Origin of the sequence: Sulfuriferula sp. AH1, assembly GCF_002162035.1 — a bacterium.
Classification (GTDB): domain Bacteria; phylum Pseudomonadota; class Gammaproteobacteria; order Burkholderiales; family Sulfuriferulaceae; genus Sulfuriferula.
Genome location: NZ_CP021138.1, coordinates 2,172,389 through 2,633,761 on the forward strand (window position 1 = coordinate 2,172,389; position 461,373 = coordinate 2,633,761).

At 56.0% G+C, this 461,373-nt stretch carries 429 protein-coding genes, 9 tRNA genes, 1 other RNA gene, 7 pseudogenes, 1 CRISPR repeat array and 1 riboswitch (2 of these 448 only partly in view); of the genes and pseudogenes, 166 read left to right on the plus strand and 280 right to left on the minus strand.

Features of this window, described 5'->3' with window-relative positions:
* The 8 genes from slmA to polA form a co-directional block, all read right to left on the minus strand.
* On the minus strand, positions 1–245 hold the 5' end (the start) of the coding sequence (gene slmA, locus CAP31_RS11020; protein ID WP_223247255.1) for a nucleoid occlusion factor SlmA. 328 nt of this gene lie to the left of the window's left edge; only the first 245 of its 573 coding nucleotides appear in the window; the start codon lies at positions 243–245; its stop codon lies off the left edge, out of view.
* Between the two features lie 14 nt (positions 246–259).
* Positions 260–1,798 (minus strand): 2-isopropylmalate synthase, encoded by a 1,539-nt coding sequence (locus CAP31_RS11025; protein WP_087447581.1) that lies wholly within the window; start codon positions 1,796–1,798, stop codon positions 260–262.
* 192 nt (positions 1,799–1,990) lie between these two features.
* Positions 1,991–2,752, minus strand: a complete 762-nt coding sequence (pssA, locus tag CAP31_RS11030; RefSeq protein ID WP_087448360.1) for a CDP-diacylglycerol--serine O-phosphatidyltransferase — start codon at positions 2,750–2,752, stop codon at positions 1,991–1,993.
* A 182-nt stretch (positions 2,753–2,934) separates the two neighbouring features.
* Complete coding sequence (gene ilvC / locus CAP31_RS11035; protein WP_087447582.1) at positions 2,935–3,951, minus strand: ketol-acid reductoisomerase; 1,017 nt, start codon at positions 3,949–3,951, stop codon at positions 2,935–2,937.
* Between the two features lie 62 nt (positions 3,952–4,013).
* Entirely contained in the window at positions 4,014–4,505 is a 492-nt protein-coding gene (gene ilvN / locus CAP31_RS11040; protein WP_087447583.1) for an acetolactate synthase small subunit, read from the minus strand.
* A 2-nt stretch (positions 4,506–4,507) separates the two neighbouring features.
* A complete protein-coding gene (locus CAP31_RS11045) occupies positions 4,508–6,214 on the minus strand; it encodes an acetolactate synthase 3 catalytic subunit (protein ID WP_087448361.1) in 1,707 nt (568 codons plus the stop codon).
* A 71-nt stretch (positions 6,215–6,285) separates the two neighbouring features.
* The gene (locus CAP31_RS11050) at positions 6,286–7,032 is read right to left on the minus strand and encodes a M48 family metallopeptidase (RefSeq protein WP_223247256.1); all 747 of its coding nucleotides are present in this window, start codon (positions 7,030–7,032) and stop codon (positions 6,286–6,288) included.
* Between the two features lie 102 nt (positions 7,033–7,134).
* Positions 7,135–9,852, minus strand: a complete 2,718-nt coding sequence (gene polA / locus CAP31_RS11055) for a DNA polymerase I (RefSeq protein WP_087447585.1) — start codon at positions 9,850–9,852, stop codon at positions 7,135–7,137.
* Between the two features lie 14 nt (positions 9,853–9,866).
* On the opposite strand from polA, the gene CAP31_RS11060 reads away from it, so the two are divergent.
* The 5 genes from CAP31_RS11060 to CAP31_RS11085 all read left to right on the plus strand — a co-directional run bounded on the left by CAP31_RS11060 (position 9,867) and on the right by CAP31_RS11085 (position 14,889).
* A complete protein-coding gene (locus tag CAP31_RS11060; RefSeq protein ID WP_087447586.1) occupies positions 9,867–10,595 on the plus strand; it encodes a TIGR00730 family Rossman fold protein in 729 nt (242 codons plus the stop codon).
* Between the two features lie 66 nt (positions 10,596–10,661).
* The gene (locus CAP31_RS11065; RefSeq protein WP_087448362.1) at positions 10,662–10,991 is read left to right on the plus strand and encodes a DUF2782 domain-containing protein; all 330 of its coding nucleotides are present in this window, start codon (positions 10,662–10,664) and stop codon (positions 10,989–10,991) included.
* Positions 10,992–11,045: 54 nt separating this feature from the next.
* A complete protein-coding gene (locus CAP31_RS11070) occupies positions 11,046–12,014 on the plus strand; it encodes a homoserine kinase (protein WP_087447587.1) in 969 nt (322 codons plus the stop codon).
* Positions 12,011–12,751 (plus strand): BPSS1780 family membrane protein, encoded by a 741-nt coding sequence (locus tag CAP31_RS11075; RefSeq protein WP_087447588.1) that lies wholly within the window; start codon positions 12,011–12,013, stop codon positions 12,749–12,751. Before CAP31_RS11070 ends, CAP31_RS11075 begins: the two co-directional genes overlap by 4 nt.
* A gap of 422 nt (positions 12,752–13,173) precedes the next feature.
* On the plus strand, positions 13,174–14,889 hold the full coding sequence (locus CAP31_RS11085; RefSeq protein ID WP_087447590.1) for a GGDEF domain-containing protein: 1,716 nt from the start codon (positions 13,174–13,176) through the stop codon (positions 14,887–14,889).
* Between the two features lie 22 nt (positions 14,890–14,911).
* Here CAP31_RS11085 and CAP31_RS11090 read toward each other — a convergent pair whose 3' ends face one another.
* Positions 14,912–18,028: an NAD(P)/FAD-dependent oxidoreductase gene (locus tag CAP31_RS11090; RefSeq protein ID WP_087447591.1), complete on the minus strand. Its 3,117-nt coding sequence runs from the start codon at positions 18,026–18,028 to the stop codon at positions 14,912–14,914.
* Between the two features lie 159 nt (positions 18,029–18,187).
* Here CAP31_RS11090 and CAP31_RS11095 point away from each other — a divergent pair, with 159 nt between their 5' ends.
* A complete protein-coding gene (locus tag CAP31_RS11095; protein ID WP_223247257.1) occupies positions 18,188–18,796 on the plus strand; it encodes a 7-cyano-7-deazaguanine synthase in 609 nt (202 codons plus the stop codon).
* Between the two features lie 7 nt (positions 18,797–18,803).
* Here CAP31_RS11095 and nadB read toward each other — a convergent pair whose 3' ends face one another.
* From nadB to CAP31_RS11145, 10 genes and pseudogenes are all read right to left on the minus strand, one after another.
* A complete protein-coding gene (gene nadB / locus CAP31_RS11100) occupies positions 18,804–20,375 on the minus strand; it encodes an L-aspartate oxidase (protein ID WP_087447592.1) in 1,572 nt (523 codons plus the stop codon).
* Between the two features lie 56 nt (positions 20,376–20,431).
* Positions 20,432–23,717, minus strand: a pseudogene (locus CAP31_RS11110) (EAL domain-containing protein).
* Positions 23,714–24,766 carry a chemotaxis-specific protein-glutamate methyltransferase CheB gene (gene cheB / locus CAP31_RS11115; protein ID WP_087447595.1) on the minus strand — a complete coding sequence of 351 codons (1,053 nt, stop codon included), beginning with the start codon at positions 24,764–24,766 and terminating at the stop codon, positions 23,714–23,716. The pseudogene CAP31_RS11110 and the gene cheB overlap by 4 nt, the downstream one beginning before the upstream one ends.
* A 20-nt stretch (positions 24,767–24,786) precedes the next feature.
* Positions 24,787–27,147, minus strand: coding sequence for a hybrid sensor histidine kinase/response regulator (locus tag CAP31_RS11120; protein WP_087447596.1), 2,361 nt, complete (start codon positions 27,145–27,147; stop codon positions 24,787–24,789).
* Positions 27,148–27,223: 76 nt separating this feature from the next.
* Positions 27,224–28,150, minus strand: coding sequence for a methyl-accepting chemotaxis protein (locus CAP31_RS11125; protein WP_255377106.1), 927 nt, complete (start codon positions 28,148–28,150; stop codon positions 27,224–27,226).
* 18 nt (positions 28,151–28,168) lie between these two features.
* Positions 28,169–28,597: pseudogene (locus CAP31_RS15325) on the minus strand (protoglobin domain-containing protein); the annotation flags it as partial.
* A gap of 32 nt (positions 28,598–28,629) precedes the next feature.
* Entirely contained in the window at positions 28,630–30,267 is a 1,638-nt protein-coding gene (locus CAP31_RS11130; RefSeq protein WP_087447598.1) for a methyl-accepting chemotaxis protein, read from the minus strand.
* Between the two features lie 53 nt (positions 30,268–30,320).
* Positions 30,321–30,959 carry a chemotaxis protein CheW gene (locus CAP31_RS11135; protein ID WP_087447599.1) on the minus strand — a complete coding sequence of 213 codons (639 nt, stop codon included), beginning with the start codon at positions 30,957–30,959 and terminating at the stop codon, positions 30,321–30,323.
* 13 nt (positions 30,960–30,972) lie between these two features.
* Positions 30,973–32,403 (minus strand): CheR family methyltransferase, encoded by a 1,431-nt coding sequence (locus CAP31_RS11140; RefSeq protein ID WP_223247258.1) that lies wholly within the window; start codon positions 32,401–32,403, stop codon positions 30,973–30,975.
* A gap of 8 nt (positions 32,404–32,411) precedes the next feature.
* Positions 32,412–32,870, minus strand: a complete 459-nt coding sequence (locus CAP31_RS11145; protein WP_087447601.1) for a chemotaxis protein CheW — start codon at positions 32,868–32,870, stop codon at positions 32,412–32,414.
* A 265-nt stretch (positions 32,871–33,135) separates the two neighbouring features.
* Here CAP31_RS11145 and CAP31_RS11150 point away from each other — a divergent pair, with 265 nt between their 5' ends.
* Both CAP31_RS11150 and CAP31_RS11155 read left to right on the plus strand, forming a co-directional pair.
* Positions 33,136–33,432 carry a CZB domain-containing protein gene (locus CAP31_RS11150; protein ID WP_087447602.1) on the plus strand — a complete coding sequence of 99 codons (297 nt, stop codon included), beginning with the start codon at positions 33,136–33,138 and terminating at the stop codon, positions 33,430–33,432.
* Positions 33,381–34,025: a diguanylate cyclase gene (locus CAP31_RS11155; RefSeq protein WP_087447603.1), complete on the plus strand. Its 645-nt coding sequence runs from the start codon at positions 33,381–33,383 to the stop codon at positions 34,023–34,025. The genes CAP31_RS11150 and CAP31_RS11155 overlap by 52 nt, the downstream gene beginning before the upstream one ends.
* Positions 34,026–34,246: 221 nt before the next feature.
* Here CAP31_RS11155 and CAP31_RS11160 read toward each other — a convergent pair whose 3' ends face one another.
* The 8 genes from CAP31_RS11160 to cydP all read right to left on the minus strand — a co-directional run bounded on the left by CAP31_RS11160 (position 34,247) and on the right by cydP (position 38,864).
* Positions 34,247–34,630, minus strand: coding sequence for a rhodanese-like domain-containing protein (locus tag CAP31_RS11160; RefSeq protein ID WP_087447604.1), 384 nt, complete (start codon positions 34,628–34,630; stop codon positions 34,247–34,249).
* Positions 34,631–34,659: 29 nt separating this feature from the next.
* Positions 34,660–35,067: a group II truncated hemoglobin gene (locus CAP31_RS11165; RefSeq protein WP_087447605.1), complete on the minus strand. Its 408-nt coding sequence runs from the start codon at positions 35,065–35,067 to the stop codon at positions 34,660–34,662.
* Complete coding sequence (locus tag CAP31_RS11170; protein WP_087447606.1) at positions 35,057–35,416, minus strand: hypothetical protein; 360 nt, start codon at positions 35,414–35,416, stop codon at positions 35,057–35,059. Before CAP31_RS11170 ends, CAP31_RS11165 begins: the two co-directional genes overlap by 11 nt.
* Positions 35,417–35,443: 27 nt before the next feature.
* Entirely contained in the window at positions 35,444–35,710 is a 267-nt protein-coding gene (locus tag CAP31_RS11175; RefSeq protein WP_223247259.1) for a cyd operon YbgE family protein, read from the minus strand.
* A gap of 2 nt (positions 35,711–35,712) precedes the next feature.
* Positions 35,713–35,835, minus strand: coding sequence for a cytochrome bd-I oxidase subunit CydX (cydX, locus tag CAP31_RS11180; protein WP_087447607.1), 123 nt, complete (start codon positions 35,833–35,835; stop codon positions 35,713–35,715).
* A 15-nt stretch (positions 35,836–35,850) separates the two neighbouring features.
* The gene (gene cydB, locus CAP31_RS11185) at positions 35,851–36,990 is read right to left on the minus strand and encodes a cytochrome d ubiquinol oxidase subunit II (RefSeq protein ID WP_087447608.1); all 1,140 of its coding nucleotides are present in this window, start codon (positions 36,988–36,990) and stop codon (positions 35,851–35,853) included.
* A gap of 64 nt (positions 36,991–37,054) precedes the next feature.
* The gene (locus CAP31_RS11190) at positions 37,055–38,650 is read right to left on the minus strand and encodes a cytochrome ubiquinol oxidase subunit I (RefSeq protein ID WP_087447609.1); all 1,596 of its coding nucleotides are present in this window, start codon (positions 38,648–38,650) and stop codon (positions 37,055–37,057) included.
* Positions 38,643–38,864 (minus strand): cytochrome oxidase putative small subunit CydP, encoded by a 222-nt coding sequence (gene cydP / locus CAP31_RS11195; RefSeq protein ID WP_087447610.1) that lies wholly within the window; start codon positions 38,862–38,864, stop codon positions 38,643–38,645. Before cydP ends, CAP31_RS11190 begins: the two co-directional genes overlap by 8 nt.
* 468 nt (positions 38,865–39,332) lie before the next feature.
* Between cydP and CAP31_RS15330 the strand changes: the two are divergent.
* Positions 39,333–39,446, plus strand: a pseudogene (locus CAP31_RS15330) (sigma 54-interacting transcriptional regulator); the annotation flags it as partial.
* Between the two features lie 129 nt (positions 39,447–39,575).
* On the plus strand, positions 39,576–39,680 hold the full coding sequence (locus tag CAP31_RS15245) for a helix-turn-helix domain-containing protein (protein WP_304442135.1): 105 nt from the start codon (positions 39,576–39,578) through the stop codon (positions 39,678–39,680).
* 45 nt (positions 39,681–39,725) lie between these two features.
* On the opposite strand, the gene CAP31_RS11205 is transcribed toward CAP31_RS15245, so the two are convergent.
* The 17 genes from CAP31_RS11205 to CAP31_RS11290 all read right to left on the minus strand — a co-directional run bounded on the left by CAP31_RS11205 (position 39,726) and on the right by CAP31_RS11290 (position 55,066).
* Entirely contained in the window at positions 39,726–41,021 is a 1,296-nt protein-coding gene (locus tag CAP31_RS11205) for a hypothetical protein (RefSeq protein WP_087447612.1), read from the minus strand.
* Positions 41,022–41,101: 80 nt separating this feature from the next.
* Positions 41,102–41,578 carry a hypothetical protein gene (locus tag CAP31_RS11210; protein WP_087447613.1) on the minus strand — a complete coding sequence of 159 codons (477 nt, stop codon included), beginning with the start codon at positions 41,576–41,578 and terminating at the stop codon, positions 41,102–41,104.
* Positions 41,579–41,583: 5 nt separating this feature from the next.
* Positions 41,584–42,540: an FAD:protein FMN transferase gene (locus tag CAP31_RS11215; protein ID WP_087447614.1), complete on the minus strand. Its 957-nt coding sequence runs from the start codon at positions 42,538–42,540 to the stop codon at positions 41,584–41,586.
* Positions 42,537–43,082 carry an FMN-binding protein gene (locus tag CAP31_RS11220; RefSeq protein ID WP_087448365.1) on the minus strand — a complete coding sequence of 182 codons (546 nt, stop codon included), beginning with the start codon at positions 43,080–43,082 and terminating at the stop codon, positions 42,537–42,539. The genes CAP31_RS11215 and CAP31_RS11220 overlap by 4 nt, the downstream gene beginning before the upstream one ends.
* A 9-nt stretch (positions 43,083–43,091) precedes the next feature.
* On the minus strand, positions 43,092–43,994 hold the full coding sequence (locus CAP31_RS11225) for a DUF6662 family protein (protein WP_087447615.1): 903 nt from the start codon (positions 43,992–43,994) through the stop codon (positions 43,092–43,094).
* A gap of 85 nt (positions 43,995–44,079) precedes the next feature.
* Complete coding sequence (gene hemP / locus CAP31_RS11230) at positions 44,080–44,262, minus strand: hemin uptake protein HemP (RefSeq protein WP_087447616.1); 183 nt, start codon at positions 44,260–44,262, stop codon at positions 44,080–44,082.
* A gap of 223 nt (positions 44,263–44,485) precedes the next feature.
* Positions 44,486–44,562: transfer RNA gene (locus CAP31_RS11240), tRNA-Asp, on the minus strand.
* 58 nt (positions 44,563–44,620) lie between these two features.
* A tRNA-Glu gene (locus tag CAP31_RS11245) sits at positions 44,621–44,696 on the minus strand.
* Positions 44,697–44,732: 36 nt separating this feature from the next.
* Entirely contained in the window at positions 44,733–44,924 is a 192-nt protein-coding gene (locus tag CAP31_RS11250; protein ID WP_223247260.1) for a hypothetical protein, read from the minus strand.
* Between the two features lie 221 nt (positions 44,925–45,145).
* Positions 45,146–45,700 (minus strand): response regulator, encoded by a 555-nt coding sequence (locus CAP31_RS11255; protein WP_087447618.1) that lies wholly within the window; start codon positions 45,698–45,700, stop codon positions 45,146–45,148.
* 1 nt (position 45,701) lies between these two features.
* Complete coding sequence (locus tag CAP31_RS11260) at positions 45,702–47,048, minus strand: HD domain-containing phosphohydrolase (RefSeq protein WP_087447619.1); 1,347 nt, start codon at positions 47,046–47,048, stop codon at positions 45,702–45,704.
* On the minus strand, positions 47,041–48,702 hold the full coding sequence (locus CAP31_RS11265; protein ID WP_223247261.1) for an ATP-binding protein: 1,662 nt from the start codon (positions 48,700–48,702) through the stop codon (positions 47,041–47,043). The genes CAP31_RS11260 and CAP31_RS11265 overlap by 8 nt, the downstream gene beginning before the upstream one ends.
* A 240-nt stretch (positions 48,703–48,942) precedes the next feature.
* Positions 48,943–51,177, minus strand: coding sequence for an ATPase, T2SS/T4P/T4SS family (locus tag CAP31_RS11270; RefSeq protein ID WP_087447620.1), 2,235 nt, complete (start codon positions 51,175–51,177; stop codon positions 48,943–48,945).
* Between the two features lie 79 nt (positions 51,178–51,256).
* On the minus strand, positions 51,257–52,486 hold the full coding sequence (locus CAP31_RS11275) for a sensor histidine kinase (RefSeq protein WP_087447621.1): 1,230 nt from the start codon (positions 52,484–52,486) through the stop codon (positions 51,257–51,259).
* A gap of 1 nt (position 52,487) precedes the next feature.
* The gene (locus CAP31_RS11280; protein WP_087447622.1) at positions 52,488–53,135 is read right to left on the minus strand and encodes an ATP/GTP-binding protein; all 648 of its coding nucleotides are present in this window, start codon (positions 53,133–53,135) and stop codon (positions 52,488–52,490) included.
* Between the two features lie 390 nt (positions 53,136–53,525).
* Positions 53,526–53,601 (minus strand) — tRNA-Ala (locus CAP31_RS11285).
* A gap of 73 nt (positions 53,602–53,674) precedes the next feature.
* Positions 53,675–55,066, minus strand: coding sequence for an FAD-binding oxidoreductase (locus tag CAP31_RS11290; RefSeq protein WP_087447623.1), 1,392 nt, complete (start codon positions 55,064–55,066; stop codon positions 53,675–53,677).
* Positions 55,067–55,228: 162 nt separating this feature from the next.
* Here CAP31_RS11290 and CAP31_RS11295 point away from each other — a divergent pair, with 162 nt between their 5' ends.
* The 4 genes from CAP31_RS11295 to CAP31_RS11310 all read left to right on the plus strand — a co-directional run bounded on the left by CAP31_RS11295 (position 55,229) and on the right by CAP31_RS11310 (position 57,281).
* Complete coding sequence (locus CAP31_RS11295; RefSeq protein WP_157662738.1) at positions 55,229–55,573, plus strand: EF-hand domain-containing protein; 345 nt, start codon at positions 55,229–55,231, stop codon at positions 55,571–55,573.
* Positions 55,574–55,633: 60 nt separating this feature from the next.
* On the plus strand, positions 55,634–56,008 hold the full coding sequence (locus tag CAP31_RS11300; RefSeq protein WP_087447625.1) for a hypothetical protein: 375 nt from the start codon (positions 55,634–55,636) through the stop codon (positions 56,006–56,008).
* Between the two features lie 4 nt (positions 56,009–56,012).
* Positions 56,013–56,546, plus strand: a complete 534-nt coding sequence (locus tag CAP31_RS11305) for a GNAT family N-acetyltransferase (protein WP_087447626.1) — start codon at positions 56,013–56,015, stop codon at positions 56,544–56,546.
* Between the two features lie 114 nt (positions 56,547–56,660).
* Positions 56,661–57,281 (plus strand): cation transporter, encoded by a 621-nt coding sequence (locus CAP31_RS11310; protein ID WP_087447627.1) that lies wholly within the window; start codon positions 56,661–56,663, stop codon positions 57,279–57,281.
* Positions 57,282–57,301: 20 nt separating this feature from the next.
* Here CAP31_RS11310 and CAP31_RS11315 read toward each other — a convergent pair whose 3' ends face one another.
* From CAP31_RS11315 to CAP31_RS11330, 4 genes are all read right to left on the minus strand, one after another.
* Positions 57,302–58,279, minus strand: coding sequence for a sensor domain-containing diguanylate cyclase (locus tag CAP31_RS11315; RefSeq protein ID WP_087447628.1), 978 nt, complete (start codon positions 58,277–58,279; stop codon positions 57,302–57,304).
* A 9-nt stretch (positions 58,280–58,288) separates the two neighbouring features.
* A complete protein-coding gene (locus tag CAP31_RS11320) occupies positions 58,289–59,476 on the minus strand; it encodes a DUF917 family protein (protein ID WP_223247262.1) in 1,188 nt (395 codons plus the stop codon).
* 136 nt (positions 59,477–59,612) lie between these two features.
* On the minus strand, positions 59,613–60,077 hold the full coding sequence (locus CAP31_RS11325; RefSeq protein WP_087447629.1) for a DUF1854 domain-containing protein: 465 nt from the start codon (positions 60,075–60,077) through the stop codon (positions 59,613–59,615).
* Complete coding sequence (locus tag CAP31_RS11330; protein WP_223247432.1) at positions 60,058–62,322, minus strand: ABC transporter ATP-binding protein; 2,265 nt, start codon at positions 62,320–62,322, stop codon at positions 60,058–60,060. Before CAP31_RS11330 ends, CAP31_RS11325 begins: the two co-directional genes overlap by 20 nt.
* A 147-nt stretch (positions 62,323–62,469) precedes the next feature.
* On the opposite strand from CAP31_RS11330, the gene cphA (CAP31_RS11335) reads away from it, so the two are divergent.
* From cphA (CAP31_RS11335) to CAP31_RS11350, 4 genes are all read left to right on the plus strand, one after another.
* Positions 62,470–64,623: a cyanophycin synthetase gene (gene cphA / locus CAP31_RS11335; RefSeq protein WP_087447630.1), complete on the plus strand. Its 2,154-nt coding sequence runs from the start codon at positions 62,470–62,472 to the stop codon at positions 64,621–64,623.
* 19 nt (positions 64,624–64,642) lie between these two features.
* Positions 64,643–67,210 (plus strand): cyanophycin synthetase, encoded by a 2,568-nt coding sequence (gene cphA, locus CAP31_RS11340; protein ID WP_087447631.1) that lies wholly within the window; start codon positions 64,643–64,645, stop codon positions 67,208–67,210.
* 396 nt (positions 67,211–67,606) lie between these two features.
* Positions 67,607–68,011 (plus strand): helix-turn-helix transcriptional regulator, encoded by a 405-nt coding sequence (locus CAP31_RS11345; protein ID WP_087447632.1) that lies wholly within the window; start codon positions 67,607–67,609, stop codon positions 68,009–68,011.
* A 2-nt stretch (positions 68,012–68,013) separates the two neighbouring features.
* Entirely contained in the window at positions 68,014–69,348 is a 1,335-nt protein-coding gene (locus tag CAP31_RS11350) for a type II toxin-antitoxin system HipA family toxin (RefSeq protein WP_087447633.1), read from the plus strand.
* 227 nt (positions 69,349–69,575) lie between these two features.
* Here CAP31_RS11350 and grxD read toward each other — a convergent pair whose 3' ends face one another.
* Positions 69,576–69,884: a Grx4 family monothiol glutaredoxin gene (grxD, locus tag CAP31_RS11355; protein WP_087447634.1), complete on the minus strand. Its 309-nt coding sequence runs from the start codon at positions 69,882–69,884 to the stop codon at positions 69,576–69,578.
* Positions 69,885–70,028: 144 nt separating this feature from the next.
* On the opposite strand from grxD, the gene CAP31_RS11360 reads away from it, so the two are divergent.
* The 8 genes from CAP31_RS11360 to hypB (CAP31_RS11395) all read left to right on the plus strand — a co-directional run bounded on the left by CAP31_RS11360 (position 70,029) and on the right by hypB (CAP31_RS11395) (position 77,871).
* Positions 70,029–71,525, plus strand: a complete 1,497-nt coding sequence (locus CAP31_RS11360; protein WP_087447635.1) for a helicase HerA-like domain-containing protein — start codon at positions 70,029–70,031, stop codon at positions 71,523–71,525.
* A gap of 91 nt (positions 71,526–71,616) precedes the next feature.
* Positions 71,617–73,419, plus strand: coding sequence for an NAD(P)H-dependent oxidoreductase subunit E (locus CAP31_RS11365; RefSeq protein WP_087448370.1), 1,803 nt, complete (start codon positions 71,617–71,619; stop codon positions 73,417–73,419).
* On the plus strand, positions 73,412–74,122 hold the full coding sequence (locus CAP31_RS11370; RefSeq protein ID WP_087447636.1) for a 2Fe-2S iron-sulfur cluster-binding protein: 711 nt from the start codon (positions 73,412–73,414) through the stop codon (positions 74,120–74,122). The genes CAP31_RS11365 and CAP31_RS11370 overlap by 8 nt, the downstream gene beginning before the upstream one ends.
* A gap of 1 nt (position 74,123) precedes the next feature.
* A complete protein-coding gene (locus CAP31_RS11375; RefSeq protein ID WP_087447637.1) occupies positions 74,124–74,675 on the plus strand; it encodes an NADP oxidoreductase in 552 nt (183 codons plus the stop codon).
* An 8-nt stretch (positions 74,676–74,683) separates the two neighbouring features.
* Positions 74,684–76,141, plus strand: coding sequence for a Ni/Fe hydrogenase subunit alpha (locus CAP31_RS11380; RefSeq protein WP_087447638.1), 1,458 nt, complete (start codon positions 74,684–74,686; stop codon positions 76,139–76,141).
* Positions 76,142–76,645 carry a hydrogenase maturation protease gene (locus CAP31_RS11385; RefSeq protein ID WP_087447639.1) on the plus strand — a complete coding sequence of 168 codons (504 nt, stop codon included), beginning with the start codon at positions 76,142–76,144 and terminating at the stop codon, positions 76,643–76,645. It abuts the gene before it with no gap.
* Positions 76,638–76,979, plus strand: coding sequence for a hydrogenase maturation nickel metallochaperone HypA (gene hypA, locus CAP31_RS11390; RefSeq protein ID WP_087447640.1), 342 nt, complete (start codon positions 76,638–76,640; stop codon positions 76,977–76,979). Before CAP31_RS11385 ends, hypA begins: the two co-directional genes overlap by 8 nt.
* Before the next feature lie 34 nt (positions 76,980–77,013).
* Positions 77,014–77,871, plus strand: coding sequence for a hydrogenase nickel incorporation protein HypB (hypB, locus tag CAP31_RS11395; RefSeq protein WP_087447641.1), 858 nt, complete (start codon positions 77,014–77,016; stop codon positions 77,869–77,871).
* Between the two features lie 15 nt (positions 77,872–77,886).
* Here the strand turns inward: hypB (CAP31_RS11395) and CAP31_RS11400 are convergent, their stop codons facing one another.
* The 5 genes from CAP31_RS11400 to gcvA form a co-directional block, all read right to left on the minus strand.
* A complete protein-coding gene (locus CAP31_RS11400; protein WP_223247263.1) occupies positions 77,887–80,988 on the minus strand; it encodes an efflux RND transporter permease subunit in 3,102 nt (1,033 codons plus the stop codon).
* Complete coding sequence (locus CAP31_RS11405) at positions 80,985–82,127, minus strand: efflux RND transporter periplasmic adaptor subunit (RefSeq protein ID WP_087447642.1); 1,143 nt, start codon at positions 82,125–82,127, stop codon at positions 80,985–80,987. The genes CAP31_RS11400 and CAP31_RS11405 overlap by 4 nt, the downstream gene beginning before the upstream one ends.
* Positions 82,124–83,749 (minus strand): efflux transporter outer membrane subunit, encoded by a 1,626-nt coding sequence (locus CAP31_RS11410; RefSeq protein WP_223247264.1) that lies wholly within the window; start codon positions 83,747–83,749, stop codon positions 82,124–82,126. Before CAP31_RS11410 ends, CAP31_RS11405 begins: the two co-directional genes overlap by 4 nt.
* Positions 83,750–83,763: 14 nt before the next feature.
* Positions 83,764–84,222 (minus strand): MarR family transcriptional regulator, encoded by a 459-nt coding sequence (locus CAP31_RS11415; RefSeq protein WP_157662739.1) that lies wholly within the window; start codon positions 84,220–84,222, stop codon positions 83,764–83,766.
* A 280-nt stretch (positions 84,223–84,502) separates the two neighbouring features.
* On the minus strand, positions 84,503–85,402 hold the full coding sequence (gcvA, locus tag CAP31_RS11420) for a transcriptional regulator GcvA (protein ID WP_087447644.1): 900 nt from the start codon (positions 85,400–85,402) through the stop codon (positions 84,503–84,505).
* Positions 85,403–85,499: 97 nt separating this feature from the next.
* Here gcvA and CAP31_RS11425 point away from each other — a divergent pair, with 97 nt between their 5' ends.
* Positions 85,500–86,399 carry a DMT family transporter gene (locus CAP31_RS11425; protein WP_087447645.1) on the plus strand — a complete coding sequence of 300 codons (900 nt, stop codon included), beginning with the start codon at positions 85,500–85,502 and terminating at the stop codon, positions 86,397–86,399.
* 14 nt (positions 86,400–86,413) lie between these two features.
* Here the strand turns inward: CAP31_RS11425 and CAP31_RS11430 are convergent, their stop codons facing one another.
* The 7 genes from CAP31_RS11430 to CAP31_RS11460 form a co-directional block, all read right to left on the minus strand.
* Positions 86,414–87,148 (minus strand): HPP family protein, encoded by a 735-nt coding sequence (locus tag CAP31_RS11430; protein ID WP_157662740.1) that lies wholly within the window; start codon positions 87,146–87,148, stop codon positions 86,414–86,416.
* 39 nt (positions 87,149–87,187) lie between these two features.
* A complete protein-coding gene (locus CAP31_RS11435) occupies positions 87,188–87,406 on the minus strand; it encodes a hypothetical protein (RefSeq protein ID WP_087447647.1) in 219 nt (72 codons plus the stop codon).
* A 39-nt stretch (positions 87,407–87,445) separates the two neighbouring features.
* A complete protein-coding gene (locus CAP31_RS11440) occupies positions 87,446–89,686 on the minus strand; it encodes an arginine/lysine/ornithine decarboxylase (protein WP_087447648.1) in 2,241 nt (746 codons plus the stop codon).
* 124 nt (positions 89,687–89,810) lie between these two features.
* Positions 89,811–90,377 (minus strand): dCTP deaminase, encoded by a 567-nt coding sequence (dcd, locus tag CAP31_RS11445; protein WP_087447649.1) that lies wholly within the window; start codon positions 90,375–90,377, stop codon positions 89,811–89,813.
* 9 nt (positions 90,378–90,386) lie between these two features.
* On the minus strand, positions 90,387–91,475 hold the full coding sequence (gene apbC / locus CAP31_RS11450) for an iron-sulfur cluster carrier protein ApbC (protein WP_087447650.1): 1,089 nt from the start codon (positions 91,473–91,475) through the stop codon (positions 90,387–90,389).
* A gap of 32 nt (positions 91,476–91,507) precedes the next feature.
* Entirely contained in the window at positions 91,508–92,119 is a 612-nt protein-coding gene (locus CAP31_RS11455; RefSeq protein ID WP_087447651.1) for a hypothetical protein, read from the minus strand.
* Entirely contained in the window at positions 92,120–92,653 is a 534-nt protein-coding gene (locus CAP31_RS11460) for an RNA pyrophosphohydrolase (RefSeq protein WP_087447652.1), read from the minus strand.
* 81 nt (positions 92,654–92,734) lie between these two features.
* On the opposite strand from CAP31_RS11460, the gene CAP31_RS11465 reads away from it, so the two are divergent.
* The 10 genes from CAP31_RS11465 (at position 92,735) to CAP31_RS11505 (ending at position 104,620) form a co-directional block, all read left to right on the plus strand.
* Positions 92,735–93,166: a hypothetical protein gene (locus CAP31_RS11465; protein ID WP_087447653.1), complete on the plus strand. Its 432-nt coding sequence runs from the start codon at positions 92,735–92,737 to the stop codon at positions 93,164–93,166.
* Positions 93,167–93,296: 130 nt separating this feature from the next.
* On the plus strand, positions 93,297–94,253 hold the full coding sequence (locus CAP31_RS11470; RefSeq protein WP_087447654.1) for a MoxR family ATPase: 957 nt from the start codon (positions 93,297–93,299) through the stop codon (positions 94,251–94,253).
* 12 nt (positions 94,254–94,265) lie between these two features.
* Positions 94,266–95,255, plus strand: coding sequence for a DUF58 domain-containing protein (locus CAP31_RS11475; RefSeq protein ID WP_087447655.1), 990 nt, complete (start codon positions 94,266–94,268; stop codon positions 95,253–95,255).
* Complete coding sequence (locus CAP31_RS11480) at positions 95,252–95,701, plus strand: DUF4381 family protein (protein WP_087447656.1); 450 nt, start codon at positions 95,252–95,254, stop codon at positions 95,699–95,701. Before CAP31_RS11475 ends, CAP31_RS11480 begins: the two co-directional genes overlap by 4 nt.
* Positions 95,644–96,687 (plus strand): VWA domain-containing protein, encoded by a 1,044-nt coding sequence (locus CAP31_RS11485; RefSeq protein ID WP_087447657.1) that lies wholly within the window; start codon positions 95,644–95,646, stop codon positions 96,685–96,687. Before CAP31_RS11480 ends, CAP31_RS11485 begins: the two co-directional genes overlap by 58 nt.
* Positions 96,684–98,492, plus strand: a complete 1,809-nt coding sequence (locus CAP31_RS11490; RefSeq protein ID WP_189836616.1) for a VWA domain-containing protein — start codon at positions 96,684–96,686, stop codon at positions 98,490–98,492. Before CAP31_RS11485 ends, CAP31_RS11490 begins: the two co-directional genes overlap by 4 nt.
* Positions 98,486–99,796, plus strand: coding sequence for a BatD family protein (locus CAP31_RS11495; RefSeq protein WP_087447659.1), 1,311 nt, complete (start codon positions 98,486–98,488; stop codon positions 99,794–99,796). The genes CAP31_RS11490 and CAP31_RS11495 overlap by 7 nt, the downstream gene beginning before the upstream one ends.
* Positions 99,797–99,801: 5 nt before the next feature.
* Complete coding sequence (locus tag CAP31_RS14845) at positions 99,802–99,948, plus strand: hypothetical protein (protein WP_157662741.1); 147 nt, start codon at positions 99,802–99,804, stop codon at positions 99,946–99,948.
* Between the two features lie 440 nt (positions 99,949–100,388).
* Complete coding sequence (locus CAP31_RS11500; RefSeq protein ID WP_087447660.1) at positions 100,389–102,017, plus strand: NADH-quinone oxidoreductase subunit L; 1,629 nt, start codon at positions 100,389–100,391, stop codon at positions 102,015–102,017.
* Positions 102,014–104,620 carry a YbcC family protein gene (locus CAP31_RS11505; RefSeq protein ID WP_223247265.1) on the plus strand — a complete coding sequence of 869 codons (2,607 nt, stop codon included), beginning with the start codon at positions 102,014–102,016 and terminating at the stop codon, positions 104,618–104,620. The genes CAP31_RS11500 and CAP31_RS11505 overlap by 4 nt, the downstream gene beginning before the upstream one ends.
* Before the next feature lie 128 nt (positions 104,621–104,748).
* Here CAP31_RS11505 and CAP31_RS11510 read toward each other — a convergent pair whose 3' ends face one another.
* From CAP31_RS11510 to CAP31_RS11535, 6 genes are all read right to left on the minus strand, one after another.
* Entirely contained in the window at positions 104,749–105,735 is a 987-nt protein-coding gene (locus tag CAP31_RS11510; protein ID WP_087447661.1) for a LysR family transcriptional regulator, read from the minus strand.
* 134 nt (positions 105,736–105,869) lie between these two features.
* A complete protein-coding gene (locus CAP31_RS11515; RefSeq protein ID WP_369802459.1) occupies positions 105,870–106,322 on the minus strand; it encodes a protein YgfX in 453 nt (150 codons plus the stop codon).
* Positions 106,295–106,687, minus strand: a complete 393-nt coding sequence (locus tag CAP31_RS11520) for a hypothetical protein (RefSeq protein WP_087447663.1) — start codon at positions 106,685–106,687, stop codon at positions 106,295–106,297. The genes CAP31_RS11515 and CAP31_RS11520 overlap by 28 nt, the downstream gene beginning before the upstream one ends.
* A gap of 14 nt (positions 106,688–106,701) precedes the next feature.
* Entirely contained in the window at positions 106,702–107,760 is a 1,059-nt protein-coding gene (locus CAP31_RS11525; RefSeq protein WP_087447664.1) for a lipoate--protein ligase family protein, read from the minus strand.
* Between the two features lie 123 nt (positions 107,761–107,883).
* Positions 107,884–108,300 (minus strand): hypothetical protein, encoded by a 417-nt coding sequence (locus CAP31_RS11530; RefSeq protein ID WP_087447665.1) that lies wholly within the window; start codon positions 108,298–108,300, stop codon positions 107,884–107,886.
* 18 nt (positions 108,301–108,318) lie between these two features.
* On the minus strand, positions 108,319–109,134 hold the full coding sequence (locus tag CAP31_RS11535) for an inner membrane protein YpjD (RefSeq protein WP_087447666.1): 816 nt from the start codon (positions 109,132–109,134) through the stop codon (positions 108,319–108,321).
* 82 nt (positions 109,135–109,216) lie between these two features.
* Here CAP31_RS11535 and ffh point away from each other — a divergent pair, with 82 nt between their 5' ends.
* Both ffh and CAP31_RS11545 read left to right on the plus strand, forming a co-directional pair.
* Positions 109,217–110,560, plus strand: a complete 1,344-nt coding sequence (gene ffh, locus CAP31_RS11540) for a signal recognition particle protein (protein ID WP_087447667.1) — start codon at positions 109,217–109,219, stop codon at positions 110,558–110,560.
* Between the two features lie 5 nt (positions 110,561–110,565).
* The gene (locus CAP31_RS11545; RefSeq protein WP_087447668.1) at positions 110,566–110,865 is read left to right on the plus strand and encodes a DUF4936 family protein; all 300 of its coding nucleotides are present in this window, start codon (positions 110,566–110,568) and stop codon (positions 110,863–110,865) included.
* Here CAP31_RS11545 and queF read toward each other — a convergent pair.
* The 3 genes from queF to CAP31_RS11560 form a co-directional block, all read right to left on the minus strand.
* Entirely contained in the window at positions 110,850–111,686 is an 837-nt protein-coding gene (queF, locus tag CAP31_RS11550; RefSeq protein ID WP_087448374.1) for an NADPH-dependent 7-cyano-7-deazaguanine reductase QueF, read from the minus strand. The two genes, CAP31_RS11545 and queF, sit on opposite strands and share 16 nt — an antisense overlap.
* An 8-nt stretch (positions 111,687–111,694) precedes the next feature.
* Positions 111,695–112,648 carry a folate-binding protein YgfZ gene (locus CAP31_RS11555; RefSeq protein WP_087447669.1) on the minus strand — a complete coding sequence of 318 codons (954 nt, stop codon included), beginning with the start codon at positions 112,646–112,648 and terminating at the stop codon, positions 111,695–111,697.
* A gap of 93 nt (positions 112,649–112,741) precedes the next feature.
* Positions 112,742–112,978 carry a hypothetical protein gene (locus CAP31_RS11560; RefSeq protein WP_189836617.1) on the minus strand — a complete coding sequence of 79 codons (237 nt, stop codon included), beginning with the start codon at positions 112,976–112,978 and terminating at the stop codon, positions 112,742–112,744.
* Positions 112,979–113,266: 288 nt separating this feature from the next.
* Between CAP31_RS11560 and glyA the strand changes: the two genes are divergently transcribed.
* Genes glyA through CAP31_RS11580 form a run of 4 tightly spaced genes read left to right on the plus strand, consistent with a single transcriptional unit; the run spans position 113,267 to position 117,113 of the window.
* Entirely contained in the window at positions 113,267–114,514 is a 1,248-nt protein-coding gene (gene glyA / locus CAP31_RS11565; protein WP_087447671.1) for a serine hydroxymethyltransferase, read from the plus strand.
* A gap of 6 nt (positions 114,515–114,520) precedes the next feature.
* A complete protein-coding gene (gene nrdR / locus CAP31_RS11570; RefSeq protein ID WP_087447672.1) occupies positions 114,521–114,970 on the plus strand; it encodes a transcriptional regulator NrdR in 450 nt (149 codons plus the stop codon).
* A gap of 23 nt (positions 114,971–114,993) precedes the next feature.
* Positions 114,994–116,079 carry a bifunctional diaminohydroxyphosphoribosylaminopyrimidine deaminase/5-amino-6-(5-phosphoribosylamino)uracil reductase RibD gene (ribD, locus tag CAP31_RS11575; protein ID WP_087447673.1) on the plus strand — a complete coding sequence of 362 codons (1,086 nt, stop codon included), beginning with the start codon at positions 114,994–114,996 and terminating at the stop codon, positions 116,077–116,079.
* A gap of 32 nt (positions 116,080–116,111) precedes the next feature.
* Positions 116,112–117,113 carry a sodium:calcium antiporter gene (locus CAP31_RS11580; RefSeq protein ID WP_087447674.1) on the plus strand — a complete coding sequence of 334 codons (1,002 nt, stop codon included), beginning with the start codon at positions 116,112–116,114 and terminating at the stop codon, positions 117,111–117,113.
* Positions 117,114–117,173: 60 nt separating this feature from the next.
* Here CAP31_RS11580 and CAP31_RS11585 read toward each other — a convergent pair whose 3' ends face one another.
* The 4 genes from CAP31_RS11585 to ispB form a co-directional block, all read right to left on the minus strand.
* Entirely contained in the window at positions 117,174–118,526 is a 1,353-nt protein-coding gene (locus CAP31_RS11585; protein ID WP_087447675.1) for a sigma-54 dependent transcriptional regulator, read from the minus strand.
* Positions 118,520–120,139 carry a PAS domain-containing sensor histidine kinase gene (locus tag CAP31_RS11590; protein ID WP_157662742.1) on the minus strand — a complete coding sequence of 540 codons (1,620 nt, stop codon included), beginning with the start codon at positions 120,137–120,139 and terminating at the stop codon, positions 118,520–118,522. Before CAP31_RS11590 ends, CAP31_RS11585 begins: the two co-directional genes overlap by 7 nt.
* Positions 120,139–120,360: a PP0621 family protein gene (locus tag CAP31_RS14850; protein WP_157662743.1), complete on the minus strand. Its 222-nt coding sequence runs from the start codon at positions 120,358–120,360 to the stop codon at positions 120,139–120,141. The genes CAP31_RS11590 and CAP31_RS14850 overlap by 1 nt, the downstream gene beginning before the upstream one ends.
* Before the next feature lie 137 nt (positions 120,361–120,497).
* Positions 120,498–121,460, minus strand: a complete 963-nt coding sequence (ispB, locus tag CAP31_RS11595) for an octaprenyl diphosphate synthase (RefSeq protein ID WP_223247266.1) — start codon at positions 121,458–121,460, stop codon at positions 120,498–120,500.
* 162 nt (positions 121,461–121,622) lie between these two features.
* On the opposite strand from ispB, the gene rplU reads away from it, so the two are divergent.
* From rplU to proB, 4 genes are all read left to right on the plus strand, one after another.
* On the plus strand, positions 121,623–121,934 hold the full coding sequence (rplU, locus tag CAP31_RS11600) for a 50S ribosomal protein L21 (RefSeq protein WP_087447678.1): 312 nt from the start codon (positions 121,623–121,625) through the stop codon (positions 121,932–121,934).
* An 11-nt stretch (positions 121,935–121,945) separates the two neighbouring features.
* Positions 121,946–122,206 (plus strand): 50S ribosomal protein L27, encoded by a 261-nt coding sequence (gene rpmA / locus CAP31_RS11605; RefSeq protein WP_087447679.1) that lies wholly within the window; start codon positions 121,946–121,948, stop codon positions 122,204–122,206.
* Between the two features lie 75 nt (positions 122,207–122,281).
* Positions 122,282–123,370: an Obg family GTPase CgtA gene (cgtA, locus tag CAP31_RS11610; protein ID WP_087447680.1), complete on the plus strand. Its 1,089-nt coding sequence runs from the start codon at positions 122,282–122,284 to the stop codon at positions 123,368–123,370.
* Between the two features lie 5 nt (positions 123,371–123,375).
* The gene (gene proB / locus CAP31_RS11615; RefSeq protein ID WP_087447681.1) at positions 123,376–124,500 is read left to right on the plus strand and encodes a glutamate 5-kinase; all 1,125 of its coding nucleotides are present in this window, start codon (positions 123,376–123,378) and stop codon (positions 124,498–124,500) included.
* A gap of 14 nt (positions 124,501–124,514) precedes the next feature.
* Here the strand turns inward: proB and CAP31_RS11620 are convergent, their stop codons facing one another.
* Positions 124,515–125,162, minus strand: a complete 648-nt coding sequence (locus CAP31_RS11620) for a lytic transglycosylase domain-containing protein (protein ID WP_087447682.1) — start codon at positions 125,160–125,162, stop codon at positions 124,515–124,517.
* A complete protein-coding gene (locus tag CAP31_RS11625) occupies positions 125,159–126,859 on the minus strand; it encodes a proline--tRNA ligase (RefSeq protein ID WP_087448375.1) in 1,701 nt (566 codons plus the stop codon). Before CAP31_RS11625 ends, CAP31_RS11620 begins: the two co-directional genes overlap by 4 nt.
* Positions 126,860–126,946: 87 nt before the next feature.
* On the opposite strand from CAP31_RS11625, the gene CAP31_RS11630 reads away from it, so the two are divergent.
* A complete protein-coding gene (locus tag CAP31_RS11630) occupies positions 126,947–127,723 on the plus strand; it encodes a polyamine aminopropyltransferase (RefSeq protein WP_087447683.1) in 777 nt (258 codons plus the stop codon).
* 136 nt (positions 127,724–127,859) lie between these two features.
* Complete coding sequence (locus tag CAP31_RS11635) at positions 127,860–128,255, plus strand: hypothetical protein (protein WP_087447684.1); 396 nt, start codon at positions 127,860–127,862, stop codon at positions 128,253–128,255.
* A gap of 59 nt (positions 128,256–128,314) precedes the next feature.
* Here CAP31_RS11635 and CAP31_RS11640 read toward each other — a convergent pair whose 3' ends face one another.
* Positions 128,315–129,211, minus strand: a complete 897-nt coding sequence (locus CAP31_RS11640) for a phosphoribulokinase (protein ID WP_087447685.1) — start codon at positions 129,209–129,211, stop codon at positions 128,315–128,317.
* Between the two features lie 131 nt (positions 129,212–129,342).
* Here CAP31_RS11640 and leuS point away from each other — a divergent pair, with 131 nt between their 5' ends.
* The 3 genes from leuS to holA are packed head-to-tail and all read left to right on the plus strand — an operon-like array spanning position 129,343 to position 133,496.
* Positions 129,343–131,949 carry a leucine--tRNA ligase gene (gene leuS, locus CAP31_RS11645; RefSeq protein ID WP_087447686.1) on the plus strand — a complete coding sequence of 869 codons (2,607 nt, stop codon included), beginning with the start codon at positions 129,343–129,345 and terminating at the stop codon, positions 131,947–131,949.
* Between the two features lie 26 nt (positions 131,950–131,975).
* A complete protein-coding gene (gene lptE / locus CAP31_RS11650) occupies positions 131,976–132,482 on the plus strand; it encodes an LPS assembly lipoprotein LptE (protein ID WP_223247267.1) in 507 nt (168 codons plus the stop codon).
* 3 nt (positions 132,483–132,485) lie between these two features.
* On the plus strand, positions 132,486–133,496 hold the full coding sequence (gene holA / locus CAP31_RS11655; RefSeq protein ID WP_087447687.1) for a DNA polymerase III subunit delta: 1,011 nt from the start codon (positions 132,486–132,488) through the stop codon (positions 133,494–133,496).
* Between the two features lie 85 nt (positions 133,497–133,581).
* Here holA and rplS read toward each other — a convergent pair whose 3' ends face one another.
* The 4 genes from rplS to rpsP all read right to left on the minus strand — a co-directional run bounded on the left by rplS (position 133,582) and on the right by rpsP (position 135,577).
* Positions 133,582–133,962 (minus strand): 50S ribosomal protein L19, encoded by a 381-nt coding sequence (gene rplS / locus CAP31_RS11660; RefSeq protein WP_087447688.1) that lies wholly within the window; start codon positions 133,960–133,962, stop codon positions 133,582–133,584.
* Positions 133,963–134,062: 100 nt separating this feature from the next.
* Entirely contained in the window at positions 134,063–134,833 is a 771-nt protein-coding gene (trmD, locus tag CAP31_RS11665; RefSeq protein ID WP_223247268.1) for a tRNA (guanosine(37)-N1)-methyltransferase TrmD, read from the minus strand.
* The gene (gene rimM / locus CAP31_RS11670; protein WP_369802405.1) at positions 134,833–135,342 is read right to left on the minus strand and encodes a ribosome maturation factor RimM; all 510 of its coding nucleotides are present in this window, start codon (positions 135,340–135,342) and stop codon (positions 134,833–134,835) included. Before rimM ends, trmD begins: the two co-directional genes overlap by 1 nt.
* Positions 135,323–135,577, minus strand: coding sequence for a 30S ribosomal protein S16 (gene rpsP, locus CAP31_RS11675; protein WP_087447690.1), 255 nt, complete (start codon positions 135,575–135,577; stop codon positions 135,323–135,325). Before rpsP ends, rimM begins: the two co-directional genes overlap by 20 nt.
* A 160-nt stretch (positions 135,578–135,737) precedes the next feature.
* Here rpsP and map point away from each other — a divergent pair, with 160 nt between their 5' ends.
* Both map and CAP31_RS11685 read left to right on the plus strand, forming a co-directional pair.
* A complete protein-coding gene (gene map, locus CAP31_RS11680; protein ID WP_087447691.1) occupies positions 135,738–136,544 on the plus strand; it encodes a type I methionyl aminopeptidase in 807 nt (268 codons plus the stop codon).
* On the plus strand, positions 136,544–139,114 hold the full coding sequence (locus CAP31_RS11685; protein ID WP_087447692.1) for a [protein-PII] uridylyltransferase: 2,571 nt from the start codon (positions 136,544–136,546) through the stop codon (positions 139,112–139,114). Before map ends, CAP31_RS11685 begins: the two co-directional genes overlap by 1 nt.
* Here the strand turns inward: CAP31_RS11685 and galU are convergent.
* The 8 genes from galU to CAP31_RS11725 form a co-directional block, all read right to left on the minus strand.
* The gene (gene galU, locus CAP31_RS11690) at positions 139,103–139,981 is read right to left on the minus strand and encodes a UTP--glucose-1-phosphate uridylyltransferase GalU (RefSeq protein ID WP_087447693.1); all 879 of its coding nucleotides are present in this window, start codon (positions 139,979–139,981) and stop codon (positions 139,103–139,105) included. The two genes, CAP31_RS11685 and galU, sit on opposite strands and share 12 nt — an antisense overlap.
* Positions 139,974–142,007, minus strand: coding sequence for an NAD-dependent DNA ligase LigA (ligA, locus tag CAP31_RS11695; RefSeq protein ID WP_087447694.1), 2,034 nt, complete (start codon positions 142,005–142,007; stop codon positions 139,974–139,976). Before ligA ends, galU begins: the two co-directional genes overlap by 8 nt.
* A gap of 67 nt (positions 142,008–142,074) precedes the next feature.
* Complete coding sequence (locus CAP31_RS11700) at positions 142,075–143,199, minus strand: cell division protein ZipA C-terminal FtsZ-binding domain-containing protein (RefSeq protein ID WP_087447695.1); 1,125 nt, start codon at positions 143,197–143,199, stop codon at positions 142,075–142,077.
* On the minus strand, positions 143,196–143,540 hold the full coding sequence (ftsB, locus tag CAP31_RS11705; protein WP_087447696.1) for a cell division protein FtsB: 345 nt from the start codon (positions 143,538–143,540) through the stop codon (positions 143,196–143,198). The genes CAP31_RS11700 and ftsB overlap by 4 nt, the downstream gene beginning before the upstream one ends.
* A gap of 24 nt (positions 143,541–143,564) precedes the next feature.
* Positions 143,565–144,848, minus strand: coding sequence for a phosphopyruvate hydratase (gene eno / locus CAP31_RS11710; protein WP_087447697.1), 1,284 nt, complete (start codon positions 144,846–144,848; stop codon positions 143,565–143,567).
* Between the two features lie 42 nt (positions 144,849–144,890).
* Positions 144,891–145,730 carry a 3-deoxy-8-phosphooctulonate synthase gene (kdsA, locus tag CAP31_RS11715; protein ID WP_087447698.1) on the minus strand — a complete coding sequence of 280 codons (840 nt, stop codon included), beginning with the start codon at positions 145,728–145,730 and terminating at the stop codon, positions 144,891–144,893.
* Positions 145,727–147,358, minus strand: a complete 1,632-nt coding sequence (locus tag CAP31_RS11720; protein ID WP_087447699.1) for a CTP synthase — start codon at positions 147,356–147,358, stop codon at positions 145,727–145,729. Before CAP31_RS11720 ends, kdsA begins: the two co-directional genes overlap by 4 nt.
* Positions 147,359–147,444: 86 nt before the next feature.
* Positions 147,445–147,978, minus strand: a complete 534-nt coding sequence (locus CAP31_RS11725) for a CNP1-like family protein (RefSeq protein ID WP_087447700.1) — start codon at positions 147,976–147,978, stop codon at positions 147,445–147,447.
* A 73-nt stretch (positions 147,979–148,051) separates the two neighbouring features.
* Here CAP31_RS11725 and ffs point away from each other — a divergent pair.
* The 6 genes from ffs (at position 148,052) to CAP31_RS11755 (ending at position 153,661) form a co-directional block, all read left to right on the plus strand.
* Positions 148,052–148,150: signal recognition particle sRNA small type (gene ffs / locus CAP31_RS11730), an RNA gene on the plus strand.
* Positions 148,151–148,232: 82 nt separating this feature from the next.
* Positions 148,233–148,967: a bifunctional demethylmenaquinone methyltransferase/2-methoxy-6-polyprenyl-1,4-benzoquinol methylase UbiE gene (gene ubiE, locus CAP31_RS11735; protein WP_087447701.1), complete on the plus strand. Its 735-nt coding sequence runs from the start codon at positions 148,233–148,235 to the stop codon at positions 148,965–148,967.
* A 1-nt stretch (position 148,968) separates the two neighbouring features.
* Complete coding sequence (locus CAP31_RS11740; protein WP_087447702.1) at positions 148,969–149,562, plus strand: SCP2 domain-containing protein; 594 nt, start codon at positions 148,969–148,971, stop codon at positions 149,560–149,562.
* A 5-nt stretch (positions 149,563–149,567) separates the two neighbouring features.
* The gene (ubiB, locus tag CAP31_RS11745) at positions 149,568–151,100 is read left to right on the plus strand and encodes a ubiquinone biosynthesis regulatory protein kinase UbiB (RefSeq protein WP_087447703.1); all 1,533 of its coding nucleotides are present in this window, start codon (positions 149,568–149,570) and stop codon (positions 151,098–151,100) included.
* Positions 151,101–151,119: 19 nt separating this feature from the next.
* Complete coding sequence (locus tag CAP31_RS11750; protein WP_087447704.1) at positions 151,120–152,547, plus strand: sodium:solute symporter family protein; 1,428 nt, start codon at positions 151,120–151,122, stop codon at positions 152,545–152,547.
* 196 nt (positions 152,548–152,743) lie between these two features.
* A complete protein-coding gene (locus CAP31_RS11755) occupies positions 152,744–153,661 on the plus strand; it encodes a DMT family transporter (RefSeq protein ID WP_087447705.1) in 918 nt (305 codons plus the stop codon).
* Here CAP31_RS11755 and CAP31_RS11760 read toward each other — a convergent pair.
* The 24 genes from CAP31_RS11760 to queG form a co-directional block, all read right to left on the minus strand.
* Positions 153,658–154,845 carry a MalY/PatB family protein gene (locus CAP31_RS11760; protein ID WP_223247269.1) on the minus strand — a complete coding sequence of 396 codons (1,188 nt, stop codon included), beginning with the start codon at positions 154,843–154,845 and terminating at the stop codon, positions 153,658–153,660. The genes CAP31_RS11755 and CAP31_RS11760 overlap by 4 nt on opposite strands.
* 1 nt (position 154,846) lies before the next feature.
* Positions 154,847–155,209 carry a DUF86 domain-containing protein gene (locus tag CAP31_RS11765; protein ID WP_087447706.1) on the minus strand — a complete coding sequence of 121 codons (363 nt, stop codon included), beginning with the start codon at positions 155,207–155,209 and terminating at the stop codon, positions 154,847–154,849.
* Complete coding sequence (locus CAP31_RS11770) at positions 155,206–155,496, minus strand: nucleotidyltransferase family protein (protein ID WP_087447707.1); 291 nt, start codon at positions 155,494–155,496, stop codon at positions 155,206–155,208. Before CAP31_RS11770 ends, CAP31_RS11765 begins: the two co-directional genes overlap by 4 nt.
* A 51-nt stretch (positions 155,497–155,547) precedes the next feature.
* On the minus strand, positions 155,548–157,668 hold the full coding sequence (gene ovoA / locus CAP31_RS11775; protein ID WP_223247270.1) for a 5-histidylcysteine sulfoxide synthase: 2,121 nt from the start codon (positions 157,666–157,668) through the stop codon (positions 155,548–155,550).
* Positions 157,669–157,777: 109 nt separating this feature from the next.
* A complete protein-coding gene (locus CAP31_RS11780; protein ID WP_223247271.1) occupies positions 157,778–158,371 on the minus strand; it encodes a sugar transferase in 594 nt (197 codons plus the stop codon).
* 3 nt (positions 158,372–158,374) lie between these two features.
* Positions 158,375–159,328: an SDR family oxidoreductase gene (locus CAP31_RS11785; RefSeq protein WP_087447710.1), complete on the minus strand. Its 954-nt coding sequence runs from the start codon at positions 159,326–159,328 to the stop codon at positions 158,375–158,377.
* Positions 159,325–160,446, minus strand: coding sequence for a glycosyltransferase family 4 protein (locus tag CAP31_RS11790; protein WP_087447711.1), 1,122 nt, complete (start codon positions 160,444–160,446; stop codon positions 159,325–159,327). The genes CAP31_RS11785 and CAP31_RS11790 overlap by 4 nt, the downstream gene beginning before the upstream one ends.
* Positions 160,447–160,495: 49 nt before the next feature.
* On the minus strand, positions 160,496–161,671 hold the full coding sequence (locus tag CAP31_RS11795) for a glycosyltransferase family 1 protein (RefSeq protein ID WP_223247272.1): 1,176 nt from the start codon (positions 161,669–161,671) through the stop codon (positions 160,496–160,498).
* Positions 161,644–162,579, minus strand: coding sequence for a GDP-mannose 4,6-dehydratase (locus CAP31_RS11800; protein WP_223247273.1), 936 nt, complete (start codon positions 162,577–162,579; stop codon positions 161,644–161,646). The genes CAP31_RS11795 and CAP31_RS11800 overlap by 28 nt, the downstream gene beginning before the upstream one ends.
* On the minus strand, positions 162,545–163,582 hold the full coding sequence (gmd, locus tag CAP31_RS11805; protein WP_087447713.1) for a GDP-mannose 4,6-dehydratase: 1,038 nt from the start codon (positions 163,580–163,582) through the stop codon (positions 162,545–162,547). The genes CAP31_RS11800 and gmd overlap by 35 nt, the downstream gene beginning before the upstream one ends.
* Before the next feature lie 91 nt (positions 163,583–163,673).
* Entirely contained in the window at positions 163,674–166,907 is a 3,234-nt protein-coding gene (locus CAP31_RS11810; RefSeq protein ID WP_087447714.1) for a glycosyltransferase, read from the minus strand.
* Positions 166,900–168,267, minus strand: coding sequence for an ABC transporter ATP-binding protein (locus CAP31_RS11815; RefSeq protein ID WP_087447715.1), 1,368 nt, complete (start codon positions 168,265–168,267; stop codon positions 166,900–166,902). Before CAP31_RS11815 ends, CAP31_RS11810 begins: the two co-directional genes overlap by 8 nt.
* Positions 168,257–169,117, minus strand: coding sequence for an ABC transporter permease (locus CAP31_RS11820; protein ID WP_087447716.1), 861 nt, complete (start codon positions 169,115–169,117; stop codon positions 168,257–168,259). Before CAP31_RS11820 ends, CAP31_RS11815 begins: the two co-directional genes overlap by 11 nt.
* A gap of 294 nt (positions 169,118–169,411) precedes the next feature.
* On the minus strand, positions 169,412–170,827 hold the full coding sequence (locus CAP31_RS11825; RefSeq protein WP_087447717.1) for a mannose-1-phosphate guanylyltransferase/mannose-6-phosphate isomerase: 1,416 nt from the start codon (positions 170,825–170,827) through the stop codon (positions 169,412–169,414).
* 173 nt (positions 170,828–171,000) lie between these two features.
* On the minus strand, positions 171,001–172,770 hold the full coding sequence (locus tag CAP31_RS11830) for an ABC transporter ATP-binding protein (RefSeq protein ID WP_223247274.1): 1,770 nt from the start codon (positions 172,768–172,770) through the stop codon (positions 171,001–171,003).
* A gap of 86 nt (positions 172,771–172,856) precedes the next feature.
* Positions 172,857–173,192 (minus strand): MarR family EPS-associated transcriptional regulator, encoded by a 336-nt coding sequence (locus tag CAP31_RS11835; RefSeq protein ID WP_087447718.1) that lies wholly within the window; start codon positions 173,190–173,192, stop codon positions 172,857–172,859.
* A gap of 81 nt (positions 173,193–173,273) precedes the next feature.
* Entirely contained in the window at positions 173,274–174,215 is a 942-nt protein-coding gene (locus CAP31_RS11840) for a glycosyltransferase family 2 protein (protein ID WP_157662744.1), read from the minus strand.
* A 4-nt stretch (positions 174,216–174,219) separates the two neighbouring features.
* A complete protein-coding gene (locus CAP31_RS11845) occupies positions 174,220–175,161 on the minus strand; it encodes an NAD(P)-dependent oxidoreductase (RefSeq protein ID WP_087447720.1) in 942 nt (313 codons plus the stop codon).
* Positions 175,154–175,720 (minus strand): dTDP-4-dehydrorhamnose 3,5-epimerase family protein, encoded by a 567-nt coding sequence (locus CAP31_RS11850; RefSeq protein ID WP_087447721.1) that lies wholly within the window; start codon positions 175,718–175,720, stop codon positions 175,154–175,156. The genes CAP31_RS11845 and CAP31_RS11850 overlap by 8 nt, the downstream gene beginning before the upstream one ends.
* A gap of 1 nt (position 175,721) precedes the next feature.
* Positions 175,722–177,044: a lipopolysaccharide biosynthesis protein RfbH gene (gene rfbH / locus CAP31_RS11855; protein ID WP_087447722.1), complete on the minus strand. Its 1,323-nt coding sequence runs from the start codon at positions 177,042–177,044 to the stop codon at positions 175,722–175,724.
* Entirely contained in the window at positions 177,041–178,114 is a 1,074-nt protein-coding gene (gene rfbG, locus CAP31_RS11860) for a CDP-glucose 4,6-dehydratase (RefSeq protein ID WP_087448381.1), read from the minus strand. Before rfbG ends, rfbH begins: the two co-directional genes overlap by 4 nt.
* A complete protein-coding gene (gene rfbF / locus CAP31_RS11865) occupies positions 178,111–178,881 on the minus strand; it encodes a glucose-1-phosphate cytidylyltransferase (protein WP_087447723.1) in 771 nt (256 codons plus the stop codon). Before rfbF ends, rfbG begins: the two co-directional genes overlap by 4 nt.
* Positions 178,882–178,913: 32 nt before the next feature.
* Entirely contained in the window at positions 178,914–179,720 is an 807-nt protein-coding gene (gene murI, locus CAP31_RS11870) for a glutamate racemase (RefSeq protein ID WP_087447724.1), read from the minus strand.
* A gap of 5 nt (positions 179,721–179,725) precedes the next feature.
* Positions 179,726–180,796, minus strand: coding sequence for a tRNA epoxyqueuosine(34) reductase QueG (queG, locus tag CAP31_RS11875; protein ID WP_087447725.1), 1,071 nt, complete (start codon positions 180,794–180,796; stop codon positions 179,726–179,728).
* Here queG and tsaE point away from each other — a divergent pair.
* The 3 genes from tsaE (at position 180,788) to mutL (ending at position 184,521) form a co-directional block, all read left to right on the plus strand.
* Positions 180,788–181,282, plus strand: coding sequence for a tRNA (adenosine(37)-N6)-threonylcarbamoyltransferase complex ATPase subunit type 1 TsaE (gene tsaE, locus CAP31_RS11880; protein ID WP_087447726.1), 495 nt, complete (start codon positions 180,788–180,790; stop codon positions 181,280–181,282). The genes queG and tsaE overlap by 9 nt on opposite strands.
* Entirely contained in the window at positions 181,249–182,586 is a 1,338-nt protein-coding gene (locus CAP31_RS11885) for an N-acetylmuramoyl-L-alanine amidase (RefSeq protein ID WP_087447727.1), read from the plus strand. The genes tsaE and CAP31_RS11885 overlap by 34 nt, the downstream gene beginning before the upstream one ends.
* A gap of 120 nt (positions 182,587–182,706) precedes the next feature.
* Positions 182,707–184,521 carry a DNA mismatch repair endonuclease MutL gene (gene mutL / locus CAP31_RS11890; RefSeq protein WP_087447728.1) on the plus strand — a complete coding sequence of 605 codons (1,815 nt, stop codon included), beginning with the start codon at positions 182,707–182,709 and terminating at the stop codon, positions 184,519–184,521.
* A gap of 4 nt (positions 184,522–184,525) precedes the next feature.
* Here mutL and CAP31_RS11895 read toward each other — a convergent pair whose 3' ends face one another.
* Positions 184,526–185,056, minus strand: a complete 531-nt coding sequence (locus CAP31_RS11895; protein WP_157662745.1) for a nuclear transport factor 2 family protein — start codon at positions 185,054–185,056, stop codon at positions 184,526–184,528.
* Positions 185,057–185,112: 56 nt separating this feature from the next.
* Positions 185,113–186,063: a hypothetical protein gene (locus CAP31_RS11900; RefSeq protein ID WP_087447730.1), complete on the minus strand. Its 951-nt coding sequence runs from the start codon at positions 186,061–186,063 to the stop codon at positions 185,113–185,115.
* 344 nt (positions 186,064–186,407) lie between these two features.
* Here CAP31_RS11900 and CAP31_RS11905 point away from each other — a divergent pair, with 344 nt between their 5' ends.
* Positions 186,408–187,709, plus strand: a complete 1,302-nt coding sequence (locus CAP31_RS11905) for a DEAD/DEAH box helicase (RefSeq protein ID WP_087447731.1) — start codon at positions 186,408–186,410, stop codon at positions 187,707–187,709.
* A gap of 51 nt (positions 187,710–187,760) precedes the next feature.
* Positions 187,761–189,599 (plus strand): nucleoside-diphosphate sugar epimerase/dehydratase, encoded by a 1,839-nt coding sequence (locus CAP31_RS11910; RefSeq protein WP_087447732.1) that lies wholly within the window; start codon positions 187,761–187,763, stop codon positions 189,597–189,599.
* Between the two features lie 89 nt (positions 189,600–189,688).
* Here CAP31_RS11910 and CAP31_RS11915 read toward each other — a convergent pair whose 3' ends face one another.
* From CAP31_RS11915 to CAP31_RS11945, 7 genes are all read right to left on the minus strand, one after another.
* Positions 189,689–190,252 (minus strand): YSC84-related protein, encoded by a 564-nt coding sequence (locus CAP31_RS11915; protein ID WP_087447733.1) that lies wholly within the window; start codon positions 190,250–190,252, stop codon positions 189,689–189,691.
* Between the two features lie 184 nt (positions 190,253–190,436).
* Entirely contained in the window at positions 190,437–191,441 is a 1,005-nt protein-coding gene (hypE, locus tag CAP31_RS11920) for a hydrogenase expression/formation protein HypE (protein ID WP_087447734.1), read from the minus strand.
* Positions 191,434–193,671, minus strand: coding sequence for a carbamoyltransferase HypF (gene hypF, locus CAP31_RS11925; RefSeq protein ID WP_223247275.1), 2,238 nt, complete (start codon positions 193,669–193,671; stop codon positions 191,434–191,436). The genes hypE and hypF overlap by 8 nt, the downstream gene beginning before the upstream one ends.
* Positions 193,668–194,768, minus strand: a complete 1,101-nt coding sequence (gene hypD / locus CAP31_RS11930; RefSeq protein ID WP_087447735.1) for a hydrogenase formation protein HypD — start codon at positions 194,766–194,768, stop codon at positions 193,668–193,670. The genes hypF and hypD overlap by 4 nt, the downstream gene beginning before the upstream one ends.
* A complete protein-coding gene (gene hypB, locus CAP31_RS11935) occupies positions 194,765–195,580 on the minus strand; it encodes a hydrogenase nickel incorporation protein HypB (protein WP_087447736.1) in 816 nt (271 codons plus the stop codon). The genes hypD and hypB (CAP31_RS11935) overlap by 4 nt, the downstream gene beginning before the upstream one ends.
* A gap of 23 nt (positions 195,581–195,603) precedes the next feature.
* Positions 195,604–195,948, minus strand: a complete 345-nt coding sequence (locus CAP31_RS11940; protein ID WP_087447737.1) for a hydrogenase maturation nickel metallochaperone HypA — start codon at positions 195,946–195,948, stop codon at positions 195,604–195,606.
* A complete protein-coding gene (locus CAP31_RS11945; RefSeq protein WP_087447738.1) occupies positions 195,941–196,183 on the minus strand; it encodes a HypC/HybG/HupF family hydrogenase formation chaperone in 243 nt (80 codons plus the stop codon). Before CAP31_RS11945 ends, CAP31_RS11940 begins: the two co-directional genes overlap by 8 nt.
* Positions 196,184–196,334: 151 nt before the next feature.
* Here CAP31_RS11945 and CAP31_RS11950 point away from each other — a divergent pair, with 151 nt between their 5' ends.
* The 8 genes from CAP31_RS11950 to CAP31_RS11985 all read left to right on the plus strand — a co-directional run bounded on the left by CAP31_RS11950 (position 196,335) and on the right by CAP31_RS11985 (position 206,305).
* Complete coding sequence (locus CAP31_RS11950) at positions 196,335–196,802, plus strand: HyaD/HybD family hydrogenase maturation endopeptidase (protein WP_087447739.1); 468 nt, start codon at positions 196,335–196,337, stop codon at positions 196,800–196,802.
* Positions 196,799–197,224 (plus strand): hydrogenase expression/formation C-terminal domain-containing protein, encoded by a 426-nt coding sequence (locus CAP31_RS11955; protein WP_087447740.1) that lies wholly within the window; start codon positions 196,799–196,801, stop codon positions 197,222–197,224. Before CAP31_RS11950 ends, CAP31_RS11955 begins: the two co-directional genes overlap by 4 nt.
* Positions 197,225–197,242: 18 nt before the next feature.
* On the plus strand, positions 197,243–198,301 hold the full coding sequence (locus CAP31_RS11960) for a hydrogenase small subunit (protein WP_087447741.1): 1,059 nt from the start codon (positions 197,243–197,245) through the stop codon (positions 198,299–198,301).
* A gap of 270 nt (positions 198,302–198,571) precedes the next feature.
* Positions 198,572–199,225, plus strand: coding sequence for a nitrate reductase (locus CAP31_RS11965; RefSeq protein WP_087447742.1), 654 nt, complete (start codon positions 198,572–198,574; stop codon positions 199,223–199,225).
* Entirely contained in the window at positions 199,222–200,583 is a 1,362-nt protein-coding gene (locus CAP31_RS11970) for a (Fe-S)-binding protein (protein ID WP_087447743.1), read from the plus strand. Before CAP31_RS11965 ends, CAP31_RS11970 begins: the two co-directional genes overlap by 4 nt.
* Positions 200,580–202,340 carry a nickel-dependent hydrogenase large subunit gene (locus CAP31_RS11975; protein WP_087447744.1) on the plus strand — a complete coding sequence of 587 codons (1,761 nt, stop codon included), beginning with the start codon at positions 200,580–200,582 and terminating at the stop codon, positions 202,338–202,340. The genes CAP31_RS11970 and CAP31_RS11975 overlap by 4 nt, the downstream gene beginning before the upstream one ends.
* Positions 202,341–202,350: 10 nt before the next feature.
* A complete protein-coding gene (locus CAP31_RS11980; RefSeq protein WP_087447745.1) occupies positions 202,351–202,932 on the plus strand; it encodes a HupE/UreJ family protein in 582 nt (193 codons plus the stop codon).
* Positions 202,933–203,053: 121 nt separating this feature from the next.
* A complete protein-coding gene (locus CAP31_RS11985) occupies positions 203,054–206,305 on the plus strand; it encodes an EAL domain-containing protein (RefSeq protein WP_189836618.1) in 3,252 nt (1,083 codons plus the stop codon).
* A 13-nt stretch (positions 206,306–206,318) separates the two neighbouring features.
* Here CAP31_RS11985 and CAP31_RS15180 read toward each other — a convergent pair whose 3' ends face one another.
* Genes CAP31_RS15180 through CAP31_RS15185 form a run of 4 tightly spaced genes read right to left on the minus strand, consistent with a single transcriptional unit; the run spans position 206,319 to position 208,972 of the window.
* Positions 206,319–206,669, minus strand: coding sequence for a cation transporting ATPase C-terminal domain-containing protein (locus CAP31_RS15180; RefSeq protein WP_255377108.1), 351 nt, complete (start codon positions 206,667–206,669; stop codon positions 206,319–206,321).
* Positions 206,663–207,937 carry an HAD-IC family P-type ATPase gene (locus CAP31_RS15085; RefSeq protein WP_255377109.1) on the minus strand — a complete coding sequence of 425 codons (1,275 nt, stop codon included), beginning with the start codon at positions 207,935–207,937 and terminating at the stop codon, positions 206,663–206,665. The genes CAP31_RS15180 and CAP31_RS15085 overlap by 7 nt, the downstream gene beginning before the upstream one ends.
* Positions 207,907–208,854, minus strand: a complete 948-nt coding sequence (locus tag CAP31_RS15090) for an HAD-IC family P-type ATPase (RefSeq protein WP_223247276.1) — start codon at positions 208,852–208,854, stop codon at positions 207,907–207,909. The genes CAP31_RS15085 and CAP31_RS15090 overlap by 31 nt, the downstream gene beginning before the upstream one ends.
* Complete coding sequence (locus CAP31_RS15185; RefSeq protein ID WP_255377110.1) at positions 208,838–208,972, minus strand: hypothetical protein; 135 nt, start codon at positions 208,970–208,972, stop codon at positions 208,838–208,840. The genes CAP31_RS15090 and CAP31_RS15185 overlap by 17 nt, the downstream gene beginning before the upstream one ends.
* Positions 208,973–209,192: 220 nt before the next feature.
* On the opposite strand from CAP31_RS15185, the gene CAP31_RS12000 reads away from it, so the two are divergent.
* A complete protein-coding gene (locus CAP31_RS12000; RefSeq protein ID WP_087447748.1) occupies positions 209,193–209,600 on the plus strand; it encodes a truncated hemoglobin in 408 nt (135 codons plus the stop codon).
* 64 nt (positions 209,601–209,664) lie between these two features.
* Positions 209,665–210,039: a hypothetical protein gene (locus CAP31_RS12005; RefSeq protein ID WP_223247277.1), complete on the plus strand. Its 375-nt coding sequence runs from the start codon at positions 209,665–209,667 to the stop codon at positions 210,037–210,039.
* Positions 210,040–210,123: 84 nt separating this feature from the next.
* Here the strand turns inward: CAP31_RS12005 and ssb are convergent, their stop codons facing one another.
* A complete protein-coding gene (gene ssb / locus CAP31_RS12010; protein WP_087447749.1) occupies positions 210,124–210,597 on the minus strand; it encodes a single-stranded DNA-binding protein in 474 nt (157 codons plus the stop codon).
* Positions 210,581–211,957 (minus strand): MFS transporter, encoded by a 1,377-nt coding sequence (locus CAP31_RS12015; protein ID WP_087447750.1) that lies wholly within the window; start codon positions 211,955–211,957, stop codon positions 210,581–210,583. Before CAP31_RS12015 ends, ssb begins: the two co-directional genes overlap by 17 nt.
* A 95-nt stretch (positions 211,958–212,052) precedes the next feature.
* Between CAP31_RS12015 and uvrA the strand changes: the two genes are divergently transcribed.
* Positions 212,053–214,860, plus strand: coding sequence for an excinuclease ABC subunit UvrA (gene uvrA, locus CAP31_RS12020; RefSeq protein ID WP_087447751.1), 2,808 nt, complete (start codon positions 212,053–212,055; stop codon positions 214,858–214,860).
* 18 nt (positions 214,861–214,878) lie between these two features.
* A complete protein-coding gene (locus tag CAP31_RS12025) occupies positions 214,879–218,238 on the plus strand; it encodes a DEAD/DEAH box helicase (RefSeq protein ID WP_087447752.1) in 3,360 nt (1,119 codons plus the stop codon).
* Positions 218,239–218,360: 122 nt separating this feature from the next.
* Here CAP31_RS12025 and rplQ read toward each other — a convergent pair whose 3' ends face one another.
* From rplQ to CAP31_RS12325, 60 genes are all read right to left on the minus strand, one after another.
* The gene (rplQ, locus tag CAP31_RS12030; RefSeq protein ID WP_087447753.1) at positions 218,361–218,753 is read right to left on the minus strand and encodes a 50S ribosomal protein L17; all 393 of its coding nucleotides are present in this window, start codon (positions 218,751–218,753) and stop codon (positions 218,361–218,363) included.
* 21 nt (positions 218,754–218,774) lie between these two features.
* Positions 218,775–219,758: a DNA-directed RNA polymerase subunit alpha gene (rpoA, locus tag CAP31_RS12035; RefSeq protein ID WP_087447754.1), complete on the minus strand. Its 984-nt coding sequence runs from the start codon at positions 219,756–219,758 to the stop codon at positions 218,775–218,777.
* A gap of 29 nt (positions 219,759–219,787) precedes the next feature.
* Entirely contained in the window at positions 219,788–220,417 is a 630-nt protein-coding gene (rpsD, locus tag CAP31_RS12040; protein ID WP_087447755.1) for a 30S ribosomal protein S4, read from the minus strand.
* A 14-nt stretch (positions 220,418–220,431) separates the two neighbouring features.
* A complete protein-coding gene (rpsK, locus tag CAP31_RS12045; protein ID WP_087447756.1) occupies positions 220,432–220,821 on the minus strand; it encodes a 30S ribosomal protein S11 in 390 nt (129 codons plus the stop codon).
* 14 nt (positions 220,822–220,835) lie between these two features.
* A complete protein-coding gene (rpsM, locus tag CAP31_RS12050) occupies positions 220,836–221,198 on the minus strand; it encodes a 30S ribosomal protein S13 (protein ID WP_087447757.1) in 363 nt (120 codons plus the stop codon).
* 57 nt (positions 221,199–221,255) lie between these two features.
* Positions 221,256–221,369 (minus strand): 50S ribosomal protein L36, encoded by a 114-nt coding sequence (rpmJ, locus tag CAP31_RS12055; RefSeq protein WP_087447758.1) that lies wholly within the window; start codon positions 221,367–221,369, stop codon positions 221,256–221,258.
* A 41-nt stretch (positions 221,370–221,410) separates the two neighbouring features.
* Positions 221,411–221,629 carry a translation initiation factor IF-1 gene (gene infA / locus CAP31_RS12060; protein WP_087447759.1) on the minus strand — a complete coding sequence of 73 codons (219 nt, stop codon included), beginning with the start codon at positions 221,627–221,629 and terminating at the stop codon, positions 221,411–221,413.
* Positions 221,630–221,649: 20 nt separating this feature from the next.
* Positions 221,650–222,975, minus strand: a complete 1,326-nt coding sequence (gene secY, locus CAP31_RS12065) for a preprotein translocase subunit SecY (RefSeq protein WP_087447760.1) — start codon at positions 222,973–222,975, stop codon at positions 221,650–221,652.
* Between the two features lie 3 nt (positions 222,976–222,978).
* Positions 222,979–223,413, minus strand: coding sequence for a 50S ribosomal protein L15 (gene rplO, locus CAP31_RS12070; RefSeq protein ID WP_087447761.1), 435 nt, complete (start codon positions 223,411–223,413; stop codon positions 222,979–222,981).
* Entirely contained in the window at positions 223,414–223,602 is a 189-nt protein-coding gene (rpmD, locus tag CAP31_RS12075) for a 50S ribosomal protein L30 (protein WP_087447762.1), read from the minus strand.
* Between the two features lie 3 nt (positions 223,603–223,605).
* Positions 223,606–224,115 (minus strand): 30S ribosomal protein S5, encoded by a 510-nt coding sequence (rpsE, locus tag CAP31_RS12080; RefSeq protein ID WP_087447763.1) that lies wholly within the window; start codon positions 224,113–224,115, stop codon positions 223,606–223,608.
* Between the two features lie 12 nt (positions 224,116–224,127).
* Positions 224,128–224,481, minus strand: a complete 354-nt coding sequence (gene rplR, locus CAP31_RS12085) for a 50S ribosomal protein L18 (RefSeq protein WP_087447764.1) — start codon at positions 224,479–224,481, stop codon at positions 224,128–224,130.
* A gap of 14 nt (positions 224,482–224,495) precedes the next feature.
* On the minus strand, positions 224,496–225,029 hold the full coding sequence (rplF, locus tag CAP31_RS12090; protein WP_087447765.1) for a 50S ribosomal protein L6: 534 nt from the start codon (positions 225,027–225,029) through the stop codon (positions 224,496–224,498).
* A gap of 12 nt (positions 225,030–225,041) precedes the next feature.
* Positions 225,042–225,437, minus strand: a complete 396-nt coding sequence (gene rpsH / locus CAP31_RS12095) for a 30S ribosomal protein S8 (RefSeq protein WP_087447766.1) — start codon at positions 225,435–225,437, stop codon at positions 225,042–225,044.
* A 15-nt stretch (positions 225,438–225,452) separates the two neighbouring features.
* Positions 225,453–225,758, minus strand: a complete 306-nt coding sequence (rpsN, locus tag CAP31_RS12100; protein WP_087447767.1) for a 30S ribosomal protein S14 — start codon at positions 225,756–225,758, stop codon at positions 225,453–225,455.
* Between the two features lie 7 nt (positions 225,759–225,765).
* Positions 225,766–226,305 carry a 50S ribosomal protein L5 gene (gene rplE, locus CAP31_RS12105; protein ID WP_087447768.1) on the minus strand — a complete coding sequence of 180 codons (540 nt, stop codon included), beginning with the start codon at positions 226,303–226,305 and terminating at the stop codon, positions 225,766–225,768.
* Positions 226,306–226,314: 9 nt separating this feature from the next.
* A complete protein-coding gene (gene rplX, locus CAP31_RS12110) occupies positions 226,315–226,632 on the minus strand; it encodes a 50S ribosomal protein L24 (protein WP_087447769.1) in 318 nt (105 codons plus the stop codon).
* Between the two features lie 9 nt (positions 226,633–226,641).
* Positions 226,642–227,010 carry a 50S ribosomal protein L14 gene (gene rplN / locus CAP31_RS12115; protein WP_087447770.1) on the minus strand — a complete coding sequence of 123 codons (369 nt, stop codon included), beginning with the start codon at positions 227,008–227,010 and terminating at the stop codon, positions 226,642–226,644.
* 136 nt (positions 227,011–227,146) lie between these two features.
* On the minus strand, positions 227,147–227,416 hold the full coding sequence (gene rpsQ / locus CAP31_RS12120) for a 30S ribosomal protein S17 (RefSeq protein ID WP_087447771.1): 270 nt from the start codon (positions 227,414–227,416) through the stop codon (positions 227,147–227,149).
* Positions 227,413–227,616 (minus strand): 50S ribosomal protein L29, encoded by a 204-nt coding sequence (gene rpmC / locus CAP31_RS12125; protein WP_087447772.1) that lies wholly within the window; start codon positions 227,614–227,616, stop codon positions 227,413–227,415. The genes rpsQ and rpmC overlap by 4 nt, the downstream gene beginning before the upstream one ends.
* 1 nt (position 227,617) lies before the next feature.
* Positions 227,618–228,034, minus strand: coding sequence for a 50S ribosomal protein L16 (gene rplP, locus CAP31_RS12130; protein WP_087447773.1), 417 nt, complete (start codon positions 228,032–228,034; stop codon positions 227,618–227,620).
* Positions 228,018–228,728, minus strand: coding sequence for a 30S ribosomal protein S3 (gene rpsC, locus CAP31_RS12135; protein ID WP_087447774.1), 711 nt, complete (start codon positions 228,726–228,728; stop codon positions 228,018–228,020). The genes rplP and rpsC overlap by 17 nt, the downstream gene beginning before the upstream one ends.
* A 9-nt stretch (positions 228,729–228,737) precedes the next feature.
* Complete coding sequence (gene rplV, locus CAP31_RS12140) at positions 228,738–229,070, minus strand: 50S ribosomal protein L22 (RefSeq protein WP_087447775.1); 333 nt, start codon at positions 229,068–229,070, stop codon at positions 228,738–228,740.
* Positions 229,071–229,079: 9 nt separating this feature from the next.
* Positions 229,080–229,355 (minus strand): 30S ribosomal protein S19, encoded by a 276-nt coding sequence (gene rpsS, locus CAP31_RS12145; protein WP_087447776.1) that lies wholly within the window; start codon positions 229,353–229,355, stop codon positions 229,080–229,082.
* 12 nt (positions 229,356–229,367) lie between these two features.
* Positions 229,368–230,195, minus strand: coding sequence for a 50S ribosomal protein L2 (gene rplB, locus CAP31_RS12150; protein ID WP_087447777.1), 828 nt, complete (start codon positions 230,193–230,195; stop codon positions 229,368–229,370).
* A 9-nt stretch (positions 230,196–230,204) separates the two neighbouring features.
* Positions 230,205–230,516 carry a 50S ribosomal protein L23 gene (gene rplW / locus CAP31_RS12155; RefSeq protein WP_087447778.1) on the minus strand — a complete coding sequence of 104 codons (312 nt, stop codon included), beginning with the start codon at positions 230,514–230,516 and terminating at the stop codon, positions 230,205–230,207.
* Positions 230,513–231,136, minus strand: coding sequence for a 50S ribosomal protein L4 (rplD, locus tag CAP31_RS12160; protein ID WP_087447779.1), 624 nt, complete (start codon positions 231,134–231,136; stop codon positions 230,513–230,515). The genes rplW and rplD overlap by 4 nt, the downstream gene beginning before the upstream one ends.
* A complete protein-coding gene (rplC, locus tag CAP31_RS12165) occupies positions 231,136–231,780 on the minus strand; it encodes a 50S ribosomal protein L3 (protein WP_087447780.1) in 645 nt (214 codons plus the stop codon). The genes rplD and rplC overlap by 1 nt, the downstream gene beginning before the upstream one ends.
* A gap of 82 nt (positions 231,781–231,862) precedes the next feature.
* The gene (gene rpsJ, locus CAP31_RS12170; RefSeq protein WP_087447781.1) at positions 231,863–232,171 is read right to left on the minus strand and encodes a 30S ribosomal protein S10; all 309 of its coding nucleotides are present in this window, start codon (positions 232,169–232,171) and stop codon (positions 231,863–231,865) included.
* Positions 232,172–232,250: 79 nt separating this feature from the next.
* Positions 232,251–233,441: an elongation factor Tu gene (gene tuf / locus CAP31_RS12175; RefSeq protein WP_087447782.1), complete on the minus strand. Its 1,191-nt coding sequence runs from the start codon at positions 233,439–233,441 to the stop codon at positions 232,251–232,253.
* 25 nt (positions 233,442–233,466) lie between these two features.
* Positions 233,467–235,557 carry an elongation factor G gene (gene fusA, locus CAP31_RS12180; protein WP_087447783.1) on the minus strand — a complete coding sequence of 697 codons (2,091 nt, stop codon included), beginning with the start codon at positions 235,555–235,557 and terminating at the stop codon, positions 233,467–233,469.
* 54 nt (positions 235,558–235,611) lie between these two features.
* Positions 235,612–236,082 carry a 30S ribosomal protein S7 gene (rpsG, locus tag CAP31_RS12185; RefSeq protein WP_087447784.1) on the minus strand — a complete coding sequence of 157 codons (471 nt, stop codon included), beginning with the start codon at positions 236,080–236,082 and terminating at the stop codon, positions 235,612–235,614.
* 84 nt (positions 236,083–236,166) lie between these two features.
* Positions 236,167–236,544: a 30S ribosomal protein S12 gene (gene rpsL, locus CAP31_RS12190; protein ID WP_087447785.1), complete on the minus strand. Its 378-nt coding sequence runs from the start codon at positions 236,542–236,544 to the stop codon at positions 236,167–236,169.
* Positions 236,545–236,705: 161 nt separating this feature from the next.
* A complete protein-coding gene (gene rpoC, locus CAP31_RS12195) occupies positions 236,706–240,902 on the minus strand; it encodes a DNA-directed RNA polymerase subunit beta' (protein ID WP_087447786.1) in 4,197 nt (1,398 codons plus the stop codon).
* Between the two features lie 57 nt (positions 240,903–240,959).
* Positions 240,960–245,033 carry a DNA-directed RNA polymerase subunit beta gene (rpoB, locus tag CAP31_RS12200; protein ID WP_087447787.1) on the minus strand — a complete coding sequence of 1,358 codons (4,074 nt, stop codon included), beginning with the start codon at positions 245,031–245,033 and terminating at the stop codon, positions 240,960–240,962.
* 120 nt (positions 245,034–245,153) lie between these two features.
* Complete coding sequence (rplL, locus tag CAP31_RS12205; protein ID WP_087447788.1) at positions 245,154–245,534, minus strand: 50S ribosomal protein L7/L12; 381 nt, start codon at positions 245,532–245,534, stop codon at positions 245,154–245,156.
* Positions 245,535–245,592: 58 nt separating this feature from the next.
* A complete protein-coding gene (gene rplJ / locus CAP31_RS12210; protein WP_087447789.1) occupies positions 245,593–246,114 on the minus strand; it encodes a 50S ribosomal protein L10 in 522 nt (173 codons plus the stop codon).
* Positions 246,115–246,413: 299 nt separating this feature from the next.
* Positions 246,414–247,109 (minus strand): 50S ribosomal protein L1, encoded by a 696-nt coding sequence (gene rplA, locus CAP31_RS12215; protein WP_087447790.1) that lies wholly within the window; start codon positions 247,107–247,109, stop codon positions 246,414–246,416.
* Complete coding sequence (rplK, locus tag CAP31_RS12220; protein ID WP_087447791.1) at positions 247,110–247,541, minus strand: 50S ribosomal protein L11; 432 nt, start codon at positions 247,539–247,541, stop codon at positions 247,110–247,112.
* Positions 247,542–247,650: 109 nt separating this feature from the next.
* Positions 247,651–248,184, minus strand: coding sequence for a transcription termination/antitermination protein NusG (gene nusG / locus CAP31_RS12225; RefSeq protein WP_087447792.1), 534 nt, complete (start codon positions 248,182–248,184; stop codon positions 247,651–247,653).
* Positions 248,181–248,531, minus strand: a complete 351-nt coding sequence (gene secE / locus CAP31_RS12230) for a preprotein translocase subunit SecE (RefSeq protein ID WP_087447793.1) — start codon at positions 248,529–248,531, stop codon at positions 248,181–248,183. The genes nusG and secE overlap by 4 nt, the downstream gene beginning before the upstream one ends.
* A 55-nt stretch (positions 248,532–248,586) precedes the next feature.
* Positions 248,587–248,662: transfer RNA gene (locus CAP31_RS12235), tRNA-Trp, on the minus strand.
* Between the two features lie 70 nt (positions 248,663–248,732).
* Entirely contained in the window at positions 248,733–249,923 is a 1,191-nt protein-coding gene (gene tuf / locus CAP31_RS12240) for an elongation factor Tu (RefSeq protein ID WP_087447782.1), read from the minus strand.
* 46 nt (positions 249,924–249,969) lie between these two features.
* A tRNA-Thr gene (locus CAP31_RS12245) sits at positions 249,970–250,044 on the minus strand.
* Positions 250,045–250,096: 52 nt separating this feature from the next.
* A tRNA-Gly gene (locus CAP31_RS12250) sits at positions 250,097–250,170 on the minus strand.
* A 73-nt stretch (positions 250,171–250,243) separates the two neighbouring features.
* Positions 250,244–250,328, minus strand: a tRNA-Tyr gene (locus tag CAP31_RS12255).
* A 39-nt stretch (positions 250,329–250,367) separates the two neighbouring features.
* A complete protein-coding gene (gene ychF, locus CAP31_RS12260) occupies positions 250,368–251,459 on the minus strand; it encodes a redox-regulated ATPase YchF (RefSeq protein ID WP_087447794.1) in 1,092 nt (363 codons plus the stop codon).
* 5 nt (positions 251,460–251,464) lie between these two features.
* Positions 251,465–252,040 carry an aminoacyl-tRNA hydrolase gene (gene pth, locus CAP31_RS12265; RefSeq protein WP_087447795.1) on the minus strand — a complete coding sequence of 192 codons (576 nt, stop codon included), beginning with the start codon at positions 252,038–252,040 and terminating at the stop codon, positions 251,465–251,467.
* Positions 252,041–252,052: 12 nt separating this feature from the next.
* A complete protein-coding gene (locus CAP31_RS12270) occupies positions 252,053–252,643 on the minus strand; it encodes a 50S ribosomal protein L25/general stress protein Ctc (RefSeq protein ID WP_087447796.1) in 591 nt (196 codons plus the stop codon).
* 110 nt (positions 252,644–252,753) lie between these two features.
* A complete protein-coding gene (locus CAP31_RS12275; RefSeq protein WP_087447797.1) occupies positions 252,754–253,704 on the minus strand; it encodes a ribose-phosphate pyrophosphokinase in 951 nt (316 codons plus the stop codon).
* A gap of 117 nt (positions 253,705–253,821) precedes the next feature.
* Positions 253,822–253,896 (minus strand) — tRNA-Gln (locus tag CAP31_RS12280).
* A 35-nt stretch (positions 253,897–253,931) separates the two neighbouring features.
* Entirely contained in the window at positions 253,932–254,783 is an 852-nt protein-coding gene (ispE, locus tag CAP31_RS12285; protein ID WP_087447798.1) for a 4-(cytidine 5'-diphospho)-2-C-methyl-D-erythritol kinase, read from the minus strand.
* Positions 254,780–255,352 carry a lipoprotein insertase outer membrane protein LolB gene (gene lolB, locus CAP31_RS12290; RefSeq protein WP_189836619.1) on the minus strand — a complete coding sequence of 191 codons (573 nt, stop codon included), beginning with the start codon at positions 255,350–255,352 and terminating at the stop codon, positions 254,780–254,782. Before lolB ends, ispE begins: the two co-directional genes overlap by 4 nt.
* Before the next feature lie 6 nt (positions 255,353–255,358).
* Entirely contained in the window at positions 255,359–257,059 is a 1,701-nt protein-coding gene (locus tag CAP31_RS12295; RefSeq protein WP_087447800.1) for a tetratricopeptide repeat protein, read from the minus strand.
* Between the two features lie 60 nt (positions 257,060–257,119).
* Positions 257,120–257,809 carry a M48 family metallopeptidase gene (locus tag CAP31_RS12300; protein WP_157662747.1) on the minus strand — a complete coding sequence of 230 codons (690 nt, stop codon included), beginning with the start codon at positions 257,807–257,809 and terminating at the stop codon, positions 257,120–257,122.
* 1 nt (position 257,810) lies between these two features.
* Positions 257,811–258,542 carry a 1-acyl-sn-glycerol-3-phosphate acyltransferase gene (locus CAP31_RS12305; protein WP_087447802.1) on the minus strand — a complete coding sequence of 244 codons (732 nt, stop codon included), beginning with the start codon at positions 258,540–258,542 and terminating at the stop codon, positions 257,811–257,813.
* Complete coding sequence (gmhB, locus tag CAP31_RS12310) at positions 258,542–259,075, minus strand: D-glycero-beta-D-manno-heptose 1,7-bisphosphate 7-phosphatase (protein ID WP_087447803.1); 534 nt, start codon at positions 259,073–259,075, stop codon at positions 258,542–258,544. The genes CAP31_RS12305 and gmhB overlap by 1 nt, the downstream gene beginning before the upstream one ends.
* 33 nt (positions 259,076–259,108) lie before the next feature.
* A complete protein-coding gene (locus CAP31_RS12315; RefSeq protein ID WP_087447804.1) occupies positions 259,109–260,320 on the minus strand; it encodes a multifunctional CCA addition/repair protein in 1,212 nt (403 codons plus the stop codon).
* Between the two features lie 7 nt (positions 260,321–260,327).
* Positions 260,328–261,362, minus strand: a complete 1,035-nt coding sequence (locus CAP31_RS12320; RefSeq protein ID WP_087447805.1) for a complex I NDUFA9 subunit family protein — start codon at positions 261,360–261,362, stop codon at positions 260,328–260,330.
* A gap of 227 nt (positions 261,363–261,589) precedes the next feature.
* A complete protein-coding gene (locus tag CAP31_RS12325; RefSeq protein WP_087447806.1) occupies positions 261,590–262,450 on the minus strand; it encodes a zinc dependent phospholipase C family protein in 861 nt (286 codons plus the stop codon).
* 118 nt (positions 262,451–262,568) lie between these two features.
* Here CAP31_RS12325 and CAP31_RS12330 point away from each other — a divergent pair, with 118 nt between their 5' ends.
* Positions 262,569–263,504 carry a carbohydrate kinase family protein gene (locus tag CAP31_RS12330; protein WP_087447807.1) on the plus strand — a complete coding sequence of 312 codons (936 nt, stop codon included), beginning with the start codon at positions 262,569–262,571 and terminating at the stop codon, positions 263,502–263,504.
* A 65-nt stretch (positions 263,505–263,569) separates the two neighbouring features.
* A complete protein-coding gene (locus CAP31_RS12335; RefSeq protein WP_087447808.1) occupies positions 263,570–264,025 on the plus strand; it encodes a glycine zipper 2TM domain-containing protein in 456 nt (151 codons plus the stop codon).
* Between the two features lie 58 nt (positions 264,026–264,083).
* Here CAP31_RS12335 and CAP31_RS12340 read toward each other — a convergent pair whose 3' ends face one another.
* Genes CAP31_RS12340 through CAP31_RS12370 form a run of 7 tightly spaced genes read right to left on the minus strand, consistent with a single transcriptional unit; the run spans position 264,084 to position 271,589 of the window.
* A complete protein-coding gene (locus tag CAP31_RS12340; protein WP_087447809.1) occupies positions 264,084–264,788 on the minus strand; it encodes a response regulator in 705 nt (234 codons plus the stop codon).
* Complete coding sequence (locus tag CAP31_RS12345) at positions 264,785–266,926, minus strand: ATP-binding protein (RefSeq protein WP_087448384.1); 2,142 nt, start codon at positions 266,924–266,926, stop codon at positions 264,785–264,787. Before CAP31_RS12345 ends, CAP31_RS12340 begins: the two co-directional genes overlap by 4 nt.
* Positions 266,923–267,489 carry a DUF4390 domain-containing protein gene (locus tag CAP31_RS12350; protein WP_157662748.1) on the minus strand — a complete coding sequence of 189 codons (567 nt, stop codon included), beginning with the start codon at positions 267,487–267,489 and terminating at the stop codon, positions 266,923–266,925. The genes CAP31_RS12345 and CAP31_RS12350 overlap by 4 nt, the downstream gene beginning before the upstream one ends.
* Positions 267,467–268,744: a 16S rRNA (cytosine(967)-C(5))-methyltransferase RsmB gene (gene rsmB / locus CAP31_RS12355; protein WP_087447811.1), complete on the minus strand. Its 1,278-nt coding sequence runs from the start codon at positions 268,742–268,744 to the stop codon at positions 267,467–267,469. Before rsmB ends, CAP31_RS12350 begins: the two co-directional genes overlap by 23 nt.
* Positions 268,745–268,754: 10 nt before the next feature.
* Positions 268,755–269,426 (minus strand): sulfite exporter TauE/SafE family protein, encoded by a 672-nt coding sequence (locus CAP31_RS12360; protein WP_087447812.1) that lies wholly within the window; start codon positions 269,424–269,426, stop codon positions 268,755–268,757.
* Complete coding sequence (locus CAP31_RS12365; protein ID WP_087447813.1) at positions 269,427–270,794, minus strand: MFS transporter; 1,368 nt, start codon at positions 270,792–270,794, stop codon at positions 269,427–269,429.
* A 15-nt stretch (positions 270,795–270,809) separates the two neighbouring features.
* On the minus strand, positions 270,810–271,589 hold the full coding sequence (locus tag CAP31_RS12370; protein WP_087447814.1) for an exodeoxyribonuclease III: 780 nt from the start codon (positions 271,587–271,589) through the stop codon (positions 270,810–270,812).
* Between the two features lie 24 nt (positions 271,590–271,613).
* Here CAP31_RS12370 and pyrE point away from each other — a divergent pair, with 24 nt between their 5' ends.
* Genes pyrE through CAP31_RS12385 form a run of 3 tightly spaced genes read left to right on the plus strand, consistent with a single transcriptional unit; the run spans position 271,614 to position 273,552 of the window.
* A complete protein-coding gene (pyrE, locus tag CAP31_RS12375) occupies positions 271,614–272,261 on the plus strand; it encodes an orotate phosphoribosyltransferase (protein ID WP_087447815.1) in 648 nt (215 codons plus the stop codon).
* Positions 272,258–272,881: a DUF4124 domain-containing protein gene (locus CAP31_RS12380; RefSeq protein ID WP_087447816.1), complete on the plus strand. Its 624-nt coding sequence runs from the start codon at positions 272,258–272,260 to the stop codon at positions 272,879–272,881. Before pyrE ends, CAP31_RS12380 begins: the two co-directional genes overlap by 4 nt.
* Positions 272,882–272,904: 23 nt before the next feature.
* On the plus strand, positions 272,905–273,552 hold the full coding sequence (locus CAP31_RS12385) for a TIGR02281 family clan AA aspartic protease (protein WP_223247278.1): 648 nt from the start codon (positions 272,905–272,907) through the stop codon (positions 273,550–273,552).
* Positions 273,553–273,561: 9 nt separating this feature from the next.
* Here the strand turns inward: CAP31_RS12385 and gatB are convergent, their stop codons facing one another.
* From gatB to gatC, 3 genes are read right to left on the minus strand one after another with little or no spacing between them, the layout of a single operon-like run.
* Positions 273,562–274,992 carry an Asp-tRNA(Asn)/Glu-tRNA(Gln) amidotransferase subunit GatB gene (gatB, locus tag CAP31_RS12390; RefSeq protein ID WP_087447817.1) on the minus strand — a complete coding sequence of 477 codons (1,431 nt, stop codon included), beginning with the start codon at positions 274,990–274,992 and terminating at the stop codon, positions 273,562–273,564.
* Positions 274,993–275,043: 51 nt separating this feature from the next.
* Positions 275,044–276,498, minus strand: a complete 1,455-nt coding sequence (gene gatA, locus CAP31_RS12395) for an Asp-tRNA(Asn)/Glu-tRNA(Gln) amidotransferase subunit GatA (protein ID WP_087447818.1) — start codon at positions 276,496–276,498, stop codon at positions 275,044–275,046.
* 4 nt (positions 276,499–276,502) lie between these two features.
* The gene (gene gatC / locus CAP31_RS12400; protein ID WP_087447819.1) at positions 276,503–276,790 is read right to left on the minus strand and encodes an Asp-tRNA(Asn)/Glu-tRNA(Gln) amidotransferase subunit GatC; all 288 of its coding nucleotides are present in this window, start codon (positions 276,788–276,790) and stop codon (positions 276,503–276,505) included.
* Between the two features lie 189 nt (positions 276,791–276,979).
* On the opposite strand from gatC, the gene CAP31_RS12405 reads away from it, so the two are divergent.
* From CAP31_RS12405 to lipA, 10 genes are read left to right on the plus strand one after another with little or no spacing between them, the layout of a single operon-like run.
* Positions 276,980–278,023 (plus strand): rod shape-determining protein, encoded by a 1,044-nt coding sequence (locus CAP31_RS12405; protein WP_087447820.1) that lies wholly within the window; start codon positions 276,980–276,982, stop codon positions 278,021–278,023.
* A gap of 9 nt (positions 278,024–278,032) precedes the next feature.
* Positions 278,033–278,944 carry a rod shape-determining protein MreC gene (gene mreC / locus CAP31_RS12410; RefSeq protein WP_087447821.1) on the plus strand — a complete coding sequence of 304 codons (912 nt, stop codon included), beginning with the start codon at positions 278,033–278,035 and terminating at the stop codon, positions 278,942–278,944.
* Between the two features lies 1 nt (position 278,945).
* Complete coding sequence (gene mreD, locus CAP31_RS12415) at positions 278,946–279,464, plus strand: rod shape-determining protein MreD (protein ID WP_087447822.1); 519 nt, start codon at positions 278,946–278,948, stop codon at positions 279,462–279,464.
* Entirely contained in the window at positions 279,461–281,377 is a 1,917-nt protein-coding gene (gene mrdA, locus CAP31_RS12420; protein ID WP_087447823.1) for a penicillin-binding protein 2, read from the plus strand. The genes mreD and mrdA overlap by 4 nt, the downstream gene beginning before the upstream one ends.
* Positions 281,367–282,464: a rod shape-determining protein RodA gene (rodA, locus tag CAP31_RS12425; protein ID WP_087447824.1), complete on the plus strand. Its 1,098-nt coding sequence runs from the start codon at positions 281,367–281,369 to the stop codon at positions 282,462–282,464. Before mrdA ends, rodA begins: the two co-directional genes overlap by 11 nt.
* A complete protein-coding gene (locus CAP31_RS12430) occupies positions 282,461–283,321 on the plus strand; it encodes a septal ring lytic transglycosylase RlpA family protein (RefSeq protein WP_087447825.1) in 861 nt (286 codons plus the stop codon). Before rodA ends, CAP31_RS12430 begins: the two co-directional genes overlap by 4 nt.
* Positions 283,322–283,359: 38 nt before the next feature.
* The gene (locus CAP31_RS12435; RefSeq protein ID WP_087447826.1) at positions 283,360–284,490 is read left to right on the plus strand and encodes a D-alanyl-D-alanine carboxypeptidase family protein; all 1,131 of its coding nucleotides are present in this window, start codon (positions 283,360–283,362) and stop codon (positions 284,488–284,490) included.
* A 7-nt stretch (positions 284,491–284,497) separates the two neighbouring features.
* On the plus strand, positions 284,498–284,773 hold the full coding sequence (locus tag CAP31_RS12440) for a DUF493 family protein (RefSeq protein WP_087447827.1): 276 nt from the start codon (positions 284,498–284,500) through the stop codon (positions 284,771–284,773).
* A complete protein-coding gene (gene lipB, locus CAP31_RS12445) occupies positions 284,774–285,388 on the plus strand; it encodes a lipoyl(octanoyl) transferase LipB (protein WP_087447828.1) in 615 nt (204 codons plus the stop codon).
* 18 nt (positions 285,389–285,406) lie between these two features.
* A complete protein-coding gene (gene lipA / locus CAP31_RS12450; RefSeq protein WP_087447829.1) occupies positions 285,407–286,339 on the plus strand; it encodes a lipoyl synthase in 933 nt (310 codons plus the stop codon).
* A gap of 308 nt (positions 286,340–286,647) precedes the next feature.
* On the opposite strand, the gene CAP31_RS12455 is transcribed toward lipA, so the two are convergent.
* The 6 genes from CAP31_RS12455 to CAP31_RS12480 all read right to left on the minus strand — a co-directional run bounded on the left by CAP31_RS12455 (position 286,648) and on the right by CAP31_RS12480 (position 299,774).
* On the minus strand, positions 286,648–289,332 hold the full coding sequence (locus tag CAP31_RS12455) for a DUF11 domain-containing protein (RefSeq protein ID WP_157662749.1): 2,685 nt from the start codon (positions 289,330–289,332) through the stop codon (positions 286,648–286,650).
* 56 nt (positions 289,333–289,388) lie between these two features.
* Positions 289,389–295,076: an SdrD B-like domain-containing protein gene (locus tag CAP31_RS12460; protein ID WP_087447831.1), complete on the minus strand. Its 5,688-nt coding sequence runs from the start codon at positions 295,074–295,076 to the stop codon at positions 289,389–289,391.
* Positions 295,077–295,147: 71 nt separating this feature from the next.
* The gene (locus CAP31_RS12465) at positions 295,148–297,778 is read right to left on the minus strand and encodes a hypothetical protein (protein WP_087447832.1); all 2,631 of its coding nucleotides are present in this window, start codon (positions 297,776–297,778) and stop codon (positions 295,148–295,150) included.
* On the minus strand, positions 297,775–298,290 hold the full coding sequence (locus tag CAP31_RS12470) for a hypothetical protein (RefSeq protein ID WP_087447833.1): 516 nt from the start codon (positions 298,288–298,290) through the stop codon (positions 297,775–297,777). The genes CAP31_RS12465 and CAP31_RS12470 overlap by 4 nt, the downstream gene beginning before the upstream one ends.
* A 191-nt stretch (positions 298,291–298,481) precedes the next feature.
* Positions 298,482–298,712 carry a response regulator transcription factor gene (locus CAP31_RS12475; protein WP_087447834.1) on the minus strand — a complete coding sequence of 77 codons (231 nt, stop codon included), beginning with the start codon at positions 298,710–298,712 and terminating at the stop codon, positions 298,482–298,484.
* An 18-nt stretch (positions 298,713–298,730) separates the two neighbouring features.
* Positions 298,731–299,774, minus strand: coding sequence for an IS481 family transposase (locus tag CAP31_RS12480; protein WP_087446117.1), 1,044 nt, complete (start codon positions 299,772–299,774; stop codon positions 298,731–298,733).
* 300 nt (positions 299,775–300,074) lie between these two features.
* On the opposite strand from CAP31_RS12480, the gene CAP31_RS12490 reads away from it, so the two are divergent.
* The 4 genes from CAP31_RS12490 (at position 300,075) to CAP31_RS12505 (ending at position 304,498) form a co-directional block, all read left to right on the plus strand.
* Entirely contained in the window at positions 300,075–300,653 is a 579-nt protein-coding gene (locus CAP31_RS12490) for an HD-GYP domain-containing protein (protein ID WP_223247434.1), read from the plus strand.
* Complete coding sequence (locus CAP31_RS12495; protein WP_223247279.1) at positions 300,650–301,933, plus strand: cation:proton antiporter; 1,284 nt, start codon at positions 300,650–300,652, stop codon at positions 301,931–301,933. The genes CAP31_RS12490 and CAP31_RS12495 overlap by 4 nt, the downstream gene beginning before the upstream one ends.
* A gap of 4 nt (positions 301,934–301,937) precedes the next feature.
* On the plus strand, positions 301,938–303,593 hold the full coding sequence (locus CAP31_RS12500) for a DUF389 domain-containing protein (protein ID WP_087447837.1): 1,656 nt from the start codon (positions 301,938–301,940) through the stop codon (positions 303,591–303,593).
* A 149-nt stretch (positions 303,594–303,742) separates the two neighbouring features.
* Complete coding sequence (locus CAP31_RS12505) at positions 303,743–304,498, plus strand: metallophosphoesterase (protein ID WP_087447838.1); 756 nt, start codon at positions 303,743–303,745, stop codon at positions 304,496–304,498.
* 257 nt (positions 304,499–304,755) lie between these two features.
* Here CAP31_RS12505 and CAP31_RS12510 read toward each other — a convergent pair whose 3' ends face one another.
* The 8 genes and pseudogenes from CAP31_RS12510 to egtB all read right to left on the minus strand — a co-directional run bounded on the left by CAP31_RS12510 (position 304,756) and on the right by egtB (position 312,523).
* Positions 304,756–305,949, minus strand: coding sequence for an FtsX-like permease family protein (locus CAP31_RS12510; protein WP_087447839.1), 1,194 nt, complete (start codon positions 305,947–305,949; stop codon positions 304,756–304,758).
* Positions 305,931–307,463, minus strand: a complete 1,533-nt coding sequence (locus tag CAP31_RS12515; RefSeq protein ID WP_157662750.1) for an efflux transporter outer membrane subunit — start codon at positions 307,461–307,463, stop codon at positions 305,931–305,933. The genes CAP31_RS12510 and CAP31_RS12515 overlap by 19 nt, the downstream gene beginning before the upstream one ends.
* The gene (locus CAP31_RS12520; RefSeq protein WP_223247280.1) at positions 307,460–308,398 is read right to left on the minus strand and encodes an efflux RND transporter periplasmic adaptor subunit; all 939 of its coding nucleotides are present in this window, start codon (positions 308,396–308,398) and stop codon (positions 307,460–307,462) included. The genes CAP31_RS12515 and CAP31_RS12520 overlap by 4 nt, the downstream gene beginning before the upstream one ends.
* Before the next feature lie 11 nt (positions 308,399–308,409).
* Positions 308,410–309,129 (minus strand): ABC transporter ATP-binding protein, encoded by a 720-nt coding sequence (locus CAP31_RS12525; protein ID WP_087447842.1) that lies wholly within the window; start codon positions 309,127–309,129, stop codon positions 308,410–308,412.
* A 137-nt stretch (positions 309,130–309,266) separates the two neighbouring features.
* Positions 309,267–309,508, minus strand: a pseudogene (locus tag CAP31_RS14855) (transposase); the annotation flags it as partial.
* Positions 309,509–309,579: 71 nt separating this feature from the next.
* Positions 309,580–310,020 carry a DUF4426 domain-containing protein gene (locus CAP31_RS12530; RefSeq protein ID WP_087447843.1) on the minus strand — a complete coding sequence of 147 codons (441 nt, stop codon included), beginning with the start codon at positions 310,018–310,020 and terminating at the stop codon, positions 309,580–309,582.
* Between the two features lie 252 nt (positions 310,021–310,272).
* The gene (gene egtD / locus CAP31_RS12535; protein ID WP_255377111.1) at positions 310,273–311,076 is read right to left on the minus strand and encodes an L-histidine N(alpha)-methyltransferase; all 804 of its coding nucleotides are present in this window, start codon (positions 311,074–311,076) and stop codon (positions 310,273–310,275) included.
* A gap of 160 nt (positions 311,077–311,236) precedes the next feature.
* A complete protein-coding gene (egtB, locus tag CAP31_RS12540; protein ID WP_087447844.1) occupies positions 311,237–312,523 on the minus strand; it encodes an ergothioneine biosynthesis protein EgtB in 1,287 nt (428 codons plus the stop codon).
* 136 nt (positions 312,524–312,659) lie between these two features.
* Here egtB and CAP31_RS15190 point away from each other — a divergent pair.
* Together CAP31_RS15190 and CAP31_RS15195 are read left to right on the plus strand one after the other, a co-directional pair.
* Positions 312,660–313,013, plus strand: a pseudogene (locus tag CAP31_RS15190) (DUF5996 family protein); the annotation flags it as partial.
* A 1-nt stretch (position 313,014) separates the two neighbouring features.
* Positions 313,015–313,617: a DUF5996 family protein gene (locus tag CAP31_RS15195; protein ID WP_255377112.1), complete on the plus strand. Its 603-nt coding sequence runs from the start codon at positions 313,015–313,017 to the stop codon at positions 313,615–313,617.
* Between the two features lie 16 nt (positions 313,618–313,633).
* Here the strand turns inward: CAP31_RS15195 and CAP31_RS12550 are convergent, their stop codons facing one another.
* The 4 genes from CAP31_RS12550 to CAP31_RS12565 are packed head-to-tail and all read right to left on the minus strand — an operon-like array spanning position 313,634 to position 316,894.
* On the minus strand, positions 313,634–314,716 hold the full coding sequence (locus CAP31_RS12550; protein ID WP_087447845.1) for a calcium:proton antiporter: 1,083 nt from the start codon (positions 314,714–314,716) through the stop codon (positions 313,634–313,636).
* Between the two features lie 13 nt (positions 314,717–314,729).
* Positions 314,730–315,680 carry a lysylphosphatidylglycerol synthase transmembrane domain-containing protein gene (locus CAP31_RS12555; protein ID WP_087448387.1) on the minus strand — a complete coding sequence of 317 codons (951 nt, stop codon included), beginning with the start codon at positions 315,678–315,680 and terminating at the stop codon, positions 314,730–314,732.
* Positions 315,680–316,552 (minus strand): decaprenyl-phosphate phosphoribosyltransferase, encoded by an 873-nt coding sequence (locus CAP31_RS12560; protein WP_087447846.1) that lies wholly within the window; start codon positions 316,550–316,552, stop codon positions 315,680–315,682. Before CAP31_RS12560 ends, CAP31_RS12555 begins: the two co-directional genes overlap by 1 nt.
* Positions 316,553–316,894 carry a hypothetical protein gene (locus tag CAP31_RS12565; RefSeq protein WP_087447847.1) on the minus strand — a complete coding sequence of 114 codons (342 nt, stop codon included), beginning with the start codon at positions 316,892–316,894 and terminating at the stop codon, positions 316,553–316,555. It lies immediately after the preceding gene.
* A 440-nt stretch (positions 316,895–317,334) separates the two neighbouring features.
* Between CAP31_RS12565 and CAP31_RS15250 the strand changes: the two genes are divergently transcribed.
* Positions 317,335–318,993, plus strand: coding sequence for a PAS domain-containing methyl-accepting chemotaxis protein (locus CAP31_RS15250; RefSeq protein WP_087447848.1), 1,659 nt, complete (start codon positions 317,335–317,337; stop codon positions 318,991–318,993).
* A 127-nt stretch (positions 318,994–319,120) separates the two neighbouring features.
* On the plus strand, positions 319,121–320,890 hold the full coding sequence (locus CAP31_RS12575; RefSeq protein WP_087447849.1) for a bifunctional diguanylate cyclase/phosphodiesterase: 1,770 nt from the start codon (positions 319,121–319,123) through the stop codon (positions 320,888–320,890).
* Here the strand turns inward: CAP31_RS12575 and CAP31_RS12580 are convergent.
* The 4 genes from CAP31_RS12580 to CAP31_RS12595 are packed head-to-tail and all read right to left on the minus strand — an operon-like array spanning position 320,887 to position 325,087.
* Complete coding sequence (locus tag CAP31_RS12580) at positions 320,887–321,492, minus strand: HAD-IB family hydrolase (protein ID WP_087447850.1); 606 nt, start codon at positions 321,490–321,492, stop codon at positions 320,887–320,889. The genes CAP31_RS12575 and CAP31_RS12580 overlap by 4 nt on opposite strands.
* Positions 321,489–322,226, minus strand: a complete 738-nt coding sequence (locus tag CAP31_RS12585; RefSeq protein WP_087447851.1) for an SDR family oxidoreductase — start codon at positions 322,224–322,226, stop codon at positions 321,489–321,491. The genes CAP31_RS12580 and CAP31_RS12585 overlap by 4 nt, the downstream gene beginning before the upstream one ends.
* Positions 322,219–323,571 (minus strand): FAD-binding oxidoreductase, encoded by a 1,353-nt coding sequence (locus tag CAP31_RS12590; RefSeq protein WP_087447852.1) that lies wholly within the window; start codon positions 323,569–323,571, stop codon positions 322,219–322,221. The genes CAP31_RS12585 and CAP31_RS12590 overlap by 8 nt, the downstream gene beginning before the upstream one ends.
* Before the next feature lie 10 nt (positions 323,572–323,581).
* A complete protein-coding gene (locus tag CAP31_RS12595) occupies positions 323,582–325,087 on the minus strand; it encodes a glycosyltransferase family 39 protein (RefSeq protein WP_087447853.1) in 1,506 nt (501 codons plus the stop codon).
* A 76-nt stretch (positions 325,088–325,163) separates the two neighbouring features.
* Here CAP31_RS12595 and secB point away from each other — a divergent pair, with 76 nt between their 5' ends.
* The 4 genes from secB (at position 325,164) to ada (ending at position 328,300) form a co-directional block, all read left to right on the plus strand.
* Positions 325,164–325,616 (plus strand): protein-export chaperone SecB, encoded by a 453-nt coding sequence (gene secB, locus CAP31_RS12600; RefSeq protein WP_087447854.1) that lies wholly within the window; start codon positions 325,164–325,166, stop codon positions 325,614–325,616.
* Between the two features lie 7 nt (positions 325,617–325,623).
* Positions 325,624–326,058, plus strand: coding sequence for an SH3 domain-containing protein (locus CAP31_RS12605; RefSeq protein WP_087447855.1), 435 nt, complete (start codon positions 325,624–325,626; stop codon positions 326,056–326,058).
* Positions 326,055–327,059, plus strand: a complete 1,005-nt coding sequence (locus CAP31_RS12610) for an NAD(P)H-dependent glycerol-3-phosphate dehydrogenase (RefSeq protein ID WP_087447856.1) — start codon at positions 326,055–326,057, stop codon at positions 327,057–327,059. Before CAP31_RS12605 ends, CAP31_RS12610 begins: the two co-directional genes overlap by 4 nt.
* Before the next feature lie 161 nt (positions 327,060–327,220).
* Positions 327,221–328,300: a bifunctional DNA-binding transcriptional regulator/O6-methylguanine-DNA methyltransferase Ada gene (gene ada / locus CAP31_RS12615; RefSeq protein ID WP_087447857.1), complete on the plus strand. Its 1,080-nt coding sequence runs from the start codon at positions 327,221–327,223 to the stop codon at positions 328,298–328,300.
* A gap of 223 nt (positions 328,301–328,523) precedes the next feature.
* A CRISPR array of direct repeats spans positions 328,524–331,610; the repeat unit is 29 nt; unit sequence CGGTTCATCCCCACAGGCGTGGGGAACAC.
* A gap of 130 nt (positions 331,611–331,740) precedes the next feature.
* Here ada and cas2e read toward each other — a convergent pair.
* From cas2e to dbpA, 13 genes are all read right to left on the minus strand, one after another.
* On the minus strand, positions 331,741–332,037 hold the full coding sequence (gene cas2e / locus CAP31_RS12620; RefSeq protein WP_087447858.1) for a type I-E CRISPR-associated endoribonuclease Cas2e: 297 nt from the start codon (positions 332,035–332,037) through the stop codon (positions 331,741–331,743).
* Positions 332,018–332,938 carry a type I-E CRISPR-associated endonuclease Cas1e gene (gene cas1e, locus CAP31_RS12625; RefSeq protein ID WP_087447859.1) on the minus strand — a complete coding sequence of 307 codons (921 nt, stop codon included), beginning with the start codon at positions 332,936–332,938 and terminating at the stop codon, positions 332,018–332,020. Before cas1e ends, cas2e begins: the two co-directional genes overlap by 20 nt.
* 7 nt (positions 332,939–332,945) lie before the next feature.
* Entirely contained in the window at positions 332,946–333,245 is a 300-nt protein-coding gene (locus CAP31_RS12630; RefSeq protein ID WP_087447860.1) for a type II toxin-antitoxin system RelE/ParE family toxin, read from the minus strand.
* Complete coding sequence (locus tag CAP31_RS12635; protein WP_223247281.1) at positions 333,242–333,520, minus strand: YlcI/YnfO family protein; 279 nt, start codon at positions 333,518–333,520, stop codon at positions 333,242–333,244. The genes CAP31_RS12630 and CAP31_RS12635 overlap by 4 nt, the downstream gene beginning before the upstream one ends.
* A 173-nt stretch (positions 333,521–333,693) precedes the next feature.
* Positions 333,694–334,410, minus strand: coding sequence for a type I-E CRISPR-associated protein Cas6/Cse3/CasE (cas6e, locus tag CAP31_RS12640; RefSeq protein ID WP_087447862.1), 717 nt, complete (start codon positions 334,408–334,410; stop codon positions 333,694–333,696).
* A gap of 5 nt (positions 334,411–334,415) precedes the next feature.
* Positions 334,416–335,180 (minus strand): type I-E CRISPR-associated protein Cas5/CasD, encoded by a 765-nt coding sequence (cas5e, locus tag CAP31_RS12645; protein ID WP_087447863.1) that lies wholly within the window; start codon positions 335,178–335,180, stop codon positions 334,416–334,418.
* Between the two features lie 5 nt (positions 335,181–335,185).
* A complete protein-coding gene (gene cas7e, locus CAP31_RS12650) occupies positions 335,186–336,256 on the minus strand; it encodes a type I-E CRISPR-associated protein Cas7/Cse4/CasC (protein WP_087447864.1) in 1,071 nt (356 codons plus the stop codon).
* Between the two features lie 43 nt (positions 336,257–336,299).
* On the minus strand, positions 336,300–336,809 hold the full coding sequence (gene casB, locus CAP31_RS12655) for a type I-E CRISPR-associated protein Cse2/CasB (protein ID WP_087447865.1): 510 nt from the start codon (positions 336,807–336,809) through the stop codon (positions 336,300–336,302).
* Between the two features lie 11 nt (positions 336,810–336,820).
* Complete coding sequence (gene casA, locus CAP31_RS12660; RefSeq protein ID WP_157662751.1) at positions 336,821–338,506, minus strand: type I-E CRISPR-associated protein Cse1/CasA; 1,686 nt, start codon at positions 338,504–338,506, stop codon at positions 336,821–336,823.
* Positions 338,503–341,274 carry a CRISPR-associated helicase/endonuclease Cas3 gene (locus CAP31_RS12665; protein WP_087447867.1) on the minus strand — a complete coding sequence of 924 codons (2,772 nt, stop codon included), beginning with the start codon at positions 341,272–341,274 and terminating at the stop codon, positions 338,503–338,505. Before CAP31_RS12665 ends, casA begins: the two co-directional genes overlap by 4 nt.
* A gap of 10 nt (positions 341,275–341,284) precedes the next feature.
* Entirely contained in the window at positions 341,285–342,166 is an 882-nt protein-coding gene (gene rhuM, locus CAP31_RS12670; protein WP_087447868.1) for a virulence protein RhuM/Fic/DOC family protein, read from the minus strand.
* Between the two features lie 89 nt (positions 342,167–342,255).
* Complete coding sequence (locus CAP31_RS12675) at positions 342,256–343,134, minus strand: YafY family protein (RefSeq protein WP_087447869.1); 879 nt, start codon at positions 343,132–343,134, stop codon at positions 342,256–342,258.
* A gap of 108 nt (positions 343,135–343,242) precedes the next feature.
* A complete protein-coding gene (gene dbpA, locus CAP31_RS12680) occupies positions 343,243–344,631 on the minus strand; it encodes an ATP-dependent RNA helicase DbpA (protein ID WP_369802407.1) in 1,389 nt (462 codons plus the stop codon).
* A 168-nt stretch (positions 344,632–344,799) separates the two neighbouring features.
* Between dbpA and CAP31_RS12685 the strand changes: the two genes are divergently transcribed.
* Positions 344,800–345,117, plus strand: coding sequence for a hypothetical protein (locus CAP31_RS12685; protein WP_087447871.1), 318 nt, complete (start codon positions 344,800–344,802; stop codon positions 345,115–345,117).
* A 70-nt stretch (positions 345,118–345,187) separates the two neighbouring features.
* On the plus strand, positions 345,188–345,442 hold the full coding sequence (locus tag CAP31_RS12690) for a hypothetical protein (RefSeq protein WP_087447872.1): 255 nt from the start codon (positions 345,188–345,190) through the stop codon (positions 345,440–345,442).
* Between the two features lie 86 nt (positions 345,443–345,528).
* On the opposite strand, the gene CAP31_RS12695 is transcribed toward CAP31_RS12690, so the two are convergent.
* From CAP31_RS12695 to CAP31_RS12705, 3 genes are all read right to left on the minus strand, one after another.
* Complete coding sequence (locus tag CAP31_RS12695) at positions 345,529–346,320, minus strand: ABC transporter ATP-binding protein (protein WP_087447873.1); 792 nt, start codon at positions 346,318–346,320, stop codon at positions 345,529–345,531.
* Positions 346,321–346,474: 154 nt separating this feature from the next.
* Complete coding sequence (ntrB, locus tag CAP31_RS12700) at positions 346,475–347,362, minus strand: nitrate ABC transporter permease (RefSeq protein ID WP_087447874.1); 888 nt, start codon at positions 347,360–347,362, stop codon at positions 346,475–346,477.
* A 66-nt stretch (positions 347,363–347,428) separates the two neighbouring features.
* The gene (locus CAP31_RS12705) at positions 347,429–348,721 is read right to left on the minus strand and encodes a CmpA/NrtA family ABC transporter substrate-binding protein (protein ID WP_087447875.1); all 1,293 of its coding nucleotides are present in this window, start codon (positions 348,719–348,721) and stop codon (positions 347,429–347,431) included.
* Between the two features lie 141 nt (positions 348,722–348,862).
* Here CAP31_RS12705 and CAP31_RS15200 point away from each other — a divergent pair, with 141 nt between their 5' ends.
* The 5 genes from CAP31_RS15200 (at position 348,863) to CAP31_RS12725 (ending at position 355,146) form a co-directional block, all read left to right on the plus strand.
* Positions 348,863–348,991 carry a hypothetical protein gene (locus CAP31_RS15200; RefSeq protein WP_255377113.1) on the plus strand — a complete coding sequence of 43 codons (129 nt, stop codon included), beginning with the start codon at positions 348,863–348,865 and terminating at the stop codon, positions 348,989–348,991.
* Positions 348,992–349,108: 117 nt separating this feature from the next.
* Positions 349,109–350,794 carry an AMP-binding protein gene (locus tag CAP31_RS12710; protein WP_087447876.1) on the plus strand — a complete coding sequence of 562 codons (1,686 nt, stop codon included), beginning with the start codon at positions 349,109–349,111 and terminating at the stop codon, positions 350,792–350,794.
* 91 nt (positions 350,795–350,885) lie between these two features.
* Positions 350,886–353,714 carry an AMP-binding protein gene (locus CAP31_RS12715; protein ID WP_087447877.1) on the plus strand — a complete coding sequence of 943 codons (2,829 nt, stop codon included), beginning with the start codon at positions 350,886–350,888 and terminating at the stop codon, positions 353,712–353,714.
* Between the two features lie 124 nt (positions 353,715–353,838).
* On the plus strand, positions 353,839–354,291 hold the full coding sequence (locus CAP31_RS12720) for a hypothetical protein (protein WP_087447878.1): 453 nt from the start codon (positions 353,839–353,841) through the stop codon (positions 354,289–354,291).
* 423 nt (positions 354,292–354,714) lie between these two features.
* Positions 354,715–355,146 (plus strand): PACE efflux transporter, encoded by a 432-nt coding sequence (locus CAP31_RS12725; protein ID WP_087447879.1) that lies wholly within the window; start codon positions 354,715–354,717, stop codon positions 355,144–355,146.
* Between the two features lie 13 nt (positions 355,147–355,159).
* Here CAP31_RS12725 and CAP31_RS12730 read toward each other — a convergent pair whose 3' ends face one another.
* The 14 genes and pseudogenes from CAP31_RS12730 to moaC form a co-directional block, all read right to left on the minus strand.
* Positions 355,160–355,735: an ANTAR domain-containing response regulator gene (locus tag CAP31_RS12730; protein ID WP_087447880.1), complete on the minus strand. Its 576-nt coding sequence runs from the start codon at positions 355,733–355,735 to the stop codon at positions 355,160–355,162.
* A 65-nt stretch (positions 355,736–355,800) separates the two neighbouring features.
* Positions 355,801–357,488, minus strand: a pseudogene (locus CAP31_RS12735) (protein kinase).
* A 21-nt stretch (positions 357,489–357,509) separates the two neighbouring features.
* On the minus strand, positions 357,510–358,721 hold the full coding sequence (locus tag CAP31_RS12740) for a NarK/NasA family nitrate transporter (RefSeq protein WP_087447881.1): 1,212 nt from the start codon (positions 358,719–358,721) through the stop codon (positions 357,510–357,512).
* Positions 358,722–358,778: 57 nt separating this feature from the next.
* Positions 358,779–359,156 carry a sirohydrochlorin chelatase gene (locus CAP31_RS12745; protein WP_087447882.1) on the minus strand — a complete coding sequence of 126 codons (378 nt, stop codon included), beginning with the start codon at positions 359,154–359,156 and terminating at the stop codon, positions 358,779–358,781.
* On the minus strand, positions 359,153–360,103 hold the full coding sequence (locus CAP31_RS12750) for a PDC sensor domain-containing protein (protein ID WP_087447883.1): 951 nt from the start codon (positions 360,101–360,103) through the stop codon (positions 359,153–359,155). Before CAP31_RS12750 ends, CAP31_RS12745 begins: the two co-directional genes overlap by 4 nt.
* Before the next feature lie 10 nt (positions 360,104–360,113).
* Positions 360,114–360,443 carry a nitrite reductase small subunit NirD gene (gene nirD, locus CAP31_RS12755; RefSeq protein WP_087447884.1) on the minus strand — a complete coding sequence of 110 codons (330 nt, stop codon included), beginning with the start codon at positions 360,441–360,443 and terminating at the stop codon, positions 360,114–360,116.
* Positions 360,444–360,473: 30 nt separating this feature from the next.
* Positions 360,474–362,903 (minus strand): nitrite reductase large subunit NirB, encoded by a 2,430-nt coding sequence (gene nirB, locus CAP31_RS12760; RefSeq protein WP_087447885.1) that lies wholly within the window; start codon positions 362,901–362,903, stop codon positions 360,474–360,476.
* Positions 362,904–363,020: 117 nt separating this feature from the next.
* Positions 363,021–363,773 (minus strand): uroporphyrinogen-III C-methyltransferase, encoded by a 753-nt coding sequence (gene cobA / locus CAP31_RS12765; protein WP_087447886.1) that lies wholly within the window; start codon positions 363,771–363,773, stop codon positions 363,021–363,023.
* Positions 363,774–363,785: 12 nt separating this feature from the next.
* Complete coding sequence (gene ybiB, locus CAP31_RS12770) at positions 363,786–364,769, minus strand: DNA-binding protein YbiB (RefSeq protein WP_087447887.1); 984 nt, start codon at positions 364,767–364,769, stop codon at positions 363,786–363,788.
* Positions 364,766–367,486, minus strand: coding sequence for a nitrate reductase (locus CAP31_RS12775; RefSeq protein WP_087447888.1), 2,721 nt, complete (start codon positions 367,484–367,486; stop codon positions 364,766–364,768). Before CAP31_RS12775 ends, ybiB begins: the two co-directional genes overlap by 4 nt.
* Positions 367,487–367,658: 172 nt before the next feature.
* Positions 367,659–367,913 (minus strand): hypothetical protein, encoded by a 255-nt coding sequence (locus CAP31_RS12780; protein WP_087447889.1) that lies wholly within the window; start codon positions 367,911–367,913, stop codon positions 367,659–367,661.
* A gap of 103 nt (positions 367,914–368,016) precedes the next feature.
* Positions 368,017–368,577 (minus strand): glycine zipper 2TM domain-containing protein, encoded by a 561-nt coding sequence (locus CAP31_RS12785; RefSeq protein ID WP_223247282.1) that lies wholly within the window; start codon positions 368,575–368,577, stop codon positions 368,017–368,019.
* Positions 368,578–368,607: 30 nt separating this feature from the next.
* Positions 368,608–368,877, minus strand: a complete 270-nt coding sequence (locus tag CAP31_RS12790) for a hypothetical protein (RefSeq protein WP_087447890.1) — start codon at positions 368,875–368,877, stop codon at positions 368,608–368,610.
* 106 nt (positions 368,878–368,983) lie between these two features.
* Entirely contained in the window at positions 368,984–369,460 is a 477-nt protein-coding gene (moaC, locus tag CAP31_RS12795) for a cyclic pyranopterin monophosphate synthase MoaC (protein WP_087447891.1), read from the minus strand.
* Between the two features lie 42 nt (positions 369,461–369,502).
* On the opposite strand from moaC, the gene CAP31_RS12800 reads away from it, so the two are divergent.
* The 8 genes from CAP31_RS12800 (at position 369,503) to CAP31_RS12835 (ending at position 379,578) form a co-directional block, all read left to right on the plus strand.
* Positions 369,503–370,921, plus strand: a complete 1,419-nt coding sequence (locus CAP31_RS12800; protein ID WP_087448389.1) for a M48 family metalloprotease — start codon at positions 369,503–369,505, stop codon at positions 370,919–370,921.
* Between the two features lie 188 nt (positions 370,922–371,109).
* Entirely contained in the window at positions 371,110–371,478 is a 369-nt protein-coding gene (gene soxX / locus CAP31_RS12805) for a sulfur oxidation c-type cytochrome SoxX (RefSeq protein WP_087447892.1), read from the plus strand.
* Positions 371,479–371,507: 29 nt separating this feature from the next.
* Positions 371,508–371,969, plus strand: a complete 462-nt coding sequence (gene soxY, locus CAP31_RS12810; protein WP_087447893.1) for a thiosulfate oxidation carrier protein SoxY — start codon at positions 371,508–371,510, stop codon at positions 371,967–371,969.
* 53 nt (positions 371,970–372,022) lie between these two features.
* Positions 372,023–372,337: a thiosulfate oxidation carrier complex protein SoxZ gene (soxZ, locus tag CAP31_RS12815; RefSeq protein ID WP_087448390.1), complete on the plus strand. Its 315-nt coding sequence runs from the start codon at positions 372,023–372,025 to the stop codon at positions 372,335–372,337.
* Between the two features lie 67 nt (positions 372,338–372,404).
* The gene (gene soxA / locus CAP31_RS12820) at positions 372,405–373,235 is read left to right on the plus strand and encodes a sulfur oxidation c-type cytochrome SoxA (RefSeq protein WP_087447894.1); all 831 of its coding nucleotides are present in this window, start codon (positions 372,405–372,407) and stop codon (positions 373,233–373,235) included.
* A 170-nt stretch (positions 373,236–373,405) separates the two neighbouring features.
* Positions 373,406–375,121, plus strand: coding sequence for a thiosulfohydrolase SoxB (gene soxB, locus CAP31_RS12825; protein WP_087447895.1), 1,716 nt, complete (start codon positions 373,406–373,408; stop codon positions 375,119–375,121).
* A gap of 120 nt (positions 375,122–375,241) precedes the next feature.
* A complete protein-coding gene (alaS, locus tag CAP31_RS12830; protein WP_087447896.1) occupies positions 375,242–377,851 on the plus strand; it encodes an alanine--tRNA ligase in 2,610 nt (869 codons plus the stop codon).
* A gap of 65 nt (positions 377,852–377,916) precedes the next feature.
* Positions 377,917–379,578 (plus strand): hypothetical protein, encoded by a 1,662-nt coding sequence (locus CAP31_RS12835; protein ID WP_087447897.1) that lies wholly within the window; start codon positions 377,917–377,919, stop codon positions 379,576–379,578.
* A 75-nt stretch (positions 379,579–379,653) separates the two neighbouring features.
* Here the strand turns inward: CAP31_RS12835 and CAP31_RS12840 are convergent, their stop codons facing one another.
* Both CAP31_RS12840 and CAP31_RS12845 read right to left on the minus strand, forming a co-directional pair.
* A complete protein-coding gene (locus CAP31_RS12840) occupies positions 379,654–381,978 on the minus strand; it encodes a DUF1631 domain-containing protein (protein WP_087447898.1) in 2,325 nt (774 codons plus the stop codon).
* A gap of 45 nt (positions 381,979–382,023) precedes the next feature.
* A riboswitch (cyclic di-GMP riboswitch) is annotated at positions 382,024–382,108 on the minus strand.
* 82 nt (positions 382,109–382,190) lie between these two features.
* Positions 382,191–382,264, minus strand: a tRNA-Gly gene (locus CAP31_RS12845).
* A 115-nt stretch (positions 382,265–382,379) separates the two neighbouring features.
* On the opposite strand from CAP31_RS12845, the gene CAP31_RS12850 reads away from it, so the two are divergent.
* Genes CAP31_RS12850 through CAP31_RS12870 form a run of 5 tightly spaced genes read left to right on the plus strand, consistent with a single transcriptional unit; the run spans position 382,380 to position 385,673 of the window.
* Positions 382,380–382,748: a hypothetical protein gene (locus CAP31_RS12850; protein ID WP_087447899.1), complete on the plus strand. Its 369-nt coding sequence runs from the start codon at positions 382,380–382,382 to the stop codon at positions 382,746–382,748.
* A gap of 21 nt (positions 382,749–382,769) precedes the next feature.
* Positions 382,770–382,973 (plus strand): sulfur carrier protein ThiS, encoded by a 204-nt coding sequence (gene thiS, locus CAP31_RS12855; protein ID WP_087447900.1) that lies wholly within the window; start codon positions 382,770–382,772, stop codon positions 382,971–382,973.
* Between the two features lie 27 nt (positions 382,974–383,000).
* Positions 383,001–383,783 carry a thiazole synthase gene (locus CAP31_RS12860; RefSeq protein WP_087447901.1) on the plus strand — a complete coding sequence of 261 codons (783 nt, stop codon included), beginning with the start codon at positions 383,001–383,003 and terminating at the stop codon, positions 383,781–383,783.
* A complete protein-coding gene (gene trmB, locus CAP31_RS12865) occupies positions 383,784–384,482 on the plus strand; it encodes a tRNA (guanosine(46)-N7)-methyltransferase TrmB (protein WP_087447902.1) in 699 nt (232 codons plus the stop codon).
* A complete protein-coding gene (locus CAP31_RS12870) occupies positions 384,483–385,673 on the plus strand; it encodes a citrate transporter (RefSeq protein ID WP_087447903.1) in 1,191 nt (396 codons plus the stop codon).
* Positions 385,674–385,700: 27 nt separating this feature from the next.
* Here the strand turns inward: CAP31_RS12870 and CAP31_RS12875 are convergent, their stop codons facing one another.
* The 3 genes from CAP31_RS12875 to CAP31_RS12885 all read right to left on the minus strand — a co-directional run bounded on the left by CAP31_RS12875 (position 385,701) and on the right by CAP31_RS12885 (position 389,787).
* Entirely contained in the window at positions 385,701–387,320 is a 1,620-nt protein-coding gene (locus tag CAP31_RS12875; RefSeq protein ID WP_087447904.1) for a SulP family inorganic anion transporter, read from the minus strand.
* Between the two features lie 125 nt (positions 387,321–387,445).
* Complete coding sequence (locus CAP31_RS12880; RefSeq protein ID WP_087447905.1) at positions 387,446–388,006, minus strand: carbonate dehydratase; 561 nt, start codon at positions 388,004–388,006, stop codon at positions 387,446–387,448.
* Positions 388,003–389,787, minus strand: a complete 1,785-nt coding sequence (locus tag CAP31_RS12885) for a SulP family inorganic anion transporter (protein ID WP_087448391.1) — start codon at positions 389,785–389,787, stop codon at positions 388,003–388,005. Before CAP31_RS12885 ends, CAP31_RS12880 begins: the two co-directional genes overlap by 4 nt.
* 156 nt (positions 389,788–389,943) lie before the next feature.
* Here CAP31_RS12885 and CAP31_RS12890 point away from each other — a divergent pair, with 156 nt between their 5' ends.
* The 4 genes from CAP31_RS12890 to CAP31_RS12905 all read left to right on the plus strand — a co-directional run bounded on the left by CAP31_RS12890 (position 389,944) and on the right by CAP31_RS12905 (position 394,378).
* Positions 389,944–391,275, plus strand: coding sequence for an RsmB/NOP family class I SAM-dependent RNA methyltransferase (locus CAP31_RS12890; protein ID WP_087447906.1), 1,332 nt, complete (start codon positions 389,944–389,946; stop codon positions 391,273–391,275).
* Positions 391,265–391,816: a phospholipase D family protein gene (locus CAP31_RS12895; protein ID WP_087447907.1), complete on the plus strand. Its 552-nt coding sequence runs from the start codon at positions 391,265–391,267 to the stop codon at positions 391,814–391,816. The genes CAP31_RS12890 and CAP31_RS12895 overlap by 11 nt, the downstream gene beginning before the upstream one ends.
* A complete protein-coding gene (locus CAP31_RS12900; RefSeq protein ID WP_087447908.1) occupies positions 391,813–393,096 on the plus strand; it encodes a mechanosensitive ion channel family protein in 1,284 nt (427 codons plus the stop codon). Before CAP31_RS12895 ends, CAP31_RS12900 begins: the two co-directional genes overlap by 4 nt.
* A 109-nt stretch (positions 393,097–393,205) precedes the next feature.
* Positions 393,206–394,378 carry a fatty acid desaturase gene (locus CAP31_RS12905; RefSeq protein WP_369802408.1) on the plus strand — a complete coding sequence of 391 codons (1,173 nt, stop codon included), beginning with the start codon at positions 393,206–393,208 and terminating at the stop codon, positions 394,376–394,378.
* A 73-nt stretch (positions 394,379–394,451) separates the two neighbouring features.
* On the opposite strand, the gene CAP31_RS12910 is transcribed toward CAP31_RS12905, so the two are convergent.
* Positions 394,452–394,931, minus strand: a complete 480-nt coding sequence (locus tag CAP31_RS12910) for a WbuC family cupin fold metalloprotein (RefSeq protein WP_087447909.1) — start codon at positions 394,929–394,931, stop codon at positions 394,452–394,454.
* 3 nt (positions 394,932–394,934) lie between these two features.
* Positions 394,935–395,243, minus strand: a complete 309-nt coding sequence (locus CAP31_RS12915; protein ID WP_223247283.1) for a hypothetical protein — start codon at positions 395,241–395,243, stop codon at positions 394,935–394,937.
* 49 nt (positions 395,244–395,292) lie between these two features.
* Between CAP31_RS12915 and CAP31_RS12920 the strand changes: the two genes are divergently transcribed.
* The 4 genes from CAP31_RS12920 to CAP31_RS12935 are packed head-to-tail and all read left to right on the plus strand — an operon-like array spanning position 395,293 to position 397,571.
* A complete protein-coding gene (locus CAP31_RS12920; RefSeq protein WP_087447911.1) occupies positions 395,293–395,748 on the plus strand; it encodes an EVE domain-containing protein in 456 nt (151 codons plus the stop codon).
* 26 nt (positions 395,749–395,774) lie between these two features.
* A complete protein-coding gene (locus CAP31_RS12925; protein WP_157662752.1) occupies positions 395,775–396,425 on the plus strand; it encodes a glutathione S-transferase in 651 nt (216 codons plus the stop codon).
* A gap of 22 nt (positions 396,426–396,447) precedes the next feature.
* Positions 396,448–396,777 (plus strand): hypothetical protein, encoded by a 330-nt coding sequence (locus tag CAP31_RS12930; RefSeq protein ID WP_087447913.1) that lies wholly within the window; start codon positions 396,448–396,450, stop codon positions 396,775–396,777.
* Complete coding sequence (locus tag CAP31_RS12935) at positions 396,777–397,571, plus strand: sulfite exporter TauE/SafE family protein (RefSeq protein ID WP_087447914.1); 795 nt, start codon at positions 396,777–396,779, stop codon at positions 397,569–397,571. The genes CAP31_RS12930 and CAP31_RS12935 overlap by 1 nt, the downstream gene beginning before the upstream one ends.
* Here CAP31_RS12935 and CAP31_RS12940 read toward each other — a convergent pair.
* On the minus strand, positions 397,563–398,621 hold the full coding sequence (locus CAP31_RS12940; RefSeq protein ID WP_157662753.1) for an ABC transporter substrate-binding protein: 1,059 nt from the start codon (positions 398,619–398,621) through the stop codon (positions 397,563–397,565). The two genes, CAP31_RS12935 and CAP31_RS12940, sit on opposite strands and share 9 nt — an antisense overlap.
* A 192-nt stretch (positions 398,622–398,813) precedes the next feature.
* Here CAP31_RS12940 and argJ point away from each other — a divergent pair, with 192 nt between their 5' ends.
* Positions 398,814–400,040 (plus strand): bifunctional glutamate N-acetyltransferase/amino-acid acetyltransferase ArgJ, encoded by a 1,227-nt coding sequence (gene argJ, locus CAP31_RS12945; protein WP_087447916.1) that lies wholly within the window; start codon positions 398,814–398,816, stop codon positions 400,038–400,040.
* A pseudogene (locus tag CAP31_RS12950) lies at positions 400,021–400,892 on the plus strand (ATP-binding protein). The gene argJ and the pseudogene CAP31_RS12950 overlap by 20 nt, the downstream one beginning before the upstream one ends.
* On the opposite strand, the gene CAP31_RS12955 reads toward CAP31_RS12950, so the two are convergent.
* Entirely contained in the window at positions 400,889–401,668 is a 780-nt protein-coding gene (locus tag CAP31_RS12955; RefSeq protein ID WP_087447917.1) for an MBL fold metallo-hydrolase, read from the minus strand. The pseudogene CAP31_RS12950 and the gene CAP31_RS12955 sit on opposite strands and share 4 nt — an antisense overlap.
* Positions 401,669–401,739: 71 nt before the next feature.
* On the opposite strand from CAP31_RS12955, the gene CAP31_RS12960 reads away from it, so the two are divergent.
* From CAP31_RS12960 to phoU, 3 genes are all read left to right on the plus strand, one after another.
* Positions 401,740–402,675: a Nudix family hydrolase gene (locus tag CAP31_RS12960; protein WP_087447918.1), complete on the plus strand. Its 936-nt coding sequence runs from the start codon at positions 401,740–401,742 to the stop codon at positions 402,673–402,675.
* Positions 402,672–403,097 carry a hypothetical protein gene (locus CAP31_RS12965; RefSeq protein ID WP_087447919.1) on the plus strand — a complete coding sequence of 142 codons (426 nt, stop codon included), beginning with the start codon at positions 402,672–402,674 and terminating at the stop codon, positions 403,095–403,097. Before CAP31_RS12960 ends, CAP31_RS12965 begins: the two co-directional genes overlap by 4 nt.
* Before the next feature lie 75 nt (positions 403,098–403,172).
* Positions 403,173–403,877, plus strand: a complete 705-nt coding sequence (phoU, locus tag CAP31_RS12970; RefSeq protein ID WP_087447920.1) for a phosphate signaling complex protein PhoU — start codon at positions 403,173–403,175, stop codon at positions 403,875–403,877.
* Positions 403,878–403,882: 5 nt separating this feature from the next.
* Here phoU and CAP31_RS12975 read toward each other — a convergent pair whose 3' ends face one another.
* A complete protein-coding gene (locus tag CAP31_RS12975; protein WP_087447921.1) occupies positions 403,883–406,579 on the minus strand; it encodes a PD-(D/E)XK nuclease family protein in 2,697 nt (898 codons plus the stop codon).
* A gap of 5 nt (positions 406,580–406,584) precedes the next feature.
* Positions 406,585–406,908, minus strand: a complete 324-nt coding sequence (gene fdxA / locus CAP31_RS12980; protein WP_087447922.1) for a ferredoxin FdxA — start codon at positions 406,906–406,908, stop codon at positions 406,585–406,587.
* Between the two features lie 71 nt (positions 406,909–406,979).
* Between fdxA and CAP31_RS12985 the strand changes: the two genes are divergently transcribed.
* The 8 genes from CAP31_RS12985 to CAP31_RS13020 all read left to right on the plus strand — a co-directional run bounded on the left by CAP31_RS12985 (position 406,980) and on the right by CAP31_RS13020 (position 420,229).
* Positions 406,980–408,722, plus strand: coding sequence for an autotransporter assembly complex family protein (locus CAP31_RS12985; RefSeq protein WP_087447923.1), 1,743 nt, complete (start codon positions 406,980–406,982; stop codon positions 408,720–408,722).
* Positions 408,719–412,489 carry a translocation/assembly module TamB domain-containing protein gene (locus CAP31_RS12990; protein WP_087447924.1) on the plus strand — a complete coding sequence of 1,257 codons (3,771 nt, stop codon included), beginning with the start codon at positions 408,719–408,721 and terminating at the stop codon, positions 412,487–412,489. The genes CAP31_RS12985 and CAP31_RS12990 overlap by 4 nt, the downstream gene beginning before the upstream one ends.
* A 295-nt stretch (positions 412,490–412,784) precedes the next feature.
* Positions 412,785–413,072 carry a co-chaperone GroES gene (gene groES, locus CAP31_RS12995; RefSeq protein WP_087447925.1) on the plus strand — a complete coding sequence of 96 codons (288 nt, stop codon included), beginning with the start codon at positions 412,785–412,787 and terminating at the stop codon, positions 413,070–413,072.
* A 55-nt stretch (positions 413,073–413,127) separates the two neighbouring features.
* Positions 413,128–414,774: a chaperonin GroEL gene (gene groL / locus CAP31_RS13000; RefSeq protein ID WP_087447926.1), complete on the plus strand. Its 1,647-nt coding sequence runs from the start codon at positions 413,128–413,130 to the stop codon at positions 414,772–414,774.
* Positions 414,775–414,895: 121 nt separating this feature from the next.
* A complete protein-coding gene (gene mgtE / locus CAP31_RS13005; RefSeq protein ID WP_087447927.1) occupies positions 414,896–416,350 on the plus strand; it encodes a magnesium transporter in 1,455 nt (484 codons plus the stop codon).
* A gap of 9 nt (positions 416,351–416,359) precedes the next feature.
* Positions 416,360–417,751, plus strand: a complete 1,392-nt coding sequence (locus CAP31_RS13010; protein WP_087447928.1) for an NAD(P)/FAD-dependent oxidoreductase — start codon at positions 416,360–416,362, stop codon at positions 417,749–417,751.
* Positions 417,752–417,819: 68 nt separating this feature from the next.
* Entirely contained in the window at positions 417,820–419,493 is a 1,674-nt protein-coding gene (gene msbA / locus CAP31_RS13015; RefSeq protein WP_255377138.1) for a lipid A export permease/ATP-binding protein MsbA, read from the plus strand.
* Complete coding sequence (locus CAP31_RS13020; protein WP_087447930.1) at positions 419,486–420,229, plus strand: ATP-binding protein; 744 nt, start codon at positions 419,486–419,488, stop codon at positions 420,227–420,229. Before msbA ends, CAP31_RS13020 begins: the two co-directional genes overlap by 8 nt.
* A gap of 106 nt (positions 420,230–420,335) precedes the next feature.
* On the opposite strand, the gene CAP31_RS13025 is transcribed toward CAP31_RS13020, so the two are convergent.
* From CAP31_RS13025 to CAP31_RS13035, 3 genes are all read right to left on the minus strand, one after another.
* Positions 420,336–420,575, minus strand: a complete 240-nt coding sequence (locus CAP31_RS13025; RefSeq protein WP_087447931.1) for a PEP-CTERM sorting domain-containing protein — start codon at positions 420,573–420,575, stop codon at positions 420,336–420,338.
* Positions 420,576–420,966: 391 nt separating this feature from the next.
* Complete coding sequence (locus CAP31_RS13030) at positions 420,967–421,233, minus strand: PEP-CTERM sorting domain-containing protein (RefSeq protein WP_087447932.1); 267 nt, start codon at positions 421,231–421,233, stop codon at positions 420,967–420,969.
* A 131-nt stretch (positions 421,234–421,364) separates the two neighbouring features.
* On the minus strand, positions 421,365–422,753 hold the full coding sequence (locus CAP31_RS13035; protein ID WP_087447933.1) for an undecaprenyl-phosphate glucose phosphotransferase: 1,389 nt from the start codon (positions 422,751–422,753) through the stop codon (positions 421,365–421,367).
* Between the two features lie 390 nt (positions 422,754–423,143).
* Between CAP31_RS13035 and CAP31_RS13040 the strand changes: the two genes are divergently transcribed.
* From CAP31_RS13040 to CAP31_RS13135, 20 genes are all read left to right on the plus strand, one after another.
* On the plus strand, positions 423,144–424,571 hold the full coding sequence (locus tag CAP31_RS13040; protein ID WP_087447934.1) for a mannose-1-phosphate guanylyltransferase/mannose-6-phosphate isomerase: 1,428 nt from the start codon (positions 423,144–423,146) through the stop codon (positions 424,569–424,571).
* Positions 424,564–425,769: an XrtB/PEP-CTERM-associated polysaccharide biosynthesis outer membrane protein EpsL gene (gene epsL / locus CAP31_RS13045; RefSeq protein ID WP_369802460.1), complete on the plus strand. Its 1,206-nt coding sequence runs from the start codon at positions 424,564–424,566 to the stop codon at positions 425,767–425,769. The genes CAP31_RS13040 and epsL overlap by 8 nt, the downstream gene beginning before the upstream one ends.
* Positions 425,770–425,869: 100 nt before the next feature.
* Positions 425,870–426,658, plus strand: a complete 789-nt coding sequence (gene epsE / locus CAP31_RS13050; protein WP_189836620.1) for a polysaccharide export protein EpsE — start codon at positions 425,870–425,872, stop codon at positions 426,656–426,658.
* 23 nt (positions 426,659–426,681) lie between these two features.
* The gene (gene epsF / locus CAP31_RS13055; RefSeq protein WP_087447937.1) at positions 426,682–428,085 is read left to right on the plus strand and encodes a chain length determinant protein EpsF; all 1,404 of its coding nucleotides are present in this window, start codon (positions 426,682–426,684) and stop codon (positions 428,083–428,085) included.
* Positions 428,086–428,103: 18 nt separating this feature from the next.
* Positions 428,104–428,970: a polysaccharide biosynthesis tyrosine autokinase gene (locus CAP31_RS13060; protein WP_087447938.1), complete on the plus strand. Its 867-nt coding sequence runs from the start codon at positions 428,104–428,106 to the stop codon at positions 428,968–428,970.
* 3 nt (positions 428,971–428,973) lie between these two features.
* Positions 428,974–429,858: an exosortase B gene (xrtB, locus tag CAP31_RS13065; RefSeq protein WP_087447939.1), complete on the plus strand. Its 885-nt coding sequence runs from the start codon at positions 428,974–428,976 to the stop codon at positions 429,856–429,858.
* Positions 429,855–430,571: an exosortase-associated protein EpsI, B-type gene (epsI, locus tag CAP31_RS13070; protein ID WP_087447940.1), complete on the plus strand. Its 717-nt coding sequence runs from the start codon at positions 429,855–429,857 to the stop codon at positions 430,569–430,571. Before xrtB ends, epsI begins: the two co-directional genes overlap by 4 nt.
* Entirely contained in the window at positions 430,568–432,016 is a 1,449-nt protein-coding gene (locus CAP31_RS13075) for an oligosaccharide flippase family protein (protein ID WP_087447941.1), read from the plus strand. Before epsI ends, CAP31_RS13075 begins: the two co-directional genes overlap by 4 nt.
* Before the next feature lie 85 nt (positions 432,017–432,101).
* Positions 432,102–433,217, plus strand: a complete 1,116-nt coding sequence (locus CAP31_RS13080) for a polysaccharide pyruvyl transferase family protein (RefSeq protein ID WP_157662755.1) — start codon at positions 432,102–432,104, stop codon at positions 433,215–433,217.
* Positions 433,214–434,359, plus strand: coding sequence for an acyltransferase (locus tag CAP31_RS13085; RefSeq protein WP_157662756.1), 1,146 nt, complete (start codon positions 433,214–433,216; stop codon positions 434,357–434,359). The genes CAP31_RS13080 and CAP31_RS13085 overlap by 4 nt, the downstream gene beginning before the upstream one ends.
* A gap of 51 nt (positions 434,360–434,410) precedes the next feature.
* Positions 434,411–435,607 carry a glycosyltransferase gene (locus CAP31_RS13090; protein WP_087447944.1) on the plus strand — a complete coding sequence of 399 codons (1,197 nt, stop codon included), beginning with the start codon at positions 434,411–434,413 and terminating at the stop codon, positions 435,605–435,607.
* The gene (locus CAP31_RS13095; protein ID WP_087447945.1) at positions 435,604–436,626 is read left to right on the plus strand and encodes a glycosyltransferase family 4 protein; all 1,023 of its coding nucleotides are present in this window, start codon (positions 435,604–435,606) and stop codon (positions 436,624–436,626) included. Before CAP31_RS13090 ends, CAP31_RS13095 begins: the two co-directional genes overlap by 4 nt.
* 37 nt (positions 436,627–436,663) lie before the next feature.
* Positions 436,664–437,791, plus strand: a complete 1,128-nt coding sequence (locus tag CAP31_RS13100) for a hypothetical protein (protein ID WP_157662757.1) — start codon at positions 436,664–436,666, stop codon at positions 437,789–437,791.
* 8 nt (positions 437,792–437,799) lie between these two features.
* Positions 437,800–438,879, plus strand: coding sequence for an acyltransferase (locus CAP31_RS13105; RefSeq protein ID WP_087447947.1), 1,080 nt, complete (start codon positions 437,800–437,802; stop codon positions 438,877–438,879).
* Positions 438,880–438,973: 94 nt separating this feature from the next.
* Complete coding sequence (locus CAP31_RS13110) at positions 438,974–439,810, plus strand: glycosyltransferase family 2 protein (protein WP_087447948.1); 837 nt, start codon at positions 438,974–438,976, stop codon at positions 439,808–439,810.
* 5 nt (positions 439,811–439,815) lie between these two features.
* A complete protein-coding gene (locus tag CAP31_RS13115; RefSeq protein ID WP_087447949.1) occupies positions 439,816–440,847 on the plus strand; it encodes a glycosyltransferase family 1 protein in 1,032 nt (343 codons plus the stop codon).
* A gap of 17 nt (positions 440,848–440,864) precedes the next feature.
* Entirely contained in the window at positions 440,865–441,689 is an 825-nt protein-coding gene (locus tag CAP31_RS13120; RefSeq protein ID WP_087447950.1) for a glycosyltransferase family 2 protein, read from the plus strand.
* Positions 441,690–441,692: 3 nt separating this feature from the next.
* Positions 441,693–444,638, plus strand: a complete 2,946-nt coding sequence (locus tag CAP31_RS13125; protein WP_087447951.1) for a DUF4838 domain-containing protein — start codon at positions 441,693–441,695, stop codon at positions 444,636–444,638.
* A gap of 132 nt (positions 444,639–444,770) precedes the next feature.
* Positions 444,771–445,346, plus strand: coding sequence for a serine O-acetyltransferase (locus CAP31_RS13130; protein WP_223247285.1), 576 nt, complete (start codon positions 444,771–444,773; stop codon positions 445,344–445,346).
* 23 nt (positions 445,347–445,369) lie between these two features.
* Positions 445,370–446,026 (plus strand): phosphatase PAP2 family protein, encoded by a 657-nt coding sequence (locus CAP31_RS13135; protein WP_087447953.1) that lies wholly within the window; start codon positions 445,370–445,372, stop codon positions 446,024–446,026.
* Positions 446,027–446,061: 35 nt separating this feature from the next.
* On the opposite strand, the gene CAP31_RS13140 is transcribed toward CAP31_RS13135, so the two are convergent.
* The 16 genes from CAP31_RS13140 to CAP31_RS13215 all read right to left on the minus strand — a co-directional run bounded on the left by CAP31_RS13140 (position 446,062) and on the right by CAP31_RS13215 (position 460,936).
* Complete coding sequence (locus CAP31_RS13140; RefSeq protein ID WP_087447954.1) at positions 446,062–446,940, minus strand: EpsD family peptidyl-prolyl cis-trans isomerase; 879 nt, start codon at positions 446,938–446,940, stop codon at positions 446,062–446,064.
* 111 nt (positions 446,941–447,051) lie between these two features.
* On the minus strand, positions 447,052–448,395 hold the full coding sequence (gene hslU, locus CAP31_RS13145; protein WP_087447955.1) for an ATP-dependent protease ATPase subunit HslU: 1,344 nt from the start codon (positions 448,393–448,395) through the stop codon (positions 447,052–447,054).
* A gap of 2 nt (positions 448,396–448,397) precedes the next feature.
* On the minus strand, positions 448,398–448,934 hold the full coding sequence (gene hslV, locus CAP31_RS13150; protein WP_087447956.1) for an ATP-dependent protease subunit HslV: 537 nt from the start codon (positions 448,932–448,934) through the stop codon (positions 448,398–448,400).
* Between the two features lie 124 nt (positions 448,935–449,058).
* Entirely contained in the window at positions 449,059–450,246 is a 1,188-nt protein-coding gene (locus CAP31_RS13155; RefSeq protein WP_087447957.1) for an STAS domain-containing protein, read from the minus strand.
* Between the two features lie 78 nt (positions 450,247–450,324).
* Entirely contained in the window at positions 450,325–451,080 is a 756-nt protein-coding gene (locus CAP31_RS13160) for a metal ABC transporter permease (RefSeq protein ID WP_087447958.1), read from the minus strand.
* Entirely contained in the window at positions 451,077–451,979 is a 903-nt protein-coding gene (locus tag CAP31_RS13165; RefSeq protein WP_087447959.1) for a metal ABC transporter solute-binding protein, Zn/Mn family, read from the minus strand. The genes CAP31_RS13160 and CAP31_RS13165 overlap by 4 nt, the downstream gene beginning before the upstream one ends.
* Before the next feature lie 10 nt (positions 451,980–451,989).
* Complete coding sequence (locus CAP31_RS13170) at positions 451,990–453,363, minus strand: hypothetical protein (protein WP_087447960.1); 1,374 nt, start codon at positions 453,361–453,363, stop codon at positions 451,990–451,992.
* A gap of 78 nt (positions 453,364–453,441) precedes the next feature.
* Entirely contained in the window at positions 453,442–453,759 is a 318-nt protein-coding gene (locus CAP31_RS13175) for a hypothetical protein (RefSeq protein WP_087447961.1), read from the minus strand.
* A gap of 48 nt (positions 453,760–453,807) precedes the next feature.
* The gene (locus CAP31_RS13180; protein WP_087447962.1) at positions 453,808–454,488 is read right to left on the minus strand and encodes an energy transducer TonB; all 681 of its coding nucleotides are present in this window, start codon (positions 454,486–454,488) and stop codon (positions 453,808–453,810) included.
* Positions 454,481–454,882, minus strand: coding sequence for a biopolymer transporter ExbD (locus tag CAP31_RS13185; RefSeq protein ID WP_087447963.1), 402 nt, complete (start codon positions 454,880–454,882; stop codon positions 454,481–454,483). Before CAP31_RS13185 ends, CAP31_RS13180 begins: the two co-directional genes overlap by 8 nt.
* Positions 454,879–455,532: a MotA/TolQ/ExbB proton channel family protein gene (locus CAP31_RS13190; RefSeq protein ID WP_087447964.1), complete on the minus strand. Its 654-nt coding sequence runs from the start codon at positions 455,530–455,532 to the stop codon at positions 454,879–454,881. The genes CAP31_RS13185 and CAP31_RS13190 overlap by 4 nt, the downstream gene beginning before the upstream one ends.
* 115 nt (positions 455,533–455,647) lie before the next feature.
* Entirely contained in the window at positions 455,648–458,014 is a 2,367-nt protein-coding gene (locus CAP31_RS13195; protein WP_223247286.1) for a TonB-dependent receptor, read from the minus strand.
* 67 nt (positions 458,015–458,081) lie between these two features.
* A complete protein-coding gene (locus CAP31_RS13200; protein WP_087447965.1) occupies positions 458,082–458,402 on the minus strand; it encodes a hypothetical protein in 321 nt (106 codons plus the stop codon).
* 18 nt (positions 458,403–458,420) lie between these two features.
* Positions 458,421–459,488: a GTP-binding protein gene (locus tag CAP31_RS13205; RefSeq protein WP_087448394.1), complete on the minus strand. Its 1,068-nt coding sequence runs from the start codon at positions 459,486–459,488 to the stop codon at positions 458,421–458,423.
* 81 nt (positions 459,489–459,569) lie between these two features.
* Positions 459,570–460,541, minus strand: a complete 972-nt coding sequence (locus tag CAP31_RS13210; RefSeq protein WP_087447966.1) for a 2Fe-2S iron-sulfur cluster-binding protein — start codon at positions 460,539–460,541, stop codon at positions 459,570–459,572.
* Between the two features lie 26 nt (positions 460,542–460,567).
* Complete coding sequence (locus tag CAP31_RS13215; RefSeq protein ID WP_087447967.1) at positions 460,568–460,936, minus strand: group 1 truncated hemoglobin; 369 nt, start codon at positions 460,934–460,936, stop codon at positions 460,568–460,570.
* A gap of 182 nt (positions 460,937–461,118) precedes the next feature.
* Here CAP31_RS13215 and CAP31_RS13220 point away from each other — a divergent pair, with 182 nt between their 5' ends.
* Positions 461,119–461,373, plus strand: the 5' portion of a protein-coding gene (locus tag CAP31_RS13220) for an Rrf2 family transcriptional regulator (RefSeq protein WP_087447968.1). Its footprint extends 183 nt past the window's final position; the window shows 255 of its 438 coding nt (coding positions 1–255); it begins with the start codon at positions 461,119–461,121; its stop codon lies beyond the right edge, outside the window.

Here is a 461,373-nt window from a genome sequence, read left to right on the forward strand (position 1 = left end):
TGTGCGATGCCGCTTTCCTGGCTGGAGGTGATTTTATTGATCAGCCCGAATACGGATTGTTCGATAAACTCGATCAAGCCTTCGAACATCTGCGCCTTGCTGGCAAAATGCCGGTACAGCGCTGCTTCCGATACTTGCAAACGGGCTGCCAATGACGCCGTCGTGATTTTCTCTGCGGCGGGCATTTCCAACATTTCAGCCAGTGTTTGCAATATTTGTAATTTTCTCTCTCCCGGTACTGACACTGCTACTCCCCTTATTAAATCTGCGGATGCGCTCGTTCCAATTTATTATACAAGCCGTTTAACGCATCCAGATAGGCCTCAGCTGAAGCCACTACGATATCGGTATCCGCACCCTGCCCATTGACGATCCGTCCGGCTTTGGACAGGCGCACGGTCACTTCTCCCTGGGCATCAGTGCCAGTGGTGATGTTATTCACCGAATACAACTGCAATTCCGCGCTGCTGTTCACTATCTGCTCCAGCGCCTTGAAAGTTGCGTCAACCGGACCGCCGCCCGCGGAGCTGGCGGTTTTTTCCTCGCCATGTGCGCTGATCACAACCTTGGCAAAAGGAATCTCGCCCGTTTCCGAGCACACCTTGAGCGATACCAATTTGTAGGCTTCAACTGCGTTAGCAGCAGCTTCTTCACTGACTAAAGCGTGCAGATCCTCATCGAAAATCTCGTGTTTCTTGTCGGCCAATTCCTTGAAACGGGAAAAAGCGGCGTTAACGGCTTCTTCCGTACCCAAATCGATGCCAAGTTCGGTCAGACGGGTACGGAACGCATTGCGTCCGGAATGCTTGCCCAGCACCATTTTATTGGCGCTCCAGCCGACATCTTCCGCGCGCATGATTTCATAGGTCTCGCGATGCTTGAGCACGCCATCCTGATGGATACCGGACTCATGTGCAAACGCATTGGCGCCGACGATGGCTTTGTTCGGCTGCACGGCGAATCCGGTAATGCTAGCCACCAAGCGCGACGCGGGCACTATCTGCGTGGTGTCGATGCGGGTAGCGCAGTGGAACACATCCGAACGCGTACGCACCGCCATGACGATTTCTTCCAGCGCCGCATTGCCCGCACGCTCACCCAAGCCATTGACAGTACACTCGACCTGACGCGCGCCATTCATCACCGCTGACAGGGAATTCGCCACTGCCAGCCCCAGGTCGTTGTGACAATGCACCGAAAATATGGCCTTGTCCGAATTCGGAATACGTTCGCGCAAGTTGCGGATGAGCGTGCCGAATTGCTCAGGTACGCTGTAACCGACTGTATCCGGGATATTCAAAGTACGCGCGCCGGCATCGATCACCGCCTCCAGTACGCGGCACAGGAAATCCTGATCCGAGCGCCCGGCATCTTCCGGTGAGAACTCGACGTTATCCGTGTATTGCCGTGCCCAGGTCACCGCTTTGACAGCCTGCTCGATGACCTGATCGGGCGACATGCGCAGCTTCTTCTCCATGTGGATTGGGCTGGTAGCAATAAAGGTATGGATACGCGAGGAATTGGCGCCGCGCAACGCTTCGCCGGCGCGCTGGATATCACGTTCCAGGGCGCGTGCCAGACCACAGACGGTACTGTCCTTGACCGCATCGGCGACTGCCTTGACCGATTCAAAATCACCGTTCGAGGCGGCCGGGAAACCGGCCTCGATGATGTCCACCCGCATGCGCTCCAGTTGCCGCGCGATACGGACCTTTTCCTCGCGCGTCATCGACGCGCCGGGGCTCTGCTCGCCATCGCGCAAAGTTGTATCAAATATAATCAAATGGTCGCTGCTCATGGTTTACTCCATGCTAAATATCACTGAACTGGTTTGCCTGCAAACAGATGATTGCCAGGCACGAATGTCACGAAGAGGAAAGGGGGTTTATTATTAGCGCGCCAAGCGCAGCAGCCGGACGGATAGCAGCATACTGAATGAATTGTTCGTAAGCATGCATAAGTACTCTGTTCACAATTGACAAGAAAATTGTTATTGCGGCTTGATTTTGTTTCTGCGTAACCATGCCCAGGCACTGCTCGCATAACCCGATAACGCGTACAGCGTCACGATGGCGAACAGGATTTCAGGCGGACTGTACGCGACCAGCACGAATCCCATTGCAATCAGAAACACGACGACAAAAGGTACGCTGCGCCGCAAGTTGATATCCTTGCCGCTGTAATAGCGCACATTGCTCACCATCGTCAAACCGGCGAACAGTGTCACAAAAAATGCCAGCCATCTGACATCGTTCCCGGCGATGCCGTATTCATTCATCACCCACACCAGGCCAGCGACCAGCGCCGCCGCTGCCGGGCTGGGCAAGCCCTGGAAATAACGCTTATCTGCCACATCCAGTTGCGTATTGAAGCGTGCAAGGCGCAATGCAGCGCCGACGCAATACACGAACGCCGCCATCCATCCCAGCTTCCCCATGCCTTTCAACGCCCAGACATAGGCGATCAGGGCCGGCGCAACGCCAAATGACACCATATCCGACAAGGAATCATACTCGGCACCGAATGCACTTTGCGTATGGGTCAAACGAGCCACACGACCGTCCAGCCCGTCCAGCACCATCGCCACGAATATTGCCACCGCCGCCAGTTCGAAACGACCATTCATGGCCTGCACGATGGCATAGAAGCCGGCAAACAGCGCTGCTGTGGTAAACAGGTTTGGCAGCAGGTAAATTCCACGCCGCTGCGATTGCTTACCGATTAACGGTTTGTAACTATGATGTTCTGACATAGGTTTATCTGGCATTGGATTTAGGCTGGTGCAAAAGCGTTACTATTGCCCTTACATGATCCGAACGTAAACGATGTCTCAACGAATGTTTTTGTATCGATTTCTCATCGCTGGCAAGCATCGGATTACGTTTGGCAGGTACCAAACAAAACGAGGTCTGCGACCTCGTTTTGGCTTTATCATCAGTTCTTGGTTTGATCCACTAACTTGTTTTGCTTGATCCACGGCATCATGCCACGCAGTTTTTCACCGACAATTTCGATCGGATGTTCTGCATTCTGACGACGCTTGGCATGCATACCGGCAGCACCGGCCTTGTTTTCCAGAATGAAGCTTTTGGCGTATTCGCCGTTCTGGATGTTGGCCAGCGCCTGCTTCATTGCGGCGCGCGCCTGATCAGCGATCACAGCCGGGCCGGTCACGTACTCGCCGTATTCTGCGTTATTGGAGATCGAATAATTCATGTTGGCGATGCCGCCTTCGTACATCAGGTCGACGATCAGTTTCAATTCGTGCAGGCATTCAAAATAAGCCATTTCAGGTGCATAACCTGCTTCAGTCAGCGTCTCGAAACCGGCTTTGACCAGCTCTACGCAACCGCCGCACAACACAGCCTGCTCGCCGAACAAGTCAGTTTCGGTTTCTTCACGGAACGAAGTCTCGATCACGCCGCCTTTGGTGCCGCCGTTGGCCGCAGCATAAGACAATGCCAGATCGCGCGCCTTGCCGGAGTTATCCTGATGTATCGCGATCAGCGAAGGTACGCCGCCACCCTGTTTGTAGGTAGAACGCACCAGATGGCCCGGGCCTTTAGGCGCAATCATCACCACATCCACATCCTTGCGCGGGGTGATCTGGCCATAATGGATATTGAAACCATGCGCAAAAGCCAGGGTCGCACCCGCTTTCAGATTAGGCGCAATATCGTTTTTGTAAACATCAGGTTGCTGTTCGTCAGGCACCAGGATCATGATCAAATCGGCATTTTTTACCGCTGCGCCTACTTCTTGCACTTTCAGGCCTGCGGCTTCAGCCTTGCTCCAGGATGCGCCGTCTTTGCGCAAGCCGACAATCACGTTAACGCCGGAATCCTTGAGGTTGTTAGCGTGCGCATGGCCTTGCGAGCCATAGCCGATGATCGCTACGGTCTTGCCCTTGATCAGCGAAAGGTCGGCGTCTTTGTCGTAATAAACATTCATGTAAAACTTCCTTATACAAGTAAAAATCAAAATGCGACCACACACGTATTGCGTGCGCAGTCTTAAACTTTAAGTATGCGTTCGCCGCGACCGATACCGGAAGCCCCGGTACGCACGGTTTCCAAAATCGCCACAGGGTCGATCGCCTCGATAAAGGCATCCAGTTTCGTTCCCGGGCCGGTTAATTCGATAGTGTAGGTTTTTTCAGTGACATCAATAATGCGGCCACGGAAAATATCCGCCATGCGCTTCATTTCCTCGCGGTCCTTACCGAACGCGCGCACCTTGACCAGCATGAGTTCGCGTTCGATATGGCTGCCATCCGACAAATCCAGAATTTTAACCACATCAATCAACTTGTTGAGTTGCTTGACGATTTGTTCGATCACGTCCTCCGAACCACGGGTGACGATGGTCATGCGTGACAGCGTGACGTCTTCGGTAGGCGCAACAGTCAACGACTCGATATTATAACCGCGCGCCGAGAACAATCCGGCGACACGCGATAGGGCACCGGCTTCATTTTCCATCAATATAGAAATAATATGGCGCATGTTCAAAGCTCCTCTGCCAAAATCATTTCAGTAATACCTGCGCCGCCCGGTACCATAGGGAACACGTTTTCAGTCTGGTCGGTGATGAAATCCATAAACACCAGACGATCCTTGAGCGCAAATGCTTCGCGCAGAGCGGGTTCGACGTCTTCCGGTTTTTCGATCTTCATGCCCACATGGCCATACGCCTCGGCGAGCTTGACAAAGTCAGGCAAGGAATCCATGTAGGATTCGGCATAACGATTGCCATAGAAGAACTCCTGCCATTGCCGCACCATACCCATGTAGCGGTTATTCAGATTCACGATTTTAAGCGGGATATGGTACTGGCGACAGGTAGATAACTCCTGTATACACATCTGTATGCTCGATTCACCGGTAATACACGCCACATCACGATGCGGATGCGCCAGCTGCACGCCCATCGCTGCCGGCAAACCGAATCCCATGGTGCCCAGGCCGCCGGAAGTCACCCAACGGCGCGGCTGGTCGAATTTATAGAACTGCGCCGCCCACATTTGATGCTGACCGACGTCGGTGGTGACAAAGGCATCGCCCTTGGTCACTTCCCACAGTTTCTCCACCACATACTGCGGCTTGATGATATTGCTCTTGCGATCGAATTTGAGGCAGTCCTTGCTGCGCCAATCCTCGATCTGCGACCACCATGCGCCCAGCGCGGCTTCATCACGACGTTCCTTGCCGGTTTTGATCAGTTTGATCAATTCATCCAGTACCGCCGCCACGTCACCCACGATAGGCACATCCACTTTCACGCGTTTGGAAATGGAAGAAGGATCGATATCGATATGAATGATGCGGCGCGCTTCACGCGCAAAGTGATCGGGCGAACCGATCACGCGATCGTCAAAACGTGCGCCTACGGCCAGCAATACGTCACAGTGCTGCATCGCCATATTGGCTTCGTAGGTGCCATGCATGCCCAGCATGCCGACGAATTGCTTGTCAGTCGCCGGATAGGCGCCCAGGCCCATCAGCGTATTGGTGCACGGAAAACCCAGCATCCGGGTCAGCTCGATCAGCTGTTTCGACGCATTGCCCAGCACCACGCCGCCGCCGCTGTATATCATCGGGCGTTTGGCCTCGAACAGCATTTGCGCGGCTTTCTTGATTTGCCCGGTATGCCCCTTGACCACCGGGGTGTAGGAACGCATGGTTACCGTTTCAGGGTAAAAATATGCGAATGACTGGCCGGTGATATCCTTGGGAATATCCACCAGCACCGGACCAGGGCGACCGGTAGAGGCGATATAGAATGCCTTTTTCATGGTTTCGGCCAGATCCTTGATGTCCTTGACCAGAAAATTGTGTTTCACACACGGACGCGTGATACCCACAGTATCCACTTCCTGGAACGCATCCATGCCGATAGCGCCGGTCGGCACTTGGCCACTGATCACCACCATCGGAATGGAATCCATGTAGGCCGTGGCGATACCGGTCACGGCGTTGGTCAAACCCGGGCCTGAGGTTACCAGCGCCACCCCGACCTTGCCGGTCGAACGAGCATAGCCGTCAGCTGCATGTACCGCCGCCTGCTCATGGCGTACCAGCACATGCTTGAACTTGTCTTGTTTGAAAATCGCGTCGTATATATTGAGCACCGCGCCGCCAGGGTAGCCGAATACAAATTCGACGCCTTCATCTGCCAAGCAACGTACGGTAATCTCAGCGCCTGTTAATTCCATTTGCGGTTGCCAATCCATTTAATCCGAAGAACATTCAATACTAAAGCTAAACAGGCTTTAGGTCAAAAAAATTACCTTTTTGCAGCTAAATATAGCGGCATCACCCGCTCTGAATATACCGCCAGATCCTGCATGCGCGTATCCGGGCTGGGATGGGTACTGAGGAACTCGGGCGGATTCCCCCCCAGCTTGCTCATTTTCTGCCACAGACCGATCGCTGCGCGCGGATCGTAACCTGCCCGTGCTGCCAGCTCCACCCCCATCCGGTCAGCTTCGGTTTCATGCAGGCGGCTATGCGGCAAGCCGACCCCGACCTGATACAGCTGCCCGGCTGCATTCACCGTGCCGCGACCGACACCGCCTATCTGTGCACCCAGCATACCCAATTGCAGCAAACTCTGTTCGGATGCCTGCTCGCGCGCATGCTCACGCACTGCGTGAGCGATTTCATGGCCCATTACGGCGGCAATCTCGTCGTCGCTTAACTTGAGCTTGTCGATAATGCCGGTATAAATCGCAATCTTGCCGCCAGGCATGCACCATGCGTTCACTTCCGGCGAGCGGATGACATTCACCTCCCATTTCCAGCTCAAGGCATCGGGACGAAACACGGCGGTTTGCGGAATCAGCCGGTTGACGATCGCGCGCACTCGTGCAGTTTGCGCCGGGTTCGGGTTCAAATCGCCTTGCCGCGCCTCTTTACCCAGCAGATTGCTGTAGGTCAGGGTCGCCTGCTGCATCAAAGACTGGCTGGAAACCAGCTGCGACATCGTTTGCGGGCGGTTTATCCCCACCGCTCCGCCATTCGTTGTATTCACCGTCTGACACCCTGTGACTGTCAACGTACCGATCAAAATGATTGCAAATCGCCTGAATCGCATTATTCTCACCTCTGTCAATTCAAATTCCTGCAACCCGTTTTAATGAGCCGCTTCCCAATTTTTGCCGACACCGAAACCTATCTTCAGCGGCACTTTCAATTCTGCCACACGACACATCAGATCCGATAAATTCGCCCGCACCTGATTCAACTCGGATTCAGGCACTTCCAGCACCAGTTCGTCATGCACCTGCATGATGATGCGGGTTTGCAGATGCTCGCGCGCCAGCCAGCCGGATACCGCGATCATCGCCAGCTTGATCAGATCAGCTGCGGTACCCTGCATCGGCGCATTAATGGCGGCACGTTCTGCGCCGTCACGACGCTGCTTGTTGCTGCTCCTGATTTCCGGCAGCCACAGACGTCGCCCGAATACCGTTTCCACATAGCCCTGACTGCGCGCACTCTCGCGGGTACGCCGCATGTATTCGGCCACGCCGGGATAACGCACGAAATAGCGGTCGATATAGGCTTGCGCGGCCGCCCGCTCCAGTCCAAGCTGACTCGCCAGACCGAACGCGGACATGCCGTAAATCAGACCGAAATTAATCACTTTGGCCACCCGGCGCTGGTCTGCATTCACTTCGACCTGCGGCACGTTGAATATCTCCGCCGCTGTAGCGCGATGCACATCAGCATCCTCGGTAAAAGCCTTGAGCAGGCTGACGTCATCCGACAAATGCGCCATGATGCGCAATTCGATTTGCGAATAATCGGCAGAGACGATCACGCATCCCGGCGCTGCGATAAACGCTTCGCGGATACGCCGGCCTTCCGCCGTGCGCACCGGAATATTCTGCAGGTTCGGCTCGACACTGGACAGACGCCCGGTCACCGCCACCGCCTGAGAATAACTGGTATGCACGCGCCCGGTGGCCTTGTTCACCATTTTCGGCAATTTGTCGGTGTAGGTGGATTTCAGCTTGGTCAAGCTGCGATATTCCAGCAGCAACTTGGGCAACGGATAATCTGCCGCCAGTTGCGACAACACATCCTCGTCAGTGGACGGCACACCGCTCGGCGTTTTCTTGATCACGGGCAATTTGAGCTGATCGAACAGTATGGCCTGAATCTGCTTGGGCGAATTGAGATTGAACGGCTGTCCGGCGAGTTCGAACGCGCGCTGCTCCAGACCGAGCATGGCCAGACCCAGTTCGCGACTCTGCTCATCCAGCAAAACGCTGTCCAGCAGCACGCCATTGCGCTCGATTTGCCACAAGATCGGCAACAGTGGCATTTCGATCTGGCCATACACGTAATTCAAGCCAGCATTGACATTCAAGCGCGGGTACAACGTTTGATGCAATTGCAGGGTGATGTCGGCATCTTCGGCTGCGTATTCTGCCGCACGGCTCAGCTCGACCTGATCGAAACCGATTTGCGACGCGCCTTTCCCTGTGACCTGTTCGTAGCTGATGGTGTCCACACCCAGATGCCGCTGCGCCAGACTATCCATATTGCGCGGCAAATGCGATTCCAGGATGTACGCCTGCAGCATGGTGTCGTGCGCCACGCCGGCCAGACGTATGCCGTGATTGGCCAGCACATGCATGTCGTATTTCAGATTCTGGCCGACCTTGAGACAGCTCGCATCCTCCAGCCAGGGTTTCAGGCGTGCCAGAGCGGTATCGAAATCGAGCTGTTGCGGCACATCAGGGCCGGTATGCGCCAGAGGCAGATAGGCGGCATGATGCGGCGTGATCGCCAGCGATACGCCAACCAGGCGGGCTTGCATGGGGTCGAGACTGGTTGTCTCGGTATCCACGCTGACCACCTCCGCACCCGCCACCTTTGCCATCCACTCATCCAGCTGCGCCAACGTCAGCAAGGTCTCGTACTGACGGGTCGGCTGCGGCAATGACGCGAACAGACTGCCCTGCGCTTCACCGTCCGCAGGCACCTCGGGCGAAGCGGCGGACAATTCGCGCAGCCATGTCCGAAAATGGTAACGCGTAAACAGCTCCAGCAAAGCCGTCCTGTCCTGCGCACGCATGACCAGATCCGTCACCGCGACATCCAGCGGCACATCGGTACGGATGGTAATGAGTTTGCGCGCCATCGGCAGCCAGTCCAGCACCTTGCGCAGATTGTCCCCGACCGCACCGGTAATTTCGTCGGCATGGACGATCAGCTGCTCCAGCGTATCGAATTGCGCCAGCCACTTCACCGCCGTTTTCGGGCCGACTTTCTCCACACCGGGGACGTTATCCACGGCATCGCCGACGAGGCACAGATAATCCACGATACGATTCGGCGGCACACCGAACTTGACCGGCACCGCCGCTTCATCCAGCGCCTCATTCGACATGGTGTTAATCAGCGTGATATGACTGTCGACCAGCTGCGCCATATCCTTGTCGCCAGTCGAGATCACCGCCTCTATGCCCTGCTCCCTGGCCTGACATGCCAATGTTCCGATCACATCGTCGGCTTCCACCCCATCCACCATCAATAGCGGCCAGCCCATCGCGCGTATCGCGTCATGCAGGGGCGCGATCTGGCATGCCAGATCCGCCGGCATGGACGGGCGATTCGCTTTATATTCGGGATACCAGTCGTCACGGAAGGTTTTTCCTTTTGCATCAAACACGCAGGCGTTATAATCAGCGGCAATGTCTTTTTGCAACCGGCGCAGCATATTCAGCACCCCGTAGATCGCGTTGGTCGGCTCACCGGCCGGGTTACGCATATCGGGCAGCGCATGGAACGCACGATATAAATAGGAAGATCCATCTACTAACAGCAACTTTTTAGCCACGAACTTACCTCAATATGCATAAAGAAAAATTACCCCCGCTCGCCGATCCCGAACTGGCCGCGCATGCCAGCTATAATGCCCGCGAATCATGGCGCATGTTCGAGATTATGTCAGAATTTGTCTCTGCCACCGAACGCCTGAGCGAAATTCGCCCCGCCGTCAGCATTTTCGGCAGTGCCCGGACGCCGCCCGATCATCCCTATTACCTGCTCACCGAGCGCATCGCGCGCCAGCTGTCGGATGCCGGTTTTTCGGTGATTTCCGGCGGCGGCCCCGGCATCATGGAAGCCGCCAACAAAGGCGCCTATTTCGGCACTTCGCCCAGCGTCGGCCTCAACATCCAGTTGCCGCACGAACAGCACAACAATCCGTTCCAGGACATTTCGCAGACCTTCGCCCACTTCTTCGTGCGCAAGGTCATGTTCGTCAAATTCGCTTCGGCCTATGTGGTCATGCCCGGCGGTTTCGGCACTCTGGACGAACTGATGGAAGCGCTTACCCTCGTGCAAACCGGCAAGACCCGCAAGATCCCCATCATCCTGGTCCACAAGCCCTTCTGGATCGGCCTGATAGACTGGTTCAAAAATACCTTGGTCAGCGAAGGCACCATCAGCGCCGAAGACATGCATCTGATCAAGCTCATCGACGGCCCGGAAGACGTCGTTTGCGCGATTTTCGACCATTACGAGCAACAAGGCTTTGAGCCGTCAGCGCACGATCGCGAAATCCAACTTTATTTGTAAGACTATCATCAGCAAATGCGACTGCTCTGCTAAAATCAAATGATTACAAAACCAATCGAGGTCATCATGCGTAAACTTATTGCCGCTCTCGTGCTGAGCCTGCCCCTGTTCAGCGCCGCCGCCGACCGTCCCGCAGATTTGCAAGCGTTGCCTGAAGCCCCGCCGCCTCCGGGTGTCGCCCCTGATGACAGCGAACCGCAAATCACCATCAAGCATCGCGGTGAAGCCAAGATTGAAGAGTACAGCGTCCATGGACGGGTCTACATGATCAAGGTCACGCCAAGCAAAGGCAAACCCTATTATCTGGTCGACTCGCGCGGTGACGGGCAATTCAGCCGTCAGGACAACCTCGACTCAGGCACGCGCCCGCCGATGTGGGTCATTCATTCGTGGTAATTTCCCGTATTCAGCGCGGTGATTATCATCGCGCTCGCTAACCATTCAACCGTCATGTCCGTATTTACCAGCGTCACCGAAACCGAAGCAGCCGCATGGCTTCAGCACTACCCGATCGGAAAGCTCACCGCATTACGCGGTATTGCGTCGGGTATCGAGAATACCAATTATTTCCTTACCACCGATCAGGGTCAATATGTGCTGACGCTGTTCGAAAAGCTGACCCCGTTCGAACTGCCTTATTTCCTGCGCCTCATGGATCACCTTGCCGGCAAGGGCGTGCCCTGCCCGCAGCCGGTTGCCAACCATCAGGGCGAATTGCTGGGCGCGCTCAACGGCAAGCCCGCCAGTATCGTCAGCCGGCTCAGCGGCGCGTCACTGACACAACCCACCGCAGCGCACTGTGCCGCAGTGGGTACGACATTGGCGCAGATCCACCTGGCCGGACAGGATTTCCCCTTGCACCGCAATAACGAGCGCGGAGCCGCATGGTGGAAAGCCACCAGCCCGCAACTGTTGCCTTTTCTGACAGTTGACGCCGCCGAATTGTTGCAGGCCGAGGTCAAATTCCAGGCACTGCATCGCCTGCAGGATCTGCCACGCGGCGTCATCCACGCTGACCTGTTCCGCGACAACGTACTGTTTAACGGCGACGCCCTGTCCGGCGTCATCGATTTCTATTTCGCCTGCGATGACGCATGGCTATACGATATTGCGATCACTGTAAACGACTGGTGCACCGTGGACGGCGGCGAACTCGATCCGGCCTGCACCTCTGCGCTGCTGCAAGCCTACCATGCCGTACGCCCGCTTTCCCCGATCGAACGCGGTGCCTGGCCTATCACCCTGCGCGCCGCTGCACTGCGTTTCTGGGTATCGCGCCTGTACGACCTGCATTTCCCGCGCGAAGGTGAAATGACCCACGCCAAAGACCCCGCTCATTTCGAACAGATTCTACGTTGCCGAATTCAGGCACAATCCGCGTTACAACGCATGTGGATCAATCAGGGAGCCCAATCATGAAAATGCGTATCGTGCCTGCCAGCCACGGCTGGTTATGGATCAAACAAGCTTTTAGCATCTTCAAACAAAGTCCGCTGATCTGGATAGCATTAAGCGTTTCGGTCATTCTGCTCGGCGCATTGCTCGGCATGATCCCGTTTCTGGGCAGCCTGCTGTTCCAGCTCATCGCCCCTGCACTGACCGCCGGATTGATGCTGGGCTGCCGCGCCCAACAGCAGGGCGAAGAACTTGAAATCGCCCATCTGTTCGCGGGCTTCAAAAGCCACGGCGCGCAGCTGGTTACGGTCGGCGGCATTTACTTGACCGGCATGCTCATCATCGCAGCCATTGTCGGCATGATCGGCGGCGAACCGATGATACGTGCCATGACCGCAGGTCACCCCGATGCAGGCACTGTTGCCACCACCGGCATGGCGGGCATGAGCATGGTACCGGTACTGACCGGTCTGGTGCTGCTGGTTCCGCTGCTGATGGCGTACTGGTTCGCGCCTGCGCTGATCGTTTTCGGCAACATGCGTCCGATTGACGCGATGAAAACCAGTCTTGCAGCCAGCCTCAACAACGTCACTGCCTTTCTGGTTTATGGCCTGACCATTTTCCTGCTGTTCATTCTCGCCACACTTCCGCTCATGCTGGGCTTCCTGGTAATGATTCCGCTGGCATTTATCAGTTATTACACTGCGTTTGAAGATGTGTTCGGTGATGACGAAATCAGCCGGATTAGTCAGACGGACTGATCCTGCCCGACTCCACGGGCGGTAACCGTCACGGATAATACAATGCGATCGGCATAAATATCCAGCATTGCTCAAACGGATACCGCCCGTTGTCATATCAGTTCTATCTTGCTGTTTTAAAAACAGGATATCTCTTCAATCCTGTTTCAAGATTCATATAAACGCAGTATTATGTTTTGCCAGTCGGCAGGATTTTCATCACAGCATGAAATCATGCGTTCCAACGTAATGAAAATCCTGTTGCACAACAACAATGCAGTGAATAAAAACAAGAATGCAGCATGGCTGATTATTGCCAGCCCAGCGCCCGGGTAAAGCGGCAAGAACACGATAATGATAATAATAAATACACCATTCATCATCAGGAGATCAATTAACGATTTCAGGGTAATCATCCATGCTGAAATCGGATACTTTAATCTATGCAGGACTATCTGAAACCACATCGTTTGCGCTTTGTGATGGCGCTGCTGCTATGCTTGCCGCTGATTGCGCTCGGCGCGGTATCGCTCAAGCAGGGCGAAGTTGTCGATTTAATCAAGAGCGGTCATCTGTACCAGGCCACCGATAATAATTTCCCGACATCCGCCGCAGACCTTCCGGACTGGTTATCGCGACATCAGCCTGCGAGCCACATCAATCTGTTTGGCGGCAGCTACTGGTTCTATGCCGAAGTGCAGAATGACACCGGCAATAACGAATGGGTGCTGAATCCCGACGATACGCTGATCGATAAAGTCGAAGCGCGCGTCTATGCCGCAGACGGCACGGTGCAGCGGTTTGTAACCGGCTACCGGGCCGAGCACGAATACATGCTGCATTACGGCAAGGACATCCATCTGGCGGCAGGCACCAGCAAGATACTGGTCAGACTGCAAAGCCCGTACTACGCCTCGGAACCGGGTATCGAAATTGGTACCGAGCACGATTACCGCGAACGCGTGCTGTCGGAAAACGTGCAAACCCTCGCCGCATTCGGGGCACTGGTGACGCTGGCACTGTACAACCTGTTCATCTTCCGCATCACCCGTGATCGCGCCCTGTTTTACTACGCCCTGTATCTGCTTGCCTATTTCACCGGCTGGGCATTCACTTTCCAGCTTCCAGCGGAATTGTTCGGCTGGCATAACCTGCATGTGCACTACATCGCGTTCTTCCTGTTGCCGGTTCTCAATACCCTGTTCTACATGGAGTTCCTCAGACTGAAGTCGAATTTCCCGCGGCTGGCGGCCTTCAGCCGGATCAATATCGTGCTTCCGCTGCTACTGCTGCCCAGCTGCTTTTTCGCGCTCTCCTATGCGCACATGCTAGCGACCATTGTCATCAGCATGTGGCTGATGACGGCACTTGCCAGCGGCATCATCAGCCTGCATCATGGCTTCCGGCCTGCGCGCTACTTCGTCCTGGCCTTCATCGCGCTGCTGATTCCCGGCGCCATGATCCTGCCCGCCAATCTGGGACTGATACCCGACCTGGTCGAAAACGCCGAATTACTGACTTTGCTGGGCGGCACGCTGGATGCGATTCTGCTGGCTTTTGCCCTGGCTGACAAAATCAGGCTGCTCGCCAACGAAAAGGATCAGGCCCTGCTGCGACTAAGCAAAATGCTGGCATTGGCAAGCACCGATCATTTGACCGGCATCGCCAACCGTCATGCCTTTGACCTGCTCTTCAAGCAGAATTTTTCGTGCCCGGAATGTGCCGATGACCCGCAGCAGAAAATACTGTTTCTGATCGATCTGGATGGCCTGAAAATCATCAACGACCGTTTCGGTCATGCCAGCGGCGATGCCCTGTTGTGCGCATTTGCCCGTGAATTGAACGAGCTGGAAACGGAAGGCATTTCAGTATATCGGCTGGGCGGTGACGAATTTACCATTCTGGCGGACAAACACCACGAAACCCATCTCTGCGAAGCCCTCGCAAGAATCGAACAAACCATTACGGAACAAGGCTTCAGCGGTACCGGCGTCAGCTTCGGCATCGCCTATGCCAGCGAGAGCATCTCCCCGGATGACATGCTCATCCTGGCCGATCGGCGCATGTATGAAAACAAGATCTCACGGCGCAGAGCTCGGGTCACCGACCTCTGCGAAGCCGAGGTATCCGTGTTCGGCGCCGCACAAGGCTCATCCTGATCCGCAAACCTATACGCCCGCATTAAAAATCGGTTTCCCCCTTGATGACCTTCGGATACCCGGTCATCGCCCGGGATGTCTGCATCCCGGCCATCACCGCTGCCTCGACGCAACCCGCATTCAACCCAGTTTTGATCCAGTCTCCGGTCAGATACAGATTGGAAAAACCCGAACCGTCAGTGGCAAGACGATATTGCGTGCTGTTTACCACCGACAGCACATAACGCTCCGAAGGATCGATATTGGCCCGCCAGTACTGACTGTCGAAACGCACCGCTCCCGTAGCCTGTGTCTGATCGACGAGCCACCCCCATTTGAACGCGCCGGGTGCTCCGGCGTTAGGCCACAGAGCAGTAATGCGCTGATCGAGCTGATCGATGGCTCCCTGTTTTGCGCTTGCCGCACAACGTGCCGGAAACCCGTAATCCGTTACCGGCGGAAAAGCATCAACCGGCATGGCACTGCAAAAATACGATACGTTTTTAGGATCTAACGGTGCCGGCCAGTCTTCCCGGCACAGCAATTGATCCATCGGCGCCCAGGTGTCGTAGGGTTCGGTAAAGCCGCTCAGCACCGGCTCCTGCCCTTCGGGCTGATCGGTCCATCCCATTTGCGCGAGATCCTGATTCAGCCACACCTGATAAGCCTGAGTCACTACGGTCTGCACTTTTTCGGCAGTTGCTTTCAGAGCCGGACTCTGTGTCAATAGCTGCGGGCACAGTTGCGCCACGGCACCGATGGAAATACCGAAAACCACACGATCGAAATCCCGGCCCTTCTTCAAACTCACTTGCGGCAACGGTTCACCAAACGCCTGTTCGTACAACGCAGGCCAGTTGCTCCAGTTGGATTCGAGATTGATATTTTGCGCTTGCAGCAGCGCAGCCTGCTGCGGCAATATCTGATCGAAATTCGGCGCGCTCGGCCAGCACGCCAACCCTTTCACGTAAACCAGCGGAGCATACTGATTGCTACCGGCGCTGACGGCAACCTGTCTGGTCAGGCGGATTTCGCCGACTGTATCGCCGTCCGGCAGCAGCTCTTCGACCTTATGGAAGAACTGGAATTTAACGCCGCGCGCCTTGAGCACCTGATAAAACGGCGTGAAAATCGTATCACCCATGCCCGCCTGCATCTTGTACATGATGCTGCCTTTGTAGCAGAGGCTGATGCGCATCATCGCGCGCAGCAGCGTGCCCGCCTCGGCATTCGGCTTGCTGAAATCGCCGCCGTCATAAGCGAATACCAGATCGTAGAACCCGCGTACCGGGGCTGAATCGACCACCAGCGGCACATTGGCGCCATGCCTGGTCAGCCAGTCACGGAAATCCGCATCGTTGATCACGTCAAAGCCGTGATCGAATACGCCGTCTTCCAGCATGCCGAGCAGGATGGTCACACCCAGATCGACACAAATGAACAGACGTCGCAATTCATCGTTACCATCGAGCAGAGGCAAAACTGTCTCGTCATTCCACTGCTTGATGCATTTTATCGACGAAGCCAATGCATCGCGTTGCAGCGGCGTATGCTCGGACAGCAATTCCGGCAATCCGCTGATAAACTCATTCAGTCTCAACACGAAATCAGCGACGTCCGCACACAAATGGCCGACGTCCAGCTCCCAGAAAGCGGCCAGACTGTGTAACCACGCCGGATGTTGACCGGGGGCAGATAGCCGTGCAGCCGACTGATCGGGCAGATGCCCCTCCCGAATCTCATCCAGCCACTTCTTGATCCAGCCCAGCAATGCGACGGCAGCCTGCCAGATGGTGATGGCTTCACTGCCGTTGCCAGGCACGCCGGGCAGTTGTGGAAAATCCAGCGGCCACATTTTCCACTCATCGCCGATATGCTCGGACAACACCACAAAATCATGCGATTTGAACGCATCCTGCCAGGTTGCAAGCGGTGCACCCGCAGGTCTGCCCATCGCCGCATACGCTTCCCTGATCATCGCGAAAGCGTTTTCGTAGAAGCCGAACCAGATATGCAAACCGTGCTCTTCGATACGCTGGCCATACTGTGCATTGCGGCCGCTCGCGCCTTTGCCGCCGATGCGCCAGCCCATCTGATAAACAGTGATGTCATATTTATTCTGCCAGCCGGGCTGATTGGTCAGGTAATACGCCGCCGTCATCGAACCGACACCGCCGCCGAGTATGGCGATTTTTTCCGGCTCGATTTGCGAGTTATCCACCAGCTCCTCGCCGGGGGTAACCGTAAAATCGAATTGCAAATTGAAGGGCAGGATCGCCGTGGTGTCGCCCAGCGGCAATCCCAGCGTCTGGTCCAGCGGAAAGCTCGCAAACGGGTGCAGTGTCGCCGTGTATTCATAGCCCAGGAACGCGCCGCTATGCAGCTTGTCAACGTTCGCGGGTGCGGCGACGATGGCCTGATACACCGCTTTCTCCCCGGCTGAATCGGGAAACTGCTTGAGAAAGATCTGGTCGGTACGCGGCTTGAACAGCAGGGAAATGACATCCGTCCACCCGGCGACATCCATGTTGAGGAAATCCGGCATGGATTTGAGCAGTTCGAATGCTTGCAGCAGAAAATCCAGAAAGTCGTTTACCGGACGATGCGGATTGATCTTCTTCACCGCATTCACCTCCAGCAGCGGATGCATGGCTATCTGCGTATCGGGTGAAAACGGCTGGAATCCCTTGGCGGAAACGGCGCAGCGCAACGGCTCGGCATCGGCCTGCGGAATTTCGTATTCGCACAGGTATTTCGGATAGCCGAACAGCTCGCGCCCGTTGATCAGCGCCATGCCGTCATCCACAAAAATATGGCACGGGTACCAGTACACATGGGACAGCTTGCCAGCTTCATCCATCTTGCCGACCATGATCCAGGTCACGATATCAACCTCGGTAATCCAGCCCTTGTCCCTGTCCACCGGCACGGTAGAGTTGGCATGACCGACCCGCGTAAAAGTCGTCAGCACATACGGCGAAAGCACCTTGAAGTGCATACGCCCGGCAGCCACCTGATTCAGGGCTGTATCCACGGTAGCCTGGAGCTGAGTGAGTCCGCCCTTTACAAAAAAACCGTACATATTGGCTTGCTGCAGCTGTAACGGCGAATGCATCACTGCCGAACCGCCGGTATAGATATATTGCGGGCGTTGCGTCATTCAAGTCTCCCCTGTCCGGATAAAATCCGCATCTGCAAATACTTGCATATAGAATATTATTCTTATAATTTTGCGTCATATTACCTTCTGCTCCCGGCTCTCCGCTAGCACTTTAATGCGATCCCTGTGTACTATGCGCATTTACCTGACGAGCATGACATGTCCGATGTGATTTTATTGAGCGGCGGTATCGAAAGCTCGACTTTGCTGCATATGCGGCACGGACAGGACGAACTGCATCCGGTGTTCATCGATTACGGGCAGCGTGCGGGACAAGAGGAATTTCGGGCGGCACAACAGCAGTGTGCCCGGCTCGGCCTGCAATTGAAGAAACTGGATATGGCGCAGACAGGCCATGATTTCCGTGAAGGACAGAACACAAAACTGCATGTGCCTCTGCCGCACCGCAATCTGATCGCGTTAAGTCTGGGATTGAGCTATGCGACCCAGATTAGTGCCGGGTGGCTCATGCTGGCATTGAACCTGGAAGATACGCTGGCTTATCCCAGCGCATCCACCGCATTCATCGCAAAATTCCAGGATATGGCCAACGTGCTGGGCAGCGTTGAAATCGCCACACCGCTGGCCGCCTTGAGCAAGGCGCAAATTATCCGGCAAGGCATGGCGCTGGGCATGGACTACACGCAAACCTACAGCTGCCTGCTCGGCTATCCGCTGCACTGCGGCCAGTGTCCGCAATGCCTGCATCGCCGTGAAGCCTTCAGGCAGGCCGGCGAGCAGGAGCCCGCCGACTTCTACCGCGCTTGAACCGCGTTCAGGGCCGAATTACCGTATCCACCGCAACCGCCGCGGTTTGCGGGTAATCGCGGCTGGTATGCAGCCCGCGGCTCTCATGTCGCAATTGCGCACAGCGCACGATCAGATCGGCGGTAACCACGAGATTGCGCAACTCGATCAGGTCATTGCTGACACGGAAATTTTCATAATATTCATTGATTTCCCCGGCCAACAACGCGATCCTGTGCGCGGCGCGTTCCAGCCGCTTGTTGGTACGCACGATACCCACATAATCCCACATGAAACGGCGCAACTCGTCCCAGTTGTGCGACAGCACGATTTCCTCGTCGGCATCGGTTACCCGGCTTTCGTCCCATTCCGGCAGCACATTGGTCTGCGCAGGCGCTGACGTCAATATGGTTTGCGCCACCACCCGACCGAATACCAGGCATTCCAGCAGGGAATTACTGGCCAGCCGGTTGGCGCCGTGCAAGCCGGTGTGCGCAACCTCACCTACGGCATACAGGTTGTTGATATCCGTACGCGCCGCCAGATCCGTCATTACGCCGCCACAAGTGTAATGGGCGGCAGGTACCACAGGGATAGGCTCGCGGGTGATGTCTATACCCAGTTCCAGGCAGCGCTGATAGATATTGGGGAAGTGGCTGGTGATAAAATCCGCCGGCTGGTGCGAGATATCCAGATACACGCAATCCAGACCGCGCTTCTTCATTTCCCAGTCGATGGCGCGCGCCACCACGTCACGCGGCGCGAGCTCTGCACGCGAGTCGTGCGCAGGCATGAAACGCGTGCCATCGGGCAATTTCAACAAACCGCCCTCGCCGCGCACAGCCTCGGAAATCAGAAACGACTTGGCGCGCGGATGGTACAGACAAGTCGGGTGAAACTGCATGAATTCCATATTGGCGACACTGCAGCCTGCCCGCCACGCCATCGCCACGCCGTCGCCGGTCGCCACATCGGGATTGGTCGTATACAGATAAACCTTGCCCGCGCCGCCGGTTGCCAATACGGTATGCCTGGCCATAAAGGTCTTGACCCGCCCATTCCGGCTATCCAGCACATAACTGCCATAACAGCGCCGGTCGTCGCGCCCGAGCTTGGCGCCGGTAATCAGGTCGATGGCGATATGGTGTTCGAGCAGCGTAATGTTGGGGTGAAGCCGAATCTGCTGGCACAAGGTACGCTGTACCGCACGCCCGGTGGCATCGGCGGCATGGATGATACGCCGCGCGCTATGCCCGCCTTCACGTGTCAGGTGAAAGCCGGTGTCGCTGGCGATATCCTCGGTGAACGGCACACCCACCTCGACCAGCCATTGCACGGCTGCGCGCCCGTGCTCCACCACGAAGCGCACTGCAGCCTCATCGCACAATCCGGCACCGGCGATCAAAGTGTCCTGAATATGCGCTTCTACCGTATCATCATCAGCCAACACCGCCGCAATCCCGCCCTGCGCCCAAGCGCTAGCTGAATCCTGCAAAGTTTTCTTGGTCAGAATAGTAATCTGCATCGTTTCTGCCAAATGCAGGGCAGTAGTCAATGCAGCCAGGCCGGAGCCAATGATGAGTACGTCGGTATGTTCCATATCCTGCCCAAATCCAAAGGGGGTTCAAGCATACCAGAGCGTCACCCACCCGGGTATCACTCCAGCATTTTTTTGTTGCGCCAGAATTCCTTAATCTGTTCGGCAGGAACCGCCGGACTGAACAGGAAACCCTGAATCTCGTCGCATTTAAGCAGCCTCAGCAGATTCGCCTGCTCATGCGTCTCCACCCCTTCCGCGACCACCCGCAAATTCAGGGAATGCGCCAGCGAAATGATCGCCGAGACGATACTCAGATCATTGGAATTGTTGGTCATGTTGACGATGAATGCGATGTCGATTTTCAATAAATTGATCGGCAGTTTGGCGATATAGCTGAGCGACGAGTAGCCGGTACCGAAATCGTCGATCGCGACCTCGACCCCCATCTCCCGGATAGCATGAAGCTTGCGGATGTTGGCCTCAACGTCGAGCATGATCAGGCTCTCGGTAATCTCGATCTCCAGTCCGTCGGGCACCCCGCCTGCACTGTTCACCACATGTTCTATGGTACTGACGAAATCGCTTCTTTGCAGCTGAACCTGCGACACATTGACAGCAATCCGCGATGGGGCCCCAGGCCTTGTTCCTGCCATGCCCGGTAGTCCTTCATCGCTTGTGCCAAAGCCCAGGCACCTGCCTCGATGATCATGCCGGTTTCTTCGAGCAGCGGAATGAATTTCGAGGGCGGCATCATGCCCATTTCGGGTCATTCCAGCGCATCAGCGCTTCCAGCCCGATAATCTGGTTACTCTTGAGGTCGACTTTGGGCTGGTAATGCAACACCAGCTGCTCCTGCTCCAGCGCCCGTCGCAGCTTATTTTCCAGCGTCAGTTTCTCGGCGACCCTGGCATTGAATTCGGGGGTATAGAACAAATACCGGTCGCCGGAGAGCTTGGCCTTTTTCAAGGCGGCCTCGGCGTTGCGAAACAAGGTATCGGCATCTTTCCCGTTGTCAGGAAAAACGGCGATGCCTGCCCTGACCGATATGCGCAGCTCCTGGCCTTCCAGCTTGAACGATTTGCTCATGGCTGCCATGACCTGGCTCTCGAGGAAGCGCACCACGTCAGCCTCTTCCCTGATATTGGATAACACCATCGCAAAGCAGTCAGCACTGATCCGTGCCAGATGATCCACACCTACCCCGGTGCCTGTCAGGCGTTCGGCCACCTCTTTCAATAACGCATCGCCGGAACGCCGTCCGAACGTCTCATTGATATTGCTGAAGCGCTCCAGATCGATCGCCAGCACCGCCATCGTTTCCCCGCTGCGGATATCATACATGTGCTGCCCCAGACGGTCATAAAAAAGCGCACGATTGGGCAGGCCGGTAATCGCATCGAAATAAGCGAGATAATTCAGTTTTGCCACTTTATTGAGATGATCGAGCGCAAACGAAATATCGCCGGCCATCTCGATCAGCAGCTTCATCTCTTCGTCATCGAACACATCCACTTCCGGAGCGTAAAGCACGAATACGCCCACCGGCAGCCCTTCCAATACCAGCGGCAATACGGTCACGGAACGATAACCGCGGTTCAAGGCTTCGTTTTGCCACACTGCCATGCGTGCGTCGCTGGCAATATCGTTACAGATCACCGGTTTCATTTCGGTCAGCGCCTGCGCAATCAATGCACAACTCCCCGCAGCATCGTCACGCACGGTCAAATTGATCTGCTCCAGATAGCCATCGTCACGGCCTGCCCGGGCGACGGGTGTCACCTGCTGGCTGCCTGCATCCAGCTTGCCGACCCACGCAAAATGGAACTTGCCATGCTCTACCGCAATGCGGCACGCTTCCCTGAACAGCTCATCCTCATCATTGACCCGCACGATCGTCGTGTTGATACCGCTGAGCACGCTATAAATCCGGTTAAGCCGCTTGATCTTGGCTTCGTCTGCCTTGCGCAGCGTAATGTCACGCGTAATCGCCAGTATTTGCGGACGGCCATTCTCTGTCTCGGGAAGCAGTACAGCACGCGTGTCCAGCCAGCGGCGTGAGCCTTTCAAACCGGCGATCTCAAATTCGAGCGCCATACTGTTGCCGGCGAGTACACTGGCTTCAAAGGCAAGATAGGCTTCACTCTGTGAAGGAAGCACGAATTCAGCGGCCTTGACGCCCTGTATCTGTTCAAAGCCGTCCGCCTCGAACATGGCAAGCCCGGCAGCATTCATCTGCACGAACCGGCCCTCCGCGTCCTCGATATTCACGCACTCGGGTTCCGCCTCGATGATGGTGCGCAAGCGTGCTTCGCTCGCGCGCAGCGCCGCTGTCCGCTCCTCGACCAACTGCTCAAGGTATTCGTACAGCCTGGCGCGTTCCAGCGCCAACGCCACATGATTGCCGACGCCGTACAGCATCTTCAACTCGGCTTCGCCAAACAGCCCCCGCTCCGCACCAACCAGATTCATGATGCCCATATTGCGATCACCAGCCCACAACGGCACACTGGCATGGTAGCGCATGCCGAATGTGTCGCCTGCAGCTGCTTTCAACCGCTTGCATTCCATGATATTGGTGACGTGATCCAGTTCGCCCGCGAGAAAGCGACGCTGGCAGTCACATTCGCCATTCATGGCGCCTTCACACTGCAAGGCTGGTGGCAAATTGCGTGTCGCGACCACCTGGAAGCCGGTATCTTCTTCCCACAAAAAGATCCACCCGGCCTGAATCCCGGGCAATTCCAGAGCCCGTTCCAGCGCCACTTCCGCCATTGCCTTTACGTCGGTCGCCTGATTAAGGCCTTCTGCGATCCGATACAACCCATTCAACGCCTGGTTGGAATTTTCCAGTTCCATTTCGCGTGATTTGAGCTCATTATTGATATGAACCGCCTGCTCATAGGTCGAGATCAGCAGATCCAGTATTTGCTGGCGTTCGGCGGTAATGAAATGCTTGTAGCCGCCAAGATCGATCTCCACACCCAGTTGCATCTTCTGATTCTTGCGCAATTCCCGATTCATCAGCAGATAACGAATACGCGACAACAGGTAATCTTCCTCATACGGTTTGCGGATGAAATTATCCGCACCGCATTCCAGCCCGCGAATCACGTCCTGCGCATCGGAAAGTGTCGTAACCAGGATAACCGGAATATCCTTCAGGTTTTCGGCGGATTTGATTGCCTTGCACAGCTCATAGCCGTTCATCTCCGGCATCATGACGTCGCTGATGATCAGAGCGGGTTTTTGCGTCTGCGCCGCCTGCAGCGCCTGCTTGCCGTCAGCCGCGAGTGTCACCTGGTAACCGTTCCGCTCCAGCAAAAAACTGAGCTGATCAGCCTGAGTGCGGCTATCCTCGGCAATAAGAATACTAAGGACATCGCTGTCATTTTTAGATTTCATTGTTGCCTCTCTTTCTTTGCCAATTCTGTCAGCACTGCGGCAATCTTGTCCGGCGCCAGCACTAACGTCGCCGCATTGAGCCTGATCGCCTCGCCCGGCATACCGTGCACCACGGAACTGACTTTATCCTGGGCAAACGTAATCGCCCCTTTTTCTTTCAGCAGCCGCAGCTCTTCGGCGCCATCTCGCCCCATGCCGGTAAGCAGCCCGGCCACTGCATCGCCTCCGTACACGGCAACAAGCGAGCGAAACAGATAGGCGACCGAGGGGCGCAATCCATTCTCCGGCTCATCCTTGGCAAGAACGATCTTTCCGCCGAACCCCACTTTCATCTGAAACTCATCCGGTGCGACATAGACATGGCCGGGAACAAGGTGCTCGCCATGCATGGCGACATGCACCGGCAGGGTGGATGTCTTCGCCAGCCACTCCGCGAATGCCGTAATGAATCCGATCGCCATATGCTGCACGACCAATACCGGCACGGGGAAATCCCGGGGCAGCATCGCCAATATCGTTTGCAGCACAGGCGGACCGCCGGTCGAAGCGCCGATGGCGATCACTTTGATCTTCGCCGCGCCCTCCGCCACCGTTTTCGCGGGTGGAGTCAGCATCGGCTCAACGCGCGTTTTCGGCCAGCGCCGCACCGTCCTGACTTCTGCCATCAGCTTCACCGTCTGCACCAGCTCCCGCACCGTGGTTTCATGTTCCGGATGGCCGATGCCGTTAGGCCGTTTCAGTACAGCCAATGCCCCTGCTTCGATGGCCCGGAACATGGTTGCCGTCTCGTGCGGATCTGTGCTTCCGCTCACGATCACGATCGGCGTCGGGTGCGTTTCCATGATGCGGCGCGTCGCTTCCAGTCCGTCCATTTTCGGCATGTGGATATCCATTGTGATCACATCGGGCCGATAACGTTCTACCGCTTCGATAGCTTGTTCGCCGTCATTCGCCGTGCCTACAATCAGGATGTCCGGATCCGAACCGAGTATGTGAACCAGAAACTCGCGCACTGCGGGAGAGTCTTCGGCTATCAGGACATTAATCATGCCTTCCTCCCCATTTCTCGTTAAATCAGGCGCTGAACGACTTCCAGCAGGTTGCTCTGATCGAAACTGCTTTTTACGATATACGCATTCGCACCCACATCGATGCCGCGCTCGCGGTCTTCGCGCGAATCCAGTGCCGTCACCAGTACCACCGGCAGTTCGGCGAACTGCTTGTCCATGCGTACCTTGGCCGTCAGGTCAAAACCGTCCATGCGCGGCATTTCCACATCCGACACGATCAGATCAAACTTGCCGGTCTTGAGTGCGGTATAGGCATCTATCCCATCCACTGCAGTAACGACACGGTAACCGGCCGATTCCAGAATGTTTTTGAGCAGCGATCTGGAAGTGATGGAATCTTCCACCACCAGTATGGATTGCTTTTCTGTCTCTCCCGATACGGCAACGGCCATGGATGGCGGTGCCGTCTGTTTTACCGCCGACTTCAGCAGGTCCGGCACATTGAGTACAGCCACCACCTGCCCCGTACCCAGCACGCTTGCGCCGGCGACGTTGCGCACGCGCGCGAGTTGCCGACCCAGCGCCTTGACCAGCACCTCCTGTTCGCCAACAATCTCGTCAACGCGAAAAGCGACATGCTGATGCCCCGCATTGAGCACGACGACCAGCACCTGCGCGGGCGCCCTCTCAGGCGCACGCGGGCGCGCCAGAGCCAGCGCATCGTCGAGGCCGACCAGCGCCACGGCTTGTCCATCGAGGGCTATCGTCGGGCGATTCTCTACCGTCTGGATGTCCTGTTGCGCTATTCGCGTCACTCGTTCGACATTGAGCGCGGGGATGATGAAATTATGTTCGCCGGTACGCACCAGCACGCCGCGGAAGGTCGCCAGCATCAGCGGCAGCGTAATGCGGAAAGACGTCCCTGTTTCCCGTACGCTGCCGGCATGCCCCGATTCAAGCACGACGGTGCCGCCCATGCGCTCGACTTTTTCGCGCACGATGGCAAGTCCGATGCCACGCCCTGAAATGTCCGTGATGATCTGGCTGGTGGAAATGCCGGACATGAAGATGAGCGACTGCGTTTCCTGCTCGCTCATCTGCCCTGCTGCCTCGTCTGAAACGAGGCCGAGCTTGCGCGCTACCGCATGCACCCTGGCGGCATCGATGCCCGCGCCATCGTCGGCAACCATGATCTCGATTTTGCCGCCATCCTTTTGCGTAATGGCAATCGTGATGCGGCCCTGCTCCGGCTTGCCCTTGTCCCGTCGCAATGCAGGCGGCTCGATGCCGTGATCGATGCAATTGCGCAACAGGTGTATCAGCGGATCTTTCATTTCTTCCAGTATGCGCCGGTCGATTTCAATCTCGCCGCCCTGAATCTCCAGCTTCACCTGCTTGTCCTGCTCGCGGGCAAGCTCGCGAGCGACACGCGGTAAAGTCTCGAGCAACGATGAAAACGGCAGCAGGTGCATTTCTTTCACGTCGTGCAGCAGATTATCGCTCATGCCGGCCAGCGTACGCCGGTCGCGAGCAGCGAACTTGCATAAGCGCAGCAGCCGTTCCTCCAGCGTATTCATGAACAGATGCTCGGACTCCAGATATTCCAGCAGTTTCGGCAATCCCTGTGCCGGGAACCTTGACATCCCTTCGGCTGCGCCATTGCCGCCCGCATCGACATAACGCTCGATCTGCCGCAGTACCGGTCGCATCACTGCCCGGCGCTTTTTCCAGCCCACAAAAGAAAGCGCGACCTCACGCAGTTCCTTGGCGCGCTGTGCCGATGCCAGTCGCGGCGACAGCAGCTCCTCGACCTGCCGCATCACCGCATCGAGTTTTTGCGTAGAGACCCTGACCGTCTCGGATACGAAGCTGACAGATAGGGATTGCGCTGGCGTGGCAACCGTCGCAATCTCTTCAGGCGGTGCATCTGGCGGCTGCTCCCGATGTGCCGGTGGAATTGTGGCGGAGAGTACCGCTGGTGTTGAGACAACGGCAGGCTGGACAAACTGCCCATGCAAAACGTCATTAAAGCGCCGGGTCAGCGATGCAACCATCGACTTGCCGGCAACAGGCAGAGCTGCGTCTTCCATCGCAAGCAGCATGCTCAGGCCATCGATCGCCTCATGCAGCAGATCGAACAATGGCTGGGAAACGCTGAGCTGCCTGGCTTTCAATGCCGCAAATACGCTTTCCAGCGCCTGACAGGCCGACTCGACCTCCCTGAGATTCACGGCCCGCGCAGCGCCCTTCAGGCTGTGCACTTCACGGAACACTGTCTCAACGATTTCCGCATACCGAGCTTGCGCAGGCTGGTTTTCCAATTCGATCAAGCCCGCCGACATCACCTGCAGATGTTCGTCCGCCTCGATCTGAAACGTCGCGCGCAGTCTCTTCTGGAAGTCGTCACTCTGTTTGGTCATGACCTGATCCCAATCCCGGGAACTGCGGATAATGAGTCAAACGGCCCCAAACTCGTCGTAACCGTAATGGATGTTGTCATGTGACCCCGCCCCCGATCATGTCACTCAGCTTTTGTCCCAATTCATGCAGACTGCGCGCTGCCACTTCCGCCTGCCGGGTACCGGACACATTCTGCGCGCTGGCCTGCTTGATATTCTCCATCGCCAGCGCCACCTGATCCATGCCTACCATCTGTTGCTGGCTTGAGGCCGCAATCTGCGTCGCCGCCTGCGCCGCTTCGTTGGCGCTGTCCGCCAGCTGGCGGATGGCTTCGCCGGTCTCGCCAGTCTGTTTCACGCCCGCTTGCACGGCCTTGTTGCCCTGTTCGGTGGCCAGCACCGTGGCGGTGGTCGCGCGCTGGATGTCGCCGAGTATCGTGCGCACCTGGGCCGTCGCCTGCTTGGATTGCTCCGCCAGACTCTTGACCTCCTGCGCCACGACCGCAAAACCTTTGCCCTGTTCGCCTGCCTTGTTCGCTTCGATGGCGGCATTCACTGCGAGCAGGTTCGATTGCTCGGCCAAGTCGTTGACCGTGGCGATGATCTCGCCGATCGCCTGGCTCTGTTCGGAGAGCCGCACGATGCTCTCGGCGATGGATTCCATTTGTTCCTGGATGTTTTGCATGCCCTGCATCGCGTCTTCCACTGCTTTGCGTCCGTTCTGCGATACCTGCGAGGCCTTTTGCGCGCTGTCTGAAACAAAACGCGCTTTCTGGCTCGCCAGCTGCGCTGTCTGCTTCACTTCCTCTACCGTGACCGTGGTCTCGTTCACCGCACTCGCCGTCTCCGCCGCGCCCGAGGCTACCTGCGTCGTCGTCGCCAGAATTTCGGACGAAGATGATGTCAGTACAGCCGCGACCTCCTTAATCTGGTCGAGCAATTCTTCAAGCCTTTCCCGTTCGCTTAGTTTTTCCAGTAAAGAACCAATATAGGTGTCGATAACCAGCTGCTGATCCAGATTCATAATCTTGGTCAGCGCTAATATGCAACGGGTTAACTTCTCGGGTCTGAACCGATATCTGGTAACAAGCAAATGGCTGATCAAACACAAAAATTTGCTGTTGCTTCCAATGTACCATTTCGGAACCAGACCAATTCGCTCATGTGCAACGCCAATCTGCAACCGCTTCTCGAAGTAATCCTCGCCATAATTGCCCCGAAACAGATCCAGCAGATATTCCCGCTGGGCAGCTTTTACCCTATTTAAGGTTTCTGTATCCTTGAAAAAAGCCTGAGTCTCGGAATATCCAAACAGATGGGTATAGAACTGCTCGACTATTTGAGGGACATGCTCTTCCATAAGCGGGAGCAACTCACGTAACAGTAAAATTTCTTCGTGTGCAAATTCTATGAAACTTTTCCTTTGTTCCTGCTCACGACTTTCCATTTTGAATTTTTCAGTTAGCCTCATGAGCTTCCTTTCCTTGAATTCGAGCCGTTTTATTACACTCTATACTGCGTCGCCAGTTGTTGCAGCTTTTGTCCCAATTCATGCAGACTGCGCGCTGCCACTTCCGCCTGCCGGGTACCGGACACATTCTGCGCGCTGGCCTGCTTGATATTCTCCATCGCCAGCGCCACCTGATCCATGCCTACCATCTGTTGCTGGCTTGAGGCCGCAATCTGCGTCGCCGCCTGCGCCGCTTCGTTGGCGCTGTCCGCCAGCTGGCGGATGGCTTCGCCGGTCTCGCCAGTCTGTTTCACGCCCGCTTGCACGGCCTTGTTGCCCTGTTCGGTGGCCAGCACCGTGGCGGTGGTCGCGCGCTGGATGTCGCCGAGTATCGTGCGCACCTGGGCCGTCGCCTGCTTGGATTGCTCCGCCAGACTCTTGACCTCCTGCGCCACGACCGCAAAACCTTTGCCCTGTTCGCCTGCCTTGTTCGCTTCGATGGCGGCATTCACTGCGAGCAGGTTCGATTGCTCGGCCAAGTCGTTGACCGTGGCGATGATCTCGCCGATCGCCTGGCTCTGTTCGGAGAGCCGCACGATGCTCTCGGCGATGGATTCCATTTGTTCCTGGATGTTTTGCATGCCCTGCATCGCGTCTTCCACTGCTTTGCGTCCGTTCTGCGATACCTGCGAGGCCTTTTGCGCGCTGTCTGAAACAAAACGCGCTTTCTGGCTCGCCAGCTGCGCTGTCTGCTTCACTTCCTCTACCGTGACCGTGGTCTCGTTCACCGCACTCGCCGTCTCCGCCGCGCCCGAGGCTACCTGCGTCGTCGTCGCAAGTATCTCGCCGGAGGAAGATGCGAGCACGCCGACCCCATCATTGATCTCGCGCATCAACGTCCGCAGCCCTTCAAGCATCGCGCTGAACGCGCGCAGCAGCTCCCCGACTTCGTCGGTACGATTTCCGTCCGGGATATCGACGGTGAGATCACCGGCAGCGACGCGTCCTGCGATACTTGAAACCATCTGCAATGGCGCAGCGATGATCCGTCCTGTCAGCAGCGTCATGATCACTGCCAGCAGGATAGCGCCCACACCCACCATGATGAATTGATGCAGCGCACTGTCTGCCGCCAGCCCGGATTCCGCCACGGCACGATGCGCATTTTTGTCGGCCTCATGGTTGAGCTCATTGATGATAGATCGAATTTTTTCGTACCGGTCTCGTTGAATGCCAACCACTAACTGCCTGGATTCCGTAATCTTGCCGGCACGTATCAGCGGAACGATTTCGCTATCTCGGGTTTGAGCAAATGCCTTCTGGATGATATTGAGTTCCTCCAGCCGTGATAACAGTTTGGGATCATTACTCGCCCGACTCAGCAATACGGCCATGATTTTGTCGACCTGTCCTGCATATTCCGCCATATCCTTCATCAGACGTTCGCGCTCGTCGGCTGTATTGATGAGCTGCGCTTCGAGTATTTCGGCCCGCATCTGGCTCTGAAAACTGCGCAGATTTGTCAGATCGCGCAGATTGGCGAAATCTTTCTGGTAAAGGGCCTGCTGCGCCACCTGCAGCCTGGCGATGGCAAAATAGCCTGTGGCAATGACGATGCCCACAAAAACGATCATGATGCCAAAACCGAGGAAAAGTTTGTTGCGCATGCTCAAATTCAGGAACCATTTCATGCTTTGTTCTCCTTATTGTTTCTTATTCAGCCTAATCCGGATAACGCTACCTGCTAATCGCCAACCTGTTCCTGCACGATGAGTTTCTCGTCGCTCAAAAGTTTTCCGGCATCCAGTATGACCACACGTTCCGACGTCACCCCCAGCAAGTAATCCTCGCGAATGCCGGTCAGCGTAGGCAGAGATGACTGGATATCGGCGCGCATAATGCGGCGCACGCCGCTGATGACATCAGCCACTATGCCGAACCTCATGTCTGCGGATTCGAGCACGATCACCTTGTTGAGGTCGGTCAGCCCTTTTTCCGGCAGATCGAAGAATTTCTTGATGTCGATGACGGAAAGTATCTCGCCGCGCACATTGATGATGCCGAGCACAAAAGCCGGGGTGCAGGGTAAAGGGGTGAGCTCTTCCAGCGGATAGACTTCGCGCACGCATTCGGATGCAATTGCATAGCGCTCATGGGCGAGCAGGAACTCGATGACTTCGATACCCGCATCGGCCGCTTCCGCCGGCAAAACTTCGCGGGCGAGCGCCTGTGCCCTGGCTTGCAGGGTTTTCTGCGTATCTTCGGGCGTCGGCATCCAGATGCGGTCGATTGCGACCTGCGCCGCTTCCAGCCGTTGTTTGACCTCGCTCCAGTTGACACGCTTACCCGTCTTTTGCGGGGCTGTCTTATCGGTATTGTTCATCGCCGCACCCCTCTCAAACGCTCGTCTCCGCAAGCTCTGGCAGACTTTCCAGCAAGGATGTGACTATCTCGGCCAGTCGACCGGCCGTCAGTCCATCCGCTTCCGGCAGAATATCGTCCTGCAAGTGCAGATGCAACAGCGTCAATACATTTCCGAAATAGCGCCGCGCTTGCTGATAGCGTCCCAGCGACTGGTGCAGGTTCCCCAGGCCGAAGTGGGCGAGCACGAAATCGGGATCAAGATAGAGCGCCCGCATCAGCCATTGAATGGCGATATCGTGCCGCCCCTGCTCTTGCAGAATAGTGGCGCCAAGATAGTGGTACAGCGGATTCAGCTTGTCGGCGGCGATCGCCTTTTCACACCAGTCCAGAGCTTCATCCAGCCTACCCTGATTGGCACTGCTACGAGCCATGCGCGATAGCCTCTCGCCTTCATCTGGCGGTGAGACCGGTCGAGATTCAGCCGGTGCCATGCGAGTCACAGCCACCTCGGTCACAGGCTCTGGCCGCACGACCGGCGGCAATGGCGGCGCAACTCCCATGTCATGAAATGATTGCTGCTGCGGGGGCTCGCCAACTCGCGAACCTGATTCTGTAGCCAGCCTTTTTCGATACAATACCGCCCCCGGAAACGTGACGGGAGCAAACGAGGAAAACAGGCTATTCGAGGTTTCGGTCGGACTGACGATCAGCCAGCCGCCAGCGACCAGCGCACGATAAAAATTATCGGCGACTTGCCTTGCCCGTTGCGGGGTGAAATACATCAGCACATTGCGGCACAGAATCACATCCATCGCGCTGGTATTGTTCGAGAGTGACGGATATACGTCATCGACAAAATTGAGGTAGGAAAAAGTAACCATTTTCCTGATGCGCGGCTGTATCTCATAACGGCCATCATCGCGCTCGGTGAAATAACGCTGGCGCAGCCAGACTGGCGCATTGCGGAACGACCATTCCCCATACACGCCTTGGGCCGCCTTGCGCAGCACTTTCGGGTTGAAATCGGTTGCCAGGATGGTGATGTTCCACGCAGCGAGATCAGGTATGAGCCTGTCGAGCAGTATCGCCAGGGTATAGGCTTCTTCGCCCGTGCTGCAGCCGGCGCTCCAGATACGCAAACGCCGCTCATTCTGGCGGCGTGACTGGAGCAGGGGCATAAGAATCTGTTCTCCGAGAATATCCAGATTCTGCTGTTCCCGGAAAAAGTAGGTTTCCCCTATGCTCAGATGGCTGGCGAGGATCTCGGTCATATGGCGTGTCAATGGCGCCGACAGCAGCCAGTGCACGCATGATTCGAGATCCTGGAAATTGAAATCCGGCGCTGCCGCCGCGACCCCCCGTTCGAGATCGGCCCAGCGCTCCTGCGGAAAATACAGCCCGGTCCGGATCGCGATGAATTCGCTCAGCTGCGACGACAATACGGATGGGAGTACAGGACGCATATTCTGCATCAGGTGGTTTCCAGTATCCGGTCCAGCGCATCCTCTTCTTCCAGTGAAAGGAATTTCTCCAGGTCATGGATGAGGATCAGGCCGTCGGCAAGTTTTATCACTCCTTCCACATACTCAAGCCGGGGAAGGATATGCTCTGCGGCAATCCGGCTCTGTGCCGTATCTGCGATGACATCCAGTACGGCATCCGCCACCAGTGCTACCGGCCTGCGCGCGGTATGCGCAATGATCAATTGGTCGCTCAGGCCGGTTTTCTGTTCCAGCAGGCCGAAACGCCGACGCACATTGATGACCGGGATCACCCGCCCCTGGAAGTTGACCACACCCAGCACGATATCGGGCGCATTCGGCAACGGGGTGATAGCCACCATGCGCACCACCCGATCCGTTGCGGATAAGGACAAGGCATAGCGTTGATCGTCCAAAGTAAAAACAACCAGAAAATCCGAATTGTTCATCGCAGCCCCGATAGAATGTGCAGGGATGACAAAAACAGGCAGCGCGTAAAACCCCGCCCATTAACCATTGCTATTCAATCATAGTAGTCCATTTTTTGAATCCGCGTTATGAATAAAGCCCGGAATTGCTGACTTAATGCAATATAAACGCCAGGATATTTCAGTTTGATTACAAGTAAAGATGTAATCTGCATATAAAATAAGGCATTCATAACAATAATTATGACAAGTACCGGTTGATTCAAGGCATTCCGGAGGAGCCGTAATGATCAAATTAGAGCAGAACGAAATACAAGCGATACTCCTGCAACTGGATCAGGCGATCTACAATCACACCCAATGGTACGAATCGATTACCCGCACGCTGGTCTGCCGCCTGCCGCACGACCATCGCGACGAAGCCAGGAACGCCCACCGCCATTGCCGTTTCGGACAGTGGTATTACGACGCTGCACCCGACAATCTGCGCAAGCATCCCGGCTTTATCGCTATCGAAACCGAACATAAAATATGCATCGACTGGCAGCGAAGCTGCTGCAAACGGTCGCCTCCGGCAGCATGATTCTCCCCCTTGATTACGACAGCTTCGTCAATGCGCTGGAACGTCTGCGCTTGCAGCTTTTTACACTGAAACGTGAGCTGGAAGACCTGCTTTATAATCTCGATCCGCTCACCGGCGCCAACAACCGGATCGGGATGCTGACGAAATTGCGCGAGCAGCAGGATCTGGTCAGGCGGCATGTGCAGTCAAGCTGCATTGCAATGATGGATATCGACCATTTCAAGGCGATTAACGACACCTACGGGCACTCGATCGGGGATACGGTATTGGCGGCTTCCGCCCGCAATGTGATGGAACATCTCAGGCCATACGACAAACTGTTCCGCTACGGGGGCGAGGAATTCCTGCTGTGCATGCAGAACGCCGATGTGGATCTCGGTTATGAAGTGGTAGAACGGGTAAGACAGGGACTGGCGGCCAATCACATTGATTACGGTGGCAAAAAACCGCTGCAGATCACCATGTCGTTCGGCATCGCCCTGCTCGATGCGGAAGTTACCGTCGAACAATCCATCGAACACGCCGACAAGGCGATGTATGCCGCCAAACTCGCCGGCCGCAACTGCACCCGTATCTGGGATGCGTCCATGTAAGGCTTGAACACGCCAGGCGTTTTCCGAAGGCGACCCTGACCAAAAGCACCTATTTGCACTGTCTCGCCCGGGTTACGGAGAAAATGGCGGCACGCGGGGCTGCACTGGCATGGCCCCACCGGGGCACCGCCTGTGCCTGCTCCGAGAACGGCGATATGTGCCATCCCCATTCCTTAAAGGGCATCGGAACGGCAGGATACAATCCTGCCATGCGCTATGTGTTAGCCACCGAAACTGGTTGTATCCTTTGTCACCTTCTGGCCGCTGCCAGTCCATGCTTCGAAACCGCCAACCAGCGATGCGACCTGGGTGTAACCCAGACGTTGCAAGCTATGGGTCGCCAGCGCCGAGCGCCCGCCGGTCTTGCAATACAGCAGGATCTGCGCATCTTTATTGGCCAGGGCCGGATGATCGCCGGTTTTGAATTCAAGCACGCCGCGCGGGATACTGACTGCATTCGGTAAACGTCCGGCGTCGAATTCTGACGGTTCGCGCACATCGATCACGGTTATGCCAGCATCGATTTGCTGTGCTGCGGCAGCAACATCGATTTCCTTGATCTGGGCCTTGGCTTCTGCTACGAGCTGTTGTGGTGTCATTGTCATCACATAAATTTCCTGTATAAATTAAAAAATCAAGCGGGATGTCCTTCCGCGCGATTACGCATGTGGTCAGCCACTTTCGCAAACGCACTGGACAGTTCGCGCCGTAACGCCTCATCCTGCACTACTTCTGTCAATGCCTGATCCATGCACGCCAGCCACTGGTCGCGTTCGGATATGCTGATGGGGAAAGGCAGGTGACGACGGCGTAACATGGGGTGTCCATGCTCCTGAATATAAAGCTGAGGGCCGCCCATCCAGCCGCACAGAAACTTGAACAGTTTATCCTCCGAGCCTTGCAAGCTCTCGGCATGAAGCTTGCGAATACCGTAAGCCTCCGGCAACTCATCCATAATTTCATAAAAACGGTGCACTAGCGCACGGATAATATCCGCGCCCCCAATTCGTTCATAATGGGTAACGGCTGGATTAGGCTGCATAAACGATCTCATTTCCATATTGCAGATTGGCAAGGACAGCCACGTCAATCAAATCGGGCTGCGGTAAATCAGGCTGATTCATGATAGCAATAAACCCGCCATGATTCCTGCCGGATGGACGCGGATTGATTCCGCGTTTCCGAACAATGCCGGAAATATGCCTGCGGAGACAGGCATGTCCAGAATAAATCAGGGGTTCATCTGCCGTTTCCGACACGTGATGCAGTGTCAGATTCCACTCCTGCAACAGCGGCAAATTCAGGCTGGTACGCTCCTGCAGCGGATCGATCAGTGCTGCATAGTGCGTGTCGGGCTCACCCGGAAAATAAATATGGGTAAAACTTGTCATATCAAACACTACCGAAAACAGGTCATGCTAAACCCCGATAAAATATGGTCTGGCAATCAATACCAGACCAAGCCCCATCAGCAGCCATGCACTGACAGGGCCAAGCACTGCACGCCACAATCTGGTCTCGGGGTCAAATCCCACGCCGTGAACGAATCCCGCACATATCCCCCATATTACCAGAGTCAGCAAACCGTGACTTAACCGCGCAATGGCGGGAGGATAAAAGGTCATCAGGGTTGCCAGGGTTGCCGCCAGCAGCAATGACAGCGAACGTGCGAGCGTCGTATACACAATTATAGCTTCTCTTCATGGCGCGCTTCTTCTTCACGCAGTTCGTGATTTTCACCGTATATGGCATTTACAATCGCCAGCAGGACTGCCATTGCCACCCCTAAAATCCAAGCAAAATACCACATGTTCTTTCTCCCGGACTAATAAGCAGAATGATCGTTGTCCTTGATAAAATCAAGGGTTACTTTGCCGGACATCACTTTATACGCCCAACTGGTGTAAAGCATGATTATCGGCAGGAAAATCAGCGTAACCCAGAACATCAGACCGAGCGTCATATGCGATGAAACGCTATCCCACACCGTCAGGCTGGAACGCGGATCGGTCGAAGACGGCATGATGAACGGAAACATGGAGATGCCGGCCGTACCGATAATCCCCAGCATGCTCAGCGATGATCCGATAAATGCCAGCGTCGGTTTGTTCATCAGTCCGAACAGGATCGCCAGTACGCCGCCGGCAAAAGCGATCACCGGCACCAGTATGGCCAGCGGGTACACGCTGTAATTATGCATCCATGCGCCCGCCTCCATCACCACGGTCTTGTCCAGCGGATTAGGCAATGCACCAGGCAGGTTGCCGCTGGTAATAATGAAACCGTCGATGCCGTTCATCACCCACACTCCGGCGGCGGCGAAAGCAGCCAGTGCCAGCATACCGAACAGGATCGCGGCGCTACGGCTGCGGCGATAGATATCGCCCTCGGTACGTATCATCAGGTAATTCGCGCCATGCGCAGTGATCATCGCCGTGCTGACCACACCTGCCAGCAACGCAAACGGGTTAAGCAATTGCCAGAAATTGCCGGTGTAATACGAACGCAGGTCGTCATCGAAATGGAACGGCACACCTTGCAGCAGGTTGCCGAATGCCACGCCGAAGATCAGCGGCGGTACGGCGCCACCGATAAAGAGCCCCCAGTCCCAACTGCTGCGCCAGGTCGGATTGGCGATCTTGGAGCGGTAATCGAAACCGACCGGGCGGAAGAACAGCGCCCACAGCACCGCCAGCATCGCCCAGTAAAATCCGGAAAAGGCTGTCGCATACACCAGCGGCCACGCAGCAAAGATTGCGCCGCCGCCGAGGATGAACCAGACCTGATTCCCTTCCCAATGCGCCACCACGGTATTGATTATCACGCGGCGCTCGGCATCGTTTCTGCCCACGAAAGGCAACAGGGTCCCTGCCCCCATGTCGTGCCCGTCCATGATCGCGAAGCCCAGCAACAGCACGCCGACGAACAGCCACCAAATGACTTTGAGCGTTTCATAATCCAGCATTGTTTTCTCCTTAATATACGGTGAAGCTGCATCCTGGCAATAACCGTGATGCAACCTGAATCATTTATGCCTTATCGGCGGGTGCACGAGCCGGAATCGCGCCGCCTCCGGATCTGCCTTCATCCTGATAACGCCCGGTATGCAGGCTGCTCGGGCCTTGGCGCGCGAATTTCACCATCAGATACATCTCCACGATCAGCAGCCCGGTGTAGAAGAACACGAAACCGCCGATCGAAGCATACACATTGCCCGCGGTCAAAGTGGACGCTGACAGATGGGTAGGTAATACGCCGAAAATCGTCCAGGGCTGACGGCCGTATTCCGCGACAAACCAGCCCAGCTCGGCAGCGATCCATGGCATAGGGACAAACAGCAGCGCCCAGCGCAACAGCCATTTGTTCTTGCCGCAGGTGTTCCTGACCGAGGCATACAGCGCGACCGCGAACAGTGCCAGCAGCGCGGTACCGATAGCCACCATAAAACGGAAAGTCCAGAACAGCGGCGTCACACGAGGGATGGTGTCGTCGGTTGCCTGCTGTATCATTTCCGGCGTTGCCTTACTCACGTCCTCCGTGTATTTCTTCAACAGCAGACCGAATCCCAGATCACCCTTGTATTTGTCGAACTCGGCCTTGAGCGCCGCATCTTCGGGGTGCTTGCGCAATGCGGCCAGCGCCGTCACTGCGTGCGCACCGTTGATAATCCGTATCCGATTATGCGCCTTGATTTCGTAGATACCGGGAATCTCTTTGGTCAATGTGCGCGTACCGATGACACCCATGACATAAGGAATTTCTATCGACCAGTCGTTTTTCTGCTCTTTTTCGTTAATCCCGGCAATCAGGTTAAAGGAAGCAGGTGCCGGTTCGGTATGCCACATGGCTTCGATCGCGGCCATTTTGGTCTGCTGGTTTTCGCCTACGGTATAACCGGATTCATCGCCGAGCACGATGACCGACAAGGCCGAGGCAAAACCGAATGCGGCCGCGATGCGGAAGGAACGTTTGGCAAATTCGACATCGCGGCCCATGAGCAGATACCAGGAGGAGATACCCAGTACGAACGCCGAAGCGGTCACATAACCGGCACTGATAGTATGGACGAACTTGGCCTGCGCCTGCGGATTGAAGATCACGTCCCAGAAATCGGTCATTTCCATGCGCATGGTAATGAATGAGAAATCCGAACCCACCGGATTGTTCATCCAGCCGTTCGCCACCAATATCCACAGCGCCGACAGATTGGAGCCCAATGCCATCAGCATGGTCACCATCAAGTGCTTGTTTTTGGATAGCTTATCCCAGCCGAAGAAGAACAGGCCGATAAAGGTGGATTCGAGGAAGAAGGCCATCAGTCCCTCGATCGCGAGCGGCGCACCGAATATGTCGCCCACATAATGCGAATAATAGGCCCAGTTGGTACCAAACTGGAATTCCATGGTGATGCCCGTCGTCACCCCCAAGGCGAAGTTGATACCGAATAATTTTCCCCAGAACTTGGTCATGTCCTTATATATCTCCTTACCCGTGATGACGTAAGTCGATTCCATAATCACCAGTATGAAGGTCATGCCCAGTGTCAGCGGTACAAATAAAAAGTGATACAACGCAACAATCGCGAACTGTAGTCGTGATGCATCAACCAACTCTGTGCTAATCATCTTGACGACTCCTTGTGGCAGGTTGTGTAACAACGGGTTGAACTGTGTTTTGTTGTTTATTAATGACGGCGTTGCTAACTTGATTTGCATCCATAGGTGCTTGCGCACCGATGGGGCGAAAAAACGCCCACCAGATCACAAAGATCGCGATTATTTTCACTATCAGAATCACCAATATCTCTCGTCCCAACGGGTTGTTCCACATCGCACGCATGCTTGATTCCCTTTCACATACACCTATGGTAAGGCACCCGCCAGCCGCAGATACGCCTCGACATCGCAGCTGACGGGTGACTGCTTCGCAAGGCGTGTGCCAATTTCTTCAAAAACCGCATAACCAATTAAAAATATCCGAATAGGTTGTTAAACCTGTGAACAAGCAATTGATTTATTAAATATTTATAGTTTAAAAAAACGCCGAACACAATCGGGGATACAGGGCTTGAACGAATACAAGAATTCGATGTAGGAAGCATGGCAACTCGAACAAAACAGGAACAACTGCCATTTTTGACATAAACCTCACGAAAACTCCGCGTAATATGTCATTTTTGTCAGCCTTGCTTGAAGGCATCAGGGCCGGCTTTTACCCCGTCTGCCGAACCGCTTCCTTATCCGGATAACCTGGCTGGATCCCGTATCCTGCAGGAGAAGGATTGCGCCGACGGACGCCCCGGCCGTATTGTCGGGCGAATCGGACACGCAGAGGGAACTGGTTGCGGAAGCGGTGCACGGAACCAGCGGTCGCTGCCACGGGCCATTTGTGCCGGCAGACTGCTCCGGCTTGACCGTGGCACCGTTTGAAAGCGGATTATTCGGTTATGAAAAAGGCGCGCCTGCAACAGCGCGAGCCGACGCAAACAAGCCTGATCGAAGCGGCCAGAGGCGGCACACAGCTTGCCGGCAACCTCCGCGAACTGTGCAAATGCTGAAACGCGCCAGCCTGCTTGCGGACGGCGATGATCGCAAAGGGCTGGCGCAGAAGCTCGGCATCAGCGAACGTACCTTATACCGCAAACTCAAGAACTGAAGCCGGCTGGAAGGTATCCGCAGTACCCCAGCAGCCATTGCAGGATCAGAACATCCAGCCAACACCGAGATTGAAGCGGTCTTTCAGCGGGTCGGTTTTATAATTCTGCCAATCCGCCTTGAACACCACCCCGCGGCTGAGATTGAAATTGGCGCCCAAGGTCGTCACCGTTTCGTCGTTTAACGAATTAGCGATATAGCCCGCATCCACACTGGCCTGCGTGTTATAGCGTTCATAGCGCACGAATGGCGTCAGCCGCATCTCGTCCTTCTTCCAGACATGATAGGCGGCCTGCCCGTACCAGCCGTAGAAGGATTTTGGCGCAGCATCGTTGCCGTCGCCCGGCACTATGCCTGCGGCATCATTGATCGCCAGGGTATCACCCAGAGTGCCGCGCGCATACAATGCCTGCAATTCCAGGTCGCCTATGCTGTATTTGCCGTGGAGATCCCAAAGTGTCAGCCGCGCATTTTTTCCCTGCAATGCAGGACTCGCTATTTCGCCATTACCGTCCTGCGCCGTATTCCCGGTAAACAGACCTCCGCCCAGCAGCCAGCCCGGCTGGCGATAATTCAAACCGGCGTAGAATGCCAGATTGTTCGCCGCGGCCTGACTGGCTTCACCGTGCATGTCCTTGATGCCATAAGCTGCGCCGGTCGGACCCTTGGCATATTTGCTGGCATCGAAACCGCTGGAAATGCCCATATTATATTCGAGTGCGCTATCCAGCACCTTGCCCTGCAACCCCACCCCTGCTTCTCGCCAGGTCGATGGAATAATGCGCGTTTCGACCTCGTTGCGGAATACGCCGTAATAAGTCGGCGGCTCATGCGTTTCATTCACTATCCCCAGCGGCATCAGCATCAAACCGGCACGCAGATTGGCCTGCGGCAACAGATTATATTCAATGTAAGCCTGCTCGATCTCGGCTTCACCCTTGTCGTCTGCGCTGGCGATCGCATGCTCGATCTCGAATTCGGAATACATGCGCAATTTATCGTTGAAGCGGTGCCCGAAAAACAGCACAAAGCGATTGAGGTCGATCTGATCCTTGACCGAGCCGTCCTTGTAATTGCTGTATGACACCTCGCCGTAACCGCCTATGCTGGTGTCGGTATCGGTTTCCGGCATCGCATCGGCAACCGCACTCTTGATCGCGGTATCCACCTGCTGTGCACGAGCTTGTTTTTCCTCGGCAAGCTGCTGCTTCAGTTCCAGCATCTCGCGCTGCAGCTGCTCCAGCTTTTGTTCCAGGCTGGCGGTAGTCGCATCCGCATGAGCGTTTAATGAAAGCGTCACCAATGTCGCCAATAAGGTCAGTTTCAATTTTCCATGTTGCATTTGCTTACCTTTCGATATCAGATATTCGGCTGGCTGACAGCAAAGAAGCTGTACTGGCTGGCAGATTCAAGGATTTCAGACTAATGGGAAACGGGGTTAAAAACGGTGACGGAGCGATGGCGTCCGCGCCAGATATGCATTACCAGCATCAGCGGCATGGACAGACCGACAACCCAGTGCAACAGCGGCAACCAGGCCTCATTGGCGTCACTGCTGAAGTAATACAGCGCATAACCGGTCAACGCCAGCCACAGCAACAAGGCTTCCATCGCAAAGCCGGTAAAGCGGTTCTTTTTCAAATGCCAGGCGCGACGGGCATGGATAGGCAGCACCGAACCGGTCGCCACCAACATCGCGAACCCCATCAATCCGTGCAAACGCAGCCACCAGATTTCCAGTGGGTGCGGCGCATCGCCAAACTCACCGGCGACCCGCAAAAAATAATGAAAACCCAGCCATGCGGCGCCGGAAAGCCACAACAAGGTAAACACGACGTACAGCGTATATTTATGGGATTTGGCAAAACGGATAGGCAGGGGCAAATGATGGTATTTCATGGTCGTCAGGTAATGACACGGGTGCGCCAGGCGGCAGGATAAAGACTGGATGTATCGAATACGCGGCAACCGCCGCTGGCGGTATCGGCTTCCAGCATGAGCGCGCGCGCGCCGAATTGCGAGAGCTTCCCCACCGCACTATGGGGATCGGCGTGCACGACCTTGGTCAGCGCATCGGCGGTCATGCAGTCGTCCGCCAGTATGGTCACGCTGCGCTGTACTTCGGCAGCAACACGAGTATGAGGATTAATCAACGGAGTGACCATGCGCCCCTGATAACGGCGCTGGGTATAGTAACCGGCCGAAGTCGCGGCGGCACCCTGCCGCAACTCGACAACAGGCAGCATCTGTGTGGGTGAACCGGGGTGACGCACATGAATAATTTGCGCAGTCTCGCCGAATACGCGCAAATCGCCGCCGGCATTGACCCGCCCGCTGTACATGCCGGCCTCCTGCAGTGCCGCTATCGCCAAGTCGACCGCATAGCCCTTGGCGATTCCGGAGACATCGATGCGCAAGCGGCGTGCAAGCCTTACCTGATTATCAGGCAGCAAAAGGACATGCCGCCAATTGCCCTGCCCCGAAATACGCGGGAAATCCGAGTGCCGAGGCAGGAATCCCAATTTGGTCAGGGTCGGCGCAATAGTGATGTCGAATAAGCCATCGCTGGCCTCGGAAAACCTGGCGGCCGCCTGCAGTACATGCCATGTATGCCGCGCCACTGTCACCGGACGCTCAAAGCCTCCCCGGTTGATACGCGAGATATCCGAATCCGCCGCCTGATAACTCATCAGCTGGTGCACGCGCTCGACAGCATCGAACGCGTTCGATATCGCCGTCTGCACCGTATCTGCCGTATCGCCGCTGGCGGCGATTTCCACCAGCGTGCCCAGCAGCGGACGTGCGCGTACGCATTCAGCCAGACCGGAAGCAACCGTTGCAGAGAGTGCCAAGGCTGTCATTTAAGCACCGTCGCGCAGGTGGCCAGCAGGCGCTTGACACCATCGGTAATATGCTTGCATGACAGCGTCGCACCGCTGATATTCTTGATATCTTCATCCAGCTGCAGCGTGTCGCCCGCTTTCTTGCCGGTAAACTGCGCGCGCCATTTGGCGTTATTGACTTCACTGCCGTGCGTTTCACGATAATCGAGGATCTCGACGCCCTTTACCGCGCCATCCGCGCCTATTCCCACCGCGTAAGTGATGAATTCGTGCTTGCCGTAAACCTCGTCCAGCAGGAACCAGCCCAACGCTTTGCCGCCCTGGGTCGCATGCCATGCCTTGACTTCGTTTACCCGAACACGCACGCCGGAACTGGCTTCAATCGCACGTTTCTGTTCGGCGCTCAGCACCACCGTTTTCGCCTCGAAGCCATCCGCCGCCGGAAACAATACTTTCTGCGCCTGCTCCACGTTCATGTACTGCACTGCAAATGCTGGCGCAGAGGCTGCTGCAGGTATGATCAATGCAGGCACCATCAACCAGCGATCAAAATTGCTCATGTTCATTCCTTAAAAGTTAAAGCCGACTTTCACACGAAATTCCTGTTTGGTCTTTTCTATCAGATGCAGACTCGTATCGGTTTGCCCCGGATAGGTTTCGAATCCGCCACCCACCATTTGCGGCAGCCAGGTCGCCGTAAACCACCAGTTCTTGGCGCCGTAATGCACATTAGGACCTGCCTGCACCGACCAGCGCTCGCGCCCCACTTCGGTTTCGTATTCGGAGTCGTACAATGCCTCTGCGCCGACAAACCAGTTAGGCGCAACCCGGTACGACAAACCGGTACCCGCCAACAGCCCTATCTCCATCTCCGGCGTCGTCGGCCACTGCTCCTGGGTCAGCGTCATGCCATCAATAGGCAAGCGCACCGCATAAGTCGCCTCCATGCCCAAGTTAGTCACCCAGACCAGCTGATCGTCGAGAAAATTCTTCTGTGCCAGCAGCCAGGTTTCGAGCGTGTATTTGTCCTTTTTCTGACCGGAATGCGGATCCAGCTGGGTATAAGCGCCGGATACATAGGCCGCCAGGCCAAAATCATCCTTCGCCGGACTGAGGAAGTTATATTTGGCTGAAACTTCAACCCCTGAAAGTTTCATGCCGGTATCATTGTCAGCCGGAATATAGCCGTCAATCTGCAAACCTTTGGTATCAACCGCTTGCCCGAGCACATAGACAGCCCCGGTAAAACGATCAGTGAAACCATGCTCCAGCTCGGTCTTGCTATCGTAAGCAGTATATTCACCCGCCCCCTTGTCCCAGCGCCGGGTCAAATGCTGCACGACCTCATTTGCGCCTTTCGGCAAGGTTTCCGCACCTCTCAGATAGCCGAACAACGCCTCGTCTGCCTGCGCGCCCCCTACCGTCGCCAGAAACACAGCGGTGCCCAATATCACTTTTCTACTTTTAAACATCGTCCATCTCCTATCAAGTAAGTCAATCTCATCATTGGCTGGCTTGCTCGGAAAATGAGCTGGCTGGCTATTCAAATATTTCAAATCACTTCGTCAAAATCAGCTTTCCATTGCGCGTACGCCGCAAGCGATATTGTTCACCGTGATGACTGATCAGCACTTCATCGCCCTGACTGAAGAGCCATTCGCTGGGTATCGGCGATACGGTACCTGCACGCACCTGGCCCAACTTTTCCGCATTGGCAGTATTTGTATCCAGTTTAATCATCACTAATATGTTTGATTATGCAATTGAGAATGATTTGCATTATATATAAAATAAAAATAAATGCAACAGACGGGATAGACAAATTGGGGCAGCTTGAAAACATGCGGATACGCACTGCAATCCGGCCGCAGACAAGATCAGGAAACAAGTATTTTTGAGGGAATTGCAGGAAATACATAAATATTGCCGAAATTCATCATTCGGCAATATTCAGCATGTATGTTGGCGGAGTGGACGGGACTCGAACCCGCGACCCCCGGCGTGACAGGCCGGTATTCTAACCAACTGAACTACCACTCCAAATCTAACCAGTCGGCTAGAAAATTAAACGGGTTGCATCGCTGCAACCCGTCAAGATTGGCGTCCCCAACGAGATTCGAACTCGTGTTATCGCCGTGAAAGGGCGGTGTCCTAGGCCTCTAGACGATGGGGACAGAGGCAAAACTCAAGCTGCGCATTATAACAGCTTTTTACTTCTTTGAAAACTGGGTAGCTGTGACTCCAACCAACAGCAGAGCAAATCCTGCGGGTATCATGGCGATCCAGATACTCGGTTCGCCATACTTAACCAAATCAATAAAACCGAAAATCAGACCGACTACAGTCATGATCAATCCGATCCAGATCAAGATCACGCCAACCTTGTGCATCTGCTGACCCATTACCTTACCTGGCAAGCAAACATCTGCTAACCAATTGATTTGGTTTAGTTTCCATACCGGCAATACAACTTAAAAAACATTGCACCGCTTGTCGAAGGCCCGAATTGTACCAGCAAAAACCTCGCTGTCAAGCGCAAAACAGGGGATAAAAACCTGCGCTGTCACTTCAACTGATTAAAGCTTATAAATACAAAACCTTACCCTTAGCCAGAAAAAACGCTTCATAGGTCGCTTTCATCGATTATGACCGAACCGTCAGGCCCCCAGTTTACCTTGGTGATTCCCGGGTTCTCTTCTTCGAGTCGCTTCAATGCAATTTCCTGCCTGGACAATTGCCCCTGCTGCAAACGTACCGTATCCGCCAAGCGCTGATTCTCCATTAACAGCTTCCTGTAAACCAGCGCCTGGGCAATGGCAAATTTCAACTCATAGTCGTTCCATGGCTTGTTAATAAAACGGGAAATCTCGGCTTCATTAATCGCACCCACCAACCCTTCGAGATCGGCATAACCGCTGAGGATAATTCTGGCTGCATGAGGCTGAATCTTTCGGAACGCTTTCAGGAACTCGACTCCGCTCATTTCCGGCATACGATAATCGGATACGACCAGATCGAAGACCACCACTTCAGCACGCTTTAATGCATCGTGTGGCGTATCAAACGTCTCTACGCTGATTTCATGGAATTCGCGATCCAATCCAATGCCGCCCATGAGTACGCGCCGCAATGCGCTTAATATATTTTTCTCATCGTCTACCAGCATGATACGAATCACATCAATCTCCTTTTTTTGCGCAGACCCAGATACTTATCGACTGCCCTTCAAGTCGTTCGAAATTCCTTATTTGCTCGATCAATTGAGCATTAAGCACATAATCCTTGGACAGCAATAAATTTCCACCCTGGCCGACCATATCTCGCGACAGCACCATACCCACCTGCAGCTGCATTGAATTCAACATCAGATCGGCTTTGGTTTCCGTCAGCTCTGGCGATTGCTTCGCCATTTTTCCCAAAAAAGCATCAACCACTGCAGGATCGTAACGATTACCCCGGCCTTCCTGGATATAGACAAGCGCCTCCTTTTGCGTCAGGCGTTTATTCATGATCGTGCCAAGCTGTACGGCATCATAATCATTGGCAAGCGCGAGTATGCGTGCGCCCAAGGGAATATCCAGTCCCGCAAGCTTATCCGGGTAACCCAAACCATCGAAGCGTTCATGGTGGCCGCGAATATACTTTGCCGCACCCTGCAACTGCTCCAGCGCCATCAGCGCAGCTTCGCCCTTGGCGGGGTGCTTCACTACTTCGGTGCGTTCATCGCTGGTCAGACCGGAAAATGGTTTGGCTAGCAAGCTATCCGGCAAACCGATCTTGCCGACGTCATGCAACAACGCCGCCAGAAACACATCCTGCACTTCAGCATCGTTCATGCCCATGCGCTGCGCCAAGGTTCTGGCCAGGTCGGCAACTCGGCGTGAGTGTCCGGCCATCGGGCCCTCGCGCATTTCGATAAGATTGGAGAATACGCGTATCGAGGTAATAAAACTTTTCTTGAGTTTGTCATGCGCCACTTCCAGAAAACCCATGGTCTGACGCACCTCTTCGGTACGCGCCTTGACTCTCTCTTCCAGCGTGACGTTAAGATTTTTGAGCTCCTCGTTCTGCGCAAGCGTCAGGTCTTCCAGGCGGCGTTTTTCCTGCGCCAACGCTTTCAGTTCCAGCGCCTGCCGAACAGCCAGAACAATCTCGCTATCCTCCCAGGGTTTGGCGATGTAACGATAAATTTGCCCCTTGTTGATCGCATCGATGGTCGCGCCGATTTCAGCATAGCCCGTCAGCAGGATACGCACCGTCTCCGGCCAGCCCTCCCTGACTTTTTCCAGAAACTGGGCGCCATTCATTTCCGGCATGCGCATATCCGAAATCACCAGATCGACGGCTTCACGGGCCAGAATCTCCAGTCCTTGCGCACCGCTTTCCGCTGTCAGAATGCGGTATCCGAATGGGCGAAACAGGCGTTTCAACGAAGCGAGGATATTGCTTTCGTCATCCACAAACAACAAAGTGGCACTGGCATCGGATGCCTGTATTGAAACAACCGCAGATTGCATGTCATTCATTGATCTTTCCATCACTCGAGAAACTGGTCCGTGAATTTTTTACTTCAGACATATCTTCACCTTGCGCCCGATTTGAATGCATCTTCTCTTGCGCAATCGATTGATTTATCGGCAGGCACACCCGGAACGCCGTCCCAGCCCCCACCTTGCTCTGTACTTCGATACGCCCATGATGCTTCTGGACAATCCCGTACGACAGCGATAATCCAAGTCCGGTACCTTTGCCTACGGGCTTGGTGGTGAAGAACGGATCGAATATCCGTTTCATGTTTTCCTGTGCAATACCGATGCCGGTATCGGCCACTTCAATCCAGACTTCGTCATCTACCCTACCCGTGCGGATGGTAATCACACCCCGCTCTTCAATGGCATGCGCCGCATTTACCAACAAATTCATGAACACCTGATTAAGCTGGGAGGACAAGCATTCAACCTCGGGGATCAGGTCGTATTTCTTGATCACTTCCGCTTTATATTTGATCTCGTTATTCACGATATTGAGCGTACTGTTTATTCCTTCCAGGATATCCACGAAACGCCACTCTTCGGTCGCATCGGAATGAGAAAAATCCTTCAGGTCCTGCACTATCTTTTTGACCCGGGTAATACCCTCTTTCGATTCATTCATCAAGGCTGGCAGATCTTCCTTCAGGAATTTGAAATCCAGGGATTCCTTGGCTGCCTGCAGTCTGGACAGCACATCATTATCCGAAATCAGACTCTCGGCTATTTCGTAGTCGTCCATTATGCGGAATATATCCTCGAGGTATTTTTCCAGCGTACTCAAATTGGAATAAACATAACCGATCGGATTATTGATCTCATGCGCCACACCGGCTGCCAGCTGTCCAATGGAAGCCATCTTTTCCGATTGCAGCAACTGACCTTGGGCCGACTCCAGCTTTTTAATAAGCACCTGTTGTTTTAACTGCTCAGCATGCAATGAACGATTACTTTGCTCCAGTGCACGCAACAGCTCAATCCGTTCCAGCACCCGTAAAATATCAGGCAGCAAATGCTCGAATATCGACAAATCATCTTTATTGAAAAATGTGCCGTCCGCTTTATCGATCAGAAAAATGATTCCGACCGATCTGCCATTAACCCAAAGTGGTGCTGCCAGCAACGGGTGCGTAAAAATCTGCATATCGCTAACGGCCGACAAACCCGGACTATTGATGATTGCTTTTCCGCTAATGACCGATGTGACGAGCCGGTGGAAATCGTCCGAGTGTTTCAGCTCATCCCGCATCATGTCGTCAACACCGTGAACCAGAAAGTTCCCCGCATTGTTTCCGCCATCAACAGGCACGTAGATTGCCCTGCGCGCGCCGATCATTTCCACCAGATCCGCCAATACCCCGGCAAAAAATTCCTTAAGATCCTTTGCGGTCTTTACCAGCCTGTCGGCCCTGTTCAGGCGCTCCTGAACATCGGCCAACAGCACCATCCGAATACTGGCCGCCGCCAAACTATCGGACTCCCGGTTACTCAGGCTTAACTTGACGGCAAGCCTTTCCAACAGGCGATTGACTGCTTCGGCCACTTGCCCCGACTCATCTGAAACAGGAGCAGGCAGCGCTACATTCTGATGATAATCGCTGATTGCATCGATCGCCTCTATCAACACCTGATAATCACGAATTTCTATCATCGTTTAGTTCCCGACAGAGAATGACCACATTCAATATGACTATATACCACTATGGCCATTTGGCAAAAAACATGGACGAAAACATTCACTTTCCACTGGTTTCAACATGCCTGACAGGCAACCATACACGAATGATATATCGTTACCGAGTTCGCTTTGCGTTTCGATGCACCCATGACGTTTCTGGATAATCCCGCAGGCGGAAAATTGCCGGATGTCCCAAGAAATGGAGCGTAACCGCTATTGCGGCCCGAGGACGCGCAACAGCTCGTCTATTGTCGTCAGTCCCTGATTGACTTTGTCGCGACCATCATCGAGCAGTGAAGATGTTCCGATCTTCTTCGCCAGATTGGTGATCTCAAGTATGGTAGCGCCGCTGGAGATAAGATGCCGCATCTCGTCGTTAGGCACCAGCACCTCATACAAACCCAGGCGCCCGCGATAACCGCTGCCGTTGCACTGACTGCAGCCTTTTCCTTTGGAAGCGGTGATTTTCTCCGACGTAAATAACGGCCCCAATCGGGCCAGCAGCTCTGGGGCCGGCACATCCGGCTCGGTGCAATGCACGCAGTTTTTCCGCACCAGGCGCTGCGCGATGACGCCCTCCAGGGCAGTAGCCACCACATAAGGCTTCAGCCCCAGATCGAACAGGCGCGAAATAGTCGCCACCGCCGAATTGGTATGCAGCGTGGAAAATACCAGATGCCCGGTCAATGCCGCATGAAACGCTACCTCTCCCGTTTCATAATCACGGATCTCGCCCAACAGGATCACATCCGGGTCCTGACGCAGGATAGCGCGCAAAACCGCCGGAAAGGTCAAGCCGATCTTTTCCTTGATCAGCACCTGCCCGGCCTGATCCATGTAATACTCCACCGGATCTTCGATAGTGACGTAATTCTTGGTAGGCGTGGCGTTATGCTGCAACAGCGCGTAAAGCGTGGTCGTTTTACCGCTGCCGGTCGGGCCGGTGGTCAGAATCAACCCCTGCGGCTTATCGACCATATTCAGTACTTTCTTCAGGTCAGGGGGGGAGAAACCCAAACCTTCCAGACTGATAATGGCTGAATTGCGATCAAGAATACGCATGACCACTTTTTCCCCATTAATGGTAGGCAGCGTAGAAATGCGCAAATCGACGATACGCATCGGTGTTTTTACCGTGATACGCCCATCCTGCGGACGACGCCGCTCACTGATATCCAGCTCTGACATCACCTTGAGTCTCGACACCAGCGACTGATGCAAATGGTGCGGTATCTGAATCTTGTCCACCAGCACGCCGTCGATGCGATAACGTACCACGACGCTTTTGGTGCGCGGCTGAATATGGATATCGCTGGCCCCCAGCCGGATCGCCTCGAGCATGACCGCGTTCACCAGCCGGATCGCCGGCGGCTCATCCGTGCCGCGCAGCAGTTCCTCCAGCGGCCTGTTATCCTCTTCTTCAATAACAATCTCGATGCCTTCATACGGATCGGGCCCTGCAACCAGTGTTTCCAACTCCTTGAAATCGACGCCTTCCTCCAGACCATACACTTCGGCGTATTTGGCCTTGATGGCGGCAACATCGGCCATCACCGGCTGTATTTCCAGACCGGAGACAAAACGCAAGTCGTCGATCAGCCCCATGTCCATCGGATCCGCCAGCGCCAGCAGCAGACGCTTGCCATCCAGACGCAACGGCACCACCAGCTGACGCTCGCAGAAACTGTGCGGGATCAGTGCAGCTACTGCCGGATCGACCTGAAACTCGGCCAGCGACACTTCCTCCATCAGAAATTCTTTGCGCATGATGTCGCGAATGATTTTTTCGGAGACCCAGTCGTGCTCAAGCAGCAATTTGATCATGGGCTCTTTGCGCTGCTGTTGCTGCCGGTACAGCTCCTGCACCTGCTGATCGTTGAGCAAATTACGCTTGTTGAGCATGATCGCAAGCTGACTGCGGTTGGTAACGGTCAGCTTGGAAAGCGCGGTGATTTCCTTGGATTTATCCTTGTTATCCTTCTGCAGCGCCTTGTTTTTCTGAATCAGATCGTACTGCTCCAGCGCCAGTGCCACCGTGACCCGCAAATCATCGTCATTCCACGGCTTGAGGATGAATTTATATACCGCACCCTCGTTGATAGCCCCCATCACCGCGCCGGTATCGGCATGTCCGGTAAGCATGATACGGATCATCTCCGGCCGGATGGCCTTGGCCTTCCTCAACAATTCCGCCCCATTCATGACCGGCATCATGTAATCGGAAATCATCAGCTGAAAAGTCTCTGTGCGCAACATCTCCATGGCCTCCTGACCATTGGCGGCGGTAGCGATGAAATAGTTTTCCTGACGGAATATGCGCTGCAAGGCCTTGAGCACGTTAGGTTCGTCATCGACCAGCAGAATACGGTATTTGGCAGCCTTCACCGGCTCGGATTTTTGCTCCTTCTCGGGAGCTGCGCCAGTGAACAAGGATGAATAACGAAACATGCTCGGCTTTCCTAGAGTAAAATACCTGCCCCTGGCCGGGCACACCGTCCAGCACCAGCACCGGATTCAAACGTGCCGTCTAAGCGGTGGGGTTCACAGGCAAGTAAATTGTAAATGTTGTCCCTACACCAACCCGGCTTTCAACCTCGATCCGCCCGCCATGCGCAACAACGACATCGCGGCTGACGGTCAACCCAAGCCCGGTCCCTTGCCCTACGTCATGGGTAGTATAGAACGGATCGAATATGCGTGACAGTATCGCCGCAGGTATTCCCTTGCCGGTATCCGCAATGCAAATCCGGATTTGCGCATTCGCCAGCGCAGTCTGGATGTGAATCTGGCCTGGGGTTGTCATCGCCTGTGCGGCATTAAGCAACAGATTAAGGAACACCTGATTCAGTTGCCCTGACATACAACGCAGTAGCGGCAGCTCGCCCAGCTCCAGCAGCAATTCAGCGCGATCCTGGAGCTGGGTTGCTGCCACATTGCACACCGAACGGATATTGTCGTTCAGATTGACGACTTTTTCCTCAGCCTGATCCACATTGGAGAATCCCTTCAGATCGGCCACGATCCGCGTCACCCGGTCCGCACCGGCAACGCTTTCCTCGAGCAGGGCAGCAAAATCCTCCAGAATAAAATCCAGGTCGGCGTCCTGCCAGGCGGATTCCAACTGGGCCGGAGTCTGCGATTTGATCATGCCGGCCATCTTTCCCAGCTTCTGCACATACGATTGTGCCGTACCCAGATTGCTGCGGATAAAGCCGATGGGATTATTGATTTCGTGAGCCACGCCGGCCGCAAGCTGGCCTACCGAGGCCATTTTTTCCGCCTGATAAAGCTGTCTTTGCGCCGCGTCTATTGTCTTTACCTGTTCCTGAACCCGTTCTTCCAGATGCGCCGCCAGCAATTTATAACGGGCTTCCGATTCCTGCAACAAAGCATGTTTGTGCTGTAATGCCTCAAAATCCGCGTGCACTACTTCCACATGCATTCTGGCGGCCATGTAATAGCGCGCACCGGCTTGCAGGAAAAGCTCCAGCAAGCTTACCGCAGCGTCCAGCCTGACCGCATCCTCAGCCGGCGTTTCCAGAAAAGCGATAATCTCGAGATCATGGCTGACCGCAACCCGGCTGGCGCCGGCGGCAAAAGCAGCCGCAGCACCCAGCACCGGCTCACCCTGCGTCGTGACCAAACGCAATGGCTGACCGAGCAGCGCCGTGAGCGCGGCTTCCAGCTTGCCGGCTGCAATACCGGACAGCAGGTCGCGTAAACCCAGTTCGCTATCGTAACGGCCCTGTTGCTCCAAGCTAATCTCCCACTACTGCATTGACGAAAGCAGGCATGTCCATGCCATGCGTCACACCCAGTGCGCAATACTTGTCGAGTACAGGATAAACGGCTTCCAGCAATTTCACGAAAGATTCCTTGACCCCCTCCCCAACCAGCGCAGAAGCAAACACCAGCGGCCATGGCGCAGCCGACCAGCGTTCGCGGATTTCGTCCTCGGTAAGGATATTGGGCAGATCACGCTTATTGAATTGCACGACCAGCGGCAAGGTGTCGAAGTCCAGTCCGACACGCCCTGCATTTTCTTCCAGATTCTGGAATGCTTCGGAATTATTGATGCCTTGCGAGTGCTGGGAGTCGGCGACGAACACCACGCCATCCGCCCGTGACAGCACAGCCTTGCGCGTGGCATCATGCACGACTTGCCCGGGAACGGTATAAAGTTTGAGTTTCACCAGCCAGCCTGACGGCGTATGAAACCCCAGCGGCAACAGATCAAAGAACAGCGTGCGATCATTCTGGGTTTCCAGCGTCATGATCTCGCCTTTTAAATCAGGAGCCAGGATATCGTGCAAACGCATCAGATTGGTCGTTTTTCCGCTCATGGCGGGACCGTAATAAACCAGCTTGATCGTAATTTTTCGGTTAGTTTCATCAAACTCCGCCATCGCCTGTCCCTTTTCCAACCGCGCCGTAATACTCGATGCATGACTCTTCCGGCAAATGCACTTAATCTGACATCTGGCGCCAGAATACCCCAAAAGACTTGCCGGGCTCCATTATTTTGACATAATCAACGCAGTGCCAAGCGGAACCGGAAGATGATGATTTTTATCATATCGAACGCATCTGAGCAGCAGACTCGGACAACCGGCAACGTGTGTCCGCCACACAATGGCGCCAACCGTGGACATACGCTATGTCTCATGGTAATGACTCACTCAGGCGCAAGTCAATCCTGCCAACGCAGATTTTGGGGATGGGGTGATGACAGAAAGCACAACGCCCCGGTTTAGCTGACCTGTGAAATCAGTTAAACCGGGGCGTTGAGTAATACTTGGTGGAGGTAAGCGGGATCGAACCGCTGACCTCTTGCATGCCATGCAAGCGCTCTCCCAGCTGAGCTATACCCCCGAAAGACGCGAATTATAGGCGGAATCGGCCATATTTGTAAACCCCGGCCTGCGAAATAAATCCGGGCAAGACTTTATTGAACGGCGTCCGGCAATAACTTATACGGATTCAGCAGATTGTCCGGATCGAACTGCCGTCTGATCTGATGCATGATCTGCATGCTCGCTGCATCGATTTCCATAGCCACATAATCGCGCTTTTCACTGCCGATACCATGCTCGCCTGACAGCGTGCCGCCCAACGTCAGCACCCTGGAAAACAACCTGTGCAGCGCCTGTCCGGCTTGCTGCATCTGCACCGCATCTGCCGGGTCAACCATGATATTGACGTGCAGATTACCGTTACCCGCATGACCGAAACTCACGATAGGCAATGCATATTCAGCCGCCAGCTGTTCGATATGCACTACCAGCTCAGCCAGACGCGATACCGGCACCACCACGTCCTCATTGATCTTGAGCGGCGCTATACGCTTGACTGCATGCGACAGCGATTTACGCGCCAGCCATAACGCCGTTACCGAATCCTGGTCGATGGCCTGCTGCAATTCCAGCATGCCCTCGCCTGCCAGCGCCAGTTTCAATGCCGCTACCTGACGCGGCAGGTCGGCGCTCACTCCATCGGCCTCCACCATCAGCAGCGCCGCAGTACCCGCCGGCAAATCTGTCGCCGCACCCGCGGCCTGAATCGCCGCTATCGACTGCCGATCCATGAATTCCAGCGCACACGGCACCACGGCCTGGCTCATCACCCGCGCCACGGCGCGGCACGCATCGGCGTTGCTGGCATAGCATACACGCAAGGTCGCCCGCGCCTCGGGAGCAGGCAGCAGCTTCAAAGTGGCCTCGGTAATCAGCGCCAGCGTGCCTTCCGATCCGACCAACAAGCGCGTCAAGTCGTAACCGGTCACTCCCTTGGTGGTACGACAGCCGGTTTGTATCAATTGCCCTGCACCAGTTACGGCGCGCAGCCCCAGCACATAATCCCTTGTCACCCCGTATTTCACCGCGCGCGGCCCGGCGGCATTCATCGCCAGGTTGCCGCCGATGCGGCAATACGCCGCACTGCCGGGATCAGGCGGATAAAACAGTCCGTGCTCGCGTGCCACCCGGTCGATTTCAGCGGTAATCACCCCCGGCTGCACCACCATGTAGCGATCCGCCGCATTCACTTCCAGAATCCGGTTCATGCACTCGAAACTCACCACCACCGATCGCGGCGCAGGCAACGCGCCGCCGACATTGCCCGAACCCGCGCCGCGCGGAATCAGCGCGATGCCATGGGTTATGGCTACCTGCATCAATGCTACCACCTCATCCTGCTCGCGCGGGAACAGCACCGCCATCGGCAAACAGGCGCGCGGCGTTTCGTCACGACTATACCATTCCAGCACATCCGCATCGGTGACCATCTGCTCACGGCTTAATACGGCAACGAAATCCGATTCTATATTTTGGGGCAGCATTTACGACCTTCAGATTAATGGAAACGTCATTGAAAGCAGCATTCTATTACCTGGTTACACCTTGTTACAATTTAAACGCACTTCGACATGTTTACGCGGGCAAACTTGTTTATTATCGACATATCGGAATACTCCGATTTACTTATCCACAGGGAGCAAATCATGCACACCACCAAAACCCTTGCCTGCCTTCTGGGACTGGCACTCACCGTACCCGCACTTGCCGACTCCACCACGCCGCCGATGGACAGCCTGGGTGGCAGGCCGCAAATGAACAGCAGCCAAATGTACAGCATGATGATGTCGCGCTTCAAACAGTCGGATAAAGACAATAACGGCGCAATCAGCAAAACCGAAGCGGCCAACATGCCCATGCTCGAAATGCACTTTGACGAAGTGGATACTAATCACGACGGGCAAGTAAGCGCCGCCGAAATGCAAGCCGCATTCCAGCAACAGATGGGCAAACAGGCCCGCGGCCCGCAAAACGGCATTAAGGCCCAATAAGAGGCACCCATGGGCGCTCTACATGCAACATTCGCCCCGCAAATTTCACGAGGGGATCCCATGACCAAACGCTACTATCTGGGCCTGGCTTTATTGCTGGCCTCAGTGCTGGCGCAAGCAGCCGACATGAGCAAAATCGGCGCCCGGCATCTGATGCACACCGGCTTCGCCCCTATTCCGTCCGGTCTTGCTGAATACGCGCCGCGCCGCTCGCAAGACAACGCCACCACCGCACCGCATTTCATTGTCGGCGGCAAAATCAAGGATGGGCTGTACAGCAAACCGCCGGCTTTGCAGCAACCGGAAAATGACAACCTGACCTACGACACCGGTTTTCGTAACCCCTACACCACCGGCCACAAAAAATGGCGGCGTCTACCCGCCAGCAGCATGCCGGGCAGCCATTTTCCCGGTCTGAATATCATACGCACCTGATCGCATGCCCCCGCTCACCTTTCGCCTGGCCACCGCACAGGACATTGATCCCCTCGCCGATCTGGTCAATTCGGCCTATCGCGGCGACAGCAGCCGGGCGGGCTGGACCACCGAAGCCAATCTGCTGGGCGGACAACGCACGGACAGCGACGAGATCCGCAGTTTGCTTGAAACGACAGGCTCGACCATCCTGATTGGCATGCAAGGCAAAGACATCATCGCCTCGCTGCACCTGCAACAGGACGGCACCCGCGCCTATCTCGGCATGTTTGCCATCCGTCCCGATTTGCAAGGCGCAGGCATCGGCAAACACTGCCTGCAACAAGCCGAACACCATGCCCGGCAGCGATGGGGGGCGAGCACCATGCTGATGACCGTCATCACCCTGCGTCATGAGCTCATCGCCTACTACGAGCGCCGCGGCTACCGCCACACCGGCATCTTGAAGCCGTTCCCGACTTCACCTCGATTCGGTATTCCAAAAGTGGATGGACTGGAATTGATGGTACTGGAAAAAGTTCTGGACACGACAGATTAAAAACCGGCTTCCGGCCAGTATTACACTAAAACCAGCGGTTGAATTGCATCATAACCGTGCCCAAACGAGGCATGTTATAGTAAACAGAACGTATTTCGATATAGGTCACACCCGATGGCTAATTGCTGCAATAACAAGGCTTGTGAGATTGAACTACTGCGCAATCGTCAAAGCGCAGTACTAAAGACAGTATTGGCTATTAACCTTGCCATGTTCATGGTAGAACTCACCGCGGGACTGTTCAGCGGCTCAATCTCGCTAGTAGCTGACTCGCTGGATATGCTTGGCGACGCCCTGGTATACGGCTTCAGCATCTACGTTGTTGCACGTGGCGCAAGAATGAAAGCCAATGCTGCCCTGCTCAAGGGCGGAATCATGGCAGCTTTTGGCCTATTCGTTCTGGCTCAGGCGGTTTACAAAATCATTTTCCCGCAAGTACCGATATTCGAGGCCATTGGTGCAATTGGTCTGCTGGCGCTCGCTGCAAACAGCATTTGCTTTGCTTTACTCTGGCGGCATCGCACCGACGATATCAACATGAGTTCAGTTTGGTTGTGCTCTCGCAACGACATTATTGCGAATGTCTCGGTGCTGTTTGCTGCCGCAGGCGTATGGCTTACTCACTCAGGCTGGCCTGACATTATTATTGGATTATCGCTTGCCGCTCTTTTTCTACGCTCAGCCTTATCGGTATTACATGAAGCGATCAGAGAGCGTCGAGCAATCAATACCTGAAACCCATCCGAAGCCCGCAATTACAAACACTTGCCACGCACGCAATTCCGGCCCGCATCTTTCGCCAGATAAAGCGCCTGGTCCGCGTCGATCAGCAATTGTTTGAACGAACTGCAGAAGGGTGACAATGTTGCCATGCCGATGCTGATCGTGCAGGACAGCATCACGCTGTCGCTGATCGCAATCTGACGCGCGGCTACCGCACTGCATAATCGTTCGGCCAGACGGCTGGCAATCGCGTAATCGGTCTGTGGCAGGATGATCGCAAATTCCTCGCCGCCGATACGGCCCACAATGTCGATATTACTGCGCACGCATTGCACGCAGGCTTCGGCCACGGCGCAAATGACCAGATCACCGGTCATGTGGCCCCAGGTATCGTTTACCCGTTTGAAAAGGTCGATATCCACGATCAACAGCGACAGGGATTGATTAAAACGCATGGCGCGCTGGACTTCGCTGGCCCCCATTTCCATCAGTTTGCGACGGTTGGCGACCCCGGTGAGCGAATCGCTGGTTGCCAGCGATTGCAGCATCGCATTCATGTCCTCGAGCAATGCGTTCTGCTCGGTGAGTTTGCGGTTTATGAGCTCGAGCTCGTCTTCCTTGCGCTTTCTGTCGTCGATGTTGAAAGTCACGCCGATGAAACGCTGCCCCTTGTTTTTGCCATCGAGATCCATAACCTTGCCGTAGTTGGCGTACCACACCCATGCACCTGATTTGGCGCGTAACCTGAACTCGCAACGGTACTGCGCAGTAACGCAAGACAAGTGTTCGTCAATGGCAGCCTTGACCACCGGGATATCGTCAGGATGGACGATCGTGAACATGTCATTGACGTAGAAAGAAGTTTCCTCTTCGCTATATCCGAGCTCTTCAAAGATTTTGATCGGCTTGCGGATCACGTCACCGGCTACCAGATCGTTTTCCCACAGTTCGAGTCCGGCCGCCTCCAGCGCAAGTTCCAGGCGTTCCTTGTTGATATCCTGCTCAGTCATCACCTTATCTCAAGCTGGGTAAGGCAGCGCACCGGCATAGCCGATATCGCGCAGCAGACCGGCGAACGATGCGACAACACCGGCGGCCTGACAGAATTGCGCAACGGCTGCGACCTTGATGACACTGACGGTCCGGCCGGTGCTCTTGCCTGTGCCCGCATCGTAATAGACCGCCAGATCGTCGCTGGCATTGGAGAAACCGCGCCCCGTGCTTTCGGAGTAATAGCAGATCGAATCCGGCACGATGATGTCGGGCACGCTGCTCAGACTCGAGTACATGATCAGGTTTTCGTTCAGATTGTAGATGTAATGGGTTTCGGTACTGGCGGCCTGATCCGGCGTATTGTCCAGGCGGATGATGCCGGTATCGAGCGACGCGCTGGTGGTGGACTGCGTCACGCCGGTGATATAGAAATTGGTGACCGGGGCGGCAACCCCGCGCCCGGTCAGCGCACTGATCTGCGCTACGACATCGGCAGTCGAGGGCGGTGTGGGGGCAAACAGCAGGTATTGCCCCAGTGCCCATGTCTGCGCCAGCGTGCCGGCGATGTAACTACCCGTCAATGCGTGACTGTTGTTGGCAAGGGATGGCCATAGTGCAATCCCGGAGAAGCTGCCGAAAGCGGCGACAATACCGCCGGCCAGCGCTTCCACCTGAGCCGCATTCGGCGCGGCGAGCACAGCCGACTGGATGATCGCCGGCTCGGTGGCGTCGTTGGCCAGTGCACATGGGCTCGCGGCCAGCGAGGCGCTGCCGCTGTAAGTAGTCTGCGGCAATTCCGGCACGGCTCGCCCGGCACCGTCGCCATTGACGACCCATTGGATGGCATTGCCGGACATGGCTGCGGCGATGAGCGGCACAATGGAATTGATCGGCCCGATTTCCACCGGAATCACGCAACCGAGGGTCGCACCTGTCGCAGCCTGAAACAGATTGACCGTATTGGTGATGGAATACTCGATATCAGCCAGCGTCAGGTTGTCGGCAGCGTCGGGCGAACCCATCAAGGCCAGTACACAGCAATTGGTCGCGCCGTCGTAGTCCCGCACCTGTACACTGCCGCCCCAGCCGCTGTTGGCCAGCTCGGCGAGTACGCGGACGGCATCGCTATAGCTGCCGCCTCCGCCGCTGCCAAGGATGGCGGCGCCCGCGGCGATGTATTGAAAATCGGTGATGTTGTATTCGTAGCTGGTCATGATTTTTTCTTTCGCAAACTGATTCACAAAAGCGCACACTTCTGGATGGTGTGCGTCCAGTCTAACACCACCCCATGCAAATAACCATTACAACCAACGGGTTGCCCGGCAGCTAGCAACAACCGCCATGCTCACCCTACAAAAAGCGATCCAGTCGCTTGCGACTGGCTTTGTCCAGCTGCTGAATATCGCGTATCAGAAACTGCACGCCGTTACTGTCGGCGATCAGCAGCCGCGAGGCTGACAAGCGGCGAATATCCTCTTCGCCCTTTAACGTAAATTCGGCATCGCCGCGATCGGTGGCGACTTGCCACACGCTGGGTGTGGCATAACTGGAGACATGGCGAATGCTGTGGATTTCCGGCATGAATTCGCGGCTTGCCAGTGCGGCATCGAGCATCGCGCGCGATGCCGCATCCAGCTCATCCAGATGTGCGATCCACACCAGCTCGTGACCGCGCGCATCGACCAGACTGATTCCCTCATCCGGCGCGCTCATCGGGAACGCGCGCACCGGCGTGACCTGCTCATGCACGGCACCATCGGCATCGGTATAGCACAGCTGCCCGTAGGCATTGCGCTCAAGCTGTAATGCTGTCATCTTCACCCTCGCTGTCCACCTGTCGCGCCTGCGCTTCATAAAGCTGCGTGTAGGCGCCGTTACGCGCCAGCAATTCTTCATGCTGGCCGACTTCGATAATCTTGCCGCGATCCAGCACCACCAGCCGGTCGGCGTGGCGCAAAGTGCTCAAGCGGTGCGCAACAGCTATCGTGGTACGCCCGCGCACCAGATTCTCCAGCGCGCCCTGAATCTCGCGTTCGGTCTCGGTATCCACCGAGGAGGTCGCTTCATCCAGGATCAGGATGCGCGGATTAATCAGCAATGCCCGCGCGATCGAGATGCGCTGACGCTCGCCGCCGGACAACGCCTGGCCGCGTTCGCCCACCAGCGAATCATAGCCCTGCGGCAGGCGCAGAATAAAATCGTGGGCATGGGCCGCGCGCGCTGCCGCCACGATTTCCTCGCGGCTGGCATCAGGCTTGCCATAGGCGATATTCTCGGCGATGGTGCCGAAGAACAGGAACGGTTCCTGCAACACCAGTCCGATATTGCGCCGGTATTCCGAAACCGGCAGCGAACGGATGTCCACGCCGTCGATCAAAATGGCGCCCTCGGTGACGTCGTAGAACCGACAGATCAGATTCACCAGCGTGCTCTTGCCCGAGCCGCTATGCCCGACCAGTCCGATCATCTCACCCGGCACGATGGTCAGATCCATGCCGCGGATCACGCCGCGATTGCCGTAACGGAAACCGATATTGCGCAGCGTGATCTCGCCGCGTACGACAGGTAGATGCTGCGGCTGCGCCGGTTCAGGCACGCTGGAAACATGATCGAGGATATCAAAGATGCGCTTGGCGCCCGCCGCCGCCTTTTGCGTGACCGACACGATACGGCTCATCGAATCCAGGCGCGCATAGAACCGGCTGATGTAGGCCAGAAACGCGGTAAGCACGCCGACCGTGATCTGGTTATGCGACACCTGCCAGATACCGAACGCCCATACCACCAGCAGTCCGACTTCGGTCAGCAGCGTCACCGTCGGCGTGAACAGCGACCACACCGCGTTGACCTTGTCGTTGATCGCCAGATTGCGCTGGTTGGCGTCGCGGAAACGCGCGATCTCGCGGTGCTCCTGCGCAAACGCCTTGACCACGCGGATACCGGGGATGGTATCGGTAAGCACGTTACTGATCTCGGCCCAGATGCGGTCGGCTTTTTCGAAACCAAAGCGCAATTTGTCGCGCACCACATGGATCATCCATACGATGAACGGCAGCGGTAGCAAGGTCACCAGTGCCAGCCACGGATTGATCGACACCAGTATCGCCGCGGTCATCACGATCACCAGCACATCGGTGGCGAAATCCAGCAGATGCAGCGACAGGAAAATGGAAATACGGTCAGTCTCGCTGCCTACCCGCGCAATCAGGTCGCCAGTGCGCTTGCCGCCGTAAAATGCCAGCGACAGCTTGTGCATGTGTTCATAGGTAGTCAGCCGCAAATCCATGCAGATGCGCTCGCTGACCCGCGCCAGCAGATAGGTACGACCCCAGCCCAGCCCCCAGGCCACCAGCGCCGAACCCAGCAAACCGGCCAGATACCATGCAACCAGAGCATGATCGATCGGCTTGCCGTTCTGATAAGGGATGAGGATGTTGTCCATCAGCGGCATGGTCAGGTAGGGCGGCACCAGCGTGGCAGCGGTGGCGCCCAGCGTCAGCAGAAAGCCGAGCAGCAGCAGGCCGTTATAAGGTTGCGCAAAACGCCACAAGCGCAGCAATGCCCAGGTCGATGGCGCCGACTGCGTAGTCTGCTCGCATAGCGGACACTCCTCTTCACCCTCGGGCAAAGGCGCCTGGCAATTGACGCAGACCGCCAGATGATGACGCACAGCCTCTTCCCCGCTCATTGCGGCAGCCATCTCCACGTCAAATTCGGTCTGCAAACGCTGTGCCGCAGTATTGTGCGCTAAAGTATAATGCCAGCTAACCAGACGTCCGTCAGCATCGTCCAGATCGAGACTGCCCACGCCGGCATGATCGCGACGATGCAAAATCAGACCGGGGCGATAATCCCAGCTCTGCCAGTCCGATTCGGCATGCCGCCTGGCCAGCAGCCGTTGATTGGTGACAACCAGAATACCCGCGACAAAGTGCAAATGCGCGTCCAGATCCAGTGGCATGCTGGCCAGCACGCGTTCTGCGGGCGCAAGTTGTGACGCCAGCGCATCCCGCCAGATAACGGGAGACTCGGCAGGAATTACCGGATGGGGGTTATGGATTCGGGACACTTAATATAAATTGAAGGCACAAGTAAACGCAAATTCTACTGGTGCGTTATATAACAGTACAGCACTTTGCTTTCATTTTGCTGAAAGCGGGCTGTTAACGTATTACCATATGACAAGAATCATACTACCGAGCCGCTAATGAATAACACGAAACGCGACATGAAATTTCTCCGCATCATGTCATTGCAGGGCCCTAATATCTGGACCTATCGCCCGGTTCTGGAAGCCTGGGTGGACATAGGCGAACTGGAAGATTCGCCATCCAACACCATTCCCGGTTTCAACGACCGGCTCATTGACTGGCTACCCAGCCTGATCGAACACCGTTGCAGCATCGGCGAGCGCGGCGGTTTTATCCAGCGCTTGCGTGACGGCACCTGGCCCGGGCATATCCTCGAACATGTCACGCTGGAACTGCAGAACCTCGCCGGCATGCCCGGCGGTTTTGGCAAAGCCCGCGAAATGGACACGCGCGGCGTCTATAAGGTGATCGTGCGCGCCTGGCACGAAGAGGTCACCCTGGCCAGCCTGCATAAGGCCCGCGAACTGATCCTTGCGGCGATGGACGACCGCCCGTTCGACGTCGCCGCAGCGATCGAGGATCTGCGCGAGCTGGCCGAATCCCGATTATTGGGACCCAGCACCCGCAGCATCGTGGATGCCGCTGACGACCGCGACATCCCTTTCATCCGCCTGAATGAAGGCAATCTGGTCCAGCTGGGATACGGTGCGGCACAACGCCGCATCTGGACGGCGGAAACCGACCAGACCAGCGCCATCGCCGAAACCATCTCCCGCGACAAATCCCTCACCAAGCAATTGCTCAGGGATTGCGGCATTCCCATCCCTGAAGGCTACGATGTCGAAAGTCCGGCCGCCGCCTGGGAAGCCGCCGAAGACATCGGCGTGCCGGTGGTGGTCAAGCCGTGCAGCGGCAATCACGGCCGCGCCGTATTCACCAACCTGACTACCCGCGAGGAAATTGAAGCAGCCTATCAGGTCGCGCTGGAAGAAGAAAGCGGCGTCATCGTCGAACGTTTTGTACCGGGCCAGGAGCATCGCCTGCTGGTCATCGGCGGCAAACTAGTCGCCGCTGCCCGTGGCGAAATCGCTAGCGTGGTCGGCGACGGCCGCTCGACCATCGAACATCTGGTCGACGTGCAGCTCAATGCCGATCCGCGCCGCGGCAATACCGAAGACCACCCGCTCAACTTCATCCGTATCGACTCTGCCGCCACCCTCGAACTGGCGCGCCAGGGCTACGCCGCCGAATCCGTTCCTGCCGCCGGCGTGCAGGTCGTCATCCAGCGCATCGGCAACGTCGCATTCGACGTCACCGAGCTCGTGCACCCAAACACGGCCGCCATGGTCGCGCTGGCTGCGAAAGTGGTCGGGCTGGATATCGCCGGCATCGATCTGGTGGTAGAAGACATCTCCCGTCCGGTGCTCGAACAGCACGGCGCCATCGTCGAAGTGAATGCCGGCCCCGGCCTGCTCATGCATCTCAAGCCGGCTTCCGGCCAGCCGCGTCCGGTCGGGCAAGCGATCGTCGAACACCTGTTCCCCGCTGATGCCAATGGCCGCATTCCCATCGTCGCAGTCTCGGGCAGCACAGGCACCACCGCAATCGCGCAACTGCTGGCGCATCTGGTCTGCCTGAATAATCAGCGCGTTGGTCTCGCCTGCCGTAACGGCATGTTTGTCGGTCTGCGCCAGGTCGAGGCGGGCAACCGCGCCAACTGGGCAGCCGCGCGCAAGCTCCTGCTCAATGCTTCGGTGGAAACCGCCATCGTCGAAACCGGCAGCCGCGAGCTGTTGAGCGAGGGTCTTGCATTCGACCGCTGCCAGATCGCCGTCCTCACCGGCATAGACGCCAACGAAGACCTCAGCGAATATGCGATGTCCACGGAAGAAAAACGCTATAACGTGTACCGCACATTTGTCGATATCGTGTTGCCGAACGGCGTAGCGGTACTCAATGCCGCCGACCCGCTGCTGGTCGAAATGCGCGAGTTATGCGATGGCGAAGTGCTGTTTTTTGCCATTGACCCCGACCTCCCTGCCCTTGCCGAACATCGTGCCAGAAACGGCCGCGCAGTCAGTATCGAAAACGGCGCAATCGTGCTCACGCAGGGCAGCACAGGCATAGCACGCATCGACCTCGCCGAATTGCCTGCGACAGGCATGGACACCACCCAGATTCTTGCCAGTATCGCTGCCGCATGGGCGCTGGGCATGGATTTCGAACTGATTCATGCCGGCCTGCACGCCTTTACCGATTATCAAAGCTAGATAAAAACAGGATCAACCCATGGAAGTATCCCGCATTCGCGCCCTGCGTGGGCCTAACCTCTGGTGCCGGCACACGGCCATAGAGGCCATTGTACGTTGTGTCACGCTGGAATCAGACATCGCCCGGATGGCTGATTTTGAAACCCGGCTGCGCGCACGCTTTCCCGGGATCGGCGCACTGCAACCCATCGGCAGCGGCCCCCATATTCCCATGGCGCATGCCCTGGAACTCGCCGCACTGGAATTACAGGCGCACGCCGGCTGCCCGGTCACGTTCGGCCGCACCACGCAGACCATAGACCCGGGGGTTTACCAGGTAGTGATCGAATACACCGAGGAAGCGGTCGGCCGCGCAGCACTCGACTATGCCCTTGCACTGTGCCTCGCCGCAGCCAACGACATGCCGTTCGATGTTCAGCAGGCACTTGCCGAATTACGCAATCTGGATGAAGACATGCGCCTCGGGCCCAGCACCGGGTCCATCGTCGAAGCAGCGGTCCGGCGCGGCATCCCTTACCGGCGCCTGACCGCAGGCAGCATGGTGCAATTCGGCTGGGGCAGCAAGCAACGCCGCATCCTTGCCGCCGAGACCGACACCACCAGCGCAGTCGCCGAATCGATCGCGCAAGACAAAGACCTGACCAAAAAACTGCTGAATGCGGCTGGCGTCCCTGTGCCATTCGGCCGCCCGGTTACCAACGCCGAAGATGCCTGGGCAGCCGCACGCGAAATCGACAGCACAGTAGCGGTCAAACCCCAATTCGGCAATCAGGGCAAGGGCGTCGGCATCAATCTGGAAACCCGCGACCAGGTCATCGCGGCCTATCATGCTGCGGCCAGGATCAGCTCACCGGTCATCGTCGAACGTTATATCACCGGTCATGATTTCCGCATGCTGGTCGTCGGCAATACGCTGGTCGCCGCCGCCCGCCGTGATCCGCCGCACGTATTCGGCGATGGCGTGCTCAGCATCCGCCAGCTGGTCGAGATCGTGAATAGCGATAGCCGCCGCGGCGAAGGCCACGCCACATCGCTAAGCAAGATCCGCCTCGACGACATCGCCCTCGCCACGCTGGCCAAGCAAGGCTACACTGCCGATAGCGTCCCTGCTGTTGGCGCGCGCGTAGTGCTGCGCAACAATGCCAACCTGAGCACAGGCGGCACCGCTACCGATGTGACCGACGACGTTCACCCCGAACTGGCCGCGCGCGCCATCGATGCGGCACAAATGATCGGGCTGGACATCTGCGGCGTCGATGTGCTGTGCAACAGCGTACACCAGCCACTCGAGGAACAGGGCGGGGGCGTGGTTGAAGTCAATGCCGCGCCCGGTCTGCGCATGCACCTGGCGCCGTCATTCGGCAAGCCGCGCAATGTCGGCGCAGCGGTGATCGACATGATGTTCGCAGAAGGCGAAGACGGCCGCATCCCCGTGGTTGCCGTAGCCGGCACCAACGGCAAGACCACCACGGTACGCCTCACCGCGCACCTGCTCACCCGCAGCGGCCTGCGCGTCGGCATGACCAACTCCGATGGCGTCTATATCGAAAAACAGCGCATCGACACCGGCGATTGCAGCGGCCCGAAAAGCGCGCGCAGCGTGTTGTCACATCCCGAAGTCGACGCCGCCGTACTGGAAACCGCCCGCGGCGGCGTATTGCGCGAAGGTCTGGCGTTTGACCGCTGCAATGTGGCCATCGTCACCAATATCGGCATCGGCGACCACCTCGGCCTGAATTACATCAACACCACCGAAGAGCTCGCCGTGGTCAAGCGCGTCATCGTTGAAAACGTCGCCCCGAACGGTGTCGCAGTGCTCAATGCCGCCGACCCGACGGTGGTTAAGATGGCCAGCGCCTGCCCCGGCAGCGTCACCTTTTTTGCTCAGGACCGCCAGAATTCCGTCATTTCCACCCACTGCGCGCGCGGCCTCCGCGTCATTTTCACCGAGAAGGGGCACATCGTCGCCCGCGAAGGCGAGTTCGAGCAGCGTATCGCGTTGGCCGACATCCCGCTCACCCGCAACGGCAGCATCGGTTTCCAGATCGACAACGCGATGGCCGCAATCGGTGCAGCATGGGGATTGGGACTGAGCTGGGACATCATCCGCCGGGGCTTGCAGGACTTTATCAACGACGCGCAGACTGCGCCCGGACGTTTCAACGTCTTCGACTACCGAGGCGCCACCCTGATCGCCGATTATGGTCATAATCCGGACGCCATCCTCGCGCTGGTCGCCGCCATCGACCGCATGCCCGCACAACGCCGCCACGTCGTCATCAGCGGCGCCGGCGACCGCCGCGACGAAGATATCCGCCAGCAAACCCAGATCCTCGGCAACGCGTTCGATGAAGTGGTGCTGTACCAGGACCAATGCCAGCGCGGACGCGCCGACGGCGAAGTACTGGCACTATTGCACGAGGGCCTGGTCAACGCCAGCCGTGCCAAACAGGTCAGCGAAATCAACGGCGAATTCAACGCCATCGACCTCGCACTCTCGCGCGTGCAGCCCGGCGACGTGTGTCTGATTCTGATAGATCAGGTGGAGGAAGCGCTGGCGCATATTGCCAAGCGCTTAAACGGATAATAGTTTTCAGCACACTCCATACCCACCCTGAAACATTAAAGTTTCATGGGTGGGATATCTTTAACAACCGCATCAAAGACCAAGCTGTATGGCTCGGAAGTGCCATAAACGGAAGTTCGCGTTGGACTGTCTCGAAGTCGGCCAAAGCGCTCATCAGCTTGATACACCCTGAATGATCGAATAAATTACCTGGCGGCCGTAGGCTATGGGCGGCTTCGCAGGGCAGATGAACGAAAAGGGAGCGATGGGTCTGTAACAAAAAAGAAATACAGATTATGAGTTGTTAATTCTATTTACATACCTCCATTTGTAAATGTAATATACAGACAGAAGGCTGTTAATTATATTTACAGCCCTGGGTTTATATTGCTACAGGACTCATGAACGGAGGCAAAAATGATTTACTCCATCAAGACTCTCAGCCAGCTCCCTCTGGTTCTCAAGGGGTTTCGCAAGGAAAAAGGACTGACTCAGGCAGCCATGGCTGAAAAGCTGGGAATCACTCAGCAAAGTTACGCGTACTTTGAGGCCAGTCCGGCAGCAGCGACGCTTGAGAGGCTGTTCATGGTGCTGCGTATGCTGGATGTTGAAATTTCACTGGAAAAAACTTCTCCCGCTGCCAGCATGGGTGCTACACCTTCCGTCAAGGCCACGAGTAAACCCTCCTCCAAGGGCAAGGCCATGGCCCGGAAGATCGGCAAGACAGCCCACGCCGTAGCGATCGGGAAGACAAAGCCATCATCGGACGTTGCCAAAGTGAGCCGTATTGTTGCCCCGACAAAAAAGAAAGAACGTTGGTAACCATGAGCCGCCGTGCAAAGATACAAAGGCTGAACATCTGGATGAACGGCATCCCTGTTGGCACCTGGGAAACGACTCGACACGGCGAACGCCTTGGTTACTTCGATGAATGGCTTACGGACGAACAGTCCCGCCCCTTGTCCTTATCACTTCCATTCCTGCCGGGAAATGCACCCTACCAAGGGCAGGTCGTCACTGACTATTTCGACAACATGCTGCCCGACAACGATGCCATTCGCCGTCGTCTGGCGCAACGTCACCAGGCTGGCGGCATTGATCCTTTTCGACTGCTGGCAAAGCTGGGCCGAGACTGCGTGGGTGCAATACAACTCCTCCCCGAAGATGAGGCGCCGTCGGACCTGTATGAAATCAACGGGGGGAAGCTGAATACCGCGGAGATCGCTCAACGACTACGCAACACCACATCGGCTCAAGCACTGGGGCAACATGATCACGACGAGGACCTGAGACTCTCCATCGCGGGGGCGCAGGAGAAAACCGCCCTATTGCGTCACGAAGGGCTATGGCTTCTGCCCCATGGAAGTACCCCGACAACGCACATCTTCAAACTGCCATTGGGCTTGGTCGGCCATATGCAGGCCGATATGCGTACCTCGGTGGAGAACGAATGGATGTGCTCAAAAATCATGGAGGCCTACGGAATTCCCATTGCGCGGTGTGAAGTCGAGTATTTCGAGGACCAGAAAGTCCTCGTCGTCGAGCGATTCGACCGCACTCCATCAAGCGATGGAAGCTGGATCATCCGCCTGCCCCAGGAAGATATGTGCCAGGCAACGGCTACGTCGCCACTGCATAAATATCAGTCAGACGGCGGCCCGGGAATTACTCAAATCATGGGATTGCTTCTCGGGTCGGACGATGCTGGGCGGGACCGGAATAACTTCTTCAAAACCCAGATCATTTTTTGGGTGCTGGCTGCCATCGATGGTCACGCCAAGAACTTCAGTATCGCCCACCTCCCCGGTGGCAGCTACCGCGCCACGCCGATCTATGACGTGCTTTCTGCCCATCCCGTCATTGGAACAGGGAAAAATCAAATTCCCCCATCTAAAGCCAAACTTGCCATGGCGGTGAAGGGAAGTACCAATAACTACCTGATTAAGCAAATTCAGCGACGGCACTGGATTAGTCATGCGCGGCAAGTCGGGCTCGGCGCTGCGGCGGCAGAGCAATTGATTGAGGAAGTTGTTAAGTCCACGGAATCCGTGATTGGCGAAGTGGGCAACTTGTTGCCGGATAACTTTCCCATGGATATGGCAGAAGCCATATTCAACGGAATGAGAATACAGTCTGCCAAGTTGGCTGGCGTTCATTGAGCAATGAATATAACCTTATCAAAACTGAAAGCTTGACTCACGGTCGGCTTACGTCCGCTCCGGGTCGATAGCAGCCTTTACTGAACGCCAGCCTCTTAATTATGAACTCCAATGCAACCCGGCGCAAAAAAGCCCTTGCCAGTCACAGACCGGCAAGGGCTTTTTTGAACAATCCAGCAGCTGTTTTTTAAGCCAGAGCCGCTAACAATTGCGGCCCGGCTTGCAGATCACGCGGCAACCAGCTTTTGCAGTTCGCCGCTCTGGAACATTTCTTTCATGATATCGGAGCCGCCGACGAATTCGCCGTTGATGTAGAGCTGGGGGATGGTAGGCCAGTTGGCGTAATCCTTGATGCCCTGGCGAATTTCAGGCTCTGCCAGCACGTTCACGGTGAACAGGTCGGTGACGCCGGATGCTTTCAGAATCTGCACTGCGTTGGCGGAAAAGCCGCACTGCGGGAACTGCGGAGTGCCTTTCATGTACAGCACGACTTTGTGACCGGTAACCTGCTCGCGAATGGTATCTTGTACGCTCATTTGTAATACTCCTGGAAATTGAATACCCGACTAAATTTATCAGGTATTATACTCGCGCCCTATGCATATCGTCAAGCTGCGCGCAGTCGCTGAAAAGATTGTAAACTATATTTTTAGCAAGCCATCGACGAAATCATCGCCACCATGACCGATCCCATCCACATCGCCCAGGCGCAGCATCCCATTTACCTGTTACCGCAGATGGCCAACCGCCACGGCCTGATCACCGGCGCGACCGGCACCGGCAAAACGGTATCGTTGCAGGTGCTCGCCGAGCAGTTCTCGCGGCGGGGCGTGCCGGTGTTCATGTCCGACATCAAGGGCGATCTGTCGGGGCTGGCCGTGGCAGGCGGCAACAATCCCAAAGTCGCGGCGCGGGTGGCGCAACTGGCGCTGACGGATTTCGCGTACAGCGCCTGGCCGGTGACGTTCTGGGATGCCTTCGGCAAACAGGGCCACCCGATGCGTGCGACCATTTCCGACATGGGGCCGCTGCTGCTGGGGCGCATGCTCAACCTCAACGACACCCAGGCCGGCGTGCTCAATCTGGTATTCAAGATCGCCGACGATCACGGTCTGCTGCTGCTCGACCTCAAGGATCTGCGCGCCATGCTGCAATACGTCGGCGACAGCGCCAAAGATTTCACGACGGAATACGGCAATGTCTCCGCCGCCAGCATCGGCGCGATCCAGCGCGGGCTGCTGGCACTGGAAAGCCAGGGCGGAGAGCATATCTTCGGCGAGCCCATGCTCAATGTCGATGACCTGATCCAGACTGATGCGCAGGGCCGTGGCATGATCAACATTCTGGCGGCCGACGACCTGATGCAGTCGCCGAAAGTTTACGCCACGCTGCTGCTGTGGCTGCTGTCGGAGCTGTACGAAAACCTGCCGGAAACGGGCGATCTGGACAAACCCAAGCTGGTATTCTTCTTCGATGAAGCTCATCTGCTGTTCAATGATGCGCCCGCCGCGCTGGTGGACAAGATCGAACAGGTGGTGCGCCTGATCCGCTCCAAGGGCGTCGGCGTGTATTTCGTCACCCAGAACCCCGCCGACGTGCCCGACAAGGTGCTCTCCCAGCTCGGCAACCGCATCCAGCATGCCTTGCGTGCCTTCAGCCCGCGCGACCAGAAAGCGGTCAGGGCCGCTGCCGACACCATGCGCGACAATCCGGCGCTGGACGAAGCCGCCGTCATCACCGAGCTGGGCGTAGGTGAGGCGCTGGTATCCTGCCTCGATGAAAAAGGCCGTCCCGGCATCGTCGAGCGCGCATTGATCCTGCCGCCCACTGCGCAAATCGGCCCGATCAGCCCGGAACAACGCCAGGCCATCATCAGCCAGTCACTGCTGGCCGGCCATTACGAACAGCAGATCGACCGCGACTCGGCCTACGAAAAACTCAAACAGCGCGCCAGCGTCAGCACGGCGGCAGCACCCGCAGATACACAACAGCAGCCGGCAAGCAGCAGCGGCTGGCTGGATGACATACTCGGCAACAGCGGCCAGCCGGGCACCGCACGCCGTCGCGAAAATGCGCTGGAAGCCATGACCAAAAGTGCAGCGCGCGCCATCGGCTCGGAAGTCGGCCGCCGTATCATCCGCGGTGTACTGGGTTCATTGCTGGGCGGTAACAAATAGTCAGGCGGGTGCGCAGCACAATAGTGCTTGACTTGCAGCGGCGAACATAGCACGCTTTCATCATGTCGGTTTTCCGGGATACGGAATGATCATGACCAACCCGCAGACGCAATTCGAGCAACAGATACACGCGATTGCCGCCCGATACCGAAACGATCCGGACTATGTGCTGCAGATGCTGCGCGAGGTGCAGGAACAGCAAGGCTGGATCTCGCCGCAAGCCATCGACTGCCTGCAACATGAATTGCAACTGCCGCGCACCAGGATAGAGTCGGTCGCCGGTTTCTACAGTTTTCTCTACACCGAACCGCACGGCCAGTATCGCGTCCTGTTCAGCAACAACATCACCGACCAGATGCTGGGCAGCCTGACCTTGCTGCAGCGCATGACCGGGCACTTCGGTATCGCGCCGGGCCAGGTCTCTGCCGACGGGCTGATTTATGTCGACACCACTTCGTGCACCGGTCTTTCCGATCAGGGCCCTGCGCTGCTGGTCAACAACTTCGCGATCACCCGGTTGACCGCCGCGCGCATCGACCAGATGTGCGAGCTGATCCGGCAACGCCAGCCGCTGGAGAACTGGCCACAGGAATGGTTTCACACTGCTGACAACATCCGCCGCAGCGACATTCTGCTGCAACACCGCTTTGCGCCCGGTGCCGCACTCCACGCTGCCATCGCCAGTGGCCGCGACCAGTTGCTGGAGCAGATCAAGCGCGCCAATCTGCGCGGTCGCGGCGGCGCAGGTTTCAAAACCGGGCTCAAATGGGAAATATGCCACGATGCGCCGGGTCAGGCACACTACGTGGTATGCAACGCTGACGAAGGCGAGCCCGGCACCTTCAAGGACCGCGTGCTGCTCAACGGCTACGCCGATCAGGTATTCGAGGGCATGACCCTGTGCGCCTACGTTATCGGCGCGCAGCGCGGCTTGCTCTACCTGCGCGGCGAGTACCGCTATCTGCTGCCGCAGCTGCAATCCGTGCTGGCAAGACGACGCGAACAAGGCTTGCTCGGCAAGAGCATACTCGGTCATACCGGCTTCGATTTCGATATCGAAATTCACGTCGGCGCCGGCGCCTATATCTGCGGCGAGGAATCGGCATTGATCGAATCGCTGGAAGGCAAGCGCGCCACGCCGCGCAACCGCCCGCCGTTCCCGGTCACCCACGGCTATCTCGACCAGCCCACCGTGGTCAACAATGTGGAAACCTTCGCCGTCTGCTGCCTGATCGCACTGCACGGCGGCGACTGGCATGCCGCCATCGGCACCCGTGAATCCGCCGGCACCAAGCTTATCAGTGTGAGTGGCGACTGCGCCCGCCCCGGCATTTACGAATACCCGTTCGGCGTCACGGTCGCGCAGATACTCGCCGACTGTGGCGCCAGCGACGTGCAGGCGGTGCAGATCAGCGGCGCTGCCGGGGTCTGTGTCGCACCCGGGGAATTCGAGCGCAGGATCGCTTTCGAGGACATTCCCACTGCAGGCGCATTCATGGTGTTCAACCGCGAGCGCGACATGTTCGAAGTGGCGCGCAATTTCGTGCATTTCTTCGCTCACGAGAGCTGCGGCTTCTGCACCCCGTGCCGGGTCGGCACCTCGCTGCTGGCCAATCTGATGGACAAGCTGCAACGCGGTCACGGTTCGTCCTATGACTTTGCCGAAATCGAAAAGCTCAATCTCGACTTGCGCGCGCTGAGCCACTGCGGCCTCGGCCATTCGGCATGCAACCCGGTGCTCGACACCATCGCCAAATTCCGCCCGGCCTACGATGCGCGCATGCTGCATCAGGATTTTTTGCCAGCCTTCAGCCTCGACAGCGCACTGGCAGCGGCCCGCCAGCTGACCCATAGAGACGATGCCGCCGCACATCTGGAGGATGAAGATGTCTGAACACAGTTTTACGCTGGACGGCCACAGCGTGCCCTTCACCCCCGGCCAGACCCTGATCCAAGCCGCAACCGCTGCCGGGCATTACATTCCCTATCTGTGCTATCACCCGGAGCTGAAGCCGCACGGCTCATGCAAGGTGTGTTCGGTCAAGGTCAACGGCCGCACCATCGCCTCCTGCACTACGCTGGCGCAGGACGGCATGAGCGTGAAAAGCGCCACGCCGGAGATCGAAGCGGAACGACTCGCGCTGGTACAGATGCTGTTCGTCGAGGGCAACCACTTCTGCCCGTCGTGCGAGAAGAGCGGCGACTGCCGGCTGCAGGCCACGGCATACGACCTCAACATGCTGTCGCAGCACTACGAACAATTCTTCCCCACCCGCCCCATCGATGCGTCGCACCCCGATTACCTGCTGGATTTCAACCGCTGCATCCTGTGTTCGCTGTGCGTGCGCGCCAGCCGTGATGTGGATGGCAAAAACGTGTTCGACCTGTCCGGTCGCGGCATCCACACCCGACTCATCGTCAATGCAAAATCGGGGCTGCTGGCCGATACCGACTTTTCCGGCGCGGATATGGCAGCGCACGTCTGCCCGGTGGGCGCGATCCTGCCCAAGCGCCAGGGATTCAAGGTGCCCATCGGCCAGCGCACCTACGACCTCGAGCCGATCAGCGCAATAACGCCGCAGCGCAAGGAGGATTGAGATGAGCGCCGCAATCACACCCAGGCTACGCATTGCCACCACCTCGCTAGCCGGCTGCTTCGGCTGCCACATGTCGTTTCTGGATATCGACGAGCGCTTTCTGCAGCTGATCGAGCATGTCGATTTCGACCGCTCGCCGCTGACCGACATCAAGCATTGCGGCGTGTGCGACATCGGTCTGATCGAGGGCGGCGTGTGCAATGCCGAGAACGTGCATGTGTTGCGCGAATTCCGCGCGCAGTGCACCATCCTGATAGCCGTCGGCGCCTGCGCGATCAACGGCGGCCTGCCCGCCCAGCGCAATCATATCCCGCTGCAGGACTTGTTCAACGAGGTCTATCTGCAACGCCGCAATCTGGCTGGCGGCATCATCCCGGATGACCCCGAGCTGCCGTTATTGCTCGACAAGGTCTATCCGCTGCATGAAGTGGTGAAGATCGATTATTCCATTCCAGGCTGTCCGCCTTCCGCCGATGCCATCTGGCAGGTGCTGAGCGATGTGCTGGCCGGGCGCGAACCCAGCCTGGATTACGCGCTGATCCATTATGATTGAAGCCGACCATGAATCTTGAAACTGCCGCCCAGCCGGAAAAATTGCGCCGCATCGCCATCGACCCGCTGTCACGGGTGGAGGGCCACGGCAAGGTCACCATCCTGCTCGATGACGCCAATCAGGTACAGCAGGTACGCCTGCACATCGTCGAGTTCCGCGGCTTCGAAAAATTCGTGCAGGGCCGTCCCTACTGGGAAGTGCCGCTGATGGTGCAGCGGCTGTGCGGCATCTGCCCGGTCAGCCACAATCTGGCGGCATCCAAGGCGCTCGACAGCATCGTCGGCGCCAGCCAGATCACCCCGACCGCCGAGAAAATCCGCCGCCTGATGCATTACGGACAGATACTGCAATCGCATGCATTGCACCTGTATTTTCTCAGCTCGCCCGACTTGCTGTTCGGCTTCGACAGCGAGGTCAGCCGCCGCAACATCATCGGTGTCGCCCAGCATTATCCGGATGCGGCACAACGCGGCATCCTGCTGCGCAAATTCGGCCAGGAAATCATCCGCATCACTACCGGCAAGCGCATCCACGGCACCGGCGCGGTTCCCGGCGGGGTCAACAAGCTGGTAAGCAAGGCCGAACGCGAAACGCTGCTGGAGAATATGGACCAGATCATGGAATGGGGCCGCGATTCGGTGCACATGGTGCAGGCGCTGCACCAGCAGCACCCTGAGTTCTACGACAGTTTCGGCGCCTTCCCTTCGAGCATGATGTCCTTGACGAATGATGCCGGTGCGCTCGACCTGTATCACGGCAGCCTGCGCGTGCGCGATGCAGGCGGCGGCATCCTGTTCGACGGCGTGGATTACCGGGATTACGAAACCCTGATCGAGGAAGAGGTCAAACCGTGGACCTACATGAAATTCCCCTATCTGAAGTCGTTAGGCAACCAGCACGGCTGGTATCGCGTCGGCCCGCTATCGCGGGTGCAGAACTGCGATTTCATCCCAACGCCGCTGGCAGAACTGGCACGGCGCGAGTTCGTCGATTACTCGATCGGTCCCAGCCACGCGCCGCTCGCCTACCATTGGGCGCGCATGATCGAATTGCTGCACGCAGCGGAAACCATCCGCGACCTGCTCAACGACCCGGACATCCTCAGCGGCGAAATGCGGGTGCAGGGCGAGCACCGGCACGAAGGCATCGGCGTCATCGAAGCGCCGCGCGGCACGCTGATCCATCATTATCAGGTGGATGACAACGACCTGGTGGCGATGTGCAATCTTATCGTCTCCACCACCCATAACAATCAGGCGATGAATGAAGCCATCCGCACCGTGGCGCGCCAGTATCTGGACGGCCACGACATTACCGAGGGGCTGCTCAACCATATCGAGGTGGCGATTCGCGCCTTCGACCCCTGCCTGTCGTGCGCCACCCATGCGCTGGGCAAGATGCCGCTGCTGGTGGAGCTGCTCGATGCCGGTGGCACTGTCGTCACTCAGGCCACACGCAATTTCTAAATGAACATCCCGACCCTGCCCGCCCCCACCCTGATTATCGGCTACGGCAACCCCAGCCGCGGCGACGATGCGCTGGGACCGGGTTTGCTGGAAGAAATCGCACGCCTGCTGCCGCAGCATCCGGAATGGGGCGCTATCGAACTGCTGACCGATTTCCAGTTGCAAATCGAATTCGTACTCGACCTCGCCGGACGCCAGCGCATCGTTTTCGTCGATGCCGCGGCCAGCGGCGCCGGACCCTTCGCGTTTACGCCGCTGGCCGCCAGCCGTGAAAACACTGCGGCGACCCATGCGCTGACGCCGGATGCCTTGCTGACGGTATTCTGCAATCATTATGGCTGTGCGCCGCCGCTCAGCTTCCTGCTGGCGATCAGGGGCCACGATTTCGAGCTGGGCGCGCCGCTGTCAGATGCCGCCCGGCATAATCTGCAGGCCGCGCGCGACATGCTCGGCCGCTGGCTGACGCAGACCAGCCCGACGCTGAGTCAGGCTGCGTATGCATGAAATGGCGCTGGCAGAGAGCATGCTGCAAATTGTGGAAGATACCGCAACGACACAGGGCTTTAGTCAGGTGCGGGTAATCTGGGTCGAAGTGGGCAGCATGGCCGGAGTGGAGGTGTCAGCACTGCAATTCTGCTTTGAAGCCGTGGCACGCAACACCATTGCACAAAATGCGCGACTGGAAATCATCGCTATTGCGGGTACTGGCTATTGCAGCAACTGCCAGCGCAGCAGCCCGGTACAGGACTTGCTGGATGCGTGTCCGGCCTGCGGCGCTTACACCATGCAGATTACCGGCGGCACCGAGCTGCGGATAAAGGAACTGGATGTCATTTAGATCATGTTAGCACTACCCAACAGAGGAAACACTCATGTGCACCACCTGCGGCTGCAGTAGCGGCGAACTCCGTATCGAAGGCGACACCGGCTGGCGCAAGGTAACGGCCGGCACGCGGCAAATCAGTGCAATACGGCATAAATCCTTGCCGCAGCCGGCCGCATCGGCCGATCTGCATTTCGGCCTGGGACCGGCGCACGCGCACGCTCCCGGGCTGAGTCAGAGACGCATGGTGCAGATCGAGCAGGACATTTTATCCAAGAACAACCAGTACGCTGCCGCCAACCGGCGCTATCTGGCCGAACACGGCATCCTCGCGCTGAATCTGCTGTCCAGCCCCGGTTCCGGCAAAACCACCCTGCTCACCGCAACCATCGCTGCGATGCAGGCGCGCTGGCAGTTCGCCGTGATCGAAGGCGACCAGCAGACCAGCAACGATGCCGAGCGTATCCGTGCCACCGGCGTACCGGCAATCCAGATCAACACCGGCAAGGGCTGCCATCTCGATGCATTGATGATACGCGAAGCCATAACCCGGCTTGCGCCGCAGGACGGCAGCATGCTGATGATAGAAAATGTCGGTAATCTGGTGTGCCCGGCGGGCTTTGATCTGGGGGAGACGCACAAGATCGTCGTGCTGTCGGTGACGGAAGGCGAGGACAAGCCGCTGAAGTACCCGGACATGTTTCGCGCCGCCGGACTGTTGCTGCTGAACAAGGTGGATCTGTTGCCCTACCTGCATTTCGACGTGGCAATGTGCATCGCCAATGCGCGCCGCATCAATCCGGATATTGTCGTATTCCAGGTTTCAGCTGCGACAGGGGAAGGCATGGCAGCCTGGGGCGACTGGCTGGCAGCTGCTCACGCCGCCGCTACCCGTTCGCCCTGCTGATTCATGCGCTAACGCTCAGGCATTGCCCTCGCGCTGTGCCAGCGCACGCGCCTCGTGGCTGTGGTCGGCCGCCAGCAGCATATATACGCCAGGCACAACGAACAGGGTAAACAGCGTGCCTATCGACAAGCCGCTGGCAATCACCAGCCCCATGTTGAAGCGGCTGACCGCGCCAGCACCGCTCGCAGTGATCAGCGGCATCACGCCCAGCACCATCGCCGCGGTCGTCATCAGGATCGGCCGCAGACGCAAGCCGGCTGCCTTCTCAATGGCTTCGCGCTTGCTTGCACCCATACGCTGCAGGTTATTGGCGAACTCCACGATCAGGATACCGTGTTTGGACACCAGACCGATCAGCGTCACCAGACCGACTTCGGTATAGATATTCAGCGTGGCGTGACCGATGCCGAGATTAATGAAGATCAGCGCACCGGCAATCGACATCGGCACCGACACCAGAATGATCACCGGATCGCGGAAGCTCTCGAACTGCGCCGCCAGCGCCAGGAAAATGATCACGATGGCGAAGAAAAAAGTAAGCACCAGACCGCCCGATTCCTGCATGAACTGACGTGATGCACCTGCATAATCAAAGTTGTAGCCGGACGGCAAAGTGTCCTTGGCCAGAGTCTGCAGCCGTTGCAGCGCCTGACCTTGCGAGATGGTCGGGAACGCGACACCCTGTATCGTCGCCATGTTCTGCTGCTGGAAATGGTTGATGGTTTCCGGCTGCGTAGCGGTTTCCAGATGCGCTACCGTAGACAGCGGCACCATTTGCCCGCTGGCGGTACGCAGGTAATACTGCTTGAGCTGTTCCGCATTCAGGCGATGGCGCTGCTCCACTTGCGGGATCACCTTGTAGGAACGCCCGCCCAGCTCGAAATAGTTCACATAGCCGCCGCCCAGCATCGCCGACAGCGCGGAACCGATATCCTGCATGCTCAAGCCGATTTGCGCGGCCATATTGCGGTCGATCACCACGGTGGTCTGCGGCAGGTCGATACGCAAATCGGACTGCAGGAAAATGAATTCACCTGTCTTTTGCGCATCCTGCAGGAATTTCTGCGACACTTCGAACAGCTTGGAGAATGGTTCAGTCGTGGTAATCACGAACTGTATCGGCAAGCCGCGTGCACCAGGCAAAGGCGGCGGCTGGAACAGCGCATTCTGCGAGCCGGCGATCTGCGCCAGCTGCTTTTGCACCTCGGGCTGCAACTCGCCCGCCGTTTTGATACGCTCGTTCCACGGCTTGAGCACCATACCGGTAATCACCTGCGTCGGCATATTCAACTGGAATATGTGGTCGGTTTCGGGGTGTCCCTTGAACACATCGTGCACCTGATCGCCATACGCCTCGCGTTGCTTGAGCGTCGCATCCGGCGCGCTGAACGAAGCCGCGATCAGCACGCCCTGGTCTTCCTGAGGCGCCAGTTCGGACATCGACGTGCTATAGAGGAAATAGATACCGCCCAGCACCAGCACTGCGAATACCGCAATAACGGATACATGATTGAGCACGCCATGCAATCGTCTCTCGTACCACACATGCAGGCGCTCGAAGCGTTTGTCCAGCCATATCACCAGATGATCCTGCCAGTTGCCGCCTTCCTTCCTGGGTGCCTTCAGCAGCCGCGAGCTCATCATCGGTGACAGCGTCAGTGCGATCACCGCCGACAGGGTCACAGTACCCACCAGCGTAAATGCGAACTCGGTAAACAGCGCACCGGTCAGACCGCTCATGAAGCCGATCGGCACATACACCGCGATCAGCACGATGGTCATCGCAATAATCGGATTAGCCAGCTCGCGCGCAGCCTTGATCGACGCGTCGAACGGCGTCATCCCTTCTTCCAGATGCCGGCTGACGTTCTCCACCACGATGATGGCATCGTCCACCACCAGTCCGATGGCGAGCACCAGTGCCAGCAAGGTAAGCAGGTTAATGGAGTAGCCGAGCGCCAGCATCACCGTAAAGGTACCGATCAGCGACAGCGGAATCGCGATGATGGGGATCAGCACGGAACGCAGCGAGCCCAGGAATACGAACACCACCACGGTCACAATGAGGATGGCTTCAACCAGGGTCTTAACCACCTCGTCGATGGAAGAATTAACGAACTTGGTGGAATCGTAAACGATCTTGCTGTTCAAGCCGCGCGGCAATTGCGCTTCGACTTCCGGCATGGCTTTGTGCACGCGGGCGACCACATCCAGCAGATTCGCGCCAGGCGCGACCTGAATACCGACATACACGGCCTTTTTGCCATCGAAAGCCACGCTGGATTCATAATCGTCGGCACCCAGGGTCACGTTCGCCACATCGGACAAGCGCACCACCGAATTGCCTTGCTGCTTGATGATCATGTCCTTGAAGGCATCGACCGAATGCAGCGCGGTGGACGCATTCAGATTGATCTGCACCATCTGGCCCTTGGACTGGCCGCTGGACGACAGGAAGTTATTCGCTGCCAGCACATTATAGACATCGGCGGCAGTCAGTCCGACCGCAGCGAGTTTCTGCGGATCGAGCCAGGCGCGCAACGCGAAGTTCTTCGCCCCCAGCAATTCGGCAGTCTGTACGCCTTCGATCGCCTGCAATTTTGGCTGTACCGAGCGCACCAGATAATCGGTAACCTGATTAGGCTTGAGCACGTCGCTGTAAAAACCGATGTACATCGCGTCGATGGTCTGGCCGATAGCCACCGACAATACCGGCTTTTGCGCTTGCGGCGGCATCTGGTTGAGCACCGCATTCACTTTGGTGTTGATTTCGGTCAGCGCCTTGTCCGGATCGTAATTCAGACGCAGGTTGGCGGTGATCGTGCTCACCCCCTGGATGCTGCTGGAAGTCATGTAATCGATGCCGTTAGCCTGCGCGACGGCATTCTCCAGCGGCGTGGTAATGAAGCTCGCCACCAGATTGGCATCGGCGCCCGGATAGGCGGTGCTGATCGTCACCACCGCATTCTGCGTATAAGGGAATTGCAGCACCGGCAACAGCCCGATGGAGCGTAATCCCAGCACCAGAATCACCAGACTGATGACCGATGCCAGCACCGGACGTTCTACGAAGAGATCAGTGAATTTGCGCATCGAGACGCTGGCAGCTGTGCTCATTCGTCTTTCACCTCGGGATTTGGATTGTTCGCGGCGGGCACGCTATTATTGACGAACACCGGCGCACCGTTATGCAGCTTGAGCTGACCGGCGGTCACTACCGTTTCGCCAGCCTTGAGACCGGTAAGCACAGCCACCTGATCGCCGCGTGTCGCACCAGTGGTCACGAAACGCTGCTCCACCGACAATTTTGGCTTGCCATCCGCGCCCTTGCCGCCATCCTTGACGATATACACCGTGCTGCCGTATGGATTGTAGGCAATAGCCGAATTAGGCAGCGTGATGTACTCGCGCTTGCCGCCTTCATCCACCCGGGCCGTTGCAAACATTCCGGGCAGCAATTCGCCCTTGGCGTTGGGGATGCGGGCGCGTATCCTGAGGTTGCGGGTAGCGGTATCCACCAGCGGCTCGATTGCCGAAATGCTGCCGGTGAAGGTTCGGCCCGGCATGGCGCTGGTTTGCACTGCTATCTTGTCGCCGACGTGAACCAGATCGATTTGGGTCTGCGGCACGCTGAAGTCCAGATACATGGGGTCCAGTTTCTGCAGATTCACGATCGTGGCGCCGGCTGCAAGGAATTGACCAAGATCTATCTGACGGATACCCAGGCGTCCGGCAAAAGGCGCACGGATGGATTTCTGCGCAATGGTAGCTTCCTGAGCGGCGACCTGTGCCTGCGCACTTTTCAGGTTGGCCGCATCCGCGTCCACGGCAGCTTGGCTCAATGCCTGCACCTTGAGCTGCGCGGAATCACGTTCATAGTTTTGCCGGGCAAGCGCGGCTGCGGCCTTGAGCTGCTCCAGCTGCGCCTTGAGCGGTGCCGCATTCAGCTCTACCAGCAGTTGACCCGCCTTGACTGTTTCTCCGGATTCAAAATGGATAGCCGTCACCAGCCCGCCCACTTCGGCAGCCAGACTGGCGCCGCTGGCGGCACGCAGGTTGCCCACGGCTTCAACGGCAGGCTGCCAGACGGAAGTCTGCGCCACGGTAGTGGACACGGCTTGCGGCGGCATGCCCTGCCCTTTAATGGCCTTCTGGATCATCTTGTTGCGGAACTGCTGAAAACCGTAAATGCCGCCGAATACCAGCCCCACTAACAGCAACATGACGATCATGCGCTTGGTCGTTCCCTTAGTCATAAAAGTACTCCGTGCAACAATTGTGATTCAAAAGGTATGTTCGTATAAAACGTCAGCGCTTCTTCATTTGCCGGGCCGGACGCTTTGGATGTAGCTGCCGGCCTGGCTGGTTCAGGCTGCGTAGCACCGGCGTTCCAGCCGCCACCCATGGCTTGATAGAGCGCTGCGGTATTGGTCAGACGCTGAGTCTGCGCGGCAATCAGGTTGATGCGCGTTTGCTGCGCCTGCTGCTGCGCGGTGAGCAATTGCAGATAGCTGGCTCCACCCAGCTGGTATTGCTGCTGCATCAGGTCAAGCGCTCCCTGCGCGGCGGCATCGGCAGCGGCTTGCGCCTGCAAGGTCTGCGCGTCGTTATCCAGCGCGCGCAATACGTCTGCGACGTTGCGCAGCGCTTGCAACACGGTCTGACGGTAATTGGCTGCCGCCGCATCGAATCCCGCCTCGGCTGACCTCACGCCAGCCTTGAGACCCGCATTGAATAACGGCTGTGCCAGTTGTCCGGCCAATCCCCAGATCATGGTGCCGGCACCAAACAGATTGGATGCCGCCAGCGCCTGCGAACCCAGATTTGCCGACAGATTGATTTGCGGGTAACCGTTGGCTATCGCCACGCCATACTGTGCGCTTGCCGCATGCAGCAAGGCTTCCGAAGCCTGGATATCGGGGCGCTGGCGCACCAGTTCGGAAGGAATGACGATAGGCAGCTCGCCCGGCAAACTGAAATCCGCCAAAGTGAATTGCGGCACTTGTGCTGCGCCCGGGGCCTGTCCTGCCAGGACGGCGAGCAAATGATTGGTCTGATCGAGCTTGTTGCGCAAGGACGGAATGCTGGCGCGCGTCTGCTCGACCTGGGTCTGCAAGGTCAGTACTTCGCCACGCGCGATGCCGCCGAGTTTCAGGCGTTGCCGCGCGATGTCCAGCTGCTTCTGCTGGGCTGCCAGTATTGCCTCGCTGGCATTGATCTGTACGCCGTATTGCGCCTGCATCATCGCCGCGGTGACCACGTTCGCAGCCAGCGTCAGTCGCGCGCCTTCGAGTTGGAAATGCTGGTAATCGGCCTGGGCGGCATAACTTTCCAGCAAGCGCCGGTTACCGCCGAACAGGTCGAGATTGTAGCTGACCGTCACCCCGGCGTTATAAAGCTCGAATACCCGATCGCCGCCTGTCAGGCCCATGCCGGCATTATTGGTACCCTGCCGTTGCGCGCCCAGTTTGGCATTGACCTGCGGATACCGGGCGGAACCCGCTTGCGCTGCGTAGGTCTGCTGCGCCTGGCGTAATGTGGCTTGCGCCGATTCCAGCGAAGGACTGTTACGCAGCGCCTGGTCAATGTAGGCATTGAGCTTGCCGGAACCGAAGTTCTGCCACCACGTGGATGACACCGCTTTTCCCTCCACGAAATGCTGCGCTCCGCCCATCAATGTGTCGGGTGCAGAGGCGGTTTGCGCCGGCAGGTTTTGCGCGGTATAAGCTTTGGTCGCTGGAGGCGCTGGCTGTTTGAAATCGGGTCCTACGCTGGCACAACCGAACAGTGATAGCGTACCGGCCACCAGCATCAGGCTATTGAGCCGGGGAATCAATCTTGCAGAGTCTGAATAACGCGTCATATTACGGGCCTTCATTTCTGATGCTTGAATTATTTAAGGTTATCCGTACTGGCCATGCCTGTGATAACAGGTTCCGGCAAGCCAATCAGGCTGGATATCGAATCTAACAACTTGTACTGCATGGCTTGCATCTGATTCTTTTCATCGGCACTGAAATTCTGCCACAGCGCCTGATACACAGCCCATTGCTTGGGCATGACGGCTTCAACCAGCGCGATCCCGGACTCGGTCAGAGTCAATACCACCTTGCGCCGGTCAGTCTCGTGACCTTTCCTGCTCACCCAGCCTTTTTTCACCATTTCATCAGCAAAACGCGTGATATTGGTGCGCGATGAAGCGACGATATGACTCAGGTCGCTTGGATAAATATAACGGTCCGTACTGGAATACAGCATGATCAGCGCAGTCCAGATCGTGTCGTTAATACCGTAAGGCTGCAATTGCTCGTTCATCAATTCCTGCAATTTCTTGGAGATAAGAAACTGCATGCGCGACAACATTACCTCCTGCCGAGGTTGTCCGGGTATTTGCCTGTCAATGGTATCCAAACGTTGCTCGAAAGCATTCAGGCATTCCTTGACCATAGAGATGCACGCGAGAATTAATAACGGATAAAATAGTAACTTTCGTTACTATTTACGTCAACACAATTACGATCAAAATTAAAAATAATTTAAATTCGTTCAAAATCAAAAAGTTATAACTTAAACCACTGGGAACGGCAATCCGCCGCAATTTAATGCCAATTAATCAATGACTACGGCAATATCATGGGAACTGCGGCAGAGCCTGAGCCTGCAGCCATTGCCGGAAGGCAAGCACCTTGTTGAAGGTCAGACGATGGTTGAGCGTTACCAGATGATAAGCCCGATCGGTCGGCAGCGTCGTATCCAGCAAGGGCATCAATCTGCCGCTCCGCAGCTCGTCTGCCACCAGACTGCGCCAGGCCAGAGCCACGCCCAGCCCGCTTGCGGCAGCCTGAATCACCAGATTGACATCACTGAAATGGCGTATGCGCAAAGGCATCTTGCGCGTAACGTTCAGCGCCGCCAGCCAGGTGTCCCAATCGGGGAAAGCCGGATCCAGTTCGTAAGCATCATCCTGCAGCAAGGTGCACTGCAGCAAATCGGCCGGTGTGTTAATACTCGCCGCCAATGCGGGCGCCGCTACCGGCACTATCGTTTCCGGCATGATGCGCTCGCTGAACAAGCCGGCATAAGACCCGGCACCGAAGCGTATCGCCACATCGACGTCCTCCAGTGCGAAATCGACCATACGCCGCGTCGCGAGCAAACGCAGTTCGATATCCGGATAACGCGTCTGGAAATCCTCAAGCCGCGGTATCAGCCAGCGCGCAGCGAATGCCGGTGGCGCAGACACTACCAATGTGCTGCTGTCGTTATCGGTACGCATTTGTCCGACCGCCCGTTCCAGGCGGTCGAAGGCTTCGGTAATCAGCGGCAGGGCAGCATGGGCTGATGCACTGAGCGTCAGCGTCTTGCCGCGTTTGAACAGATTCATACCCAGATGCACTTCCAGTTGCTTGACAAGCTGGCTCACCGCCGCTGGCGTTACGTGCAGCTCTTCAGCCGCACGCGCAAATGAAAGATGCCGGGCCACGGACTCAAAAGCACGCAGCGCATTCAATGAAGGTAATCGTCGCATCATAAGATTTTCTTAATCGTCATGTTAGAAAGTCTAGTTTGTACATCCCCCTGCTGTCAATTAGACTCCAGCCATCACAAGACTTTCTTAAAGCCGTCACATGAAGACCAACTCCGTATATCTGCTCGTTGTCGTATCGACGCTATTCTGGGGCGCCAATTTTGCGCTGGCCGGACCGATACTGCATGACATGGCTCCGCTCTGGGCTGCCGCGATGCGTTTTACGCTGGGCGCGCTCATCATGATCGCTTTCGTCAGCTGGCGCGGCGAGAACCTCATCGCGCCGATCCGCCGTCACGCTGGCGTGTATTTATTGATCGGCGCCATCGGCATCGGCGGCTTCAATCTGCTGTTCTTCTTTGCGCTGCAAACCACTTCGGCGGGCAATGCCGCGCTGATCATGGCAACCAATCCGCTGATGACTACCCTGCTCGCCGCCGTTGTGCTGGGCGAACGTCCGAGCGGGCGCTTGCTGCTGTCACTGCCGCTGGCGCTATCGGGAGTATTTGTCGTGGTTTCAGGCGGTGACCTGACGCGGGTGACGCATTTGCATGATGTGCGCGGTGACCTGCTGATGCTCGGTGCCAATATTGCCTGGGCGTTTTACAATGTGCTCAGCCGCAGCATCATGCCCAAACTGCCGGCACTGACCAACACCACTCTGGTCATGTCAGCCGGCGCGCTGCTGTTGCTGACGGCCGCGGTCGGCAGCGGCGAGCCGCTAAGCCTGCCCGGCTGGCATGCAGGCATAGCGATGGCGCTCATGGTAGTAGGCGGCACCGTGCTCGCTTACCTGTTCTGGAATACCGGAATCGCCCGCCTCGGTGCCGGACGTACCGCACTATTCCTGAATCTGGTACCGGTATTCGCCATGCTGGTCGCCGCCATCATGGGAACCATGCCTACTGCGGTACAGATCATCGGCGGGCTGATGGTCATCGGCGGCGTCAGCCTGGCAATGCTGCCACGCGGCAGGAACGGCAAATCCGCTGCTGCCTGACACGGGAATACCACTCAGGAACAGCCGTGCTTTTTGGGAGAAGTAGAGGCCAGTTCGTTACCCAATGTGTGATGCTTGGTAGCGAGCTGGTAGATGCGCATCAAATCGTGTTCATTGACGTCTATGAACGAGTCGATTTGACTTAACGCATAGACGAAATCCTCATGCGAAATGGCAGGATAGGCCGTAATGATTTCACTGGGCGTTTCCACCTTGTCCTCGGAGAGAAATGCCGGATAACGACGCCACGGGAACATCCAGCTGAACACCACTGCCACAACCAGAATAACCAGGACATTCAGCAGCACCGGCTCCAGCACAAATCCGTAACCGAGCGCATGCAGTTCGGGGCCGCCCATCGCTGCGACCAGTGCCGTGGCGCCGCCGGGGGGATGGATACAGCGCAGATAGTGCATCGCACCCACTGCCAGAGCCACCGCCACCGGCACTGCCAGCCACACCTGCGGAATCAGTTCGCTGCAGGTCACGCCGATCAGCGCAGAGATCAGCTGACCGCCAACCAGCGCCCAGGGCTGCGACAATGCACCGTGGGGCACCGCGAACAGCAGCACCGCCGACGCCCCCATCGAAGCCACCACCAGCGGTACATCCTGCCCATGCAGGAAATAACTCGAACACAGATAAACCAGCAATATCCCGAAAAACGCCCCACTGATGGAAATCCAGCGTTCCCCGTGACTGATCGGGGTGAAATCCACACCGGCAAGATCTAATAATTTTCGCAACATGAGCATCCTGAAACCATGAAAAACCGATACTGACCCGACTTAATCCTTCTTCCCGGCCAGCAGCAATCCGGCACCGACCACAATCGCGCCTATGCTCGCCCATATCGGGATATCCACCGTCTGCTTTTCCTTGAAGGACATTTCCAGCGTGCCCAATTTGACTGCCTGGGTTTCCTTGGTATAACTGAATCCGCCATATGCCAGACCCAAAACCCCTGCAGCAATCAATGCGATCGCAACTATCTTTATTGCATTCATTTTCTTATCCTCTTATTGATATCAGCCCGCGTGTCGTTTTCAGCGCACGCAGTCCACATAATAAACAGCCTTACCCTCAACTTCCGCCTTCACCAGACCGTGTATGTCAGTCTCGAAACCCGGGAAACGCTCGTTGAAATCGCGGGCGAACTTGAGATAACGCACGATGGTAGCATTGAAACGCTCGCCCGGGATCAGCAATGGGATACCCGGCGGATATGGGGTCAGCAGCACGCTGGTGATGCGGCCTTCGAGCTTGTCGATTTCCACGCGGTCGATCTCGCGGTGCGCCATCTTGGCGAACGCATCGGTCGGTTTCATCGCCGGCTCCATATTGGACAGATACATCTCGGTGGTCAGACGCGCAATGTCGTTCGCCTTGTAGATGCCGTGAATCGCGTCGCACAGGTCTTTCAGGCCCATGCGCTCGTAGCGCGGATATTTGGCGACGAATTCCGGCAGCACGCGCCACAAAGGCTGGTTGCGGTCGTATTCGTCCTTGAACTGCTGCAACGCGGTCAGCATAGTGTTCCAGCGGCCCTTGGTGATGCCGATGGTGAACATGATGAAGAACGAATACAGGCCGGTTTTCTCCACGATCACGCCGTGCTCGGCCAGGTATTTGGTAACGATGGCAGCCGGCATGCCGCTGTCAGCAAAGTCACCGTCGACATCCAGCCCGGGGGTGATGATGGTGGACTTGATCGGATCGAGCATGTTAAAGCCCGATGCCAGGTCGCCGAAACCGTGCCAGCGCTCGTTGGCACGCAGCACCCAGTCGTCGCTTTCGCCCATGCCTTCTTCGGCCAGATGATCCGGACCCCATACCTTGAACCACCATGAATCGCCGAACTCCTCGTCCACCTTGCGCATGGCGCGGCGAAAATCCAGCGCTTCCATGATCGATTCTTCCACCAGCGCAGTGCCGCCGGGCGGCTCCATCATCGCCGCCGCCACGTCACACGAAGCGATGATGGCGTATTGCGGACTGGTGGAGGTGTGCATCAGGAACGCTTCGTTGAATACGTCGCGATCCAGTTTTCGGGTTTCGGAATCCTGTACCAGGATTTGCGAAGCCTGCGACAGCCCCGCCAGCATCTTGTGGGTGGACTGCGTGGAAAACAACATGGATTCCTTGCAGTGCGGACGATCGCGGCCGATGGCGTGCATGCCGTGATAGAAGTCATGGAAAGTCGCATGCGGCAGCCACGCTTCATCGAAATGCAGCGTATCGATTTCGCCGTCGAGCATGGACTTGATTGTTTCGACGTTATACAGCACGCCGTCGTATGTGCTCTGGGTGATGGTCAGCACCCGCGGCTTGGTCTTGGCGCCGCGCGCAAACGGATTGGCATCGATTTTCTTCTGGATGTTTTCCGGCTTGAATTCATCCAGCGGAATCGGCCCGATAATGCCGTAGTGGTTGCGGGTCGGGGTCAGGAACACCGGTATCGCGCCGGTCATGATGATCGCATGCAGTATCGATTTATGGCAGTTGCGGTCCACCACCACGATATCATCCGGCGCCACGGTCGAATGCCAGACGATCTTGTTGGAAGTCGATGTACCGTTGGTGACGAAAAACAGATGGTCGGCGCTGAAAATGCGCGCAGCATTGCGTTCGGAAGCCGCCACCGGCCCGGTGTGATCCAGCAGTTGGCCCAGCTCTTCCACCGCGTTGCAGACGTCGGCACGCAGCATGTTCTCGCCGAAGAACTGGTGGAACATCTGCCCCACCGGGCTTTTCAGGAACGCCACGCCGCCGGAGTGACCGGGGCAGTGCCAGGAATAGGAGCCGTCCGACGCGTAATGGGTCAGCGCGCGGAAGAACGGCGGTGCCAGCGAATCCAGATAGGTTTTGGTCTCGCGCAGGATGTGGCGGGCGACGAACTCGGGCGTATCCTCGAACATGTGAATGAAGCCATGCAGCTCCTTCAACACATCGTTGGGGATATGGCGCGAGGTGCGCGTCTCGCCGTACAGGAAAATCGGGATCTCGCTGTTGCGAAAGCGGATTTCCTCGACGAAACTGCGCAATTGCGCGACTGCCTGGTCGGCGGCGACCGGCGACGAGAATTCCTCGTCGTCTATCGACAGAATAAACGCCGAAGCACGGCTCTGCTGTTGCGCGAAACTGGACAGATCGCCATAGCTGGTGACACCCAGCACTTCGCTGCCTTCATCCTCCAGCGCCTTGGCGAGCGCACGGATACCCAGCCCGCTGGCATTATCGGAACGGTAATCCTCATCTATCACGACGATAGGAAAACGGAATTTCATACTTACTCCTCAACACCGACACAATGGCGGCGCGGACAATATCCTGAAAAATATAAACCGCCAAGACAAACTCGGGCACCTCGTTGTCTTGGCGGTTTGATCATTTGCATCACATCATACCAAGCTACATGGACGGTAATGTGACACCGCTTTGTCCCTGATATTTGCCGCCGCGATCGCGGTACGAGGTTTCGCATACCTCGTCACTCTCGAAGAACAGCACCTGCGCTACGCCTTCATTGGCATAAATACGTGCAGGCAGCGGCGTAGTATTGGAGAACTCGAGTGTAACGTAGCCTTCCCATTCCGGCTCAAACGGCGTGACATTGACGATGATGCCGCAGCGCGCATAAGTGGATTTGCCCAGACAGATCGTCAGCACGTTACGCGGAATGCGGAAATATTCGACCGTACGCGCCAGCGCAAACGAATTCGGCGGAATGATGCAGGAATCGCCGACCACGTCCACGAAGGAATTCGGGTCGAAGTTCTTCGGATCCACGATCGTGGAATTGATGTTGGTGAACAATTTGAATTCGTTGGCGCAACGGATATCGTAACCGTAACTCGATGTGCCGTAGGACACGATCTTGTTGCCATTGACCTCGCGTACCTGGCCCGGCTCAAACGGCTCGATCATGCCGTGTTGCTCCGCCATTTTACGTATCCACTTATCGGCTTTAATGCTCATGTCTAAGGCTCAGGTGTTCTGAATCACGATTTTAGGGAAGGCATTGCTGTGGTCCTGCGCCTGTTCGGCGACTTTGACGGCAACGCGGCGGGCGATCTGTTTGTAAATCTCGGAGATACGGCTATCCGGCGCAGTCACCACCGTAGGCGCGCCGGCATCGGCTTCCTGACGGATACGGATATCCAGCGGCAATGCGCCGAGGAATTCGACTTCGTAATCGCTGGACATCTTCTCGCCGCCGCCTTCGCCGAAGATATGCTCTTCATGGCCGCACTTGCTGCAGATATGGATGCTCATGTTCTCGACGATACCGAAGATAGGAATGCCGACTTTCTCGAACATCTTGAAGCCCTTGCGCGCATCGATCAGCGCGATGTCCTGCGGAGTGGTGACGATCACCGCACCGGTCACCGGCACGCGCTGCGCCAGGGTCAGCTGGATATCGCCGGTGCCCGGTGGCAAATCGACTACCAGATAATCCAGATCGCGCCAGCGTGTATCGTTCAGCAACTGCTCCAGCGCCTGCGTCACCATCGGGCCGCGCCACACCATCGGGGTCTCGGCGTCGATCAGGAAGCCGATCGACATGATCTGCAAGCCGTGCGCTTCCATCGGCTCCAGACTCTTGCCGTCACGTGATTCCGGGCGGCCTTGCACACCCAGCATGGTGGGCTGCGAAGGGCCGTAGATGTCGGCGTCGAGCATGCCCACCTTCGCGCCTTCGGCGGCCAGCGCCAATGCCAGATTCACCGCTGTGGTGGATTTGCCGACGCCGCCCTTGCCGGAAGCGACGGCGATGATGTTTTTCACATTCGGGATCAGCTTCACGCCGCGCTGCACGCTGTGCGACACGATCTTGAAGCTGACATTGACGCTGATGCGCCCGATACCGGTAATGGTCTTCAGCGCATCGGTCACGATCTGGCTGATGATCGCCGTCTGGCTTTGCGCCGGGTAGCCCAGCATCACATCCAGCGACACATCGTTGCCATTGATCTGGATGTTGCGAACGGTTTTGCTGGTAACGAAATCCTTGTGGGTATTCGGATCGATTGCGGTCTTTAATGCGGTTTGTACTTGTAATTCCGAGATAGCCATTAAATATTTCCTTTAACTTGAAGAGGGCCGGGTTAATCGAACACATGCGCGAGTTCGCGCTGGATCGCAACATCCGCCCCGGGCCCGAACTGGCTGGTTTGCGGATCGAAATCGTCAGTAAACGCGTATTCGAATTTGACATCCTGCAGCCCCAATGTGCCGAACAGGCGATTTTCGAAAGAATAATCGTCGGGCTGTTCAGTCAGCGTCGGCCAACCGGATGCCCCTTGAGACAAAATCGGCCCGAAAAACACCATGCCGGGCTTGTTCTTGCAGCGCAATGCGCAACTGCTCTCCGTGCGTCCCGACATGGGTAAAAAATCGATGGTGCGCGAAAACCGGTTTTCACGATCCAGCACCAGATCTATCGTGCCATTGATGCGCCGCGTTTCATGCCCGTAAGTCATGGCTTGCGCACCGCTGGCTTCACGCCACGCATCCACGTCCACCGCACCGAAATGGCTAGGGTAAAACAGGAACTTCAGCGGCATGACGGCATTGATTTGCGCCAGCAATTCCGGCGTATAGGCCGGGGTATTAATCAGAATTCCGCCCCCTTCCTTATCCGCCAGAAAAAAAACCGCCGGGCGACTACCCGGCAAGTAATATACCGCTCGATCAAACGACTCAAACAATAACTGCATTTATTCACTCACTTGCAGGGTAATCTCGTGCTCGCGCGGCGCACCCTGACGATGCGCGTGATCGCGTTCCAAATAATGCGACAGCTCGGACAGCGCTGCGCGATAAACCTCGCGCTTGAATTCCACCACCGTTTCCATCGCTACCCAGTAATCATTCCAACGCCAAGCATCAAACTCCGGATGCGTCGATGCGCGCAAGCACACATCGCAATCCCGGCCCGTCAGGCGCAACAGAAACCATATCTGCTTCTGTCCGCGATAATGGCTGCGGCAATCACGGCGCGACCAGTGACGCGGCACATCGTAGCGCAGCCAGTTTCGTGTACGCCCTAAAATCCGCACATGCTGCGGTTCCAGACCGACTTCTTCCATCAATTCCCGGTACATCGCCTGCTCCGGGTTTTCGCCTTGGTTGATGCCGCCCTGCGGGAACTGCCAAGAGTGTTGCCGTATCCGTTTGCCCCAAAACACTTCATTTCGGGAGTTGCAAAGAATGATGCCGACATTGGGGCGATACCCATCCTTGTCGATCATGTTCGCCACCCAACTTTAATCCGTTACAATTAGGTGCATTTTTTCATAGTTCGTTCATATTGGAAAGCCGGGATTTTGAGAATGACTGATTTGGAAAAACAATATAAAGCGTTGCCGCTTGCAGAACGTCTGGATTTGGCCCTGAGTGAGGCATTGCCGCTGGATTACCGCCCATTCATGGTACATGAACAATGGATGGTAATTAAATGCTATTTTGCGCGTCGCGCCGACCTTACCCAGGACGAAATCAGCGCACTGATCCAGGATCAGGATCATGTCATCCGTCTGTGCATCGCCAAACGCCCGGATCTGACCGCAGAAATGATCGCCCAATGCGTCAACGATCGCGACCCCAACGTACGCCACGCCATTTCGCGCAATCCGAAAATCACCGAGAGCCAGCGCCAGCAATTGCTGCAGGATGTTGATCCGCTGGTCGCGCGCGCCGCCGGCAAAGGCCCCAAGGAAACACAATACCGGCAACGCCCGGGGCAGACGCGGGTCATCAAATAATCCGGTCACATCTGCATCCCGCAGTCGGAATGGGTTGGTTCATATCAACCATACTGCATTAGCGGTGCGGTCACTATACTGATCCGTATCCAATTGCAATGCTCTGTTGTTCATTACCGGGAAAGAAACGATGCTGAATCAGCCCAAAATCATCGCGCTGCGCCACTCTCTGGAAAACGCCATCGTCGGTCAGGCCGCGCTGCTGGACAGGCTGGTGATCGGCCTGCTGACAGGTGGGCATATCCTGCTGGAAGGCTTGCCCGGTCTGGCGAAAACCACTGCGGTCAAAGCACTGAGCAGCAGCGTGCACGCCAGCTTTCAGCGCATCCAGTTTACCCCCGACCTGCTCCCCGGCGACCTGACCGGCACCGACATTTACAACCCGCAGGCAGGCAGCTTCTGCTTTGTCGAAGGGCCGCTGTTCCACGAGATCATCCTGGCCGACGAGATCAACCGCGCGCCGGCCAAAGTGCAGTCGGCATTGCTCGAAGCCATGCAGGAACACCAGATCACCGTCGGCGGCGTAACCCGCGCGTTACCGCCGCTGTTCATGGTGATGGCCACGCAGAATCCGCTGGAGCAATCGGGCACCTACCCGTTGCCGGAAGCGCAGCTCGACCGATTCCTGCTGCATGTGGAGCTGGATTACCCCACGGCGGAAGAAGAACTGCTGATACTGCAGCGCGACCGCACAGCCCGGACAGGCGATGCAGCGCCTGCGTCCGGCATGGACGTTCATACCGTGCTGGCGGCACGCGAAGAAGTGAAACAGGTGCATCTAAGCAACGAACTGGAACGCTACATCGTGGCGCTGGTCGGCGCCACCCGCAACGTCGGACAGTACCTGCCGCAGCTGGCGGACATGATCGAGGTCGGCGCCAGCCCGCGCGCGTCGCTCGCCATTGCCCACGCGGCCTCTGCGCACGCCTATTTGCAGGGCCGGGATTATGTCATTCCCGACGACATCCTCGCCGTGGCCCCCGACTGTCTGCGCCACCGCATCATCCTCAGTTTCAATGCGCGCATGGAGAAGCTCTCCCGTAACGAGCTGATTCAGGCCCTGCTGGATGCCGTACCGGTACCCTGACGACGGCACGCCGTGAACCTGTCACTGCATAAACTGGCCACACTCGGGCGACAGCTGCTTGCCGGAACCGTCGCGCATGCGAGACTGAGCGAGACGCATGCGCCCTTGCTGGATGCGGCCCAGCTCGCTGAACTCATCCGCCGCACCCGCTCGCTGCAGGAAATGCCTTATATCAGGGAAGCGCATCAGCGCCATGCCGGGGATCTGCGTTCGGCGTATCTGGGCAGCGGCCTGGATTTCGAAGAAGCCCGGCTTTATCAGCCCGGCGACGATGTGCACGACATGGACTGGCGCACCACGGCGCGCACCAATAAGCCGCACATCAAGATTTACCGGGAAGAACATCAACCCGCGCTGCATATCGTCATCGACCGCGGCCCGAGCATGCGTTTCGGCACCCGCAACCAGCTGAAAGTGACGCAAGCCGCACGCATCGCGACGATACTGGGATTTGCCGCCGCGACCGGCAACACCTGCATCGGCGGCAGCATCTGGCAACCTGAAGGTTACACGCTGCCCTGCCGCAACGGCGAAACCGGCGCCATGCAACTGATACAGGCCGCCGTTGCGCCCTGCCCGCCGATGTCCTCCTCTCAGTCGCAAACCATGCGCCCGTTTGCCGATTTGCTGGAACAAATCGACGCCCTGTTGCCGCGCGGTTCCAGAATCGTACTGCTCAGCGATTTCCGCCAGATGCAAACCTCTGACCAGACCCCGCTGCTGCGTCTCGCCAGCCATCATCAGCTGCAGGCGATACAGCTGCTCGATCCGAGCGAAACCGCGCTGCCCGACGTCGGATTGATGCGGTTTCAGGATGCCGCCTCGGAGCAATCGCGCTGGGTCGATACCGGTAGCCATGCAGTGCGTACCGCGTTCCAGCATCAGGCCGGTTTGCAGCAAAACCAGCTGCAGGCACTGTTCCGCCGCATCGGCGTGCGTTTGCAGCATTGCATGACCGACACCGACCCGTTCGATCTGCTCTTTGCAGCGGCACAGCCATGAACGAAGCGACCAGCGGCCTGATCGACATCATCGAACCGGCGCCACCGGCAGCGAGTGCCGCGCATTATCCGTTGATGTGGCTGGTTGCAGCAGCGGCCTTGCTACTACTGGTGGGCGGAGCAATCTGGTGGTGGCGGCAGCGTTGCCGGCGTGCCGCACGCAAACAGCTGGGGCAATTGCGACTGGCCTTGCAGGCAGGTCAAGCGAGCCAGCAGGATACCGCGTATGCGCTCGCCGCCGAATTAGCCCGGATGTTCAAACTCAGACAGCTGCAAGCCGGCGACCCGCCCGGCTCATTGCCGCAAGCGGCATACGCCGACTGGGCTTACCTGACCACGTGTCTGGACGAGATACGTTACAAGGCGGACGCCGACATGGATGCCCAAACATGGGCACGCCTGTTTGCCATTGCCGAATCCGCGCTGCGCTGGGGTGGACGATGCTGACGCTGGCCCAGCCGGGATGGTTAGCCCTGTTGCCGCTGCTGGCAGGCTTTGCCTTCGTCGCATGGCGGCGCGGGTTTGTGCATGGCGAAGCAGCCGATGCAGCCAATTTGACGCTGGTGCACCCCAATCTCGACCTGCTGGCCCAGAGCCGCAACATGACGCCCGACAACTCGCTGTGGATATTCGCGCCGAATCTGCTGGCCATGGTCTGCCTGATCCTGGCGCTGGCGCAGCCGCAATGGCTGGGCGACTGGATACCGGAAACGCCCGAAGGCCGTGAAATCATGCTGCTGGTGGATACTTCCAAGAGCATGAGCATCGCCGATTTCGAAGCGCATGAGCAGCCCGTGGAACGCCTCGCCGTGCTCAAGGACATCGTGACCCGGTTTGTCGCAGGACGCCAGGGCGACCGTTTCGGCCTGATCGGGTTCGGTACGATCACCGGAACGCTGGTGCCGCCGACCTTCGATCTCGAGCTGGTCAATGCCATGCTCAGGCGCATCCAGGTAGGTATTGCCGGCGAAGATACCGCGCTGGGGGACGCCATCGGTCTCGCCCTCAAGCAACTGCATCAGCAGCAGCGCTTGCGCCCCGCGCTGATTCTGTTCTCCGACGGCGACAGCACGGCGGGCGACATAACCCCGACTGAAGCCGTGGCACTCGCACGGCGCATGGCGGTCCCGATTTATACGGTGCAGGTGGGCGGCGACCTGTTTGCGGCCGGACGCCCGGTCAGTACCGCCGGGGCACCGGCCGCCGAACCTGATCTCGCGCAAATCGCCGCACTCACCGGCGGGCGCTATTATCAGGCCGACAATCGGCAAGCCTTGCAACAGGTCATCGACGATATCGGCCATCGGGAAAAAACCATAGCTCGACCCGCACGGCGCCGGGCTGTGCAGGAATGGTATCTGCTGCCGCTGCTGTTCGCCGGGGTGCTGTTCAGCCTGAGCCGCCTGTATCAGATACGCAGGATGGCGGCATGATCGGCCCGGGCGAACTCAGCCAACTGGACTGGCGCAACCCGTGGTGGCTGGCACTGGCACTGCAGCCCTGGTTGACAGGCTGGTTATTGCGCGCGCGCCGCGACAAAATCTACCGCTATGCCGATGCGCATTTGTTGCCCTGGGCGATGCGCGGCAGCCTCGGAGCCACGTCCGGAAAATGGCGCAATCTGGCCAGCATGCTCGCCTGGCTGCTGCTCGCCTGCGCTGCTGCAGGCCCGCGCCTGCCCTTGCTTACGACGCCGGAACAGCAAGCTGCCATACCGCGTCACGAGATCAATTTGATGATCGTGCTGGACGTGTCCCCCTCGATGCTGGCAGAAGATGTCTCCCCGCAACGTTTGCAGCGCGCAAAGCTCGAGCTGCTCGACCTGCTGCCGCGATTGCGCGGCGAACGTATCGGCCTCATCGTATTTTCCGGCAATGCCGGTTTGCTCATGCCGCTGAGCCGGGACGAAGCCGCATTGCGCTATTATCTGACGCTGGCTGAGCCGCGCCTGTTCGAAGTTCCCGGCAGCAATGTCGGCGCCGCACTCGATCTCGCACGCCAGTCCCTGCTGGCGCAAGGCGCAGGACAGCATGGCACAGTGCTGTTGCTCACTGATGGCGACAGCAGCGCCCTGTCGGCACCCATGCTGAGTGCAGCCAGAACCGCCGCAGGCAAATTGCAGCAAGCCGGATTACCGCTGTATGTGATGGGCATCGGCACACGCGCTGGCGCAACCATTCCCCAGACTGATGGCGGCGTACTGGAACACGATGGCGCAGCAACCGTCAGCCGGCTGGACGAAACCTATCTGACCGCACTGGCCCGCGTGGGCGGCGGCAAATACACCGGCGTTCAGGATGGCGGCAGCGACTGGAACGCGCTGTATGACAACGGCATTCTGACACTGCCCGGCAACCGCCATACGGCTGAACCTGCCCAGGCATGGCAGGAACTGTATGCATGGTGCCTGCTGCCGGCATGGCTGCTTCTGCTTTACGTATATTTCCCGCTGAATCGCCTCGGCAGCCGCCCCGATATTGCCGGATGGCTGCTGGCGGGAATGCTCGGCTACAGTGCAGGTATGCCCACCGCGCACGCTGATGATACCGGCACAGCGCGCGCCGCCTACACCGCCTATCGCAGCGGCAATTATGTCGAGGCGCAAGCCCTCTATGCCAGCATGCAAGGCTACGCAGCCGCCATGGGCAGCGGTGCCACCGCCTACCGGCGGCAAAATTATGCCGAAGCCATCCGCCAGTTCACGACCGCGATGCTGTCCGCACATTCACCGGCACAATGCGCCGATGCGCTATACAACCTCGGCAACAGCTATTTCGCCGCCGGCAGTTTCGGCACCGCAGCAGACGCCTATCAGGGTGTGCTCAAACTGCGGCCGCGCGATACCAATGCGGCCGCCAATCTGGCCCTGACCGCAGGCCAGCTGGCAGCGGTCAGAAAGCATTACGCCACGATTATCGGCATCCCCGGACATCGCGGCCATCAGGTCGGCGGCGAGCTTGGTCAGGCCATCGACAATCAGCGCGTTACCATGGACAACGACAAGGAACAGACCGGCCCGGAAGTGGATCTTTCCAGCCGGCAGAATACAGAACAGGCACGCTTGCGCAGCCAGGTTGCCGCCGCATCTGCCAAACAGCATGAACCGGATCGGGCCTACCCCGCAGCATTAAAAAAACTCGAGCTCACTGCCGACAGACCCGCGCAGGTGCAAAAGGAACTGCTCAAGCTCGATGCAGCCGACAGCAACGCAGGTAACGGAGAATTATTGCCATGGTAAGGCATTTGCTGATCGCATTATGGCTTGCCATGCTGACCGTTCCGGCCTGGGCCCAGCCGCACTTCAGCCTGACTGCGGACAAGCACGATATCGCCCTCGGCGAAGCGCTTACCGTCACCATCCGCGCCCAGGATGCCAGCGCTGAGCTGGATAGCCTCGACCTCAATGCATTCAAAAGCGATTTTGATATCTACACCCGCTCCACCAGCAAGCAAACCGAGGTCATCAGGGGCAAGCCCGGCACCACCGAGACCACAACGCTCATCCTCTACCCGCTGCATAGCGGCCAACTGCAATTACCCGCCCTCAAATTCGCTGGCAACAGCAGCGGACCCGTAGCCGTCACGGTGCACGAATCTGGGCAGGATACCCCGCAAGTCCTGCTCAAACCCGCCCTGACCCCGGCACACCCGCTCACCCGCCAAGCCGCCACCCTGACTCTGGACATCTACGACGACGGCAGTCTGCAATGGTCGCCACCCAAATTAACCGCACCCGCCGGAACGTATATCCGCGAGCTCGCCCCAACGCAACGGGACACCACGCTCAACGGCACCCCTTTTACCGTACACCGGCTGGCCTGGGCCATCATGCCGCTAACGCCAGGGAGCGTGACAATCAATTTCCCGATGTTGAATGCCATCAAATTCGGCAACCGCTTGCGCTATGCCGCACCCTCATTGCAGTTCGACACCCGCCCGGCCCCGCGCTACCTGCCGGTATATGTGCCCATCGGCAAACTCACCGCCACTTCCCAGCCACTATCAGGAAAACTGATATTGAACCGGCCAATCAACTGGAGTCTGATTGTGCGCGGCGCCGGCATCAGCGCGGAAGGCATCGCCAAACTATTACCGGAGCTGACCGATAGCGATACGCTGCATTTCTATCCGCCACAAATACGGCTGGCTGATGAAAACGACAAATCCCTGGAGCAAACCTTACTGGTTACGCTCCCCTTCCAGCCACTGCGAACCGGCACCATCCAGCTACCGAAAATTGAATTGCCCTACTACAACCCGGCGACTGGCGTTATCGAATCCGTGGCGGTCGCGTCCCCCGCACTTACTGTGATCAATCCGCTATGGCACGCAGCCGCGAAACTTGTCGCCATCATGGCCGGTTTGGGATTCGTGATCTGGTTAAGCCGCATCAGTGTGCGCCTGTATCGACGCAAACGCACCCGCCGGGCATCGCTTCAGCGCGTTGCAGCCGCCGCTGACGCGCACCAGTTAAGCCAGGCTTTGCTGAATTTCGATTGGGGTTCCGGGCAATACAAGCGCACACGCTGCGGCTATGGTTGACCGAGATGGAACGCAGATACGGCAATAACACTGCATTAACCGATCTGGTGGAGCAATTGGAAATCAGCTGCTATAACACGGCGAGCATCGAACCTGATTGGAAGGAATCGCGACAAACCGCATTGCGGGTGATGCACGATATCGCCATATAAAAATACTCACACTCAAGAAAACCCCCGTTATTTGAAATGCGCAAAAGCCCTTCTGTTCAAGGAATGGCAAGCATTTTGTCCTCCCCGACACAATCTCATCCCGGCAACATCCACAACGAAGCAGCAGACCATCGGGTGTAAAAACCACCGGCAGCGGCACAACGCTGGGATCAATACTTATGCATACGCAGGGGAAAATCCGGTTGACGACGAACGCGAAACGAAATGGGCCATGGTATTGAAGCGCTTGAGCCGGGATAAGGGGGCATGGCGGATAGGCATTGTCACATCATTAATATTAATAAAATATTAAAGTAAATATATTTAACTTTCATTAAGCAAATAAACCCTCCAGAATACAATTCGTTTGTCAGCCTTTCGTGCGCACCGACAAACTTAATTGAGAGCACACCTCAACCATGCCACATACGGAGATTGTCATGTCATCCAACCCGAATTTCATCATTCTTATGCTCATCTCTGCGGCACCATTGCTGCTTTGGGCAACAGGACTTTTCGGGAACGTTCTAGCCGACAAACATGCCCGGCGTCTGGCACGCCTGAGTATCGGTGCGACCGGATTGTCTTTTCTCTGCGCCATCGTTGCCGCACTCGTATATGCTGTCGACGGTCAAGCCCTGACAGTAACGCTATTCTCCATTGCGTTGCCCGGGGACATGGGAGCGTTGGCCCTGAGCATCTATATCAACACGGTCACGATGATGATGCTCTCTCTGGTTTCCTTCGTCGGATTCGTGGTCTCCCGCTATGCTCGCAACTATCTCCAGGGCGAAAGACATCAGGGGCGGTTTTATATCTGGCTCAATCTCACGCTCGCATCCATCCTGACGTTGATCGTTTCCGGCAACATGCTGATGTTCGTATTGGCATGGATGTCCACCAGCCTTTGCTTGCATTACCTGCTGATGTTCTATCCGGAGCGGGCGGGGGCTATACTCGCGGCGCGTAAAAAAATCATTGTCAGCCGGCTGGGCGAGATTTGTCTGCTGATAGCCGTATTGCTCATCGGTTCTACCCTGCACACAATGGAGTTCGAGGCGGTTTTTCATGCCATGGCGGCAATGACCGGGCCACTTCCGGTCGCACTACAATGGGCCAGCGGACTCATTGTAGCGGCCGCAGCACTTAAAACGGCCCAATTTCCCCTGCAAGGCTGGCTGATCCAGGTAATGGAAGCCCCTACTCCTGTGTCGGCCCTGTTGCATGCGGGTATTGTCAATGGCGGGGCTTTCCTGATCATACGCACGAGCCCGATCATGTCCCAGGCCGTCATGGCCTCCGACGTCCTCACCATCATCGGGCTGGTCACGATCGCTGCCGCCGGGCTGGTCATGCTGACGCAAACCAGCGTCAAGGTGTTTCTGGCCTGGTCGACCACCGCCCAGATGGGCTTCATGCTGCTGGAATGCGGCCTCGGGGTGTACAGCCTGGCGATGCTGCACCTGGTAGCGCACTCCTTATACAAGGCGCATGCCTTTTTGTCTTCGGGCAGTGGCGTTGATATCTTTCGCGCGCCGACCGTGCACGCTGCCCAATCCATACCGAAGTTCTGGCAGTGGATCGTCGTGCTTGCCTTCGCGGGTCTAATGACGATCGGCATCGGGTCTGCATTCGGCATGGACATCAAGACTCAGCCTGCACTCCTGGCATTAGGCACAATCATTACGGTAGCGGTAACGCAGTTATTGCTTCAGTCTTTCAAGACAGGTATGGGGGCTATCTTCATCGCACGTGCGGCTGGCGCCAGCGCTCTGGTCTGTACCGCTTATTTCAGCCTGCACTCCGCATTTCATTTCATGCTGGAAACAAGCTTGCCGGCCGTGCGGATGATCAACGGCCCTGGTCAATTCGCCCTTATCGGGCTGGTGATGCTAGTGTTTTTTGCCATTCTACTGATTCAGCAGAACTTGCCGAATCTGGCCAGATACCCAATCGCACGCAGGGCTTACGTGCATCTCTATAACGGTTTGTATGTCGATATCCCGTTTTCGCGGCTGGTACGACGGTTTTGCCCGATATATGCCCGACCGAAAGGAGTCAAATCATGAACCGCACGACAACCATCCCTCCGAAATCGTTTGCCGGAACCATGGGTTTTGACGCTAATGCTACAGATGTAACCGGCAGAGCCGACGCAGTTTATGACGCTGCTTCGCTGAAGGCTACGGTGGAATCGGTATGCAAGCGGATCGTTCCAGTCTGGCCGCTCGACGCCTTCGTAGCAGTCAGCCCTTATTTTGGCCTTCGCGATCAGGATTTCGAAAAGGCCCATGAGACGCTTGGCAGGGTAGCCGGGTCTTCCCTGGTCATGCCACGTCGTTACTACCGGGAACAAATTTCGACAGGCCGTATTGCCCGGGCCGATCTCGAACAGGCGCTAAAGCAGCATGGTCTCAATATGAGCGCTGCAGAGGTGGAAAAGGCCCTCGCCAGCGATACCTCCACATTGCCGAACCCGATCCCGCTGGTTTCGGATGTTTTGGGAGAATTGGACAATACCCAATGGACCAAGTTTGTTGTAGAACAAATCAGCCAGTTTTCAGCGGCCTATTTTGATCAAGGCCAAGCCATCTGGCCGATGCCCTGGCGGAAGGAACCCCTCTATAATGCGTGGCGCCATTTTGCCGAAATCGATCTGAGTCCCAGGATGATGGGCTTGCATGGCATCAGGACCGCGGTCGCTGCATTACCTGACCTGGCTGCAGACACTATTGCTCTGGCGGTACGGAAGCTCGCCATACCTGCGGATATGCTGGAAGACTACCTCCTTTCCGCCTTGATGAATATCGGTGGCTGGGCATCCTGGGCACGTTACCTCCGCTGGGAACAGGAATTGGTTGGCAAACACGAGGATTCCATTGTCGATCTGCTGGCCATCCGGTTAGCCTGGGAAATGATCCTGCTAAATGCCCGGCAGACGCCCGAGGCAGAGAAGGCCTGGCAGCATGCACTGCAGGCTCCGCAACGATCCTCGGCGCGCAGCACGCAAGTGCCTACACAACTGGACTTCGCCCTGCATACGGCGTTTGAACTGGGCTATCAGAAGAAAATCCTCGCACAACTTGCCCGCCACATCCGGCAAGCACCGGCGAAGAATCCCGCCCCAGTCCGGCCATCTGTACAGGCCGCATTTTGCATTGACGTACGCTCGGAAATATTTCGAAGGGCTTTGGAAACCGTCACACCTGCCGTGCAAACCATGGGTTTTGCAGGGTTTTTCGGTGCTCACATGGAATTTGTACCACTGGGAGCCTCTAAACCACGGAGTCACCTGCCCGTGCTGCTGACGCCCAGCTGGCAGGGACACCAGCATATTCACGGTGCCAATGGCCATGAAATAAAAAAGGTCATCAGCCATCGCCGCCAGCGTTTACACAGCGCCGCTAACTGGAAAGCCTTCAAGAATTCGCCATCCTCCTGCTTTTCGTTCGTCGAATCGGCCGGACTGCTTTACGGCGCGAAACTGCTCGGGGACAGCTTCGGATGGAGCCGTCCCGTGCCCCATCCGGCAACCAAGGGGATCCATGCCAAATTTAGCAGGCGCCTTGTTCCAAGTCTGGATGCGGTTCATCATGGACAGAAAATCACCAAAACCCGGCAGAAATCGGCCGAAACCGCGAGGGTCGGCCTCCCGAAAAGCGATCGTGGCGCGCTGGCAGAATCGGTCTTGACGGCCATGTCGATGACCAGCAATTTCGCACGGCTGGTTTTGCTGGTCGGGCATGGGAGCAGCACGGTCAATAATCCTCATGCAACGGGACTCGATTGCGGGGCCTGTGCAGGCCAAACCGGTGAAGCCAGCGCCCGGGTCACCGCTACTTTGCTTAATGAGCCCAAAGTGCGCGAAGAACTTGCGCAGAAGGGCATTCATATTCCGGCAGACACACGGTTTGTCGGGGCCTTGCATGATACGACGCTCGATGAGGTGACCTTGTTCGATATCGATGATCTGGCATCGACTCACGCACAGGATCTGGAACAGCTGCGTCATTGGCTCACCCAAGCCGGACAACTGACGCGCATGGAACGGTCCAGTTTGCTGGGTATATCGAATTCGTCTCCAGAGGTTGTTGACACACTGATTCGAGAACGTAGCCGGGACTGGTCACAGGTTTTTCCGGAATGGGGTCTTGCCGGAAATGCCGCCTTTATTGCCGCGCCACGCTCCAGAACCAAAGGTATCGATCTTTCCGGAAGATCATTTTTGCATGACTACGAGTGGCGCAAGGATAAAGACTTCGGGGTTTTGGAGCTCATCATGACCGCACCGATGGTAGTCGCCCACTGGATCAATATGCAGTATTACGGATCCGTCGTCGACCACCAGAGATTCGGCAGCGGCAATAAAGTACTGCACAACATCGTCGGGGGCTCTATCGGCGTATTCGAAGGAAATGGCGGGGATCTACGTGTTGGCCTGCCGCTGCAGTCGCTCCATAATGGTGAACGGTGGGTGCACGAACCTTTGCGGTTGAATGTATTTCTCGAAGCACCGAAATCAGAGATTGATCGAATCATTGCCAAACATGAGCTTGTACGCGAGCTCGTCGAGAATCATTGGTTGTTTCTTTTCCAGATTGACGACGAGCACAGAGACATCTATCTGCGCAACGCGGACAGGCAATGGCAACGAATGTCATCCGATCACTGATGACATTCATCGAAACCATGAGGCTTGATATCGGTTATTTTTTATTTGCGGATTCCGTCGATCAAATTCCGCGCAGTTTTTTCCTGAACAGCTGACCGTTCAGGAAAAAGGAATGGTGTCCCCTCTGCTCACCCGGATGATGACTGCCGCCGCTTGCGCCCAGCGGCGGCTGCAACGGCATGAGACTGGGGCTGATCGAGCAGGTGCACGAGCGCCGATGCAGGCGCGGTGGCGAACAGGTATTCCATGAATGCCCGGGTAGCCGGAGTAAGCTGCTTTCCCGCCGGGTAGACCGCGTACCACTTGCGCTTTAGCGGAAAACCACGCACGTCGAGTATCGCGAGCTCCCCGCTGGCGAGCTCAGCGCGCAGCGTACTGGCGGACAGTACGGCCATGCCCAGACCACCTGCCACTACCTGCTTGACAGCCTCGTTGCTGCCCAGCTCCATGCGCGCCTTGAGAACGACACCGTACTGCTCGAAGAACTTCTCGGCGGCCAGGCGGGTGCCGGATCCCGGTTCGCGCAGAATGAATGGCACGTCCTGCAGACGTGCCGGATCGATATCCTTTTCCTGCACCAGCGGCTGACTCGGGCTGGACACCACCACCAGGAGATTATCGGCGAAAGGTTCCGTAACGACATTCATATGTTCCGGCGGTTGGCCCAGGATGTAAAGGTCGTCCTGATTGCGCGCTAAACGTTCCAGCACAGCCTCCCGGTTGCCCATGAACAGGGTAGTGTCGATACCGAGATGTTTCGTGCAGAAGTCGCCCAGCAGCCGGGGAATAAAGTATTTGGCAGTAGCGAGGGTGGCGAGTTTCAGACTACCCTTCTCCAGTCCCTGGAGTGCAGCCAGTTCATGGGTAAGCTGTTCCAGCCGGTTAAGCACGTCTCGGCAGGCTGCCCATGAGGCATCGCCAACGGCGGTAAGAGATATCTTTTTACCGATCTGTTCGAAGAGAGGCTGACCGATGGCCTCGGAAAGCTGCTTGACCTGGATGGACAGCGCTGGCGGCGTCAGATGCAGCTCTTCAGCAGCACGAGCAAAGCTCATGTGCCGGGCTACGGCATCGAATATCTTCAGCTGGTGAAGAGTGGCGTGGTGGATAGGCATGCCAATATTAAACCATAGTAAAACTTAACTGTAAATATACTTAACTTATATTAAGCCATCAGGTTCTGCATTTCTACAATTTCACCGCCATTGACACGACGGCTGCACGAGGCGAGCATGCATTCGATTCGTATTCAGGCATCTTCGCCGCCATACCGCACCCACCGCAACCACACCCGCAAATGCCGATAATCATCCGCAACCATACTGTCCACCAACAACGGAATGGCAACCCGCGCCCCGGAAGTCAGCCTGAATTGAATGACAGTCAATGGCGCAGTGATAACGGCTTGCTGCAAAGCAGCATCCGCCCATCGCCCTTGATGCAGCAGGCGATATCCGGTTTCATCGGCTTCGATGGCGGAAACGGGCACGCGACGCAGTTGCAGAAAATAATAAACGGCGCTGGCTACTAATGCAACGCTACCGCCGATTTGCCAGTCAGACGCCAGTGCCGCTGCCCAGAGCGCCGGGATCGCCAGTCCATGGGCTGCCATGACGGCTGCCAGCAAATAGCGGGATGGCCGGATGGATACCTTGAGCGGCTGCTGGACGTTAATTATTCGCCCCAGCGATACTGATGGCAGAACTGGAGCAAGCGCTCCGCCGCTTCCTCGCGATCGAAGAAGCGGTCGGCGCGGTTGAGGCGAGCCTGATCGCGTTCGTCTTCGCTGCCGCCGAAGCAGAAAATGGCGACGTTGAGCATGAGTTCCATACGTACTTTACGGATGGCGTCTTGCGGATCGAAGTCGTCGGTGAGCGCATCAAGATCAAGGAAAATGAAGCGGTACAGCAATATCTGATCGAAAGTGCCGAGGCTGTCGAGGTCCAGTGTCGTTACCATTTTCCAGCCTTCGGGAAGCACGGCTCGCAAGGCGTCGTGCATCGCGGTGTCGTTGCTCATCAGGATAAACTTGCGTTGCAGTCTTGCGGCTATGGTGGGTTCTGTCATTTGGATAGCTCGATTCAGGATTTGTCAGCAAAATAAGCTGTAGCGAGTATGCGCTGCGCCCATAGGGATACGATTTCGGCGGGAAGGTAGTCCTGTAATATCTGGCTTACCGCCGCTTGCGTTATCGCGCTGTCTGCCAGGCTGCGCTCGGGTAGCTGCGGGACATGGGATAGCGCGATGCGTGAAATCGTCTGACCTTCGGTGAGTACCCGCACCCAGCGGCCATCGAAATGCTGCTCGGTGAGGTAACTCTGCGCATTCACCTTGATGCCATGGGGCACCAGTTTCTTCGGCGTGTCGTTCTCGGGTATCAGCTCGGCCCGGTATTCGTCACGTGCGGCTCTTTCATCGTCGCGCAATAGCGCCTGCTCCCAGCGCCAGCCGAATATGCCAGCGGCGGCGCGCCGATAGACCAATGACAGCCATGCCAGATCGGGCATGGGGGCGTGATCCGACCAGCTGGTGATGGCGTCCTGCAACACTTCGCTTAACCATTGCCGAAAGCCTTCTGATGGCGCTGCGATGAGCCGGGTAAACTCGGCCGCCGGGAATTTCAATAAAAAACTTGTGCCGACTACGCCCGCCGCGCCCAGGGTCGCTGCGCCGCTGCCAGCCAGCTTCTTGCCATTGAGCCAGACATCCTGCTGCACCAGCGATGCCGCCCAGCCCATCTCGCGATAGACTTGCAGCATCGGCTCGAGGGCATGGGCGTACCAGCCGTCGGTACGCGAAGGGAAAAAATCGCGTGGCGCGATCAGCACTATGCACGCCTGATGCCTGTCCACCCAGACTCCGCCACCGCCCAAAGGGCGCCGGATGACGGGCACGTGAGGATCGGCAATAAGTTCGGCCGCTACGGACTGGTGCTGACCCAGACAGAAATGTGCGGCGGGCATGCCCCAAACGACAACAGGATCATCCCCTGCCTGCATTGCCTCCGCTACCCCGGCATAAGTGGCATGATAATCCGTCGGGTCACACTCGCCCAGATCTATCCAACGCGCCTTGACCCACGCATCGGCAGTTGGCCGCTTATCCGGCAGGGTGACGCCATGATGCTCGACTGGTTTCATGGTACTTATTGGTTTATCGAATGATTAATGCTACAGGATGAATGGCACGCGCCCACGCTATACAAGGCGATTGCCTCATCATGGTGAGCGCGTACTTAAACTTGTCCAGCTACCCTTGCGAATTTAACTGCCGGATGAGGGTTCTCCGGATGCGGGCGTATCGCCTTCGGTCTGGAAGAATTTGCCGAAATAGAAGTCGCGGCGATTCAATTGCTCGAGCTCTTCTGCGCGTGCGGATAAGCCGGCGCGCATAATTTCGGCCAGGTATTTGCCCTGCTCGGCATCGAGCACATGGATTTCATTGATCAGGTCTTCATCGACGTCGATAAAGTGGGCGGTAAAGCCTTCTGGCGGCTGTACATGCAACAGCCACGACTGACAGGTCTCGTCTTCGGCATCCAGCGGGCTCATGGTAATTTTGCCCAGCCATGCCAAGCGTGCGGCCTGATTGAAATAACGAATATCGAGTTTTTTGCCTTTTTTGTATTTGTTCAGCTCATTTTTCAGTGAACCGACATCAGTAACTTTAATGGATTTCATGCTTGATTCCTTTGTAATTTATACGGGATAGCGGTGCAATAGGGTTTCCAATACGAAACGGCTGCCTATGTAAGCCAGCAGCAGCATGGCAAAACCTACCCATGTCCAGCGTACCGCGACCTTGCCGCGCCAGCCGCGTAATCTGCGTCCACCGAGCAGAATCGCGTAAATGAGCCAGGACAATATGGCAAATACGGTTTTGTGATTGAACTCCGCGGGCTTATGAAAAATCTCCTCCGAAAACAGCACGCCGGTTATCAGCGTCAGCGTCAGCAAGGTAAAACCCAGGCTAAGCAGGCGAAACAGCAGGCTTTCCAGGGTGAGCAAGGGGGGCAGATTCATCGAAATATCGGTGTTGCTGACGTGGTGCAGACGTTTTTCCACGATCGACATCAGCGTGGCGTGCAATGCCGCGATGGTGAACAAGCTGTATGCCAGCAATGCGATCAGCAAATGCAGGCGAAAGGCGAGCATTTCCGTATTGGCCAGCAAATGGTTGGCCGGCAGAACCAGCGGTGCCAATACGGCAATAGCCGCCAACGCTGCCAGCGGGGCATTCAGGGCCTCCATGCGCGAATGGAAACTGCTCAGCCAATAGATCAGTGCCGTCAATCCGGCGATCATCGACAGCACGTTCCCTATGCCGAGCTGGATACCCGCACTGGTAATAGCCGTTACGCTCAGCAGCCAGATATGGGCTGACAGCGGCAATAACAGCATAAACGGTTCCCATGGCGCCGTCATCGTGGCACCATGCCAGCGCGTGCGCCAGAAATGCCATCCGACCAGCGCATACAGCAAACTAACAAGAGGATAAAGCCAGGCGATACTCATCTGAGGTAAAATGGTCGATATGCTATAAATTCAAAGTTTACATCATATCCTCATCGTTTTGGCGACCAATGGAACATTACAAATGCTAGAGAACTTAACCACGCGCCTTTCTTCCGTCATGAAAAACCTGCGCGGCCAGGCGCGCTTGACGGAAGCCAACATTCAGGACGCCCTGCGTGAAGTGCGTATGGCATTACTGGAAGCCGACGTCGCGCTCCCTGTCGTCAAGGACTTCATCAACGATGTCAAACAAAAAGCGCTGGGCGTCGAAGTGCTGCAAAGCCTCACGCCCGGACAAGCCCTGATCGGCGTAGTGCACGACGAACTCACGCAGCTGATGGGGTCGGCGCATGTCGGCATCAATCTGGCCACTACTCCGCCGGCCATTATCCTGATGGCCGGTTTGCAAGGCTCCGGCAAAACCACCAGCAGCGGCAAGCTCGCCAAACTGCTCAAGGAGCAGATGAAGAAGAAAGTGCTGTTAGTCAGCTGCGACGTGTACCGTCCGGCCGCTATCGAACAGCTCAAGACACTGGCCAGCCAGCTCGACGTCGACTTCTTTCCATCCAGCGGCGAGCAGAAGCCGCTGGATATCGCATTGGCCGCGCGGGATTACGCCAGGAAGCATTTCCATGACGTGCTGATCGTCGATACCGCCGGTCGCCTGGGTATCGATGAAGCGATGATGGATGAAATCCGCGCGTTGCATACAGCCCTCAACCCGGTCGAAACCCTGTTCGTCGTCGATGCGATGCAGGGACAGGACGCCATCAACACCGCGCGTGCCTTTAACGACACCTTGCCGCTGACCGGCGTCATCCTCACCAAACTGGACGGTGATTCACGCGGCGGCGCGGCATTATCGGTACGCCATATCACCGGCAAACCGATCAAATTCGTCGGCGTCGGCGAAAAGCTCACCGGACTGGAACCCTTCCACCCCGAACGCATGGCGTCGCGCGTGCTCGGCATGGGCGACGTGCTCTCGCTGATCGAAGATGCGCAACGCAATGTCGATCAGGCTGAAGCCGCCCGCTTTGCCGACAAGATCAAAAAAGGCAAAAATTTCGACCTGGAAGATTTCAAGGCGCAAATCCAGCAGATGCGCAAGATGGGCGGCATTTCCGCACTGATGGACAAACTGCCTGGCGCCGCCGGCGCTGCCATCCCTGCCGGTGCTGACGAAAAGGCCGTCAACCGCATCGAAGGCATCATCAATGCGATGACCCCGCAGGAACGTACCAAGCCCGAGATCCTCAAGGCCTCGCGCAAGCGCCGCATCGCTGCCGGCGCCGGCGTTTCGGTACAGGAAGTAAACCGCTTGCTGAAACAGTTCGAGCAGGCGCAGAAGATGATGAAGATGATGTCGAAAGGCGGACTGGCGAAAATGATGCGCGGCATGAAGGGCATGATGCCGGGGATGTAAATCCGATGCTGCACTATTACATTTATTATCGCGTCCATTCCGACGACCCCGAAACCGAGCAGCTGATCCGCGGCATGCAGGTGCGGCTAGGCTGCCGCAGCGGCCAATACGGCAATCTGGTAAAACGCCGCGATGATCCGCTGACCTGGATGGAAATTTACGAACATGTCAGCGACAGCGCAACATTCGAGCAACAGCTGGCACGGGCCGTTGCCGAATTCGACGTGGAGATGTTCATTAACGGCAGCAGAGTGACCGAATGTTTTAGCGGCGAGCTGGCGCCCACAGCTCACTGCCGTGCGTGACGCAGATTCGGTGGCATGCCGCCGGTACTGAAATTGGTCCGCCACGGATTGATATCCAGGCCGCCACGGCGGGTATAGCGTGCGTACACCGACAATTTAATTGGCTTGCACATGCGCAGGATATCGACAAAGATACGCTCAACACATTGCTCATGAAACTCATTGTGGGTACGGAAGCCGATCAGATAACGCAACAACCCGGCCTCATCAATCGGCGCACCGACATAATGGATCTGTACGCTGGCCCAGTCCGGCTGGCCGGTCACCAGGCAATTCGATTTCAGCAGATGCGATACCAGTTTCTGCTCCACTGTTTCCGCATCGGCTTGCGCCGTCAGCAATTCGGGATTCGGGGTATAGCTATCGACGCCTATATCCAGACGATCCAGCAATTCACCCTCCAGCTCGCCCATGGACAGACCGGCAAAGTCTTCCGGCAAAATCAGCCGCACCTGCACCGGCGCGCCCGCCGCCTGACTTAAATCAGCACGCAAACGGGCCAGCAGTTCTTCATGACTTTGCAGATGCGTCTGATTAAACGAATTCAGATACAGCTTGAAGGACTTGGATTCGATGATATTCGGTGAATCCGCAGGCACGACAAAAGTGGCAATCGCGATTTGCGGCTTGCCGCGCATATTAAGCCACGACAGCTCGTAGCCATTCCAGATATCCGCACCCATGAACGGCAATGCACCGCCCAGACAGATCTCATCGCGCTTGTTTTGGCGCGGGATGGGGAATAGCAATCCCGGATCGTACTCGGTCTGGTAGCAAGCCGGCTTGCCCAATACCGTGCCGGTCAAGGAAGCATCGGTCATATCCGGATTCATGACACCGCGTAGGGCAAGTCCTGCAGAGTCAGCAGCGCACCTTCCAGCGACTGCAGATGCAGGGGCTGCCCGCTCGCCACACTGCTGATCTGCAGCACTGCCAGCGCATCCCAGCCGCCAGCCGGTGCGGGTTGAGCATTCACCACCATGCCCATGGCCTGCCCTTCCATCTCCGGGCTATAAATCTCATCGCCCGCCGCCATTGTTGCGTCGCTGTGCACCAGATACATGCGGCGCTTCAGCTTGCCCAGATATTGGGTACGGGCGACGATCTCCTGCCCGGTATAGCAGCCTTTCTGGAAATTCACGCTATTGGTCAAATCGAAATTCACCATTTGCGGCACGAACTGTTCTTGCGTCGCCGCTACGATAGTCGGGATTCCTGCCCGGATTTCCAGCCATTGCCACTGATTCATATCGATAACGCTGGCATGTTGCGTGAGCTCCGCCAATAAACCGTCCCGGTCCGCAGCCGGCGCAATGAGCTGGTAACGCTCGCTCGCCAGGCGAATAACGCTCATCTGCCCAGCTTCAGCCGTCTGCATGTCGGCGTCAAGTGCACATCCGGTCAGTGTCTTCACCACTCCCGCAGCATTGTGTCCGGCGATACCGACACGCAGCCATTCCTCGCGAGCATCGCGTGCTTTAACCCTGGAGCGCAAAATGTACATGGACAGGCGTTTTTGCAGCACCGGCTGCAGTTCGGCCGCCAACTGCAAATAAGTGCTGCCAGCATGCTGCCACAGAAGGAAGTTGCCCAGCAGGCGCCCTTTGGGCGAACAGAATCCGCTATATTGCACCCGTCGTTGGGACAATTGGCGGGCATCATTGGTCAGCTGCCCCTGCAAAAAGGCAGTGGTATCATCACCCTGAAAAGCGATTAATCCGGTATCGGAGAGATCGGCATATACCGCCTGGGTCGCTAATATTTCAGTCAGAGATTGTGCCATTTGGATGTTTTACAGAATATGGGGAATCAAAAGTAGTTTTATTCTACCTAAAAATCGCAGCATAAAAAATGCAGGCAACAAAAAAGCCGACCCTCAGGTCGGCTTTTTTGCAAACAAGAATAAATTCTTATTTAGCAGCTGGAGCAGCATCAGCTGGAGCGGCTGGAGCGGCTGGAGCAGCAGCATCAGCTGGAGCAGCAGGAGCAGCAGCATCAGCTGGGGCAGCAGGAGCTGGAGCAGCAGCATCAGCTGGAGCAGCAGGAGCTGGAGCTTCAGCAGCAGGAGCTGCGGTATCAGCAGCAGGAGCTGGAGCTTCTTCTTTTTTACCACAAGCGGTCAGGGTTAAAGCCATCAGAGCAGCGATCAGCAAGGAACGGGTCATTATATAAATCTCCAAATTTTAAAATTACAAAAAATCCAACTTGCACACGTTATGAACTCAGCACAAGCGTGGACAAACGAAACATCTTTTCGTTCGTATGAAAATTATACGCAATATTTTTTATTTGTGTATGCCTGTTATTAATTTTTTTCGCATATTAGCAACACTGCGGCGTGATAAAATATGAAATTGACCTTAATTCATATTTTGCCACATCACACTCAAGGATATTTGCCATGTTTAATCTCCAAGACACCATCGCCGTTACTGATCCGGATCTATGGAAAGCAATGGAAGACGAGCGCGGTCGCCAGGAAGACCACATCGAGCTGATCGCTTCTGAAAACTACACCAGCCCCGCGGTCATGGAAGCGCAAGGCTCGGTGTTAACCAACAAGTATGCCGAAGGCTATCCCGGCAAACGCTACTACGGCGGCTGTGAATTTGTGGATGTGGCCGAACAATTGGCGATCGATCGCGTCAAACAGTTATTTGGCGCCGAATACGCTAACGTGCAACCTCATTCCGGTTCGCAAGCCAATGCGGCTGTTTATTTGTCCGTACTCAAGCCGGGCGATACCATCCTGGGAATGTCACTGGCCCACGGCGGCCACCTCACTCACGGCGCTTCTGTCAACTTTTCCGGCAAGCTGTTCAACGCTGTAACTTATGGTCTGCATCCTGAAACCGAAGAAATCGACTACGCGGAAGTCGAGCGCCTGGCACAGGAACACAAGCCAAAAATGATCGTTGCGGGCGCATCGGCTTATTCACTGGTCATCGACTGGCGGCGTTTCCGCAGAATCGCGGATAGCATCGGCGCCTATTTATTCGTCGACATGGCGCATTACGCCGGCCTGGTCGCCGCTGGCGTGTACCCTAGTCCGGTCGGCATTGCCGATTTCGTCACCTCCACTACCCACAAGACACTGCGCGGCCCGCGCGGCGGCCTGATCCTGTCTCGCGCCGAATTCGAAAAACCATTGAATTCGACCATCTTCCCGGGTACACAGGGCGGTCCGTTGATGCATGTCATCGCTGCGAAAGCAGTCGCTTTCAAGGAAGCCATGAGCGATGACTTCAAGACGTATCAGGCACAAGTAATCGCCAATGCGCGCACCATGGCAACCACATTGCAGGCGCGTGGTTTGCGTATCGTTTCCGGTCGCACCGATTCACACTTGTTCCTGCTGGACCTGCGCGCTAAAAACATCACCGGCAAGGATGCCGAAGCCGCTCTTGGCCACGCGCACATCACCGTCAACAAGAATGCGATTCCAAACGATCCGCAAAAGCCTTTCGTCACCTCCGGCATCCGTATAGGCACACCGGCCATGACCACCCGCGGCTTCGGCGCCAAAGAGGCGGAGCAACTTGCTCACCTGATCGCCGATGTACTGGATGCACCTGCGGACGACGCTGTCATCGCACGCGTTGCCACGGCGGTGCAGGCCTTGTGCAAACAATATCCTGTTTACGGCTGATTCCGGATGAAATGCCCATTCTGCGGTTCCTTCGACACCCATGTTGTGGATTCACGGGTATCGGAGGTTGGCGACTCGGTACGCCGCCGCCGGCGTTGCGGCGCCTGCGACAAGCGCTTCACCACTTATGAAACGGTGGAACTGCGCTTGCCCCAGGTGGTTAAAACCAATGCCAGTCGCGAAGAGTTTTCCCCGGCGAAATTGCGCGAAGGGTTCCGCCGGGCATTGCACAAGCGCCCGGTCCCTACCGAATATGTCGATCAGGAAATCGATCAGATCGTCAAACATGTACTGTCTCTGGGCGAACGCGAAATACCGGCGCGGCAGATCGGGGAAATGGTCATGCATGCGCTGAAACGTCTGGATAAGATCGCTTATATCCGCTTTGCGTCGGTATACAAGAGCTTTCAGGATGTCGACGACTTCCGCGACGTCCTGAAAGATTTGGACAAATAGCATGAATCCGTCGAAATTGCCAAATGTGGACTGCTGACGATTACACTTATATGGCGCAGGCGCTGCGTCTGGCTGAACGCGGCCTGTATACCACCTCGCCCAACCCGCGGGTCGGCTGCGTCATCGTCAAGGATACTGTCGTCGTCGGCGAAGGCTGGCACCAGCGCGCCGGCGAACCGCATGCCGAAGTACTGGCATTGCGTCAGGCCGGTGAATCAGCCCGCGGTGCAACGGCGTACGTCACGCTGGAGCCGTGCAGTCACTTTGGGCGCACGCCGCCTTGCGCCGATGCACTGGTTGCTGCGGGTATTGCCAAGGTAATTGCCGCGATGCAGGACCCCAATCCGCAAGTTGCAGGCAACGGACTGGCACGCCTTGCCGCTGCCGGCATCGCCACCAGCTGCGGATTACTTGAGCAACAGGCGCAACAGCTCAACATCGGTTTCATTCAACGCATGACCCGCGCACGCCCCTGGCTGCGCATCAAAACCGCCTCTTCGCTCGACGGCAAAATCGCCCTTGCCAACGGCACCAGCAAATGGATCACCGGGGCCGCGGCGAGACAGGATGCACATCGCCTGCGTGCGCGATCCTGCGCGATTCTGACCGGCATAGGCACCGTACTGGCAGACAATCCGCAACTCAACGTACGTGATGTCGATACCACCCGCCAGCCATTGAAAATCATCGTCGATTCGCATTTGCGCACACCGGCAGATGCCCTGATTTTGCGAGACAGCCCCACCATAATTGTTTATACTCAAGCTGACACGACATGTCAGGAACAGCTAACCCAAGCCGGTGCCGAACTGATACAGGTGAACGCCCACCAAGGGCAAGTGGATTTATCGGCACTGATGTCGATACTGGCGCAGCGTGGCATTAATGAAGTGATGACCGAAGCCGGTGCGCATTTGAATGCCGCCCTGATCGCAGCAAATCTGGTGGACGAATGGGTGATGTATATTGCCCCGACTTTGCTGGGCGATACGGCACGCGGGTTGTTCGCACTGGCCGAACCGGCCGACATGACCAACCGACGCACATTAAGCATTCATGACATACGTCAAATCGGTACCGATTTACGCATTACCGCCCATTTTAAATAACAACCCGTACCACGAATCCATTAGGGGAAATCATGCTCTGGCTAGAATTATTCGGTTTTTTAATTGTCATCCTGGTTGCGGCGGAAGTTTTCGTTAATGCACTGGAACATCTGGGTGAAAAACTCAAAATTTCCGAAGGCGTGACCGGCTCATTATTCGCCGCAATCGGTACCGCCCTGCCCGAAACCATGGTACCGTTGCTGGCGATTTTTGCCGGCACTACCGATGCCGCCGTCAATGAGGAAATTGGCGTAGGTGCGATTCTGGGCGCACCTTTGATGCTTTCCACCCTGTCGCTATCGTTAATGAGCTTTGCAGTCCTGAAAAAACGCGGCGTGAACGGGCATTACAATCCCGAGCATACCGGCCTCACGCGCGACATGAATTTTTTCCTGATTGCATTCGGACTGGCCTGTGCGGCCATGTTTGTGCCGCATGACAACGGTACCGCACGCGCCGTATTCTCGTTCGGCATGATATTCATCTATTTCATTTACGTACTGATGACAATACGCGCTTCCGCCGATCTGGTGAAGGATGGTCACGCCACTGAAGCTGAAGGCGAGATGCTCTTCAACAAAGTCGGCATCCCGACCAATATGCCCACCATCATTCTGCAGCTGCTTTTGGGCCTGGGTTTACTGGTGGCGGGCGCGGAGGGATTCATCCACGGCATTCAGCAAGCCGCACCGATACTCGGCATTTCCGCACTCTTGCTCTCGCTGATGATCGTACCGGTTGCGACGGAGCTGCCCGAGAAGGTCAACAGCATTTTGTGGATACGCCGTCACAAGGACACGCTCGCGTTCGGCAATATCACCGGCGCCATGGTATTCCAAGGTACATTGCTGCCCGCAATCGGCATTAGCCTGACGCCATGGACACCTCAGCCCGCGGTGTTTCTGGGCGTCGTTATCACGCTGATTGCTGCCGCCTGGTTACGCCTGATGCTTGCCCGCGGACAACTGCGTGTCTGGCATTTATGGGTGAACGGCGCGCTATATGTAATTTACCTGGCAATGGTGCTGGCATAACAGCGCCCCACGCTAATCGCACATAAACCCGCGATTAGCGCGCCGGCACAGACAGCACGCCTAATCCATACCCAGACGCTCCAGGCGATAACGCAACGCCCGGAAAGTAACCCCCAGCAATTTGGCCGCAGCCGTTTTGTTATAGCGCGTTTTTTCCAGTGCCTCCTGAATGGCCTCGCGTTCCAGCCTGTCCAGATAATCCTGCAGCGGCCATTTCATGCCTGGCAGCGCAATCTGATTATCGTCTGTTTCTTCTACCGCCGGAGTCAGATGCAAATCATCCACATCGATTTGCACGCCACTCGCCAAGGCCAGCGCACGCTCCAGGATATTTTCCAGTTCGCGCACATTGCCGGGAAAATCATACTGCGCCAATGCGGTGGCGGCTGCCTTGGTTAAACTCGGCGCACTGATTCCCGCCTCCGCCGCCAACCGCGCCAGCAGCGTATGTGCGATCAGCGGGACGTCTTCGCGCATGTCGCGCAGTGCCGGCATTTTCAGGGTAATGACATTGAGCCGATAAAACAGGTCCTGACGGAAACGTCCTTCTTCCACACACTTTGCCAGATGCTGGTGGGTCGCGCTGATGATGCGCACATCGATCGGCTCTTCCGTATTGCTACCCAGCCTGCGGACTTTCTTTTCCTGTATCACCCGCAGCAATTTCACCTGCATCTGCAAGGGCAGATCGGCCACTTCATCCAGGAACAGTGTGCCGCCGTTCGCGGCGTAAAAGAAACCGTCGCGTTCGCTATCGGCCCCGGTAAATGCCCCTTTTTTATAGCCGAAAAACTCGGATTCCATCAGATTCTCGGGGATCGCCCCGCAGTTGACTGGCACAAATGCCGTCGTAGCACGATTGCTTTGCTGATGGATCAATCGCGCCGCAAGCTCCTTGCCGCTCCCCGATTCACCGGTAATGTAAACCGGCGCCTGGGTACGCGAAAGTTTGGCTATCAAATCACGCGCTTGCTGCATTGCCGCAGAGTTACCGACCAGATCCCGCTCGCTCGCGGTTGCGGAGCCGGGCAGCTTTAATGCCGACTTCACCAGAGCCCGCAATTGCTCAAGTGTGACAGGCTTATTGATGTAATCGAATGCACCGGCCTTCAACGCTGTCACCGCATTGTCGGTATTGCCATGCGCGGTAAGGACCGCCACCGGGACAGTCGGCCGCTCTGCCTGTATATAACGTACGATTTCCAGGCCATCCCCATCCGGCAAGCGCATATCCGTCAGACACAAGCCGAATTCACCCTGCTTCAGGCTCGTCAGCGCATCTGCCACGCAAGTCGCTTTTACCACATCAAGCCCCATACGCAGCAGCGTGATTTCAAGCAACTCCAGAATATCCGCTTCATCATCGACAATGAGTACCGTCGGGATATTCCCGATCGTCTGACGCTTTAACATCCACCCTCCTGACACGTTATCCTGAAATGACCGCCCTTGCCGGTTTGCAAATATTCCAGAGTGGCGGCATTGGCGTGACACAGCTCTTTGGAAATATACAAACCCAAACCGGTACCCGCTGATTCCGTAGTAAAAAATGGCTCGAACAAACGCGCCACATGTTCGCAGGCAACACCTGCGCCATCATCACGAACATGAATCTCTATCATGCTGTTCGCATGCTCGACCACAATGCACACGCTGTCTGGCTGATGCCGACTATGGCGCACCGCATTCAGACATAGATTGGCTATCACCTGCTGCAAATGTCCGCGATCAAAACAAATGACCGCATCATCAGCCAGCTCCAGCCGGAACAGGCTTCTGTTCACCGCCTGACTATCGCAAAATTCCTCAAGGAACTCGGATAAGAATTCAGCCAATGCGATACGTTCGGTATGCGTACGATCACGCCGATTCAATGCCATCACATCCGTCACCAGATGATTGATGCGTTGCGCATTCTTGGTGATGATTTCGAGCAGGCGCTGGTGACCGCGGTCACCGGCATCATCTTCCTGCAGTATCTCGGCGGCATGACTGATTGCAGCCAGCGGATTGCGGATTTCGTGTGCGATATTGGCAGTCAGCCGCCCCAGCGCCGCCAGCTTGATCTGCTGCGCCTGTTCATTGATGCGAGTCATGTCTTCAAGCACCAGGACGGCGCCCATCACCCGTTTATTAGTGACCGCAATAAACCGCGGCAGATACTCTTCGCCGTGCAGACCCAGCGAAATGGGAGGAAATGCAGTTTGCGGCTGCTTGCGCCACTGTTCAAGGTATTCGAATAACAACGGCACCGTCCGGTACAGCTTGGTGCCCGCTCCGGCATAAGTCAATCCGGCACGACTCAGCAAGCGTTTCGCCTGCTGATTGGCCTGCCGGATCTTGCCTTCGCTGTCCAGCACCACGACACCGTCCTGCATATCATCAATCACCAGTTGATTGATTTGCGCCATATTCTCGATGTCGACTGCACGCGCCGCGGCCAGTGCCTCGCTCACCCGGTTGCGTTTCGCCAGGATATGCGCGACACCCGCGGTCACAAAGAACACCAGCCCCAGCAACCCGGCCTGACCATAATCGTTGGCCGAACGGTGGTTGTCCAATACTCCCAGCGTTTGCACGATCAGCACCCCGGACGCGGCCAGCGCCGCATGAAACATCACCATGCGTCCTTCCGCCACCAGTCCGCTGGATGCCAACGATACGATCAACAGCAAGCCCAGTCCGCTGCGCACCCCGCCACTGGCCGTCATCATCAATATGATCATGATGATATCGCCGATGATCTGGATAGCAAGCTGCACATCGAACCGCGGTTGCCGCAAACTGATGGTAACCACCGTTATCGCTGCGAACCCCAAATAAATCAGGCTATACAGATAAAAGATCACCGGACTTTCCTGCCCGAAAACCTGCTGCCCCGGGGAGGCGAGACTAAGGAGCAGAAACACGCCAGCCACGGTCATCCGGTACAGATTCAGGTAATGCAGCGATTTCCAGCTACGTTCGACTCGCCCGCTTGCCAGCCTTGCCGCCGCTTTTGCCGCTGCATCGGTTGCTATTCCCACTATTGACCCCGATACTCGCGCTGATGAGCTTCGCTGCAGAACCACGCAGCTTCCGTACCTACTGCCTCGCTGCGCGGCAAATGCACGCCGCAATGCTTGCAACGTACCATGTCTTCGGCGGATCTGGATTGCGGAGGAGATGGAGGAGGCGATGGACGTTGGGCGCGCAGCCACCAATAAACACCGCCGCCAAGCAACAGGAAGAACAGAATTTTAGACATGCCGTGTCAACGCAATCAGGATAAAGATGTGCCAATTATAGCCGGAAAGCACCGGTATGCACGGAGAATGGAGCACCAGGCAGAACCCGCGCGCACTCTACTCGGCATTAGCATCCGGCGGACGCCATCACGCCGATTCAATAACTTCTGGCCACGGCAAACTCGGCCAGGCCGATCAAATTCTGTTTATATTGCGAATCAGGCAACGCCGCGATGGCGGCTGTTGCCAAATCCACTTCGTGCTGCGCTTGCGCTCGGGTGTAATCCAGCGCACCGCTGGCCTGTATCGCGGCCAATATCGGTTCGAACACTTCCAGACCGCCATTTTCGATGGCATGACGCACCATCTGCGCTTGTTCCGCTGTGCCGTTTTTGAGCAAATACAGCAACGGCAGCGTCGGCTTGCCTTCCGCCAGATCATCCCCGACATTTTTACCGATCTCGGCATGATCGCCCGAATAATCGAGCACGTCATCTATCAATTGGAAAGCCGTGCCCAGATGCATGCCGTAGTTCGCCATTGCAGCCTCGGCAACCGCATCTGCGCCGCCGAGTATCGCACCCAGACGTACCGCAGCTTCGAACAGCTTCGCCGTTTTATAACGAATCACACGCAAATAGTCATCTTCACTGATATCGGCATCGTTGCAGTTCATCAGCTGCAATACCTCGCCTTCGGCGATGACATTCGTAGCATCGGACAACACTTCCATCACTCGCATCTGCCCAACCCCGACCATCATCTGGAACGCACGGGAATACAGAAAATCGCCAACCAGTACGCTGGCAGCATTGCCGAACAGCGCATTGGCCGTTTCGCGGCCGCGACGCAGGCTGGATTCATCCACCACGTCGTCGTGCAACAAAGTAGCGGTATGGATAAATTCGACGACAGCCGCCAGTTCATAATGATGCACGCCCTTGTAATCCAGCGCTCCGGCTGACAATAACACCAAAGCCGGACGCAAGCGCTTGCCGCCGCTGGCGATGATATACTCTGAAACCTGACTGACCAAAGCAACTTCGGAATGTAACCGCGCACGGATTACCTCATCAACACGCTGCATATCTGCTGCCAAAAACGCCTGAATTGCCTGCATTATCACTAACCGCTTATCAAAAATTATCCAATAGTAGGGAGGCAGGGTGCCTTATGTCAAGGTACTTTAAATCGACAAAACACGCAAACAAAGGTTTGACCTTTGCTATTGATTTCTTTATAATTCCGCTCTTCCCTCTAGTTTAGAAGTTTGGAGCTCACCATGTATGCGGTCATAAAAACCGGCGGCAAGCAGTATCGCGTCGTCGCTGGCGAAAAAATTAAAGTAGAACAGATCACCGCGGACGTTGGCAGCGAAATTGTGTTGGACCAGGTATTCATGGTTGCCGATGGCGACGATATCAAGGTCGGCGCACCGCTTGTTAACGGCGCAAAGGTCACAGCCACCGTCCTGTCTCACGGTCGTCACGACAAAGTGAAAATTTTCAAAATGCGTCGTCGCAAGCACTACCAAAAGCATCAAGGGCATCGTCAAAATTACACTGAAATCCAGATCAGCGGCATTTCAGCTTAAGGAGATAAACCATGGCACACAAAAAAGCAGGCGGTAGTTCACGTAACGGCCGCGACTCGCACTCGAAACGACTTGGCGTTAAACGCTACGGCGGTCAGGAAGTTTTGGCAGGCAACATCATTGTTCGCCAACGCGGTACCCAATTCCACGCTGGCGATAACGTCGGCATGGGCAAAGATCACACCCTGTTCGCAACCGTAGACGGTACCGTACAATTCGTGATCAAGGGCGCACAAAAACGCAAGATGATCAATATCGTTCCTGCGGCTTAAACACGCTGGCAACACACTCAAGCCCTATCCTGCGGATAGGGCTTTTACTTTTCAGCACCCACCTTTGTACACACCATGAAATTCATCGACGAAGCAAAAATTGCAGTATTCGCTGGTAAAGGCGGTAACGGCTCTGCTTCGTTCCGCCGCGAAAAGTTCGTTCCGCGCGGCGGCCCCGATGGCGGTGACGGTGGGCGTGGCGGCAGCGTCATCGCTGTCGCCGATCGCAACATCAATACCCTGATCGACTTTCGCTATACGCGCGCATTCCGTGCGCACCCGGGCGAAGGTGGCCGCGGCGCAGACTGCAACGGCAAAGGCGCTGATGACATCATCCTGCGTATGCCGGTAGGTACCGTCATCACCGATTTGCTAACAGACGAAGTGTTAGCCGACCTCGCCGTCGATGGCCAGCGCGTGGTCATTGCCAAAGGCGGCAAAGGTGGTCTCGGCAACCTGCATTTCAAATCCAGTACCAACCGCGCCCCGCGCCAGACCACCCCCGGCGAGGAAGGCGAAGAACGCGAATTGAAACTCGAGCTCAAGGTACTCGCGGATGTCGGCCTGCTCGGCATGCCCAACGCCGGCAAATCGACCTTTATCCGCGCCGTATCTGCCGCACGTCCCAAAGTGGCGGACTATCCATTCACCACCCTGGCACCCAATCTCGGCGTGGTACGCGTGGATATTGATAAAAGCTTCGTTATCGCCGACATCCCCGGCATCATCGAAGGCGCTGCTGACGGCGCCGGGCTCGGCCATCGCTTCCTGCGCCATCTGGCACGCACCCGCTTGTTGCTGCATATCGTGGACGTAGCCCCGTTCGATGAGAACAGCGACCCCGTGCATGAAGCACGCGCGATCGTCGAAGAGCTGCGCAAATATGACGAAACCCTGTATAACAAGCCGCGCTGGCTGGTACTGAATAAAATCGACCGCCTGGATGAATCCGAGCGCGCAGACGCCACCGCCAAATTCATCAGCGATTACGGCTGGACCGGACCGGTATTCACCATTTCAGCACTCACCGGCGCTGGCTGCAAGGAATTGACCTACGCCATCATGGCCCACATCGACGCCACGCGCGCAGAGGAACACCTGGCTGAAGATGCCGGTGCGGCATCTGTCGAACCCGTCTCCGAATACAAACCCGAAACAGAATAAAACCCATGAAATCGGCCCTGCATTCAGCGCAACGCATCGTCATCAAAGTAGGTAGCGCGATCGTCACCAATGATGGACGCGGACTCGATCATGCAGCACTGGCCAAATGGTCATCCCAGATAGCGCAGCTGATGGCACTGGGCAAGGAAGTCATCCTGGTTTCCAGCGGCGCCGTCGCCGAAGGCATGCAGCGACTGGGCTGGACCCAGCGCCCCGGCAGCATCCATGAATTGCAGGCTGCCGCTGCAATCGGGCAAATGGGGCTGGTACAGGCCTATGAAACCAGCTTTCGCCAGCATCAGATTCACACCGCGCAGGTATTGCTCACGCACGAGGATCTGGCCGACCGCACCCGCTATCTCAACGCGCTGTCCACACTGCGCACCCTGCTGAAACTCAAGGTCGTCCCCATCATCAACGAAAACGACACTGTCGTTACCGAAGAAATCCGCTTTGGCGACAACGATACGCTGGGCGCGCTGGTCGCCAACCTGATCGAGGCCGATGTTCTCGTCATCCTCACCGATCAGGCCGGTCTCTATACCGCCGACCCGCGCCAGCATCCGGAAGCGATGCTGGTGAGTCAGGCGCAGGCCGGCGACATCGCCCTGGAACAGATGGCCGGCGGCGCCGGTAGCGGCATCAGCCGCGGCGGCATGCTCACCAAGATACTGGCCGCCAAGCGCGCTGCGCGCAGCGGCGCACACACCATTATCGCATCCGGGCGCGAAGACAATGTCCTGATCCGCCTCGCTCATGGCGAAGCCATAGGCACCCAGCTCACCGCTGCCAGCACACCGCTGTCAGCACGCAAAACCTGGCTGGCAGACCATTTGCAGGTACGCGGCAAACTGGTGGTGGACGCAGGCGCCGCCAAAGCGCTGGCTATCGACGGCAAGAGCCTGCTGCCGATAGGCGTGATTGCGGTAGAAGGTGATTTTGCTCGAGGCGAGGTCGTCGCCTGCGTCACTGCGGAAGGCAATCTGATCGGCCGTGGCCTGGTCAATTATGCAGCCAACGAAGCCCGGCGCATAATCGGTTTGCCTACCAGCCAGATTGAAACTGCATTGGGTTATATCGATGAGGCTGAATTAATACATCGCGACAATCTGGTGGCGCTGTCTTCCTGATACAGCCGCCGTTTTCAGTTTCCGGCCATCTTCACCGTACCTGACCGCACCAATTGCACATTGGGCGTATAGGCCCAGTGCCGCTTCCAGGCGCTCACCACCATCGTAGGGTATTCCGGCTTGCCGAGACTGCCGTTATACCGGCCCAGCGCCCGATACAGATCACCTTTCTCCATATCCAGATACAACCGTAAAATATTGCAGCCGTAGCGCAGATTGGTGCGCAAATGGAACAGATCCTGATCGGGCGTACCCACGAGCTTTGTCCAGAACGGCATCACCTGCATGTAACCGCGGGCTGCCACACTGGAAACGGCATATTTCTTGAAGCCGGATTCGACTTCGATCAAACCCAGCACCAGTTCCGGATCCAGACCCGCGCGTATCGCCTCATAACGCACCGTACTGAGAAAATCGATGCGCTGCTCGGGATCCGGCATGCGCCTGGCCAGACGCCTGGACATTTCGGCCAGCCAGGCCTGATCTTCCGGGGTATTCATGAAGCTGACATTCGTTATCGGCGTATCCGATACCGCCTTGCTCAAGGATGCGCGCACACTCGCCGACATCGGCTCATAGAGCTGATTGCCGGCTTGCGCGCTGCCAGCTGCTGCGCATAACGCCACAAGCAGCCATCCTGAATTGAGCAGTTTAAATGTCATTTGCCTAATGCATTGATCAAGAAAGTGTTAATTTCAGTAACGGGCACATTGGTCGCCTCAGCATCCGTGCGCCCCTGATATTCAACTATAGCATCTTTCAAACCGCGTTCGCCAATCACCACGCGATGCGGGATGCCTATCAGCTCCATATCGGCGAACATCACCCCCGGGCGTTCGTTGCGATCGTCCAGCAGCACATCCACCCCCGCCGCTGACAGCTCGTTATACAACTTATCGGCAGCCTCGCGCACAACTTCACTCTTCTGATAGCCGACCGGCACGATAACCAGCGCGAAAGGCGCCAGCGCTGGCGGCAACGTCATACCGCGCGCATCGAAATTCTGCTCGATCGCTGCGGCAACGATGCGCGACACACCGATACCGTAACACCCCATTTCCGCCACCCGGGATTTGCCGTTCTCATCCAGATACTGGCATGCCATCGCTTCCGAGTACTTGGTACGCAACTGGAAGATATGGCCGACTTCGATACCGCGGCAGATCGCGAGCACGCCTTTGCCATCCGGACTGATATCACCGGCGACGGCATTGCGGATATCCGCTATTTCAGGCTCGGGCAGATCGCGTCCGAAATTCACTCCGGTCAGATGGTAGCCGTCGGTATTGGCGCCACAGACGAAATCGCTCATCAGCATCACGCTGCGATCGGCGATCACGCGTATCTTCAACCCCACCGGGCCAATCGAACCCGGCGCGCAACCCGCCACTTCGCGGACGATGGCATCACTGGCGAAACGCACTTCCTGTCCCAGCAGCTTGGCAGCCTTGACCTCGTTCAACTGATGATCGCCGCGCACCAGCAACGCAACGGCACCATGCTCGCCCTCGACTATCAGGGTCTTGATCATGCGTTCGGGAACAATGTTCAGCATGGCGGCCACTTCGTCGATGCTGTGCTTTCCCGGCGTCGGCACCAGCGTCATCGGCAGGCTCGCGGCGGCCCGTTCGCCCTGCGGCAGCACGGCCTCGGCCAGCTCGACGTTGGCTGCGTAATCGGAGTCGGGACAATAGGCGATCGCATCCTCGCCGGAATCCGCCAGCACATGAAACTCGTGCGATCCGGAACCGCCGATGGCACCGGTATCCGCCGCTACTGCACGGAACTGCAAGCCCAGGCGGGTAAACACACGACTATACGCCGCATACATGGTCTGATAAGTCTGCTGCAGACTGGCGAAATCGGCATGGAAGGAATAAGCGTCCTTCATCATGAATTCGCGTGCACGCATTACGCCGAAACGCGGCCGGATTTCGTCGCGGAACTTGGTCTGAATCTGGTAGAAATTGAGCGGCAACTGGCGATAGCTCTTGATCTCGCGCCGCGCGATATCGGTAATCACTTCCTCATGGGTAGGACCGAAACAGAAATCGCGCTGGTGGCGGTCGGTGATTTTCAGCATCTGCGGGCCGAATACTTCCCAGCGCCCGGTTTCCTGCCATAACTCGGCCGGCTGCACCGCCGGCATCAGCAGCTCCATGGCGCCGGCGCGGTTCATTTCTTCGCGCACGATCGCTTCCACCTTGCGCAAAACACGCAAACCCAGCGGCATCCAGGTATACAGACCCGAGCCCAGACGTTTGATGAACCCTGCCCGCAGCATCAAACGGTGACTGATCAGCTCGGCTTCGGCAGGGGCTTCCTTAAGCGTGGAAAGAAAAAATTGTGAGACGCGCATGGTATAAACTGTCCAGTTGTTCGTAAAATAGCTGATTTTAACAGAAACCGCGATTAGACTTGGCGGATTCAACACGAAAGCACCACGATGCGATTCTTTAAACGCCGCATACATAAAGCGGTATCTGACCTCGACACCGTCGAGATCAGCGAACAAAATGGCATACGCTATCTGCACCTCGGCAACGACACGGTGCAGTCGGCGATGCGCATTGCCGCACCCAACGCACTGGAGCTTACCTATACCCAGGCCATGCTCGGGTTCCTGCTCTTCACCGAGACGCCGGCCAACGCGATGCTGATCGGGCTGGGCGGCGGTTCCCTGACGAAATTTCTGTATCACCAGTTCCCCGCCATGCAGCTTACGGCAGTCGAGATCAATCCCAAGGTCATCCAGGCGGCTCGCCAGTTCTTCTTCGTGCCGGACGATGATGAGCGACTACGTGTCACCGAGGCTGACGCGGCACAATTCATCGTGGATCAGGAAGGCTGGGACTGCATACTGCTCGACGGTTTTGATGCCGGATTTCAGGTCGAAGCATTGGCCAGCACGGATTTCTACAGCCGTTGCGCGCAAGCCCTCACTGCAACGGGAGTGTTGTCGGTAAATTTATGGGGCAGCGATCCGGAATTCGATATCTACCTGCAACGTCTCACTGAAGTTTTCGAGCAACGCATCGTGTGCCTGCCAGCGGAGAAACGCGGCAATGTCCTTGTCTTTGCTTTCGCAGCACAGCCGGCGATGCAATCCGAGCGCTTATTGCAGCAACGCGCACAGCAACTGGAAGCCGGACTGGGTTTGCCATTCGTGAACTTTCTGGAACGCCTCAAGCACACTTCCGGCAATGCCGATTTCTTCAAGTAGCGCCGCGACCCGAAAACGTTGCGGCACAGGTCAATCAGCCTGCCTCCCCGGTACATAACTACTCGCCACAAACCGCGTGAATTCTGCTATATTCGGCCGATAAAATATAAAACAAACCATAATTACAGGAGACAACATGGAAGCTTTATTCACTGAAGCATGGGCTAAACGTTTCTCAAACAAATGGAACAGCAATGTCGAAATGGTCAATCAACTGGCTACGGCCAATTTTGATTCCGTCGTCGCCTTCGGCTATCTGGATCATCCACGACCTGAAGTGGTGCTGGAAATTTCCCAGGGTCGCATCATCCACGCCCAAACCTATGAAGCGGACGCCAACCACACAATCGAATGGGATCTGCGCGCGAAACCGGAACAATGGGAAAAATGGCGCGGTAACGGTCCGGGCATTACCGGCCTTGGCGTAGCGGTAGCGAGCCGCCAATTGCAGTTTATTGCCGGCGATTATCGAAGAATGATTCGCCAGCCATTACTCGCCGGACCGTTTCTCAAATTTTTCACTTTCCTGTAATCTCTTCCGGGCAATAAAAAGCCGGGCAAGCCCGGCTTTTTATCACATCACATACGGCATCACGATTTCTTTTTTGCGGCAATCATCTGCTCGATCATAGGACCCAGAATCAGTTCCATCGCATAACCCATTTTCGCACCCGGCACGACCAGAGTGTTGGAACGCGACATGAAGGAATTGGGGATCATGTTGATCAGATAAGGGAAATCGACGCCTTTACGGTCGCTGAAACGCACGATCACCAGGCTTTCATCCGGAGTAGGGATGTCGCGTGAGATGAACGGATTGGAGGTATCCACCGTAGGCACGCGCTGGAAATTGACATGTGTACGCGAAAATTGCGGCGTGATGTAATTCACATAGTCAGGCATGCGGCGCATGATGGTATCCACGATCACTTCGGCGGAATAGCCGCGCTCAGCCGCATCCCGGTGGATTTTCTGGATCCATTCCAGATTCACCACGGGCACCACGCCTACACCCAGATCCACGTACTTGGCAACATCAACCTTATTTTTGCCATCGACTACCAAGCCATGCAAACCTTCGTAAAACAGCAAGTCGGTATCGGCCGGCACATCTTCCCAAGGCGTAAATTCGCCTGCCGACAATTTAGTGTTTAAACGCTTGTTGTGAAATGCAGCCTCTTCATCGCTATGGATGTAATAACGCTTCTTACCCTTGCCATCCTTACCGTAGCTTTTGAACAAAGCCTCAAGCTTGTCGAAATGATTGGCCTCAGGACCGAAATGGCTGAAATGCTTATTGCCAGCGGCCTCAGCCTTGCTCATTGCGGCTTTGAACTCGGTACGCGATAAACTGTGAAAGCTGTCACCTTCGATCACCGCGGCGTTGATGTTTTCCCGGCGGAAAATATGTTCGAAAGCACGCTTAACCGTCGTTGTACCTGCGCCTGACGAACCGGTTACAGCAATCACAGGATGTTTTTTGGACATAGAGACTCCATTGAAGTATAAAAAATATCAGATATTTTCACAGTATAACTTTTAAGCTGCCCCGCTGTCCACGCGCAAGCATGTTAGCAAGGTATAATATGCCACTTTGGAATCATTTACGCGCAAAAAAGATGGAAGCCCACTACCAACCCCAAACAATTGAAACCAACGCTCAGCGCAACTGGGAAGCAAGCGCCGCATTCAAGGCGACCGAACAAAGCGACAAACCCAAATACTACTGCCTGTCCATGTTCCCTTACCCGTCCGGCAAATTGCACATGGGGCATGTGCGCAATTACACCATCGGCGACGTGCTGGCGCGCTTCCATCGCCTCAAGGGCTATAACGTCATGCAACCCATGGGCTGGGATGCATTCGGCTTGCCGGCAGAAAATGCCGCCATCAAGAACAATGTGCCACCAGCGGCCTGGACCTACGCCAATATCGCGCACATGCGCAACCAGCTCAAGAGCCTGGGCCTGGCGATCGACTGGGACCGCGAAATCACCACCTGCACCCCGGAATATTACCGCTGGGAACAATGGCTGTTCACCGAGCTGTTCAAGAAGGGTCTGGTCTACAAAAAAACCGCCTCGGTCAACTGGGACCCGGTAGACTGCACCGTGCTCGCCAACGAACAGGTAATAGATGGCCGTGGCTGGCGCAGTGGCGCCCTGGTGGAGAAGCGCGACATCCCGATGTATTACATGCGCATCACCGCCTATGCCGACGAACTGTTAAGCGGGCTCGATCAGTTGCCGCACTGGCCGGAACAGGTCAAGACCATGCAGCGCAACTGGATCGGCAAAAGCTTCGGCTGCGAAGTGCATTTCCCTTATGACGTGAGCAGCATCGGCACTGAAGGCGTGCTCAAGGTCTACACCACCCGCCCCGACACCCTGATGGGTGCTACCTACGTCGCCGTGGCCGCCGAACACCCGCTGGCCACGCTCGCCGCAGCCAGCAATCCGGCGCTGGCCGAATTTATCGCCGAATGCAAACGCGGCAGCGTCGCCGAAGCCGACGTCGCTACCCAGGCCAAAAAAGGCATGGATACCGGCCTCGCCGTCACCCATCCGCTCTCCGGTGAAACGCTGCCGGTCTGGGTCGCCAATTATGTGCTGATGGGTTACGGCGAAGGCGCGGTGATGGCGGTACCGGCACACGATGCACGTGATTTCGAATTCGCCCAGCAATATGGCTTGCCGATGAAAACCGTCATCGCTTCAACCAACGGGGAATACAGCGAGGTTAGCGCACCATGGCAGGACAGTTACGGCGAACACGGCGTATGCGTCAACTCCGGCAAATATGACGGACTCGGCTTCGATGCCGCGCTGGAAGCCATCGCTGCCGACTTGCAAGCCAAAGGACTGGGCAGCAAGCGCACCCAGTTCCGCCTGCGCGACTGGGGCATTTCCCGCCAGCGCTACTGGGGTTGCCCCATTCCCATCATCCATTGCGGGCATTGCGGCGATGTGCCGGTGCCTGCAGCCCAGTTGCCGGTCGTGTTACCCGAGGATGTCGTCGTCACCGGCGCCGGCTCGCCGCTGGCCAAAATGCCGGAATTCTATGAATGCAGCTGCCCCCAATGCGGTCAGCCGGCACGGCGCGAAACCGATACCATGGATACCTTCGTCGAATCGTCGTGGTATTACGCCCGCTACGCCAGCCACAATTGCACAGACGCCATGCTCGACTCCCGCGCCAATCATTGGCTACCGGTCGACCAGTATATCGGCGGCATCGAGCACGCGATCCTGCATCTGCTCTACGCCCGCTTCTTCCACAAGCTGATCCGAGATCAGGGGCTGATTGCTTCCGACGAACCATTTACCCGTCTGCTCACTCAAGGCATGGTCATCGCACCAACCTTTTACCGCGACCTCGGCGATGGCAAGAAGGACTGGTTCAACCCTGCCGAAGTCGAGGTGCGCAGCGATGAGCGCGGCCGTCCACTGGATGCCGTGCTCAAGGCCGACGGCCTGCCGGTCGTCATCGGCGGCACCGAAAAAATGGCGAAATCCAAAAACAATGGCGTCGATCCGCAGCTGCTGATCGACAGCTACGGTGCCGACACCGCTCGTCTGTTCATGATGTTCGCCGCACCGCCGGAGCAGAGCCTGGAATGGTCGGACGCCGGCATCGAAGGCGCTCACCGCTTCCTGCGCCGCCTGTGGAAGCGCTGTTTCGAGCATGTCAGCGCCGGCCCGGCAACCGCATATCGCGGGGGAGAACTCGGCATGGAACTCAAGGCACTGCGTTTTCAGCTGCATAGCGCCGTTCAGAAAATCAGCGACGATTATGTCCGCCGCCAGACTTTCAACACCGCCATCGCCGCCATCATGGAGCTGCTCAACAGCATGGACAAACTGGCGGCTACCGATGCCGTTGCCCGCAGCGTGGCACAGGAAGTGCTCGAGCATGTAACCATCATGCTGTCGCCGATTGTTCCGCATATTTGCGAAGCACTGTGGAGCGAACTGCGCCCGGGTACCGAATTGGCCGGGCAGAATTGGCCCGTCGCTGATGAAAGTGCGCTGGTACAGGATGAAATGACGCTGATGATCCAGGTCAACGGCAAACTCAGAGGCGAAATCACGGTATCCAAATCAGCAGCAAAAGATCAAATCGAGCAATTGGCGCTTGCCCATGAAGGCGTGCAGAAATTCATTGCCGGGCAGACACCGAAAAGAGTGATCGTTGTCCCGGGACGATTGATCAATATCGTGGTCTAATTAGTTTTTTCAGACGGATATCCAAAATGAAAATTACTGTGAAGCTTTGGTTTTTGCTGATGTTAAGCATCAGCGCACTGGTTACCGGGTGCGGCTTTCAGCTGCGCGGACAAGCCGACATCCCTTATACCTCGCTCTATGTCGACGGCAACCCCGGCTCACCCTTGGTGGGTAATCTGCAGCGCATGATCCGTGCCGGCGGCCACAAGAACCGCCTCGCCAAATCCAGCGATACGGCCGAACGCACCATACAGATCCTGTCGGAAGCCAGCAATAAAGTGATCCTGTCTCTTTCCGGGACGGGACGCGTAGGCGAATACCAGCTCCAATACCGCGTCAAATACCGCCTGCTTGCGCCCAAAGGCAAAGAGATACTTGCACCGACTGAAATCGTATTAAGTCGCGACATGAGTTACAACGACACGCTGGTACTGGCCAAAGGCTCGGAAGAGCAACTGGATTATCGCGACATGCAGAACGATGCGGCACAGCAGATCCTGCGCCGCATCGCACTTCTGCATCAAACCAGATAATCCATGCGCATCAAACCCGAACAGCTCGCATCGCATCTCGCCAAAGACTTAAAACCGCTTTACTGCGTCTATGGTGATGAGCCGCTGCTGGTGCTGGAAGCCGCCGACCAGATACGGCAGGCGGCGCGCGAACAAGGCTACAGCGAACGCGAGATTTATCAGATTGAGGGACGCTTTAACTGGCAAACCCTGCTGGACAGCGGCAACAACTTGTCCCTGTTCAGCAGCCGCCGTCTCGTCGACATGCGCATTCCCTCCGGCAAGCCGGGCATAGACGGCGGCAAGGCGTTACAAAGTTACTGCGCCGCCCTGCCTGCCGACAGCGTTACCCTGATCACCCTACCCAAGCTCGACCGCCAGGCGACGGCGGCCAAATGGTTTACCGCACTGGACAATGCCGGCGCCACGATCGCAGTTTACCCGGTAAGCAATGAACAATTGCCGCGCTGGATCGGCGAGCGCCTGGCACAGCAGAAGCAGCAGGCTGATAGCGATACCCTGCGTTTTCTGACACAAAAAGTCGAAGGCAACCTCCTGGCAGCGCAACAGGAAATACGCAAGCTGGCACTGCTGTTTCCCGCCGGCAGACTCGATTTCGCCAGTGTACGCGAGGCAGTGCTGGATGTTGCGCGCTACGATGTATTCAAACTCGCCGATGCATTGTTGCTGAGCGATGTGCCGCGCCTGATGCGCATGCTGGACGGCCTGCGCAACGAAGGCGAAGCGCCCACGCTGATCTTGTGGACGATCACACGCGAACTGCGCATTCTGACCCGCCTGAAGACCGCCCAGAACAGCGGCATAGCCCCCGCCAGACTGATGCGCGATGTCGGTGTATGGGAAAGCCGTCAGACCATGGTTGAAAAGGCGCTGCAACGCGTCAAACTGGATACGCTCACCCACTGCCTGAGACAAGCCGCTGCAATAGATCGCATGATCAAAGGGCTGGTTAACGAAGATCCCTGGGATGCACTCAAACAGCTGGCATTGAGTATCGCCTTGCCGCAACGCTGAACAGCTCCCGGCTCGCCAAAGTCGACGCTGCAATAAAAAAGGGCAGATCCGCGGATCTGCCCTTTTTAACAGCGATAGCCAATACTCAAGCAGCAGTTGCCTTGGCTTTTCTGGCTGGTAGTTTCTCTTTGATACGCGCGGATTTACCCGAACGCTCGCGCAAGTAATACAGCTTGGCACGACGCACATCACCGCGACGCTTCACTTCAATACTGTCGACCAGCGGTGAATAAGTCTGGAAAGTACGTTCCACACCTTCACCAGCGGAAATCTTGCGCACGATAAATGCGGAATTCAGTCCACGGTTACGTTTGGCGATAACCACGCCTTCGTATGCCTGCAGACGTTCGCGAGTACCTTCCTTAACCTTCACGCTAACGACTACGGTGTCGCCCGGTGCGAAAGCAGGGATGGTTTTACCCAAACGGGCGATTTCTTCCTGTTCCAACTGTTGAATCAAATTCATTGCGTTCTCCTGAACTAAAAAAGAGGTCTCTGACCTTACCGTACGGAGCAAGCCGCCGCTTGACGTACGGGGTTTATTGTTACCGGACCGGGCAAACCGCCTAATCCGGTTTATTTTCCTGCTGGCCCGAAGCCAGCAAGTCAATTTCTGCCGCGCTCATTCCACGCTTGGCTAATAAATCAGGGCGCAGCCGTTGCGTCGCCAATAATGACTGCTGCAACCGCCAGCGCTGTATTTTTGCATGATTGCCACCCATCAATACCGCAGGCACAAGTACGCCGCGATAAACTTCGGGACGGGTGTAGTGCGGATAATCCAGCAAGCCGTTCACGAAGGAATCCTGCACTGCCGAATCCGCATCACCCAAAGCACCCGGCAACTGCCGCACAATGGCGTCTATCACCACCATCGCTGCCAATTCCCCACCGGACAATACATAATCGCCGATAGAGATGTATTCATCTATACGCTGATCCAGCAAACGCTGATCGACGCCTTCGTAGCGCCCGGCCAAAAACACCAGGCCCGGACGCGCCGCCAATTCCATCACCAACGCATGATCCAGCGTACGTCCTTGCGGGGACAGATATATCCGGTGCGGCCTGACTACCCCAATCTCGCGCTGTCGCGCTTCAGCGGCATCCAGCGCAGCCTCCAGCGGCTCGGCCAGCATCACCATCCCCGGCCCGCCGCCGTAAGGACGATCATCGACCGTGCGGTGGTTATCAGTCGTGAAATCACGCGGATTCCACAATTGCAGCCGGGCACATTGCCGCGCAAACGCGCGGCCGCTGATACCGGATTCACTGATTGCCGCAAACATTTGTGGAAACAGCGTCACCACGTCAATTTGCAATGGCGCGGGCGACATCAGTAATCCAGCTCCCAATCCACCTGAACCGTGCGCGCTGCCAAATCGACGTGGCGGACGATCTGCCCCACGAACGGGATTAGATGTTCGCGCTCGCCCCGCACCACCAGCACGTCATGCGCACCGGCCTCGAGTATCTGCTCGATGGTACCGAATGCTTCGCCGCGCAGATTCACCACATTCAGCCCGACCAGGTCGGACCAGTAGTATTCGCCTTCCTGTGCAGCCGGAAGCGAGGCACGCTCTACCGCTATTTCACAACCTTTTAATGCCAGCGCCTGATCGCGATCAGCAACCCCGGCCAATGCCGCAACCAGCACCTTGGTATGCACCCTGGCATCGGCAACCGTATACAGCTGCCAGTCATTGCCACGCTTGACATACCACTCTGAATAATCAGCAAGCGTATCTATCGCTTCGCTGAAAGTCTGGATTTTCATCCAGCCCTTGACGCCGTAAGGGGCAGCAATCCGCCCCATCACCACCAGATTATCCAGCGACTTTAGCACTTTCGTTTTTGACCAGTCTGGCTACTGCATCACTTAACTGCGCGCCTTGGGAAACCCAATGATTAACGCGATCAAGACTCAAACGCAGCGCTTCGGAGCCTTCTTTAGCTACCGGATTGTAAAAACCAACGCGCTCAATGAAGCGACCATCGCGACGATTGCGCGAATCCGCAACAACGACGTTGTAGAACGGGCGGTTTTTTGCGCCGCCACGCGCAAGACGAATTATAACCATCGTGAGTGCCTAACCAATTGAATTAAAAAGAGCGCGATTATAGGACGAAACCATCCAATTGACAAGTTACCTTTGCTTTTCCACCGCGAAACGAACAAAATTGACCATTCGCCTGTCATACATTATCCTTAGCCATCCACTTTTTACATACATATCAGTCATGTCAGTCAGTATCAAATCTCCAGCGGAGATAGAAAAAATGCGTATTGCCGGCCGGCTCGCCGCCGAAGTGCTCGATTACATCACCCCGTTTGTCAAAGTCGGCGTCACCACCGGCGAACTGGACAAACTTTGCCATGATTATATGGTCGATGTGCAGCATACCATACCGGCGCCGCTCAACTATGCGCCGCCTGGCCACGCCCCCTACCCGCGCTCCATTTGCACCTCGATCAACCAGCAGATATGCCATGGCGTACCCGGCGACAAACAGCTCAAGAATGGCGACATCGTCAATATAGACGTCACGGTGATCAAGGATGGCTGGCATGGCGATACCAGCCGCATGTTTTATGTCGGTGAAGTCGCGCCGCATGCCAAACGTCTGTGCGAGATCACTTATCAGGCCATGTGGCACGGCATTAAAATGGTACGTCCCGGCGTTCTGCTGGGTGATATCGGTCACGCCATCCAGAAATTTGCCGAGGCACAGGGATACAGTGTGGTGCGCGAATTCTGCGGACACGGCATCGGCCAGAACTTCCATGAAGAACCCCAGGTACTGCATTACGGACGTGCCGGCACAGGCCTGAAACTGACGGCCGGCATGACGTTCACCATAGAGCCGATGATCAACGCAGGCCGGCGCGATATTCGCCAGCTCAACGACGGCTGGACCATAGTCACCAAAGACCGCAGTTTGTCGGCACAATGGGAACACACCATATTGGTCACCGATAGCGGATTTGAAGTGATGACCGTATCTGCCGGCACCCCGCCTGTGCCGGACTTCGTCACAGCAAAATAATGGCTGCCATTGCACCCGCCACCCACGCCGACACATGGCGCGTGCAGTTACGTGACGGGCGCGCTGCCATCAAGCAGGCCTTCCTTGCCGGCACCCCCATCCGCTCACTGTTGTCACGCTACCGGCAACTGGTCGATGAAGTACTGCGCGAACTATGGCATTCGATCGACCTGCCTGCCAGTGCTGCACTGGTGGCGGTCGGCGGATATGGACGCGGTGAATTATTCCCTTATTCCGACGTTGATCTGCTGATCTTGCTGGCGCATCCGGCCCAGCCCGCTGAACAATCCGCCATAGAGCGATTGATCGGTCTGTTCTGGGATATCGGTCTGGAAGTCGGCCCCAGCGTACGTACACCGGATGAATGCCTGGTAGAAGCGGACCGCGACATCACCATACAAACCAACCTGCTGGAATCACGCTTCCTCACCGGCAATCAGCCGCTCTACCAGCAATTTCAGCAACGCTTTATTCAGCAACTCGATCCACGCGCTTTCTTTGAAGGCAAGCTACTGGAGCAGGATCAGCGCCATGCCCGATTCAATGACAGCGCCTACCAGCTGGAACCCAATATCAAGGAAAGCCCTGGCGGTCTGCGCGATTTGCACAACCTGCGCTGGTTAACCCAGGCCGCAGGCATCGGCGCGCGCTGGCACGACCTGGTCCAGGCGGGGCTGCTGAACCCTGACGAATCACGCCAGATCCAGATGCTGGAACGCTTCCTGTTCGATCTCAGGACACGCCTGCACTATCTTGCCGGCCGCCGCGAAGACCGTCTGCTGTTTGACTATCAGCACAACCTGGCCGAGCAGTATCATATACGCGCCACCGGCACGCGGCGCGCCAGCGAGATACTCATGCAGCGCTATTACCGCAGCGCCAAGATCGTTGCGCAGATGCGGGACATCCTGCTACCCAGCCTGCGCGCACGCATCTCCGGCAACAACCAGCTACCCATTGTTTCGTTGAATGCACGTTTCCAGATTCGCGACAATCTGCTCAAAGTCATCGATGACAGTTTATTCGAACGCCAGCCCGGCGCCATATTCGAAAGCTTCCTGCTGTTGCAGCAACACCCTGAATTAACCGGCATGAGCGCATCCACGTTACGCGCCTTGTGGCGCGCGCGGCGCCGAATCGATGCGGATTTCCGGCGCGACCCGGTCAATCATGCGCAATTCATGCAAATATTACGCACGCCGCAGCAGGTTACCCGGACCCTGCGCAACATGAACCACTACGGCATTCTGGGGCGCTACATACCGGCGTTCGGACGTATCGTCGGCCAAATGCAACATGATTTGTATCATATCTACACAGTGGATGAGCATATTCTCACCGTACTGCGTAACCTGCGCCGCCTCACCATACCCGAGCTGGCGCATGAACACCCGCTTGCCAGCCGCCTTATCAGCGGCTTTGCACATCCTGAATTATTGTATCTGGCGGCATTGTTTCACGACATCGCCAAAGGCCGTGGCGGAGACCACTCTACCCTGGGCATGGTGGATGCCCGACGCTTCTGCCGGCAGCACGCATTATCCGCAACCGATACGGAGCTGGTAGTATGGCTGGTCGGGGAACATCTGAGCTTCTCCTCGACCGCACAGAAACAGGATTTATCCGATCCTGAAGTGATCGCACGCTTTACCCGGCGCATCCCGGATGAGCGCCATCTGATTGCGCTATATCTGCTTACAACTTGCGATATACGCGGCACCAGCCCGACTGTATGGAACGCCTGGAAAGGCAAGCTGCTCGAAGACCTGTTTTATGCCTGCCGCCGTCAGCTGAGCGGCAACACCAAGCTGCGCAGCGGTATAGACATCGCCAAAACCGAGGCCTCGCATTTGTTGCGCTTGTACGGCCTGTCACCGCACACTGAAGACGCGCTCTGGCACAACCTGGCGGACAGTTATTTTCTGCGCCATGAACCGCAGGAAATTGCATGGCACTGCCGGCAGCTCTGGCACCGCGTGAATTCGCCTGCGGCGGTGGTACGCGCGCGTTTGAGCCCGATTGGCGAAGGGGTGCAGGTGATGATTTACGCACCGGACGAGCCAAGCTTATTCGCCCATATATGCGCGTTCTTCGAAGCGATCAACTACACCATCGTTGACGCCAAGATACACACCACGCGCAACGGCTATGCACTCGACAGCTTCCTCATCCTCGACAAGCATCAGCGCGAAATCGCCTACCGTGATTTTCTGAGCTATATCGAACACGAACTGGCGCAGCTGCTCAACGCGCATACCGGGCTCAAAACCGCAATGCGCGGTCGTGTCAGCCGACATCTCAAACATTTCCCCATCAATGCGGAAGTCAATTTGCGCCCGGATGAGAGCGGCAAGCTCTATACCCTGAACCTGATCGCCGGAGACAGACCCGGACTGCTATTCGCCATTGCCCAAGTGCTGTACCAGCACAATATCAGCCTGTATGCCGCCAAAATCAGCACATTGGGCGAACGCGCCGAGGATACCTTCATGATACAGGGGACTGAACTCGATCAGCCCCAATTGCGCCTGCAACTCGAGACTGACTTGCTGCAAGTGTTAAATCTTTAAATCGCAGCGCGAATCCAGATAAGCGCGGAACTCGTCGGCGACTTCAGGGTGTTTCAGCGCATATTCAACCGTGGCTTTGAGATAACCGAGCTTGCTACCGCAGTCATAGCGCACACCGTCGAATGCATAAGCCAGGACTTGCTGTTCCCTGAGCAGTTCGGCGATGCCGTCAGTCAGTTGCAGCTCGCCGCCCGCGCCGAACGGTATGGTTTCGAGATGATGGAAAATACGCGGTGTCAGAATATAGCGCCCAACCACACCCAGCGTCGACGGCGCGACTTCCGGCTTGGGCTTTTCAATGATCGCTTCCACCTTGCTCAACTGCGCCGTCATCGGCTGTGCGGCAACAATACCGTAGGAGCCGGTTTCCTCGCGCGACACTTCCTGCACCCCTAAAATCGAGCACTGATAATAATCATACAGATCCGTCATTTGCTTCATGGCCGGAACAGACGCATCGATCAGATCATCCGCCAGTATCACTGCAAAAGGCTCATTATTCACTACCGGTTTCGCCCGCAACACGGCATGCCCCAGCCCCAACGCCTCAGCCTGACGGATATAGATGCAAGTCACGTGCGACGGGATAATCCCGCGCACCAGATCCAGCAATTTCTGTTTATTGCGTTGCTCGAGTTCCGCTTCGAGTTCGTAGGCCTTGTCAAAATGATCCGGGATCGCGCGCTTGCTGCGACCTGTCACGAAGATAAGATCGGTAATCCCGGCAGCGATAGCCTCTTCGACCGCATACTGTATCAATGGCTTGTCTACGACAGGCAACATTTCTTTCGGCATTGCCTTGGTCGCGGGCAAAAACCGCGTCCCCATGCCCGCTACCGGAAAAACCGCTTTTGTAACTTTACCCATCCCGCTCTCCATTGCTTTCACTGATTAAATTGATGAATTGGTCTTCGTCCAATAGAGTAATCCCCAATTCTTGCGCCTTGATGAATTTGCTGCCGGGTTCCGCGCCAACCAGTACAAAATCGGTTTTTTTCGACACACTTCCAGACACCTTGCCACCCAAAGCTTCAATTTTAGCAGTCGCTTCATCACGCCGTATGTGCGGTAGCGCACCTGTAATCACAAAAACTTTCCCTGCAATCGAACCATGCTTCACGCTGACGGGCACGGTTTCATCCCAGCACACACCTGCCGCACGCAGCAGCGATATCACCGTCAGATTATGCGGCTCGGCAAAAAACTGCACTATCGATTTGGCCACCACCTCGCCGACTTCCGGAACTTGCTGCAACTGCGTTTCATCTGCCGCCATCATGGTTTCCAGCTTGCCGAAGTAACGCGCCAGGTCTTTTGCGGTCTGCTCGCCGACATGGCGGATACCCAAGGCGTAAATAAACCGGGCCAAAGTCGTATGCTTGCTGTGCTCAATCGCCGCAAGCAGATTGCTGGCGGATTTTTCAGCCATGCGCTCGAGATTGACCAGACTGAGCAAACCCAGCCGATACAGATCCGCCGGATTGTTGACCAGCCCCGCATCTACCAACTGCTCAATCAGCTTTTCGCCCAGTCCGTCGATATCCAGCGCCCGGCGGCTGGCAAAATGCCATAACGCCTGCTTGCGCTGCGCAGGACAAAACAATCCGCCAGTACAGCGCGCCACGGCTTCGTCAGGCAAGCGCACCACATGCGACCCGCAAACCGGACACACGACCGGCATGACGAATTCGCGTGCATCCTGCGGGCGCCGTGACGTGACCACCGACACGACCTCGGGAATCACATCCCCAGCCCGCCGCACATTGACCCAATCGCCGATCAGCACGCCCTTGCGCCGGATTTCATCTTCATTATGCAAGGTAGCATTCGTCACGGTAACCCCGCCAACCGCTACCGGTGCCAACCGCGCTACCGGCGTGAGCGCCCCGGTACGTCCGACTTGCACATCGATATCCAGCAATTGGGTAGTCGCTTCCTGAGCCGGAAACTTGTGCGCGATGGCGAAACGCGGCGCACGCGCTACATAACCGATACGCTGCTGCAATGCCAGATCATTAACCTTATACACCACGCCATCGATATCGAAAGCCAGACTATCGCGCGCCGCACCCATTTGCCGATAATAGGCCAGCAATCCGTCCACGCCCTGCACGACAGCACGCTCCTGCGCCACCGGCATATGCCACACCATCAGCTGATTCATCACCTCGCCATGTGTCGCCGGCAAAACGCCGCCTTCACACTGGCCGACGCCATAAGCAAAAAAATGCAAGCCGCGCGTGGCGGTAATACGCGAATCCAGTTGCCGTAGCGAACCCGCTGCGGCATTGCGGGGATTAGCGAATTCTTTCAGACCCTGTTCGCGCTGGCTCCTGTTCAATGCAGCAAAATCAGACTTCAGCATCAGGACTTCGCCGCGAATTTCCATGCGCGCAGGCGGATTAGCCAGCGTCAGGCTCAACGGAATGGCACGTATCGTGCGCAGATTGGCGGTGACATCCTCGCCGACATAACCGTCGCCGCGCGTCGCCCCCGACACCAGCTGACCGTTCTCGTACACCAGGCTAATCGCCAGACCATCGAATTTGGGTTCCACTGCGTATTCGATCGTCGGCAAATCGCTTGCTTCGCGCACGCGCCGGTCAAATGCCACGACTTCATCATCGCTAAACGCATTATTGAGCGACAGCATCGGAGTGGTATGAGTAACCTGGGTAAATTCTGTGAGCGCTGTACCGCCGATGCGCTGGGTAGGGGAAACGGGAATAATTAATTCAGGATACTGCTGTTCCAGCGCCTGCAATTCGCGAAATAAACGATCGTATTCCGCATCGCTGACTTCAGGCGCGTCAAGCACATAATAACGGTAATTATGATACTCGAGCTGTTCGCGCAAAGCGCTAATGCGCTCCTTTATTGCAACGGACGCCATCGCTTGCCACTTAATCTATTTAACATCATGTGTTCGCATCCCTTAACGGCAATTGCCGCTTCCAGGTTCAATTAAACAAGCGCAATGCGCGTCGGCCGCCGGCGGGGATCTCGTGCGCTTCCATCTTTTGATAAATATGCACCAGCTGGGTCTGGATCTTTTCGATGCCAGCGGGAGATAATGGCCGGATATTATCGTCCACCAGTTTCCCGCCTAATGCGTTTGCCAACTGCTGACCGAACTGCGCCAGTTCGGCAAATGCAGCCAAGCCGTTTTCCACACGCGGAACTTCGAACAACAGCGTGATGCCGTGCGTTTGCACACTAGCCATCTGATCCGGCGAAAATGGTGTATCTTCATGATTGCATAACGCATAAATGACTTCGCCACGATCGTTCCGGCGCTGGTATACGCCGGCATTGTCCAGCATCATGCCGCCAGCCTGCGCCAGTTCGGCGATCCTGGCGCCATTAAATGTAGCGCCATCGATGCTCACCACGTTCAAGCCGATCAGCACATCCACATCCACACAGAACTGATCCAGTTTCGCGGCTTTGACCAATACCGGAGCGATATCCTGCCAGCTGGCGATGCCATTAAAACGGCTGGCCAGCTGCTGCGCCTCATGAGTGAGATTGAACAATTGATTCTCGGTCACCGGACCGGCGCGATCAGCGAGCTGAACCACGATCGCCACATCGGTAAATGCCTGTTCGCGCCACGGACTGATCTCGAGCCAGCTTCCCGTATTGCCTGCGTAACCCCACCAGCGCACCGGTTTTCCCGTATCACGCTGGCTATCGATCAGCGTCGCAAACGCGGGACTGGGAATGGCGTCGGCAACCTGGATGCTGATCACGTATTCCAGCAAGGGATCGACCGGCGGCGGAGGCAATTCGGCGGTCATCTCCATGTGCGGTTCGACCTTGATGGCCACCGGCTCCATCACCTCGGCAGCGACAAGCGCTTCGGCTTCAGGTTCGGCCTGAACAACCGGCTCAGGCACACTGACTACGGGTTCAATTCTCTCCGCAGCAGCCTGTGACGACGGTTGCAGCAGCACATCTTCCTGCTGCCGAAACAACGCCATTGATTGTTTACGATATTTGCGTTCCTGGAACCAGTTATAAAAAACAATGGCGCCAATTATTACGATGGCAAGAACAATCAGACTGATTTGCAATGAATTCATCTTGGCATTCCGTGACTGACAGTAGGTTCGGCGACAGGAATCGCAGACGGCATGACAGGGGCCGGCGGGGGCGCATCCAGCACCTGGAAAAACACTTCGTTTTTACGCACCATACCCAATTCGGTACGGGCGCGCTCTTCGATCGCCCCAAATCCCTGTTTCAGATCGCGTACTTCGGCATCCATCGCCGCGTTGCGTTTGGTCAATTTGACATTTATCTGCAGCTGTTGCGCAACCTGATGCTGGGTATCCCAAACCGTAAGCCAGCTGCCTTTTCCCAGCCAAAGCGGATACTGCAGCAGCAACAACAAGCCAAGCAATATGCCTGTTAGCCAACGCATCGCGCTTTAGCCTCGGCAATCAAATCAGGAGATGGAATAAAAAGCAGCGCGACCCGGGTAACGCGCTGACATACCCAACTCTTCTTCGATGCGCAGCAATTGATTGTATTTTGCCATGCGGTCCGAACGCGACAGCGAGCCGGTCTTGATCTGCAATGCATTGGTCGCGACCGCCAGATCCGCGATCGTGGTATCCTCGGTCTCTCCGGAACGATGGGAAATCACAGAGGTATAGCCCGCGCGTTTGGCGGTCTCGATGGCGTCAAAGGTTTCCGACAGGGTACCGATCTGGTTGACCTTGATCAGGATCGAATTGGCAATGCCGCGGCTGATGCCTTCTGCAAGTATCCTGGCATTGGTGACGAACAAATCGTCGCCGACCAGCTGGATGGATTTTTTCAGACGCGCGGTCAATACAGCCCAGCCCGCCCAATCGTCTTCCGCCATGCCGTCTTCGATACTGATGACAGGATATTTGTCGCACCATGCAGCCAGGTAGTCGGTAAATTGCTCGGAATTTAACGCCAGGCCTTCCGACTCGATCTGATATTTGCCATCGCGATAGAATTCGCTCGCAGCGCAGTCCACACCGATGGCGATATCCTGTCCGGGTACGAAACCGGCTTTTTCTATCGCCTGTACAATGAGCTTCAATGCTGCTTCGTTGGATTCCAGATTAGGCGCAAAACCGCCTTCGTCGCCCACTGTAGTGGTCATGCCCTGGCTGTCCAGCAGTTTCTTCAGCGCATGGAACACCTCGGCGCCGTAACGCAAAGCTTCGCGGAAGCTCGGAGCGCCCAGCGGAATAATCATGAATTCCTGCATGTCGATATTGTTGTTCGCATGCGCGCCGCCGTTGATGATGTTCATCATCGGCACCGGCAGATTCATCGGGCCGGCACCGCCCAGATAACGATATAGCGGCAAGCCGGACTCTTCTGCCGCAGCGCGTGCCACCGCCATCGACACCGCCAGGATCGCATTTGCGCCCAGGCGTGATTTGCTGTCGGTGCCATCCAGTTCGATCATGGTCTGATCGATAAAATGCTGGTCTTCAGCATCCAGACCGATGATGGCTTCGCAAATTTCGGTATTAACGAACTCTACCGCCTTCAGCACCCCTTTGCCCAGATAACGTGCAGCATCACCGTCACGCAACTCGATCGCCTCGCGGCTACCGGTCGAAGCGCCCGACGGTACTGCGGCACGCCCCAGCACGCCCGACTCAAGCAACACATCGGCTTCAACAGTAGGGTTGCCGCGCGAATCCAGAATTTCACGGGCAATGACATCAACGATAACGCTCATTTATTTCCTCTCCATTTGTCTGCTAACCGGGACATCGCCCGGTTAAATCGTATGTTCAATAAAGCCGCGCTGTTTTACCAGCGCATCAATTTCTTTTAATGTGTACAGCAATTCCTTCATCCGTCCCAACGGCCATGCATTCGGGCCATCGGACAAGGCACATGCCGGATTGGGATGGGTTTCGGCGAACACGCCCGCCACCCCGGCCGACACTGCGGCGCGTGCCAATACCGGCACAAATTCGCGTTGACCGCCCGATACATTGCCCTGCCCGCCCGGCAGTTGCACCGAGTGGGTGGCGTCGAACACCACCGGGCAACCGGTATCGCGCATCACCATCAGCGAACGCATATCCGATACCAGATTGTTATAGCCGAACGAAACACCGCGCTCGCATACCATGATGTTATCCTGGCCGCCATTGGCGGTCTTGGCCTTATCCACCACGTTTTTCATATCCCACGGTGCCAGGAATTGGCCCTTCTTGATATTCACCGGCTTGCCGGCACAGGCTACCGCATGGATAAAATCGGTTTGCCGGCACAGGAACGCCGGCGTTTGCAGCACATCGACGACCGCAGCCACCTCGGCAATTTCATCAATGCTGTGTACGTCGGTCAATATCGACACGCCGATGGCCTGTTTCACATCAGCCAGAATCTGCAAGCCTGCATCGCGTCCCGGGCCGCGATAAGAGCTGCCGGAACTGCGATTGGCCTTGTCGTAAGACGATTTGTAAATGAACGGGATGCCGAGTTCCGCGCATATTTCCTTGAGCTGACCCGCGGTATCCATCGCCATCTCGCGCGACTCGACCACGCAGGGTCCGGCAATCAGGAACAGGGGTTGATCCAGACCAACGTCAAATCCGCATAATTTCATGCCTGCTCTCCTTGATGCTGTACGGCAGCAGTAACAAACGCCTTGAACAGGGGATGCCCGTCACGCGGGGTAGAGGTGAATTCAGGGTGGAACTGGCACGCCATAAACCATGGATGGTCGGACAGCTCTATCATCTCGCACAGGCCGTCAGTAGCAGAATGGCCGCTCACCTTCAGTCCGGCCTGTTCCAGTTGCGGCAGCAATGCGCCATTCACTTCGTAACGGTGACGATGACGCTCGACGATCACATCCGCGCCATAGACCTGACGCGCCAGCGAGCCGGCTTCCAGTTCGCAAGCCTGTCCGCCCAGGCGCATGGTGCCGCCGAGGTTGGAATCTTCGCTACGCGTTTCCACCTGCCCTGCAGCATCTTTCCACTCCGAGATCAGCGCCACGATCGGATGCGTGGTCGCCGGTTCGAATTCGGTGCTGTGCGCATCGGCCATGCCTGCGCGATGGCGCGCGAATTCGATCACCGCCAGCTGCATGCCCAGACAGATGCCCAGATACGGCACTTTGTGTTCACGGGCATATTGAATTGCCAGGATCTTGCCTTCCACACCGCGCTTGCCGAAACCGCCCGGCACCAGGATCGCGTGCATGCCTGCCAGCGCGTCCACGCCATCCTGTTCCAGCAGTTCGGAGTCGATGTAGTGAATATTGATTTTGGTATGGGTATGGATGCCGGCATGAATCAGCGCTTCCGACAAGGATTTGTAGGACTCGGTCAGCCCTACGTACTTGCCGACCATGGCGATATCGACTTCATGCTGCGGATGTTCGAGCGATTCGACCAGACCGTTCCACATGCTCAAGTCGGCAGGCGGCGGATTGATGCCGAACTTGCGGCAGACGATCTCGTCCATGCCTTGCTCGCGCAGCATTTCCGGTATCTTGTAAATGCTGTCCACGTCGTGCACGGAGACGACGGCATTCGCTTCCAGATTGGTGAACAGCGCGATCTTGCGGCGCTCTTCATCCGGCAGCGGCCGGTCGCCGCGGCACAGCACTACATCGGGCTGAATACCGATTTCGCGCAATTCTTTCACCGAATGCTGGGTGGGCTTGGTCTTGACCTCGCCCGCCTTGCCCAGATAAGGCACCAGCGTGAGATGGATGTAACAGGTATTGTTGCGGCCTTCCTGCAATCCCATTTGACGTATGGCTTCCAGGAACGGCAGCGATTCGATATCGCCTACCGTACCGCCGACCTCGACAATCGCGATTTCCGCGCCGGCAGCGCCGTCGCGGATGTGCTGCTTGATTTCATCGGTAATATGCGGAATGACTTGCACCGTACCGCCCAGATAATCGCCGCGACGTTCTTTCTTGATCACGGATTCGTAAATCTGTCCGGTCGTGAAATTGTTGCGCTTGGACATTTTGGCGTGAGTAAAGCGCTCATAATGCCCCAGATCCAGATCGGTTTCGGCACCGTCTTCGGTCACGAATACTTCGCCATGCTGAAACGGACTCATCGTCCCCGGATCGACGTTGATATACGGATCCAGTTTCATCATGGTGACTTGCATGCCACGCGATTCGAGGATCGCGGCGAGAGACGCGGCGGCGATTCCCTTGCCCAGGGAAGACACCACACCGCCAGTAACAAAGATATAACGAGTCATGTTGAATTTACAGCGCAGGTAATGCTGAATTTTAGCCTAAACCGCGCACAGCCACAATTACCGGCGACAAAATTTCACCGCATCCGTTACCGGCCCGCCTTAATGTTATGCAAAGCCTGCGCCGGATTCCATACAATCACCCCCTCCGGACAGAAATATTCGTCTGCCAGCACACGGTGATACGACAACGCCGAGCGCCCCGAAATACCTTGCCATTTGCTATCGCGCGCCGGCATCCAGCTGCCGCCATCCTGCCCTGTCGCATAAATCTTGCGCTCGCGCGTCTCGCAGCGAATGCCTTCAAAACTGATATTTTTTGCACCGCCGCGCGTCTTGATGACCAGCACATAACGCACCACACCGTCTTTACCCACATCGAGTGTGGATTTATCGATCATGTACCGATTGCTCGCGATCGCACTCACGTAAAACGGCACCAGATTCTCATCCTTGGGAAATGCAGGCAAAGGCGCCGGCAATTCCTGCCATGTCTTGTCGTCATCCTCGACATTGTTATTGATCTGACTGCTGGTATCGTCGAACAGGTTCCCTGTCGCAGCATGGCCCAGCACCGGCATGCTCAAGCACACCATCAAGACGGATTGCCAATAAATCTTCATTTTGCCCGATCCATTTGTAAATTGTGCACTATACCGCTTTGCCAGTCCCCGTGACTAGCGTAGAATACAGCATGGCGGGTCTCCCCGCATTGCAAGGCGGTGAACCTGGTCAGGTCCGGAAGGAAGCAGCCACAGCCGTTTATTGCAAGTGCCGGGGGTTAGGCTCGCCACTCCTCACAATGTCCAGACCAAAGTTTTTATTTCTGCGTGGTCTCGGTTATGATTCACGTTATTCTCACTTGAATTGCCCGCACATGGATAACAGCACACACTTTGGTTTCAAAACCGTGGCCGAATCGGAAAAAGCCGGTAAGGTCGCCGAAGTATTCCATTCAGTCGCACAACGTTACGACGTGATGAACGACCTCATGTCGATGGGCCTGCACCGCCTGTGGAAGCGCTTTACCATCGAGACCTCGGGCGTACGCCCCGGCAACCGCGTGCTCGATGTCGCCGGCGGCACCGCGGATTTGACCCGGTTGTTCCTGAAAAAAGTCGGCCCGACCGGCCAGGTCTGGCTGACCGACATCAACAGCTCCATGCTCACCGTCGGCCGCGACCGTATGCTGGACGAAGGCCAGGCAGTACCCGTCGCGCAGTGCGACGGCGAAAAACTGCCGTTCCCCGATAATTATTTCGATTGCGTCAGCGTGGCTTTCGGCTTGCGCAACATGACGCACAAGGATGCCGCACTGCGCGACATGTATCGTGTGCTGCGTCCGGGCGGGCGCCTGCTGGTGCTGGAGTTCTCCAAGATATGGAAACCGCTGGCGCCGGTTTACGACGCCTACTCGTTCAAGCTGCTGCCGGTCATGGGCAAACTGATCGCCAAGGACGCAGAGAGCTATCAGTATCTGGCGGAATCCATCCGCATGCATCCCGATCAGGAAACGCTGAAGACCATGATGAGCGATGCCGGATTTGCCAAGGTCACTTACTACAACCTCAGCGGCGGCGTTGTTGCCCTGCACAAGGGATACAAGTATTAACATGCTGTCCGGCTACGTCATCATTGCGACGCTCAACCATTTGCTGAATGGCGCACCGTGGGCCCGGCAACGGCTGATGGGGCATGCCGGCAAGCGTATCGCCATTGGCCTGTTCCCGCTGCAATTCGCGTTTGCCATCGATAACGAAGGCCGCCTGCAGCAGGCCGATGAGGACGGCGCCGACGCTCGCATGCAGCTCGGTGGGCTGCTCGCGGCGCGCATCGCGTTAGGCGATCATGCCGCCACGCATGATATCCATATCAGCGGCGACACCCAGTTCGCTGCCGATTTCGGCAATACCCTGCTGACGCTGGACTGGGACGCCGAAGCCGACCTGGCGCGCTTCATCGGCGACAGCGCCGCACATCAGCTGGTGCAGATCGCGCGCAACCTGATCGCCTGGCAACGCCGCACGCTGGCCGACAGTGCCGCCATGCTGACCGATTACGCTCACGAGGAAATCACGCTGATCGCCAAACGCAAGCATCTCGACGAATTCATCGCCGAAGTCGATCGACTGCGGGACGCCAGCGCAAGATTGAACAAACGCATCGACTTCCTCACTCAACGCCTCAAATCAGACTCCGCTCTCTAAAACTCATGCGTATTTTCCGGCTTCTCACCATTGTATGGGTATCTGCGCGCTTCGGGCTGGATGAGTTTTTTCTCGGGCACGAGCGTGTACGCGGACTGCGCTGGCTAGTCAGAGCCACGCTGTTCTGGTGTGACCTGTCCGAGCCGCGTGCCGTGCGCCTGCGCCGCGCGCTGGAAACGCTGGGACCGATTTTCGTCAAATTCGGGCAAATGCTCTCCACCCGTCGCGACCTGATGCCGATGGACATCGCCGATGAGCTCGCGCGCCTGCAGGATCGCGTGCCGCCGTTCCCGGCTGAGGAAGTGCGCACCACGCTGGAAGCCATCTACCGCAGACCGCTGGAGCAGGTGTTTACCCGGTTCGATGCCGAGCCGGTCGCCAGCGCTTCGATGGCGCAGGTACATTTCGCCATCCTGCGCGACGGCACCGAAGCCGCAGTGAAAGTGCTGCGCCCCGGCATCGCCAAAGTCATCGATCACGACCTGGGGCTGCTCGAAGCGGCCGCCATTCTCATCGAAAAACTGTTCGCCGACGGCAAGCGCCTGCACCCGCGCGAGATCGTCGGCGAATTCAGGAAAACCCTGTCCGACGAACTCGACCTGATGCGCGAAGCCTCCAACTGCTCGCAATTGCGCCGCAACTTCGAGCATTCCAGCCTGCTCATCGTGCCCGAGGTGTACTGGGATTATTGCGAATCCGGGGTGATGGTGATGGAGCGCATGAAAGGCGTGCCCATCAGCCAGTTCGACCAGCTCGTCGCGATGGGTGTCGATATCCCCAAACTCGCCCAGAACGGGGTGGAAATCTTTTTCACCCAGGTGTTCCGCGATGCATTCTTTCACGCTGACATGCACCCGGGCAATATCCAGGTCAATGCGCAGGGCCAGTACATTGCGCTGGATTTCGGCATCATGGGCACCCTGACCGAAGTCGACAAGAACTATCTGGCGCAGAATTTCCTCGCCTTCTTCCAGCGCGATTACCGCGCCGTCGCACAAGCCCACGTCGATGCCGGCTGGACACCTGCCGATACCCGCGTGGACGAATTCGAAGCGGCCATCCGCGCCGTCTGCGAACCTATCTTCGACCGGCCATTGAAGGAAATCTCATTCGGCAAGGTGCTGTTACGCCTGTTCCAGACCTCGCGCCGCTTCAATATGGAAATACAGCCGCAACTGGTGTTGCTGCAAAAAACCCTGCTCAATATCGAAGGCCTGGGACGCCAGCTCGACCCGGACCTGGACTTGTGGAAAACCGGCAAACCCTTCCTTGAGCGCTGGATGAACGAACAATTCGGCTGGCGCGGTGCGCTGCGCAACATCCGCAATGAAGCCCCGCGCTGGGCCACGCTGCTGCCGCAAATTCCACGTCTGGCGCATGCCTATCTGGCACAAGACCACGCTGCTGCAGTACGCGCGCAAACCGAACAACTATTACAACAGCAACGCAATACGCAACGCCTGCTTATCCTGATAGCCCTGCTATTGGCAGGCGGCATCGCGTTAACCGCATACGAGTTTATCAACCTTCATTTTTAATTAAATCCAAGGACTCGACATGCTCATCTGGTTTGTCATACTTTATTTATTGATTTCGATCGGGCTCGGACTGTTTGCGGCATCCAAAGTGCATAGCGCAAGAGATTATGTCGTAGCCGGGCGTTCGCTGCCGCTTTACATCGTCATCGCCACGGTATTCGCCACCTGGTTCGGCTCGGAAACCGTGCTCGGCACTTCCGCCACCTTTTTGCAGGACGGACTCAAAGGCATCGTTGCCGATCCATTTGGCGCCAGCGTGTGCCTGGTGCTAGTAGGTCTCTTCTTCGCCCGCAAGCTGTATCGCATGAACCTGCTTACCATCGGCGATTACTACCGCCAGCGCTATGGCCGCACCGTGGAACTGCTCACCAGCCTCGCCATCGTCGCCTCTTATCTGGGCTGGGTTTCCGCCCAGATCACCGCACTGGGGCTGGTTTTTTCGCTGCTCAGCCAGGGCAGCATTTCCGCCCATGACGGCATGCTGATCGGCTCGGCCATCGTGCTGGTTTATACCCTGTTTGGCGGCATGTGGTCGGTAGCGCTGACCGATTTTTTCCAGATGAGCATCATCATGCTCGGGATGCTGTATATCGCCTGGGTAGTCAGCAGTGATGCAGGCGGCGTCATGCATGTGGTCAATCACGCCCAGGCCGCAGGCAAATTCGAATTCTGGCCGGCGCTCACGCTCCCGGACGTGCTTGCCTTCATCGCCGCCTGGGTCACCATGATGTTCGGCTCCATCCCGCAACAGGACGTATTCCAGCGCGTGATGTCGGCGAAGAACGAAACCACCGCTGTACGCGGTGCAGTGCTTGGCGGCGGGCTGTATTTCCTCTTTGCGTTCATCCCGATCTTTCTGGCCTATTCCGCCACGCTGATCGATCCGGATATGGTCAACAGACTGTTGACCAGCGACTCGCAACATATTCTGCCCGACCTCATCCTCAATCACACCCCGCTATTCGCGCAGATCATGTTCTTCGGCGCACTGCTCTCCGCTATCATGAGCACTGCCAGCGGCACGTTGCTGGCGCCGTCAGTCACTTTTACCGAAAACATACTCAAACCTTTTATCGGCCACTTGAGCGATCGCCATTTGCTGCTGGCGATGCGTCTGGTCGTAGTGACATTCGCGATCATCGTCACCTCATACGCGCTGCACGCCAACGCCAGCATTTTCCACATGGTCGAGAATGCCTACAAAGTCACGCTGGTCGCCGCCTTCATCCCGCTGGTATTCGGCCTGTACTGGCAGCGCGCCAACACTCAGGGCGCGTTATTCGCCATCATCGCCGGTACCAGCTCATGGATATTGCTGGAAATCTTCAACCCGGACGGCACCTGGCCGCCGCAGCTGTTCGGCTTGCTGATGAGCCTGACCGGGATGATTACCGGCTCGTTGCTGCCCGACTTCATCACCCGTTCAAGACGGCGTCATGCGAGTTGACAATAGCGCTCGCCCGCCTTACGATTCAGCCATGAATACTTTTCACGTCATGCTCAAACATACCCTGCTGTGGCTGCGGTCAAAAACCGCCGCTGCAGTTATTTCCATTTAATCTCCCCATTAAACAACAGAAGTAGCTGCGGATGAAACCGTGTAGCCTACTTCACGCCATTATCCGCAGTCACCGCAAAGGATCATGGCACATACACAACATCCTCCGCAGTTTGGCCTGGGCGTAACACTCGCCGTATTTGCCGCGATCGGCTTTTCCGCCAAAGCGATTTTCGTCAAGCTCGCCTATCTGGCCGCGCCCATCGATGCCATCACGCTGCTGGCATTACGCATGGCGTTCGCCGTGCCGGTATTCATCGGCGTAGCCATCTGGAGTTCGCGCCAGCAACATGCAAAAGCGCTGGACCGGCATGACTTTCTGCTGATTATCGGGCTGGGATTCATCGGTTATTACGTGTCCAGCCTGCTGGATTTCATGGGGCTGCAATACCTGAGTGCCGGGCTGGAACGGCTGATCCTGTTCCTGTATCCGACCATGACCGTGCTGCTCTCGGCGGCGCTGTTCAAACATTCGATTACGCGCAGGCATATCATTGCACTGGTGATCAGCTACAGCGGCATTGCGCTGGTATTTTCCCATAATCTGGCACAACACTCAGCCAATATGCTGCTCGGCGCCAGCCTGGTATTTGCCAGCACCCTGAGCTATTCCGTGTATCTGGTAGGTGCAGGGCACGCGATCGGCAAGATAGGCACGATACGCTTCACTGCGCTGGCGATGATCGTCGCCAGCGCAGTCACGCTCGCCCACTTTGCTGCTACGCATGACCTGAGCGCATTGCAGCTTCCGCAGCGAATTTACGTGCTGAGTGCAGCCATGGCGATATTCTCAACGGTCTTGCCGGTATTCATGCTGTCGGCGGCCATCCGTCTGATAAATCCGGGCCGCACTGCGCTGATAGGCTCGGCCGGCCCTGTCGCCACCATCTTCATGGCCTATCTGTTCCTTGGCGAAACCATAGGCGGCTTGCAGATTGCGGGGGCGGTACTGGTATTGAGCGGGGTATTGCTGATTAGCTGGCGCAAGAAGCCGGCGAATTAACCCGGCACTGACAATGCAGCCGCCACCCTCGCCAATGCCTCCATTACCACGGCGCGCGGGCTGGCGAGATTAAGGCGCATGAAGCCGCTGCCGCCCTGGCCGAAGATGGGGCCTGGATTCATGCCGATCCGGCATTGCTGCACGAAGAAGGCCTGCAGCTGGGCATCGCTCATGCCCAGTTCCCGGCAATCCAGCCACAGCAGATATGTGCCTTCCGCGGCAATGGCGCGAATGCCGGGAATATGTTCGGAAAGATACTGCATCACCGCATCGCGGGTGTCGCGCAGGTACAGCATCAGCGCATCGCGCCATGCGCCGCCATGCCGATAGGCGGCCGTGAATGCAATCAGGCTGAACGGGTTGCTGTTATGCACATGCAGACGGGCAAATGCCGCGATCATCGCCTGCCGTATCCCGGCATCGGGAATGATCAGCGCCGACAGCCCGAGGCCGGGGATATTGAACGTCTTGCTCGGCGCAACGGCGGTAATGACGGCATCGCCCTCGCGCGTCAGCGTCGCCAGCGGGATATGCCGGTATTCCGGATAAACCAGATCGGCATGGATCTCGTCAGAAAAAATCGTCAGCCGATAACGGCGGGCGATATCGAGCAGCGCGTCGAATTCATCGCGTTGCCAGACGCGCCCGACCGGATTATGCGGCGAACACAACAGCAGCAGCTTCGCCCCCTGCTGCGCGCAGTGTTCCAGCTGCGCCAGATCCATGCGATAACGTCCCTGCTCCAGGCGTAGCGGATTGTGCAGCAAGGCCCGGCCATTGGTCGTCACCGCACTGAAGAACGGCGCATACACCGGCGGCTGCACGATCACGCCCTGATCGGGCCGCGTCATGGCCTGCACCGCTGCGTAAATGGAAGGCACCACGCCCGGCGTCAGCACGATCCAGTCACGCTCGACTCGCCAGCCGTATTGCTGAGCCAGCCAGACTATCAGGCTGGTATACACCGCATCATCAGTCGCGGTATAGCCGTAAACCGGATGCTGCGCCCTTGCGATCAGCGCTTCGGTCACCGCAGGCGGCGCGGCAAAATCCATATCCGCCACCCACAGCGGCGTGACGTCGGCACGGCCAAAATAGGCTTGACGGCCGTCCCATTTCTCGCTGGCGGTGCCGGTACGGGAAATGATCCGGTCGAAGTCAAAAGTCAGCGAATTCGCTGCCATACTAGTGCGACAAATCCTGAACCAGTTGCTGCACCTGAACGTACAAACCAGCAAGCTCACTCTGAATGGTTTTCCAAACGATCTCAAAGTCGATCTTGAAATACCCATGCGCCAACGCATTGCGCATCTGATAAGCGAATGCCAGAGGTAATTCCGGATGAGATGCTGCAAACTCGGAAAAATGCATCTCAATGTTATGACAGGCCTCACCGATAACTTCAAAGTTACGAACCACCGCATCCTGAGCCATCTCGCTCTGCAAGAAAGCCACTTCATCCATATCGTCAGTGTAACGGTCAATACGCTCTATGGCTTGCAAAATGTGCTCCAGGTAGTCGAATAGCCGTTGTTTGTCACGACTCATATCGACACTGCCTCTGCAAGTATTGCAGCACGAAACTTTTCGGGTAGCGCCTTTGGTGTCAGCACATCTACGGGTACGCCAAGCAACTGCAGCAATTCGTACCTGATCGCACCAATATCGAATAGCGTCGTTTCCGGTGTCGGATCAATCAGGATATCAAGGTCACTCCCCTCAACATCATCACCGTGGAGTACCGACCCGAAGACACGCGGATTACACGCACGATGCGCAGCTACCACACGGCGAATGTCGTCTCTGTTAATGCCTAGCGCTTCGGATGGTTTCATGAAAGAACACCTCTAAAATGAGTAATATTAGCGCATTGCGGAAAAAACAGCTTACTTAATCCGCTCCCACAGCGTCACCTCGGATAAAGTATGCTGGAACTTGCGCCGGGTCTCGCGAATCACGAACGGCACGTCCTGCGGTGCGGCGACCAGACGGAAATTTTCGCCAAGCATGGCTTTCAGGCCATCCAGCGTTGTGAAGTTTTCGCCGTCTTTCTTGTAACCGCCCACCCAGTCCTGCCGTCGCGTATGCTCCTCCAGCCAGGTATAAGGCGAAGCAATCAGCAATATCCCGCCGAGGTTCAGCCGCTCATGCACGTTAGCCAAAAACTGCGCCGGGTCATACAGGCGGTCAATCAGGTTGGCCGCCAGAATCAGATCGAAGCCCGTCAAAATCGGCTTGAGGTTGCATGCGTCGCCCTGCATGAACTGAACTTTATCGCGCACCGCCGCCAATCCCATCGTCGTCAGATCGCGGGTCTTGTATGACACCAGCTCGCCTTCGTCCACCAGCGTGTAACGGATACTGCCGGTCTGCGCCAGCTGCACGCCCAGATTGATAAAGCGCGCCGAGAAATCCACACCCGTGACTTCATCGAATTGCCGCGCCAGCTCGAACGTCGCCCGCCCGGTGGCACAGCCCAGATCCAGCGCCTTGCGCATGGGCTTACCGGCCATCACCGCAATGGCGATCTGCGTCAGCGTTCTGGGGAAATTGGCGACACCATAATACTCGTCGCCATAATGGAATTCGGCGTACTCCGACAACTGCTTATCGCTCTCGTAATACACATTGGGTACAGTCGCCGGGATATCGCTGACCACATAGCGGAAACCGGCGTGCTGGAAAAAATGGCGGCGGAAAGCGTAGCGCGCATCGCGCCGCGACTCGTTGCCGCAGGCGATAAACGAGCCGCCCTTGATCAGGTTATGCCGCCCGTCGAAAGTCGGCGTGGTGAAATCGTCGTACATCGGATGCACTTCGAAGCCGGCGAACGGATAGATCGGCGTTTCCGTCCACTGCCACACATTGCCCACCACGTCGTACAGCTCGCCATGCGCGAACTGCGTTACCGGGCACGCCGAGACCCAGTGGTCCAGATGCAAATTGGCTGGCGCTGGCGAATTTGCCGGGACTTCAGCCACGCCGCTGACATCGTACAGGCGATACCACTCGTCTTCGGTCGGCAGCCGCACTGCCTGTCCGCTCTGCGCCGCCTTCCAGTTGCAGAACGCCTTGGCTTCGTGATAATTGACTTCGACCGGCCAGTCCCACGGCATTGCCACCAGCTCGGTCATCAGGCGCAATTGCCAGGTAGCGCCTACACGGTGCCAGAATGTCGGCTGCTGCGCCCGGCTGAACTGGCGCCAGCCGCAGCCCTCCTCATCCCACCACGCATCGGTGCAATAACCGTTCGCCTCGACAAATTCCAGAAACTCGCGATTGCTCACCAGATAACGACCGGCCTGAAATTCGGCGACTTCCGCCACATGCTCGCCGTATTCGTTATCCCAGCCGTAAATGCCGTCAGCCCGGCTCTTGCCCAGACGCACTGTGCCCGCACTGATGCTCACCAGCTCGTTGCGCGGCGCCTCGCCCGTCAGTTTGCACGGCGCCCATGCCGGATGCGGCTGCACCCATTCCAGCCGCTGCTGGCGTATCAATACCGACGACGTTTCCAGATGGATGCGCTCGTGCTCTATCCCCATCACAATCGTCCACCACGGATGCTGCCAGTCTATCGGCAAACTCAGCGGCGCACGCGCAATCACCGCATCCACCGCCGCGCGCACCTGATCGCGATACGCTTGCACTTCGGCGACACTCGGCCACGGATAATGCTTGTCATTGAGATCGTCCCAGCTCATTTCATCGACACCCACCGCAAACATCGATTCGAATTGCGGGTTGATGCGCTCGGTTACCAGCCCCGCCTGCAACAGCTTGTTGATAAAGAAGGTCGCGGTATGGCCGAAATAGAAAATCAGCGGATGCCGCAGGCTGATCGGCTTCTCGAAATAGGCCGCATCGCAGGCCAGCGTCTCGAACAGCTGCTCATAACGCGTAAACGTCGCATGAAAATAGTCGCGGATGGCGGAACGGGTGGCCTCCACGCCACTGCCGTTGAGTAACGGCGTACGCGGAAATAAGGAAGTGTGTGCTAAATCCACAGAAGATATCTCACTCAAAATAGATTAGTCGATGCGCCTCGCTGACGTTGACAGGCGGACTGGAGTTTACTGCTGATGCTATCAACAAATAGCCGAAGCGCAATGCGTTTTAATGAGAAACCCCATCGCGTTTCAATACCTTGAATGCGGTGCGCAACAGGATTTGCACATCCAGCGACCATGACATGTTTTGCAAATATTCGGCATCCAGCTGCACTTTTTGCGGAATGGGCAACTCATCACGGCCATTGATCTGCGCCCAGCCGGTCAGTCCCGGCACCAGATGCTGCACCCCCATTGTCGTGCGCAAACTGATCAGGTCATCCTGATTGAACAATGCGGGGCGCGGCCCCACCAGGCTCATATCGCCCACAAGGATACTCCAGATTTGCGGCAGCTCGTCCAGGCTGGATTTCCGCAGAAATCCGCCTATGGATGTCAGATATTGTTCCGGCTTGCCCAGCAAATGGGTCGCCACCGCAGGCGTGTCTATCCGCATGGTTCTGAATTTTGGCATACGGAACAGCTTGTTGTCTCGCCCCACTCGGTCCGACCAGTACAGCACGGGGCCACGGGACGTCAGCTTAACCATGATAGCCACCAATATCATCGGGACGCACGCCATGATCAGCACCAGCCCTGCCACCACCAGATCCATCATGCGTTTGCCGCGATAACCCATACCGTTTTCCTGTTTTCCCATTCCCTACTTGCCAGCTTGTTCAAACCAGCGCACGGTTTCCGATAAGCCCTGCTGCATGGAGTACGGAGGCAGCCACCCAAGCTCGCGGCGAATCCCGGAGCTATCAATCTGCAATGAACCGATCAGCCGTTCAACTTCACCGGACAGCCCTGTCATCTTTCCGGCCAGTTTCAGCAAAAACGACGGGAGCGGCCATAACCAGCTATGTTTCCCCATCAAATTCGCCATATACTGCATCAATAACGGCGTCGAAATGTCTTCGCCATCGCTCACCAGATACGTCTTGCCCACAGCAGCCGGATGCGTCGCGCATGTAATCAGCGCATCAACAAAATTGCCCAGATAAATCATGCTGCGCCGATTGAGAACCGACGCCAGCGGCAACGGCACGCCCCACGACACCAACTTCAACAGGCGAAGAAAATTTCCGCCAACGCCGGGGCCATATATTAACGGGGGCCGCACAATGACCACTTCCAAACCGGTCTCAAGCGCCACCTGACGCAACGCCTGCTCGGCTTCGTATTTCGAAACGCCGTACGAATCCTGCGGGGCAGGTACATCCAGCTCCGAGTAAGGGACGCCTGCAGTCTGCTCGCCATTCACCTTGATAGAACTGACATAGACCAGCCGCTTCACCCCACTGCTTGCCGCAGCACGCGCAAGGCGCTCGGTTCCGGCCACATTGACTTCCCGAAATGCGGCCAGAGGATCAGCGGCATTCTCGCGCATTACATGAACGCGCGCGGCGAGGTGGATAACGATATCCACACCGGCCAGCGCTGCTAGCCAGTCAGTTCCAGCATTCAAACTTCCTACAATCCGGTATTCCATCCCAGATATTTGGTGTTTAGGCACGCTCCTAACTGCACCAACCGCACATACATCTTGTGCCGCTAATCTGCTACAGATAGCACTACCGACAAATCCAGAAGCGCCAGTAATTAATACCTTCACTGACGGTACCTCTTCACTAAATCGCTATATAACGCCACATACGACTGCACCATTTGATCCGCTGTAAATTGTTTCCAGTATCGATCTTCGGCACGCTTGCCCATATCCGCGGCCATCTCAGGGTGTTCCCACAAATAACGCATCGCTTGACGGAATGCCACTGGATCATCAGGCGGCACAACCAGCCCTGTTTCATTCGCAATATTAATAAAGGTCGTACCAGTACCAATTTCGCAAGAAATCATCGGCTTGCCATACATTGCACCCTCTAGCAGCGAGATGCCAAAAGCTTCCGAGCGCAGATGCGAAGGGAAAACAAATCCATAACACAAACTTAACAATGCGGCCTTGTCCTCATCAGGCAAGCGTCCCAGAAAATAAATATTACGCAAACCAAGCCGTGCCGCTTGCGCTTTCAACTCCTGCTCAAGCGGCCCGGCACCGACTATCACTATTGGATAATCAGTGCCTTGTGCCGCTGCCAACAAGATATGCAAACCCTTGTAGTAGCGAAGCACGCCTACAAACAAGAAAAATTTCGGCCCGATTTTTTCACGCCAATATGCCAATCTATCGGACGAGGGGTGAGGATAGCTAGACTTATCCAAGCCATATGGAATCACACTAACCTTATCTGCAAATCTTTTCAGCACATGACTGCTGGCAAGATAATTGGGTGAGGCGGCCACAATATGATCAACATTACCCAAAAATTTAAACATTAACGGAGAATAAAGCTTAAGCAGATATTTCTGACGAATAATATCCGAATGGTAGGACACCAACGCTGGCTTTTTCACCCTGGTCGCAAAGTGAACTACATCCATAAATGGCCAGGGAAAGTGGTAATGAATGACATCTGCCTGCTTTGCCAGCTGTGAAAAACGCGAAAAGGCAGAAGCAGAAAAGCCTGCCGAAGCAATGTGCAAATCAAGTTTGGCACGATGCGCCAGATAGCCATCGATTTCAACTGTGCGAGCATGACGATCAGGCGTGAGCGAAAGCACATCAGTTTTGACACCCAGTTTCTGCGCACCTCTGGCGATCTGATTAATCACCTGCTCAATACCTCCCATCGTATCCGGGAAGGAAGTCTTGTAAAAATGTAGCACCCTCATAAAACCACACCTAAATAAAGCTGCGTTATGACAACACCGGCAACACCTTTCACTGTCCGGCCAGCTTATAAGCGATGAGCGTCGCGGCTACAGTTTTGTCCCAGGAAAATTCAGCTGCCCGCTTCAAGCCACGGCAACGGGCTTCTGCGCACCATACGTCATCTTCCAAAGCCCGCATCAACGCCTCATATAAAGCCTCGGCATCATCGACAGCAATAAGCACGGCACCATCAACCCCAGCCACTTCAGGTAAAGAAGCCGCATTTGAGCAAATAACCGGGGTTCCCGCAGCCATTGCCTCCAACACAGGCAAACCAAAACCCTCATAACGTGATGGATAGAGGAAAACACGGGCACCAGCATATAAAGCCGGCAATGAGGCCTCGTCCACAAACCCAAGATAACGCGCCCATCCAGCACGTTCACCCGCTCTCAGCCGTGCAATCGTATCCTCGCTCTTCCAGCCCTCAAACCCCACCACGACCAATGGCATCCGTAACCGCAAAGCATGAGGCATCCTCTCGTACACATCGAGCAACATGCCTATGTTTTTACGCGGGTCCAGTGAGCTGACAAAAAGCGAATAGCGCCCGAAATGCAGCTCCCATCGTGACAAAACAGGTGCCACTTCAATAATATCCATAGGGCGATAATCGGATGATGCTGCCAAAGGAGCAACCACAATTCGCCTCAATGGCCAGTTGAAATAAACAGCAACCTCCTGGCGAGTAAACTCGGAATCGGTTACTAATACCTGAACCCGTTTCATGATTTTAGGCAGCTCTTTTTGCATGCGCCGTACGCGTGCAGCAGGATGGCATTCAGGCCACGAAAACATGGACAAATCGTGGAAAGTTGCTACACAAGGCCCAGGGTGAGGTGGCAAATAATAATTAGGCCCGTGAAAAACATAATCATTGAAATCACGCAATGCTCGCTTTTGCGCAAGCGCCTCAACACGCAAATATACCTCAGCAAACATCGGCAAACTGCCAACTACACGTCTCAAATGCGCATTATTTTGCTGAACACGTCCGATGGCAGGTCTCTCTGGCAGCCCGTCAAGCACACTGCCACCACGTAAATAACGCACGCGCTCAATGCCTGCGGCGCCCGGCAAACGCCGCCCCAATTCATAAGCATAACGGCCGATTCCCGTTAGCGGGTAGCGGACGATATCCGCACCAAACAATACCTTCATTGCGATGGCAGGTGATACATCCACGCCAGCGTTTCATTAAGTGGCGGCGAATCCCACGCCCCAATGATGCTACGCAGGCGTTCAGCAGAGCCCAGTAACGAGCGCACTTCATTGGCACGCACGAAAGCCGGATTAACCTTTACCTCGATGTCATAACCAGCAATTTTCCCTACCATCTCAAGTACTTCACGCAAGGAATGACTTTGGCCAGAACAGACATTGATAGTCTCACCAGCCGGACAAATCTGGACTAGCCTGCGGTAAGCATTCACAACCGCGCGAACATCGCTGAAATCACGGAAAACATCAAGATTACCCAGTTCAATCTGCTTTGCACCCTGCCGAAAATGCCCCACGATTTTAGGCAGCAAAAAAACATCTGATTGCCCAACACCCGTATAATTAAACGGACGCGCAATCACTATCGGCAGCCGATCGAACCACAAGCGTGCCATATATTCCATGGCCAATTTACTCACTGCATAGTCGTTTGCCGGATTCGGCAAAGCCGACTCATCAAGCATCCCCTCGGTAGCATTACCGTAAACATTAGCGCTACTGGCCAACAGCACGCACTCCACGTTGGGTGCCTCATTAGCCAGCGCCTCAAGCAGGTTCCGCGTACCCACGGTATTCACACGGTAAAATGCCTCCGCGCTATCCGCAGCGACAAAAGCGATGCCAGCAAGATGCAGCACAACATGAGGGTTCACATTGGCTACTACTGCATGCAATGCCTCTCGGTCGCTTAAATCAACTTGAGTATAACGTGGTAAAGCAGACAGACGTTCACCAATACCATAAACCTCAAACCCAGCCACCGCCAATTCATCCGCCACATAACGACCAGTAAAACCGGTCAGGCCAGTGACCAAAGCGCGTTTATTTGTGGACATATCAGAACGAGAACCCGTCATTAATGCGGCGCACATCGGCCTCCACCATCATCCGGCATAATTCTTCCAATGTAGTCTTAGGCTCCCAACCCAGCTTGGCTTTGGCTTTGGCAGGATCACCAATAAGCAACTCAACCTCAGTCGGGCGGTAAAATTTGGGATTAACACGCATCACGACCTTGCCTGTGGCGGTATCAATAGCCGTTTCATTTTCAGCCGAACCTTTAAACTCAAGCGTAATGCCAACGCCCTTAAATGCCATACGCACGAAATCACGCACCGTTTCAGTACGATTGGTCGCCAGCACGAAAGTCCCCGGCACATCCACCTGCAGCATACGCCACATACCATCAACATACTCTTTGGCAAAGCCCCAATCACGCTTGGCATCCAGATTACCCAGTTCCACGCAATCCAGCTTGCCCAGATGAATACGCGCCGCAGCATCCGTGATCTTGCGAGTCACAAATTCCAAGCCACGCAACGGCGACTCATGGTTAAACAAAATCCCGCTGGTAGCAAAAATATCGTAGCTCTCGCGGTAATTAATCGTCATCCAGTGCGCATACAGCTTGGCCACACCATATGGGCTGCGTGGGTAGAAAGGAGTGTCTTCCATTTGCGGAATCGCCTGCACCTTACCAAACATTTCCGACGTGCTAGCCTGATAATAACGGATTTTAGGGTTAACAATACGAATCGCTTCGAGCAGATTCAATGGCCCCAATCCGGTAATAAGCGCAGTGGTCATCGGCTGATCAAACGACACCCCCACAAAACTCTGCGCCGCCAGATTATACACCTCAGTCGCCTCGGTGCTTTGCAGTAAACGAATACTGGAACCCAAATCCGTCAGATCGTACTCAACCAGACGCATATTGGGGTGCTTATCCACACCCAGCTCTGCTATACGCCAGAAATTGACCGAGCTGGTACGGCGATATGTGCCATAAACCGTGTAGTTTTTTTCCAACAACGACTGTGCCAGATAGGCTCCATCTTGACCGGTAATGCCGGTTATAATTGCGATTTTATTCAACGCGATCTCTCTAACATGTTATTAGGTAGTCATTTGGAATGATGTAATTACAACTGATGTCACTCCAGTGCTTGGTTATACCAAAACAGCATTAGTAAACGCCATATTCCTTCGACGCTACATCCAAATAAAACTTGGATAAGCTGGTTTCCAATTCAAGTGCCTGATATTTCATTGCTGTATTAAACGCATTATTAATCATATTATTTCTTTGATTTCCCTCAGAATCAGACAATGCTTCAACAATAGCAGACGCGCTAAGTCCTGCATCATTTGAGGGCAACAATACACAATTAATACCGGGCTCTATATACGCTCGATTTCCAAAGGCATCTGTGCAGAATACAAGGCATTCACATAACATGCCCTCTAATGGAGGCAGGCTCAGCCCTTCGTGCGTTGATGTTTGAATTATTGCGATTGATTCATTGTATATTTTATTGAGCTCTTGATCGTTTGGTGTTCGCACGAAAACACATCCATCTATATCCTTTACGAGTGATTCATCTGGACCGACTGCAACCACAGTATACCTACTGTCCAGAGTTTGAATTTTGGATAGTATTTTTTTAGTGTATGCGAAATTTTTAAGGGGTTCCCCTCGTGCAAATACTAATATCTGAGGTTTCTTCTTTATTGCCTTATCCCGATAAAACTTATCCTGGTCTAAATAGAATCCAACACATTCAGCAGGCCTCTTAAAATCTAACTCAAGTTTGTCTTTTATCCAAGTGGCATACGTTAAATATTTGAACTCTGGCATATACATTGAGGCAACCTTGGCAGCAGTTAATAACTCTCCTCGTTTTATGTAATAACTCGACTCAATATCTTGAACATAATAAGCAGGAATGCCATTAACTGAGCTTGCTAGCCAGACAGGCTCAGCAGTTTCCCACCACGTCGCAACCTTAATAGCATTCACCTCAGCTAATTCTGTGGTTAGCTGACTGTAATTACTAAATGTTTTAAATGGTATATTTTTATCTAAATTGTACCAGTTAGGTTTCGTACCTAAGGTCCACAACTCCACATCAAACTTCAGTTTGTAAAGAGCTGCAATGTGTTGAAAGATAAACCTATGTCCGCCCCCCACGCCACAATCTTGAGTAACGTAAATAATTTTGGGTGTGCCCGTCTTATTAGATATTACGTTACGTTTAAAGAAAGTTGCGTTCTTTTCCCAGAAATAAGCTTTTGAGTTTAGCTCTCTGGTACCCTGTACTCTACTCCGTGTAACCGACTCCAAATGTGTCACTATGCAGAAAGGGGACAGGCAAACCTTTAACTGCTTTTTCCAAGCTCTTAGGGAATAATCGACATCCTCAAATGCCATTCCATATTGTTCATCTAACTGACCTAGCTTCGTTAATGCATGACTGGTAATGTACATACATGCACCAGTTGCGTACAAGGTATATTGTTCGAAAAAGGTTGTTGCACTTTCTAATCGTTCCATATGATGATTATGCATAAACCAATCACTTTCAATTGGGTTGCGCATACCACCGTAATATTGTATATCGCCACCTGGATAGGCCAGCTTACCACAAACTATATCTGCGCCTTTTACAAATGAGGAAAAGACCAGATTATCAAGCCAGAAATTAGACACGATGGTATCACTATTTAGCAAAACAACATGCTCGTCTGCAAGCGCTGCAGACAAGCCACGATTCACATTCCCTGCAAAGCCAATATTTTTCTCACCGTAACAGACTGAAAGCCAAGTATATTGGCACTCTAATTGAGTTAGCCACTGCTTATGCATATCAGGTGAATTATCATCGCATATGATAACTCTATAATTTACTTTGCTTTCTGCGCTGCAGATAGAATGAAGACATTCCTCTAATACTACCTGGTCATTGTATGACGGGATGACAATAAGTATATTTTGTTGATTATTACTACAATAATTTAAAGCTTCATTATTTGCGTTATTACGTAACTTATTAAAATCAATATCAGGATTTATAAATTGGATGTCCCTAGATTTTTTCAAGTGTTGTACAAGTTTTTTAAATGTATAAGTTAATCCCTGTTCATGCATTAGCTCAAACACACGACATCCTGATCTTACAAACCCATACCTACGGACACTGTTTAGAAGCCGCATGGAGCTTGAAATCCCATTAGATATTTTGTGCGGATTTCGGATTGTTGCTGAAGGACTACCGCTTATCAATAACAGACTGGGAAAATACTTTGCAAGAGTGTTTCTATGCGCTGCTTTGACTTGATAGCTCAAGGGGAGTGATTGATACTTACGTTTTGCCAAACGTACCCCCCCTCTTACATACCTTTTGGCTTGCTGTTTTGGGGAGGAAAGCCAAAGGTGTGCCTCACGTAATGGCAAGGTTATTCGCCAAGAATTACTTGAGATAATTTGAGATAATTGTTGGTTTAGTAAAGCTATTGATTCATCTCGCTCACTTACCTTATTACCCAACTCATTTACCTTATTACCCAACTCATTTACCTTATTACCCAACTCACTTACCTTATTACCCAACTCAAAAACGTCCAAAGATCCATCATCCATTTTGCCCATTGAGACATCTTGAATCGAAGTGGCATTAAGTCGTTGCCATCCATTTGTCGAAAACCCCTCTGATCCGACAACAAATCGCTTGCCGATCACATTTTCTTCAGGAGAAAATTTTCTGATGATGCACAATGAATTTATAAATTCGATGGAGTGTATCCTTGCAAGATCATAATCATCGAAATCCACATCAAAATGTGCCGCAAATCCTTTCAATAAATCATTTCTGGATTTGTTATTTCTCCAATGCTCAAAATTAACAACATCCGCCAATCTTTTAAAGAAAGCAACCGATGACAAAGGGTTGTATATCCCACCCTCAAAATCTTCCCAATAACTACAATGGAGATCCTCCACCACATAAATACCCCCATCATTTAAGTATGGGAAGTACCGGGCAAATGCACGCACAATGTCGCTAGACTTATGTGAGCCATCGTCAACAATAATATCGAAGGACGTAGACTGTTGAAGGATACGCTGCTGACAATCATCTGAATTGACATCTCCAACAACAATCGAAATTCGATGGTCATCGAATCGAAGTTGCTCGCATCTCTGATCTATATCACAACCGATAATTTTCTCTGCTTTTGAAAAATAGCAACTCAAAATCTCCAATGAACCACCATTCTGTATTCCGATTTCAAGTAAACGTACCGGCTTATCCTGATAGCCATAAAGCAAACGGTTATATTCATTCAGATACAAGAACCATTTGTCTGATACCTTGCCAACATGCTCTTCGTAAAGTTGAAAAACTGTCTTTTTACTCATTGATTACCTCTAGACTAACCCTCTCAAATGGAATGCCGACCAGCCCATATCTAATTTTGCTGGAGTACACATTGATGATCAACGCGTCATGCATCCAGTGATGCTGTAGATTGTCGTAAGCATCACCATCGGCGACGGACGCCATTACTGCATATTGTCCATTAGGCAACATAGGGAAAATGAATTCGAAAGTACCCTCGAATGTCATGCCCGCCTCAATCGGAGTTGACACGCGGTTGGTAAAGGGAAGCGTATTTTCACCGAACAAGTCTTGCCCCAAACGGTCACGCACAAGGAAGCCAAGAATTGGATTTTGCAGCGGTTCATTCGCTTTGGCACGCAGTGTCATACGTACACGCTCCCCGCCTTCGAATACGGCTTCCGACCCTGGCGACAACCGCCTAAGAGAAACAGAAACAATATGCGCCCCGCCGGTTTTCCAGCCTTTAGCTGCATTGATATTGTCACATACTGAAGACTTATCGCAATTGCCAATCCTAGGTGGCACCTCTGTGTCAGGAACTATTTCAGATGTACACGCTTCATCGACGAGAGCAGCAGGTACCATTGAAATCAGCTTTGAATCATCACCATAGATTTCCTGCATCGTGTATTGAAAATATGCTTCCGATACACTCTTTGCTGTGCCAACCTGTTCAATCATGCCATTCTTGAGCCAAATACCGAAGTTGCAAAGATTTTGCACCGATGCTGCATCGTGACTTACAAAAAGCAGCGACCCATTTTCCTGAAAGTTGCGGATGAAACGCATGCATTTCTGTGTAAACACCGCATCGCCGACTGACAGCGCTTCATCAACTATTAAAATGTCAGCATCCACATGCGCAATCACGGCAAAGGCAAGACGAACATACATACCGCTGGAGTAGGTCTTAACAGGCTGTTCAATAAACTGACCAATATCTGCAAAAGCGGCAATATCATCAAAGCGTGCATCGATTTCTTCCTTACTTAAACCTAGCACCGAGGCATTCAAATATACATTCTCACGCCCGGTGAATTCCGGGTTAAATCCAGAGCCTAACTCTAGTAAAGCAGCGATGCGGCCATAGGTTTGAATACTGCCACTGGTTGGATTAAGCGTGCCGCAGATCATTTGCAACAGAGTAGATTTCCCACTACCATTACGCCCGATAATGCCGAAAGTTTCGCCTTTTTTAATGTCAAATGACACGTCTTTGAGCGCCCAGAATTCGCGGAAGTATTGCCTAGGTGGTTTCCCGGCTAGCCTCTGCAGACGCGGCGCGATAAACTGCTTAAGCCGATCACGTGGGGTGTCGTAGATTTCGTAACACTTGCTAAGGCTCTGCACGCGGATGGCAATATCGTTAGAGGACATCAGAAAATCCCTTTCTGGTTTTTTGGAACCAAGCGTAGCCTAACCAAGCCACGATGGTAGCCACTAATGTGTAAACACCCAAGCCAAGCCAGTTCGGAAAATGTCCCCAGATCAGCACTTCACGGGCTTGTTCAATAATGAAGGTGAGTGGATTGGCCATAATAAACGGGCGGAATCTTTCCGGCACTGCGCTCACTGGATACAAGACAGGGGAAAGAAACGACAACACGGTAATAATTATGCCGATGGTTTGCCCAACGTCGCGCAGAAATACGCCTAAGGATGCCAGCATCCAAGCCAGACCAAGGGTCATGATAACCAGCGGCAGCAGTATCAATGGTGTGAAAATCACTGTCCAGTGCAAGTAGTCGTTGAAGATTGCAAAGGCGGTCAGCAATACTCCAAGGCTTATGAGGCTGTGAAATAACGCTGCACCCATCGTAATGACTGGCAGTATCTCAATCGGAAATACCACTTTCTTGACGTAATTGACGTTGGCAAGAATTAATCCAGGGGCGCGGCTGACTACTTCGCTAAATAAACCTAGCACAATCATGCCGACAAACAACACTAAGGCGAATTGCGTTTTGCTATCGTCACCACCGATCCCACCCCAGCGCGATTTGAAAATCTCGGAAAACACAAAGGTATACACCGCCAGCATGAACAGGGGGTTAAGGAATGACCAGATTAGTCCCATGGCCGAGCCTTGGTAGCGGCCTACCACTTCGCGCTTGGTCATTTGCACAATGAGCTGGCGGTTGCGCCAGATACTTTTGGCCAACGCCATGAGGGATGTGGGTTGGGCGGCGTGAGGATTGATCACTGTTGATGAAGATGAGTTAGTCATGCGAAGTGCTCCGCTTCTGCCAATGGCTTGGCTTGTTGATTCTTTATGGACAATGTGGGTTCGCCTTGGACGAGCCGTTTGATGCTGATGGACGGGTCGCTCCAGGCAATGCTGCGCTCAAACTCAGGTGCTCAGTAGTCAGTGGATTTAGAGAAAAGCTCCCTTTTAACGTTTCCCAGAATGAAACCACGATACGCCCATACCGGCTTTAGCATTTTCCAGATCAGGTTTGCACCTCAATCAACAATGCTTGCTTGCCACAAACGTTATAAGTTTTGCAAATAAGTGATGCCATCATGCACGCCCATACTTATCGTCAAATCTTACTATGTCATCTTCACCCAAATACCCGCCACTTTGCACTTCTATCATCACCAAATTAAGTAACCCCGGGTTTTCCAGGCGGTGTTTATGCCCGGCAGGAATGTAAGTGGATTCATTGGTATTTACAAAAAGCTCACGATCACCATTGACGACCTTGGCCATGCCGCTCACCACTACCCAGTGTTCGCTGCGATGGTGGTGCATTTGCAGGCTGAGGCTGGCATCCGGCTTGACTTCAATGCGCTTGATCTTGAAGCCGTTACCCTCTTCCAGCACAGTGTAAGTACCCCATGGATGGTGTGCTGTACGGTGAAGTTTGTGCGCCTCGTGACCGTTGGCTTTGAGCTTGGTGTAGATGTATTTAACGTCCTGAGCACAGGATTTGTCGGCTACCAGAACCGCATCAGGTGTGTCGATAATAATAAGGTTTTCAACACCAACTGTGCCAATTAATCGGTCATTGCTATGGATGGTGCAATTAAGGGTGTTATGCAACAGGGTGTCACCTTGTATACGATTACCATTGGCATCTGGCTCGGCAAGATCACCCAATGCGGTCCAGGAGCCAATATCACTCCAGCCTATATTGCACGGCACAACGGCTATCTGATCGGATTTTTCCATCACGGCATAATCAATCGAATCATCAGGTACACCACCGAAGGTATCGGGATCAAGCTCTAATTGTGCAAAGCCATTGCCTTCAGCGGATCGTGATTGCGCTATGCACGCCTTGGTGGCAACCAGAATCTGCGGGCAATGCTGCTTCATCTGTTGCAGCATGGTGCCAACCGTGAAGCAGAACATACCAGAATTCCACAGGAACTGACCAGACGCGAGATATTCCTGTGCTTTTTCTAACGTAGGTTTTTCAACGAAGCGTAATACTGTATTACCGTCGGCTTCAATGTAGCCATAGCCAGTTTCAGGTGCATCGGGCTGGATGCCAAAGGTAACCAATTTGCCAGCGAGCGCTAATTCAGCAGCTTGACTCACTGCTTGTGTAAAGGCTAGCTGATCTGCAATCAGATGATCCGCTGCGAGCACCAACATGATGGCATCTTGACCGTATTTTTGATTGATTTGTAGTGCCGCGCTAGCTATGGCTGCGGCGGTATTACGCCCGAACGGCTCCAGAATAAAAGATGTTGCAACAACGGCAGCGTTCACCTCTCGGAACTCATCTTCAGTTTTGAAGAACAGTTCGCGGTTAGTGACGGTCAGTATTTCCATCACATCAGGCAGCAGCATTCCACGCAGAAACGCCTTCTGCAACAGACTTTGCCCGCCACTCAAACGTATGAATGGCTTGGGATGTAACTCACGAGAGACTGGCCACAACCTGGATCCAGCACCGCCGCATAAAATTGTCGGGATTAATTGCACAAATTTACCTTAAATAAAATATTGTTTTGTTGCTTTCAAACTCTACCATGCTACTGCCATCGTGGGCTTTAAACCGCCCGAAAGAATAACATGAAACTATTTTAAAGATATTCATAAAATGCCACGTACTTAAGCGCGACAGATCAGCGTCATTACTTCCCACAACTGGATTATCATTGGGTTAATCGCAACACCGAACCGGGTGTGCCGTCTTCAACTATCCGCCCCTGTTCCAGCCGATACAATCGATCGCAATGCTCTATTGTAGAAAGACGGTGCGCGACAATAATGATAGTCTTGCTGCCATGCAACGCCTGAATTGCTTGCATTACTTCCTGCTCGGTAACGGTATCGAGCGCACTCGTCGCCTCATCCAGCACCAATACCGAAGGGTCGCGGTACAAGGCTCGTGCGATGCCTATGCGCTGGCGTTGCCCACCCGAAAGACGAATACCACGCTCGCCAACAAATGTTTCCAGCCCGTCTGGCAGGCTGGACACAAATTCATCAAGTTGCGCAGCATGGATGGCGCGCTGCACGGCAGCATTATCAATCTGCGCGTCTGGCAAACCAAAAGCCACGTTGCGCCGCAAGCTATCATCAGTAAGATAGATCGACTGCGACACATAACCTATCTGATCCTGCCAACTCCTCAGATTTTCTTGTACATCATTTCCATCCAGCAACACGTTGCCCGCATGAACAGGCAGCAAGCCTAATAAAATATCAATCAAGGTACTTTTGCCGGAGCCACTTGCGCCGATAAGCCCGACGGATTCACCAGCCCGGATAGTGAGCGAAAGGTCTTTAAGAGCAGGTTCAGTTGTATCAGGGTAAGCATAAGTAATGTGGTTTAGCACCAACTCGTTACGAAATAACATATCAGGACCTGACTTATGCTTAACATCCGGGACGACAAGATTTAGCTCCGTGTAGAGTGTGTTAATTACCGGCAAACCATAACGCAACGATTGCGCTGCACCTAGAATCCGGTTGGTTGAGGGCATGATTCGAAAAGCTGCCGCAGCAAACAGGCCTAGCGTCGGTATAATCGTATTAAGCATGTGCCCCTGCTCAATCATACTGATTACCAATATAGCCAAACCACTCACCGCCAGCAATTCCAGCCATAAGCGAGGTAATTGTTGCAAGGTGGCCTGCAAGCGCGCAGAGCGTGCGCTCTTGATATTATGTTCAAGATATGTATCCAAAAACACTTGTTCACACCCAAAAATTTTCACATCCTTGGCACCGCCCAACCCTTGCTGCAAGTGCAGGAGTCGCAGACCATCATGATATTGACGCGCGGTACCCCATGCAACGATACGGCTACGCGCAATTCGATAAAACCCCCAGGTAGCAACACCCAATATATTCACAACTATTAACGCACCTATAGGCTCGACAATAAACAGCAATACACACAAACCTGACAGCACGAACGACTCAGTTATCAACAGCATGCCTGGCAGTATCGCGTTATCAATCAACTGGGTCACCTCACCGGTGACATTTCGTATTAATTGTGAAGAATTACGTTGCAAATGGAAGGTATAAGGCTGCTGCAAGTATATTGCGAATAAACGCTGCGAAAGTTGCGCCTGCATACCAAAAGCAAATTGGGTCTGTTTCCAGGCAAGCAATGCCAGAAACAGTGTTTTGATAAAATACACACCAACCAGCATCAGCATGCCGCCGATAACAAGATGCTGCTGACTCGGATAACCCAGTGCTTGCATAACCCGCTGAAATACCGGATATTTGTATGTAACATCGCCCTGCGTGAGCAATGCGAGCGCCGGTATGACCAACCCCACGCCCAAGGTTTCCAGCAGCATACCCATGAACATCAGCCCCAATAATACGATTGCACGCCGCTTTTCAATGGGCGTGAGTAAATTCCATATTTTTCCGGCTGTTGATGTCAGACTGATTGGTAGCATCAAATTTTAATTTGCAGGTTTTGCCAACAAAAATTCAGCCAAATAGGCGCCGTCCTGCCCAGCCACCTCAGTAATAAGTGCTTTTTTCATTTAGATCTCACGTTGGATTCAATATCGTTCTGCAACTGTTGTATTTCAGCCTTTATCGCTTCGTATTCCGCCAGCTTATATTTGAGAAACTGCACGGTTATTTTCGCTTTTTCCTCAACACCACTAGGGGTGAGTAAATAAATATAGCTTTTTTTATTTTCGCTCTGGCGAAAGTTATTGACTTTAACCAGCCCTTTTTCTATCAATGCATTCAGGCAAAAGTTTACTTTGCCCAGACTAATCCCCAACTCACGCGCTAATTCACGCTGACTGACTTCAGGCTCGATTTCGAGTTTTTTGAGTATTTTGTAGCGGTATTCGTCAGTTAACATGTGAACTGTTGCGCCATAAAAACGTTTGTTCAACCATTGAACATACAGAATTTAAGCATTTATTCTCAATAATCTCAAGCCTTAGCTACCAAAACGGGCAAACAGCAATTTAATCCAGAATCTGGGCGACCTGGTTATAGCCTTAATCACTTCCGGGATCTTGCCGGCGATTTCCTGCCGACGGATGTGATAGCTATCCCAACTGTAATGCGCCAGACGCAGCAAGGAATTACCCACATAACGGTCCAGTTTTGTGTTTTTTCTGAAGATAGCCAGTTGTTCAGGGGTGACGCGACCTTTGGCAAACATGTAGGGAGCAACCAGATGATCCAGATTGCCGTAAATAAGATTGGGCGATTTATTAACCGATTTCATCAGGTTGCCGGGATGAAAACGATAAACGGATACGGGACCTTTAACCACGCCGACATCACCCAGTAATGTCAGTTTCAGGAACAGCTCCGAATCGCAGAAAATATTGTCCGGATCGGAAAATGCGTTCAATTCAGCCGCCATGGACCGATTGAATACGATGTTGCACAAGGTCAGATCCTGCGGCTTGATTGTGCCCCGAGACAGGAACACATCCACGCCCTTTACCACACCTTCAAACGGCAGCACGATCGGTTTCTGTTCCCCGGTGCTCTCGTTCAGCATATAGCCTTCTGCATAGACCACTACCACAGACGGATTATCCTCAATCAAGCGGCTGGCCTTGGCTAGATAGTCGGGATCAACCAGATAATCATCATCCGACAGCAGCACGAACCAGTCACCGCTGGCATGTTCGAACACGGCTTTGCGCCAGTTACGCACCATGCCGATATTTTCTTCATTGCGGTGGTAGCGTACACGGCTGTCTGCCAGGTATTTGCCGACTACGGCAGCGGTTTCATCCTGCGAACAGTTATCCGAAACGATGATCTCGAAATCCGCACCGCGCTGAGCCAGCACGCTGGCAATCGCCGCATCCAGATAAGCCGCGCGATTATAGGTAGGGATGACGACGCTAATCTTCGGCACGAATCTACCCACCCGCCATGTGCGCTATCGTTTCAGGCAATCGCGGAGACTGTTGTTCCATCAGCGCTATGCCGGCAGCAAGCCCGACTTTCGGCTCCCAGCCCGGTACCACTGTCCCCCTGTTCCAGGGCAACATCACCTCGCGAGGACGATAAGGACGCGCACCCCATTCAACTGCCAGCGTCTGGCCTGTAATCCGGCCATAGGTCTCCACCAGATCCCGCAATCTGACCGGCTGGCCTGATGTCACCGCATAGATCTCATGGCTGCCGACCCGGTTCTGCAACAAGCGCTCGGCAGCAAGCAGATACGCCGCCAGCACGTCATCAATGTACACCAGGTCGATCAGTTGCTCGCCGGGCGACATGAGCAACGGCTCCCCGCTACGCGCAGTTTTGCGCAGCAGGGTAAACAGTTTGGCGCGCGGATCGTTTGGGCCGTAAGTGTCGAAGAGCTGCAGTGTGACCGCAGCAAGCCGGGCCACGTCAACATAATAGGTCAGTACCGCCTCGAATGCCTGCTTGGTCGCGGCATACAGACACACCGGACTGTAATCCTGATTCTCGTAATGTTGCCAGGAGGTGCCGGTATTGATCAAATGACGCACGCCATTAACGCTCATCGCCTCGACCAGCTGGGTCGAGAACAGCAGATTGCTGTTAATCAGCGGGGCAATGTCCTGCGGCGCATGCTGCGCAAGAAACAGCGACGCCAGGTGAAACACTATTTGCGGAGATGCGAATTTGACGATTTCTATCAGCTGCTCGGTTGAGCCATCGTGCACATGCACCTGGATAGTCTGTTCAATATCCGCCAGCATGCTCAAATCGGACCCTGGCCGGACTACGGCATGAACATCCCAGCCATCATTCACCAGCTTGCGTACCAGATTGGCGCCCACAAACCCGGTGCCACCGGTTACCAGTGCCACGCGTGGCTCAGTCATGCCCTCGTTCTCCCGACCCGGATACGAACGGACTGCGAAAATCAACAAGCGCCGGAAAACCGGCATCACGCACGGAAAGTACCGGATCTGCATCCGGCCAGGCAATGCCGGCACTATCCCAATGGATACCGCCATCATGCTGCGGTGCGTAAACCGTGGTGACCTTGTACTGCATGATGGCTTCGTCAGTCAGTGCATAGAAGCCATGGGCAATCCCCGGCGCAATGTAGAGCATGTTGCCCAGCTCCGCGCCCAGTTCCATGGTCTCGGATTGCAGATAGGTGGGTGAACCCACGCGCAGATCGACTATCGCATCCATGACCTTGCCGGACAAACAGTACACCAGCTTGAAATGATCATGCGGCGGGGTCTGGAAGTGCATCCCCCGCAGCACGCCTTTACGCGAAATCGAGTAATACTCCTCGGCGAATTCGGTCACCAGTCCATGGGCAGCGAACACTTCCTGCTGGAACGTCTTCACGAAACTGCCGCGGTGATCCTTGTGCACTAGCGGAAACAGCTGGTAACAGCCGGATATCGCTGTTTGCTCAACACGCATCTCAGAAATTCACCCCGAAAAACGCTTCCAGTTTTGCGATCACGAAATCAAGCATGTCTTTGCTCAAGCCCGGGTAGACGCCAATCCAGAACGTGTCATTCATCACCGTATCGGTGTTGCTCAACTCACCGGCGACGCGGAATTTCTGCCCCTTCATGTACGGCTGACGAGTCAAATTGCCGGCAAACAGCAAGCGCGTGCCGATTTTATTCTGATCGAGATAACGAAGCAGATCGACCCGGTTCGCATCTGCATTCGGCTTGATGGTGATGGGAAAACCGAACCAGGACGGCTCACTGTTCGGCGTTGCCTCCGGCAGCAGCAGGAATTCTGCGCAGCTCTGCAGCCCGGCTTTAAGATAAGCGAAATTGGCTTTGCGCGCGGCGATGAATTCTTCCACGCGATCCATCTGCGCCAGCGCGCAGGCGGCCTGCATGTCGGTGATTTTGAGGTTATAGCCGAGATGCGAATAGGTGTATTTATGGTCATAACCTTCCGGCAGATCGCCGAGCTTCCAGCAGAAGCGCTTACCGCAGGTATTGTCCTTGCCGGGCGGACAATAGCAATCGCGGCCCCAGTCGCGGAACGATTCGATAATCATCTTGAGCTGGTCGTTATTGGTGAACACTGCACCGCCTTCGCCCATGGTGATGTGGTGCGCAGGATAGAAACTCAGCGTGCCGATGTCGCCGAAGGTGCCGACCAGCTTGCCGTTATAGGTGGAGCCAAGCGCATCGCAGCAGTCTTCGATCAGCCAGAGGTTATATTTCTTGGCCAGCGCGCCGATGACTTCGAGATTGTAAGGGTTGCCCAGGGTATGTGCCAGCATAATGGCCTTGGTCCTGGGACTGATGGCCGCTTCAATGCTGGCGGGATCGATATTGTAAGTCGGCAGATGCACGTCGACAAACACCGGTACCGCGCCGAATTGCAGAATGGGATTGACCGTTGTCGGAAAACCTGCAGCCACCGAAATGACCTCATCACCCTGCTGAATGGCACGGTCACCCAGTTTAGGCGAAGTGAGCGCGGAGAAAGCAAGCAGATTGGCCGACGACCCGGAGTTGGTAGTGAGCGCATGCTTCACACCGAGGAATTCGGTCAGGCGTTTTTCAAAGGCATCGTTGAAACGGCCAGTGGTAAGCCAGCCGTCCAGCGATGCCTCCACCATGTTCTGCAGCTCCGCTGCACCGATCACCTTGCCGGACGGCGGCACGACGTCCTTACCCGCTTCGAAAGCGGCAGGTTCATAGGCAAGATCGGCATACTGCTTAACGAGATCGGCGATTTGTGCGCGTAACTGCGCTTTCGTACTTGTGCTCATGAGTCTCTCAATGAATAGTGACTGATTTGGTTAAGGGTGTACTGACGCATGTCCGCTTGCGCCAGATAGGCGTGTTGCCAGGCAACGATCATTTCCAGTGTGGTAGCCAGGCTCCAGCGCGGTTGCCAATCCAGGCGCATTTTGGCTTTCGAACAGTCCAGCTTGAGGTAATGCGCTTCATGCGGTTGCGCTGCCTGCTCCAGCTGCCAGCTCGCCCCCTCGCCCCAGGCATCGGTGAGCTGCTCCACAATCCACTGCACCGGTTTGGCATCTTCATCATTCGGGCCGAAATTCCAGCCCTCGGCATAATCCACCCCGGCTTCGTACAGCCGCTGCGCCAGTTGCAGATAACCGCTGAGCGGTTCCAGCACATGCTGCCAGGGACGGATGGCATGCGGGTTGCGGATAGTGACCGGCTGGCCGGCACTGATCGCACGCAAAATATCGGGGATGAGGCGGTCATCCGCCCAGTCACCACCACCGATGACATTGCCCGCACGCACTGAAGCCAGCGCGACATGGCGTTCGCTGTATTTTTCAGGATTGAAGAATGAATTGCGATAGGCCGAGGCCACCAGTTCTGCACAGCCCTTGCTGCTGCTGTAGGGATCATAGCCGCCCATGGCTTCGTTTTCGCGGTAACCCCACACCCATTCTTTGTTTTCGTAACACTTGTCGCTGGTAACATTGACTACGGCACGCACGCTGGGGGTTTTGCGCACAGCTTCCAGCACATGCACGGTGCCCATGACGTTCGTCGAATAGGTTTCCACCGGCTCGATATAGGAATAGCGCACCAGCGGTTGCGCCGCCATGTGGATGACAATATCCGGCGCTGCCGCCTGCATCGCCTGAACCAGAACCGCACCATCACGAATATCACCGATGATGGAGTGCATGCCCTGCCCGATTTGAGCAACTTCGAACAGACTGGGATTGGTTGGCGGCTGCAAGGCATAACCGGTCACGTTCGCGCCCAGCTGCTGCAGCCACAGGCACAGCCAGCTGCCTTTGAAACCGGTATGTCCGGTGACAAATACATTCTTGCCCGACCAGAAAGCTGCGTTCACGACCACACCTTCCACGGCGCCTTGCCGGATTGCCAGAGTTCTTCCAGATAGTTTTTATCGCGCAGCGTATCCATTGGCTGCCAGAAGCCATGATGCAGATAGGCCGAGAGTTGCCCCGCTGCAGCAAGCTGTTCCATGGGTTCGCGTTCCCAAATGGTGAAATCATCTTTGATTTCATCAATCACTTTTGGCGACAATACGAAGAAACCGCCATTGATCCAGCCACCATCACCTTGCGGTTTTTCCTGAAAGCCGCGCACTTTATGCTGCTCCAGATTGAGCGCACCGAATCGTCCCGGCGGTTGCACTGCGGTCAGGGTTGCCATTACGTTTTTCGCCTTATGGAAGGCGATGGACTCGCTAATATTCACATCACCCACCCCGTCGCCATAAGTAAAGCAGAAATCATCATCTCCCAGAAAATGACGCACGCGCTTGAGACGCCCGCCAGTCATGGATTCATCGCCGGTATCGACCAGCGTGACTTTCCACGGCTCGGCACTATTCTGATGCACTTCCATTTTGTTATGCTGCATATCGAAAGTCACGTCCGAGGTATGCAGAAAATAGTTAGCAAAATATTCCTTGATCAAATAGCCTTTGTAGCCGAGGCAAATGATGAATTCGTTCACACCATGCGCTGAGTACATTTTCATGATGTGCCACAAGATCGGCTTACCGCCGATTTCTATCATCGGCTTTGGACGTATAGAAGTTTCTTCACTGATTCTGGTACCGAAGCCACCGGCCAATATGACTGCTTTCATATTTCCCCTTTATTCAATGCACTTATCCCTGCTTACCACTTCACCACATGCAAATGACTCAATGACCGCCCCAGGAAACGCTCGCCTATGGTCTGGAATTTCACCGGCACGTCGGTCACGTAGTATTCGTAGTGCGGGAGGGCATGGCTGGTGTTGGCGAGATTGAGCTCAGCCAGCAGCGCGGCGGTGCGGTTGGCCATGGCTTCGGCGGAATCGACCAGCTTCACATTGTCGCCCATGACTTCCTGCAGCAAGGGTTTGATCAACGGATAATGCGTGCAACCCAGCACCAGCGTGTCGATGTGTTCGGCGATTACCGGCTTGAGGTATTCGAGCGCGGTGAGGCGAGTGACATCGTGATCCAGCCAGCCTTCCTCGACAAGCGGCACGAATAACGGGCAGGCCTGCGAATAGATGCGGGCATCCTGGGTGAGGCTGTGGATGGCACGGGCGTAGGTGTTACTGTTGACGGTGGTGGGGGTGCCGATCACGCCGATCTGGTGGGTCTTGCTGGCGGCGACAGCGGCCATGGCGCCGGCCTCGATGACGTCCAGCACCGGCACCGGCGACATGTCGCGCACAGTCTGCGCGGCGACAGCGGCCATGGTATTGCAGGCGATAATCAGCAATTTGACGTTTTTTTCCAGCAGAAACTGTGCGATCTGTGTGGTGTAATGGGCGATGGTTTCCACCGATTTCACGCCATAAGGCACGCGCGCGGTATCGCCGAAATACACGATGTTTTCAAACGGCAGGCGTTCCATCAGGGCACGCACGACGGTCAGTCCGCCGATACCGGAATCGAATACGCCTATGGGCTGTTTGGGGTCAATCTGCATAGTAATTAATCGACTGAATGTTGATGTTGCGACAGCGCCCATTGTACATGTTCGCGCACGATTACTGACGGATGATCGGCATGCCGGTTTAACGCCGCAACTATTTCAGGACTGGCAGGCGCATTGCCCAGCGCGACAGCGATATTACGCAACCAGCGCTCATGGCCGATGCGGCGAATGGCGCTGCCTTGCAGCCGCTGATTGAATTCGTCCTCGCTCCATGCCAGCAAATCCACCAGCTGCGGGCCATCCAGCCCGTTGCGCACACTGAAATCGGCGCTGCTGCTGGTTTTGGCAAAGCGGTTCCACGGGCATATCAACTGACAATCGTCGCAGCCATAAATACGGTTACCCATCAGCGGACGCAGCTCGACAGGAATCGCGCCGCTGTGTTCGATGGTGAGGTAGGAAATGCAGCGCCGGGCATCGAGCTCGTTGGGCGCCAGTATCGCCTGTGTCGGGCAGATATCGATGCAGGCATGGCAATCGCCGCAGTGTGCGCTCACGGGTTGGTCTATCGGTAATGGCAAATCGGTATAGATTTCGCCGAGAAAGAACCACGATCCTGCTTCGCGATTGAGCAGCAGGGTATGCTTGCCGCGCCAGCCCAGCCCGGCTTTGCTCGCCAGCGCGACTTCCATTACCGGCGCCGAATCGGTGAATACACGGTAATTGAATGCGCCCACGGCCTGATTGATGCGCTCCGCCAACCGTTGCAGCTGCGTGCGCATCACCTTGTGGTAATCGCGGCCCAGTGCATAGCGCGAAATGTAAGCCGATTGCGGCTCGCTCATGACTTCCCAGCTGTCGCGCGTATTTGGGGGGAGATAATCCATACGCACCGAGATCACGCGCACCGTGCCAGGGATTAATTCGGCAGGACGGGTACGCTTGGTGCCGTGTTTTGCCATATAATCCATCTCGCCGTGATAGCCTTGGCTCAACCAGGCCAGCAGCTCGGTTTCCGCCGCGCCCAGATCGCAGTCAGTAATGCCTACGCCGTGAAAGCCGAGTTCCGCCCCCCAGACTTTAATCTGTTGCGCCAATACCACTAAATCGAGTTGATCATGATCCATACCGCTAATGATACCCTGCTCCGTTATTCCCGGCACCTTGCCGACGAGGCCGCCACCCTTGCACTAGGCGCCGATATCGCCCGCGCACTCGCTCCCGGGCTGGTAATCTACCTCTACGGCAACCTCGGTGCGGGCAAAACCACACTCTCCCGCGGCATCATGCGTGGCCTCGGTTATCAGGGCAAAGTCAAAAGTCCGACGTATACTTTGGTTGAACTTTATGAGGTTTCTAGGTTAAAGTTATATCACTTTGATTTATATCGCTTCAATGATGCGCTAGAATGGGAGGAAGCGGGATTCAGGGAGTATTTTAATCGCGACAGCGTGTGCCTGGTCGAATGGCCGGAAAAAGCGGCGGAATTACTCCCCACCCCGGATATACGCTTGTATTTAACGCCTGACGGCGAAGGCCGCATTGCGGTCATCGAAGCCGTCACGCAAGGAGGTAAACAATGTCTGAGTCAATTGCCCGCTACCACTGGTTGATACCGCTGCGCCACGCCGTCACGGCGTTATGCCTCACCCCGCTATGGGCCATGGCGGCGAACACCATCAACGACGTGCGCTATTGGCCGGCGAACGATTACAGTCGGCTCACGCTGGAATCCGCCGCGCCGCTCCACTACAAATTGTTTACCCTGAGCAATCCGGAGCGCCTGGTCATCGACCTGGAAGACGTTGACAACACGCCGGCGATGCAAGACCTGACCAGCAAGATCGGCACCAACGACCCGTGGATCGCCAAATTGCGCGCAGGCATCAATCGTCCCGGCGTGCTGCGCCTTGTGCTCGACTTGCGCGGCGAGGTCAAGCCCAGCGTGTTCACCCTCAAACCGGTCGGCAATTACGGCAACCGCCTGGTGCTCGACGTCTATCCGGCCAAGCCAGCCGATGCCGCCGCAGCCAGCGTCAAATCCGGCGAGAACAGCGACAAGCTCAATCTGGCTCAGTCCGATGCTCAGCCACGCATTGACGACAATATGCCGGGAAAGGTCAACGACCCTGCCACAGATGACATGCCGACCACAGGCAAACCGGCCAAATCCGGAAAAAAACCCGCTTTCGAGGTCACTCGACTGATAACCGTCGCCATCGATGCCGGTCATGGCGGCGAAGATCCAGGCGCCCACGGTGCCGACGGCACGCTGGAAAAGAATGTGACCCTGGCCGTGGCCAAGCGCGTCAAAGCCAAGATCGACAATATCGAAAATATGCGCGCCGTGCTGACACGCGACAGCGACTATTTCATTCCACTGGCTGAGCGCGTCAACAAGGCACGTCGTCTCAATGCCGACCTGTTCGTATCCATTCACGCCGATGCTTTCGTCCGCCCCGATGCGCGCGGCTCCAGCGTGTTCACCCTGTCCGAACATGGCGCGACCAGCGCCGCAGCACGCTGGCTGGCCAAATCGGAGAATGACGCCGATCTGGTAGGCGGCGTCAATGTCGGCGTGAAAGACAAGAACCTGGCGAAAACGCTGATCGACCTGTCGCAAACCGCCACCAACAACGACAGCCGCCGTCTCGCCAGCTCGGTGCTCACCCAGCTCTCCGAAGTCAACAGGCTGCACAAAGGCGAAGTCGAACAGGCCGGATTCGCCGTGCTCAAGGCACCGGATATTCCTTCGATCCTGGTTGAGACCGCATTCATCTCCAACCCGGAAGAAGAAAAACGGCTCGCCGACAACGCTTATCAGGACAAGCTCGCCACCGCCATTGTCGACGGTATCAAACGCTACTTCGCCAGCAATCCGGCAACGGCCAGATCCAAGTTGGCGATACGGGAGTAACAGCATCCTTGACGCACGTTTAAACAATCCTTCACGCGATGCGATAAAATACATCATCGCGTGAAGCCCGCCGGGCAACTCATCCACAATTACCAGACAGCAGCAGATACACTATTCTCCATGCCCACCATCCAGCTTCTTCCCGATTTACTGATCAGCCAGATCGCCGCGGGCGAGGTCGTGGAACGCCCGGCTTCCGCATTGAAAGAACTGCTGGAAAACAGCCTGGATGCGGGTGCGACTGAAATCCGCGTGCATCTGGAACTGGGCGGCACACAATTGATACGCGTGGCGGATAACGGCGTCGGCATCGAGCAGGCGCAACTGGGTCTGGCACTGGCACGCCACGCCACCAGCAAGATCGCCAGCCTGGAAGATCTGGAACGCGTCGCCAGCCTCGGCTTTCGCGGCGAAGCGCTGGCCAGCATCGCCTCGGTAGCACGCGTACGCCTGGCCAGCCGCACGCTGACCGCAGCGCACGCATTCGAGATTCGCGCCGACGGTGCAGCGCCCGGCGAACTGCAACCTACCGCACTCGCTGCCGGCACCACCATCGAAGTGCGCGACATGTTTTTCAATACGCCGGCACGACGCAAATTCCTCAAATCCGCCGCCACCGAATACGCCCATTGCGACGAGACTTTCCGCCGCATTGCGCTGGCTCGGCCCGATGTCACTTTCAGCCTGCATCACAATGACCGCGTCGTGCAGCACTGGCGCGCCCACAGCATGGCTGAGCGTATCGCCGCCGTGCTGGGCGCGGATTTCACCCACGCTGCAGTGGATATCGCCGAGATTGCCGCCGGACTGAGCCTGCACGGCATGAGCGCACTGCCCGCCTATTCGCGCGCCAATCGCGATGCGCAATATGTGTTCGTCAACGGCCGCTTTGTCCGCGACAAACTGCTGGCGCACGCGTTGCGTCAGGCTTACCGCGACGTCTTGCATAACGACCGCCATCCGGCTTATTGCCTGTTCCTCACCCTCGATCCGGCCACAGTGGATGTCAACGTGCACCCCGCCAAGACCGAAGTGCGTTTTCGCGACAGCCGGGCCGTGCACCAGTTTTTATATCACGCCATCAACAAGGCCTTGGCCGGATGCGCCGGTGACAACCCGGCGGCACACGCGCAACTGGCAGGTACATCCGGTCATGCAGCGCAGCCGGCCGGCAATCCACCCGTTGCGCAACCGGCATTTGCCGCTCGCACGGCATACAACCCGCCCCATCAGACCAATATGCCGTTAGGCATAGCGCAACCGGCCGGATTCTACGAGATGATGACGCGCGACATGCCGTCGCCGCATGCCGCGCCGGCCATTCCGCCAGTCGATGTTGCCGCCACCCGACCTCATCCCCTGGGTTACGCCATCGGGCAGATCCACGGCGTTTATATCCTCGCGCAAAATCAGGAAGGGTTGGTGCTGGTGGACATGCATGCGGCGCACGAGCGCATCATGTACGAGAAGCTCAAAACCGCGCTCGATCAACAAGCTATCGCCAGCCAGCCATTGCTCATTCCGGTTGCGATCAGCGCCGATGCGCTGGACGTGACCGCCGCCGCTGAACACGCCGATACCTTGGCGGCGATGGGTTTTGAGATCGCACCACTGTCGCCTGCCAGTCTGGCTATCCGTGCCGTGCCGCAACTATTGCAGAACGCCGATCCGGCGCAGCTTGCGCGCGATTTGCTGCGCGAACTGCGCGAATCCGGCGCCAGTCACGTCCTTACCGAACAGCGCAATGAACTGCTCGGTACGCTGGCCTGTCATAGCGCCGTGCGCGCCAACCGCCAACTGAGCATCACCGAAATGAACGCACTGCTGCGCGATATGGAAACCACCGAACGCGCCAATCAGTGTAACCACGGTCGCCCGACCTGGTTCCAGATCAGTCTGGCAGAGCTGGACAAGATGTTTATGCGCGGGAAGTAACGAATCAGTAACGCTTGTCGATGTGCGGCGCATCCGTCGCCGCACCCGGTATGAGGAAATGAGCGCTGCCGGCCGGGCTGGCATAGCGCACAGCGAGTTTCCAGCCCTCTCCGGATTTCTTCCAGACGTCCACCATGTAGATATCACCCGACGCCTTTTTAGCCTTATCCTGTTTCAGCAGGAAACTGACGACAGCGACGACGTCGTAATCATGCACTGCCATTTGCCGGATATCGCAAGCTGCAGTACCGCGATTATCAGACCGATATCGATCTAACCATTGCGCACGCGGTATCGGGTTGCCGGGCATGGCGCCCACCCGCATTTCGAAATCGTCAGCCAGCAGTGTGTCTATGGTACCGCCATCGCCCTTGCGGATATGCTGGTCCAGATCACATTCAAGCCCGCTGAAGATCTTTACCAGCCGCGTGACTGTGGGGATGGAAACCTGCACACCACCGGGTTGCGCAGCAAACGTCGCTGTGCTCGACAAGGCGACCGCAAGTATCGCCAATAATGAAACGTATTTTTTCATTGCAACCACCTTATGGCCCGACCGCATGCATTCCCCAGCATAAGCGCCAATGCGCGCTAATACGCTAATGTGCACAAGCCGCCCGAAGCATTAAGCCAGTTCTGCTGAATCAGAAAATCGCGCGCGCCCAGCTTCATATTGGCTTGCGAGCCATTGCTGACGGTATAGGTGGTGCCGAATTTCCACGCGCATTTATCAGCGTTTTCCTGTCCCAACGTGTCATACCAGGCATTCAGATCAGGATCCGTCACCGCCTCTTCCAGCTCATGAGCAAGCACGCTGGCCATGCCATCCGCCCCCGCATTCCCGTTAGGACTGGTGGTTTGCGCTTCACACGCACTCGGGCAGCGATCAGGATTGCCCACGAATGAATATTTGATATCCTGGCCCGCTATCGAACCATGGGTATGCCATCCGCAGTAGGAAGTACAAAAACCGGAAGTCTCATTGACGTCAGCGGAGGTCAGGACAAAATAGACTGCATTGGGATCTGCCGGCAAGGCGCCGCTGGTGATGGCGTTGCTCACCACCGCGGTCACATCGGCATCAGCCAGCGCAGTGCCATGTGAATAGTTATCGGTTACGCTTTGCTTGAACAGCGTCGCATTGGTTACTGCAACCGAGCTGCCGTTGTAATAAGTAGTGTTGATATTGTAATAGGGCGATCCGCTCAAACCGGTCGCCAGATCGGGCAATATGCTGGTCGCGGTATTGCCGGCCCAGTTGCCGTACCAGATATAATAAACATTCGTCGTGCCCAGTATTAGCGGACCGCCGTGATAATTGATGCCGTTGGCGCCCTGCTTTTTCCTGCCGGTCGCTACTGCATAACCCTGCCCGGCTGGCGGCTTTTCTCCCCAGCCCTTGCCGGTCGGCCTATTATCGACTTCCCATGATTTATGCGTATCTTGCAAAATCGCCCCGCGAACCAGTTCGGCATTTGCGGAAGGCGGGGCCATCAAACCCAGCATTGCAATACAAATAACATTAGCGGTTTTGTAACACATACGGTGCTCCCCTTTATAATCGTGATTTTTAAACTGTTGTTCGGCAAGTTATTATTTTTATAGACTTCTTCAGCGTCTTCATCAGCGTAGATCATGCCTTAACTACCGTCAAGGTCTGCTTCAATCAGAATATCCGTCTTATGTAATCGCGCCATGTGCGACGCCAATTCCACTGACACTGCATGATTTTATTATTCTGTCCCGGCTTTCTGTTACAATGCGCGCTCTCGTTATGCATGCTCCAGTCCTCGTGTAACGATTCTGGTTTATTCTCTTCATCTGCCTGCCCTAGACTGGCGTTACGCACAACGTAACGACAGGCCGATCTGTTTTTCAGGAAATTTATGTCTTTTGCTACCCTGGGCTTGTCCGAAGCCATCGTTCGCGCTGTTACTGAGCGCGGTTATACCGAACCTACCCCTATTCAGGCGCAAGCCATTCCCGTCGTCCTTAACGGCGGCGATCTGCTGGGCGGCGCCCAGACCGGCACCGGCAAGACCGCCGGATTTGTATTGCCGATATTGCACCGCTTGTCCACTACGCCAGCCAAAGCTGCCGGCCGCGCACCGATCCGTGCGCTGATCCTGACCCCGACCCGCGAACTTGCGGCCCAGGTCGAAGAAAGCGTACGCGAATACGGCAAATACCTGCCGCTCAATTCAATGATGATGTTCGGCGGCGTCAATATCAATCCGCAGATACAGAAACTGCGCGGCCGTGTCGATATTCTGGTGGCAACGCCGGGACGACTGCTCGACCACGCCCAGCAAAAGACCGTCGATCTGTCGCAAGTCGAGATCCTGGTGCTGGACGAAGCCGACCGCATGCTCGACATGGGTTTCATCCGCGACATCAAGAAAGTCATGGCGCTCATCCCCAAACAACGCCAGACATTGCTGTTCTCGGCGACGTTCTCGGATGAGATCAAAACGCTGGCAGACAGCCTGCTGATCAAGCCCGCCACTATCGAAGTGGCACGCCGCAACGCCACCAATACACTCATCGCTCAAAGAGCCTACGCTGTCGACCGTGAGCGCAAGCGCGAGCTGCTCACCAAACTGATCAAGGATAACAACTGGTTTCAGGTACTGGTATTCACCCGCACCAAACACGCGGCGAACCGCCTGGCCGAAAACCTCGACAAGGACGGCATCCCCGCGATGGCGATCCACGGCAACAAGAGCCAGGCCGCGCGTACCCGTGCGCTGAAAACATTCAAGGACGGCACTCTGCAGGTGCTGGTGGCGACCGACATCGCTGCGCGCGGTATCGACATCAGCGAACTGCCGCACGTCGTCAACTTCGAACTGCCCAACGTCGCTGAAGATTATGTGCACCGCATCGGCCGGACCGGACGTGCAGGCAGCGAAGGCGAAGCCACCTCGCTGGTGTGCGTCGACGAACTCAAGCTGCTCACTGCCATCGAACGCCTGACCAAGACCCAGATCATCGCCGAAGTATTCCCCGGCTTCGAAGTCGACCCGCGCATCAAGGCCGAACCGATACTGAATGGCAGCCAACGCGGCGGCAATCAGAGTGGTCAGAACCGCCGCCCTGCTGCAGGCAACGCCGGCAATCGTACCGCAGCCAAACCGGCGGCACGAGCCCCGAGCAGCCCGCATCGCAGCGGCGGGCGCGGACGTTAAATCGCGGTATAATCCGGCCATTGATACTCATAATGGTCATATAAGCCACACATGGTCTCCCGATTCAACTCGCGCATTGCGCTTGCCATTGCACACGACATCATCGCAGCCGGCCTGGCCTGGCTGCTAGCCTACTGGCTGCGCTTCAACCTGAGCATTCCGGCCGAATACTGGCCCAGTGCAATGAGTACGCTGGCCTGGGTAGTACCGGTGCAGGCGCTTGCATTCTGGCGCTTCGGCCTGTATCGGGGGATATGGCGTTTTGCCAGCCTGCCGGATCTGCAGCGCATACTGGCAGCGGTAGGCGTGGCAGCATTGCTGATTCCGCTGGCATTATTCATGTTCCAAATCAAAGCCATCGTGCCGCGCTCGGTATTGGTGCTGGATCCGCTATTGCTGCTGCTCATCATGGGCGGCAGTCGCCTGCTGTACCGGGCATGGAAAGAACATCGTTTCGGTTCACTCTGCAGCGACCGTAATCCGCTGATTATATTGGGGGCAGGCGGGGCTGCGGCTTCGCTGGTGCGCGAACTGGCGTACAGTAACGAGTGGCGTGTCGTGGGCTTGCTGGATGACATGCCCACCAAGCAGAGCCGCGATTTATATGGCATTCCCGTCTTGGGCAAGCTCGATAGCCTGCCAGTCCACGCTGCGAAACTCGACGTCAAGCACGCCGTCATCGCGATGCCATCAGCCGGCCACAGCGTGCGTCGTCATGCCGCACAGATTTGTGCCGATGCCGGCGTCAATGCACTGACGGTACCCGCCTTTGACGACCTGGCGAGCGGCAAGGTGACAGTATCCGCGTTACGCAAAATAGAACTGGATGATTTATTGGGGCGTGACCCGGTGCAGCTCGACGATGCCGGTCTGCATGGCTTGCTTACCGATCAGGTGGTGCTGGTGAGCGGTGCCGGTGGCTCGATAGGCTCGGAACTCGCCCGCCAGATCGCTCACTTCCAGCCCAAGCTGCTGATTCTGTTTGAAATGAGCGAATTCGCCCTGTACAAAATCGAACAGGAATTCACCACCAATTTCCCCGCAGTAAAAATCCTGTGCGCAATCGGCGACGTCAAGCATCGTGCGGTCGTCGACAATCTGCTAAGCCAACACCATCCTGCCATTATCTTTCATGCCGCGGCCTACAAGCATGTGCCGCTGATGGAACAAAGCAATGCCTGGCAAGCCATGCGCAACAACGTGCTCGGCACCTATACCCTGGCCAGCGCGGCACAGCGTCATGGCGTCGCCAAATTCGTGCTCATTTCCACCGACAAGGCCGTCAACCCCACCAATGTCATGGGCGCATCGAAACGTCTGGCAGAAATGGTGTGCCAGAGCCTGCATGCAACGCCCGCAGACACCCCGCGCACGCGCTTCGTTGCGGTGCGCTTCGGCAATGTACTCGGCAGTTCCGGCAGCGTCATTCCGAAATTCCAGGAACAGATTGCCCACGGCGGACCAATTACGGTCACCCATCCGGATATCACCCGCTACTTCATGTCCATCCCCGAAGCCTGCCAGCTGGTGCTGCAAGCCGGCCTGATGGGTGACGGCGGCGAAATTTTCGTACTGGATATGGGCGAGCCGGTGAAAATCGCCGACCTCGCCCGCGACATGATCCGCCTCTCCGGATTCAGCGAGAACGACATCAAAATCGTCTATTCCGGCTTGCGCCCGGGCGAAAAGCTGTATGAAGAATTGCTCGCCGACGACGAACACACCCTGCCTACCCCGCATCCCAAACTGCGTATCGCTCAGGCCCGTCTGGTGGACGATGCCTGGCTGGCCCTTGCAGTGGAATGGCTCACTCAGGACAGCATCATCAGTGAAGCCGAAGTAAAGCAGAAACTCAAGGCATGGGTGACGGAATACACACCTCAGTCATAACCGGACCAGGCATTATCAAGCGGTAGATGCAGGACAAAAACGGCCCCTGACGGCTTATTTCAAGCCGGGTTTCAGGGGCCGTTCCGGTATTAACGCTTGATATGGGAAATTTTGGTACCTTCGATACTGAGGCTGGCCATCAATCCCTGCTGATCGAAGATAAAGGCGTAAGCATCGTCTTTCAATGTCGACGTTGACAGATTCTTGGCGATACCTTCATTCACCACGACCACCGTCGGCCCCACGCCGATTTCCCAGCCTTTGGTTTTCGCGAGATATTTCACCGCTTTGTCGTTCATGAGAAAGACCGCATAGCCGTATGACTGGGCACCTGCCTGCAAACCCCATGATGCCGAAACCGAATTATAGTAACCGTCGACTCGCGAACCCTTGAACAGCACCCCCTCGCCATAGCTTCCGCCGAATACCAGCCCGGCTTTAACTATGTTGGGGAAAACCAGCACCGCTTTGGCCTTTTTCGAAATATCCTCTGCGAGCGGGTTGCTCTTATACAGGATTTGCAGGGCTTGGGCAGCATCCCGATTCAGATCTTCTGCGGTTGCCGCATACACCTGACTGCTAATTGCACCCAGAGATAATGTTGTAGCGGTGACGAGTATGAATTTAAGTAAAGCACGTCGTATATTAATCATTATCCACCTCCTGATAAATTACGGTTTTAAGAATCGAAGCGCAGTAACCAAAAACTGCCTGGAAGGCCTCGAGCATTCATCATCCGCTTATAAATTGATTTGTTCTGTATGCTGCCGCACATAACTCGATTAATCTGCAAAGCTATCCTATCTGCCTGATTTTTATCGTTGTTATGGATACTTGTTAACAGATTCGCGGCAAGGGATCGTCTTCGAGCTCGTCCAGCATGCGCGTACCGCCCAGCGGCGTATGCAGCACCACCTGTGGCCGCCCCGCTTGCATGTGACCGATCAGCGCCGCATCCTGCCCCTCAGGCAACGCCTGCCATGCAGCCAGTGCCAGCGCCGCATCGGCTGCTGCCACTATCGCCACTACCCGGCCTTCGCAGGCCAGATAATAGGGATCGTAACCCAGAATTTCACAGACTGCTTGCACCTGCTCGCGCACCGGGATGTCGGCCTGCTGCAGACTGGCCTGCAGCCCGGTGGCGCGACTGATTTCATGCGCGACGGTAGCCAGACCGCCACGCGTCGGGTCGCGCATGAAGCGCAGCCCCGGCAGGCCCAGCAACGCTTTGGTCAATGGCAACACGCTCGCACTGTCCGAGGCCAGCTCGCCCTTGAGTCCGAACTGCTCACGCGCCAGCATCACTGCGATACCGTGATCGCCTACCGGCCCGGACACCAGGATCGCATCGCCCGGCTGGATAGTCTGCATGCCGAGTTCGATGCCCGGTACGCGCACGCCGATGCCGGCCGTCGCCAGATACAGCCCGCCGCCCTCGCCGCGCCGCACCACTTTGGTATCGCCCGCCGCTACTGCTACGCCCGCCGCCTTCGCAGCGCATGCCAGACTGGCGACGATGCGATCCAGCCGGGCCAGCGGCATACCTTCCTCGATGAACGCATTCAGCGATAGATAACGCGGTATCGCACCCGCTACTGCCAGATCGTTGACGGTGCCATGCACCGCCAGACTGCCGATATCACCGCCGGGAAACTCCAGCGGCTGAACCGTAAAGCCGTCGGTGGTAAACATCAGTTCGCCCGCATCCCACGGCAATCGCGCCGCATCGGCATTGACATCCAGCAGCGGGTTACCGAGATGGCGGGCAAAGACCTCCTCGATCAGCTCGCGCATATAGCGGCCGCCATTGCCGTGTGCCAGCGTGATATACGTTTCAGTCATGTCGATGCCCCATTTCCACAATCTGGCCGAAGCTGATACCGCCGTCATTGACGGGCACCTGTTGCGCCAATCGAACCTGCAAGCCAGCCGCGGTAAGTAAATCAATAACCAGCCCGGTCAGCCGGCGATTCTGGAACACGCCGCCCGCCAGCCCGATGCATTGCACCGAATGGGTGCTCTGCACCGCTCGTACCTGCGCCAGCAGCGCATGGGCGAGGCTGTTATGGAATATCTCCGCCCGCCGGCGCGCGCTCAGCATGGCGTCCGTCAGCATCGTCACCAGCGGCGCCCAGTCGCTGCGCCATACGCCCTCCTCATCGCGATTCAGCGGCAATGCGATGGCATCTTCCGCGCTGTTGCTGCACATGGCCTCCAGCCACATCGGCCCCTGCCCCTCGTAACTCGCATGGCTGAGCAGTCCCGTAAACGCCGCAGCGGCATCGAACAGACGTCCGACCGCGGAAGTCTGCTGCGTATTCATGCGCCGCTGCCAAACCGTATGCACCAGCTCGCTGTTCGCGGGCAGATCCGGCCAGGTTATGCCGGTCTCCCATGCCAATGCTGCCGCAGCGCGCCATGGCTCGCGTCCGACCGCATCACCGCCGGGCAGATAAAACGGCCGCATGCTGGCTGCCCGCATCCAGTTACCGGGCTTGCCCAGCAACGCTTCGCCGCCCCACATCGTGCCGTCCTCGCCATAACCCACACCGTCCCAGGTGAATACCAGCCAATCGCTGATATCCGGATATTCCCCGGCCAATGCCGATGCATGGGCATGATGATGGAATACCGTGTTCAGCGCCAGGCCGCTGGCACGCGCCCAGCGGCTGCTGGCATAACCGCTGTGCGCATCGCACACCACGCGACTGGCCATGACGTTGTACAGCTTCTGCAAATCTGCAATGACCTGTTCGAACACCGCCATCGCCCGCTGCGAGCCCAGATCGCCGATGTGCGGCGAAATCACCACGCGCCGCTCCCAGGCCAGTGCGATGGTGTTTTTGGTATGCCCGCCGACGGCCAGCAGCGGCGTCTCCAGCGCAAACGGCAAGCTCAGCTCCACGGGGGCGCAGCCGCGTCCCAATCGCAGTGGCCGCGGCGCGCCTGCGCTGAAACGAAATACCGGGTCGTCGGCGGGACGCACGATGGGCCGGTCGTGATGCAAAAAGGCATCGGCCACTCCAGCGAGGCGGGCTTCCACTTCGGCATTATCGGTCAGTACCGGTTCGCCGCTGATATTAGCGGAAGTCGCCACCAGTGGCGCGGCGAAATCGGCCAGCAGCAAATGATGCAGCGGGCTATACGGCAACAGGACACCGATTTCCGTCAGTCCCGGCGCAACTTGCACGCACAGCGGACTATCGGCACGCTGTCGGAGCAGCAATACCGGACGCAGCGGACTTGACAGAAAAGCCGCTTCGTCGTCCGTCATCTCAGCGGCATGCCGCACGCTCGCCAGATTGGGGAACATCACCGCCAGCGGCTTGTGCGGCCGCGCCTTGCGCTCACGCAATCGCGATACCGCAATAACGGAACGCGCATCGCACAGCAGGTGATAGCCGCCCACGCCTTTCACCGCCACGATCTGGCCGACACGCAACGCCGCGACCGCAGCTGCCAATACGCCTTCACCGGCCAGCGTCAGCCTGTCGTTCCTGAACAATAATTGCGGACCGCACTGCGGGCAGGCTATCGGCTCGGCATGAAAACGCCGGTTCAGCGGGTTGTCATATTCGGCGCGGCACGCCGGGCACAGTGCGAAATCGCGCATGCTGGTCGCGGCGCGATCATAAGGCAAGGCTTCGATCAGCGTATAGCGCGGGCCGCACTGGGTGCAGTTGATGAACGGGTAACGGTAACGGCGGTCATGCGGGTCGAACAGTTCGCCCAGACAATCGTCACAAATGAAGTAATCCGGCGGCACATGAATATCGGGCCGCGCGTCGCTGACACTGGGACGGATGGCGAAACCGCTGGCACCGGTGACCGATGTTTGCATCTGCCCGAGTATCTGCGGCTGCGCCAGCGGCGGCGCTTCGTCCACCAACGCCGTAGCAAAAGCCGCCAGATGTTGCGGGCTGCCTTCGACCTCGATTTCCACCAGCCCCAACCGGTTCTGTACCCAGCCGCTCAGCTCGAAACGCTGAGCCAGACGATATACAAAAGGCCGGAATCCCACGCCCTGCACCCGGCCCGACACCACAAAATGCATCGCAAGCAGAGGATTCAAGCGACTTTTGCCTCCCGGATGCCGCTGGCCCACCAGATACGGCACGCGCCTTCATCGGACACCATGCACGGCCCCACCGGCGAGCGCGGGGTACAGGCACGGCCGTACAGACGGCACTGATCGGGGTATATCCTGCCCAATACGACCTTGGCGCAATCGCAGCCCGGCGGCATTTCCCCGGCGCGTTTGCGTGCAGGGTCGTCGTAAGCCGGAAAACGCAATCTGGCATTATGCGCTGCCAGCGCCGGCTTGATACCGAAACCGGAAGCGGCAATCACGCCCACGCCGCGCCAGTTGGCATCGACCACATCCATGGTCTGCGCCAGCTGTCGCCGCGCGCTGACATTGCCGCCGGGACGCACAAGTTGCGGATAGCAGTTATCGAGAAAAGGCCGTTCGCCCTGTAATTGGCGCAATACCGAATAGGTCGCCGCCAGCAGCGATTCCGGCGTGAATCCGGCCACGGCGGCGGGCAGACCGTGCCTGGCAGTGACGAAATCCCATTCTTCCGGCCCCATGACCGTGGCCACATGCCCGGGCGCAATGAGCGCATCGAAACCCGGCTTGCCCGCCTCCAGCAACATGGCCACGGCGGGCCAGGTAAGGCGCCCGGACAACAATACCGACAGATTCGATGGCACGCCGGCGGCCAGCATCGCCGCCACCGGCGCAGTGGTGGTCTCGAAACCGGCGGCGAAAAACACCACCGCGATGTCCGGGTTATCGCGCGCTATCTGCACCGCCTCGGTAGGGCTGGCGATCGGACGGATATCCGCGCCCGCCGCACGCGCCGCATCCAGCGAACGCGGCTCGTTCCTGGGTACGTTGACCGGCACCCGCAGCATGTCGCCAAACGCGACCAGAATGATTTTTTCGTTCAGAGCCAGCTGTATCGCCTGGTATACGTCCTCTTCCGGACACACGCATACCGGGCAGCCGGGGCCGGGGATCAGCTCAATATTGTCCGGCAAAGCACCGCGCAATCCGGCCAGCGTGATCGAGCGCTCGTGACCGCCGCACACGTTCATGATCTTGACGCGCGCCGGCAAATCCAGCGCACGGATTTTCTGCAACCAGTAAGCGGCGTCGTGGCTCATACACTGACCTCGGCGTGAGCGTGAAGGCTGGCGCCGTCAAGCTGGATAAAGGGTTTGGCGGTTTTTCCGAGTGCTACCCGCGCACGCTGGGCGGCAAGCTCGCTGCGCAGCCAATCGTACCAGGCGGTCATACCCTGCCCCTTGCGGGCCGACACCGGCAGCAGCGGCACCGTACTCGCCAGCTGGCGCAAACACAGCTCAGCCCGCGCAGGATCGAAATCGTCCAGCACCGGCAACAGGTCGACCTTGCTCAGCACCACCGCATCGGCGGCGCGGAACATGACCGGGTATTTGGCGGGCTTGTCATCGCCTTCTGTCACTGACAGCAGCGTGACATTGCGATGCTGCCCCAGATCGAAGCTTGCCGGACACACCAGATTGCCGACGTTCTCGACAAACAGGATATCCACTCCGGAGAGATCGAGCTGATGCAGTGCCTCGTGCACCATGTGCGCATCGAGATGGCAGGCGCTGCCGGTGGTGATCTGGTGCGCCGGCACGCCGCGGGCGCGGATGCGCGCGGCATCGTTTTCCGTTTCCAGATCGCCTTCGATCACCGCCAGGCCAAATTCATCCTTGAGCGCATCGATGGTCGCTTCCAGCAAGGCCGTCTTGCCGGAGCCGGGGGAGGACATCAGGTTGATGGTGAGGATGCCGCGGGCATCGAAGTGCGCACGATTGTGCGCGGCCTGATCGTCATTGTGCGCCAGCAGCTTTTTCAACACGGAAACCGCGCTGGTACCGGCCTTCACCGGCTTGTATGCCAGATGCCGGTTACCGGATGTCACGTTGCAGCCGCAACTATCGCACATGGCAAATCCTTATACGAGATTGGTTATGTGATCAATTCCAGATTGACCAGCAGCATTTCGTCGCCGCTGACCAGTTGGGTATGGTAATCCCCGCATACCCCGCACAGCAAGCGGTTGGGCGTCGCCTCACTATCGGCGCCGCACGTCTTGCAGCGCACCCGCACCGGCTGCGGCGTAATCACCAGCTGCGCTGCCGCAGCCAGCGTTCCCGCCGCTGCCAGCGGGAAAGCGCTCTGCAATAACGCCGGTTCCACGCCCGAGAGCGGGCCGATATGCAGGCGGATTACCGCAACGCCGAGCGCCGCGTGCTGCTGGGCTATGTCGATCGACTGAGCCACCAGCGCCTGACATACTGCCAGTTCATGCACGGTGGATAACCGGCTCGAGCGCCAGCATTTCGTCGTAAAGTTCCCATGCGCTCTGCGCCTCTGCAGCACTCATGGTCTGAATGGCGTATCCCACATGCACCATCACGTAATCGCCTACAGCAGGCATTTCATCCTGCAACAGGAACAGGCTGACCTCGCGCGCCACCCCCTTGGCAGCGGCTTGCGCAACAAAACCATCGATCGCGGTTATTTGCATGGGTATGGCTAGACACATGATGCACCTCGCTTAGTTCAGCATAGTATAAACCCGGATTGGAATTCCGCCACTACAACCAGGCGGGCCAAAATACCCTACCAATTCAGTTGGTTGTTATTTGAATTTGGCGTGCTAGTATTAAAACAGTCTCGTACCTGATATAACTTCAATGACTACTCTGGTGCTCGGTATAGGCAACACCCTGCTCTGCGACGAAGGCGTGGGCGTCCACACGATACGCGCACTCGCACAGAATCATCCCGACCTGGCCGACGTCGAATTCATGGATGGCGGCACCCTCAGCTTTTCCCTTGCCGGCGATGTCGAAGACGCCACCCAGCTCATTGTCATCGACGCTGCCGAGCTCGACAGCGCTCCCGGTACGGTACGCGCTTTTGTCGGCGCAGACATGGACAGTTTCCTTGGCGTCAACCGCAAGCGCAGCGTGCATGAAGTCGGCCTGCTCGATCTGATGGCGGTCGCGCATCTTGCCGGACACCTGCCGGAACGGCGTGCGCTGATCGGCATTCAGCCTGACATCGTGGATTGGGGCGATGCACCCACCGCAGCCGTCGCGCAGGCCATTCCGCAAGCCTGTAACCTTACCCTCGACCTGATTGCAGCGTGGCGCACATGAGCGGCCTGAACGATATCGGCGTCAAAGTGGTCAACCCGCTGCCTGCCGGGGAGGATGGCCTGTCCGGCAATGCCGACGCCATCCTGCATGAAATCGTCGCGCTGCTGGAAACCTACACGACCTCCGGCGAGATGGGCGCAATCGACCTGCATAGCCTGCCGCTGACCCCGACCGATTATGAATTGCTGCGCAGCACGCTGGCCGAAGGCGAAGTGCATGCGCAGATCAATGTGATCGGCAATACCGAGGTACGTGAAACGCTTTATCCCGGCGTATGGTGGCTGACTTATTACAATGCGGAAGGCGATATCGTTGCCGACCTCCTGGAAATCACTGCAGTTCCCGAAATACTGAAAGCGCCGGAAGAAGACATACGCGACGGGCTAGTCCGTCTGCGCGATCTGTTAACGCAAGCTGAATAGCATTCAAGGGGAGTAGCAATGGACGAATTCGACACTCTGGGCGCAGGTCTGGCGCGTTCCGGCATCAGCCGTCGTTCCTTTCTCAAATTCTGCACGGCCATGGCCTCGCTGATGGCGCTGCCCCCCAGCGCCGCTTATGCGATGGCCGATGCGCTTAAACGTGCGCAGCGCCAGTCGGTGATCTGGCTGTCGTTTCAGGAATGTACCGGCTGCGTCGAATCGCTGACCCGCTCCTTCGATCCGACGCTGGAACAGATGATATTCGAGATGATCTCGCTGGATTATCAGCACACCCTGCAAGCCGCCTCGGGCACAGCGGCAGAATCGGCGCGCGAACAGACGATGAAGTCATCCTGGGGCAAATACGTGCTCATCGTCGATGGCTCCATTCCGACCAGGGACGGCGGCGTGTATTCCACGGTGGCGGGCATTTCCAACCACGACATGCTGGTCGAAACGGCCAAAGGCGCAGCGGCCATCGTCGCTGTGGGTACCTGTTCTGCATACGGCGGCATTCCCCATGCCAACCCCAATCCCACCGGCGCAGTGTCGGTATCAGACATCATCAAGGACAAGCCAATCATGAATGTGCCGGGCTGTCCGCCCATCCCGTCAGTTATTGCCGGCGTGCTGGCGTATTTCGTCACCTACGGCAAACTGCCAGAACTGGATCATCTCAACCGACCCAAAGTGTTCTTTGCCGACACCATCCACGACCGCTGCTACCGGCGGCCATTCTACGATCAGGGCAAGTTCGCCAAGACCTTTGACGACGAAGGCGCGCGCAATGGCTGGTGCCTGTATGAACTCGGCTGCAAGGGCCCGACCACTTACAATGCCTGCGCCACGATAAAGTGGAACGGCGGCGTCAGCTTCCCGATCGAGTCCGGCCATGGCTGCCTGGGCTGCTCCGAACCAAATTTCTGGGACAAAGGCAGCTTCTACAAGCCTTTACCGATGCCGCTGGCAACCAATAACCGGGTCATCGCTGCCGCCGCAATCGGCGGTATCGCAGCAGGCGCGGCAGCCGCCGTGATATCGCGCAAACACCAGGCCGACATCAGCAAGGAGAATTAGAGCCGCTTTCAATAGGCTTCATACCTCGCGCCTGTACTCTGTGGAGTGCAGTACAAGGCGCGAGTTGCGCAGTTTGGCATTCCAAACAAGCGACGAGTAACGCAGTAATGCGCTCCACAGAGTACAGGCCCTCCGGGTTGAGTCAGACAAGCGCGTCTGCAGCGTTGTCCGGCTTGTGAATGGAACTGCCATTCACTGCGCCGCACGCCTTGCATCCATCGCTAGCCTGACTCAACGCGAGGTATGAAACCTATTGAAAGAGGCTCTTACATGGACTTGCTGCAATTTGCCCGTGGCCCGGCACTGACCTGGGCCTTTGCGATTTTTGCTTTTGGCATGGCCTGGCGCCTGCTCGGCATCCTGTTGCTCAAACGCCGCCCTGATTACTCGGAACCGCGTCATGCCAGCAGCTGGCCGGGTGCTGTCAAACTGATCATCACCCGTTCCTGGCCGCGCCGCGAGTTCAGGCAACGTACCATTTTCGGTCAGGCCGTGGGCTATATTTTCCATATCGGGCTGGCAATCGTGGTGTTCGGTTTCGCGCCCCACATCCTGTTTTTCAAGGGACTCACCGGGCTGGATTGGCCCGGCCTGCCCAATGCCGTCGTTTACCTGAGCGGCGCTATCACCATCGCCGCGCTCATCGTCGTGCTCGGGCGGCGCCTCAGTCATCCGGTGCTGCGGCTACTGTCCAATTTCGACGACTATTTCAGCTGGCTGGTCACCTTCACCCCGGTCGCTACCGGCATGCTGGCGGTGGCCCATCTGGGGGCACGCTACGAGACGCTGCTGGCTATCCATATCCTGTCGGTCGCTGTGTTACTGATCTGGTTTCCTTTCGGCAAGCTCATGCATGCAGCGCTGGTCTTCGTGTCGCGCGGCAGCACCGGCGCCTTATTTGAACGCAAGGGAGCATCGATATGAGCACCGCGGATATTGACAGCACATACCCACTCGAACTCGATCAGCCGCGTTTTTCGGTGAAAAACCCCGAGCTGCGTTACGACAAGCAGGGCGACATGCCGGACGCACAGCGAGTGGAAACGGCGATGCGTCATTTCGTCAAGGATTTCGGTGCTGTCGCAGCCACCTATATGGAATCCTGCATCCATTGCGGCATGTGTGCCGAAGCCTGTCACTTTTACGTGGCCACCGAAGACCCGAAATACACGCCGATCTGGAAACTGGAACCATTCAAGCAAGCCTACAAGCGCGAAGCCGGGCCGTTCGCCGCGATCTACCGCGCGCTCAACCTGAAGAAAAAAGTCACCGTGGAACAGCTGGAAGAATGGCAGGAGCTGCTCTACGACAGTTGCACCCTATGCGGACGCTGCACCCTGATCTGCCCGATGGGTATCGACATTGCATCGCTGGTCGGGCTGGCGCGTCACGGCATGAACCAGGCCGGACTGGTGCCGCATGAACTGTGGGCGGTAGCGGAGCGTGCCAAACGCGAAGGCAGCCCGCTCGGCGCGACGCCCAAGGTGTTCAAGGAACGCTGCGAATGGCTGGCCGATGATAATGAGGTCGAAATCTTCGTCGACAAGCCGCAGGCCGATGTCATCGCCGCGATGTCATCCATCGAAATCATGAAATACCCGGAATCCATCGTCGCCACGGCGAAAATACTCAACCACCTCGGGCTCAACTGGACATTCCGCACCGATGGCTATGAAGCCACCAACTTCGGCATGCTCTCCGGCAACAGTGCCTGGCAAAAAGACATGAGCATGAAGCTCATCGACGCCACCATCGCCGCCGGTGCGAAACTGCTGATACTGCCCGAATGCGGCCACGCCTACGGTGCGATGCGCTGGCAGGGCGCAAATATTTACGGCAAACCGTTACCATTCCGGGTGCTGCACATATCCGAATTTCTGGCCGAGAATACCAAAAACGGCGCGCTCAAAATCAAGCCGCTGGGCAAGACGCTGACCTTTCACGACCCATGCCAGGTATCGCGGCGCGGCGGTGCCATCGAGGCGCCGCGCGAGGTCATCGACGGCCTCGGTGCTGAGCTCATCGAAATGCACGACACCAAGGGCCTGAACTGGTGCTGCGGCGGCGGTGGCGGCGTGGTCACCATCCACCGCGCCGACCCTATCCGTTATCAGGCATTCCAGATCAAAATGAAACAGGTGGATGACACCGGTGCGGAGATGCTGGTGTCCAGCTGCTCCAACTGCCGGCAGACATTTGATGATGGCCAGGATCACTTTCACTGGGACAAAACCATGCTCAGCCTGCTGGAGCTGGTCGCTGACAATCTGGAGGATAAATGAACGCACCTGTCAACCGGGTCATCATCGACCCGATTACCCGTATCGAAGGCCATCTGCGTATCGAGGCGGAAACCGATGCCGATGGCATGATTACCCGTGCTTCCAGTGCCGGCACCATGGTGCGCGGTATCGAGATCATCCTGCGCGGCCGCGACCCGCGCGATGCCTGGGCTTTCGCCCAGCGCATCTGCGGCGTGTGCACGCTGGTGCACGGCATCGCCTCGGTGCGTGCGGTGGAAGATGCGCTGAAATACGAGATCCCGGCCAACGCGCAGCTGATCCGCAACCTGATGATCGCGGCGCAGTTCGTCCATGACCATGTCATGCACTTCTATCACCTGCACGCGCTGGACTGGGTGGATGTCGTCTCCGCGCTCAAGGCCGATCCCAAAGCCACTTCCGAACTGGCGCAGAGCATTTCCGGTTATGCCAAATCGTCACCCGGCTATTTTTCCGACGTGCAGAAAAAGCTCAAGGGCTTCGTCGAAGGCGGCCAGCTGGGCATCTTCGCCAACGGCTACTGGGGCCACCCTGCTTACAAATTGCCGCCCGAAGCCAATCTGATGGCCGTCGCCCACTATCTGGAAGCGCTGTCCTGGCAACGCAATGTGGCGCAGTTGCACACTATCTTCGGCGGCAAGAATCCGCATCCCAACTTTGTCGTCGGCGGCGTGCCCTGTGCGATCAGCATCCATCCCGGCCATGAAGACCAGGGCGCCAGCTCGGGCGCTACCTCGCTGAACATCGTCGGCCTGCAGAAAGTGCAGGACATCATCCACCAGATGCGCGATTTCGTCGATCAGGTGTATGTGCCGGACACCCTGGCCATCGCCGGTTTCTACAAGGACTGGTTCAAGCAGGGTGAAGGTGTCGGCAACTTCATGACCTACGGCGACTTCCCGGAAAAAGGCATGTCCGACCCCGGCAGCTTCCTGATCCCGTCCGGCGTCATCCTCAACCGCGATCTCTCCACCATCCACGCTGTCGACCTCAATGCCGACGACCAGATCCAGGAATACGTCGCGCACTCCTGGTACGACTACAAGGACGGCAAAAACAAGGGGCTGCATCCTTACGTCGGCGAAACCGAGCTGAACTACACGGGGCCCAAACCGCCTTATGCCCAGCTGGACGTGGACCAGTCCTACTCATGGCTCAAATCGCCACGCTGGAAAGGCCATGCGGTAGAAGTCGGGCCGCTGGCACGGGTGCTGATGTTATATGCAAAAGGCCACGAACAGACCAAGGAACTGGTGGGCATGACGCTGAAAAAACTCGACCTGCCGGTTACCGCGCTTTACTCGACATTAGGTCGCACCGCAGCGCGCACCCTGGAAACCAAGATCATTGTCGATGCGATGCAGACCTGGTACGACAACCTGATCGCCAACATCAAGGCCGGCGACGTCAGAACCTTTAATGAGAAGATGTGGGAGCCATCGCAATGGCCTTCTACCGCCAAGGGCGTGGGCTACATGGAAGCGCCACGCGGCGCGCTGGCGCACTGGATCGTGATCAAGGACGGCAAGATCGACAACTATCAGGCTGTCGTCCCCAGCACCTGGAATGCCGGCCCGCGCGACTCGGCAGGTCAGGAAGGCCCCTACGAAGCCGCGCTTAAAGGCCATCAGCTGCATGACCCCAAGCAACCCATAGAGATACTGCGCACCATCCACAGTTTCGATCCATGCATCGCCTGCGCGGTACACGTCACCGACCCGGCAGGCGAAGAACTCATCAAGGTTAAAGTCCGATAGGAGTATCACCATGCATAACCGTAATTCAGCAGTACTGGCCATTAGTCTTGCGCTGATTTCAGCGCCCGCCTCCGCGCATCTGCTCGGCATGCATGGCGCCGGATTTGAAGCCGGGGTAGCCCATCCGTTCACCGGCCTCGATCACCTGCTGGCCATGCTCGCCGTCGGCATGTGGGCCACGCAGCTGGGCGGACGGGCATTATGGGCGATACCGCTGGTATTTGTCGGCATGATGTCACTGGGCGGCATGCTGGCTCTGGCAGGAATGCAACTGCCCATGGTCGAAACCGGCATCGCGACATCCTTGCTGGCACTGGGTTTGCTCGTGGCATTTTCCGCGCGCCTGCCAATTGCAGCGGGGACAACACTGGCAGGCCTTTTCGCGCTGTTTCATGGGTATGCGCACGGCTCCGAAATACCACTGGCCGCTTCACCGGCAGGTTACGCACTGGGATTCATGGCGGCCACCGCCGCTCTGCATGGTACCGGCATCGCGCTGGGCAAGTACATGAAACATGGCGCACTGCCGTGGCTGCAGTTATCCGGTACCACGGTAGCGGCAACCGGCGTCTGGTTCATGCTCGGCAACTGAACGACGATACCGGTTAGCACCTGAGGGAAACCCTGCGCAGTACCGCAGGATAAGGGAGTTTGTCACCAAAAACGACGTGGGACGACGACACAGCCATAACGCATAATGCTATAGTCTCGCCATGATTTCATCATTCCGCACATCACCTTTTTCCCGTTATATATGGTTAACGCTAGGCATGTACCTGCTGCTTGCCGTCACTTTCACAATCTATGTAAAGGCTGAAAAACGGATTGACCGTGCTAATGAATTGCGCCTGCAATCCTACCTGCTGGCCGACGAACTGCGCCAGTCTTCCGACGACCTCACACGCATGGCGCGTGCCTATGCGGTCACCGGCGAACCGGTTTACAAGCAGCGCTATCAGGAAATTCTCGATATTCGTAACGGCAAATTGGCAAGGCCGGTCGCATACGAGAACATCTACCGGGATCTGGTGCCGCTCGACAATCAGCGACCGCGCCCCGGCAGCCACCGGAAAATCGCCTTGCTGGATTTAATGCGGCAGGCGGGTTTTACCGATGCAGAATTTGACAGGCTGGCGCAAGCCAAGACGAATTCCAATGCGCTGACTCGTACCGAATTCGCCGCAATGAAGCTGGTAGATACGGATAAGCAGCCTGTCGGAACCATTCATATAGACGCGCTGAAATTACTGCAGAGTACACAATATTATCAAGCCAAGGCAGGCATCATGGGTCCCATCAATGAATTTCAGCAAATGATGGAACAACGCACACTGGCAACCGTACAAAACACCAGAAACACGGCCACCCTGTTACGCGTGATATTCATTCTGTTAGGCATCGTCTTGCTGTACATGCTATGGCGCACTTATCGAGCCTTGCATCAAATACTGGGTAGCCCGGTTGATACGCTCTATGCGCATATCAACCGCCTAGGAAACGGCGATTTTTCTACTCACATCCCCATCGCGCCAGGCATGAAAAACAGCATACTGGGCTGGCTGGCAGCAACGCAACTCAAATTGAACAGGTTAAATCATGAGCGCAATACAGCCGAAGCAAAAATACTGCGCCTGAGCAAACTCTATGCCGCCCTGAGCCAATGCAACCAGACCATCATCCGCAGCACCAGCGAGGCTGAACTATTTCCGCAAATCTGCCGTGTCGCAGTGCAATTCGGCGGCATGAAAATGGCCTGGATAGGGCTGGTGAATGATGCAAGCAAACAGGTTGAAGTGGCTGCCAGCCACGGCGAAGGCATCAATTATCTGGAAAATGTCAACATTACGATAGCCCATGACAACCCCAATGGACGCGGCCCGACAGGCACCGCAATACGCGACGACAAGCCATTCTGGTGTCAGGACTTTCAGCATGACCCGCACACTGCACCCTGGCATGAACTGGGCACGCATTACGGCTGGGGGGCTTCGGCAGCCTTGCCTCTGCACCGCAACGGCAAAGCAATCGGCGCTCTAACCATGTATAGCGATAAAACCGGCGCCTTTGATGCGGCAGCGCAAAGCCTGCTCATCGAAATGGTCATGGATGTTGATTATGCGCTTGCCGGATTTGTTAGCCTGGCTGAACAACATCATGCACAACACATGGAAATCCAACGCAATTTCATGCTGGAACATATCACCAGCGATGCACCGCTCAAGCTCATCCTGGAAAAAATCGCCCTGAGACTGGAAAACCTGAAACCCGATACCCTGTGCAGCATCCTGCTGCTAGATGAAGACAAACAGCATCTGCACATTGGCGCCGCCCCCAGCCTGCCCGATTTCTATAATGCAGCGATCGAAGGCACACAGATCGGGCCTGGTATAGGCTCCTGCGGCAATGCCGCCTACACCGGCAAACGCACCATCATCGAAGATATTGCGCACCATCCTTACTGGGAACAGTATAAGTCCATCGCAGAGCGAGCCGATCTGCATGCGTGCTGGTCGGAACCCATTATCTCTGCGGATAATAAGGTGCTGGGCACTTTTGCGATCTATCATCACACCACCGCCCTGCCCAGTCAGCATGATATCCAGCTGATCGAAATGGCCGCGCACTTCATCGCCATCGCAATCGAACGCAAGCAGGCCGAAGCGCATATTCACCAGCTCGCGCATTTCGACCCGCTTACCAACCTGCCGAACCGCCTGTTGCTTGATAAGCGTGCCCACGAGGCAATCAGCGCCGCACAACGAACCGGTACGTCGCTGGCAGTATTGTTCCTCGACCTCGATCACTTCAAGAATATCAACGATAACCTGGGGCACCGCATCGGCGATGAGTTGCTGATCGCACTAACCCGCCGCCTGCAATCAGTGATGCGCGACGAAGACACCGTTTCCCGTTTGGGGGGTGACGAATTCATTTTCGTCCTGCCCGACACCGGTGTCGGTGAAGCTGCCAATGTAGCGGAAAAGCTGCTCCCGCTGGTTGCTCAGCCCTACCATCTTGGCAGCCACGAGTTGACCATTACCTCATCCATCGGCATCGCCATGTACCCGGAAGACGGCGCAGATTTCGATACGCTGATCAAAGCAGCCGATGTCGCGATGTATCGCGCCAAACAGGCCGGTCGCAACGGCCATTGCTACTTTACCAACGAAATGCAGGTACGCTCGGCCCGCGCCCTGACGCTGGAAAATGCGCTGCGCCGGGCGCTCGAGCGCAATCAGCTGAAAGTTTATTACCAGCCGCAAATATCCATGCAGGATAATCGGATTATTGGTGCGGAAGCGCTGGTGCGCTGGCATCATCCGGAACTGGGCGTGATTTCACCCGCCGAATTCATCCCTATCGCAGAAGACAGCGGCCAGATCTATCAAATCGGAGAGTGGGTATTGCGCACCGCCACACACCAGCTAAAAGCATGGATGAATGCAGGCATCGCGCCGATGATGGTTGCGGTGAATCTTTCCGCGATCCAGTTCCGTCACTCACGCTTGCCTGAGCTGGTCACGGCCATACTCAAAGAGGCGGCGCTGCCGCCGCAGTATCTGGAACTGGAGCTGACGGAAGGAGTTGCCATGGACGATCCGCTGGCAGCCATTGCGGTGATGGACAACCTGGACAGCCGCGGAATACGCATGTCGATCGACGATTTCGGCACTGGCTATTCCTCGCTCAACTATCTCAAGAAATTCAAGGTCTACAAACTCAAGATCGATCAGTCCTTTGTACGCGACATCGGCAGCGACCCGGAAGACAAGGCTATCGTCGTCGCCATCATCAGCATGGCCCAGAGCCTGGGCTTCCAGACCATCGCGGAAGGTGTGGAAACCGCAGGACAATTGGCCTTCCTGCGCGAACAGGGCTGCGATGAAGTGCAAGGCTATTATTTCAGCCAGGCCTTGCCTGCCGACCAGTTCGAACTGTTTATCCGAGATTGGCAATCCGCCTGAAATCCGCAAACAACTACGGCATTCCCCTGGATCCCCGCCATTTCACGCTTTCAAACACAATGAACGAGGCGGCCCCGATGCCGAATGCGGTCAGCCAATATCCCCAGGCGAGCGGCGCAAAAGCAAATACCTGTGCAACAGCCGGTACCCAGGTGACAACAACCAGTGCAAGCAGCGTACCGGCCAGCACCCAGCAGGTGGCCCGATTGCCGCCGCGTAACGCCCGCCACGGCCCGGGCAGCAGCGAACGGCTACTCAATATCAGGACGGCATTGGCGGTTATCAGTGCGACGAAAGTCATGGTGCGCGCCTGTGCCGTATCGATTCCGGCAGCAAGGGCTGCCCAGTAAAGCGATATCACCACAAGCGTGCTGCCCCCCCCAGCAGCATGCTCAGCACTATCTGACGCCCGGTCAGCAAGCGCTCTGTCGGCTTGCGCGGCGGACGGCGCATCACTTCATCGTCAGTCGCTTCCTCTTCGAACACGATCGAACAGGCAGGGTCGATCACCAGCTCGAGGAAGGCGATATGTATCGGCGCCAGCACCAGTGGCCAGCCGAACAGCAACGGTAAAATGGACAGGCCGATAATCGGTACATGCACAGCCAGGGTGTAAATCATGGCCTGACGCAAGTTGGCATAAATCCGCCGGCCCAGCGTGACAGCCTTGACGATGGCGCCGAAATCGTCATCCAGCAGCACCAGCGCGGCTGCTTCGCGCGCCACGTCAGTGCCGCGCTTGCCCATCGCAATGCCGATATGGGCTGATTTGAGTGCCGGTGCATCATTCACCCCATCGCCGGTCATCGCCACGATCTCGCCCTGCGCTTTCAAAGCCTCGACGACAGCCAGCTTTTGTTGCGGCGTCACCCGCGCGAATACGCAAGTGTCAGCCATCTGCGCAACCAGACTGGCGGATGTGCGCTGTTGCAGCTCCACACCCGTCAATATGCGCGTATTGTCGATACCTGCGCTGCCCGCAATCGCCAGCGCAGTACGCGGATGATCGCCTGTTATCATCACCACGCGGATGCCCGCCCGCCGGCATTCCTCGACGGCTGCAGGCACTTCCACCCGCAATGGGTCTGCCAGCCCGACCAGTCCGAGCAACTCGAAATCGAAATCATGCTGGATCGCAGGCCATTCGTCCCCTGCATGCACGGCCTTGGCGATTCCCAATACCCTGAGACCGCGATCGGCCATGGCTGCTGCCTGTTGCAGGACCTGCGCACGCGCAGCCTCTGCAAGATGGCACAGATCGGCTATCGCCTCCGGCGCACCTTTGGTTGCCACGGCGTGATGGGCGTGCGCGGGAATGCGCCACAAATGCGACATCGCCAGCATCTTCGGCGTCAGCTCGTATTCGTGTGCCAGCTCCCAATCGGCATGCAGATGTTCGGTATTCGCCAGATAGGCCCGTGCCAAACGGTGGAATGCCTGTTCCATGGGATCGTGCGGCTCAATCTCGCTGGCGAGCACCGCGTATTCGAGCAATTCATGAAACTGCCCGGGCAGCTCGGCGGTGCTGTCCTGCTCGAACCGGGCAACGTCCAGCCATGACTCCCCTACCGCCAGCGCCGCTACTGCCATGCAATTCCGGGTCAGCGTGCCGGTCTTGTCGACGCACAGCACAGTGGTTTTCCCCAGCGTTTCAATGGCGCTGAGGCGCTGGGGCGCTGGGTCAATACCCGCTGTCGCGCTATCCGGCGTGCGCCGAGCGCCAGAAATATGATCAGGATCACCGGGAATTCCTGCGGCAATATACCCATCGCCAGCGTAATGCCGGCGAGCAGGCCATCCAGCCAGCCCCCGCGAAATAATACGAAGAGCGCGGTGACTAGCGCGCACAAACCGATGCCGATGATTGCCAGGCGCTTGGTCAGCGCGCCGATTTCGCGCTGCAATGGCGAAGATTCGGTGGTGATGGTTTGCAGGGATTTGCCGATTTGACCCAACTCTGTCGCCGTGCCGATAGCGGTGACGCGCGCCAGCCCCTGACCGCTGGTCAGCAGCGTACCGGCATAGACGCGATTGGCCGGGCCGGGCTTTGCCGTTGCCACAGTCTTGACCACGGCCACCGACTCCCCGGTCAGCAGCGATTCGTCGACTGCCAGCTCATGCGCAGTAAGGATCAGTGCGTCCGCAGGCACTCTGTCCCCTTCACTCAGCACCAGCACATCGTCGCGCACGACTTCCCGTCCGGCGATACGCATCGGCTTGCCTTCCCGAATCACCAGCGCCCGCGGACTGGCCAGATCACGCAAAGCAGCCAGCGCCTGTTCGGTGCGGCGCTGCTGCAACACGGTAACACTCATGATGACGAACACGAAACCAAGCAGTATCAGCGCTTCATGCACATCGCCCAGCAGCGCATAAATCGATCCCGCCCCCAGCAGCAGAAGAAACATGGGCTCGCGAACGACTTCCAGCACAGTCCTGCGCAAACCATGTTCCTGATCGACCGCCAGTTCATTGCAGCCCTCGGCCAATTGCCTGGATTCCACCTCGGCGACTGTCAGACCGTAAGGAAATTCATTGTTGTCCATCATCGCCCATATCCGCAAAGAGATAACGCATCGCTGCATCAAATCCGGGGTGTATTGCAAATCGCAATTCATCAACTTGATGGCAGGCCTTATTTATTATGGCACCTGTTTTATTCGCCATCACTGGAAAATCCATATTTCATGCCAATATATCACTCGCACTTTGCCGGATGTACATTTGCTGGCTTAGCGCCAATCGAATGAATTTCGTTTGACATCCTTAAAGATGTATATACAATACATTTTATTGGGTTTGCTTCAACCGACACGGCAGACCATCCTGACGGTTTCCTTCGCGTCTGAACGAGGGGGACTATTGATTTGCATGAGGAATAGCGGACATGACTGATAGCATTCTTGGCAAAAACCGGCAGCGTGACTTATATGCTGCCATCGGCAGCGTAAAAATCGCTGCCATAGTGGATGACTTCTACGGGCGCGTGCAGCAACACCCCACCTTGTCCAGGCCATTCAGTATCGTTCAGGACTGGGATGAACATAAACGACACCTCGCCCATTTCTGGTGGATTAGCCTGGGCGGCCCTACCTACCGGCCGGATAAATACCGGGTTGCCGATAAGCACGTCCCGTTGGGCATCACCGCGGAACTGGTCGACGATTGGCTCACGCTGTTCAAAGCCACTTTACAGGATCATTTACCAAGCGAGTTAGCGGAACCGTGGCTGGCCAGGGCAAGCTCAATGGGTGAATCAATCCGCCTGATGGCGGATTTCTATCAGGATCAGTAACCGCGCAGAACAAGCCGGATGATCGCCCTATTGCATTTTTAATCCAGGCAAGGAGGATAAGTACGTGGATGAAAAATTGATTATTTCAGGCAAGGATTCATGCCGTGCAGCACAAATGTTTAATTTCGGCAGCATCATCGCTGTGCTGATCGCACCTTTGCTGATGATCTGGATCGCTGCATCGATCTTCGTTTACGCGTCGATAGCGCACCACCCGAACGCAAAAGTGGCCAAATACAATCAATGGGCCGGTTACCGATTTTACGGTGCAGCCGGGTCAATGATGGTATTCGGTACGCCGATCTATCATATCTTCAATGACTGGCACGGGCTGCTCGCCATATGGACGATCATGTTTGTCATTGTTGTCCCCGCCGGCATTCGGTCGATCATCAAAGCATATAAAGAGCAATGGTCTGCGATGCAGGTCGCCGCGTAAACAACGCCGACACCAAGGCGAAGAAAAGCCCCTGCAAACAGGGGCTTAAAATTAAAACTTTACAGAACTAGTCGCAGATACCCTTTAGAACGGGATATCATCGTCCAGGTCATCGAAACTGTTGCCGCCGGATTTAGGCTGGCTGGCATTCTGTGCCGGTGCACCTGGCTTGCTGGGGCGGCTCTCATACTGGCTGCCGCTGTCCATGCTGGCGGAAGAAGCCCCGCCGCGTCCGCCGAGCATCTGCATCTTGTCGGCGACGATTTCGGTAGTGTACTGATCCTGACCTTCCTTGTTGGTCCATTTGCGTGTTTTCAGGCTGCCTTCGAAATATACCTGCGAACCTTTTTTCAGGTATTCACCGGCGATTTCAGCCAGCTTGCCGAATATGACTACTCGATGCCATTCGGTGCGCTCCTGCTTTTCGCCATTTTTATCTTTCCAGTTATCGGTAGTCGCCAATGTCAGGTTCACCATGGCATCGCCGCTCGGCATGTAGCGTATTTCAGGATCCTTGCCGAGATTACCTATCAAAATCACTTTATTTACTGATGCCATGTTTACTCTCCTCTATCAATTTTGTCGCAGCAGCTTCATCCCAGCCTTGCTGGGCAACTTTCAGTATGGCGATACCCTCGTCCGCAACAACGGCGGACTCATATACGCCTTCAACATCACGCAACCGCGTGTTTAACAGCAGCGCCTGGTCAGCCGCAATTGCCCCCAGATGGAACATGCGGGTTTTGACTGCAGGCGGCGGACGCATGCCTGAAGCGGCAAGCAGCCAGATAGTCATCAGGCTGGCGCTGAACATGAATACCGCAGGAAACCCGTAGTTCTGCGACAGCCAGCCGCCTAGCGCACCGCCGAAGAACAGGCCGATGGATTGGGAGGTATTGTACACACCCATCGCGGTACCTTTGGCGCCGACCGGCGCGATCTTGGAGATGAGCGATGGCAGCGTCGCTTCCAGAATGTTAAAGGCGATAAAATATGCGGTCAGCGCGGCCACGATGCCCCAGAAATGATGCATGCTTGCCGCCATGCCCAATTGCGCCATCAGCATCAATCCTACCGCAGCGACGAACACCTGCTTCAGTTTGGCGCGCTTTTCGCCATAAATAATCGCCGGCACCATCACTATGAAAGCGATCGTCACCACCGGCAGGTACACTTCCCAATGGTGGTTGATATCGAGATTGCCGGTGCTGCGCAAGGCGAACGGAATGACTACGAACATCGCCATTTGTGCTGCATGCAGCGAGAAAATGCCGAAATTCAGGCGCAACAACTGGCTATTGCGCAATACATCACCAAGTTTGGCGGGGCTGGCTTCGGCATCGCTGTGAAAATGGCTGGCCAGCGGATTGGGGATATACCATTTCACTACCGCGATGGCGGTAAGCGACAGGACGCCGGTCATCGCAAAGATACCGTGCATGCCGATGTATTGGTACAGCGCAGGTCCGATTACCAGCGAAGCCGCAAAGGTCACGCCTATCGTGCCGCCTATCATCGCCATGGCGTGAGTGCGGTGCTCTTCACGGGTGGAATCGGCCAGCAACGCGGTCACCGCAGCGGAAATCGCGCCGGCACCCTGAATTACCCGGCCAAGAATGATAGTCTCGATGGTGGTCGCGCTGGCCGCAACGAAGCTGCCGATAGCAAATAGCAGCAGGCCGAAATAGATGACCCGCTTGCGCCCGAACTTATCGGATGCCATGCCGAAAGGCAATTGCAGCATGGCCTGGGTCAAACCATACGCGCCCAGAGCCAATCCGACCATAGTATGGTTGCTGCCGCCTGGAAGATGTTCTGCATAGAGTGCAAACACCGGCAAAATCAAGAACATGCCTAGCATTCGCAAACCGAAAATACTCGCCAGACCCACGCTGGCGCGCATTTCTGTCGCGGTCATTTTATCTGCATACGCTTCAGTTGTACTCATTTGCTTGGGAACATTCGCAAAAAACGGTATATTAACAGGTTAGCCCATTTTAGAGTATTCTCGGTATGGACATTATCCGCATTCGCGGCGCACGCACGCACAATCTCAAGGACATCAATCTCGATTTACCGCGCAACCAGCTTGTCGTGATTACCGGCTTGTCCGGCTCGGGTAAATCCTCGCTGGCATTCGATACGCTTTACGCCGAAGGCCAGCGGCGCTATGTCGAATCGCTATCGGCGTATGCGCGGCAGTTTTTGCAGCTGATGGAAAAACCCGATGTCGATCTGATCGAAGGGCTATCGCCCGCCATCTCGATCGAGCAGAAAGCCACCAGCCATAATCCGCGTTCTACCGTTGGCACCGTCACCGAGATACACGACTATTTGCGCCTGCTGTTTGCGCGGGTAGGCACGCCGCACTGTCCCGATCATCACATCAAGCTGACGGCACAAACCGTATCGCAGATGGTCGATCATGTGTTGGCATTACCGGAAGATACCAGGTTGATGATACTCGCGCCTATCATCGTCGGGCGCAAGGGCGAACACACGGACTTATTCGGGGAGCTGAGAGCACAGGGCTTTGTCCGCGTACGCATCGATGGCAACGTGCATGAAATGGATGTATTGCCGAAGCTGGACAAGAACAAGAAACATACCATCGAGGTGGTGGTCGACCGGCTCAAGGTGCGTGCCGATATCAAACAGCGTCTCGCCGAATCGTTTGAAACCGCATTACGCCATGCCGACGGGCGCGCATTGGCGGTAGAGATGGATAGCGGTCACGAGACGCTGTTCTCGGCCCGCTTCTCCTGCCCGGTGTGCGATTACTCACTTGCCGAACTCGAGCCGCGTTTATTTTCGTTCAACAATCCGATGGGTGCCTGTCCAAAATGCGACGGCCTGGGGGTTATCCAATATTTCGACCCGAAACGGGTGGTGGCTTTTCCGCATTTGTCGCTGGCAGCTGGCGCCATCAAGGGCTGGGATCGGCGCAACCCGTTTTATTTCCAGCTCCTGCAAAGCCTCGCCCTGCATTACGGTTTCGATCTGGACACGCCGTTCGAAAACCTGCCGGAGACCGTGCGCGGAGTGATACTCAACGGCAGCGGCAAGGAACAGATCGCGTTTCATTATCCCGGTGAACGCCGCCCACGCATGCACGCTTTTGAAGGCATCCTGACGACGCTCGCGCGGCGCTACAAGGAAACCGATTCCAGCACCGTACGCGAAGAGCTGGCAAAACACCTCAACAGCCAGCCCTGCCCCAGCTGTGAAGGAACCCGATTACGCCGCGAAGCGCGGCATGTGTTTGTCGCCGGAAAGACCATCTACGCATTATCTGCATTGCCATTGAAGCAATCGCTCACTTTTTTTGAATCACTGGAACTGTCTGGCAACAAGCAGGCGATTGCGGATCGCATCGTCAAGGAAATCGCAGCGCGCCTGCAATTCCTCAACAATGTCGGCCTGGAATATCTGTCATTGGACCGCTCTGCGGAAACCTTATCGGGCGGCGAAGCGCAACGCATCCGTCTGGCCTCGCAAATCGGTTCCGGCCTGACCGGCGTGATGTACGTGCTCGACGAACCCTCGATCGGCCTGCATCAACGCGATAACGACAGGCTGCTGGCAACCTTGCGCCGACTGCGCGACCTCGGTAATACGGTAATCGTTGTCGAGCATGACGAGGATGCAATCCGCACTGCCGATTATGTCGTGGATATGGGGCCTGGTGCGGGAGTGCATGGCGGCCATGTCGTCGCCATGGGCACGCCAGCCGACATCCTCGCGAATGCCGATTCGCTCACTGGTCAATATTTGTCCGGGCGGCGCAAAATAGCTATCCCAGCCAAACGTCGCCAGCCTGACCCAACGCGTGAGCTAGTGCTCACTGGCGCATCCGGCAACAATCTCAAAAATGTTACCTTGACGCTGCCGGCGGGGCTGCTGGTGTGTGTCACCGGCGTATCGGGCTCGGGAAAATCGACGTTGATCAACGACACGCTGTATGCAGCCATGGCACGGCATTTATATGGTTCTGCAGCCGAGCCCGCACCTTACACATCCATAACAGGCCTGGCCCTGTTCGACAAGGTCATTAATGTCGACCAGAGTCCGATCGGACGCACCCCGCGTTCCAATCCGGCGACCTACACAGGGTTATTTACCCCGATACGCGAATTATTTGCCGGCGTCCCCGCCGCCCGCGAACGCGGCTATAGCCCAGGACGTTTCTCGTTCAATGTCAAAGGCGGCCGTTGCGAAGCCTGTCAGGGTGACGGCGTCATCAAGGTGGAAATGCATTTTCTGCCGGACATTTACGTACCGTGTGATGTCTGCCACGGCAAGCGCTATAACCGGGAAACGCTGGAAATCCAGTACAAAGGCAAAACCATCGACGAAGTATTGGCGATGACGGTAGAAGATGCCCATGCATTCTTTAATGCGGTCCCTGTCGTCGCGCGCAAACTGCAAACCCTGCTTGACGTCGGCCTAGGTTACATTCAGCTGGGGCAGGCCGCTACCACGTTATCCGGCGGCGAAGCCCAACGGGTGAAACTGTCGTTGGAATTATCCAAACGCGATACCGGTCGCACCTTGTACATCCTTGACGAACCTACCACCGGTTTGCATTTCCATGATATCGACATGCTGCTCAAGGTCATCCACCGTCTTGCCGATCAGGGCAATACCATCGTTGTCATCGAACACAATCTGGATGTCATCAAGACCGCAGACTGGGTGATCGATATCGGTCCCGAAGGTGGCGACGGCGGCGGTGGAATTGTCGCCTGCGGCACACCGGAACAGGTGGCTGCGAATCCGGCCAGCCATACCGCTACCTATCTGAAGCCTTTACTTGCCTAAACCACACACCAATACACCATGCATATTCAGTACACGCTAGCCGATATCAAAAAGACGTTTCCCGCTGTGTTTTTCGAGCGCGGTTTAGCGATTTACAATCAACATAAGATTACCCATGTCAATCTTGACGATACCGATAATGCGCTGGTATCTGAAGTGCAAGGTAGCCGCGCACTGCCTTATCATCAGCGTATTTTCTTGCAAATGCGCAACAGCAAACTCATTATCGACGGCTCTTGCGACTGCCCGATAGGGCGGAACTGCAAACATGTCATCGCGGTACTGATACATGCGTTGCATATCCCCCCCAGCCTGGTACAGGCGACCCAGCCGGTCATGCACACACCGTCCCGATCGACCAGCCCCACCAAGGCCTACCCTGCGTTAAGCTGGCTGGAGCAGATCAGCGAGGCGCTTGCCGAAATCGATGCGCCCGCCTATCCGCCCACTGAAGCCTATCGTTTGCTGTATGTGCTCACCCCTGCCTATTATGGCGTTGGTCTGGATGTACGTCTGATGCGCGCGCGCCTCAAGAAAGACAATACGTTCGGCAAAGCCATGCGCTATACCCAATTTTTTGAAGTGGCGATGGGGCGCGGCGGTAACGTTGCCAGTAATCTGGATCGGACTTTATGTGCCCGTATTCTGCAGTGCAACCCGCAATCGCAATCCGACCCCAAAATCAGCGGTACCGGCAGCGGCGCAGTTTTACATGACCTGATCGCTACGGGACGGACATTCTGGTGCGACAGCGATGCACCGCCATTAACGCTGGGTGAATCACGCGAGTGCCAGCTGACCTGGATTGCAGATGACGAAGGCAACCAGCAACTGGGGGTTCCCCTCAGCGAGCATGAACAGGTGCTGTCCGTTTCGCCTCCCTGGTGGCTCAATACCCGCACTCGTCAGTGCGGCGCATTGCAAACCGGCGTGCCGGATACTGTGGCCAGCATTCTCATGCTCTCCCCGGCCATTCCCTGCGAATTACTGCCCGAGGTGACGGCGACGCTCAGCCATCAACTGCCGAATATAACACTGCCTGCACCACAAATGCTGGAAACCAGACACCTGGAGAACGTTCCGCCAAATCCGATACTGATATTGAGTGAAATCCCGGTCAGTCTGAGCGATCACTGGAAACGCCGCGACGACACCAGCACGCATTACCTGCCTGCTGCCCAAATCGCTTTTGATTATCACGGCATCCGTGTCAACAGCTACGCGCCCAATAGCGCCATCAGCCAGCGTCGGGATCATATTCGCTACGTAACCAGCCGTGACCCGGCACAGGAATCCCATTTCACCGAACAGATACTTACGCATACCGATTTGTCGCTTATCCAGCAAATCTTTCCTGCGGTAGCCGTTACGCCGGAACAGGCCACAGCCTACAGTCTGGCGCAACCGAGCGACTGGCTGGATTTCATGATTGAAGACATCCCCAGACTGCGTGACCTGGGCTGGGAAATCGAAATTCAGGCTGACTTCCCTTACCGGGTAGCTGAAGTGGGCGAAGATATCAGCGCCGAAATTGAGGAAACTTCCGGGAATGACGGGAATGACTGGTTTAGTCTGGATCTCGGCATAGATGTAGACGGCGAACGCATTAGTTTGCTACCCATACTCGCCCATACTTTCCAGCAATACTCGCCTGAACAGATACGAGCTTTAACCGACCCGAATATCGACCCCAAACGCAAGCTGGTCTGCATGTTGCCGGACAAGCGCATGCTGGCGCTGCCATTACGGCGTATTCAGGGCATATTATCGGTACTGGTCGAGTTATTCGATAGCAATAGCGGCCTGACCCCGGATGGCAAGCTCGAGTTATCCTCACTGCATGCCACACGCCTCGCCGAACTGGAAGCCAATGCCCGGCCTCGCTGGCTGGGTGGCGAACGCCTGCTGGCGCTAGGCCAGAAGCTGAAAAACTTCAGCGGCATCACCCCGGTTCCGGTACCCGCGGGGCTGAATGCGACATTACGTCCTTATCAGCAGGAAGGATTGAACTGGCTACAGTTTTTACGCGAATATGGTCTGGGTGGCGTGCTGGCAGATGACATGGGGCTAGGCAAGACTTTGCAGACCCTCGCGCATCTGCTGGTTGAAAAACAATCCGGGCGTGCCGACCGACCCAGTCTGGTCATTGCGCCAACCAGCCTGATGTTCAACTGGCAGGCGGAAGCAGCCCGATTTACACCTGAATTGCGTGTCCTGCTGTTACACGGCTTCGACCGCAAGCAATACTTTGAACAGATTAATGACTATGATCTGGTATTGACGACTTATCCGCTGCTGGCCAGAGACAAGGAATTCCTGATCGCTCAGCCTTTTCACCTGCTCATTCTGGATGAAGCGCATGCCATTAAAAATCCGAAAGCGCTTTCTACCCAAATCGTGCACCAGATTCAGGCCCGCCATCGTCTCGCATTAACCGGTACGCCGATGGAAAACCATCTCGGCGAACTATGGTCGCTGTTCCATTTTCTGCTGCCAGGCTTGCTGGGCAGCGCCGAAGCCTTCAAACGGCAGTTCCGCACCCCTATCGAAAAACACGAAGATAACCAGCGCAGCGTCGCGCTCGCGCAGCGTGTCAAACCATTCATGTTGCGCCGCACCAAAGTTCAGGTTGTTACCGAGCTCCCGGCTAAAACCGACATAATTCGCAGCTGCGAATTAGTTGGCGCCCAACGCGACCTTTACGAATCCGTTCGTGCAGTTATGCAGGACAAGATTCGCCGTGAAATCGATGCAAAAGGCTTTAAGAAAAGCCAGATCGTCATTCTCGATGCTTTATTGAAATTGCGACAGGTTTGTTGCGACCCCCGCTTGCTCAAGCTGCCAGCGGCCCGCAAAGTGCATCAGTCTGCCAAGCTTGACATGCTGACTTCCCTGCTGCCGGATATGATAGAAGAAGGCAGGCGCATTCTGTTATTCTCGCAATTCACATCAATGCTGGATTTGATTGAGCCGGAGCTGAACGACCTTAAAATTCCCTTTGTTCGTCTCACCGGCGATACCCAGGATCGCGCCACACCGGTCAAGCAATTCCAGAATGGCGATGTCCCCTTATTCCTGATCAGTCTTAAGGCTGGCGGCGTCGGGCTGAATTTAACCACCGCGGATACGGTAATCCATTATGACCCTTGGTGGAATCCGGCTGTCGAAGATCAGGCAACCGGGCGGGCGCACCGCATCGGGCAATTGAATCCGGTATTTGCGTATAAATTAACTACCCTGGGAACGGTAGAAGAGAAAATCATCAAGATGCAGGAAAAGAAGCGCGCATTAGCACAGGGTATACTGGGTGATGCGGCGATAGGTGTCGGCGCATTCAGTCCTGATGAACTCATCAGCCTGTTTGAACCACTGCAATAAAGCCGCACAGTACGTTTTATGCATTACAAATTTCCATAAACCACTCTGACCGCATCTGCTGATGCAGGATGCGGTCATAAAAAAAGCCGAGCTAAACTCGGCTTTTTTTATGTCTCTGAGAATTATTCAGCTGTATCTTCAACCATTTCTGCGTCAGCCGGACGATCAACCAGTTCGATTAACGCCATAGGTGCATTGTCACCATTACGGAAACCAAATTTGAGAATACGCAGGTAACCGCCGTTGCGTGCAGCAAAACGCGGACCCAATTCATCAAAAAGCTTGACTACCATTTCACGATCACGCAAACGACTAAAGGCCAGACGGCGATTAGCCAAGCTAGGCTTTTTGCCGAGAGTGATCATCGGTTCAGCAACGCGACGTAATTCCTTGGCTTTAGGCAACGTGGTCTTAATGACCTCGTGACGCAACAGCGCATTAGTCAGGTTACGTAACAAAGCAGCACGGTGACTGCTAGTACGATTTAATTTACGATTGGCGAGACGGTGACGCATCGTTATATTCCTTCTACTTAATTATGGCTTCTCAAGCCCAACTGGAGGCCAGTTTTCGAGTTTCATACCCAAGCTGAGTCCTTTAGAAGCCAGCACATCTTTAATTTCATTCAATGATTTGCGCCCTAAATTAGGGGTTTTCAGCAATTCATTTTCGCTACGCTGAATTAAATCACCGATATAGAAAATGTTTTCAGCTTTCAGGCAATTCGCTGAACGGACAGTCAATTCCAAGTCATCAACCGGACGCAGCAACATAGGGTCAACTTGCGGCGCTTTTGGTGATTCGGCTGCAACAGGCGTGCCTTTCAGATCGGCAAACAGCGCTAACTGCTCAACCAATACACGTGCAGCATAACGCACAGCTTCTTCCGGATCTATCGTGCCGTTAGTTTCAACGTCAAGAATCAGTTTGTCCAGATCGGTACGCTGTTCAACACGAGCGCTCTCAACCGAATAAGCAACCCGTCGTACCGGACTAAACGAAGAATCAACCTTGATCGCCCCCAGAGTCTGGGTATCGTCAGCCTGACGACGTACCGACACCGGCTGGTAGCCACGGCCTTGCTGAACCTTGATCTCCATGTCGATCTTGCCACCTTTGGTAAGGTGCGCAATGACATGCTCAGGATTTACGATTTCAACATCGTGACCAACTTCAATATCACCGGCGGTCACTACACCTTCAGTAGCCTTGCTCAATTTGAGCGTAACTTCGCTACGATCATTCAACTTTAATGCAATACCCTTGAGGTTGAGAAGAATATCAACCACGTCTTCCTGCACGCCTTCCAGCGTTGAATATTCATGCAATACGCCACTGATACTGACTTCAGTAGGTGCCGCACCGGGCATGGACGACAACAGGATACGACGTAAGGAGTTACCTAGTGTATGGCCATAACCACGCTCGAACGGCTCCATAATGACACGAGCACGAAGCGGTGACACAGTTTCAACGTCAATGATGCGTGGCTTCAATAAATCCGCAGTACTGCTTTGCATAAATGGTTTCCCTCTTAAATGCGTCGGGATTACTTGGAATACAATTCAACAACGAGATGCTCGTTGATCGTTGCAGGCAACTCAGCGCGTTGTGGACGAGCCTTATAAGTACCCTTCATATCTTTTGCGCTAACCTCAACCCACTCCGGAAAGCCGCGCTGTTCAGCAGCTGCCAAAGCAGCTTTGATACGCAATTGCTGTTTCGATTTCTCGGAAACTTCAACTACATCACCAGGCTTAACCACGTAAGACGGGATGTTGACACGCTTGCCATTAACCAGAATGCTGTTATGGCGCACAACCTGACGGGATTCAGCACGCGAAGCGCCAAAACCCATACGGAATGCAACCGTATCCAAACGACTTTCCAACAGTTGCAGCAGATTTTCACCGGTAACACCACGCTGGCGATCTGCTTCTTTGTACATATCACGGAACTGGCGCTCTAATACGCCGTACGTACGGCGCAGTTTCTGTTTCTCACGCAGTTGCACGCCATAGTCAGACAGGCGAGTGTTTTTCTTTTGCCCATGCTGACCTGGTGGATAGCTGCGACGCTCAATTGCACATTTATCGGTGAAACACTTTTCACCCTTCAAAAACAGTTTCTCGCCTTCACGACGGCACTGGCGGCATTTTGGATCTAGATTTCTGGCCACTTTAAAACTCCTGCTTAGATACGACGTTTCTTAGGCGGACGGCAACCGTTGTGCGGCACTGGCGTCACGTCAGAAATGCTGGTGATTTTAAATCCAGCGTTATTTAATGCGCGAACCGCAGATTCGCGACCAGGACCTGGTCCCTTGATACGAACTTCCAGATTCTTGACACCACATTCCTGTGCCAGCTTGCCTGCATTCTCAGCAGCAATCTGTGCAGCAAAAGGCGTGCTTTTGCGGGAACCCTTAAAACCAGCACCGCCTGAAGTTGCCCAGGATAAGGCATTACCTTGACGGTCAGTAATGGTGACGATGGTGTTATTAAAAGAAGCATGGATATGAGCGATGCCTTCCGCCACATTCTTCTTAACTTTTTTACGAACTCTGATATTAGCCTTAGCCATAACTTATCTATCCTTTATTTCGTCGCACGAACGGCTTTTTTCGGGCCTTTACGTGTACGTGCATTGGTACGTGTACGCTGGCCACGCAAAGGTAAGCCACGACGATGACGCAGACCACGATAGCAACCCATATCCATCAAACGTTTGATGTTCATCGTAACTTCGCGACGCAGATCGCCTTCTACCGTGTGCTTAGATACGCCTTCACGGAGTTTTTCCATATCCGCGTCAGTCAGATCCTTAATCTTTGTAGTTGTATTTACACCCGCATTCGCACAAATCATGCGTGCCGTGGTGCGACCGATGCCATAGATAGCGGTTAACGCTATTTCAGCATGTTGGTGGTTCGGGATGTTTACCCCAGCAATACGGGCCATCTACTTACTCCGGATTCAAAACGTTAAATTTTAACATGTAACACATAATCAAGACAATTAACCTTGACGTTGCTTGTGACGTGGATCTTCACAGATCACACGAACCACACCCTTGCGGCGCACAATCTTGCACTTACGGCAGATTTTTTTTACAGACGCCTGTACTCTCATGAGGAACTCCTTTTTATTACCGTATTAGACGGAAAAATGACTTACTTGGCGCGGAAAGTAATCCGCGCCTTAGTCAAATCATACGGCGTTAGTTCAACCGTGACCTTATCACCGGGCAATATACGTATATAGTGCATACGCATCTTTCCAGAAATATGACCTAATACAACATGACCATTTTCCAGTTTTACCCTGAACGTCGCATTTGGCAAAGTTTCTAGAACTTCGCCTTGCATTTGGATGGTATCTTCTTTTGACATACTATTGAGCCACCATCCGCTTATCGTGAAACAAAACCGCCGCCCTTGAAATTAGCTTTCTTGAGCAAACCTTCATACTGATGCGACATGATGTAAGCCTGTACTTGCGCCATAAAATCCATCGTAACCACAACAATAATCAACAATGAAGTGCCGCCAAAATAGAAAGGCACATTCCACTTAACAATCAAAAATTCTGGTAACAAACAGACCAAGGTTATGTAAATTGCCCCTACCAAGGTCAACCGCCCCATGATCTTGTCTATATAACGGGCTGTTTGTTCACCCGGTCGAATCCCTGGAACAAAGGCGCCACTCTTTTTCAAATTGTCAGCCGTTTCTTTCGGATTAAATACTAAAGCAGTATAGAAAAAACAAAAGAATATAATCGCCGTCGCGTACAACATCACATATATAGGCTGACCAGGCGACAAAGCAGTACCCACATCCTTTAGCCAGCTCATGCTGTCATGACTGCCAAACCAGCCAGCCAAAGTCGCCGGAAACAGAATAATGCTGGATGCAAATATGGGCGGTATTACGCCAGCCATATTGAGCTTCAAAGGCAAATGAGAGCTTTGACCACCGTATACCTTATTGCCGACCTGCCGCTTGGCGTAATTAACCAGAATCTTTCTCTGACCCCGCTCTACAAAGACCACCAGGGCGGTTACCAAAATCACCGCAACAAACAGCATCAGCACCAATGGTATGGAAAAGGCTCCGGTACGCGTCAATTCCAGCGTGCCGCCGATCGCATGAGGCAAACCGGCAACAATACCTGCAAAAATAATCATCGAAATACCGTTACCGATACCACGCTCAGTGATCTGCTCACCTAGCCACATCAGGAACATCGTTCCTGCCACCAGTGTCATTACTGCAGTAATCCGGAATATAATGCCAGGGTCAACTACCAGACCAGGCTGCGCTTCAAGTGCGATAGCAATGCCAAGCGCCTGAAAAAATGCAAGCCCTACTGTTCCATAACGTGTATATTGCGTTATCTTTCGACGCCCCGAATCACCCTCCTTTTTCAGAGCTTCAAGCTGAGGAGAAACCACCGTGAGTAACTGCATGATAATAGATGCAGAAATATACGGCATAATTCCCAAAGCAAAAACGGTAAATCGCGATAATGCGCCGCCGGAAAACATATTGAACATACCCAATATGCCGCCTTGCTGTGAACGGAACAGCTGCTCCAGTGCAACGGGATCAATACCCGGTACCGGAATATGCGCACCAATACGATAAACCACCAGCGCACCGATCAAAAACAGCAAACGTCGCTTCAGATCGCCAAACTTGTCGGCGCCGCCGACTTTTGTCTTGTTCGCAGCCAAGATTTAATCCAGGAAACTTCCGCCAGCAGCTTCAATGGCGGCACGCGCAGCTTTGGTAGCAGTCAAGCCCTGCAGCTTGACTGCACGCTTAATCTCACCATTCAGCACAATCTTTGCCGTTTTAGCTCTAGCGGAAATAACACCAGCCTGTTTCAAAACCAGAATATCGATCTGATCTACTGGAAGCTTATCAATAACAGACAATAAAACCTCAGCAGTATCACCTGCAGTCAAAGACACAAATCCGCGCTTAGGCAAGCGGCGTTGTATAGGCATCTGACCACCCTCGAAACCAACCTTGTGAAAACCGCCTGCGCGTGATTTCTGACCTTTATGGCCACGACCAGCCGTTTTTCCCAAGCCACTGCCGATGCCACGACCTACGCGGCGACGCGCCTTGTTACTTCCTGCGCCGGGTTGAAGATTATTTAATTCCATTTAGCCCTCGCACTTAACGAGATAATATACTTTATTGATCATACCGCGATTTGAAGGCGTATCCAGCACTTCAACGGTATGATTCAAACGACGCAAGCCAAGACCTTGCACGCATGCGCGGTGTGATTGCTTGGTTCCAATGACACTCTTGACGAGAGTCACTTTAACAGTTTTAGTAGTAGCAGTCATCGCTTACTCCATGATTTCCGCAACAGATTTACCGCGTTTGGCAGCAATTTCTGATGGGGAATTGATTTGCATCAAACCATTAATGGTTGCGCGAACCACATTATAAGGATTGGTCGAACCAATACATTTAGCAAGAATGTTATGCACGCCCATCACTTCGAACACGGCACGCATTGGACCGCCTGCAATAATTCCGGTACCTTCTGAAGCCGGTTGCATATAGACAACTGCCGCACCATGTTTGCCAATTACCGCATGATGCAAAGTGCCATTTTTAAGGTTGACCTTTTGCAGCTTGCGGCGCGCCTCGTCCATAGCTTTCTGAACCGCAACAGGCACTTCGCGAGACTTGCCCTTGCCCATACCTATTCCGCCGTCGCCATCGCCAACTACTGTCAGCGCTGCAAAGCCTAAAATGCGTCCACCTTTGACAACCTTGGTAACGCGGTTAACCGCGACCATCTTTTCACGTAAGCCGTCAGCGCTCTCTTGGTTTGTTTCAATTTTTGCCATCATTCACCTCAATTAGAAGCTCAGACCGTTTTCACGAGCTGCGTCTGCCAAAGCCTTAACCCGACCATGGTAACGAAAGCCGGAACGATCGAAAGCAACTTCAGCGATACCTAATTGCTTCGCCTTGTCTGCAATTCTTTTACCAACCAAAACTGCCGCACTTAGATTGCCGCCGTTAGGCAGCTCTTTACGCACATCAGCTTCAACAGTAGAAGCACTTGCCAGCACCTTACCACCACTAGCATCGATAATTTGTGCATAAATATTACAGTTCGAGCGGTACACCACGAGACGAGTGGCTTTTTGATCTGCAATGCGAGCACGGGTTTTGCGTGCTCTGCGCAGACGCGCAGTATTCTTGTCCATGAGTCAGCCTTTACTTATTTTTTCTTGGTTTCTTTGATAACAACCACTTCGTCAGAATAACGCACACCCTTACCTTTGTACGGTTCAGGTTTACGATAAGCACGCACGTCAGCAGCCACTTGTCCAACTTTTTGACGATCCAAACCCTTGATCAGGATTTCAGTCTGAGTAGGCGTTTCAACTTTAATACCATCAGGCATCTTATGCGCAACAGGATGCGAAAAACCCAACGTAAGGTTTAAAGTATCTCCGGCTGCTTGCGCACGGTAACCAACGCCAACAAGCAATAATTTCTTCTCAAAACCTTTAGTAACGCCTTGAACCATATTTGCTAGTAACGCACGCATCGTTCCTGACATCGCATTTGCACGGATCGAATCATCAACTGGCGAAAAAACCAAAACGTCGCCTTCCTGTGCAATTACAACATTAGCATTAGCTGCTTGCGTTAACACGCCCAAAGGACCTTTTACAGCAATCACATTACTAGACAGTGTGATTTCAACACCAGCCGGCACGGCAACTGGATTTTTAGCTACACGAGACATTGCATTTCCTCATCAAGCTACGATGCACAAGACTTCACCACCCACGCCATTGGCGCGAGCTTTGCGATCAGTCATTACACCACCAGAGGTGGATATAATGGCGATACCTAGTCCGTTCATCACTTTTGGAAGTTCCTGGCTGCCTTTATAAATGCGCAAACCTGGGCGACTTACCCGCTCGATTTTCTCTATAACGGGTCGACCTGCATAATATTTGAGACTGATATGCAACTCAGGCTTGCCTTCATTTTCGCCAATGGCAAAATCTTCAACATAACCTTCATCTTTTAACACTTTTGCAATAGCCACTTTGACTTTAGAGCTAGGCATTACCACAGCAGATTTCTCTACACTTTGGGCATTACGGATACGCGTTAGCATATCTGCAATTGGATCACTCATACTCATTCGATACTCTCCCGCTTACCAGCTGGCCTTAACCATGCCTGGAACTTCACCACGCATTGCATGTTCGCGCAGCTTAATGCGCCCCAAACCAAATTTTCTGTAAACTCCACGCGGACGACCAGTTAACTCACACCGGTTTCGCAAGCGAACCGGGCTAGCATCTCGTGGTAATTTTTGCAGCTTGAGACGAGCGTCAGCCCGAGCCTCATCCGACAGTTTTTGATTACCAATAATCTCGATCAATTCAGCACGCTTTGCGGCGAATTTTTCTACCGTGGCGCGACGTTTCTTATCGCGGTTAATCAAAGCAAGTTTTGCCATGATGCCCTCAGTTCTTAAACGGAAACTTGAATGCGGCCAACAAAGCACGCGCTTCAACATCAGTTTTAGCAGTTGTAGTAATGGTAATGTTCATACCGCGCAATGCATCAATTTTATCGTATTCGATTTCTGGGAATATGATCTGCTCGCGCACACCCATATTATAATTTCCACGCCCATCAAACGACTTACCCGACAAACCGCGAAAATCACGAATACGAGGAATTGCCACCGTTACCAGACGATCCAGAAACTCATACATCTGTTCACGACGCAAAGTAACCATGCAGCCTACAGGATAGTCATCGCGAATCTTGAAACCCGCAATCGATTTGCGTGATTTGGTAACAACCGGTTTTTGACCTGCAATTTTTTGCATGTCACCAACAGCGTGCTCCATCACTTTTTTGTCGGCAACAGCTTCACCAACACCCATATTAAGCGTGATTTTTTCAATGCAAGGCACTTCCATAACGGATTTATATCCAAACTGTTTGATCAAGTCCGGCATTACCGTCGTTTTATAAAAATCTTGTAAGCGAGCCATTTGCACCCCTTAAATATCAACGACTTCGTTGGTCGATTTGTAGACGCGCACTTTGCGACCATCTTCCAGAACCTTGAAACCAACTCGATCAGCGCGCTGGGTAGCCGCATTAAACAAAGCCACGTTCGAGATCTGGATTGGCATTTCCTTTACCACCACACCACCAGCATCACCCTTAACGGGATTGGGCTTAACATGTTTCTTAACAGTATTAACACCCTCGACCATCAGACGATTGTCTTCACGCACAGCCAAAACCGTACCGCGCTTGCCTTTATCTTTACCGGTGGTAACGATAACGCTATCACCCTTACGAATCTTGTTCACGTAGCCCCCTTACAGAACTTCTGGCGCAAGCGAGACTATTTTCATAAATCTCTCTGTACGCAACTCACGAGTTACCGGGCCAAATATACGGGTACCGATAGGCTCGAGCTTGTTATTAAGCAATACTGCCGCATTGCCATCAAATTTAACCAGAGATCCATCAGGACGACGCACACCTTTTGCCGTACGCACAACCACCGCATTATAAACATCACCTTTTTTAACACGACCGCGAGGCGCGGCGTCTTTAATAGTGACCTTGATAATGTCGCCTATGCTAGCGTAACGACGCTTTGAGCCACCCAAAACCTTAATGCACATTACAGAACGCGCACCAGTATTGTCGGCCACATCAAGCCTTGACTGCATTTGTATCATTTAACTCTCCAACTTAACCCGCCGAGCCAGGTTTCCCTGCCTAGACAGCTAGTTTTGGACCCGTACGGGAAGATTGCTGTTACCAGCAGGACGAAAGCAAAAAAGTATAACAGCACTTAATTAAAAGTGCAAGATATTATACTGCGCGAGCTTTCGTAATTAATTTAGCAACACGCCATGTTTTGGTTTTGGCAATTGGCTTGCATTCTTCAATAAGAACGAGATCGCCCTCATTAAATTCGTTATTCTGGTCGTGCGCATGATACTTCTTCGAACGACGAATAACCTTTCCAATTACAGGATGCTTCACTTTACGCTCAACCAAAACAGTGACAGTCTTATCCATTTTGTCACTAACAATACGGCCAGTTAGGCTACGGACAACTTTGTTTTCAGCTTCGCTCATTTGCTCACCGCTTTCAATTCATTTTCACGCAGCACTGTATGAACTCTAGCAATGCTTTTACGTAACTTGCCTAATTCGCTTGTCTTGTTGGTTTGCTGCGTAGCAACCTGCATACGCAGGCTGAACTGAGCTCGCAACAGTTCAATTAGCTCTTGTTTAATCTCTGCCGTGGATTTAGCACGCAATTCGCTCGCCTTCATCTTAGCTACCTATCATTCTAGTTACAAAAGCGGTTTGAATCGGCAATTTTGCTGCAGCAAGACGGAAAGCCTCTCGCGCCAAAACCTCATCAACACCATCCATTTCGTAAAGCATTTTACCCGGCTGAATTTCAGCAACATAGTACTCGGGATTACCTTTACCATTACCCATACGAACTTCCGCTGGCTTTTCCGAGATTGGCTTATCCGGGAATACACGAATCCAGATACGACCACCACGCTTGATATGACGAGTCATCGCACGACGCGCAGCTTCGATCTGACGCGCTGTCAAGCGACCACGACCGATGGCTTTTAATCCAAAATCACCAAAACTAACTTTGTTTCCACGGGTTGCAATACCAGTATTGCGACCTTTTTGTTCCTTACGGTATTTTCTTCTAGCTGGCTGTAGCATGTTTAGCTCCTGGCTTTCTTACCCGTTTTTCAGGCTCGGCTGGCGCAGCGGTAGGCTGCTCACCCTTTGCCAATGCGTCTCCTTTGTAGACCCAAACCTTAACCCCGATAATCCCGTAGGTAGTCTTAGCCTCAAAGAAACCATAATCGATGTCAGCACGCAAGGTATGCAAAGGCACACGACCTTCACGATACCATTCCGTCCGAGCAATTTCTGCTCCGTTCAGACGACCCGAGCTCATGATTTTTATACCTTGCGCGCCCAAACGCATCGCATTCTGCATCGCACGTTTCATCGCACGACGGAACATGATACGTTTTTCCAACTGACCGGCGATATTGGCAGCAATTAATTGCGCATCAATTTCCGGTTTGCGAACTTCCTCGATGTTGACATGCACAGGTACGGCCATCATCTTTTGCAATTGAGATTTCAAAACCTCAATATCTTCGCCTTTTTTGCCAATCACCACGCCCGGACGAGCACTATGAATAGTGATACGAGCATTCTTAGCTGGGCGTTCAATCACAATTTTACTAACCGAAGCATTAGCCAATTTCTTCTTAAGAAATTCACGAACCTTGATATCTTCATTAAGCGTAGCTGCAAAGTCATGGTTATTTGCAAACCATTTCGAACTCCAGTTGCGCGTGACACAAAGACGGAAACCTATCGGATGTATTTTCTGTCCCATTACCGTTCCTTATTCGTCGCCGACTGTCACAGCAATATGACAAGTCTGTTTAATAATACGATTACCGCGACCTTTAGCACGGGCCATAAATCGCTTCATAGAAGGACCTTCGTCTACAGTGATGGTAGCGACTTTCAATTCATCGATGTCAGCACCGTCATTATGCTCAGCATTGGCTATCGCAGACTCTAGCACTTTCTTGATCACCGCAGCACCCTTTTTAGGGCTGAAAGCCAGAATATTCAGCGCCTGATCCACTGGCAGCCCGCGGATCTGGTCAGCGACCAAACGCCCCTTCTGAGCTGACAAGTGCGTACCACGTAATACAGCAGAAACTCTCATCATGGGCTCCTATTTCTTAGCTTTCTTGTCAGCCGCGTGACCTTTAAAGGTACGGGTCAACGAAAATTCGCCCAATTTATGACCAACCATATTCTCGGAAACGAAAACCGGGATATGCTGTTTACCATTGTGAACAGCTATAGTCAGGCCAATAAAATCCGGCAAAACAGTAGAACGACGCGACCAAGTTTTAATCGGACGTTTATCATTACTAGCACGTGCTGCGTCCACCTTTTTTTGAAGGTGATCGTCAACAAACGGGCCTTTTTTAATCGAACGTGGCATAACTCTTACCCTTTAACGTTGATGACGACGACGCACAATCATGCTGCTAGTGCGCTTATTACGGCGTGTACGGAAACCCTTGGCTGGTACGCCCCATGGACTTACAGGGTGGCGACCTGCTGCAGTTTTACCTTCACCACCACCATGCGGGTGATCTACCGGGTTCATTACCACACCGCGAACTGTCGGGCGGATGCCGCGCCAACGAGTTGCACCGGCTTTACCGATCGAGCGCAGCGAATGCTCTTCGTTGCCCACTTCGCCAATCGTTGCACGACAGTCGACATGAACTTTACGAATTTCGCCGGAACGCAGACGTAACTGAGCGTATGCGCCTTCACGCGCCAGCAATTGCACTGAAGTGCCAGCAGAGCGAGCAATTTGAGCACCCTTACCCGGCATCATCTCAACGCAATGAACCGTGCTACCTACCGGTATGTTGCGAAGCGGCAATGCGTTGCCTGTCTTGATCGGCGCATCGGAGCCATTCATTACCTGCATACCGGCAACAACACCTTTTGGCGCAATAATGTACCGACGTTCACCATCCGCGTAGCATAGCAATGCGAGATTTGCGGAACGATTAGGGTCGTACTCAAGACGCTCGACCTTAGCCGGCACACCATCTTTGTTGCGCCGGAAATCAACTATGCGGTAATGCTGCTTATGCCCACCACCCATATGACGGGTAGTGATATGACCGTTATTATTACGGCCAGCGGTTTTGCTTTTGCTTTCAACCAAAGCCGCTACCGGCTTACCTTTGTGCAAACCCGGCGTGACAACCTTGACTACGGCGCGACGACCAGGGGACGTTGGTTTAACTTTAATCAGTGCCATGCTCTACTCCTACTGGCCAGCCGCGAAATTGATCTCTTGCCCAGGTTTCAGGCAAACAAAGGCTTTTTTCCAATCGCTACGGCGACCCATAAAACGACCAAAGCGCTTTTGCTTACCTTTAACATTTGCAATCTGAACGCTATTAACTTCCACCTTGAACAACAGCTCCACTGCAGCCTTGATTTCAGGCTTGGTAGCATCCGGCGTTACACGGAAGATAACCTGCTCATGCTTGTCCGCAACGTAAGTGCTCTTTTCAGAGATTTGCGGAGCCAAGATGATTTGAAGCAGGCGCGCATCATTATATTTTGCTGTACTCATGCCAACATCTCCTCAACCATCTTGACCGCTGCGCTGGTCATCAGCACACGACCATAACGAACCATGCTTACGGGATCAATATGGCGCGGCTCAACGATCAATACATTTGGTAAATTACGCGACGACATCCAGAGATTATCATCCAGATTATCCGTAACGATCATGACACGATCCGAAAAACCCATGCCTTTTAGCTTATTGGCCAGCAACTTGGTTTTTGGCGCATCAACCACTAAAGAATCAACTACCGATAACCGACCTTCGCTAACCAGTTTCGAGAAGATCGAAGCCAGACCAGCACGATACATTTTACGGTTAACTTTTTGCGAGAAATTCTCATCAGGGCTGTTAGGAAATGCACGACCACCGCCACGCCAGATCGGGCTTGAAGTCATACCTGAACGAGCACGGCCGGTACCTTTTTGACGCCATGGTTTCTTGGTACTGTGCTTGACCATTTCGCGGTCTTTTTGCGCGCGATTGCCGCTACGCGCATTGGCCATATAAGCCGTAACCACCTGATGCACCAAGGCTTCGTTAAATTCGCGACCAAACAATGCGTCGGACGCAACAAGACTGCTAGCATCCTGACCCTGTTCGTTAATAATTTTGAGTTCCATTATGCACCTACCTTCACGCTTGGACGCACAACCACATGACCACCTTTAGAGCCCGGAACCGCACCCTTGACCAGAATCAATTGACGCTCCGTATCAATGCGGACCACCTCAAGCTTCTGCACAGTGCGCTGCACCGCGCCCAACTGACCAGCCATACGCTTGCCAGGGAACACACGACCAGGATCCTGAGCCTGACCAATGGAACCAGGGGTATTATGCGAACGCGAGTTACCGTGGCTAGCACGATTCGAGGAAAAGTGATGGCGCTTGATTACGCCAGAGAAACCCTTACCCTGGGTCGTTCCGGTAACATCAACCAGTTGGCCAGCCTGGAATATTTCAACACTGATTACACTACCGGCTGCCAGCGATGCCAAATCGGCAGACGCAAGGCGAAACTCCTTTTGAATCTCGCCTGCTTCAACACCAGCTTTCGCCAGATGCCCTGCAGCTGATTTATTCACACGTGAAGCACGACGCGCCCCAAAAGCAACCTGAACCGCTGAATAACCATCAGTTTCAGGCGTCTTAACTTGAGTAACGCGGTTGTTTGACACATCCAGCACTGTGACAGGGATAGTACTTCCATCCTCGGCAAAGAGACGGGTCATGCCAATCTTACGACCGACGAGTCCTAAACTCATTTTTCTTTCCTTAACAAAAAGGCGCTGATTTCAATTGACCAGCATTTTTATCCCCAAGAAAACCGTCTTGGCGCGGTAAAACTTAAACCTTGATTTCAACCTCGACACCAGCCGGCAAATCCAGCTTCATCAAAGCATCCACAGTTTTGTCTGTAGGATCGATAATATCCATCAAACGCAAATGGGTACGAATTTCGAATTGGTCACGCGACGTCTTGTTGACGTGTGGCGAGCGCAGCACATCAAAGCGCTCGATCGATGTAGGCAGAGGGACTGGACCTTTAACAACAGCGCCTGTGCGCTTAGCCGTTTCCACAATCTCAAGTGCGGATTGATCTATCAGACGATAATCGAACGCCTTGAGACGAATACGAATTTTTTGGTTTTTCATCACAATACCTTAAAGAGCGGAGCATCAAATACGAAAGGGCGGAATTATACCGCCCTTTCAGGTTTATGGCAAGTACATCTTACTCAATAATTTTGGCAACCACACCTGCACCAACGGTACGGCCACCTTCGCGAATCGCGAAACGCAGGCCGTCTTCCATAGCGATAGGCGCAATCAGCGCTACCGTTACCGAGACGTTGTCGCCTGGCATTACCATTTCAGTGCCTGCCGGCAGTTCAACCGCACCGGTTACGTCGGTGGTACGGAAGTAGAACTGTGGGCGATAGCCGTTGAAGAACGGGGTATGACGACCGCCTTCATCCTTGGACAGCACGTAGATTTCTGCGCTGAATTTGGTGTGCGGCTTGATCGAACCCGGCTTGGCCAGCACTTGACCGCGCTCGACTTCTTCACGCTTGGTGCCGCGCAGCAGTACGCCGACGTTGTCGCCTGCCTGACCCTGATCGAGCAGCTTGCGGAACATTTCGACGCCGGTACAGGTGGTTTTGAGGGTTGGCTTGAGGCCGACGATTTCAACTTCTTCGCCGACTTTGACAATGCCGCGTTCGATACGACCAGTCACAACGGTACCACGACCGGAGATGGAGAATACGTCTTCTACCGGCATCAGGAAGGTGCCGTCGATTGCGCGCTCAGGATCTGGAATGTAGCTGTCCAGTGCGTCTGCCAGACGGAAGATGGAGGGTTCGCCGATTTCGGACTGGTCGCCTTCGAGGGCTTTCAGTGCGGAGCCGGTGATGATCGGAGTATCGTCACCCGGGAAGTCGTATTTGCTGAGCAGTTCACGAATTTCCATTTCAACCAGCTCGAGCAGTTCTGCGTCGTCCACCATGTCCGCCTTGTTCATGTAGACGATAATGTAAGGCACGCCTACCTGGCGCGCCAGCAGGATGTGCTCACGTGTTTGCGGCATCGGGCCGTCAGCTGCGGATACCACCAGAATGGCGCCGTCCATTTGCGCTGCGCCGGTGATCATGTTCTTGACATAGTCGGCGTGGCCTGGGCAGTCCACGTGGGCGTAGTGGCGCTTTTCGGTTTCGTATTCAACGTGGGCGGTGTTGATGGTAATACCGCGCGCCTTTTCTTCCGGCGCAGAGTCAATGTCTGCGTAGTTCCTTGCTTCGCCACCAAATTTCTTCGACAAAATGGTGGTGATCGCTGCGGTTAACGTGGTCTTGCCGTGGTCAACGTGGCCAATCGTGCCTACGTTTACGTGCGGCTTGGTCCGTTCAAACTTGCCTTTTGCCATGATGTATATCCTTTAAATTCTGACGTTATTTTTTGTTGATAATAGCTTCAGCCACGTTCTTAGGTGCTTCGGAATAGTGTTTGAATTCCATGCTGTATGTAGCGCGCCCCTGACTCATCGAGCGCAGCGTCGTGGAATAACCAAACATCTCTGCCAAAGGCACTTCACATTTAATGACTTTCCCACTAGGAGTATCATCCATACCCTGAATCATGCCGCGACGAGACGAAAGATCACCCATCACATCACCCATGTAGTCTTCCGGCGTCTCCACTTCTACGGCCATCATAGGCTCAAGCAGAACCGGACTCGCTTTGCGCATACCGTCTTTGAAACCCATGGAAGCGGCCATTTTGAACGCATTTTCGTTCGAGTCCACATCGTGATATGAACCGTCAAACAAGGTAACCTTCACGTCGACAACCGGGAAGCCTGCCAGCACGCCGTTCGGCAATGTCTCACGCAAACCTTTTTCAACTGCTGGGATAAATTCGCGAGGAACCGTACCGCCCTTAATCGCATCGACGAATTCAAAGCCCTTGCCAGTCTCGTTGGGCTCCATCTTGAGCCACACGTGACCGTACTGACCCTTACCACCGGACTGCTTGACGAATTTACCTTCGACCTCAACAGGTTTCCTGATAGCTTCTCGATATGCAACCTGAGGCGCACCAACGTTAGCTTCAACACCGAATTCGCGGCGCATCCGGTCAACCAGAATCTCAAGGTGCAATTCGCCCATACCGGAAATAATGGTTTGGCCGGATTCTTCATCAGTACGCACTCGGAATGAAGGATCTTCTTGTGCAAGACGATTCAGCGCCATACCCATCTTTTCCTGGTCAGCCTTGGTTTTAGGTTCTACCGCGACGTGAATAACCGGCTCAGGGAATATCATGCGTTCAAGAATAATCGTCTTATTCAGATCGCACAAAGTGTCGCCGGTGGTCGCTTCTTTCAAGCCCACTGCTGCAGCGATATCGCCAGCGCGAACCTCCTTGATTTCAGCGCGCTGGTTCGCATGCATCTGCAGAATGCGGCCAATACGTTCTTTTTTGCCTTTAATCGGGTTATAAATGGTATCACCCGAATTCATCGTGCCTGAATATACGCGGAAGAAAATCAGCTGACCGACAAATGGATCGGTCATGATCTTGAATGCCAATGCAGCAAATGGCTCGCTATCTTCCGCTTTGCGTTCACCAGCACTGCCGTCTTCCAACTCGCCCTTTACAGCCGGAATGTCCATTGGCGATGGCAAGTAATCGATAACCGCATCCAGCATTGCCTGAACACCCTTGTTCTTGAACGCAGAACCACACAACATAGGCATGATTTCACTTGCAATAGTTCGAGCACGCAACGCCGTCTTGATTTCTGCAGCGGACAAATCCCCCTCTTCGAGGTATTTGTTCATCAACTCTTCGGTAGCCTCCGCCGCGGCTTCAACCATCTTCTCACGCCAAGAGGCGCATTCAGCCTGCATATCAGCAGGAATGTCGCGCTCTTCAAACTTCATGCCCTGAGTGGAATCGTCCCAGTAAATTGCTTTCATCTTTACCAGATCAACCACACCTTCGAACTTATCTTCAGAACCGATAGGCAATTGTATAGGCACAACGTTTGCCTTAAGCCGTGTACGCATCTGATCGTACACTTTAAGGAAATTCGCGCCGGTACGATCCATCTTGTTCACAAATGCGAGACGCGGTACACCGTATTTGTTTGCCTGACGCCAAACAGTTTCGGACTGCGGCTGAACGCCACCCACCGCACAGTAAACCATGCACGCGCCGTCCAGCACTCGCATGGAGCGCTCAACCTCGATAGTAAAGTCAACGTGGCCCGGGGTATCGATAATATTGATATGATGCTCTGGATAGTTATTCTCCATCCCCTTCCAGAAACAAGTGGTAGCCGCAGAAGTAATGGTAATACCCCGCTCCTGTTCCTGCTCCATCCAGTCCATGGTCGCAGCACCGTCATGCACTTCGCCAATTTTATGGGAAACACCGGTGTAATACAGGATGCGTTCTGTAGTCGTAGTTTTACCAGCGTCAATATGTGCGCTGATACCAATATTACGGTAACGTTCAATAGGAGTTTTGCGTGCCACTTTATTTACTACCCAGTTAGTGCTGGCGCGAATGCGCCAGTCTATTGATTGATATTAGAAACGGAAATGCGAGAATGCCTTGTTTGCTTCGGCCATGCGATGCACTTCGTCACGTTTTTTCATTGCGCCGCCACGCCCTTCAGCCGCATCCATCAATTCGCCCGCCAAACGAATGCCCATGGATTTCTCGCCACGCTTACGCGCAGCTTCTTTCAACCAGCGCATAGCCAGTGCAGAACGTCGAGTTGGACGAACCTCCACCGGCACCTGGTAGTTAGCACCACCTACACGACGGCTTTTTACCTCAACTACCGGACGCACATTGCTTAAAGCAAGTGTAAAAATTTCAATCGGATCCTTACCTGTTTTTTGGCCAATCTGTTCAAACGCACCATAAATAATGCGCTCGGCAACCGACTTCTTACCGCTTGACATCAATACATTAACGAACTTAGCGACATCCTGGCTTCCAAACTTTGGATCCGGCAACACATCGCGTTTAGGAACTTCTCTACGTCTTGGCATAATTACCTCTCTAATGCTGCTTAATGCAGGGTTACGGCGCGCGTCGCGCTTTTACCGCAACTCAACACCAATTAAAAGCCAAAATTAGGCTTTCTTAGGCCGTTTAGCACCGTACTTGGAACGGCTCTGTTTACGATCTTTAACACCAGCCGTATCCAGACTACCGCGAACGGTATGATAACGAACACCTGGCAAATCCTTGACACGACCACCGCGAATTAACACGACCGAGTGCTCTTGCAGGTTGTGACCTTCACCACCGATATAACTACTCACCTCAAAACCATTGGTTAACCGTACACGCGCCACTTTACGCAATGCCGAGTTTGGTTTTTTAGGTGTAGTGGTGTAAACACGCGTACATACACCACGCTTTTGAGGACAAGCCTCAAGCGCTGGCACTTTACTATTCACGCGCTTTGCGGCGCGCGGTTTACGCACCAGCTGATTGATTGTAGGCATACTATCTCGTTTCCCAATTTAATTTTGCGCATAGCTCTGAATTAAGAGCCACTTAATACTGCGTGATGGCGCATTCACCATCACATAAACACTAACAATTACCGACAGAATCCAAAGTCGGTAAAAAAGACGATGGATTTTATAGGCTTACTGATACAGTGTCAAGCAGACTGCTCACTATCTACTGCTTCCGGTGCTTCAAAAATGTCCGATTCAGTTGCCATATCGAGACCCAGTTTTTGCATCCTGCGTGTATTGTGATAAGCCAATCCTGTACCTGCCGGGATTAACCGACCAACAATGACGTTTTCTTTCAAGCCGCGCAGTTCGTCTTTCTTGCCCATGATTGCAGCTTCCGTCAACACCCGCGTCGTCTCCTGGAATGATGCCGCCGATATGAACGAATCCGTCGACAGAGAAGCTTTGGTAATACCGAGAAGCACATAATCAAAGGTTGCGGGCTCTTTCCCTTCGGCCAGCACTCGTTCATTTTCGATCAGCAACTCTGCACGCTCGACCTGCTCGCCTTGTATGAACTTGGTATCGCCTGCATCGACCACACTAACACGGCGAAGCATTTGGCGTACGATAACCTCAATGTGCTTATCGTTAATCTTCACACCCTGCAAACGGTAAACGTCTTGGACTTCATCAGTAATATATCGCGACAGCGCCTCAACACCTTTCAGTGCAAGTATATCGTGCGGATCCACTGGACCGTCCACGATCATTTCACCTTTATTCACTACCTGACCATCGTGTGCAGTTACGTGTTTCTCTTTTGGAATCAGATACTCGTGCGCCATTCCATCCAGGTCGGTAATCACCAGGCGCTGCTTGCCTTTGGTATCCTTGCCGAACGAAACCGTTCCCGTGACTGGTGCCAGCACACCGGCATCTTTCGGTGAACGCGCCTCGAACAACTCCGCCACACGCGGCAAACCGCCGGTAATATCGCGAGTCTTGGACGACTCTTGGGGAATACGCGCAAGTACTTCACCGACACCCACTTCCTGACCATCCTTGACCGTGATAATGGAACCGATCTGGAAAGTAATATTAACCGGCATTTGAGTGGCTGCAACCTTGATTTCCATGCCGTTTTCATCCAGCAGCTTGACCTGAGGCCGCAAGCCTTTGCTTGCGGCACCCACGCGACGCTTCGGATCGATAACCACCAGAGTCGACAAACCGGTCACATCATCGATTTGTTTGGCAACGGTAGCACCTTCTTCAACGTTCTCGAAGCGGACACGACCTGCGTACTCGGTGATGATAGGGCGCGTATGCGGATCCCACATCGCCATCACCTGACCAGCCTTGATCTTGTCGCCATCCTTAACCGTCAAGGTAGCGCCGTAAGGCACTTTGTGCCGCTCACGCTCACGACCGTTGTCACCGATGATGATAATCTCGCCGCTACGCGCAATCGCAATCGCTTCGCCCTTGGCGCTGGTCACATAACGCATCGCAGTACTATAGGTTGCAACGCCGGCTGATTTCGATTCAAGCTGACTTGCAGCAGCCGAACGCGATGCAGCACCACCGATGTGGAAGGTGCGCATGGTGAGCTGAGTACCCGGCTCACCGATGGATTGCGCTGCGATTACACCGACGGCCTCACCCACATTAACCAGATAGCCGCGACCCAAATCGCGTCCATAGCATTTTGCGCACAAGCCGTAGCGGGTGTCACAGGTCAAGGCAGTTCTGACTTTGACTTCATCGATATCCAGCGCTTCGATTTTCTCGACCATATTCTCGTCAAGCATGACGCCTGCTTCAATAACGGTTTCGCCGGTTTCAGGGTGAATCAGATCCAGCGCAGTAACACGCCCCAACACGCGCTCGCGCAACGGCTCGATAACTTCACCACCTTCGACCAGGGCTTTTAGCACCAGGCCTTCACGCGTTCCGCAATCATCTTCAATCACTACCAGATCCTGGGTCACGTCGACCAGACGCCGGGTCAGATAACCGGAGTTAGCCGTTTTCAATGCCGTATCAGCCAGGCCTTTACGCGCACCGTGAGTCGAAATGAAGTACTGCAGAACGTTCAAACCTTCGCGGAAATTCGCAGTGATCGGTGTTTCAATGATGGAACCGTCAGGTTTTGCCATCAGACCACGCATACCTGCCAGCTGACGAATCTGGGCAGCGGAACCCCGTGCGCCGGAATCCGCCATCATATAGATAGCGTTAAAGGATTCCTGCGTGGTTGCGACTCCGTCGCGCGTGACAACAGGTTCGCTACCAAGCTGTGTCATCATCGCTTTCGCTACCTGATCGCCTGCGCGACCCCAGATGTCAACAACCTTGTTATAACGCTCGCCTTGTGTAACCAGACCTGATGTGTACTGCGCCTCGATTTCCTGCACTTCTTTCTCGGAAGCGCTGATGATGTCGTGTTTTTGTGTAGGCACCAGCATGTCGTCCACGCAAATCGACATACCGCCGCGGGTAGCGTACGTGAAACCGGTGTACATCAGCTTGTCTGCCAGAATAACCGTTTCGCGCAAACCGCAACGACGGAAGCTCACGTTAATCAGCTTGGAAATTTCTTTCTTCTTCAATATCTTGTTGACGTGGGTAAACGACAAGCCGATAGGCAGAATCTCGGACAGCAGTGCACGACCGACAGTGGTTTCGTAGCGGGTCAATTTCTCCGCACGTTCGCCCTGCTCGTCGTAATAAGCTTCCTTGATCCGCACAGTCACTTTTGCATTCAGCTCAGCTTGGCGCGATTCATAAGCACGTGACACTTCGTCCACGTCGGCAAACATCATGCCTTCGCCCACTGCGTTCACTTTTTCGCGGGTCATGTAATACAAGCCAAGCACAATATCCTGCGACGGCACAATAATCGGCTCGCCGTTTGCCGGCGACAGCACGTTGTTGGATGCCAGCATCAACGTCCGCGCTTCCATTTGCGCTTCCAGTGATAACGGTACGTGCACTGCCATCTGGTCGCCGTCGAAGTCGGCGTTAAATGCCGCACAAACAAGAGGATGCAACTGGATCGCCTTGCCTTCGATCAGGATAGGCTCAAACGCCTGGATACCCAGGCGATGCAGGGTCGGCGCACGGTTCAGCATAACCGGATGTTCACGGATGACGTCTTCCAGAATATCCCAGACCACCGGCTCTTCCGTTTCCACCATACGCTTCGCTGCTTTGATCGTCGTTGCCAGACCCATGACTTCAAGCTTGTGGAAAATGAACGGCTTGAACAGCTCAAGCGCCATCTTCTTAGGCAAGCCGCACTGATGCAAGCGCAACTGCGGGCCCACAACGATAACGGAACGCCCCGAATAATCGACACGCTTGCCCAGCAAGTTCTGACGGAAACGACCGCCCTTGCCTTTGATCATATCAGCCAGGGATTTAAGCGGACGCTTGTTCGCGCCGGTCATAGCCTTGCCGCGACGACCGTTGTCCAATAACGAATCAACCGCTTCCTGCAGCATGCGCTTTTCATTACGCACGATGATTTCTGGCGCTTTCAGTTCTAGCAAACGCTTCAGACGGTTGTTACGGTTAATCACACGGCGATACAAATCATTCAGATCCGATGTCGCAAAACGACCGCCGTCCAAAGGTACCAGAGGACGCAATTCCGGCGGCAATACTGGCAACACTTCCAGCACCATCCATTCAGGTTTGATACCGGATTTCTGGAATGCTTCGATCACCTTCAGGCGCTTGGCCAGCTTCTTGATCTTGGTATCGGAACCCGTCTTTGCCATATCGGCACGAATGGTTTCCACCTCGGTCACGATATCGATACTCTTCAGCAGCTCGCGCACGCCTTCCGCACCCATACTGGCCTTGAATTCATCACCGTATTCTTCGACCTTGGCGAGGTAATCATCCTCAGTCAGCAATTGTGAACGATTCAATGGCGTCATACCTGGGTCGGTCACCACATATGCCTCGAAATACAGTACGCGTTCAATATCGCGCAATGTCATATCCAGCACCATACCCAAACGCGAAGGCAACGACTTGAGGAACCAGATGTGCGCGACCGGGCTGGCCAGCTCAATATGGCCCATGCGTTCACGGCGCACCTTCGACAAGGTTACTTCTACACCACATTTTTCGCAGATTACGCCACGGTGCTTCAGGCGCTTGTACTTGCCGCACAAGCATTCGTAGTCTTTCACCGGACCAAATATCTTGGCACAGAACAAACCATCGCGCTCCGGTTTAAAGGTGCGATAGTTGATGGTCTCCGGCTTTTTGACTTCGCCATAAGACCAGGTACGGATTTTCTCCGGCGACGCAAGACCAATCTTGATCGCGTCAAATTCTTCTTCTTGAGTGACTTGTTTAAATAAGTCGAGCAATGCTTTCATAGTTCTCTCCAATGAGGCGCGAGCAACAGAGGGGCGCGCCAATCACCCCTCATCGCATCAATAACGCTCGAGATCAATATCAATTGCCAAGGAACGGATTTCTTTCACCAACACGTTGAAAGACTCTGGCATACCTGCATCAATCTTATGCTCACCCTTAACGATGTTCTCATAGACCTTGGTACGACCATTCACGTCATCAGACTTAACTGTCAACATTTCCTGCAGGATGTACGACGCGCCATAGGCTTCCAGCGCCCAGACTTCCATCTCACCGAAACGCTGACCACCGAACTGCGCTTTACCGCCCAATGGCTGCTGCGTGACCAGACTGTAAGGTCCGGTAGACCGCGCATGCATCTTGTCGTCCACCAGGTGATGCAGTTTCAGTACGTGCATGTAGCCGACCGTGACTTTACGGTCAAACGCTTCGCCCGTACGGCCGTCAAACAGGGTGATCTGTCCGCTGCGCGGCAAACCGGCCAACTCCAGCATAGATTTGATCTCTTCCTCTGCCGCGCCGTCGAATACCGGTGTTGCGAATGGTACGCCTTGCCGCAGGTTCCGCGCCAATTCGATCACTTCATCATCGCTGAAACTGGCGATATCTTCCTGCTTGCCGGTCGAGTTATAGATCTTGGTCAGGAATTCGCGCACTTCCGACACATGTTTCTGTGCCTGCAACATTTCGTCTATCTTTTTGCCCAGACCCTTTGCGGCCCAACCCAGATGGGTTTCCAATATCTGACCGACGTTCATACGCGAAGGTACGCCCAGCGGATTCAACACGATATCCATAGGGGTACCATCTGCAGTGAAAGGCATATCTTCGATTGGCACGATCTTGGATACCACACCCTTGTTACCGTGACGACCGGCCATTTTGTCACCCGGCTGCAAGCGACGCTTGACCGCAACATAGACCTTGACCATTTTTTGCACGCCTGGCTGCAATTCGTCGCCCGCAGTCAATTTTTTCTTTTTCTCTTCGAACATGGCGTCAAATTCCAGACGCTTCTGATCGAGACTGTCCTTTAGCGACTCCATCTGACGACTGGATTCGTCATCGGCCAGGCGGATGTCAAACCAGTCGTGACGGTTATTGCTATCCAGATAGTCCTGCGTAACCACACTGTCTTTGGCCAGCTTTTTCGGACCGCCTTTGGCAACTTTATTCAGCACCAGACGCTGCAAGCGAGCAAACGTATCGTTCTCAACGATACGCATACGATCGGCCATATCCTTCTTGTATTCGGCCAATTGATCTTCAATGATCTGCTTGGCGCGTGCATCGCGTTCGATACCCTCACGGGTGAACACCTGAACATCAATCACCGTGCCGGCCATACCTGAGGGTACGCGCAACGAGGTATCCTTAACATCCGAGGCTTTTTCACCGAAGATGGCACGCAGCAGTTTTTCTTCCGGCGTCAGCTGGGTTTCGCCTTTCGGCGTCACTTTACCCACTAGCACATCGCCCGCTTCGACTTCCGCGCCTATGTAGCAGATACCCGAATCATCCAGGCGACCTAACATGCGCTCGGACAGATTGGAAATATCGCGGGTAATCTCTTCCGCACCGAGCTTGGTATCGCGGGCGACAACTGTCAGTTCTTCGATATGAATCGAAGTATAGCGGTCATCGGCAACGACTTTCTCCGAAATCAGAATCGAATCCTCGAAGTTGAAACCGTTCCACGGCATGAACGCAACCAGCAGGTTCTGGCCAAGTGCCAATTCACCCATGTCGGTAGATGCGCCGTCAGCGATCACATCGCCGCGTGCAAGCCTGTCGCCGACTTTTACCAGGGGACGCTGGTTAATATTGGTGTTCTGGTTGGAACGCGTATATTTAATCAGCGTGTAGATGTCAACGCCAACTTCACCTACCTTGGTTTCATCGTCATTGACGCGAACCACGACACGGCCTGCATCGACATAATCCACCACACCGCCGCGACGCGCTTGCACGGTAGTGCCCGAGTCCACTGCCGCAGTACGCTCAATACCGGTACCTACCAATGATTTTTCAGCGCGCAAGCATGGAACAGCCTGACGTTGCATATTCGAACCCATCAGTGCGCGGTTCGCATCGTCGTGCTCCAGGAACGGGATTAATGATGCCGCTACCGAAACGATCTGGGAAGGCGCCACGTCCATGTATTCAATGCGTTCCGGGCTGGCCAGTTCGAATTCGTTCTTGAAGCGGCAAGACACGATCTCGCTGGTGAAACGACCTTCGCCATCCAGCTCGGCGTTAGCCTGTGCAATGACATATTTGCTTTCTTCGATTGCCGACAGGTATTCGATCTTGTCGGTAACCTTGCCCGCTTCCACTTTGCGGTATGGCGTTTCCAGAAAGCCGTATTTATTGGTTTGCGCAAACAAGGCCAGAGAGTTGATCAGACCGATGTTCGGACCTTCCGGTGTTTCAATCGGGCAAACCCGTCCATAGTGGGTAGGATGTACGTCACGCACCTCAAAACCGGCACGTTCGCGCGTCAAGCCGCCAGGACCCAAGGCCGATACACGACGCTTGTGCGTGATCTCGGACAATGGATTGGTCTGATCCATAAACTGCGACAGCTGGCTGGAACCAAAGAATTCCTTGATCGCTGCCGAAACCGGTTTCGCATTGATCAAATCGTGCGGCATCAGATTTTCTGATTCCGCTTGCGACAGACGCTCCTTGACCGCACGCTCGACACGCACCAATCCGGCACGAAATTGATTCTCGGCCAATTCACCCACGCTGCGAACACGCCGGTTACCCAGGTGATCGATATCGTCAATCTCGCCGCGGCCGTTACGCAACTCAACCAGAATCTTGATAACGGAAACAATGTCCTCAGTCGACAGTACAGCCGAACCTTCCAGCTCATCGCGTCCGATACGACGATTGAATTTCATGCGGCCCACAGCCGACAAATCGTAACGCTCTTCACTGAAGAACAAGCCAGCAAACAGTGCTTCAACCGATTCCTCCGTAGGCGGCTCGCCCGGACGCATCATTCGATAGATTGCAACGCGTGCAGCATATTGATCCGGCGTATCGTCCGTGCGCAAGGTAGCGGATATGTAGGCACCCTGATCCAGGTCGTTGACATACAGCGTATTGAGCTGCTCAACCTTGGCATCCACCAGCTTGGCCAGCAATGTTTCGGTTATTTCATCGTTTGCATTGGCAATGACTTCGCCGGTAGCAGTATCGATGACAGTCTTCGCCAATACTCGGCCCATCAGAAAATCTTCTGGCACAGCAATCTGCGTCAACCCCGATTCCTGCATCAGGCGAATATGCTTGACAGTAATGCGCTTGTCTTTTGGCACAATAACTGCGCCTGTCTTGTCGACAATATCAAAACGGGCGATCTCGCCACGCATACGATCAGGCACCAATTCGAAACGAATTACTTTCTCATTCAGCTGGAACGAATCGGTGGTAAAAAATTCGGACAGAATCTGCTCATTACTGTAACCCAGCGATTTCAGCAGGGTACTGACCGGCATTTTTCGACGACGGTCGATACGGAAATAGAGGTAGTCTTTTGCATCGAATTCAAAATCCAGCCAGGAGCCCCGATAAGGAATGATACGGGCAGAGAACAACAGTTTTCCGGAGCTGTGCGTTTTACCGCGGTCATGCTCAAAAAAGACGCCAGGCGAGCGATGCAATTGGGAAACGATAACACGTTCCGTGCCATTGATAATAAATGAACCGGTAGGTGTCATCAGGGGCATCTCACCCATATACACTTCCTGCTCTTTGACTTCTTTCACAGTCGGCTTGGATGCCTCACGATCCATAATCGTCAAGCGAACTTTTGCACGCAAAGGCGAAGCATAGGTCAGACCACGTTGCTGACATTCCACCATGTCGAATGCTGGTTCTCCCAGCACATAGCTAACGAAATCAAGCTTGGCATTACCAGAGTGGCTGGCAATGGGAAATATTGACGAAAATGCTGCCTGCAAACCTTCATTTGCACGATTCTCAGGCGCGACATCTTCCTGTAAAAAAGCACGAAACGAATCGATTTGTGTTGCCAACAAGAAAGGCACCTGGAGAATGTTTGCACGTTTTGCAAAACTTTTACGGATGCGTTTTTTCTCGGTGAAAGAATAGCTCATGGAATCTCCTAGAGGGACCTGCGCAGAAGACAAAAGACAACGGACAGCTGAATGTTGCACCGCTGTCTTATGTTTTCTGCATTACCCGAGCCAGGCCCAGGTAATGACAGAAAGGCAAACTTACTTAATTTCGCAAGTTGCGCCAGCTTCAACCAATTGCTTTTGAATTGATTCAGCTTCGGCTTTAGCAACACCTTCTTTAACTGCTTTCGGTGCGCCGTCAACCAGATCTTTAGCTTCTTTCAAGCCCAGACCGGTAATGGTGCGAACAACCTTAATGGTGTTGACTTTGTTATCGCCAGCGCCCGTCAGGATCACGTCAAATTCGGTTTTTTCTTCAACAGCAGCACCAGCTCCGCCAGCAGCTGGAGCAGCAGCGACAGCGACAGCAGCGGCTGCAGAAACGCCAAATTTCTCTTCCATTTCCTTGATCAGTTCAGACAGATCAAGCACGGTCATGTTAGCAATAGCATCTAAAATATCAGCTTTGGATAAAGCCATAGTAATTCTCCTGATTGAAAAGTAAAAATATCACAACACAATTAACGTGCTGTCGGGTTTATGCTGCCTGCTTATCGCGGACTGCAGCCAAACCACGCACAAACTTGGTCGGAACTTCATTAAGCGTACGCACAAATTTTGCAACGGGGGCTTGCATGGTGCCCATCAGTTTCGCCAGCAACTCATCGCGGCTAGGCATATTGGCCAAGTTCGCGACGTCTTTTGCATTCATCACGAAATTAGGCATTGCGCCCGCCTTGATCACCAACTTGTCGTTGGTTTTGGCGAAATCAGCAAGCACTTTGGCCGCTGCGACTGGATCCTTGGAAATACCATAAAGCAAGGGACCAACCAATTGCTCAGTCAGGCCTTCAAAGGCAGTTCCGGCTACAGCGCGACGAACCAATGTGTTTTTCAACACACGCAGATACACCCCGTTAGCACGCGCCTTTGCGCGCAAGCCAGTCATGCCCACAACTTCCATGCCACGGTATTCGGCGACAACGATAGTTTGTGCGCCAACCAGCTCTTCAGCCAACTCAGCTACAACTGCTTTCTTTTCCTCTAGATTCAGACTCAAGGTCTTACCTCCTTCTATTAACACCGAATGTCACCAGGGGAGAAACCCCGGTAACGCCCGAGAGTCGGCGACCTTTCATCAGGAGTACCATTGCTATGCAAAAGCTTATCCTGTTTCAGGGAACGCCATCTGCGTTGGGAGTGAAATTCCCGGCAATTGCCGGGAACAACAGATTAAATTTGGCAACCAGAATGAATCACCAAACCCCAACGGTCTTTGACAACCTGCCGATACCGAAATATCAACAGCCCAAAGTGCTTTTTGCCTATAGGCCAAATCGTCTTTCGAGCGACATTGACTTATTGAGCGATACTATTACCATCAATCCGAATACCCACACCCATAGTGCTTGATACCGATATTTTTTTCATGTACACACCCTTGGCAGTAGTAGGTCGCGCTTTATTCAAAGCATCCACCAATGCGGCAAGGTTTTCGCGCAGTGCATCAGCGTCAAACGATGCACGGCCGATAGTACATTGCACGATGCCGCCTTTGTCTGTACGGTATTGCACCTGACCTGCGCGCGCATTCTTAACTGCGTTGGCCACGTCCGGAGTAACCGTACCCACCTTAGGGTTAGGCATCAAACCGCGAGGACCGAGTACCTGACCCAGCTGTCCGACAACGCGCATCGCATCCGGACTGGCAATAACCACATCAAAATCCATGCGACCGCCTTTAATTTCAGCTGCCAGATCGTCAAAACCGACAATATCCGCACCAGCTTCCAATGCGGCTTTTGCAGCCTCGCCCTGTGCAAACACCGCAACGCGTACGGTCTTGCCGGTACCCCGCGGCAGCACTACTGAACCACGAACCAATTGATCGGATTTACGTGCATCGATACCCAGATTGACAGCAACGTCAACTGACTCGTCAAATTTTGCAGTCGCAGTTTCCTTAATCAAATTCAACGCATCGTTTACAGCGTATAATTTGGTACGATCAATTTTTGCGCTGATCGCTTGTTGGCGCTTAGACAGTTTAGCCATTTATGCACCCTCCACTTCAATACCCATACTGCGTGCACTGCCGGCAATGGTCTTAACTGCCGCATCCATATCCGCAGCAGTCAAGTCAGGCATTTTCGCTTTGGCAATATCTTCTGCTTGAGCGCGCGTTAATTTGCCCACCTTGTCGGTATGCGGCTTAGGACTGCCTTTTTGTATACCAGCAGCCTTCTTGATCAGAATGGTCGCAGGCGGCGTCTTCATCACAAACGTGAAGCTCTTGTCTGCATATGCAGTAATTACTACCGGAATTGGCAAACCAGGCTCCAGACCTTGGGTTTGGGCATTAAATGCCTTACAAAATTCCATGATATTCAGACCGCGCTGACCTAACGCAGGGCCAATGGGGGGGCTGGGGTTTGCTTTACCAGCCGGGACTTGCAGCTTAACGTAGCCAACGATTTTCTTTGCCACTAGAGTTTCTCCTTAAAATGGGTAATAACGGATCTCGCGAAAAATACTCACCGACCCTCCCCGTGAATTACAGGATGCACGCCATCGGGTTTGCCTTCCTGCTACAACATCAGGTTTTTTCCACCTGACCAAAATCCAATTCAACCGGCGTTGCGCGACCGAAAATAAGCACGGACACCCGCAACTTGCTCTTATCGTAATTAACTTCTTCTACATTACCGTTGAAATCGTTAAATGGACCATCGATTACACGTACCGATTCACCCACTTCAAACAGTATCTTGGGCCGAGGTTTCTCGACACCTTCTTGAATTTGATGCAGAATCGCATCAACTTCTTTTGTGCTTATCGGGGTAGGCTTCATTGCCGTACCACCTACGAATCCCGTTACTTTTGGCGTATCTTTAATCAAATGCCATGTCTCGTCATTCATTTCCATTTCGACCAGCACATAGCCCGGAAAGAATTTGCGCTCGGATATGGACTTTTGCCCACCCTTCATTTCAATAACTTCTTCTACAGGCACCAGAATCTGACCGAACTTATCCTGCATGCCCGCACGTTCGATGCGCTCCAGCAGGGTGCGCTGAACCGTTTTTTCGAAGCCAGAATAGGCGTGCACTACATACCAGCGTTTACTCATGTATCACTCCGCCCCATCAGCAATTTAACAGCCCATAACAAACCCGCATCAACAAACCACAGGAACAATGCCATTACTACGACGAATACAAACACGATACCGGTTGTCTGCATTGTTTCCTTACGAGTCGGCCATACCACTTTACGCGCTTCAGTCACCGAATCCTGCGAAAAAGCAAAGAAACTTTGACCCAGCTGGGTATACCAAAGTATAGCTATTGCAGCAATTACACCGCCCAGCACCACAGCCAACCGGATTACAGCAGCACTCTCTGAGAAATAATAAAAGCCGGCCATGCCCGCAATTACCATCAGCGCAGCAGCCAGCAATTTGATTTTTTCGGTCATCTGAACCCTGTGAGACTTACTTTTAACAGCAAGACGGTCACACTCCCGTTAAATTTGGCAGGCCAGGAGGGCCTCGAACCCCCAACCCTCGGTTTTGGAGACCGATACTCTGCCAATTGAGCTACTGGCCTATTAAAAAACATATCGGGCTTGCTTGCAAGAGACCTCGCCTCTCGCAAGCAACCCCGAACATTGCTTCAATTACTCAATAATTTTGGCAACCACACCTGCACCAACGGTACGGCCACCTTCGCGAATCGCGAAACGCAGGCCGTCTTCCATAGCGATAGGCGCAATCAGCGCTACCGTTACCGAGACGTTGTCGCCTGGCATTACCATTTCAGTGCCTGCCGGCAGTTCAACCGCACCGGTTACGTCGGTGGTACGGAAGTAGAACTGTGGGCGATAGCCGTTGAAGAACGGGGTATGACGACCGCCTTCATCCTTGGACAGCACGTAGATTTCTGCGCTGAATTTGGTGTGCGGCTTGATCGAACCCGGCTTGGCCAGCACTTGACCGCGCTCGACTTCTTCACGCTTGGTGCCGCGCAGCAGTACGCCGACGTTGTCGCCTGCCTGACCCTGATCGAGCAGCTTGCGGAACATTTCGACGCCGGTACAGGTGGTTTTGAGGGTTGGCTTGAGGCCGACGATTTCAACTTCTTCGCCGACTTTGACAATGCCGCGTTCGATACGACCAGTCACAACGGTACCACGACCGGAGATGGAGAATACGTCTTCTACCGGCATCAGGAAGGTGCCGTCGATTGCGCGCTCAGGATCTGGAATGTAGCTGTCCAGTGCGTCTGCCAGACGGAAGATGGAGGGTTCGCCGATTTCGGACTGGTCGCCTTCGAGGGCTTTCAGTGCGGAGCCGGTGATGATCGGAGTATCGTCACCCGGGAAGTCGTATTTGCTGAGCAGTTCACGAATTTCCATTTCAACCAGCTCGAGCAGTTCTGCGTCGTCCACCATGTCCGCCTTGTTCATGTAGACGATAATGTAAGGCACGCCTACCTGGCGCGCCAGCAGGATGTGCTCACGTGTTTGCGGCATCGGGCCGTCAGCTGCGGATACCACCAGAATGGCGCCGTCCATTTGCGCTGCGCCGGTGATCATGTTCTTGACATAGTCGGCGTGGCCTGGGCAGTCCACGTGGGCGTAGTGGCGCTTTTCGGTTTCGTATTCAACGTGGGCGGTGTTGATGGTAATACCGCGCGCCTTTTCTTCCGGCGCAGAGTCAATGTCTGCGTAGTTCCTTGCTTCGCCACCAAATTTCTTCGACAAAATGGTGGTGATCGCTGCGGTTAACGTGGTCTTGCCGTGGTCAACGTGGCCAATCGTGCCTACGTTTACGTGCGGCTTGGTCCGTTCAAACTTGCCTTTTGCCATGATGTATATCCTCTCAGCCAAACGATGACTACAAAATATCAATAATTGGTGCCCATGACGTGGATTGAACACGTGGCCTCTCCCTTACCAAGGGAGTGCTCTACCACTGAGCTACATGGGCGTACAACTTACTTTAACTACCAAACTACCAAAGCCCATTAGAGCAAAGTAACTGGAGCGGGTGAAGGGAATCGAACCCTCGTCATAAGTTTGGAAAACTTCTGCTCTACCATTGAGCTACACCCGCAAACACTTGCCGAATGATGCTTTCAGGACCAGAGCGAATGCGCAATCCATAACATCATACACAACCCAAATTCTGGTGGAGGGGGAAGGATTCGAACCTTCGAAGGCAGAGCCGTCAGATTTACAGTCTGATCCCTTTGACCGCTCGGGAACCCCTCCAAAACAAGCCAAACATTATCTTATATGGCTTGAATTTTGTCAAACATTAAATCGAAAATGCATCACATCACCATCGCGAACAATATACTCCTTGCCCTCAAGTCGCATTTTCCCAGCTTCTTTTGCGCCTTGCTCACCCTTGCACGCTACAAAATCATCATAACCGATAACTTCGGCACGAATAAATCCGCGCTCAAAGTCGGTATGAATGACGCCAGCCGCCTGGGGCGCGGTACTGCCTTTATGAATAGTCCAGGCGCGCACTTCCTTTACGCCGGCAGTAAAATAGGTTTCCAGACCAAGCAAACTATATGCTGCCTGAATCAAACGATTCAATCCAGGTTCAGTCTGCCCCAGATCCGCAAGAAAAATGGCCTTATCGGCCTCATCCATATCGACCATTTCTGCTTCCAGCGCGGCGCACACCACTACTACCGGCGCACCCTCCGCAGCAGCAAAGGTGCGCACGCGGTCGAGCAGCGGGTTATTTTCAAATCCATTGTCATCGACGTTGGCTGTGTACAGCACAGGTTTCGCCGTCAGCAGACACAGCGGTTTGAGCAAATCCCGCTGATCGCTATCCAGATTCATCGCATACACAGGCTTTCCGGTATCCAGATGAGCGCGTACCAAATCGATCAGCGCCACCATTTTCACCGCTTCCTTGTCACCCGAACGCGCAGTTTTCTGATAACGCGTCAACGCCTTTTCCAGCGTCGCCAGATCCGCAAGCGCCAGCTCGGTCTGTATCGTTTCTATATCCGCAATCGGATCAACCTTGCCCGCCACGTGCACCACGTTATCATCCTGGAAGCAGCGCACAACGTGCGTGATCGCGTCAGTCTCACGGATATTCGCCAGAAACTGATTACCCAGGCCTTCACCCTTGGAAGCACCCGCAACCAGCCCCGCAATATCCACAAACTCAACAATAGCCGGCAATGTTCGCTCCGGCTTGACGATTTGCGCCAAGACCTCCATGCGCGGATCCGGCACTTCAACTACACCGGTATTGGGCTCAATTGTGCAGAAGGGATAATTCTCCGCTGCAATGCCGGCGCGCGTCAGCGCATTGAACAAGGTAGATTTCCCGACGTTGGGCAAGCCAACTATGCCGCATTTAAGACTCATAATTATTACGCTTTAGTGTGCAGTTTAAGCATCGCGGCTGCAAAATCACCGCGCAATATCTCTGGCAATACACCCAGACTCTGTATTATGACTGACTCGATCAAGTCAGCCTCATCGGTTCGAGGCGGATTAAGCACGTAGTTTGCCACTTCGTTTTTTTGGCCGGGATGACCGATACCCAAACGCAGCCGCCAGAATTGCGGCGAACCCAACTGCGCCGCAATATCTTTCAAACCATTATGCCCACCATGCCCGCCCCCTTGCTTTAATCGGGCCACACCCGGGGGCAAATCCAGTTCATCGTGAACAACCAGAATTTCATCAGGTACGATTTTATAAAATCGCGCCAGCGCTGCAACCGATTTGCCACTCAGATTCATGAAAGTTTGCGGCATCAGAAGATTGATTTCCGCTGCATTCATACCGCGACCCGCCACACCAAAAAAACGGGACTCCGGCTTCAACACCACGCGCAAATTTTCAGCACATTGTGTTAACCACCAGAATCCCGCATTGTGACGCGTCCGGGCATAATCACGCCCCGGGTTACCCAAACCCACTATAAGCCGTATCGCCGTCATGGGCCGGGATGATTACTCGGCCGCTTCTTCCGCGACAACACCGCGTGGTACGACAATGGTTGCCACAGCAGGATTTTCACCCTTGTGAGCAGCAACAGCTTCCACACCAGCAGGCAATTTCAATTCGGAAACGTGAATGGAATGGCCGGCGGCAAGGTCAGACAAGTCCACTTCAATGAATTCAGGCAGATTATCGACCAAGCAGGACACATCGAGTTCGGTCATGATGTGGCTAACGTTACCACCCGACAATTTAACACCTGGCGCCACATCGGCATTGATGAAATGCAACGGCACGCTGACATGAATCTTATGGGTTTTATCTACGCGCTGAAAATCGACGTGCTGAACTTCGACGCGGAATGGGTGCATGATAAAATCACGCAACAGCACGGCTTCCTTGACGCCATCCAGATTCATGGTCAGCACGGACGCATGAAACGACTCGCGCTTCAACGCGTAATAAAGCGCGTTATGATCCACTTCGATATTGACTGCCGGCTTATCACCACCATAGATAACACCTGGGGTCTTGCCACTACGACGCAGGCGGCGGCTCGCACCCTTACCCTGTACGTCACGTTTTTGAGCGATTACTTCCATTTTCTACTCCAGTTAAAAAGGCTGCGACAACTTTGAAGCAACCCAAGGTTAATTCATCCCCGCGACCAGGCGATGAACACATGATGGATGCTTGCGCATCCACCGAAAAATCACTCCATGAACAAAGAGCTGACCGAGTCTTCGTTACTGATCCGACGCATGGTCTCGGCCAACAGCTCCGCTACCGACAATTGACGTATGCGCGGACTGGCTTTCGCATCCTCTCGCAGTGGAATCGTATCGGTCACAACCAGCTCGTCCAACGCCGATTGATTGATGCGCTGCACGGCCGTACCCGATAACACCGGATGCGTGCAGTAAGCCAGCACCCGCTTCGCTCCGCGATCTTTTAACGCCTGAGCAGCTTCGCACAGCGTGTTTGCGGTATCAACCATGTCGTCCATGATGATACAGGTACGCCCTTCAACATCACCGATGATATTCATCACCTTCGCCACATTTGGCTTGGGGCGACGTTTGTCGATAATCGCCAGATCCGATTCCAGTCGTTTTGCCAGCGCGCGTGCGCGCACTACACCGCCTACGTCCGGCGACACCACAATCAGATCGGGATAGGACTGTTTCCACACATCACCCAGCAGGATAGGCGACGCATAAATATTATCTACAGGGATATCAAAAAAGCCCTGAATCTGGTCCGCGTGCAAATCCATCGTCAGCAAACGATCGATACCTGCACCGGTCAGCATGTTCGCCACCACCTTGGCAGTGATCGCAACCCGCGCCGAACGCGGACGGCGATCCTGGCGTGCGTAGCCGAAATACGGGATAGCGGCCGTAATGCGGCCCGCCGATGCCCGGCGCAATGCATCGACCATCACCATGATTTCCATCAGGCTATCGTTGGTCGGCACGCAAGTCGATTGCAACACGAACACGTCTTTGCCACGCACATGCTCCAGTAACTCAACCATCACTTCGCCATCCGAGAAGCGTGCTACCGTTGCGCGCCCTAGATGGATATTCAGATGACGCACCACATCCTCGGCCAATCTCGGATTAGCATTCCCGGTAAACACCATCAAGCTATCGTAGGCCACAACTCACCCCGCAAAACCTTAAGTACAGAAGACGAACTTTAACTCAAGGACAAAAAATAAAAGCGTGTAACGACACATTACACGCTTTTATTTTATCACTATAAGTCACTACACATTTGGCAGGGGAGGCAGGGATCGAACCTGCGAATGTCGGAATCAAAATCCGATGCCTTACCACTTGGCGACTCCCCTGTTGTTACTTGCGCAACGCAAGCCTGCAAACCGGCTTACTTCGCTAAATCATAAAGCGGATGCCTGTCCATGCCGCGCGCTACAAACCCGCGCATATTCCCGGGCAGCAATGCATATACTTTCTGTGCCTGCATCTCGTCGGCAAACTCTGCGAAAACGCACGCTCCCGACCCAGTCATCCGCGCTGGCGCATACTGGTTTAACCAAGCCAAATACTCTGCCACTACCGGATACTCCAAACACGCTACAGCTTGCAAATCATTTCGTGTCAGGCCCAACAATTGTGCAGCCTCGGAAAAGTCCGTTATTCTGATGCTTTTACTGTCTCTTGTCAATTGCTGATGTGCAAAAATCTTTGGTGTGGACACATGCACAGGCGGGACAAGCACCAAATACCAGGCGGGACTGAGCGTCACGGCCTGCAGCTGCTCACCGATGCCTTGGGCAAATGCGCTTTGCCCGAACACGAATACCGGTACATCGGCGCCCAGCTGCAAAGCCAGCGTCTGCAAACGCTCGCGCGGCCAGTTTAATCGCCACAGCCGATTCAATCCCAGCAGCACACTTGCCGCATCCGAACTGCCTCCGCCCAGACCGCCGCCCATCGGCAAGCGCTTATCCAGGCTTATCTCCACACCAAGCGACACAGCCGCGGTCTGCTGCAACAAGCGCGCAGCACGCACACACAGATCCTGTTCTTCCGGTACGCCGGCCAACGGGTGTACGCGCACGATACGCTCATCATGACGCAAACGCAGGTGCACAATATCGCCATAATCAACAAAACGAAAAACTGTTTCGAGCAAATGATAACCGTCCGACCGGCGACCGATGACATGCAGAAACAAATTCAGCTTGGCCGGTGCGGGGCAATTGATTTCGTTCATTCCAGCCCTGCCAGCTTCCAGTCGCCGATCGCCAGACGCACTTCTACACCTCGCCCGACAAGAGTCAATTTATTAGGCAGATTCACGCCGCCTACTTGCTGCCAACGGCTGTAAGTCACCACCCAGCCCGCCTGAGTCAAACGCGTAATACCATGTTCAGCATCCTGCTGCACTTGATAGGTCTGGTCCGGCGCCGCATGGCCTACGATCCAGTAAGCAAGATTTTCCAGTGGCAACTGCCAACCCAATAAGCGCTCAGTCAAATCCGCGACATTTTGCGCACGATGCGTTTTTTGCTCACTATCGACCAGCGTCACTCCATCGGCGTCACGGGTAAGCGCAGTTAAAGTTTGCCCCAATGGCGTAGACAGGGTCAGGTTATCGATCTCTGGACGGTGCCGCCAGTGTATCGCAGCGGAAGAGCTATCATTCCGGTAACGCACAGCCATGCGCCCATCCAGCTCGAACCGTTCCTGCACGGCCTGATTCAGGCCCGGCACAGCGATCCGGGGCGGCGCGCTCGCGCATCCCGTCAAAACCGACGCAACCAGCATTAACCACCAGCGCATCATCAACTACTTGAATTTCGCCATCACATCAAGCAGCGCCTGATTGTTCGGGCTGCTCGTCAACGCAGTCTGCCATAATTTGCGTGCCTCGTCACGCTTGCCTTGCGCCCACAACACCTCACCCAGATGCGCAGCGATTTCGGGATCGGGACGCGCACTGAATGCGCGGTGCAAATACTCCACGGCAATGTCCAATTTACCCAGACGGTATTGCGCCCATCCCATGCTATCAAGTATAAAAGGATCATTCGGTGCAAGCTTAAGCGCCTGTTCCAATAACGCCACCGCCTCGGGCAGTCTTATATTATGATCAGCCAGGGTATACCCTAATGCATTCAGCGCTTGCGCGTGTTCGGGCTGCAACTTCAGCAGATGGCGCAAATCCTTCTCCATCACATCCAGATGATTCAAACGCTCGGCGGCCATGGCATGATCATACAGCAGCTCGATCGAATCCGGGCGAGTTGCCAGCGCTTCGCCCAGCAATTCATAGACCCCCGCATCGTCTTTGGCTTCACGCAGCAAGTCGGCCTCGGCCTGAATCAGGCGCACGCGATCAGCATCATTATCGACCTTGATTGCATGCAGGTAAGTACGCGCTGCCGCCAGTCTGCCCTGTTTTGCAAGCAGTTTGGCGTATTTTGCCTGCGCGATTAAATATTGCGGGCCTTTGGGCACAGCCTGATACCAGGATGCGGCCTCGTCATTCCGTCCTCGCGCTTCCGCAACCTGCCCCAGATAAATCTGCACCGCGCTCGAATCGACATAGTTCAATTTCAGCGCCGACCTGAAGGCCGCGTCAGCCGCGTCCAGATCATTCATCTGCAATGAAATCAAACCTATTGCCAACTGCATCTCCGGACTGTCCGGCACCACTTTTGCCAATATGCGGAATTGGTCACGCGCTTCCGGCAAACGATTCTGATTCAGCAAAGCGCGCGCGTAACCCAACCGCAATTCCTTGGCATCGGGGTAGCGCTTGAGATAATCCTGAGCGTAGGTATTACCATCGAATTTACCATCCCGGCTCAATATCTCCAGGCGCAATAACGCTGCCGCTTCCCAATCCGGCTTGAGCTTGTGCAGCACATCCAGTTCAGCCAACGCCAAATCAAATTTCCCGGCGCGGGCGGCAGCCTGAGCCAATACCAGATGCGCCTCGGGCAAATCAGGATAAGGCTGCGCCAGCTCCTGCACCAGCGCCAGCCCGGCAGTCTTGTCCGGCTGAGCACCCAGCATCGCTCCCAGATGGATGAATGCCGCACCCGCATTCTCGCGATTAGCGGCCAGCAATTGCTGCAAATAAGGTTTGGCGTCGGCCAATTTGCCGCCCCCTAACAATATCGAGGCCGCCGTCTGGCGTGCACTAACCGATTGCGGCTCCAGATCCAGCCATAATTTCGAAGCCGATTCCGCTGCTTTGGCTTGACGTGCGTATAACGCAATCTCGGTTGCACGTTTGGCAATACGCGGATCGCGCGTAGTTTTAGCCAGATCCAGATAGGCTTCGCTCGCCAGCGCCAGATCGCCGCGCTGCCCCGCAATCTCGGCAACCAGGAATTGATACAATATCTGGTTGGTAAGCACTTGCTTGGGTAGTTTTTCTTCTTCGGCAACCGCCTTCGACGTTGGCGTTGCTGCCATAACCGGCGTCAGCGCTGACAAGGTGGCACTTAACACTATGATGTAAAAAGCAGACAGACGCATTTCGTTATTCCAGGTTAATTTATCGATTAGAAGCCGGTAAAGAGCTATAGGTTCATTTCACTACGAGGATATCCGGTAATAGCGATGTCCATGCATTCGCAATAAATTGTGCGATGTCTGGTAATCCGGATAAATCCGCATCAACTCTTGCCAGAAACTGGCCGAATGATTCATATGCCTTAAATGCGCCAGCTCATGCGCCAGCACGTAATCTATTTCTGCAGTGGATGCCTGAATCAAACGCCAATTCAAACGTATCACACCCTCCCGCGTGCAACTGCCCCAACGAGTGCGCGCACTGGACAGCTTAAGCCGACTTGGCTGCCGTGACAGCAGCGGCACGAACTGCGCGAACCGCGCCTGAAAATACCCCAGAGCCACACTTTGATACCAAGCCGGCACGACAGTTCCCAAGTCTGCCAGTTGTGGCGCATACAAAACCCTATCCTTAAGCGACACTGCCGGAATGTGAGCACCCACTTCAAGCGCAACCTCTTCACCCAGATACAAAAGCTTCATCCCATCCCGCCAGTACGGGCCAACTGACTCCGGCACAACATGCCTTGCCAGCTTCTCCGCAATCCAGGATGCCTTATCCAGCACAAAACGCTCAATATGAAACAGCGGCAAAGCCCACGGCGCATGCACGACCAGCCCCTGCCTATTCACAGTCAGCGCCAGAGTCGTCCGTGCCGTACTGCGTTTCAGATTATATTGCCGACTGGTTCCATGCAATACAATTTGACGCAATTCACTGCTTCGCTGAAGCTTGCGCATACCTGGGCAAATGCGTCATTTCCGACTCTATCCAAGACTGCACTCGCTGATTGAGCGCATCGGGCTTCATGCCGGCAGGGTCAATCACCGGACCTATGCTTACTGTAATCAATCCCGGGCGTTTCAAAAATGCATTCTTCGACCATAATTCTCCGGCGTTATGCGCGACCGGCACGACCAGCGAACCGGCATGAGTCGCCAGCCATGCGCCGCCAATGCCATATTTACCTACCTGACCGGAAACAACCCGTGTACCTTCGGGAAAAATCAGCACGCCCAAGCCATCGGCCAGCCGCTGTTTACCCTGCTCGGCAATCTGCTTTAACGCAGCACGCCCGTCGCCGCGATTAATGGCGATCGGCGCCAGCATCGCCATACCCCAGCCAAAAAACGGGATACGCAGCAATTCACGCTTCAGCACGACAGCCATCGGCGGCAATAATATGGGCAAGGCTATGGTTTCCCATGCAGACTGATGTTTCGCCATAACAATCGCCGGCACGGCAGGCAAATTCTCCATACCCAGCACCTGATAACGTATGCCGCACACCCAGCGCGCCAGCCAGACTACCGCCCGGTTCCAGCCGGTAATGACACGATAGCGGGTGAATAACGGAAAAGGAAATGTCAGCAGCGCAAAAAATGCAAATATGACCGTAAGTATCGACTGCAACAACAAAAACACCACGGAACGCAACACCACCATTACTTCAGCACCTCATCCACTGCACCCGCCAGATCGGCAACGATTCTCGTACCCTCGGGCAAATCGCCTGCTGCCCGCGTTTTCTCGCCTTTACCTGTCAGCACCAGAATGGGCGCCGCCCCTACTGCAGCGGCCGCTTGCAAATCGCGCAGGCTGTCGCCCACGGCCGGCACGGCGATCAATGACATGTCGAAGCGTTCGGCGATTTCCAGATACATGCCGGCTTGCGGCTTGCGGCAAGCGCATTTGGCGTCGGCGGCATGCGGGCAATAAAATACCGCGTCGATGCGGCCGCCCACAGTGGCTGCCGCTTTATGCATTTTCGCATGGATCGCATTCAGCATCGCCATATCGAACAAGCCGCGTCCCACCCCCGACTGATTCGTCGCTACCACGACACGATAGCCCGCCTGATTGAGCCGCGCTATTGCTTCCAGACTGCCAGCAATTGGCTTCCACTCGTCGGGGCTTTTGATAAAGTGATCGGAGTCCAGATTAATGACGCCGTCACGGTCCAGAATAATAAGTTTCATGCGTTAAGTATAACCCAGAAAATCGGCACGGTTCTAAACCGATAACCGGCCAATCGCCTGGATACGCGCGGCACGGATATTCAAACCGATCTTCTCCGCCTCAGCGGTAGCCGCCACAATGCCTGCAGTATCAATTTGCTGTGCGGCACACAAAGCGGCTTGCAGATAATCGGCAGCAGGGTACGCCACCGTCTCGTAGCCGGGGCGTCCCCGCGCATCGGACACACAAGCCTGCAGTAATTCGGTGAAACGCTGCGGACGACGGAATGCATCAGTGGCTTCAAATATCCTGATAACGGTCTCTGCACGCAATTGCCGGGCACGGTGAATATCGCCATGATAGCGCGCAGCAATCACTGCCAGATCACGGCAGTCATTGGGCACGCGCAAACGCACGCACAGCTGCTTCACCAGCGTCACGCTGCGCGCCTCATGTCCGTGATGGCGCGGCCACAATGCCGGCGGCGTGGTGCCTTTGCCGAGATCATGAGTCAGCGCGGCAAAACGTACCGGCAAACTGAAGCCCTGACTGGCGGCGTAATCCACCACCATCATCACATGTATGCCGGTATCGATCTCAGGGTGATGCTGCGGGGGTTGCGGCACGCCGAACAAGCAATCGATCTCGGGCATGATCCGCGCCAATGCCCCGCATTCGCGCAGCGTAGCGAACATGCGCGACGGATGCGCTTCCATCAAGCCCCGCGCCAACTCCTGCCATACCCGTTCCGGCACCAGATGATCGACTTCGCCAGCCGCGACCATTTGCCGCATCAAGCCCATGGTTTCCGGCGCGATCGTGAATTCGGCAAACCGCGCCATGAACCGGGCGGCGCGCAGTATGCGCACCGGGTCTTCGGCAAACGCGGCACTGACATGACGAAACACGCGCGCCGCAAGATCGGCCTGACCATGATAGGGATCGACCAGCTCGCCGGTGACCGTTTGGGCAATGGCGTTCACGGTAAAATCGCGGCGCGCCAGATCCTGCTCCAGGGTCACATCGGGATCGGCATGGACCACAAAGCCCTTGTATCCCGGTGCGGTTTTGCGTTCGGTGCGCGCCAGCGCATATTCTTCACGCGTACGGGGATGCAGAAAAACGGGAAAGTCCTTGCCGACGGGCAGAAACCCCTGTGCCACCATCTGCTCAGGGGTGGCGCCGACAACGACGTAATCGCGATCCTTGACCGGCAATCCGAGCAGACTATCCCGGATTGCGCCGCCGACCGCGAACACTTCCATGCTCGAATTACCTGCCGGCGTGGTGCCGGAACTCGGTATACCGGCCACGCGGCGTTGCGCCGCTCAAGTATTCCGGTGCGATAGCTTCGAGTGCCGCAGGTTGTAGCTTGGGTGGTGCAGGATGCTGGTGATCGCAGACGTTATCCACCTGCATCGCATAATAATTGTCACGGGTCATCAGTTTCCTGCCGGGCATCAATTCCAGCGCCCAGGCTTGCAGATAAGACAGCTTGGCGCACAGCGGAATAATGCGCGGATTTTTGCCCACCGCCTGCGCAACAAACGCGACCAGTTCCCGCAACGTATAGACCTTGGGCCCGCAGACATCATAAGTTGCGCCGAAAGCCGCGGAATTGTCCAGCGCATCAACGAAGGCCCTGGCCACATCATCCACCCATACCGGCTGGAAACGTGCACCGGCATTGGCAAGCGGAAGCACAGGCAACTTGACCAGACCGGCAAACATCGACAAGAAGCTGTCACCACGGCCGAAAATCACCGAAGGACGGAAGATAGTGGTGTACATGCCATAACCATGAACGAATTTGGGGCCATCCAGATACCAGCGCTCATTCTCCGAATTGGGCATGGCGGATTCGCGCATCAATGCCTCACCCACCCCCTTGGAACGCTGGTATGCGCTGCGCGAAGTCGGGTCTGCGCCCAGCGCGCTCATGTGCAACACGCGCTGAATACCATTTGCAGCGCAGGCATGCAGCACCTTGCGCGGTAATTCGACATGATTTTCATGGAAATCGCCACGACGTGCAGAAGGTTTGTCAACGCGGCCATGACGGATTTCGTGCAACACCCCGACCAGATTGATTACCGCATCCATCCCTTCAAACTGGCGATTAAGCTCGACCTGATCATGAATATCCGCTTCCACGACTTCCACCGTCGGCAGCACCGTGAGCGCTTTCGCCCGATCGCGGTTGCGCGTCAGCACACGCACCTGACGGCCTTGCGCAGCCAGCATTTGAACAATAACCGAGCCCACAAAACCATTGCCGCCCAACACACAGATACGATTGAATTTCATGCTTGATCCCAATGTTAAATCCAACAAAGCACACACTGAAATCAACGATTTCGTGCCGCCAATAATCAACTTTGAATTTTAACCTAAAAACGCCAGGTTAAGGGGACCTCTAAAAATTCATTTATCAAGGGGATGAGACGGAAGCGTAAAGAACGCCGAAGCGAGACCTGCCGGGCGGAAAGCCACTGCATGGACACACCAAACCACACATACGGCCGGATGAATTTTCAGTGAAATTCCTGGAGCGAGCCGTAAAAGCAATCGTCCGGCAAAGGCTGACCGCGTTTGATCTGATGGTCGCTGAATTGCGATAACCGCTGCTGCGCCATCTTGGCACAACCGCCGTTGGCATCGAGGATGGGTGAATCGCCGGCCAGCACTCTGTTTATTTCCTCGAAGCGCGCGCTGGTCTCGCTGATAAAATAATTGAAACGCCGCACCACCCGCTTATCCATACGCATCACGCCACGATACAATCCCTGCGGCAGGCGGCACCAGCGCAAACCCTGATCGGCCCGAGCCAGCACGCGCACTGCCACTCTGGCCTGTTTCTGCGGAAGCGAAAAATGCCGGCTGATCAGGATCACAATTTCCTGTTCGCCGGCACGCAGCAATTGCCCCGGCGTTGCCAATAGATGCTCGCCCACATGCGCATCCATCGCCCATTCGGAGACGGTATGCGCCAGCATCGGCCAATCCAGCCACAGCCGCTCATGCGCCGGGACAAAATGATGATGTGCCACGACGTCGGCGAACAGATGACTGAAATAGCCCACCGCCAGTGCACGTTCCGCGTCGTTCTGCGCCAGCTGCAGCATGCGTGTCGCATCCTGCCAGTTATGCGTCTGCTCGAACGCCTGCGTCCCTACCGCCCGGCCCACCAGCGCCAGATCAGGCAGGCATGCCCCGGCCATGACCAGTTTCGGGTAACGCGACACCGCGCGGCGCAATTCGCCATCCAGCAATGGCACGCCCCATAATAGCCATTGTGCAAAATAGACATGGGTATACAGCCCCCAGGCGTTGGCATCGTGCGATTGCAACAGCAGCGGCGTACACCAGAATAGATAGCGAATCAGCTTTTTCATGCAATCAGACTATCGCGCGATTACGACAGATTGATGATTAACTGATGAATATTCGATGAAAACGATGCTTGCATGGCATCTGATATAATTGGCAGATTATCATCACACGAAAACCATTATGTCTGCCCTGATCTGCGGTTCGCTCGCATTTGACTCCATCATGGTATTCCATGACCATTTCAAAAATCACATCCTGCCGGAAAAAATCCACATGCTGAACGTGTCATTTCTCGTCCCGGAAATGCGCCGCGAATTCGGCGGCTGCGCAGGCAACATCGCTTACAACCTCAAGCTGCTCGGCGGCAATCCGCAGATCATGGCGACATGCGGCGCCGATTTCGCTCCGTATGCCGCCCATCTGGACAAACTGGAAATCAGCCGCAAACATATTCGCAGCGTGGATGACAGTTTCACCGCGCAAGCCTTTATCACCACGGATTTATCCGACAACCAGATCACCGCCTTTCACCCGGGCGCGATGAACTTCTCGCATTTCAATCACGTCGATCAGGCCAGCGACATCACCATCGGCATTGTTGCACCCGACGGACGTAACGGCATGCTGCAACATGCCCGCGAATTTCATGCAGCAGGCACCCCATTTATTTTTGATCCCGGTCAGGGCATGCCGATGTTCGACGGCAATGATTTAATGGAATTTGTCGCGCTGGCAGACTATGTCACCCTCAATGATTACGAAGCCGAACTGTTGCAGAATCGCACCGGCAAGACCCTGCCCGAACTGGCGCAGCAAGTGCGTGCGCTGATAGTCACCTGTGGCGAGCTGGGTTCCCAGATTTACACCGGCGGACAGATTTTCGACATTCCTTGCGCCCGCGCCAGCGCAGTCCTCGACCCCACCGGTTGCGGCGATGCTTACCGTGCCGGCTTGTTGCATGGCATAAGCAATGGCATGGATTGGCCCACTACCGGCCGACTGGCCTCACTGATGGGCGCGATCAAGATCGCGCATCGCGGCGGCCAGAATCACGCGCCCAGCCAGGGCGAAATCAAGAAACTGTTCAAAACCGAATTTGGGTACGAGTTGGACTAGCGAGCTGAACTAACAGACGACATCCGCATCTATTGCCTTACCAGTTCATTCAACGGGAGAGCATCATGAATATCAATAAGCCTTTAGCGCTGGCCATGCTCGCAACATTTGCGCTGAGCGGATGCGCCAGCGGACTCGGCAGTGCCGATTATGACCGCAGTCAGGCCCGAACTGTACAGGAAGTCCAGACCGGCGTAGTGGTCGCGGTCCGCACCGTCAAGATCGAAGGTACCAAGTCCCCCGTCGGCACCTTGGGCGGTGCGGCGGTTGGCGGCATTGCAGGCAGCGAGGTGGGCGGCGGCAGGGGCCAGATCGCCGGCGCCGTCATTGGCGCGGTACTCGGCGGCGTAGCCGGTTCCACTGTCGAAGAAAATGTGACGTCGCAAACAGGCCTGGAAATCACGGTCAGACTCGATTCCGGCCGTACCATCGCCATCACCCAGGGCGCCGACCAGCAGTTCCGCGCAGGCGACCGGGTACGTGTACTCAGTGGCGGCGGCACTACCCGCGTTACCTACTGAAACGGCAACACCGGCAGGATGAGTGTGCGGCCATTCATCCTGTCGCGATTCGCATGACCTACTGATCCGCTTTCTTGGGCAATTTCACGCCCAACTGTTTTAATTTGCGATACAGATGCGTGCGCTCGACGCCGGCCTGTTCCGCCAACCGGCTCATATTGCCAGCCGTCTGTTCAATCAGGCGTTCAAAATAATGACGTTCGAAGAGATCGCGTGCTTCGCGCAGCGGCAAACTCATCGCCACGTTCATGCTGGCCAACCAATTGTTCTGCACCTCCGCACCTGCCGCAGCCGGTTCGGAAACTTCATCAGTCGGGCCGGATTGCTCGATGGGCCGGGCAATGACTTCATCGTACGCCGTATCGCTGGCCTTCGATGTCACAGACAGCTTTGCCGGCTCGTGCTTCAGACTGTTAGCCACCGTTTCCAGCAGCTTCTTCAGCGCGATAGGTTTTTCCAGAAAACCTACCGCGCCGATACGCGTAGCCTCCACCGCAGTATCAATGGTGCCGTGCCCTGACATCATCACCACCGGCATGCTCAGCTCCCCGGCTGCCGCCCATGCCTTGAGCAGGCTAATGCCATCCATGTCCGGCATCCAGATGTCCAGCAACACCAGATCAGGGCGCGTATGCTGCCGGTACTCGCGGGCCATTGCAGCGTTTTCTGCAAGCGCGACATCATAGCCTTCATCCGCCAGGATTTCAGATAACAGTTCGCGTATCCCCATTTCATCGTCAACAACCAAAATCTGTCCACTCATGCCACTTGCTCCACTTGTCCTGCCTTGTCCGCAGCGGGTAAACGAATACATACAGCCACCCCCCCTTCGGGGCGATTTTCCATGCGAATAACGCCGTGATGCTCCTCGATAATTTTCTTCACAATCGCCAGACCCAGCCCGGTCCCCTTGGGCTTGGTCGTGGCATAGGGTTCAAACAAACGCTCCAGTACATGCTCGGGCAAGCCCGAACCATTATCAGTGATAATCAGCTGCACGTCATGATCCGCCACACGCGTGCCGATGCCGATATAGGGCTGAGCGGTATCGATCAGCGCATCCTGTGCGTTCTGCAACAGATTATGGATAATCTGCCGCAACAGCTTCGCATCGCCCATCACCAGCGGCAAATGCTCCGCCAGATCCAGATGAATGGCAGCATCATGCCCATACAAATCCAGTACTTCGCCGACCAGCGCATTCAGGTTCACCGGCAGCAATTGTGCACGCGGGGTCTTGGCATACTCGGCAAAAGCATTCACCATCTCCTTCATCGCCGATACCTGATTGACTATGGTCTGCGTCGAGCGACGCAACGTGGCCGCATCGGCAGTATTGAGCTTGTCCGCGAACTTATGCTCTATGCGTTCTGCCGAAAGCTGGATCGGCGTCAGCGGATTCTTGATCTCGTGCGCCAGCCGCCGCGCCACTTCCCCCCACGCTGCATCGCGCTGCGCGCGTACCAGATAAGTGATATCGTCGAACACCAGTATGTAGCCGCTGTCGATGCCGCTCGGCAGACGCGTGCCGCGCGCCAGCAAAATCCGCTTGTCATGATTGCCGCGATACTCGATTTGCTGCTGCCAGTCCGCATCCGGCTGCGCCTGGAACTGCGACGCGATGGCATGGGAAAAATCAGCCAGCTGCGGCGCGTGGCTCGGCCACTGATACGGCTGCATGCCGCGCAAAGCAGCAGCATTTACCCCAAGTATCTGAGCGGCGGCAGGATTGATGCTGCGCACGCGCAACTGCTCGTCCAGCGCCACTACCCCCGAAGTCAGATTACCCAGTATGGTTTCCAGATAGGCATGGGATTTTTCGATCTGCGCACGACTGTCCTCTGCCGCCGAACGCGCTTCCGACAGCTGACGGGTCATGCGGTTAAACGATTGCGTCAGCATGCCCAGCTCGTCGCGGCTGTTCACCGGATGCATCTGGCTGAAATCGCCTTTGGCAACGGCACGCGTACCCTTGGCCAGCGCGCGTAGCGGCGCAGCCATCTGTTCGCTGATCAGGAAAGCCAGCGCGACCGTCGCCAGCAGCGCCAATACCATCGCCAGCGTCAGCGTCAGTCCATAAAGACGTTTCAGTCCCAGCCGCGACAATGACAGTTCCTGATAATCCTGATAAGCCAGACGCACGGCCTCTGCATCGTCGGCCAGTTTTTTCGGCACCGGCTGCAACAACTGCAACACCCGGATATTTTCGGTAAACGACAATAAATTCACCGGCACGACCACACGTATATACAACCCGCGATCACCAACATTTTCTATCCGCGCATAAGTTTGCTGTTGCCGCACTTGCAACAGTATGCTGTTGTCCGGGGCCGAGGGCGCAAGCCCGGACCGCTCGTTACCGGCGAACGAAATCAGCTTGCCGCGTTCAGTAAACAAGGTCGCTTCCTGGATACTGTATTGTTCGCGTAACGCATTAAGCTCAATGGAATGCACACTGGCCGGCGTTTCCGCCAGCCGCTGCGCCATGGAATCCGCTTTGACGGTCAGTTCGCGCTGCAGGTTATCCAGCGCTGCCTGCCCCAGATTCAGGCCGCTGCCCAGTGCGGTATCGACGCGCACGTCGAACCAGGACTCGATACTCTTGGACAGGAACTGCACCGATACCGCATATACCACTGCACCTGGTAACAATGCCATCAGACCGAACACCAGCATCAGCCGTATGGTGAGCTTGGTGCCGAACACGCCCGCACGCATTTTGCGACGCAGCTGCACGATCTGGTAACCCACCAGCACCACCATCGCCACCACCAGCGAGCCGGTCGCCACCAGCAACAGCGGGAAATTGTGCGCGAACAGATCAGTATTGGCACTGGCACTGGAAAGCAAATAAACCAGTCCGGCACCAACAATGAAACTGAGTAAAACCAGGTATTTCACGGGTTCATCATCCACACCAGAGGAGCGGATTCCAGATCCCATCTGCCGGTCGCTATCGCATTGATCTGCAAGGGTTTCGGCAACTGGGAAGTATCCAGCCGCATGCTTAATGTCGCTTCGTAGCTTTCATGCTTGCCCAGCTGGTCGCGCGCAATGACCGGCCAGGCGTTGATTTCGCCCAGGATCGTCAGCGCATCTTCCAGCTTGTCGACGCTGCGCGCGTGCACATTCACGCCGGAAACCAGATACTGCCGCAACAGCGCATTGTAGGACAGGCGCGTCACGCGGGTGATATTCGCAAGATCTTCATTCCACCAATACCAGCGCGGCCGTTTGAACTCGAATTTGGTGATGAAATAAAGGGACACGCCTTTTTTGATCGCTTCTTCCAGCGTCGGTCCCAGCGTCACATTCATCTGTGCGTACAGATAATAGGTATCTTCGACCTGTTTCAGTTCGGCCGATTTGATCTGTATTCCCTCGCTGGCCGCGAAAATGGGCGCACTTACACCCATCCACATGAACATCACCAGCCAGAATTTAAATTTTTTCAAGTAAGGCATAGAAGAAACCATCGTGATTATCGTTCGGCAACAATTGTCCCGGCGTCACCCACTCCCCATCCAGCTGCAATTGTCGCGCATCTGCATGCGCTGCTACAAATCTATCTATTTGCTGCTGATTTTCCTCGGGGAAAATCGAACAAGTCACATAGAGCAATTTACCACCCGTTGCCAAACATCGCCAGAGCGCTGGCAAAATTACCGCCTGCTGTACGGCGAATTGGGCAATATCATCCGGACGGCGCAACCATTTGATATCCGGATGGCGACGCACCACACCGGATGCCGAACACGGCACATCGGCCAATATGCGATCGTAAGCCACACCATCCCACCACGACGCCGGATCCCCGGCATCGCCGAGCTTGAGCTGCGCCTCCAATCCCAGCCGCGCCAGATTCTCGCCCACCCGTTGCAAACGTGCGGCGTCGCTATCCAGCGCAGTCAGATCGACTGCGGCCAGCTCCAGGATATGACCGGTCTTCCCCCCCGGGGCGGCACAGGCATCCAGCACGCGCTGACCGTCATGCACATCGAGTAGTGTCGCTGCCAATTGCGCACCGGCATCCTGTACCGACACCCGGCCGTCGGCGAACCCGGGCAACGCAGTGACCGCGACCGGCTGCGCCAGCTGCACAGCCCACTCTCCTGTCCGGCGCGCTGCAATGCCTTCGTCCTGCAGCCATTCCAGATAAGCCGCTGCGTTGCCATGCTGCGCGTTGACTCGCAATGTCATCGGCGGATGCTGGTTGCCCGCGACCAAAGCCGCCTGCCAATGCTGCGGGTAGGCCGCACTCACTTTATCGATCCACCATTGCGGATAATTCCAGCGTGCTACCGGCTGCGCCATGACCGTTGCTGTCAATGCATCCGCCTGCCGCAAATAATTGCGCAATACGGCGTTGGTCAGTCCTCGCGCCCACGGCTGTATGGCCGCCGCGGCTTCCACGGCTTCATTCACCACCATGTGCGTCGCATCGGGTCTGACCCGCACCTGGCGCAGCGCCACCACCAGCATAGTCGCGATCACCCGGTCCGTCAGCGGCTTGGTCAGCAGCGCATCGCGCATTGCCGCCAGTTCGCCGTATTCGCGCAAGCTGGCGTAACACATGTCCTGTACCGTTGCCCGCCCCGGCGCGGGCTGGTCGGCCAATACCCGGTTCAGATTCTGGCCTTTGTGTATCACCGCATCGACTGCAATGGCCGCACGCTTGAAGAGCTGGCGCAAAGGCGGCTGCAAATGGGTTTGAGTCATCGAGTTTTACCTATAAATTGATTATCAGCCGCGCCAGGCCGAGCACGCCGAAGGACGCCACCAGCAGACCGGCGACGAGCCGCACCGACGGCTGACGGGTCAAATGCTGCAAACGCTGCGCAAGCAGGCCCATCGCCAGCAGATTGGGCAAGGTCCCCAGGCCGAACGCCAGCATCAGCAATGCGCCATGTCCGGCACTGCCGGTAGCCAATGCCGAGATCAGCACCGAATACACCAGCCCGCACGGCAGCCAGCCCCATACCATCCCCACCAGCAGCGCCTGCACCGGATTACGCACCGGCATGAAACGCTTCATCAGCGGTTGCAATCTTTTCCAGATACCGCCGCCGAGATTCTCCAGTACCAGCACGGCACGCGACAGGCCCGCCAGATACAGCCCCAGCAGGATCAGCATGACGTTGGCGAACACGTACAGCCCGCGCGACACCGGAAGAAAACCGTTCAACAACAAGGTACTTGCACCCACCGCACCTGCGATCGCACCGGCCAGCGCATAACTCAGCAGACGCCCGCCGTTATAGCCCAGCAGCATCGGCAGACTGGGTTTGGCATTCGGCGTCGCAAACGACAAGGCGGTCACGATGCCACCGCACATGCCCACACAATGCACGCCGCCCAGCAAGCCCACCAGAAACACCGACAAAATACTTAATTCAGGCATCTATTTATCCTGCACATGCAGACGCGCCCGTCCTGCCAGCCACACCAGCACCAGCACCGGCAGTCCCAGCAACGCAGTTCCCGTAAAGAAATCGGCGTAACCGTAAGCATCGACAAAATCGCCGGAGAACCCGGCAATGAACTTGGGCAACAGCAGCATCACCGAACTGAACAAGGCATATTGCGTCGCCGAATACGCACTGTTGGTCAACCCCGACAAATAGGCGACAAAGGCGCTGGAAGCGATACCGGCGGAAAGATTGTCCGCCGACACGGTAAACACCAGCGCCGAGACGTCATGACCCTGTCCGGCCAGCCAGACGAACAGCAGATTGGTTGCCGCAGACAGCACTGCGCCCAGGAACAGGGTGCGCATCACCCCCATCCTTGCCGTCAGCACGCCGCCAAGGCCTGCGCCGGCTATGGTCATGATGACGCCGAACACCTTGGACACCGTAGCCACTTCATCCTTGGAATACCCCATGTCCACGTAGAACGGATTACTCATCACGCCCATCACCACGTCCGAGATCCGGTAAATCGCAATCAGCGCCAGTATCAATGCCGCCTGCCAGCCGAAACGACGCACAAAATCCATGAACGGACTCAGCACCGCGGTATAGAGCCATGCCGCCGCCGTCAGCAATTTGCCGCTGAGACCCTTGCCGGCCAGCCAGGCATGCACCTCGCTCGCTTCCTGTTGTGCGACGGGATTGGGTGCCAGTTCCGGTTCGCGTATGGTCAATGTCGCCAATATCCCTACTGCCATGCACACCGCCATCACCAGATAAGCGACGTGCCAGGGATTGAAATCATAAGCGTCCGGCGTGGTATCCACCGCTGACGCGATCCACAATACGCCGGCGCCCGCGGTGATCATCGCAATACGATAACCCGCCTGATAGGTGGCCGCCATCGCGCCCTGCTTTTCCTGCGTCACCGCCTCGATGCGATATGCATCCATGGCAATATCCTGAGTTGCGGACGCAAATGCGACTGCCAGCGCAAACAGGATGGTCGGCTGCAGATCAACGGCAGGATCGGTATTCGCCATCCCCAGCAGCGCTAGCACAATGACGATTTGCGACAACAGCAGCCAGGCCCGGCGCCGCCCCAGCCATCGGGTAAGCAGCGGTAGCGACATGCGGTCCACCAGCGGCGACCACATCCACTTGAAACCGTAAGCCAGCCCGACCCATGATAAATGACCGATGGTGGCACGGTCTATCCCTGCCTCGCGCAGCCAGAACGACAGCGTGCCCAGCACCAGCAGCAACGGCAATCCGGAGGAAAACCCCAGGAACAGCATCCCCACCACACGGGGATGAGCATAAACCTTGAACGCGGCTAACCAAGGATGTGTCGGCATAATGTGCTCTTGAAATCAGATATGGAAATCGTAATCCACAATCAGCGGCGCATGATCGGAGAAACGCTCGGCTTTATAAACAGTTGCTGAAGTCGCCGTGGCGGCGAGGGTCGGCGTCGCCAGCTGATAATCGATGCGCCAGCCGACGTTCTTCGCCCAGGCCTGTCCCCGATTGCTCCACCAAGTATAGGCTTCGCCGGTCGCCTCGGGATACAGGGTACGATGCACATCCACCCATACCAGCTCGTCCAGCACTTGCGTCATCCACGCGCGTTCTTCCGGCAGGAAACCCGAATTCTTCTGATTGGATTTCCAGTTTTTCAGGTCGATTTCCTTGTGTGCGATATTCCAGTCGCCGCAGATCACCACCTCGCGTCCGCTCGCCCGCAACGCTGCGAGGTGCGGATAAAACCGCGCCAGGAAATCGAATTTCACCTGCTGGCGGTCTTCGCCGCTGGACCCGGACGGCAAATACAGCGAAATCACGCTCAGATTGCCGAAGCGCGCCTCCAGATAACGGCCTTCGGCATCGATATCGGCGATGCCGAGCCCGACGATAACCTCATCTGCCAGCCGTTTGCTGTAAATGCCGACACCGCTGTAACCTTTTTTGTCGGCATAATGGAAATAGCCGGTGTAGCCCTCAGGCGCCAGCATCTCGGAGCGCATATCCGCTTGCTGCGCCTTGAGTTCCTGCACGCAAACGCAGTCGGCGTCCTGACGCAGCATCCATTCAAAAAAGCCTTTGCTCGCTGCGGAGCGAATCCCGTTCAAATTGGCAGTTATAATACGCACTTTGCGATTCCAAAATTCAATATCATGTTCGATTTCAGACAACAGTTCCTGCGCTTTTCCATAGATCAAAACGTGCTGCGCTTCGGCGAATTCAAAACCAAAGCGGGCCGCATGAGTCCCTACTTCTTTAACGCCGGCCTGTTTGCCGACGGTTTGGCATTAAAGCAACTAGGCGAATTTTACGCTAAAGCCATCCTCGCTGCCGGAATAGAATTCGACGTGCTGTTCGGACCGGCCTACAAAGGCATCCCGCTGGCCGCCAGCACCGCGATCGCCCTCGCCGCTGAAGGCCGCAACACCCCCTACAGCTTCAATCGCAAGGAAGCCAAGGATCACGGCGAAGGTGGCAATATCGTCGGCGCGCCATTGCAGGGGCGCGTGCTCATTATCGACGATGTCATCTCCGCCGGCACATCGGTGCGCGAATCGGTCGAACTCATCCGCAGCCAGGGCGCGACCCCCGCCGGCGTGATCATCGCCATCGACCGCATGGAACGCGGCCAGGGGGAGCTGTCCGCAGTACAGGAAGTCCAACAGCAATACGGCATTCCGGTTTTTGCGATCGCCAATCTGAATGACCTGCTTGCCTATTTGCAAACCGATAAGAACATGGAACAATACGCGGCAGCGGTAGCACAATATCGCACCACCTACGGAGCCAATCCAGCATGACAGCCAACTATAACTATAAATGCAAACTATTACTCGGCACCGCTTTTATGCTGAGCGCCGCAACCCTCGCCCACGCGGAGATTTTCAAGTGGAAAGACGCGCAGGGCGTCACCCACTACGGTGATACCATGCCCCCGCAAGCCGCAGGGCGCGCGACCACTGAAATGAGCAAGCGCGGCATGGTCATCAAGCAGACGCCGGCCGCATTGACGCCGGAACAGCGCCTCAGCAATGAAGCCGAGCAGGCGCGCGCCGCCAAGGAAAAGCAACTCCAGACCGAACAGAAACGCCATGATGCAGCCTTGCTGAACACCTACACCACGCCCGCCGAAATCGATCTGGCACGGGACCGCAACCTCGAGCAATCCAAACTCGTTATCGATGGCACCCACTCGCGTCTGGCGCCGTTGCAGGCAAAACAAGCCAAATTAGTCCAGCAAGCCGGCGGCAAAATCCCGGTCAAAGGCCCGCTTGCTGCGGAATACACGGAAAATGCAAAACATATAGGTGATCTGGAATCCATCCTTGCGCAAAAAAACAAGGAAATGGCTGACATCCGCAGCCGGTTCGAAGCCGACAAGGCTCGCTTCATCGAACTGACCGGCAAAACGACCTACTAATCCCGTATTCAATTCATATACATATGCGATCCATCAAACTCCCTCTCCAGCTTATGACACTGAGTCTGCTTGCCTACAACACTGGAGCCAGTGCGGGCAATGTGAATGTCACCGGCCTATTCAAGGATCGCGCCATGGTCGTCATCGATTCGGGCAAACCTCGTGTCATGGCGGTAGGTGACAGCACGCAAGGCGTGCGCTTATTACGCGCCGACTCGCAATCGGCCATGTTCGAAATCGATGGCAAACGACGCGTATTGACGATGGGTGAATCTTATACAGGCAGCGGGGGTAGTGCCAAGCCTGTCGCTACACTCAATGCTGACGGGCGCGGGCAATTTTATTCAGTGGGCTCGATTAACGGCAGCAGTGTAAATTTCGTCGTGGACACAGGCGCGACGCTGGTCACCATTAGCACACAAGAAGCAGATCGTTTGGGAGTGAATTACCGCAAAGGACAACGCGGCGCAATTTACACCGCCAACGGCAGCATTGGCGCATATCATGTGATCTTCAACAATATCCGCATCGGTGGCATCAGCCTGAATATGGTGCCGGGCACCGTCGTGGAAGGCAATGGACTACCTATCGCACTGCTCGGCATGAGCTTTTTGAATCAAACCGACATACAGCGCAATGGCACGACGATGACGCTGACACAGCGTTATTAAGAAATCCCGTCAACCCAGCTTACGCAACAACACCTCATTCAACTGTTGCGGATTGGCCTTGCCCTTCATCGCCTTCATCGCCTGCCCGATCAGGTAACCGAACATTTTTTCCTTGCCCGCACGATACTCGGCCACCTGGTTCGGATTGGCCGCCAGCACCTGATCGACCATGACTTCGATCGCGCTGACATCTGAAACCTGCTTCAGGCCACGCGCGTCAATGATGGCATCCACCTCGCCTTCACCCTGCCACAGCGCTTCGAATACCTCCTTGGCCAGCTTGCCGGACAAGGTGCCGTCACCGATGCGACGGATCAGCGCCGCCAGTTGCACAACCGCGACCGGGCTTTGCGCAATATCCAGTTCATGCCGGTTCAGCGCTGCCGACAGCTCGCCCATGATCCAGTTGGCGCACAGCTTGGCTTCGCCGCCAACCGCTGCAACCAGCTGTTCAAAATACGTCGCCGTGGCCTTGCTGCTGGTAAGCACGCCGGCATCATAAGCGGGAATCGCATACTGGCTGACAAAACGCTCGCGCATCGCCACCGGCAATTCCGGCATCGCCGCGCGGGTACGCTCTATCCATTCCTCGGAAATCACCAGCGGCAACAAATCCGGATCGGGGAAATAGCGGTAATCATGTGCATCTTCCTTGCTGCGCATGGTACGCGTTTCGTCACGGTCCGGGTCGTACAGCCGGGTTTCCTGACGGATGATGCCGCCGTCTTCGTTGATCTCGATCTGGCGCCGTGCCTCGTATTCGATCGCGCGCTCGAGGAAACGGAACGAGTTGAGATTCTTGATCTCGCAGCGCGTACCCAGTTCACTGCTGCCTTTGGGACGCACAGAGACGTTGGCATCGCAGCGGAAGCTGCCTTCCTGCATGTTGCCGTCGCAAATCCCCAGCCATACCACCAGACTGTGCAGCGTTTTGGCATAAGCCACCGCTTCCGCCGAACCGCGCATGTCGGGCTCGGATACGATCTCCAGCAGCGGCGTACCGGCGCGATTCAGATCGATCCCGGTCATGCCATGGAAATCGCCGTGCATGGATTTGCCGGCATCCTCTTCCAGATGCGCGCGGGTGATGCGGATGGTCTTTTCGGTATCGCCGACCTGTATGGCCAGGCTACCACCCTCGACCACCGGCAGCTCCATCTGGCTGATCTGGTAGCCCTTGGGCAGATCCGGATAAAAATAATTCTTGCGCGCGAACACCGAACGCCGGCTGATGTGCGCATCGATGGCCAGCCCCAGCTGTATCGCCCGCTCTACTGCACCGCGGTTAAGTACTGGCAGCACGCCCGGCAACGCGATATCCACCGCACTGGCCTGAGTGTTGGGTGCAGCACCGAACGCTGTGCTGGCGCCGGAAAAGATTTTGGATCTGGTGGATAACTGTGTGTGGACTTCCAACCCGACGACGATTTCCCATTGCATGATGACTTGACCTTTGTGCTAACCGCCAGCTGTTGCGTGCTGGTAAATGATTTAGATGTTTTCGGGCATCCGTGTATGCCAGTCCGTCGCCAGCTGGTATTGATGCGCGACGCCCAGCATTCTGGCTTCGCTGAAATAATTGCCTATCAGCTGCAAGCCGACCGGACGTCCATTGCTGCCCAGGCCGCAAGGCACGGACATCCCCGGCAAGCCGGCCAGATTGACCGCAATGGTGTAAATGTCCGACAAATACATCGAAACAGGATCGTCCGCTTTCTCACCGAAATTGAATGCGGTGCTCGGCGCAGTCGGTCCCATGATGATGTCGCAGTGCTGGAAAGCCTCGTTGAAATCCTGCGCGATCAGGCGGCGGATCTTCTGCGCCTGCATGTAATAGGCATCGTAGTAACCGTGCGACAGCACATAAGTGCCGATCATGATGCGGCGCTTGACCTCGGTGCCAAAACCCTGCGCCCGCGATTTCTCGTACATGTCGGTCAGGTCGCCGTATTCGGGTGCACGATAGCCGTAACGCACGCCATCGAAACGCGACAGATTGGTCGATGCTTCCGCCGGTGCCAGCACGTAATACACGGGGATGGACAATTTGGTGTTGGGCAGCGAAACGTCGACCGTGGTCGCGCCCAGTTTGCGGTATTCATTTAGCGCCGCTTCCACTGTTGCGGCGACATCGGCGCTCAGGCCCTCGGCAAAATACTCGCGCGGCAACCCGATGCGCAAGCCGGCCAGCGGCTGATTCAGGTCGCGGGTATAGTCCTCGAGCGGACGCTCCAGACTGGTCGAATCGCGTTCGTCAAAGCCGGCCATCACGTTCATCAGCAACGCACAGTCTTCCGCCGATTTCGCCATCGGCCCGGCCTGATCCAGACTCGATGCAAATGCGATCATGCCGTAACGCGACACCACGCCGTAGGTCGGTTTCAAACCGGTAATACCGGTCAGCGCAGCCGGCTGGCGTATCGAACCGCCGGTATCGGTACCTGTCGCTGCCGGTGCCAGACGCGCCGCTACGGCAGCCGCCGAGCCTCCGGAAGAACCGCCGGGTACGGCCTGATGATCCCAGGGATTCTTTACCGCACCGTAGTAAGAGGTTTCATTGGATGAGCCCATCGCAAACTCATCCATGTTGGTCTTGCCCAGACTGACTGCACCGGCGGCTTTGAACTGGCTGATGACGTGCGCGTCGTAAGGCGCGATGAAATTCTCCAGCATTCTGGAACCGCAGGTAGTGCGCCAGCCATCGGCACAGAAAATATCCTTGTGCGCGACCGGTATGCCGGTCAGCGGCGCGGCATTGCCCGCAGCGATGCGCGCATCGGCAGCGCGGGCATCGGCCAGGCTGGCATCCGCGTTCAGCGTGACGAACGCATTGAGTGCCGGGTTCAGTGCGGCGATGCGATCCAGATAGGTCTGCGTCAATTCCACACTGGAAATCTTTTTTGCAGCGAGCAAAGCAGAGAGTTGGTTCAGACTGGCATTAATCATTTTATCATTCAATTACTTGCGGGACTAAATACAGGCCGCCCTCGACTTGCGGGGCAATGGCCTGGAACTTTTCGTGCTGATCGGTCTCTGTTACTACGTCTTCACGCAGGCGCTGGCTCAGGTCCTGTGCATGCGACATCGGTTCGACACCCGTGGTATCCACTGCCTGCATTTCGGCAATCAAACCAAAAATCCCGTTAAGCTGTTGTTGATAAGCGACTGCTTCGGCGTCGTTGACCGCAATGCGGGCAAGAGTGGCGACACGTTTTACATCTTGCAGAGTAAGTGACATAGTGCGTAAATCTTCACAGGAAACAAGCCTATTAGGGTATCATATTACGTTTATTCAAGGCTACTAACTACTAGGTGCCTGTCGGACTATATTCATGGTGCGCGACGAATTGCGCACAACGAATAAAACACGACGACCCTCTGGGTTAAATTAAGTCGATCAACCCTCACTTTAGCGAAAATTACTATCATGTTTGGATCATTACGCGGCTATTTTTCTACTGATTTGGCAATTGACCTGGGTACAGCCAATACGCTGATCTACGTTCGAGGCAAAGGCATCGTTCTGGACGAGCCGTCTGTTGTCGCGATCCGCCAGGACAGCAACAGCGCCAAGAAAACCATCCAGGCAGTCGGCCTGGAAGCCAAGCAGATGCTGGGACGCACGCCCGGCAACATCACCGCCATCCGCCCGATGAAGGACGGCGTGATCGCCGATTTCACCATCACCGAGCAGATGCTGAAGTATTTCATCAAGAAGATCCATGACACCCGCATGTTCCACCCCAGCCCGCGCATCATCATCTGCGTGCCCTGCGGCTCGACCCAGGTCGAACGCCGGGCGATTCGCGAATCCGCCATCGGCGCCGGCGCACGCCAGGTATATCTGATTGAAGAACCGATGGCCGCGGCAATCGGCGCGGACTTGCCCGTCGCCGAAGCGACCGGCTCCATGGTGGTCGACATCGGCGGCGGCACCACCGAAGTCGGCGTGATTTCGCTGGGCGGCATTGTCTACGCCAACTCGGTACGCGTGGGCGGCGACAAATTCGACGAAGCCATCATCAACTACATCCGCCGCAATTACGGCATGCTGATCGGCGAAGCGACTGCCGAAGCCATCAAGAAGGGCATCGGCTCCGCGTTCCCCGGTTCTGCCGTACAGGAAATGGAAGTCAAGGGCCGCAACCTCGCTGAAGGCATCCCGCGCAGCTTCACCATTTCCAGCAACGAGATCCTGGAAGCGCTCACCGACCCGCTCAACAGCATCGTCAGCGCCGTCAAATCGGCACTGGAGCAAACGCCGCCCGAACTCGGCGCCGACATTGCGGAAAAGGGCATGGTACTGACCGGCGGCGGCGCATTGCTGCGCGACCTGGACCGCTTGCTGATGGAAGAAACCGGTTTGCCTGTGATCGTCGCCGAAGACCCGCTCACTTGCGTGGTACGCGGATCGGGCCGGGCATTGGAAGAAATGGACAAACTTCACGGTGTATTTGCACAGGATTCCTGATCCATCATCATGTCCGCGCCTCACCCAAACCTGACCCTGTTCCCGCGCGGTTTGAGCGCAGGGGCACGGTTATTGATCTATGTGCTCATCAGCATCGCCGTCATCACAGCGGATACCCGCTTTCATGGCCTGGACCGGTTTCGCGCTGGCATCAATACCTTGCTCTATCCCTTGCAGACCCTGATCCAGACCCCCGGCCGGACTTATGACCGAGTCTCCGGTTTTTTTGTCAAACAAGCCCGATTGGAACGGGAAAATACCGCATTACGCCAAAACTTTATTCAATACAGCATTGCCATGCAGCGTTACCGTGACCTGGAACAGGAAAATCAGCGCCTGCGCACGCTCCTCGGCGCACAGCAACGCACTCCGCTGCATACCCAGCTGGCCGAAATCCTGGCCATTCCGCGCGACCCGTACCAGTTTCAGGTCACCGTCAATCGCGGCAGCCAGCAAGGCATAAAAGGCGGAGAAGCCGTCGTCGACGAAACCGGTTTATTAGGCCAGGTCACGCGCGTCTATCCTTTCAGCAGCGAGATCACATTGCTGACCAACAAGGATCAATCCGTCCCCGTCATCATCCAGCGCACCGGACAACGCGCAATCATGTTCGGCATGGGGATAGATGACAGCGTAGAGATTCGCTATCTGCCGCACAACACCGATGTGCGCACTGGCGATCTACTGGTGACATCCGGCATAGACGGTGTCTACCCGTCCGGCCTTGCTGTCGCCAAAGTCACCCAGATCGACCTTAGCGGCAGCCGTGCTTTTGCCCACATCGAATGCAAACCGCTTGCCGCAGTCGACCGCAACCGCCAGGTGCTGATCGTGGATGCGGCCATCCCTGCACCTGCCGCTCCGGCCGCAACTGCAAAACCTTTAGCGCCTAAACCGCCTGCACCGGCAGGAAAGCACTGACATGCAATTCGCCCATCCCAAAGGCCCGGCCATGCAGCTGTCCCATAGCGGTCCGGTCATTGCAGGCAGTCTGCTGGCAGCATTTGCATTCAACCTGCTGCCCTGGTCGGTTGACTGGTTATGGTTACGCCCGGATTTCCTGTTGCTGGTCACCTTGTATTGGGTTATCTACCAACCCGGTCGCATTGGCATGGGCACTGCCTGGTGGTTAGGGCTATTGGTGGATCTGACCGACGGCACCATACTCGGCCAGCATGCGCTCGCGTATACCATGAGCGTTTTCGTATTGCTGCTGTTGCAGCGGCGCATGTTCAATTTCCCGCCCTGGCAACAAGCTTCGCATATCATCGGTTTGCTGCTGATCGAACAAGCTGTCAGCGTGCTCATCGCCACCTTCGTCGGCGACACCTTCCATGCCCTGCAGTATTTTGCGACCATCTTCACCGGCGCGCTATGCTGGATACCTTTGTGGACCCTGCTCCATCACCTGCGCACTCCCGAAACCACTGAGGCGCAATGAATCGCCCGACAGAGATCAAACATTATCGGGCCGAGCTTGCCGGATTCAGACAGCGCATTGTCATTGCTGCCGGATTCGTCGTGTTACTGTTTCTGCTACTGCTGGCGCGTTTCGTCTATGTGCAGATCCTCGAGCACGACCGCTATTTTGCACTCGCCGAAAGCAACCGTATTTCCATCGTGCCCACCCCGCCCAACCGCGGCATCATTCTGGATCGCAATGGCCGGGTATTGGCCCATAATTACTCCGCCTATACGCTGGAACTGACGCCCAGTAAAATTACCGATCTGAAAGCCACCATTGATGAATTAGCCAAACTGGTGGAGATCACCCCGGCCAATCGCAAGCATTTCGCCAAGATCATGGCCGAGAGCCGCAACTTTCAAACGCTGCCGCTGCGCACCCGCCTGACCGACGAAGAAGTCGCCCGCATCGCCGCCAATCGCTACCGGTTACCCGGCGTGGAAGTCAAAGCCCGGCTATTCCGCCAGTATCCGCAAGGCGCTTCGGCTTCGCACCTGATCGGCTATATCGGACGCATTAATGATACCGACCTGCAAGAATTGCAGGACGATGGCCGCTACGACAATTATCGCGGCACCGACCACATCGGCAAAGTCGGTATCGAACAAAGCTATGAAACGCAACTCCACGGCACAACCGGCGCAGAGCAGGTGGAAACCGATGCAGGCGGCCACGCAGTGCGCATGCTCTCGCATACCAATCCGGTATCCGGCGACAATCTGGTGCTGTATCTCGACAGCAAATTGCAGGCAATTGCCGAACAGGCGTTTGGCAGCTATCGGGGCGCGCTCGTCGCACTCGACCCGAAAACCGGCGGCGTGCTGGCATTCGTCAGTCATCCTGAATTCGACCCCAACCTGTTTGTCGACGGCATCGACACCGCCAACTGGAATGCGCTCAACGACTCACCCGACCGGCCTTTGCTCAACCGCGCCTTGCGCGGTGCTTACCCGGAAGGCTCTACCATCAAGCCGTTCATGGCGCTGGCTGGTTTGCATTATGGCTTGCGTACGCCGGAAGACACCATTGTCGATCCCGGCTATTTTTCCTTGCCGGGCAGCAGCCACCGTTATCGCGACTGGAAACCAAGCGGCCACGGCATGGTCAATATGCACAATGCCATCGTGCAATCCTGCGACACTTATTTTTACCGGCTGGCCAACAATATGGGTATAGACCGTATGTATAGCTATTTATCCCAATTCGGTTTCGGCCGGAAAACCGGCATCGACATGGACGGCGAGCTGTCCGGCGTACTGCCGTCGCGGGCATGGAAAGCCAAACATTCCAGACAGCCGTGGTACCCGGGCGAGACGGTGATTGCAGGCATCGGTCAGGGTTACAATCTGGCTACGCCATTGCAACTGGCAGTCGCCACGGCAGCGCTTGCCAATGGCGGCACTACGCTGCGTCCGCAAATCGTGCAGGCCATTATCGACAGCCGCACCGGCCAGCGCAAAAACATCGCACCGCAGGTAGTCACCCACGTAGACATTCCGCCGGCGCAGCTGCAAACCATCGTCAATGCCATGATCGACGTTACCCGGCCAGGCGGCACGGCGTCATCTGCCTCTGCCGGTGCACCGTATCTGATCGCCGCCAAAACAGGTACGGCGCAGGTGGTCGGCATCCGTCAGAACGAGAAATATAACGCCAGCCGCATGCAGGCTGCACATCGCGATCATGCCGTATTCATCGCGTTCGCCCCTGCCGATGCGCCGAAAATCGCCATTGCGGTACTGGTGGAAAACGGCGGCCACGGCGGCACAGCAGCCGGCCCCATCGCCCGCGCGGTCATGGATTATTACTTGCTGGGCAAGCTGCCCAAAGCCATGGCGCCGGTGCCAGTCCCGGAAACCGGCGCAGGAGGTAATATCAATGCGGATTAAACGCTGGATACTCAGGATCGCGGCACATCTGGATTATCCGCTGCTGCTACTGCTGTTCTCGCTCATGCTGTTAAGTCTGTTCGTGCAATACAGCGCAGCGGGCGAAGACAATAGCCGTTTGCTGGCGCACGGCGTCAACATGCTGGTCGCGCTGGCAGTTATGGTCATGGTCGCCAATACGCCGCCGCAGTATCTGCTTGCGCTGGCGGTGCCGCTGTATACCATAGGTGTAGTACTGCTGGTCGGCGTCGCGCTGTTCGGGGATGTGGTCAACGGTTCGCGGCGCTGGCTGCACATCGGCGTAACACGCATTCAGCCTTCCGAAATCATGAAAATCGCCATGCCGCTGATGCTGGCCTGGTATTTCCATTACCACGAAGCCACCCTGCGCCTGAAAGATTACGGCATCGGCGCCATCCTGCTCGCGATCCCCGTCGCGCTGGTTGCACGCCAGCCCGATCTGGGCACCGCCTTACTGATTTCCGCGTCCGGCTTTTATGTGCTGTTCTTCGCCGGCCTGCCCTGGCGCATCATGGCGGGCATGGCTGTCGCCGCAGCGGCAAGCATGCCGGTACTCTGGCACTTCCTGCACGATTATCAAAAGAGACGGGTACTGACCTTGCTCGACCCCAGCCAGGATCCGCTCGGCGCGGGCTATCACATTATCCAGTCCACCATTGCCATCGGCTCCGGCGGCGGCTTCGGCAAGGGCTGGCTGAATGGCACCCAGAGCCATCTGGACTTCCTGCCCGAACACACCACCGACTTCGTGTTCGCCGTATTCGGTGAAGAATTTGGTTTATTGGGCAATATTCTGCTACTGTTACTCTACCTTGCCATCATCGCTCGCGGTCTGACCATCGCCGCCAGTGCGCCGACATTATTTGCAAGACTCATGGCAGGCAGTGTAACCTTGGCTTTTTTCACCTACGCCTTTGTCAACATGGGCATGGTCTCCGGCATCCTGCCAGTCGTAGGCATTCCCCTGCCAATGATGAGTTATGGGGGCACCGCTATGGTTATCGTGATGCTGGGTTTTGGTATCTTAATGAGCGTTAAAACTCACCGCAAACTGTTAAAATCATGAACCGACTACTCGCCTTGTTGATCCTTACCGCGCTTGCCGGCTGTGCCAGCACACCGCCCGCGTCCCCGACATCTCCGCCAGCACCGAACAAACCCCAACCGGCGCCCGATACCATCGCCAAGCACAAGTCCGGCGGCGGCTATTATCTGGATGACGGTCCCGGCGATAATCCGCCGGCCAATCTCGGCGAGATTCCTGATGCGATCCCCAAAATCGAGCCGCTGCACAAATACGCCAATCGGCCTTATGTCGCATTAGGCCACGAATACACGCCGGCCACCGCCTGCGCCCCCTATGAGGAAAAAGGCATGGCCTCGTGGTACGGCCGCCGCTTTAACGGCAAACGCACCGCGTCGGGCGAGCGTTACGACATGTACGCCATGACGGCCGCTCACCCTACTCTGCCTATCCCCAGTTATGCACGGGTAACTTCGCTGACCAACGGCAAATCGGTGATCGTGCGTATCAACGATCGCGGCCCTTTCCACAGCAGCCGTGTCATCGATTTATCCTATACCGCTGCCTATAAGCTCGGCATTGTGCAAGGCGGCAGCGGCAAAGTCGAAGTAACCGCCATCACGCCCGAAGAGATCAGCCGGGGCCGCGACGTTGAGCCAACCGCCACCGGCATATTTCTCCAGCTCGGCAGTTTCGGCAGCCGCGACAATGCGGAAAAACTGCTCGCTCAGGCCTCGACCAAGCTGAATAAAAGCAGTGCAGCGCTGGTGATCCTGAACAATACCGAGCGTTATCGCGTGGCATTGGGCCCGTACAATGACGACGATAGCGCCAAATCGGCAGCCCGCGAAATCGAAACCCGCATGAACTTAAAACCGGTTCGGGTTGTCCTTAAATAGTTATCGCGCCCCCCTCGACTTATACGTATACGTACAACATGAAATCATTTATCGCTTTTCTTTTGCTGTGTTTCAGCACTGTCACTTTCGCCGTCGACCTGCCCACCGCGCCACCGCCACAGCTTGCCGCCAAAGCCTGGCTGCTGATGGATGTGAACAGCGGCCAAATTCTGGCAGAGCATGATAGCGACCGCCGTATCGAACCCGCCTCGCTCACCAAACTGATGAGCGCGTATCTGACTTTTGCCGCGATCAGGCAAGGCCGCCTGAAGCTGACCGACGTCGTGCCGGTATCCGAAAAAGCATGGAAAACCGAAGGGTCACGCATGTTCATCGAGCCGAACAAACCGGTGACCGTCGACGAACTGCTGCACGGCATGATCATCCAGTCCGGCAACGATGCAACCATTGCCCTGGCAGAAGCCGTAGGCGGCAGTGAAGCCGGTTTCGTGGTCATGATGAATAAGCAAGCGCAACGGCTGGGCATGGCCCACACCCATTTCGTCACCGCAACCGGCTTGCCCGACCCGCAGCATTACACCACGGCACGCGACATGAGCCTGATCGCCACAGCCATCATTCGCGATTTCCCCGAATTCCATCCGCTCTATTCGATCAAGGAATATCGCTACAACAACATCACCCAGCCTAACCGCAATCGTCTGCTATGGAGCGACCCCACCGTCGACGGCATGAAAACCGGGCATACCGAAAGCGCCGGCTATTGCCTGATCACCTCCGCCCATCGCGGCGACCGCCGCCTGCTGTCAGTGGTACTCGGTGCCGCCTCGGACAACCTGCGCGCGGCAGAAAGCCAGCGCCTGCTCAATTACGGCTTTCAGTTCTACGATGGCGTCAAACTCTACGCCAAAGGCCAGACCGTTACCACGCTCAAAGTATGGAAAGGCCATAACGGCAACGTCAAGGCCGGCTTCACCCGCAATATCTATCTGAGCCTGCCGCGTGGCCGTAACAAGGACATCAAGACCACGCTCACCACACGGCAACCGTTGCTGGCGCCGCTCAGCATAGGCCAGCCAATCGGCACCCTGACAGTGAGCCTGGATAACAAGATACTCGCGCAATACCAGTTGCAATCACTGGAAAACATCAGCGTTGCCGGCATTTTCGGCCGCGCCTGGGACAGCCTGATGTTGCTATTCAAGTGAGCCGAACATGAATGAAATCAAACCCGAAGACAGCCTGATCGAATACCCCAGCGATTTCCCTATCAAGATCATGGGGGCGGCACATCCGGCATTTGAGCAAACCATCGTCGAGCTGGTGCTGCAACACGCGCCGGATTTCGATACCGGCACGGTGGAATGCCGTCCCAGCAAAGCGGGCAATTACCTCAGCATCACCTGCACCATCCGCGCCACTTCACGCGAGCAGCTCGACAACCTGTATCGGGCGCTGACCGCGCACGAAATGGTCAAAGTGGTACTGTAATTGTCCGGCAACATCCTCCTGCGTCAGCTCGGGCGCGTCGAATACGTACCCACCTGGCATGCCATGCAGGAATTCACCGCTCGACGCACCGCAAACAGCGCGGATGAAATCTGGCTGCTGGAACACCCGCCGGTGTATACGCTGGGCCAGGCCGGCAAGCCCGAACATCTATTGCGCGCCACCGACATTCCGCTGGTACACATCGATCGCGGCGGGCAAATCACCTATCACGGTCCCGGCCAGATCGTCGCCTACCTGCTGATCGACCTCAAACGCCGCGGTTACGGGGTTCGCGAGCTGGTAACGCGCATGGAACAAACTATCATCGACCTGCTCGCCACACACAACATCAGCGCACAACGCCTGACAAACGCCCCCGGCGTCTACGTCGATAACGCAAAAATCGCCGCGCTGGGGCTACGCATTAAACACGGATGCAGTTATCATGGACTTGCTCTCAATGTCGACATGGATTTACAGCCGTTCCGCAACATCAATCCGTGCGGCTATCAAGGCATGACCGTCACACAGACGCGAGATATGGGCGTGACCGCACCCATGCCGCAGCTAACCCTGTCGCTCAGCCAACATTTAATTCAGCACCTCACGCGCTAACCAACCGTACACAACATCATGGCCGACATCAAACTCCACAAGGGCGAAGCCAAAACCGCCCGCATCCCGATCAAGATCGTACCGCAGGAACGTCTGAAAATGCCGTCCTGGATACGCGCCAAATCGCCCAACTCGCCGGAAGTCGCTGCGCTCAAGGCTGTCTTGCGGGAACAGAAGCTGCACACCGTCTGCGAAGAAGCCTCCTGCCCCAATCTGGGTGAATGCTTCAAGCACGGCACTGCCACCTTCATGATACTCGGCGACCTGTGCACGCGGCGCTGCCCGTTCTGCGACGTCGGCCACGGCAAACCCCTGCCGCCCGACGCCGAAGAACCCGCCCACCTCGCCCACACCATCGCCGCGATGAAACTCAAATACGTCGTCATCACCAGCGTGGATCGGGACGACCTGCGCGACGGCGGCGCCCAGCACTTTGCCGACTGCATCACTGCGGTCCGCGCCGCATCGCCCGCAACCCGCATCGAAGTGCTGGTACCCGACTTCCGCGGCCGCCTCGACATCGCCCTCGACATCTTCGACAGCGCCCCGCCCGACGTCATGAACCACAACCTGGAAACCGTGCCACGCCTGTACAAAGCCGCACGTCCCGGCGCCGATTACGCCCACTCCTTGCAACTGCTCAGGGACTTCAAGGCACGCCACCCGCACATCCCCACCAAATCCGGCATCATGGTCGGGCTGGGCGAAACCGATGAAGAAGTGCTGGCAGTCATGCGCGACCTGCGCACCCACGACGTGGACATGCTCACGATAGGACAATACCTGCAACCGTCCGGACACCACATTGCACTGACCCGCTACGTCACGCCTGAGCAATTCGGTATTTTTGAGACTGAAGCAGTGGACATGGGATTCAAGCACGCCGCGTGCGGGCCTATGGTGCGCAGCAGCTATCATGCGGATCAGCAAGCGCAAGGTATTAGTGCCTGATGTTAATTCCATCGATAAATGCGACTGAACATAGTTATTCACTACTAATATTTGCGTGAACTTGAACTTCATCCATTTTCGTAGACATTTTTCAACTTCCGGTTTGTAACTGTTCGAACGCCATCGGGCTAAGCTGGTTTAAATAACTGTGCCTGCAGGTTCGATTGTAAAAACTTCGATGTATTCGAACTGAGGCACTTGCGAAAACTTATCGGGGCGGCTATGAATAACACCAGACCGATAAAAGTGGGTGCAAAAAATTTGTGGCTCTGAACAGCCTTGTCCTCACTGACAAATCAATGAATCAGCTATTCCAGCGTGACATCAAACGAGACGGTGCCACTTGCGCCAGGCGCAAGCGGCCCGGTGAATTCCCAGACGATAGTACCCTCTGCACCAACTGCAGGTTGCACAGCCACCGTGCAGGCAGTGAAATCAGGTGGCAGTGTGCCGCAAACAGCGCTGTTGAATGTGGTATATGCCGGTGTGGCATCGCGGATGCGCAACCCCTTGATGGCTTCGCTACCGGTGTTGGCATAGGCAATGGTATAGGTGATGTTTTCACCGGGCCGGGCAGCGGTTTTATCGACGCGCTTGGTGAGCATCAGCCCGGCGTCATTCCCGCCTGCCAGGGTCTGGTCGGTGCGGACAAGCGTCGCATCCAGAGAAGGGCTGGCATTGGTGTAGTTAAAAACGGCACTGAGATCATGGCTGTGCCGGGCACCGTAAGGCGCCGATGCGGGCACGAACACCTTGGCAAGCACGCAAATTTTTCCACTGGCAGTCACCGTCAACGGATTGGCTAGCAGCGCTTCGCCAGATGACAGTACGCCGTTGCAATCAGTGTCGCGGTAGAGCACCACGTTCCAGCCGCCGGTATCGGGCGCGGCGCTGGAGGCCGTATTAAAAGCCACTTCCCCGCCGCTGCCCGCAACAAAGGTATGCGGGTAGAACACCACCGTGCCCGGTAATGCTGAACGGGCACCATCGGTATCGAACCGGTTCACCGACACGTCAGCGAAATCCACGCCCTGGAAGCGGCGTCCGCCGGCAAACGAAAAGATAGTGGTATCCGCAGCGCGGTCATAACTGCCGCCGGTATCGCCTGCACTACCGCCGATGGAAAGATAGGCTACCGGGTTACGCTCCGTCACGTTGAGCGACTCTGCCCCGGCGTTGCCGGAAACCCATAGCACATAACCGCCGTCGCCATCCGTGGCGGTGCTGTCGAGCTGTATGCCGCCTGCATCCGCAAGCGTTATTGCCACCCCGGCAAGCGCTGCTTCAGTGCCATCTTTCACGCCGTTGTTGGGTGCGCCGCCGCCCACACCATCGTCACGGAACACCTTGCCGCTGATGCGGCTGCCAAAAAACAGACCGAAATTCTGCTCAGATATCTCCTCACCTGCCACCGTCAGCGCACGGATCATATCGGGTGCCTCGGTACCGATCCAGCCAGCTGGCGTGGCTGATGCGGTATCTGCCGTATCGGTGTTGTCGTCAATGATGACTTGATAGGACCCGGCTGGCACAGCGGTGAACGTGTAACTGCCCGTTGCTGCATCGACGGCAGCCACTTGCGTTGCCGCTCCGTCAACGGCTGATATCAGCTTGGCGTAGAGCGCAAGTGCAGGGCCGGTTTCCGGGGTTTCGCGCTGTGCATTATGGTTGGTGTCATGGTAAACATAACCCGAAATGGGACAAACCAGCGTAAGGCCGTCCACGGTCACGTCCATTTCGCCCATGCCGACGCCGAAGGCTTGCAGCACAGGAGCGACTACTTGAGTGGTCATGGTGTCGAGTACCGGTGCCATGGCTTCCTGCACAATCGGCGTCAGTGCAGACAAGGTCGCGGCGTCTGCGGCACCCGTGTCGGGGGAGAGACGCAAGCTCATGTTATTGGCAAGGTCGCTTGCCATGTTGGCCGCAAACCCGCTGCCAGTACCGGCGGTAAGGGTTTGCGGATAAGGTCCGGTAAAAAATAGCGTGCTGGGAGTCGTACTGCCATGGGCGTGGCTTTTCGCCTCGATATCGACGGTGGTGGAAGTGCCCGTCACGGTATCGGTTGTGGTCAGACTGCCGATGCGGGCGAAATCCAGGTCGGTATCCGGGTTGATCGTTGCCGCCCGATTGTAGAATACTGCGTCGCTTACCGTACCCAGATAAAGATCGGCAACACCAGGCGTAGCGGTTACCGTGACTGTATTGCGCAGTGCATCCACGCTGTCCACGATGCCGCTGCCGCGCGCCACTTCGGCATAGAATTCCAGACTGCTGAGCGTCACACTGGTCTCGCTCACGCCAGCCTGATTCAGTGCGGAAACGTCGGGGCTTAATGGCGCCAGATCTACCTCGAATTTGAAGCGCATGGCAGCGGAATGAAATGTGGTACCCGCCGGGCCGCAGCGCGCCACGGGCGGTTCGGTGACCTGAACCGATACGCGTACGACCTGCACCGCATCACCGACATCCAGCGCATCACCGGTGAGCGTGACCGGTTCACGCGCCGCCGAGATGCGGTCGTAGTTATAAAGCTGGACGATCCCCGTCACCAGATCCAGGCTGCCGAATTGCACGGCATCCAGCGCCTGCGCGTCCTGTCCCACATCCAGGAAATCCGCTGCCTGCACCGTACCGGCCACATCAGCGAACTGTGTCTTGAGGTTATCCAGACTCGCCGCAAGTGCGGCATTGCCTTCTTCGCGAGCGGCAGTCGCCATGGCGGAGAATATTTGCGACAGTGTGGCGTTGCCCGCCAGCGCATCTTCCCGACCAGCGACACCCATCTCCGCTGCCAGCGCATCCAGAAACATGCCCATGTTCGTGCCGCCTTGCGCCAGTGCATTCCAGTCCGCCACTGTCAGGTTCAGGTTCGAGCCGGTCAGCTGGCTGAATACCGCGTTCATTTCTGCGCTGCGACTGGAATCCACACTGGCCAGGCGTGGCCCGGCGGAAACACAGGCACCGCCCATACAAGCCGCTTGCGCTGTCACAGCACCAGCACCTAGTAAAATCAAAAATATCAAAAATTTTAACGCGCGCTGCATGATTATTCCCCAGGATGATTGTCAAAAATGCCGGCCAGCAGCGCCTCGTCAAACTTGAAGCGCAGCCGCATGTACACACCACGCTCGGTATAGTCGGATGCGGTGAGATCACGGTCAGAAAAACCGCGTACGTTGTAACCCACGGAAGCCCACAGATTTTTCGCCAGCAGATAGCCCACCTCGGCGCCTGCGCTATAACGGCGGCTGCCGAAATCGCCATTCACCAGCACGCCAGCGCCAAGCCCCATGTCCCATTTATCACTCAGTTCATGGGTCAGGCGTCCCGATAAAAGATGTGCAATGGCTCGGCTATCGAGGCCGTTCGATGTTTCGCTGGCCAGTTTCCCGGCATAGCGTCCGGACAGGGTAAGACGCCGGTTAGCCTGATAATTGGCATGCGTTGAAAAGATATGCACGGTGCGCCGGAATCCGTTGGTGCTGTCGTCTTCCTCGAATTTATGTTCATAGCGGGCAAGACCATTGAGGCGGCCATCTTCGACGTCACGCCAGGCAAGCCCCAATTGCAACCGGGAGCGGGTCTGGTCTGCCGCGCCTGCCGATTTGCCATGCACCAGGTTCAGCACATGTTTGCCGAGGAAAGCCCAACCATCGGATAACTTGTAGGCAATGCCCAATGTAGTCAACACAGCATTGGAAGCCTCGCCGGAACGCAGCTCCAAACGCGCTGTACCTTTCATATCCGGGCGCAGGGTATATTCCACTGCGCCTGTCGCCGCGAGCGATTCACCCTTGCCGCTGCCGGAAATGCTGGCCACCCGCTCGAAGCTGGTATCGAGCCGTACACCTTCAGCAATGCCCCAACGATTCCTGAGGCCGATAGCGGCTTCCGTCTCGCGTCCGGAGAATGCGTTGCGCGCCCGATATTCGCTGAAGGTGCGGCCATCCTGCATATAATCTGCGTCGAGGCCGATCACCGTGACGTTCTGCCGCTGATTGTCATTCAAGCCATAAGCGCCGTTGAGGGAATTGACAAACTCGTGCCTGGCATACAGCCGCCCGCGTCCGGCCAGACGGTATTCACCGCCGACCCCAAGCAGGCCGCCACGCCCCTGAATACTCTGTTCCGCCTCACCATAGACCGTCGCTTGAGGATAATCCGGCAACTGCGCCGACAGCTTGACTCGCGCAGTGGTCAGATTCAGCCCACCCACGCTGCCAGGCTGAGCCGGTGTCGTGGTTTCGCGCGCGTGACGCAAACCGGTTTCGAGTCGAACGCCGGGAATCAGCACCCGCTCCACACTGGCACGGATGCCGTCACGGCTGCCACCGGTCGCAACGTCTTCGGTATGGATGGCTTCCGCGCGCAAGCTGGTTTTCTCATCCAGTCGATAGCCCAGTTTCGCGCCTGATTCACCGCGCCCGCGTGAAAGTGATGCGGAAGGGTTGTCGAAACTCGCGTCGGTGCGCCCGCCCCAGATACGCGCCTTGAAATCACCGCCGTCATGAGTCAGCTCGACACGTCGGCCTTGCCCCGTTTCCCCGGCACGATCACTGGTTGCGACTTCGGCAATCAGCCTGGTTTTTTCCGCCAGCTGGAGGGTGGCATTGATACCGGTCAGCGCATAGGGGCTTTGCGGATTGCGGTCATCGGTGCGGGAAATACCGATTTCGGCGGATTCGCTTACACGCGCCTTGACCGCCACCCCGGTGGTCCAGAATGCCTCGCCGCCCTGCTCCGTCTCGTAAGTCACACGCACGAACACCGGATTGAGATTGGCATCGGTGCTCGGCACGGGTTGACGGAACAGGATGCGGCCGCTGAAAGGTTCAATGTCGTAATCGACGAAGCGCACTTGCGGCGTGCTTTGCAGCACCACCGATGGCTGGTTGCCGTCACGGGTAATGAGCTCCACCTGATCGCTGCCGATAACCACATCGCTGGTACCCAATAAATAGGGTCCTGACGTACCGTTACCCGGGAACTCCTGCACTACGCGACGGCTGCGATCATTGCTGGCGAAGCTGTCTACGGTAAAATTTTCCTGTTCCAGGTGATAACGCACCCCGGTCAAACTACGCTTGTAAGCAGCAAGGCTACGCGCCGGCGTCGCACCTGCCGTGGCAAAATCCCCGTAAAGCAGGAAAGACTTGCCCTTATCCACACGCAGGAATAATCGCCCGCTCGAACGTGCATCGAATCCCTTGGCTGAATCGTCCCCGTACACCGGATAATAGCGGTCAGGCTGAATGTCGCGGAACAGTCCCGTGCCGGTTTCCTTGTCGGAGTCGTAGGCCAGGGTCAACAGATAATCGCCTTTTACCTTGCCTTTGAGAAACAGCGCAGTACGTGCGCTGACCTGACGCTCCGCGCTACCTACGGCGAAATGGGCAATCTCCCGCTCGAAACCGTCGCCGGGGCCCGCCGGCTCCACCGCACCGGCACTCAAACGGCGCAGGTTGATGGCGCCTTCCACGACGCCGACTGCCAGCATGTCGCGCAACGCCGGAACAAAAGCGATACGCGCCTCCGTTTGCGTCTTGCCGCTAATGGCATACAACATACCGCTACGCGGTGTATCGGGCGGTACCAGCCGCAACACCGCGACGCCGCCCTCAATGAAAGTCTGCACGCCAGCTTCCGCCGGATTGAGATCAGCCACCAGCCAGCGACCGGCGCTCGCTTGCAGGGTTACCGGCGTACGAGCAGACACCGGCACACCCTGCGCGTCCAGCAGTTTCAGGCGCAATAGCGCCGGGCCGCGTCCGTCAGCAGGAATGCCTGCTGCAGGCATTTCCCATTCCAGCCGCGCCAGCTCGCCCGGCACGGTCAGCTGAATGCCGGCCGCCCCGCGCCGGTTGCCGAAATCGTCTTCCTGCACCAGTTCCAGCGTATTAATACCGGGGACCAACGGTACACCCACATATTCCGTTGCCTGCACGCCGCGCACCTTATCCATCACCCGCGTACCCACGCGCTCGGACGGCACGACGACACCGTTCACCCACAGCGTCAACCGTCCACCTGCTGCGCCCTTTACCCTCACCTTGACTTGGGGTGCCAGCAACACGATGCCGTCTGCCGGGTAAAGAAAGCCAGGCGCAGCATCCAACCCTGCCAGCAGGCCGGTCAAATCCGGCAAGGCTGCGGGTCTGGTCACAACATCTGCCAATTTTTTTATGGCCGTTTTGTCCTGCGGCATCCGCAAACGGATGGCCGTCAACACTTCCGGCGTGCAGCCCGCCACCGCGAAATCGGCGCGATGCAGTTCACCTGTCTTGAGATCGACAAACAGACTACCGGCATCGCCCGCGTTGCGTTGGCTGGTTTCCGCCAGTTTTGCACCGAATGGCAAAGAGGCGCGATCCGCTTTCAGGACATGCGTACGAGGCGTCAATCCATAGAAATTGTAGCGACCAGCGGCATCGGTACTGACGAAATCGCCATTCTCCAGATACAGGCGCACACCGGGAATGCCGGGTTCACCCGCGTCCGGCACACCGTTGCCGTTGCAGTCGGCGAACACCTTGCCGAGAACAAAACCGCGATCGTCGAATACGCCACCTTCCACTCGCACCTTGGCTGCCGCGACGTTGCTGGTTTTTGAAAATGGTGCCGCACTTACCGCCTGTGCCCGGTTTATGCCGTCGCCCTCCCGGGCTCCAGGCCCGATCTTGACGCGATAGCTTAGACGCACTTCGGCGCCATCGTTCAGCGTACCCAATGAAAACGCCAGCGCCGGCCCAACCCCGCCCGATGGATCGGCAATCGCTGACTTGTCGAGACGCGCACTGCCGCGTTCGTAACGGAAACCGCGCGGCAGGCTGTCATTTAGCGTCACACCGAACAGAGCTGAACCGCTGACATTTTTCACCCGCACGGTGTAATCAACGAATTCCGCAATTTCCGCCACCGAGCGGGAAACAGTCTTTTCCACCAGCAACCCATCGCCGGAAATATCGTCAATGGGCACGTCAATGTTCACCGCACCGGTAGCGAGATTGACCGGGAAATTGCCGCCGTAGGAACCGGAAATCTGGATTACCCGTCCCGGCGGCAGCAAGGCGGGCGGCAACTGCGACGGAAAGCCAAAGCCGGTGGGCGGCGTTATATCCAGACGGTAGGTGGATTGTGCCACCAGCGGGAAAGCATAGCGTCCATCCGCAGCCGTCACTACGGTACTGGGTGCGGGCGTCACGCCATCGGCCAGAAATACCCTGGCAGGACCACCGGCGTTGCCGCCGTTTCCATCGCCGGTTACGTCGATCAGGCGCACAGTCGCCCCGGTCACTGGCACGTTGGTACGACTGTCGAACAACACGCCAAAGGGATCGATCAGCACGGTGGACTCCAGCACTTCGTCGTTGCAGCCAGCGACACGTACCAGCAGACTATCGTCGCGCCGCACTTCCAGCACGCCGTTGCCGCTGACCGGCACGTAAGTCGCGGCATCCCGGGTTGGCACGCCGAACGATACACGGAACATGCCGCTGTTGGTTTCCGTTTCTTCCGCCACGAAAGTTTCGCTATCGCCGGTACGCGCAGCAGTGACGATGATGGATACTGTTTCCGAAGTCTGGCTGGTCCGGTTGCAGGATGCCAGATCCGCTTGCAGGTAGAGCGGCGCGCCCAGGGCGACTGCAGCAGACTGGGTGCTGAATCCGGCATCCGCAAAAGCGGCAAGCGCGGCAGGCTGATTCGGCAGCGTCAACACCACGGTATTGGAAGTGGCTGCAGCCGGGCGGCCATCGTAATCAGCTTCGGCAGTATTGCTGATGCGTTCATGGGCATTGTCATTGATCTGCACCGTCATGCGCAATTCTGCGGTCTGGCCTGGTGCAAGCGCAGGCAATCCCCAGGCGACGGCATCGGTAACAGCGTCCTCAGGCGGACGGCTGAAATAGGCATCGCGCGGGTCGCCCTGACGATGGTAAAGCGCCACACCCTGCCCGCTACCGACCACGTCTCGCAGCACGGTATTGACCGGTACCCTGTCGCGCAGCACGACATAACGCTTGGGTATGCCATCCACCGTAATCGGCATGCTGCCGGCCGGCAGATTTCCCTGATTGGTGGCAGTAATCGTAAACATGACTTCCTCCCCGCGCTGGGGCGTGAGATCGGATGCACGCTTGGCAAGTACCAGCACCGCGCCGTTAGCCACCGTAATCCGGTCGGTATTTTTGGCAGATACGCCCTGAGTAGTGCCGGTTGCCTGCAGGTAAACCCCAGTCACGTTGCCCTGCATTGCAGCGGATGACACTGTGCCGGTCAGCACCAGATCGGCAGATTGCCCCAGTTCCAGCAACAGCGTGCCACCCGCCGCCACTTCCGGCTCGCCGGATTCCGCCTGACCGTTGCCATTCAAGTCACGCACCAGCTTCAGGTGCGCTGCATTGAAGGCGTTGTCCGTCAGATTGCCGAATTCGAGACGGTAGTGAGTGGGGGTATTGCCGGTATTGGTCAAGCGGTGTGCCAGTTCGAAGCCCGAACCCGGTGCCCGCACCGTGTCACGGTCTGCTGCCAGCGTAACCCCTTCCACCGCCTGTACCACGATGCGCACGGTGTTGGACGTTGCCCTGGAATAGAGTCCCGTCGCATCATCGCGGTAACTGGCGGTAGCCTGATTTTCGATCAGGCTACCAGCCAGCGGCGCTGCCCATACGCTGCTGGCTGTTATGAACAGCACACAGGCAAGCAGCATATGGAACAGGGCGAATGGAATAGGCATATTGATTTAAAAATGCATAAGGAGAGAGACGAAAATTCCCCGGCGCGAACCCGCCACGCCGAGGGGAATCACTACGGGTTGATACGTACACCAAATGTCACCTCTGCGGCCTGCCCCGGCGTCAGGGTGCCAACAGCCGCCTGAATCGTGCCGCTGTTGCCGTCGCCTGGCGCTGTCACTGCGCCAGCCGTGGTTGCGGCAGGTATGTTTGCGCTATATGTGGTGTTTGCGGGTGTGGCATCGCTCACGGTGACAGCAGTCACATTTGCGATGCCGGCATTGATAGCCATGATGCGGTAGCGCACGCAGGCACCGGGGGGAGCGGCTACATCAACCGTGCCATATGCCGTGTCGGGTACGCCATCGCAGTCCGCATCCAGCGCCTGTGATTTCTCCAGACGCACCTGGCCGGCGATGACGGTCGTGCCATCCGTGGTAACCGCTGGCGGCGGTGCCACGACAGCGTTGATCGTGCCGCTAGACTTAGCCGTCAACGTGGCGGTATCCTGCGCACCCGGTGCGGCGCCGCCCGGTGCGAACACTTTCACGAACAGCGTGGCACTTTCGCCAGGCTGGAGACCGGCTTCCGTGCTGGCGCCGTTGCTGCCACCGGTCAAATCGGCGGCGGATGAGACCACCGGGTCAGTATCATCCAGCACGCCGTTGTTATTTTTGTCCCAGTACAGCGTGGAGCTGAAGCCCGCGCCGTCATCGGCAAGCGTGAAAGCAATGGCATTGCCTGCGCCATCCCCTTCGGTGACGTTGCCGTTGTTGGCCAAGGTATGGCTGTACACCACTGAGCCACCGGGATAAATCTGACCGCTGTTGTTGGGGGTGAGCGTCACGGCGCGCTGGGTGCTGACCTGCACTGCATCGTGCAAACGGTCACCGGCAGCAGACGTAGGTGACAAACTGCGGAAATAAATATCCACTGCACCCGGCGTATAGCCTGCCGGCACCGTCACATCAGCGTAAACCAGTTTGGCATCACCGCCCTTGATCGCACCGGTGTTGGTAATCACTGCACCGTTTGCATCGCGGAACACCACGCTCCAGCCTTCCGGCAGATTCAACGCAGCGAAAGTAGAATCGCTGCTTGCCGCAAGATCAAAGCTGTCAGCCACGCCGCTGTTATTGGCGACATACAGGGTAAAGCGGGAGGTGGTGCCGGGATCGGCGCTATTGGTAATCACCGCAGCCCCTTCCGGTCCGGCCCCGAATCCGGGTGCACCGGTACCGGCAGCGTTATTGCTGAGATCCACACTGTTGCCCACAATGACGGTGAGCTCATCGGTCACCGTGACTGTCTTGCTCGGGTCAGCCTGGGAGGTGGCGGTTTTCTGCACCGTATAGGCTCCGCCAGTGGCACCGGGCGGCAAGCTTGCCTTGAGCACCACGTTATAGTTCGCTCCGGCAGCAAGCGGCCCGGTATCGGGAATGCCGTTGCCATTGGTGTCGAGCATGGGGGTGACACTATCGCTCTGATACAGCGTGAAGGTAGTGCCTGCCGGGAAATTGCTGGTGCCTATACTGATGTCAAAGGTATCGGTGCCATTACCGGTATTAGCCAGCAAGTTGCCGAAACTTGCCGTGCCGCCTTGAGGGATGCTCGCTACGATGTCGCCTTGCATGGTCAGTGCTGCGGACTGGATAACGGTGAACTGCGCCGTATTGGTGCTGGAGGAAGCCACCGTGCCGGAGCCGTCGTTATAGCGGTAACTCGCAGTATTGGCCGTGGCAGCGTTGTTTCCGGGCGGCAAGCCACCGGCGATGTCGACCTGGAAAGTAAGCCGGCCTGTTGTACCCGGATCAACCTGGGCGATGGCTGCAGTCACCGTGTTCGTGGCACTGGCAAAATCGTACACAATGCCGCCCTGATTATCGGTTGTATCGGCATCGGTCAGCACCGTGCTGCCGGTATTGCTCCAGCGGCCGCTGCCCGCCACATAAGCCATACCGCTCGGCAGTGCATCCGTAATAGTGAGCTGAGTGGCAGGCAAATTGCCGGTGTTGGTATAGGTCAGGGTAATGGTGCGCGGGCCGCTGGGTGAGCCGCCTTTGGCCACATCAATCGCCTTGGTCACGCTCACCGCCGCGTTGGCGGTCACCGTCGTGGTATCCGTATTGGATGCCTTGGCCGTGGCATCAAATGCGCTTGCGGCGCTGACCACCAGACTGTTGGTGTTACCCGATGCTGCCGTGCCAGGCACGGTACCCACTGCTACGAAGTTGAAACTGCTGCCAGCCGTCAATGTGCCGGTGGCAGTAATAGGCGTCGCATCGTCGGCCACGCCATCGCCGTTGGCATCCGCATAGAACGTCACGTTCGACAACACAAAACTGCCGGTATTGGTAGCGGCAAGCCCGAAACTGTCCGGCCCGTTACCCGTGTTGGTGAGAGTATGCGGATAACTTGCCTGCCCGCCCGGTGTGGCGCTCCTGGCGCCGTTCGATATCAACGTCAGACTTGCCACCTGTTGCACGATGGTGGTGACGGTATTCGACGTGACCGTGCGCGTGGTCTGGGAATCGTCGGTATAAGTAGCCGACGCCTGGTTACCGATCTGCGTGCCGGCGGCAGGTGCGGCCCAGGCGGCGGTATGCCAGAACAGGGCAGTCAATGCCAGCAGCAAGACCAGAAACAGTTCGCGCTGACCCCAGACTGGCTGAGCGGCAAGGTTTGGTAAACGAGGCTGATTCATTTCACACCTCCCGCACCTTGCTCAGGTTGCGCCATGCGCATCCGTGCCGCCACCGTGGCTTGCGCGCCGGGCTTCAATTCACCCAGATTCCAGCGCAGGTAACGATATTCGGATGCCGGCACCGGACGGATTTCGCGCTTGCCATCGGGCAGTATTACCGTGCGCAGCAAAGGTGCGAGTTCAAACTTGCGCCCGTCCAGACTCGCCCACACGCGCTGCGGATTGGCGCTTGCCGGTATGTAGCTCAAGCTGTTCAATGGCACCGGTAGTACCGCCAGTACATTACGCACCGCCTGTTTACCCTGGTTGCGATAAACCGCGCGATATTCCAGCACGTCACCGGGTCTGGCTTCCCGTGCTTCAGTCAGGGTCTCCTTGCCGTTGCGGTCAAGCACAATACGTTGCGCCGTCAGTGCTACCTGCACATCGCCGCCCGCATCTGCCGCAGTGGCTGTCGACGGTAACGCCGCAACGCACAGGATGGCTGTCAACAACAATTCATGGTTTTTCATTTTTTACTCCTATTCATTACAACGCTACGAAAATGTTTCACTTTTATCATTTAAAATGCGTGACTTTCCCTGTTGCCAGCTCACCACACATCCTTGCGAAAAAATCAGACCGCCACTACATTCCGTTTAACAACAACATGTTTACTATTTTTACAGTAGTTTCATTTTTATCATATTGTCAACAAAAAAAATTATTTTGCCAGCAATCTTTCCACTTTATCAATCAGCTCCAGCGGGCTGAACGGCTTGACCAGATAGGCATCGGCACCTGCACGCTGCCCCTGTTCCAGATCGCTCTTCTGCCCCTTCGCACTCAGCATGAGCACCCGTGTGTTGCAAGTCTCCGGACTGGATTTGATGATCTCGCATACCTGAAATGTAGTAGTCGCGATCTGATCTGACAGTTCCCCGGTTTGACAGATGCAGCTGTCAGTTCAGATTCAGTTGTTCAATGTGGTGATTTTATCGTGCCATGCCTCCTTTCCGTCAATAAGTGTTTGCGTCGGAGTGCGGCCGCAGCACATCTTGCCCTGATGGGTGCGGTCATTGTTGTAATAAACCAGCCATTCATCCAGATCCGTTTGCAGCTCCGCGATTGACCGGTAAATCTTGCGCCGGAACGCGACCTGATAGAACTCCTGCAGGATGGTCTTGTGGAAGCGTTCACAGATGCCGTTGGTCTGCGGATGATTGGCTTTGGTCCTGGTATGCTCGATGTCATTCAAGGCCAGATAGAGCTGATAGTCATGGGATTCCGGTTTGCCGCAATATTCGGTGCCGCGATCCGTCAGGATGCGTATCATCCCCATGTTCTGCTCGGCGAAGAATGGCAGCACCCGGTCATTAAGCAGATCGGCTGCGGTGATCGGCATTTTGGTCGTGTAGAGTTTGGCCGCTGCCCACTTCGAATAGGTGTCAACGAAGGTCTGCTGGTAAATCCGGCCGACGCCTTTGAGGGTGCCCACATAGAACGTATCCTGGCTGCCGAGATAGCCTGGGTGAGCCGTTTCAATCTCGCCATGCGCCACATCGTCGTCCTGTTTCTTTTCCAGGGCGCCTACTTGCGCTTCGGTCAGCACCTCGCCCGTTTCAGCAACATGCCGTTCCAGTGCAGTCAGGCGCTTCTTGAACGATTCGAGATCACGCCGCAGCCAAACAGAGCGTACACCAGAGGGAGAAACAAAGATGCCGCGTTTGCGCAGCTCATTGGATACGCGCACCTGACCAAATGCCGGTTGTTCCAGGGCGAAGGCGGCAACCGCTAATTCTGTGGCCTCTTCAACCCGGTTCTTGTGGTTCGGCTTTCTGCGATTAGCATCGATCAGGGCGTCGACACCACCGTTTTCCATAGCCGACTGATAACGGTAGAAGGTATCGCGGGAAAAGCCCATCACCTTGCAGGCGCGGGACACATTACCGAGTTCAGCAGCCAGATTCAGCAGGCCAACCTTGTGTTTGATAACGTTTTGGTGAAAACTGTTCATGGGGTTACTCCTTGGCGCTTGCGCGCTTTGTTTGATAAAGATTCGCACCTATATCAAACCGGGTAACCTCACCTTTGGCAAGGCCATACTGTCAGATCAAGTCGGAACTACTACAAACCAGAGAATTGAAATTAGTCCGGTCATGAGAGCAGGTCAACTGGAACGTTACGCGCTGGATTTACAGCAGGCAGTCAGAGAACGCACCGCGCACGCAATGCGATCAGAAAAGCCAGACTGGGTACGCTGCTGCGCCTCGCAGCAGCGGCAGAACTGAAAGACGGCGACACCGGCATTCACATCATACGCATGGGATACTATGCGGCGCTGATCGCCAGCGCATACGGCATGAAACCGGATTATTGCGAAAACATGCTGTATGCCGCGCGCATGCACGATATCGGTAAAATCGGTATCCCCGATGCCATCCTGAAGAAACCCGGCCCACTCACGGAAAAAGAATGGGCCGTCATGAAAACCCACCCTGAAATCGGCGCGACGCTGCTCAACGACCATGATGTTCCGCTGTTTCAGCTAGCGGCGCAGATCGCGCTCGCCCACCATGAAAAATTCGATGGCAGCGGCTATCCGTCAGAGCTGGAAGGTAATGCAATCCCCCTGGGCGGACGCATTGTTGCCGCCGCAGATTTTTTCGACGCGCTAACTATGGATCGCTGCTATCGCCCCGCATTGCCGCTGGAAAAAGTGTTTGCCATGCTGCGCGAGGGTGCCGGCAATCATTTCGATCCTGATGTTGTGGAAGCTTTTTTCCGGGTAAAACACCAGATTCTCAATCTGCGCCAGCGTATCAATGCGAGCGAAAAGATCACCACGCTGCCATCCTGGACAGCCGCTGCCGATACTTCCAGCCGGAGACCATGATGCCCTTGCCTATTCACGAAATGTTCTTCATGTTTGCCGCGCTGCTGACAGGCGCTGCGCTGTTTGGCGCCATCGCTGCACGCATGGGTATTCCCTCAGTCATCGGCGAACTCGCCGCCGGCATCATACTCGGCCCCTCTCTGCTCGGCTGGGTAGAACCGATACCCACCCTCAAAGCACTTGCGGCAATCGGAATCACACTGCTGCTGTTTGAAGTCGGCATGGATACCGACCTGCGGCGCATGGCCCGGGCGGGCAGCAAACCCATCGTGGTCGCATCAGCGGGATTTCTTCTGCCCTTTATCCTGGGTTACGCCTGCGCCGCGTGGCTGTTCGGCTTGCCAACCACCACCAGCCTGTTCATCGGCGGCACGCTGACAGCCACCAGCATCGGCATTACTGTCCGCGTGCTGGCCGATCTCGGCCGCAAGGATTCCCCCGAGGCACAAATCGTCATCGCCGCGGCAGTACTGGACGATCTGTTCGGTGTCATCGCGCTGGCTTTTCTCTATCAGATTGCCGTTACCGGCAATGCCACGGCTTCCTCCCTGGCCGGGGTTGGCATCTACATCATCCTGTTCATGGTGCTCGCCCCGATTGCAGCAAAGCTGATCGCATGGGCAATCGAAGCACTCGATCGCCGCTCGGCGTCGCCCGGCATGCTGCTGATGCTGGTGGTGGGCCTGATCCTGACATTCAGTGCACTGGCACATGCTGTCGGTGCGCCCGAAATCATGGGTGGATTTGCCGCCGGACTGGCTCTGGGTCACGCTTTCCGGGTGCGCTTGCCGCGCCAGGTACCAGCGCTATTGCGCCTGCCGCTCAACCGTGCACTGGCGGAAAATCCCGAGCTGTCACGCCGTGTGGAAAAACAAATGCGGCCGCTGATTCATTTGTTCGCGCCTATATTTTTCGTGCTGGTGGGCGTCACCATGGATCTGCGCCAAATACCGTGGGAATCAACTTCCATGTGGGCGCTATTCGGCACGCTGCTGGCTGTCGCCATACTCGGCAAATGGCTGGCGGGTTTCGTCGTGGCGGAACCGCGTCTGCGGCAGCACGCTATTGGTATTTCACTCATTCCGCGCGGTGAAGTGGGGCTGATATTCGCCCAGCTGGGTGCCTCCTACGGCCTGCTGAACGGTGCCACTTATGCGGCGCTGCTACTGGTGATCATCCTCACTACGTTCCTGCCGCCATTTGCACTCAAGGCTTTCTATACCCGCTGGGGCGCCCAGCCTGCCCTGGCACAACAATCCAAATTACACTCAGGAGAATAACACCATGACCACCATCCCGGCTTCCGGCAAACTTAAACAAATCTGGCGCAAGCACCTTGCCGACATCGACCACGCAGCCGTACAGGGCCGGGTAGAAAAGGACGGCCGGCTCAGCTATCCGTTCATCTTCCTGATCGTTGTTTCCTGTGCCATTGCAACGCTTGGCCTGCTGCTCAACTCCACCGCCGTCATCATCGGGGCCATGCTGGTCGCGCCGATGATGGGCCCCATCGTGCTGCTCGGTTTTTCCATCGCGCATACCGACACCGCCATGGCGGCGCGCAGCGGCCTCGCCCTGTTGGCCGGCATCGCAGGTGCGCTGCTGATATCCATCGCTATCGTCAAAATCGCCCCCTTCATTCCGGCGCAGGCAGAAATCCTCTCTCGTACCAACCCCAATCTGTTTGACCTGCTGGTCGCCATCTTCTCCGGCCTCGCCGCCGGCTATGCTGTCATTCGCGGACAAGGCGGGGTTGCCGCCGGCGTGGCTATCGCCACTGCCCTCATGCCACCGCTTGCCGTCGTAGGATACGGCATTGCCACACTGAACCTCGCTATCTTCACCGGCGCGTCGCTGCTGTTTCTCACCAATCTGCTTGCAATCGCCTTCACGGTGGCCTTCATGGCACTGTGGTACGGGCTGGGCAAATTCAATGCCCCCAGGGAATTGCTGTGGAAAACCGTTGCTGCGGGAGTCGTGCTCGCGCTGCTATCCGTGCCGCTCGCCAGCACGTTGAATGACAGTGTGCACGAAACCTGGCGTTCCAAGCAAATTGAAGACGTGCTGCGCCAAAGCGCCAGTAAAAACAGTAGCACGCTGGAGAAACTGCAGGTGCATCAGGAGCTTGACACCACCATGGTACATGCCGTTCTGCTGACCAAACATTACGAACCGCAACTGGAAACCAGACTTCAGCACGCGCTGGAACAGCGGCTGACGCACCCGGTCAAACTGCGCCTCGACCAAATCGAGACCGCCGGGGAACAGCAAAATAAAATCACGGCACTTTTCCAGGCATCCACACAACCGGCAATACCGCATCCACTCGAACTGCTGCGCCTGTCGTTCCCTTTTCCCCTCGCCACGGCTGAAATCAACACGGACGAAAAGACCGCACATTTCCAAATCTCGCCTGACTACCACGGCGCATTACCGGCACTGCAAGAAATGGAAACCACCCTCATGCAAAAATTCCCGGGCTGGCAGATCGAAGTCATTCCGCCTGCAGTAGCCCTGCCTGCCATTTCATTTGCTGCGGGAGCATCGCTTATCTCGGCAGAAAACATCACCCTGCTGGAAACGTCTGCATGGGCGTTATTGCGATGGCATACACAGCAGGTCAATGTCACTGGCTTCGCCTCCCTGCATGAAAAAAGATCGCGCACTAAACAACTAGCCTCTGCAAGAGCTGAAGCAGTAAGCGAATTCCTGCGCGCCAAAGGTATTGACGCAATCAGCATGCAAACCTATCCGGTTCTTAAGCAATCCGGACTGGAACGGGAGAAAGGAAAAGCCCTTTTCCGGCAAGCGAAAATCAACCCTGTGCCGTTTTTACCTCATGATGCGCCTACTGAAGCAGATAAAGTCCAAGCCATTGAGCTAATTAGTCTGGAATTACCCATGAACAGGATGCGAGAAACATTGAAGGCGGAAAATTGATTACGAGAGATATTTGACGAATTTGGTACTTGCTCGCAGAATCCTTATGGACATCTGCTGCGCTTAAGCGCCTTTGCAAACAGCCTGCGCCATCACCATGCCCTTAATGATGAAAAGGTGAACCAGCTTAACTAGCACTGCGATCAACCATGAAATTAGCACTCTATTCCGATTTGCACCTGGAGTTCCTATTCCCTGGATGGGAACCGCCAGCACTTGATGTCGATGTGATCATACTTGCTGGCGATATCGACAAGCATGTGCGCGGGATCGAGTGGGCTGCTGCCACGTTTCCTGACAAGCCCGTTATTTATGTGGTTGGAAACCACGAATTTTACGATGCGGATATCGGGATAATCAGCGATATGCGGAAAACCGCAGCCCGGTTGGGTATTCATTTCCTCGAAAACGATGCCATTAAAATTGAGGGTGTACGTTTCCTTGGCACAACGCTCTGGTCAGACTTCGCCTTATACGGCAACAGCGGCGACGCCATGCGGGTTGCGCAGCGATACATCAATGACTATTCAGAAATTCGAAAACAAGGTGGGCTCATCGAGCCCGAGGATACCGCCGCCTTATACCACACAGCCGCAGCTTGGCTGGATGATGAACTGTCCAAACCATTCCATGGCAAAACGGTTGTCGTGACCCATTTCGCCCCTCACCGGGGCTGCGTAGCAGCGGAATTCGTGGGCGGTGCGCTGACCCCTTATTTTACGGCGGACATGGCACCATTGATGGCAAAGCACAAGATAGCCCTTTGGGCTTTCGGGCACACCCATGGCAATGTTGATTTTGAGTCTGAGCATGGCTGCCGAATCATCAGCAATCAGCGTGGCTATCCCAATGAATTCAGCAAGAGTGGCAATGGTTTCCGGGAAAATCTAGTCATTGATGTTTAAAAACCCACAATGAGAACTCACCAAAAGTTTGATGAGCGCAGCCAAGCAATACGTTAACTGCCTCGTCATTAATATAGAGCAGAAATAAACCAGTAGCGCTGATCAATATAAATTATTATTCAGTCGCCTAGAGCGATGTAAAATTTATTACGGTTAGTAGTGTAAATAGAGTAAAACAAAGCAATCCAGTTGCATTTATCGATAGAAATCGCACCTGATGTTAATTCCATCGATCTGGTTTAACCGGGATGCCGGAATTAGCGTCCTGCAAAGACCAATACAGGCTGCAGCTTCAATACCGGGCGGGCGCTGAGCACAGCTGCCGCAACACTTACCAATAGAACCATTGCAGCTCCCGCCAGTGGCGTGAACCACATAATCCGGAATGGATAGCCAGCCATCTCCGCGAGTCGCCCGACAATTCCACATAACCCAAGTCCCAACCCGGTTCCCACCAGAGCGGATAGTCCTGCTTGCGCAAAGATCATGGACAGCAGCATTTTGCGGGTCGCCCCCATGGCACTCAGTATCGCGTATTGCGGCAGATTCTCGGTCGTGAACATATAGAGCATCACGCCCGTCACGCCGAAACCCACTGACATGGCCAGGATGAGCATTGACGCAATGTCACCCACATCTTCGGAATTGATCAAAAACCAGTGCACGGTATCCGCCTTGAAATCAGCCGACGTGCGTGCCCGCAAACCTGTTCTTGCCTCGATGTGTGCAGCGAGGTCGCTTGGGGAGACTCCTTGCGCGGCAGTGACCAGCACAAACGTGATTTGCCGCCGCTCGGGCAAAAGGATGGCGAGAGCGCGATTAAGCGGGGTGTACAGCAGTGGCCGTGGCGGAAATCGGGGTAACGCTTCTGCCCGGCCCGCGATGCGCACCAAATGGTCATTGACGAGCAGTTCATCGCCTTGCTCCAGCTCACGCATCGGGACATCGAGGTGAGGCCTGCTGTGCGGCCACTGATCAGCGCTGAGCAGTGGCGTATCGAGTTTGCCGCTTGATCCCCCCGATGCGACAGCCACCGCATTCGGTGCGCGCAGTACGTTGTAACCTAAACCACCCCGCAGTGGAGGAGCACCGGCAAAGGTGGCATCGTCGAAGCCGATGACCTGAAACGACTGAAACCGACCATCCGGGAAACGCGCTTCCGCCGTACCGAGCACCAATGGCACGGCGGAGCGCACACCCTCCACGCTGCGAACCCGGTCAAGCGCCCACCAGGGCATGTTGGTTGTTTGCTCGACCGAATTCACCATCGGATCCATGACCCACACATCCGCAAACTGGTTTTCGGTGATCAGGGCGAAACCGCGTGTCATGAAACCGGAGAAATAGGACGATGCAAACGTGACGAGGAACGACGTGAATGCGATGCCAAAAACCAGCCCAGCGTACTTGGCGCGATCACCCAGGAGCATTCTTACCGCGATGTAGAGCATTTCGGTTCCTCTTTTGAACCAGCGGCAAGGCAGTTCAACCCATGGCCAGACGAGGAGTAAGCCGATGGCAATATTGCCACGCGCCACCCACCGCCAAGGGATTTGTAGAGTGCCACCAAATCAATCGCGAGTGCAGTATCGCTCCGAGTCAGCGCGTTCCGGGCCTGAGAAAGAATGTGCTCCATATCGAGAACATCGCGGAAGTCGGCCAAGCCGCCTATGTAGCGGGATCGGGCGAGATCGACGGCTCGCTGGTTTTCCATAACTGCATCGGCAAGGATTGCCCGCCGATTTTGTTCCTGTGTGTAGGTAACTATCGCATTCTCGACCTCTTCAAGTCCATTGAGTATCGCCTGACGGTAGGCAATAAATGCCTGTTGTTGTTGGGCATCGCGCACCTTGATCGTAGCAACAATCTGCCCGCCACGCAGTATCGGCCAGGTTATTGTCGGGCCGATCTTCCATAGCAGGCTGGCGCTGTTGAAGAAGTCCCCGGCTGAAACACTCGCCAGCCCGGCGGCTCCGTTCATGGAAAATCTGGGGTACATATCCGCTGTTGCAACACCCAAACGAGCTGTCGCCGCTGCCAGCCGGTATTCGGCACGCCGAATGTCCGGGCGTTGACGCAGCAAGTCCGACGGCAATCCCGGCGATAAATCAGGTCTGGCGACAGGGATCGGCCGGATTTCCGATAATTCAGCAATAAGCGTACCTGGCGATTTCCCCAGTAACACGCTCAGACGGTGTACCGCATTCTTGCGGACTGTTTCCAGCGCGGGAATTTGCGCTGCAAGGTGTTTGACTTGTGCAGCGGCGCGTGCGACATCAACACCGGTTGCCAATCCACCCGCATAACGTGCCTGCACGAGATTCAACATATCTTGCTGAGCGGCCAGGTCGGCACGCGCCACCAATATCTGCTGCTGAAACCCGCGAAATGCAATGTAGTTTCGTGCTACTTCGGCGAAAAGCGTAAGCGCGACGGCGCCACGATCATAGGTGGAAGAGTCGACTTCAGCTTGCGCTGCCTCGACAGATCGATGCCGGGCACCAAACAGGTCGAGTTCCCAACTCGCATCAAAACCGGCCTGGAAAAGATTTTCCGATTGCCCGGTTGGGGACTCGATTTGTCCATCCGAGTTGACCAGCACCGGAGCAGGTGCGTTGATGCTTTCTCGTTCACGCGCGTAGGAAGCCGTCGCGTTGACGGATGGCTGAAGCGATGCCGAGGCAACGCTTAGCCGCGCCCGCGTTTCACGCAGACGCGCCTGTGCAAGCCGTATATCCAGGCTGGATTGGCCCGCGCGCCGGATGAGGGAATCCAGTTCCCGATCATGAAAAACTGTCCACCAGGCCACTGCCGCTTGCGGTACCGAGGCGCTGCTTTCCGGCGCCTCGGTCCACCGTGCTGGAACATCAGGCGCCGACAGGCTGTTAACCGGGGGAGAGACCGCACAGCCTGCCAGGACGATACAGAGCAGACCCGATGCAATACGCCGGGGAAATACGGTCACGATGCATGCTCCGTTTGACGTACTGCACGCGCATCCGGATGTGGCGCTTGCGCCGGCTCAGCAGGCGATGTCTCAATATAAACATCCATCTGCTGGCCGATATAGACTGGCAATGCAGCGGGGGGAAAACTGTAGATGACCTGCAGAACACGCGTGTCGACTCGCTCTGCACCATTCCCGGTCAGCGAGGTCTTCGGGACGACATACGGCTCAATGCGTTCAAATTTCAACGGCACCTGCCGCTCCGGAGCACCTCGCACGAATGCGACAGCAGGAGAGCCTGGTTTAACCCGCAAGGCGTCGAACTCGTCAATATCGACACGCAGATAGAGCTGATCATCATTACCGAGCAACATAAGCGGTCTGGCAGGAACACCGCTTTGTGCGAACTCACCCGGCCGTATGTTGATTTGCAGTATCTTGCCGGGTATCAGTGCACGGATCGCGCGCCGATCGATCTCCAGCTTGATCTGCTCAATCCGGGCTTGCGCAAGTGCCAAGGCTGTCTCGGCGATCGCAACCGCAGAGTGGCGGTTATTCATGTCCTCCTTACTGATTGCCCGACTGTCAGGCACGTTTTCGGCAAGTTTGAGTTGATCCCGGGCTTGTATAAGCCTGGCCCCGGCCTCCTTCGCACTGGCGATTGCCGGGAGGCGCTGGGCTTGCAGGTCTCGGTCGTCGATCTTGAACAGCAGGTCACCAGCCCTCACACGATCACCCCATTTGACATAGATGGCCGTGACTATCCCCGAAACTCCCGTGCCGACCGCAACATTTCCGCTACTGGCTTCAACAATCCCGGCACCGGCTACATAGGTAGCAAAAGGCGCCTTCGGCCATTGAATGGCCGGGGATGGAGATTGCTTAGGCTGATTGTCTATGATGATCGCGACGATAATGATGAGTACACCGATCATGGCGAGAAGTGGCAGCATGTACCTTCGAATCATGAGGAAGCCTCCATGTGCGCTGTCTCGGTCACGTCGGTAATCATCCCGTCATCCATATGCGCAATACGGTCGGCGAACTCAAAAATACGGGAATCGTGGGTGACGACCAACACAGCCCGTTCCGGGGTTCTGGCTACGCGCCGCAGAATATCCATAACCTGATGCCCTGCCGCATGATCGAGATTACTCGTCGGCTCGTCGCAAATGATCACTTTCGGTTCGTGGACGAGTGCGCGGGCGATCGCCACTCGTTGTTTTTGACCGCCGCTAAGTTGCGCCGCCAATGCCTCCGCGCGTTCTCCGAGTCCAACACCCTCAAGGGTGGCGCCCGCCCGCGAAACCGCCGCTTTGCGCGTCATGCCATTGATAATGAGCGGCATCGCAACATTTTCGGCCGCAGTGAGTGTGGGCAGCAGGTTAAAACTCTGGAATACAAAGCCGACCGAGGTACCACGAAAATTCGCTCGCTCATCGGGCCCCATCTGTTGGAAATCGTGTCCGAGCAGGATACATTGCCCCGCGTCCTGATCCAGGATGCCTGCAATAATCGAGATCAGGGTCGTCTTTCCGCAGCCGGAGGGACCGGCAAGCATGAGCAACTCCCCGAAGCGGACATCCAGATCAACGCCCCTTAACGCCTGAACCTGTGCATCGTTCGTTCCGTAGGTTTTGATTAATCCCCGGCAGTGGATCGCGTTACCATGATTCAAATCCATACTAAATTCCCGCCAAACAAATATTATGACAGAATCAAATAAAGAGGCCGTTCTGGAAACCGGGAAAAATAAGGCAAACTAAGCCACATTCATTGCAGTGACAATGATGACCATCGGAATGTGTACACTGAGTTTCTTTATTGCTGCGACACCCGGTCTTCGAACTGGATATTAAACCGGTTTAACGCCGCTTTCCAATCGCGGATGTTGAGCAGTACCAAACAGAACAATTTCAGCAATGCCTCATCGCTGGAGAATGCCCCCGATTCTTGGTGAGCTTACGCAAACACATGTTCGCCGACTCAATGGCATTGGTGGTGCAGATTACTTTCCCGATCTCGGGTGGGTGGTCGAAGAACAGGATGAAGCGCGCCCAGTTACAGTGCCGGCGAATCCGCGTGCTGGTAAACTTGCCGGAGGCAACCTATTGCCTGCACAACTTATCCCGGCTTATTTGAAAAACTCCTGGGAAAATTCGACCGTGCTTTCCAGTTTTTCTCCTGCCGGTTTGACTGTTACCCTGAATTTCAGCGTATCCGGTGGTGTTATACGGAATTCCCCGATGTAATACAGCGCCGTGCCTTCTGCAATTTCGCGCATTTTGACCCGACTCAGCTGTTGAGACATGTTGACAACACTAACATCCAGCGTGGCTTTCACCGGCTGGCCTATACCACCCAGCGAACTGGATTTGAGAATTGAAATAGTCACCAGGCCGCGGGCCTTTCTACGGTCCATATTGTATGCCTTGGCAACTTTCGCTGCCAACTCGTCGGTGGGCATGGCGTTGTAATGTATTTCATAGGCGCCGAATTTCTGCGACTGCTCGGCCATAACGGGTGCAGCAGGCAATAAGCCGAGCAGCAGGCTGGCAATGAGTAAGCGCTTCATGATTATCCTCCGGGTAGTTGTTGTTGTAACTACCACTATAGTCAAAACCGGCAGTTATGCCAGTTTTTCAAAACGCCAGGCAACAAGGATCATCCCTGTATCGGGCAAGATACAGTTATCATGCGTATGAATATTTAATTCAATGCTGAGACAGCAAACCGTGCCTTTACTTCAATCACGATCAGCCCATCATCCACCGGACCTGCGCGAAAAGACGTTGCAGGCTAATACGGGCAAGAAAAACCTGGCTGATTAAACCGGCCGCAGGCAATGCACACTAAACAGCGCGTCGTCGTCCTGCCACGCCTGTACGCCGGCAAACCCGGATTGCGCTGCCAGCGTCTGGAATTCCTCGACGCTGAATTTGTAGGAGTTCTCGGTGTGAATACTCTCGCCGGGTTGGAATTCAAAACGGCAGCCGTTGATCCGGACACGTTGCGAGGCGGTGGCAACCAGATGCATTTCGACTCTGCCGAGCTTTTCGTTGTAGAAGGCTTCATGACGGAAGGCTTCGACATCGAAATCGGCATCGAGCTCGCGGTTGATGCGTTCAAGCAGATTCAGGTTGAATTTCGCCGTGACACCCTGATCATCGTTGTAGGCGGCATGCAGCAGTTCCGGGGATTTCTTGAGGTCGACACCAATGAGCAGCCGGCCGTCCGGCCCTAGTAGTCTGGCGATACTCCGAAGCAGCTCGCGCGCTTGAGCAGGATCGAAGTTGCCGATACTGGAGCCGGGGAAGAAGGCTGCCCGTTGTTGGGCATCGAACAAGTCCGGCAGTTCGAACGGTTTGGTGAAATCGGTACAGATCGCATGGACTTCCAGTCGCGGATGATCCTGGGCGATAGCGCCTGCCGCCATGCGCAGGTATTCACGGCAAATATCAACCGGTGCATAGGTCTGCGGCTGTATCGTTTCCAGCAACACGCGGATTTTGGTATCGCTGCCGCTTCCGAGCTCGACCAGTATGCCGTCGTTACCCAGCAGCCGGGCCATGTCTTCGCCATACCGCTGCAGCAGTCCGATTTCGGTACGCGTCGGATAGTATTCCGGCAATCGGGTGATGGCATCGAACAGCTGCGAACCCTGTTCATCATAGAAGAACTTGGGGACAGATATTTGGTTTTCCCGCTCAATCCGGCAATGACGTCCGCATGGAAATCATCCAGTGCGGGCTGCAAATCATGAAAATGAAAATTGTTGGTAACACTACGCATCACGCATCCTCCGCCAGTCGAAACCCCTGAAATTGCCAACGTTCGTGGGGATAGAAAAAATTCCGGTAACTGCCGCGAATATGATCGGCGGGGGTTATGCACGAGCCGCCCCGCAATACCATCTGGTTACACATGAATTTGCCGTTATATTCGCCGAGCGCACCCGCTGCCGGACGGAAACCCGGATAGGGCTGATACGGCGAAGCGGTATGTTCCCACACATCGCCATACATCTGCTGCAGGCCGTCTCCATCCGCTGCGACTGTCGGTTGCAGGTAGTTGCTGTCGGCCAGATTGCCTGCGACCGGGAGATTCCGCGCAGCGATTTCCCATTCCGCTTCGGTGGGCAAGCGCTTGCCGGCCCATGCGGCATAGGCTTCCGCTTCATAGTGGCTGACATGACAGACCGGTTCGTCGAGGCTCAACCTGCGCAGCCCGCCGAGGGTGAACTGCCACCATTCGCCATCGACTAACTCCCAATACATCGGACTAGAGCAGTGCAGGCGCTTCACCGCTGCCCAGCCGTCGGCAAGCCAGAAACGGGGTGTGCTGTATCCGCCGTCATCCATGAAGGCAAGATATTCGCCATTGGTCACGGGCCGTGAAGCCAGACGAAAGGGATACAGATAGGTGCGGTGGCGCGGCAATTCATTGTCGTAGGCAAAGCCGCCGCCTTCATGGCCGATCTCATGGAGGCCGCCGTGGAATTCGATCCAATGCAGTGGCGGCACCGATGCTTCCGCTATCCGGGGCAAGTCGCTGCGATAGCAGGGGCGCAGCGGGTTCGCGTGGAAATTCAACTTGATGTCGGTCAGCAACAATTCCTGGTGCTGCTGTTCGTGGTTGAGGCCGACCTCCAGGCGCTGCCGTACGCCCGGCCATATAGCCTCATCTGCGCCGGACAACAGCTGCTGCATGTGTTCGTCCACATGCGCCCGATAGCGATATATTTCTTCTACGCCCGGACGTGACAGGAATCCCCGCTCATGGCGCGGATGAAACTTGCCGATCTGCTCGTAATAGGAATTGAACAGATAACCGAACGCCGAATGAAACTCCGTGTAACCGGCAAGATATTCCTTGAGCAGGAAAGTTTCGAAAAACCAGCTGACATGCGCCAGATGCCACTTGGCCGGACTGGCTTCCGGGCATGTCTGGATCACGTAATCTTCGGGAGATAGCGGCATACACAGCGCTTCGCTGCGCCGGCGCACGCCCAGATAAGTGTCCATCCAAAGACTGCGCTGATTATCCGCGAGTGCCAAGGCTGCATGAGGGAAAGTCATAACACTTCCTTTGCCGGCGTGCGTTCAAAATCCGTTGACAGCGACATCACAATAAATTGCAGGCTGAACAACGACACGATGTAGGCTAAAATCGTAGTTGATTAGGCCGCGCTTGTAAAGTTTGGCAGGAGGGATAATGAGCACCCAGACCGCATTTTCCAATGACACATGGCCAAGCCTGCCGCTCGAGGATTGGAGCGAAACCTGTACGACCTTGCAGCTGTGGACGCAGATCGTCGGCAAGATCCGGCTGGTGCAAAGCCCGTGGCTCAATCACTCCTGGCACGTCACGCTGTATTTGACCGCCAGAGGCCTGACCACGATGCCCATTGCGCACGGCACCCGAACTTTCCAGATCGATTTCGACTTTGTCGCGCATCAGTTGACGATACAGGTGAGCGATAGCGGCACAGGCGGTTTTGCGCTCGAGCCGCAGTCGGTGCAGGCGTTTTATAAGCGTTTGATGAAGGAAATGGACAGGCTGATGCTGCATGTGCGCATTAACACAACGCCGAACGAAGTCATCGACCCGATTCCGTTCGATCAGGATCGAGACACACTGCGCCTACGATCAGGAATATGCCGCCCGGTTCTGGCGCATACTGGTTCAGACCGAACGGGTTTTCAAGCAGTTTCGCGCCCGCTTTATCGGCAAATGCAGTCCGGTGCATTTTTTCTGGGGGGCTGCGGATCTGGCCGTTACGCGCTTTTCAGGGCGTCGGGCGCCATTGCATCCTGGCGGAATTCCGGGCCTGCCGGATAGAGTGACGCGTGAAGCCTATTCGCATGAAGTCAGCAGTTGCGGGTTCTGGCCGGGGGGCGGCCAGATTCCTTATCCGGCATTCTATTCCTACGCCTATCCCGAACCGCCGAACTTCGCCAAAGTAGCGATCCAGCCAGCTGCCGCCTTTTACAGTACCGATTTCCGCGAATTCATCCTGCCTTACGAGGTCGTACGGCAATCGGCATCGGCGGACGATACGCTGCTTGCTTTTTTGCAGACGGCATATGAAGCCGCAGCCGTGCCAGGAAATTGGGATCGTGCCGCGCTGGAACGCGACAACGATCAATTTATGCGATCAAGCACCGCTTAGGATCAGGATAACAAGGTCACGACACCCCCAACAACGTCAGCATCACAAACGCTGCAAACAATGCGAAGTGCGTCATGCCTTCAATCGCATTCGATTCGCCGTCATGCAAATTATTCATGGTCACCAGAAAAGTCACCAGCAACATCCCCGCCTGTACCGGAGTTAGCGCCATATCGATGCGTGCTCCGGTAAACAGGGCGATGCCCTCTATCACCGGCACGGTCAGCAGCACGGTCGCCAACGACGCGCCCAGTGCGATATTGACGGTGGTCTGCATGCGGTCATTGCGTGCCGCATTCAGCGCCGCCATCAGCTCCGGACTGGCGGAGATCAGCGCAACCATGACGGCAGGTATCGCCAGCGGCAAACCGCTGCCTTCGAGGCCGTGGGCCAGCAGCGCTGCCAGCAGTTCCGACAGGATGCCCACGCCGATAACAGCACCTATCAGCAGCAGCACATGCAACCAGTTCGGACAGCCCTGCATGTCGTGCGCTTCTGCTTCGACGTCACCAAACGAGAAGAAAGCACGGTGTTCGATGGTCTGCAAACGCAGGAACGCAAGGTACAGTATCGCCATGATCACCACCGAGAACACCGAATAAATCTGCCACCGGGTCGCAGGCACGAAATCCGGGATAAACATGCCGATACCCACCGCCGTCAACAGCATCGCCACATAGGCGTTGGCGGCATCGAGATTGTATTGCTGCACGCCATGCTTGAGTCCGCCGATGATCGCGGCGATACCCAATATACCGTTGATATCCAGCATGATCGCGGAGTACACCGTATCGCGCGCCAGCGTCGGGCTATGATTCTGGGTCATCATTACCGCCAGGATGATCACTTCTACCGCGACCGCCGATACCGTCAGAATCAGCGTGCCGAACGGCTCACCCAGACGTACGGCCAGCACTTCGGCATGATGGGCGATGCGAAAAGCCAGCCCTATGACGCCCGCCAGCACGACGGCAAACAGCGTCCATAACAATGCGCCCCCTGCTTCCAGCGCCGCATGCTCCAGTGCAAAACCCGCCACGCCTATCGCCGCGGCGATCAGCATGAGCCATTCGCGCCGTAACTGTTTGATCAAAATCATTCCCGTCTCCGTATCAATGTCTATGCCGCGACAGCTGCATCATCGCCACACCGCCCAGCGCTATCGCGAACCACAGCGTAGTCAGCCTGATAAGTAAAGTCACCGCGACTGCATGCGCCTGATCGAGCTGATGGTACATCAGCAGACCTACCATCGTCGCCTCGACGCCGCCCAGACCGCCTGGCAAAAAGCTGATCGCGCCGACCAGCATGGAAAACGCATAAATGAACATCGTCGTCTGCAGGCTGATGTCACTGCCCAGACTGTGCAACATGAAATACAGCGCCACACCCTCGGCGCCCCACGCCACCACGCCGATGGCGAGGCCTAGCGACAATACCGGAAAACGCAGACACGATCCAGCATGGCGCACCGTGGTGAATGCGGCATGCGCTATCTTTGCCAGCCCCGACGTAAGCCATCGCTGAAAAAAGCCATCCAGCATGGCGAGCAAGCGACCCTGTTGCAGCACCACCAGACCAGCGATCAGCACACCGCTCAGTATCAGCACGAACGGCTGCGCTGCCGGATACACCCAGACGCCCAGCGCCGCCAGTATCACCATACTGATCAGGTTCGATGCCTGCTCGCTGAAGAATACCGCAACGCTTTTGGCGTAATCCACACCGTGTGCTTTGAGAAATACGCTGCGAATAGTCTCGCCGACTTTGCCGGGCACGATGGTCATGCTGAAACCAGCCATGTAAATGCGGAAATGTTCGCGCCACGGCAACGTATGCCCCAGCTGCGCCAGATACAGCTGCCAGCGCACAAAGCGCAGCACGTAATTGAGCAGGGACAATAACAGCGCCGCGCCGGTCACCAGCCAACCCACTTGCGCGATGACCGCCGTCACCTCTTCCCAGCCGCTCCACAATACCGAGCCGAGATAGCCGGCCACACTCAGCAGCACTACCCATATCAGCGCGTGCCGACGCCAGCCATGCAATGGATGAAGTTGCATCAGCGGATCAGCCAAAACGTCGCCGCGCCCCAGGCCAGCACCGCCAGCAGCATATGCGGGTCGCGCACCACATCGCGCGACGGATCGCCGCCGCCATGTTGCTGATGCAGCAAATAGATATAACGGAACACGCCGTACATCACGAAAGGCACGGTATAAATCAGATTGCTGGTGCCGTGGGTATGGACCGTGTCGGGGCTCATGGTATACAGGCTGTAACTCATGATCACGCCGGACGCGGTGATGCCTATCATCTTGTCCAGCAGCACCGGGCTGTAATGCGCCAGCACCTTGCGGTGCGCGGTTTTGGTCTCGGCCAGCTCGATGATCTCGGCGCGGCGTTTGGCGAACCCCAGAAACAGCGTAACCATCAGCCCGCACAACAGCAGCCACTGCGACGGCGGAATGCCGACACCCAGCGTACCTGCCAGTATCCGCAGCATGAAGCCCGCGGCGATAATGAACACATCAAGGATAACGACATGCTTCAGACGCAATGAATACGACAGATTCATCAGTGCATACAGCACGATGATCACCAGTACCATCGCCGCCACCCATCCCGCCAGTAGCAAGGCGATCAGCATCAGCAGCGCCGCGAACACACCGGCTGTGCTCATGCCGAGCTGATTGGCCGCGAGCGGACGCAGGCATTTTTCCGGATGCAGGCGATCCTGCCCGCAATCCACCATGTCGTTGATGATATATACCGCGCTCGACATCAGCGAAAAGGCCAGCGCAGCCAGCACGACCTGCAATACCAGATGGCCGTCATGCCAGGCATGGCCGAACAGCAGCCCGGTGAACACGAAACTGTTTTTCAGCCACTGGTGCGGGCGCATCAGCCGCCACAAATTCAATATTGTTTTCATTTATTTTATATTCAGCCTGTTACGAAATACCTGCCCCGCAACCGTTAGTGCGGCTTGCACGGCTGCCTGGCGGGCAGGGTCTGCATTTGTCGCCTCATGCAGCATCTGCCCCGCTAGCTGCTCGAATTCTGCAAAAGCCGCTGACACTTCAGCGGCCTCCAGTTGCGGCACGGTAATCGGCGCCGCCGCCGCGGCTACATCGTTCAAGCCCCGCAACACCGCGTAACGCGGAATCATGCGCTGGCCGCCGCCTTCTTCCGCTGCCACCAGCGGGCCGACTTTAGTGTAACACCTGCCTTCAAATTCAAAATGCGCGCCGATAGGAAGATGCTGAAATTTCATGATGAGAATTCGAAAACGCTAACTTCGATATGCTAAAGCCTATTGCCAAAAACACAAGGAGAATATAGCTGATTCATGCACGAAAGGGACTCGCGCCCAGGCGCTATTCAGGTACAGCGATGCCGCCGCAGACGCAATGGCCGGTCTGCCGAACAGATAACCTTGACCATGACTGAATCCGATCTTTTAATTTTATCTAAAACGAATTCGGTTTCCATCCCTTCCGCCGCCAATACATACCCGGCGTTCATGATTCTATAAGCCAGACCCTCGATGATGCTGCTGTGCCAACGCACACATCAGCTTTCGAAATATCGGGATTCACACTATTGGATCTTCAAAAGTTACAGATATTTGACAACAAGATAAGAATATAAGAATATAAGAATACCATCACGCTCAATTCCTCCAGCTCCGTTTGGCAGCAGAAAGAAAAATAAATGCGTATCAATATGCCCGTCACCGATCATGAATATGTACTGGATGAAGAACGCTCGATTGTTTCCAAAACCGATCTTGCCGGCAGAATCGTTTACGTAAATCCGTATTTTTGCGAAGTCAGCGGATTCAGCCCGGACGAACTACTCGACGCACCACACAATATCTTGCGTCACCCGGACATGCCCAGAGAGGCATTTGCCGACATGTGGCAAACCCTGAAATTGGGCTTGCCGTGGACCGGCCTGGTCAAAAACCGCTGCAAGAACGGTGACTATTACTGGGTTAAAGCCAATGCCACGCCGATCCGGGAAAACGGCCAGGTGGTCGGTTATATGTCAGTACGCACCAAGCCTGAACGTGAAACGATCGACGCCACGGCACCGATTTACCAGAAATTCCTCAACAACCAGGCTAATGGCCTGAAAGTCTGCCGCGGCCAGGTCGTGCGTACCGGTCTGGCAGGCGCACTATCCCGACTGGGCACTACGCCATTCACAACGCGTATCCATCTCAGCGCAATGCTGATCATGCTGTTTTCATTCATCGCCTACGCGCTGCCCGATCTGTTCGATATCCATAGTCAAGCGTGGATACTGGCATCTGTCTTCATGGCGCTCGCAATCACCCTCAATCTATGGGTATTCCTGATCAAGCGGGTCGCTCAGCCGTTAAAACAGGCCACCGATATCGCCCGCGCGATCGCCGGTGGCGACCTCACCGTCAAATTCCATTCCGTTCAGAACGATGATGCCGGACAGCTGCTGCAGGCCCTGGAGCAGATGAATATCAACCTGGTTTCCATCATTGGCGACGTCCGCACCAATATCGCGACCCTCAATACCAGCGCCAAGGAAATCGCGGACGGCAATATGGATCTGGCCAATCGCACTGAGTCGCAAGCATCAAGCTTGCAGGAAACCGCCGCCAGCATGGAAGAGTTCGCCTCCACCGTAAAGGGCAATGCGAGCAATGCGATGCAGGCCAACCAACTGGCCGAAGCCGCATCCACCATCGCCATCAAAGGCGGCACCATCGTCAGCCAGGTCGGCGACACGATGAACGGCATAAGCAGTTCCGCGCATAAGATTTCCGACATTATCGGCCTAATCAACGGCATTGCATTCCAGACCAATATCCTCGCCCTCAATGCCGCGGTCGAAGCTGCGCGTGCCGGAGAACAAGGCCGCGGCTTTGCCGTAGTCGCCACCGAAGTGCGCAGTCTGGCGCAGCGTTCCGCCGCTGCCGCAAAAGAAATCAAGGTGCTGATCGATGAATCTGCCGACAAGGTCGATGAAGGCAACAAGCTGGTACAGGAAACCAGACTCACCGTGGAAGACATCGTTAATTCAGTGCAAAAAGTCACCCAAATGATTAGCGAGATCACTGCCGCCAGCCGCGAACAAGGTATCGGTGTCGATCAGGTCAATCGCGCCATCAACGAAATGGACCGGATCACTCAGCAAAATGCCGCCCTGGTCGAACAAGCCGCGGTCGCCGCCGAAAGTCTGTTCGAACAATCCAACGGACTCGCGATGGCCGTCAGCGTTTTCAAATTCCAGCAAAATACGGGAGTCAGACAGATCAAATCGGCAGCGGCATCCCACCGTCAAAAATTGAAAGTGCTGACGCCCACCGCTGCTCTCGGTGTCCAGCACTGAATATATTCGACGGCAATTTCAACATGAAACCCCGCTTATGCGACTGCGGCGGACGACTTAAATCACGCCGCCTGCAGCCAGTAACAGTCCGGCAACTCTCAAACCAGGCAAGCTTCCTGCCGACGCCATGCTGATCTCCCTGACCGCACTTCTGGGTTTGTTGGCGTTAGCGGGCCTGGCGCTGTATCGCTACCGGACCGAGCAAACGCAGGCGACACAACGTCAGCAACTGGCCAGCCGTGTCTTCGAAACCACGGATGAAGCCATTATCGTCACTGACGCGGCGGTCAACATCATCGCGGTCAATCCGGCATTCTGCCGCATCACCGGCTACAGCGAAGAGGAAGTTCTGGGAAAGAATCCGCGCCTGCTCAGCTCCGGCCGCCATGACAAGCATCACTATCAGGCCATGTGGCAAGCATTGCTGAACGAAGGTAGCTGGGCCGGGGAAACCTGGAACCGGCGCAAAAATGGCGAGACTTTCCCGGAATGGCAAACCATCAGTGCGATCAGGGATGCCAAAGGAAAGCTCATTAATTACATTGCGGTTTTTGCCGACATCAGCACCATGCATCGTGCGCAGGCGAAGATCGAGAATCTGTCCTGGCGCGACCCGCTTACCGGCCTGGCGAACCGGGCCCTGTTCCTCAACCGGCTGGAGCAGGCATTGGCCAATGCCGCGCGCGAAGGCCTGATCGCCTATGTATTGCTGCTCGACATTGACCGCTTCAAGAACATCAACGAAGCTTTTGGCCTGATCACCGGCGATGCGGCACTCAAGGCCATCGCCGGGCATTTCGGCCAGGCGCTGCGCACGGAAGATGTGCTGGCGCGACTGGATTCGGACGTGTTTGCGCTGCTGCTGCCGTGCATGAGCGCTGACCGTACTGCAACCGGTCACGAGATCCTGGTAGTCGCGGAGAAACTGCGCAATCTGCTGCGCAACGGCATCGAAGTCGAAGGCAAGCTGATCCATCTCGATGCCGGCATCGGTATCAGCATCATCACCGAATCGTCGAACGAAACCGCGCTCAACGTTCTGCACCATGCAGACATAGCCATGCGCCAGGCCAAATCCGCAGACAGCAACCGCATCGTGTTCTTTGAAGCCGCGATGGGACAGGGCATCATGCAACTGTACCAGCTGGAGCAGGAACTGCATCAGGCGGTCGCGCAGAATCAGCTGCGCCTGTATCTGCAGCCGCAGGTCAACGCGAACGGAGTGCAAATCGGCGCTGAAGCGCTGGTACGCTGGCAACACCCGGAACGCGGCCTGATCCCGCCCTCGGTATTCATCGCGCTGGCGGAAACCTCCGACCTGATCGTGGCGATAGACCGCTGGATGATGGCTGGCGTGTGCCAATTGCTGGCGCAACTTCAGGCGCGGAATAGTGCATTGCGCATTTCAGTCAACGTCAGCCCGCGGCATTTCCGGCGTGTCGACTTCATCGAGGAGATCAAACTGCAACTGGCAGCGACCGGCGCCGATGCCAGCCATCTGGCACTGGAAGTGACCGAAGGCCTGGTGATAGGCGATATCGACCAGGCCATTGCGAAAATGAACATGCTCAGCGCATTGGGCATCCATTTCTCGATGGACGACTTCGGCACCGGCTATTCCAGCCTGTCGCACCTGAAGCGCCTGCCGATCCGGGAACTGAAGATCGACAAGAGCTTCATTGACGACATCACCACCGACAGCAACGCTGCGGTACTGGTGGAGACCATACTGGCGGTAGCACGCCATATGCATTTGCAGGTCGTCGCAGAAGGCATCGAGACTCAGGAACAGGTGGATTTCCTGAACAGGCATGGCCGGGTCATTCATCAGGGCTACCTGTTCGGCCGCCCGGAACCGGTTGAGCAATGGCTGGAAAAACTGCCCGTGGCCGTTTAAACTTCAGGCATCCGACGGTAATAAGCGTGATCTGCCAGCGCCAGCAGCTCACGGTCGCCTTTGCTGTCGCCGTACGCATACAGCGTGTACGCCTCACGCTCCCCCAGTAGCGCCTGCAGTCGTCGCGTTTTCTCGACCCCGTAGCAATTGGCACCGGACAGCTGCCCGGTATAGACATCCGCAGCCGTCACCAGACGCGAGCCGATGATCTCGGTAATGCCCACCGTCTGCGCCCACGGCTGCAAATAGCACTCCAGCGAAGCGCTGACAATCACGCAGCGATGGCCCTGTTGCTGGTGCCAGCGCAAACGCGCCAATGCGCCGGGGCGGATCTGTGCAGGCAGTTGCCGCGTAGCGAAATCATGCGCGATCTGCCGGATGGCCTCGACTTCCTTTCCGCTCAGAAACTTGGCCAGCACCCGCGCCTTGGCATGATGATTTTTCACCAGCCCCAGACCATAACCCAGCAGCACCGGAGACAGGCTGAGCATCTGCTGCGCATAGCGCACATTGCCCGCCACTGCGCGCAGGAACGGCAGAAAACTGTCGCCATGGGTCAGCGTCCCGTCAAAATCGAATGCGGCGACCACCGGCCTGGTCATAATTTCAGACGCTTGAACACGGCTTCAGGAATGGCCTTGATAATCAGCATGATGTAGCGCCAGAACCACGGCAGGTAAATCACATCGCCGGATCTGCCCAGCGCGCGCACGATGCGCTCGCCGATGTATTGCGGCGAAGCCACCAGAAACAGGCCAGGCATGCCGTAAGTCATTGCGGTATCGACAAAACCCGGTTTCACGGTGATGACCCGCACGCCGCTCGCGAACAGCCGGTTGCGCAAACCTTGCAGATACAGGCTCAGCGCCCCCTTGGCGGCGCCATAGGTATAGTTGCTCTGCCGCCCGCGGTCGCCGGCCACCGAGCTGATGCCGATGATGAAGCCCTGCTTGCGCGCTTCCAGATAATTGGCGCAATGGCTGAGTATCGACGCAGCGGCGGTGAAGTTGATCAATATCACTTCTGCGCCCACGCTGAAATCGCGTGCGGCCTGCTGGTCGCCGAGGTGACCGAGCGCCAGCACCACGCCATCCATCCCGCCCATCTCGGCAAGCGCCCGGGTGAAAAAGCGGCCATGACTACTGGTGTCTTCAGCGGCAAACAGGCCGCTGAAGACAGTGACGCGATAGCGCAGCTGCAAGTCAGCGGCGATACGCGCAAGCTCGTCGCCATTACGCCCTGCGAGGTAGAGATCGTAATCCTTCGCCGCAAAAGCCTCGGCAGTGGCGCGAGCAATGGCGGAAGTGGCACCCAGAACAAGTACGGTTTTACGCATAGCCTATCCCCAATCGACGTGACAGGCTGGACTGGAAGCGGAGCGCCGGATCGACATCCTGCTTGATCGCCAGCCATTCCGCATAACGCGGATACATCACGCGGAATTCCTGCGGCGTAAGCACCGCATCTTTCGCCAGATACACGCGTCCGCCGTAATGCAGCACGATCTCGTCCAGCTTTTTGAGCAATGCGAATACGCCGCTGTCGCGCAGCGGAATGTCCAGCGCCAGGGTATATCCCGTCATCGGGAACGACAGCAAACCCTGATCCTGCGGGCCGAGGCGTTTCAATACCGCAAGGAACGACGGACGGCGGCTTTGCGACAGCGTTTTCAGTAACGCCGTCACCGCCTCGAACGCGCCGCTGTCCGGAATCACGCACTGATACTGCACGAAGCCGCGCTTGCCATACAACCGGTTCCAGTGCGCAATGCCGTCCAGCGGATAGAAATACTCGGTGTAATGCGCCAGGAATGGCGCGGTCTTGCGGCCCTGTTGCCGGTAATACAGTGCATTGAACAGCTTCACCGTGAACGGATTCAATGCCATCGCCGGCAAATCGAACGGAATACTGCGTGACCGCCTGGGCCGCGCGGTCTGGGGCAACGCCACGGGATAATTTTCCTGCTCGGCATGGTGGCCGCACATCAGCACACTGCGCCCCAGACTGATGCCGCTTGCCAGGCAATCTATCCACGCCACGGTGTATTTATCGTCCAGCGTCGCATTGTTGAACAGCGCGAAAGTCTCCCCCAGATTTCTTGAAGTGTGATGCCGCACTTGCATAAACGGACTGCTGACGGGAATGAGCTGCAGGCTCACTTCGCCGATGATGCCGGTCAGCCCCATGCCCCCCACCGTCGCCCAGAATAACGCCGCATTGTGCGAAGCCGAGCAGGTCACCCGGCTGGCGTCCGCCAGTATCAACTCGATTGCGATGACATGCTGGCTGAAGGCGCCGTCCGTATGGTGATTCTTGCCATGCACGTCCGCCGCGACACAGCCGCCCAACGACGCGAACCGGGTTCCCGGCGTCACCGGCAGAAACCAGCCCTGCGGCACGATCACGTCGAGTATCTCTGCCAGCGTTATGCCTGCTTCAGCGCGCAGTACGCCGGTCGCGGTATTGAATTCCCGCAGGCGATTGACGCGTTCGGTCAGGATTACCTGCTTGCCCAGCGCGGCATCGCCATAACTGCGTCCCTGCCCGCGAGCGATCTGCTGGGCGGCTGTAGGCCGCAAATCCTGATAGCGCTCGGGGCGCACCTGATCACAAACTTCGACCGGATAACGCCCCCAGCCGGATAATGGCCTGCTCAATACAGGTATGGCTGAAGTGCTCATATTTCCCCAATCAGCGCGGGCAACTGGCGCCGGCAAAATATTTATCGCAAAAGTAACAGTTTTTGTAAGGCAGAAACGCCGGGATCCGATAATAACGGTCACGAATTTGCGTGAGGATGCCGTCATGATAGGCCGGGTAATTAAAATTATAGCCGAGCGTCAGATAAAAAATCGCATCGCGCACTTTCAGCTCGCGCACTTCGACGCGCGCAAAATACGGCGTATATTTCCGCAGCTCGGGCGGCGATTTGTCGATGGTAAGAATGTTGCGCCCCGCCATCTGCCGGTAATCGGTATTCATGTCGTCCTGCCGGGCATGCTGCGACCCCGCACCGTACACGAAGAACTCCCGGCCGGCGTGATAGGAGATGATGGCCGAATTGGAATAACCGTCCGTCGCCATCAGGAAATCATGCTGGTAAGGGCGCAATGCAGCGAGCACCTCATCATTGTGCATGAGGAACACATAGCCGCTATACAGCTTCTTGCTGTGCTGCCATGCAGAAGCCGGCGCAGCCAGCAAACCGGCGATGATCAGCAGATGCACCGCCGTAAACCAGGCCATGAATTTCGCGGTCCTGAGCAGTTGCGGCACCGTCAAATGCAGGGCCAGCAACAGGTAGAAGAACGGATAGAACGCCAGTACCCAGTGCAGACCGATGGTTTTTTTCACCGACAGCAGCAGGAAGAAGGCGATCGGCACCCAGAATGCAAAGGCGTACAGCCTGAAATCAATCCGGGCAAACGGCCTGGCCGCACCGCGCTGCCGCCACCAGTAATACACGATGGGCGGCGTCATCAGGTACAGCGTCGTGCCCAGATAAGTCAGCACATCCTTGTACGAGAACTGCGCGCCCTGATTGCGGTTGTACAGGTTGAACAGGATGTTGTCCCAGCAATGCGTGTAATTCCAGTACACATTCACCGCCACGAACGGCATCGCCGCCAGCACCAGCAGCAGAAAACCGAACCAGCGCTGCCTGCGCTGCGGCGTAAACAGGAAGAATACCAGATACGCCAGCCCCAGCAGCACCGCAAAATACTTGGACAGGAACGCCAGACCCATCGCCGCGCCCGAAAGCACGTACCAGCCCAGCTGATCGCGCTGCAAAGCACGCACCAGCGCATACACCGAGAGGAACACAAACAGGATCAGCGGCGTATCGGTCGTGATCAGCACGTCCATGATATTGACCGGCGAGATCAGGAAGATCATCGCCGCGAGTGCGGCGCGGCTGGCATCCAGCGGCTTGAGCAGGCGATAGATGCCCATGCCGATCAGCGTGGAAAACAGCACCGCCGGCAAACGCATCACCAGCTCGCCGTCGCCGATGAAGCGCAGCAGATAGATGATCCAGCCCACCATCGGCGGATGATCGTAATAACCGAAATCGAGATGTCTGGCCCAGATGATGAAATACGCCTCGTCCCCCGACATCGGCAGAAAAAACGCCAAGGCGAGCTTGACGACGAGGGTAAGGACGAGAGTACGCTGATAAGCTGTTTGCAGGTTCATTCAGCGATTTTACCTCAACCTAATCGCCCACATTCGGGTTAAAATGAGATTTTTAAATTAACCTCACGGAGTCGTCATGAACGATCAGGAACAACAAGCGGTTTTTGCGATTGAAAAACTGTACGTCAAGGATTTATCAGTAGAAGTGCCTAACGCACCGCAAATTTTCCTGGAGCGCGACGCACCTGAAATCGACGTGCAGTTGGCCACGCATAGCGCGCCTGTCGCTGAAGACATCTACGAGACCACCCTTACCGCAACCGTTACCGCCAAAATCGGCGACAAGGTGATGTTCCTGGTCGAAGTCGCCCAGTCCGGCATTTTCCGCATCGCCCAGATCCCTGCCGAACAACTGAACCCGGTACTGGGTATCGGCTGCCCCAATATCGTGTTCCCGTATTTGCGCGAAACCGTCTCCGATCTGGTGACGCGCGCAGGCTTCCCGCCGGTGATCCTGAATCCGGTCAATTTTGAAGCCATGTACATGCAGCAACAGCAGGAATCCAACGAAACCGGCACCACGCACTAAAACTGGCATGATACGGCGCTTACTCCTATCCATCCTCATGCTGGCTGCAGTGCCGGCACAAGCACTGGATTTCCGCTCAACCGCAAATCCGGCGGCGGTACTGTATGACGCACCATCGACGACAGCCAGGCCACTATTCGTGCTGAGCAAAGGCTACCCGCTGGAAGTTGTGGTCAGCATTACCGGATGGGCAAAAGTGCGTGACAGCAGCGGCGCGATGGCATGGATACAAGCCGCGCAACTTTCGGCAACCCATACCGTCGTCGTGCGCCATGCCACCCAGATCCGCGCCCAGGCGCAAGACAACGCCCCCGTCAACGCACAGGTCGCTGCAGGCGTCATTCTGGAATGGCTGGAAAACGCCAGCGGCGGCTGGGCAAAAGTGCGCCTGCCCGACCAGAGCGTCGGCTATATCAAACTCGATCAGGTGTGGGGCGCATGAATATCGCGATACTCGGCGCGGGGGCATGGGGCACAGCGCTCGCCGTCAATTTTGCCAAGCGCCATGACGTGACTTTATGGGCACGCAATCCGGCACAAGTTGCCACGATGCAGCAAACCCGCACCAATGCGAGGTATTTGCCGGGCGTTGCGCTACCCGAACAGCTCGCATTTTCTGCCGATCTCGCGGCCACGGTCGCCGTAGCCGATGTCGTCATCGTCGCAACACCGAGCGGCGCCTTTCGCAGCGTACTCAAGAGCATTGCCGATCAGGTGGCATACACACCGGTGATCTGGGTATGCAAGGGTTTCGAATCGGGCACCATGAAACTGCCGCATCAGGTCGCAGCCGAAACGCTGCCTGCGACCACCCCGCGCGGCGTATTATCCGGCCCAAGTTTTGCCCAGGAAGTCGCAGCAGGGCTGCCCACTGCACTCACCCTCGCCAGCCAGAATCCTGCTGCCTTGTGCGTCGCCAGCCTGCTGCACGATCATCATCTGCGGGTTTACACCAGCACCGATGTCATCGGCGTGGAAGTCGGCGGCGCGTTAAAGAATGTCATCGCCATCGCCGCCGGCATTTCCGACGGCCTGCACTTCGGTTACAACGCCCGCGCGGCACTGATTTCGCGCAGCCTCGCCGAAATGACCCGCCTCGGCCATGCGCTGGGCGGCCAGACCGAGACCTTCATGGGACTCACCGGCATGGGCGACCTGATCCTCACCGCCACTGCCGACCTGTCACGCAACCGCCAGGTCGGTTTGCGTCTGGCCGCCGGCATGAGCCTGGAAGCCATCCTGCGTGATCTCGGCCACATCGCCGAAGGCGTCACCACCGCACGTGAAGTCGATCAGCTCGCGCAACAGCTTGGCGTGGACATGCCCATCGTCCATGCCGTGTGCCAGATACTGTATCAGGGCGTCGCACCGAAAACCGCGGTTGAAGCACTGCTCAATCGCGAACCCAAGGCGGAGTCAGGCGACAGCAAGACTGCGCCATAGCGCGACCCTTCCGCGCCCCATCCGACGCGCAATCACCTGCATCACTTGCCGCCAGCACAAAATCGCCACCGGTTCGATTCCACAGCAAGAAACGGAGTGCGCCCGGTAAAATCCTCGCTAAAATGAATCATCAGTGCAAAATGCGAGCGAGGAACACCATCATGCCTGCCCTGCCGACTCAAAATAACCCTGCCTTCAACGCGGACGACGACGCACGCTGGGCGGCGGTTGTACACCGCGATGCTGGCGCCGATGGCCAATTCTATTATTCCGTCTCGACGACAGGGGTGTATTGCCGCCCATCCTGCCCTTCGCGCCTGGCCCGCCGCGAAAACGTACGTTTTCATGCCACCTGTGCCGATGCAGAGCAGGCGGGTTACCGGCCATGCAAGCGTTGCAAGCCGGATCAGCCATCCCTGACCGAGCAATACGCCACGATGGTAGCCGAGGCCTGTCGACAAATTAAAAACGCCGAGGTGGCACCTGACCTTGACACGCTGGCGCAGCAGGCCGGATTAAGCCGATTCCATTTTCACCGCATCTTCAAGGCGATCACCGGCGTCACGCCCAAGGGCTATGCGACGGCACATCGCGCACAACAGGTGCGGCACGCACTTGCACGCAGCGCGACGATCACCGATGCTATTTATGGCGCAGGCTTTAATTCCAGCGGACGTTTTTACGCCGAATCGAAGCAGATACTGGGCATAACGCCGACCGATTTCCGTGCCGGCGGCGCCGATACTGCGATACGCTTTGCGGTGGGCGAATGCAGCCTGGGCGCGATACTGGTCGCGGCAACCGAGATGGGCGTATGCGCGATCCTGCTGGGAGACGATGCCGACATGCTGGTACGCGACCTGCAGGACAGATTCCCCCATGCGGAATTAACCGGCGGCGACAGCGATTTTGAACAATGGGTGGCGCAGGTAGTCGGCTTCGTCGAGGCCCCGGCACGCGGACTCGATCTGCCTCTGGATATACGCGGCACGGTTTTCCAGCAACGTGTTTGGCAGGCTCTACGTCAGATTCCCGCCGGCTCGACCGCCAGCTACAGCGAAATCGCCGAGCGCATCGGCTCGCCAAAAGCGGCACGTGCCGTCGCGCAGGCATGTGCCGCCAACGCACTTGCCGTCGCCATTCCATGCCACCGCGTGGTACGTAACGACGGCGCACTTTCGAGGTATCGCTGGGGGATAGAACGCAAACGCACCTTGCTGATACGGGAAGCGGCCAAATGAATCGCGAATGAAAATCTGCTCCCTTGACCGCCGCCGCAAGTTTCATCAGCGCGAAACGCGGCACAACGCCATGTCTGTAACGTCTGCAATCAGGGAATGGCCGCTGGCGACCTGTCCGACAACAAATCCTCAACGACCGAACAACGCACTGGCGCAATTCTGCTCCGCCATTTCTTAGAGACGCAAAAAAGACGCCGGTGCCATATTACCCTTCGTAACTACCATAGCCCCCCCCACAGGCGTGGGGAACACCGCTGCAAGCTGGCGCGTATCCTCGCTCAAACCAGGAACTCCCCACAGGCGTGGGGAACACGCCGCTCAATGAGCGAATCGGTGTTTTCTTGGCGGTTCATCCCCACAGGCGTGGGGAACACTTCACAGCGAACTCCCAGTCAGCTCTGAGTAGCGGTTCATCCCCACAGGCGTGGGGAACACGAATGTTGTCACGTGGGGGTAACCCACCGAGGCGGTTCATCCCCACAGGCGTGGGGAACACGGAACGTGCCAAATGCAGACTAATGACGGGCGCGGTTCATCCCCACAGGCGTGGGGAACACGGTGTGGATGGGACATAAAGACATAAAGACGACGGTTCATCCCCACAGGCGTGGGGAACACGCGACTGCGACGACACCGGCGTTTTTTTGAGTCGGTTCATCCCCACAGGCGTGGGGAACACTAAGCTCCGGCTGCCGTGCTGGTGTAACCGTTCGGTTCATCCCCACAGGCGTGGGGAACACATTTTGCCATTCTATGGGGTAAGATACCCCAGCGGTTCATCCCCACAGGCGTGGGGAACACACCACGCCGAATACCAACTCATCCGGCAATTGCGGTTCATCCCCACAGGCGTGGGGAACACAAAATCACCATGCATAGTGATGCAGCCAGCAACGGTTCATCCCCACAGGCGTGGGGAACACGCTGCCGTGCTGTAGTAGCCTGAGCTTGCTGCCGGTTCATCCCCACAGGCGTGGGGAACACTTCTGATGAACAATAATGGCACAAACAAATTGCGGTTCATCCCCACAGGCGTGGGGAACACAACTGTTACGACAACGCAATCATTTGTGTTGACGGTTCATCCCCACAGGCGTGGGGAACACTGCAAATTGCAACGTGCCTTTTAACCTGCCGTCGGTTCATCCCCACAGGCGTGGGGAACACACCTTCACCAAGTTGCCGCGCCCATTCTTCCCCGGTTCATCCCCACAGGCGTGGGGAACACGTTCCTATGTCTGGTCAGGACATGAATGGTGTTCGGTTCATCCCCACAGGCGTGGGGAACACTCAGGATAGAATATATCTACCACAATGGTTTCCGGTTCATCCCCACAGGCGTGGGGAACACCTCAATTTCGCTTACAAAATCGGCGCTAGCTGCGGTTCATCCCCACAGGCGTGGGGAACACTCGTTGCAATGGGTACATCCCTGCGCTAGACCCGGTTCATCCCCACAGGCGTGGGGAACACGATTCCGCAAATTTCAATTAATCGCATTCTCGCGGTTCATCCCCACAGGCGTGGGGAACACATTTTATGAATATTTATCACGTAGTTTCAATAACGGTTCATCCCCACAGGCGTGGGGAACACACTTGCTCATTATACTAATTTCGATGTTTCTGCGGTTCATCCCCACAGGCGTGGGGAACACATCAAGTGTACGATTAAATATTAAATAAAAGTCGGTTCATCCCCACAGGCGTGGGGAACACAATTCTATTTTAAATTTACATTCTCCTAATTTTCGGTTCATCCCCACAGGCGTGGGGAACACTTAAATAGGCCCTACGCTAGGCGCGCTGATACCGGTTCATCCCCACAGGCGTGGGGAACACATCATTAAAAATTCTGGCAATGTAGGAGGAAACGGTTCATCCCCACAGGCGTGGGGAACACTTTAATCAGGCTGGCTGATTGCTGTGCCGATGCGGTTCATCCCCACAGGCGTGGGGAACACGTTATTTACAGAACTCCAAGGGGGAGAAAAATCGGTTCATCCCCACAGGCGTGGGGAACACTGAGGCAGAGCAGCACCTAGGACGAATCAACGCGGTTCATCCCCACAGGCGTGGGGAACACTTTGACTAATCGAAACTGACCATGTTAAACCGCGGTTCATCCCCACAGGCGTGGGGAACACATCAGACACTCTGTATTTGCAACCTGCAAGCTGCGGTTCATCCCCACAGGCGTGGGGAACACGTCTAATGTCTCTTTCTGACCTTTTTTAAAGTCGGTTCATCCCCACAGGCGTGGGGAACACGTTGCATTGCGTAATGTACTGTTTACCATTCTCGGTTCATCCCCACAGGCGTGGGGAACACATTACAGAAATTACAGCGCCCACTTCGGAAGGCGGTTCATCCCCACAGGCGTGGGGAACACTTCAGTAGCTATAATTAAATTAATCCGCATTTCGGTTCATCCCCACAGGCGTGGGGAACACTTAAATCGCCTATATCATCAAAGGCGGATTTGCGGTTCATCCCCACAGGCGTGGGGAACACTTAATCTGTGCTCTCAGTAACGCAAACCAATTCGGTTCATCCCCACAGGCGTGGGGAACACCTAAACGATGCCGCCCACGTATCCCCGTTTGCCGGTTCATCCCCACAGGCGTGGGGAACACTCCAATAGCACCTGCGAGCCCAAGGCGGTCACCTGGTTCATCCCCACAGGCGTGGGGAACACGGTATCAAGTGATCGATAACGACCTGCTTACCCTGGTTCATCCCCACAGGCGTGGGGAACACTCGCCTACTCTATATTTCCATAAGTTACCAAGCGGTTCATCCCCACAGGCGTGGGGAACACGCAAAACCTTAGCCAGTAAGTCTGCATATGGTGCGGTTCATCCCCACAGGCGTGGGGAACACGCCGCTGTGCTCGTGTATCCGTTCGCCGTAACCGGTTCATCCCCACAGGCGTGGGGAACACTTAATATCATGCTCAGATAACCCCCGCGTCATCGGTTCATCCCCACAGGCGTGGGGAACACATTCACTCGCGTTACCGACTGCGGTTTTATCTGCGGTTCATCCCCACAGGCGTGGGGAACACGTCACTTGCTGCGCCGATTCCAGCAAAAGCGGCGGTTCATCCCCACAGGCGTGGGGAACACTTTGGATTCAATAGCAGCGGCTGGAATGTGGCCGGTTCATCCCCACAGGCGTGGGGAACACTTAAACTGGCCGTTTTTCTTGCGTGGCTGTTTCGGTTCATCCCCACAGGCGTGGGGAACACATCAGCGTCACCCACACCGGCATAAATCACGCCGGTTCATCCCCACAGGCGTGGGGAACACACTTCTTCTTTCTCACTGAATTTACAGCGATTTTTAAACACCTTAAATTCCACCAATTTTTCCAGCTAAAATTCAACGATGGAATCGTTGCTGAATTTTACGCCCCCAGCCAGAAATATTCTTCTATTTTTTAAAGAACAGTACCGTCGTCCAGCGGCAAGAAAGATACGAGTTTCGCGCCATCCATTTCCACCGGTATGCGTCGATTCGCACCCAATGTCATGAAATCGAAGCCAGCTTCATTGTTGGTACGCCAAGCAATCACCGCATTCCCTTGTTCTATACCTTCTTCAACCTGTTTCCAGATGTTGTCTCTGACCTTGGCGGAGTAATTTCCGACATAAACGCCAGCGCGAATTTCCAGTAGCCACACGGCAAGACGACCACGCAATCTGGGCGGTGCGTTTTCAAGAACGATGACCAGCATCGCCCAGGCTTTCAGGATTAGGGATAGCGGGAGCAACCGATTCTTCGGGTGGTGTAGGCGGGGTAATTTCACCCGCCGCAAGCATTTCTTCGATGGTAGGGATAATCCTTTCCAGCAGGCGCGTTTCCCGAAAAGCATCACGGCAGCCAAGGCGCACCTGCTGTTCTGCATTGTGCGGATTTTTTGCCGCGATACGGAAGGCGACAGGGACAACCGTCTCGAATTTAAACACATCGGCCACATCGTAGATAAACGATAGTGGTTTCCCTGTATGAATGAATCCTACCGCCGGTGCATAGCCTGCTGCAAGAACTGCCGCTTCGGTCACGCCATAAAGGCACGCAGTTGCCGCGCTAAGGCAACGATTGGGGATATCCCCTTTATCCCATTCGCTGGTGTCGTAATTGCGCGCTTTCCATTCAACGCCGTATTTCTTGGCCAACAGTTGATAAGTTTGTCGCACACGAGCACCCTCGATGCCGCGCAACTGTTCCACACTGCGGCGGCTGGGAGGCTCTTCACCAAAGCGCATGGCGTACATCTTGCGCACTACCTTGAGCCGCAAATCGTCGTCCAATGCCAGCCTGGCCTGATAGAGCAATCGATCCGCACGCGCGCCGCCTGGCTGGCCGGAAGAATAAAGCCGCACCCCCGCTTCGCCAACCCACACCAGCAACGTGCCCACGCGTGCGGCCAGCGCCACTGCCGCATGGGAAACACGGGTACCGGGCTCAAGCATCAGACAAGCCACACCCCCAACGGGTATATGAGTACGTACCCCATTTTTGTCTACCACCACAAAGGCGCCATCGAGGACATCAAGCTGCCCTTTATCAATAAACAGGATGGAAAGGCGCTCTTTGATGGTGATGGGTTTGAGTGGGGGCAGAAGTCCGGCCATAGGAAATTTAAAAGAAATCTTCTTCGCGTTGATGACGTATGGCCAACACGGTCACAGTCCGACTGTCTTCGATTTCAAACAGTGCGACATAACCGTTCGTGCCAAAACTGATAATCAGCTCGCGCAATAGCGGATGCTCCGGCGATGCCTTGCGGCAACTGAAAGGGAACATGCGCAAGAACTCCAATCCTTTGGCAATAGCGGTACGGGCACGTCTGGCGGCTTTCACATCCTGCACAGCAAGAAAGTCGAAAAGGCGTTGCAAATCCTTCGCGGCAGCGGGCGTAAAGCGAACCGTGTAATTCACTTGCGTGCAGCCGCCTTGCGCGAACGTGCCAGCGTTTTATCCAACCCTGCCAACATCTCGTCTGCCGAGATATATTTGCCTGTTTTGCGTGCCTCATCTCGCGCCGCCAGCCCGCGTGCGACAAATTCCTGCTGCATTGCCCGGCGCTGAATATTGAATTGAATCGCCTCCAGCACAAAACCGGAAAGCGTTTCACCTTCCATCAACGCCGCCTCGGCAGCGGCACGCACTTCTTCGTTTACCCGTAGCGGCGGGATAGTGGATGTTTTAGTCACTGTTTTCATCATTTTCCTCTTTTTGCATTACAGATGCGATGCAGTATCGCCCATGCCGATTTTAAATGCAAATTCCTCACCCAGAATATCAAGCTGCCTTTCGTCGATAAACAGGATGGAAAGACGCTCCTTGATGGCGATGGGTTTGAGTGGGGCAGAAGTCCGGCTATCATTTAGCTCCGGCGTACCAGCATTAATCCGCAGCCGAAGGCTTTGGCATGACCCAAACCGTTAAATAGCACTTGCTGGAATAACTCAGGATTAGTCACGATCAGCTCTCCTGAAAAGTCCACGGTACTAAAGCGAATATCACGCTCACCCGCTTTATTCTGCTGATATGCATCAACGCTTGCCGTAATAATAGTAAAGCCATTATTGCCTGCACGTGATTGCAACCACTCAATACAAGTCTTTTGCACTATTTCATACAGCAAGGGCTTGTTATCCCCATCTTGCCACTCTTTCCATTTTGCATCATTGCCAAATCCGTGTTCCGCCAATAGCTGTTTTTTTGCTTGCATCACAACATCATGCCGTTGCGATTTGCCTGCGCTATTTTTTTTTGTAATCACTGGATTAACGCGAAGTTGGAAAGACAAGCGTTGATCTTCAGCAAGTTGCGGGGCATAGTCTTTACTCTGTATCTTCCATGCATTGCTAAATGCGATAGGCGGGCGCTTTGACACCACATAAAACCGAGGAATCTGATCCACATCATGACGACGAAAAATAAAATCGCGAGCCTGATCCTCTACACTCGGGAAAAATCGCCATAACAACTGATGTTCGGCATAAGGTTCTTTTTTATGCACTATCGAGGCTGATTGCGCTAGCTCATGCGACGCTTGTCGCAACAAACTCTCTTCTGGTGTAATAACACTAAAATACATGACGTTTATTCCTTCACTAACAAAGCAATATGTTCGTTACGGTCTGAGAATTGCCATCCTTGCCGTGTAATCACCTGGTCTTTACGAATGATGCTCAAGTCGCGTTGCGCACCAACAACTGACAAGTCATCCGCGCCGAAATCATCACCCCAAATAATTTTCCGGATGGCTAAATTGTTTGGCTCGGTATGTTTGGGTAATTGCTGTTGCCACAGATCAGCCAATTGTTGCTGATAATCCGAAAATGCCGTGTTGATGGTTTCTACGTCCAAAACACAAGGATGCAAAGGCACCGCAATAGGGCAAGACTTGCGTCCCAGATACAGCACAAACTTTGGCTTTTTCAGCGCCTCGACTAACTGCGCTAATGAATGAGGCGCATTCGCCACCGTTTGCACCGCCACCAATGCGGCAGCATCTTGCCGATAATCACGGCTCGATAAAATGGTGTTGAGGTCCTGCTTAGGCAATGACAACTCATCCCGTCGCGTCGCGTGTGGCCGTTTTTTCAGGTCAACGCGACTAGGAACCTGGGAGGTATGGTAATCGCGCAGCAATCGCCCCTGACTCAGCACACCCACTGCCAAACGATAGCCGGTGCGTAACGCCGTTTGCGCAACATTATCGTCACGATCTATACCCAATGCAGCACCTAGCAAGCCTTGTATGGCGGACTGGCTCGGATATTCTGCACTAGGGCGATATTCACCTACCGCCACGTCACCCCACGAGGACAAGGGTGCTTGCAGTTGAAAAATCAAGGTTTCCATAGCGGCTATTCCGCTATAAATTTGGCTATAGCACTCAGGCTTCCTTCACCCGTTTCAACATTAAATTGCGCGCTGGCGTCGGCGCAGTCGCCATACACCGCATTGAAGTTATCGCGTCGTTTGGTTAATTCTTTGATGGCACGGGTCAAGGTATCTTCGCCTCTTTCCTGATTGGGTTTAACTGGCTTCAGAAATGCTTGCGCCAAACTGCGTGGTTGTTGATCTCCTTTTTCTGCCAATACAAAACCGGCATAAGCACGCGAAGCAAAGCTGTTTTGCTTGCCGGTGGGCGACACCTTGGTAACCGCCTGCACGAAGGCATCCAAGGCATTTCGTGTCAACCCGGCATCGCCGCCCAAATTTTTCTGCAACAATTCACGGTCAATGCAGATATACAAATAAAACACACCTGCACCAAAACCCAGTTCACCGATATGCGCCGCACCCTTGTCCTCTTCACCGGTATTGAGATCATCAACGGCAATAAAATAATCGTCTTCGACGGCAGCTTTATGCACGGTAATGGCGTGCGCTACTTGTACGGCGGCTTCGGTGTTAAAGGCAGGTGATGAGGCCAGCATCCGGCCAAACATCGCGATATCCACAGCGGTATGCTGCTTTCGTAGCAGCTTCAAATCATCCTCTGTAGGTGCAGTCGCTGTCGCCACCAATTGAGTCACCAAATCGGCAATCGCTTTTTCTTCTTCAGGATTGAAATGCACAAGCTGCTCAACGTGCAGGTCTTCGTTGTTTTCAGTCTTTTTATCAGATTTCAATTTACCAAATTGACTGGCAATCGTTTTTGCCCATTCACGCGCATTTTTTTCGCCGACACCCTGTTTGGTCAGCGATTGATAAATGCTGACACCCATTTCTTTGGTGCGTGTGCCAATATGCCCTTTCAGCGCGGCCTCAAAAATATCTGAAGTGCGCCATGCACGCTTCAGGCTTTGCGAAGAAATACGCAAACGGGTGCAATCGCCAATCACGGCAGTTTTCGGGCGACCAGTATCATCGCGGTTCAGGTTTGAGGGTGGGTAGCTGGTCAGGATATGTAATTGAATAAAACGGGACATGGTTTTCTCCTTGAGTGTTTTCGTAAAAATTTGATATGGAAATTCAGGCTGCAGGTTTAGCAGGCCAACGATAGCTGTATGCCCATTGTTTTTTGATGTCGTCATTCCACCAATAGACATCGTGTGCCAGTTGCTCAATACTGGCCTGATGACCTATCAAGGGCAATACTCGACGCAAGCTAATAAATAAATCATCGGTGGTTTCAACTTTCAGCAAATCGCGAAAACGCAGTTCTGACACTAAAGGCTTATCACCTGCCAATTCAGACATTTTGATGGGCAAGCGTTGCGTGTCGTCGGTTTTAACGTGCGCCAACAATCCGGCAATGGCCGCCAGCTTGTCTCTTTGCCAATCATTGGCATTTTCTGGCCAGCCGCAAGCCAGCATATAACGATAAAAACGCTGGTAAGCATCGCTTAACGTGACAGCATCCAGTGTCTCGCATCGTTGCAATACTGCACGGCTGGCGCGGTCTTCCTCCAACCCTTGCCACCAATGAAATAACGGTTTCGCAAAAAGAACATCGACGGGTGTTGATTTTTTCTCTTCCATTATTCTTCCCTCTACAATGACGATTGAGCCTGTGGCTCGGTGGATGATTTAGCTTTCTTACCTTCTTTGCCAGGCTTGCTTTTCTTCTCGGTCACAGGCAAACGTAAGATGGTTTTTATCGCATCACCGTACAGATTTCTTTGCAGGCTGTTATAGGCTTCCGCAATACGGCGCGGGTCTTGCTGGCCGATAGCGCCTGCGCCGACAATATCCACATCAAACAGCTTGGTCGCGCATTTGATCAAAACTTTGTGCCATGTATCGCCCAAGGAAATAATGAAGTTGGCATCATCCATATCAATCCCCGTTTCCGTGCGTGCCTGCTCCATCAAGTCATTCAGCTGCTGATAAAAGCTTAGTTCCGTACTGTCCCAAAAGGATTTATCAACAAAACTCAAATCCCCGCGCGCATCCGATTTTCCATCTTTTTTAGGAAACCATGCTTCTTTAATAGCGTTGCCCAAATAAAAAACGGCTTGCTCTGTCGCTTCAATTCTATTGGAGATAAGGTCTTGTACATGTCCTTGTATTGCGCGCTCAGCATCTGCCAAACCATACAGAGGAAAGGTGGTTTCGTACCAGCAACGAGGTTTCATGTTGTCCATGTCATAACCAAACACCCATAGCCTGAATTGACCTGACGCTTGATACTTTGCCCGCGCCTGAAAGAAATAATCCACCATACCCGCAGCTTGCACTGATTTTTTGCCTTGCTTAACGCCCAATACCCACGCCAGCCAGTTTTTATAACTAAATCCACCGGGTTGCGGATGCACAGGCAGCCAGTCTTCTTTGGTTTCGTAGTATGGAGAAAACGGATGGCGCCACGCGCCTTTGTAATTCAAGCCTTGTGGCTTGGTGACATAACGATGCAGCAGTTGTGCCGAATCTCGTTTGCAGACGTCACACAGTCCCATTTGCACATTGGAAAAATCAAGACGAATACGGCGCGGCATCGCCCAAAATAGATGATGGGGATGTACCTGCAACGGTTGTGTTTCGCCACCTGCAGGTTGAATCTTGTTAATGTCGGCCAGCCACGGAAAGGTAAAGTGCTTTGCCGTTTTTTGCGCGTCACCACCTTGTTGCAGAAAAGCGGGTTGCGGTTTGACATTGAGCCACAAGTCCTGCCACAAGCTGCGTGATGGCGTGGCAACCACCAGCGTAGTTAAGGGGCCACCACCACGCAAGCTGGTGCGATGTCCTGCACCGCCTGCAGGGGCATTGGTTTGCAGAGTGAATAAAGCTGTGGCCGCGCAATGTGGACACATCGCCTTGATGGTGTTGCGCTTGACGAAATGGTCGGTGTTTTTATCAATCGCCGAACCACCTGCAGCATCTATCAATAACGCATCAATCGTGCATTCCGCACCTTCTGCTGCGGTTAGGCTGAAATCCTGCATAAAACGTGCGCCATCACCACCCAGCACAAATGCTTCGGCAATTGGCACAAACCATTTTTGCAGAACTTCAGCATTAGGCGGCAAATCCAGCAAGTCTTCCCAGTCGCCTTCGTCCTCAATTGGTGTAGTCGTTTGCATCAAACCAATCATCATTTGCGCCAGCGCACCATTGAAGTCTGATCTGTTGGCCGCAAACGCAACTATATCTGGCTCGGCAATTTGATGTGGTGCTATCCAGTCCACCTGCCCAGTGCGGCGGCGAATGGGCAACCATTTTTCTTCCAATAAATTCATTCTGCTGTCTCTCCGTATTGAGTTTCTGCCACTCGCAAACCAAAATCCGCATCGTAAAGCCATGTCAGAAGTTCTGGCTTTTTCCCTGCTTTTTCATTACCTGCTGTCCATGCCTGCCCTTCCCACACGCCATCCAAACGCCGCATCAAAGGCAGCAGCACGCACCACTTACCCTGGCTGGGCAAGGTCTGCTGCAAATGCAAATAAGCGGATTTTTGGAGCGCATCAGACGGCACATCTACCTGCGCCAGCCATCGCACTGCCATTTTCACCATGCTGTATGCCCAGACACCTTCCGCCCACGGCTGCAATTGTCCGTCGACCCATTTTGCCAACATGACTTCCATCGTTTCCTCGCCTAAACGGGAGGGCGTTTTGGCTTCGCTCCACCAGTCGCCACTGTTGCCACGGGTATAACCGCCCACGATTTTCAGAGTATTTTGCTGCGCCAAACTTGCTTCTGACATTACCTGCCCTTCTGCTTTCATTGCGCTTTTAGTTAATGCGTCAGGCAGCTCTGCTGTTTGAGAATACACAGTTTCAATCAAATTCCGCGCATCGACCGGCATGGTGAAACTGCCTTTCTGCAACACTTGTGCTGTTAACCATAATTGACCGTGATGGCTATACACATATTGGCCTTTTTTGAATACTGCTCCGTACCAGTCTTCTTTGGGTTGTGTTGTCCACGGCGGAGCATAAACCCACAAGCATGGGGCTGGCCGTTCATCTTTAGCATCAATTTTTAATAAACGATTCCCTTGCATATCGCGCACGTGGCGCTGCAGACGCCCCGCCCGTTGCAATATGCGATCTATCGGCGCAAGGTCGGTAATCAGCACATCGAAATCCACATCCAATGATTGTTCGGCGACCTGGGTGGCAATCATGAGTCGCCCCTGCCGATCTTGCTGTTGACTTTCCTCGCCAAAAAATGACAACACTTGCTCTTCTTTCCCCAATCTATCCTTTAAAGCAAAGCGTGCATGAAACAAGGTGATTTTTTCGTGGGAAATGATTTTGGATAAACGCTCGTAGGCGGTCATGGCATCGGCAACGGTATTGCGTATCCAACCGACACATTGGCCTTGCTGTAACGCATTGATAATATGCGCAAAGACTTTTTCATCATTTGCTTCATAGTGTACTTGTACCGTTCTGGATACATTGGCGCGTGAGGCCAAGGCTTCTTCTTGCAAAGTCGCTTGTCCGTCATGCCAGCGTGTTGCCAGTGGATACGCAGCCGAACTCACCGCAGGGGCAGTTGATTGATTCCTGCCACGCGCATAGGCATTCAGCAAGGCTTGTTTCATGTAGCCCGGCAACGTGGCGGATAGCAAAATGACCGAACCGCCAGTGCGTGCATGAAACTCCAGCAACACTTCAAGCACACCTTGCATATACGCATCACAAGCATGAACCTCGTCTATTACCAGTACCTTATTGAACAAACCCAATAAACGCAGGGATTGGTGCTTGCTGTGTAAAACTGCTAACAGCGCTTGGTCTATGGTACCCACACCCGCTGAGGCCAATAACGCGCGCTTGCTATGGTCAGCCAACCATGCACTGCAACGTGCCGAGGCGGTTTCATCCAGTTGAGCCGTATCGTGCTCGGGCGCATTGAGAGGCAAAACCGATGCGGCAAATTCTTCCACCAATTTTTTATGACCGTGTGCCAGTACTAAATTGGCATTATTGGCAAAGAGCTGTTGATATACTTTTGCCACCCGTTTATACATGGCATTGGCGGTCGCCATGGTCGGCAAACCAATAAAAAAACCTTCTGCCAATTCTTGCGCCATTAGACGATAAACCAGCATCATCGCCGCTTCGGTTTTCCCCGCCCCAGTGACATCCTCCAACAAATAAATTTGCGGTGCCTGCGGTATATCCACTGTGGTTGACCACTGCTGCAATGGTGTTGCATCCAGTATATACGGGAAGAAATTTTTAAGCGTCTGCCCGCCAGCAATTGCGGATGGCAAAACACCTGAATTTGCTAGTGCTATAACTGCCTGACCTTGGGCATATTCCCAATATTCTTTCAAATCTATTGAACCGTCTTGATATGGGAAAAAATTAGTATTTGAGCCCAGCCAGTCGGCAAGTACAGTGACACCGGCAAACCACCACGACAGTATTTCACTCAATTGCTGAAAATCTTTCCCGTCCAGATTTGTGGGAATACTCGTGGCTTCATCAGTGAATAATAATTCGGCCATCTCCTTCACAAAGTCAACTGCAACTTGCTTATCTTCTTTGGTGAAAAAACTATCTATGCTGCCAGATGATTTTGGCGGCGTACCATGATGACCTGTTACCGCTCTCATCCAGCAGGCCAAACTATCCTGTATTCTCTTCGTGTTACTGATACCTATTTTCGGCAATACCTCACTGCAAATACCTTCATATCCACCACCCCACAACCAGAAACCCAGCGAATCATGGCGTTCGCTATATTGTTTGCCTGGATTCGGCGTCCGGCATTGTAAGTATTGAATTAAATCGGGGCGTTGCGATTGAAACGCTTCGCTAAACTTACCCAAATCATGCAACGCCAAGAAGAAAGCTGACCACGACAAAAATGCCTGTTCAGAGCAACACAACAAGTCACAGCAAGATTTGAGTAAAGAGGGTGACTGCTTGAGATAAGCCACACCTATTGCTGCCACATCCAGAGAGTGATACACCAGCAGATGCCACTTCTGCTCATCCGGATAGTTCGGATCAGCCTTACCCCAATATTGAAAATATTTGTTTTGCATGATGTTTATCCTATAGTGCAGGGGAATGCAGTGGTCGTAGGTGTCCCTTTTCTTCGTTTGAACTGAGCATGGTCATAATGAGGTTGCCATCGGCAAACGGATGGTTTTTGACGACAAAATACAAAAGATGAGCGGCTTTGCTTTCTATGGTGGGATAGGCTGGCTCACCGAATACGAATTGATCGAGATTGCCGAAAATAGCGGCCAGCCCATCGCCTCTGGGCTGAGCGAACAGCTCGGTCGCTTCGCCTTTGGCTATCAGCTTTTGTTTGAGATGTTGAAGTTTGGCTGTGGCATCAACCATGGTTGGGAGCAGCCCACCTGCTTGCCCAGCCGGTTCATTGAGCAAGCCTTCGTCGTAGCGTTGTAACCACAAAAAAGTCTGCGTATAACGGCTGATGATTTCAACTAATCCACGCCCCGCCTGCGTATTGAGCTCAGGCGATTGTGCGGTTTTCCGCACCAGTGCCAATGCAGCTTCCAGCGCGTGTGCGTTTTCGTTAAAACGCTGCTGGTTGAGGGTGTAGCCTTGCACCAGATGCTGCTTGAGAGTTTGCGTTGCCCATTTACGAAACAGCACACCGCGCGCTGATTTGACGCGGTAACCTACTAAAATAATGACATCCAGATTATAAAAATCTATCTCCCGCGTGACTTCTCGACTGCCTTCCTTTTGAACTTGTGCAAATTTTGCACAAGTTAAATACGAGTCTAATTCTCCGTCCTTAAACACGTTGTTAATATGTTTAGTCAGTACCGACCGTTCTCTATCAAATAAACGGGACATCTGCTCGGTGGATAACCATACTGTCTCATCCTGCAAACGAACTTCCAGATTTATTTGCCCATCCTGCGTTTCAAAAATCTGTATTTGATTGAGATCATTGGTCATCTTGGTTCATCCCCAATTTATTGCCCGATATTCTTGGCGAGCTTTGCATGAACGCTGCTATGGTCATTTTTACCTGTCGCCCCAGCATGCTACTCACCCCACACCCAAGGTTTAACTTCATCCTTATTCACCACCACTATCTGCTGTACCTTGGGGTCAGGATGTTCCCGGCTAGGCTCCAGATGCATCAGTTTAAGAAAGTAGTTAACCAGTGCGCCTTTGATGTTGACTTCAACTTGATGGTCAGTCATGCCGTAATCCTCGGCAATCACCTGTTTATGGTTTTCGGGCAAGTCAGGATGTACGCCAATAATGACAGGCACTTCTGTGTACCAATCAGCATCATGAGAATCCGGTTCGCCGGGCTCATTGATTAATTCCGGTATACCTTTGATACGCGCCAGCACGAAATCCCGGTATTGCCGGTGGTAATCGCTATATGCGCGAAGGTGCCAGCGGTAACCGCTGAATACCAATGTATGCGGTGACAATACCCGCTCCTGCGGTTCGGGCTGGGTAAGTGATTGATAGCGCACCCTGATTTTCTGGCGGTTGTAAGCTGCGCAACTGATCAGGCGAAAGATAGTCAGGTCGATTTCCCGATCCAGCGGGCTGATAGCGGCGGCATTGGGCTGGTAGGCGCTCAATGAGAGCACAGGCGGATTAGGTGTATGGGGGGTGTGAAAGACGCTGAGCAACTCGGATGTCTTGCCCGTGAGCAGCAGCGGGGTGAATCCCTCGCCCACTTCATAATATTTGGCGGATTTGTTATATCTGAGATTATTCGGTCTCGATATTTGATAAATCTGAAAATCCTTGGATGCCTGGGCACGACTGATGCCAAAAGTCTCCATAATCGCCTGAACACGTATCCACCCAACCATCAGCAAGGTGGTTTCCAGAAGAATGAGGCGTTGACGCACGTCCCACTTCAGTTGCAGCAATTCCGGTTCGTTTGCAGTTTCCATAAATCATGACTCGTATAGTTGTTTTATCCAACTATACTCGCGATGAATTTAATGTCAACTAATAAGACATATCTTTTTTTAAGACATTTTTATGTCTAGAATTTTACATCACGCCAACGTGATCAACCGCATCTTGAAGCTGCGCCCCTTGATGTTCCCCGCACTCAGTCTGGCGAAAGCCTGTTCGACGATGCGCCTGTCCAGCGCGACATAGGTGACGAATTCAAACACGTTGATCTTGCCAACTTGTTCTTTCACCAATCCGACTTCCCCGGTCAGTGCGCCCAATATATCGCCGGGACGCAGTTTGTCTTTCTTGCCGCCCATCATGAACAGCGTGACCATCGGCGCCTGTAGCGGCGGGCCTTCTGCCTGCGCGAGTTCTGCCAGATTGAACCAGTTGGCTGGCTCGCCTTGATAATTTTCTATCAACTTGACCCACTTGAGCTCGTTCGGCGTTGCCAGATTCAGCACCAGACCTTGCGCTTCGCCGCGTCCGGTACGACCGATACGGTGGATATGTACTTCGGCATCGCGGGTGACATCGACGTTAATAACTGCGCTCAGGGTCTGGATATCCAGCCCGCGTGCGGCTACGTCTGTCGCTACGAGTACCGAGCAGCTCTGGTTGGCGAACAGCACCAGCACTTCGTCGCGCTCGCGCTGTTGCAGGTCGCCGTGCAGCGCCAGCGCGGAGAATCCCTGCGCACGCAGTTCCTCGGCCAGCTCGTTGCATTGCGCTTTGGTGTTGCAGAAGGCCAGCGTGGATACGGGCTTGAAGTGATTGAGCAGCTTCGCTACCGCAGCGTTGCGTTCATCGTAGCCGACTTCGTAGAAACGCTGCTCGATGTGACTGGCGGCATGCAGCGATTCGACTTTGACTTCAACCGGATCGCGCAGAAACAGCTTGCTGGCTTTGCGTATATCGTCGGGATAAGTCGCCGAAAACATCAGGGTCTGCCGGCGGCTCGGGCAAGCGCGCACGATGGCAGTGATTTCATCATAGAAACCCATGTCCACCATGCGGTCGGCTTCATCCAGCACCAGGGTCTGCACTGTCGACAGCTTGATGCTGCCGCGGCCGATATGATCGAGCAGACGCCCGGGCGTGCCGACCACGATATGCGCGCCATGCTCCAGCGAAGCTACCTGTGGCGCCATCGGCGAGCCGCCGCACAAGGTCAGCACCTTGATATTGCTGGCAAAGCGCGCCAGCTGGCGCAGCGATGTCGCCACCTGATCCGCCAGTTCCCGCGTCGGGCACAGCACCAGCGCCTGTATCGCAAAATAGCTCGGATTCAGCTTGTGCAGGATGCCGATACCAAACGCAGCCGTCTTGCCGCTGCCGGTCTTGGCCTGTGCGATCAGATCGCGCCCTGCCAGTATCTGCGGCAGGCTTTGCGCCTGTATCGGCGTCATTTCGCGGTAACCCAGCGCATCGAGATTACTGAGAAAGGCGGGAGATAACGACAAGCTGGAAAAGGATGTTGTGTTCACGATGAATGGCAGTAGCGATAAAACACGCAGTCTAACAGCCTCATCACCCCGCTGTAACTTTCTGTTACAACTTGCCTCATATTTCGCAACAGTTCGCTTACAAAGCAGCCTTATGATGAACTCACTTCCACTGGAAGCAACCCGGACAATCTGACTTAGGAGCATGAAATGAATAAAGCAATTACAACAGGATTATTGGTAATCGGTTTCATCGGCGCAAATGCTGCCTTCGCAGACAATTACCACCGTCAATCCAATAACCAGCTGCAATACAACGAACACAATCGTATCAAGCATGGCGTGAAATCAGGCAGCCTGACACGCGAAGAAGCTCAGGGCCTGGCCCAGGAGCAAAAGCAGATCCGTACCGAAGAGCATGCGTATAAGGCAGACGGCAAATACACCGCCGCCGAACGCAAGGACGTGCATCAGGACCTGCAACAGGCCAGCAAGGACATTTATCAGGAAAAACATGACCGGCACTAAATTCGCCGTTATGTGTCTGAACACCGGCGGTAAATGGTTATCGCCGTTAGTATGAGAAGAGGAATGAACGATGAATACACTACTTAAACCACTCCACCGTACCAGCACTCTGGTCACGCTCGTTTTATTGGCCAGCATTGCCACACCGGCATTGGCCGATGATGACGACGGCTACCGCGGTCGCGGTTATGACGCTCCCCGCTACCAGGGCTACGATCGCGGGGATTGGGGCAGAGGTCACAAATACAAACACCATGACCGCGATGTCTATTACGTCACCCCGTATTATCAGCCACGCGTCGTCTACGCACCGCCCCCCGCGTGATTTACGCACCGCCGCCACCGGTGGCTTATTATCCCAGCGTACCCTACCGCAGCGGCATCGAAGTGCGCCTGCTGCAATTGTTCTGATCAGGCAGCCGGGCGCATCTGGCGCTGATAGAGGAACTCCAGCACGCGTGAACGCAGGTGGTGATAATGTGCATCGTTGGCCAGCGCCAGACGATCGCGCGGCTTGGGCAGATCCACCGTCAGGATATCGCCGATAGTCGCCGCCGGGCCGTTGGTCAGCATGACGATACGGTCGGATAACAGCACCGCCTCGTCGACATCATGGGTGACCATGATTACCGTGCTCTGGGTGGCGGCAACAATTTTCATCAGCTCGTCCTGCAAGTGAGCGCGGGTCAGCGCATCAAGCGCACCAAACGGCTCATCCATCAGCAGTACCTTGGGTTCCATCGCCAGCGCGCGGGCGATCCCTACGCGCTGTTTCATACCGCCGGATATCTCGTTAGGCCGCTTGTGCTCGGCATGACTCAGGCCAACCAGATTCAGCGCTTCCAGCGTGCGCTGCTTGAGTTTGGCTTTACCCTCCCTGGCGCCGAATACCCGCTCGACGCCTAGGTAGATATTATCGAAGCAGGTCAGCCACGGCAACAGGCTATGGTTCTGGAACACCACAGCCCGCTCCGGCCCCGGCCCCTTGATTTCGCGCCCGGCACACAGCGCCGCGCCCTCGGTCGCGTCCTGCAGCCCGGCGACAATATTAAGCAGCGTGGATTTGCCGCAGCCGGAATGCCCGATCAGCGTAATGAACTGACCCTGGTCGATGCTCAGATTGATGTCGCACAGAGCGTGATACACGCCTTTTTTGGTGGTGAATTTCACATCCACCTGTTCGAGTTGCACAAACTTTTCCATTTGAATTGCTCCCGCTAATTGTTTGCTGTTCGGTTATCTTGAAAAGACCTTGTCCACCAAAAACACTAAAATCACGACAATAGTTTGAGGAACCAATTTGCAGATTTATTTCGTGATTTTCGTGCTGTTCGTGGACTAATCAATTAGTCCTTTGCTAGTCGTAGCTGAAGCGCCTGGCAATCCACACCAGGCCCTGCTCCAGCAGCAAACCGATAATACCCACCACAAAAATCGCAATGATGATGTGCTCGACATTGAGGTTGTTCCACTCATCCCACACCCAGAAACCGATGCCGACGCCGCCGGTCAGCATCTCCGCCGCCACGATCACCAGCCAGGCCACGCCGATGGCAAGGCGCACCCCGGTCAGCACATGCGGCAACACCGCAGGAAACAGGATGCGGGTAAACACCTTCCACTCCGACAGATTCAATACGCGGGCAACGTTCAGATAATCCTGCGGTATCTGGCGCACGCCGACCGCGGTATTCAATATCATCGGCCAGATGCTGGAAATGTAGATCACCCAGATCGAAGCCGGCTCGGCCTTGTGCAAGACCAGCAGACCGATAGGCAGCCAGGCCAGCGGCGACACCGGACGCAGCAGGCTGATGATGGGCGCGGTCATCGCCGCCAGAAATTTGAAACGGCCGATCATGAAGCCGAGCGGGATGCCGATCAGCGCCGCCAGACCGAAGCCGATGCCGACGCGGTACAGCGAGTACAGGATATTCCAGCCTATGCCCTGATCGTTCGGACCTTTGTTATAGAACGGGTCGGCGAACAGCGCTTTGGCTGATTCCCAGGTCGTGGCCGGCCCGGGCAGATTGGGCGTTTCCCGCGCGATCAATGCCCACAATGCGATGAAGGCAACGATGCCCAGCACCGGCGGTATCACCCAGCGCAGGAAATCGCCGAGTTTTCCTTTCAGGTCAAATTTGGCTTTGCTCATGGTCGTTTTGGCAGTTTGCGGTTGCGGCGTTACGACAGCGGGCGCTTCTGCGCTCGCGTCGGGCGGGAGTGTTCCGTATATGGCACTCATGATGATTCTCCTGATGTAGGCACCAGCGTATCGAGCAGCGGCACAGAGGCCGCCACTCGAGCGGTTTTAAGCGTGAATTTTGAAAGAGGCCGCGTATTTCTTTGGATCCTTGCCATCCCACACTGTGCCGTCGATCAGCCTGGAAGTCCGCAGCGGACTCTTGGGCACAGCGATCTTGAGCTGGGTAGCCGCTTCGGTATACAGCTTGATCTGGTTGACCTTCCTGGCTTCGGCCAGATAATCAGGATCATCCTTGAGCAGACCCCAGCGCTTGTGCTGGGTGAGGAACCACATGCCGTCGGACAGGTACGGGAAGTTGACCTTGCCGTCGTTGAAGAACTTCATATAGTTGGCGTCCTGCCATTTCTTGCCGTTACCATTGTCGTACTGACCCAGCATACGATCTTCGATGGAATCGAAATCGGTATTGACGTAGGCCTTGTCCGCTATAATTTTGGCTACTGCCGAGCGATTACTCATGGTATCGATATAACGCGACGCATCCAGTACCGCCATGATCAGCGCCCGAGCAGTGTTCGGATGTTTGGCGACCCAGTCGGCAGTGGTGCCCAGGATTTTTTCCGGATGATCCTGCCAGATTTCCTGGGTGGTAACCGCAGTAAAGCCGATTTTGTCACGTATCGCCCGGGCATTCCACGGCTCTCCTACACAGAAACCATCCATATTATCCACGCGCATATTCGCAACCATTTGCGGCGGCGGCACAGTGATGACCTTGGCCTCGGTAAACGGATTGACGCCGTAGGCTGCCAGCCAGTAATACAGCCACATGGCATGGGTGCCGGTCGGAAAGGTCTGCGCAAAGGTATACTCGCGCGGCTCGGCCTTGACCAGCTTGGCGAGGCTGACACCATCCACGGCACCCTTGGCCTTGAGCTGGTTGGATAAGGTGATAGCCTGGCCGTTGTTGTTGATGGTCATCAGATTGGCCATGTCCTTTTTCGGCCCGCCGATACCCATCTGCACACCGTAGATCAGACCATACAGCACGTGTGCCGCATCCAGCTCGCCATTCACCAGCTTGTCGCGCACCGCTGCCCAGGAAGCTTCCTTGCTCGGTGTAATCTTGATGCCGTATTTCTTGTCGAACCCCATCACGCTGGCGATCACCACCGATGCGCAATCGGTCAGCGGGATAAAACCCACTTTTACTTCGGTAATTTCGGGGGCATCGGAACCACCCGCCCAGGCGGCATTACGCACTCCGGGGGCAACAAGATTCATCAAGGCAGCAGCTCCAAGTATGCCGGTCGATTTCTTAAGGAAATCGCGACGTGTATTAGCAGAAGTTACTAGGGTATCGGCATCCGGCCGGATGCCAGTTTCGTGGTCGCTCATCTGAGTCACTCCGTTTATTTAACAAAAGGTTTGATCAGAGATCGCCCACCATTGGACAAGGCTCTTGCATGGATATATAGCAAAGGCCATGCCAAACCTGCTGCTTATTTACAACCAGTTGATTAAAAATAAGTTATTACCATGCTCTCAATCGTTCTCGCCGATCATGATCTGGCCGGCAGGCAAGCGCATGGTGCAGGCACAAGAAGACGGCGCACCAAAACAGCACGTCATGCACTGGCGATCTGGAATGCTTGTCAAAGTCGATGATTGCGCTCAATATGGTTTCGGGTGTTTATGCGGGCCAAGTCCGCATCACGCATTGCACGGATTAGCGGACGGTGCAGGCAGAAGAACGCTGCCCGCGCCCTGTCCAAGGAGACCATCATGGAACCCGTCTGGCTGCAGCACTATCCCCCGGAGATTCCTGCCGAAGTCGACGTATCTCGTTTCGCTTCGCTCAAGGACATGTTCGAACAAAGCTGTGCGCGCTATCGCATGCGCCCCGCTTTTACCAACATGGGGACTACGCTGGACTATGGCGAGATCGACCGCCTGTCGACACATTTCGGCGCCTACCTCTGCAACGAAATCGGCCTGACCAAGGGCGAGCGCGTCGCCCTCATGCTGCCCAACCTGCTGCAATATCCGGTGGCATTATTTGGCGCATTGCGCGCAGGGATGGTAGTCGTCAACGTCAATCCGCTCTATACCGTGCGCGAACTGCAATGGCAACTGGCGGATTCCGGCGCCGGCGCCATCGTGGTGCTGGAAAACTTCGCGCATACTTTACAATCGGCATTGCCGGACACGGCGGTGCGTCATGTCATCACTACCCGCATCGGCGATCTGTTCCCGCCGCTGAAACGCTGCCTGACGAATTTCACGATCAGGTACATCAAACGCATGGTTCCGCACTGGGATATTCCCGCGGCAGTGCCCTTCAGCCATGCACTGCAACTCGGTGCGCGTCTTCCGCTGCCGGACGTGGCGCTTGCCCGCGACGACATCGCCCTGCTGCAATACACCGGTGGCACCACCGGCATCCCCAAAGGCGCGGTGCTGACACACGGCAATCTGGTGGCCAACGTGGAACAAACCTCGGCCTGGATCGGCAGCACTTTCCGCGAAGGCGAGGAAGTGGTCGTCACGCCGCTGCCGCTGTACCATATCTTCGCCCTCACGACCAATCTGCTGCTCTTCGTCAAATGGGGCGCAGACAATGTGCTGATTACCAATCCACGGGATCTTCCCCGCCTCGTGCGCGAACTGCGCAAGACCCGTTTCACCGTCATCACCGGGGTTAATACCCTGTTCGCCAAACTGCTCGGCACGCCGGGCTTCGAAAAAGTGAGACAGGCCAATGCCGGTGCGCTCAAGGTTGCGGTGGCTGGCGGCATGGCGGTGCAGCGTACGGTGGCGGAACGCTGGCAGCAAGCGATGGGCGTGCCGCTCATCGAAGGATACGGCCTGACCGAAGCCTCCCCCATCGTGAGCGCCAATCCGCTCAGCGCCAGGAAATTCAGCGGCCTGATCGGCATGCCGCTGCCCTCTACCCAAATCGAGATACGGGACGAACAGGGACACCCGGTCGCAGCAGGCAAGTCGGGCGAACTATGCATCAGAGGCCCGCAGGTGATGCGCGGCTACTGGAACATGCCGCAGGAAACCGCCCGCGTTCTCGACGCCGACGGCTGGCTGCGCAGCGGCGATATCTGCATGATGGACGAGCGCGGCTATCTGCGTTTCATCGACCGCCACAAGGACATGATCGTGGTCTCCGGCTTCAAGGTCTATCCAGCGGAAATCGAAGAAGTGGTGATGACCTGTCCCGGCGTCAAGGAAGCAGGTGTCGCAGGCGTAGCCGACGCGACCAGCGGTGAGGCGGTCAAAGTCTATCTGGTAAGAAAAGATCCGGCCCTCACCGCCGCAACGGTGATCGCCCACTGCCGGGCCAATCTGGCCGCATATAAAGTGCCGAAATACGTGGAATTCCGCGACCATCTGCCCAAGTCCCCTGTCGGCAAGATCCTGCGCCGCAAGCTGAAAGAGGAACACGCACCCGCTGTATAGCCATTCGATCCGGCAGCGCGACACCTCATCCAGTGGCGGGCCGGCCGCCGGTTACTATAATGAATAGCTTACCCAAGTCGGATATAACCCCATGACCCTGCACCCGTCGCCCCACCAGCCTGCCGACGCCGCACACGATGCGGAATGGTTGCTGAACATCGTGCGCGAGCTGGCACGCGAGCTGCGACCGGATGCGCCCCATCTCGAACATCTGGGGCTGGACCATGCACTGGAACGTGATTTCGGTCTCGACAGTCTGGCGCGGGTGGAGCTCTTTGCCCGCATCGAACGCGACCTGGGAACACGGCTTGACGAGGCAGCGTTTGCCGAAGCGGAAACGCCGCGCGATCTGCTGAAACGGATCCCGACTGGCGCCGCAATCGGAACCGTCACGCCTGCAACCATACCTGTCACGCCACCATCCCGGCTGACGCATCCGCCCGCCGGGATCGACACACTCACCGGCATGCTCGACTGGCGTGCCGCCCGGCATGGCGATGAAGTCCACATCATCCTGTACAGCGAAGGTGATGGTGAACACAGCCAGAACATCAGCTACCGGCAATTGCGCGATGAAGCGCAGGCCCTTGCAGCCGGGCTGCTGGCACGGGGGCTGGCTGTCGGCGAGCGCGTTGCGATCATGCTGCCTACCTGCCGCGAATTCTTCGTCGCGTTCTATGGCACCATCTACGCAGGCTGCATACCGGTGCCGCTGTATCCGCCGGCACGTCCGTCACAGCTCGAAGACCACATGCGGCGCATTGCCGGCATCGTCGCCAATGCCGGTGCCAGCATGCTGATCACTGACGAGCGCGCCAGGATCCCGGGACATCTGCTGCGCGCGCAATGCGAGGCGTTGCATGAAGTCGTCACCGCAACGGAGCTGGCCGATCACAGCCCTCCGGCAACGTTGCCGCCCGTGCAAGCCCAGGACGTCGCTTTCCTGCAATACACCTCCGGCAGCACCGGCAATCCAAAAGGGGTGATCCTCAGCCACGCCAATCTGTTCGCCAATCTGCGTGCAATGGAGCGCGCTTCGGCAATCACCGCGGATGACGTTTTCGTCTCCTGGCTGCCGCTCTACCATGATATGGGACTGATCGGCGCCTGCATGGGCAGCCTCTACGTCGGCTTCCGGCTGGTGCTGCTGTCACCGCTGGCTTTTCTCGCCCGCCCCGGCCGCTGGCTGTGGACCATCCATCAATATCGCGCTACCGTCTCGGCTGCGCCCAATTTTGCCTACGAGCTCTGCGCCAACAAAGTGGACGATCACGAACTCGAAGGCCTGACACTCGACAGCTGGCGCATCGCCTACAATGGCGCCGAGCCGGTCAGCCCGGATACGATCGAGAATTTCAGCGCCCGCTTTGCCCGTTACGGCTACCGGCGCGAGACCATGACACCGGTCTACGGACTCGCCGAAAATGCGGTTGGCCTGGCATTCCCGCCGCCTGGACGCGGCCCGCTGATCGACCGTGTGGATCGAAATGCGCTCGCGGATGAAGGCAGTGCCCGCCCAGCCGATGCAGCTGACGTCCGCGCCCGGCGCATCGTGGCCTGCGGCCGCGCACTCCCCGAACACGATTTCCGCATCGTCGATGCCGCCGGCAGTGTGCTGCCGGAACGCACTCAGGGTCGCGTGCAGTTTCGCGGCCCGTCTGCGACGCGCGGCTATTTCCATAATGCCGAAGCCACGGCAGCCTTGTTCGACGGCGCATGGCTCAACAGCGGCGATCTGGGCTATCTCGCGATGGGCGAACTCTACCTCACCGGGCGCGAAAAGGACATCATCATCCGTGCCGGGCACAACATCCACCCGCAGGAGCTGGAACAGGCTATCAGCCAGGTGCAGGGTGTACGCCGCGGCGGTGTGGCCGTGTTCCCGGCCACCGATGCGCACTCCGGCACCGAGCGGCTGGTAGTGCTGGCTGAGACCCGCGACACAGGGAATGCCGAAGAGCGCAGCCGGATTATGTCCGAAATCAACCGTCTTGCCATCGATCTTGTCGGCATGCCGGCCGATGATATCGTGCTGGCGCCGCCGCGCACGGTGCTGAAAACCTCGAGCGGCAAGGTACGGCGCGCCGCCTGCCGCGAACTGTACGAACGCGGCGCCTTGGGCGGCGCACCGCGCGCACCATGGCTGCAAGTACTGCGGCTGGCGCTGTCAGGCGCCAGCGCCCAGGCCTCGCATCTGTTGCGCCGCACTGCAAATGGCGTATGGGCGGCCTGGGCCTGGGCGGTGTTTGCCGTTGTCGTCCCGCTCGCCTGGCTGATGATCGTGCTGATGCCGGTGCTCAAACTGCGCCGTCGCGTCGCCAGAGGGTGCGCGCGCCTCGCGTTGGCGCTCACCGGGCTGACACCCGAGATCGCAGGCTTGCAGCAGCTGGCTGACGCTTCACCTTGCATCCTGGTCGCCAATCATTCCAGCTATCTCGATGCGCTGATACTGACAGCAGTCCTGCCGCCGCGTTTCGCTTTCGTTGCCAAACAGGAGCTGCTGGCCAAGTCACGCACGAGCATACCGCTGCGTCGGCTGGGCAGCGCCTTCGTCGAGCGTTTCGACAGCGCCCGCGGCGTGGAGGATGTACAGGCACTGGAGGAACGGGCGCGCAACGGCGACTCGCTGGTATTCTTTCCGGAAGGTACTTTCCGCGCCCAACCGGGATTACTGCCATTCCGGATCGGGGCATTCTCTGTCGCCGCACATTCCGGCCTGCCCATAGTGCCGGTGACCCTGAACGGCACCCGCGCCTTGCTGCGCGGCGAAACAATGCACCCACATTTCGCCAGACTGCGGGTATGGGTAAATGCGCCGCTGCAGGCTCAAGGCACAGACTGGCAGGCCGCATTACAACTGCGCGACGCGGCTCGCAGTCAGATACTGACGCGGCTGCAGGAATCCGATCTGTCCGGCTAACGGCAAAATCCCGGCAGCATCAGGAGGGTTTACTACAATGAGTGTTGCGAGCCTGCTTGCGAAAAATAAGAGAAAACCACTCTAAAACCCATGCCGAATCTGCCATCGCCCAGGAGTCCAGACCATGAATTCGCGTTTACATATCACCGCCCTGTTCGTTGCCACATTGCTGCTGGCGGGCTGCGCTAGCGCACCGGAGAACCAGGCTGCTGCGCCTGCCCGTACTTCCGCATCTGCAGGCGAGGCCAAGCTCTATGTGCTGAATATCAGCGGGCCGACTTTATTCGCGAGCAATCAGGAAATTACCGATAACGGCGTCAGGATCGCCAGCCTGCCACGCGGCACCTATACTAGCCTGAATATTGCAGCGGGCACGCATGAGTTCCAGTTCGCGGCTTTTCCCAAGGGCAACCGGGTCGCGAAGCTCGATGCCGCCAAAGGCAAAACCTACTATCTGGCGGCTGGTTACAGCCCCAGTCGGTCGTGGGCGTTCCCGTTTGCGGGCGACCCTGTGACCATAACGCTAATCAAGGAAGGTGAGGCGATCGATTTGATGAAAGAGATGAAACCGCAGTAGCGTTGTGTGGACATGCAGACGCGCAAAATGGCAACATGCTGATGCAGCTGCATCAGCATGTTGCCCTCTGCGGCGAATTACCTGGCTGTTACCAGCCAAACAGCAATACGCTGAAAAAACTTAAATAAGAAAAAACGATCAGAGACACGACCATGGTTAATGGAAAGCTCTCTTTGGTAAATAGCGATCTCATTTTCTTCTCCTTTGGGCTTTAACAACAGTTTCACTAGCAATACTTCGCCAAGCGATATTCCACTAAAGCGAATTAAAGATAAGTCTATCCTTAAATACAATTAACTGCAAGCACGAAACCATCGTTGCAAAATTCTTACCTTGCCCTTGCAACATAAATGAGACCATCGGAAGTTTGCAAAATTCCTGATTTGGTCTATATTCTGTCGCCCGATCAGGGCTTTAAAACTCATGCAAACATTACGCAGCTTTCGCGACCGCTTCCGCAGCATTCTGCTCTATGAACTCATCGGCCTCATTCTGGTTTCCCCGCTGGCAAGCCGGATTACCGGCCACGGCCTGGGCAAAACCGGCGTGTTGGTACTGGTCATTTCATTGATCGCGATGGGCTGGAACGGCTTGTTCAATCACGGCTTCGACCGCATCGAGCTGGCCTGCGGCGGGCATTTATCCACGCGCAACTGGCTGATTCGCGTAGTGCATGCGCTGTTGTTCGAGCTGGGTCTGGTGATTGCGACCGTGCCGCTGATCGCCTGGTGGCTGAAGATGGGATTGTGGGATGCGGTGTTGCTGGACGCCGGATTTATCGTGTTCTATCTGCTCTACACCCTGATATTTAACCGGGTATACGATCACTTCTACCCGCTGCACGCTGCCCGCTAGCAGAAACGGGCAATCAGCCCGCCGGCGGCAGCGCCTGCAATATGCTTTCCGCGATTTCGACCAGGCGCCGGTTCTCCGCCATCGCAGTGCGGCGCATGGCATGATAAGCCGCTTCTTCGCTCAACGCTTGATCTGCCATCAGCCGCTGCTTGGCCTCATTGATGATCTCGCGCTCCTGCTGGGTGCGGTTGGCCTTGTTGGCCGCATCCATCAGCGCCTGATGTTCTTCAAAACGGATACGCGCCACTTCAAGGATAGGCTGGATACGTTCAGCGTCCAGCCCGTCGACGATATAGGCCGACACGCCCGCTTTTAATGCGGCACGTATCGATTCGCTGTTTTTATCATCGGTAAACATCACCACCGGACGCGGGCAATCGCGCGTGGCGATGCACAGATGTTCCAGGGTATCGCGGTCGGGCGAATCCGCACCAATAATAATCACATCGGGTGCGCAGCGTGCTATCGCTTCAGGCAATTTGAACGCGGACGTGACCAGCTCTGCCACTTTGTAATGCTGGCTACGAAACGCTTGTTCCAGCTGCTGCGCGCGCACAGCATCATCATCAACAATCATTACAGTCAGCATGATAAGACTCTCTTATGAAACCGGTTGATTAAAATACAAGCAAAAAATATGCTAATGCGGCGACATCAGGTCGCTACCAGCAAATAAATCAGCATCAGATTCAATGCGATCGAAAGCAGTGCCAGCATCTGCCAGACACGCAGCGGATCGCGCTCCAGCAAGGGCGTACGCCGCGGCGCATCGAGCGGCCGACGCTCGCCTTGCTCCAGCGCCAGCAGCATTTCCTCGGCAGTCTCGAAACGCATGCGAGATTCGCGTGCCACCGCCTTCAGCAACAGGTTTTCCAGCCAGTGCGGAATCTCCGGACGATAACGAGTGGGCGGCACAGGGTCGCCGAACCGCGGATGCTGGAACGGCTCGACTTCACCGTAAGGATACTTGCGCGTCAATAAATAATACAGCGCGACACCTGCAGCATACAGTTCGCTTTGCACGCTGGCTGCGTCGCCAGCAATCAGCTCGGGTGCCATGAAACTCGGCGTCCCCGCACCGTCGTTCAGGTCATGCAGGCCTCCGCTGGCGGCGACACCGAAATCGAGGATACGCAATTTATCGTCCGCACCCAGATGGATATTGCCGGGCTTGATGTCCCGATGCAGGATATTCAGGCGCTGCAATGCAGCCAGCCCTTTCACCAGCCGTATTCCGATCTGCACCGCTTCGGCCACGGTAAAATGACGTCCGTTGTCCAGATACTGCTGCAGCGTCGCCCCCTCATGCCAGCTCATCACATAATACAGCGCGGAGCGTTCCTCCATCGCCAGCGGCAGTATTTGCGGGAAATAATGCGCGATGACTTTCTTCGCCAGCCATTCTTCCTGTACCAGCGCATCCGCTGCTGCCGCATCGTCCGCAGCATGCGGCGGCAGGGTCTTGAGCACCCATAACCGGCCATCGCTCAAATGCCGCACCTGATACAGCAGCGACATGCGCGACTCATGCAACAGCGTCATCACTTCAAAACCGTCCAGCCGGGTACCCGGCTTCAATCGCGGCGGCACCGGCAGGTGACGCCGGGCGCTGAGCTGATCGCGCAGATTCTGCTCAGCTATCGCTTCCACCCGCACCACTATCGCGCTGGCATTATCCTGCCCGCCCTGGCGGTAGGCCAGGCGCACCAGCTCCTCGGCAGCCAGCTGCGGGCTACGATACAGGTCCAGCGCCTTGCGCATGCCCAGTTCGCCGACAGGCTCCCACACACCATCCGACACCAGCAGGAACACATCGCCCGGCTGCAAATCGCCTTCACCGAAATCGACGCTCAGATACTCATCCAGCCCGACAGCCCGCTTTAACACGTGGCGCATGTCGGGACGCTCCCAGACGTGATCGGCAGTCAGCTGCACCCATTCCGCGCCGCGCAGGCGGTAGATCCGGCTATCGCCGACATGCGCCAGGTAATAGCGGCAGCCGCGCATGACCAGCGCCGACAGGGTACACGACATCCCGGCCAGATCGCGCCGCGTAGTCGCCTGCGCGATCAGCCAGCGATTAATGGCAACGAGCACTTTATCCAGCGCATACGGCACTTCCCAGGTATCCGGCGTGGCATAATAATCCGCCAGCAAACCGCGCACGGTATATTCCGCCGCCTCGCGCCCGCCGGCGCCCCCGATACGCCGTCGGCCAGTGCAATCAGCGCGCCCTTTTCCGTCAGCTGGGCGCACTCCGGCGTCATGAAACCGCAAAAATCCTCATTGCGCTCGCGTGGCCCGGTAGCGGATACATGACCGACAGTCAGTTGTAATGGCATCGTCCTGGTCGCCGCAGCCGATCAGATCCGTGCGCCGGCAACGCCCGGAGCGCCCCATGTGGTGCGCCAGCGCGATTTTACTTTGGTCAGGCCTACCAGCGCGACCACCGCCAGACCGGCGAATATCTCGAAGCCGATCTGGTAGCTGCCGGTCAGTTTGTGCGAATACCCCAGGCTGGAAGCCAGATAGAATCCGCCCACGCCACCCGCCATCCCCACCAGCCCGGTCATCACCCCGATTTCGCGGCGGAAGCGTTGCGGCACCAGCTGGAATACAGCGCCGTTGCCCATACCCAACGCCAGCATCGCCGGAACGATCACCGTCATCGCCAGCATCGGCGTCGCCATGCCCACGCTCACCAGCAGCAGAAACGCCGCCGCCAGCGCATACATCACCGACAGGGTACGAATACCGCCCAGACGGTCAGCCAGCATGCCGCCCAGCGGACGCACCAGCGAGCCGGCGAACACGCAGGCCGCAGTGAAATAGCCGGCAGTGATGGCCGGCAAGCCATACTGCGTATTGAAATAAATGGTCAGGCTCGACGCCATGCCGACAAAACCGCCGAAGGTCACGCTATAGAAAAACATGAACCACCAGGCGTCCTTGTCTTTCAGCACATGCAGGTATTCGGTCATGGATTTGGCCGGCGGGCATTCCGGACTGTCCTTGGCAAATACCAGATACACCGCCAGCGCAATCCCCAGCGGGATCATCGCGAGGCCGAACACGCTGTTCCAGCCGAATGCCACCGCCAGGCCGGGCGCGAACAGGGCCGCCAGTGCGGTCCCCGAATTGCCGGCACCGGCGATGCCCAGCGCCGTACCCTGATGCTGCGGCGGATACCAGCGCGAAGCCAGCGGCAGCGCCACCGCGAACGCTGCACCGGCAAAGCCCAGCAGCATGCCCAGCACCAATACCTGCTGAAAGCTGTGGATGCCTGCCAGCCAGGCCCATGCCAGCGCGCACAGCACGACCAGCTGCCCGATCAGGCCGGCTTTCTTGGGTTTGAGGTGATCGACCAGCACGCCCATCACGATACGCAGCAATGCACCTGCCAGTACCGGTGTGGCCACCATCAAGCCTTTTTGTCCCGCGTCCAGCCCCAGATCACTGGCGATCTGCACCCCCAGCGGGCCGAGCATGACCCAGACCATGAAGGACAGGTCGAAATACAGAAATGCAGCAATCAGCGTAGGCGTATGCCCCGCTTTCCAAAATGATTTATCCATGACGTTATCTTCCTGCGGTAATCAATAAAATTGTTTCAAATATGCCGTCACCCGCCGTCAATCCGGGGTGTACGGCATGACTTGTTTGATCCAGCCGGCAATCGCATGCAGCAAGGCATCGCTTTCGCCCAGTGCAGGCAGCACGGTCAGGCTGACCAGGGGATAACGCTGGCGCAGTTCGTCCAGCAAAATCGGGAAATCCTCGCGCAAATGCGCCCCCGGGCCCAGAAACAGCGGCACGATGCTGATGTCGGCGATGCCTTGCGCTACCAGCGCCGCCACTGCGTCAGGCAAGCCTGGACTCATCAGTTCCAGATAGGCCAGCATGACACGGCTCTGCGGCTGCTGCGCCGCCACAATCTGCTGCAGACGCTGGAACGGTTCTGCCCAGCGCGGATCGCGTGCGCCATGCGCAAACAGGATCACGGCGTTCATCGCTTCATCCCCGCCGACAGCAGCGCTTCGGCACGCGCACCGAGGTACACGTACAGGCCCAATCCGACCAACAGGCCCACCGCTGCAAACATCATCCATACCGCTTCCACCATTTCATGGGTGACGCCCAGCGCCGATTTGAACATCAGCAGCAAGGCCTCGATCGACACCGCGATCAGGATCGCGGCGATAAACCGGGTAATGGTGCGGCGCGTCGAGCTGTGCCGGAAGATGTCCTTGTGCATCAGCACCTCTTCTTCGAGTATGGTCTTGCCCAGGTCGAAAATGGCCAGGGCCAGCGTCAGGAAGATGATCACCCCGAACGGCTTCAGGTGCAGCTCTGCGGTGTTGTCGCCGACGTCGCGCAATGCGACGAGTTCGCCGAAAGCCGCATACAGCAATACCCCGGTGACCGCGGCCAGACCCAGTACGATGATGCTGTATATCGCCCTGAATACCGGCAGGAACCGCCGCCGCGCATGATCCCCCATCATGAATTCGATGGCGCCGGTCAAGTCGATATCGAGCACGATGTAGCGCTGCTCGCCCGTTTCCGGATCGGTCAGCGGCAACACGGCGGATACACACAGCATATTGCTGGCGCTGGACAGATACGGCTCGGTAATGCTGACCCCCGCATGCGCTTTGGCCAGCACAAAATACGGCCGTATGCTGCGGTCGCGCCCGACGCCGCTATCGCTGCTCTGCGCCGCGTGCCCCGCCGCGATGTTGTGGGTGATCTGCCTGCCGTCCGCATCGAGCACGTACAGCAGCTCGACGAACGGATAATGCGTTACCACGCAATTCATCGCTTTGTGCCTGGCATCGCCCGCCGCCAGCAACTGGGTATCGCCCATGCCTGTCAGTATCGACGACAGCAATTCGCCCAACGCATCGCGGTATTGGTGATAGCGTTCGACAACCGCCAGATAGCTCATGCTGCTCATGGCTTCCCCTTCAGCAGGCCGGTTTGGCGGTCAGACCCAGCCATACCGTGCCGGCATCATCGATCCGGGTTTGCAGACAGGGCGTATGCCCTTCGTCCGGCGCATCGGCGTTGCCGGTTTCCAGCCCGATCTTCCAGCCATGCAGCGGACAGGTTACGGTCTTGCCGGCGACGATGCCCTGCGACAGCGGCCCGCCTTTGTGCGGGCACTTGTCGTGCAGCGCGAACACTTCGTCGCCATCAGTGCGGAATATGGCGATATCCCCTTGCCCGGTTTGCACTACCCGCGATCCCAGATTGGGAATATCCGTCAAGCTGCAGATTTTGGTCCATTCAGTCATTTTTATCCTCGTACTTTCTATCATCCCGAATCAGGCAGTCAGCATTTCAAATTCGTGTTTACCTACACCACCCTGCGTGCGCTCCAGCCAGGGGTCTTTTTCATTCTGCACCGCGAACATCATGCGTTCATGCAGCGCCTTGCGTCCGGCCTCGTCTTCCAGCACGCGCTGCTTGATGTAGTCCATGCCGACCCGCGCCAGATAATGCACGGTGCGCTCCAGATAGAAACCTTCTTCGCGGTACAGCTGCAGGAACGCCGCGGTATATTCCATCACTTCTTCGGCGGTTTTCACCTTGATGAAGAAATGCGCGACTTCGGTCTTGATGCCGCCGTTGCCGGCGATGTAGATTTCCCAGCCGGAATCGACACCGATGATGCCGACGTCCTTGATCGCCACTTCGGCACAGTTACGCGGGCAGCCGGATACCGCGAGCTTGACCTTGTGCGGTGCCCACATTTTCCATAAGGCCTTTTCCAGATCGACACCCAGTCTGGTCGAATCCTGCGTGCCGAAGCGGCACCATTCGCTGCCCACGCAGGTCTTCACGGTGCGCAGCGCCTTGCCGTAAGCCAGCCCCGACGGCATGCCCAGATCGGCCCATACGCCCGGCAGGTCGGCTTTTTTCACGCCGAGCAGGTCGATGCGCTGGCCGCCGGTCACTTTCACCGTGGGGATGGCGTATTTGTCGGCCACATCGGCAATGCGCCGCAGATCATCGGGTGTGGTCTGGCCGCCGAACATGCGCGGAATCACCGAATAGGTGCCGTCCTTCTGGATATTGGCGTGGGCGCGCTCATTGATAAAACGCGACTGCGGGTCGTCCATGGCCTCGCCCGGCCACGACGAGATCAGGTAGTAGTTCAGCGCCGGGCGGCAGCTGGCGCAACCGTTGGGCGTGCGCCACGCCATGAACGCCATCACATCGGGGATGCTGAGCAGTTTCTGTTCGCGGATTGCGGCGCGTACTTCGGCGTGGGTATGGTCGGTGCAACCGCACATGGCTTTGGTTTTCGGCGCATCGGAATAGTCGCCGCCGAGCACGGTCGCCAGCAACTGCTCGACCAGGCCAGTGCAGGAACCGCACGACGACGAGGCCTTGGTATGCTTGCGCACGTCTTCCAGCGTGAACAGGCCTTTTTCCTTGATCGCCTTGACGACGGTGCCCTTGCACACGCCGTTGCAGCCGCACACTTCCATGTCGTCGCTCATCGCGGCGGCACGATTCTGCCCCTGATGCCCAAGGTCGCCGACGTGACTTTGTCCGAACATCAGGTGATCGCGGATATCGGAGATATTGCGCCCCTCGCGCAGCAGCTGGAAATACCAGGCGCCGTCCACGGTATCGCCATACATCACCGCACCGGCAATCTTGTTGTCCTGGATCACGATCTTCTTGTAGACGCCGCCGACCGGGTCGGACAGCAATATCTCTTCGCAGTCTTCGCCGCCGCTGAAATTGCCTGCCGAAAACAGATCGATGCCGGTCACTTTGAGTTTGGTCGACGTCACCGAGCCGACGTAACGGGCGATACCGAATTCGGCCAGATGATTGGCCGCCACCTTGGCCATGTCGAACAGCGGCGCAACCAGTCCGTACGCGATGCCGCGATGATTCACGCATTCGCCCACGGCATAGATGCGCGGGTCGAACGTCTGCATGGTGTCGCTGACGACGATACCGCGATTGCAGTGGATGCCTGCCTGCTCCGCCAGCGCGATATTGGGGCGGATACCCACCGCCATCACCACCAGGTCCGCCGGGATCACGTCGCCGTCCTGGAATCTGACTGCGCATACCCGCCCGGATTCGCCCTGCACCAGTTCGGCAGTGTCTTTTTCCAGCAGGAAGGTCAGCCCTTTGTCTTCCAGGCTCTTTTGCAGCAGTTTGGCGGAAACCCTGTCCAGCTGACGTTCCATCAGCCATTCGTTCTTGTGCACGACGGTAACGTCCATGCCGCGTAATTTCAGCCCATTGGCGGCCTCCAGTCCGAGCAGGCCGCCGCCGATGACGACGGCATGCTTGTGTATTTTGGCGGCGGCGATCATCGCGTCGGTATCGGCGATATCGCGATAACCGATCACGCCCGGCAGGTCCTTGCCCGGGATCAGCAGGATGAACGGGTTGGAGCCGGTAGCCAGGATCAGCCTGTCGTATTCGGCCGTGGTGCCGTCTTCGGCAGTCACGATGCGTTTGGTGCGATCGATGCCGGTCACTTTCCTGTTGAGGTGCAGGGTGATGCCGTTGTCGGCATACCAGTCGACATCGTTGAGCATGATGTCCTGGATGGTCTGCTCGCCTGCCAGCACCGGCGATAGCAAAATGCGATTGTAGTTGGCGTGCGGTTCTGCGCCGAACACGGTGATGTCGTAACGCTCAGGGGCGAGCTTGAGCAGCTCCTCCAGCGTACGCACCCCGGCCATTCCGTTGCCGACCATGACTAATTTCAGTTTGTTCATTGCGTATACTCCTAGTGTTTGCGGTTAAATAATGTTGAAACCACAGTACAAAGGGAGCCGCGCCGTTGCAGCCTGCTTGTGCTGATGAAAAAATTTGCTGCCTGTTTGCCATCTGTTCTACGCCGCCTTCGCGACCGATTCCGTGTATGCCGCGATCTGCGCGAGATCGGCGACTGCGCCGATCACCACGATCGCCGGACTGCCGATTGCCGACGCCAGCATCGCCGCATGCAGCGTCGCCAGAGTTGCCTTGACCTGGCGCTGCTGTGCCAGCGTGCCGCTTTGCACTGCCAGCGCTGTCGTGTCTGCCGCCAGACCGCCTGCGATTAAACGGGTGACGATATCCGGCAGGTTCTTCACCCCCATATAAATGACCAGCGTAGTGCGCGTCGCCGCCAATGCCGCCCAGTTCACTTCGTTGCCTTCGCGGCTGTGGCCGGTAATGAATGTCACCCCCGGCGCCCAGTCGCGGTGCGTGACCGGCACACCCAGCGTCGCCGGTGCGGCGATGCCGGAGGTGATGCCGCTGATGACTTCGACGCCGATACCGGCTGCGCGCAGCGCCTCGATCTCTTCGCCGCCCCGCCCGAACATGAGCGGATCGCCGCCCTTGAGCCGCGCCACGGTCATGCCGGCCTGCGCCTCCTGGATCATCTGGCGCTGGATAAATGCTTGCGGTGTCGATTGACAGCCGCCGCGCTTGCCAACCGGGATAATGCGTGCATCCGCCCGTACATGTACGAGCAGCTGCGGATTGACCAGATCGTCGATCAGCACCACGTCGGCGCTCTGCAGGATGCGCACCGCCTTCAGGGTAATCAGCTCGGGATCGCCCGGGCCTGCGCCGATCAAATAGACTTTACCGTTCATCGTCATCTCCTTTCAGGCCATCACCAGGCTGCTGGTTTCCATCGCGACGATGGCTTTGGCCTGATTCATGTCCGTGGTATAACCGGCGCCGTACAGACAGCAGGCGAGCTGATTGATCACCGGCAGCGGGATAGGATGCTGCCCTGACAGCACACTTTGTATCCAGGCTGCGGTGGTCGCTGCATCGATGGATTCGGGCAGATTCGGCAGCGACTTCAACGGCCCGACTTCGGCTTCAAACAGCAATTGCGATTTGCCGTCGTCGCAGTACAGCAATTCCGGACGGCGCTTGGGATTGGCCAGCGCCTCGCCCTCGGTGCCGCGCAGCAGCAGCGCGCGCAAGCCGGTGGTCTCGAAGAAGTCGCGCATTTTCTCCAGATATTCCGGATGCGACACGCTGACCAGCCGCAAACTCTCGCCCTTGAACGGCGAAATCATTTTCGCCAGCGTGTGCGCCGTATTGCGTACGCCCAGGCGATTGCGCAAGCCGAGCAGATTAGCCAGCCCCGGCGACAGTACCGCTGTCGGCACAAAGGCGATGCCTTCACCGGCCAGTGCAAGATTGGCCTGGCCGAGATTGGCGCAGGGCAGGATGCCGAGTTCGCGCAGGATATAGGCGGTCGTGGTGCGCCCCTGGCTTTCCAGCGTGCCGTGCAGCAATACCGGGATACCGAATTTGACCAGCAGCAGCGCCAGCAGCGCCACCAGATTGGGCTGATGGCGCGCGCCGTTATAGGTAGGGATGACCACCGGCCGCACGCCGCCAGCCGGCAGTGCTAACGAATACAGACGCGACTCGAGCGCCTGATAGAATCCGAGCAGCTCGTCGGCGGATTCGCCTTTCATGCGCAGCGCGATCAGGATGGCGCCCAACTCCATTTCCGGCACGCCGCCATCCAGCATCGCGCCATAGAGCTGGTCGGCTTCATCTATGCTCAGGTCGCGCGCGCCATGCACACCGCGCGCGATCTCTTTCAGTATGGCGGAATAACTCATGCTGCCTCCTGTTTGCCCATCATAATCATCCGTTTCAGTTCCGGCACGCACGACCCGCATTCCGTGCCGCACTTCAAGCTTGCCTGCAAGGCAGCCAGATCGGTATCCCGTGTTATCGCAGACAGAATCTGCGTCTCCGCCACGTTCAGGCAATTGCATACGATGCGCCCGCGGCTGCTGCTACCGCTGGGCGGCGCCGATAATGGTGCCAGCACCCAGCTGCGCAACGGGGCGATCTCCACACCCTCAGCCATCATCTCCTTGAGCCAGTCACGGGCGGCGATTTCGCCGGTCAAGCGCACGCCGGTCACGCATCCGTCTTCAACCAGTACCCGTTTGGCGACACCGCGCTTGGGATCGTCGTAGCGCATGATGCAGGATTCGTCCTGCATATCCAGCAATGCATCGACTTCAGCCATCAGTTCGGCTGACAACGGAGTGGCGTTGGCGATGCGCAGAACCAGCACCGGATTTTGCCGGCCGTATAATCCGCAGCTGGCGTAATCGAAGCGCGGCAATAATGGCTGAATACGCAACATGCGTGCCACCGCGTCATCGCGGCGCATCACCGCCATATGCCAGGGCAACGGCGCTTTTTCCACCTGGATGGCGGCATGCTTCAGTTCGGGCTGTTTCGACACCGGGTCACGCTGATCCATGGTAAGTGCATTCACCCCCAGTCCGCTCATATAACGGCTGCCCCAGTGCATGGGCATGAACGCCTGGCCGATACGCATATCGTCGCTGGCTTCCACTGGCACCAGCAGCTCGCCACGACGGCTTTTGACGCGCGCCAGATCGCCCGATTTGAGCCCGCGTCGCGCCATATCATCGGCATGCATGGAGAGGATGGGCGATTCGACATGGCTGTACAGTCGCGCCACCATGCCGGTACGGCTCATGCCATGCCATTGGTCGCGCAAACGCCCGGTGTTCAGATGCAGGGGATAGCGTGCGTCGGTCACCTCTGCAGTAGGCAGGTACCGCGTATTGGCGAATCTGGCGCGGCCGTCTGCCGTCGGGAAAAAACCGTCCGCATACAAACGGGCCTTGCCTGACTGCGCGCCTTGCGGATAGGGCCACTGTTGCGGGCCACATTCATCCAGCAGCACGTATGACAGCCCGGTAATATCCAGATCGCGCCCCCGCGTCGATTCGCGATGCTCGTTGAATACGGCTTCGGCATTTGCGTAAGGGAATAATGCTGCACCCGGCTTGCCCAGCCGCGCACCCAAACGGTGCGCAAAATCCGTTGCGATTTCCCAGTCGGGACGACATTCGCCCGGTGCAGGAATCGCCGTTTGCAAATGGGTGATACGCCGTTCGGAATTGGTGACAGTGCCTTCCTTCTCGCCCCAGGCCGCTGCCGGCAACAGCAAATCCGCGTATTCTGCGGTCTCGGTATAGGCATTCACTTCCTGCACCACAACGAATTCGGCCTGCTGCAATGCCGCCCGCACCAGCGCCTGATTGGGCAGCGACTGCGCCGGGTTGGTGCAGGCGATCCACAACGCCCTGATTTCACCGCGCGCGGCGGCTTCGAACATTTCCAGTGCGGTTTTTCCGGGCGTTGCGGGCACGGAGTCGATGCCCCACAATCTGGCAACCTCGCCGCGGTGTTCGGAATTGGCCAAATCGCGATGCGCCGACAGCAGATTGGCCATGCCGCCCACTTCGCGGCCGCCCATCGCATTGGGCTGCCCGGTCAGTGAAAACGGTCCGGCACCGGGCCGGCCGATGTGGCCGGTAGCGAGATGCAGATTAATTAACGCGGCATTCTTATCGGTACCGTGGCTGGACTGATTCAGCCCCTGGCAATACAGCGACAGTGTCGCTGACGATTGTCCAAACCAGCGCGCGGCAGTGACGATGTCGGCAGCAGGTACGCCGCAAACGGCGGCTACGGTCTCGGGCGAATATTCACGCACCGTGGCGCGCAATTCGTTAAAGCCGTTGGTATGGGCCGCAATATAATCCTGATCCAGCAAGTCTTCCCAGAGCATGACGTAGAGCATCGCATTGAACAGCGCCACGTCGGTGCCGGGAAGAATCGGCAGATGCAGATCGGCTTCACGCGAGGTGTCGGTACGGCGCGGATCGACGACGATTACCTTAAGATCGGGATTGGCTTTGCGCGCATCTTCGATGCGGCGGTAAACGATGGGGTGGGCATAAGCGGTATTGGAGCCGGCGATGAACAGGCAGTCGGTCGCGGCGATGTCGTCATAACATACCGGCGGCGCATCGGCACCGAGAGTGGCCTTGTAGCCGCTCACTGCACTGGACATGCACAGACGCGAATTGGTATCGACGTTATTGGTGCCGATCAGGCCTTTGGCCAACTTATTGAAGACGTAATAATCCTCGGTCAGCAACTGGCCGGAAATATAGAAACCCACCGCATCGGCACCGTGTTCGCGAATGATGGCAGCAAACCGGTCCGCGGCATGATCAAGCGCGCCAGCCCAGGTAACGCGCTGGCGTAAGGCATCGCGCCCGGAGCGCAATTCGGGATATAACGCACGGGCTTCGCGTTGGGCCGCCGCCAGACCCAGTGTTGCGCCCTTGGTGCAGAGCCGGCCAAAATTGGCGGGGTGATCGGGATTACCGCGAACGCCGAGAATATTGGTGCCATCGGTTTCAATCAGCACACCACAACCGACGCCGCAGTAAGCACAGGCAGAAGACTTGGATGCAGGAGTAGACGTAGTATTCATGCACTACATCAAGCAATCCTCATGCCAACAAAAAAACTACATATATATCAATAAATTAGATAAAAATTCGGCAATACTTCAAGTATATTTGCATAATTTTGGTGCACCCGGCACTAAAATCGCACCAAACGAAGACTTATTCTGGAATCGGCGCACTTGTCCAGGCACCAGATTACTCGGCATGCTTGTTCACTGCGGCGGCATTACCCCAGCGCGACAAATCATCGACTTCGACGCCGACCCACCACAGCGAGCCGACGCTATCGTGATCGATGCCGCCCGCCAGATGTTGCCCCGGATTCAGCACAATATGATCAGCGTACGCTTCGGCCTCGCTCAGTGTTCGGAACACATGCCAGGATACGACATGGTTGTCAGTGGTATGTGCCGGCACTTGCCGCAACTGGGTAAATAGTTGGGTTTTCATGATATTGCCCCCTAAGCGATAAGAACAATATCAGTCTAGACAAAAAACCGGAAATATCCAGCCTGAGCCGCCATGTACGCGGCACATCTATTGAACTGCTGCTTTAATTGTCTTCCCGGTCGTCATAGCGCTGACGATCATCGCGCTGATCGCCCGCCAAGACGACGTTCACATTGACATCGACATATTTGCCCGGGTCTTGCGGCAACATCGCCGTCATCGTCCGGCCCCGATAGCGATACACCACGTTGTAGCCGCTGATCACCTGACGATAATTATCGTGATTGGCGCAATGCTCGACCTGCCGCGGCTGGTTGTAGCCACCGTTATTGGCTACCTTATCGCCAACGACCGCACCGGTTGCCGCACCCACTGCAGCAGCGGCAATACGTCCATTGCCCTGCCCGACCGTATTGCCCAGCAATCCGCCGACCAGCCCGCCCAGAATAGCACCGCCATAACCATGCCCAGCGCTGCTGCCGTTGTTATAACTGCCTACGGTTTCCGTCCAGCATTCACGGCGCGGCTCATTGATCTGCTGGTAAACCGGGGTGGCGGAAAGCACTTGGGCGCGATCAGTGAAGCTCGCACCATCATCCGCCCAGGCCAGATTAGTCGCGGCTACCAGAGCCAAAGCGGTAAAATTCAGTTTGATCATGTTCATGATACGACTCTCCTGATTCATGCAATTCTTCTAATTACGGTTCCTGCGCCCGAAATCCGGACGATCGGCGCGCTCCTGCCGACGTTCAAAACCATAGCCGAACCCCTCATTCCGCTGCCGAGCAGGCGCTGCTTCCTGTTGCCGCTGCTGGCGCTGCTCATAACCCATATCGGCATTCTGATCATTCTGACGCGGATTGAAGTCATTCCCGCGAAACGAACGGTCATGACCACCCGCTGCCAGTGCGGATGTTGTGCACAGAGCGATAGCAACGAATGCGAATACTTTGGAGTAAGTCATGGTTTACCTTTCTACCTGGCGGGCACATCATTTATGCCCACGTCTGCATCATGATCCAGAGAATTTACACAAACATTTCCAAAACAAATAAAACTGTAACAATGTGTTACGAGGCAAGCCAGTGCCCCGACTTGCCGCCTGACTTTTCGTGCAGGTGGATGGCTTCCATGCGCATGCCGCGGTCCACTGCCTTGCACATATCATATATGGTCAGCAAACCCACATTCAACGCGGTCAGCGCTTCCATTTCCACCCCGGTCTTGCCTACGGTCTCCACCCTCACTTCCGCATCGATTGCAGACAGCGCCTCATTCACTTCGAACGCCACATTCACCCGCGTCAGCGCCAGCGGATGACACAGCGGGATCAGGTCGGCGGTACGTTTCGCCGCCTGAATCGCGGCCACTCGCGCCACGCCCAGCACATCGCCCTTCCTTGCACTGCCCTGCCGGATCATTTGCAGGGTGCCGGGCAGCATCACGATACGACCGCGCGCCACCGCGATACGGCGGGTATCGGCTTTATCGGCCACATCCACCATCTGGGCGTGACCCTGTTGATCAAAGTGCGTAAATTCATGCATAGTTTCAGGAACTCCAAAATAAATCCGGTTATCATATCAGCCATGAAACTGATAATACTCATACTCTGCCTGGTTAGCCAATCCGTTACCGCCAGCGAATTGCCGGATCTGGGGGACATTTCGCAAAGCAGTTTTTCCAGCCGCGACGAAGCTCGGGTGGGCAGCGAGATTATGCGCGATATTTATGCCAACCCCCAGTATTACGATGATGCGGAGCTTACCGACTATTTAAACAATCTGGGATCCCGGCTGGTGGCCGCAAGCTCGGAGAGCCAGCGCAGTTTCCAGTTTTTCGTACTCAAGGACAACACGCTCAACGCCTTTGCGCTGCCGGGCGGCTACATCGGCGTTCATACCGGGCTGATCGAAGCCGCCCAGAATGAATCCGAACTCGCCGGCGTGCTCGGCCATGAAATCGCCCACGTGACCCAGCACCACCTGGCACGCATGATCGAGAGTCAGAACCGCAGCATTTTGCCATCACTCGCCGCTCTGGCTGTAGCGATTCTAGCCGCACGTTCCAATCCGCAAGTAGCGGGCGGCGCAATCGCTGCGACTCAGGCCGTGTCGATCCAGAAACAGCTGGATTTCAGCCGCGACAACGAGCGTGAAGCCGACCGGATAGGCATGCAGATCATGAGTGCGGCAGGATTTGACCCCAATGCGATGGCCACTTTTTTCGAACGTTTACAAAAATACAGCCGCCTCTACGACAACAACGCCCCCGCTTATCTGCGTACCCACCCATTGACCAGCGAACGTATCGCCGACATGCAGAACCGTGCCGCGAATCTGCCGCACAAACAGGTTGCCGACAGCATCGAATTTCAATTGATGCGCACCAAGCTGCGCGTCCTGAACCAGTCTCCGAGCACGGCAGTTACCGAGTTTACCGATGACGTTCGCGACAAACGCTATGCTGACCTGACCGCGGCACAATACGGTTTGACCCTTGCGCTGATGCGGGCGCAGAAATACGACGCAGCAGAAGCCGCGTACCAAAAACTCAGACAAAGCGGCCGGTCCAGCCCGATTATCGACAGCCTGGGAGCCAGGCTCAAGCAAAATGCCGGCGATATCAACGGCGCATTACAGCGCTACCATGATGCACGCAAACGCTATCCGAATTACCGCCCACTCGTCTATAGCTACGCCGATGCCCTGCTCACAGCCGGACAGGCAGATAATACGGTCAAACTGGTTACCGGCATCATCGCCATTCACCCCGACGACTATCATCTCTATCAATTGCAATCGCGCGGCTACGCCCAGCAGGGCAAGGATTTCCTGCGCCACTACGCCCAAGCCGAAGCCTATGCCCATCAAGGCAATTTGACTGCCGCCATCGAACAGTTGCAAATCGCCCTGAAAACCCATGACGGCGATTTTTACCAGATGTCGATTGCCGAAGCGCGTCTAAAACAGCTCATGGCACAAAACAAGGCCGATAAACAAACTTAATCGACACTTTTATCTTATTAAAATTTGGTACAAATATACTTTCTGCGCTGTTTTTCATAAAAAAACGCTTCCTCCCACTTGGATTCATATTTTTTTTGCTCTATGCTTTGACAATCCGAGTTCGGATTGACGGCACGTAAAATATTTTACGTAATGATTCACCAGAACCCATAAATCAGGAGGATGACATGCGGTTACACGCATCATTGATATTAACAGCCAGCTTAGTTGGCACAATCAGCCTAATAAATGTTGCCTATGCTGCAGACGCAGCCAAATCTGAAATGACCGGCAAACAAATCGCCTATGACAAGAGTCTTGGTAACTGCCTGGCTTGCCACGCCATGCCGACCATGCCGGATGCCGTAGCCGCCGGCACAATCGGACCACCCCTGATCGCAATGCAGGCACGCTACCCGGACAAAGCCAAGCTTCGCGCCCAAATCTGGAATGCCATGGACGCCAATCCAAACACAGTAATGATTCCATTCGGTAAAAATAAAGTCCTGACCGAACAAGAAATCGACAAGGTCACCGACTTTGTTTACGGACTTTAATTAATCCACTTTCCACAAGGAGAAAATGCATGAACGTTTTACGTCGTAACATTCTGAAAGGCGCAACTGCCGCAGGTACGCTTGCGGTAGCAACCGGTTTATTTGGTACCGGCAACGCATTTGCTGCTTATAACACCGCTGCTTTTAGCGCAAAGTCCGTAGCGGACGCACTCAAAGGCATGGGCGCAGGCAGTCCGGCCGAAAGCAAAGACATCACCATCAAAGCACCTGATATCGCTGAGAACGGTGCTGTGGTTCCTGTCGAGATCACCAGCAAAATCGCCGGCACCACCGGCATTGCGATCATGGCCGAGAAGAATGCCAACCCGCTGGTAGCCAGCTTCAAGCTCGAGAACGGCGCCGAAGCTTTCGTTTCCACACGTATCAAAATGGGCCAAACCGCGATGGTTCGCGCAGTTGTCACCGCTGGCGGCAAAACCTACACTGCAGCTAAAGAAGTCAAAGTAACTATCGGTGGTTGCGGCGGTTAATACTGTCCATAGTTTGATAACCACTCAACTCGTTTTTTATTAAAGGAATGACCATGGCAGAACCAATGAAAATCCGTGCCACGATGGCCGGTGATAGCGCTGATATCAAAGTACTGATGAACCATCCTATGGAAACCGGTCAGCGTAAAGACCCAAAAACCGGCCAGTTGATCCCGGCCCACCACATCACTGAAGTAACTGCTACTCTCAACGGCAAACCCGTACTGGAAGCAGAATGGAGCGGCGCCATCTCCAAAAATCCATACCTGGGTTTTAAAGTCAAAGGCGCTAAAGCCGGTGACAAAGTAACCGTATCCTGGAAAGACAACAAGGGCGAGAGCAACAGCGCTGACGCTACTGTTAGCTGATATTCAGAAAACCACACCGGAGAATGCATTCTCCGGTGCTGATTGCATATAACTTACGGAGGACAGCATGAAAAAAACGCTGCTAGCGCTGGTTGGGGCCGGTCTATTATTCGGGGGAGTTGCAGCCAACGCCACCCCGGAACAGGATCGCCTGAATCTGGACAAATACTTTACCAATAAATACCCAGATATCAAACTGGACAAATATGTCTACGGTGCACTTGCCTTTGATGCAGACTCAATGGCGCAATACGACAGCATCATGGATTTTCCACCTTTCGGCACCGTGGTAGATCAGGGCCAGAAAATGTGGGACACCCCATTCAAGAATGGCAAAACGTACGCCAGCTGTTTTCCTAACAGCGGCAAAAACGTCGCAGGCAATTACCCTTATTTCGACGACAAAGCCGGTAAAGTGGTTACGTTCGAAAACGCGATCAACACCTGCCGCACCACGAATGGCGAAGAAGCATACAAACTGGGCGACCCGGCAACCATGGGCAAGCTGACATCTTATGCACGCACACTCTCCGATGGCATGCTGATGAACATCAAGGTCAATGGCGCAGCTGCACAAGCTGCCTATGAAAAAGGCAAGGCGCAATTTTACTCGCGTCACGGCCAGCTTGGATTCTCCTGCGCCAGCTGCCACGTTTACAATGCCGGCAACCACCTGCGCTCGGAACTGCTTTCCCCTATTATTGGACAAGCTACGCACTGGCCGGTATTCCGCGGCGGCGAGAATCTGGTAACCCTGCAGAACCGTTATGTAGGTTGCCACAAAATGATACGCGCCGTGCCATTTGCGATCGGTAGCGAAGAGTACAACGATCTGGAATACTTCCACTCCTACATTAGCAACGGCTTACCGATGAAAGCGTCGGTATTCCGTAAATAATTACAGCACTACGTAAAAAATAACGGCGAGGATAATATCCTTGCCGTTTTTTTATAGATGTACCGGCTAATTGTGGGTGATTAATACCATGTACTCACCAGCATTAAGCGCTAGAATCATTACCATAACAACAGCTCATTCACCCATTTAGAATTAAGGAGTTCCTTCGTATGATGAACCGCCGTGAATTTTTACAAATACTCGCCGTTGCCGCCGCTTCCGGCATGGCCATAGACAGCAAACAGGCGCTCGCCGGCAATGCGCCCTCCAGCTTCTATGACCTGCCGCAATTCGGCAACGTCTCGCTGATGCACATGACCGATTGCCATGCACAATTGCTGCCGATCTATTTCCGCGAACCGAACGTCAACATCGGCATCGGCAGTGCACTCGGTCAGCCACCGCATCTGGTAGGCGAATATTTGTTAAAACATTACGGCATTCGTCCGGGCACCCGTGAAGCGCATGCGTTTACTTACCTAGACTTCCAGGCCGCTGCGCGTACTTACGGCAAGGTCGGCGGCTTTGCCCACCTCAAAACGCTGGTCGACAAAACCCGCGCTTCCCGTCCCGGATCGCTGCTGCTGGATGGCGGCGACACCTGGCAGGGTTCAGCCACCTCGCTGTGGACCAACGCGCAAGACATGGTCGATGCCTGCAAATTGCTCGGCGTCGATGTCATGACCGGCCACTGGGAATTTACTTATGGCGCGGATCGCGTCAAGCACATTGTCGACAACGACTTCAAAAACAAGATCGACTTTGTCGCCCAGAACGTTACTACCAACGACTTCGGCGACCAGGTATTCAAGCCTTACACAATGAAAGTAGTCAATGGCGTGCAAGTCGCCATTATCGGCCAGTCCTTCCCTTATACCCCAATCGCCAACCCGCGTTACATGGTGCCCGACTGGACCTTCGGCATTCAGGACGAGAATATGCAGAAAATCGTCGACGAAACCCGTGCCAAAGGCGCACAAGTGGTGGTCGTGCTCTCGCATAACGGCATGGACGTAGACCTCAAGATGGCATCCCGCATCACCGGTATCGACGCAATTTTCGGCGGCCACACCCACGACGGCGTACCGCAGCCTACCCAGGTCAAGAATGCCAAAGGCACCACACTGGTTACCAATGCCGGCTCCAACGGCAAATTCCTCGGCGTCATGGATTTTGACGTGCGCGGCAAGAAAATAGTCGGCTGGAAATACCGCTTGCTTCCGGTATTCTCCAACCTGATCGCACCCGATGCAAAAATGGCCGCGTTCATCGAAAACGTGCGCGCCCCGTTTGCTTCCAAACTGAACGAAAAACTCGCCGTAACCGAAGACCTGCTCTACCGCCGCGGCAACTTCAACGGCACCTTCGACCAACTCATTCTGGATGCGCTGATGGCGGTTAAAGGCGCTGACGCAGCGTTCTCGCCCGGTTTCCGCTGGGGTACTACGCTGTTACCGGGCGATGTAATCACCATGGACAAACTCATGGACCAGACCGCAATTACCTATCCATCTACCACACTGACCGAAATGACAGGCGAAACCATCAAATCCATCATGGAAGACGTGTGCGACAACCTGTTCAACAGCGACCCGTATTATCAGCAAGGCGGCGACATGGTACGCGTCGGCGGCATCCAGTACACCGTCAATCCGAACAACAAGATAGGCAACCGCATCAGCAACATGACGCTGAAAGGCAAGCCTGTCGATGCCAGCCGCAAATACAAGGTTGCCGGCTGGGCTCCGGTCGGTGAAGGCGTTAGCGGCACCCCGATCTGGGATGTCGTTGCTACCTATTTGCGCGATATCAAGGTCGTCAAGCCGCGCCAGCTGAACATGCCTAAAGTCGTAGGCATCGGTAAAAATCCAGGTTACGTAGTTTAAAATATTGCGTTATACCCGATAGGCAAAAAGGTCACCACAAGTGGCCTTTTTGTTTATCAGGTGAATTTATTGCGTATCCGGGCTAAAATGCATGCTATTCAGTTTACATAGCCTCCCATCATGAAAAGTAGTGAAATTCGTCAACGTTTCCTCGATTTCTTTGCCCGCCACGGTCACACCATCGTTGCTTCCAGCCCGCTGGTTCCGGGCAACGACCCGACCCTGCTATTCACCAACGCAGGCATGGTGCAGTTCAAGGATGTGTTCCTCGGACGCGAGTCGCGCCCTTATGTGCGTGCGGCCAGCTCGCAGCGCTGCGTCCGTGCCGGCGGCAAACACAATGACCTGGAAAACGTCGGCTACACTGCTCGCCATCACACCTTCTTTGAAATGCTGGGCAATTTCAGCTTTGGCGACTATTTCAAACGCAATGCGATCCAGTTCGCCTGGGAGTTCCTCACCGTCGAACTCGGCATCCCGCAGGAAAAACTGTGGGTAACGGTTTACCATACCGACAACGAGGCCCACACCATGTGGACCACCGAGATCGGCGTGCCGGACGCACGCGTGATTCGCATAGGTGATAAAGCCAGCGGCGGTTCGGACAACTTCTGGCAAATGGGTGACACCGGCCCGTGCGGCCCCTGCACCGAGATATTCTACGACCACGGCCCCGATGTGGCTGGCGGCCCGCCCGGTTCACCCGATGAAGACGGCGACCGCTATATCGAAATCTGGAATCTGGTGTTCATGCAGTTCAACCGCGATGAAACCGGCACCCTGCACCCGTTGCCCAAACCTTCGGTTGATACCGGAATGGGACTGGAACGCATTTCAGCAGTGATGCAGCATGTGCATAGCAATTACGAGATCGACCTGTTCCAGGCGCTGATTCACGCTGCGGCCCGCGTCACCAGCACCAGCGATTTGGATAACAACTCGCTCAAAGTCATTGCCGACCACATCCGCGCCTGCGCATTTCTGATTACCGACGGCGTCATCCCCAGCAACGAAGGCCGCGGCTATGTGCTGCGCCGCGTTATCCGCCGGGCCATCCGCCACGGTTACAAACTCGGCCAGAAGCAGGCTTTCTTCCATCTGCTGGTCGCCGACCTTGCCAAGGCAATGGGCGCGGCCTATCCTGAACTGGTGGCCGCGCAAGACCGCGTCGCCCAGGTGCTCAAGCAGGAAGAAGAGCGCTTTGCCGAAACGCTGGAACACGGCATGGCGGTACTCGAGCAGGCAACCCCCGCCGGCAGCACTTTGCTGGATGGCGAGACTGCGTTCAAGCTCTATGATACCTATGGCTTTCCGCTGGATCTGACTGCCGACGTGGGCCGCGAACGCGGCTTCAGCGTCGACATGGCAGGGTTTGAAACCGCGATGGAAGCACAGCGTACCCGTGCTCGCGCTGCCAGCAAATTCACCATGCACAGCGGTCTTGCCTATCAGGGGCAAACCACGCTGTTCCAGGGTTACGACCACTTGAGCAGCGAAGCGCGCATATTGGCCATGTACGTCAATGGCAGCCCGGTCGACAGCATCAATGCCGGCGATGCAGCGGTGATCGTGCTCGACCAGACGCCGTTCTATGCGGAATCGGGCGGCCAGGCAGGCGACTGCGGCGAATTCACTACCGCCAGCGCCCGTTTCAAAACCGAAGACACCCAGAAAATCCAGGCCGACGTCTTCGGCCACAGCGGTGTCCTCGAACGCGGCAAATTGAGCGTTGGCGATCAGATACGCGCAACGGTCGATGCGGATAACCGCAGCCGCGCGGCTTACAATCATTCCGCCACCCATCTGCTGCATGCCGCATTGCGGCAAGTACTCGGTACCCACGTAACGCAGAAAGGCTCGCTGGTCGACGCCAATAAAACCCGTTTCGATTTCGCTCACGGCGAAGCGGTTACTCCCGAGCAACTGCAGCAGATCGAGAATCTGGTGAACCAGGAAATCCGGCACAATGTCGCCGTCGACACCCAGCTCATGCATTATGACGATGCCATCAAGCACGGCGCGATGGCACTTTTCGGCGAGAAATACAGCGATGAAGTGCGCGTCATCGCCATAGGCGATTTCTCCACGGAGCTGTGCGGCGGCACGCACGTAACCCGTACCGGCGATATCGGCCTGTTCAAGATCACTGCCGAATCCGGCGTGGCTGCAGGCATACGCCGCATCGAGGCGGTAACCGGCCCGGCAGCCGTCGCCTATATCCAGGCTCAGCAGCGTCAGATACTGGATGCAGCCGCACTGTTAAAAACGCCTGCGAATGAATTGCAGCAGAAAATCACACAAATCATGGATAACGTCAAGGCACTGGAAAAAGAGCTGGATCGCCTGAAATCAAAACTGGCAAGCACACAAGGCGATGATCTGGCGAATCAGGCCGTACGCATTGGCGACGTCAACGTTCTGGCAGCGCAGCTTGAAGGCGCCGATAACAGGATATTGCGCGAGACGCTGGATAAGCTCAAGGACAAGCTCGCGCCCTGCGTTATCGTACTGGCCAGCACCCAAGGCGAAAAAGTCAGCCTGATCGCAGGCGTATCTGCCGACCAGACCCAGCGCATCAAAGCCGGTGAGCTGGTGAATTTCGTTGCGCTGCAAGTAGGCGGCAAAGGCGGCGGGCGCGCCGATATGGCACAAGCTGGCGGAATCAGTCCTACACAATTGCCATCCGCACTTGCTTCTGTGGCACAATGGGTAAAGCAACAAATAGAATAAACCCAAATCAAACGCGCGCCGGGTAACAATACCGGCGCGCGTTAATTGAGGAGCAAACGTGCATCATGTTCAATATATTGTCTTTTCTGGACAAAGATAAAACACCGGCCGACCCGCTTGCCAATATGAAATCGGTGATGCGCTGGCTGAATGAGTTGCCGGTCGCAGACACCTTAGCTACCCATGCTCAAATTCTGAGCGCCCTGATACGTCTCCGCAATAATAACGGCGATTACGACACAGAAAAACTGGCCGTGCTGATGGCACTGGATGAATACGCGCGCCCCTTGCAGACACTGCTAAGCGAACAGTACCTGCGCAATACGCGCATGTCGACCGCGATGGAAGCCAAACTCTGGCAGGCCATTTATGCGTTTTATACCGAAATCAGCCTGGCTTATTACAGTTACATCAGCGTTAACATCGGCGACCCGACACAAACCAGAATAGCGCCTTTGGTGCCGCAATTGACGCTACGCGTACTCCATGATCTGGGCAATATCATCAAATGGCGATTTTTTCATTATGACCAGCCGGATGAAAAACTCTGGCGCATGCTGCACAAACTGTATCGCATAGCTGAAATCCAGGGATTCGTTAATCGCACCATCCCTTTGTATACCGGCACCGAATCCCGTTGTGTCGATCAATACGTGCGCGCCCTGCTGCTGACCCAGCTTCATCCCAGCGCGTTACCGGCAAGACAAATCGAAATGGCAGACAGCTGGCTACTGAAATGGGTACGTCTGGTCCAACTGGACAAGTCCCCAAAACCGGCACAACACCATTTCTATGTAGACCTCGCCAGACCTGCCGGTGCCTCCGTTGTTACCGAACAGCCTTATCCCGATAGCTGCCTGTGCTGGGACGCTTCGACCTTGCTGGGCGAACTGCGGCGTACACGGGACGAATTACTCGCCAGCCCTGACCGCGCCCAGTCAGGTGCTGACATGCGCCAGCCTGAATATCTCAAAATGCTGGATTACGTCGAATTGCAATGGAACCCGGCCAACCTGGGCAAATTGCGCAAAAGCCCGCGCATCGCAGCCAGGAAAACACTCTGCGTTGTGCATGGTTTCAATACGATTTGCAGCATCGTCAAGAACAGTGCGCCAGATACCGAACAGGTACTGGAATATGATGCCGATATCAAATATGCCGAAATGGTCGATATCCAGCTCTACGGTTTTATTACCGAAGCCACCCGTACCAGGCAACACCAATCCGTACCCAAACCCAGTTTGTCCGAGACCCCGTGTGAAAACTGGGGCATGGAGGATGAAAGCAGCGAAGGCTATCGTGCCAGCATTCCGGCAGAAAAAAACGACTGGCTGCGCCTAAGTCGTCTGGTCGGGATAAAAGTCGAGAAGGAACAGCACTGGAAGGTAGCGGTAGTGCGGCGCCTATTCCGGGGGGCGGGAAGCGGAACCCAGGTCGGCATGGAAGTACTCGGCCAGCATCCTGTACTGCTCATGTTCCAGCCGCTCAATACCAATCTTGCGCTGGCAACCAAAACCGAACAAACCCTTAACGCCGAATTATCCATAGCCGTATTATTGACAGGCCCAATTCACAACGGGCAGCTCACGCTCATCATGGATAGCGCCGAATACACCGGAAACAAGCTGTTCAAGGTCACCATCGGCCAGAATCCGAGCATAGTAAAACTAGGGCGCATGCTGGAGAAAGGCGATGCCTGGATACATGTGCAGGCCACCATATCGTAAACAATCGCTGTAGAAACACGTTCAAGCGCCGCAACCATCACCGCCACGCAACAACGCTTGTACATTGATGCAAACCTAATTACTGCGCCCTTGCAATTTCCCGATCAGACGCTCGACCGCACGCTCAGTAAGCGAGCTGGTCTTGATTATGCGCGCTTCACCGCCGCGCAAACGCGCAGCCAGCCTGGGTAATGTCGTGGTGATCGCATCCAGCCCCTGGTTATTGGTAAACAAGTAAATTCCGCGCAACGAACTCACCCAGGACAGACGTGCAGTGCGACTGCTGCCATCCGCATTTACGAATTCCAGCCACATGCCTTTTTTCAGCGCGCGCGCCTGCTCGGTGTACTCATCCTCCTCCAGCGCATCTGCCGGATCGGCTGGAAAATCGAAATGCTCGGTAATCGCATCGATGGATTCGATCGTCGGCAAAGTCGGCATTTCCATACTTGACTGCTGCGTGATCGCCGCACGCATATCGACATCCGTTCCCGGCGGGGTTTTTGCCCGCAAGCCTGCCTTAACCGCTACCGCATGGCAAGCGACCAGCCCGGAGAATATCGCTTCGCGCCGCGACGGCTCGACCTGAATCAGATTCATGCCGTCGCGCAACTGCTTTAGCAATTCCGGCAACATGGATACCAGCGTCAATCGATCCTCGGTATTCAGCTTGGGCGTCACGCTCCATAACAAATCCCGCATGGTCTTGAGGCTGGATTGCCATGCGGGATTCTGCGCGCCCTCCTGCGTATAAACATGCTGCAATACTTGCTGCCATATCGTACGCACAAATTCGACAATCGATTCCGGCAATTCCTGATCGGCGATGGCCTTATTGATTTCATCCTGCACGATGACCTGAGCGACTTGCGCGCGTTCGGCGGTCTCTATTATCTGTGCAGATTCATCAACCGCCGTCTGCACATCGCCTTCATGGCTGGCGACGAACAACTGCAAATCATTCAGCAATGTTTCAAAAACAGCGGCATCCTCGGTAAAATCGTTCAACACCGATTGCACGATCTCATCGATTTTAGCGTATAGCGCAATATTATATGTACCCGCATCGGTCCATCCTACCGAAACACTGGCTATCTCATCCAGCAAACGCCGCGCCGGGTGAGATTTCCTGGAGAAAAACTGCTGATCCAGCATCGCGACTTTTAACACCGGTATCTGCAGCCGACCGATCAGCGCCTTCAGCGCAGCCGGAATATTCTCGTCATCGAACACATAATCAAACAGCATGGCGACGATATCGATCGTCAAGCTATCGGCATGATTGTCGACTTGCACCAGCCCTGCATCACGAATATCGCGCAGCACATTGGTGGTACCTGCCTGAATTAATGCAGGATCAAACGATGTCGCCACATTGCCCACAATCTGCCCGCGCTGCAACAGCGTGAGCGCCGTGATCTGACCAGGGTTAACGGCTTGTTGGCCAAGCTGTAACGAACCGGGCTGCGTCGACCCTCCGCCGGCTATGGGTGTAGAAGCCCAGGCGGCCCCGGTCGACTGCATCTGCTGGCCCAGCAACTGCTGCAGCAATGCAAACACATCCATGCCATCTGTCGCCGACTCACCGGAACCGGCTACCGCCTGCGCTGCAGCAGGACTGGGTTTGCCGGTATTGCGGCTGCGTTCACGCGCCCCGGTCATCCCTACTTTTATTGACGGCAACACACCCTTTTCAGCCAGAAACTGATTTATGCCCTGGTAAATCCCCGGCAATACCGGCGCAATGTGCGCATCGAACTGCTGCAACAGAATCAATCTGACTTTAGGGTCGGCATCCAGCATCTTGCAAGCTGCCAGAAATGACTCGCATAAGTCTTTTGGCGCAAAAGGATTCGTTTCGGCTTTCGCATGCTGATGCAGCAATGCGGCCACGCGCTGTTCAAGTGCCGCCAGCTCTTCGACCGCATTGACCTGCATACGGGAAGCGGATTTGCTGACCACCAGCGTTTCTTCGAACGCCTCCTCGTCAACCAATGACAGATTCAGGTCGAATGCACCATTCTGGTTTCCGGGTTCGGCTACGATACCGCCACGTACCTGGGCATCGAATTTCGTCAGGAACTGATCCTGCAATGCAGCACTCAGCGATTCATTGCGATTACGCAACAAGCTCTGCGTCTGATAATACAGGTTGCGGGTTTCCAGAATGGGGGAACGATCGGCAAGCGCCAGCAAATCATCTTCGACCTGATCGCGCTTGTCGTTCCACACACGATCGATTTCTGTGATCATGCGGTTACGGCACTCATTGAGCAAGGCAAGCACTTCGGCAGGGCTCATGATATTCCGGGCTTTATCAAACTGCGATAGGCTAACAACATTGCGCTGGCTATTTTCTATCATGTTGATCTCCTCGCCCACCAACAGAACAGGCGACATTTACCGAGTATTCTTCGGCTTATTTAATAAGGGAGTAAGCCCCCATTTGGCAATCCCGCTGTCATGGTGTCGCCACTTTAGACCGGAAATTTTGCGTCGCCACCTTTCGATGGGTTTGCCAGTTTCAAATGCTTGGCTCGATAACAATAAAGAAACAGCCAACACGAGCATTTATTCTAGTCGAAAATGCTGATTTTGTGAGTTTTTTGATCTGGAGCGGGTGATGGGAATCGAACCCACGCTATCTGCTTGGGAAGCAGAAGTTCTACCATTGAACTACACCCGCAGGATGCGCAATTTTACGACGGTTCCCGTTATTACTCAACAAGGAAGTATTGCAGTATCATAAATAACGTCATTGTCCATATAGTCAATGTCGCAGCTGGCCGGTCAAGTCCATCATGAATGATCATGCCTCCTCTGCAGCAAGCAAACAGAATCCGTTATGGCATGAGATGGCGGCAACAGCGGTCGCGCATGAATTCGCCATCCAGCCTCAAACCGGACTGTCCTCCACAGAAGCGGCTATATGCCTTTATGTGCCGGTGTTGCAGTCCATCTTCAAGACCGAAGCGCTCATCCTGCCTGAGCTGACCTTGTGTACAAGCACTATCGCGGTAGTGTTTTTTGCCAAGGAAATAGAGAAAAGGCTGGTACGCCACGGCAAGCTCTACCAAAACGGACGGCATGCAATGACACTGAACAGGCCATTTGCTTGCTTTCAGCCATGGCAACAGCCCTGCTGTGATAAAATGACGCAGATATTGTAAGCGCATAAACGAGGTATTCCGGTGATCGAACTTTCTGTCAATGGCACAATCAGGCAGTTGCACACGGCAACTAACGTCGCCGAACTCATCATTGAGCTGGATCTGGTTGGCAAACGCATCGCGATAGAACGCAATGGCGAAATCGTACCGCGCAGTTTATTCGCAAGCACCCCCCTTCACTCCGGCGACCAGCTCGAAATCGTGGTCGCAGTAGGCGGCGGTTAAGCCCGCCCACAACAATTAAGGCACTTTATGGACAAGCTAATTATCGCTGACAAAAGCTATGATTCAAGGCTGCTGATAGGCACCGGCAAATACAAGGATTTCGACGAAACCCGGCTCGCGGTGGAAGCCAGCGGCGCAGAGATCGTCACCGTGGCGATACGCCGCACCAATATCGGGCAGGATGCGGGCCAGCCCAGTCTGCTCGACGCCCTGCCCCCCAGCCGCTACACCTACCTGCCCAATACCGCGGGTTGTTATAGCGCTGAGGATGCGGTGCGCACCTTACGCCTGGCACGCGAACTGCTGGACGGACATGATCTGGTGAAACTGGAAGTGCTGGGCGATCCGAAAAGCCTGTACCCCAACGTCGTGGAAACCATCAAGGCCGCCGAGATCCTGGTCAGGGAAGACTTCAAGGTCATGGTCTACACCTCGGACGATCCGATTATCGCTAAACAGTTTGAAGCCATGGGCTGCGTCGCGGTGATGCCGCTGGCCTCGCTGATCGGCTCGGGCATGGGCATCCTGAACCCGTGGAACCTGCAGATCATCATCAACGAATTGCAGGTGCCGGTGATCGTCGATGCCGGCGTGGGCACCGCCAGCGATGCCGCGATTGCGATGGAACTGGGCTGCGCCGGGGTATTGATGAATACCGCCATCGCCGGTGCGCAACATCCGGTATTGATGGCCAGCGCGATGAAAAAAGCCGTGCAGGCCGGACGCGAGGCCTATCTGGCCGGACGCATGCCGAAAAAAATCTATACCGCCAGTCCGTCTTCGCCCACCAGCGGCGTGATCGGTTCGTGAATGACCGAGCCAACGGATAAACCCAGTCCGGTCGGCCGCCCCATTCGCAGCTTCGTGTTGCGCCAGGGGCGCATGTCGGTCGCACAACAACGTGCCCACGACCAGCTGCAAGCGGTGCACGGCATTCCTTACACAGCGCAGACGCTGGATCTGACCGCGACTTTCAGTCGCAGTGCGCCGAAGATACTGGAAATCGGTTTCGGCATGGGTGACGCCACTGCCGCCATCGCTGCTGCCCACCCGGAAAACGACTATCTCGGCATCGAAGTACACGGTCCCGGCGTCGGCAGCCTGCTCAACCAGATCGAGCAGCGCGGCCTCACCAATCTGCGCATCGTGCAGCACGATGCGGTCGAAGTGCTGAACAACATGATTACCGACCGCAGCCTGGCGGGCGTGCATATTTTCTTCCCCGATCCCTGGCACAAGAAGCGCCACCACAAGCGTCGCCTGATCAAACCGGAATTCGTCGCGCTGATTACCCGCAAGCTGGCACCCGGCGGCTACCTGCACTGCGCCACCGACTGGGAAGATTATGCCACGCAGATCCTGCAGGTATTGTCGGCCCAGCCGGCGCTCGCCAACACCGCAGTCGATTACGCCCCGCGGCCGGCTTACCGGCCATTGACCAAGTTCGAACAGCGCGGCATCCGCCTCGGCCACGGCGTCTGGGATATCGTATTCAAAAAAATCGAATAAATGCTGTTTAATATCCCTGTCGAATTCCTGCTGTTTGCCGGCACCCTGCTGGGTGTCGCCATCTGGCACGAACGCAATCTGCAGATCGCGATCGGCGGCCTGCTCAGCATCATCGGCTATAAATCATGGTCGCAGCATTATGCATTGCTGCCGCACTTGACCCATGAAGCGCCGCTGGTACTGAATCTGCTGGGCCTGCTGCTCGGTTTTGCAATTCTTGCCAAGCATTTCGAGGAATCAGGACTGCCCGACTTGTTGCCGCGTTATCTGCCTGACGACTGGAAAGGCGGCTGGTTGCTACTCATCATGATCGCGGTGATTTCCAGCTTCCTGGATAACATCGCTGCTGCTATCCTCGGTGGCGTGGTTGCGCGTCATGTGTTTTCCGGGCGTGTCAGCGTCGGTTATCTCGCGGCCATCGTCGCTGCCAGCAATGCCGGCGGCGCGGGCTCGGTCGTCGGCGACACCACCACGACCATGATGTGGATCGCGGGGGTGCCTGCGCTGCGGGTGACCAATGCCTTCATCGCTTCTGCCGTGGCCATGACCGTGGCCGGCATCTTCGCCAGCCGTGCACAGCAGCGTTATCAACCCATCCGCAAGGATCCGCCTGCCGGCAATGCACTGGACGGTATCGAACTGGGCATCGTCGGCAGCGTGATCGTGACTCGACTGGTCACTGTCGCGTTGATCATAGGCGGGGCAGCCGCAAGCAATATCCTGCTGAATTTCCCCGCAGCGGGGGCATGGCTGGCGATATTGATCGGCGCCTGGTTCCATCCCGTTCCCTGGCGCGAGGCGCGCAACGCGTTCGCTGGTGCGATATTCCTGATTGCGCTGGTGCTGGCGGCATCGCTGATGCCAGTGGCTGCATTACCTGACGCCAGCTGGCACACAACACTGGGATTGGGCTTCGTCAGCGCTGTATTCGACAATATCCCGCTCACCGCGCTGGCTTTGACGCAAGGCGGCTATGACTGGGGTTTGCTGGCTTTTGCCGTCGGCTATGGCGGCTCCATGATCTGGTTCGGCTCCTCCGCCGGCGTCGCGATCGCCAGTCGCTTCCCCGAAGCCAGAAACACCGGATTGTGGCTCAAACAGGGCTGGTTTGTGCCGGTGGGATACATGCTCGGCTACATCACTTTATTTCTGCTGTTAGGCTGGCACCCTGACAGTTTGCCAGCCCGTTAACCCCGAAGATCGTTCGGAGAGCTCAGACTAAGCCACTACCTGTAACGCACTAACCAGATCAGGCTGCAAGTTTTCCTGCCCCAGCATCACATCAACGCCCGCCCAGACCAGTTTTTTTTGTACGCGCTCGTTGGCCTCGCACACGATCACCCGCGCACCGCGTTTCTGAAACAGCTTGATGGTCGCCTTCAACGAATGGATACCCGTTGCATCAATAAACGGCACGCGCCCAAGACGCACGATCAGCACTCGCACATCCGCGTTCAGACTCGCCAGCGTGCGTTCGAAACTCTCTGCCGCACCGAAGAAAAACGGCCCGTCGATAGAATAGATTTGCACCCCTTTCGGCAACCCTACCGGACAGAATTCCGCCAGATCGGCCTCACTGTCGCCGGTGATCTTTATCGATTCGGTCATCTGTTTCATGAACAGCAAGGCTGCCAGCAGCACCCCTACGTTCACCGCAATCACCAGATCGGTAAACACCGTGAGTGTAAAAGTAATGAGCAACAGCACCCGGTCGTTTTTAGGTGCATGGGTGAGGATGTCCCGGAAATGATGCGCCTCGCTCATATTCCAAGCAACCACGAACAGGATCGCAGCCAGCACCGCCAGAGGGATGTACGCTGCCCACGGCGCGAACACCAGCACGATCAGCACCAGTGTCAGCGCATGTATGATTCCTGCCAGCGGACTGTTGCCGCCATTGCGGATATTGGTGGCCGTGCGCGCAATAGCGCCGGTCGCCGCAAATCCGCCGAACAACGGCGACAGGATATTGGCTGCACCCTGCCCGATCAGCTCCTGATTGGAATCATGACGCGTACCGGTCATGCCGTCGGCCACCACGGCCGACAGCAGCGACTCTATCGCGCCGAGCAGCGCGATGGTAAATGCCGGACCGATCAGCTCGACGATGCGCGAGAACGTCACTTCCGGCACATGGAACGACGGCAGACTGTCCGGAATGCCGCCAAAGGCGGAACCCAACGTGGCAACACCATCGAACTGTGCGTAATACTGGATCAGCGTCACCGCCACCATTGCAATCAGGGGTGCCGGGATGCGCTTGATGAACTTCGGCGCGACAACACAGATCACCAGCCCCAGCGCCGCCAGCAAGGTCGTTGCCGGATGCAGGGTCGGCAACGCGGCAAGCAGGTACATGAGTTTTTCATGGAAATGCAGGCCGGTTGCCGCCGGTTGCAGACCAAAAAAATCCTTCCACTCCCCTACCCAGATCAGCACCGCAATACCGGCAGTGAATCCGGTGATGACCGGCATCGGAATAAAGCGGATGATCGCGCCCAGCTTGCTGAATCCCATCACCATCAGCATCACCCCGGCCATCAGCGTCGCGATCTGCAACCCGTCAAAACCGTGCTTGGCGGTAATCGCCGCGAGGATGACGATAAACGCCCCGGTAGGGCCGGAGATCTGCACGCGACTGCCGCCCAGCACTGCGGCAAAGAAGCCGGCAACGATCGCGGTATATATCCCTTGCTCCGGCTTGGCGCCGCTGGCGATCGCGAAAGCCATCGCCAGCGGCAGCGCCACGATGCCGACGATGACCCCTGACAGCAGATTGCTGACCAAATCACGCCGGTTGAACAAACCGGCACGTCGGGCTTCCAGTAAAGCGATCATGCATGCTCCAGTGCTAAATACCAAGGCTGAAAAACAAACAGCCGCCTATTCAATGGTGAATAAGGCGGCTGTAAGGAATCCGTTTCATTTTTTCCTGAATGGACGATTCCATGCAGACTAGCAAATCAGAATTCGTTCTGCAACTTCTTGTAGCCTTTCACCAGATTGATATTGGTTTGTGCGACGTCTTCGGAAAAATCCTTTTCGCTGAAACCCACTTGCCTGATCAGCGTCAGATCGGAATCGGCATGAATATTGGTGGTTGACGGAATATGGAAGCCGTCAGGCAATTCCACGCCTTCAACCACTGAGTTATGCCGCACCACGCAGCGCTTGCCCACGACGCAGTTAAACAGCACGGAGTTGAAACCGATAAAGACGTCATCGCCCACTACGCACGGACCGTGCACGATGGAACGATGCGCGATAGAGGTATGCTCGCCAATCTGGACGCGTGCGCCGGATTTGGAATGAATGACGACGCCGTCCTGAATGTTGGAATTGGCACCGATCACTATCGGCTCCATCGAGCCGCTGTCGTCAACTTCATCAGCGCGGATAACGGCGTATGGGCCGATAAACACATTCTCGCCGATAAAGACCTTGCCGCAGATAATGGCAGTCGGATCCACAAAAGCCGATTCATGTATGACCGGCAAATCACCACTGGGATTTTTACGTATCATTTGCGAAGCTCACCATTAGGTAAAGAAATATTGCATGGCGCAAAAATGCGCGCCTGACACTTGCGACAAATTTCGCTGTCCAGCCTGGGATAAATCGTATCGATCGGATGCGTCTTGGCAGAGAACAGATTCTCCTCGCCGATATCCCGCATGTAATTGCCTTTAATCAGCAAATCCCGCACGCTGTTCTGCATCCTGTAAAAATACAGCCCGCCGCCAATTTTCTTGCGACGGCGCGCTTCCTGCACCAGCATTTCCGCGCCGGCGATATCGATGAAGTTCATCCCGCTCGATGCCAGCAACACATGTTTTTGGTCGGGGTTGGATTCGTCCACGTCCTGCAGCACCTGCTGCACGTGATTCACTGCGCCGAAGAATACCGAACCCTGCATGCGCAGTATCTTCATTTGCGGGCATTCAGGCTTATTTTCAGCAGGTACATAATGATAGCTGCCCGGCTCGCTATCCGGCACCACCGCGATCACGGCAGGGCGCGAGGTACGGTACAGGTACAGCATCAGGGACAGAATAATACCGAAGAAAATTCCCTTTTCCAAATCAATCAGCGTGCCGATCAGCGTCACCATCAGGATGGCCGTCTCCTGCCTGCTGGTGTGCAGGATCGAATGGATATGATGGAAGTCGATCAGGCCATATGCAACCAGGAATAATATCCCTGCCATCGCGGCCGTCGGCAAATAGGCTGCCAGCGAAGCCACCGCCATCAGGATCACCACCAGGAACACCGATGAATAGACGGCGGCCAAAGGTGTTTTCGCGCCGGCTGCGTAATTCACGCCGCTACGATTGAAGGAGCCGCTGGATGGATAGCTGGAGAAGAAACTGCCGAAAATATTGGACAAGCCCTGACCGATAAACTCCTGATTACCGTCGATACGCTGTTCGGATTTCACTGCAATGGCGCGGGAAATGGACACGGCCTCGGTCAACGCCAGCATGGTCACGATCAGTGCCGGGAACAGCACCTGCTGAATCGCCGACAGCGACAAGTCCGGATGAGTCAGCGGCGGCAAATGCGCCGCCAGCGCGCCTACGGTTTTAATCTGAGTCACGTCGGGTCCGCCTGCCATCTGATTGATGACGATAGCGACGACACTGCCGATCACCATCGCCAGAATCATGTACATCTTCGGCATCAGCTTCTTCAGCACTATCCCGGACACCAGCGTAACGGCTCCGACCGCAGTCACATACGGATTAATACTGCTGAATTGCGCGTAAACCTGATGCAGAATTTCGTAGAACGGCAAACCTCGCGGCATCTGCAACCCGAGGAAATGCTTGATCTGGCTGCCGGCGATCAGCACTGCCGCACCGGCGGTAAAACCGATCACCACGGTGTGCGAAATGAAATTGACCAGGGCGCCCATGCGCGCCAGACCCATGATCAGCTGGAACAGTCCGGCCAGGAAAGTCAGTGTCAGCACGAGACTGATGTAATGCGCCGAACCCGGTTCTGCGAAAGGGCTGACCGATGCGAATACGGCGATGGAGATCGCGGTCGTCGGCCCGGATACCAAATGCCACGACGAACCGAACATGGCACCCATGATTGCTGGTACCATAGCTGCGTACAAACCGTATTCCGGTGGCAGACCTGCAATCGTGGCGAATGCTACGCCTTGCGGCAATACGATCATGGCGCCGGTCAATCCCGCGATCAAATCGGCTTTGGTGGTGGTTTTATCAACCATTGGCCACCAGCGCAGGAACGGCAAGACCTTATATAACCAGAGAGGACAAGCGAGCGTATTTTTCAAGGCAACCTCGGATAGGATAAACACATAAAAATCGTACAATTATCGCTTATTTGAGTCATGACGGCAAACCAAAACTTACAAAACGCTTACGCCCATTTGGTTTAGCTTGCCGCATCGGCTAAACTTGACACTATATTTCATATTGCTTGCATAATCATGGCCCACACCCCACTTCCTTTAGAAACTGCCATCACCGCATTACGTACGGTACTGCCGCTGGAAGCACCCGCCGACGTCCTGCTCAGCCGCTTCTTCCGCGAGAACCCCGCATTGGGCGCGAAGGATCGCGCCTTTATTGCCGAGCTGGTATTCGGCGTATTGCGCAATCTGCGCTCCCTTGATACCGCCTGCGGCAAACCCACGCCACGCCTGCTGGCAATCGCCTGGCTGGCGCGGATTCAAGGCATGAATATGCGTCAGCTCGAGCCCTATCTGCGGGGACCCGAGCTCGACCAGGTGCCTGCCATCAAAGCCTTCGATCTGGCAGCTCAACCGCTGGCAGTGCAATGGGATGTACCCGACTGGCTAGCCGAACGGCTCGCGGCGACATTCGGCGAAGCCGATGCCACCCGCCTGACCGCCGCATTGCGCCGCCCTGCCCCGCTCGACCTGCGCGTCAACACCATACTCGCCAAACGCGACGAACTGCTGGCGACGCTCAATGCCGCAGGCATGACCGCAGAAGCCACCCCTTATTCGCCGGCAGGAATACGCCTGGCTGACAAGCCGGCGCTCAATAAATACAAGCCTTTTCTGGCAGGTCACTTTGAAGTGCAGGATGAAGGCAGCCAGCTACTGGGCTATCTGGTTGCACCCAAGCGCGGCGAAATGGTCGTCGATTTCTGCGCCGGCGCCGGCGGCAAGACCCTGTTGCTCGGCGCGCTCATGCACTCCACCGGGCGTCTGTATGCATTCGACGTCTCGGAAAAACGCCTTGCCAAGCTCAAGCCGCGCCTGAAACGCTCGGGGCTGTCCAACATCACGCCTCAGCTCATCACCAGTGAACACGACAGCCGCATCAAGCGCCTGACCGGCAAGATCGACCGCGTGCTGGTCGACGCGCCCTGCAGCGGTCTGGGCACCTTGCGCCGCAATCCTGATCTGAAGCTACGCCAAAATCCGGAAAGCGTGGCCGAACTCACAGTCAAGCAGGCCAGCATTCTGGCGGCAGCCGCCAAACTGGTGAAGCCGGGCGGCCGTCTGGTGTATGCCACATGCAGTCTGTTACCGGAAGAAAACGAAAATATCGTTACTGCCTTTCTTGCCGCCAATCCGCAGTTCCGCCTCAAAAATGCCGCCGAAGTGCTCAAAAACCAGCAGATCAATGTGCATACCGGCGAATATTTGCGTTTGAATCCGGCAGATCACGGTACGGACGGCTTCTTTGCTGCAGTAATGGAAAATGAAACAGCCGTGCCGGCCAAAGCCAGGAAAACGGCTGCTGCAAAAACCGATACCGCAGAGGCGGTGGCAGTCGATGCCGCGTAAATTTCTGTTTGCAGTCGGTGTGTTATGGGCTTGTCAGGCCGCCGCGCTGCAATCGGCGGCCGGCCCGCAACCGGCAACCGGCACCATTCAGGTCGCTTTCACCCCCGGCGACGATGCCGCGGGATTGATCATGCAGGCCATCAGGCATGCCAGACAGCAGATACTTGTACAGGCTTACAGCTTTACCCATATCGGCATTGCCGATGCGCTGATCCAGGCACATCAGCGCGGCATTGAAGTCAGGGTGATCGCCGACCCCCAGCAGGCTGAACGCATCCCGACCAGCCTGATCCGTCAGCTTGCCGCCGCCGGCATACAGGTACTCATGGACAGCGAACATGCCAGCGCACACAATAAAGTCATGATCATCGATGCCGACAGCCATCCCGTTGTCATTACCGGCAGCTATAATTTCACGCATGCAGCCCAATTCATCAATGCTGAAAATCTGCTCGTTTTACGCGACAATCCTGGCATTGCCAATGCGTACCGCAACAACTGGCAACGTCATCGCGAACATTCCATGCCGCTAATACCATGACCAAACCCGCGCCTTTTGAAAATCTCGTCGAGCATTTGCTCAACGAATCCCACCAGACCGAACTGATCTGGCAAATCAGCTTGCTGGTCATCTGCGCCTTGCTCGGCTGGGGTCTGATGCGTCTGCTGACTCTGTATTTTGCCCGCACGCATGCCGACTGGCGCATAGGTCAGGCGGCACTCAAACGTCTGGGGCTGCCGCTAATCGGACTGGCTCTGGTCGTCCTCGGTCGCAGCATATTGCAACAGTGGCATGAGGTGCATCTGCTCAACATCGTGGTGCCATTACTAGGCGCACTCGTGCTGGTACGCCTGCTGGTTTACATGTTGCGCTATGCGTTCAATAACAGCGAAGCCCTCAAAGTCTGGGAACGCTATATTGCATGGACGATCTGGCTGGGATTTGTGATGCATGTCACCGGGGTGCTGCCCCGCATCCAGTTCGCGCTCGATGCGGTAGCGTTCGAATCAGGCAGCCATCATTTTTCGCTGCTGCTCTTGATCAAGGCACTGACCGTCATCGTCATCGCCATCATCGCCGCGCTATGGCTGGCCCAGTTCGCCGAAGCGCGCCTGATGCGCATCACCAGCCTGGACCTCAGCCTGCGTCTGGCGCTGATTAAAACCGTACGCACCTTGCTGTTGATCGTCGGCGTACTGGTCGCGTTGCCCGCCGCGGGCATCGACGTGACCGTATTATCGGTGTTCGGCGGTGCTTTGGGCGTCGGCCTGGGTTTCGGTCTGCAAAAGGTGGCCAGCAATTATGTATCCGGTTTCATCATTCTGCTGGACCGCTCCATACGCCCGGGCGACATGGTTACAGTCGACAACCGCTACGGTGAAGTCAGCCAGCTCAACACCCGCTATACGCTGCTGCGCGCGCAGGACGGTACGGAAATCATTATCCCCAACGAAACGCTGATAACCTCCACTGTCGTCAACCACTCATTCACCAAGCGCGATGTGCGCCTAAGCCTGCCGGTGCAGGTCAGTTACGCCAGCGATCTGGAGCTGGCGTTCAACATCATGAAAACCGCAGCGCTGAATCATGATCGCGTGCTCAAAACGGATACCACCATGCCGCGCGTAATCATTACCGCCTTCGCCGATAACGGAATCAACCTCGAATTGATTGTATGGATAAGCGACCCGGAAGAAGGTCAGGCCAATCTGCGCTCCGATCTGTTTTTGAGCATCTGGCAAGCATTTAAAACCAGTGGTATTGAAATACCGTATCCGCGCCGCGATATACAGATACTCAATAACGAGAACAAATTATGACAATAGCTTGACTTCTGGTATATTATCGGACTATATTGAAATAACAGGATAAGATTGTCCTGAATAGCGCAACTTATCGGTAGCGCATTGCTTAAAAGGTAAAAATATTATGATGGACTTAATTGCGAACGGTATGATCGGTCATTTGCCCTGGTATGGCTATGTCCTCGTCGCCTTGGCATTCACCCATATCACCATTGCAGCGGTCACCATTTACTTGCACCGTCATCAGGCGCACCGCGCGCTCGAACTGCACGCGATCCCCAGCCACTTTTTCCGTTTCTGGTTATGGCTCACCACCGGCATGATCACCAAACAATGGGCGGCGATACACCGCAAACATCACGCCAAATGCGAAACACCCGAAGACCCGCATAGCCCGCAAGTGCTGGGCATCAAAAAGGTCTTCTTCGAAGGCGCAGAACTCTATCGCGCAGCCTGCAAAGTGCCTGAAACCATGGAAAAATACGGTTCCGGCACACCTGAAGACTGGCTGGAACACCATCTTTACACTCCGCATAGCGGCAAAGGTATTTATCTGATGATGGCGATCGACCTGATCTTGTTCGGCCCTATCGGCCTGACCATCTGGGCGGTACAAATGGCGTGGATACCTGTCACTGCAGCCGGCATCGTCAACGGTATCGGCCACTACTGGGGTTATCGCAATTTCACCTGCGAAGATGCCAGCACCAACATTTCACCCTGGGGCATCCTGATTGGCGGCGAAGAGCTGCACAACAACCATCATGCCTATGGCAGCTCAGCCAAACTTTCCAACAAATGGTATGAATTCGATATCGGCTGGCTCTACATCCGCAGCATGGAAATGGTTGGCCTGGCCAAAGTCAAGAAAGTCGCGCCTACCGCACGTTTCAAAGCCGCCAAACCGGTATGCGACCTGGATCTGCTGCAGGCTGTCATCACCCATCGCTATGATGTGCTGACCCGCTATGCACGCACTGTCAAGGCCACATGCAGCGCCGAGATGAGCAAGCTGCAGCACGATCACGGCATGGTAAAGAAACTCAAGCACTGGCTGCATCTGGATGCTGCCGATCTGGCTGATGCGGACAAGCTGCGACTGGCAGAAGTACTCAAGCAGAGTCAGCAGCTCAACACCATCTACACCATGCGTCAGGATCTGGCGGCATTATGGGCGCGCTCCAACGCATCGAAAGAGCAGCTGCTGAAGCAGTTGCAAGACTGGTGCCAACGCGCCGAGTCCAGCGGTATCGAATCACTGCAGACATTTTCACGCAAATTGCGCTGCTATGCCTGAGCATTAGGATCACCCAATAAAAAACCCGCGTAACAGCGAGTTTTTTATTGGGTGCAAACTGCGGGTCAGATTATCAGCCCTGACCCCACAACCGGTCACCTGCTTTGGCCTTGGCATACCAGCGATTCAATTCAACCCCTTGCTCGGCATCATCGGATGCATAGCCCGGCGCAAAATCCGCTGCATTAATTGGCGTGTAAGGGCCGCGCTTCACTTCGAAGATCACGCCGCCGGCGTCCAGCGACAGCACGCCATGCCACACCCCGGCTGGAGTTTCCTGCACAGAACACCCCTTGCCCAGCACTACACGCTCAGTGACGACACCGTCGCCATTGAACAGCAGCACGATGAAGCGACCGCGTAGCGCCGTCAGCAACTCCCAGGTATGGGCATGACGATGCGGACGAATGACGGTATCGGGCTCCATTGCGATCGCCAGGCGCTGAATAGGGTCGGTCAATTCGTCATGCAGATTCGCATTGGCGCGTAACCGTGGCGATGCTTTCGCCTGTGCGCTCAGGGTATCAAGCGCGGCCAAATCCAGTTGTTTCAAATTCTACTCCTCAATAACGTAAACTCTGGTCAGTAACGGCAATTCATGGCGACGCGCATTCGCTGCCAGGAAATCGCCGCGCAACATGTAATCACCGCGCGCCAGTGATTCGGCGTTAAGCTCGGCCATGCACTCCGAAGGCTCTTCCATCAATGCGGCAAACAGCACTTCCAGCTCGCGCGGCTCGATTTTAAGCCGGCCAAACGGATGCCGATTGTCGATTGCCTGCCAAAATAGACTTACATCCCAATTATGTGCCTGTATCGCAGGGTGCTGGAACCAGGTAACCAGTTTTTGTTCGAGCGCAGACATAATGTTTTCCAGTAAAATAAGCAGACACCCATTATACGACGAGAACTCGATGCGCTATTGGTTAATGAAATCCGAACCCTCGGATGTGAGCATAGACGACCTTGCGAATTTCCCGAACCAGACTGTCGCCTGGTATGGCATACGCAATTATCAGGCGCGGAATTTCATGCGCGACCAGATGCAGGTAGGCGATGCCGTGCTGTTCTACCATTCCAGCTGCGATCAGCCCGGCATCGCCGGACTGGCCCGCGTCAGCCGTCTGGCTTACCCGGACGAAACCCAGTTCGACACAGCCAGCAAATATTTCGACCCCAAAGCCACCCGCGAGACGCCGCGCTGGCTTAATGTCGACGTCCAGCTGGTGAGAAAAACCCGACTGATGCCGCTCAAGGAAATCCGCGAATATCCCGAACTGGCGCAGATGCGCATCCTGCAACGCGGCAATCGCTTGTCGATCACCCCGATCGATCCGCGCGAATACGAATTCATCGTCGGCAAGTTATGATCCGGCTCCATCACCGCTGGTCGTCGATGGCAGCACAACAGGTACGGCTGGCGCTGACTTGCAAGGGGATCGATTTTGACAGTATTGCGCTGGCACAGAACGATGACGACATCTGGTTCGGACTCGGTGTCGCCCGTGCCGATGTAGCACTGCAAATCCCCGGGCAGCCGATCCACTGCGATGCCATTGCCATTTTGCGCAATCTGGATAACTGGGTGGACGGCACGCCGATATTCAATGGCCTGGTAGATGATGCCGCATGGCAGGCCTTGCTGGCATGGCATGACAATGTGCAGCATCTGCGTGAGCGCCTGTATGCTCCGGTGCTGCCCGCATTCATCGATATCGGCAGCAATGAGAACGACATGGCGGCATACAAGAGCGACGTCCTGCATCGCTACGGCATGAGCGTGGAAGCGCTGTCCAACGACCGTTATGACGGCTTTAACCAGTTGGCCGCGCAGTCGCATCTGACTGAGCTTGGACGGCATCTTTCGAAGAACCGCTTTTACCTGAACAACACGCTCAGCGCGTGCGATATCCTCATCGCCTGCGATTTATTTCCGTTACAATTACTCGATGGGGTGACCATGCCACTCGATCTGATGTACTACATCCAGCGTGTCGAGACCGCGTGCGGCACCAGTTTGCGCACAGGGCTCATCACGCAGCACTGAACATAATCCTTAAGGAATCAACATGACATTTATCGAACTGCTCGGCTATGTAGGCGCTCACTGCAAATACGACATCATGGATGGCGACATCGCCACCACGCTGACGCTCGCGCTGGACGGCAAACATAAAAATCCGGTGGTGGGCAACATCATTGCCCAGATGTACAAGAACAGCGCCATCAGCAGCCCCGATGCCGAAATCGATCGCGCGCAGGCGATCAACACGCTGGGGCCGATACGCCTGTTTTACATGAAGGATGACGCGCCGGTGGAAGGATTCCGTCTGGTAGAGGACATCGTCCACAAGATCGATGGCGCGTTTAACGATGAAGCCATGCGCCTGAAAGATTGATGACCTATTTGCCGTATTACCTCACGCTGGGCCTGCTCTCCGGTTTTGTCGCAGGTCTGCTGGGCGTAGGCGGCGGCCTGATTCTGGTACCGATACTGGTATGGCTGTTCACGACGCAAGGATTCAGCCCGGCGCATAACATGCTACTTGCCCTCGGCACCTCGCTCGCCGTCATCAGCTTCACCGCTATTTCCAGCGTACGCGCCCATCATGCCCACGGCGCGGTCAACTGGGTTATGGTGCGCCGTGTCGCGCCGGGGATACTTGGCGGCACATTCCTCGGCGCATGGCTGGCAAGCCGCTTGCCCGGCCAGTTCTTGCACTATTTCTTTGTCGCATTCCTGTTTTATGCAGCGACGCAAATGCTGCTCAATTTCAAACCGGCACCCCATCGCGAACTGCCCGGCAGTATCGGGCTAAGCATGGTCGGCAGCGTTATCGGTCTGATCTCCAGCTGGGTAGGCATAGGCGGCGGCACGCTCTCCGTGCCGTTCATGCTGTGGTGCAACAACAAACTGCACCAGGCCATCGCTACGTCGGCAGCGATCGGTTTCCCCATTGCCATTGCCGGTACGCTGGGCTATATAGTCGCGGGCTGGAACACGGCATCACTGCCAGCCTACAGCGCAGGCTATGTCTATCTGCCCGCGCTCGCCGCCATCGCCAGCAGCAGCATACTTACCGCACCGCTGGGCGCACGTCTTGCCCATCGGCTGCCGGTTGCCATACTCAAGCGCATCTTCGCCGTGCTGCTGTATGCGCTAGGCATCAAAATGGCGATGGGTTTAATGTAACAAGCCGCCACGCGAACTGATCGCTGTAATATCGACGTAGCTCGAAAACCGGTGATCGGGCCCTGCGTTCACATAGAAACCGCCCAGATCCAGGTTATGCAGACCATTCAGCACCTGATTGATCTGCTTCGGCGTATCGGCACGCTCCAGCGTCTTCACCAGCAGCTTGGCCGCCAGATAGCCTTCCATGGTCAAATGCGAAGGTGCCTCATCGCGATACTTTTTCATCAGCTTATCTAGTTCGCGCACAGCCGCCACAGAGAAATTGGCAGGGTGAGGGACAACCTGGGTAATCACCACACCGCTCGCTGCAGCTTTGCCGGCGACTTCCATCAGGGTTTGATGATTGATCAGCGACAACCCGAGCAACAGGGCACCGGGCGACAGCGGATGATAGGTTTTCACAAATTCCGCCGCCGGCAGCGTTTCCATGATCATCAGGGTCGCCTGCGCGCCGCTGCTTCTGATCTTTTGTATCGCCAGCGTCATGTCAGCCGTACTGTTTTCGCGCATCGCCTGCTCTGCCACCAGCTGTAACGGCTTGCCTTTCAATTCGGATTTTACTGCCTGTAACGCAGCATGCCCGTAAGCATTCGGACTGTAAACCACAGCCAGCCTGCTCATGCCCACAGCCTGCACATATTTGAGCACGGCCTGCGTTTCCTCGATATAACTGGGGCGCAGAAAATAGATGTTGCCGGTATGCGCCAATGTGACCCCGGAAAAAGGTGCGACCAGCGGTATATCCGACTGGATAAACCGCCTGTCTTCGGCCGTGGCTTCGATGACGCCTTCACCATAATAGCCAAACAGCACATCAACCCGATCCTTGCCGAGAAAATCCTGGGTGATTTGGCGGGATTGAGCCACCGACCCCTGATTGTCGCGCACCTCCAGCTTGATTTTTCGGCCGCGGATGCCGCCATTACTGTTGATGTAATCGAAATACACGCGGGCACCTGCCAGAAAATCCTTGCCCAGATCCCCGTTCATCCCGGTCAAATCGATCGATTCACCGACCCGGATATCGGCAGCCCAACCGGGTTGCATGCAACCTAGCGTCAAACCGAACGCGCATACCGCGCCCAGTTTCCGTAACAAATTCCTGGGTATCCACATAAAACCATTTCCTGAAACAAAAGAGCCATCAGTTTATTGCAACTTTGTTACGTTTCCATGAAGGCGTTGAACATTCGTCAATTCAGGTTAAAATCTGGTTTTGTACATCACTGAGCGCGCACCATGCCTGTAAACTTAGCCTCTCCCCTTGCTGAAAAACTGTTACCGATTGCCGGCGTCACTATCGGCACCGCCTCTGCTGGAATCAAGAAAGCCGGCCGTCGGGACGTGACCCTGATGCTGCTGGCGGCGGGTAGCCGGGTAGCCGGCGTGTTCACCCAGAACCGGTTTTGTGCTGCGCCGGTGATCGTCGCCAAAAAACATTTGAGCAAAACTGCGCCGCGCGCCCTCATCATCAACACCGGCAATGCCAATGCCGGCACCGGTGAAGACGGTCTGGCACGCACCCGCCAGGTTTGCGATGCGGTTGCCGAATTGCTGCCGTGCCGCGAACCCGAAGTGCTGCCGTTCTCTACCGGCGTCATCATGGAGCCGCTGCCTGCCGACAAGATCATTGCCGCGATTCCGGCCACGATTGCGGACTGCCGCGCCGACAACTGGTTTGCCGCCGCCCATGCGATCATGACCACGGACATCGTCGCCAAGGCCACTTCGCGCCAGGTCGAAATAGCCGGCAAGACCATCAGTGTCACCGGCATTGCCAAGGGCTCGGGCATGATTCATCCCAACATGGCGACCCTGCTCGGTTACGTCGCCACCGATGCCACGATCAGCCAGGACGCGTTGCAAAGCATGGTGAAACACGCCGCCGACCTCAGCTTCAACTGCATCACGGTGGATGGCGACACTTCGACCAACGATTCCTTCATGCTCATCGCCACCGGACAGGCCGGCAATACCGAGATCGGTGATACCGCCAGCGCAGAATACGCCACACTCGCCGCCGCCGTTACCGATGTATCGCGGGAACTCGCACAGGCCATCGTACGCGACGGCGAAGGCGCCACCAAATTCATGCAAATCCAGGTAGAAGGCGGTATAGACCGTGACGAATGCCGCAAGATCGGCTACGCCATCGCACATTCGCCACTGGTGAAAACCGCGTTCTTCGCCTCCGACCCCAATCTCGGGCGCATCCTCGCCGCGATTGGGTATGCCGGAGTCGATGACTTGAACGTCGATACCCTGCAGCTCTATCTCGACGACGTGCTGGTCGCCGAGAACGGCGGCCGCGCCGCCAGCTATCAGGAAGCCGACGGCCAGCGCGTCATGCAGCAAGCCGAGATTACCGTACGCGTGGTACTCAATCGCGGTACTGCCAGCGCGACCTTGTGGACTTGCGACTTCTCTTACGATTACGTGAAAATCAATGCCGAATACCGCAGCTGATCTCATCCCCCTGCTCACCCGCGCCGAAGCAGTACTGGCGCGACTGGAGGCCTGGTTGCCGCCGGCACCGCCGGCACCCGACTGGAAAACCGCCATCGCACTGCGCTGGCGCCGCCGCGGCGAACAGGGCTGGATAGAAGCCATCCATTCGCCGCAGGCGGTGGATCTGGCGCGGCTCACCGGCATAGACCAGCAAAAGCAGCGCATCAGCCAGAACACCGCGCAATTCGTCAGCGGCAAACCGGCGAATAACGTCCTGCTTACCGGCGCCCGCGGCACCGGCAAATCGTCACTGGTCAAAGCCATGCTGCCGCTGTATGCCGAGCAAGGCTTGCGCATCATCGAAGTGGACAAGACGCATCTGGTGGATCTGGCCGACATCACACTGCAGCTGACCAACCGCCCGGAGCGTTTTATTGTATTTTGCGACGACCTGTCCTTCGAAGCGGAAGAGGCCGGCTACAAGGCGCTCAAAGCCGCCTTGGACGGCACGCTGGCCGCTGCGCCGGAAAACGTGCTGATTTACGCCACCTCCAACCGCCGCCACCTCATGCCCGAATACATGAGCGACAACGAGAAAACGCAGCATCGCGGCGGAGAAGTGCATCCCAACGAAGCGGTGGAAGAAAAGATCTCGCTGTCCGAGCGTTTCGGATTATGGCTGTCGTTCTATCCGTTCGATCAGGATACCTACCTCGCCGGTGTCGCGCAGTGGCTGGATGCGTTCGGCGTCGATATCAGCGCCCCGAGCAATATCGTCGCGAAGCCCTGCAATGGGCACTGGCGCGCGGCACGCGTTCAGGCCGCACCGCATGGCAGTTCGCCCGCGATTACGCGGGGCAGCATGGCTAGACAGGCATCACATAATTTTCCTGGGTGAAGCGGTCTATCCCGCAGTCCAATGTCTCGATCCAGTCCAGAAACGCGCCGACTGCCGGCTTGCCCTGAAACCAGCGGCCATGCTGCGGCACGATGGCGTGCACATCCATCTGCCGCACCATGTTGACCCAGTAGCGGCAGATCTTGCCGGATACCATGTAGCGCTGATGAAATCCCTGCATATGCGGAATATGCGCGCGAAATTCGGCTGGGGTGACGATCGGCTCGGGCACTGCCTCGTGCGGCACGATCGATGCGCCCATGTCGCCGCTGAACAGAATCCGCGCCCGCGGGTCGTAGAACTGGAAATTGCCTTCCGCATGCAGGAAATGCGCGGGCACCGCAACGATCTCGTCCTTGCCCAGCGGGATACGCATGCCTTTATCCGGTATGCCGACGATGCGGCCGGAAGTCTTGTCGCCGGTGCAGAAATGCGGCACGAACCGCGACCAGAGGCTCGATACGTACAAATCCGCGTCGGTGGACATCATCCATTTGTTGAGCGAGCCGACGATATCCGGATCCTGATGCGATGCCAGCAGGTATTTGAGCCGCTTGTACGGGAAATATTGCCCCATGCCGACGATCAGCCCGTTATAGGTCATATTGCCGGAAGGATCGATCAGCGCCCCTTCGCCATTGGATACAATTAGGAATTGATTTGCCTGCACTGCTGCGGCATTATCATCAACCAGGTCGCTGAACATCATGCACACATGTTCGCCATCGTTATAGAGTTCTATGGACATCGGCTACCTTCGCTATAAATGGATATCAATATCATCATTATGCTGCATCCGTATCAAATTAGGAAACCCACATGACTATTCCCACCATTACCGTCGCTGCGGCGGTAATCCTGCGCCCCGATGGCCGATTCTTACTCGCCAGCCGGCCAGCCGACAAACCCTACCCCGGTTACTGGGAATTTCCCGGCGGCAAAATCGAGGCAGACGAATCTGCATATCAGGCTCTGATACGTGAACTCGATGAAGAACTGGGCATTCAGGTCACCCATGCCACCCCTTGGCTCACTCGCCGTTTCGATTACTCCAAGTTACGGGTAGTGCTGTCGTTCTTTCGTGTCAGCGCCTGGCAGGGTGAACCGCATCCGCGTGAAGGGCAGACGCTCTCCTGGCAAGCAGCCGACGACATCCGCGTTACGCCGTTATTGCCGGCCAATACACCGATCATCCAGGCGCTGACATTGCCCCCGCTCCTGGGCATTACCCAGGCCGGGGATGACGTGGGCGGTTTTTTACCCAAGCTGGACCATGCCCTGACGCAAGGCATGAAACTGATCCAGGTACGCGAAAAACAGCTTGCCGGTCCCGCCCTGACCGAATTCGCCCGGACCGTCGTTAGCCGTGCCCATTCCGCCCATGCTCGCGTCGTCATCAATGCGGATATCGCACTGGCACAACAGATTCAGGCCGATGGCGTGCAGCTCACCGCCGCCCAGCTGGCCGCTACCGACACCCGCCCGGATCTGCCATTGGTCGGGGCATCGTGTCATGATGCCGCCGAACTCGATCTTGCCGAACAGCTGGGCTGCGACTATGCGTTGCTGTCCCCGGTACTGCCTACCGCCAGCCATCCCGGCGCACCCACGCTGGGATGGGAAAAATTTGCCAGCCTCATCAGCAACCGCGGCATACCTGTATACGCCCTCGGCGGCCTGGCCGGCAGCGATCTCGAGCTGGCCCAACGGCATGGCGCGCACGGCATTGCGCTGCTCCGCGGAGCCTGGCAATGAAGCGGGAATGGCTGCTGAAATATGCGTTGCCGACATTGCTTATCGGCATACTGGTCGCTGGCGGCGTCTATCAGACCTGGTATCGCGCCGAGAACAAAGTGACCACCATCGAGTGTTCCAACCCCTTGCAAGGCTGCCAGTTCCAGCTGGACCAGCAGGCGGTACGTGTCAGCTTTATCGATCCGCCATCGGGCCTGCATCCGTTCACCGTGCGCGTCACCACCGCCAATGCCAAAAGCGTTTATGCCTATTTCACGATGCGCGACATGGAAATGGGCTACAACCGTTATCGCCTGACACAGCAGCAACCGGAGCTATGGCAAGCCCGGGTGGTTCTGCCGGTTTGCGTCACCGGACGACATGACTGGTTATTGACCCTGGATATCGATGGCAAAAAAATCGCCATCCCATTCTCAGGGTAATAAAGATTGTCACCAAAATGTCACCTACACCGTTACTTCTAACGCTATAATCGAAATTGAACACAGGAGAGCGACATGCCACAAGAACATACCTACAAACAATTCGATACAGATCTCGAAAACATGCGAGCTCGCGTGCTGCAAATGGGTGGTCTGGTTGAGCAGCAAATCAGTCAGGCCATCGAAGCGCTGATCAATGCCGATTTCGTTCTTGCCGATCAGGTTGTCGCAAACGATCATCAGGTCAATGCGCTGGAAGTCGGCATCGACGAAGACTGTGCCCAGATTATTGCCCGGCGCCAGCCGACTGCCTCCGACCTGCGCATGGTGATGACGGTCATCAAGACCATCACCGATCTGGAGCGCATCGGCGATGAAGCGGCCAAGGTTGCGCGCATGACCAAGGAAATCCATCAGACCGGACGCATCACTCAGCCGAAATTCAACCAGATCCAGTTCATGAGCGAGATCGTTCTCGACATGCTGCACCGCGCGCTGGACGGCTTTGCCCGCCTCGATGTCAGCAACGCAGCGCATATCGCACGCCAGGATATCGAAGTGGATGAGGAATACCACCTCGTGCTACGCAACCTCATCACCTACATGATGGAAGACCCGCGCACCATTTCCACCTTCATCGACATCATGTTCATCGCCAAAGCCATAGAACGCATGGGCGACCATGCCAAAAACATGTCTGAATACGTGGTGTACATGGTCAAAGGCAAGGATGTCCGCCATACCACCGTGGAAGAAATCGAACGCGAAGCCATGCGTTAATCGCGTCAGGCCACCGGTGCATCGCTCCAGTGATCGCGCCGGCATAAGCCGCGCATATCGCAATACCGACACACCCTGTCGATGCCATTGGCTGGCAATGCAGCATGCTGATGCAACTGGTTAAACAGCATTGACAAACGCTCTCTGCAATCGTCAGCCGCAGCCTGCGGCTCGACATCCAGCGCGATCGTGCTGATGTTTTCCCCTTCCAGCCCGACAAACGCAACCTGCCCCACTTCGGCCTGCATGAGTAACGCATAAGCGGCCAGTTGCACATCTTCATCGGATTTCGCGGCTTTGTCTTTCAGCCCTTTGCTGCTGCCGGTCTTGTAATCCAGCACCGCATAACTGTCGGCAACCCGATCGATGCGATCCAGGCGCCCGTACAGTTGCAGCGTCTGACCGTTCTCCAGCGCCAAATCATGCTGCTTCGGTATTTCGCCGTCCTGCCATTGCCAGCCTTCCTGCTCGCGCAGCAACTGCCAATCCAGATAGGCAGGGATCCTGGCCAGCCATTTTTGCTGCCAGGCACGCGCATAATAATCATCACGCAGCATGGGGGCAAAAGCTTGCTGGCTGATTTCCAGCAATGCCTGCTGCAACGTATCCCGCGGCACCCCGCTCATCACTCGATGGCGCTCATGAAAGGTTTTGAGAATGGCGTGCACCGCCTGGCCATATTCGGATTTCTCCATTTCCGCACTGATGTCGTCCAGCTCGTTCAGACCCAATACATGCCGTGCGAAATACTGATAAGGGCAAGCAACCAACGTGTTGTACGCGCTCACACTGATTTTTTGCGGGATCAGTGCGGGCGGCAGTTCAGGCTGAGGCATGCCGCCCGTTGCAGGCAACGCCTGCCGATCCGGGGTTGCAATGCGTGCAGCCGCGCTCATTTCGCGCAGGCTGTTATCGAGCAGACTCGTCCCCCAAGCCAGCTGATGCAGACTATCCAGCCGCTCCAGCCACGGGCTGATCGCATTGATCTCACCCTCGCTGCGCGCCTGCCACAGCACCTGAACATCAGGTGTCGTCACCAGCAGTTGCACCAGATCGGCCTGTATCTGCGCCATTTCCGCCGCAGGCGTCGGCAGACCTAGCGCAGCGCGTACCTGCTGATTGAAGAATATCGCATGCCCGCTCAGCGACGGCAGATGTGCGGCATCCGCGCCCAGAATCAGCGCCGCATCGAACGCGCGCAAACGCGTTGCGGCAAGATGGGTAAACACGACGGGGCTCTGTACGCGCTGATCCACGAAAGCGCCCTGTTCCAGCTCGCGCCCTAGCCAGCGATGAAACTCGGCGAGCGTGAACCTGCCATCGTCATCCGCCAGCTCATGCCGCCGGCGCGCCAGCAAACCGAGCAACTGCTGTCCGGCCGCATCCGCTACCAGCGTCGACGTCGCGCCCAGTTCTGCCAGGCTGCGATCGAGTTGCAGCAGCCAGTCCGGTAACATCACTGGCCGCGAGACGACATGTTGCGCAGCCGCCTGCAAACGCGATACCGCAGCCGATGCTTCCGCGCAATCGGCTTGCGTGCACAGCACTGCGAGCAATCCCTCACAACCGCTCACCGGACCATGCCGGCGCAAGGCATGCTCGATTTGCCAGGCTGCCTGCTGACGCTGGGCAGCAGACCAGTCCGGAAACAAATGCGAAGACTTGATCAGATCGAGCACATCCTGATAAGGGAAATCGGCCAGCAGCGCTTCTATCCAGCGCATGACGACGGTGCTGGCAGTGGTGGTATCCAGCGTCCAGCCGGTTTCATCGGCCACCAGGATCCGCCCGCGCTCCAGCAACGCGCGCAAGCGCCGCGCACTGACGCGATCCTGCACCACGACCGCAATGCGCTGTTTGCCTGCATGCAGCCACAGCCGTACCTGAGTGTCGGCGGCACTGGCTTCATCTTCCAGACTGTAGGTCGCGCAATAGGATAAATGCGCGCTTAACGGACTGCCGGCAACATCTGCTGCCAGTATCCTGGCACGTTGCATCAACGGCATTTCAAGCGTCGCCGGCCAGGCTGCGGCAAGGGTTTGCGCCAGCGGCCCGCTGTTGTCCACGGCAAGGTGGATAACGGGCTGCCGCTGGGCATACTGTTGCAGGCAATTTCGTTCCAGACGGGTCAGCTCCGGCAAACCGACCGCGAATAACGGCACCGCCGCGGCCCGCGCCAGCTGCCCCAGTTGCAGGGCATACTGCGCAGCAGGGCTCAGACCATCCTGACTCAGCGCGAACCACAGTTCATGGACCAGCTTGGCCTCGAATTCGACCGCGCTGTGGCGCCGGGTGCGGTAATAATCGAGCAATTGCGCTGCGAATTCGCTGGCGTTCACCGGCAGATCGACGGCCTGATAAGTCAGTTCATCGAACAAACGGCTGATCTCGTCGCACATCGCCCACAATAACGCCGGGTCGAACCAGTCTCGCTCCTTGAGGATATGGTAAAGCAGGGTTGTTCTGCGGCTGTTGGGTATCGCTGCAGCAGCAGGTGGTGCAGTCTGCGCCCAGGCCGGGAAGGTCAGGATTTGCGGTGCGATCAGCACAGACTGGCCGCTCGCCTCCACCAAGGCCTGGTTTAACGCGGCGCCTGCCTGGAAATTGGGCACCAGGACGACGGCATCGGCCAATTCAGTTCGCGTCGCGGCACATTCGTCGATGATGCGCCGCGCTGCCCGCTGAAAAAATGCCGCCAGCACGGATTCTAGCGTTTCAACAATGCCAGCTTGCCGGTTTTGCCGTTCCAGTCATCCGCATCGGGCAAGGGATCCTTGCGCTCGATAATCGGCTTCCAGGTCCGCGCCAGCTCGGCGTTCAGCTCTATGCAATGCTGCTGATCGGCAGGCACGTCATCTTCGGCAAAAATGGCTTCCGCCGGGCATTCGGCAACGCACAACGTGCAATCGATGCACTCGTCCGGATCGATTGCCAGAAAATTTTCACCTTCGCGGAAACAGTCCACCGGGCAGACGTCGACACAATCGGTATATTTGCACTGGATACAGTTTTCGGTTACAACATAGGTCATGGAGTTTCTTTCATATCAAGCTATACGGGTTTATTTTACCCCGATTTCGCATTGTGCTGTGGACATCCAAAATGCGCATTAAACTGGCGAGCGCACTGGCGCTTATCCTGAGTATTGTCACCGCACCCGCGGCAGCACTGGATTATCAAGTCGACCTCGAGACGCCGGGCACAGTCCGTCCGCTGCTGGTCAAACATCTGGAGATCTATCGCTGGCGCGACAAACCGGCGCTGGACGAAGCGCAATTGCGCCGGCTCTACCGGCTCACGCCCGACAGCATCAAGGCATTACTGGCGACCGAAGGTTATTATTCACCCAGTATCCACTCGGCCATCGAGCAGCAGAATGGCATCTGGCACCTGCATTTCCAGATCGATCCAGGAGACCCGGCCCGGGTCAGCCATACCACGATCAGCGCACAAGGTGCGATAGCGGAAGACGCCAGGTCATATCAGGACTGGCTGGAGGCACGATACAAATCATGGCCGCTCAAGGATGGCGAGATATTCCGGCAAGCCGCCTGGGAAACCGCAAAACGCGATCTGCTCACCAGTCTGGTTATTGCGAAATACCCGAAAGCACGCCTCCTCAACAGCAAGGCCATCGTCAATCCCGATACCCATAGCGTGGTCATCAGCGTAGTCATAGATAGCGGCGCTGCTTATCATTTCGGCACGACCACCATCAAGGGTCTGGAACGCTATCCGGCCACCATAGTCGAACGTCTGAACCCCATCGTCCCCGGCGAGCCGTATTCGCAGGCCAAATTGCTGGAATTCCAGTCGCGCCTGCAAAGCCGCCCTTATTTCAAATCCGTCAATATCGTGACCACCACTGACAAAACCGACCCCACCGCTCTTCCGGTCGTGGTGAACATAGTCGAAATGCAGCGTCAGAAACTGGGCGTAGGCATAGGCGTCAGCACTGACAGCGGACCGCGCGGTCAGCTGGAATATCAGAACCTGAACAGTCTGGACAGCAATTTGCGTTTTAGCAGCGTATTTAAAATCGATACCCAGTCGCGTTCGTTAAGCGGGCAGATCGAGCGTCCGCGCAACGAACTCGGCTATATCGATAGCGTCAGCGCATCCACCAAACGCACGGATATCGAAGGACAAATTACCAGCCAGAGCGCGGCCGCAGTAAAACGCACGCGCAACAAAGGTCGCATCGAAACCAGCCTGATCACGCAATACCAGGTCGAACATCAAAGCGTGGCAGGCGCTGCCGGCGACAATCTGCAAGCACTCACGCTCAACTACATCTGGACTTATCGCAATGTGGACAGTCTGATCTCGCCCAGCAAAGGCTATCTGTTCAGCACCGAGATCGGCGGCGCAGCCGCAGCCCTGCTTTCCGATCAGAGCTTCATCCGCAGCCGCAGCCATGCGATCTATTATTACCCCATCACCCAGCGCGACAGCCTGACTGTGCGCGGCGAGCTGGGCATCGTATTCGCACCCAGCGTCAGCGGCATCCCTACCGACATGCTGTTCCGTACCGGCGGCGACACCACCGTGCGCGGCTATGCTTACCAAAGCCTGGGGGTGCGACAAGGCGACGCCATCGTCGGCGGCCGCTATCTCGTTAACGGCAGCGTGGAATACACGCGCTGGCTAACGCCCAAATGGGGTGCGGCAATATTCTATGACCGCGGCAATGCTGCCGATAGCTTGCAGGATTTCCATACTGTCGCCGGCTACGGCGTCGGCGCCCGCTGGCGCAGCCCGATCGGCCCGTTGAATCTCGATATCGCCTACGGCGAAGCCGTCTCCTCGTATCGTATCCACTTCAGCATGGGAAGCGCGTTTTGAGATTGCGGCGCTTGCTCAACTGGCGCGCATACGGCATCACGCTGCTGCGCGGCGTGAGCGCGCTGGCATTCTTCGGCGCAGTAATCTGGGCGCTCGGCAGCGAACCGGCGGCCCGCGCACTGGCGCAAATCCTCACCCGCATCAGCGGCGGGCAGATCGCGATCAGTGGTGTGAGCGGCTCCCTTTTCGATACGCTCGGCATCAAACGCATTGACTGGGTCACACCGACAAAAACCGTCACCCTGCAGCAGCTTGAACTGGCATGGTCGCCTCGCCAGCTCTGGCAGCATCACCAGCTGCAATTAAACCGGCTGCACATAGCCGCACTTGACATCACATTCAAACAGCCCGACAACAAACCGTTGCAAATGCCATCCAGCCTGGCATTGCCATTCGACCTGGCGCTGCCGAACGCCCGCATCGACAGCGTGCGCATCCATCACGGCGACCTGAATATCATCATCCGGCCGGTCACGTTCAGCCTCAGCTATACCGACCATCGCTATCAGTTGCAGGGCACCGCGCTATCCGAATGGGGCAGCGCGCGAGTGCAGACGCAATTGGCCGATCAGGCCCCGTTCAAGCTGGACAGCCGGATCGGGATGGCCCTGCACGACGGCCTGCATAATTACGACGCCACGACCCTGCTTGACGGTACGCTCGCCCGTATTCAGCTGGGCAGCACAGCCAGCTCGGGCAAAGCCCATGCAACGGTACATGCCCGCTTGACCCCTTTCCTTGCGCAGCCGCTAGCCCAGGCAGATATCCATGTCCACGACTTCAACCCGGCCGACATCGGCAACACCCTGCCCCAGGCGCTGATCGACGCCCAGGCGAACATCACGCCCACCGGTGCCGACACCTATCGCGGCGCGATACGCTTCAATAATCGGGCAGCCGGCAGCTTCGACCGGCAAAAACTTCCGGTGACCCGGCTCGATGCCGATATCAACGGCACGACCTCGTATCTGACGCTATCCAATATCGCACTCCTGTTCGGCCGCGACGGCCACATCACCGGCGTGGGGAAATGGCACGACAACGGTCTCGATTTGCACCTAAACGCTCAACAGCTCGATCTCAATGCGCTCTATCAGCCGCTGCATCCCACACATCTCAACGGCAAGCTGGACATGAGCATGAATGCGCAACAGCAAAATCTCAGCGCCTCGCTCAGCCAGGCCGACTACAACATCGATCTGGCCGCTTTTTATCGCCAGCAGCATCTGACCATCACCTCGGCAAAATTACGCACCGGCCCCAGCGCGCTGAGTTTCAGCGGCGAACTGGCGCTGGCCGGATCGCGCCAATTCAGCGCCCAGGGCAAGCTCAGCCGTTTCAACCCGGCCCGGTTCGGGCGCTATCCCGCCGCCAGCATCAACGCCGAATTCACTACCAAGGGGCAGTTACAGCCGCAACTGCAAACACGCCTGCAACTGGCTATCAGCAACAGCAGATACAACAACGCCCCACTCAGCGGCCATGCTGCGCTGCTGATCGCGAAACAGCGCGTATGGGACAGCCATGCGCAATTGCAGCTAGGCAATAACAGACTGAACCTGCAAGGCAATTTCGGCGCGCCGCACGACCGCCTGACCTGGCAGCTCGACGCACCCGATATCGCGGTGTTCGGCGCCGGCCTTGGCGGCAAGCTCAATGCCGCAGGCACGCTGCATGGCAGCTTCGAACAGCCTGCCGGGGAATTGAATGCACAGGCCGCACAGCTCGTTACGCAATCGGGCTTGCGGATTGCCGAAGCCAGCGCCCGGATCAGTATCGGTCAGGGCGACAATGGCACCGTCAATGCCACCGCCAGCTTGCGCGGTTATCAGGCTGGCAATATGCGCGTGGACAGCGCCTATCTCCATGCCAACGGCACCCGTCGAAATCACGCGCTGACGCTGACCGCCAGGAACCGGCTGCTCGATCTCAATGCCACCCTCAATGGCGGCTGGCGCAAGCCCGGCTGGACTGGCCAGATCACTCAGCTCGTCAATCGCGGGCCATATCCGCTAACGTTGCTTGCACCCGCCGCGCTTACCGTCAGCCGTGGCCGCACGCAACTCGACCACGCCGACTTCAGCTTCGCCAACGGCACGCTCAAACTCGATCAGCTTGCCTATGGCGCAGCAGGCATCAGCAGCCGCGGCAGCGCCAGCGGCATAGATCTGGGGTATATCCAGCAACGTTTGCATCCCGATAACGAGATCGTCAATAACCTGACCGCAGGCGGCAAATGGCAATTCAACCTCGCCAGCCGCGTCGACGGCGAGGTCATGCTCTGGCGCGAGCAGGGCGATATCAGTTTTGTCGGCACCCGGACTACGCAGCTGGGCATTCATCGTGCACTGCTGACGCTGCAGGCGCAAAACAATCAGCTCAGCGCCAAGCTGGATGCCGATGGCACCACGCTGGGCAATTTAAGCGCGCAGTTCGGCACCACGCTGGCGCGCCGTGGCAATACGCTGGGACTCTCCAGACTCGCGCCGTTGCAAGCCCATGCGCAACTGCAGATTCCGTCACTGGCATGGACCACCGCCGTTCTCGACGACAAATTCAATCTGGATGGCGCGGCGCAAGGGCAGATCGATGTGCATGGCAGCCTGCGCGACCCGGTCTTCAGCGGCACGCTCGATGGTACGCGACTGACGATGAGCTATCCCGAACAGGGCATCCTGCTGAAGGATGGCACGCTGCACGCCACCTTCGATCAGGACGGCGTGAGCATTTCGCAACTTGATTTTCATGCCGGGGGCACGCTCAACACGCACGGCACAGTCAAGTTCAAAAACGGCCAGCCCGACATGCAATTGAGCGCGACAGCGCGGCAATTGAATCTGGTCAATCGCCCCGACCGCCAGATCACATTGAGCGGCCAGGCCGAAGTTACCGCCAGGAACCGGCACCTTGCCACCCAGGCCGATATCGACATCGACCGCGCCACCATCGGTCTCAATGAGGATGCAACGCCGCAATTAAGCAGCGACGTCATCGTGCTCGGGCGAAATACCGCCCGATCCTCCGCCCGGCCAAACAACAAAACCGTTCCCGGCTGGGTAATCGATTCGCAGGTCAAACTCAATCTCGGCAAACACACCCGCGTGACCGGCAAGGGTGTGGAAGCGCGGGTAGAAGGCACGATCAGACTCGACCAGCACGGCACCAGCCTGCCCGCCGCCAATGGCACGCTGACGGTCGCCGAGGGCAGTTACACCGCATTCGGCCAGAAGCTCGCCATCACGCACGGCATCCTCAATTTTGCAGGCATCGTTGACAACCCCGGCGTGGATATACTCGCCACCCGCACCTATCCTACCGTTACCGTCGGCGTGCAGGTTGACGGTACGGCTCAGGCACCGGTGGTCAAGCTGGTGTCGACGCCGGAGCTCAACGACAGCGAAAAATTATCCTGGCTGGTGTTAGGCCACGGCACGCAGGTCGCGACCAATGATGCCGATACCAAAGCCCTGCAGGCGGCGGCAAGCTACCTGCTGGGCAAGAGCAGTTCGGTTTCGCTGCAATCGAAACTCACCCAGCTCACCGGGCTGAACGAAATCAGCCTCAACGGCTCAGGCACGCTCGACAGCAGCGTACTCAATCTGGGTAAACGCCTGTCCGATCAGGTATATATCAATTACGAACAGGGCCTGACCGGCGCCAAACAGCTGGTCAAGATCACTTACGCGCTGTCGCGCCGTCTTTCCGTGCGTGCACAGGGGGGCAACGAATCTGCGGTCGACCTGTTCTATACTTTCAGTTTCGATTAGTCACCCTAAAAATGGAATGAAATGCCGCAAAACATTCACATCGCTGGCATTCATAAATTTAACCTAATTAAATCAATAAAATAGACGACACTTCCCGGCCAATATCCGGGTTTTCAATAAGAATTATCCGTTTATTTTTCGTTAAATAATTATTAACCCCTTGAAAATACGCTGTCTCGCCCCTATTATTAGCACTCCTCGGGCGAGAGTGCTAATAATACGGCCCGAGCTCTTTTTTGGCAGCGCACAATCAGCGCATTGCGTTTTAATTGTTTAATTTCTAGGAGAAACAGTAATGAAAATTCGTCCTCTGCACGACCGCATCATCGTTAAACGCATGGAAGAAGAACGCAAAACCGCTTCCGGTATTGTGATCCCTGACAGCGCCACCGAAAAGCCGGACCAAGGCGAAGTATTGGCTGTAGGCAACGGCAAGATCGGTGATGATGGTAAAGCCCGTCCACTGGATGTGAAGGTTGGCGACCGCGTACTCTTCGGCAAATATGCCGGCCAAACCGTCAAAGTCGATGGCGAAGACGTATTGGTCATGCGCGAAGAAGACATCATGGGCATTCTGGAATAATCCGGGCCCGCACTTCAATAAATCATATATTTAATCATTATTCCAGGAGTTAGTTATGCCAGCAAAAGACGTAAAATTCGGCGATTCAGCTCGCCAAAAAATGATGATCGGTGTCAATATTCTGGCCGATGCAGTTAAAGTAACCTTGGGCCCCAAGGGCCGTAACGTTGTGTTGGATCGCGCTTTCGGCGCGCCTACCATCACCAAGGACGGCGTATCTGTCGCCAAGGAAATCGAACTGAAAGACAAATTCGAAAACATGGGCGCGCAAATGGTCAAGGAAGTTTCTTCCAAGACTTCCGACGTCGCCGGTGACGGTACCACTACCGCTACCGTACTGGCTCAGGCCATGCTCAAGGAAGGCATGAAGTTCGTGGCTGCGGGCATGAACCCGATGGATCTGAAGCGCGGCATGGACAAAGCGGTTACCGCCATCATCGGCGAACTGCAAAAGATCTCCAAGCCTTGCACCACCACCAAGGAAATCGCTCAAGTCGGTTCCATCTCCGCCAACTCCGAAAGCGCTATCGGCGACATCATCGCTGAAGCCATGGGCAAAGTGGGTAAAGAAGGCGTTATTACTGTCGAAGACGGCACCAGCCTGCAAAGCGAACTGGACGTAGTCGAAGGTATGCAATTCGACCGCGGCTACCTGTCGCCTTATTTCATCAACAACAACGACAAGCAGATCGCCGGTCTGGACAATCCTTTCGTGTTGTTGCATGACAAGAAAATCTCCAACATCCGTGATTTGCTGCCAGCGCTGGAACAAGTGGCAAAAGCCGGCCGGCCGTTGCTGATCATCGCGGAAGATATCGATGGCGAAGCGCTGGCTACTCTGGTAGTGAACAACATCCGCGGCATCCTCAAGACCTGTGCCGTTAAAGCACCTGGTTTCGGCGACCGTCGCAAAGCCATGCTGGAAGATATCGCCATTCTGACCGGCGGTACCGTGATCGCTGAAGAAGTCGGCCTGACGCTGGATAAAGTGACCCTGGAAGAATTAGGCCAGGCGAAACGTATCGAAGTCGGCAAAGACAACACCATCATCATCGATGGCGCCGGCAAGGAAGAAAACATCAAGGGCCGTATCGCTCAGATCAACCGTCAGGCTGAAGAAGCAACCAGCGAGTACGACAAGGAAAAACTGCAAGAGCGCAAAGCCAAACTGGCTGGCGGCGTTGCCGTGATCAAAGTCGGCGCAGCTACCGAAGTCGAGATGAAAGAGAAGAAAGCCCGCGTGGAAGATGCGCTGCACGCCACCCGTGCTGCAGTTGAAGAAGGCATCGTGCCTGGCGGCGGCGTAGCCCTGCTGCGTGCCAAGGCTGGCGTTGGCGCCCTGACTGGCGACAACCACGATCAGGATGCCGGCATCAAGATCATCCTGCGTGCGATCGAAGAACCATTGCGCCAAATCGTTATCAACTGCGGCGACGAAGCTTCTGTCGTGGTGAATAAAGTGCTGGAAGGCAAAGGCAACTACGGCTACAACGCCGCGACCAGCGTCTACGGCGACATGGTGGAAATGGGCGTGCTGGATCCAACCAAGGTTACCCGCACCGCATTGCAAAATGCAGCTTCCGTAGCCAGCCTGATGCTGACCACGGACGCCATGGTTGCCGAACTGCCGGAAGATAAATCCGCTGGCGGTGCAGGCATGGGCGACATGGGTGGTATGGGTGGCATGGGCGGCATGATGTAATTTCGCACCATGTGACTCGTCACATCGGTAACAACAGAACCCCGTCCTTGTGGCGGGGTTTTTTATTCTGGGTTAAATCCCGTACAATCACGCTTTTACGTATCTTTTCACCTTCCAGATCATGGCTGAAAACTTCGACACGGGCAAGGCCCACGACAGCACTGAAGACAACCTGAACCGGGTAGTGGAATTGCTGCGCAAGCATGATCTGGTCGCCAGTCTGGTGCACAAGCAGGACATGCCGCGCCGCGATCTGGTCGAAGGTCTGGTGCACAAGCAGCATCTCGCGGCATTGCACACGCTGCTGGACGACATGCACTCCGCCGACGTCGCGCGCGTGCTCGAAGCGCTGCCGCTGGACGACCGGCTGCTGGTCTGGGATCTGGTCAAGGCCGAGCGCGACGGCGAAATCCTGCTCGAAGTCTCCGATGCGGTGCGCGAATCGCTGATCAAGGCGATGGACAGCGACGAGCTGCTGGCCGCCGCCGAGACGCTCGATACCGACGAAATCGCCGATCTGGCACCCGACCTGCCGCAGGACGTGATTCAGGATTTGCTGGAATCGCTCGATGCGCAAAAGCGCTCGCGCCTGCAATCCGCTTTATCCTATCCGGAAGACACGGTCGGCGCACTGATGGATTACGACATGGTCACCATCCGTGCCGACATCACCCTTGAAGTCGCCTTGCGGTATCTGCGCCGCCTCGGCGAATTGCCGGATCAGACCGACAAGCTGTTTGTCGTTGATCGCGAGGGCGCATTGCGCGGGGTAATGCCGCTGCAGCGCCTGCTGCTGAAAGACCCCGATGCCAAGGTAGCCGACGTGATGGCGGAAGAGGTGGTGACTTTCCACGCCGAAGATGACGCAACCGATGCCGCCAATGCATTCGAACGCTACGATCTGGTGTCCGCACCGGTGATTGACGGCAGAAACCGGCTGATGGGGCGACTCACGGTGAATGCCGTGGTCGATCATATCCGTCAGGAATCCGATAGCGACCTGCTTTCCATTGCCGGTCTGCGCGAGGAAGAAGACATCTTCGCCAGCGTATGGAAATCCGTGCAGAACCGCTGGGCCTGGCTGGCGATCAATCTGGTGACAGCGTTTATCGCCTCGCGCGTCATCGGCGAATTTGAAGGCACTATAGAAAAACTGGTCGCGCTCGCCGCACTGATGCCCATCATCGCCGGTATCGGCGGCAATTCCGGCAACCAGACGCTGACCATGATCGTGCGCGCACTGGCGCTGGGACAGATCCACCCCGATAACGCCAGAAAACTGTTCAGCAAGGAAATCGGCGTCGCCGCCATCAATGGCGTGATCTGGGGTAGCGTAGTCGGCGTCTTCGCCTACCTGCTCTATGACAAACCCGCACTTGGCGTAGTGATGATGGGCGCAATGACGCTTAATCTACTGCTGGCTGCGGTGATGGGCGTCGCCATCCCGACCCTCATGCACAAATTCGGCCGCGACCCCGCTGTCGGTTCCAGCGTGATGATTACCGCAGTGACCGATAGCGGCGGCTTCTTCATTTTTCTAGGACTCGCATCATTATTCATGCGGTATTTATCGTAAGGAAACAACATGCAACAATTTGATCTGATCGTCATCGGCTCCGGCCCCGGCGGCTATCGTGCTGCCGTTCTGGCCACGCTGCGCGGCCTCACCGTGGCCATTATCGAAAAAGCCGCCTGGGGCGGCTGCTGCCTGAATCGCGGCTGCGTGCCAAAAAAAGACTGGCACCACACCGCCCATCTGGTCGCCGGCAGCAAGGATTTTGCCAAGCGCGGCATCAGCGGCAGCTTGAGTGCCGATATCAAGGGCGCCTGGGATCATCAGCATAAAGTCGTGGAAACCGTGCGCGACAGCTATACCGACTACATGAAACGCCTCGGCATTGCCGCGTTCAATGGCGCAGGCCGGTTCATCGATGCGCACACTGTCGCCATCGACGACACACAAATCAGCGGCAAGCACATCATTATCGCCACCGGCTCCAGCCCGTATGTTCCGGAAAACTACCCGCTCACCGCAGGGCGAGTACTCACTACTGACGATCTGTTCGACAATCCGCCCCCTGCCGGCAAACGCGTCGCGATAGTAGGCAGCGGCGTGATCGGCACCGAATTCGCTTTTATCCTCAGCCAGCTGGGTTGTGAAGTCGTATGGATCGCCAACAGCAAGCCGCTGGTCAACAGCCAGTTCTCGCAACCTGCACTGAAAATCCTGCACGACACGCTCGGCAAGTTGAATATCCAGGCGCGCACCCGCAGTCGCGCACAGCAGGTCGAAGTGCTGAATGATGGCGTCAGGCTGACCTTTGCCGATGGCCAGAGCGAAACGGTGGACTGGGTATTGCTGGGTTCCGGCCGCCGCCCGCACACCGACAATCTGAATGTCGAAGCTGCCGGCGTGGCGCTGAACGGCAAGGGGTACGTCAAGGTGAACGCCCACCTGCAAACCAGCGTCCCGCATATCTACGCGATCGGCGACGTCGCCAACCCGCGCATGACCGCCAACCAGGCGCTGGCCGATGCGTCAGTCGCCGTTGCCAATATCCTCGAACCGCAATCGCGCAAGCAGGATATCGCCGCGGTCCCGGAGCTGGTCTATTCCGCAGTCGAACTGGGCCGTATCGGCATGAACGAGGATGAGGCCGAAGACGCCGAACTCGAACCCGCCGTCGGCTTTGCCGCATTCGAAAGCAATCCGCGCGCGCTGGGTCAGGACGACATCAACGGCTTTGTGCGCCTGATCGCCGATATGGACAGCGGCGCCCTGCTCGGCGCTGAAGTCGTCGGCAGCGAAGCCGGCGAAATCATTCACAACATCGCCCAGCAGTTCGGCCATGAAGACGCGCTGGCACGCTTTGCCGGCATGTTCTACAACCATCCCGCCCGCGCCGAAGAAATCCAGAACGCCACGGAAACACTGGCCAACAAATGGGGCCTGGCAGAACAGGTATTCGGCGCGTGAACAATCCGAAACATGAAGGACTGGCGCTGTATTTCCGCCTGTTGCGCCACGTGCGTCCATACTGGCGCATGTTTGCCGGCGCATTAGCGGCCATGGCGGTAATGGCAGCGGCAGAACCGGCAGTACCGGCACTGTTCAAGCCGCTGCTGGACGGCAGTTTCGTACAGAAAGATCCTGATTTCATCCGCATCATCCCGTTGCTGATGATAGGGCTGTTCTTCATTCGCGGCCTCGCCGATTTCGCCAGCACTTACGGCATGAACTGGGTGGGCAGCAGGCTGGTGATGGACCTGCGTGCGGCCATGTTCAACAAGCTGATCGCCATGCCTACCCGGTTTTATGACAACAGCTCCACCGGCACCCTCATCGCCCATGTCGTCTTCAACGTCACCCAGGTTACCCAGTCCGCCACCAGCGCAGTCACGCTGCTGGTACGCGACACGCTGACCATCCTCGGCCTGCTGGGCTGGCTGCTGTGGCTGAACTGGAAATTGACGCTGATTATCGTCGCGATCGCGCCGATGGCGGTATTCATCATCCGCAACGTCAGCAAGCGCTTGCGCAACATCAATCGCCAGGCGCAACAGAATCTGGGCGAGATCACCCATGTGGTCGAAGAATCCGTCGGCGCGCACAAGGTAGTCAAGATCTTCGGCGGCCAGGATTACGAATTGCGGCGCTTCGGCACCGCGGTCAACGACGCCAGGCGCTTTTACATGAAGGGCATTACCGCTGCCGCCGCCAACGGTCCGGTGGTGCAACTGGTAGCCGCATTCGGTGTGGCACTGATCGTGTACATCGCTACGCAGGAAGCCCTGCACGGCGAGCTTACCGTCGGCGGCTTTGTGTCCTACATGATCGCGATGCTGATGATCTTCGGCCCAGTCAAGCGCTTGACCGGCGTCAACGAGCAATTGCAGCGCGGTCTGGCCGCTGCCGAAGTGGTGTTCGAGCTGATCGACAGCGAGACCGAAATCGACCACGGCACCCTACAGCTGCCGCGCGCCAAAGGCGCACTGGATTTTTGCAATGTCACCCTGCACTACCCTGACAAATCCATACCGGCACTCGACGATATCAATCTCAGCATTCAGCCCGGCGAGACCATCGCGCTGGTAGGCGCCTCAGGCAGCGGCAAAACCAGTCTGGTCAATCTAATCCCGCGCTTCTATACGCCGACCTCCGGCCAGATCCTGCTCGACGGCCATGACATTACCGCGATCACGCTGGATTCGCTGCGTGCCAATATCGCACTGGTGTCGCAGGATGTGGTGCTGTTCAATGATACCATCGCGGCCAATATCGCTTACGGCGCACAGGCGAATGCAACAGAAGAGGAAATTGTGCGCGCTGCGGAAGCGGCTCATGCAATGGAGTTCATCCGCGAGCAGCCGCTGGGCCTGAAAACCATGGTGGGCGAGAATGGCGTCAAGCTCTCCGGCGGCCAGCGCCAGCGTATCGCCATCGCCCGCGCGCTGCTCAAGAATGCACCGGTACTGATACTGGATGAAGCCACCTCGGCGCTGGACACCGAATCCGAACGCCATGTCCAGGCTGCGCTGGAAACCCTGATGCAGGGCCGCACCACGCTGGTGATCGCCCACCGCCTGTCCACCATCGAAAATGCGGACCGCATCGCGGTGATGCAGCAGGGGCGCATCGTGGAAATCGGCAAGCATGCCGAACTCATCACCCGCAAAGGCATTTACGCCCACCTTCACCGCTTGCAATTTCATGAATAACGCGACCGGATACGCCGCCGTCAAACCGCCGCGTTCGCTACTCTCTGCTGCCGGACGGGCAATTGGCGATTTCGACATGATCCGTAACGGCGACCGGATATTGCTCGGCATCTCCGGCGGCAAGGATTCGCTGTCACTGCTGCATATCCTGCTCGACCTGCAAAAACGGGCGCCGGTAAAATTCGAGCTGGGCGCCTGCACGGTCGATCCGCAATCGCCGGATTACGATCCCAGCGTGCTGAAGCCATACCTGGCGGCTTTAGGCGTACCGTATTTCTATGAAAGTCAGCCGGTACTGGAATCCGCCAAGCAGAACATGACCGGTGACTCGTTCTGCGCCTATTGTTCCCGCATGCGCCGTGGCATACTCTACCGCGTCGCCCGCGAAAATCATTACAACGTACTGGCGCTCGCCCAGCATCTCGACGACCTTGCCGAGACGTTCATGATGTCGGCATTCTTTGGCGGCAAACTGCGCACCATGCAGGCGCATTACACCAACGATGCCGGCGACGTCCGTATCATCCGCCCTCTGGTGTATGCGCGCGAACGCCAGACCAGCGATTTCGCCAAAAGTGCCAATCTGCCTGTGGTACAGGAAAATTGCCCGGCATGTTTCAGCATGCCCATGCAACGGCAGAGCATGAAAGTCATGCTTGCCGACCAGGAAAAAGCGCATCCCAAACTCTTCTCCAGCCTGTTAACCGCGATGCGTCCGTTAATGAGCAATCAGTGAAGCCGAATCCCTTTTTCAACTTCCCTATCCGATACATTTAACTCATAAAAAACGACAGGAAAAATCCTGTCGTTTTTTATCACGAACTACCTATCACTTAATGTGATTACTTCACGGCATCTTGTGCTTTTTTGCTTTTGCGACGCAAACGCAGGCCTACCAGACCCAAGCCTATTGCCATCATTGCCCAACTGTCAGCCTCGGGAACAGCAGCCACAGCACTATGATAATTAGGGTGGCCATCACTGTGGAGCGCATTAATGGATACCGCATTCGCATTCGCTGCAAAACCAAAAGATACAACAGCAGCCATACCCAGTAACTTGATAAGTTTATTCACTTTCATTTCAGTACTCCTGTAAAAGACATCTCCTTAAATACCGATTGGAGAAATTGAAAACACGACAAACACTGTATCAAGACTATTGATACAGTGTTTATCTTACATAATAACAAGAAAATATCAACCTACTAATTTCGCGTTTGGCAAAAAAGCAACACATCATGCCAACCTTCAATATTCAATTAAACGCTACGGCCGTTTATCAAATCCGCACTCCTTGTCCTTCGCCACAGTTACAGAGCAACCAGACCTAACCCTGCGCCCTTCATTACCCGAGTATCGGCTTCGCAAACAGCCGGAGCCGGAATGCGGCCAATCCTGAAGCGGGAGCCAAACAAAAAAAGGGTAGCGTATCAACGCTACCCCCAGAGAAAGTTTGCTCATTAATGTCTAATCAGGATTCAACCGAAGTCTTGCCTTTTTTACCACGCAATCGCAAACCCACCAGACCCAACCCCAACACCATCATTGCCCAGGCGTCTGCCTCAGGCACTGCTGACGTGACAGACCATGTGCCCGAACCTTCGCCAACACCCGTCACCACTACCGTGGTGCCATTCGGCCCGGTTTCGCTGACTGTTACGGCGCCCGCATTACCGGCAAAACCTAAAAATATCACCGCCGCCAAGATTAGCGACTGGGCTGTTTTATATACTTTCATCTGACACTCCTTTTCAGAATTTGTTGATTAACAAACAGCAGCGGAGCTTGTAAGACAAATACCAAACTTGCCCCATCCATATATTAAGCATGCAATGTGCCAAAAATATGACAACACGATAATATTAAAAATTAATAAGCCTGACTGTCCTTGAATACCAGCTTGATTGTCTTCAGCATAATGGTGATATCCAGCCAAATTGACCAGTTCTTCAGGTAGCTGATATCGTGCAAAACACGCCCCTCCATTTTGTCTATCGTATCCGTTTCCCCCCGATAGCCATTGACTTGCGCCCATCCGGTAATACCGGGCTTCACCTTATGCCGCCACATATAACCCTGTATCAATTTACGGTAGTGTTCATTATGCGCAACGGCATGCGGACGCGGACCGACAATACTCATGGAGCCCTGCAGCACATTGATCAGCTGGGGCAATTCATCCAGAGATGTTTTGCGCAGAATCGCACCAAGCCGGGTCACGCGCGCATCATTTTTGGTCGCCTGAGTGACTTTGTCGCCATCTTCACACACCGACATGGAACGGAATTTATAAACCCATATCTCCTCGCCATCCATCCCGTAACGACGCTGCTTGAAGAAAACCGGGCCTTTGGATGTCAGTTTCACCAGCGCAGCGATAATCACCATAATCGGCGCGATCATCAATAAAATCGTACCCGACACCACCAGATCGAAAATCCGTTTATGCACTGCATTGATCCCCACCAGAGGGGATTCAAATACCGAAATGACCGGTACACCGTTGACGCTATCCAGCCGCGCCTGCACCAGATCGAAAATGAAAACATCCGGGACAAAATAAATGGAAGCGGTCGTATCCCGCAACGAATTCACCAACTCGACAATGCGCGACTGCTTGAGGATAGGCAGCGTAATGTAAACCAGATCGATATTCGATTTGGTCACATAATCAGCCACATCATCCAGCCCGCCCGCGACGATGGACAATAAACTCGGATCGCAACGGTCATCCAGCCTGTCATCGAAAAACGCATCCACACGCACCATCAGGCTACGCTGATGATGAATGCGGTCAGCCAGTTTGCAACCGAGGTCATTTGCGCCGACGATGATGGCACGGCGGATTTTCCCGTCCTTGCGCAACGCTTCCAGATAGACACGCACTGCGAACTGACTGGCAAACAGCAGCACCGGGGTAAGCACTACCCAGACCATGAGCATCCGCCTGTCATAGGCATCACCCATTCCGGTAGCCATATCCAGAATGATCAAAATACCCACTGTTATCGTCCAGGCAATCAGCAAATTAACGATATGCCAACCGATTCTTGCCTGCTGGCCACGCAGTTCAAAGAACTCGAAACCGTCGAATACTTGCGAACCTATCAGGAATGCCAATACTCCCAGTACCAGGTGCATGCCATTGAATGGCGGCGACATAACCTCCACCGCGATAAGCAATGAAACGAAGATAACCAGGGGATTGACCAGACGCTTTGCCAGACTTAACGCAGGATGTTCATAACCACCAACCATAAATAATCCTTTTATATGAAAGATAGAGCGCTTGATTCAATTTTCCTAAAAATTCGTTAACGCAACAGGATCAATCAGAATGCCAAGCAAAAAACATGACAATAAAATTTATGTCATCATAACAACGTAATCTGCGATTTATTATTACAACCAGTTCATTGCACTTTTGCGTTCAGAATTTTTAAAGAATGGAACAGAATGGATATTGGAAAATATAAATGTAAGAATAACACTGTAACATAACTACAGATATACTATTACACATTTATAGTATAAGATAACAACCCCGAACAGACAATTCGCATTCCAGGCACGATATTAGCTTGGTGAATAATCAAACCATGCTGCCAGTGCCAGTTTGCGAACCATGTTATGAAAGGAAATCAGCACATGCATCAAAAGCTCTACCCAGTCATCCTCTCTGGCGGCTCCGGCACAAGACTATGGCCTTTATCCCGCGCTGCACTACCCAAGCAATTGCTGCCTTTACTTACGGAGCAAACGCTATTCCAGGAAACCGTAAAACGCATTGTCGATTTACCCAATACCGCCGCACCGCTGATTATCTGCAATCAGGAACATCGTTTCATGATCGCCGAACAATTACGGGCGATGGACGTACGACCGAATGCCATAGTACTGGAACCGACGGGGCGCAATACCGCGCCGGCGATCGCGATAGCCGCCCTGTCCATACAGCAGCAGGACCCCGATGCGCTGATGCTGGTGCTGCCAGCCGACCACCTGATCGGCGATGTAGCCGCCTTTCATCTCGCCGTGGCACACGCCGCCCAAATCGCCGCGCTAGGTTATCTTGCCACCTTCGGCATCGTCGCGAAAACACCCGACACCGGATTCGGCTATATCCGCCAGGGCGATGCGCTTCCCGGCCACACTCATGGCTATCAGGTGCGCGAATTTGTAGAAAAGCCCGACCTTGCAACCGCCGGACAATACGTTGCCAGCGGCGAATACTACTGGAATAGTGGCATGTTCCTGTTCAAGGTCAACGACATCATCGAAGAATTGCGCCGGCTGCGTCCCGACATCCTGGACGCATGCTCAACTGCGCTCGACCAAGCCAAGAACGACCTGGATTTTATCCGTCTTGATCCGACAGCATTTACCGCTTGCCCATCAGAATCTATTGACTACGCCGTAATGGAAAGAACCGACAAGGCGGCAGTGGTTCCTGCTGACATCCAATGGAACGATATTGGCGCATGGAACTCCATATGGGAAGTAAGCGAAAAAGATGCCGCCAATAATGTCATTCGCGGCGACGTGATTATAGAAGATGCCAATCACAACCTTATCCGGGCCGAGTCCCGTCTGGTTGTGGCATTAGGAGTAGAAAACCTGATGATTATCGAAACCGCTGATGCGATATTGATCGCTCCCAGAGACCGCGCTCAGGACGTCAAACTCATCGTGGACAAGCTCAAGGAACAGTCCCGCAGCGAGCATCTTTACCATGAACGGGTTTACCGGCCATGGGGCTGGTATGAGGGCATCGATGCCGGCAGCCGTTTCCAGGTCAAACGCATCATGGTCAAACCTGGCGCCAAACTGTCCCTGCAGATGCACCATCATCGTGCGGAACACTGGGTTGTCGTTTCAGGAACGGCGATGGTGGTGCGTGGCGAAGAAGAAATCATGCTCTGCGAAAACCAGTCAACCTATATTCCGCTCGGCAGCAAACATCGGCTGGAAAATCCGGGCAAAGTCCCCTTACATCTGATCGAAGTGCAATCCGGCACCTATCTGGGCGAGGATGATATTGTTCGTTATGAAGACATATACCAACGTAATGCTTGACAACTCCCCCCGGCCCAAAGATTCAAAGGGCTGGATACACCCTTTAAAGTGGCTATTTGCGCCCTGCCTCATCTGCACGAATTCGCTTGCTCATGCAGATTTGAACGACACTTTTTCGCCTTATGTGTCGGCGGCGTACATGTACAACAGCAATCTGTTCCTGTTGCCGAATGACCAGGCCGCACTTGCCACACTCGGGACCACTTCTACCGCCGAGTCGTATCAGACCTATGCCGCAGGCGTCAAAATGAACTGGAAACTGGGCCGCCAATTCCTGACCGGCCACGTCGAAGCAAACCGGGTCAATTTTGACACTTACAATCAGCTGGATTACAGCGGGCATAACTACGCTTTGAAATGGGATTGGCTGATCGGCGACATGCTGCAAGGCAATGTCGGCACCACCGAGAAACTGGCTCTCGCGCCTTTTACCTACACCCGCAAACCGCTCGCGAACATGATTACGACGCAAAGCGTATTCTTTAACGGTTACGTAAAGCTCGATAATCGCTGGCAACTCAAACTGGGCGCACAGAAAGACCAGTCCAGCAATAGCGACATTACGCAAATATTCAATGACAGCAATATTGACACTTACAAGACGGGCTTCCGCTATCTGACACCAAAAGGCAGCAAAATTGATTTCAATAGCACCGTCAGCAATGCGAGCTATCCAACCCAGCCAACCCCGGTCAACAGTTACACCCAGTACGATAACGGTATCGGGTTTGACTGGGTTGCGACCGGAAAAACCAGGATAGAAGGCAAGGTAAATTACACCAAACGCGATTACCCCAATGCGCAGCAGCAGAATTACTCCGGGGTAACCGGCAGAATTAGCGCGGACTGGTTCGCCACCGGCAAAACCAAATTCAATCTCGCCGTTTATCGCGACATCGGCAGCTATATTACCAACACATCCACCTACGATGTCACTCAGGGCGTATCGGCACGGGCGACCTGGACAGCCACCTCAAAAATCAGCGTTGATTTAAGCGCCCAGCGGGACAGCGTCGATTTCCTGAATACGCCGCATCGCGTGGATCAAGTCTCCTTATTGGATTTGGGCGTTACTTACACGATATTCCGCAATACCAGACTTAACTTTATCGCGGAAAAGGGTGTACGCAGCTCCAATATCGAGGGTAACAGCTATCGGTACGACAGCCTGATGGTAGGACTCAATCATGCATTCTGACAGACGATACGACAACACTGGCTTCTTAATCATCAAAACCAATGAATCCTGTAAATCACTTGCAGGGCCTTACTGGACTTTTCGAAAGGCGGATCACATCATGCGTAAACTATTTTATTTCCTGATTGTAATGTTGGCTGCATTCGCGCTTCCCGCCCATGCCGATGAATACCGACTGGGTGTGGGCGACGTCGTGCACATTACGGTTTACGACCATCCAGACTTGCTGGTGGACGCAGCCCAAATCGATGAGGACGGCAAAATCGCCGTTCCGCTGCTGGGCTCGGTACAGATAGCGGGGCTCACTGCCAGCGCAGCGCAAAAACGTATTGCGCAAGGGCTGGAGTCGGGCGGATTCATCGTCAAACCCAATGTCAATCTGGTCGTGAAGGAATACCGCAGCAAACTGATATCGATACTGGGGCAGGTCAACAAACCCGGCAAATACGCCCTTGAATCCACCAGCACGATCACCGATCTGCTCGCACAGGCTGGCGGCATCAGCTCGCTCGGCTCGGATACGGTCGTCCTGGTCCACAAAAACGGCAATCAGCTCGAACAGACCAAGATAGACACCCTGTCGTTATTTAACGATGGCCAGTTGGCCATGAATTCCACCATCCACGGCGGCGATATCATTTATGTACCCCGTGCGGAAGTATTCTATATCTACGGCGAAGTACAGCATCCCGGTTCATTCCGTCTGCAGAAGGACATGAACCTCATGCAGGCAATCGCCATGGGGGGCGGCATCACCCTGCGTGGCACCGAGCGGGGTGCACAGATCCGCCGCAAAGACAAGGACGGAAAGACCATCACCTTGCCAGCGACTGAGGATACGCAAATCCTCCCTGACGACGTCGTTTATATTAAGGAAAGCCTGTTCTAATCCTTCAGGCATAGAGGCATATCATGAACATAATCAGTTTTTTCAGAGTGGTATGGGCGCGTAAAACCGTGTTGTTGATCACGATAGCGCTCACTGTGCTGATAGCGGTCGCCGCAAGATTGATATTGCCGCTCCGCTATGAAGCAACAGCCAGCGTCATCGTCGACTTCAAACAGCCCGACACGATCTCGGGCCCCGCCGCCAGCACCCCTTCTTCCGATCAAATGACCAGCTATATCGCGACGCAGGTTGATGTGCTCTCGAGCCACAATGTCGCACTCAAGGTGGTGGACGATCTCAAGCTGGCGCAAGACCCGGCTCTGCACAAGAAATTTGTCGATGAAGCCGACGGCAAAGGCGATATTCGTGACTGGATCGCAGAGTTGCTGCTCAGAGGTCTCTCCGTCACGCCTTCCCGGCAAAGCAATCTGATCGATGTCGCATACAAATCGACTGACCCTGAGTCGGCCATGGTCATCGCCAATGCGTTTGTCAAAGCCTACATCCAGACCAATCTCGACTTGCAGACGATACCGGCCATGCAGGCCAACAAATGGTATCAGTCCCAGCTAAATGAATTACGGTCGCAGCTAATAGCCGCACAGAAACGACTATCCGACTATCAGCAAAGCAAAGGCATAGTCGTCGTCGACGAACGGCTGGACGTAGAAAGCGCGCGCCTCAACGATATCGGTAGCCAATTGGCCGCCGCGCAAGACCAGACCTACGACAGCACATCGCGCAACCGCCACTCCGGCGACCAGTTAGCCGACGTTATGAATAATCCGGTCATACAGTCGCTCAAAACCGATCTTGCCAGAAATCAGGCGAAACTCGATCAATTATCGAAAAGCGTCGGTGTGAATCACCCCGATTACCAGCGAGCCCGCGCCGAAATAAATACCTTGCGTGAACAGATCGCGCGGGAAACCCGCAATGCACAGGAAAGCGTCAATACCTCGATGCGCGTAGCCCAGCAACGTGAAGCCGCATTACGCGAATCACTGGCCGCGCAAAAACAGAAGCTGCTGGCACTCAAGCAAAACCGCGATGCAGGTGCAGTGCTGGTACAGGATATCGCCAACGCGCAGAAAGCCTATGACCTCGCATTACAGCGGGCGACCGAAACCCGCATGACCAGCCAGGCCAGCCAGACCAACATCTCACTGCTCAACCCGGCAAAAATCCCCACTGAACCGTCCAGCAGAAGCCTGGCATTCGTGATCGTATTTGCCCTGTTCCTCGGTACGTTCCTTGGATTGGCGCTTACTTTTATCGCAGAATTTCTGGATCGCCGCATCCGTTCCGAAACCGATTTGACAGACGTATTAGGCCTGCCGGTACTAGTCACACTCAACGCCATCGCCCCCTCAAAACACAAGGGATTGCCGGGTTTATCCAATCGTCAGAGACCACAGCTGAACTAGTCAGGGAGAATTTAAAAAATGAATACCCCGCAACTATATATCCAGCCGCCCGCTTCCGCGGACGATTCAATAGGCAACCTGCTGTTGCAGGCAGGAAAAATCCATATCACGGATATCCAGAGCATATTGAGCCTGCAAAACAATGAATCGATCAGATTCGGCGAGGCTGCAATAAAACTGGGGCTGGTAACCGCAGACGACATCAGCCGCATCCTGGCCAACCAATACGATTACACCTACCTCGCGCCGGGAGAGGGCGGCTTCAGCCCGGAACTGATATGCGCCTATCGCCCCTTCACCGAGCCTGCCGAAAAGATACGCATGCTGCGCAACCAGTTACTTTCCCGCTGGTTCAACAACGGCAAAAAGATGCTCTCCCTGCTAGGCGCCAGCCGCAATGTCGGTACCAGTTATCTCGCCGCGAATCTGGCGGTTGCTTTCGCCCAGCTCGGCCAGCGCACCTTGCTGATCGATGCCGATATGCACACACCACGGCAACACCGGATATTCAACCTGGACAACCGCGCAGGCTTGGCCAGCATGCTGGCGGAACGCACCGACATGTCGAGCATCGTCAAGCTGGACGCGTTATCGGGATTATCCGTGCTGCCCGCCGGCGCGATACCGCCGAACCCGGCTGAAATCATCGCACGCGGCTTGCGCTCCAAATTACTCACCGAGCTGAGCCCGCATTACGATGTGATTTTATTCGACACTCCGGCCTTTAACGAACACGCCGAAAGCGCAAATCTGGCCATTATCAGCGAAGGCAGCGTCCTGGTTGCACGTCAGGATCTCACCAAGCACCGCGATCTTGAACGCATACGCGACACCCTGAACGGCACCAGCGCACAATTGATCGGCACAGTACTCAATCAGGTGTAATGCATGTCTTCAGATAGCACCTACATGTCATCTCCTCCCGCCAACGGGTATCCTGCCCTGCTGACATGGATGCCGGTGATCGCCGGGCTGGCGGTGATATTGCTGCCGATCTTTTACGGGCTGGCCCGCGGTCTTTGGACGACTGAAGAGCAAGGCCACGGTCCCCTTATCCTTGCGGTGTCGCTCTATTATTTCTGGCAACGTCGCGACGTATTCATTCAGCCTGCCAAATCGACTTCGCCTGTTCTCGGCGGCGTGATCCTGGCTATCGGCCTATTGTTTTATGCATTAGGCAAATCCCAGACCATTTACATTTTCGAAATCGGCTCGTTATTGCCGATACTGGCGGGTATGCTGCTCGTCATGCGCGGCGTTACGGGGCTGCGCAGTTTCTGGTTCCCCATCCTGTTCCTGGTGTTCATGATCCCGCTACCCGGTCCGCTGATCGACACACTGACCGGGCCATTGAAACAATACGTTTCCATTGTGGTCGAGAATATCCTGTATCACCTGGGCTTCCCCATCGCCCGCAACGGCGTGGTGCTCTCCATCGGTTATTACCAGCTTCTGGTAGCCGACGCCTGTTCCGGCCTGAATTCGATGTTTTCACTCAGCGCACTCGGCGTCTTGTATGTGTATCTGATGCAATACCGCAACTGGTTGAGAAACGGCCTGATTTTCGCCGGCATCCTGCCCATCGCCTTTGCCGCCAACGTAATACGCGTCATCGTCATTACCCTGGTAACCTATTTCCGGGGTGATGAAGCCGGGCAAGGCTTTATTCACGGCTTTGCCGGCATCGTGCTGTTTATAGTCGCCCTGCTCAGCCTCATGCTGTGGGATTGGGTTCTGGGTCTGCTGTTCAAACAAGGCGGGCATACGGCATGAACGCGATTCCTCTCAAATCCTGGTTAACAGGGCTGGCCATGATTGCGGCAGCCTTATTGGCGGCAATGCTGACGCCGACCGAAATGGCGGCGGACGTCAATCCACCGATCAATCTGAAAACCCTGATACCCAAACAGTTTGGCGATTGGCAGCAGGTACAGGATCTGGACATCATTTCCGGTTCCAACGATACCAACCCGAACGACAAAAACACCTTATCCGAAAAGCTGTATGCGCAAACCCTGGCACGCACATATGTCAACGCGCGCGGGGAGCAGATCATGTTGACGATCGCATACGGCAAGGATCAGCGCAACGGCATGCAAGTGCATAAACCGGAAGCCTGCTATCCCGCCCAGGGATTCAAAATAACCCAGCACTCGACTGGCGTATTAAACGTAGCCGCAACAACCCGGATCCCGGTCGTCCACATGGTGGCAGTGCAACGCGCCAGAATAGAGCCGATTACCTACTGGACAACGGTAGGGGATCAGATCGCAGTCGAAAGCCTTAAATGGAAATTCGCGCGTTTCAAATACGGATTAACCGGCAAAGTGCCCGACGGCCTGCTGTTCCGAGTGTCATCGATAGACCCCGATTCAACGCATGCATTCGCCGCTCAGGCCGCCTTTATCCGCACACTCCTCAACGCCCTTGATTCATCCGCACGCGAACGCATCATGGGGCACCCTTCCGCAATGACTACATCATGACAGACCCGTTACGCAACAAAGTCATGTCCAGCTTGCGCTGGTCCGTTGTGCAGAGCTGGGGCGTCAAGGCGCTGAATTTGCTGCTCTATCTGATCCTGGCGCGCCTGCTGAATCCGACCGAATTCGGCATTGCGGGCGCGGTTGCGCTGGTCTTGCTGCTCCAGCAGATGGTTGCCGAATTCGGGTTTGCGGATGCGCTGATCCAGCGCAAGGATATCGCGAAGCGCGATATCACGCTGCCATTCGTGGCAGGCGTCGGCGGGGCCATCGCCCTGTCGCTGATTGTCACGCTATTCGCTCACCAGATCGAACGCCTGATCAATGTATCCGGCCTCGCGCCGTATCTGATCGTCGCGAGCATGTTCGCGCCGCTGGCTACGGCAACCGCGTTTCAGGAAGCGCTGTACAAACGCGATCTCGATTTCAAACCGCTCGCGATCCGGCAATTTGTGGCCTTGATCGCCTCGGGGGTGGTCGGCGTAAGCTGCGCGGTCATGGGCATGGGCGCATGGAGCCTGATCGCCCAGTCGGCGACCTATACGGTGGCAGGTCTGATCTGGTTATGGCGAAAACCTCGCTGGGTGCCCACCCGCCAGTACGATGTCATATCTTTTAAAACAATCGGCAAGTTCGGCGCCAGCATCTTCTCTGCCCGGCTGATGGATTTCTTCGCCACACGGGCCATCGATTTCGTGATCGTTACCTTGCACGGCGTCGCTGCGCTGGGAATCTATACAATAGGGTCGAAACTGTATCTGACGGCGATGGAATTGCTGTTCCGCGCATTCATGGATGTTTCACTGAGCGCACTGTCGAAGATCGCCCATGACAGCGCCCGGCTCGCGGCGACCTATAAAAGAGTAGTGTCCACGAGCTCGTTGTTCGGCACCCCGATATTTTTTGCGATGGCGGCATTGAGCCCCGAAATCACTCATCTGCTGTTCGGCAACAAATGGGCGGGGAGCGAATTGGTGATGGCGCCGCTGATGCTGATCGGCGGCATGCAATGCATCCAGTTCGCCAACGGCCCCTATCTGACAGCGGTCGGCAGGCCGCACCTCACGCTCTGGCTGACCCTGCTCAAGCTCGCCGCGGTACTGCCCGCAATCACGCTCATTCACTCCGGTAACGTAGCGCAACTGGTGGATATCTATGTGCTCGCACTGCTTATCGTGACGCCGTTCAGTTTTATGCTGGTCGCAAAAGTACTCGGCATCAGAGTGCGCGACATCATTAACTGGATCGCGCCGGGGCTGCTGGGCTCGGGCGCCGCATACCTGAGCGTGTGGCTGGCCCGCGACACTGTGGGTACATACAACATTAATTCGATAGGGCAGCTCTTCATTTTCGGGCTGCTGTATTCAATCGTGTATTTCGGGATGGTGGCAATGACAGCAAGAGCGCCCGCCCTTGAAACTGTCAGATTCATGCGCAGCCGTACCTGATATCAGCTGCAGCTGCTCGATTGATGCATTTTGCGCGAGTAATTGAAAGGAAGATCGCTACATGGGGCTTGGGCTCGGACTTAGAGTGAAATGGGATAGGCTGAATCGTTATGGCTATCTGCGCAGGACGGCGGATTACCGTGCCGCGATTTTACGCAAGAAGCCATTGCTTACTTACATCGGCTGGCTTGGTCACCAGAACATAGGCGACGAAGCACTGTATCTGTCGTTCCGCGACGAGTTATTCAAAGACACGCTGATGCTGCCGCACGATGACTTTTCAGCATTGAGCTATTTGTCCGGACTGGCCAGTGAGCGCCTGACCATATTAGGCGGCGGCACTCTGATCAACGTCGATCCGTACCTGCATGTGCTGGAAAGAGCGCGGGCGCGCGGTGAACGCTATGCCGTATGGGGCACCGGCGTCGCCGATCTGGGTTATTGGTCCAGGCATCCCGAACATGCAGACCGAGGCAATCCCGGGCGCTGGCTGGATGTGCTGCGCGACGCTCGTTATATCGGCGTGCGCGGCCCCCGCTCGGCCGCCTGGCTGGCTGAAAACGGCATAGACGGGGTGGAGGTGATCGGCGATCCGGCCCTCTCGATCCGGCCGGCACCAAAAAACGCACACCCGGACACACGTACTCTGGGCATTAACCTGGGCAGCCATGATCCGGTGTCAGGCGGCGGCGACAGCGTTTTCGATTCCACACTCACACTGATCCGTCATGCATTGCGCCAGGGATACAAGGTGCAGTACTTTGCGCTGCACGGCCTCGACGCTGAAATCGGGCAGGCACTGAAAGCCGAGGTGGCATCAGCCGGATTCGAATTGTTGCCTTTCAGCGCCTCGGTGAACGAGACCATGCAGCAATTGGCCGGATTCGACTATGTCGTCGGGCAGCGGCTGCATGCGACCATCCTCGCCTGCGCGCAGGGCGTACCCAATCTCTCGCTGAGCTATCAGCCGAAATGCCTCGATTTTCTCGAGTCCATCCACCAGCCCGGGCTGGCACTGCCTACCGAAGAGATATCGTCGGCAGGATTGATCGAGCGTTTCGAATGGCTGGTGCAAGCGGAAACGGCAGTGCGCGACTCAATTGTTTCAGAATGTAACCGTTTCCGAACTCTGCAGCAGCAAAATGCATCTACCTTACTTGCAAGATGCAATTCATCGAACCTCGAAGGAGCGGCCTCATGAGTGAGTCCAGAAAAATCGGAGCCCTGGATGGCTTGCGCGGCTACATGGCATTATGGGTGTTCGTCACCCATGTCACCACCATGGCGACCCTGCAGATAGAGAAACACGACACACTGGGAATGTTTTTTGCCAATGGTGAATTCGCAGTCGGGGTATTCATCGTACTCAGCGGATTCGTCATCACGCTCAATTTACAGAAAGAGCACAATGCCGGTGACTTCTATATCCGCCGGGCGCTGCGGTTATTCCCGGTTTACTGGGTGTGTCTGGTCGCCAGCGTGCTGACTCTGAATCTGTCCATCGAGGTTTTACATGAGATCCCCTGGAGCGAGCCGCGCCTGATGGATCGCATCCTGTATCTGCAAAACAGCAAGGAATATCTGGTGCCGCATTTGTTTGCCCATTTCTTCCTGCTTCACGGGCTGATCCCTGAACGCATGCTGCCTTCCACGTCCTATGCCTTTATGGGGCAGGCATGGAGCCTGACGCTCGAATGGCAATACTATCTAGTGGCGCCATTGCTGTTCTGGGGGCTGACACGGATCAAATCAAGCTATGTGGCCAAAGCGCTCGCCTTGTTCGCGCTGATCCTGGTGTCGCACAAATTCGTGCAGTCGTCATTCCTGCTGACCTATCTGTGGCTGTTCGCGGTCGGCGGCATGATCGCGGAAGCGTATCAGCCCACAACAGGGAAAAATCCTTCCCGGCTTAACCTGTGGGTAACGATCGCATTCATTGTCGCCATGGTCGCGACCCTGCAGGGATCGATGGTGATCTCGGTGGCCCTGTTCGGCCTTTCCTTGTGGGCGATAACCAGTCCTTCAGGCAGCCTTGCCCATAACCTGTCCCACCGCGTGCTGGCCAACCGCATCGCATTATGGCTGGGAAAGATTTCGTACGGCTTCTACTGCAGCCACATGGTGGCGATTTTCCTGAGCGCATGGCTGCTCATCGAAGTCATCGGCGTACGCGAACGTTTTTATTTCATCCCCGAACTAATAGTCAGCAGCCTTGTGCTGGCGTTGGTATTTTCCATGCTGCTGTCGCATTACTTCGAAATCCCGGCCATAGAGTACGGGCGCCAGCTCGTACGCAAACGCAAGCTCGAAAGAGCGGAATTGCCAGTGACGACGACGCCATGAAACCGCTTCTGGCTGCCCCTGATTACCGATTTTCATTAAGAGCATAAATCGATGCGTATTTTAATTTTCTCTCCCGTTCCTACCCACCCGCCTATCGCGGGCAATCGGGCGCGTATCCTCACCCTGGCTGACAGCCTGATCGCGGCTGGGCACATCGTGCATTTCGCCTGGGCCGCACTGGAAGACGGCGACCGCGAGACAATGATGCAGCATTTTAATGGCGGCTTTACCGAATTCGAATACCGCATGCCAAAGTCCGTCAGCAGCGTGACCGCCCGCTTGCGGCGCAGGGCATTACGCCGCATGCGCAAGGCATCTGCCTATGTGTGGGGCGTGGACGACTGGTACGATCCGGGACTGACACCGCAACTGATCACATTGCAGGCACAACACGATTTCGAAGCGGTTTTCGTCGAATACGTATTCATGTCGAAAGCGCTGGAAGCCTTCCCTCCCGGGGTAGTGAAAGTCATCGACACCCATGACCGCTTTGCCAACCGCCACCTGCATTTTCTTGAAGCAGGCAAGCAACCGGAATGGTTCTCCACTACGCCCGCGGATGAAAGCAAAGGCCTGGCACGCGCCGATATCGTGGTGGCGATACAGGACAACGAAGCGCAGCTGTTCGCAGCAGCATTGCCGCCGGGCAAACAGGTCACCACGGTAGGTCATCTGCTCGACATGTCGCAGTCCGTGCAATTGAGCGACGCACCAAGAGCGGTCTTTGTCGCTTCCGGTAACAGCATCAATGTCGATGCCGCAAATGCCTTCATTCACGGCGCATTGCCGCTGATTCGCGCCGAAATGCCGGATTTTGAAGTATGGCTGGCGGGCGATGTATGCCAGCACGCACACGACGCCCCCGGCGTGCACAAGCTGGGCCGGGTGGATTCGGTGGCGCAAACCTATGCACGGGGCGCCCTGGCGATCAACCCGGTACGCATGGGCACCGGACTCAACATCAAGACCATGGAATGCCTGGCATTAGGCGTGCCTCTGGTCGCCACCGAATCCGGCAGTCGCGGGCTGGAAAATCTGCGCGGCAAGGCATTTCTGGCGGTGGCGGACGATGATGCGCAAGCCATGGCGGCTAAAGTCGTCAGCGTGCTGCGCGACAACGCATTACGCAAGACGCTGGCGCGCGAAGCGCTCGCCGCGGCCCGCCTGTGGAACGCCGCACAACTCAAGAATCTGACCGGGATCTTGCGTGCCCCCTCCCCAACCCTTCGAAAGGTCTCAGGCGCATGACGACCATGACCGGCAACAAGCGGGGAATGGTCCTCTACTCGGGTTTTCGCTGGGAGCACCACGATGAAAGCTCCGGCTATCACCATGTCGTGGCTTCGCCGGCAGATTATGTCGACGGCGAAAAACTGTGGGGCGGCGGCAGCAAGATCGGATCACTGAAACAGCGCATCAATTTCGCGCTGACCGACCTGTGGACGGTGCTCAAATCCTGGCGATATCCGGCTGTCCTGCTGTTCTACCCCGAACAGACCAGTTATTTCTCGGCACCGCTGCTGCGGCTGATGGGCAAGAAGGTGATTTATGTCCTGCATCTGGGAGAAGACTACTGGTTCGAACGGAACGATTCGCTGTTCCTGAAACTGAAACGCTTCAATTTGCGCTTTGTGAGCAAATTCATCGTATTGACATCACAGCAGGCCAGAATATTCGAACAGCATTTTCCCGGCAAGGTGACATGCATCCCGCACGGCGCATGGTGCGACAAACAGCGCAGATCGGCATGCCGCGACTCTGACGCCGGCACGCACGTTACCGTGGTGGGCGACACCTATCGCGATTATGAACTGCTGGGCAGGATCATCGCCGTGTTCCGCGAAAGATACCCGCAGATAACCCTGAACCTCGTCGGCATGAAGTACGACAAGCTGGGCGAGGTGCGGCATTATCCCAATGTCATTTGTCACGGACGCTTGAGCACCAGCGAATACGAAGAAGTCATCCGCAATTCGTTCTTCCTGCTGTTGCCGCTGACTTTCGCGACAGCAAACAACGCGCTGCTGGAAGGCCTGTCATTCGGCGTGCCGGTGATTTGTAATAACGTCCACGGCGTACTCGAATATCTGCCCGGCGATGAATATGTGTTCAACTCGATCGATGATTTGTGCGCGATGGTCGAGGCGCGTTTGCAGCTGGACGATGCCGCGCGCAACCGGGAAGCGACCGAGCTGGCGAATTATCTTGAAGCCAACTACTCCTGGGGCAACATCCGTGACCGGGTCATCGGATATTGTCTCGAATGAGCTGTCCAACCGGATTTGTCTCTAACAAAGGAACATCGTGATTTCGGATAAAACTGTCGACCGCTTGCTTCTCATGGGTTTGCTGCTCATCCCGTTGCAGTTCATCCAGGTCAGCATCATCCAGTCGGCGCAGATATGGGCGCTGTTTGCACTGGCCTGGCTGGTCTATCGCGAACAGCTGCGGACGAGCCTCGTCGAGGTGCTGGTATTTGCGATGTTCATCAGCTTCGCGCTGGTAGCGACATTTCTTTCCGGATATCCGCATATCAAAGCCGCCGAACAGCTGATCAAATTCGGCTTCCTTTATCCGGCGTTTTTCCTCGTCGGGCGCGCACTCGGCAGCCACTATCTGCAACGGAAACTGCCCTATGGCTACCTGCTTTTATGGGCATTGCTGGGCTTCGAATACCTGGTGCAGCACCTTCAGGTACCGATCCTGTTTCACCAGGTGGATTTCATGCAGGACGCGCTGTACGGCACCTTCAAGGAACGCAACTGGCTGGCGATCTATTTTTTCCTGGCGTCTTATCTGCTGTTCCTGCAATCGCCGCGACATGCACGGGACGTATTGCATTACATGCTGCTGGGCGTCGTGGTCGCATTGCTGTCGCAATCCAAAACCATCCTGATTCCGGTGGGCATAGTGGTACTGCTGCACATGCCGCGCCGCTGGGGGTTGAAAACCGTGCTCATCGCCATCGGCACGGCGCTTTACGTGTGGCGCTTCGGTCATGAGCTGACGGGGCAGTTATTGCAGGTGCGTCTGCAGGATGAGCGCGGCCTGGCATTTTCACAGACCATGAAGCTGCTGTCCGATAACTTGCTCGGCTACGGGTTCGGATTCGTCGAGGCCTACTTCTCCAATCTGTGGTTCACCATCAAGGGCCTGGGGCTCGGCACCAATTCGGTATTCTCCTCACCGCTGGATCTGATGCTGATCGCAGGCATCCCTGGGCTGATCTTCTGGTGCGTGTTTTTTGCCGGCATCGGCGTGCGCTCCGTCGCCTTGCTGGCGCCCATCGCCGCCTGGTCACTGCTGAACCCACTGCATCAGTCGGAGATGGTGTATCTGTTCCTGGGGCTGCTGGTGGCGTTCGGCATGCGGCAAAGCGCGCCCGTTACTTCAAAAGCAACCGTAACATCTGCAGCGGGGCAACCGGTTTGAGCTATCCCATGCCTGACATAATTAATACACCTGGAAAAACGGCAGCTGCATTGCCCGACCTCAGAGTGAGGCAGAATAATTTCGAGCTGCTGCGCTTCATGCTGGCATTTGTGGTTTTTCTATATCATGCCTTCGTCTTGTCCAGAGCCGTCGCACTGCAGCCGCTCAACATCCTTTCTGCCGATATCGCGGTGAAATCCTTTTTCATCGTCAGCGGATTCCTGATCTTCATGAGCTACGAAAATTCGCGCAGCCTGCGGGGGTATTTCGAAAAAAGGATAAGGCGCATCTATCCCGCCTATTTTTTCATCATCGTGCTGGCGACCGTTTTGGGCGCCTATTTCAGCGTCTATCCGCTGCATGCGTATTTTTCGTTGTCGGTCCTGAAATACCTCGCTGCCAATCTGCTCTTCCTTAATTTCCTGCACCCCACCCTGCCCGGGCTTTTCCAGCAGAATCCGCTGGATGCGGTAAATGGCGCACTGTGGACCTTGAAAATCGAAGTCATGTTCTACCTGTTCGTACCGCTGGCGGTGATGGCTTTCCGCAGCTTCGGGCGCTTGCCGATGCTGATAGCGTTTTATCTCGGCTCAGTGATGTATTCGCTGCTGATGCAGGCGCTGGCAAACCAGACCGGGGCCAGGTTTTATCATGTATTGCTGCAACAGCTGCCCGGCCAGCTCACCTTCTTCATCGCCGGTGCGGCGGGATATTACTATCTTCAACATCTGAGCAGGCATGCCATATGGCTGATTCCGCTGGCTATCGGCGCATTTGCCCTACAGACAAGCTTGCCCTGGCTGGCCGTCGAGCCGCTGGCGCTCGGAGTGCTGGTTGTCAGCTTCGCATGCGTCATTCCTTTCCTCGGCAAATTCGCCAAATACGGCGACCTGTCCTACGGCATTTACATCGTTCATTTTCCGATATTGCAGACTCTGATCGCATACGGCCTGTTCCGAGAGTCGCCCTGGGCGACGCTGATGTTGGCCACCGTGCTGGTATTGACAGCGGCGTTCCTGCTCTGGCATTTCGTGGAAAAACCTTTTCTGCGCAAATCGTCTCATTACGTGGCAGCAACACGGGGATGACGGAGATTGCAAGCAGATGTACTCAGGATCACAGGCTGGCGGACAGGATATCTCCCCGCCGGGCGACAGACAGGAAGTTAAAAGGAGCAGTTCAATGAAGTTTTCGCTGGTAATGGCCACCCTGGGCAGAAGTACCGAAGTCGAGCGCCTGTTCAATACGCTGGCCGAGCAGACGTACAAGGATTTTGAGCTGATAGTGATCGACCAGAACGAGGACGACCGCGTGCGGCGTCTGGTGGACAGCTTCAGCGACCGCATGGAGATCGTCTACCTGCGTTCGGAAAAAGGCCTGTCGCGGGCACGCAATGTCGGCCTGCAGCATATCCGCGGCGAGCTGGTGTGCTTCCCGGACGACGACTGCTGGTATCGTCCGGACACGCTGCAATACGTCGCCGGGCGATTTGCTACAGAGCCGGCATTGTTCGGCCTGACCGGATGCAGCGTCGCGGAGAGCGGCGTACCCTCGCAAGGGCGCTGGGCGACCGAAGAGCTGGTAGTGGATCGCTATAACGTATGGACCTGCGCGACATCGTATACGATCTTTTTGCGTGCCGAAGCAGTACGTCAGGCGGGTCCGTTCGATGAACGACTGGGCGTCGGGTCGGGTTCGCGCTGGGGCGCAGGCGAGGAAGTCAATTACCTGCTGGGCGTGCTTAAAGCCGGCATGCGCGTATGCTACGACCCGGCGCTGCGCATCTTTCATCCCGAACCTTTACTGGTGATGGATGAAAAGGCATTTTCTCGCGCCAGACTCTATAACCGCGGCTTTGGCCGGGTACTCGGGCTCAATGCTTATCCGGCGTCCTTTGTGCTGTATCTGATCGCACGATCGGCGGCAGGTTGCGCGTTGTCGCTGGCGAAACTGAATTTCAAACGCGCGCGCTATTACTGGATCGCTGCTTCCCAGCGTTTCCTCGGCTGGAAAGATTGAGACCCATGCACATGACCGCACAGCCAACCGCCTACCGTGTATTTTCCGACCTGCGCTGGCCGTTGAAGACCGGGATCGGCAATGTACAGACCGAGTTACTGGCGCGCGCCCCCGGCCATATCACGATCGTCGATGCAGAAGTGCAAGGCAGCATCGGCAGCCCGCTGTCGCCCTGGGCGATTTCCCGGGCACTGCAACAGCAGAAAACCGGCGATGGGGTATTCTGGAGCGCCGGTTTTGTGCCGCCGGCGACACACCATCTACCTGCCGTCGTGACCGTGCACGATCTGACCCATCTGCATTTCTATTCACGCCTGCACAAGGCTTACTACAATCTGCTTTTGCGCCCCCTGTACCGCCGTTGCGGCGCCATCGTCTGCGTATCCGACTACACCCGGCGCGAATTCCTCGCCTGGTCCGGCATGCCATCCGCCAAAGTGCATGTGGTCTACAACGGCGTCAGCAGCATCTACGCCGAAAACCAGCAGACCTACGACCTGCCTTACCGCTACGTGCTCTATCCCGGCAATCACCGCAGCTACAAGAATCTGGCGCGGCTGGTCGCGGCTTACGCGCAGTCATCGCTGCCGCGTGAGGATATCCACCTGGTGATGACCGGGCAGCCTGACCCCGCACTGCTGGCACAGGCCGAATCGCTGGGGATTGCGCCACAGCTGCATTTTCTCGGACGCGTCGCCGATGCCGACCTGCCCAGAATCTATAAAGGCGCGATACTGGTGGCGTTCGTCTCGCTGTACGAAGGCTTCGGCTTGCCGCTGGTCGAGGCGATGGCTTCCGGCGTTCCTGTACTGACTTCCAGCGTCTCGGCAATGCCGGAAGTGGCGGCAGATGCAGCGCTGATCATCGACCCTTACTCGATTGAAGCGATTGCCGGCGGGCTTGATACGCTGACACAAAACGAGGCGTTGCGAGCCGATCTGATAGGCAAAGGGCAGCAGCAAGTGGTGCGGTTTAGCTGGGATCAATCTGCCCATAGCGTATGGAGTATCGTCGATGATGTCTATCGGCACGGATAAGAGAACAGGAGAAAACCATGCCTCAAACAAATCGCGTAAATGCCGTCATCGTCAACTACCGCACCCCCGATCTGACGCTGAAATGCGTCGCATCGATATTGGCGCATGACGTGGCCGCAGCGGAAGATATCGTGGTGGTGGACAACGCTTCGCCGGATGATTCGTTCGCGCGGCTGAGCGCAGCGCTTTCCGGGGTCAAGCTTGTTCAGGCTGCCAACAACCGCGGCTATGGCGCAGGCGTGAATATCGGCGCGGCGCAATGCGAACGCGACTACCTGCTGGTGCTGAATCCGGATACCTATTTCGAAGACGGCAGTCTGGCCAAGGCGCTGGCAGTGCTGGATAACCAGCCGGAGGTCGGGCTGGTCGGCCTGGATCTGGTTTACCCCGATGGCGAACGCCAGTATTCTGCGCGGCGTTTCTATTCGCTGCTCGATGTGCTCGGGCGGCGCCTGCCCGTCGGGCGCTACTGGCCGATCAAACCCCGCATCGACCGCCATATGATGCGCTCGGCATGGGCCAGCGGCGAGCCGTTCGATGCCGAATGGGTGATGGGCACGGGGTTTCTGATACGCAGGGATTTGTTTCTGCAATTGCACGGCATGGACGAAGCGTATTTTCTGTACATGGAAGACGTCGATCTGTGCGCCCGCGTCTGGCAGAGTGGTGCGCGTGTCATGTGCGTACCCGGCGCGCGGCTGGTGCACGACCATCAGCGTTCCAGCGCTGCCGGGCCGTTGAGCTGGGCGGGCCGATTGCACATGCGCAGCCTGCTGCTTTTCCGCAAGAAATTCCATGTCCCGCTGGTACGTCAGCCGGGCGTGGAAGGTTTATGGAGATAAATCATGCGTACGTCATTTAATTATTGTCTGCACACGGCGCGCCGTATCGCGGCGCGACTGCTAACCGGACTGCTGATAGGCTGGAGTGCCAATGCAACGGTATGGGCCGACACGATGCCACAGCCCATCGGCGCATCGGATGCGCCGATCATTCTCAACGGCGGGTTCGAATCCGGCAAAACACCGTGGTGGGGTGCGGGCGAAGTAGTGAATGGCAACACCGCACAGGGACAGGCCGCCTTGCAATTGACAGGCGGCTATGCCGCACAGGACAAACGCCCGGTCGAAGACGGCAAACATTACCGGATCAGCATGCAGATCCGCAGCGACAACGCGCCGGACGGCTCTATCTTTGTGCAACTGAGTTATCGCGGTACGGGTGTCGGTTCAGGCTGGCGCGGCCCGCTCCGCGTCAAACTGCCCGCCAGCAACGAGCCTGCCCTGTTCGTCACCGGCGGCAACCACGGCTGGCGGAAATTTTCGGTTGTAGTCGAGGCACCTCCCGGCGCCGATCAGATGTTGCTGTACCTGCGCAAACAGGACAAAACCGCCGGCACGGCCTATTACGATGACGTGACTGTGACGCCGACCAGTGACCCTGCCACCACCGCCGCCACCCTGCACAGCGCCGAACTGGCCAAGCAGCTTTTGCAGCCGGCAGCGGCGCCTGCCGATGGCAAGGCTGCCCTGATGGGAGCGCTGAAACTGGGCGGCGGCGCGGCACCGGCATCCCTGATCCTGGCGCAGAATGGCGTCGCACGCTACCATATCCATGTCGGGCCGCGAGCCGACAGCATCACGCTGAGTGCAGCCGCCGAGCTGGCGGATTACCTGCACCGGATCAGCGGCGGCAATTTTCAGCCCTTGTCCGATGATGCCAACACCCAGGCCGGACCGCTGCTAATCATCGGCCGCGATAACCAGCTTACGCAGCGCCTGTGCCCGGATATACCTTACGGCAAGCTGGGTAGCGATGGCTTCGTGATCCGCACGGTGGGGCAGCACGTGGTGATCGCGGGGGCAACGCCGCGCGGCACCATGTACGGCGTCAACTGGTTCCTCGACAGGCAGCTGAGCGTCAAATGGCTGAGCCCGGATTTTACCGTCGTGCCGAACACAGGAACCATCCGCCTGGCGCGTCTCAATACGCAGCAGGTTCCGCGCTTCGGCTACCGCCAGATCCTCAGCTTCGAAGGCCAGAACAAGGCCTACGCTGCACATAACCTGCTCAATGGCGAAGCGATGGGCCCCTCTTTCCTGCCCTCCCCTCCGGCGATCGACAGCTGGGATCACAGCTGGCTGGCCAAAGGCGGCACTGCCACCTTCTTTGAATTGCTGCCACCCAAAGTTTACGCCAAGCAGCATCCAGACTGGTATGCGGGCGGGCAGCTGGCGATGATGAATCCGGACATGCGCAAAGCCATGGCGGACGCGATCATCCAGCGCCTGAAGGCGCTGCCGGATTACCGCCAGATATGGTTCGACATCCACGATCAGGATTGGGGATGGGATATGGACCCGGCCAGCAAGGCGTTTGCCAGCCAGCATGGCGGCGTGGCTTCCGCACCGCGGCTGGATATGGTGATCGATGTCGCCAATCGGGTGCGCAAGGTGCTGCCGGGCGCGCGTCTGGCCTTCAATGCCTATCACTGGAGCTTCACTCCGCCGACAGGCATGACCGTCCCGGATTATGTGCTGGTATTCCCGATGACCATACAGGTGGATTACAGCACAGCCCTGAATCAGGGACGCAATATGCAGCTCGGCAAGGACATCGCCGGCTGGAATGCCATTGCGCAGCATGTGCAGATATGGGACCACATCACCAATTTCAGCGGCTATTATCAGCCGACGCCGAATATTTACCCGATAGCGCACAGCATCCAGTGGCTGGCGACATTGCCGCATGTCCAGGGCTATTTCGCCGAAGGCAGCTGGGAGACTCCAAATGCCGAGTTCGCCAGCTTGCGGGTATGGATGATGGCGCGCCTGTTATGGAATCCCCATGAGAATGCGGATGCGCTGGTAGCGGAATTCACCCACGATTATTTCGGCGCTGCCGGACCGGAAATATTGCGCTATATCCAGCTGATGCGTGCGGCGATCGCCAAGAGCGGCGACGTCCTCGGCGAAAAGACCCAGGTCGATCTGGCCATGTACAACCTGGATTTCGTGATGGCGGCAGACCGTCTGTTCGATCAGGCTGAAGCTGCGGTATCTGCCGACCCGGTCATGCTCGCGCATGTCAAGGCCGCGCGCATGCCGGTGGATTATGTCATTCTGGCGCGGCGCATGGAGTATGCCAGCGAAGCCGCACGCCGCGGCGTGGCATGGAAGGTGAATTTCGATACCCGGCTGGCGCGTTTCCAGCAGGGCATCAAGGACATCAAGCTGCTGCAATACCGGCAAGGCGGCAATGCGAAAGAGCTGATGCAAATGCTGACCATCGAACGTCATCCTGCAACACCTCCCGCGATGGTCGGCAAGCTCCCTGCTCAGGACTGGCACGTCTATCAGGACCTGAGTTTCAACCGCTATGATACGGCCAGCATCGTGCAGGACGACGTCGCTTCCGACGGCGCCGCCATCCGCATGAACGGCCATTCATCAGTGTGGGCCACCCAGATGAAGCTGGACAAATTGCCCACCAGCGGACAATGGGATCTGTATGCCGATGTGCGGATAGACGCGGAAAGCGGGCATGATCAGGCTGTCGCGGTCCATGTGGGCAGCGCACCGCCGATGAGCCTGTTCAATGCGGCTCAGGTCGGCACGCTCAACGACGGGCATTATCATCTGGTCAAGGTGCCGGGCGGCCCGTTCAGCTTTAGCACGAATCACGAAAAAAGCATTTACATTCAGCCGGCCAGCCAGCCTTTCGTGAAATACGTCTATGTCGATCGGTTGATAGCCGTGCGAGCGGGAACAGCGCTATCTACCCAACCTTGAGATGCGCCTGCGCAAGCGCTGTCGTGGCTGCCGGCGGCGTGGATTTGCATAGGCAAATTGATACCTGTTACACACTTTCATGTCACAATGGAACCTGTAAACCGGATGAAAACGCTTCTGAAGTCCGTCAAAATGACACTGAGCAGCATCAGGCTGATGCCGCACTTGATACTGTTCCTGGCATTCGATAAAAACGGCTATATCAAGGCGGATCTCGCGCGCTGGATGCCGATTTCGCCCAATGAGGGCAATACGCTCAAAACGATCCATGCTTTTATCGACATCATGACTGTCTATCCTGAATTCCGGAATCTGTTCTATTTCCGGACCGGGTGGAAGGGCAAGCTGTTCGCTCCGCTTTGCCGGCCGATGTCCACGCTGTTCATCGTTGCCGAGTCGATTGGCCCCGGGCTTTTCATCCAGCATGGATTCGCCACCATTATCGCTGCAAAGCGCATAGGCGAAAACTGCTGGATAAACCAGCAGGTCACCATCGGCTACGCGCATGTAAACGAATGTCCCACAATAGGGGATAATGTAACTATCAATGCCGGTGCCAAAGTGATCGGCGACGTAACCATCGGGGATAACTCGAAAGTTGGTGCCAATGCGGTCGTAGTCAAAAATGTGCCGGCGAACGTTACGGTAGTTGGTGTGCCCGCTCACATAGTGAAGCGCGATGGCAGGCGGGTTGACGAGAGTCTTTGACTAATAACTCACATTCAATTTTTATGATTTCATGGACTAGCATTACCAGCCTGGGCAGCTTTAGCGTGATGGCTCCGGCAGCAGCAGCCATCACCATGTGGCTGATACTGGGGCGCGCATGGCGACTGGTTTTCTGGTGGTGTCTGCTGTTTATCGGCGGCATGACCGTGGTTGTCGCGACCAAGATCGCTTTCATCGGCTGGGGGATAGGAATACGCTCGCTCGACTTTACCGGCTTTAGCGGCCACGTCATGCGCGCGACCTCCGTCGCACCCGTGCTGCTGTATCTGGTACTGCAAAAGACGCCGCGTTACATGCGCATCACCGGGGTCATGTTCGGGCTGGTATTCGGCATGATCATCGCGATTTCGCGTCTGCAAGTGCACGCTCACTCACCTTCGGAAGCGGTATCCGGCTGGGTATTGGGCGTGTTAGTCAGCCTCGGTTTCATCTGGATTCTCAACAGTTCCCGCAAGGTCGAGCTGCATCCCTGGTTTATCGCGCTCAGTCTGCTGGCATTGCTCGCCACCCCATACGCGGAACCGACGCCTACCCAGCGCTGGATCACCAGTGCCGCACTGAGCCTTTCCGGCCACGACCGGCCCTATATCCGCGTCACCTGGAAGCTGGCCCCTGCCGGCTGGCGCCCTGCCAATAACAATGACGAGCTGGACCCTTAGCTTGCCGGGAAAATATCAAGCGGCGTGAAGCGCGCTCAGTCTTTCCGGCTCACGTATTCTATCTTCGCCTGGCGGCGATAGGTCTGGATCAACATCGCGATTTCCTTTTGCCGCGCTTCTGCCGTCAATATCCGGCTGATTTTTATCCTGGCGTTGTCGAGACTGAGCGGCTGAGGCTGAGTTGCAGTCAATACGGTGATGCCGATGCCATCCGGGTTCTGATTCATGATCGTGGCCTCGCCGACTTTGACAGTCAAAAACGCGGCACGCTCTTGCGCACTCATGTCTTCAGGCGCTTTTACGGTCGGGATGTCATCGAAGGGAATGCGTTGGGTTTTCAACCATTTGATAAAATCTTCAACAGTCGCGCTGTCGCGTAATGCGGCAAGCAGGTTCTTCTGCTGTTCCTGGTTGGCCTGGATATCCAGCTGGTCGAGCTGATACAGCTTGCGTTCGGCAAATAGCGCCGGATGCGCCTGATAATAGGCAAGGATGGCGGCCGCGGTCGGAGGCGATGGCTGGGTAATCTGCCGCGCCAGATAGGCGTCGATGAGGATATCCTTGTTGCTCGCAAGCAGCGATTGCAGCACATCGGGATCGCGATCGATTTTGGCCCGTTTGGCTGCCTGCAGCAACAAATTCTGGTCGATCACCGCATCGGTAGCGCGCCGCCTGATCTGTTCCGGCGGGCCCTGCACATGTTCCATGCGACTTAAATACTGATTGACCTCGTGTATGGTAATTTCCTTGCCGTCGATCCTGGCCGCGACCTGGCTTTTACTGCCTTCAGCATCGCTGTGTCCGCAGCCCGCAAGCAGCGCTGCGCTCAATAAAACCGTTACCAGAGACTGGAAAGACGGCATCGTCCGCAATCGGGCCGATACGATAGGCAACCGCTCATCATTGCACTGCATGGCCTCCCCTTCACAAAAAGACGCATGACGTGGCCGATCGAAAACGACAAATCATGCGCTATTCATTGCACCAATCAGGCAGGCCTCAATGCATGAGCCTACCCCCGGTTATTACAGCACATAGCGTGCCAAATCTTCGCTGACGGCGATATTCTTCAACCGCGAATCGACAAATCCGGCGTCAATGCAGATAGGTGCCGTCTGGTGCTTGCCGGTCTCGAAGGACACTTCTTCCAGCAAGCGCTCCATTACCGTATGCAGACGACGCGCACCAATGTTTTCCGTGGTTTCGTTCACCTGATAGGCGATCTCAGCCAGACGGTGGATGCCATCGGCTGCGAACTCCAGCTGCACGCCTTCCGTCGCCAGCAAAGCCTGATACTGGCGGGTTAGGCACGCATCCGTTGCGGTCAGTATCGCTTCAAAATCCGCTACCGAAAGCGAAGTCAACTCTACTCTGATCGGGAAACGGCCTTGAAGTTCAGGAATCAGGTCAGACGGTTTAGCGAGATGGAACGCGCCGCTGGCAATAAACAGGATATGGTCGGTCTTGACCATGCCGTATTTGGTAGTCACGGTCGTGCCTTCCACCAATGGCAGCAGATCGCGCTGCACGCCCTGACGCGACACTTCGCCGCCGCTGGCTTCGTTGCGGCTGGTGATCTTGTCGATCTCATCGAGGAACACGATGCCGTTCTGTTCCACACTGGTCAGCGCACGCTGTTTGATGTCTTCCTCGTTTACCATTTGCGCGGCTTCTTCTTCGGTCAGCAGTTTCATGGCTTCACCGATCTTAAGCTTGCGGGTTTTCCGCGGATGCTTGCCCATATTCTGGAACATGTCCTGAATCTGGCTGGTCAGATCTTCCATGCCGGGCGGAGCGAAGATCTGCGCAGTGGCCTGCACGCCGGCGACTTCGATTTCGATCTCCTTGTCGTTTAATTGTCCTTCGCGCAGCATCTTGCGGAATTTCTGCCGCGTAGCGGAATCCTCGGTCTGTGCTGCCGGCTCGACACCCAGCGAATGCGCGACGTCGCGTGCCGGCGGCAGCAGCGCGTCGAGGATGCGCTCTTCGGCAGCATCTTCGGCGCGCATCTGCACCTTGGCCATATCCTGCTCGCGCAGGTCCTTGATGGCGATCTCGATGAGATCGCGGATAATGGAATCCACATCGCGCCCGACATAGCCGACTTCGGTGAACTTGGTCGCCTCGATCTTGATAAACGGAGCATGCGCGATACGCGCCAGACGCCGCGCGATCTCGGTCTTGCCGACACCGGTCGGGCCTATCATCAGAATGTTTTTCGGGGTGATTTCGTGACGCAGCGGTTCCGCGACCTGTGCGCGCCGCCAGCGGTTGCGCAGGGCGATCGCCACCGCGCGTTTGGCGGCATGCTGGCCGATGATGTGTTTGTCGAGTTCGTGGACGATTTCCTGGGGAGTCATTTGGGTCATAATTATTCGAGCACCTCTATCATGTGATTTTGATTGGTGTAAATGCAAATGTCACCGGCGATGGTCAATGACTTGGCGACGATATCGCGCGGCGACAGCTCGGTGTTTTCCACCAGGCCACGGGCGGCTGACTGCGCATAAGCGCCGCCACTGCCTATCGCAGCAATGCCGTATTCCGGTTCCAGCACGTCGCCATTGCCGGTAATCACCAGAGAATGATCGCGGTCAGCGACGATCAGCATGGCTTCGAGACGGCGCAGCATGCGGTCGGTACGCCAGTCCTTGGCAAGCTCGACCGCGGAACGCATCAGATTACCCTGATGTTTGTCCAGCTTGGCTTCGAAACGTTCAAACAGGGTAAACGCATCGGCAGTGCCGCCGGCAAAGCCGGCCAGAATCTGGTCCTGATACATGCGACGAATCTTGCGCGCGGTGCTTTTGATGACGATATTGCCCAGGGTCACCTGGCCATCGCCGCCCAATGCGACCTGATTGCCGCGCCGCACGGAGAGGATGGTGGTGCCGCGATATTGCTCCATAATGTCTTCCATCAAAAAAATGAGTGTCTTGCAGATGTGGGCGGAGCTCAGGATATCAAGAGTGCGGCAGGCAAAACAAAGGGGCCTGACGCCCCGGGTATTGAAGAAAGATGAAGGCTGCCTGCTATCCCAGCTTGCGCGATACGATCTTCGCCATCTGATCCACGCCCATGACGGTGAGCAGCACGGACACCATCATATTGGCACCGGTGATCGTCACTTGCCTGCCAGAGGGGATCAACGCCATCAGCGCATCCATGAACAAACCGACGCTGGCGAACTCGATCCTGTCCACATCGAACATATCCAGTTCGGTCGCAGGATGGCTCGCAGCAAAATGTTTGAACTCGTCAAACACGGCAGTGCTCGCACTGGTGATCGTACCGGACATCTTGAATACATCGGATTCGGCATGAGAAACCGGCGGCGCCTCAATGGCTTCCGCGACGACCTGCGCCACTTGTTTTGGCGCTTCCCAGGACGGCGGGGACAATTCGAAATGCACCGCAAACGCGATAGCCAGATCCTCGAATTCGGCTTGCTTGCCTTGCAACTGGTACAGCTGCATCAACAATAGCCATTGCTCCGGCGCGCTATCTTTGACGTTCGCGACGTATTGTTGCAACAATCCGACCAGCGCTCCGCTGGCGATCTGCAATCTGGATTGCTGTTTCTGCAGCTTCACCAGAGCCGCTTGCAGCAGCGTACAGCCTTCCGGGGTCACTTCGGTAATGCCCGACAGATCCAGCTGAATGCCGCCTTTGCTGGCGGCTTCCAGCAATAGCTGGATACGGTCGGCCATGTGCTGGTCGAGCCGCCCTTTCAGGCTGAACAGCTGCCCGTCAGGAACCTGCACTTTGCCGCTTGAACCGGTATTGCCGGGCACTTTGCATACTGCGCCACTTACCCATACCGGCGGCGATTTTTCGCGCTTTACCGCGTATTCCATCGCCAGCTGCTCGAATTCCTGTTGCTGCCGACTCACCCAGTACAAATCGAACAGCATCAGCCACAGGCTATCTTCATCAGGCGACTGCTGGATAAACATCTTGACTACATTGATGGCTTCCTCGGTGCGGCCATTGGCGTACAGCATGGCCGCATCCTCGATGCCCGGAGCAAAGCTGGATTCGATTTCGGTGACAACGATATCTTCTGTAGCCGGGGGATTCTCAAACCGCTGTTCGGTCAGCGGCGCCTCATGGATAGCCGCTATTACCTGCTCCTTGGTCTTGGGCTTGACAGCCTCGCCTAACGGCACGAATTCAGGCTTTTTCTTATCCTTGCGTGAAAAAAAAGAAGAGAAATCCAATTCGAGTAACCCTAAATAAAAACGTCTGCTATTGTCAGGTTGCTATTATTGCCCGATACCCGGGAAACAGCAATGAATTCATTGTTTCGGCACAACAAACCGGCTTAGCAATGCCATCAGCGCGATGGCCCATACGATCACTGCGCCTGAGGGTATGTCATACCAGGCAGATGCGGCCAGCCCCAGCGCGTAGCCGCCTGCACCGATGCCGTAGGCAATCGCCAGCGTCGTCCTGCCGGTCATGCTGCGTACGGCGAGCGCAGGAATGATCAGGCTGGCGAATACCAGATACACGCCCACCAGCTGCACCGACAAAGTGATCGCACAGGCGAAAATCAGATAGAACCCCACTCGCCCCAGCCTGCCGCCCAGCCAGTGCCGCGCCAGCAAAAGTCCCGCCGTGACGCCCGCAGTGACTTGCAACTGCGCGGTGCTTACCCACAATATCTGTCCGACCAGCAGATCCTTGAGATGCTCTGCGCCGTGCGGATTACCCGCCATCAGTATCAGCCCGGCGCAAGCGGCAAGCACGAACAGCACGCCGATGAGCGCTTCCTGACTCTCCGGCCAGCGCTTCTCGGTCCAGGTCAGCCCGATGGCGCCGATAGCCGCAGCGCTCAGCGCGGCAGCCTGCACGCCCCAGCCCTGCGGTTCCCAGCCGAACGAATCGGCGGCGATCACGCCCAGGCCGGCGATCTGCGCGATGGCCAGATCAATAAACACGATGCCGCGCGCCAGCACTTCGCGCCCGAGTGGCACATGGGTCGCGAGCACCAGCAGACCGGCGAGCATGGCGGGCCCGAGAATGGACATATCCAGCACGGTCAAACTCATGGTTTGACAGCCTTCAGCAAGCGGTTAACGGTGTCGTCAAACAAGCCGTACAGATTCGTCGCCCCGGGTGTGCCGCCCACGGTAAAAGGCAACTCGACCGCCGGAATGCCAGCACGCTGTGCCAGCCACTCCGACGCGCGGCTGTCGTTGTACGCGGAACGGATCACCATTTTCGCAGGCGTGATCTTCAGTTTGGTCAGCACTGCGGTCAATGAAGCCACACTCGGCTCTACCCCAGGCTTGGGCTCCAGCGCCGCTATCTGCTTCAGGCCCAGCCAGTTCTCCAGATACGGATAAGCCTGGTGCTGCACGACGACAGCAGCGCCTTTCAGCGGCGCCGCCTGCGCTTCCCAGCGGCTGATGGCTGCACTCCAGCGGGTCTTGAACTCGGCATGACGCGCCTGATAATAAGCGGCATTGGCGGCATCGACGGCGGCCAGGGTCTTGCTCAATGCATCGGCCACCAGCCCGATATTGCGCGGATCGGTCTGGATATGCGGGTTGCCTGCGGCATGAATATCGCCTTCCGACCTGTCCAGCCGTTGCGGTTTTTCCAGCAGCGGCACGTAGCGCGTCGCTTCGAAATTGCCCGGCTGCCCCGGCTGGATCAACGGGTTACCCGATTCACGCAGCAGGATGGGCAGCCAGCCGATTTCCAGCTCGGCGCCGGTACACACCAGCAATTCGGCATTCCGCGCCCGTGCGATCAGCGACGGCCGCGCCTCGATACGATGCGGATCCTGCAATGCGGTGGTGGCATTGGCGACCTTGACCTTGTCGCCGCCCAGCTCCTGCGCGAGCGCGCCCCATTCCGGCTCGCATGCCAGCACGTTCAATGCGGCATGCGCAGGCAGGGTGACGACAGCAGCCAGCAACGCAAACAATAATTTCATTTTCATGGCGGTTTCCTTAGAAAGTGTGTGCGCCGTGCGCGCCTAGACTCATGATGTACTGGAGAGCGAACTGGTTATCCGCTGCCGTCGAACGCGATTCGTCGCGGGCATATTGCATCCTGAAACGGGAAAACTCGCTCGGACTGTAATCGAACATCACTGTGTTGCGGCTCGGATTATAGGCCGCCAGTATCGGGAAATCGGCCGGATTAAGCCCTGCGCCGAAATCCGTGCTGCCGCTGTCCAGCCGGTCATGGCGCAAACCCGCGCGCCAGTGCGGCATGAATTGATACACGCCTTGCAGGTACCAGCCGGACTGGGTGGACTGGTAAGCGCCCGGGACGTTGGTACACGCGCCACCGCTACAGCTCAGGTCGCCGGTTTCATTACGCCGCATGTATTCGCCCTGGAGCTTGAAATTGCGCACCGTGGCATTGCCGTTGGGTGCCCATTTCCACACGAAATCACCTATCCAGGTCTGGCTCTTGCCGGAAAAACTGTTGCTGGTCGGCACGCCGTTGAGCTCATCGGCATAGCTGCGGTTCTGCGGCCCCGCCCCCAGATACGACACGCCGGCGCGCCAGCTATTGGATTCATCGTAGTCGCCGCCGACATGCACGTACAAGGCCCCGGCTATGCTGCCGTTCTTGTCCCGCGTGGTCGCAGGGAAGCTGCGGCCGCTGCCGATCTCGGCCCCCAGCTCGACCAGCAGGCTTTCGGTCGGCGCCAGCCAGGTCATCTGCACACCGTCATCCGCATACTGATTGCCGAGGAAGGACTTGTATACCAGCGGTGCATCGGTGAAATCCCACGCATGCGCATGGATGCTGTTCAGATAGCCGATGCCGGAATAGAACCTGCCCGCGCTGGCCGTCAGGCCGTGCCCCAGCCCCAGCGTCTGGATAAAGGCATTCTCGATGCCGACGGTGTTGTCCGGTGCCATTGCCAGCACAAAATTGCCGCGAAAATCAGGATCGGCATTCGCGCTGATGGCCAGCTCGGATTCACCCAGCGAAAAGCCGCGCGGGTTGGGCGCGACTTCGCCGCCGGAAGGCACAAAGCCGCCGATGCTATAGGTGGACGGGGACAGCGAACTGTGGCTTGCCGTCCCCGCCAATATCAGCGAAATCGCCGGATTGAATGCGTTCTCCCGGCTCGGCGCGGGCTGCGCGGCAACAGCCGCGGCCTGACTGGCTTGCTCGGCTTTGTTGTCGGCCTGTCTGGCCGCGGCTTCGGCTTTGGCCAGACGCGCTTCCAGTGCCTGGATGCGCGCTTCGTAGCTGGTTTTCATTTGTTCGATTTCGCTGCGTATGGTTTGCAGATCGTCCGCTGCATGCGCGGACGTGCTCAGCATCATCAAAATGCCGGACGCAATCAGTGTGCGTTTCATGATTTCCCTTCCCTGTTCGATATGGCACTGCACATCGCGCGCAGTGATGCAACAATCCATGGGCGTCAACCCGGCAGATCAGGCAAGGACAGGCGGAGCGCGGGAATGGTAAGGGCAGGAAGTTGCGGCTGCACGCTGGCTGGATGCCGAGTGAGCAACCAGCACATGTGTCGCGTCGGTCGCCAGACTGCGCTCAGGTGCAGCAGTCGGCACATTATCCAGTGCGCTAATGACGCAGAGATCGCATAACTGCGAATGCGGTGCAGGCGACTGTTTCTGCGAGCCGCCGTCATGCCAGGGATGGACGACACCGTGCGCCGCAACCAGCTGCTGCGTCCATACCAGCAGGATGGCGAAGATCAGGGCAAGTCGGGAAAGGTGGCGGTGCGTAAGCATGCTGTCAGTATAACCAGTATTCGGTTACACGAACAGCCGGCAGAACCGCTAGTCCACGTCTATCGCCACCTTCACATCCTGCACGGACGCTACCGGTTTGCCGGCCTGGATTGCCGGGAAGAAGCGCCAGGCTTTCAGGGTATTCAGCACCAGCTGATTCACGCGCGGATCGGGCGCAGGATTGACCAGCTCAGCCGTCACATTACCGTCCGTGCCGATATGCAGACGCGCCGTCACCACCACATGGATGGTCTCACCGCGCAGCTCCTCCGGTATGACCGGTTTGGGCTGATACAGGGCGCGAGCGCCCATTTGCTGGGTGCCATTCTGAACATTATCGGCGTCTGGCTGCGGTTCGGGTAGGGGCGGAGGAGGCGCCGGCGCAGGATCCGCATGCACCGGCGGCGTTACCGGCGGTGCAGGCAATGCCACTTTCGGCGGCGTGGGCGCAGGCGCAGGCTTTGGCGCAGCTTTCACCGGGGCCGGTCTTGCCATTTTCGGCGCCTTGGCTGCCGGTTGTGGCTGCAGTTTCGGCGGTGCCGGAGGCGGCGGCAATTCGATAATGCGTGCGTCTATCGCGGAGGGCGGAACAGCAGGCGCCTTATCCGGCGCGGCAAAGAACAGGCCGAACCCCCATAGCAGCAGCGCCCACAGCAGCAATGCCGTCGGCAGCGGCCACCACGGACGGGCAGTGCGCCCGGCCGGATCGAAAGCGGCGGCGCTATTCATGAGCAACGGCGATCAGAAAATGCTGTGCGCCCGCTGCACGCGCCTGCAGCATGGCCTGGACGACCACGCCTTGCGGCGCCTTGCTGTCGGCGGACACCACGACGTCCTGCTCCCCGCCGTGCAACAGCGGCTGCAACACTGCAGCCAGCGTCGTCAACGTGACTGGCACGCGGTTAATGAAGGTCTTGCCGTCAGCCGTCACGGCCAGCGTCGCAGGCGTATCGGTGCTCATGCTTGCGGCCTTGCCCTGCGGCAGGTTGACCTTGAGCGAATTGAGGTTCTGCATGGACAGCGACGCCAGCATGAATGTCGCCAGCAGAAAGAACATCACGTCTATCATCGGAATGATTTCGATGCGCCCCTTGCGCTGCACTCTGGCTTTACGCAGCTTCATGGCCGCACCCCTGCCCCACCCTGCTCCTGCTGGTCGAGGCGGATATGATCGATCAGGCGCGTGCCAAGGCGCTCCATTTCATCCATGGTTTGCGCCTGCAAGCGCGAGAAATAATTGAACCCGAACAGCGAAATCAGCGCGATCAGCAAGCCCACCGCCGTGGCGATCAGCGCCTGCGCCACGCCGCCGGTGACGCCGGTAGGGTTCACCAGCCCGGCGCCGCCGATAAGCTGAAACGCATGCATCATGCCGCCGATGGTGCCCATCAGCCCGAGCAGTGGCGCGGCGGTGACGATGGTTTCCAGTACCCACAACCGGCGCGACAGACTGGTCTCTATGGTCTGCGCCTCGTCGGCGGCACGCGATTCCGTCCACCACGCCGGGCGCTCGCGGTTGCTCAGGATCACGCTGAAGAAGCGGTAGAAATAATGATAGCGGTTAAGTGCCGCCAGCTTGTGCTCCAGCTCCTTCCACTCGAACCCGTAAGTTTCGACCAGCGTCAGCAGCTCGCCGGAAAGCCGCGCATAGCGCCAGTACAGCATGGCTTTTTCCAGCATGATGGCCAGCGCCAGAACGGCGAGCACCGACAGCGGCAATATCATGACACCGCCGAGTTTGAGGGCGATCCAGCTTTCGTGTAAATCCTGCATGTGTATCTCCTGTATGGAGCAGCAAAGCCGCTCCGGTTAATCATGGGAAAACCGCTGATCGGAAAAGCGCCAGAATCACGATGTGTTTCGTGGACAAATAGCCGCTTTTACTCAATCAGAAGAATTTGTCGAGACTGACATAGAATCCTCGCCGCGGACCGTATTGCGGTGCGCCTACGCCGATGCCGCTGCCATCGCGGATTTCGTAGCTCTTGTCGAACAGGTTGAGGATGCTCACGCGCGCCTGCACCTTGCCCAGCTGCGCGACGTGATAGGTATGTGCTGCAGCGATGTTGACCTGGACATAGCCCGGCAGATGCCCGGTGTTGGCGAAGCCGCTACGCAAGCCGCTGCCGTAGATCGCGTCGGCGCTGTAGGTCGTGCCGCGCCAGCGATAGGCGCTGCCTGCCGATGCGGTGATGGACTGATCGTGATCGAGATTTACCCAGTGACTGGCGATGTAGCTCAGTTCGGCGGAATCAAAATTGTACTGGGAAGAAATGATACCCCTGCCCAGCGCAGTCGAACGGGCGAGGCTGAGATACGCGGACAGATTATCCTTGCGGTAATTCGCGGTCAGCTCTGCGCCGTAAACCCTGCCTTCGCGGTAATTGAACGGGGTATACAGCAAGGCCGAACCGAACTGGCCTTCGTCGAGCAGATTGCTGACCTCTTTGTAATACCCGTCCAGGCCCAGCGTAAAGAAAGGGGTCAGCTTGTGGCTGATGCCGACATCGTAATAATCGGCGGACTCCGGCTTCACCGGATCATTCTGCGTACCCGGCGGCGCTGCGGTCGTCCCCTGCGACAGCGCGATGGTCTGGTCGCTGATCAGCTCGTTCGGCGGCGGCGTGAAATAGCGTGCATAACCGGCATGCAGCGTGGTTTGCGAGGTAGCCTGATACACTGCGCCGATGCGCGGACTCCACTGATTGCCGGTAACGTAGGCGTCCACCTGATCGAAGCGCATACCGTAATTGACGGTCAGCTTGTGGCCGAGCTTCCACTCATCCTGCGCGTAAACGCCGTAGAGATCGGCAATCTTGCTGTTGATATCGGTGAAGCCGACCGGCGTGCTGCTGGTCTGGTTACCCGAGCTGTCGGCGGGAAACGTCAGTATGTCGCTGTTGTTATCGAGGTGTTCCTGACTGAAGAATACGCCGCTGCGCAGCGTATGCCGCAGATTCAGATGATAGCTGCCGTCAGCCTGCAGGCCATTGGCCTGGCTGCTGCGCAGCACGTGCGAGGCAACGCCTGTATACATCAGGTCGCCGGTGTTGTCCGGCTCGAACAGCACTTTGGAATAGCGGCTGAACGCAGCCAGCTGGTAGTCGAACTCGTCGCCCAGCGTGCCTTGCAACGCAAGTATGCCGTAACGCGTGGTTTCATGCTGGCGCTCATCCAGATTCTGCGAAGGGTAGCTGCTGACGCCGGTCAAGGTGTAACTCGGCGTCTGGTTCGGCACGTTGGGAATCTGGAATCGGCTGTCCGCATTACCCAGTATCAGGCTTAACCGCGAGCTGGCGTTGAGCAGATAGGAAAAATAGCCGAATTCCTTGTTTTGATGCGTGGTGTCGTGAATGGCGCTGCTCGATGCGGTCGGATTTTCTATGCCAAGGTCGTTTCTCAATACCGAGGCATTCAGATAATAGGTGAAATTGCCCTTGTGTCCGCTCGCTTCGCCCGACAGCTCGCGTGTGGCGTTGCTGCCCACGGTCACGCCTATGCGCCCGCCATTGGCGAATGCGCCGTTCTTGGTATGGATATCGACCACACCCGCAGTGCGATAGCCGTATTGCGCCGGCAGCGCACCGGTAAGCAGATTGATGCTGTCGGCAAAGCGCGTATCCAGCATCTGGCCGAAACCGGTGATGGACTCGGGGATGAGGATGTCGTTGATGCGGTACTGCACGTTGCCGTGGTCGCCGCGTATGTGCAACTGTCCATAGGAATCCTGCGCCACGCCCGGGGCCTGCAGCAATACCTGATTAAGCGGCGTGCTGGCGCCTTGCGGCAATGCGACAATGTCGCTAGCGCCGATATGATAATTGCTGCTGCCGGTATTTATCGCAATGCCGTTACGGGCATGTCCCCGCTTGTACGCAGACACTTTCACTTCCAGCGCTTTCGTGCTGGCCAGCGTGATCTTGCTGGTCTTGCCCGCCGTTGCCGTCAATGTAACGATATCGGTGCCGGTCTGGAAATCAGGCTTGTCCACCGCTACGGCATAAGTGCCTGCCGCCACCCGGTTGAAACTGAACCTGCCCTGGCTGTCAGTTTGCGTCACCCTCAGCGTTTTGCCGTCGGGCGCTTGCAGTTTGACCGAAGCGGCGGCCACGGAATGGCCCAGCGTATCGCTGACCTGCCCGCTTATGTGACCGGGTTGCTGGATTTCATTGCGTAGCGGCTGCGATAAATCCGCCGCGTGTGCGGCAGCGCCCAGCATCATACAGATGCCGGACACAATCAGAGTGCGTTTCATGAGATAGCCTTGCTGAAAAATAGATCAATACGCTGCAATTCATTGCAGCGCTGCTCAATCACATCGGTCAGGCAAGAACGGGAGGGCCGCGGGAATGGTAATGAGAAGGCGTGAACTGCGTCTGACTAGCGACGGCTTCGGCCACCAGCACATGCGTGGCTTCGGTCGCCAGTCCAAAATCAGGAATAGTGACGGGCACATTATCCAGCGCGCTGATGACGCACAAATCGCACAGCCGCGAATCCGAGCCATGTGCGTGCTTGTGCGTTTGTGCACCGCCGTCCTGGAACGGATGCACGACACCGTGCGCGGCCACCAGTTGCTGCGACCATGCCAGCAGCAGGGCGAGGGTCAGCGCAATGGCAGAAAAGTGGCGTCGGATAAACATGCAGTACAGTTTATCGATTTAAGCTGACATTTTCCCTACACGATAGGCTTCATTAAAATCCGCCAGCATTTTCGGCACCAATTCGGCCGCCAGATCGGCAACGATGAATACGAAGCGGCTCTGATGGTTGTCGTCCGGCCATTCCGGCAACTCGACCGGCGGCGAGAACACATGGCCGACTGCATGCAGCACGGTAGGGCGAGTTTTGCCCTTGAGGTTGACAATGGCTTTCATGCGCAACACCGATTTTCCGCCCTTCCATAGCAGCATCTGCAATGCCGCGTGGATGGCTTCCCACTCCAGCGGCTCGTCGAAAGTCATGCTGAACGAACGGATGCGGTCGTCGTGCACGGCATCGCCTTGCACGACCGGCCTGCCCAGAACGCTGACTGCGCTTACCGGGCGATAGCGCGAAAGTTTCAGCCATTCGTTGACATCGCTGGTTTTGGTTGCCGGATTGTACAGCCCGGCATTCAGGATCAGTGCCGGGTCGATAGCGCCGTGATCGGCTGAGAGAATAGGCGCGGCGGGGTTGAGCGCAACCAGGCGGCTGCGTAACGCATCCGTCATCGCCGCGCTCGCCAGATCGGTCTTGGTCAGCACCAGCCTGTCTGCCACGGCAACCTGCTTCACCGCTTCGAAATAGCTGTCCAGCTGCTGCTCGCCCAATACCGCATCCACCGTGGTCACTACGCTGTTCAAAGCAAAGCGTGCGGCGATCCAGCGGTCGTTGATCAGCGTATCCAGAATCGGTGCCGGATCGGCAATGCCGGTGGTTTCGATGATGACACGCTCGAATTGCGGCAGATCGCCGCTTTTTGCCGCCATGAACAGATTTTTCAGTGTCGGCGACAACGAGCCGACTACCGTGCAGCAGATGCAGCCGCCCTGCAGTAGCGCTAACGGCCCATCGGTTTTTTGCAGCAGCTGATGATCGAGCCCGATCTCGCCGAACTCGTTCATGATGATCGCGGTGTGCGGCAGTTGCCGAATCAGCTGATTCAGCAGTGTGGTTTTACCGCTGCCAAGAAATCCGGTGAGCAGGGTGACGGGGATAAGCGGTGGCGCGGGAGGCGTATTGGTCATTGCTGTCTGCGGCATAGGGATAGATAGACACTATGATAATCCAATATGCACCGGACGATAATGCCGCAACTGGATGAGCGGTCAGCTCGCTACCGCGACGAACGCATCCGCATAGATATCGTTCATCGCCGCCTTGGCCAGATACGCCTTCTTCCGCGCCGACTTGACCATGTCCGGATTGCCGCACAGATATACGCGCCAGCCGGCCAGATCAGGGTGCTCGGCCAGCGCGACATCGACTGCACGACCGGATTTGCAGCCGGATGTCGCGGGCTCACTGGAAACGCAGGGGGTGTAATGGAAATTGGGGTGATGCTCGGCCAGTTCGCGCAATTCATCCACCAGATACAGACCGGCTCTGTCGCGGCTGCCGTGGTACAAATGAATCTCGCCGCTATGCTCCCGATTGAGCGCATCGCGCAGGATGCCCATCAACGGCGCCAGACCGGAGCCGGTGCCGATCAGCAGCAAGGGCTGTTCCGCAGCGCCGGGCAGATAGAAACATGAACCGACCGGCGCGCTGATATGCAGACTGTCGCCTATCTTCAGCTGGTCGTGTATCCAGTTGCTCATGCGCCCGTCGGGCAGGCGCCGCACATGCAGGCGCAAGTAGCTGTCAGTCGGCACGCTGGCCAGCGAATAGCTGCGTGAGAATCCGGCATCGCGGTACAGGTTGATGAACTGTCCGGCACGATAATCCTGCAGCGACGGGCAATCCAGCCCGACGCAGAGTATTTCGTCGTTGAGCGGGCGAATCGCGGTGACTGTCGCCGGCAGCAATCTGTCACTGCTGTCCGGCAGGCTGACCGTCATGTCCTCGGTGGGATGGCATACGCACGCCAGGAAATAATTCTGCGCCTGCAAGGTGCTTTTCAGCCCATTCTGTGCAGCGCGCGGCACATTGGCATCGGCCGCCGCCTGCATCATGCAGGTCTGGCATACGCCGCTGCGGCAGGAAGAGGGAACCGCAACACCCTGGCGCGTGAGGGCGTCCAGTACTGACTCACCCGCTTCGCATTGATAAGTAGCTTCGTTCAAATGTAATTGCGTCATGATGTCCGGTCCCGTTTAGCGTTGAACTATTTGTTTAACACGTCGTTGCGTGTGGTTTCGCACACGGCGCCGACTTCCGCGATCAGCTCGGCTGGCACATTCAACTCCTGCAGCGATGCCACCAGATTTTCCACCACGGCGTCGAAATGGCTGTCGTTCAGACCGCGCGCGACCAGATGAGCATGACCCTTACGCATGTCGGCGCCGCTGTAATTTACCGGGCCGCCGAATGCCATGGTCAGAAACGCTTTTTGTTTGGCGGCCTGACGCTCCATATCGACATCTTCAAAAAAATCGCTGATGCGGTCATCGCTCAGCACGCGACGGTAAAACACATCCACTGCAGCATTAACTGCGGCTTCGCCGCCTAATTTATGGAACAGTTCGTTAGCCATTTGCGTCACTCCTAATGTGTATTCGATCAATTCAATAACATGTATAATAAATACATTTTATTGAGGAAAAAAACAGGTCTATTCGACCTCAGTACGATGTAAAATCAGGTTATTGAATAACCTGCATAAGATACATCTTGTATGTATCTTAATAAGAACGTTAACCGGGTGTCAAGGATTTTATGCAACTTACACGATATACCGACTATTCATTGCGAGTGCTGGTCTACCTCGGCATGAAAACCGACGGCTGGGCTACCATTACCGAACTGGCGGAGTTTTACGGCGTTTCACGCAACCATCTGGTCAAAGTGGTGCACCATCTTGCACAACAGGGCTTTATCCACACGTTGCGCGGCAAACATGGCGGCATGGCGCTGGCGCGCGCGCCCGAGCAGATCAGGATCGGGGATGTGGTGCGCAGCACCGAACCGAAT

Coding starts and splice junctions, on each gene's coding strand:
- hypE (WP_087447734.1), bottom strand. CDS start 191,441: ATGACTGAAACGTATATCACGCTGGCACACGGCAATGGCGGCCGCTAT.
- CAP31_RS11465 (WP_087447653.1), top strand. CDS start 92,735: ATGACTGATTTGGAAAAACAATATAAAGCGTTGCCGCTTGCAGAACGT.
- CAP31_RS12480 (WP_087446117.1), bottom strand. CDS start 299,774: ATGAACAGTTTTCACCAAAACGTTATCAAACACAAGGTTGGCCTGCTG.
- CAP31_RS11505 (WP_223247265.1), top strand. CDS start 102,014: ATGAACCGCACGACAACCATCCCTCCGAAATCGTTTGCCGGAACCATG.
- CAP31_RS12530 (WP_087447843.1), bottom strand. CDS start 310,020: ATGAAGCGCTTACTCATTGCCAGCCTGCTGCTCGGCTTATTGCCTGCT.
- CAP31_RS12780 (WP_087447889.1), bottom strand. CDS start 367,913: ATGAAAACCCAACTATTTACCCAGTTGCGGCAAGTGCCGGCACATACC.
- CAP31_RS13010 (WP_087447928.1), top strand. CDS start 416,360: ATGCAACAATTTGATCTGATCGTCATCGGCTCCGGCCCCGGCGGCTAT.
- CAP31_RS11640 (WP_087447685.1), bottom strand. CDS start 129,211: ATGTCCAAAAAACATCCTGTGATTGCTGTAACCGGTTCGTCAGGCGCA.
- rplR (WP_087447764.1), bottom strand. CDS start 224,481: ATGGACAAGAATACTGCGCGTCTGCGCAGAGCACGCAAAACCCGTGCT.
- rpsS (WP_087447776.1), bottom strand. CDS start 229,355: ATGCCACGTTCGATTAAAAAAGGCCCGTTTGTTGACGATCACCTTCAA.
- mutL (WP_087447728.1), top strand. CDS start 182,707: ATGCCCACCATCCAGCTTCTTCCCGATTTACTGATCAGCCAGATCGCC.
- CAP31_RS11435 (WP_087447647.1), bottom strand. CDS start 87,406: ATGAATGCAATAAAGATAGTTGCGATCGCATTGATTGCTGCAGGGGTT.
- CAP31_RS11580 (WP_087447674.1), top strand. CDS start 116,112: ATGCTCTGGCTAGAATTATTCGGTTTTTTAATTGTCATCCTGGTTGCG.
- ubiE (WP_087447701.1), top strand. CDS start 148,233: ATGGATAACAGCACACACTTTGGTTTCAAAACCGTGGCCGAATCGGAA.
- CAP31_RS11270 (WP_087447620.1), bottom strand. CDS start 51,177: ATGTTTCGTTATTCATCCTTGTTCACTGGCGCAGCTCCCGAGAAGGAG.
- CAP31_RS11500 (WP_087447660.1), top strand. CDS start 100,389: ATGTCATCCAACCCGAATTTCATCATTCTTATGCTCATCTCTGCGGCA.
- CAP31_RS12405 (WP_087447820.1), top strand. CDS start 276,980: ATGTTTGGATCATTACGCGGCTATTTTTCTACTGATTTGGCAATTGAC.
- CAP31_RS11135 (WP_087447599.1), bottom strand. CDS start 30,959: ATGAACAATACCGATAAGACAGCCCCGCAAAAGACGGGTAAGCGTGTC.
- CAP31_RS11490 (WP_189836616.1), top strand. CDS start 96,684: ATGATCGGCCCGGGCGAACTCAGCCAACTGGACTGGCGCAACCCGTGG.
- leuS (WP_087447686.1), top strand. CDS start 129,343: ATGGAAGCCCACTACCAACCCCAAACAATTGAAACCAACGCTCAGCGC.
- soxZ (WP_087448390.1), top strand. CDS start 372,023: ATGGCAGAACCAATGAAAATCCGTGCCACGATGGCCGGTGATAGCGCT.
- pth (WP_087447795.1), bottom strand. CDS start 252,040: ATGACGGCGATACGGCTTATAGTGGGTTTGGGTAACCCGGGGCGTGAT.
- rplN (WP_087447770.1), bottom strand. CDS start 227,010: ATGATACAAATGCAGTCAAGGCTTGATGTGGCCGACAATACTGGTGCG.
- xrtB (WP_087447939.1), top strand. CDS start 428,974: ATGTCTTCAGATAGCACCTACATGTCATCTCCTCCCGCCAACGGGTAT.
- CAP31_RS12470 (WP_087447833.1), bottom strand. CDS start 298,290: ATGAAAAACCATGAATTGTTGTTGACAGCCATCCTGTGCGTTGCGGCG.
- CAP31_RS11520 (WP_087447663.1), bottom strand. CDS start 106,687: ATGACAGAACCCACCATAGCCGCAAGACTGCAACGCAAGTTTATCCTG.
- CAP31_RS12690 (WP_087447872.1), top strand. CDS start 345,188: ATGAATACACTACTTAAACCACTCCACCGTACCAGCACTCTGGTCACG.
- CAP31_RS11310 (WP_087447627.1), top strand. CDS start 56,661: ATGGCTAATTGCTGCAATAACAAGGCTTGTGAGATTGAACTACTGCGC.
- CAP31_RS12015 (WP_087447750.1), bottom strand. CDS start 211,957: ATGACCGCGACAGAAATGCGCGCCAGCGTGGGTCTGGCGAGTATTTTC.
- CAP31_RS11325 (WP_087447629.1), bottom strand. CDS start 60,077: ATGACAGCATTACAGCTTGAGCGCAATGCCTACGGGCAGCTGTGCTAT.
- CAP31_RS11260 (WP_087447619.1), bottom strand. CDS start 47,048: ATGAATGACATGCAATCTGCGGTTGTTTCAATACAGGCATCCGATGCC.
- CAP31_RS11810 (WP_087447714.1), bottom strand. CDS start 166,907: ATGAGTAAAAAGACAGTTTTTCAACTTTACGAAGAGCATGTTGGCAAG.
- CAP31_RS11025 (WP_087447581.1), bottom strand. CDS start 1,798: ATGAGCAGCGACCATTTGATTATATTTGATACAACTTTGCGCGATGGC.
- CAP31_RS11555 (WP_087447669.1), bottom strand. CDS start 112,648: ATGGCACAATCTCTGACTGAAATATTAGCGACCCAGGCGGTATATGCC.
- CAP31_RS12850 (WP_087447899.1), top strand. CDS start 382,380: ATGAATGATCATGCCTCCTCTGCAGCAAGCAAACAGAATCCGTTATGG.
- CAP31_RS13125 (WP_087447951.1), top strand. CDS start 441,693: ATGCGTACGTCATTTAATTATTGTCTGCACACGGCGCGCCGTATCGCG.
- ilvC (WP_087447582.1), bottom strand. CDS start 3,951: ATGAATGTTTATTACGACAAAGACGCCGACCTTTCGCTGATCAAGGGC.
- CAP31_RS14845 (WP_157662741.1), top strand. CDS start 99,802: ATGGAACGCAGATACGGCAATAACACTGCATTAACCGATCTGGTGGAG.
- lipA (WP_087447829.1), top strand. CDS start 285,407: ATGGCCGACATCAAACTCCACAAGGGCGAAGCCAAAACCGCCCGCATC.
- mrdA (WP_087447823.1), top strand. CDS start 279,461: ATGAATCGCCCGACAGAGATCAAACATTATCGGGCCGAGCTTGCCGGA.
- CAP31_RS11960 (WP_087447741.1), top strand. CDS start 197,243: ATGGACGAATTCGACACTCTGGGCGCAGGTCTGGCGCGTTCCGGCATC.
- rpmD (WP_087447762.1), bottom strand. CDS start 223,602: ATGACTGCTACTACTAAAACTGTTAAAGTGACTCTCGTCAAGAGTGTC.
- rplV (WP_087447775.1), bottom strand. CDS start 229,070: ATGAGAGTTTCTGCTGTATTACGTGGTACGCACTTGTCAGCTCAGAAG.
- CAP31_RS11145 (WP_087447601.1), bottom strand. CDS start 32,870: ATGAACAATTCGGATTTTCTGGTTGTTTTTACTTTGGACGATCAACGC.
- CAP31_RS11460 (WP_087447652.1), bottom strand. CDS start 92,653: ATGATCGACAAGGATGGGTATCGCCCCAATGTCGGCATCATTCTTTGC.
- grxD (WP_087447634.1), bottom strand. CDS start 69,884: ATGAGCGTACAAGATACCATTCGCGAGCAGGTTACCGGTCACAAAGTC.
- CAP31_RS12750 (WP_087447883.1), bottom strand. CDS start 360,103: ATGAGCAGCATGAGCTATCTGGCGGTTGTCGAACGCTATCACCAATAC.
- tuf (WP_087447782.1), bottom strand. CDS start 249,923: ATGGCAAAAGGCAAGTTTGAACGGACCAAGCCGCACGTAAACGTAGGC.
- CAP31_RS13180 (WP_087447962.1), bottom strand. CDS start 454,488: ATGAATAGCGCCGCCGCTTTCGATCCGGCCGGGCGCACTGCCCGTCCG.
- CAP31_RS11790 (WP_087447711.1), bottom strand. CDS start 160,446: ATGAGGGTGCTACATTTTTACAAGACTTCCTTCCCGGATACGATGGGA.
- CAP31_RS11700 (WP_087447695.1), bottom strand. CDS start 143,199: ATGAATTCATTGCAAATCAGTCTGATTGTTCTTGCCATCGTAATAATT.
- CAP31_RS11425 (WP_087447645.1), top strand. CDS start 85,500: ATGAAGACCAACTCCGTATATCTGCTCGTTGTCGTATCGACGCTATTC.
- CAP31_RS11850 (WP_087447721.1), bottom strand. CDS start 175,720: ATGCGTGTTGAGCAAACAGCGATATCCGGCTGTTACCAGCTGTTTCCG.
- pyrE (WP_087447815.1), top strand. CDS start 271,614: ATGTTCGATTTCAGACAACAGTTCCTGCGCTTTTCCATAGATCAAAAC.
- casB (WP_087447865.1), bottom strand. CDS start 336,809: ATGGAAGAGAAAAAATCAACACCCGTCGATGTTCTTTTTGCGAAACCG.
- hypD (WP_087447735.1), bottom strand. CDS start 194,768: ATGAGCCACGACGCCGCTTACTGGTTGCAGAAAATCCGTGCGCTGGAT.
- pssA (WP_087448360.1), bottom strand. CDS start 2,752: ATGTCAGAACATCATAGTTACAAACCGTTAATCGGTAAGCAATCGCAG.
- CAP31_RS13130 (WP_223247285.1), top strand. CDS start 444,771: ATGACACTGAGCAGCATCAGGCTGATGCCGCACTTGATACTGTTCCTG.
- CAP31_RS12435 (WP_087447826.1), top strand. CDS start 283,360: ATGAAATCATTTATCGCTTTTCTTTTGCTGTGTTTCAGCACTGTCACT.
- CAP31_RS13210 (WP_087447966.1), bottom strand. CDS start 460,541: ATGACGCAATTACATTTGAACGAAGCTACTTATCAATGCGAAGCGGGT.
- CAP31_RS11725 (WP_087447700.1), bottom strand. CDS start 147,978: ATGAAGATTTATTGGCAATCCGTCTTGATGGTGTGCTTGAGCATGCCG.
- CAP31_RS11130 (WP_087447598.1), bottom strand. CDS start 30,267: ATGAAATGGTTCCTGAATTTGAGCATGCGCAACAAACTTTTCCTCGGT.
- ispB (WP_223247266.1), bottom strand. CDS start 121,460: ATGCAGGCAATTCAGGCGTTTTTGGCAGCAGATATGCAGCGTGTTGAT.
- casA (WP_157662751.1), bottom strand. CDS start 338,506: ATGAATTTATTGGAAGAAAAATGGTTGCCCATTCGCCGCCGCACTGGG.
- rpsJ (WP_087447781.1), bottom strand. CDS start 232,171: ATGAAAAACCAAAAAATTCGTATTCGTCTCAAGGCGTTCGATTATCGT.
- queG (WP_087447725.1), bottom strand. CDS start 180,796: ATGGATCATGATCAACTCGATTTAGTGGTATTGGCGCAACAGATTAAA.
- CAP31_RS12925 (WP_157662752.1), top strand. CDS start 395,775: ATGGCAGCACAACAGGTACGGCTGGCGCTGACTTGCAAGGGGATCGAT.
- CAP31_RS12595 (WP_087447853.1), bottom strand. CDS start 325,087: ATGAACCTGCAAACAGCTTATCAGCGTACTCTCGTCCTTACCCTCGTC.
- CAP31_RS15245 (WP_304442135.1), top strand. CDS start 39,576: ATGCTGAAACGCGCCAGCCTGCTTGCGGACGGCGATGATCGCAAAGGG.
- CAP31_RS11090 (WP_087447591.1), bottom strand. CDS start 18,028: ATGACGCAACGCCCGCAATATATCTATACCGGCGGTTCGGCAGTGATG.
- CAP31_RS11585 (WP_087447675.1), bottom strand. CDS start 118,526: ATGTTAAAGCGTCAGACGATCGGGAATATCCCGACGGTACTCATTGTC.
- CAP31_RS12960 (WP_087447918.1), top strand. CDS start 401,740: ATGACTATTCCCACCATTACCGTCGCTGCGGCGGTAATCCTGCGCCCC.
- CAP31_RS11750 (WP_087447704.1), top strand. CDS start 151,120: ATGCTCATCTGGTTTGTCATACTTTATTTATTGATTTCGATCGGGCTC.
- CAP31_RS12460 (WP_087447831.1), bottom strand. CDS start 295,076: ATGCCTATTCCATTCGCCCTGTTCCATATGCTGCTTGCCTGTGTGCTG.
- CAP31_RS11155 (WP_087447603.1), top strand. CDS start 33,381: ATGCATCGACTGGCAGCGAAGCTGCTGCAAACGGTCGCCTCCGGCAGC.
- CAP31_RS12900 (WP_087447908.1), top strand. CDS start 391,813: ATGACCAAACCCGCGCCTTTTGAAAATCTCGTCGAGCATTTGCTCAAC.
- ilvN (WP_087447583.1), bottom strand. CDS start 4,505: ATGCGCCATATTATTTCTATATTGATGGAAAATGAAGCCGGTGCCCTA.
- CAP31_RS11280 (WP_087447622.1), bottom strand. CDS start 53,135: ATGGCGGAGTTTGATGAAACTAACCGAAAAATTACGATCAAGCTGGTT.
- CAP31_RS11140 (WP_223247258.1), bottom strand. CDS start 32,403: ATGCGTCCTGTACTCCCATCCGTATTGTCGTCGCAGCTGAGCGAATTC.
- CAP31_RS15185 (WP_255377110.1), bottom strand. CDS start 208,972: ATGGCGAATAAAACAGGTGCCATAATAAATAAGGCCTGCCATCAAGTT.
- CAP31_RS13160 (WP_087447958.1), bottom strand. CDS start 451,080: ATGAGTTTGACCGTGCTGGATATGTCCATTCTCGGGCCCGCCATGCTC.
- cydX (WP_087447607.1), bottom strand. CDS start 35,835: ATGTGGTATTTTGCTTGGATTTTAGGGGTGGCAATGGCAGTCCTGCTG.
- CAP31_RS12985 (WP_087447923.1), top strand. CDS start 406,980: ATGCGCATTAAACTGGCGAGCGCACTGGCGCTTATCCTGAGTATTGTC.
- CAP31_RS11205 (WP_087447612.1), bottom strand. CDS start 41,021: ATGCAACATGGAAAATTGAAACTGACCTTATTGGCGACATTGGTGACG.
- CAP31_RS11410 (WP_223247264.1), bottom strand. CDS start 83,749: ATGAAGGCCCGTAATATGACGCGTTATTCAGACTCTGCAAGATTGATT.
- cgtA (WP_087447680.1), top strand. CDS start 122,282: ATGAAATTCATCGACGAAGCAAAAATTGCAGTATTCGCTGGTAAAGGC.
- CAP31_RS12365 (WP_087447813.1), bottom strand. CDS start 270,794: ATGCCGACACATCCTTGGTTAGCCGCGTTCAAGGTTTATGCTCATCCC.
- gmhB (WP_087447803.1), bottom strand. CDS start 259,075: ATGAAACTTATTATTCTGGACCGTGACGGCGTCATTAATCTGGACTCC.
- CAP31_RS12550 (WP_087447845.1), bottom strand. CDS start 314,716: ATGATTTTGATCAAACAGTTACGGCGCGAATGGCTCATGCTGATCGCC.
- rplO (WP_087447761.1), bottom strand. CDS start 223,413: ATGGAATTAAATAATCTTCAACCCGGCGCAGGAAGTAACAAGGCGCGT.
- CAP31_RS12730 (WP_087447880.1), bottom strand. CDS start 355,735: ATGCTGACTGTAATGATTGTTGATGATGATGCTGTGCGCGCGCAGCAG.
- nirD (WP_087447884.1), bottom strand. CDS start 360,443: ATGACTGAATGGACCAAAATCTGCAGCTTGACGGATATTCCCAATCTG.
- CAP31_RS12320 (WP_087447805.1), bottom strand. CDS start 261,362: ATGAAATTCAATCGTATCTGTGTGTTGGGCGGCAATGGTTTTGTGGGC.
- ybiB (WP_087447887.1), bottom strand. CDS start 364,769: ATGAGTTATTCCGCCATACTGAAAGAGATCGCGCGCGGTGTGCATGGC.
- ubiB (WP_087447703.1), top strand. CDS start 149,568: ATGCGTATTTTCCGGCTTCTCACCATTGTATGGGTATCTGCGCGCTTC.
- CAP31_RS11215 (WP_087447614.1), bottom strand. CDS start 42,540: ATGACAGCCTTGGCACTCTCTGCAACGGTTGCTTCCGGTCTGGCTGAA.
- CAP31_RS12315 (WP_087447804.1), bottom strand. CDS start 260,320: ATGGAAGTGTTCGCGGTCGGCGGCGCAATCCGGGATAGTCTGCTCGGA.
- CAP31_RS12580 (WP_087447850.1), bottom strand. CDS start 321,492: ATGACCAGGCCGGTGGTCGCCGCATTCGATTTTGACGGGACGCTGACC.
- CAP31_RS13135 (WP_087447953.1), top strand. CDS start 445,370: ATGATTTCATGGACTAGCATTACCAGCCTGGGCAGCTTTAGCGTGATG.
- mreC (WP_087447821.1), top strand. CDS start 278,033: ATGTCCGCGCCTCACCCAAACCTGACCCTGTTCCCGCGCGGTTTGAGC.
- cobA (WP_087447886.1), bottom strand. CDS start 363,773: ATGAACGGTAAAGTCTATTTGATCGGCGCAGGCCCGGGCGATCCCGAG.
- CAP31_RS11075 (WP_087447588.1), top strand. CDS start 12,011: ATGAAAATGCGTATCGTGCCTGCCAGCCACGGCTGGTTATGGATCAAA.
- CAP31_RS11290 (WP_087447623.1), bottom strand. CDS start 55,066: ATGCTGCCCCAAAATATAGAATCGGATTTCGTTGCCGTATTAAGCCGT.
- cas5e (WP_087447863.1), bottom strand. CDS start 335,180: ATGGAAACCTTGATTTTTCAACTGCAAGCACCCTTGTCCTCGTGGGGT.
- CAP31_RS11770 (WP_087447707.1), bottom strand. CDS start 155,496: ATGAAACCATCCGAAGCGCTAGGCATTAACAGAGACGACATTCGCCGT.
- CAP31_RS11545 (WP_087447668.1), top strand. CDS start 110,566: ATGCTGCACTATTACATTTATTATCGCGTCCATTCCGACGACCCCGAA.
- CAP31_RS11980 (WP_087447745.1), top strand. CDS start 202,351: ATGCATAACCGTAATTCAGCAGTACTGGCCATTAGTCTTGCGCTGATT.
- dcd (WP_087447649.1), bottom strand. CDS start 90,377: ATGAGCATTAAAGCCGATAAGTGGATACGTAAAATGGCGGAGCAACAC.
- ffh (WP_087447667.1), top strand. CDS start 109,217: ATGCTAGAGAACTTAACCACGCGCCTTTCTTCCGTCATGAAAAACCTG.
- CAP31_RS13090 (WP_087447944.1), top strand. CDS start 434,411: ATGCGTATTTTAATTTTCTCTCCCGTTCCTACCCACCCGCCTATCGCG.
- CAP31_RS12890 (WP_087447906.1), top strand. CDS start 389,944: ATGGCCCACACCCCACTTCCTTTAGAAACTGCCATCACCGCATTACGT.
- rplP (WP_087447773.1), bottom strand. CDS start 228,034: ATGCTACAGCCAGCTAGAAGAAAATACCGTAAGGAACAAAAAGGTCGC.
- CAP31_RS11685 (WP_087447692.1), top strand. CDS start 136,544: ATGGCTGCCATTGCACCCGCCACCCACGCCGACACATGGCGCGTGCAG.
- CAP31_RS11740 (WP_087447702.1), top strand. CDS start 148,969: ATGCTGTCCGGCTACGTCATCATTGCGACGCTCAACCATTTGCTGAAT.
- CAP31_RS12295 (WP_087447800.1), bottom strand. CDS start 257,059: ATGCGTCTGTCTGCTTTTTACATCATAGTGTTAAGTGCCACCTTGTCA.
- glyA (WP_087447671.1), top strand. CDS start 113,267: ATGTTTAATCTCCAAGACACCATCGCCGTTACTGATCCGGATCTATGG.
- CAP31_RS12720 (WP_087447878.1), top strand. CDS start 353,839: ATGAATTCGCGTTTACATATCACCGCCCTGTTCGTTGCCACATTGCTG.
- rodA (WP_087447824.1), top strand. CDS start 281,367: ATGCGGATTAAACGCTGGATACTCAGGATCGCGGCACATCTGGATTAT.
- CAP31_RS13030 (WP_087447932.1), bottom strand. CDS start 421,233: ATGAAAGTATATAAAACAGCCCAGTCGCTAATCTTGGCGGCGGTGATA.
- groES (WP_087447925.1), top strand. CDS start 412,785: ATGAAAATTCGTCCTCTGCACGACCGCATCATCGTTAAACGCATGGAA.
- CAP31_RS12525 (WP_087447842.1), bottom strand. CDS start 309,129: ATGGATTTGAATCATGGTAACGCGATCCACTGCCGGGGATTAATCAAA.
- hemP (WP_087447616.1), bottom strand. CDS start 44,262: ATGATTAAACTGGATACAAATACTGCCAATGCGGAAAAGTTGGGCCAG.
- CAP31_RS11415 (WP_157662739.1), bottom strand. CDS start 84,222: ATGCAGTTTCTTATCTCCAAGAAATTGCAGGAATTGATGAACGAGCAA.
- rpsN (WP_087447767.1), bottom strand. CDS start 225,758: ATGGCAAAACTTGCTTTGATTAACCGCGATAAGAAACGTCGCGCCACG.
- cas7e (WP_087447864.1), bottom strand. CDS start 336,256: ATGTCCCGTTTTATTCAATTACATATCCTGACCAGCTACCCACCCTCA.
- gatA (WP_087447818.1), bottom strand. CDS start 276,498: ATGATTAATGCCAGTCTGAACCAACTCTCTGCTTTGCTCGCTGCAAAA.
- CAP31_RS13110 (WP_087447948.1), top strand. CDS start 438,974: ATGAAGTTTTCGCTGGTAATGGCCACCCTGGGCAGAAGTACCGAAGTC.
- cphA (WP_087447630.1), top strand. CDS start 62,470: ATGAATAACACGAAACGCGACATGAAATTTCTCCGCATCATGTCATTG.
- CAP31_RS11485 (WP_087447657.1), top strand. CDS start 95,644: ATGGGCACGCCTGTTTGCCATTGCCGAATCCGCGCTGCGCTGGGGTGG.
- CAP31_RS11400 (WP_223247263.1), bottom strand. CDS start 80,988: ATGAGCACAGCTGCCAGCGTCTCGATGCGCAAATTCACTGATCTCTTC.
- CAP31_RS11380 (WP_087447638.1), top strand. CDS start 74,684: ATGAATCTTGAAACTGCCGCCCAGCCGGAAAAATTGCGCCGCATCGCC.
- trmB (WP_087447902.1), top strand. CDS start 383,784: ATGACCGAGCCAACGGATAAACCCAGTCCGGTCGGCCGCCCCATTCGC.
- CAP31_RS13175 (WP_087447961.1), bottom strand. CDS start 453,759: ATGCTTACGCACCGCCACCTTTCCCGACTTGCCCTGATCTTCGCCATC.
- CAP31_RS11820 (WP_087447716.1), bottom strand. CDS start 169,117: ATGACTAACTCATCTTCATCAACAGTGATCAATCCTCACGCCGCCCAA.
- CAP31_RS15090 (WP_223247276.1), bottom strand. CDS start 208,854: ATGATGGACAACAATGAATTTCCTTACGGTCTGACAGTCGCCGAGGTG.
- CAP31_RS12840 (WP_087447898.1), bottom strand. CDS start 381,978: ATGTCGCCTGTTCTGTTGGTGGGCGAGGAGATCAACATGATAGAAAAT.
- secE (WP_087447793.1), bottom strand. CDS start 248,531: ATGACCGAAAAAATCAAATTGCTGGCTGCTGCGCTGATGGTAATTGCG.
- soxX (WP_087447892.1), top strand. CDS start 371,110: ATGCGGTTACACGCATCATTGATATTAACAGCCAGCTTAGTTGGCACA.
- nrdR (WP_087447672.1), top strand. CDS start 114,521: ATGAAATGCCCATTCTGCGGTTCCTTCGACACCCATGTTGTGGATTCA.
- CAP31_RS12860 (WP_087447901.1), top strand. CDS start 383,001: ATGGACAAGCTAATTATCGCTGACAAAAGCTATGATTCAAGGCTGCTG.
- CAP31_RS12000 (WP_087447748.1), top strand. CDS start 209,193: ATGACTGATAGCATTCTTGGCAAAAACCGGCAGCGTGACTTATATGCT.
- rpsC (WP_087447774.1), bottom strand. CDS start 228,728: ATGGGACAGAAAATACATCCGATAGGTTTCCGTCTTTGTGTCACGCGC.
- CAP31_RS11060 (WP_087447586.1), top strand. CDS start 9,867: ATGCATAAAGAAAAATTACCCCCGCTCGCCGATCCCGAACTGGCCGCG.
- CAP31_RS13205 (WP_087448394.1), bottom strand. CDS start 459,488: ATGACCAATACGCCTCCCGCGCCACCGCTTATCCCCGTCACCCTGCTC.
- CAP31_RS12665 (WP_087447867.1), bottom strand. CDS start 341,274: ATGCAAAACAAATATTTTCAATATTGGGGTAAGGCTGATCCGAACTAT.
- CAP31_RS12935 (WP_087447914.1), top strand. CDS start 396,777: ATGACCTATTTGCCGTATTACCTCACGCTGGGCCTGCTCTCCGGTTTT.
- CAP31_RS11405 (WP_087447642.1), bottom strand. CDS start 82,127: ATGACTAAGGGAACGACCAAGCGCATGATCGTCATGTTGCTGTTAGTG.
- soxA (WP_087447894.1), top strand. CDS start 372,405: ATGAAAAAAACGCTGCTAGCGCTGGTTGGGGCCGGTCTATTATTCGGG.
- CAP31_RS11985 (WP_189836618.1), top strand. CDS start 203,054: ATGATTTCATCATTCCGCACATCACCTTTTTCCCGTTATATATGGTTA.
- cas1e (WP_087447859.1), bottom strand. CDS start 332,938: ATGGCCGGACTTCTGCCCCCACTCAAACCCATCACCATCAAAGAGCGC.
- CAP31_RS12440 (WP_087447827.1), top strand. CDS start 284,498: ATGAATGAAATCAAACCCGAAGACAGCCTGATCGAATACCCCAGCGAT.
- CAP31_RS11835 (WP_087447718.1), bottom strand. CDS start 173,192: ATGTTAACTGACGAATACCGCTACAAAATACTCAAAAAACTCGAAATC.
- CAP31_RS12555 (WP_087448387.1), bottom strand. CDS start 315,680: ATGCAACTTCATCCATTGCATGGCTGGCGTCGGCACGCGCTGATATGG.
- CAP31_RS11220 (WP_087448365.1), bottom strand. CDS start 43,082: ATGAGCAATTTTGATCGCTGGTTGATGGTGCCTGCATTGATCATACCT.
- CAP31_RS12965 (WP_087447919.1), top strand. CDS start 402,672: ATGAAGCGGGAATGGCTGCTGAAATATGCGTTGCCGACATTGCTTATC.
- CAP31_RS11440 (WP_087447648.1), bottom strand. CDS start 89,686: ATGAAATTCCGTTTTCCTATCGTCGTGATAGATGAGGATTACCGTTCC.
- CAP31_RS11385 (WP_087447639.1), top strand. CDS start 76,142: ATGAACATCCCGACCCTGCCCGCCCCCACCCTGATTATCGGCTACGGC.
- CAP31_RS11070 (WP_087447587.1), top strand. CDS start 11,046: ATGTCCGTATTTACCAGCGTCACCGAAACCGAAGCAGCCGCATGGCTT.
- CAP31_RS11365 (WP_087448370.1), top strand. CDS start 71,617: ATGACCAACCCGCAGACGCAATTCGAGCAACAGATACACGCGATTGCC.
- CAP31_RS12790 (WP_087447890.1), bottom strand. CDS start 368,877: ATGACTTACTCCAAAGTATTCGCATTCGTTGCTATCGCTCTGTGCACA.
- CAP31_RS11620 (WP_087447682.1), bottom strand. CDS start 125,162: ATGACATTTAAACTGCTCAATTCAGGATGGCTGCTTGTGGCGTTATGC.
- soxB (WP_087447895.1), top strand. CDS start 373,406: ATGATGAACCGCCGTGAATTTTTACAAATACTCGCCGTTGCCGCCGCT.
- lptE (WP_223247267.1), top strand. CDS start 131,976: ATGAAAATTACTGTGAAGCTTTGGTTTTTGCTGATGTTAAGCATCAGC.
- CAP31_RS12270 (WP_087447796.1), bottom strand. CDS start 252,643: ATGGAAGTAATCGCTCAAAAACGTGACGTACAGGGTAAGGGTGCGAGC.
- rpmJ (WP_087447758.1), bottom strand. CDS start 221,369: ATGAGAGTACAGGCGTCTGTAAAAAAAATCTGCCGTAAGTGCAAGATT.
- rpsK (WP_087447756.1), bottom strand. CDS start 220,821: ATGGCTAAGGCTAATATCAGAGTTCGTAAAAAAGTTAAGAAGAATGTG.
- CAP31_RS12685 (WP_087447871.1), top strand. CDS start 344,800: ATGAATAAAGCAATTACAACAGGATTATTGGTAATCGGTTTCATCGGC.
- CAP31_RS11085 (WP_087447590.1), top strand. CDS start 13,174: ATGCAGGACTATCTGAAACCACATCGTTTGCGCTTTGTGATGGCGCTG.
- CAP31_RS11755 (WP_087447705.1), top strand. CDS start 152,744: ATGGCACATACACAACATCCTCCGCAGTTTGGCCTGGGCGTAACACTC.
- CAP31_RS11095 (WP_223247257.1), top strand. CDS start 18,188: ATGTCCGATGTGATTTTATTGAGCGGCGGTATCGAAAGCTCGACTTTG.
- CAP31_RS13190 (WP_087447964.1), bottom strand. CDS start 455,532: ATGCAGGATTTACACGAAAGCTGGATCGCCCTCAAACTCGGCGGTGTC.
- CAP31_RS12340 (WP_087447809.1), bottom strand. CDS start 264,788: ATGAGTGGACAGATTTTGGTTGTTGACGATGAAATGGGGATACGCGAA.
- rpsP (WP_087447690.1), bottom strand. CDS start 135,577: ATGGTTATAATTCGTCTTGCGCGTGGCGGCGCAAAAAACCGCCCGTTC.
- CAP31_RS12465 (WP_087447832.1), bottom strand. CDS start 297,778: ATGAATCAGCCTCGTTTACCAAACCTTGCCGCTCAGCCAGTCTGGGGT.
- CAP31_RS12305 (WP_087447802.1), bottom strand. CDS start 258,542: ATGGTGGTGTTGCGTTCCGTGGTGTTTTTGTTGTTGCAGTCGATACTT.
- CAP31_RS11150 (WP_087447602.1), top strand. CDS start 33,136: ATGATCAAATTAGAGCAGAACGAAATACAAGCGATACTCCTGCAACTG.
- CAP31_RS12695 (WP_087447873.1), bottom strand. CDS start 346,320: ATGGAAAAGTTTGTGCAACTCGAACAGGTGGATGTGAAATTCACCACC.
- gatC (WP_087447819.1), bottom strand. CDS start 276,790: ATGTCACTTACTCTGCAAGATGTAAAACGTGTCGCCACTCTTGCCCGC.
- rplA (WP_087447790.1), bottom strand. CDS start 247,109: ATGGCTAAACTGTCTAAGCGCCAACAAGCGATCAGCGCAAAAATTGAT.
- cphA (WP_087447631.1), top strand. CDS start 64,643: ATGGAAGTATCCCGCATTCGCGCCCTGCGTGGGCCTAACCTCTGGTGC.
- CAP31_RS13165 (WP_087447959.1), bottom strand. CDS start 451,979: ATGAAAATGAAATTATTGTTTGCGTTGCTGGCTGCTGTCGTCACCCTG.
- CAP31_RS12330 (WP_087447807.1), top strand. CDS start 262,569: ATGTCTGCCCTGATCTGCGGTTCGCTCGCATTTGACTCCATCATGGTA.
- CAP31_RS11630 (WP_087447683.1), top strand. CDS start 126,947: ATGCGATTCTTTAAACGCCGCATACATAAAGCGGTATCTGACCTCGAC.
- CAP31_RS12385 (WP_223247278.1), top strand. CDS start 272,905: ATGCGATCCATCAAACTCCCTCTCCAGCTTATGACACTGAGTCTGCTT.
- rfbH (WP_087447722.1), bottom strand. CDS start 177,044: ATGAGCACAAGTACGAAAGCGCAGTTACGCGCACAAATCGCCGATCTC.
- CAP31_RS15200 (WP_255377113.1), top strand. CDS start 348,863: ATGCTCTCAATCGTTCTCGCCGATCATGATCTGGCCGGCAGGCAAGCG.
- ftsB (WP_087447696.1), bottom strand. CDS start 143,540: ATGCGTTGGCTAACAGGCATATTGCTTGGCTTGTTGTTGCTGCTGCAG.
- CAP31_RS11315 (WP_087447628.1), bottom strand. CDS start 58,279: ATGACTGAGCAGGATATCAACAAGGAACGCCTGGAACTTGCGCTGGAG.
- rpsG (WP_087447784.1), bottom strand. CDS start 236,082: ATGCCAAGACGTAGAGAAGTTCCTAAACGCGATGTGTTGCCGGATCCA.
- CAP31_RS12495 (WP_223247279.1), top strand. CDS start 300,650: ATGATGCCCTTGCCTATTCACGAAATGTTCTTCATGTTTGCCGCGCTG.
- CAP31_RS11525 (WP_087447664.1), bottom strand. CDS start 107,760: ATGAAACCAGTCGAGCATCATGGCGTCACCCTGCCGGATAAGCGGCCA.
- CAP31_RS12915 (WP_223247283.1), bottom strand. CDS start 395,243: ATGTCTGCGCTCGAACAAAAACTGGTTACCTGGTTCCAGCACCCTGCG.
- ligA (WP_087447694.1), bottom strand. CDS start 142,007: ATGGCGTCCGTTGCAATAAAGGAGCGCATTAGCGCTTTGCGCGAACAG.
- CAP31_RS11305 (WP_087447626.1), top strand. CDS start 56,013: ATGCCCCCGCTCACCTTTCGCCTGGCCACCGCACAGGACATTGATCCC.
- mgtE (WP_087447927.1), top strand. CDS start 414,896: ATGGCTGAAAACTTCGACACGGGCAAGGCCCACGACAGCACTGAAGAC.
- CAP31_RS13020 (WP_087447930.1), top strand. CDS start 419,486: ATGAATAACGCGACCGGATACGCCGCCGTCAAACCGCCGCGTTCGCTA.
- CAP31_RS12560 (WP_087447846.1), bottom strand. CDS start 316,552: ATGAAAACAATATTGAATTTGTGGCGGCTGATGCGCCCGCACCAGTGG.
- CAP31_RS15250 (WP_087447848.1), top strand. CDS start 317,335: ATGCGTATCAATATGCCCGTCACCGATCATGAATATGTACTGGATGAA.
- CAP31_RS11800 (WP_223247273.1), bottom strand. CDS start 162,579: ATGTGCGCCGCATTAATGACGGGTTCTCGTTCTGATATGTCCACAAAT.
- CAP31_RS11945 (WP_087447738.1), bottom strand. CDS start 196,183: ATGTGTCTAGCCATACCCATGCAAATAACCGCGATCGATGGTTTTGTT.
- CAP31_RS12905 (WP_369802408.1), top strand. CDS start 393,206: ATGATGGACTTAATTGCGAACGGTATGATCGGTCATTTGCCCTGGTAT.
- CAP31_RS12610 (WP_087447856.1), top strand. CDS start 326,055: ATGAATATCGCGATACTCGGCGCGGGGGCATGGGGCACAGCGCTCGCC.
- CAP31_RS13120 (WP_087447950.1), top strand. CDS start 440,865: ATGCCTCAAACAAATCGCGTAAATGCCGTCATCGTCAACTACCGCACC.
- rplC (WP_087447780.1), bottom strand. CDS start 231,780: ATGAGTTTAGGACTCGTCGGTCGTAAGATTGGCATGACCCGTCTCTTT.
- CAP31_RS12775 (WP_087447888.1), bottom strand. CDS start 367,486: ATGAATACTACGTCTACTCCTGCATCCAAGTCTTCTGCCTGTGCTTAC.
- epsL (WP_369802460.1), top strand. CDS start 424,564: ATGCTTGACAACTCCCCCCGGCCCAAAGATTCAAAGGGCTGGATACAC.
- cydB (WP_087447608.1), bottom strand. CDS start 36,990: ATGCTGGATTATGAAACGCTCAAAGTCATTTGGTGGCTGTTCGTCGGC.
- CAP31_RS13185 (WP_087447963.1), bottom strand. CDS start 454,882: ATGAAGCTGCGTAAAGCCAGAGTGCAGCGCAAGGGGCGCATCGAAATC.
- CAP31_RS12500 (WP_087447837.1), top strand. CDS start 301,938: ATGACCACCATCCCGGCTTCCGGCAAACTTAAACAAATCTGGCGCAAG.
- tuf (WP_087447782.1), bottom strand. CDS start 233,441: ATGGCAAAAGGCAAGTTTGAACGGACCAAGCCGCACGTAAACGTAGGC.
- CAP31_RS11345 (WP_087447632.1), top strand. CDS start 67,607: ATGATTTACTCCATCAAGACTCTCAGCCAGCTCCCTCTGGTTCTCAAG.
- CAP31_RS13040 (WP_087447934.1), top strand. CDS start 423,144: ATGCATCAAAAGCTCTACCCAGTCATCCTCTCTGGCGGCTCCGGCACA.
- gcvA (WP_087447644.1), bottom strand. CDS start 85,402: ATGATGCGACGATTACCTTCATTGAATGCGCTGCGTGCTTTTGAGTCC.
- cydP (WP_087447610.1), bottom strand. CDS start 38,864: ATGCGTGCGATGTGGAACAACCCGTTGGGACGAGAGATATTGGTGATT.
- CAP31_RS12955 (WP_087447917.1), bottom strand. CDS start 401,668: ATGTCCATAGAACTCTATAACGATGGCGAACATGTGTGCATGATGTTC.
- nirB (WP_087447885.1), bottom strand. CDS start 362,903: ATGAACAAACTGAAATTAGTCATGGTCGGCAACGGAATGGCCGGGGTG.
- infA (WP_087447759.1), bottom strand. CDS start 221,629: ATGTCAAAAGAAGATACCATCCAAATGCAAGGCGAAGTTCTAGAAACT.
- CAP31_RS12675 (WP_087447869.1), bottom strand. CDS start 343,134: ATGGAAACTGCAAACGAACCGGAATTGCTGCAACTGAAGTGGGACGTG.
- CAP31_RS13115 (WP_087447949.1), top strand. CDS start 439,816: ATGCACATGACCGCACAGCCAACCGCCTACCGTGTATTTTCCGACCTG.
- rhuM (WP_087447868.1), bottom strand. CDS start 342,166: ATGACCAATGATCTCAATCAAATACAGATTTTTGAAACGCAGGATGGG.
- CAP31_RS11530 (WP_087447665.1), bottom strand. CDS start 108,300: ATGAAATCCATTAAAGTTACTGATGTCGGTTCACTGAAAAATGAGCTG.
- murI (WP_087447724.1), bottom strand. CDS start 179,720: ATGCAGATTGACCCCAAACAGCCCATAGGCGTATTCGATTCCGGTATC.
- CAP31_RS12835 (WP_087447897.1), top strand. CDS start 377,917: ATGTTCAATATATTGTCTTTTCTGGACAAAGATAAAACACCGGCCGAC.
- CAP31_RS11510 (WP_087447661.1), bottom strand. CDS start 105,735: ATGCCTATCCACCACGCCACTCTTCACCAGCTGAAGATATTCGATGCC.
- CAP31_RS11210 (WP_087447613.1), bottom strand. CDS start 41,578: ATGAAATACCATCATTTGCCCCTGCCTATCCGTTTTGCCAAATCCCAT.
- CAP31_RS11905 (WP_087447731.1), top strand. CDS start 186,408: ATGTCTTTTGCTACCCTGGGCTTGTCCGAAGCCATCGTTCGCGCTGTT.
- rplF (WP_087447765.1), bottom strand. CDS start 225,029: ATGTCTCGTGTAGCTAAAAATCCAGTTGCCGTGCCGGCTGGTGTTGAA.
- epsE (WP_189836620.1), top strand. CDS start 425,870: ATGCGTAAACTATTTTATTTCCTGATTGTAATGTTGGCTGCATTCGCG.
- CAP31_RS12715 (WP_087447877.1), top strand. CDS start 350,886: ATGACCCTGCACCCGTCGCCCCACCAGCCTGCCGACGCCGCACACGAT.
- CAP31_RS11160 (WP_087447604.1), bottom strand. CDS start 34,630: ATGACAATGACACCACAACAGCTCGTAGCAGAAGCCAAGGCCCAGATC.
- hypB (WP_087447641.1), top strand. CDS start 77,014: ATGTGCACCACCTGCGGCTGCAGTAGCGGCGAACTCCGTATCGAAGGC.
- CAP31_RS13140 (WP_087447954.1), bottom strand. CDS start 446,940: ATGCAGTGCAATGATGAGCGGTTGCCTATCGTATCGGCCCGATTGCGG.
- CAP31_RS12025 (WP_087447752.1), top strand. CDS start 214,879: ATGCATATTCAGTACACGCTAGCCGATATCAAAAAGACGTTTCCCGCT.
- hypA (WP_087447640.1), top strand. CDS start 76,638: ATGCATGAAATGGCGCTGGCAGAGAGCATGCTGCAAATTGTGGAAGAT.
- CAP31_RS12705 (WP_087447875.1), bottom strand. CDS start 348,721: ATGAGCGACCACGAAACTGGCATCCGGCCGGATGCCGATACCCTAGTA.
- CAP31_RS13095 (WP_087447945.1), top strand. CDS start 435,604: ATGACGACCATGACCGGCAACAAGCGGGGAATGGTCCTCTACTCGGGT.
- CAP31_RS12940 (WP_157662753.1), bottom strand. CDS start 398,621: ATGCAACCCGGTTGGGCTGCCGATATCCGGGTCGGTGAATCGATCGAT.
- CAP31_RS12605 (WP_087447855.1), top strand. CDS start 325,624: ATGATACGGCGCTTACTCCTATCCATCCTCATGCTGGCTGCAGTGCCG.
- epsF (WP_087447937.1), top strand. CDS start 426,682: ATGAACATAATCAGTTTTTTCAGAGTGGTATGGGCGCGTAAAACCGTG.
- CAP31_RS11120 (WP_087447596.1), bottom strand. CDS start 27,147: ATGACCAAACAGAGTGACGACTTCCAGAAGAGACTGCGCGCGACGTTT.
- CAP31_RS11975 (WP_087447744.1), top strand. CDS start 200,580: ATGAACGCACCTGTCAACCGGGTCATCATCGACCCGATTACCCGTATC.
- CAP31_RS11370 (WP_087447636.1), top strand. CDS start 73,412: ATGTCTGAACACAGTTTTACGCTGGACGGCCACAGCGTGCCCTTCACC.
- CAP31_RS11125 (WP_255377106.1), bottom strand. CDS start 28,150: ATGAATCTGGATCAGCAGCTGGTTATCGACACCTATATTGGTTCTTTA.
- CAP31_RS13215 (WP_087447967.1), bottom strand. CDS start 460,936: ATGGCTAACGAACTGTTCCATAAATTAGGCGGCGAAGCCGCAGTTAAT.
- CAP31_RS11265 (WP_223247261.1), bottom strand. CDS start 48,702: ATGATAGAAATTCGTGATTATCAGGTGTTGATAGAGGCGATCGATGCA.
- CAP31_RS11765 (WP_087447706.1), bottom strand. CDS start 155,209: ATGAGTCGTGACAAACAACGGCTATTCGACTACCTGGAGCACATTTTG.
- CAP31_RS13195 (WP_223247286.1), bottom strand. CDS start 458,014: ATGAAACGCACTCTGATTGTGTCCGGCATCTGTATGATGCTGGGCGCT.
- CAP31_RS12930 (WP_087447913.1), top strand. CDS start 396,448: ATGACATTTATCGAACTGCTCGGCTATGTAGGCGCTCACTGCAAATAC.
- CAP31_RS12565 (WP_087447847.1), bottom strand. CDS start 316,894: ATGAAATTTCAGCATCTTCCTATCGGCGCGCATTTTGAATTTGAAGGC.
- CAP31_RS13105 (WP_087447947.1), top strand. CDS start 437,800: ATGCCTGACATAATTAATACACCTGGAAAAACGGCAGCTGCATTGCCC.
- soxY (WP_087447893.1), top strand. CDS start 371,508: ATGAACGTTTTACGTCGTAACATTCTGAAAGGCGCAACTGCCGCAGGT.
- CAP31_RS12325 (WP_087447806.1), bottom strand. CDS start 262,450: ATGAAAAAGCTGATTCGCTATCTATTCTGGTGTACGCCGCTGCTGTTG.
- CAP31_RS12430 (WP_087447825.1), top strand. CDS start 282,461: ATGAACCGACTACTCGCCTTGTTGATCCTTACCGCGCTTGCCGGCTGT.
- CAP31_RS11495 (WP_087447659.1), top strand. CDS start 98,486: ATGGTAAGGCATTTGCTGATCGCATTATGGCTTGCCATGCTGACCGTT.
- CAP31_RS12505 (WP_087447838.1), top strand. CDS start 303,743: ATGAAATTAGCACTCTATTCCGATTTGCACCTGGAGTTCCTATTCCCT.
- CAP31_RS11170 (WP_087447606.1), bottom strand. CDS start 35,416: ATGACAAGTTTTACCCATATTTATTTTCCGGGTGAGCCCGACACGCAC.
- cas6e (WP_087447862.1), bottom strand. CDS start 334,410: ATGTATTTTAGTGTTATTACACCAGAAGAGAGTTTGTTGCGACAAGCG.
- hslU (WP_087447955.1), bottom strand. CDS start 448,395: ATGACCCAAATGACTCCCCAGGAAATCGTCCACGAACTCGACAAACAC.
- rpsH (WP_087447766.1), bottom strand. CDS start 225,437: ATGAGTATGAGTGATCCAATTGCAGATATGCTAACGCGTATCCGTAAT.
- CAP31_RS11760 (WP_223247269.1), bottom strand. CDS start 154,845: ATGGCAGCGAATTCGCTGACTTTTGACTTCGACCGGATCATTTCCCGT.
- CAP31_RS11165 (WP_087447605.1), bottom strand. CDS start 35,067: ATGCAGCCTAATCCAGCCGTTACCCATTATGAACGAATTGGGGGCGCG.
- map (WP_087447691.1), top strand. CDS start 135,738: ATGTCAGTCAGTATCAAATCTCCAGCGGAGATAGAAAAAATGCGTATT.
- rfbF (WP_087447723.1), bottom strand. CDS start 178,881: ATGAAAGCAGTCATATTGGCCGGTGGCTTCGGTACCAGAATCAGTGAA.
- phoU (WP_087447920.1), top strand. CDS start 403,173: ATGCCACAAGAACATACCTACAAACAATTCGATACAGATCTCGAAAAC.
- CAP31_RS11430 (WP_157662740.1), bottom strand. CDS start 87,148: ATGTTGCGAAAATTATTAGATCTTGCCGGTGTGGATTTCACCCCGATC.
- CAP31_RS11965 (WP_087447742.1), top strand. CDS start 198,572: ATGGACTTGCTGCAATTTGCCCGTGGCCCGGCACTGACCTGGGCCTTT.
- rpsM (WP_087447757.1), bottom strand. CDS start 221,198: ATGGCCCGTATTGCTGGGGTAAACATCCCGAACCACCAACATGCTGAA.
- epsI (WP_087447940.1), top strand. CDS start 429,855: ATGAACGCGATTCCTCTCAAATCCTGGTTAACAGGGCTGGCCATGATT.
- cas2e (WP_087447858.1), bottom strand. CDS start 332,037: ATGCTGGTCATCGTTCTTGAAAACGCACCGCCCAGATTGCGTGGTCGT.
- CAP31_RS12380 (WP_087447816.1), top strand. CDS start 272,258: ATGACAGCCAACTATAACTATAAATGCAAACTATTACTCGGCACCGCT.
- rpmA (WP_087447679.1), top strand. CDS start 121,946: ATGGCACACAAAAAAGCAGGCGGTAGTTCACGTAACGGCCGCGACTCG.
- rplB (WP_087447777.1), bottom strand. CDS start 230,195: ATGGCACTGATTAAAGTTAAACCAACGTCCCCTGGTCGTCGCGCCGTA.
- rplL (WP_087447788.1), bottom strand. CDS start 245,534: ATGGCTTTATCCAAAGCTGATATTTTAGATGCTATTGCTAACATGACC.
- CAP31_RS11295 (WP_157662738.1), top strand. CDS start 55,229: ATGCACACCACCAAAACCCTTGCCTGCCTTCTGGGACTGGCACTCACC.
- CAP31_RS12360 (WP_087447812.1), bottom strand. CDS start 269,426: ATGCCTGAATTAAGTATTTTGTCGGTGTTTCTGGTGGGCTTGCTGGGC.
- CAP31_RS11830 (WP_223247274.1), bottom strand. CDS start 172,770: ATGCTACCAATCAGTCTGACATCAACAGCCGGAAAAATATGGAATTTA.
- rplU (WP_087447678.1), top strand. CDS start 121,623: ATGTATGCGGTCATAAAAACCGGCGGCAAGCAGTATCGCGTCGTCGCT.
- CAP31_RS12510 (WP_087447839.1), bottom strand. CDS start 305,949: ATGCTCTACATCGCGGTAAGAATGCTCCTGGGTGATCGCGCCAAGTAC.
- CAP31_RS13170 (WP_087447960.1), bottom strand. CDS start 453,363: ATGAAACGCACACTGATTGCGTCCGGCATTTTGATGATGCTGAGCACG.
- ispE (WP_087447798.1), bottom strand. CDS start 254,783: ATGAACGAAATCAATTGCCCCGCACCGGCCAAGCTGAATTTGTTTCTG.
- tsaE (WP_087447726.1), top strand. CDS start 180,788: ATGATCCATACCGCTAATGATACCCTGCTCCGTTATTCCCGGCACCTT.
- CAP31_RS11625 (WP_087448375.1), bottom strand. CDS start 126,859: ATGCGCGTCTCACAATTTTTTCTTTCCACGCTTAAGGAAGCCCCTGCC.
- CAP31_RS11845 (WP_087447720.1), bottom strand. CDS start 175,161: ATGACTGAGCCACGCGTGGCACTGGTAACCGGTGGCACCGGGTTTGTG.
- CAP31_RS11250 (WP_223247260.1), bottom strand. CDS start 44,924: ATGGGTCAGCAGATGCACAAGGTTGGCGTGATCTTGATCTGGATCGGA.
- CAP31_RS12880 (WP_087447905.1), bottom strand. CDS start 388,006: ATGATACGTAAAAATCCCAGTGGTGATTTGCCGGTCATACATGAATCG.
- CAP31_RS11970 (WP_087447743.1), top strand. CDS start 199,222: ATGAGCACCGCGGATATTGACAGCACATACCCACTCGAACTCGATCAG.
- CAP31_RS13200 (WP_087447965.1), bottom strand. CDS start 458,402: ATGTTTATCCGACGCCACTTTTCTGCCATTGCGCTGACCCTCGCCCTG.
- CAP31_RS12740 (WP_087447881.1), bottom strand. CDS start 358,721: ATGGATAAATCATTTTGGAAAGCGGGGCATACGCCTACGCTGATTGCT.
- CAP31_RS12785 (WP_223247282.1), bottom strand. CDS start 368,577: ATGAACATGATCAAACTGAATTTTACCGCTTTGGCTCTGGTAGCCGCG.
- CAP31_RS11950 (WP_087447739.1), top strand. CDS start 196,335: ATGACTACTCTGGTGCTCGGTATAGGCAACACCCTGCTCTGCGACGAA.
- CAP31_RS12870 (WP_087447903.1), top strand. CDS start 384,483: ATGCTGTTTAATATCCCTGTCGAATTCCTGCTGTTTGCCGGCACCCTG.
- egtB (WP_087447844.1), bottom strand. CDS start 312,523: ATGACTTTCCCTCATGCAGCCTTGGCACTCGCGGATAATCAGCGCAGT.
- CAP31_RS11190 (WP_087447609.1), bottom strand. CDS start 38,650: ATGATTAGCACAGAGTTGGTTGATGCATCACGACTACAGTTCGCGATT.
- msbA (WP_255377138.1), top strand. CDS start 417,820: ATGTTTGCCGGCGCATTAGCGGCCATGGCGGTAATGGCAGCGGCAGAA.
- CAP31_RS11780 (WP_223247271.1), bottom strand. CDS start 158,371: ATGGGAAAACAGGAAAACGGTATGGGTTATCGCGGCAAACGCATGATG.
- CAP31_RS11225 (WP_087447615.1), bottom strand. CDS start 43,994: ATGTTTAAAAGTAGAAAAGTGATATTGGGCACCGCTGTGTTTCTGGCG.
- CAP31_RS12745 (WP_087447882.1), bottom strand. CDS start 359,156: ATGAACGCCGTGATCCTGTTTGCGCATGGCGCACGCGATCCGCGCTGG.
- CAP31_RS12520 (WP_223247280.1), bottom strand. CDS start 308,398: ATGCTGCCACTTCTCGCCATGATCGGTGTACTCATCATTATCGTCGCG.
- CAP31_RS11480 (WP_087447656.1), top strand. CDS start 95,252: ATGAACGAAGCGACCAGCGGCCTGATCGACATCATCGAACCGGCGCCA.
- nadB (WP_087447592.1), bottom strand. CDS start 20,375: ATGGAACATACCGACGTACTCATCATTGGCTCCGGCCTGGCTGCATTG.
- CAP31_RS11300 (WP_087447625.1), top strand. CDS start 55,634: ATGACCAAACGCTACTATCTGGGCCTGGCTTTATTGCTGGCCTCAGTG.
- CAP31_RS12590 (WP_087447852.1), bottom strand. CDS start 323,571: ATGAGCACTTCAGCCATACCTGTATTGAGCAGGCCATTATCCGGCTGG.
- rpsE (WP_087447763.1), bottom strand. CDS start 224,115: ATGGCAAAAATTGAAACAAACCAAGAGAGCGCTGACGGCTTACGTGAA.
- cheB (WP_087447595.1), bottom strand. CDS start 24,766: ATGATTAATGTCCTGATAGCCGAAGACTCTCCCGCAGTGCGCGAGTTT.
- proB (WP_087447681.1), top strand. CDS start 123,376: ATGAAATCGGCCCTGCATTCAGCGCAACGCATCGTCATCAAAGTAGGT.
- gatB (WP_087447817.1), bottom strand. CDS start 274,992: ATGCAATGGGAAATCGTCGTCGGGTTGGAAGTCCACACACAGTTATCC.
- rplW (WP_087447778.1), bottom strand. CDS start 230,516: ATGAGTACAGCAAAATATAATGATGCGCGCCTGCTTCAAATCATCTTG.
- CAP31_RS11900 (WP_087447730.1), bottom strand. CDS start 186,063: ATGTGTTACAAAACCGCTAATGTTATTTGTATTGCAATGCTGGGTTTG.
- CAP31_RS12800 (WP_087448389.1), top strand. CDS start 369,503: ATGAAACTGATAATACTCATACTCTGCCTGGTTAGCCAATCCGTTACC.
- rpoA (WP_087447754.1), bottom strand. CDS start 219,758: ATGCAAAGCAGTACTGCGGATTTATTGAAGCCACGCATCATTGACGTT.
- kdsA (WP_087447698.1), bottom strand. CDS start 145,730: ATGAAATTATGCGGATTTGACGTTGGTCTGGATCAACCCCTGTTCCTG.
- CAP31_RS12895 (WP_087447907.1), top strand. CDS start 391,265: ATGCCGCGTAAATTTCTGTTTGCAGTCGGTGTGTTATGGGCTTGTCAG.
- CAP31_RS11045 (WP_087448361.1), bottom strand. CDS start 6,214: ATGGAATTAACAGGCGCTGAGATTACCGTACGTTGCTTGGCAGATGAA.
- CAP31_RS11720 (WP_087447699.1), bottom strand. CDS start 147,358: ATGACTCGTTATATCTTTGTTACTGGCGGTGTGGTGTCTTCCCTGGGC.
- CAP31_RS13025 (WP_087447931.1), bottom strand. CDS start 420,575: ATGAAAGTGAATAAACTTATCAAGTTACTGGGTATGGCTGCTGTTGTA.
- CAP31_RS13085 (WP_157662756.1), top strand. CDS start 433,214: ATGAGTGAGTCCAGAAAAATCGGAGCCCTGGATGGCTTGCGCGGCTAC.
- queF (WP_087448374.1), bottom strand. CDS start 111,686: ATGACCGATGCTTCCTTGACCGGCACGGTATTGGGCAAGCCGGCTTGC.
- nusG (WP_087447792.1), bottom strand. CDS start 248,184: ATGAGTAAACGCTGGTATGTAGTGCACGCCTATTCTGGCTTCGAAAAA.
- trmD (WP_223247268.1), bottom strand. CDS start 134,833: ATGTCGCCCGCGCCATTGCAAATTGACGTGGTGACGCTGTTTCCACAA.
- CAP31_RS11635 (WP_087447684.1), top strand. CDS start 127,860: ATGGAAGCTTTATTCACTGAAGCATGGGCTAAACGTTTCTCAAACAAA.
- rpoC (WP_087447786.1), bottom strand. CDS start 240,902: ATGAAAGCATTGCTCGACTTATTTAAACAAGTCACTCAAGAAGAAGAA.
- CAP31_RS11895 (WP_157662745.1), bottom strand. CDS start 185,056: ATGAAAAAATACGTTTCATTATTGGCGATACTTGCGGTCGCCTTGTCG.
- CAP31_RS11910 (WP_087447732.1), top strand. CDS start 187,761: ATGGTCTCCCGATTCAACTCGCGCATTGCGCTTGCCATTGCACACGAC.
- rpsQ (WP_087447771.1), bottom strand. CDS start 227,416: ATGAGCGAAGCTGAAAACAAAGTTGTCCGTAGCCTAACTGGCCGTATT.
- CAP31_RS12875 (WP_087447904.1), bottom strand. CDS start 387,320: ATGATCGCTTTACTGGAAGCCCGACGTGCCGGTTTGTTCAACCGGCGT.
- CAP31_RS13035 (WP_087447933.1), bottom strand. CDS start 422,753: ATGGTTGGTGGTTATGAACATCCTGCGTTAAGTCTGGCAAAGCGTCTG.
- CAP31_RS11955 (WP_087447740.1), top strand. CDS start 196,799: ATGAGCGGCCTGAACGATATCGGCGTCAAAGTGGTCAACCCGCTGCCT.
- CAP31_RS11470 (WP_087447654.1), top strand. CDS start 93,297: ATGCTGAATCAGCCCAAAATCATCGCGCTGCGCCACTCTCTGGAAAAC.
- CAP31_RS12350 (WP_157662748.1), bottom strand. CDS start 267,489: ATGCCTTACTTGAAAAAATTTAAATTCTGGCTGGTGATGTTCATGTGG.
- mreD (WP_087447822.1), top strand. CDS start 278,946: ATGCAATTCGCCCATCCCAAAGGCCCGGCCATGCAGCTGTCCCATAGC.
- lolB (WP_189836619.1), bottom strand. CDS start 255,352: ATGCGCTGGTGGTTAATGCTGGTTGCGTCGGTTTTGACGGGATGCGCG.
- rplD (WP_087447779.1), bottom strand. CDS start 231,136: ATGGAACTCAAAATTATTAACGAACAGGGTCAGGATGCTAGCAGTCTT.
- CAP31_RS11320 (WP_223247262.1), bottom strand. CDS start 59,476: ATGACCAGCTACGAATACAACATCACCGATTTTCAATACATCGCCGCG.
- ada (WP_087447857.1), top strand. CDS start 327,221: ATGCCTGCCCTGCCGACTCAAAATAACCCTGCCTTCAACGCGGACGAC.
- galU (WP_087447693.1), bottom strand. CDS start 139,981: ATGGGTAAAGTTACAAAAGCGGTTTTTCCGGTAGCGGGCATGGGGACG.
- holA (WP_087447687.1), top strand. CDS start 132,486: ATGCGCATCAAACCCGAACAGCTCGCATCGCATCTCGCCAAAGACTTA.
- groL (WP_087447926.1), top strand. CDS start 413,128: ATGCCAGCAAAAGACGTAAAATTCGGCGATTCAGCTCGCCAAAAAATG.
- CAP31_RS14850 (WP_157662743.1), bottom strand. CDS start 120,360: ATGTCTAAAATTCTGTTCTTCCTGTTGCTTGGCGGCGGTGTTTATTGG.
- CAP31_RS12575 (WP_087447849.1), top strand. CDS start 319,121: ATGCTGATCTCCCTGACCGCACTTCTGGGTTTGTTGGCGTTAGCGGGC.
- CAP31_RS11455 (WP_087447651.1), bottom strand. CDS start 92,119: ATGCAGTTATTGTTTGAGTCGTTTGATCGAGCGGTATATTACTTGCCG.
- CAP31_RS11065 (WP_087448362.1), top strand. CDS start 10,662: ATGCGTAAACTTATTGCCGCTCTCGTGCTGAGCCTGCCCCTGTTCAGC.
- CAP31_RS12335 (WP_087447808.1), top strand. CDS start 263,570: ATGAATATCAATAAGCCTTTAGCGCTGGCCATGCTCGCAACATTTGCG.
- CAP31_RS12920 (WP_087447911.1), top strand. CDS start 395,293: ATGCGCTATTGGTTAATGAAATCCGAACCCTCGGATGTGAGCATAGAC.
- CAP31_RS12585 (WP_087447851.1), bottom strand. CDS start 322,226: ATGCGTAAAACCGTACTTGTTCTGGGTGCCACTTCCGCCATTGCTCGC.
- CAP31_RS13060 (WP_087447938.1), top strand. CDS start 428,104: ATGAATACCCCGCAACTATATATCCAGCCGCCCGCTTCCGCGGACGAT.
- alaS (WP_087447896.1), top strand. CDS start 375,242: ATGAAAAGTAGTGAAATTCGTCAACGTTTCCTCGATTTCTTTGCCCGC.
- secB (WP_087447854.1), top strand. CDS start 325,164: ATGAACGATCAGGAACAACAAGCGGTTTTTGCGATTGAAAAACTGTAC.
- eno (WP_087447697.1), bottom strand. CDS start 144,848: ATGAGCGTTATCGTTGATGTCATTGCCCGTGAAATTCTGGATTCGCGC.
- CAP31_RS11915 (WP_087447733.1), bottom strand. CDS start 190,252: ATGATTAATATACGACGTGCTTTACTTAAATTCATACTCGTCACCGCT.
- CAP31_RS11535 (WP_087447666.1), bottom strand. CDS start 109,134: ATGAGTATCGCCTGGCTTTATCCTCTTGTTAGTTTGCTGTATGCGCTG.
- rsmB (WP_087447811.1), bottom strand. CDS start 268,744: ATGACTCAAACCCATTTGCAGCCGCCTTTGCGCCAGCTCTTCAAGCGT.
- CAP31_RS11350 (WP_087447633.1), top strand. CDS start 68,014: ATGAGCCGCCGTGCAAAGATACAAAGGCTGAACATCTGGATGAACGGC.
- CAP31_RS11885 (WP_087447727.1), top strand. CDS start 181,249: ATGTCTGAGTCAATTGCCCGCTACCACTGGTTGATACCGCTGCGCCAC.
- CAP31_RS11375 (WP_087447637.1), top strand. CDS start 74,124: ATGAGCGCCGCAATCACACCCAGGCTACGCATTGCCACCACCTCGCTA.
- CAP31_RS12725 (WP_087447879.1), top strand. CDS start 354,715: ATGCAAACATTACGCAGCTTTCGCGACCGCTTCCGCAGCATTCTGCTC.
- CAP31_RS11815 (WP_087447715.1), bottom strand. CDS start 168,267: ATGTCCTCTAACGATATTGCCATCCGCGTGCAGAGCCTTAGCAAGTGT.
- ychF (WP_087447794.1), bottom strand. CDS start 251,459: ATGAGTCTTAAATGCGGCATAGTTGGCTTGCCCAACGTCGGGAAATCT.
- argJ (WP_087447916.1), top strand. CDS start 398,814: ATGCCTGTAAACTTAGCCTCTCCCCTTGCTGAAAAACTGTTACCGATT.
- ntrB (WP_087447874.1), bottom strand. CDS start 347,362: ATGAGTGCCATATACGGAACACTCCCGCCCGACGCGAGCGCAGAAGCG.
- rpsL (WP_087447785.1), bottom strand. CDS start 236,544: ATGCCTACAATCAATCAGCTGGTGCGTAAACCGCGCGCCGCAAAGCGC.
- hslV (WP_087447956.1), bottom strand. CDS start 448,934: ATGGAGCAATATCGCGGCACCACCATCCTCTCCGTGCGGCGCGGCAAT.
- ssb (WP_087447749.1), bottom strand. CDS start 210,597: ATGGCATCAGTAAATAAAGTGATTTTGATAGGTAATCTCGGCAAGGAT.
- moaC (WP_087447891.1), bottom strand. CDS start 369,460: ATGCATGAATTTACGCACTTTGATCAACAGGGTCACGCCCAGATGGTG.
- hypB (WP_087447736.1), bottom strand. CDS start 195,580: ATGTGCGATAGTTGCGGCTGCAACGTGACATCCGGTAACCGGCATCTG.
- CAP31_RS13075 (WP_087447941.1), top strand. CDS start 430,568: ATGACAGACCCGTTACGCAACAAAGTCATGTCCAGCTTGCGCTGGTCC.
- fdxA (WP_087447922.1), bottom strand. CDS start 406,908: ATGACCTATGTTGTAACCGAAAACTGTATCCAGTGCAAATATACCGAT.
- uvrA (WP_087447751.1), top strand. CDS start 212,053: ATGGACATTATCCGCATTCGCGGCGCACGCACGCACAATCTCAAGGAC.
- CAP31_RS12710 (WP_087447876.1), top strand. CDS start 349,109: ATGGAACCCGTCTGGCTGCAGCACTATCCCCCGGAGATTCCTGCCGAA.
- CAP31_RS15195 (WP_255377112.1), top strand. CDS start 313,015: ATGTGCGCATTAACACAACGCCGAACGAAGTCATCGACCCGATTCCGT.
- rpmC (WP_087447772.1), bottom strand. CDS start 227,616: ATGAAGGCGAGCGAATTGCGTGCTAAATCCACGGCAGAGATTAAACAA.
- rplE (WP_087447768.1), bottom strand. CDS start 226,305: ATGGCTCGCTTACAAGATTTTTATAAAACGACGGTAATGCCGGACTTG.
- ribD (WP_087447673.1), top strand. CDS start 114,994: ATGTGGACTGCTGACGATTACACTTATATGGCGCAGGCGCTGCGTCTG.
- CAP31_RS11360 (WP_087447635.1), top strand. CDS start 70,029: ATGACCGATCCCATCCACATCGCCCAGGCGCAGCATCCCATTTACCTG.
- rplS (WP_087447688.1), bottom strand. CDS start 133,962: ATGAATTTGATTCAACAGTTGGAACAGGAAGAAATCGCCCGTTTGGGT.
- apbC (WP_087447650.1), bottom strand. CDS start 91,475: ATGGCTATCTCGGAATTACAAGTACAAACCGCATTAAAGACCGCAATC.
- rpoB (WP_087447787.1), bottom strand. CDS start 245,033: ATGAGCTATTCTTTCACCGAGAAAAAACGCATCCGTAAAAGTTTTGCA.
- rplQ (WP_087447753.1), bottom strand. CDS start 218,753: ATGCGTCACCGTCTCGCCAATCGTAAATTAAATCGTACTAGCAGTCAC.